General features: G+C 71.1%; 365 protein-coding genes, 4 tRNA genes, 1 other RNA gene and 8 pseudogenes (1 of these 378 only partly in view). 147 read left to right on the top strand and 231 right to left on the bottom strand.

Annotated elements, in window-relative coordinates; genetic code table 11:
• Positions 1-68 precede the first annotated feature (68 nt).
• From tnpA to IEY61_RS02130, 6 genes are all read right to left on the bottom strand, one after another.
• Positions 69-488 (bottom strand): IS200/IS605 family transposase, encoded by a 420-nt coding sequence (gene tnpA / locus IEY61_RS02155; RefSeq protein ID WP_189040494.1) that lies wholly within the window; start codon positions 486-488, stop codon positions 69-71.
• 53 nt (positions 489-541) lie between these two features.
• On the bottom strand, positions 542-826 hold the full coding sequence (locus IEY61_RS02150; RefSeq protein ID WP_189040493.1) for a hypothetical protein: 285 nt from the start codon (positions 824-826) through the stop codon (positions 542-544).
• A gap of 72 nt (positions 827-898) precedes the next feature.
• Positions 899-3,544, bottom strand: a complete 2,646-nt coding sequence (locus IEY61_RS02145; RefSeq protein WP_189040492.1) for a glycoside hydrolase family 2 protein — start codon at positions 3,542-3,544, stop codon at positions 899-901.
• Positions 3,541-4,389, bottom strand: a complete 849-nt coding sequence (locus IEY61_RS02140; RefSeq protein WP_229705623.1) for a carbohydrate ABC transporter permease — start codon at positions 4,387-4,389, stop codon at positions 3,541-3,543. Before IEY61_RS02140 ends, IEY61_RS02145 begins: the two co-directional genes overlap by 4 nt.
• Before the next feature lie 59 nt (positions 4,390-4,448).
• On the bottom strand, positions 4,449-5,441 hold the full coding sequence (locus tag IEY61_RS02135; protein ID WP_189040490.1) for a carbohydrate ABC transporter permease: 993 nt from the start codon (positions 5,439-5,441) through the stop codon (positions 4,449-4,451).
• A 2-nt stretch (positions 5,442-5,443) separates the two neighbouring features.
• The gene (locus tag IEY61_RS02130) at positions 5,444-6,718 is read right to left on the bottom strand and encodes an ABC transporter substrate-binding protein (protein ID WP_189040489.1); all 1,275 of its coding nucleotides are present in this window, start codon (positions 6,716-6,718) and stop codon (positions 5,444-5,446) included.
• Positions 6,719-6,961: 243 nt separating this feature from the next.
• Here IEY61_RS02130 and IEY61_RS02125 point away from each other — a divergent pair, with 243 nt between their 5' ends.
• A complete protein-coding gene (locus IEY61_RS02125) occupies positions 6,962-7,993 on the top strand; it encodes a LacI family DNA-binding transcriptional regulator (RefSeq protein ID WP_189040488.1) in 1,032 nt (343 codons plus the stop codon).
• Positions 7,994-8,005: 12 nt separating this feature from the next.
• Here IEY61_RS02125 and IEY61_RS31740 read toward each other — a convergent pair whose 3' ends face one another.
• Positions 8,006-10,297 (bottom strand): bifunctional diguanylate cyclase/phosphodiesterase, encoded by a 2,292-nt coding sequence (locus tag IEY61_RS31740; RefSeq protein WP_268240613.1) that lies wholly within the window; start codon positions 10,295-10,297, stop codon positions 8,006-8,008.
• 217 nt (positions 10,298-10,514) lie between these two features.
• Between IEY61_RS31740 and IEY61_RS02115 the strand changes: the two genes are divergently transcribed.
• Positions 10,515-10,892, top strand: coding sequence for a PH domain-containing protein (locus IEY61_RS02115; RefSeq protein WP_189040486.1), 378 nt, complete (start codon positions 10,515-10,517; stop codon positions 10,890-10,892).
• Here the strand turns inward: IEY61_RS02115 and IEY61_RS02110 are convergent.
• Positions 10,886-11,812 carry a 2-hydroxyacid dehydrogenase gene (locus tag IEY61_RS02110; RefSeq protein ID WP_189040485.1) on the bottom strand — a complete coding sequence of 309 codons (927 nt, stop codon included), beginning with the start codon at positions 11,810-11,812 and terminating at the stop codon, positions 10,886-10,888. The genes IEY61_RS02115 and IEY61_RS02110 overlap by 7 nt on opposite strands.
• Before the next feature lie 95 nt (positions 11,813-11,907).
• On the opposite strand from IEY61_RS02110, the gene IEY61_RS02105 reads away from it, so the two are divergent.
• A complete protein-coding gene (locus IEY61_RS02105) occupies positions 11,908-13,071 on the top strand; it encodes a PQQ-dependent sugar dehydrogenase (RefSeq protein ID WP_189040484.1) in 1,164 nt (387 codons plus the stop codon).
• A gap of 99 nt (positions 13,072-13,170) precedes the next feature.
• On the top strand, positions 13,171-14,757 hold the full coding sequence (locus tag IEY61_RS02100; RefSeq protein ID WP_189040483.1) for a metallophosphoesterase: 1,587 nt from the start codon (positions 13,171-13,173) through the stop codon (positions 14,755-14,757).
• On the opposite strand, the gene IEY61_RS02095 is transcribed toward IEY61_RS02100, so the two are convergent.
• From IEY61_RS02095 to IEY61_RS02030, 14 genes are all read right to left on the bottom strand, one after another.
• Entirely contained in the window at positions 14,754-17,108 is a 2,355-nt protein-coding gene (locus tag IEY61_RS02095) for a thiamine pyrophosphate-binding protein (RefSeq protein WP_189040482.1), read from the bottom strand. The two genes, IEY61_RS02100 and IEY61_RS02095, sit on opposite strands and share 4 nt — an antisense overlap.
• A gap of 143 nt (positions 17,109-17,251) precedes the next feature.
• On the bottom strand, positions 17,252-18,742 hold the full coding sequence (gatB, locus tag IEY61_RS02090; RefSeq protein ID WP_189040481.1) for an Asp-tRNA(Asn)/Glu-tRNA(Gln) amidotransferase subunit GatB: 1,491 nt from the start codon (positions 18,740-18,742) through the stop codon (positions 17,252-17,254).
• Positions 18,743-18,839: 97 nt separating this feature from the next.
• A complete protein-coding gene (locus tag IEY61_RS02085; RefSeq protein ID WP_189040480.1) occupies positions 18,840-19,988 on the bottom strand; it encodes a putative Ig domain-containing protein in 1,149 nt (382 codons plus the stop codon).
• Between the two features lie 179 nt (positions 19,989-20,167).
• The gene (gene gatA, locus IEY61_RS02080) at positions 20,168-21,643 is read right to left on the bottom strand and encodes an Asp-tRNA(Asn)/Glu-tRNA(Gln) amidotransferase subunit GatA (protein ID WP_189040479.1); all 1,476 of its coding nucleotides are present in this window, start codon (positions 21,641-21,643) and stop codon (positions 20,168-20,170) included.
• Positions 21,640-21,945, bottom strand: coding sequence for an Asp-tRNA(Asn)/Glu-tRNA(Gln) amidotransferase subunit GatC (gene gatC, locus IEY61_RS02075; RefSeq protein ID WP_189040478.1), 306 nt, complete (start codon positions 21,943-21,945; stop codon positions 21,640-21,642). The genes gatA and gatC overlap by 4 nt, the downstream gene beginning before the upstream one ends.
• A gap of 140 nt (positions 21,946-22,085) precedes the next feature.
• A complete protein-coding gene (locus IEY61_RS02070) occupies positions 22,086-24,500 on the bottom strand; it encodes a putative bifunctional diguanylate cyclase/phosphodiesterase (RefSeq protein ID WP_189040477.1) in 2,415 nt (804 codons plus the stop codon).
• A 159-nt stretch (positions 24,501-24,659) separates the two neighbouring features.
• Positions 24,660-26,795, bottom strand: coding sequence for an NAD-dependent DNA ligase LigA (gene ligA / locus IEY61_RS02065; RefSeq protein ID WP_189040476.1), 2,136 nt, complete (start codon positions 26,793-26,795; stop codon positions 24,660-24,662).
• Between the two features lie 66 nt (positions 26,796-26,861).
• Entirely contained in the window at positions 26,862-27,875 is a 1,014-nt protein-coding gene (locus IEY61_RS02060; protein WP_189040475.1) for an ADP-ribosylglycohydrolase family protein, read from the bottom strand.
• A 49-nt stretch (positions 27,876-27,924) separates the two neighbouring features.
• Positions 27,925-28,980: a uroporphyrinogen decarboxylase/cobalamine-independent methonine synthase family protein gene (locus IEY61_RS02055; protein WP_189040474.1), complete on the bottom strand. Its 1,056-nt coding sequence runs from the start codon at positions 28,978-28,980 to the stop codon at positions 27,925-27,927.
• A gap of 50 nt (positions 28,981-29,030) precedes the next feature.
• Complete coding sequence (gene mnmA / locus IEY61_RS02050; RefSeq protein ID WP_189040528.1) at positions 29,031-30,104, bottom strand: tRNA 2-thiouridine(34) synthase MnmA; 1,074 nt, start codon at positions 30,102-30,104, stop codon at positions 29,031-29,033.
• A gap of 53 nt (positions 30,105-30,157) precedes the next feature.
• Positions 30,158-31,333, bottom strand: coding sequence for a cysteine desulfurase family protein (locus tag IEY61_RS02045; protein WP_189040473.1), 1,176 nt, complete (start codon positions 31,331-31,333; stop codon positions 30,158-30,160).
• A gap of 312 nt (positions 31,334-31,645) precedes the next feature.
• On the bottom strand, positions 31,646-32,605 hold the full coding sequence (locus IEY61_RS02040) for an electron transfer flavoprotein subunit alpha/FixB family protein (protein WP_189040472.1): 960 nt from the start codon (positions 32,603-32,605) through the stop codon (positions 31,646-31,648).
• A gap of 12 nt (positions 32,606-32,617) precedes the next feature.
• Positions 32,618-33,397, bottom strand: a complete 780-nt coding sequence (locus IEY61_RS02035) for an electron transfer flavoprotein subunit beta/FixA family protein (RefSeq protein ID WP_189040471.1) — start codon at positions 33,395-33,397, stop codon at positions 32,618-32,620.
• A gap of 123 nt (positions 33,398-33,520) precedes the next feature.
• Complete coding sequence (locus tag IEY61_RS02030) at positions 33,521-33,937, bottom strand: hypothetical protein (protein ID WP_189040470.1); 417 nt, start codon at positions 33,935-33,937, stop codon at positions 33,521-33,523.
• A 43-nt stretch (positions 33,938-33,980) separates the two neighbouring features.
• On the opposite strand from IEY61_RS02030, the gene IEY61_RS02025 reads away from it, so the two are divergent.
• The 3 genes from IEY61_RS02025 to IEY61_RS02015 are packed head-to-tail and all read left to right on the top strand — an operon-like array spanning position 33,981 to position 35,113.
• Positions 33,981-34,367 carry a YidH family protein gene (locus IEY61_RS02025; protein ID WP_189040469.1) on the top strand — a complete coding sequence of 129 codons (387 nt, stop codon included), beginning with the start codon at positions 33,981-33,983 and terminating at the stop codon, positions 34,365-34,367.
• Complete coding sequence (locus tag IEY61_RS02020; protein WP_189040468.1) at positions 34,367-34,669, top strand: DUF202 domain-containing protein; 303 nt, start codon at positions 34,367-34,369, stop codon at positions 34,667-34,669. The genes IEY61_RS02025 and IEY61_RS02020 overlap by 1 nt, the downstream gene beginning before the upstream one ends.
• A gap of 30 nt (positions 34,670-34,699) precedes the next feature.
• On the top strand, positions 34,700-35,113 hold the full coding sequence (locus tag IEY61_RS02015) for a PLD nuclease N-terminal domain-containing protein (RefSeq protein WP_189040467.1): 414 nt from the start codon (positions 34,700-34,702) through the stop codon (positions 35,111-35,113).
• A gap of 14 nt (positions 35,114-35,127) precedes the next feature.
• Here the strand turns inward: IEY61_RS02015 and IEY61_RS02010 are convergent, their stop codons facing one another.
• Both IEY61_RS02010 and IEY61_RS02005 read right to left on the bottom strand, forming a co-directional pair.
• Complete coding sequence (locus IEY61_RS02010; RefSeq protein ID WP_189040466.1) at positions 35,128-36,750, bottom strand: acetolactate synthase; 1,623 nt, start codon at positions 36,748-36,750, stop codon at positions 35,128-35,130.
• Between the two features lie 68 nt (positions 36,751-36,818).
• Positions 36,819-37,592 (bottom strand): enoyl-CoA hydratase-related protein, encoded by a 774-nt coding sequence (locus tag IEY61_RS02005; protein ID WP_189040465.1) that lies wholly within the window; start codon positions 37,590-37,592, stop codon positions 36,819-36,821.
• Positions 37,593-37,690: 98 nt separating this feature from the next.
• Here IEY61_RS02005 and IEY61_RS02000 point away from each other — a divergent pair, with 98 nt between their 5' ends.
• From IEY61_RS02000 to IEY61_RS01990, 3 genes are all read left to right on the top strand, one after another.
• Positions 37,691-38,164 carry a DUF6232 family protein gene (locus IEY61_RS02000; protein WP_189040527.1) on the top strand — a complete coding sequence of 158 codons (474 nt, stop codon included), beginning with the start codon at positions 37,691-37,693 and terminating at the stop codon, positions 38,162-38,164.
• Between the two features lie 75 nt (positions 38,165-38,239).
• Complete coding sequence (locus tag IEY61_RS01995; RefSeq protein ID WP_189040464.1) at positions 38,240-38,722, top strand: DUF6232 family protein; 483 nt, start codon at positions 38,240-38,242, stop codon at positions 38,720-38,722.
• A 110-nt stretch (positions 38,723-38,832) separates the two neighbouring features.
• Positions 38,833-39,588, top strand: coding sequence for a hypothetical protein (locus IEY61_RS01990; RefSeq protein WP_189040463.1), 756 nt, complete (start codon positions 38,833-38,835; stop codon positions 39,586-39,588).
• A 76-nt stretch (positions 39,589-39,664) separates the two neighbouring features.
• Here the strand turns inward: IEY61_RS01990 and IEY61_RS01985 are convergent, their stop codons facing one another.
• Both IEY61_RS01985 and IEY61_RS01980 read right to left on the bottom strand, forming a co-directional pair.
• Positions 39,665-40,564, bottom strand: coding sequence for a ribokinase (locus IEY61_RS01985; RefSeq protein ID WP_189040462.1), 900 nt, complete (start codon positions 40,562-40,564; stop codon positions 39,665-39,667).
• A gap of 81 nt (positions 40,565-40,645) precedes the next feature.
• On the bottom strand, positions 40,646-41,488 hold the full coding sequence (locus IEY61_RS01980; RefSeq protein ID WP_189040461.1) for an ABC transporter ATP-binding protein: 843 nt from the start codon (positions 41,486-41,488) through the stop codon (positions 40,646-40,648).
• 99 nt (positions 41,489-41,587) lie between these two features.
• Here IEY61_RS01980 and IEY61_RS01975 point away from each other — a divergent pair, with 99 nt between their 5' ends.
• Both IEY61_RS01975 and IEY61_RS01970 read left to right on the top strand, forming a co-directional pair.
• Positions 41,588-42,592 carry an ABC transporter ATP-binding protein gene (locus IEY61_RS01975; protein ID WP_189040460.1) on the top strand — a complete coding sequence of 335 codons (1,005 nt, stop codon included), beginning with the start codon at positions 41,588-41,590 and terminating at the stop codon, positions 42,590-42,592.
• Entirely contained in the window at positions 42,589-43,602 is a 1,014-nt protein-coding gene (locus IEY61_RS01970) for an ABC transporter permease subunit (RefSeq protein WP_189040459.1), read from the top strand. The genes IEY61_RS01975 and IEY61_RS01970 overlap by 4 nt, the downstream gene beginning before the upstream one ends.
• 6 nt (positions 43,603-43,608) lie before the next feature.
• Here the strand turns inward: IEY61_RS01970 and IEY61_RS01965 are convergent, their stop codons facing one another.
• Positions 43,609-44,784: an ROK family transcriptional regulator gene (locus IEY61_RS01965; RefSeq protein WP_189040458.1), complete on the bottom strand. Its 1,176-nt coding sequence runs from the start codon at positions 44,782-44,784 to the stop codon at positions 43,609-43,611.
• A gap of 96 nt (positions 44,785-44,880) precedes the next feature.
• Here IEY61_RS01965 and IEY61_RS01960 point away from each other — a divergent pair, with 96 nt between their 5' ends.
• From IEY61_RS01960 to IEY61_RS01945, 4 genes are all read left to right on the top strand, one after another.
• Positions 44,881-46,332, top strand: coding sequence for a glycoside hydrolase family 3 N-terminal domain-containing protein (locus IEY61_RS01960; RefSeq protein WP_189040457.1), 1,452 nt, complete (start codon positions 44,881-44,883; stop codon positions 46,330-46,332).
• Between the two features lie 116 nt (positions 46,333-46,448).
• Positions 46,449-46,928, top strand: a complete 480-nt coding sequence (locus IEY61_RS01955; protein ID WP_189040456.1) for a hypothetical protein — start codon at positions 46,449-46,451, stop codon at positions 46,926-46,928.
• The gene (locus tag IEY61_RS01950) at positions 46,925-47,422 is read left to right on the top strand and encodes a thiol-disulfide oxidoreductase DCC family protein (RefSeq protein ID WP_189040455.1); all 498 of its coding nucleotides are present in this window, start codon (positions 46,925-46,927) and stop codon (positions 47,420-47,422) included. Before IEY61_RS01955 ends, IEY61_RS01950 begins: the two co-directional genes overlap by 4 nt.
• Positions 47,382-48,083 carry a TetR family transcriptional regulator gene (locus tag IEY61_RS01945; RefSeq protein WP_189040454.1) on the top strand — a complete coding sequence of 234 codons (702 nt, stop codon included), beginning with the start codon at positions 47,382-47,384 and terminating at the stop codon, positions 48,081-48,083. Before IEY61_RS01950 ends, IEY61_RS01945 begins: the two co-directional genes overlap by 41 nt.
• Positions 48,084-48,279: 196 nt before the next feature.
• On the opposite strand, the gene IEY61_RS01940 is transcribed toward IEY61_RS01945, so the two are convergent.
• The gene (locus tag IEY61_RS01940) at positions 48,280-48,939 is read right to left on the bottom strand and encodes a GNAT family N-acetyltransferase (protein WP_189040453.1); all 660 of its coding nucleotides are present in this window, start codon (positions 48,937-48,939) and stop codon (positions 48,280-48,282) included.
• Positions 48,940-49,097: 158 nt separating this feature from the next.
• Between IEY61_RS01940 and IEY61_RS01935 the strand changes: the two genes are divergently transcribed.
• Together IEY61_RS01935 and IEY61_RS01930 are read left to right on the top strand one after the other, a co-directional pair.
• Positions 49,098-49,283, top strand: coding sequence for a DNA repair protein (locus IEY61_RS01935; RefSeq protein ID WP_189040452.1), 186 nt, complete (start codon positions 49,098-49,100; stop codon positions 49,281-49,283).
• Positions 49,284-49,392: 109 nt separating this feature from the next.
• Positions 49,393-49,911 (top strand): hypothetical protein, encoded by a 519-nt coding sequence (locus IEY61_RS01930; protein WP_189040451.1) that lies wholly within the window; start codon positions 49,393-49,395, stop codon positions 49,909-49,911.
• A gap of 4 nt (positions 49,912-49,915) precedes the next feature.
• Here the strand turns inward: IEY61_RS01930 and IEY61_RS01925 are convergent, their stop codons facing one another.
• Complete coding sequence (locus tag IEY61_RS01925) at positions 49,916-50,629, bottom strand: Clp protease N-terminal domain-containing protein (protein WP_189040450.1); 714 nt, start codon at positions 50,627-50,629, stop codon at positions 49,916-49,918.
• A gap of 180 nt (positions 50,630-50,809) precedes the next feature.
• Between IEY61_RS01925 and IEY61_RS01920 the strand changes: the two genes are divergently transcribed.
• The 5 genes from IEY61_RS01920 to IEY61_RS01900 all read left to right on the top strand — a co-directional run bounded on the left by IEY61_RS01920 (position 50,810) and on the right by IEY61_RS01900 (position 57,059).
• Positions 50,810-52,057, top strand: coding sequence for a glycoside hydrolase family 16 protein (locus tag IEY61_RS01920; protein WP_189040449.1), 1,248 nt, complete (start codon positions 50,810-50,812; stop codon positions 52,055-52,057).
• Between the two features lie 130 nt (positions 52,058-52,187).
• Positions 52,188-52,949 (top strand): hypothetical protein, encoded by a 762-nt coding sequence (locus tag IEY61_RS01915; protein WP_189040448.1) that lies wholly within the window; start codon positions 52,188-52,190, stop codon positions 52,947-52,949.
• Between the two features lie 115 nt (positions 52,950-53,064).
• Positions 53,065-53,916 (top strand): DUF72 domain-containing protein, encoded by an 852-nt coding sequence (locus IEY61_RS01910; protein ID WP_189040447.1) that lies wholly within the window; start codon positions 53,065-53,067, stop codon positions 53,914-53,916.
• A gap of 271 nt (positions 53,917-54,187) precedes the next feature.
• Positions 54,188-55,798, top strand: a complete 1,611-nt coding sequence (locus tag IEY61_RS01905; RefSeq protein ID WP_189040446.1) for a DHA2 family efflux MFS transporter permease subunit — start codon at positions 54,188-54,190, stop codon at positions 55,796-55,798.
• A 124-nt stretch (positions 55,799-55,922) separates the two neighbouring features.
• On the top strand, positions 55,923-57,059 hold the full coding sequence (locus IEY61_RS01900; protein ID WP_189040445.1) for a DUF7986 domain-containing protein: 1,137 nt from the start codon (positions 55,923-55,925) through the stop codon (positions 57,057-57,059).
• Positions 57,060-57,310: 251 nt separating this feature from the next.
• On the opposite strand, the gene IEY61_RS01895 is transcribed toward IEY61_RS01900, so the two are convergent.
• From IEY61_RS01895 to IEY61_RS01875, 5 genes are all read right to left on the bottom strand, one after another.
• A complete protein-coding gene (locus IEY61_RS01895) occupies positions 57,311-57,892 on the bottom strand; it encodes a DUF4760 domain-containing protein (protein WP_189040444.1) in 582 nt (193 codons plus the stop codon).
• 72 nt (positions 57,893-57,964) lie between these two features.
• Positions 57,965-60,613, bottom strand: coding sequence for an RICIN domain-containing protein (locus tag IEY61_RS01890; RefSeq protein WP_189040526.1), 2,649 nt, complete (start codon positions 60,611-60,613; stop codon positions 57,965-57,967).
• Between the two features lie 73 nt (positions 60,614-60,686).
• A complete protein-coding gene (locus IEY61_RS01885) occupies positions 60,687-62,129 on the bottom strand; it encodes an RICIN domain-containing protein (protein WP_189040443.1) in 1,443 nt (480 codons plus the stop codon).
• A gap of 141 nt (positions 62,130-62,270) precedes the next feature.
• The gene (locus tag IEY61_RS01880) at positions 62,271-63,644 is read right to left on the bottom strand and encodes an endo-1,4-beta-xylanase (protein ID WP_229705612.1); all 1,374 of its coding nucleotides are present in this window, start codon (positions 63,642-63,644) and stop codon (positions 62,271-62,273) included.
• Between the two features lie 349 nt (positions 63,645-63,993).
• On the bottom strand, positions 63,994-64,563 hold the full coding sequence (locus IEY61_RS01875) for a TetR/AcrR family transcriptional regulator (protein WP_189040441.1): 570 nt from the start codon (positions 64,561-64,563) through the stop codon (positions 63,994-63,996).
• A 53-nt stretch (positions 64,564-64,616) separates the two neighbouring features.
• Between IEY61_RS01875 and IEY61_RS01870 the strand changes: the two genes are divergently transcribed.
• The 3 genes from IEY61_RS01870 (at position 64,617) to IEY61_RS30975 (ending at position 67,281) form a co-directional block, all read left to right on the top strand.
• Positions 64,617-65,045 (top strand): SRPBCC family protein, encoded by a 429-nt coding sequence (locus IEY61_RS01870; RefSeq protein WP_189040440.1) that lies wholly within the window; start codon positions 64,617-64,619, stop codon positions 65,043-65,045.
• Between the two features lie 204 nt (positions 65,046-65,249).
• Positions 65,250-66,494: a PQQ-dependent sugar dehydrogenase gene (locus tag IEY61_RS01865; RefSeq protein WP_189040439.1), complete on the top strand. Its 1,245-nt coding sequence runs from the start codon at positions 65,250-65,252 to the stop codon at positions 66,492-66,494.
• Positions 66,495-66,828: 334 nt separating this feature from the next.
• A complete protein-coding gene (locus IEY61_RS30975) occupies positions 66,829-67,281 on the top strand; it encodes an NUDIX domain-containing protein (protein WP_229705611.1) in 453 nt (150 codons plus the stop codon).
• A 119-nt stretch (positions 67,282-67,400) separates the two neighbouring features.
• Here the strand turns inward: IEY61_RS30975 and IEY61_RS01855 are convergent, their stop codons facing one another.
• From IEY61_RS01855 to amcA, 3 genes are all read right to left on the bottom strand, one after another.
• The gene (locus tag IEY61_RS01855) at positions 67,401-68,069 is read right to left on the bottom strand and encodes a pentapeptide repeat-containing protein (RefSeq protein ID WP_189040437.1); all 669 of its coding nucleotides are present in this window, start codon (positions 68,067-68,069) and stop codon (positions 67,401-67,403) included.
• A gap of 176 nt (positions 68,070-68,245) precedes the next feature.
• Positions 68,246-68,521: a hypothetical protein gene (locus IEY61_RS01850; RefSeq protein ID WP_229705620.1), complete on the bottom strand. Its 276-nt coding sequence runs from the start codon at positions 68,519-68,521 to the stop codon at positions 68,246-68,248.
• A gap of 68 nt (positions 68,522-68,589) precedes the next feature.
• Positions 68,590-68,748 (bottom strand): multiple cyclophane-containing RiPP AmcA, encoded by a 159-nt coding sequence (gene amcA, locus IEY61_RS31925; protein WP_308424541.1) that lies wholly within the window; start codon positions 68,746-68,748, stop codon positions 68,590-68,592.
• Positions 68,749-69,178: 430 nt separating this feature from the next.
• On the opposite strand from amcA, the gene IEY61_RS01845 reads away from it, so the two are divergent.
• Together IEY61_RS01845 and IEY61_RS01840 are read left to right on the top strand one after the other, a co-directional pair.
• A complete protein-coding gene (locus IEY61_RS01845; protein ID WP_189040436.1) occupies positions 69,179-70,516 on the top strand; it encodes a hypothetical protein in 1,338 nt (445 codons plus the stop codon).
• Positions 70,513-71,088, top strand: a complete 576-nt coding sequence (locus IEY61_RS01840) for a flavoprotein (protein WP_189040435.1) — start codon at positions 70,513-70,515, stop codon at positions 71,086-71,088. The genes IEY61_RS01845 and IEY61_RS01840 overlap by 4 nt, the downstream gene beginning before the upstream one ends.
• A gap of 291 nt (positions 71,089-71,379) precedes the next feature.
• On the opposite strand, the gene IEY61_RS01835 is transcribed toward IEY61_RS01840, so the two are convergent.
• The gene (locus IEY61_RS01835; protein ID WP_229705610.1) at positions 71,380-72,237 is read right to left on the bottom strand and encodes a hypothetical protein; all 858 of its coding nucleotides are present in this window, start codon (positions 72,235-72,237) and stop codon (positions 71,380-71,382) included.
• A gap of 286 nt (positions 72,238-72,523) precedes the next feature.
• On the opposite strand from IEY61_RS01835, the gene IEY61_RS01830 reads away from it, so the two are divergent.
• Both IEY61_RS01830 and IEY61_RS01825 read left to right on the top strand, forming a co-directional pair.
• Positions 72,524-73,954, top strand: a complete 1,431-nt coding sequence (locus IEY61_RS01830; RefSeq protein ID WP_189040433.1) for a hypothetical protein — start codon at positions 72,524-72,526, stop codon at positions 73,952-73,954.
• Positions 73,955-74,198: 244 nt separating this feature from the next.
• Positions 74,199-74,603, top strand: a complete 405-nt coding sequence (locus IEY61_RS01825; protein WP_229705609.1) for a hypothetical protein — start codon at positions 74,199-74,201, stop codon at positions 74,601-74,603.
• Positions 74,604-74,840: 237 nt separating this feature from the next.
• Here IEY61_RS01825 and IEY61_RS01820 read toward each other — a convergent pair.
• Positions 74,841-74,916: transfer RNA gene (locus IEY61_RS01820), tRNA-Lys, on the bottom strand.
• A 186-nt stretch (positions 74,917-75,102) separates the two neighbouring features.
• Between IEY61_RS01820 and IEY61_RS01815 the strand changes: the two genes are divergently transcribed.
• On the top strand, positions 75,103-76,383 hold the full coding sequence (locus IEY61_RS01815) for a L,D-transpeptidase (protein ID WP_189040432.1): 1,281 nt from the start codon (positions 75,103-75,105) through the stop codon (positions 76,381-76,383).
• Between the two features lie 123 nt (positions 76,384-76,506).
• Entirely contained in the window at positions 76,507-77,796 is a 1,290-nt protein-coding gene (locus IEY61_RS01810) for a L,D-transpeptidase (RefSeq protein ID WP_189040431.1), read from the top strand.
• Positions 77,797-77,992: 196 nt separating this feature from the next.
• Here the strand turns inward: IEY61_RS01810 and IEY61_RS01805 are convergent.
• Together IEY61_RS01805 and orn are read right to left on the bottom strand one after the other, a co-directional pair.
• Positions 77,993-78,068: transfer RNA gene (locus IEY61_RS01805), tRNA-His, on the bottom strand.
• Positions 78,069-78,177: 109 nt separating this feature from the next.
• Positions 78,178-78,774: an oligoribonuclease gene (orn, locus tag IEY61_RS01800; protein ID WP_189040430.1), complete on the bottom strand. Its 597-nt coding sequence runs from the start codon at positions 78,772-78,774 to the stop codon at positions 78,178-78,180.
• A 67-nt stretch (positions 78,775-78,841) separates the two neighbouring features.
• On the opposite strand from orn, the gene IEY61_RS01795 reads away from it, so the two are divergent.
• A complete protein-coding gene (locus tag IEY61_RS01795; protein ID WP_189040429.1) occupies positions 78,842-80,137 on the top strand; it encodes a glycosyltransferase family 87 protein in 1,296 nt (431 codons plus the stop codon).
• Positions 80,138-81,063: 926 nt separating this feature from the next.
• On the opposite strand, the gene IEY61_RS32050 is transcribed toward IEY61_RS01795, so the two are convergent.
• The 3 genes from IEY61_RS32050 to IEY61_RS01780 form a co-directional block, all read right to left on the bottom strand.
• Positions 81,064-82,365, bottom strand: a complete 1,302-nt coding sequence (locus IEY61_RS32050) for a hypothetical protein (protein WP_373293074.1) — start codon at positions 82,363-82,365, stop codon at positions 81,064-81,066.
• Positions 82,366-82,507: 142 nt separating this feature from the next.
• Positions 82,508-83,272 (bottom strand): YcnI family copper-binding membrane protein, encoded by a 765-nt coding sequence (locus IEY61_RS01785; protein ID WP_189040428.1) that lies wholly within the window; start codon positions 83,270-83,272, stop codon positions 82,508-82,510.
• Between the two features lie 14 nt (positions 83,273-83,286).
• Positions 83,287-84,951 (bottom strand): copper resistance CopC/CopD family protein, encoded by a 1,665-nt coding sequence (locus tag IEY61_RS01780; RefSeq protein ID WP_373293073.1) that lies wholly within the window; start codon positions 84,949-84,951, stop codon positions 83,287-83,289.
• 212 nt (positions 84,952-85,163) lie between these two features.
• Here IEY61_RS01780 and IEY61_RS01775 point away from each other — a divergent pair, with 212 nt between their 5' ends.
• From IEY61_RS01775 to IEY61_RS01760, 4 genes and pseudogenes are all read left to right on the top strand, one after another.
• Positions 85,164-85,772 carry a sigma-70 family RNA polymerase sigma factor gene (locus IEY61_RS01775; RefSeq protein WP_189040426.1) on the top strand — a complete coding sequence of 203 codons (609 nt, stop codon included), beginning with the start codon at positions 85,164-85,166 and terminating at the stop codon, positions 85,770-85,772.
• Positions 85,769-86,021 (top strand): annotated as a pseudogene (locus IEY61_RS01770) (hypothetical protein). The gene IEY61_RS01775 and the pseudogene IEY61_RS01770 overlap by 4 nt, the downstream one beginning before the upstream one ends.
• Entirely contained in the window at positions 86,014-86,730 is a 717-nt protein-coding gene (locus IEY61_RS01765; protein ID WP_189040425.1) for a DsbA family protein, read from the top strand. The pseudogene IEY61_RS01770 and the gene IEY61_RS01765 overlap by 8 nt, the downstream one beginning before the upstream one ends.
• Complete coding sequence (locus IEY61_RS01760; RefSeq protein ID WP_229705608.1) at positions 86,727-87,845, top strand: hypothetical protein; 1,119 nt, start codon at positions 86,727-86,729, stop codon at positions 87,843-87,845. Before IEY61_RS01765 ends, IEY61_RS01760 begins: the two co-directional genes overlap by 4 nt.
• On the opposite strand, the gene IEY61_RS01755 is transcribed toward IEY61_RS01760, so the two are convergent.
• Genes IEY61_RS01755 through IEY61_RS01740 form a run of 4 tightly spaced genes read right to left on the bottom strand, consistent with a single transcriptional unit; the run spans position 87,817 to position 90,474 of the window.
• On the bottom strand, positions 87,817-88,590 hold the full coding sequence (locus tag IEY61_RS01755; RefSeq protein WP_189040424.1) for an energy-coupling factor ABC transporter ATP-binding protein: 774 nt from the start codon (positions 88,588-88,590) through the stop codon (positions 87,817-87,819). The genes IEY61_RS01760 and IEY61_RS01755 overlap by 29 nt on opposite strands.
• A complete protein-coding gene (gene cbiQ, locus IEY61_RS01750; RefSeq protein WP_189040423.1) occupies positions 88,587-89,363 on the bottom strand; it encodes a cobalt ECF transporter T component CbiQ in 777 nt (258 codons plus the stop codon). The genes IEY61_RS01755 and cbiQ overlap by 4 nt, the downstream gene beginning before the upstream one ends.
• 5 nt (positions 89,364-89,368) lie before the next feature.
• The gene (locus IEY61_RS01745) at positions 89,369-89,761 is read right to left on the bottom strand and encodes a PDGLE domain-containing protein (protein WP_189040422.1); all 393 of its coding nucleotides are present in this window, start codon (positions 89,759-89,761) and stop codon (positions 89,369-89,371) included.
• Complete coding sequence (locus tag IEY61_RS01740; RefSeq protein ID WP_189040421.1) at positions 89,758-90,474, bottom strand: energy-coupling factor ABC transporter permease; 717 nt, start codon at positions 90,472-90,474, stop codon at positions 89,758-89,760. The genes IEY61_RS01745 and IEY61_RS01740 overlap by 4 nt, the downstream gene beginning before the upstream one ends.
• 184 nt (positions 90,475-90,658) lie before the next feature.
• Between IEY61_RS01740 and bcp the strand changes: the two genes are divergently transcribed.
• The 4 genes from bcp (at position 90,659) to IEY61_RS01720 (ending at position 94,000) form a co-directional block, all read left to right on the top strand.
• On the top strand, positions 90,659-91,135 hold the full coding sequence (gene bcp / locus IEY61_RS01735) for a thioredoxin-dependent thiol peroxidase (protein WP_189040420.1): 477 nt from the start codon (positions 90,659-90,661) through the stop codon (positions 91,133-91,135).
• Between the two features lie 48 nt (positions 91,136-91,183).
• Positions 91,184-93,223 (top strand): acyltransferase family protein, encoded by a 2,040-nt coding sequence (locus IEY61_RS01730; RefSeq protein ID WP_189040419.1) that lies wholly within the window; start codon positions 91,184-91,186, stop codon positions 93,221-93,223.
• Positions 93,224-93,279: 56 nt separating this feature from the next.
• A tRNA-Leu gene (locus IEY61_RS01725) sits at positions 93,280-93,365 on the top strand.
• A 65-nt stretch (positions 93,366-93,430) separates the two neighbouring features.
• The gene (locus IEY61_RS01720) at positions 93,431-94,000 is read left to right on the top strand and encodes a GNAT family N-acetyltransferase (protein ID WP_189040418.1); all 570 of its coding nucleotides are present in this window, start codon (positions 93,431-93,433) and stop codon (positions 93,998-94,000) included.
• A 59-nt stretch (positions 94,001-94,059) separates the two neighbouring features.
• Here IEY61_RS01720 and IEY61_RS01715 read toward each other — a convergent pair whose 3' ends face one another.
• From IEY61_RS01715 to IEY61_RS01705, 3 genes and pseudogenes are all read right to left on the bottom strand, one after another.
• A complete protein-coding gene (locus tag IEY61_RS01715; RefSeq protein WP_229705607.1) occupies positions 94,060-95,064 on the bottom strand; it encodes an expansin EXLX1 family cellulose-binding protein in 1,005 nt (334 codons plus the stop codon).
• A gap of 53 nt (positions 95,065-95,117) precedes the next feature.
• Positions 95,118-95,462, bottom strand: a pseudogene (locus IEY61_RS01710) (MOSC domain-containing protein); the annotation flags it as partial.
• 65 nt (positions 95,463-95,527) lie between these two features.
• Positions 95,528-96,361 (bottom strand): O-methyltransferase, encoded by an 834-nt coding sequence (locus IEY61_RS01705; protein ID WP_189040417.1) that lies wholly within the window; start codon positions 96,359-96,361, stop codon positions 95,528-95,530.
• Positions 96,362-96,526: 165 nt separating this feature from the next.
• On the opposite strand from IEY61_RS01705, the gene IEY61_RS01700 reads away from it, so the two are divergent.
• Positions 96,527-97,624 (top strand): LCP family protein, encoded by a 1,098-nt coding sequence (locus IEY61_RS01700; protein WP_444543339.1) that lies wholly within the window; start codon positions 96,527-96,529, stop codon positions 97,622-97,624.
• A 109-nt stretch (positions 97,625-97,733) separates the two neighbouring features.
• Positions 97,734-99,200, top strand: coding sequence for a sugar transferase (locus tag IEY61_RS01695; protein ID WP_229705606.1), 1,467 nt, complete (start codon positions 97,734-97,736; stop codon positions 99,198-99,200).
• 16 nt (positions 99,201-99,216) lie between these two features.
• Here the strand turns inward: IEY61_RS01695 and IEY61_RS01690 are convergent, their stop codons facing one another.
• From IEY61_RS01690 to IEY61_RS01680, 3 genes are read right to left on the bottom strand one after another with little or no spacing between them, the layout of a single operon-like run.
• The gene (locus IEY61_RS01690) at positions 99,217-100,191 is read right to left on the bottom strand and encodes a glycosyltransferase family 4 protein (RefSeq protein ID WP_189040416.1); all 975 of its coding nucleotides are present in this window, start codon (positions 100,189-100,191) and stop codon (positions 99,217-99,219) included.
• Positions 100,188-101,060, bottom strand: coding sequence for a glycosyltransferase family 2 protein (locus IEY61_RS01685; RefSeq protein ID WP_189040415.1), 873 nt, complete (start codon positions 101,058-101,060; stop codon positions 100,188-100,190). The genes IEY61_RS01690 and IEY61_RS01685 overlap by 4 nt, the downstream gene beginning before the upstream one ends.
• A gap of 49 nt (positions 101,061-101,109) precedes the next feature.
• On the bottom strand, positions 101,110-102,882 hold the full coding sequence (locus tag IEY61_RS01680; protein WP_189040414.1) for an O-antigen ligase family protein: 1,773 nt from the start codon (positions 102,880-102,882) through the stop codon (positions 101,110-101,112).
• Between the two features lie 255 nt (positions 102,883-103,137).
• Between IEY61_RS01680 and IEY61_RS01675 the strand changes: the two genes are divergently transcribed.
• On the top strand, positions 103,138-104,937 hold the full coding sequence (locus IEY61_RS01675; protein ID WP_189040413.1) for a hypothetical protein: 1,800 nt from the start codon (positions 103,138-103,140) through the stop codon (positions 104,935-104,937).
• Between the two features lie 11 nt (positions 104,938-104,948).
• Here the strand turns inward: IEY61_RS01675 and IEY61_RS01670 are convergent, their stop codons facing one another.
• From IEY61_RS01670 to IEY61_RS01640, 7 genes are all read right to left on the bottom strand, one after another.
• Positions 104,949-106,454, bottom strand: a complete 1,506-nt coding sequence (locus IEY61_RS01670; protein ID WP_189040412.1) for a flippase — start codon at positions 106,452-106,454, stop codon at positions 104,949-104,951.
• Entirely contained in the window at positions 106,451-107,536 is a 1,086-nt protein-coding gene (locus tag IEY61_RS01665; RefSeq protein ID WP_189040411.1) for a glycosyltransferase family 4 protein, read from the bottom strand. Before IEY61_RS01665 ends, IEY61_RS01670 begins: the two co-directional genes overlap by 4 nt.
• Entirely contained in the window at positions 107,533-108,609 is a 1,077-nt protein-coding gene (locus IEY61_RS01660; RefSeq protein ID WP_189040410.1) for a glycosyltransferase family 4 protein, read from the bottom strand. Before IEY61_RS01660 ends, IEY61_RS01665 begins: the two co-directional genes overlap by 4 nt.
• Positions 108,603-109,757: a glycosyltransferase gene (locus IEY61_RS01655; RefSeq protein WP_189040409.1), complete on the bottom strand. Its 1,155-nt coding sequence runs from the start codon at positions 109,755-109,757 to the stop codon at positions 108,603-108,605. The genes IEY61_RS01660 and IEY61_RS01655 overlap by 7 nt, the downstream gene beginning before the upstream one ends.
• Before the next feature lie 56 nt (positions 109,758-109,813).
• Positions 109,814-110,980: a glycosyltransferase family protein gene (locus IEY61_RS01650; RefSeq protein WP_229705605.1), complete on the bottom strand. Its 1,167-nt coding sequence runs from the start codon at positions 110,978-110,980 to the stop codon at positions 109,814-109,816.
• Positions 110,981-111,108: 128 nt separating this feature from the next.
• A complete protein-coding gene (locus IEY61_RS01645; protein WP_189040407.1) occupies positions 111,109-112,230 on the bottom strand; it encodes a glycosyltransferase in 1,122 nt (373 codons plus the stop codon).
• A complete protein-coding gene (locus IEY61_RS01640) occupies positions 112,230-113,498 on the bottom strand; it encodes a hypothetical protein (RefSeq protein WP_189040406.1) in 1,269 nt (422 codons plus the stop codon). Before IEY61_RS01640 ends, IEY61_RS01645 begins: the two co-directional genes overlap by 1 nt.
• A gap of 172 nt (positions 113,499-113,670) precedes the next feature.
• On the opposite strand from IEY61_RS01640, the gene IEY61_RS01635 reads away from it, so the two are divergent.
• The 6 genes from IEY61_RS01635 (at position 113,671) to hutH (ending at position 121,581) form a co-directional block, all read left to right on the top strand.
• Positions 113,671-114,510 carry a MurR/RpiR family transcriptional regulator gene (locus tag IEY61_RS01635; RefSeq protein WP_189040405.1) on the top strand — a complete coding sequence of 280 codons (840 nt, stop codon included), beginning with the start codon at positions 113,671-113,673 and terminating at the stop codon, positions 114,508-114,510.
• Between the two features lie 13 nt (positions 114,511-114,523).
• Positions 114,524-116,212 carry a urocanate hydratase gene (gene hutU / locus IEY61_RS01630; RefSeq protein ID WP_189040404.1) on the top strand — a complete coding sequence of 563 codons (1,689 nt, stop codon included), beginning with the start codon at positions 114,524-114,526 and terminating at the stop codon, positions 116,210-116,212.
• Between the two features lie 11 nt (positions 116,213-116,223).
• On the top strand, positions 116,224-117,441 hold the full coding sequence (locus IEY61_RS01625; RefSeq protein WP_189040403.1) for an allantoate amidohydrolase: 1,218 nt from the start codon (positions 116,224-116,226) through the stop codon (positions 117,439-117,441).
• On the top strand, positions 117,438-118,790 hold the full coding sequence (locus IEY61_RS01620) for a formimidoylglutamate deiminase (protein ID WP_189040402.1): 1,353 nt from the start codon (positions 117,438-117,440) through the stop codon (positions 118,788-118,790). Before IEY61_RS01625 ends, IEY61_RS01620 begins: the two co-directional genes overlap by 4 nt.
• A gap of 62 nt (positions 118,791-118,852) precedes the next feature.
• On the top strand, positions 118,853-120,049 hold the full coding sequence (gene hutI, locus IEY61_RS01615; RefSeq protein ID WP_189040519.1) for an imidazolonepropionase: 1,197 nt from the start codon (positions 118,853-118,855) through the stop codon (positions 120,047-120,049).
• Positions 120,046-121,581, top strand: a complete 1,536-nt coding sequence (gene hutH / locus IEY61_RS01610; protein ID WP_189040401.1) for a histidine ammonia-lyase — start codon at positions 120,046-120,048, stop codon at positions 121,579-121,581. The genes hutI and hutH overlap by 4 nt, the downstream gene beginning before the upstream one ends.
• 65 nt (positions 121,582-121,646) lie before the next feature.
• On the opposite strand, the gene rdgB is transcribed toward hutH, so the two are convergent.
• From rdgB to IEY61_RS01565, 9 genes and pseudogenes are all read right to left on the bottom strand, one after another.
• Positions 121,647-122,264, bottom strand: a complete 618-nt coding sequence (gene rdgB, locus IEY61_RS01605; protein ID WP_189040400.1) for an RdgB/HAM1 family non-canonical purine NTP pyrophosphatase — start codon at positions 122,262-122,264, stop codon at positions 121,647-121,649.
• Positions 122,261-122,989 carry a ribonuclease PH gene (gene rph / locus IEY61_RS01600; RefSeq protein WP_189040399.1) on the bottom strand — a complete coding sequence of 243 codons (729 nt, stop codon included), beginning with the start codon at positions 122,987-122,989 and terminating at the stop codon, positions 122,261-122,263. The genes rdgB and rph overlap by 4 nt, the downstream gene beginning before the upstream one ends.
• Positions 122,990-123,077: 88 nt before the next feature.
• A complete protein-coding gene (locus tag IEY61_RS01595) occupies positions 123,078-123,824 on the bottom strand; it encodes an MBL fold metallo-hydrolase (protein ID WP_189040398.1) in 747 nt (248 codons plus the stop codon).
• Between the two features lie 263 nt (positions 123,825-124,087).
• Entirely contained in the window at positions 124,088-125,053 is a 966-nt protein-coding gene (locus IEY61_RS01590) for a PLP-dependent cysteine synthase family protein (RefSeq protein WP_189040397.1), read from the bottom strand.
• 112 nt (positions 125,054-125,165) lie between these two features.
• Positions 125,166-125,489, bottom strand: a pseudogene (locus IEY61_RS01585) (MoaD family protein); the annotation flags it as partial.
• A 61-nt stretch (positions 125,490-125,550) separates the two neighbouring features.
• A complete protein-coding gene (locus IEY61_RS01580) occupies positions 125,551-126,039 on the bottom strand; it encodes a M67 family metallopeptidase (RefSeq protein ID WP_189040396.1) in 489 nt (162 codons plus the stop codon).
• Between the two features lie 53 nt (positions 126,040-126,092).
• Positions 126,093-126,587, bottom strand: a complete 495-nt coding sequence (locus tag IEY61_RS01575) for a DUF2017 domain-containing protein (protein ID WP_189040518.1) — start codon at positions 126,585-126,587, stop codon at positions 126,093-126,095.
• Between the two features lie 2 nt (positions 126,588-126,589).
• The gene (gene clpS / locus IEY61_RS01570) at positions 126,590-126,880 is read right to left on the bottom strand and encodes an ATP-dependent Clp protease adapter ClpS (protein ID WP_189040395.1); all 291 of its coding nucleotides are present in this window, start codon (positions 126,878-126,880) and stop codon (positions 126,590-126,592) included.
• 136 nt (positions 126,881-127,016) lie between these two features.
• Positions 127,017-128,549, bottom strand: coding sequence for a P-loop NTPase family protein (locus IEY61_RS01565; protein WP_189040394.1), 1,533 nt, complete (start codon positions 128,547-128,549; stop codon positions 127,017-127,019).
• Positions 128,550-128,749: 200 nt separating this feature from the next.
• On the opposite strand from IEY61_RS01565, the gene IEY61_RS01560 reads away from it, so the two are divergent.
• The 4 genes from IEY61_RS01560 (at position 128,750) to IEY61_RS01545 (ending at position 134,628) form a co-directional block, all read left to right on the top strand.
• Positions 128,750-131,428 (top strand): LuxR C-terminal-related transcriptional regulator, encoded by a 2,679-nt coding sequence (locus tag IEY61_RS01560; RefSeq protein WP_189040393.1) that lies wholly within the window; start codon positions 128,750-128,752, stop codon positions 131,426-131,428.
• 16 nt (positions 131,429-131,444) lie between these two features.
• The gene (locus IEY61_RS01555) at positions 131,445-132,731 is read left to right on the top strand and encodes a nicotinate phosphoribosyltransferase (protein ID WP_189040392.1); all 1,287 of its coding nucleotides are present in this window, start codon (positions 131,445-131,447) and stop codon (positions 132,729-132,731) included.
• Positions 132,732-132,745: 14 nt separating this feature from the next.
• Positions 132,746-133,327 (top strand): isochorismatase family protein, encoded by a 582-nt coding sequence (locus IEY61_RS01550; RefSeq protein WP_189040391.1) that lies wholly within the window; start codon positions 132,746-132,748, stop codon positions 133,325-133,327.
• Positions 133,328-133,398: 71 nt separating this feature from the next.
• Positions 133,399-134,628 carry an MFS transporter gene (locus IEY61_RS01545; RefSeq protein ID WP_189040390.1) on the top strand — a complete coding sequence of 410 codons (1,230 nt, stop codon included), beginning with the start codon at positions 133,399-133,401 and terminating at the stop codon, positions 134,626-134,628.
• 1,287 nt (positions 134,629-135,915) lie between these two features.
• Here the strand turns inward: IEY61_RS01545 and ctaD are convergent.
• Entirely contained in the window at positions 135,916-137,676 is a 1,761-nt protein-coding gene (ctaD, locus tag IEY61_RS01540) for an aa3-type cytochrome oxidase subunit I (RefSeq protein ID WP_189040389.1), read from the bottom strand.
• A gap of 161 nt (positions 137,677-137,837) precedes the next feature.
• Positions 137,838-138,944 (bottom strand): FAD-dependent monooxygenase, encoded by a 1,107-nt coding sequence (locus tag IEY61_RS01535; protein ID WP_189040517.1) that lies wholly within the window; start codon positions 138,942-138,944, stop codon positions 137,838-137,840.
• Between the two features lie 362 nt (positions 138,945-139,306).
• Here IEY61_RS01535 and IEY61_RS01530 point away from each other — a divergent pair, with 362 nt between their 5' ends.
• A complete protein-coding gene (locus IEY61_RS01530; RefSeq protein ID WP_189040388.1) occupies positions 139,307-140,440 on the top strand; it encodes a glycoside hydrolase family 12 protein in 1,134 nt (377 codons plus the stop codon).
• Between the two features lie 87 nt (positions 140,441-140,527).
• Here the strand turns inward: IEY61_RS01530 and IEY61_RS01525 are convergent, their stop codons facing one another.
• Positions 140,528-141,316: an aldo/keto reductase gene (locus IEY61_RS01525; RefSeq protein ID WP_189040387.1), complete on the bottom strand. Its 789-nt coding sequence runs from the start codon at positions 141,314-141,316 to the stop codon at positions 140,528-140,530.
• Positions 141,317-141,503: 187 nt separating this feature from the next.
• Here IEY61_RS01525 and IEY61_RS01520 point away from each other — a divergent pair, with 187 nt between their 5' ends.
• Positions 141,504-142,697, top strand: a complete 1,194-nt coding sequence (locus tag IEY61_RS01520; RefSeq protein WP_189040516.1) for a threonine synthase — start codon at positions 141,504-141,506, stop codon at positions 142,695-142,697.
• Positions 142,698-142,826: 129 nt separating this feature from the next.
• On the opposite strand, the gene IEY61_RS01515 is transcribed toward IEY61_RS01520, so the two are convergent.
• Both IEY61_RS01515 and IEY61_RS01510 read right to left on the bottom strand, forming a co-directional pair.
• A complete protein-coding gene (locus IEY61_RS01515) occupies positions 142,827-143,216 on the bottom strand; it encodes a cupin domain-containing protein (RefSeq protein WP_189040386.1) in 390 nt (129 codons plus the stop codon).
• A gap of 265 nt (positions 143,217-143,481) precedes the next feature.
• On the bottom strand, positions 143,482-143,961 hold the full coding sequence (locus IEY61_RS01510) for a septum formation initiator (RefSeq protein WP_189040385.1): 480 nt from the start codon (positions 143,959-143,961) through the stop codon (positions 143,482-143,484).
• Positions 143,962-144,062: 101 nt separating this feature from the next.
• Here IEY61_RS01510 and IEY61_RS01505 point away from each other — a divergent pair, with 101 nt between their 5' ends.
• The 3 genes from IEY61_RS01505 (at position 144,063) to IEY61_RS01495 (ending at position 146,830) form a co-directional block, all read left to right on the top strand.
• Entirely contained in the window at positions 144,063-144,758 is a 696-nt protein-coding gene (locus IEY61_RS01505) for a response regulator transcription factor (RefSeq protein ID WP_189040384.1), read from the top strand.
• Positions 144,755-146,071 (top strand): sensor histidine kinase, encoded by a 1,317-nt coding sequence (locus IEY61_RS01500; RefSeq protein ID WP_189040383.1) that lies wholly within the window; start codon positions 144,755-144,757, stop codon positions 146,069-146,071. Before IEY61_RS01505 ends, IEY61_RS01500 begins: the two co-directional genes overlap by 4 nt.
• A 261-nt stretch (positions 146,072-146,332) precedes the next feature.
• Positions 146,333-146,830 (top strand): PepSY domain-containing protein, encoded by a 498-nt coding sequence (locus tag IEY61_RS01495; protein WP_189040382.1) that lies wholly within the window; start codon positions 146,333-146,335, stop codon positions 146,828-146,830.
• 264 nt (positions 146,831-147,094) lie between these two features.
• Here the strand turns inward: IEY61_RS01495 and IEY61_RS30965 are convergent.
• Positions 147,095-147,292 (bottom strand): annotated as a pseudogene (locus tag IEY61_RS30965) (sulfotransferase domain-containing protein); the annotation flags it as partial.
• A 217-nt stretch (positions 147,293-147,509) separates the two neighbouring features.
• On the opposite strand from IEY61_RS30965, the gene IEY61_RS01485 reads away from it, so the two are divergent.
• Positions 147,510-148,586, top strand: coding sequence for a beta family protein (locus IEY61_RS01485; RefSeq protein WP_189040381.1), 1,077 nt, complete (start codon positions 147,510-147,512; stop codon positions 148,584-148,586).
• A 4-nt stretch (positions 148,587-148,590) separates the two neighbouring features.
• Here IEY61_RS01485 and IEY61_RS01480 read toward each other — a convergent pair whose 3' ends face one another.
• From IEY61_RS01480 to IEY61_RS01465, 4 genes are all read right to left on the bottom strand, one after another.
• Entirely contained in the window at positions 148,591-148,872 is a 282-nt protein-coding gene (locus IEY61_RS01480) for an adhesin (RefSeq protein ID WP_189040380.1), read from the bottom strand.
• 269 nt (positions 148,873-149,141) lie between these two features.
• Positions 149,142-149,486, bottom strand: a complete 345-nt coding sequence (locus IEY61_RS01475) for a DUF1330 domain-containing protein (protein WP_189040379.1) — start codon at positions 149,484-149,486, stop codon at positions 149,142-149,144.
• Positions 149,487-149,602: 116 nt separating this feature from the next.
• Positions 149,603-150,604, bottom strand: coding sequence for a hypothetical protein (locus IEY61_RS01470; protein WP_229705604.1), 1,002 nt, complete (start codon positions 150,602-150,604; stop codon positions 149,603-149,605).
• A 194-nt stretch (positions 150,605-150,798) separates the two neighbouring features.
• Entirely contained in the window at positions 150,799-151,395 is a 597-nt protein-coding gene (locus tag IEY61_RS01465) for a pentapeptide repeat-containing protein (RefSeq protein ID WP_189040378.1), read from the bottom strand.
• 73 nt (positions 151,396-151,468) lie between these two features.
• On the opposite strand from IEY61_RS01465, the gene IEY61_RS01460 reads away from it, so the two are divergent.
• The 3 genes from IEY61_RS01460 (at position 151,469) to IEY61_RS01450 (ending at position 154,978) form a co-directional block, all read left to right on the top strand.
• Positions 151,469-152,701, top strand: a complete 1,233-nt coding sequence (locus IEY61_RS01460) for a serine hydrolase domain-containing protein (protein WP_189040377.1) — start codon at positions 151,469-151,471, stop codon at positions 152,699-152,701.
• Between the two features lie 84 nt (positions 152,702-152,785).
• Positions 152,786-153,427 carry an NAD(P)-dependent oxidoreductase gene (locus IEY61_RS01455; protein ID WP_189040376.1) on the top strand — a complete coding sequence of 214 codons (642 nt, stop codon included), beginning with the start codon at positions 152,786-152,788 and terminating at the stop codon, positions 153,425-153,427.
• A gap of 108 nt (positions 153,428-153,535) precedes the next feature.
• Entirely contained in the window at positions 153,536-154,978 is a 1,443-nt protein-coding gene (locus IEY61_RS01450; protein ID WP_229705603.1) for a M28 family peptidase, read from the top strand.
• Between the two features lie 43 nt (positions 154,979-155,021).
• On the opposite strand, the gene IEY61_RS01445 is transcribed toward IEY61_RS01450, so the two are convergent.
• Both IEY61_RS01445 and IEY61_RS01440 read right to left on the bottom strand, forming a co-directional pair.
• Positions 155,022-155,486, bottom strand: coding sequence for a PPOX class F420-dependent oxidoreductase (locus IEY61_RS01445; RefSeq protein WP_189040375.1), 465 nt, complete (start codon positions 155,484-155,486; stop codon positions 155,022-155,024).
• Positions 155,487-155,531: 45 nt separating this feature from the next.
• A complete protein-coding gene (locus IEY61_RS01440; RefSeq protein WP_189040374.1) occupies positions 155,532-156,161 on the bottom strand; it encodes a DUF6642 family protein in 630 nt (209 codons plus the stop codon).
• Positions 156,162-156,474: 313 nt separating this feature from the next.
• Between IEY61_RS01440 and IEY61_RS31920 the strand changes: the two genes are divergently transcribed.
• A complete protein-coding gene (locus IEY61_RS31920) occupies positions 156,475-157,248 on the top strand; it encodes a D-Ala-D-Ala carboxypeptidase family metallohydrolase (protein ID WP_189040373.1) in 774 nt (257 codons plus the stop codon).
• 83 nt (positions 157,249-157,331) lie between these two features.
• Here the strand turns inward: IEY61_RS31920 and IEY61_RS01430 are convergent, their stop codons facing one another.
• The 3 genes from IEY61_RS01430 to IEY61_RS01420 all read right to left on the bottom strand — a co-directional run bounded on the left by IEY61_RS01430 (position 157,332) and on the right by IEY61_RS01420 (position 159,958).
• On the bottom strand, positions 157,332-157,892 hold the full coding sequence (locus tag IEY61_RS01430; protein ID WP_189040372.1) for a hypothetical protein: 561 nt from the start codon (positions 157,890-157,892) through the stop codon (positions 157,332-157,334).
• A 114-nt stretch (positions 157,893-158,006) separates the two neighbouring features.
• Positions 158,007-158,744 (bottom strand): response regulator transcription factor, encoded by a 738-nt coding sequence (locus IEY61_RS01425; RefSeq protein ID WP_189040513.1) that lies wholly within the window; start codon positions 158,742-158,744, stop codon positions 158,007-158,009.
• Positions 158,720-159,958: a sensor histidine kinase gene (locus IEY61_RS01420; RefSeq protein WP_189040371.1), complete on the bottom strand. Its 1,239-nt coding sequence runs from the start codon at positions 159,956-159,958 to the stop codon at positions 158,720-158,722. Before IEY61_RS01420 ends, IEY61_RS01425 begins: the two co-directional genes overlap by 25 nt.
• A 131-nt stretch (positions 159,959-160,089) precedes the next feature.
• On the opposite strand from IEY61_RS01420, the gene IEY61_RS01415 reads away from it, so the two are divergent.
• Both IEY61_RS01415 and IEY61_RS01410 read left to right on the top strand, forming a co-directional pair.
• On the top strand, positions 160,090-161,046 hold the full coding sequence (locus IEY61_RS01415) for an ABC transporter ATP-binding protein (protein ID WP_189040370.1): 957 nt from the start codon (positions 160,090-160,092) through the stop codon (positions 161,044-161,046).
• Positions 161,043-161,822, top strand: coding sequence for an ABC transporter permease (locus tag IEY61_RS01410; RefSeq protein ID WP_189040369.1), 780 nt, complete (start codon positions 161,043-161,045; stop codon positions 161,820-161,822). The genes IEY61_RS01415 and IEY61_RS01410 overlap by 4 nt, the downstream gene beginning before the upstream one ends.
• Positions 161,823-161,835: 13 nt before the next feature.
• Here IEY61_RS01410 and IEY61_RS01405 read toward each other — a convergent pair whose 3' ends face one another.
• Positions 161,836-163,074 carry an RNA-guided endonuclease InsQ/TnpB family protein gene (locus IEY61_RS01405; protein WP_268240612.1) on the bottom strand — a complete coding sequence of 413 codons (1,239 nt, stop codon included), beginning with the start codon at positions 163,072-163,074 and terminating at the stop codon, positions 161,836-161,838.
• A 66-nt stretch (positions 163,075-163,140) separates the two neighbouring features.
• Between IEY61_RS01405 and IEY61_RS01400 the strand changes: the two genes are divergently transcribed.
• Positions 163,141-163,842, top strand: coding sequence for a YqeB family protein (locus tag IEY61_RS01400; protein WP_189040368.1), 702 nt, complete (start codon positions 163,141-163,143; stop codon positions 163,840-163,842).
• Between the two features lie 80 nt (positions 163,843-163,922).
• Here the strand turns inward: IEY61_RS01400 and IEY61_RS01395 are convergent, their stop codons facing one another.
• The 3 genes from IEY61_RS01395 to IEY61_RS01385 all read right to left on the bottom strand — a co-directional run bounded on the left by IEY61_RS01395 (position 163,923) and on the right by IEY61_RS01385 (position 167,819).
• Positions 163,923-165,491, bottom strand: a complete 1,569-nt coding sequence (locus IEY61_RS01395) for a M28 family metallopeptidase (protein ID WP_229705601.1) — start codon at positions 165,489-165,491, stop codon at positions 163,923-163,925.
• Between the two features lie 289 nt (positions 165,492-165,780).
• Entirely contained in the window at positions 165,781-167,253 is a 1,473-nt protein-coding gene (locus IEY61_RS01390; RefSeq protein ID WP_189040366.1) for a serine hydrolase domain-containing protein, read from the bottom strand.
• A 53-nt stretch (positions 167,254-167,306) separates the two neighbouring features.
• Complete coding sequence (locus IEY61_RS01385; RefSeq protein ID WP_189040365.1) at positions 167,307-167,819, bottom strand: ArsR/SmtB family transcription factor; 513 nt, start codon at positions 167,817-167,819, stop codon at positions 167,307-167,309.
• A 115-nt stretch (positions 167,820-167,934) separates the two neighbouring features.
• Here IEY61_RS01385 and IEY61_RS01380 point away from each other — a divergent pair, with 115 nt between their 5' ends.
• From IEY61_RS01380 to IEY61_RS01365, 4 genes are all read left to right on the top strand, one after another.
• Positions 167,935-168,678 carry a ParA family protein gene (locus IEY61_RS01380; protein ID WP_189040364.1) on the top strand — a complete coding sequence of 248 codons (744 nt, stop codon included), beginning with the start codon at positions 167,935-167,937 and terminating at the stop codon, positions 168,676-168,678.
• Complete coding sequence (locus tag IEY61_RS01375) at positions 168,675-168,914, top strand: Rho termination factor N-terminal domain-containing protein (RefSeq protein ID WP_189040363.1); 240 nt, start codon at positions 168,675-168,677, stop codon at positions 168,912-168,914. The genes IEY61_RS01380 and IEY61_RS01375 overlap by 4 nt, the downstream gene beginning before the upstream one ends.
• Positions 168,915-169,084: 170 nt before the next feature.
• Positions 169,085-170,104 (top strand): ATP-binding cassette domain-containing protein, encoded by a 1,020-nt coding sequence (locus IEY61_RS01370; RefSeq protein WP_189040362.1) that lies wholly within the window; start codon positions 169,085-169,087, stop codon positions 170,102-170,104.
• Positions 170,101-170,958, top strand: coding sequence for an ABC transporter permease (locus IEY61_RS01365; RefSeq protein WP_189040361.1), 858 nt, complete (start codon positions 170,101-170,103; stop codon positions 170,956-170,958). The genes IEY61_RS01370 and IEY61_RS01365 overlap by 4 nt, the downstream gene beginning before the upstream one ends.
• Before the next feature lie 152 nt (positions 170,959-171,110).
• Here IEY61_RS01365 and IEY61_RS01360 read toward each other — a convergent pair whose 3' ends face one another.
• The 4 genes from IEY61_RS01360 to IEY61_RS01345 all read right to left on the bottom strand — a co-directional run bounded on the left by IEY61_RS01360 (position 171,111) and on the right by IEY61_RS01345 (position 173,328).
• Positions 171,111-171,794 carry a hypothetical protein gene (locus tag IEY61_RS01360; protein WP_189040360.1) on the bottom strand — a complete coding sequence of 228 codons (684 nt, stop codon included), beginning with the start codon at positions 171,792-171,794 and terminating at the stop codon, positions 171,111-171,113.
• Between the two features lie 209 nt (positions 171,795-172,003).
• The gene (locus IEY61_RS01355) at positions 172,004-172,390 is read right to left on the bottom strand and encodes a hypothetical protein (protein WP_189040359.1); all 387 of its coding nucleotides are present in this window, start codon (positions 172,388-172,390) and stop codon (positions 172,004-172,006) included.
• Positions 172,387-172,647, bottom strand: a complete 261-nt coding sequence (locus IEY61_RS01350) for a hypothetical protein (protein WP_189040358.1) — start codon at positions 172,645-172,647, stop codon at positions 172,387-172,389. The genes IEY61_RS01355 and IEY61_RS01350 overlap by 4 nt, the downstream gene beginning before the upstream one ends.
• 18 nt (positions 172,648-172,665) lie before the next feature.
• Positions 172,666-173,328 (bottom strand): hypothetical protein, encoded by a 663-nt coding sequence (locus IEY61_RS01345; RefSeq protein WP_189040357.1) that lies wholly within the window; start codon positions 173,326-173,328, stop codon positions 172,666-172,668.
• A gap of 232 nt (positions 173,329-173,560) precedes the next feature.
• Here IEY61_RS01345 and IEY61_RS01340 point away from each other — a divergent pair, with 232 nt between their 5' ends.
• Positions 173,561-173,920 (top strand): STAS domain-containing protein, encoded by a 360-nt coding sequence (locus IEY61_RS01340; protein ID WP_189040356.1) that lies wholly within the window; start codon positions 173,561-173,563, stop codon positions 173,918-173,920.
• Here the strand turns inward: IEY61_RS01340 and IEY61_RS01335 are convergent.
• The gene (locus IEY61_RS01335) at positions 173,834-174,811 is read right to left on the bottom strand and encodes a sigma-70 family RNA polymerase sigma factor (protein WP_189040355.1); all 978 of its coding nucleotides are present in this window, start codon (positions 174,809-174,811) and stop codon (positions 173,834-173,836) included. The two genes, IEY61_RS01340 and IEY61_RS01335, sit on opposite strands and share 87 nt — an antisense overlap.
• 129 nt (positions 174,812-174,940) lie before the next feature.
• Between IEY61_RS01335 and IEY61_RS01330 the strand changes: the two genes are divergently transcribed.
• From IEY61_RS01330 to IEY61_RS01320, 3 genes are all read left to right on the top strand, one after another.
• Positions 174,941-175,774 carry an alpha/beta fold hydrolase gene (locus tag IEY61_RS01330; RefSeq protein WP_189040354.1) on the top strand — a complete coding sequence of 278 codons (834 nt, stop codon included), beginning with the start codon at positions 174,941-174,943 and terminating at the stop codon, positions 175,772-175,774.
• A gap of 106 nt (positions 175,775-175,880) precedes the next feature.
• Positions 175,881-176,273, top strand: coding sequence for a hypothetical protein (locus IEY61_RS01325; protein WP_189040353.1), 393 nt, complete (start codon positions 175,881-175,883; stop codon positions 176,271-176,273).
• Between the two features lie 268 nt (positions 176,274-176,541).
• Positions 176,542-177,798, top strand: coding sequence for a S1 family peptidase (locus IEY61_RS01320; RefSeq protein ID WP_189040352.1), 1,257 nt, complete (start codon positions 176,542-176,544; stop codon positions 177,796-177,798).
• A gap of 105 nt (positions 177,799-177,903) precedes the next feature.
• Here the strand turns inward: IEY61_RS01320 and IEY61_RS01315 are convergent, their stop codons facing one another.
• Positions 177,904-180,276 carry an acylase gene (locus IEY61_RS01315; RefSeq protein WP_189040351.1) on the bottom strand — a complete coding sequence of 791 codons (2,373 nt, stop codon included), beginning with the start codon at positions 180,274-180,276 and terminating at the stop codon, positions 177,904-177,906.
• A 331-nt stretch (positions 180,277-180,607) separates the two neighbouring features.
• Here IEY61_RS01315 and IEY61_RS01310 point away from each other — a divergent pair, with 331 nt between their 5' ends.
• Positions 180,608-181,207: a SigE family RNA polymerase sigma factor gene (locus IEY61_RS01310; RefSeq protein ID WP_189040350.1), complete on the top strand. Its 600-nt coding sequence runs from the start codon at positions 180,608-180,610 to the stop codon at positions 181,205-181,207.
• The gene (locus IEY61_RS01305; RefSeq protein WP_189040349.1) at positions 181,197-182,591 is read left to right on the top strand and encodes a hypothetical protein; all 1,395 of its coding nucleotides are present in this window, start codon (positions 181,197-181,199) and stop codon (positions 182,589-182,591) included. Before IEY61_RS01310 ends, IEY61_RS01305 begins: the two co-directional genes overlap by 11 nt.
• Positions 182,592-182,705: 114 nt before the next feature.
• On the opposite strand, the gene IEY61_RS01300 is transcribed toward IEY61_RS01305, so the two are convergent.
• The 3 genes from IEY61_RS01300 to IEY61_RS01290 form a co-directional block, all read right to left on the bottom strand.
• Positions 182,706-183,443: a DUF2510 domain-containing protein gene (locus IEY61_RS01300; RefSeq protein ID WP_189040348.1), complete on the bottom strand. Its 738-nt coding sequence runs from the start codon at positions 183,441-183,443 to the stop codon at positions 182,706-182,708.
• A gap of 87 nt (positions 183,444-183,530) precedes the next feature.
• A complete protein-coding gene (locus IEY61_RS01295) occupies positions 183,531-184,550 on the bottom strand; it encodes a CU044_5270 family protein (protein ID WP_189040347.1) in 1,020 nt (339 codons plus the stop codon).
• Positions 184,550-185,128: an RNA polymerase sigma factor gene (locus IEY61_RS01290; protein ID WP_189040346.1), complete on the bottom strand. Its 579-nt coding sequence runs from the start codon at positions 185,126-185,128 to the stop codon at positions 184,550-184,552. The genes IEY61_RS01295 and IEY61_RS01290 overlap by 1 nt, the downstream gene beginning before the upstream one ends.
• A 96-nt stretch (positions 185,129-185,224) precedes the next feature.
• Between IEY61_RS01290 and IEY61_RS01285 the strand changes: the two genes are divergently transcribed.
• On the top strand, positions 185,225-185,665 hold the full coding sequence (locus tag IEY61_RS01285) for a MarR family winged helix-turn-helix transcriptional regulator (RefSeq protein ID WP_229705600.1): 441 nt from the start codon (positions 185,225-185,227) through the stop codon (positions 185,663-185,665).
• Positions 185,666-185,931: 266 nt separating this feature from the next.
• Here IEY61_RS01285 and IEY61_RS01280 read toward each other — a convergent pair whose 3' ends face one another.
• From IEY61_RS01280 to IEY61_RS01260, 5 genes are all read right to left on the bottom strand, one after another.
• Positions 185,932-186,552 (bottom strand): DUF6879 family protein, encoded by a 621-nt coding sequence (locus IEY61_RS01280; RefSeq protein ID WP_189040344.1) that lies wholly within the window; start codon positions 186,550-186,552, stop codon positions 185,932-185,934.
• Positions 186,553-186,578: 26 nt separating this feature from the next.
• Positions 186,579-187,025 (bottom strand): nitroreductase family deazaflavin-dependent oxidoreductase, encoded by a 447-nt coding sequence (locus IEY61_RS01275; RefSeq protein WP_189040343.1) that lies wholly within the window; start codon positions 187,023-187,025, stop codon positions 186,579-186,581.
• A 70-nt stretch (positions 187,026-187,095) separates the two neighbouring features.
• Positions 187,096-188,409 (bottom strand): FAD-binding oxidoreductase, encoded by a 1,314-nt coding sequence (locus IEY61_RS01270; protein WP_229705599.1) that lies wholly within the window; start codon positions 188,407-188,409, stop codon positions 187,096-187,098.
• Positions 188,406-188,660 carry a DivIVA domain-containing protein gene (locus IEY61_RS01265; protein ID WP_189040342.1) on the bottom strand — a complete coding sequence of 85 codons (255 nt, stop codon included), beginning with the start codon at positions 188,658-188,660 and terminating at the stop codon, positions 188,406-188,408. The genes IEY61_RS01270 and IEY61_RS01265 overlap by 4 nt, the downstream gene beginning before the upstream one ends.
• A complete protein-coding gene (locus tag IEY61_RS01260; RefSeq protein WP_189040341.1) occupies positions 188,657-188,911 on the bottom strand; it encodes a hypothetical protein in 255 nt (84 codons plus the stop codon). The genes IEY61_RS01265 and IEY61_RS01260 overlap by 4 nt, the downstream gene beginning before the upstream one ends.
• 346 nt (positions 188,912-189,257) lie before the next feature.
• Here IEY61_RS01260 and IEY61_RS30950 point away from each other — a divergent pair, with 346 nt between their 5' ends.
• The 3 genes from IEY61_RS30950 to IEY61_RS01245 are packed head-to-tail and all read left to right on the top strand — an operon-like array spanning position 189,258 to position 191,789.
• Positions 189,258-190,748 carry a helix-turn-helix domain-containing protein gene (locus IEY61_RS30950; protein ID WP_229705598.1) on the top strand — a complete coding sequence of 497 codons (1,491 nt, stop codon included), beginning with the start codon at positions 189,258-189,260 and terminating at the stop codon, positions 190,746-190,748.
• Positions 190,745-191,287: a GNAT family N-acetyltransferase gene (locus IEY61_RS01250; protein ID WP_189040340.1), complete on the top strand. Its 543-nt coding sequence runs from the start codon at positions 190,745-190,747 to the stop codon at positions 191,285-191,287. Before IEY61_RS30950 ends, IEY61_RS01250 begins: the two co-directional genes overlap by 4 nt.
• A 7-nt stretch (positions 191,288-191,294) precedes the next feature.
• Positions 191,295-191,789 (top strand): flavoprotein, encoded by a 495-nt coding sequence (locus tag IEY61_RS01245; protein WP_189040339.1) that lies wholly within the window; start codon positions 191,295-191,297, stop codon positions 191,787-191,789.
• A gap of 30 nt (positions 191,790-191,819) precedes the next feature.
• Here the strand turns inward: IEY61_RS01245 and IEY61_RS01240 are convergent, their stop codons facing one another.
• On the bottom strand, positions 191,820-192,413 hold the full coding sequence (locus IEY61_RS01240) for a hypothetical protein (RefSeq protein WP_189040338.1): 594 nt from the start codon (positions 192,411-192,413) through the stop codon (positions 191,820-191,822).
• Between the two features lie 130 nt (positions 192,414-192,543).
• Here IEY61_RS01240 and IEY61_RS01235 point away from each other — a divergent pair, with 130 nt between their 5' ends.
• Positions 192,544-193,278 (top strand): DUF8548 family protein, encoded by a 735-nt coding sequence (locus tag IEY61_RS01235; protein WP_189040337.1) that lies wholly within the window; start codon positions 192,544-192,546, stop codon positions 193,276-193,278.
• The gene (locus IEY61_RS01230; protein WP_189040336.1) at positions 193,275-193,973 is read left to right on the top strand and encodes a DUF6884 domain-containing protein; all 699 of its coding nucleotides are present in this window, start codon (positions 193,275-193,277) and stop codon (positions 193,971-193,973) included. Before IEY61_RS01235 ends, IEY61_RS01230 begins: the two co-directional genes overlap by 4 nt.
• Before the next feature lie 67 nt (positions 193,974-194,040).
• On the opposite strand, the gene IEY61_RS01225 is transcribed toward IEY61_RS01230, so the two are convergent.
• The 5 genes from IEY61_RS01225 to IEY61_RS01205 all read right to left on the bottom strand — a co-directional run bounded on the left by IEY61_RS01225 (position 194,041) and on the right by IEY61_RS01205 (position 199,290).
• Positions 194,041-194,427, bottom strand: coding sequence for a GIY-YIG nuclease family protein (locus IEY61_RS01225; protein ID WP_189040335.1), 387 nt, complete (start codon positions 194,425-194,427; stop codon positions 194,041-194,043).
• A 10-nt stretch (positions 194,428-194,437) separates the two neighbouring features.
• Entirely contained in the window at positions 194,438-195,352 is a 915-nt protein-coding gene (locus tag IEY61_RS01220) for a hypothetical protein (RefSeq protein WP_189040334.1), read from the bottom strand.
• 430 nt (positions 195,353-195,782) lie between these two features.
• Positions 195,783-196,490 carry a hypothetical protein gene (locus IEY61_RS01215; RefSeq protein ID WP_189040333.1) on the bottom strand — a complete coding sequence of 236 codons (708 nt, stop codon included), beginning with the start codon at positions 196,488-196,490 and terminating at the stop codon, positions 195,783-195,785.
• Positions 196,491-196,535: 45 nt separating this feature from the next.
• Positions 196,536-198,788 carry a hypothetical protein gene (locus IEY61_RS01210; RefSeq protein ID WP_189040332.1) on the bottom strand — a complete coding sequence of 751 codons (2,253 nt, stop codon included), beginning with the start codon at positions 198,786-198,788 and terminating at the stop codon, positions 196,536-196,538.
• A complete protein-coding gene (locus IEY61_RS01205) occupies positions 198,775-199,290 on the bottom strand; it encodes a hypothetical protein (RefSeq protein ID WP_189040331.1) in 516 nt (171 codons plus the stop codon). The genes IEY61_RS01210 and IEY61_RS01205 overlap by 14 nt, the downstream gene beginning before the upstream one ends.
• A gap of 430 nt (positions 199,291-199,720) precedes the next feature.
• Between IEY61_RS01205 and IEY61_RS01200 the strand changes: the two genes are divergently transcribed.
• Positions 199,721-202,786 carry a DEAD/DEAH box helicase gene (locus tag IEY61_RS01200; protein WP_189040330.1) on the top strand — a complete coding sequence of 1,022 codons (3,066 nt, stop codon included), beginning with the start codon at positions 199,721-199,723 and terminating at the stop codon, positions 202,784-202,786.
• Between the two features lie 130 nt (positions 202,787-202,916).
• Here the strand turns inward: IEY61_RS01200 and IEY61_RS01195 are convergent, their stop codons facing one another.
• The 3 genes from IEY61_RS01195 to IEY61_RS01185 form a co-directional block, all read right to left on the bottom strand.
• Positions 202,917-203,174 carry a TM2 domain-containing protein gene (locus tag IEY61_RS01195; protein ID WP_189040329.1) on the bottom strand — a complete coding sequence of 86 codons (258 nt, stop codon included), beginning with the start codon at positions 203,172-203,174 and terminating at the stop codon, positions 202,917-202,919.
• A 341-nt stretch (positions 203,175-203,515) separates the two neighbouring features.
• Complete coding sequence (locus IEY61_RS01190) at positions 203,516-203,842, bottom strand: helix-turn-helix domain-containing protein (protein ID WP_189040328.1); 327 nt, start codon at positions 203,840-203,842, stop codon at positions 203,516-203,518.
• 421 nt (positions 203,843-204,263) lie between these two features.
• Positions 204,264-204,815 carry a hypothetical protein gene (locus IEY61_RS01185; protein WP_189040327.1) on the bottom strand — a complete coding sequence of 184 codons (552 nt, stop codon included), beginning with the start codon at positions 204,813-204,815 and terminating at the stop codon, positions 204,264-204,266.
• 57 nt (positions 204,816-204,872) lie between these two features.
• On the opposite strand from IEY61_RS01185, the gene IEY61_RS01180 reads away from it, so the two are divergent.
• Positions 204,873-205,181, top strand: a complete 309-nt coding sequence (locus IEY61_RS01180; RefSeq protein WP_189040326.1) for a hypothetical protein — start codon at positions 204,873-204,875, stop codon at positions 205,179-205,181.
• Positions 205,182-205,184: 3 nt separating this feature from the next.
• Here the strand turns inward: IEY61_RS01180 and IEY61_RS01175 are convergent, their stop codons facing one another.
• Positions 205,185-206,219 carry an ArsR/SmtB family transcription factor gene (locus IEY61_RS01175; RefSeq protein WP_189040325.1) on the bottom strand — a complete coding sequence of 345 codons (1,035 nt, stop codon included), beginning with the start codon at positions 206,217-206,219 and terminating at the stop codon, positions 205,185-205,187.
• A gap of 105 nt (positions 206,220-206,324) precedes the next feature.
• Between IEY61_RS01175 and IEY61_RS01170 the strand changes: the two genes are divergently transcribed.
• Complete coding sequence (locus IEY61_RS01170; protein WP_189040324.1) at positions 206,325-207,290, top strand: MBL fold metallo-hydrolase; 966 nt, start codon at positions 206,325-206,327, stop codon at positions 207,288-207,290.
• Between the two features lie 151 nt (positions 207,291-207,441).
• Entirely contained in the window at positions 207,442-207,834 is a 393-nt protein-coding gene (locus IEY61_RS01165; protein WP_189040323.1) for a hypothetical protein, read from the top strand.
• Between the two features lie 59 nt (positions 207,835-207,893).
• Here IEY61_RS01165 and IEY61_RS01160 read toward each other — a convergent pair whose 3' ends face one another.
• The gene (locus tag IEY61_RS01160; protein ID WP_189040322.1) at positions 207,894-208,904 is read right to left on the bottom strand and encodes a hypothetical protein; all 1,011 of its coding nucleotides are present in this window, start codon (positions 208,902-208,904) and stop codon (positions 207,894-207,896) included.
• A 179-nt stretch (positions 208,905-209,083) separates the two neighbouring features.
• Here IEY61_RS01160 and IEY61_RS01155 point away from each other — a divergent pair, with 179 nt between their 5' ends.
• From IEY61_RS01155 to IEY61_RS01135, 5 genes and pseudogenes are all read left to right on the top strand, one after another.
• Positions 209,084-209,353, top strand: coding sequence for a metal-sensitive transcriptional regulator (locus IEY61_RS01155; protein ID WP_189040321.1), 270 nt, complete (start codon positions 209,084-209,086; stop codon positions 209,351-209,353).
• Between the two features lie 130 nt (positions 209,354-209,483).
• Entirely contained in the window at positions 209,484-210,884 is a 1,401-nt protein-coding gene (locus IEY61_RS01150; protein WP_189040320.1) for an MBL fold metallo-hydrolase, read from the top strand.
• 93 nt (positions 210,885-210,977) lie between these two features.
• Positions 210,978-211,568: a rhodanese-like domain-containing protein gene (locus IEY61_RS01145; protein WP_189040319.1), complete on the top strand. Its 591-nt coding sequence runs from the start codon at positions 210,978-210,980 to the stop codon at positions 211,566-211,568.
• A pseudogene (locus tag IEY61_RS01140) lies at positions 211,565-212,314 on the top strand (sulfite exporter TauE/SafE family protein); the annotation flags it as partial. The gene IEY61_RS01145 and the pseudogene IEY61_RS01140, both read left to right, overlap by 4 nt.
• A 132-nt stretch (positions 212,315-212,446) precedes the next feature.
• Positions 212,447-212,944, top strand: coding sequence for a hypothetical protein (locus IEY61_RS01135; RefSeq protein ID WP_189040317.1), 498 nt, complete (start codon positions 212,447-212,449; stop codon positions 212,942-212,944).
• 477 nt (positions 212,945-213,421) lie between these two features.
• On the opposite strand, the gene IEY61_RS01130 is transcribed toward IEY61_RS01135, so the two are convergent.
• Complete coding sequence (locus IEY61_RS01130) at positions 213,422-214,066, bottom strand: LuxR C-terminal-related transcriptional regulator (RefSeq protein ID WP_189040316.1); 645 nt, start codon at positions 214,064-214,066, stop codon at positions 213,422-213,424.
• Entirely contained in the window at positions 214,018-215,322 is a 1,305-nt protein-coding gene (locus IEY61_RS01125) for a sensor histidine kinase (RefSeq protein ID WP_229705597.1), read from the bottom strand. Before IEY61_RS01125 ends, IEY61_RS01130 begins: the two co-directional genes overlap by 49 nt.
• A gap of 110 nt (positions 215,323-215,432) precedes the next feature.
• Here IEY61_RS01125 and IEY61_RS01120 point away from each other — a divergent pair, with 110 nt between their 5' ends.
• The 4 genes from IEY61_RS01120 to IEY61_RS01105 all read left to right on the top strand — a co-directional run bounded on the left by IEY61_RS01120 (position 215,433) and on the right by IEY61_RS01105 (position 219,728).
• Positions 215,433-217,547 carry an MMPL family transporter gene (locus IEY61_RS01120; protein WP_189040314.1) on the top strand — a complete coding sequence of 705 codons (2,115 nt, stop codon included), beginning with the start codon at positions 215,433-215,435 and terminating at the stop codon, positions 217,545-217,547.
• A 162-nt stretch (positions 217,548-217,709) separates the two neighbouring features.
• Positions 217,710-218,063: a nitroreductase/quinone reductase family protein gene (locus tag IEY61_RS01115; protein ID WP_189040313.1), complete on the top strand. Its 354-nt coding sequence runs from the start codon at positions 217,710-217,712 to the stop codon at positions 218,061-218,063.
• 589 nt (positions 218,064-218,652) lie between these two features.
• Positions 218,653-219,087 carry a VOC family protein gene (locus tag IEY61_RS01110; protein WP_189040312.1) on the top strand — a complete coding sequence of 145 codons (435 nt, stop codon included), beginning with the start codon at positions 218,653-218,655 and terminating at the stop codon, positions 219,085-219,087.
• A 158-nt stretch (positions 219,088-219,245) separates the two neighbouring features.
• Complete coding sequence (locus IEY61_RS01105) at positions 219,246-219,728, top strand: DivIVA domain-containing protein (protein ID WP_189040311.1); 483 nt, start codon at positions 219,246-219,248, stop codon at positions 219,726-219,728.
• A 1-nt stretch (position 219,729) separates the two neighbouring features.
• Here the strand turns inward: IEY61_RS01105 and IEY61_RS01100 are convergent, their stop codons facing one another.
• The 4 genes from IEY61_RS01100 to IEY61_RS01085 all read right to left on the bottom strand — a co-directional run bounded on the left by IEY61_RS01100 (position 219,730) and on the right by IEY61_RS01085 (position 223,998).
• Positions 219,730-220,956: a multidrug effflux MFS transporter gene (locus tag IEY61_RS01100; protein WP_189040310.1), complete on the bottom strand. Its 1,227-nt coding sequence runs from the start codon at positions 220,954-220,956 to the stop codon at positions 219,730-219,732.
• A 153-nt stretch (positions 220,957-221,109) separates the two neighbouring features.
• The gene (locus IEY61_RS01095; RefSeq protein ID WP_189040309.1) at positions 221,110-222,075 is read right to left on the bottom strand and encodes a hypothetical protein; all 966 of its coding nucleotides are present in this window, start codon (positions 222,073-222,075) and stop codon (positions 221,110-221,112) included.
• 132 nt (positions 222,076-222,207) lie between these two features.
• The gene (locus tag IEY61_RS01090) at positions 222,208-222,582 is read right to left on the bottom strand and encodes a YciI family protein (protein ID WP_189040308.1); all 375 of its coding nucleotides are present in this window, start codon (positions 222,580-222,582) and stop codon (positions 222,208-222,210) included.
• A 141-nt stretch (positions 222,583-222,723) separates the two neighbouring features.
• Positions 222,724-223,998: an RNA polymerase sigma factor gene (locus IEY61_RS01085; protein ID WP_189040510.1), complete on the bottom strand. Its 1,275-nt coding sequence runs from the start codon at positions 223,996-223,998 to the stop codon at positions 222,724-222,726.
• A gap of 123 nt (positions 223,999-224,121) precedes the next feature.
• Between IEY61_RS01085 and IEY61_RS01080 the strand changes: the two genes are divergently transcribed.
• On the top strand, positions 224,122-224,487 hold the full coding sequence (locus IEY61_RS01080) for a VOC family protein (RefSeq protein WP_189040307.1): 366 nt from the start codon (positions 224,122-224,124) through the stop codon (positions 224,485-224,487).
• A gap of 14 nt (positions 224,488-224,501) precedes the next feature.
• Here IEY61_RS01080 and IEY61_RS01075 read toward each other — a convergent pair whose 3' ends face one another.
• From IEY61_RS01075 to IEY61_RS01045, 7 genes are all read right to left on the bottom strand, one after another.
• Positions 224,502-225,698, bottom strand: coding sequence for a hypothetical protein (locus tag IEY61_RS01075; protein ID WP_189040306.1), 1,197 nt, complete (start codon positions 225,696-225,698; stop codon positions 224,502-224,504).
• 143 nt (positions 225,699-225,841) lie between these two features.
• A complete protein-coding gene (locus IEY61_RS01070) occupies positions 225,842-226,600 on the bottom strand; it encodes a MerR family transcriptional regulator (protein ID WP_189040305.1) in 759 nt (252 codons plus the stop codon).
• A gap of 39 nt (positions 226,601-226,639) precedes the next feature.
• Positions 226,640-228,967, bottom strand: coding sequence for a putative bifunctional diguanylate cyclase/phosphodiesterase (locus IEY61_RS01065; RefSeq protein ID WP_189040304.1), 2,328 nt, complete (start codon positions 228,965-228,967; stop codon positions 226,640-226,642).
• 259 nt (positions 228,968-229,226) lie between these two features.
• Entirely contained in the window at positions 229,227-230,081 is an 855-nt protein-coding gene (locus IEY61_RS01060) for an SRPBCC family protein (protein WP_189040303.1), read from the bottom strand.
• The gene (locus IEY61_RS01055) at positions 230,074-230,631 is read right to left on the bottom strand and encodes a helix-turn-helix domain-containing protein (protein WP_189040302.1); all 558 of its coding nucleotides are present in this window, start codon (positions 230,629-230,631) and stop codon (positions 230,074-230,076) included. The genes IEY61_RS01060 and IEY61_RS01055 overlap by 8 nt, the downstream gene beginning before the upstream one ends.
• A gap of 93 nt (positions 230,632-230,724) precedes the next feature.
• Complete coding sequence (locus tag IEY61_RS01050; protein ID WP_189040301.1) at positions 230,725-232,068, bottom strand: class I SAM-dependent methyltransferase; 1,344 nt, start codon at positions 232,066-232,068, stop codon at positions 230,725-230,727.
• Positions 232,065-233,447: an FAD-binding oxidoreductase gene (locus IEY61_RS01045; protein WP_189040300.1), complete on the bottom strand. Its 1,383-nt coding sequence runs from the start codon at positions 233,445-233,447 to the stop codon at positions 232,065-232,067. The genes IEY61_RS01050 and IEY61_RS01045 overlap by 4 nt, the downstream gene beginning before the upstream one ends.
• A gap of 123 nt (positions 233,448-233,570) precedes the next feature.
• On the opposite strand from IEY61_RS01045, the gene IEY61_RS01040 reads away from it, so the two are divergent.
• Positions 233,571-234,263, top strand: coding sequence for an RICIN domain-containing protein (locus IEY61_RS01040; protein WP_229705618.1), 693 nt, complete (start codon positions 233,571-233,573; stop codon positions 234,261-234,263).
• 101 nt (positions 234,264-234,364) lie between these two features.
• Here the strand turns inward: IEY61_RS01040 and IEY61_RS01035 are convergent, their stop codons facing one another.
• A complete protein-coding gene (locus IEY61_RS01035; RefSeq protein ID WP_189040509.1) occupies positions 234,365-235,669 on the bottom strand; it encodes an MFS transporter in 1,305 nt (434 codons plus the stop codon).
• A 74-nt stretch (positions 235,670-235,743) separates the two neighbouring features.
• Between IEY61_RS01035 and IEY61_RS01030 the strand changes: the two genes are divergently transcribed.
• On the top strand, positions 235,744-236,718 hold the full coding sequence (locus IEY61_RS01030) for a GlxA family transcriptional regulator (RefSeq protein ID WP_189040298.1): 975 nt from the start codon (positions 235,744-235,746) through the stop codon (positions 236,716-236,718).
• A 45-nt stretch (positions 236,719-236,763) separates the two neighbouring features.
• On the opposite strand, the gene IEY61_RS01025 is transcribed toward IEY61_RS01030, so the two are convergent.
• The 7 genes from IEY61_RS01025 to IEY61_RS00995 all read right to left on the bottom strand — a co-directional run bounded on the left by IEY61_RS01025 (position 236,764) and on the right by IEY61_RS00995 (position 244,995).
• Positions 236,764-237,228 carry a hypothetical protein gene (locus tag IEY61_RS01025; RefSeq protein WP_189040297.1) on the bottom strand — a complete coding sequence of 155 codons (465 nt, stop codon included), beginning with the start codon at positions 237,226-237,228 and terminating at the stop codon, positions 236,764-236,766.
• 10 nt (positions 237,229-237,238) lie between these two features.
• On the bottom strand, positions 237,239-239,191 hold the full coding sequence (locus IEY61_RS01020; protein ID WP_189040296.1) for a vWA domain-containing protein: 1,953 nt from the start codon (positions 239,189-239,191) through the stop codon (positions 237,239-237,241).
• A 2-nt stretch (positions 239,192-239,193) separates the two neighbouring features.
• Complete coding sequence (locus tag IEY61_RS01015; protein ID WP_189040295.1) at positions 239,194-240,732, bottom strand: sigma 54-interacting transcriptional regulator; 1,539 nt, start codon at positions 240,730-240,732, stop codon at positions 239,194-239,196.
• Between the two features lie 139 nt (positions 240,733-240,871).
• Complete coding sequence (locus IEY61_RS01010) at positions 240,872-241,948, bottom strand: hypothetical protein (RefSeq protein WP_189040294.1); 1,077 nt, start codon at positions 241,946-241,948, stop codon at positions 240,872-240,874.
• Positions 241,949-242,045: 97 nt separating this feature from the next.
• The gene (locus IEY61_RS01005; protein ID WP_189040293.1) at positions 242,046-242,693 is read right to left on the bottom strand and encodes a response regulator transcription factor; all 648 of its coding nucleotides are present in this window, start codon (positions 242,691-242,693) and stop codon (positions 242,046-242,048) included.
• Positions 242,690-243,931: a sensor histidine kinase gene (locus IEY61_RS01000; protein WP_189040292.1), complete on the bottom strand. Its 1,242-nt coding sequence runs from the start codon at positions 243,929-243,931 to the stop codon at positions 242,690-242,692. The genes IEY61_RS01005 and IEY61_RS01000 overlap by 4 nt, the downstream gene beginning before the upstream one ends.
• A 95-nt stretch (positions 243,932-244,026) precedes the next feature.
• The gene (locus tag IEY61_RS00995; RefSeq protein WP_189040291.1) at positions 244,027-244,995 is read right to left on the bottom strand and encodes an aldo/keto reductase; all 969 of its coding nucleotides are present in this window, start codon (positions 244,993-244,995) and stop codon (positions 244,027-244,029) included.
• Between the two features lie 125 nt (positions 244,996-245,120).
• Between IEY61_RS00995 and mgrA the strand changes: the two genes are divergently transcribed.
• Positions 245,121-246,116, top strand: a complete 996-nt coding sequence (mgrA, locus tag IEY61_RS00990; RefSeq protein WP_189040290.1) for an L-glyceraldehyde 3-phosphate reductase — start codon at positions 245,121-245,123, stop codon at positions 246,114-246,116.
• A 120-nt stretch (positions 246,117-246,236) separates the two neighbouring features.
• Entirely contained in the window at positions 246,237-247,238 is a 1,002-nt protein-coding gene (locus IEY61_RS00985; protein ID WP_189040289.1) for a 2-hydroxyacid dehydrogenase, read from the top strand.
• Between the two features lie 43 nt (positions 247,239-247,281).
• On the opposite strand, the gene IEY61_RS00980 is transcribed toward IEY61_RS00985, so the two are convergent.
• The 13 genes from IEY61_RS00980 to IEY61_RS00920 all read right to left on the bottom strand — a co-directional run bounded on the left by IEY61_RS00980 (position 247,282) and on the right by IEY61_RS00920 (position 265,124).
• Positions 247,282-248,154 (bottom strand): hypothetical protein, encoded by an 873-nt coding sequence (locus IEY61_RS00980; RefSeq protein WP_189040288.1) that lies wholly within the window; start codon positions 248,152-248,154, stop codon positions 247,282-247,284.
• Complete coding sequence (locus tag IEY61_RS00975; protein ID WP_229705596.1) at positions 248,154-248,468, bottom strand: PadR family transcriptional regulator; 315 nt, start codon at positions 248,466-248,468, stop codon at positions 248,154-248,156. The genes IEY61_RS00980 and IEY61_RS00975 overlap by 1 nt, the downstream gene beginning before the upstream one ends.
• A 626-nt stretch (positions 248,469-249,094) precedes the next feature.
• Positions 249,095-250,591: a sensor histidine kinase gene (locus tag IEY61_RS00970; RefSeq protein ID WP_189040287.1), complete on the bottom strand. Its 1,497-nt coding sequence runs from the start codon at positions 250,589-250,591 to the stop codon at positions 249,095-249,097.
• A complete protein-coding gene (locus IEY61_RS00965; RefSeq protein ID WP_189040286.1) occupies positions 250,588-251,295 on the bottom strand; it encodes a response regulator transcription factor in 708 nt (235 codons plus the stop codon). The genes IEY61_RS00970 and IEY61_RS00965 overlap by 4 nt, the downstream gene beginning before the upstream one ends.
• Before the next feature lie 210 nt (positions 251,296-251,505).
• Entirely contained in the window at positions 251,506-253,149 is a 1,644-nt protein-coding gene (locus IEY61_RS00960) for a CotH kinase family protein (protein WP_229705595.1), read from the bottom strand.
• Positions 253,150-253,220: 71 nt separating this feature from the next.
• The gene (locus tag IEY61_RS00955; protein WP_189040284.1) at positions 253,221-253,898 is read right to left on the bottom strand and encodes a DUF4956 domain-containing protein; all 678 of its coding nucleotides are present in this window, start codon (positions 253,896-253,898) and stop codon (positions 253,221-253,223) included.
• A 3-nt stretch (positions 253,899-253,901) separates the two neighbouring features.
• Positions 253,902-254,759, bottom strand: a complete 858-nt coding sequence (locus IEY61_RS00950; RefSeq protein ID WP_229705594.1) for a polyphosphate polymerase domain-containing protein — start codon at positions 254,757-254,759, stop codon at positions 253,902-253,904.
• A 330-nt stretch (positions 254,760-255,089) separates the two neighbouring features.
• On the bottom strand, positions 255,090-259,904 hold the full coding sequence (locus IEY61_RS00945) for a family 43 glycosylhydrolase (RefSeq protein WP_189040282.1): 4,815 nt from the start codon (positions 259,902-259,904) through the stop codon (positions 255,090-255,092).
• 157 nt (positions 259,905-260,061) lie between these two features.
• Complete coding sequence (locus IEY61_RS00940) at positions 260,062-260,754, bottom strand: cation efflux transmembrane domain-containing protein (protein ID WP_189040281.1); 693 nt, start codon at positions 260,752-260,754, stop codon at positions 260,062-260,064.
• A gap of 29 nt (positions 260,755-260,783) precedes the next feature.
• Positions 260,784-261,641 carry an ISAs1 family transposase gene (locus IEY61_RS00935; protein ID WP_229705593.1) on the bottom strand — a complete coding sequence of 286 codons (858 nt, stop codon included), beginning with the start codon at positions 261,639-261,641 and terminating at the stop codon, positions 260,784-260,786.
• Entirely contained in the window at positions 261,634-263,157 is a 1,524-nt protein-coding gene (gene ltrA, locus IEY61_RS00930; protein WP_229705592.1) for a group II intron reverse transcriptase/maturase, read from the bottom strand. The genes IEY61_RS00935 and ltrA overlap by 8 nt, the downstream gene beginning before the upstream one ends.
• Before the next feature lie 649 nt (positions 263,158-263,806).
• Positions 263,807-264,301: a transposase family protein gene (locus IEY61_RS00925; protein WP_268240611.1), complete on the bottom strand. Its 495-nt coding sequence runs from the start codon at positions 264,299-264,301 to the stop codon at positions 263,807-263,809.
• A gap of 115 nt (positions 264,302-264,416) precedes the next feature.
• Positions 264,417-265,124 carry a hypothetical protein gene (locus tag IEY61_RS00920; RefSeq protein WP_308424540.1) on the bottom strand — a complete coding sequence of 236 codons (708 nt, stop codon included), beginning with the start codon at positions 265,122-265,124 and terminating at the stop codon, positions 264,417-264,419.
• A gap of 294 nt (positions 265,125-265,418) precedes the next feature.
• Here IEY61_RS00920 and IEY61_RS00915 point away from each other — a divergent pair, with 294 nt between their 5' ends.
• On the top strand, positions 265,419-266,738 hold the full coding sequence (locus IEY61_RS00915; protein ID WP_189040280.1) for an ISAs1 family transposase: 1,320 nt from the start codon (positions 265,419-265,421) through the stop codon (positions 266,736-266,738).
• Between the two features lie 1,022 nt (positions 266,739-267,760).
• On the opposite strand, the gene IEY61_RS00910 is transcribed toward IEY61_RS00915, so the two are convergent.
• The 3 genes from IEY61_RS00910 to IEY61_RS00900 all read right to left on the bottom strand — a co-directional run bounded on the left by IEY61_RS00910 (position 267,761) and on the right by IEY61_RS00900 (position 281,293).
• A complete protein-coding gene (locus tag IEY61_RS00910) occupies positions 267,761-268,486 on the bottom strand; it encodes a hypothetical protein (RefSeq protein WP_189040279.1) in 726 nt (241 codons plus the stop codon).
• Positions 268,467-274,598: an RHS repeat domain-containing protein gene (locus IEY61_RS00905; protein WP_308424539.1), complete on the bottom strand. Its 6,132-nt coding sequence runs from the start codon at positions 274,596-274,598 to the stop codon at positions 268,467-268,469. Before IEY61_RS00905 ends, IEY61_RS00910 begins: the two co-directional genes overlap by 20 nt.
• 293 nt (positions 274,599-274,891) lie before the next feature.
• A complete protein-coding gene (locus tag IEY61_RS00900) occupies positions 274,892-281,293 on the bottom strand; it encodes an NIDO-like domain-containing protein (protein ID WP_229705590.1) in 6,402 nt (2,133 codons plus the stop codon).
• A gap of 125 nt (positions 281,294-281,418) precedes the next feature.
• Here IEY61_RS00900 and IEY61_RS00895 point away from each other — a divergent pair, with 125 nt between their 5' ends.
• Entirely contained in the window at positions 281,419-281,781 is a 363-nt protein-coding gene (locus IEY61_RS00895) for a hypothetical protein (RefSeq protein ID WP_189040277.1), read from the top strand.
• Between the two features lie 76 nt (positions 281,782-281,857).
• On the opposite strand, the gene IEY61_RS00890 is transcribed toward IEY61_RS00895, so the two are convergent.
• Both IEY61_RS00890 and IEY61_RS00885 read right to left on the bottom strand, forming a co-directional pair.
• Positions 281,858-281,930, bottom strand: a tRNA-Ala gene (locus IEY61_RS00890).
• Positions 281,931-282,031: 101 nt separating this feature from the next.
• A complete protein-coding gene (locus IEY61_RS00885; protein ID WP_189040505.1) occupies positions 282,032-282,622 on the bottom strand; it encodes a YqgE/AlgH family protein in 591 nt (196 codons plus the stop codon).
• A 204-nt stretch (positions 282,623-282,826) separates the two neighbouring features.
• On the opposite strand from IEY61_RS00885, the gene mdlC reads away from it, so the two are divergent.
• The gene (mdlC, locus tag IEY61_RS00880) at positions 282,827-284,422 is read left to right on the top strand and encodes a benzoylformate decarboxylase (RefSeq protein WP_189040276.1); all 1,596 of its coding nucleotides are present in this window, start codon (positions 282,827-282,829) and stop codon (positions 284,420-284,422) included.
• An 8-nt stretch (positions 284,423-284,430) separates the two neighbouring features.
• Here the strand turns inward: mdlC and IEY61_RS00875 are convergent, their stop codons facing one another.
• Positions 284,431-286,980, bottom strand: coding sequence for a BTAD domain-containing putative transcriptional regulator (locus IEY61_RS00875; RefSeq protein ID WP_189040275.1), 2,550 nt, complete (start codon positions 286,978-286,980; stop codon positions 284,431-284,433).
• 82 nt (positions 286,981-287,062) lie between these two features.
• Here IEY61_RS00875 and IEY61_RS00870 point away from each other — a divergent pair, with 82 nt between their 5' ends.
• Positions 287,063-287,854 carry an AfsR/SARP family transcriptional regulator gene (locus tag IEY61_RS00870; RefSeq protein ID WP_189040274.1) on the top strand — a complete coding sequence of 264 codons (792 nt, stop codon included), beginning with the start codon at positions 287,063-287,065 and terminating at the stop codon, positions 287,852-287,854.
• Here IEY61_RS00870 and IEY61_RS00865 read toward each other — a convergent pair.
• The 12 genes from IEY61_RS00865 to IEY61_RS00810 all read right to left on the bottom strand — a co-directional run bounded on the left by IEY61_RS00865 (position 287,832) and on the right by IEY61_RS00810 (position 300,201).
• The gene (locus IEY61_RS00865; RefSeq protein ID WP_189040273.1) at positions 287,832-289,052 is read right to left on the bottom strand and encodes a DUF6365 family protein; all 1,221 of its coding nucleotides are present in this window, start codon (positions 289,050-289,052) and stop codon (positions 287,832-287,834) included. The genes IEY61_RS00870 and IEY61_RS00865 overlap by 23 nt on opposite strands.
• Before the next feature lie 5 nt (positions 289,053-289,057).
• Positions 289,058-289,735 (bottom strand): tetratricopeptide repeat protein, encoded by a 678-nt coding sequence (locus tag IEY61_RS00860; RefSeq protein WP_189040272.1) that lies wholly within the window; start codon positions 289,733-289,735, stop codon positions 289,058-289,060.
• Between the two features lie 3 nt (positions 289,736-289,738).
• Positions 289,739-290,647, bottom strand: coding sequence for a radical SAM protein (locus IEY61_RS00855; RefSeq protein WP_189040271.1), 909 nt, complete (start codon positions 290,645-290,647; stop codon positions 289,739-289,741).
• A 99-nt stretch (positions 290,648-290,746) separates the two neighbouring features.
• Complete coding sequence (locus IEY61_RS00850) at positions 290,747-292,102, bottom strand: hypothetical protein (protein WP_189040270.1); 1,356 nt, start codon at positions 292,100-292,102, stop codon at positions 290,747-290,749.
• On the bottom strand, positions 292,099-293,310 hold the full coding sequence (locus tag IEY61_RS00845; protein WP_189040269.1) for a DUF6365 family protein: 1,212 nt from the start codon (positions 293,308-293,310) through the stop codon (positions 292,099-292,101). The genes IEY61_RS00850 and IEY61_RS00845 overlap by 4 nt, the downstream gene beginning before the upstream one ends.
• Positions 293,307-294,557 (bottom strand): DUF6365 family protein, encoded by a 1,251-nt coding sequence (locus IEY61_RS00840; RefSeq protein WP_189040268.1) that lies wholly within the window; start codon positions 294,555-294,557, stop codon positions 293,307-293,309. The genes IEY61_RS00845 and IEY61_RS00840 overlap by 4 nt, the downstream gene beginning before the upstream one ends.
• A 4-nt stretch (positions 294,558-294,561) precedes the next feature.
• On the bottom strand, positions 294,562-295,257 hold the full coding sequence (locus IEY61_RS00835; RefSeq protein WP_189040267.1) for a hypothetical protein: 696 nt from the start codon (positions 295,255-295,257) through the stop codon (positions 294,562-294,564).
• A 6-nt stretch (positions 295,258-295,263) separates the two neighbouring features.
• A complete protein-coding gene (locus IEY61_RS00830) occupies positions 295,264-296,190 on the bottom strand; it encodes a radical SAM protein (RefSeq protein ID WP_189040266.1) in 927 nt (308 codons plus the stop codon).
• 12 nt (positions 296,191-296,202) lie between these two features.
• Positions 296,203-296,514, bottom strand: a complete 312-nt coding sequence (locus IEY61_RS00825; RefSeq protein WP_189040265.1) for an Os1348 family NHLP clan protein — start codon at positions 296,512-296,514, stop codon at positions 296,203-296,205.
• Between the two features lie 24 nt (positions 296,515-296,538).
• On the bottom strand, positions 296,539-298,284 hold the full coding sequence (locus IEY61_RS00820; protein WP_189040264.1) for a B12-binding domain-containing radical SAM protein: 1,746 nt from the start codon (positions 298,282-298,284) through the stop codon (positions 296,539-296,541).
• A gap of 4 nt (positions 298,285-298,288) precedes the next feature.
• The gene (locus IEY61_RS00815; protein WP_189040263.1) at positions 298,289-299,410 is read right to left on the bottom strand and encodes a glycosyltransferase; all 1,122 of its coding nucleotides are present in this window, start codon (positions 299,408-299,410) and stop codon (positions 298,289-298,291) included.
• Positions 299,407-300,201, bottom strand: coding sequence for a sugar phosphate nucleotidyltransferase (locus IEY61_RS00810; RefSeq protein WP_189040262.1), 795 nt, complete (start codon positions 300,199-300,201; stop codon positions 299,407-299,409). Before IEY61_RS00810 ends, IEY61_RS00815 begins: the two co-directional genes overlap by 4 nt.
• 246 nt (positions 300,202-300,447) lie before the next feature.
• Here IEY61_RS00810 and IEY61_RS00805 point away from each other — a divergent pair, with 246 nt between their 5' ends.
• From IEY61_RS00805 to IEY61_RS00755, 11 genes are all read left to right on the top strand, one after another.
• Complete coding sequence (locus tag IEY61_RS00805; protein WP_189040261.1) at positions 300,448-301,389, top strand: ABC transporter ATP-binding protein; 942 nt, start codon at positions 300,448-300,450, stop codon at positions 301,387-301,389.
• A gap of 2 nt (positions 301,390-301,391) precedes the next feature.
• Complete coding sequence (locus IEY61_RS00800) at positions 301,392-302,558, top strand: ABC transporter permease (protein ID WP_189040260.1); 1,167 nt, start codon at positions 301,392-301,394, stop codon at positions 302,556-302,558.
• On the top strand, positions 302,555-303,751 hold the full coding sequence (locus IEY61_RS00795) for an ABC transporter permease (protein WP_189040259.1): 1,197 nt from the start codon (positions 302,555-302,557) through the stop codon (positions 303,749-303,751). Before IEY61_RS00800 ends, IEY61_RS00795 begins: the two co-directional genes overlap by 4 nt.
• A 12-nt stretch (positions 303,752-303,763) precedes the next feature.
• Positions 303,764-304,408, top strand: a complete 645-nt coding sequence (locus IEY61_RS00790) for a hypothetical protein (protein WP_189040258.1) — start codon at positions 303,764-303,766, stop codon at positions 304,406-304,408.
• Positions 304,405-305,016 (top strand): nucleotidyltransferase, encoded by a 612-nt coding sequence (locus IEY61_RS00785; protein WP_189040257.1) that lies wholly within the window; start codon positions 304,405-304,407, stop codon positions 305,014-305,016. Before IEY61_RS00790 ends, IEY61_RS00785 begins: the two co-directional genes overlap by 4 nt.
• A gap of 118 nt (positions 305,017-305,134) precedes the next feature.
• A complete protein-coding gene (locus IEY61_RS00780; protein WP_189040256.1) occupies positions 305,135-305,326 on the top strand; it encodes a thiopeptide-type bacteriocin in 192 nt (63 codons plus the stop codon).
• Between the two features lie 90 nt (positions 305,327-305,416).
• A complete protein-coding gene (locus IEY61_RS00775) occupies positions 305,417-308,017 on the top strand; it encodes a lantibiotic dehydratase (RefSeq protein WP_189040255.1) in 2,601 nt (866 codons plus the stop codon).
• Positions 308,010-309,137 carry a lantibiotic dehydratase C-terminal domain-containing protein gene (locus IEY61_RS00770; protein ID WP_189040254.1) on the top strand — a complete coding sequence of 376 codons (1,128 nt, stop codon included), beginning with the start codon at positions 308,010-308,012 and terminating at the stop codon, positions 309,135-309,137. The genes IEY61_RS00775 and IEY61_RS00770 overlap by 8 nt, the downstream gene beginning before the upstream one ends.
• Positions 309,138-309,143: 6 nt before the next feature.
• Entirely contained in the window at positions 309,144-311,846 is a 2,703-nt protein-coding gene (locus tag IEY61_RS00765; protein WP_189040253.1) for a TOMM precursor leader peptide-binding protein, read from the top strand.
• Positions 311,847-311,901: 55 nt separating this feature from the next.
• The gene (locus tag IEY61_RS00760; RefSeq protein WP_189040252.1) at positions 311,902-313,614 is read left to right on the top strand and encodes a thiopeptide-type bacteriocin biosynthesis protein; all 1,713 of its coding nucleotides are present in this window, start codon (positions 311,902-311,904) and stop codon (positions 313,612-313,614) included.
• Positions 313,615-313,642: 28 nt separating this feature from the next.
• A complete protein-coding gene (locus IEY61_RS00755) occupies positions 313,643-314,446 on the top strand; it encodes an S-methyl-5'-thioadenosine phosphorylase (protein WP_189040251.1) in 804 nt (267 codons plus the stop codon).
• Positions 314,447-314,455: 9 nt separating this feature from the next.
• On the opposite strand, the gene IEY61_RS00750 is transcribed toward IEY61_RS00755, so the two are convergent.
• From IEY61_RS00750 to pruA, 8 genes are all read right to left on the bottom strand, one after another.
• Positions 314,456-315,406, bottom strand: a complete 951-nt coding sequence (locus IEY61_RS00750; RefSeq protein WP_189040504.1) for a hypothetical protein — start codon at positions 315,404-315,406, stop codon at positions 314,456-314,458.
• A 140-nt stretch (positions 315,407-315,546) separates the two neighbouring features.
• Positions 315,547-315,922, bottom strand: a transfer-messenger RNA (tmRNA) gene (ssrA, locus tag IEY61_RS00745).
• A gap of 106 nt (positions 315,923-316,028) precedes the next feature.
• Positions 316,029-316,508 (bottom strand): SsrA-binding protein SmpB, encoded by a 480-nt coding sequence (gene smpB, locus IEY61_RS00740; RefSeq protein ID WP_189040250.1) that lies wholly within the window; start codon positions 316,506-316,508, stop codon positions 316,029-316,031.
• A 157-nt stretch (positions 316,509-316,665) separates the two neighbouring features.
• The gene (gene ftsX / locus IEY61_RS00735) at positions 316,666-317,541 is read right to left on the bottom strand and encodes a permease-like cell division protein FtsX (protein WP_189040249.1); all 876 of its coding nucleotides are present in this window, start codon (positions 317,539-317,541) and stop codon (positions 316,666-316,668) included.
• 68 nt (positions 317,542-317,609) lie between these two features.
• Entirely contained in the window at positions 317,610-318,290 is a 681-nt protein-coding gene (gene ftsE / locus IEY61_RS00730) for a cell division ATP-binding protein FtsE (protein WP_117229384.1), read from the bottom strand.
• Between the two features lie 118 nt (positions 318,291-318,408).
• Positions 318,409-319,530 carry a peptide chain release factor 2 gene (gene prfB / locus IEY61_RS00725; RefSeq protein ID WP_189040248.1) on the bottom strand — a complete coding sequence of 374 codons (1,122 nt, stop codon included), beginning with the start codon at positions 319,528-319,530 and terminating at the stop codon, positions 318,409-318,411.
• A 165-nt stretch (positions 319,531-319,695) separates the two neighbouring features.
• Positions 319,696-320,211 carry a PadR family transcriptional regulator gene (locus tag IEY61_RS00720; protein WP_189040247.1) on the bottom strand — a complete coding sequence of 172 codons (516 nt, stop codon included), beginning with the start codon at positions 320,209-320,211 and terminating at the stop codon, positions 319,696-319,698.
• A 220-nt stretch (positions 320,212-320,431) separates the two neighbouring features.
• Positions 320,432-322,060, bottom strand: coding sequence for an L-glutamate gamma-semialdehyde dehydrogenase (gene pruA, locus IEY61_RS00715; RefSeq protein ID WP_189040246.1), 1,629 nt, complete (start codon positions 322,058-322,060; stop codon positions 320,432-320,434).
• A 302-nt stretch (positions 322,061-322,362) separates the two neighbouring features.
• On the opposite strand from pruA, the gene IEY61_RS00710 reads away from it, so the two are divergent.
• Positions 322,363-323,358, top strand: a complete 996-nt coding sequence (locus tag IEY61_RS00710) for a hypothetical protein (protein ID WP_189040245.1) — start codon at positions 322,363-322,365, stop codon at positions 323,356-323,358.
• Positions 323,359-323,372: 14 nt separating this feature from the next.
• Here the strand turns inward: IEY61_RS00710 and IEY61_RS00705 are convergent, their stop codons facing one another.
• Entirely contained in the window at positions 323,373-323,894 is a 522-nt protein-coding gene (locus IEY61_RS00705; protein WP_189040244.1) for a DUF6912 family protein, read from the bottom strand.
• Positions 323,895-324,071: 177 nt separating this feature from the next.
• Here IEY61_RS00705 and IEY61_RS00700 point away from each other — a divergent pair, with 177 nt between their 5' ends.
• Both IEY61_RS00700 and IEY61_RS00695 read left to right on the top strand, forming a co-directional pair.
• Positions 324,072-324,299, top strand: coding sequence for a helix-turn-helix transcriptional regulator (locus tag IEY61_RS00700; protein WP_189040243.1), 228 nt, complete (start codon positions 324,072-324,074; stop codon positions 324,297-324,299).
• Positions 324,300-324,413: 114 nt separating this feature from the next.
• A complete protein-coding gene (locus IEY61_RS00695; RefSeq protein ID WP_189040242.1) occupies positions 324,414-325,022 on the top strand; it encodes an Rv3235 family protein in 609 nt (202 codons plus the stop codon).
• Between the two features lie 843 nt (positions 325,023-325,865).
• On the opposite strand, the gene secA is transcribed toward IEY61_RS00695, so the two are convergent.
• Entirely contained in the window at positions 325,866-328,796 is a 2,931-nt protein-coding gene (gene secA / locus IEY61_RS00690) for a preprotein translocase subunit SecA (RefSeq protein ID WP_189040241.1), read from the bottom strand.
• Between the two features lie 169 nt (positions 328,797-328,965).
• On the opposite strand from secA, the gene IEY61_RS00685 reads away from it, so the two are divergent.
• Positions 328,966-330,129 carry a GNAT family N-acetyltransferase gene (locus IEY61_RS00685; protein ID WP_189040240.1) on the top strand — a complete coding sequence of 388 codons (1,164 nt, stop codon included), beginning with the start codon at positions 328,966-328,968 and terminating at the stop codon, positions 330,127-330,129.
• The gene (locus tag IEY61_RS00680; RefSeq protein WP_189040239.1) at positions 330,126-331,238 is read left to right on the top strand and encodes a GNAT family N-acetyltransferase; all 1,113 of its coding nucleotides are present in this window, start codon (positions 330,126-330,128) and stop codon (positions 331,236-331,238) included. Before IEY61_RS00685 ends, IEY61_RS00680 begins: the two co-directional genes overlap by 4 nt.
• Before the next feature lie 136 nt (positions 331,239-331,374).
• Here the strand turns inward: IEY61_RS00680 and hpf are convergent, their stop codons facing one another.
• The 5 genes from hpf to mtrA all read right to left on the bottom strand — a co-directional run bounded on the left by hpf (position 331,375) and on the right by mtrA (position 337,216).
• Positions 331,375-332,010 carry a ribosome hibernation-promoting factor, HPF/YfiA family gene (hpf, locus tag IEY61_RS00675; protein WP_189040238.1) on the bottom strand — a complete coding sequence of 212 codons (636 nt, stop codon included), beginning with the start codon at positions 332,008-332,010 and terminating at the stop codon, positions 331,375-331,377.
• A 244-nt stretch (positions 332,011-332,254) separates the two neighbouring features.
• On the bottom strand, positions 332,255-332,917 hold the full coding sequence (locus IEY61_RS00670; RefSeq protein ID WP_189040503.1) for a ComF family protein: 663 nt from the start codon (positions 332,915-332,917) through the stop codon (positions 332,255-332,257).
• Between the two features lie 40 nt (positions 332,918-332,957).
• Entirely contained in the window at positions 332,958-334,757 is a 1,800-nt protein-coding gene (locus IEY61_RS00665; protein ID WP_189040237.1) for an LpqB family beta-propeller domain-containing protein, read from the bottom strand.
• Positions 334,754-336,514 carry an MtrAB system histidine kinase MtrB gene (gene mtrB, locus IEY61_RS00660; RefSeq protein WP_189040236.1) on the bottom strand — a complete coding sequence of 587 codons (1,761 nt, stop codon included), beginning with the start codon at positions 336,512-336,514 and terminating at the stop codon, positions 334,754-334,756. Before mtrB ends, IEY61_RS00665 begins: the two co-directional genes overlap by 4 nt.
• Before the next feature lie 12 nt (positions 336,515-336,526).
• Positions 336,527-337,216, bottom strand: a complete 690-nt coding sequence (mtrA, locus tag IEY61_RS00655; protein ID WP_013731734.1) for an MtrAB system response regulator MtrA — start codon at positions 337,214-337,216, stop codon at positions 336,527-336,529.
• A 322-nt stretch (positions 337,217-337,538) separates the two neighbouring features.
• Between mtrA and IEY61_RS00650 the strand changes: the two genes are divergently transcribed.
• Positions 337,539-337,694 carry a hypothetical protein gene (locus IEY61_RS00650; RefSeq protein ID WP_189040235.1) on the top strand — a complete coding sequence of 52 codons (156 nt, stop codon included), beginning with the start codon at positions 337,539-337,541 and terminating at the stop codon, positions 337,692-337,694.
• A 397-nt stretch (positions 337,695-338,091) separates the two neighbouring features.
• Here the strand turns inward: IEY61_RS00650 and ahcY are convergent, their stop codons facing one another.
• The 10 genes from ahcY to IEY61_RS00600 all read right to left on the bottom strand — a co-directional run bounded on the left by ahcY (position 338,092) and on the right by IEY61_RS00600 (position 350,129).
• A complete protein-coding gene (gene ahcY / locus IEY61_RS00645; protein ID WP_189040234.1) occupies positions 338,092-339,618 on the bottom strand; it encodes an adenosylhomocysteinase in 1,527 nt (508 codons plus the stop codon).
• Positions 339,619-339,914: 296 nt separating this feature from the next.
• Positions 339,915-341,078 carry a mannose-6-phosphate isomerase, class I gene (gene manA / locus IEY61_RS00640; RefSeq protein ID WP_189040233.1) on the bottom strand — a complete coding sequence of 388 codons (1,164 nt, stop codon included), beginning with the start codon at positions 341,076-341,078 and terminating at the stop codon, positions 339,915-339,917.
• Position 341,079: 1 nt separating this feature from the next.
• Positions 341,080-342,033, bottom strand: coding sequence for a cation diffusion facilitator family transporter (locus tag IEY61_RS00635; protein ID WP_189040232.1), 954 nt, complete (start codon positions 342,031-342,033; stop codon positions 341,080-341,082).
• A gap of 16 nt (positions 342,034-342,049) precedes the next feature.
• Complete coding sequence (locus tag IEY61_RS00630; RefSeq protein ID WP_189040231.1) at positions 342,050-343,246, bottom strand: SIS domain-containing protein; 1,197 nt, start codon at positions 343,244-343,246, stop codon at positions 342,050-342,052.
• Positions 343,243-343,425 carry a Trm112 family protein gene (locus IEY61_RS00625; protein ID WP_189040230.1) on the bottom strand — a complete coding sequence of 61 codons (183 nt, stop codon included), beginning with the start codon at positions 343,423-343,425 and terminating at the stop codon, positions 343,243-343,245. The genes IEY61_RS00630 and IEY61_RS00625 overlap by 4 nt, the downstream gene beginning before the upstream one ends.
• A 62-nt stretch (positions 343,426-343,487) precedes the next feature.
• Positions 343,488-344,867 (bottom strand): phosphomannomutase/phosphoglucomutase, encoded by a 1,380-nt coding sequence (locus tag IEY61_RS00620; protein ID WP_189040229.1) that lies wholly within the window; start codon positions 344,865-344,867, stop codon positions 343,488-343,490.
• 69 nt (positions 344,868-344,936) lie between these two features.
• Complete coding sequence (locus IEY61_RS00615; RefSeq protein WP_189040228.1) at positions 344,937-346,100, bottom strand: hypothetical protein; 1,164 nt, start codon at positions 346,098-346,100, stop codon at positions 344,937-344,939.
• Between the two features lie 151 nt (positions 346,101-346,251).
• Entirely contained in the window at positions 346,252-349,350 is a 3,099-nt protein-coding gene (locus IEY61_RS00610; RefSeq protein WP_189040227.1) for a toxin glutamine deamidase domain-containing protein, read from the bottom strand.
• Between the two features lie 21 nt (positions 349,351-349,371).
• Positions 349,372-349,710 (bottom strand): hypothetical protein, encoded by a 339-nt coding sequence (locus IEY61_RS00605; protein ID WP_229705589.1) that lies wholly within the window; start codon positions 349,708-349,710, stop codon positions 349,372-349,374.
• Positions 349,710-350,129, bottom strand: a complete 420-nt coding sequence (locus tag IEY61_RS00600; protein WP_229705617.1) for a YbaB/EbfC family nucleoid-associated protein — start codon at positions 350,127-350,129, stop codon at positions 349,710-349,712. Before IEY61_RS00600 ends, IEY61_RS00605 begins: the two co-directional genes overlap by 1 nt.
• Positions 350,130-350,202: 73 nt before the next feature.
• Between IEY61_RS00600 and IEY61_RS00595 the strand changes: the two genes are divergently transcribed.
• Positions 350,203-351,435, top strand: a complete 1,233-nt coding sequence (locus IEY61_RS00595) for an SUKH-3 domain-containing protein (protein ID WP_189040224.1) — start codon at positions 350,203-350,205, stop codon at positions 351,433-351,435.
• Between the two features lie 367 nt (positions 351,436-351,802).
• Here the strand turns inward: IEY61_RS00595 and IEY61_RS00590 are convergent, their stop codons facing one another.
• From IEY61_RS00590 to IEY61_RS00530, 14 genes and pseudogenes are all read right to left on the bottom strand, one after another.
• Positions 351,803-353,242: an aldehyde dehydrogenase family protein gene (locus IEY61_RS00590; protein ID WP_189040223.1), complete on the bottom strand. Its 1,440-nt coding sequence runs from the start codon at positions 353,240-353,242 to the stop codon at positions 351,803-351,805.
• A gap of 16 nt (positions 353,243-353,258) precedes the next feature.
• Positions 353,259-353,921, bottom strand: coding sequence for a M15 family metallopeptidase (locus IEY61_RS00585; protein WP_189040222.1), 663 nt, complete (start codon positions 353,919-353,921; stop codon positions 353,259-353,261).
• Entirely contained in the window at positions 353,905-355,092 is a 1,188-nt protein-coding gene (locus IEY61_RS00580; protein ID WP_189040221.1) for a D-alanine--D-alanine ligase family protein, read from the bottom strand. The genes IEY61_RS00585 and IEY61_RS00580 overlap by 17 nt, the downstream gene beginning before the upstream one ends.
• Entirely contained in the window at positions 355,089-356,123 is a 1,035-nt protein-coding gene (locus IEY61_RS30945; RefSeq protein WP_229705588.1) for a threonine ammonia-lyase, read from the bottom strand. The genes IEY61_RS00580 and IEY61_RS30945 overlap by 4 nt, the downstream gene beginning before the upstream one ends.
• The gene (locus tag IEY61_RS30940; protein WP_229705587.1) at positions 356,075-357,280 is read right to left on the bottom strand and encodes an acyltransferase family protein; all 1,206 of its coding nucleotides are present in this window, start codon (positions 357,278-357,280) and stop codon (positions 356,075-356,077) included. Before IEY61_RS30940 ends, IEY61_RS30945 begins: the two co-directional genes overlap by 49 nt.
• 101 nt (positions 357,281-357,381) lie before the next feature.
• Positions 357,382-358,440 (bottom strand): HAMP domain-containing sensor histidine kinase, encoded by a 1,059-nt coding sequence (locus IEY61_RS00570; RefSeq protein ID WP_189040220.1) that lies wholly within the window; start codon positions 358,438-358,440, stop codon positions 357,382-357,384.
• The gene (locus IEY61_RS00565; RefSeq protein ID WP_189040502.1) at positions 358,437-359,102 is read right to left on the bottom strand and encodes a response regulator transcription factor; all 666 of its coding nucleotides are present in this window, start codon (positions 359,100-359,102) and stop codon (positions 358,437-358,439) included. Before IEY61_RS00565 ends, IEY61_RS00570 begins: the two co-directional genes overlap by 4 nt.
• 53 nt (positions 359,103-359,155) lie before the next feature.
• Positions 359,156-359,956: an ABC transporter permease gene (locus tag IEY61_RS00560; protein WP_229705586.1), complete on the bottom strand. Its 801-nt coding sequence runs from the start codon at positions 359,954-359,956 to the stop codon at positions 359,156-359,158.
• Positions 359,953-360,861 (bottom strand): ABC transporter permease, encoded by a 909-nt coding sequence (locus tag IEY61_RS00555; RefSeq protein ID WP_189040219.1) that lies wholly within the window; start codon positions 360,859-360,861, stop codon positions 359,953-359,955. The genes IEY61_RS00560 and IEY61_RS00555 overlap by 4 nt, the downstream gene beginning before the upstream one ends.
• A gap of 42 nt (positions 360,862-360,903) precedes the next feature.
• Positions 360,904-362,058: an ABC transporter ATP-binding protein gene (locus tag IEY61_RS00550; RefSeq protein ID WP_189040500.1), complete on the bottom strand. Its 1,155-nt coding sequence runs from the start codon at positions 362,056-362,058 to the stop codon at positions 360,904-360,906.
• Positions 362,059-362,060: 2 nt separating this feature from the next.
• Positions 362,061-363,245 carry a polyamine ABC transporter substrate-binding protein gene (locus tag IEY61_RS00545; protein WP_189040218.1) on the bottom strand — a complete coding sequence of 395 codons (1,185 nt, stop codon included), beginning with the start codon at positions 363,243-363,245 and terminating at the stop codon, positions 362,061-362,063.
• Positions 363,246-363,470: 225 nt separating this feature from the next.
• Positions 363,471-363,667: pseudogene (locus tag IEY61_RS00540) on the bottom strand (DUF397 domain-containing protein).
• Positions 363,658-364,404, bottom strand: a pseudogene (locus tag IEY61_RS00535) (helix-turn-helix domain-containing protein). Before IEY61_RS00535 ends, IEY61_RS00540 begins: the two co-directional pseudogenes overlap by 10 nt.
• 596 nt (positions 364,405-365,000) lie before the next feature.
• Entirely contained in the window at positions 365,001-365,369 is a 369-nt protein-coding gene (locus tag IEY61_RS00530) for a DUF3499 domain-containing protein (RefSeq protein ID WP_189040217.1), read from the bottom strand.
• Between the two features lie 151 nt (positions 365,370-365,520).
• Here IEY61_RS00530 and IEY61_RS00525 point away from each other — a divergent pair, with 151 nt between their 5' ends.
• Entirely contained in the window at positions 365,521-365,970 is a 450-nt protein-coding gene (locus tag IEY61_RS00525) for a metallopeptidase family protein (protein ID WP_189040216.1), read from the top strand.
• Positions 365,971-366,033: 63 nt separating this feature from the next.
• Here the strand turns inward: IEY61_RS00525 and IEY61_RS00520 are convergent, their stop codons facing one another.
• The 5 genes and pseudogenes from IEY61_RS00520 to IEY61_RS00500 form a co-directional block, all read right to left on the bottom strand.
• Complete coding sequence (locus IEY61_RS00520; RefSeq protein ID WP_189040215.1) at positions 366,034-366,291, bottom strand: WhiB family transcriptional regulator; 258 nt, start codon at positions 366,289-366,291, stop codon at positions 366,034-366,036.
• A 470-nt stretch (positions 366,292-366,761) separates the two neighbouring features.
• Positions 366,762-366,983 carry a hypothetical protein gene (locus IEY61_RS00515; RefSeq protein WP_229705585.1) on the bottom strand — a complete coding sequence of 74 codons (222 nt, stop codon included), beginning with the start codon at positions 366,981-366,983 and terminating at the stop codon, positions 366,762-366,764.
• 41 nt (positions 366,984-367,024) lie between these two features.
• Positions 367,025-367,856, bottom strand: a pseudogene (locus IEY61_RS00510) (DUF4331 domain-containing protein).
• Between the two features lie 330 nt (positions 367,857-368,186).
• The gene (locus IEY61_RS00505) at positions 368,187-370,697 is read right to left on the bottom strand and encodes a bifunctional FO biosynthesis protein CofGH (RefSeq protein ID WP_189040214.1); all 2,511 of its coding nucleotides are present in this window, start codon (positions 370,695-370,697) and stop codon (positions 368,187-368,189) included.
• Positions 370,698-370,770: 73 nt separating this feature from the next.
• Complete coding sequence (locus IEY61_RS00500; protein WP_189040213.1) at positions 370,771-371,886, bottom strand: hypothetical protein; 1,116 nt, start codon at positions 371,884-371,886, stop codon at positions 370,771-370,773.
• A 98-nt stretch (positions 371,887-371,984) separates the two neighbouring features.
• Between IEY61_RS00500 and cofD the strand changes: the two genes are divergently transcribed.
• From cofD to IEY61_RS00485, 3 genes are read left to right on the top strand one after another with little or no spacing between them, the layout of a single operon-like run.
• Positions 371,985-372,932 (top strand): 2-phospho-L-lactate transferase, encoded by a 948-nt coding sequence (gene cofD / locus IEY61_RS00495; RefSeq protein ID WP_189040212.1) that lies wholly within the window; start codon positions 371,985-371,987, stop codon positions 372,930-372,932.
• Positions 372,929-374,017 carry a coenzyme F420-0:L-glutamate ligase gene (locus IEY61_RS00490; protein ID WP_189040211.1) on the top strand — a complete coding sequence of 363 codons (1,089 nt, stop codon included), beginning with the start codon at positions 372,929-372,931 and terminating at the stop codon, positions 374,015-374,017. Before cofD ends, IEY61_RS00490 begins: the two co-directional genes overlap by 4 nt.
• 23 nt (positions 374,018-374,040) lie before the next feature.
• Complete coding sequence (locus tag IEY61_RS00485; protein ID WP_189040210.1) at positions 374,041-374,658, top strand: NUDIX hydrolase; 618 nt, start codon at positions 374,041-374,043, stop codon at positions 374,656-374,658.
• Here the strand turns inward: IEY61_RS00485 and IEY61_RS00480 are convergent.
• Positions 374,627-375,718 carry a mannose-1-phosphate guanylyltransferase gene (locus tag IEY61_RS00480; protein ID WP_189040209.1) on the bottom strand — a complete coding sequence of 364 codons (1,092 nt, stop codon included), beginning with the start codon at positions 375,716-375,718 and terminating at the stop codon, positions 374,627-374,629. The genes IEY61_RS00485 and IEY61_RS00480 overlap by 32 nt on opposite strands.
• 48 nt (positions 375,719-375,766) lie before the next feature.
• Positions 375,767-376,912 (bottom strand): glycosyltransferase family 4 protein, encoded by a 1,146-nt coding sequence (locus IEY61_RS00475; RefSeq protein WP_189040208.1) that lies wholly within the window; start codon positions 376,910-376,912, stop codon positions 375,767-375,769.
• Positions 376,913-377,061: 149 nt separating this feature from the next.
• Here IEY61_RS00475 and IEY61_RS00470 point away from each other — a divergent pair, with 149 nt between their 5' ends.
• Positions 377,062-377,751, top strand: a complete 690-nt coding sequence (locus IEY61_RS00470) for a TIGR03089 family protein (protein WP_189040207.1) — start codon at positions 377,062-377,064, stop codon at positions 377,749-377,751.
• 80 nt (positions 377,752-377,831) lie between these two features.
• Here IEY61_RS00470 and IEY61_RS00465 read toward each other — a convergent pair whose 3' ends face one another.
• Positions 377,832-379,808, bottom strand: coding sequence for an acetoacetate--CoA ligase (locus IEY61_RS00465; RefSeq protein ID WP_189040206.1), 1,977 nt, complete (start codon positions 379,806-379,808; stop codon positions 377,832-377,834).
• Positions 379,809-379,983: 175 nt separating this feature from the next.
• The gene (locus IEY61_RS00460) at positions 379,984-380,505 is read right to left on the bottom strand and encodes an acyl-CoA thioesterase (protein ID WP_189040205.1); all 522 of its coding nucleotides are present in this window, start codon (positions 380,503-380,505) and stop codon (positions 379,984-379,986) included.
• A gap of 23 nt (positions 380,506-380,528) precedes the next feature.
• Here IEY61_RS00460 and IEY61_RS00455 point away from each other — a divergent pair, with 23 nt between their 5' ends.
• Complete coding sequence (locus tag IEY61_RS00455; protein WP_189040204.1) at positions 380,529-381,176, top strand: hypothetical protein; 648 nt, start codon at positions 380,529-380,531, stop codon at positions 381,174-381,176.
• A 109-nt stretch (positions 381,177-381,285) separates the two neighbouring features.
• On the opposite strand, the gene IEY61_RS00450 is transcribed toward IEY61_RS00455, so the two are convergent.
• The gene (locus IEY61_RS00450) at positions 381,286-382,449 is read right to left on the bottom strand and encodes an acyl-CoA dehydrogenase family protein (RefSeq protein WP_189040203.1); all 1,164 of its coding nucleotides are present in this window, start codon (positions 382,447-382,449) and stop codon (positions 381,286-381,288) included.
• Positions 382,450-382,699: 250 nt separating this feature from the next.
• On the opposite strand from IEY61_RS00450, the gene IEY61_RS00445 reads away from it, so the two are divergent.
• The 3 genes from IEY61_RS00445 (at position 382,700) to IEY61_RS00435 (ending at position 390,266) form a co-directional block, all read left to right on the top strand.
• The gene (locus tag IEY61_RS00445) at positions 382,700-384,127 is read left to right on the top strand and encodes a UDP-glucose dehydrogenase family protein (protein ID WP_189040202.1); all 1,428 of its coding nucleotides are present in this window, start codon (positions 382,700-382,702) and stop codon (positions 384,125-384,127) included.
• Between the two features lie 244 nt (positions 384,128-384,371).
• Positions 384,372-389,273 carry an SCO7613 C-terminal domain-containing membrane protein gene (locus tag IEY61_RS00440; protein WP_189040201.1) on the top strand — a complete coding sequence of 1,634 codons (4,902 nt, stop codon included), beginning with the start codon at positions 384,372-384,374 and terminating at the stop codon, positions 389,271-389,273.
• Between the two features lie 399 nt (positions 389,274-389,672).
• Complete coding sequence (locus IEY61_RS00435) at positions 389,673-390,266, top strand: hypothetical protein (protein ID WP_189040200.1); 594 nt, start codon at positions 389,673-389,675, stop codon at positions 390,264-390,266.
• Positions 390,267-390,386: 120 nt separating this feature from the next.
• On the opposite strand, the gene purE is transcribed toward IEY61_RS00435, so the two are convergent.
• The 6 genes from purE to mca form a co-directional block, all read right to left on the bottom strand.
• The gene (gene purE / locus IEY61_RS00430) at positions 390,387-390,875 is read right to left on the bottom strand and encodes a 5-(carboxyamino)imidazole ribonucleotide mutase (RefSeq protein ID WP_189040199.1); all 489 of its coding nucleotides are present in this window, start codon (positions 390,873-390,875) and stop codon (positions 390,387-390,389) included.
• 85 nt (positions 390,876-390,960) lie between these two features.
• Positions 390,961-392,145, bottom strand: a complete 1,185-nt coding sequence (locus IEY61_RS00425; RefSeq protein ID WP_189040198.1) for a 5-(carboxyamino)imidazole ribonucleotide synthase — start codon at positions 392,143-392,145, stop codon at positions 390,961-390,963.
• Between the two features lie 53 nt (positions 392,146-392,198).
• A complete protein-coding gene (locus IEY61_RS00420) occupies positions 392,199-394,238 on the bottom strand; it encodes a thioredoxin domain-containing protein (RefSeq protein WP_189040197.1) in 2,040 nt (679 codons plus the stop codon).
• A 51-nt stretch (positions 394,239-394,289) separates the two neighbouring features.
• Positions 394,290-396,758 carry a putative bifunctional diguanylate cyclase/phosphodiesterase gene (locus IEY61_RS00415; RefSeq protein ID WP_229705616.1) on the bottom strand — a complete coding sequence of 823 codons (2,469 nt, stop codon included), beginning with the start codon at positions 396,756-396,758 and terminating at the stop codon, positions 394,290-394,292.
• Between the two features lie 241 nt (positions 396,759-396,999).
• Entirely contained in the window at positions 397,000-397,293 is a 294-nt protein-coding gene (locus IEY61_RS00410; RefSeq protein ID WP_189040195.1) for a hypothetical protein, read from the bottom strand.
• 48 nt (positions 397,294-397,341) lie between these two features.
• Positions 397,342-398,223, bottom strand: a complete 882-nt coding sequence (mca, locus tag IEY61_RS00405; RefSeq protein ID WP_189040194.1) for a mycothiol conjugate amidase Mca — start codon at positions 398,221-398,223, stop codon at positions 397,342-397,344.
• Between the two features lie 201 nt (positions 398,224-398,424).
• Here mca and IEY61_RS00400 point away from each other — a divergent pair, with 201 nt between their 5' ends.
• Both IEY61_RS00400 and greA read left to right on the top strand, forming a co-directional pair.
• Entirely contained in the window at positions 398,425-398,859 is a 435-nt protein-coding gene (locus tag IEY61_RS00400; protein WP_189040193.1) for a DUF4307 domain-containing protein, read from the top strand.
• A 185-nt stretch (positions 398,860-399,044) separates the two neighbouring features.
• Positions 399,045-399,542 (top strand): transcription elongation factor GreA, encoded by a 498-nt coding sequence (gene greA, locus IEY61_RS00395; protein ID WP_189040192.1) that lies wholly within the window; start codon positions 399,045-399,047, stop codon positions 399,540-399,542.
• 58 nt (positions 399,543-399,600) lie between these two features.
• Here the strand turns inward: greA and ilvA are convergent, their stop codons facing one another.
• The 4 genes from ilvA to IEY61_RS00375 all read right to left on the bottom strand — a co-directional run bounded on the left by ilvA (position 399,601) and on the right by IEY61_RS00375 (position 404,483).
• Positions 399,601-400,821 (bottom strand): threonine ammonia-lyase, encoded by a 1,221-nt coding sequence (gene ilvA, locus IEY61_RS00390; protein ID WP_189040191.1) that lies wholly within the window; start codon positions 400,819-400,821, stop codon positions 399,601-399,603.
• Positions 400,822-400,873: 52 nt separating this feature from the next.
• Positions 400,874-402,283 carry an amidase gene (locus IEY61_RS00385; protein WP_189040190.1) on the bottom strand — a complete coding sequence of 470 codons (1,410 nt, stop codon included), beginning with the start codon at positions 402,281-402,283 and terminating at the stop codon, positions 400,874-400,876.
• 16 nt (positions 402,284-402,299) lie between these two features.
• Positions 402,300-403,442, bottom strand: coding sequence for a cystathionine gamma-synthase (locus IEY61_RS00380; RefSeq protein ID WP_189040189.1), 1,143 nt, complete (start codon positions 403,440-403,442; stop codon positions 402,300-402,302).
• Positions 403,443-403,511: 69 nt separating this feature from the next.
• On the bottom strand, positions 403,512-404,483 hold the full coding sequence (locus IEY61_RS00375) for a LysR family transcriptional regulator (RefSeq protein WP_189040188.1): 972 nt from the start codon (positions 404,481-404,483) through the stop codon (positions 403,512-403,514).
• Positions 404,484-404,523: 40 nt separating this feature from the next.
• Here IEY61_RS00375 and IEY61_RS00370 point away from each other — a divergent pair, with 40 nt between their 5' ends.
• The 10 genes from IEY61_RS00370 (at position 404,524) to IEY61_RS00325 (ending at position 415,352) form a co-directional block, all read left to right on the top strand.
• Entirely contained in the window at positions 404,524-405,393 is an 870-nt protein-coding gene (locus tag IEY61_RS00370; protein WP_189040187.1) for a serine hydrolase, read from the top strand.
• 122 nt (positions 405,394-405,515) lie between these two features.
• The gene (locus IEY61_RS00365) at positions 405,516-406,490 is read left to right on the top strand and encodes an MBL fold metallo-hydrolase (protein WP_189040186.1); all 975 of its coding nucleotides are present in this window, start codon (positions 405,516-405,518) and stop codon (positions 406,488-406,490) included.
• Positions 406,491-406,558: 68 nt separating this feature from the next.
• The gene (locus IEY61_RS00360; protein WP_189040185.1) at positions 406,559-407,128 is read left to right on the top strand and encodes a hypothetical protein; all 570 of its coding nucleotides are present in this window, start codon (positions 406,559-406,561) and stop codon (positions 407,126-407,128) included.
• Between the two features lie 57 nt (positions 407,129-407,185).
• Positions 407,186-407,611 carry an HIT family protein gene (locus tag IEY61_RS00355; protein ID WP_189040184.1) on the top strand — a complete coding sequence of 142 codons (426 nt, stop codon included), beginning with the start codon at positions 407,186-407,188 and terminating at the stop codon, positions 407,609-407,611.
• Between the two features lie 217 nt (positions 407,612-407,828).
• Positions 407,829-408,491 carry a peptide-methionine (S)-S-oxide reductase MsrA gene (gene msrA / locus IEY61_RS00350; protein ID WP_189040183.1) on the top strand — a complete coding sequence of 221 codons (663 nt, stop codon included), beginning with the start codon at positions 407,829-407,831 and terminating at the stop codon, positions 408,489-408,491.
• A gap of 222 nt (positions 408,492-408,713) precedes the next feature.
• The gene (locus tag IEY61_RS00345; RefSeq protein WP_189040182.1) at positions 408,714-410,498 is read left to right on the top strand and encodes an N-acetylglutaminylglutamine amidotransferase; all 1,785 of its coding nucleotides are present in this window, start codon (positions 408,714-408,716) and stop codon (positions 410,496-410,498) included.
• A 26-nt stretch (positions 410,499-410,524) separates the two neighbouring features.
• Complete coding sequence (gene ngg, locus IEY61_RS00340) at positions 410,525-412,372, top strand: N-acetylglutaminylglutamine synthetase (protein ID WP_189040181.1); 1,848 nt, start codon at positions 410,525-410,527, stop codon at positions 412,370-412,372.
• On the top strand, positions 412,369-413,562 hold the full coding sequence (locus IEY61_RS00335; RefSeq protein ID WP_189040180.1) for an osmoprotectant NAGGN system M42 family peptidase: 1,194 nt from the start codon (positions 412,369-412,371) through the stop codon (positions 413,560-413,562). The genes ngg and IEY61_RS00335 overlap by 4 nt, the downstream gene beginning before the upstream one ends.
• A 354-nt stretch (positions 413,563-413,916) precedes the next feature.
• A complete protein-coding gene (locus tag IEY61_RS00330) occupies positions 413,917-414,846 on the top strand; it encodes a ribonuclease Z (protein ID WP_189040179.1) in 930 nt (309 codons plus the stop codon).
• Positions 414,843-415,352, top strand: coding sequence for a GNAT family N-acetyltransferase (locus IEY61_RS00325; protein WP_189040178.1), 510 nt, complete (start codon positions 414,843-414,845; stop codon positions 415,350-415,352). The genes IEY61_RS00330 and IEY61_RS00325 overlap by 4 nt, the downstream gene beginning before the upstream one ends.
• Positions 415,353-415,362: 10 nt before the next feature.
• Here IEY61_RS00325 and IEY61_RS00320 read toward each other — a convergent pair whose 3' ends face one another.
• Together IEY61_RS00320 and IEY61_RS00315 are read right to left on the bottom strand one after the other, a co-directional pair.
• Positions 415,363-416,733 carry a cystathionine beta-synthase gene (locus IEY61_RS00320; RefSeq protein ID WP_189040177.1) on the bottom strand — a complete coding sequence of 457 codons (1,371 nt, stop codon included), beginning with the start codon at positions 416,731-416,733 and terminating at the stop codon, positions 415,363-415,365.
• Between the two features lie 84 nt (positions 416,734-416,817).
• Positions 416,818-417,174 (bottom strand): YkvA family protein, encoded by a 357-nt coding sequence (locus IEY61_RS00315; protein ID WP_189040176.1) that lies wholly within the window; start codon positions 417,172-417,174, stop codon positions 416,818-416,820.
• Positions 417,175-417,314: 140 nt separating this feature from the next.
• On the opposite strand from IEY61_RS00315, the gene IEY61_RS00310 reads away from it, so the two are divergent.
• Together IEY61_RS00310 and IEY61_RS00305 are read left to right on the top strand one after the other, a co-directional pair.
• Complete coding sequence (locus IEY61_RS00310; protein ID WP_189040175.1) at positions 417,315-418,367, top strand: SGNH/GDSL hydrolase family protein; 1,053 nt, start codon at positions 417,315-417,317, stop codon at positions 418,365-418,367.
• A gap of 49 nt (positions 418,368-418,416) precedes the next feature.
• Positions 418,417-419,220 (top strand): SGNH/GDSL hydrolase family protein, encoded by an 804-nt coding sequence (locus IEY61_RS00305; protein WP_189040174.1) that lies wholly within the window; start codon positions 418,417-418,419, stop codon positions 419,218-419,220.
• Between the two features lie 132 nt (positions 419,221-419,352).
• Here the strand turns inward: IEY61_RS00305 and IEY61_RS00300 are convergent, their stop codons facing one another.
• Complete coding sequence (locus tag IEY61_RS00300; protein ID WP_189040173.1) at positions 419,353-419,673, bottom strand: hypothetical protein; 321 nt, start codon at positions 419,671-419,673, stop codon at positions 419,353-419,355.
• Between the two features lie 268 nt (positions 419,674-419,941).
• Positions 419,942-420,772: a Bax inhibitor-1/YccA family protein gene (locus IEY61_RS00295; RefSeq protein ID WP_189040172.1), complete on the bottom strand. Its 831-nt coding sequence runs from the start codon at positions 420,770-420,772 to the stop codon at positions 419,942-419,944.
• Between the two features lie 270 nt (positions 420,773-421,042).
• On the opposite strand from IEY61_RS00295, the gene IEY61_RS00290 reads away from it, so the two are divergent.
• Positions 421,043-422,638 carry a hypothetical protein gene (locus tag IEY61_RS00290; protein WP_189040171.1) on the top strand — a complete coding sequence of 532 codons (1,596 nt, stop codon included), beginning with the start codon at positions 421,043-421,045 and terminating at the stop codon, positions 422,636-422,638.
• 65 nt (positions 422,639-422,703) lie between these two features.
• On the opposite strand, the gene IEY61_RS00285 is transcribed toward IEY61_RS00290, so the two are convergent.
• Together IEY61_RS00285 and IEY61_RS00280 are read right to left on the bottom strand one after the other, a co-directional pair.
• Positions 422,704-423,393 (bottom strand): response regulator, encoded by a 690-nt coding sequence (locus IEY61_RS00285; RefSeq protein ID WP_189040170.1) that lies wholly within the window; start codon positions 423,391-423,393, stop codon positions 422,704-422,706.
• On the bottom strand, positions 423,390-423,789 hold the final stretch of the coding sequence (locus IEY61_RS00280) for a sensor histidine kinase (RefSeq protein ID WP_189040169.1). The gene runs 860 nt beyond the window's last position; the window shows 400 of its 1,260 coding nt (coding positions 861-1,260); the start codon falls outside the window, past its right edge; the stop codon is at positions 423,390-423,392. Before IEY61_RS00280 ends, IEY61_RS00285 begins: the two co-directional genes overlap by 4 nt.

The following is a 423,789-nucleotide window of genomic DNA, read 5'->3' as shown; positions in this document are numbered from 1 at the left end:
CTGCTTGTCCAGTACGGCGCACTGGGCGGGGGTGAGGCAGAGCCGCCGGACGTGACCGCGGTTGACCTTCACGAGACTGCCCCTTTGCGCCACGGGCGTTCCCACTGAGTTTCGATGTATTCCTGGACCGTCGCGGCCGACACGCTGCCGACCGAAGCCACGAAGAACGACCGAGACCACAAAGTCGGCAAACGGCGACGCAGGTGCGGGAACTCGCCGCGCAGAACCTTCGACGTGAAGCCTTTGATCTGGTTGGCGATGTACGACGGGGACGCGATCGGGTCGGCGCGAACGAACAGGTGCACGTAGTCAGGCATGACTTCCACGGCCACAATCGACCATCCGCGCTCGCCGGCCTCTTGCTCGATCAACTCCCGGAGCCGTTCTGCGACCGGGTGCACGAGCACGGGGCGGCGATACTTCGGACACCACACAAGGCGGCATCCGAGGCTGTAAGCCGCCCCGCGATTCGTCTGACACCCGGCCATGAATGAAGCATGAGGGCAACGTCCATCTGACAGTTGGACGTTAGGGCAGCGGTTCACCTGCCGCCTGAAGACGGCAGCCCTCTCGCCCTACTTCGGTAGTTGTTGGTCCCGGCGGACCGGAACGGCTTGCCGTCGGCGTACAACCGGTCGCCCTTGCGCACCACGAATCCGGCGGTCGGCCGGGTGCCACCGGCCGCTGTGGCGGCGCTGGTCGCCGGGGATGCACCGGCCGCCGGGGGCGCGCCTACTCCGGGCGCGGCACCGGCCGCCGGCATGGCACCCGCCGTGGCCAGCAGCCCGGCGACGGCCAGCAGTACGCCGGCCAGCCTCTTCCTCATCGGCTTTCTCCTCCGGTCCGGGGGGGGTGTTGGTCGGGTTGTTAATAAGGGGCCCTTCCTCTACACGAGGCGTTAATAAGGGGCCCTTCCTTGCATGTCGTTGACGGCGCGCAGCACCGGGTGGGTGGTGAGGGCGGTGGCGTCGAGGGGGGCCGCCGAGCGCACCGTGAAGGTCGTCGACTCGCCGGGGAGCAGGGTGACCAGGGCGTCGTCGACCTCGGCGGTGGGGTCGAGGCGGTCCGGGTGGAGGGTGAGGTCACGCAGGATGGTGCGGGCGGTCACCCGGACCAGGTGGCCGCCGTCGGCCGGCTCGACCGTGGCGTCGTACTCCGCCGCCGGGTAGTCGACCTCGTGGTCCTCGGCGAAGAACCACAGCGCCCGGTCGCCGCCGGCGTCGGCGACCAGCAGTTCGCGCCGGGCGTCGTCGGGCCGCGCCAGGTCGGTCGGCAGCGGCCAGGTGACCGAGGCGTATGCGGGCACGTCCAGGTCCAGGGTGGTCTTCGCCCTCGGTTCACCGGCCAGGGTGAGCCGGGTGACGGTGGCCGACGCCCGCCACGGCTGCCCGCCGTCGTTGACCGCCACCACCGCCAGGCCACCACCGCCGGGCTGGCCACCGCCGGGCTGGCCACCGCCGGGCTGGCCACCGCCGCCGGGCTGGCCGCCACCGCCGGGCTGGCCGCCACCGCCGGGCTGGCCGCCACCGCGGGGCTGGACGGTGAGCAGGCGGTCGGCGTACGACCGGCGCAGCGCGTACCAGAGTGGTTTGCGGCGGCCGTCGCCGTCGATCGCCGCCCAGGAGGTGACCGGCCAGCAGTCGTTGAGCTGCCAGACGATGGTGCCCATGCACCGGCCCCGGTGGGAGCGGAAGTGCTCCACCCCGAGTTGGATGGCGCGGGCCTGGTTGAGCTGGGTCAGGTAGTGCCAGTCGTCGAAGTCGCGCGGCTCGGGCAGGTGTGCATCCAACCCTCGGCGCAGCTTCACGTCACCGTCGGCGGCCTTCTGGTGGTGCGCCATACCGGGCGAGTCGGGCGCGAGCGGCTCGTCGGAGAGCGCCCGGCGCAGCGTCGCGTACGCCGGTGGGCCCTGGTAGCCGAACTCGGCGACGAAGCGTGGCAGGTACTCGCGGTACCTGAGGTAGTCGTCGGTGTTCCAGACGTCCCAGATGTGCGTGGTGCCGTACGCCGGGTCGTTGGGGTGGATCTCCTCGCTGCCCGACCACGGGCTGCCCGGCCAGTACGGTCTGGTCGGGTCCAGGTCGGCCACGATCCGGGGCAGCAGCTCCAGGTAGTAGCCGCGCCCCCAGGTGCGCCCGGCGAGGGTCTCCTGCCAGCCCCAGTCGTGCCAGCCCCAGATGTTCTCGTTGTTGCCGGTCCACAGCACCAGCGACGGATGCGGCGCGAGCCGGGTCACCTGCTCGGCGGCCTCGGCGGCCACCTCGGCGGCGAACGGCTCCTCCTCCGGGTACGCGGCGCAGGCGAAGAGGAAGTCCTGCTGCACCAGCAGGCCGCGCTCGTCGGCCAGGTCGTAGAAGTCGTCCGACTCGTACCGGCCACCGCCCCAGACCCGCAGCAGGTTGACGTTCGCCCCGGCGGCCTGGTCGAAGCGGTGGGCGAGGCGGTCCCGGGTGACCCGGGTGGGGAAGACGTCGTCCGGGATCCAGTTCGCTCCCCGCACGAAGATCGGCACCTCGTTGACGTGCAGGGTGAACGGTGCGCCGTGGGCGTCGGGCGTGGTGTCCAGGCGTACCGAGCGGAACCCGATCCGCCGATGCCAGTCGTCGAGGACGCCGCCGTCCGGCCCGTGCAGGGTCACGATCAGCGGGTGGCGGCGCTGGTCGCCGTGGCCGCGTGGCCACCACAGCTCGGGTTCGTCGACGGTGAGGGCGAGCACGGCGACGTGCTCGCCCGCCGGGATCATCACCTCGGCGGTCACCCCGGCCACCTCGGCCCGCACGGTCAGCGGCAGGTCCGTGGCCCGCGCCGCCTCGGCCCGCGCGGTAAGCGGCGGGTCGGCATGCGCGGTGAGCGGCAGGTCGGTGGCGCGTTCGATCTCGACGTGCAGCTCCACGTGGCCGGTGCGGCCGTCGACGGTGACCAGTGGCCGCACGGCCGCGAGCCGGGCAACGGACCAGCCGTGCAGGCCGATCTCCTGCCAGATGCCGGCGGTGACCAGGGCGGGGCCCCAGTCCCAGCCGAAGTTGCAGGCCATCTTGCGGATGAAGTGGAACGGCTCCGGGTACGCGTTGGGCCGGTCGCCGAGCCGGTCGCGGTGCGCCTGCGCGTAGCGGTAGGGGGAGTCGAAGCGTACGACCAGGGTGTTGTCCTCGGCGCGCAGCAGCGACCCGACGTCGAAGCGGTAGCCGCGGTGCATGTTCTCGGTGCGGCCGACCTCGGCGCCGTTGAGGCTGATCGTGGCGACCGTGTCCAGCCCGGCGCAGACCAGGTCGAGGCGCTGATGGTCGCCGGTCGGCCGGTCGAAGGTGGTCTCGTACGTCCAGTCGGTGCGCCCGATCCAGGTCAGGGCCTTCTCGTTGTCGTCGAGGTACGGGTCGGGGATCAGTCCGGCCGCGAGCAGGTCGGTGTGCACGCAGCCGGGCACGGTCGCCGGCACCGTCCGGCCGTCGATCTCGGGTGGCAACTGTGGGCCGGGCACCGCCCGCAGGGTCCAGCCGTGGTGCAGCGCCAGCCGATCCGGATCGGGCCCCCGGGCGTCGCTCAAGACTTCACCGCGCCTTCCATGATTCCCCGGACGATCTGGCGACCGCCGATGACGAGCATGATCAACAGTGGCACCGTGGCCACGAACGCCCCGGCCAGCACCCGCCGGTAGATCACGTAGTTGCCGCTGGCCAGGTCCGAGATGGCCACCATCGAGGTGGGGTAGTCGGTGCCGTTGAGGGTGATCAGCGGCCACTGGAAGTCGTTCCAGGTGGCCACGAAGGTGAGCAGGCCGAGCACCGCCAGCGCCGGCCGCACCGCCGGCAGCACGATGTTCCAGTAGACCCGCATCGTGGTGGCGCCGTCGACCCGGGCCGATTCGACCAACTCGTCCGGCACCGAGTTGACGATGAACTGTCGCATGTAGAAGACGCCGAACGCGGTGACCATGCCGGGCACGATCACCGCCAGCAGGGTGCCGTTCCAGCCCAGCTTGCCCATCACGATGTAGAGCGCGACGACGCCGAGCTGGTTGGGCACGGTCAGGGTGAGGATCACGAAGAGCAGCAGGGCCCGGCTGCCCCGGAACCGCAGCTTGGCGAAGGCGAAGCCGGCCAGCGAGCAGAAGAACAGCACCGAGGCGGTGACCACGGTGGCGACGATGACGCTGTTCACCAGGGACGCGGCGAAGTAGACGTCCTGGAGCGAGAAGACCTCGTCCAGGTTCACCAGGAACCGGTCGCCGGGGATCACCACCGGCGGCAGTTGGGCGGTGGCCTCGTCGGTGCTGGTGGCGATGACGAACATCCAGTACAGCGGAAACGCCGCGAACAGGGCGCTCACCGACAGGAAGAGGTAGGCCCAGATCCCGGCCGGGGTGTCCTGCGGCGCCCGCCCCATCAGCATGGCTCGCCTGCGCCGGCCAGGTGGCGCGGGCGCGGCGGCCCGGGGCCGGTCCAGAAGGCTCATCGGCGTCCCCCCGACAGACGGTTGGTCAACATCGTGTTCAGGGCGGCGACCACGAGGATGATCAGGAACAGCGCCCAGGACATCGCGGCGGCGTAGCCGAGGTTCAGGTCCTTCCAGCCCACCTTGTAGATCAGCTGAGCGACGGTCTGCCACTCACCGCCGGCCCCGCCTCGGGCGGTCTGCGCGTTGAGGTCGAAGAGCATCGGCTCGGTGAACAGTTGGAGCCCGCCGATGGTGGAGAGCACCACCGTGAAGATCACCACCGGGCGGATCATCGGTACGGTGATCCGCCAGAGCTGACGCCACGGGCCGGCGCCGTCCAGCGCCGACGCCTCGTAGACGTCGCGCGGAATGGACTGCATCGCGGCCAGGTAGAGCAGGGCGTTGTAGCCGATCCACTTCCAGTTGACCATCGTGGCGATGGCGATCCAGGAGTGCAGCTTGTCCGCCCGCCAGTCGATCGGGGTCTCGGTGCCGACGCCGAGCAGCCCGAGGGCCCAGTTCGCCATGCCGAGATCGCGGGAGAAGAACACGTTGAACACCAGCGTGGAGGCGGTGATCGGGGTGATGTAGGGCAGCAGTGCGCTCACCCGCCACCAGGTCTGCCCGCGCAGCCGGCGGTTCAGCATCGACGCGATGACCAGCGCCAACAGCAGTTGCGGGACGGTGGAGAGGAGGAAGATGCCGAAGGTGTTGTAGAGCGCGTTGCCGAAGTCGCCGTCGGTGAACAGCCGGCCGAAATTCTCGAAGCCGGCCCAGCCGGTCAGCTCCGGATCGTCCAGCCGCCAGTGGCGCAGCGCCACCACCCCGTTGAAGACCATCGGGAAGAGGCCGAAGACGAAGAAGAGCAGGAAGAACGGCGCGATCAACAGGTACGGCACGTACCGCACGTCGAAGCGGTGCAGGCGGTCCCGCCAGGTCAGTCGCCGGCTTCGGGTGGGTGGGGGTCGGCGGGTGGTCGGTTCGGGGGCCGCGCGCGTGGTGGCCATGGCTACCTGCCGGCCTTCTCGGCTTCCTTGATCGCCTCGGCCCAGGCCGCGTCCGGCCTGAGGGTGCCGTTCTGCACCCGGTTGATCACGTTCTCCACCGCGACCCGGGTCGGTCCGTTCTTCTTGCCCAGGTACTGCGGCGTCAGGCCCTCGGCCATCCTGGGGAAGATCTGCCCGACCGGCGCGGAGTTGAAGAACTCGTTCTTGAAGTCCGCGATCGCCGGGTCGGTGTAGAGCCCCGGCTGCGACGGCAGGTTGCCGACCGTCTTGAAGATCTCGATCTGCTGCGCCGGCTGGACCAGCCAGTCCAGGAATTTGTACGCCTCGTCGACGTTGCGGCCCTGCTTGGGAATGGTCAGGAAGGAGCCGCCCCAGTTGCCGCCGCCACCGGGTACCGCGGCGATGTCCCACTTGCCCCTGGTGCCGGGCGCGGTGTTCTGGATGTGCCCGAGCATCCATGCCGGGCAGGCGAGCACCGCGAACGAGCCGTTGGTGAAGCCCTTGTCCCAGTCCGCCTGGAAGCTGGTGAGGTTGGCCGAGATGCCGGCGTCGACGGCCTTGACCGCGTAGTCGAAGGCGACCTTGGGGCCGCCGTCCATCCGCAGCTGCTCGTTGGAGTCGTAGAAGCCGACCTGCTGCTGGCCGAGGATCGGGTTGAACAGGTTGGTCCCGTTGTCGATGAACTTCTTCTTCGTCTTGGCGGTGTAATCCTGGCCGACCCGGATGAAGTCGTCCCAGGTGGGCCAGAGCACGGAGACCTGGTCGCGCTCGGTGGGCAGGCCGGCGGCGGAGAACAGGTCGGTGCGGTAGCACATGGCCAGGCCGCCGATGTCGGTGCCGAGGCCGATCTGGGTCTTGCCGTCGGGCGACAGCGACTGCTTCCACTTCCACGGCAGGTAGTGGGTCTCGTGCTTGCCGGCACCGGAGTCGAGCAGGTTGACGAACTTGTCGGCCTGGCTGCGGAACTGGACGATGAAGCCCTCGTCGATGGCCGCGATGTCGGGCGCGCCGGAGCCGGCGATCAGCTTCTTCTGCAGGTCCTCGTGCTGGGCGTTGTACTCCCCCGAGTTGAGGGCGATCCGGACGTTCTGGTGCTCCGCCTCGTACTTCGTCTTGAGGTCCTGGAGTCCGAAGTCGCCCCAGAAACTGATTGTCAGCGTGACCGTGCCGTCGCCGGAGCCGCCTGTGGTGCTGCGCCCGCTGCACGCCACCACCATCGACCCGACCAGCAGACCCACGGCTGCGACCCGCAGCCAACGAGGCGTGGAACGTCTCATGACCCCTCCTCCGAGACCACCTGGGAGCGCTTCAATGATCGATAAACGTCGACTGAACCGGATAAGTGTGGCCACCGTACGGGCGAGCTTCCACAGTGTCAACGACGGATCAGCAACGCGGCCGGAACGGCCCACCACGACGCCGGGAGGTGGCCGCCCCGATCCCCCGTAGACTGAACCGAACAAGCTGGGGCGACCGGGTGGGCGTACCACCCGGAAGCGGGTTCAGGAGGACGTGCGCGGGTGAAGCGACCGACGATCGCGGATGTCGCCCGGCGGGCGGGAGTCTCCAAGGGCGCGGTGTCGTACGCGCTCAACGGCCAGCCGGGCGTCTCCGAGGCGACCCGACAACGCATCCTCGCCATCGCCACCGAGATCGGGTTCAGCCCGAGCAGCGCCGCCCGCGCGCTCTCCGGCGCGATGGCCCGGGCGATCGGGCTGATCCTCGCCCGGCCGGCCCGCACGCTCGGCATCGAGCCGTTCTTCATGGAGCTGATCAGCGGCGTGGAGGCCGAACTCTCCGCCCGGTCGTACGCGCTGACCCTTCAGGTGGTGGCCGACCAGAGCGCCGAGATCGCGGTCTACCGGCGGTGGTGGGGTGAGCGGCGGGTCGACGGGGTGCTCGTCTGTGACCTGCGTACCGACGACCTGCGGGTGCCCGTACTGGAAGAGTTGCGCCTGCCCGCCGTGGTGATCGGCGGGCCGACGGGCACCGGCGACCTGCCCAGCGTCTGGTCGGACGACGCGGCGGCGCTGGTGGAGACCGTGGAGTACCTGCACGCCCTGGGGCACCGGCGGATCGCCCGGGTCGCCGGCCTGCCCGACCTGCTGCACACCGCCATCCGGACGCAGGCGTTCACCGCGGTGTGCCAGCGTCTCGGGCTGGCCGAGGCGGTCACCGTCTCCTCGGACTACACCGGCGAGGAGGGCGCCCGGGTGACCCGGCGGCTGCTCAGTTCCCGGCTCCGCCCCACCGCGCTGATCTACGACAACGACGTGATGGCGATCGCCGGGCTGTCGGTCGCCCAGGAGATGGGTCTCGCCGTGCCCACCCATCTGTCCATCGTGGCCTGGGACGACTCCCCACTGTGCCGGCTGGTGCACCCACCGCTGACCGCGCTCGGTCGGGACATCCCCGCCTACGGCGCGCACGCGGCCCGGCAGCTGTTGCGGCTGATCGAGGGCGCCACCGCGGAGGGGCTGGAGACCGAGACGCCCCGGCTGACCCCCAGGGGCAGCACCGGCCCGGCGCCCAGCAGCAGCTTAACCGCTTAAGCGTCGCCGGCCTCACCGCGACGTGGAGGGAAACTCCTCGAAGTACGCCTCGACCCGCTCGGCGGTCGCCGGCCGGGCCAGCTCGAACCCCTGGCCGTAGCGGCACCCGGCCCGGTACGCCCCGTCGACCTGATGGGCGAATTCCAGCTCCTCGGCCACCACCTCCAGCCCGATCCGCTCGGCGACGGTGACCACCACGTCCAGCAGGGATCGCTCCTCCCCGCCGCTCGCCGCGACCAGCTCCGGCCCGACCTTGAGCAGGTCGATCGGCAGTCTCCGCAGCTGGGCGAGGGAGGCGTGCTCGGCGCGGAAATCGTCCAGGGCCGTCCGGATGCCCATCGACCGTAGCCCGGCCAGCCGCGCCACCACGGTCGGCAGCTCGGCGCCCACCCGCGGCTCGGAGACCTCGACCACCAGCTGGTCCGGCCCGACACCGTACGCGTCCAGCACCGCCACCGTCCGGGGCACGAAGTCCGGCGAGGTCAGCTCGCGGACGGAGACGTTGACCGCCATCCACAACCGCCGGCCGCCGACGGACCAGTCCGCGAGCTGCCGGCACGCCCGGTCCAGCACCCACGTGCCCAGCTCGCCCACGATGCCGAGATCTTCGGCGACCGGCAGCAGCTCCGCCGGGAACACCGTGCCGAGCACCGGACTGCGCCAGCGCAGCAACGCCTCCGTGCCGACCGGCCACCGGTCCGCCAGCCCGAGCACCGGCTGGTAGACCAGATCCAGCTCACCCCGGGCGACCGCGCCGGGCAGTTCCCGCTCCAGCTCCAGCCGGCGGACCAACTGCTCCTCCAGGTACGCGTCGTACCACTCGACCCGGTCCCGGCCGAGCTGGGCCGCGCGTCGCCGGGCCAGGTCGGCCTGCCGCAGCACGTCCTCCGGCTGACCCTGGGCGAGTTCGGCGAGCCCCACACTGGCCCGTGACCGCAGCACCGCCCCGGACACCTCGTAAGGTCGGTCCAGCGCGGTGAGCAGCCGGGCGCCCAACGCGTACGCCAGCACCGGCCCGGCCCCGGTGATCACCGCAAGGCCGCTGCCGGCCAGGTCGAACACCTCGTCGCCGGCGGCCACCACGGCCCGCGTCCGGCGGACGGCCTCGGCCGCCACGTCGTCCCGCACGGCCATCCCGGGCAGTTCGGTGAGATGCAGGTCGACCACCAGCAGCGCACCGGCCACCGGCTCCGGCCGCGCCGCCAGGGCACGCAGCAGCGCGGCGCGCCCGGCGGGCACGGGATGCTCGGTCGTGCTGGCCGAATCGGGCCCCGGCGCGGCGGCCGGCGACGGAACGGGCGGCGACGGGCCGCGGTCCGCGTCGACGCCGATCAGCAGGTCCGTGTCCGTGCCGATCAGCTCGCGGGCCACCAGCGGGGGCACCACGGCGAGCGCGAGCAGCACCGCGACACGGTCAGGCAGCAGACCCGCCTGCAACTCGTGGACGATCGCCAGCACCACCCCGATCGCCGGGACCAGCGTCCGCGGCCAGAGCAGGGTGCCACCCCGGGGCGGATCGTCGCCCGCCTGCACCACGCGCCGCACCCCGTCGGCGGCCAGCAGCACACCGACCACCAGCGGCGGTACGGCCAGCAACGGCGCCCGGCCGGCGGTGGGACCGGCCGGCAGCGCGGCCAGCAACACCAGCGCGAGCAGGGTCAACGCGGCACCGACCCGACCCCGGGCCGAGCCGGCGTTGCGGTGCGGCCCGGTCAGCACGGTCAACAGGTCGCCGGCCAGCAGTCCGATGACCGCCGCCGAGGCCAGCCGCCATGCCGCCGGCACCCCGGCGTACGGCAGCAGCAGCCAGGCGACGAGCACCAGACACAGACCGGCCACCGCGCCGTCGAGCAGCCGACGCAGCCGCACCCGGAGCGGCGGAGGTGGCCGGCGGGGCAGGCTGAACAGGCCGGCACCCAGCAGGGCGGCGGTGCCGGCGAGCCCGGTGGCGGCCGCCGCCGGACGGTACCCGGCGGAGGCCAGCGGCAGCACCGACGCGGTCAGCCCGGCGGTCACCACCGCGGCGTGCAGCAGCGCGGCGGCCCGGCGGGGTCGGGCCGCACGGCGACGGGCCAGCCGCCCGCCCGCGAGATTGGCCGCCGGCACGTCGGGACCGATGGTCAGCCGGGACAGGCGTACGCCCGCCAGCGTCGAACCGGTGGCACCGGCGAGCGCCACCACGGCGAGGGCCGGCACCGGGCCGGTCACACCGATGGCGACCAGCACGGCGACCACCGCGAGGACGCAGGTTTCCGGCAGGACGGGACGGTAGGTGGTGGCACGGAACACTGAAGCGACGGGCACGGCGTTCGCCTTCGTGAGGGGACACTGCGGCGGTGCGGCGGTGCGGCGGACGGCGAACATCGTAATCCGCCGCCCACCATCCGTGAACGAATCAGCTTGCGCGAAGTGACGGCTACCGGACAGTGAGGCGGATCACGCATTGCCGTCCCGCGCGTCTCGTCCGCGCAGCAGGCCGACCCGGCGCGGCCCGGCCCGGCGCCGGTGGGATCATCGAATCATGGCCCGCTCCGACACTGTGCGATTCCGGCACCATCAGGCCGCCCTGGTCGCGGCGATCGTCGCCACCATCGGCGCCCTGCCGCTGGCCAACGCCCGCGCGTACCTGCTGCCGGTGCTTCTGGTACCGCTGGCGGTGGCCGTCTGGGCCTGGCGCGCCGGCACCGACGCGGACCCCCGCGGGCTGCGCCTGCGGGCGCTCGTCGGCCAACGCCGGGTCGGCTGGGAGCAGGTGGCCGAGCTGGCGGCCGATCCGCGCGGGCGGGCGGTCGCCCTGCTCACCGACGGCCAGCGGCTGGTGCTGCCCGCGGTACGCCGGCAGGATCTGCCCCGCCTGGTGGCGGCGGCCGGCCAGGGCGACCTGGAGCCGGCTCAGTAACCCTCCGTCACCACGTTCTCCAGCTGTTCTCCGGCCAGGAACCGACGGATCTGCCGGCCGGCCAGACGGTACGCCCGCGGCAGCAGGCCCCGCACCGCCCCTCCCGTGTGCGGGGTGATCAGCACGTTCGGCAGCTCCCAGAGCGGATGGTCGGCGGGCAGCGGCTCCGGGTCGGTGACGTCCAGCGCGGCGCAGATCCGACCGCTGCTCAGCTCGGCGACCAGGGCGTCGGTCCGCGCCACCGGGCCCCGCGCGGCGTTCACCAGCAGCGCACCGTCGCGCATCGCGGCCAGGAACCGCTCGTCGACCAGGCCCCGGGTCTGCTCGGTCAGCGGCACCAGCAGCACCACGATGTCGGCCTGCGGCAACAGCCGGTCGAGTTCCTCGACCCCGTACACGCCCTGCTCCGGCCGGGCTGTGCGGGCCACCAGGATGAACTCCACCTCGAAGGGCGCGAGCCGGGCCCGCACGGCGGTGCCGATCGAACCGGCGCCGACGATCAGCACCCGCTTGCCGGCCAGTTCGTCGGTGGGTGCCACCTCCTCGTACGCCCACCGCCGGTGCGCCTGCGCGCGGGCCAGCGCGGGAAAGGCGCGCAGTTGGGACAGGATCGCGGCGACCACCCACTCGGCGGTGGAGGAATCGTGCACGCCCCGGGCGTCGCAGAGCAGGACGTCGGGTTTGACGTGGCCGACCCAGGCGTCCGCGCCGGCGGTGAGCAGCTGCACCACCGCCAGCTCGGGCAGCTCGGGCAGCAGTGCGGTGACCTCCCGCCGGGGCACGAAGGGCGGCACCCAGAACCGGACGTCGGCCGCCGTCGAGGGCAGGCGCGTGGGGTCGGCCATCGTCTCGACGGTGACCTGCGGCGGCAGCTCGCCGAGCAGGGCGTGGTCGACCTCGTGCGGGATCCATACCTTCACGCCTGCCGACGATAGGCTGCCGCGATCGGTCCCGCCGTGCGGGGCGGCTCTCGTCGACCTCCGCGCCGCCGCCTGCGGCGGACTACCCTGGGCCGGTGAGCGCACCCCCGTACTTTCGAGCCCGTCAGCTCCGCACGGCCCTCGCCGCGTCCTGCGCGGCCGTGCTGCTCGCCGCCACCGGGTGCAGCCTCGGCGACCCGGCCCCCGACCCGGCCGGCGAACCACCGAACCTGCCCAGCCCCTCGGCGACCGCCGGCACCGGCAACCAGGAGATCGTCGCCACCGTGCTGGCCAAGGGACTGCAGGTGCCGTGGGGCATCGCCTTCCTGCCCGACGGCGGAGCGCTGGTCACCGAGCGCGACAGCGGCCGGATCCTCCAGGTCGGCCCGGAGTCCGGCCCGGACGGCATGAAGGTCACCGAGGTGCAGACCATCGACGAGGTGGCGGCCGGCGGCGAGGGCGGCCTGCTGGGCATCGCCGTCTCCCCCGAGTTCGAGCGGGACCGGACGGCCTTCGTCTACTACACCGCCGAGCGGGACAACCGGATCGCCCGGCTGCGGCTCGGCGAGAAACCCACCCCGATCCTCACCGGCATCCCCAAGGCGGGCATCCACAACGGCGGCGGCCTGGCGTTCGGCCCGGACGGGCAGCTCTACGCCAGCACCGGCGACGCCGGGGAGACCGCCCGGTCGCAGGACGTCAAGGAGCTCGGCGGCAAGATCCTGCGGATCACCGCGGACGGGAAGCCGGCGCCGGGCAACCCCTTCCCGAACTCCCCGGTCTGGTCGCTGGGTCACCGCAACGTGCAGGGCATCGCCTGGGACGGCGACCGGATGTACGCCGTCGAGTTCGGCCAGAACACCTGGGACGAGATCAACCAGATCAGCAAGGGCAAGAACTACGGTTGGCCCGAGGTCGAGGGGCGTGCCGGCGACAAGAAGTACGTCGACCCGATCGTGCAGTGGCCGACCGACGAGGCGTCCTGCTCGGGGCTGGCCGCGGTCGAGCGGACGCTGGCCACCGCCTGCCTGCGTGGGCAGCGCCTCTGGCTGGTCGAGCTGACCGCGACCGGCACGGTGCTCGGGCAGCCACACGCCCTGCTGACCGAGCAGTACGGGCGCCTGCGGGCGATCGCCGCGGCACCGGACGGGTCGCTCTGGGTGAGCACCTCCAACCACGACGGGCGGGGCCGACCGGCGCCGGAGGACGACCGGTTGCTGCGGCTGGTCCTCTCGGGTGGCGGTGCCGGGCGCAGCTGAGCCACCCGCAGCGCGCAGCAGAGACGGCGGCCGGTTCATCCGGCAGTCTCTCGATCCAGGTTTGTCAAGATCCTTCGGCGGGCAGGTCAGAATCTCAGCATGGACGGTCACGAGAACGAGCAGCCGCGGCGCGACCGCGCCGGGGACACCCCGGGCGCTCGCGGGCGCCGCTTCGCCCCGCTGCGGCGTGCCGCCGCCGTGTCGCGCCGCACCGGGCGGCACCCCGGCGTACGCCGGATCGCGGTCGCCGTGGCCGTCCTGGCCGTCACGCTGGCCGGGGTGCTGGCCGGGGTCGTCGCCGGCGGGCAGGTCGGCACCGACATCGGGCCGTTCCGCGCGAAGCTGTCGGTCGCGCCGGCCACCAACGGCGGCACCACCATCGACATCCCGCCGCTGGGCGCGCTGCAACTGGACAGCCACGACGGGCCCACCCACCTGACCGTGGAGCTGGGCGCGTTGGAGCAGAGCCGCGTCGAGGCCCTGATCGAGGATCCGGCGAGCCTGAACCGGGCCACCCAGTCGGCCGTCGACGAGGTACGCGAAGGTGTGCTGCGGCTCGGGCTGCGTACCATCGGCTCCGCCGTGCTGGCCGCCCTGGTGCTGGCCCTGCTGGTCTTCCGCGACACCCGCCGGGCCGCCTGGGCCGGCGGCCTCGCGTTGCTGATCACCGCCGGCAGTCTCGGCACCGCCGCGGCGACCCTGCGTCCGCAGGCGATCGAGGAGCCCAGGTACGAGGGGCTGCTGGTCAACGCCCCGGCGATCGTCGGTGACGTACGCCGGATCGCCAACGACTACACCCGGTACGCCGAGCAGCTCCAGCGCCTCATCGGCAACGTCACCCAGCTCTACACCACCGTCTCGGCGCTGCCGGTGTTCGAGCAGCAGCCGGGCACCACCCGGGTCCTGCACATCTCCGACATGCACCTCAACCCGGCCGCCTGGCAGCTGATCCGGACCGTGGTGGAGCAGTTCGCGATCGACGTGGTCATCGACACCGGCGACATCACCGACTGGGGCAGCGAGCCGGAGGCCTCCTACGTGGGCTCGATCAGCCTGCTCCGGAAGCCGTACGTCTACATCCGCGGCAACCACGACTCGGGGCGTACCGCGGCGGCGGTGGCCCAGCAGCCGAACGCGATCGTGCTGGACAACGCGACCACCACCGTCGCGGGGCTGACCATCGGCGGCATCGGCGACCCCCGCTTCACCCCGGACAAGAGCACCTCGCCGGCCGCCGGCGGGCTCAACCCACCCACCGCGAACGAGCTGATCACCAACGGCGAGCAGCTGGCGGCCACGGTCCGCAGCTCACCGCGGCCGGTGAACATCGCCCTGGTGCACGATCCGGCCGCCGCCGGTCCGCTCTCCGGCACCTGCCCGCTCGTGCTGGCCGGGCACACCCACCAACGGCGGGTGGAGAAGCTGCCCGAGGTGCCGGGCCAACAGCCCACCACGCTGATGGTGGAGGGCTCGACCGGCGGCGCGGGCCTGCGCGGGCTGGAGGGCGAGCAGCCCACCCCGTTGAGCATGACCGTGCTCTACTTCGACCAGCAGCAGCTGCTCCAGGCGTACGACGACATCACCGTCGGCGGCACCGGCCAGGCCCAGGTCAACCTCGAACGCACCGTGGTGACCCAACCCACCGCCGGCCCCCCCGCCCCCACAACCCCCACCCCCACCCGTTAGCGGAGGGAGAGAGCGGCCAGGGCGGCGTTGACGATGCTGCCGGGGAGGAGGTCGTGCAGGTCGTAGAGGTCGTGGACGGTGCCGGACTGGCCGAACTCGTCGACGCCTAGCGGGACGGCGGGGGCGCCTACGGCCGAGCCGAGCCAGGCCATCGCGTGCGAGGCGGCGTCGTGCACGGTGACCACCGGTACCCGGTCGACGAAGGCCGACCGCAGCGCGCCGGGCACGCTGGGCACGGTGGCGGTGCGTACGCCCTGACGCAGCGTGCGCTGCCAGGCCCGGTAGAGGCGGTCCAGGCTGGTGACGTCGACGACGTGGGCGGCGACACCCTCCTCGGCCAACTCGGCCGCGGCGGCCAGCACCTCGGGCAGCACCGCGCCGGAGGCGGCCAGTTGCACCGTCGGGGCGTCGGCCAGACGCGGGTCCGCCTGATGGGCGTCGACCAGCCGGTACGCCCCGGCGAGCACCTGCCGGCGCAGCACCGCGTCGCCGAGCCGGGCACGGGCCGCCTCGAACGGCGCCTGATCCACCGGTCGGGTGCTCAGCCGGAAGTAGTACGCCCCGTCCTCGGCCGGCGCGGCGGTCGGCGCGGGCTGCGGCACGCCGGCGATGTGACCGAGCGCGTCACAGAGCAGCCAGTCCAGGCTGGCCGCGTACGCCGGCTCGACGAAGGTCACCCCGGGCAGTTCCAGCCCCACGCTCGCGGTGATCGTGGACTGGTGCGCGCCGCCCTCCGGAGCGAGGGTGATGCCGGACGGGGTGCCGGCCACCACGAACCGGGAGCCGGAGTAGGTGCCGTAGAGGAAGGCGTCCAACCCGCGCAGCACGAACGGGTCGTAGACGGTGCCGACCGGCAGCAGCGGCTGCCCGGACAGGTCCCAGGACAGCCCGAGCTGACCGAGCAGCAGGAACAGGTTCATCTCGGAGATGCCCAGTGCGATGTGCTGCCCGTCGGGGCTCTCCGTCCAGCGCAGCATCCGGTCCTCCGACCAGGATCGCTGGGCGGTCGGGGCGAACACGCCGGTCTTGTTGATGAACCCGGCCAGGTTGGTGGAGGTCGCCACGTCCGGCGCGGTGGTCACCAGGTACTTCCCCACCTGCGGGTCGCGGGCCAGGTCGACCAGCACCCGACCGAAGACCTCCTGGGTGGAGATCGGTTTGTTCGCGCGTACCCTCGTGGTCTGTGGGACGGTGACCCCGAGCGCGCGCTCGCGGGGCGCGCGGGACAGCGCCTCCCGACGCTGCCCGGCCCGGATCCCCGCCGGGGACGCCGGGTCGAGACGGTCCCACTCGGTGTCGCGGGTCAGGCCGTGCGCGGCGCGCAGCGCGTCGACCTGTTCGCCGGAGAGCAACGCCGAATGGTTGCGCGGATTGCCGGCGATCGGCAGACCCCAACCCTTGACCGTGTACGCGAACACCACGCTCGGCCGGTCGGTCACCGCGTCACACTGGGCGTACGCGTCGAGCAGCGCGCTGAGGTCGTGCCCGCCCAGGTCGGTGACGAGCGGTCCCAGTTCCTCGTCGGCGATGTCGGCGACGAACGTCTCCACCTCGGCCGGCGCGCCGTCCAGGAACCGCTTGCGCAGCTGCGCTCCGGTCAGCCCGAACAGCGACTGGTACTGCTCGTTCGGCATCGCGTCGATCCAGCCGCGCAGCGCCTCGCCGCCTGGCTGGGCGTACGCCCGGGCCAGCTTGCGGCCGTACTTGACCTCGACCACGTGCCAGCCGGCGGCCTCGAACTGGCCGCGCCACTGGTCGATCCGTACCCCGGGGACGACCCGGTCCAGCGACTGCCGGTTGAAGTCGACCACCCACATCACGTTGCCGAGCCCGGTGGTGGCCGGGTCGACGACCGCCTCCCAGACGTTGCCCTCGTCCAGTTCGGCGTCACCGATCAACGCGACGAACCGGGAGTGCGGACGCGCGCCGAAGTGCGCGTCGACATACCGTCGGGTCACCGCGGCGAACAGCGGGGCGGCGGCGCCCAGGCCGACCGAGCCGGTGGAGAAGTCCACCCCGTCCGGGTCCTTCGTCCGCGACGGGTACGACTGCAACCCGCCGCGGGCCCGCAGCCGGGTCAGGTACGACCGGTCCAGGTTGCCGAGGAGGTACTGGATGGCGTGGAACACCGGCGAGGCGTGCGGCTTGACCGCGACCCGGTCCTCGGCGTCGAGGTGGGCGAACCACAGTGCGGTCATCGCGGTCACCAGGGAGGCGCTGGACGCCTGGTGCCCGCCGACCTTGACCCCGTCGCCCGTGTCGCGGTCGTTGGCCGCGTCCACGATCCGGGTGGCGAGCCACAGCACCCGCCGCTGAATCTCGTCGAGGACACCAAGTTCGTGCTGGTTCACGGTGACTCCAGGGCTCCGGTACGTCGCCGTTGACGACCGGCTAGGGGTGGGTGCGGGCGCCTCGAATGCGGGGTGCGGGTGCCTCGCGGGTGTTAATAAGGGGCCCCTGCTCTACATCAGGCGTTAATAAGGGGCCCCTCCTTTCAACTCAGCCGTTGCAGGATCAGGTCGCGGACGGTTTTGGCGTCGGCCTGGCCTCGGGTGGTCTTCATGACGGCGCCGACCAGGGCGCCGGCGGCGGCGACCTTGCCGGAGCGGATCTTGTCGGCGATCTCCGGGTTGGCGGCGATCGCCTCGTCGACGGCGGCCGTCAGCGCACCGGTGTCGGAGACGACCTCCAGGCCCCGGTTGGTCATGATCTCGGTGGGCGAGCCCTCGCCGACGACCACGCCCTCCAGCACCGTACGGGCCAGCTTGTCGTTGAGCTTGCCGGCGTCGACCAGGCTTTGCAGCTCGGCGACCTGCCTCGGCGTGGCCCCGACATCCGCCAACTCCACGCCCGTCTCGTTGGCCCGCCGGGACAGCTCACCCAGCCACCACTTGCGGGCGGCGGCCGGGGTGGCACCGGCGGCGACGGTGGCCTCGATCAGCTCGACCGCGCCGGCGTTGAGCACCGACTGCATGTCGAGGTCGGACAACCCCCACGCCTGCTGGAGGCGGCGGCGGTGCACCCGGGGCAGCTCCGGCAGCTCGGCCTTCAGCTCGGCCACCCAGGCCGGGTCCGGCGCGAGCGGCACCAGGTCCGGCTCGGGGAAGTAGCGGTAGTCGGTGGCGGTCTCCTTGGACCGGCCCGGGGTGGTGTCCCCGGATTCCTCGTGGAAGTGCCGGGTCTCCTGGGTGATCCGCCCACCCGCGTCGAGCACGGCGGCCTGGCGCAGCATCTCCGAGCGGACCGCCCGCTCGACCGAGCGCAGCGAGTTGACGTTCTTCGTCTCGGTGCGGGTGCCCCACTCCTCGCCCGGCAGGTTCAGCGAGGTGTTGACGTCGCAGCGCAGCGAGCCCTCCTCCATGCGGACGTCGGAGACGCCGAGCGAGCGGATCACGTCGCGCAGCTCGGCGACGTACGCGCGGGCCACCTCGGGCGCGAGCGCACCGCTGCCGGGGATCGGCTTGGTGACGATCTCCACCAGCGGAATGCCGGCCCGGTTGTAGTCCACCAGCGACTCGGTGGCCCCGTGGATGCGGCCGGTGGCCCCGCCGACGTGCAGCGTCTTGCCGGTGTCCTCCTCCAGGTGCACCCGCTCGATGCCGATCCGCACGGTCTCGCCGTTGACCTCGACGTCCAGGTAGCCGTCGACGCAGAGCGGTTCGTCGTACTGGCTGATCTGGAAGTTCTTCGGCATGTCCGGGTAGAAGTAGTTCTTCCGGGCGAACCGGCACCACTGCGCGATGGAGCAGTTCAGTGCGAGACCGATCCGGATGGTCGCCTCGATGGCCGCCTTGTTCGCCACCGGCAGCGAGCCGGGCAGGCCCAGGCAGACCGGGCAGACCCGGGTGTTCGGCTCGCCGCCGAAGTCGGTCGGGCAGCCGCAGAACATCTTCGTGTTCGTGCCCAGCTCGACGTGGGTCTCCAGGCCGATCACCGGCTCGTAGCGCGCGACGACCTCGTCGTACGCGGGCAGCGTCGTGGTCATGGGAACTCCAGTTTTCGGGCGGTAGCCGGCCCGCGGCGGCATCCGGACACAACGCCGCCAAGCCTAACTGCTCGGCCCGCCCCGCCTCGGCCGGGCATCACTCGGGGGTCGTGAACCGCCGCCGGTTGTAGGTCAGCACGAGCAGGATCCCGCCGATCGAGAACGCCACCACGCTCAGGAGCAGCAGCACCAGGGCCGAGTTCGATCCGGTGGTCGGCAGCCACCAACTGCCCCTCGGCTGCGGCGACGGCGAGGCCGCCGCCGGGGTCGCCGGCACCGCCTCGGTCGGGGTGGCCGACGGCTCGGTCGGGGCCGGCGTCGGAGCGGTCGGGGTCGCCGTCGGCGTGGGCGTGGGCGTCGGCGCGAACGGCGCGGCATCGACGATCAGCGGCAGTTCCTCGGTGGCGCTCGTCGCCGTACCGGCCGCGCGCACCGTGACGGCGAAGCTGCCCGCGACCTCGGGCTGACCGCTCAGCCGGCCGTTCGGGGCCAGGGTGAGCCCCGGGGGCAGGTCACCGGCGGCCACGCTGAACCGGATGTCGGTGTCGCCCTCCGCGGTGAACCGGAACGAGTACCCCTCGCCGACCGTGCCGCGCGGCGGTGTCCCGGAGGTGATGGTGGTGGCCGGTGCGGCGATCGCCACCGTGACCTCCTGGTCGGCGTGGAAGCCGTGCTGGTCGGTCAGCCGGATGCCGAAGGTGTAGCTACCGGGGGTGCTCGGCGTGCCGGCGAGGACTCCCCCGGACGACAGCGCCATCCCCGGCGGCAACACCCCCGAGCGCAACGACAGCCCGTACGGAGCGGTGCCGCCCGAGGCGGTGAACGTGTGCGTCGGGTACGGCTGCCCGGTGTACCAGGGCGAAATCGGCTCGCCAGAGGTGACGGTGACCGTCGGCGCGACCACCACGACGGTGACGCTCTGCTCGGCGGAGGCCTCGTCCGCGTCCGTCATCCGGATCCCGAAGGTGTAGCTACCGGGGGTGCTCGGCGTGCCGGCGAGGACTCCCCCCGACGACAGCGCCATCCCCGGCGGCAACACCCCCGACCGCAACGACAGACCGTACGGAGCGGCGCCGCCCGAGGCGGTGAACGTGTGCGTCGGGTACGGCTCGTGGGCGGTCACCGGCGACGCGGGCGTCCCCGAGGTGATGGTGACGCCCTCGGGGACGGCCATCGCCGGCCGCGCACCGCCGAGGAGCAGCACCATGAGCACCGAGACGATCGTGATCGGCCGCAGCGTCTTCATCGCGCACATCCAGGGATCGATCGAAAAGCCCTGACCGCGTTTCACCAGGGGATTGGCACTCTATCCGACCATCACCAACGCCGAGCCGCGGCACGTCGACTCAGCTTCGGGGTCGGTCCGCCGATGAGGCGGCGACGTCCCCCGAAGCTGAGTCGATCATGCGGATCGCGGAGGCCGGTTCAGAGCTCCGGTGGAGTGAGGGTGCCGACGGCGGTTTCCAGGGCGGCGGCGACGCGGTACATGCGGTCGTCGGCCATGGTCGGGGCCATCACCTGGAGGCCGACCGGCAGCCCGCCGGAGAGCCCGCACGGCACCGAAATGCCCGGCCCGCCGTAGAGGTTCGTCGGGCTGGTGAACAGGTCGGCCAGGTACATCTGGTACGGGTCGGAGGTGCGCGCCCCCAGTGGGAAGGCCACGAACGGGGTGGTCGGCGAGATCAGCGCGTCGACCCGCTCGAACGCGGCGGTGAAGTCCCGGGTGATCAGGGTGCGGACCTTCTGCGCCTGACCGTAGTAGGCGTCGTAGTAGCCCGAGGAGAGCGCGTACGTGCCGATCATGATCCGCCGCTTGACCTCGGGGCCGAAGCCGGCCTCCCGGGTCACGGACATGACCTCCTCCAACGACCGGTTGCCGTCGTCGCCGACCCGCAGGCCGAACCGGACACCGTCGAAGCGGGCCAGGTTCGAGGAGCACTCGCTCGGAGCGATCAGGTAGTACGCGGGCAGCGCGTACCTGAAGTGCGGGCAGGACACCTCCACGATCTCCGCGCCCAGCTTCGTCAGCGCGTCGACGGACTCGTTGAAGGCGGCCAGCACGCCCGGCTCGACACCCTCGTCGGCGAACTCGGAGACCACACCGAGGCGTACCCCGGTCAGATCGCCGGTCGCGCCGCGCTTCGCCGCGGCCACCACGTCCGGCACGGGCGCCGGGATGGAGGTGGAGTCGCGCGGGTCGTGGCCGCCGATCGCCTCGTGCAGCAGCGCGGCGTCGAGCACCGTACGCGCGCACGGGCCGGGGGTGTCCAGCGAGGAGGAGAACGCCACCAGCCCGTAGCGGGAGGTGCCGCCGTAGGTGGGCTTGGCGCCGACGGTGCCGGTGACCGCGCCGGGCTGGCGGATCGAGCCACCGGTGTCCGAGCCGATCGCCAGCGGCGCCTCGTACGCGGCGAGCGCCGCGGCGCTGCCCCCGCCCGAGCCGCCCGGAATGCGGTCGGTGTCCCACGGGTTGCGGGTCGGACCGTACGCCGAGTACTCCGTGGAGGAGCCCATCGCGAACTCGTCCATGTTGGTCTTGCCGAGCATCACCGTGCCGGCGGCCCGCAGCCGCTGCACGATCGTCGAGTCGTACGGCGGGCGCCAGCCCTCCAGGATCTTCGACCCGACGGTGGTCGGCACGCCCTTGGTGGTCAGCACGTCCTTGACCGCGACCGGCACGCCGGCCAGCGGGCCCAACTCCTCGCCGGCGGCACGCCGGGCGTCCACGTCGCGGGCGGCGGCCAGCGCACCATCGCTGTCGACGTGCAGGAACGCGTGGACCCGGTCGTCGACGGCGGCGATGCGGTCCAGGTGCGCCCGGGTGACCTCGACGGCGGAGGTCTCACCGGCGGCGACCAGCCCCGCGATCTCGGCAGCGCTCAACTTCGTCAGCTCGGTCACGATGCCACATCCTCGTCCAGGATCCGCGGTACGCGGAACCGCTGTTCCTCCGCGTCGGGCGCGCCCGACAGCGCCTCCTCGGGGGTCAGGCCGGGCGTCACGACGTCCTCGCGGAGCACGTTGGTCAGCGGCACCGAGTGCGAGGTCGGCGGAATGTCCGCGGCGGCGACCTCGCCCACCTGGGCGACCGCCTGAAGGATCACGTCGAGCTGGCCGGCGAAGGTGTCCAACTCCTCCTCCGACACGGCGAGCCGCGACAGTCGCGCCAGGTGCGCGACCTCCTCGCGGGAGATGGCGACCATCGGTGCCCCCTTCGTGGCTGTCCTGGGTCTGGGTAGTCCCACCTTCGGTCGGGCTGAGCGCGACCCGCGGTGACGGCAGCGAGTCTATTGTTCCGTGCCGGGCCGGCCGCCCCCGGCTCCCCGCACACCGGAAAGGCGCGTCACCGCGTGGGCAGGTCCGCGTCGTCGTGGCCGCCGAGCGGGCGTAGCGGACGGTACCGGGCCATCCAGGCGACGAGTTCCTCGGCCGGCATCGGCCGGGCGTAGAACCAGCCCTGGGCGGCGTCACAGCCGGCGGCGTGCAACATGCGCCAGCTCCGCTCGTCCTCCACGCCCTCGGCCACCACCCGCAGCCCCAGCGCCTTGGCCAGCTCGATCGTCGATCGTACGATCGCCGCGTCGTCGGCGTCGTCGACCATGCCGAGGACGAAGGACCGGTCGACCTTCACCTCCGACAGCGGCAGCCGACGCAGATGCTGAAGGGAGGAGTATCCGGTGCCGAAATCGTCGAGCGCGATGCCCACCCCGATCCGGTGCAGCCGGGTGATGGTGGTCAGCACCCGACGCGGGTCGGCCATCAGGGCACCTTCGGTGATCTCCAGTTGCAGCCGGTCCGGGGCCAGGCCGTGGCGGGCGAGCCGGTCGGCGATCTGGTCGGCGATCTCCCCGGTGTGCAGGTCACGCACGCTGACGTTGACCGCCGCCCGCAGCCGGAGACCCGCCGCCGACCACTTGGCGAGCTGCTCCATCACGTCGTCGACCACCCGGCGGGTGAGCAGGCGCATCACCGCGCTCTGCTCGGCGACCCGGATCAGCTCCTCCGGATCGACCATCCCCCGCCGTGGGTGCCGCCAGCGCAGCAGCGCCTCCACGCCGACCAGCTCACCGGTGGCGATCGCGATCTGCGGCTGGTAGTACATCATGATCTCGCCCACGTCCCCGGCCGGCTCGGGTGGCTCACCCGGTCGCACCGGTCGGTCCCACGCCTCGTCGGGGACCGGCGACTCGGCGGACTGGGCAGCGCGGCGCAGGATCGGATCGGCACCGGTGACGATGCGGTTCAACAGCTCGTCGTCGTGCGCCGCGACCGGCGGGCGGCCCCGGTACCGGCTCCACCACCGGTGGCCGGGGCGTTCGTGCGCCACGGCTTCCGCCGACGCCACCCCGGCCGGCCCGGTGGATGCCGGCGGCACCGCGGGCAACATGGCGCCGTCCCCGCCGCGCACCGCGGGCGCAGCCGGGCCCTCCTCCTCGCCCGGTCGGCCCGCCGACCGGGCCTCCAGCGCCCGGCGCAGGTCGGCGAGCAGGCCCAGGCGCTCGGCGGAGTTGTGGTCGGACTCGGCCGTGTAGACGGCGACGGTGTCGTTGCGGTGCTTCGCGTCGTACATCGCCACGTCGGCGTGGCGCATCAGGGTGGCGAAGTCCTCGCCGTGTTCCGGGTACAGGGCGATCCCGATGGAGCCGCCGACGTCCAGCGGCAACCCGTCCAGCGGCACCGGCTCGGCCAGCACCTGCACCACCTGGCCGGCCAGGGCCCGGGCCTGCGCGACGTCGGCCAGCCGGGTCATCACGATCGCGAACTCGTCACCGCCGAGGCGGGCGACCAGGTCCGGCGGCTCGACCACATCGGTCAGCCGGGCGCTCACCTCGACGAGCAGCCGGTCGCCCACCTCGTGCCCGAGCGCGTCGTTGACGTTCTTGAACCGGTCCAGGTCGATCAGCAGCAGGGCGAGGCGGGCGTCCGGCTCACCCCGCGCCCGGCGCTCGGCGTGCCGATGTAGCTGCTCGCTGACCTCGGCCAGCAGCGCCTTGCGGTTGGCCAGGCCGGTGAGCGGGTCGAGCAGGGTGAGTTGGTGCTGCTCGACGGTGAGCCGCGCCATCCGGTACACCGCGAAGAGCGGCACCAGCACCAACGGCACCAGGGCCGCGCTGGCCCGCGCGGCGGTGACGAGCACCGGCGCGAGCAGCAGCAGGCTGCCGGTGGAGAGCAACTCGAAGGGCAGCCCGTGCCAGGCGCTGGGCCACCACCGCTCGCCGAAACGCAACCGCACGGCGGCGGTGACCAGGCTGTAGTTGACCACGAGCCAGGCCAGCCCGGCACCGCCGATCGCCGCGATGTCGGTCCAGGCGAGCGGCCCGCCGTCGAAGACACCACCGGGCCCGAGACGGGTGACCGCGTACGCGGCGGCCAGGGCGCAGGCGTACTGGCCGGCGTTGAAGGCCGTCCGCCAGGGGGCGTATCCCAAACGGAGCCCGGACACCAGCACGGCGACCGCCTGCACCGCGACCGCGGGACCGAGCCCCCAGCCGAGCAGGATCGCAAAGGTGAAGCAGGTCGACGGGAAGACCGCCGAGGACTGCCGCCGGCCGGGTGGGACGAAGGGCCGTGCGTCGCAGGCCACCGCGAGCACCGCCATGGCCCAGAACGCCACCGGCAACTCGGGCAGCGTGCCGGCCAGCGACCTCAGCGGGCCGGCCGAGACCAGCACCGCCAGGATGAGCACGCCACCGACGAAGGCCGTGAACTGCGCCGTCCGTCCGGGCGGGATCAGGTTGCGCGGGTCGGGCGGCTCCATCACACCTTCCCGGTACGTCATTGCCGCGCGTGGGTTCACGCGCCGTGTTCCCAATGAAACGCCCCTGGTGCCCGATTTCCCGCCACGACAGCCGATCGGTCGTAGTCGTAATTAAGTTGGTATGTGCCGAGTGGATCCACGGACCGACCGGCGGGCGACTCACTCCTCGACGCGCGCCACCGCGCGGGCCGCCTCCGGACCCGCGTCGAGCAGCACCCGGAGGCCCTCCTCGTCGAGGATCGGCACCTTCAGGTCGGCTGCCTTGTCCGCCTTGGATCCCGGGTTGTCGCCGACCACCACGAACCCGGTCTTCTTCGACACCGAGCCGCTCACCTTGCCGCCCCGGGACTGGATCGCCTCGGTGGCCTGGTCGCGGGAGAACCCGCTCAGGGTGCCGGTGACCACCACGGTGATCCCCTCCAGCGGGCGCGGTCCCTCCGCCACCTGCGCCTCGGCCATCCGTACGCCCGCCTCGGCCCACTTGCGGACCACCTCGCGGTGCCAGTCGACGGCGAACCACTCGCGGATGCTGGCGGCGATGGTGGGCCCGACCCCCTCGACGGCGGACAACTCCTCCTCGGTGGCGTTGTCGATCGCCTCGACCGAGCGGAGCTGTCGGGCCAGGGCCTGCGCGGCGGTCGGCCCGACGTGCCGGATGGAGAGCCCCACCAGCACCCGCCACAGGTCGCGTTCCCTGGCCACGGCGAGGTTGTCGAGCAGCTTGATGGCGTTGCTGCCGAGGCTGCCGTCCTTGTTGACGAAGAACGGCGACCGGGCCAACTGCTCCGCGTCGAGCGAGAAGAGATCACCCTCGTCGGTGATGATCTGCGCGTCGAGCAACGCGGCGGCGCTCTTGTAGCCGAGCGCCTCGATGTCGAACACCTTACGCCCGGCCAGGTGGAAGACCCGCTCGCGCAGCTGTGCCGGGCAGCTGCGGGAGTTGGGGCAACGGATGTCGACGTCGCCCTCCTTGGCCGGGGCCAGCGGCGTCCCGCAGGCCGGACAGCTGGTGGGCATGACGAACGGTCGGGCGTCGGCCGGACGCAGGTCGACCACCGGGCCGAGCACCTCGGGGATCACGTCGCCGGCCTTGCGGATCACCACCGTGTCGCCGATCAGCACCCCCTTGCGCTCGACCTCACGCGCGTTGTGCAGGGTGGCCAGGGCGACGGTGGACCCGGCCACCCTGACCGGTTCCAGCACGGCGAACGGGGTGACCCGACCGGTACGCCCGACGTTGACGTCGATGTCGAGCAGCCGGGTGTTGACCTCCTCCGGGGGGTATTTGAAGGCGATCGCCCAGCGCGGCGCCCGGCTGGTCGAGCCGAGCCGGCCCTGGATCGGCACCGGGTCGACCTTCACCACCACCCCGTCGATCTCGTGCTCGACGTCGTGCCGGTGCTCGGCGTAGTGCGCGATGTAGTCCCGGACGCCGGCCAGGTCGGGCACCACCCGCCAACGGTCGCTGGTCGGCAGACCCCAGGCCCGCAGGGCGGCGTACGACTCGGACTGGGCAGCCGGTTGGTAGCCGCGGCGGGCGCCGATGCCGTGCACCACCAGGCGCAACGGCCGGGAGGCGGTGACCCGCGGATCCTTCTGCCGCAGGCTGCCGGCGGCGGCGTTACGCGGGTTGGCGAAGGGCTCCTTGCCCTGCTCGACCAGCCCGGCGTTGAGGTCGGCGAAGGCGGCGACCGGGAAGTAGATCTCCCCGCGCACCTCGATGAACCCGGGAACCGGACCGTGCTCCGCGGAGTCGGTGAGCCGGCTCGGCACGTCCCGGATGCTGCGGACGTTGGCCGTGACGTCCTCGCCGGTGCGACCGTCGCCCCGGGTCGCCGCCCGGACCAGCCGGCCCTGCTCGTAGGTGAGGTTGATCGCCAGCCCGTCGACCTTGAGCTCGCACAGGTAGGGCACCGACCCTCCGGCCTCCCGCTCCACCCGCTCCGCCCAGGCGGCGAGCTCCTCGTCGGCGAAGGCATTGTCCAGCGACATCATCCGTTCGGCGTGATCGACCGGGGTGAAGTCGGTGGAGAAGGCGCCGCCGACGCGCTGGGTCGGCGAGTCGGGGGTGCGCAGCGCCGGGAACTCCTGCTCCAGCGCCTCCAGCTCGCGCAACTGCCGGTCGAACTCGGCGTCGGAGATGATCGGCGCGTCGAGCACGTAGTAGCGGTACTGGTGTTCGGTCAGCTCCTGGCTCAGCGTGACGTGCCGCTCCCGCGCCTGCGGGGTGGGCTCGGCCCCCGCCGCCGCCTCCTGCGCCGCACTGACCTGCTGGCCGATGGCTTCCTCGGACACCCCGTGACCTCCTGTGACTGTCTACCCGGGCACGGTATCCGGCCGGTGGGACACTTCGCCGACCGGTCAGCCGGGTTTCCGTTCCCAGGTGGCCGCGAGGGCCGCCAGTTGGTCGGCGTACTCGATGCGGTCGGCCCATCCAGCGGGCCAGGCGGCCATGCCGGCGGCCGCGCCGACGAAGGCGCCGGCGAGGGCGGCGATGGAATCCGAATCGCCTGCGGTGCGGGCACCCCGGGCGAGCGCGCCGACCGGGTCCTCGGCATGCCGCAGGGCGCAGTAGAGCGCGGTGGCGAGGGCCTCCTCGGCGATCCAGCCGTCCCCGGTGCGCCGGCACGGGTCGCCGCCGTCGTCGGGTGCGGCGAGCGCCGCGGTCAGCCGGCGCAACGCGGCGGCGCACTCGTCCCAACCGGTGGCGATGAACTCCCCCGGTGTCGCGGCACCCGCCCGCCGCCACAGGTCGCCGAGCCAGTCGCTTCGGTAGACGGTGCGCTGGTCGCGGGCGCGCGCGGCGAGCAGGCCGGGCAGCTCCGCCAGCGCGACGCCGTCGATCAGCAGCCGCACGGCGTACGCGGTCAGCTCGCTGGCGGCCAGGCCGGTGGGGTGCCCGTGGGTCAGACCGGCCTGGAGCTGGGCCAGCCCGGCGAGGGTGTCGAGGTCGACGTCGAGCAGCCCGACCGGGGTGACCCGCATGTTCGCCCCGCAGCCCTTCGAGCCGACCACCGTGGCCTCCTGCCATGGCAGACCACGGGACAGCTCGGCGCAGGCGCGCAGGCAGGTCATCCCCGGCGCGCGATTGTTGTCCGGGCTGGCCGCCCAGTCGAGGAAGCGCCGCCGCAGCAGCGGCTCGACCGCCTCGGCGGTGTACCCGGGCGCGTCGTGCAGCGCCCAGGTCACCGCGAGCGCCATCTGGGTGTCGTCGGTGACCAGCGCGGGCTCGCCGACCAGCTCCCGGGGGCCGGCCGGACCGTACCGGCGGTCGATCTCGGCGACGCTGAGGAACTCGGTGGGCTTGCCCAGGGCGTCACCGTAGGCCAGACCGAAGAGCGAGCCAGCGGCTCGCCGTGATGCTGGACTGATCATGCAGGCGATGATGCCCGTCGCCCGCAACCTCCGGCAGCCCGCCGGACGGTCAGTCCTCGAACAGCCGGCGGCCGGCGTCGCGGCAGGCGGTGAGGACCGCCCGGGCGTACGCCGGGGTGGCTCCGGCCAGGCCGCAGGCGGGGGTGACCACCACCTGCTCGGCGAGGCGGCGGCGGGGAAAACCGAGCCGGTCCCAGAGGGTGCGTACCCGGTCGGCGACCTGGGCGGAGGTCGGCCCGCGATCGGTGGCCGGGCTGGTCGGCGAGCTGGTCCGCGCGGCGCCAGCCGGCGCGGTGGTGGCTGGCGGGGTGGTCGGCGCGGCGCCGGCGAGCAGCCCGAGCCCGGCGTCGAGCGCCTCGCCCAGCGAATCGAGGTCGGTGACCAGGCTCAGGTCGAGTGCGATGCCGGCCGCGCCGGCGGTACGGATCAGCTCCAGCGGCACGTCCGGGGCGCAGCAGTGCACCACGGTCGGCACACCGGCCGCCTCGATGACCGTGCCCAGCAGTGCCCGGACGTCCACCTGCTCCACCGCCCGGTAGGTGCCGAGGCCGCTCTCGGTCGGCACCCGCCCGGCGAGCACCGCCGGCAGGCCCGGCTCGTCCAGTTGGAGCAGCACCGACGCCCGGGGCACCCGACGGGCCACCGCCTCGACGTGGCCGCGCAGCCCTTCGGCGAGCGAGCCGGCGAGATCACGGACGGCGCCGGGGTCACGCAGCATCCGACCGCCGATCGGCAGCTCCACCGAGGAGGCCAGGGTGAACGGGCCGACCGCCTGGATCTTCAGCGGGCCGGCGTACTCCTCGGCCTGCTCGGCGAGCTGGTCGAGGTCGCGTTCCATCAGGTCACGCGCCCGGCGTAGGTCCTTGCCGGGGCGCGGGGCCACCCGCCAGCGGGCGGCGTACAGCTCCACCGGCAGCTCGACCAGCAGGCCGCCGGTGCGGCCGATCATGTCGGCGCCCGGACCGCGGGCCGGCAGCTCCGGCAGGTGCGGCAGCGCCGGCAGCTCGCCGAGCACCACCCGCTGCGCCTCGGCGATGTCGCTGCCCGGCAACGATCCGATCCCGGTCGCCGTCCCCGCCGGCCACGGCCAAGCCTGATTATTCACGGCCGAAGCCTACCGCCGCCGGCCGGCGGCAGGACTGGCGCAAGGGTGGGTCAGGTGGTGATGGTGGCGGAGCCGAGGACGACGTCGCCGGCGGGGTCGGGGCGGTAGGCCACGATCGCCTGGCCGGCGGCGACGCCACGGACCGGGCGGCGCAGGTCGGCGTGGAGGGTGTCGCCGTCGACGGTGACGGCGGCGGGGACCACGACGCCGTGCGCGCGCAACTGGACCTCGCACTCGATCGGGCCGTCGGGGCGCGAGCCGCCGGTCCAGACCGGGCGGGTGGCGTTGACCTCGGAAACCTCCAGCGCCTCGGCCGGGCCGACGGTCACCGTGTTGGTCTTCGGGGTGATCGAGAGCACGTAGCGGGGTCGGCCGTCCGGGGCCGGCCGGTCCAGGTGCAGCCCGCGCCGCTGGCCGACGGTGTAGGCGTACGCGCCGGCGTGCTGGCCCACCACGGCGCCGGTGGTCGCGTCGACCACGTCGCCGGGCGTCTCGCCGAGCCGCTGGGCCAGGAAGCCGCGGGTGTCGCCGTCGGCGATGAAGCAGATGTCGTGCGAGTCCGGCTTGTCGGCGACCGCCAGGCCCCGGCTCGCCGCCTCCTGCCGGACCTGCGCCTTGGTCGAGTCGCCGAGCGGGAAGATCGCCCGGTCCAGCTGCTGTCGGGTCAGCACGGCCAGCACGTACGACTGGTCCTTGGCCTCGTCCACGCTGCGCCGCAGCAGACCGTCGGGGCCGAGCCGGGCGTGGTGGCCGGTGACCACGGCGTCGAACCCCAGGGCCACCGCCCGGTCCAGCACAGCGGCGAACTTGATCTTCTCGTTGCAGCGCAGGCACGGATTCGGCGTACGGCCCGCCGCGTACTCGGCGACGAAGTCGTCGACCACGTCGGCGTGGAACCGGTCGGCCATGTCCCAGACGTAGAACGGGATGCCGAGCACGTCGGCCGCGCGTCGGGCGTCCCGGGAATCCTCCAGGGTGCAGCAGCCGCGCGCCCCGGTGCGGTAGGTCTGCGGGTTCCGGGCCAGCGCCAGGTGCACGCCGGTGACGTCGTGGCCGGCCTCCACCGCCCGCGCCGCCGCCACGGCGGAATCCACCCCGCCGGACATCGCCGCCAACACCCTCACCCGGACCACGCTCCCTTCGTCGGTCGAGCCTATCTCCGCACCGGTTGCCGGGGTCAGCGAGGAGTACGCGGGGCGGCGGCCCGCCGGGCCCGGTCGACGGCGGCCGGCAGGGCGGCGATCAGCGCGTCGACCTCCTCCGCGGTGCTGGTGTGCCCGAGGGAGAAGCGCAGCGAGGAGCGGGCCCGGTCGTCGTCCGCGCCCATCGCCAGGAGCACGTGCGAGGGCTGGGCCACCCCGGCCGAACAGGCCGAACCGGTCGAGCAGGCGATGCCCTGGGCGTCCAGCAGGAGCAGCAGGGCGTCCCCCTCGCAGCCCGGGAAGGAGAAGTGCGCGTTGCCGGGCAGTCGGTCGGTCGGGTCGCCGTTGAAGACGACCTCGGGCACCGCCTGCCGGACCCGCCGGACCAGGTCGTCGCGGAGCGCGGCCACCCGGGCGGCGTACTCCTGCTGGCCCTTGACCGTGGCCTCGACGGCGACCGCGAAGGCGACGATGCCGGCGGCGTCCAGGGTGCCGGACCGCACGTCGCGTTCCTGCCCGCCGCCGTGCAGCAGCGGTACGGCGGCGACGTCCCGGGCCAGCACCAACGCGCCGACCCCGACCGGGCCGCCGAGCTTGTGGCCGGTCACGGTGAGCGCGGCGACCCCGCTGGCGGCGAAGTCGACCGGCACCTGACCGACCGCCTGGATGGCGTCGGTGTGGAACGGCACGTCGTACTCGGCGGCGACGGCGGCCAACTCGCCGATGGGCTGGACGGTGCCGACCTCGTTGTTGGCCCACATGGCGGTGATCAGGGCGGTCCGGTCGCCGTGCTCGGCCAGCTCGGCGCGGAGCGCGTCGGGGTGCAGGCGTCCGGTGCCGTCGACCGGCAACCAGCCCACCTCGGCGTCCTCGTGCCGGCCCAGCCACTCCACGGCGTCGAGCACGGCGTGATGCTCGACCGCGCTGGAGGCCACCCGGTCCCGGCGCGGGTCGGCGTCCCGACGAGCCCAGAAGATGCCCTTGACCGCGAGGTTGTCGCTCTCCGTACCGCCCCCGGTGAAGATCACCTCGGACGGTCGGGCGCCCAGCGCGGCGGCCACCCGCTCCCGCGACTCCTCCACCCGCCGACGGGCACGCCGGCCGGACGCGTGCAGGGAGGACGCGTTGCCGACCTCGCGGGCGGTCGCGACGTACGCCTCGAGTACCTCGTCGAGCATCGGCGTGGTCGCGGCATGATCCAGGTAAGCCATCACGGTCCAGCCTAACGACCGCTCCCGCCCCGACCGCAGGCCGGATTGCCAGCTTCCCTCCGTCCGGCCGCCAGCACCGTCGACGGCGGCGGAACCTTCCCGGGTGTGGCGAATCTTCCGACCGCGACGGGGTATGCCCGCTGGGCGCTGCCGCCGGATGATCGACCGGCCGCAGTACCCTGGTCGTCGACGTTTCGTCGGGCGTGCCACGATGACAGCATCCACGCCCGCGACCGCCTGTCGAGGGCGCGCTGACTGCTGATCGGCGGGCCGGATCAGCTCCCCGGCCCGCCGATCAGCTTCCTCCGCGCGTCACTTGCGCTTGCGGATCTCCTCAGCGACCTGCGGTACGACCTTGAACAGGTCGCCGACCACGCCGTAGTCGGCGAGTTCGAAGATGGGTGCCTCGCCGTCCTTGTTGACCGCGACGATCGTCTTCGAGGTCTGCATGCCGGCCCGGTGCTGGATCGCGCCGGAGATGCCCAACGCGACGTACAGCTGCGGGGAGACGGTCTTGCCGGTCTGCCCGACCTGGAACTGGTGCGGGTAATAGCCGGAGTCGACCGCGGCGCGGGACGCGCCGACCGCCCCACCGAGCAGGTCGGCCAGCTCCTCGACCAGCGCGAAGTTGTCCGCGTTGCCGACTCCCCGGCCGCCGGCGACCACCACGCCGGCCTCGGTCAGCTCCGGGCGGGAGCCCTTCTGCTCGGCGACCCGCTCGACCACCCTGGTCAGCTTGTCGGTGTCGGTGACGGTGACGGTGAGCTGCTCCACCGCCGGGGTCGCGGCGGCCGGCGTCGGGGTCACCGAGTTCGGCCGGACGGTGACCAGCGGCAGGCCGCGGGTGACCTTGGACTTGACGATGGCCGAGCCGGCGAAGACCACCTGGGTGGCGGTGCCGTCGGCGGCCAGGTCGGTCACGTCGGTCAGGATGCCGTTGTCCAGCTTCACGGCCAGCCGGGCGGCGATCTCCTTGCCCTCCTGCGAGGAGGCGAGCAGCACCGCGGCCGGCTGCACCCGCTTGACCAGGTCGGCCACGACGGTGGCCTTCGGCGCCACCAGGTAGCCGTCGATCTGGTCGCCCTCGGCCGCGTACACCTTCTGCGCGCCGTACTCGCCCAGCTTGCCGGCGAGCGCGTCGGCGGCGCCGGCACCGCCGAGCACCACCGCCGACGGGGTGCCCAGCTCCCGGGCCAGGGTCAGCATCTCCAGGGTGACCTTCTTGACGCCGAACTCCCCGGTGGCTTCGACGACGACGAGAACCTCAGACATATCCCCCACCTCTCACACGAACTTCTCGGTGGCGAGGAACTCGACCAGCTGCACGCCGCCGGAACCCTCGTCGGTGACCTTCACCCCGGCCGAGCGCGGCGGGCGCTTGCTGTGCTCCACCACGGCACTCGTCGCGCCGGCGAAGCCGACCTCATCGGCGGCCACGCCCAGGTCGGCCAGGGCCAGGGTCTGCACCGGCTTCTTCTTCGCGGCCATGATGCCCTTGAACGACGGGTACCGCGGCTCGTTGATGGTGTCCCACACGGAAACCACAGCCGGCGTCGAGGCGGTGACCACCTCGTAGCCCTCCTCGGTCTGCCGTTCCACGGTCAGCGTGGACCCGTCGACGGTGAGCTTGCGGGCGCCGGTCAGCGCCGCGATTCCCAGCCGTTCGGCCAGCATGTGCGGCATCACCTGCACCCGCCCGTCGGTCGATTCCGACCCGCAGAGCACCAGATCCGCGTTCAGCTGGCCCAACGCCGCGGCGAGCACCTTCGAGGTCGCCACCGCGCACGAGCCGTGCAGCGCGTCGTCCAGCACGTGCACCGCCTTGTCCGGCCCCATCGACAACGCCTTACGGATCGACTCGGTCGCCCGATCCGGACCCATGGTCAGGATCGTCACCTCGCCGCCGTGCGCCTCCTTGATCTTCAAGGCCTCCTCGATGGCGTACTCATCCATCTCGTTGATGACGTTGTTCGCCGAACCGCGGTCGACGGTGTTGTCGTCAGAACGCAGGTTGCGGTCCGCGCCCGAATCGGGCACCTGCTTGACGAGTACGACGATGTTCATCGCGCTTCGACGACCCTCCTGCTGTGGTGGTGTGATCATTCACCGGCCTGTGGGCCGCAGCCTCGCTTCTTAGTCACCGTTAGGTCAACCATGAACCGCTGTGCGGTTGCCCACGGCGCAATGTTACCTGCCAGTAGCATCGGCGCCCAGCGCGCCCCTGACCCGCGCGATGGCCTCGGCCTCGGCGGGGCTGACGCCGTTGTCGGCCCGCGCGGCGCGATCGGCGGCGGCCAGCACCACCGCACGGTAGGCCGGCAGCTCCCGGGGGGCCTTCTCGGTCAGGATCCCGACCGCCCGGCGCAGCGCCGGCAGCGCCGCCGACTCGACCTCGGCCGCCGACTCCCGCGGCAGGTTCGGCAACGGTCCCCTGGTCAACGCCTCCTGCACCAGGCCGCCGGCGTCGACCATCGCCCCGGCGGCGGCGAAGCTCTCCCGGAACAGGGCGAGCATCCCCGGGTCGGCGTTCGCGACCAGGAACACCGCGCCGAAGGCACCGGTCTTGAGGGTCAGCTTCTCCTCGTCCGTCAACCGTTGCGTCATGATCACGGAGTGTAGACGTAGTTTGCGCTGGATAATCACCAGCGTGTGGCGAGGGATCAAGAACTGGTTCGACCCCAGGGAGCTGCGGTCGGTGGGCACCACCCCCGACTACCGCTTCTCGTTGGCCAACGAGCGGACCTTCCTGGCCTGGCTGCGTACCGGGCTGGCGCTGGTCGCCGGAGGGCTGGCCGCCGCGCAGTTCCTGCCGAGGCTGCCGCTGCCGCATCTGCGCGAGGCGATCGCCGTGGCGTTGCTGCTGCTCGGCGGCGCCGTCGCGATCCGGGCCGTCGACCACTGGGCGCGTACCGAACGGGCCATCCGGCTCGGCCGTGAGCTGCCCGCGTCCCGCTTCCCGGCCGTGCTCGCCCTCATCGTCGGCCTCGGCGCACTGCTGCTGGTGGCGGCGGTGCTGCTCGGCGCGGTCAACTGATGACCGGTGCCCGCGATCCCGGGTTGCAGCCCGAACGGACCCGACTGGCCTGGCGACGAACCGCACTGGTGATGACGGTGGTGGCGCTGCTGACCGTCCGGCTCGCCCTCAGCGGCGGCCGGGCCGGTGCGGGACTGGCCGCGCTGGCCATCCTCGGCTGGGGCGGCGTCATCGCGCTCTGCTGGCGCCCGGCCACCGGCACCGGCCCACCCCGCACGGGCGGTCCCACCCTCGCCGGAGCGGCGCTCGCCGCCGCCGGATTCGCGGTGATCGGTGCCCTGCTGGTGCTGTGCGGGCTGTGAGCAGCATGCCGGGTAGGCCATGATGGGTACATGGCCCGGCTGTACATCCTCCTCTTCGTGGTGCAGGTCATCCTCGCCGTCTGCGCCCTGATCAGCTGCCTCTCGGCCGAGGAAGACGACGTCCGGCACCTGCCCCGGATCGTCTGGGTGCTGATCATCCTGTTCTTCCCGCTGGTCGGCTCGATCGCCTGGTTCGCCGCCGGACGCGAGCGCAGGACCGGGGCCGGCACTCCGTGGCCGGGCACCCGTCCCGCCCAGCACCGCCCCGCCCGGCCGCTCGCACCCGACGACGATCCCGAGTTCCTCCGCTCGATCGAGGAACGCTCCAGCAAGGAAGACCAGGAACTCTTCCGCCGCTGGGAGGAGGACCTGCGCCGCCGCGAGAACGACCTGCGCCGCCGCGAGGGCGAGCCGCCGCGCGAGGAACCCCGCCCCGAGGTGTAGCGCGGGGCCCGTGGTCAGGCCAGGTTCGAGGAGCGGGGGTACGCGTCGGCCGGGTCGGTGATCACGTTGACCAGGTACGGCACGCCGGCGTCGAATGCCCGGTGCAGGGCCGGCCCCAGGTCGGCGGCCTTGGCGACCGTTTCGCCCGCCCCGCCGAGCGCGCTGACCACCTGGTCGTAACGCAGTTCGGGCTGGAGGTCGGCGGCGACGTCGTAGCCGTACATGGCCCGCATCGGGTGCTTCTCCAGGCCCCAGATGCCGTTGTTGCCGACCACGATGACCACCGGCAGCTGCTGCCGGACCAGGGACTCCACGTCCATCAGCGAGAACCCGGCCGCGCCGTCGCCCATCAGCACGCAGATCTGCCGGTCCGGGTGGGTGACCCGGGCGCCCATCGCGTAGCCCATGCCGGTGCCGAGGCAGCCGTACGGGCCGGGGTCGAGCCAGGTGCCGGGCTGGGCCGGCTCCAGGTAGCGCCCGGCGTACGAGACGAAGTCACCACCATCGCCGATGGTGACCGCGTCACGGGCGAGGACCTTGCGCAGCTCGCCGTAGACCCGGGCCGGGCGGATCGGGTCCGTCTCGGCGGCCATCTCCTCGGCGTCGCGGGCCTTCGCGGCGTCCTCGGCGGTACGCAGCTGCGCGATCCAGTCACCGTGGTCGGCCCGGTCGCCGGTGTGGTCGGCCAGCGCGGTGAGGATGGCACGCAGGTCGCCGGCGGGCGCGGCGGCGGGCTGCACGTGCGAGGCGCGCTGGCTGGGTGCGTCGACGATGTGCACCACCTTGGCGTCGCCGAAGTCGCCGAAGGAGAGCCGGAAGTCCAGCGGCGTGCCGACGACCACGACCACGTCGGCGCCCTTCAGGGCCACCCGGCGGGCCTTGGCGAAGGCCAGCGGGTGCTCCGGCGGCAGCGCGCCGCGGCCCATGCCATTGGTGAAGACCGGCACTCCAAGCGCCTCGGCGGCGGCGCGCAGGGCGTCCACGGCGTCACCGGCGTACACGTCGGAGCCGGCGACGATGACCGGCCGTGCCGCGCCGGCGACCAGGGCGGCGGCGGTGGCCACCTCGTCGGGGTCGGCCTCGATCGGGGCGATGGCCGGGCCGGCCGGCACCTCGACGTCACCGGTGGAGAAGATCGCCTCCAGCGGGAAGTCGAGGAAGACCGGGCCGCGGTGCGGGGTGAGCGCGGCGTCCAGCGCGGCGGCGACGGCCCGGGGGATGTCGTCGGCGCCGAACACCGTCTCGGCGTGCTTGGTGACCGGGGCGACCAACGGCAGGTGGTCCAACTCCTGGAGGCTGCCCGAGCCCCAGCGGAACTGCGGGGCCCGCCCGCCCAGCACCAGCACCGGCGAGGCGTTGAAGTACGCGCTGGTCAGGCCGGAGATCCCGTTGGTGACGCCAGGGCCGGCGGTGAGCACGGCGAGACCGGGGCGACGCTGTAGCTTGGCCACCGCCTCGGCGGCGAAGACCGCGGACTGCTCGTGCCGTACGTCGTAGAGCGGGAAGTCGGTCCGGTGCGCGGCGTCGTAGAGCGGGAACACGTGCCCGCCGGAGAGGGTGAACATCTCCCGCACCCCGTACGCGCGCAGCGTCGCGAGCGCCAGTTCCCCGCCGTGGCCGTCGATCCGCTCCGTCATGCCCGCTCCCTCTCGTCGCCCGACCGGAGTCACACGCTACTGGCCGGTAAAGGGAATGTGAACCATCTTCACCGGCCGGTGAAGTCCGGCTTCCGCTTCTCGACGAACGCCGTCATCCCCTCGCGCCGGTCCTCGGTGGCGAACAGCGCCGAGAAGAGCTGGCTCTCCCAGGCCAGGCCCGAGTTCAGGTCCATGTCCAGGCCGCCGTCGACGGCGAGTTTCGCCGCGCGCAGCGCCTGCACCGGGCCGTTGAGGTACGGCCGCACCAGCGCCACCGCGGTGTCGTAGACCTCGGCGGCCGGGGCGACCCGGTCGGCCAGGCCGATCCGCAGCGCCTCCTGCGCGTCCACCATCCGACCGGACATGATCAGATCCTTGGCACGGGCCGGGCCAACCAGCCGGGCCAGCCGCTGGGTGCCCCCGGCGCCGGGGATGATGCCGAGCTTGATCTCGGGCTGGCCGAGCTTGGCGTCCTCGGCCACCACCCGCCAGTCACAGGCCAGCGCCAGCTCGCAGCCGCCGCCGAGGGCGTAGCCGGTGATCGCGGCCACCACCGGCTTGGGGATCCGGGCGATCGCGCCGAGCGCGCCGGACAGGTCCGCAGCCCGCTCGGCCATGTCCACGTAGGACATGTCGGCCATCTCCTTGATGTCCGCGCCGGCGGCGAAGACCTTCTCCCCGCCGTACACGATGACCGCGCGGACCTGCGGATCAGCGGTGGCCGCCGTCGCGGCGGCGCGCAACTCCTCCTGCACCTGGGTGTTGAGAGCGTTCATCGGTGGCCGCTCCAGCCGGATGGTGCCGATGCCGTCCCTGGTCTCCAGCCGCACGAACTCGCCCACGCTGACCTGCCTTCCTCGTCGAAGTCGCGTGCCAACCTTACGACCTGGCCTGACCGGCACGTACCCTGGTGCCAGTCCCGCGACCTGGAGTTCCCGTGATGGTCACCTACTACGACGACAGGTCCATACGGGTCACCTCCGCCGCGGTCACCGTCGACGGTCACGCCTACCCGCTGGCCGAGATCACCGAGGTCTGGCATCACCGGGGCAGCCGGTCGTGGCGGGTGCTGGCCGGCCGGGGCGCGCTCGGCGCGGCGATGATCGGCCCGGTGGTGGCCGCGGTCGCCGGCATCGCGCTGGCCGTCTGGCTGAACGGATCGACGACCGCCACCGTCGCCATCATCGGTTTCTCCATCCTGATCGGGCTGGCCGCCGGGCCGATCGCCGACCAGCTCTTCGAGTCCTTCGACCGCTCGTACGCCCGGGGCAGCCGCCCTCGGGAGGTCTGGATCCGCTGGCGCGGCCACCCGGTCCGGCTCCTGCGTACCCCGGACGCCCTGCGCTTCGGGCAGATCTACCGCGCCCTGCAACGCGCCCTCGAAGCCGAGACGAAAGGAAGGGCCCCCTATTAACGCCTGGGGTAGAGGAAGGGCCCCTTTTTAACAGCCTCAGCTGCACAGGTTGCCCAGGGATGCTTAGGCTTAGTGATGGCGCTCTATTACCGAGACGACGCGGTGCAGGTCACCTCGGACTCGATCCGGGCGGCCGGGCAGGTCCTTCCGATCAACGAAGTCACCTACGTCTGGCACCAGAAGGGGCGCACCACGCTGGCCGTACGGGGCCGGGTGCTCGGTCGGGGCGTACTGGTGCTGCTGCTCTCCCTGCCGCCGCTGGTCGGGCTGGTCTGCGTACTTTCGCTGGCCTGGTCGGCGCAGGACCGGGGCGAGTGGCTGCCGGCGCTGGTCGCGCTGGTGGCCTGCGTGGTCATCCCGTTGGCGCTGGCGCCGTTCCTGGAGATCCCGCTCGGCTGGCTGGACCGCTCGTACGAGCGCGGCAACCGGGTGCACGAGCTGTGGGTGCAGTACCGGGGGCAGGAACTGCTGGTGCTGCGCACACCGGACGCGCTGCGCTTCGGGCAGATCTACCGCGCGGTGCAGCGGGCCGTGGAGCACGACACGTCGGGCCGGTGACCGGCACCAGTGGTGGCCGAGCGCGGTTGCACCCGCCCACCACGGGGCTGTGACCTGGCTCTGCACCGGCCGTCCGGCGTCACGTGCCCGCCTGACGCACACTTGATTCCATGCCGATTCCTCTTCCCCGGCCGGCCGCGGTCGTCGGTCTCACCCGTGCCGCCCTCGACCAGGCCACCACCCTCGCCGCGATCCCGGCCCGGGCGTTCGCGGTGCTGGACGGGGTGGAGGCGCTGCTGGCCCGGATCAACGGGGTGGTGGACCGGGTCGAGCAGACCCTCGACCGCACCGACCGGATGCTCGCCGACGCCGAAAGCGCCGTCCGCGAGGTGGCGGTGACCAATGCCGCCGCCACCGCCGCCGTGGACAACGCCACCGAGGTCGCCGCGGCGGCGGCCATGGTGGTCGGCGAGGTCGAACAGGTGTCGGCCACCGCCGGGGCGGTGGTCGCGCAGGCCGACCGGGTGGCCCGGGCGGCGGCGGGTGTGATCGACACCGCGGAGGCGGTCGCCGGCCGGGCGGTCACCACGGTGGGGGTGGCGGCCGAGGCGGCGACCACCGCCGCGGAGCTGATGGCCGCGTACGAGCCGGCACTGCGGCGGGCCGCGCCGATGGCCGACCACTTCGTCGAGCAGCTCAGCCACGAGGAGGTGGCCGCGGCGATCCGGCTGGTCGACGAGTTGCCGAAGCTCCGGCAGCACCTCACCTCGGACATCCTGCCGATCCTGGCCACCCTGGACCGGGTCGGCCCGGACCTGCACGACCTGCTCGACGTGACCCGGGATCTCAAGCTCGCCGTGGCCGGCATTCCCGGTCTGGCGATGCTGCGTCGCCGGGGCGAGAAGCTCAGCGACGGCGCCGAGTGACAGCACCGGCGCGGTGGCTGAGCTTCCACTGGCGTACGCCGAGCGAGCCGGCACCGGCGCGCGGTGGCTGAGCCGCTCAGGGCGCGGGCGCGTACAGTTCGTCGATCTCGGCGCGGCGCGGCAGCGACACGCTCGCGCCGAGCCGACGGACGCAGACGGCACCGGCCGCTGCGGCCCAGCGGACCGCGTCGACCATGTCGCGGCCCTCGCCCCAGGCCACGGCGAGCGCGCCGGTGAACGCGTCCCCGGCGGCGGTCGAGTCGACCGTCTCCACCGGCACGGCGGGAACGTGCACGGTCGTGCCGTCCCGGTCGCCGTACCAGGCGCCCTGCGCGCCGAGGGTGAGCACCGCCCGGGGCACCAGGTCGAGCAGGGCGTACGGGTCCTCCCGGCCACGGCCGGTGTACGCCTGCGCCTCGTTCTCGTTGACCACCAGCAGATCCACGGCGGCGAGCAGCTCCGGCGGGAGCGGGACGGCGGGCGCCGCGTTGAGCACCACCCGGGTGCCGGCGGCCCGGGCGGCCACGGCGGCCTCGGTCACCGTCTCGACCGGAATCTCCAACTGCGCGACCAGCACGTCGGCGTCGCGTACGACGGCGAGTTCGGGCTCGGTGAGCGCGGTCAGCGAGGCGTTCGCGCCCGGCGTCACCAGGATCGCGTTCTCGCCCTCGGCGTTGACCATGACCAGGGCCACCCCGGAGGCACCGTAGGTGACGCGCAGTTGGCTGGTGTCGACGCCGGCGGCGGTGATCCGGGCCCGCAGGGTCACGCCGAACGAGTCCGAACCGATCGCACCGAGGAACGAGCAGTCAGCGCCCGCCCGGGTGGCGGCGATGGCCTGGTTGGCGCCCTTGCCGCCGGCCACCATGACGAAATCGGTGCCGAGCATCGTCTCGCCCGGCCGGGGCAGGGCCGGGGCGGTGGCGACCAGGTCCATGTTCGCACTGCCCACCACGACGACACGGGGCTGACGCACGGCGGCCTCCCGGTGGTTGCGGCTGTTAATAGGGGGCCCTTCCTCTACTCCAGGCGTTAAAAGGGGGCCCCTCCTTACACCTCAGGCGGCGCGGGCGGTGTAGCGACCGCGGGTGCGCTCGACGAGCAGCGGCAGGCCGAAGGTCTTGGTGAGGTTGTCGGGGGTGAGGGTGTCGTCCAGCAGACCCTGGGCCATCACCGCGCCCTCGCGCAGCAGCAGCGCGTGGGTGAAGCCGGGCGGGATCTCCTCCACGTGGTGGGTGACCAGGACCAGCGCCGGGGCGTCGGGGTCCTGCGCCAGCTCGGCGAGGCGGGCCACCAGCTCCTCCCGGCCACCCAGGTCCAACCCGGCCGCCGGTTCGTCGAGCAGCAGCAGCTCCGGGTCGGTCATCAGCGCGCGGGCGATCTGCACCCGCTTGCGCTCGCCCTCCGACAGGGTGCCGTACGTCCGGTCGGCCAGCGTGCCGACGCCGAGCTGGTCGAGCAGCGCGCGGGCGCGGGCCACGTCGGCCGGGTCGTAGCTCTCCCGCCAGCGGCCGACCACCGACCAGGCCGCGGTCATCACCACGTCACGGACCCGCTCGTCGGCGGGCAGGCGCTCGGCGAGCGCGGCGGTGGTCAGACCGATGCGGGTCCGCAGTTCGGTGAGGTCGGTGCCCCCGATCCGCTCCCCCAGCACGTGCACGGTGCCGGTGGTGGGGTGCAGCCGCCCCGCGGCGAGTTTGAGCAGAGTGGTCTTGCCGGCGCCGTTGGGCCCCAGCACCACCCAGCGTTCGTCCAGTTCCACCCGCCAGTCCAGGTCGTGCAGAAGGGCGGTGCCGGACCGGCGTACGGCGACGCCGTCGAGGCTGACCACCAGATCCGCGTCCACGGGCGAGGGGGCGGGTGTGGCGCCGGCTGCGCCGAGGATCAGGTCACCAGTCACCTGCCCATCCAATCACGCAGGGTCGGCCGGCCCCCACCGGTGTGCGAGGTGGCCGTATGGTGAGGCGCCGTGTCGTTGCTCACCCCATCCGGAGGGACCATGAGCGGGGTCATCGAGATCGATGGTCTGCGCAAGACCTTCCACAGTGTGCGTCGGGGCCGTCGGGTCGCCGTCGACGGGTTCGACCTGCGGGTCGAGGCCGGCCAGGTGCACGGGTTCCTCGGTCCCAACGGGTCGGGCAAGACGACCACGCTGCGGGCGCTGCTCGGGCTGGTCCGCGCCGACGAGGGGCGGATGAGCGTGCTCGGGGCCGACGCGCCGGATCACCTGGCCCGGGTCGCCGGGCGGGTCGGCGCGATCGTGGAGAGCCCCCAGTTCTTCGGCAACTTCACCGGCTACCGCACGCTGCGGCTGCTCGCGCTGGCCGGTGGCGTACCCGTCGCCCGGGTCGACGAGGTGCTGGAGGAGGTGGGCCTGGGCGACCGGGGCCACGAACGGGTCAAGGGCTACTCGCTCGGCATGAAGCAGCGCCTGGCCGTGGCTTCGGCCCTGCTCAAGCGCCCCGAGCTGCTGATCCTCGACGAACCGGCCAACGGGCTGGACCCGGCGGGCATTCGCGAGATGCGCGACCTGATGCGCGGGCTGGCGGCGAACGGCGTGACGGTGCTGCTCTCCAGTCACATCCTGGCCGAGATCCAGCTGATCTGCGACCACGTCACGATCATCTCGCGGGGCCGGCGGGTGGCGGCCGGTCCGGTGGAGCAGGTGCTGGCCGGTTTCGACCGCGCCGAGTGCCTGGTCCGCGCCGACGACCTGGCCCGGGCCGAGGAGTTGCTGCTGGCCGCCGGGCTGACGGTCACCGGGCACGGCGACCACCTGGTGGTCGGCGGCGTGCCGGATCCGGTCACGGTCAGCCGGACGCTGGGCGAGCAGGGCATCTGGGTACGCGAACTGACGCCGTTGCGGCCGGATCTGGAGAGCGTCTTCCTGGAGCTGACCGGCACCACGCCGCATCCGGGCGTACCCCGGCAGCCGGACGGCTCGGCACCGCATCCGGGCCCGGCCGTGATCGACCTCGACGACGTACGGGGAGTGGACGCGTGAACCTGATCCGGGCCGAGGTGGAGCGGCTGGTCGCACGCCGTTTCGTGCAGCTCATGGTCGTCCTGCTGGCGTTCGCCTTCGCGGTGACGGCGGCTACCACGTTGGCCGGCTCGCATCAGCCCAGCGCCACCGAACTGGCCCAGGCGCAGCAGAAGGCCGTGGCCGAGCGGCGCGAGATGGAGTTGCAGCATTCCCGCTGCCTGGCCCGGGAGCAGGGCGCCCCGCCGCCCGTCGAGGACTACGGCTACCTCCCGGACGACTGCTCCGAGCTGGATCCGGCGCTGCGGGACCGGTTGCCGGTGACCGCCGACTACCTGGCCGGCGTGTTCACCTTCACCCGGCAGGCCGAGCCGTTGCTGTACTTCCTGGTGGCGTTCCTGGTGCTGTTCGGCTTCCTGGTCGGCGCCTCCTACATCGGTGCCGACCTGAATTCCGGCGGGGTGGTGAACCTGCTGCTGTGGCGGCCACGCCGACTGACGGTGCTGGGCACGAAGCTGGGCACGCTGCTCGGGCTGACGCTGGTGTTGTCGGTGCTCTCCTCACTGGCGTACCTCGGCACCTTCTGGGTCATTGCCCAGGTCACCGGCTATCCCGGCCCGACCAACGCCGCCTTCTGGGCGGGGCTGGGCGCGATCTGGGGGCGTGGTCTGGTGCTGGTGCTGCTCGCCGCGGCGCTCGGCTTCGCCATCGCCGCGATGGGTCGGCACACCTCGGCGGCGCTCGGCGCGGCGGCGGCGTACCTGGTGGTGTGGGAGCTGGGTGGTCGGATCGTGCTGGATATCCTCCAGGCGGCCCGGCCCGACCAGCTCATGCTCTCCACGTACGTCGGCGCGTGGCTGGCCGGTGAGATGAAGCTCTGGGACGCCAGCGTCTGCGCGAACCTGACCCACGGCTACTGCGACGGCAGCTACTCGCTGGGCTGGCCGGCGGCGCTGGCCGTGCTGCTGTTGTTCACCGGCGGGCTCACCGCCGCGGCCTTCGCCGTGTTCCGGCGCCGCGACCTGGTCTGACCCCGCTCAGCCGACGGTCGAGCCGAAGACCTCGTCCCGAACGGCGTCCAGGGCGGTACGCAGCGCCCCGTGCAGGATCGACTCCTCGGTGAGCCCGGTGGGCACCACCCGGGGGCGCACCAGCGTGATGGCGGCGACCTCGTGCTGCACCCGCTCGGCCAGCGCCGCACCACCGGCCTGGCCCACCTCCCCGGCGAGGACCACCAGCGGCGGGTCCAGCACCACGCAGGTGCTCGCCACACCGAGGGCGAGCCGGCGCGCCACCTCGTCGAGCATCGGCCCGCCGGCGGTGCCGTCGGCGATCGCGGCGCGCACCGCGTCGGCGGCGGAGGTGTCGGGATAACCGTGCTCACGGGCCAGCGCCCGGATCGCGTCCGCGCCGGCCAGCTGCTGGAACGCCGGCTTGGCCCGGCGGGAGACGTCGCGCGGGATCGGCGCCCCGGGCACCGGCAGGTACCCGATCTCGCCGGCCGCGCCGCTGCTGCCCTGGTGCAGCCGCCCGCCCAGCATGATCGCCAGGCCGACACCGGTGCCGACCCAGACCAGCACGAAGTCCGCCAGCCCTTGAGCCGCGCCGGACTGCGCCTCGGCCACCGCCGCGAGGTTGACGTCGTTCTCGAACACGACCGGGGTGTCCAGGTCGTCGCGGAGCGCGGCGAGCAGACCGCGATGCCAGCGGGGCAGGTTGAACGCGAAGGTGATGTCACCGGTTCCCGGGTCGACCAGGCCGGGGGTGCCGAGCACGATCCGGCGTACGCTCGACAGCTGCGCTCCGGCGCTGCTGGCGGCCTGGACGACGGCGTTGTGCACCACTCCCACCGGGTCGTCGGTGTCCCGGGTGGACTGCTCGACCCGGCCGATCACCGCGCCGGTGATGTCGGCGCAGGCGGCCACCACCCGCTCCGGGCCCACGTCCACGCCGATCACGTGGGCGCTGCCCGGCCGCACCGCGTAGAGCTGGGCGTTCGGCCCTCGCCCGCCGGCCTGCTCACCGACCCGGGTGACCAGTCCGCGTTCCTCCAGCCGCTCCACCAGCTGGGACGCGGTGACCTTGGACAGGCCGGTGAGTTCGCCGAGCCGGGCCCGGGTCAGCGGCCCCTGTTCCAGCAGAAGTTCCAGCGCCGCGCGGTCGTTGAGGGCTCGCAACAGACGTGGGGTGCCGGGCAGCCGGGTCGCGCTCATGCCATGTCCTCAAGTTCAGTAAACTTTGCTAACTGTAAACTGCCCTGCGAACGGGTAGCACGTAGCGTATCCGGCCGGCAGGAGAGGAGAGATCGCGTGGGGCTGGACCCAGGACTTCGTCGCCTCGCGCTGGGCACCCTGCTGGCCGCGTACCCCGGACCGGTCCCGCCCGACTGGGCCGTCGACCTGGTCGCCGACGGGCTGGCCGGGCACACCCTGTTCGGCCGGAACATCCACCAGCCGGCCCAGGTGGCGGCGAGCACCGCCGCGCTGCGTACCGGGCGGCCCGACGTGCTGATCGCCATCGACGAGGAGGGTGGCGACGTCACCCGGCTGGCGCACGCCACCGGCAGCCCGTACCCCGGTAACGCCGCGCTCGGCGCGATCGACGACGTCTCGCTCACCCGCCAGATCCACCACGCCATCGGCGCGGAGCTGGTCGGTCTCGGCATCACCGTCAACCTGGCGCCCACCGTCGACGTCAACAGCGCCGACGACAACCCGGTGATCGGCACCCGGTCGTTCGGCGCCGATCCGGCGCGGGTCGCCGCACACGCCGCCGCCGCGACCGCCGGCCTCCAGGCCGCCGGGGTCGCGGCCTGCGCCAAGCACTTCCCCGGGCACGGCGCCACGGTCGCCGACTCCCACCACGAGCTGCCCACCGTGGACGTCCCGCCGGACCTGCTGCGCCGACGCGACCTGCCGCCGTTCGCCGCGGTGGTGGCCGCCGGCGCCAGGGCGGTGATGACCGCGCACATCCGGGTACCCGCGCTGACCGGCGACCGGCCGGCGACGTTCAGCCGCGCGGTGCTGGTGGACCTGCTGCGCGACGAGTACGGCTTCACCGGCACCGTGATCACCGACGCCCTGGAGATGAAGGGCGCCGCGCTCGCCGCCGGCGGGATCGCCCCCGGCGCGGTGCTGGCCCTGGCCGCCGGCGCGGACCTGCTCTGCATCGGTGCCCGGGTCGACGCCGACCTGGTCGAGCGGGTGGCCGCCGAGATCGTGGCCGCGCTGGGCGACGGCCGGCTGGCGCGGTCCCGGGTCGAGCAGGCGGCCGGCCGCGCCGCGGAACTCGCCGCCTGGACCCGGGCCGCCGGCACGTCCACCGGCACCCCCACCCGGCTGGGGTACGCGGCGGCCCGCCGGGCGGTCCACGTGGAGGGCGTGCTGACCGGGCTGGGGCGCCCGCTGGTGGTGCAGCTGCACGCCGCTGCCACCATCGCCGAGGGGCGGGTGCCGTGGGGCCTGGGCCCGCACCTGCACGACACCGAGCAGATCCGCGTGGTGGCCACCGAGGCCGACCCGGAAGACCTGTGCCGCCGCGCAGGGTCCCGGCCGATCGTGCTGGTCGGGCGGCACCTGCACCGCCTGCCCGGCGGACCGGAGCTGGTCGCCACGTTGGCCGCCCGGCACCCGGTGGTGGTGGTCGAGATGGGCTGGCCGGCCAGCTGGCGGCCGCCCGGCGTCCGGGCCTTCGTGACCACGTACGGCGCGAGCCACGCCAACGGTCGGGCCGCCGCCGAGGCGCTGGGCCTCACCCGCTGATCCGTCGCTCCACGCCGATCCACCGGGTGTGGCGTTCGGCCATCTTGAACGCGTTCAACTTCTGCCGTACGCTGACCCGCGTCAGCATTTGAACGCGTTCAAGAGCGGGGTCCGACATGGACATCAAGGTCTGGATGTATTTGGTCTACCTGGCGGTCAGCATCGGCCTGACCATCTGGGTGGCACGGACGCTGGCCCGCAACGGGCAGATCTTCCTGGAGGAGGTGTTCGCCGACGAGCGCCTGGCCCGTGCCGTGAACAACCTCCTGGTGGTCGGGTTCTACCTGCTCAACCTCGGCTATGTCACGGTCGCGATGCGGCACTCGGAAGCGATCGGCTCCACCAGCCGGGCGATGGAGGAGCTGTCCTGGAAGGTCGGCCTGGTGCTGCTGGTGCTCGGCGCGCTGCACTTCTTCAACGTCTACGCCCTCGGCCGGTACCGGCGCAGCCGACTGCGCCAGCTCGCCTCCCATCCGCCGCTGGCACCGGTCGGCTACCTGGCCATGCCGCAGCCGGCGACCGGGCAGCACCCACAGCCGGCCGAGCACCCGCAGCCGCCCCACCGGCCGGCGGGACCGACCCCGCCCGCCCAATGACCGTCGACGACCGGGGCGGGACGGGCGGGCTGCCGGATGCCACCACACACGGGGGTGGTGGCATCCGCAGCTTCACCGTCCTCTACGACGCGCACTGCCCGCTGTGCCGGGCCGCCCGCGAGTGGCTGACGTCGCGGGCCCAGCTCGTACCCCTGGAGTTCGTGCCGGCGGGGTCGACCGAGGCCCGACGGCGCTTCCCCGGCCTGGACCACGACGCGACGCTGCGTGATATCACGGTGATCGCCGACACCGGAGCCGTCTACGCCGGCGACGGCGCCTGGTTCGCCTGCCTGTGGGCCCTGGCCGATCATCGGGCGACGGCCGACCGGCTGGCCCGCCCGCACCTGCTGCCCCTGGCTCGACGGGTGGTGGCGACCGCCTCCGCGATCCGCGAACGCGCCCGCGAGCCGCAGTCGGAGCCGGCCGGCCAGCCGGCGGGATACGGTGACCCGAATGACCGACCAGAGTGCGCCGACGACCGCTGCGGGTGGTGAGCCAGCCACCGCCCGGGGCGAGCAGACCCGGCAGTTGATCCTGGAGACCGCGATGCGGATGTTCCGCGAACGCGGCTACGCCCGCACCACCATGCGCGCCATCGCCCAGGAGGCCGGCGTCGCGGTCGGCAACGCGTACTACTACTTCGGTTCGAAGGAACACCTGATCCAGGAGTTCTACCTCCGGACGCAGCGGGAGCACGCGGCGGCGGCCCGGCCGGTGCTGGACCGCGAGTCCGACTTCGCCGCCCGGCTCTCCGGAGTGCTGCACGCGGCCATCGACGTCCTGGCCCCCTCGCACGAATTCGCGGCCAGCTTCTTCAAGGTCGCCGCCGAACCCACGTCGCCACTGAGCCCCTTCTCGGCCGAGACGGCCGCGCCACGCGAGGCCGCCGTCGCCCTCTTCGCCGAGGTGCTGGCGGGCTCCACCGCCAAGGTCGACCCGGAACTGCGGCCGCAACTGCCCGAGTTGCTCTGGTTGGCGTACATGGGAACGGTGCTCTACTGGGTCTACGACCGCTCACCGGGGCAGGCCCGCACCCGAAAGCTGATCGACGGCGCCGTGCCGCTGATCGATCGGCTGGTGGGGCTCTCCCGGCTGCGGGTGCTGCGCCCGGCCACCCGGCAGGTGGTCGACCTGATCCGTACCCTCCGTCACTGATTCGCCCGACCGGCGTCCGACACGTTGATCCTGGTCAAGTCCGCTATTGGACACCGTTCGGGCGGCGTTGACACCTTGCCGAAGAAGAATTGGATACGTAGCGTGATCGACGTCGAGCCACCTGCGGATCTGGGGAGGGAGGCTGCGGACCGTGGATCCGGCCCGGGATCCACGGTCCGCGCCCTGCCGTCGCTGCTCAGCTGGGATAGACCCCGTACGAGCGCCAGCGCCGGTCCGGAAAGCCGGCCGCCTCGGCCACCCGGGCCGAGGCGGCGTTGCGGCGATCGTGCAGATAGGTCGGCACGGCACCTTCGTCGAGCACCCGGCGAGCGGCCTGCGCGACGAGACGCCGGGCAAGTCCACGCCCCCGTGCGGCCGGCACGGTGCCCACTGCCAACTCGTGTCCGTACCGGTCGTGACGCTTGATCCCGACTCCGGCCAGGTAGCGACCCCGGTCGTCGCGGACCACCAGCACGGCCCGGTCGAACAGCCGCAGCCAGGAGGGCAGCCCGACGGTGCCGGGCGGGATCCACTCGCCCACGTCGGGCAGCGGCGCGGGCGCGACGCTCCAGCGGAAAACGTCGTCGTGGACCGCCCACCCGGCGTGACCGACCTCCGCCGGCAGGGCCCGCGGCAACCGCTCCGGCCGCCGAGCCAGCTCGCGAACGACCGGGACCCGGTCCGGAGGCACGGACAACACCGTGCTCGCCCCGGCGCGGACCGCGACGGCCGGACGCAGTCGCCCGTCCCAGGCCGGGGAGGTCCGCCGCCACGACCCCACCACGTGCAGACCCGGACCCGCCGGCCACTGCCCCAGCCAGGTCGCCAGATGCAGGTGGAGCCGCCGGTCGAGCATCGGTCACCTCCCGCGCCGCCGCTGCCGCTGATGTCCTCACCGTACGACGACCGGGCGCGATCGCGCCGACCGATGATCGACGGGCCGGCAACCCGATCCACCGACCGGCGTCATACCCATTTCCATACATGGACAACTTTCTCTGGAAGAGTGGGGGCATGCCATTCCAGTCGAACGACCGCCGCCGGCAGGAGACCGAGCGGGTCTGGCGGCCTCGCCGACTCGCCGGCCGCTTCCCGGCCCAGCCGCCCTACGATGACCACCGTGGCGGCGCGCTCACCTGGCGCGAGCTCAACAAGCTGCCTCCCGGCGCCTCGACCCGCCGGCACCTGAACACCCACTGAGGGGATCTCTGGCCTCGCGCCGGCACGGCGAGCCAGCACCGTCTTTCGCACACCTGTCGGGTAACGTCTGCTGGTCCCTCGACCGGTTACGACAGGAGCTACTGCACCCATGGGCAAGAAGACGATCCGTGTCTCCGACTTCAGCGGCACGGTGCTGCGCCCCGACGACGAGGCGGTCCGCGTCGTCGTCCTGGAGCACCCTGACCTGGTGGCCGGCCCTGTGCAGTTGGACGCGACACCGACCGAGGTGGAGAGCATCGACGACGCCGCGCTGGACGTGGCGGTGGTCGAGATCCACGACCGGCACGGCCACGGCGAACCGCGCCGGGTGGTGCTGACCGCCAGCGAGTTCGACGCCATGGCCACCGACACGCCGATGGCGCAACTGCTCAAGACCGCCGAGCGGGTACGCCCACCGAAGGCCCGGCGCGGCGCCGAGAAGGTCGACTACGGCACGATCGAGCACGCCGGCAAGCCGCACCGGGGGCGGGTCACCGAGGAGGAGGCCCAACTGGTGCGCGAGCGGCTCGACGAGGTGAACAAGCGCCTCGCCGACGCCGGGCTGCGCCAGATCGACCCGGCCGACCCGGAGCACGCCGCCCGGTACGGCTTCCCGACCGTTTCCTGATCGACTACTCGAACACCCGCAGCTTGTCCAGGGCCGCCACGAGGTACGCCTCGATGGCGGCCTTGTCCACGCCGAGGCCGCTGAGCACGCCCTCGCCGTTCTCCTGCTCCAGCAGGGCGAGCAGGATGTGCTCGGTGCCGACGTAGTTGTGCCCGAGCCGCAGCGCCTCACGGAAGGTCAACTCCAGCGTCTTCTTGCTGGCGGCGTCGAACGGGATCAGGTCGGGAACCTCGCCGACCGACGGTGGCAGCACGGCAGTGGTGGCCTCCCGCACCGCCTCGGCGGACACGCCGCCGGCCGTCAGCGCCTTTGCGGCCAGGCCTTCCGGCTCGACGAGCAGGCCGAGCACCAGGTGCGCCGGGGTGATCTCGGCGTTACCGGCGGCCTTCGCCTCGTTCTGCGAGGCCACCGTGACGTTGCGGGCACGCGGGGTGAACCGCTGGAATCCCTGCTGCGGGTCCATCGCCGCGTTCACGAAACGCTTCTGGGCCGCCTGCTTGCTCACCCCCATGCTGCGGCCGATCTCGGTCCAGGACGCGCCGGAGCGTCGGGCCTGGTCGACGAAGTGGCCGATCAGGTGGTCGGCGATCTCGCCGATGTGGTCGGCGACCAGCACCGCGCCGGTGAGTTGCTCGAGGGCGTCGGTGTGGGTCTGCTTGATGGTCTGGATCAGGTCGTCGAGGCGGACGGGGTTGTTCACCTGCACGGGATCAGTCATGCGTCAACCTTAGGTTGACGAAGCGGAATCGTCAACCACGGGTTGACGACGCCCGCCGGAGCGACACCAGCTGTTAACAACCTTGACTAAATCTCCTGACATCGACAAACTCGGATGCAGAGAGCGCTCTCCCTCGTCGTTGCCGGCGCATCCGCCCCTCCACCCCCGAGGAGATTCATCGTGCACGCCATCTCCCGCAGCCTCCGGCGGGCCGCCGCCGCCTTCGCCGCGGCCCTCGTCACCAGCGCGCTCGTCCTACCCGTGCAGTCCGCACCGGCCGCCGCCGCCATCGGCGGGCTCACCTGGCAGGACGAGTTCAACGCACCCGCCGGCACGCCGGTGGACCAGTCCAAGTGGCGCTTCGACATCGGCGGCCACGGCTGGGGCAACAACGAACGGCAGTACTACACCAACAGCACGAGCAACGCGGTGCACGACGGCCAGGGCAACCTCGTCATCACCGCCCGCCGGGAGAACCCGGCAAACTACCAGTGTCACTACGGCCGGTGCGAGTACACCTCGGCCCGGCTGCTGACCTCCGCCACGTTCAGCCAGGCGTACGGCCGGTTCGAGGCCCGCATCAAGATCCCCCGGGGCCAGGGCATCTGGCCGGCGTTCTGGATGCTCGGCAACAACTTCGGCAGCGTCGGCTGGCCGGCCTCCGGCGAGATCGACATCATGGAGAACATCGGCCGGGAGCCGACCACCGTCCACGGCACCGTCCACGGGCCGGGCTACTCCGGTGGCGGCGGGATCGGCGGCAGCCGCACCATCGGGCAGCCGCTGGCCGACACCTTCCACACCTACCGGGTGGACTGGGAGCCGAACGTCATCCGCTGGTACCTCGACGGTCAGGAGTTCTTCCGGGTCGACCCGGGCCGGCTGGGCGGCAACCGCTGGGTGTTCGACCACCCCTTCTTCATGATCCTCAACGTCGCGGTCGGTGGTGAGTGGCCCGGCTACCCCGACGGCTCGACCCAGTTCCCGCAGCAGATGCTCGTCGACTACGTCCGGGTCTACGGCCACGTGCCGGACGGCAACACCGGCACCACCCGGATCCGGGGTCAGCAGAGCGGCCGGTGCATCGACATCCCCAGCGCCAACCCGTACGACGGCGCACCGTTGCAGATCTGGGACTGCAACACCACCGCCGCCCAAGCCTGGACCTTCGCCGCCGACGGCACCATCCGTGCCATGGGCAAGTGCATGGACCCGGCCTGGGCCGGCACCGCCAACGGCACCGAGGTCAACCTGGTCACCTGCAACGGCAACCCGGCCCAACGGTTCACCCTCAACGCCGCCGGTGACCTGGTCAACCTCAACGCGAACCGCTGCGTCGACGTACGGGACAACAACCCGAACAACGGCGGCCGGCTCCAACTCTGGGACTGCGCCGGCACCCCCAACCAGAAGTGGTCGCGCGCCTGACCGCGCCCGGCACCCGTGCCCAGCGGCTCACCGCCGGTCGGTGGTGAGCCGCTGCGGCTTCCGGCCCGTAAGAGTCGGTGACGGGCCCGATGGGTAGTAGCCCGTGCGGTCACAAGGTGCGGGAGGCGACGTGGACGACGTTCAGCCGGCAGGCGACCTGGACAACGCGCAACAGACCCGGTTGTGGTGGTGGCTCGGTGGGGCGCTGCTGCTCGTCGTGGTGATGCTGGTCGCCGGCTGGACCTGGGTGACGGTCCGAGGCGAGGCCGGGGGTGGCCATGTCGTCACCGGCGTCGTCGAGGCGCGCGACGCCACCTTCGTGCTGCTCGACGGTGCCGACGTGATCCGGCTACGCACCGCCGACCTGGGCGAGGAGACCTACCGGGTGTCCACGCCGCGCGACGCCAGCGTCCGTCCCGTGGTCTCCGTCACCCACGGAGACCTGCTGACCAGCCTGCGCGACACCGGGCAGGACGGCCCGGCGCTGGTCGAGGTGGTGCTGCACGAAGCGGTGCGCTGGCACGTCCGACTCGACGGGGGCGCCAAGGAACAGCGCCTGGACCTGCGTACCGCCCGGCTCGGCGGGGTCGAGCTGAGCAGCGGCGCCCACCGGATCGAGCTGGCGCTTCCCCCGGCCGACGGCACCCTGCGTACCGTCCTCAGCGGCGGAGCGAACCAGGTCGTCGTGCGGCTGGCCGGTGACGCGCCGGTTCGGGTCCGCGCGGGCGGCGGGGCCGGCACGGTCACCGTCGACGGCGCCGCCCACTCCGGCGTGGCCGGCGGCACCACCTTCACCCCGGCGGACTGGCCGTCGGCGACCGAGCGCTACGACATCGACGCGGCCGCCGGGGTCGCCAGCCTCACCGTCGAGCGCAGCGACGCCGGGCGCTGACCGTGCGCATGCTCGCGGCGTGCGTACTATCGGACAGGCTGCGGCCCGAGCTGGTCAATCAGCGCATCCTCGACTTCATGGCGTCGGGCCCTTGACAGGGGAAGGTCCGGTGGGCATGCGTCTGCACGTCGGGTGTGCGATGTGGACACACAAGGCGTGGCAGGGCCGGCTGCTCCCCCATCCGCTGCCCACGCAGGAACGGCTGCGGCACTACGCCGGCTGGTGCGACGCGGTCGAGGGCAACACCACCTTCTACGCGACGCCGACCCCGGACACCGTGGCCGTGTGGGCGCGGCAGACCAGCCCCGACTTCCGGTTCGTGGTCAAGCTGCCGAAGCTCGTCACGCACGAGCGCCGGCTCACCGACGTCAACGCTCCGATGCGCGCGTTCCTGGACGCGATCGAGCCGCTCGGTCCCCGCGCCCACGCCCTCTGGGTCCAGCTGCCCGGCTCGTTCGGGCCGGCCGACGTACCCACGCTCGCCCGCTTCCTGCGCCGACTGCCCGACACCCACCGCTGCGCCGTCGAGGTCCGCCATCCCGCGTTCTTCACCGATCCGCGCGCCGGGCGGGAGCTGGAGTCGGTGCTCGCCGCCGTGGACGCCGAGTGGATCCCCTTCGACACCACAGCGTTCTTCGCCGACCCGCCGACCAGCGACGCCGAGCGGGACGCCTGGACGAAGAAACCCAGGCTGCCGCTGCGTACGGCCGCGCTGACCGACCGGCCGATCGTCCGCTACCTCGGCCGCGACGACCCGGACCGGACCGTCGAGGGCTGGCGGCGCTGGCTCGACATCACCGCCGGCTGGCTGCGCGAGGGCCGCTCACCGACCGTTTTCATCCACACCCCGGACAACGCCGACGCACCCACGCTGGCCCGCCGCTTCCACGACGAGGTACGCGCCCGCGTGCCGACCCTGGCCCCGCTGCCCGAGCCGATCCCGGTCGAGCCCACCACCCTGTTCTGAGGACCCGATCCGGGCCATCGCCCTCGCGGTGCTGCCTGTGTGACATGACGCCTGCTCGCTGACGCGCCCCTGCCGCGCGTGGCGCTGGCGTACCACCGGCCCGCGCCAGCCGGCCCACCGGTCGCGTGATGAGGAACACCTGCCGAACCCCGCGGTAGCCCGCTAAACCGGCGGCGCGCTGTCGGTGGCGGTGGCTAGTCTTCCTGACGGTCCGCGCGCCGCGCCACCATCACCGAATTCCTTCGGTCAGATCCAACTCCCAGGAGACCTCGTGACACAGCAACCTGTCGCGGCATCGCCGCCGGTCGCGACATCGGACAAGCTCGACGCCGCCGTGCTCAAGGTGGCCGGCGTCGTGGTGCTCGGCGCGATCATGTCGATCCTCGACGTGACGGTGGTCAGCGTCGCGCTGCCGAGGTTCCAGAGCGAGTTCGACGCCTCGTACGCCCGCGTCGCGTGGACCATGACCGGCTACACGCTGGCGCTGGCCACGGTCATCCCGCTCAGTGGGTGGGCCGCCGACCGGTTCGGCACCAAACGCCTCTACATGATCGCGCTGACACTGTTCACCATCGGGTCCGGCCTGTGCGCCACCGCCGACACGATCGGAGAACTGATCACGTACCGGGTGCTGCAGGGCCTCGGCGGCGGCATGCTCATGCCGATCGGCATGACGATCATGACCCGGGCGGCCGGCCCGCACCGGATCGGCCGGCTGATGGCCGTCCTCGGCATCCCGATGCTGCTCGGCCCGATCGGCGGCCCGATCCTCGGCGGCTGGCTGATCGACGTGGCGAGCTGGCACTGGATCTTCCTGATCAACCTGCCGATCGGCGCCATCGCGCTGGTCTACGCGCAGCGTGCCCTGCCGAAGGACAACCCCGAGCCGTCCGAGTCGTTCGACTTCGTCGGCATGCTGATGCTCTCGCCCGGTCTCGCCCTGTTCCTCTACGGCGTCTCCACGTTGCCCGAAACCGGCACCTTCGCCGACTCGAAGGTGTGGGGGCCGATGCTGGTCGGTGCGGCACTGGTGGTGGCCTTCGTCATCTACAGCTTCAAGCCCCGACACCCGCTGCTGGACCTGCGGCTGTTCCGCAACCGCAGGCTCACCATCGCGGCGGTCACCATGTTCGTCTTCATCATCGCGTTCATGGGCGCCGGGCTGCTGATCCCGAGCTACTTCCTCCAGGTGCGCGGCCAGTCGGCGCTGCACGCCGGCCTGCTGATCGCGCCGCAGGGCCTCGGCGCGATGCTCACCATGCCGATCGCGGGCGTGCTGGCCGACAAGATGCCGGTGGGCCGCACGGTGCCGTTCGCGCTGCTGCTGATCGTCGGCGGGCTCTTCACCTTCACCCAGCTCGACGCGGACACCTCGTACGTGCTGATCTGCGGCTCGCTGTTCGTGATGGGCCTGGGCATGGGCGGCACCATGATGCCCATCATGACCTCGGCGCTGAAGACCCTCACCGGTCACGAGGTGGCGCGCGGCACCACCCTGGTGAACATCCTCCAACAGATCGGCGGTTCCGTCGGTGCCGCGGTGATGTCGGTGATCCTCACCAACGAGCTCAACGCCTCCCCGTCGATTCCCGGCCTCACCGGCCCGAACGGCGAGCCGGTCACCGAGGCTGGGCTGGCCATCGCCGCCCAGCAGCGACCGGAACTGGCCGAGCAGATTCCCGACCCGTCGCTCATCCAGCGCGGGCTCGATTTCGCCGCCGACTCCTTCGCCACCACGTTCTGGGTGGCGTTCGGGCTGGTCCTGCTCACGTTCATCCCGGCCGCGCTCCTACCCCGGAAGCGGGAACGCTCGCACCTGCTGGACGACCAGCCCGGGGACGATCCCGGCGAGCAGCCGAAGGTCCCCGCCATCGTCCACTGACCCTCGGCCGTCGGGGCCGCCGGACACCACCGTCCGGCGGCCCCCCGGTTCTGGGCATGCGGGCGAGACACGGCTGCGTCCTCACACCCAACGCCATTGACAGATGCGAGGATGGCGCGTCGGCATGACGGAGGGCAGTCGGATGTCATCGATCGAAGAGTTGGTACGGCGAAGCGCGACGCTCAAGCGTGAGGTGCTCGACTACGCGCAGAAGCCGCGCTTCGACCGGGCGTTCCGGCAGGAGATCCGAGCCCGGTTCGGGCGGGTCGTCGTTGTCGAGGACGAGGCAGAGCTGACGAACTTCTTCGACTGGTTCATCCAGCAGCACCGCCTGCACGACGGGCGTACGATCATCGACCTGTATGTCGAGGCCCATCCCGAACTACCCGACGCCGAACGCGAATTTCTCCTCGGCTGGCGCGACGTACGCGAAGGTGTCTTCGAGGTGACCGGACGCGACGGCCCGGTCCTGCACACCGTGAACCTCCTCGACGAACTGCCCTACCGCATCCGCACCAACACCGATGAGCCGATCTTCGACCGGATGCCGCCCGGTTCGTACCTCGGCAGCCGGGTCGTCGCCGTCCACGACGACTGGCTGATCAGTGGCACCACCGCCCTCTATCCCGCTCGCGACCAGCCCGCCGCCTACGAGGCGGCCATCCGGCTCGCGACCGAGCAGCCCGCGCTCGTCTACCACAACCCGGAGCGCCTCGCCCACGCCTGGGACCTGCAACGCAAGCAGCACGCCAGCTTTGTCGCGCATTTCGGCACTGACGAGATCACGCTCGACGTGGACCAGGTCGACAAGGCCATGCAGGGGTTCTGGGACACCTACTCGGGCCAGCCGGGCATCGCCCCGCCGACGGACCTGAGCTGGCTCGACCACGGGGCCGAGACCGTCGGCGTGATCTACGACCCGCAGACCGGCCTCGGCATGTACGCCGACTACGCCCTCGCCCAGCAGGCCTTCGCCGACCCCGACCTGATGCGCCGCCGGCGACACAAAGAGGTCGTCAAGGCGTACCTCGACGATGACAGCGTCGACCCGGTCCCGCTCCAGCGGCTCGCGGCCCGCCATCCCGACAACGCCGATCGCGTCCTCCGGGCGGCCACCGGCAAACCCGCCGTCAGCTGGCAGCCGCACGGCGAGCAACTGCTGCGCAAGAACAAGGCCGACTGGTACGCCCGCAGTCACCTGCCCGCGCTCACCGTCTTCGGCGACCGCCTCGCCGCCCACGTGCGAGCATCGCAGCAGTAACGTCCAACACGTCCACTTCGCGCACAGCCAGCCGCGGCCGTGGACACGTGCAGGTCGGCCCTGTCGAGCTGATAGCGCCAACGAATCGCGGCGACGAACACCAGGGAAGAGCACCAGCGCACCGGCACCCCAGGCCTGGCCCAGGCTGCGCCGCTGGAACGACGACCTACGGCAACGACCGGTGGGACGGTGTGCCCTCGCCAGAGCCAGCGCAGCGGCTTGCGGGGCACGCTGGGGTTCACGCGGGCACGTTACGCACCGGGCTCGGCCGGGCTGGCTGCCCCGGTCGTCAGACCCAGCGCGGCCGGGTAGCGGTCGAACCGGCGCAGGCCCAGCTTGCGCAACGCGACCGGCCACGGCGTCTCGGCGGCGAGCACGACAAGATGCTCGAAGTTTGCCAGGTACGACTCGCCGCGCGCCGCCCGCTCGGCGAGGATGTACGGCTCCAGCACGGACCACGCCTCCCGGGCGCGGAACCCGCCGGTGCCGATCAGCAGGGCCGGATCGACCACGTTGAAGGCCAGCATCTGTCCCAGCCCGTTGTAGTACAGCGCGAACCGGTTCACGTGTTTACGGGCATCGGGCGGCAACTCGCTGACCGGTATTCCCGTCGGGTGGCGCGACCTCAGCTCGGTGAGCACGAACTGCTGGCTGTCCAGGAAGGCGTCACTCATCCGGTCGCGGGTGAGCAACTCGATCGCGACCAGGGTGTGGTTGGCGCTCTGTGACAGCCGCAGCTGCCGGAGCGCGAAGAACGCCGAGACACCGACGGTGATCACCGAGACCGCGGCCACGACCGCGTTGGTCACCATGGCGACATCCATGGCAGTCATCGTACGGAGGATGTTCCACCCGATCGGCGCCCCCGGGGCCGGGCAGGGCGCGCCCGGCCCCGGGCGTGGTGCTCAGCTGCGTCGGCTCCACTGCTGGTTCGCGCCGCCGTTGCACGACCAGAGAATGATCTTCGTGCCGTTGGCGGTGGCGGCGCCATTGGCATCAACACACAGTCCGGACTGCACGTTGGTGATGGTGCCGTTGGCGTTGACGTTCCACTGCTGGTTGAGTCCGCCATGGCAGTCCCAGATGATGACCGCGGTGCCGTTGGTCGTGCCCGCCCCGGACGCGTCCAGGCACTTGTTGCCGTACACGGTCAGCTGCTTGCTGGCGGTGTAGGTCCACCGCTGGTGCGTGCCGCCGGAGCAGTCCCACAGTTGCACCTGGGTGCCGTTGCTGGTGGTGGCGTTGGGGACCTCGATGCAACGGCCCGACTGGCCGCCCACGATCTGCGTGTTCTGTCCACCGCCGGCGCTCTGCTGCCGGACGATCGACTTGGATTCGGCCGATCGATTGCCCTGGGCGTCGAGGACGTAGAGCCGGTACTCACCGGACGACGTGGGCACAGCGATGGACGTGGCGTTGCCGTCTGCCCTGGTCATCGTCGGGCCGGCGGCGAAGGTGGTGGTACCGGAGGGGGCCAACCAGATGCTCCTGGCCGCGTCGCCGGTGCTTCGGATCGGAATCGACGACGTTCCGCTGCTGACCGAGGTGCTGGCCGGTAGAACGTAGTCCTGCATCGGCAGACTACGCGGCTGGGTGATGCCCCGGAACGGATCTTCGAGCCCGGAATTCACGGCGATGCCGTAGGCCGCTGCCGGCCAGACGTAGTCGGCGGAAACGAGGATGTCCTGGATCGTGCTGTTGGGCAGATTCTTGTTGGAGACCTTGTTGATCGGACCGTACGTCTGCGTGATGCTCAGATCGTGCTTGCGTCCGAAGTCGTCGGAGTTGATCATCCACGTGATGTTCTTGTCCACGCTGAGGACGTTGTCGCGGAAGGTGATGTACGCCGAGCCTTCGTCCGGGTGCAGTCCATATTTGTGGCCGGCTGGCACACCCTGGAGATAATTGTTGTGGATCGTGGTCCCCGGCTGGCTGCCCAGCGTGTAGATCGGAGCCGTGTCGCTGAGGCGCTGCACCGTGTCGATGATGTGGTTGTAGCTGATGTTGTTGTTCTTCGCCGTCGTGGTGGGCCGGTTCGGCGCGATCGATCCTGCGGACCCGTCGAAGTTCCACCACCCCCAACCGAGCGTGATGCCCGCCCACGGAGCTTTCTCGATCCGGTTGTGCTGCACGGTGAGGGAATCGGCGAAGTAGGCAGCCACTGCGCCGTGCCCGTTGAACAACACCGCGCTGTCATGGATGTAGTTGTTCTTGATCTCGATGTTCTTCGGGAGTCCCTCGACCTGAGCGGGATACTTCTCGCGGTTGCTCGACGTGTGGTCCCCGACGTAGACGTGCTGAGGATGGCCCACGGTGACAGCTGATCCAGCGATGTCGTTGGTGTAGTTGCCGATCAACTGCGTGTTCGTCACGTCGTTGACCATGTTGATCCCGTCGGCACCGGTCTGCTGGACCCGGTTGCGCTCGAGCAGGATCCCGTCGGCGTTCTGTATGTGGATGATGCCGGGAGTGACATCGACGTTGCGGTAGTAGTAGACGTGGAAGTTTCCCTTCGCGTACGCGAAGGCGCTCAGGTTGCCCTGTTGCGCTTGCTTGAACACCGAGCCGGCCACGTTGACCAGGTTCCAGTCGGAGTGCTGCACGGCTAGGCCGGAGAAGGTGATGTTGCGCGCGCGACTGCTGGTCGAGGTGCCGGCGATCCGCAGCACGGTAGCCACGTTGTTCGGCGCGAAGACCGTCGCGGTCGACATGTTCTCGGCGTTGGCCTTGTAGTAGTACAGCGTCCGGCTGGACTTGTCGAAATAGAACTCGCCCGGCGCGTCCAGGAACTCGTAGGCGTTCATGACCTTGTGGGTGCCGCCGACCTGCGCGTTGCCGTTGAACGCGCCCTGCGCGATCGCGGCACCTGGTTGCTGGAACAACGCGATCCGGTTCGCGCCATCGGCACTTGTGGTCACCTGTCGGACTCCCACGATGGCCGTGGTCCAGGTCGTCGCCGTTTCGATTTCGATGTCTTCCTGGTTTCGGGACACGGCAGGGAAGTCGGCCGTGCGATATCTCGCGCCATCACACTGCGACCCGGACTCCCAGGCCCAGTCGGCTTGCCCCGCCGTGATGTTATACGTGCCGTGGCATCCCGCCGAGTTGATCGTCTTGGACGCCATGTAGGCCCGCTGGTCGTTGACATAGAGCGTACGCAGCTTGTTGGCCCGGTCGAGCGGCGCTTTCCAGATGTTGCCGCTGTGCTGGGTCCAGCCGGTCACCTGCACACCGCCCTCAAGGATCGGCGTTTCGCCCGGGTACGCGGCATATGTGATCCGGTGGCCGTTGGTGCCGGAGTCACTCGGCCCGAACTCGATCGTGCTGCTCACCGGATAGCTTCCACCGCGAAGGTAGACGTAGATGTCGCCGGTCATGTTCGCGTTCACCGTGCGGACGGCGTCCCGCGCGCGCTGCACGGTTCTGAATGGTGATGTGATCGTGCCCGGGTTGGTGTCGCTGCCGCTCGGTGCGACGTAATAGGTTGCCTGGGTCGCGGCCGAGGCCGGAGCTTGTTGTGCCACCACGGCCGGCAACGCGGCGGAGACGAACATCGCCACCGTCAGCAACACACTTCTTCCGACAAGAACAAAGGACTTCACTCGCTGCTCCTCAAGGCGGGCCGGGTCACGGGTTTTGCAGCTGCCACTTCTGGTTGTCGCCGCCCCAGCAGGCCCAGAGCTGGACCTTGGTGGTGGTGGTGTTCACGTCCAGGCAGAGACCGGACTGGACGCTGCGGATCGTGCCGTCGCCGCCGATCGTCCACCGCTGGTTGTCGCCGCCGTTGCACACGTACGTGCCGACGATGGTGCCGTTCGCAGTCCCCCGGTTGTAGGCGTCCAGGCATTTCTGGCCGGCGAGGGCGGTGAGCTGCCCGCCGGACATCACGGTCCACCGCTGGGCGGCAGTGTTACTGCAGGGGTACACCTGGACCTGGACGTTGGCGGTGGTGGCGCCGGGGATGTCCAGGCACTGCCCGGTCCCCACGTTGCGCAGCAGGCTGACCCGGTCCGGAACGCCGCCGTCGCTCAAGCCCCAGGCGTACCTGAGACGATCGAGGCCGCTGGCGTTGGGGGTGCTGAGGGTCAGGTTGGTGCCGGTGCCGTGCAGCTTCTGCATGGCGTACCAGTCGTCGCTCTGGCCGGCGGTGACCTTGCCGCCCAGGCCCGGCCAGTAGATCGAACCGATCCGCAGCTCCCGCAGCACCGTGGTGGTGGCGCGGAAGTAGCGCACGAAGTTGTCGGCGCTGGTGGCGTCGTGGTAGTTGAGCCCGGTGTCCATCGGCGCGCCGAATTCGTCCATCACGGTACGCGCGGCGCAGGAGCCAATCGCGTCCCGCAGAAACGTCACCCACTGGTCGTAGTTCTTCGCGCCGCTGAAAAAGGTGTAGTGATGCAGCGACACCATCGTCCCGTCCAGGCGGCGGTCGGCGCACATCGACTTGATGTCGGTGTTCAGGCCAGCGCCGCTGACGAAAACGCGGTTGCGTGGGATCGACGGACGGGCGTTGAGCCAGTTGTTGACCACGTTGGCCCAGTCAGCGGCGCTGTGCCCGCCGGGCTCGTTCATCGGCTCGAAGTAGACCAGGTCGTTGGTGCCATACCTGGCGATCACGGTGTTCCACATGTTGTTGAAGGCGGTCGAGTTGACGATGCGGCCGCTGCTGGCAGCCACGCCGTCGTCCCAGTAGGAGAGGACGACCTTGAACCCCTTCGCCGTGGCGGCGTCGATCGCGCCGGTGTACGCGTTCCACCAGTTCGTACCGACGGTGTAGGTGTTGATCGGGAGCCGGACAGTGTTGGCGCCAAGGTTGTTCTGGAAGCCGGTGTAGATCGTGTTGGCCTTGGCCAGGACCGTCGCATAGCTGTCGGAGCTGCTCAGCCCGTGCAGGACCAGCGGTCCACCATGGAAGTTGTCACCCAGCCTGGCCCAGTTGACACCACGGAACTGAGTGGTGTCCGCAGCGGCCGGCGAGGCGCCGCAGAACAGCGCGACCGGCGCCGCGCCGAGAGCGGCCAGAGCGCAGGCGAGTAATCGGGCCAGGTAGCGCCTTGATCGGGACTGGACCAATGTCGTGCCCTTTCCGTGCGGTGCTCGCTGTCGTGGGTTCACCCGATGCCGCCGGCCGGGCCGGCGCGAAGCCTCTCGCTCCGCGCCGGCCCGCCTGCCAGATCAATCCGCGGCCGGGTAGCGATCGCCTGTTCCTTCGGCTCAGGCCCTTGCCCAGCGTTGGTTGGTGCCGCCGTGGCAGCTCCACACGATCACCGCGGTGCCGTTGGCGGTGCTGGCGCCGTTGACGTCCAGGCACAACCCGGTCTGCGCGTTGCTGATCGTGGCGTTGCTGTTCATGACCCACTGCTGGTTCACACCGCCGCTGCAGTCCCAGATCTGCACCCGGGTACCGGCGGCGGCGTTGTTCGGCACGTCCAGGCATTTGCCCATCACCTGAAGCGCCCGCCCGTTCTGGGTGAACTGCTGGTTCGCCGCGCTGTGGCAGTCCCAAATGATCATTTGTGCACCGTTGGCCGAGCTCGCGCCGTTGACGTCCAGGCACCGGCCGGACGCCTCGTTGCGCAGCCTGTTGCCGGTCGGGTTCGGGCTCGGGTTCGTGCCGCCGTTGAGGGCGTCGAGGACCGCCGTGTACGCGGCCTTCTTGTTGCCGGCGCAGTCGAACAGCAGGGCGTTGTCGCCGCCGCGCCAGGAGTCACAGTCCCGTACGCCCCACACCGTGATGCCCGTGCAGCGCGACACCGCCAGGCAGGCGCGGGTGACGGTGCCGTAGATGTTGGCCTGGTTGCCCCCCTGGGTGACGTCCAGCTCGGTGATCTGCACGTCCACGCCCAGATCGGCGAAGCGCTGCAGGTTGGCCTGGTAGTCACCGGGGATCGAGGTGCCCAGGTGGGACTGGAAGCCGACGCAGTCGATCGGCACGCCACGGGACCTGAAGTCCCGGACCATGTTGTAGATGCCGGTCGACTTCGCGTTGATCCCGTCGGTGTTGTAGTCGTTGTAGCAGAGCTTCGCGCCGGGGTCGGCCGCGCGGGCGGCGCGGAACGCGGCCTCGATCCAGTCATTGCCGGTGCGCTGCAGGTTCGAGTCGCGCCGGCCGCCGCTGCCGCCGTCGGCGAACGCCTCGTTCACCACGTCCCAGGAGTGGATCTGTCCCCGGAAGTGGGTGGCCACCTGGGTGACGTGGTTGATGGCGGCGTTGCGCAGGTCACCGCCGGACAGACCCTGTGCCCATCCGGGCTGCTGGGCGTGCCACAACAGGGCGTGTCCACGTACCGACATGCCCCGCGAACGGGCGTGGCTGACGATGCGGTCACCGGCGCTGTAGTTGAAGACGCCCCGCTGCGGTTCGGTCGCGTCCCACTTCATCTCGTTCTCGGCGACGAGGCTGTTGAACTCGCGGTTCAGCACCGTCATGTACGTGTTGTCATTGAACTTGTAGGTGCCGACCGCGGCACCGAAGTAGCGGCCCTTCTCCGCCGCCGAGGCACCCAACGTGCTGGCCGCGCTGGCGGCGCCGGCGGGCACCAGCGCCATGCCGGCCGCCAGCAACCCGGTTGCCAGCGCGGGCAGCATCGCTCTGGTCCGCCACCGTCGCCGCGGAGAACCGTTCGAATGTACGAGATCTTCCATGTGTCAGCACCTTCCCAAGGTCGAATCACGTCGACGGTTAGCGCTAACATCACCGGCCGGCTCAGGCTGCCGACCGAGTGACACAGGGAACGAGAGAACGCTACGCGTCGATGGATCTGAGATTGCCACAAAGTTGCAGGGCACTCAAGAAGCTCCTGCCTGCGACGCTATGGAAATTTACGCCCTTCGAGGTTGTCGCGGCGCTTGCCATGACCGTCGGCACCATCCGGCGTGGATGATGTTGGCAAGGTGAGCGATAACGTAGATGACGTCGATCAATGCGCGTACGGCGTCAGGCGCATCCCTTGGGAGGGAGCACCAGGTCGACGAACAGGTCCATCGCCTCGTCCGCGCCGGCCGCGTCACCCGTGACCAGGGCGTCGTGCAGCAGCCCGCGGGCAACGCCGAGTCCGAGCCGGGCCTGCACCCGCGCCCGCTCCGGAGGCACGCCGGCCCGCTCGCAGATGCCCGTCAGCAGCTCGATCCACGGCTCGACGGCCGTCTCGGACAAGCCACTGGCATGCGGTCGACCCTGCATGGCGTGCGCGGAAAGCTCGAAGAAGAGTGGCCCGTACCGCCGGGCCGCCGCTGAAACCGTCGACCAGAACTGGCGCGCGACCGCGCGCGGGTCGGCATCGGCATCCGCGGCGAGTGCGGCTAGCGCGTCGCGCTGACCTGCCTCGACCGCTTCGCGCACCGCCACGAGCAGCCCCTCACGGGAGCCGAAGTGGTAGATCAGCATCCGGTGGCTGGTCCCGAGCTCCTCCGCGATCGCACGCAGGCTGTGGTCACCGACGCCACGCTCGGCAAAGTACTCGACAGCCGCCCGCACCAGCTGCTCTCTCCCTCTGGACGCCGCCATGTTCCAAATGGTACATCTGGGCTTGTACCAGATGGTACAAACGAGGAGGACCGATGGAACTGGTCGCCGAGCGCGATGTGCACGCGAGCACCGCCCGGGTGTGGGCGGCACTCACCGATGTGCAGAACTGGCCACGGTGGACGGATTCGATGCGCGAGCTCCGGCTCCTCGACGGCAGTCTGGGGCTCGGCAGCCGCGTACGGATCGTCCAGCCGCGCCTGCGCCCGATGGTCTGGACGGTCATCGAGTTCGTCGTCGAGCGGGAGCTGACCTGGACCGCCAAGGCGGCCGGGGTCGTCACGACCGCCACGCACTCGCTGCGCCCCGGCACGGACGGGACGACCCGACTCCGGCTGGGTCTTCACCAGCGCGGGCTGCTCGCCCCCGTCCTCACCGCGCTGCTTGAGCGACGCTCCCGCCACTACGTCGAGTTGGAGATCGACGGACTCCGGGCGGCCGCCGAGGCGCCGCTCCCCCAGTAAGGAGGGAGGGGCGCTGACTTATCCACTCCGCCAGCCGTGGGGCGGCGCCTCCCTCGACCAGCCGATGACCTCCTGTTAGCGACAGAACCTCTGGTCAGGGGCTCACTCTGTCGCCGACTCCAGTTTGTCATTGACGACAATTGATGTATTGTCGGAGCGCTCCCAGATCGCGTCCCCACTCCACCTGCTCGAGGAGCTGAGAACATGTTGCGGCGTCGTTGTCGCCCGGCCCCCGTGCTGGCCGGGCTGTTCGTTCTGGCCCTGCTTGCGGTCCTGTTGCCACCGGCGGCGGTGTCCGACACCGCCGCGGCCGGCACGTCCCGCGCCAGGCCGGTGCCACTCACCGAGCTGACCGTGGTGTCCGAACAGGTGGCTTTCGGTCTGCAGCGTCCGGTCGCGCTCACCGGGTTGCCGGACGGCCGAATGCTGATCGCGGAGAAGACCGGCACTGTCCGCTCCTACCACCCCAGCACCGGCTTGGCGGCCAAGCCGGTGCTCGACCTGACCGCCCGGGTCGACACGTCGGACAACGAGCGCGGCCTCCTCGGCATCACGCCTGCGCCGGACTTCACGCGGACCGGGATGCTCTACGTGGCCTACACGAGCCTGCCGGCCGGCACGCTGACCCTGGCGCGAGTGCCCCTCGGCGCTCCTGGGCGGTTGCAGGTGCTGCTCACTCAGGCGCACGCCGAGTACGGCAACCACAACGGCGGACAGGTGGCGTTCGACCGCGACGGCTACCTGTACTGGTCCCTCGGCGACGGCGGCCACGCGAACGACCCGTTCAAGGCCGGTCAGGACCTCGGCACCCTGCTCGGCAAGATCGTGCGGATCAACGTCAACCGCACCTGCGGGGGAAAGCCCTACTGCGTGCCCGCCGACAACCCGTTCGTCGGCAAGCGCGGCGCGCGGCCGGAGATTTGGGTCTATGGGCTGCGCAACCCGTGGCGGTTCTCCGTCGACCCGGTCGACAACTCGCTGTGGATCGGTGACGTCGGCCAGGGCCTGGTCGAGGAGATCAACCACATCCGCCCGTGGCAGCGTGGGGCGAACCTCGGCTGGTCGTGCCGGGAGGGCACCCCGGTGTTCGACCCGGAGCAGTGCCGGCCCGGCGTGCGGTACACCGACCCGGTCTTCGAGTACCCCCATTTCATGACGGATGGCTGCTCGGTGACCGGCGGCGTGGTGTACCGAGGGTCCGCCACCCCGGAGGCATGGGGGACCTACGTCGCGAGCGACTACTGCTCGACCCGCGCGTACGCCGTGCGCCCCAAACCCACGGGCGGCTACGAGACCGCCGAGATCGGCAACTTCCCCATCCAGCCGACCGCGATCGACAGGGACGTGCACGGCGAACTGTACGTGCTCAGTGACCTGCCGGGATGGCTGAGCCGGGTACGGTTCCAGCGCGTCCAGCCAGCCTCTGGCGGCGGGGTGGCGGGCCGCTGAAACCCGGGCTCCGCATCCGCAATACCCCTTTCGGGGACGGCCGCGTCCGGGCGGCCGTCCCCGGCTCACTCCGATGCAGCCGGCGCACCGGCGCCTTGAACCAGGTCGCCATCACCATGCTGCGCCAGCACCGCAGGCGAAAGAATCTTGGGCTGCAGATGCCCCTATCTCATTATCTGAGCGGCATCCGCCGAGCCCTGCGCTCGGGGTGAATCTGCAGTCGCCGCGCGGTCGCCGGACCCGCTCGATTCCGGCGAAACACACGAGGCGAGCCCGTAGGGTCTGCCGCGTGGCAGAGACACAGACCAAACCTGATCTTTCGTACATTGCCAACGTGACGCGCGTCCGCGCAGCCGCCGGCATCATCCTCCGTGACGAGGCCGGTCGGGTGCTGGTGGTCCACCCGACCTACAAGGACGTGTGGGAGATCCCCGGCGGGACCGTGGAATCAGACGAGTCCCCGGCGGACGCATGTGTCCGAGAGGTCAGGGAGGAACTGGGCCTGTCGGTGCCCGCAGGAGCGCTGCTGTGCGTCGACTGGGTGCCGGCCAGCCCACCGTGGGACGGCGGACTCATGTTCGTATTCGACGGTGGAGTGCTGACAGCGGACCAGGTCACGACGATCCGCCTGTGCCCCGACGAGCTGGACCGGTACGAGTTCGTCGAACCGGAACGCCCCGACGAAGTGTTGATTCCTCGGTTGGCCCGGCGGGTTGCCGCAGCGGTCGCCGCCATCGGACATGGCGGTCTCTATCTTGAGGACGGAATCGCGACCTCAAGCAGGTAGTCGGCCGCACTGAACCATGAAGGTGCGCAGGTCAGGTCAGGCGACGCGGAGCTCGAGGTGGGCACCGAGGCAAGGACGGCCTCGACCTGTAGTCAGGCGGTCATCTGCCTCGGCCTCGGTCAACCCGCGGCACGGACGACGATACTCAGCGCCTCGACGGCTAAGCGGGTGAGATCAGGAAGCTGGTCTTCACCGAGAACGACGCCGTGAACGTTGTCCAACGGTGTCCTGAAGTGGTGCAACCGGCTGCCCCGCAGGTCGGCGCCGTCGAAGCGGCAGGATTCCAACTCCAGGTCGCTCAGATCGCAGGAGCGCAGGGCGATGCCAGACAGGCGGCAGGACGACCAACTGCCATGGCTGAGGGTGCAGTTGGTGAAGGCCACCGAACCTGCCACGCTGACGCGGTTCAGGGTGGCGTAGTCGAACCGGCAATTGTCGAACAGGACGTCTTTGAGGCGAACGTCGATGAGCCGAGCGCCGGTGAACCGGGATCCCGTGAACGAGCACCGCTCGATGCTGATGCCGGTGAGGGTCGAGCCGGACATGTCCGTCCCCACGACCTCGCACCCGTAGAGAGCCCCCGCTTCCCAGCTGACCTCACCGAGGTCCGCGCCGGTGATCCGGCAGCCTCGGACGCTCTGATCCACAAGCTGCTCGCCACGCCATGAGACCCCATCGACGAGGCCGTCGCGGACGTCATGGTCGGACAGATCGCTGACCTGGTCGAGGTCCTCCGGATCGAGGTCCGGCAGGAGAATGGTCACGTCGCCCACGGTGGTCGTCCGCATGTCTCCTCAACCTGTCTGGGCGCGGGATGGGCACGCCACCCCGCGTCGAACCGCGCCGCCGGTCAGCGGACGACTATCTCTTTTGTTCCAGGTGGCTCTCGAACTTCCCTTGTCCAGTGTGTGGAACCTGCTGGCGATCACCGGCTGACGATTGACGTTGATGAGGCCGATGGCATTCACGATGTCTCCTCGTTCCCGATCGCCGTGGCGGTGTTCACTCGGTAGGCGTGGGTGCGGGCAGGCCACCCGAGGAAGCGGTCAAATAGTGAGGCGGCACCACCCGCCTCATTGGTATCGACCCGGTGCAGGTCATCGATTGCGTCGTGCAGGCAACTGGCCAGGTAGAGGAACAGGCTCACCGGGCTGTCCCGGTACTCGGCCGCGAGAGCGAGCTTGGCCGCGCCGCACGGCCACGGCTGACCGCACCGCCGGCAAAGCCACAGCGGCTGCATTGGCAGATGTTCCTGCCGGAACAGCGCTGCACGATGCGCTCGGGCCCGGCCCTGGTCCCGGTCGCCGGTCACCGGCGGTCACGCTCTCGTGCCTGCCGCTCGAACACGATCCGCCAGACAGGCGTCAGCAGCGGCGGGTCGGCCCGGCCCGGCCGCGCCACCGGTGGAACATCCGCTGCACGGTCTCGTGGCGGTTCACCGGCTGCGGCGTTGCGCGAGACGTACACGGTCACGACCGACCTCCGGTCGAAGCTGTCACCTGTGCGCGGTGGGCTTGCCGGCGTGCCGACAAGCCCACCGCCGTCGGCCAGCGGCGGGGAGCTGACCGCCGGTCACCCGTCCACGCAGCCCTGCTGGCGGTACGCGAACGGGGAATCACCCGTGCGGTCGACGGAGTGCCCGGCGCGAGCACTTGCCGGTGCGTCGGGTCGCGTTCCGACCTGCCGCCGATCGGCACATCCATCTGGATCTCCCTGGCGTGAGATTGCCGCTGACCTGCCGGAGCGCTCGGGGGAAGCGGCGTACCGGCACATTCAGCCTGGCCCGGGGAGCCGGCCGCCGGAATGTCCGGCCGGTGCACTGGCGGTGCACCTGCCGTCACCCCACGTGGCGGTACGATCGCCAGGCCGAGGACTGTCCGTTTCGGAAGGACATGCGATGGCTCCGGTGACGACCTGGACCGGCCGGGAGGCGAACACACTGCGCAACGCGCTGCGGATGAGCGTGACCGCCTTCGCCGAGCACTTGGGCGCGGCCCGACGGACCGTGGCCAAGTGGAGCAGCCAGGGCGACAAGGTCCTCCCTCGCGCCGACATGCAGGCTGCGCTGGATACCGTGCTGGCCCGAGCCACACCCGACGCCCGGGAACGCTTCGAGGCCCTGCTGACGACGGGCACCAGCGGTGCAACCGCAGGCACCAGGCTGCCCGATGCCGGCGTGGATACGGATACTGGCGGTGACGGACAAGGTGGCTCGGGCTCGGATGGTGACGTGCGACGAAGAGATCTGCTACGCGGGGCCACGATCGGCGTCGCCGCTACGCCCAGCGTCGCGCCACTACTCGACGCGCTCGTCTCGCCATGCCACACGAAAGCGGTGGCGCTGTCCGGTCCACAGTTCTCCCGAGCCGTGGCCGCCACGAAGATCGACTACCAAGCCTGCCGGTACGAACGCGTTCTCGACCAGCTCGTAACGCTGCTGCCGGCACTCGAACCGGCCAGGGCCGGAGCGCAGGGCGCACAGAGAACGCAGGCCGAAGTCCTGGCTACGGACCTCTACCACGTCGTCGGCAGCGTCCTGCTCAAGGTCGGCGACCGAGGGATGGCCCTGGTCGCGGCCGAACGCAGCACGCGAGCCGCTGCGGCGAGTGAGGACCCAGTGGCCGTCGCCACGAGTGCTCGGATCATGACCCACGCCCTGATGAGCAACGGCCACGACAAGCAGGCAGTGACCCTCGCCGGCAACGCAGCCGGCGTACTCGACCAAGACACCCGCCTCACGTCGGCTGACGCGGTAGCCGTCTACGGCGCCCTCGTCCTCCGAGGTGCCGTCGCCGCCGCCCGCAGCGATGACCGTGATACCGCGCAAGCGATGCTCGATGAGGCGAGCCGCGCCGCCGCCCGGCTCGGCTACGACGGCAACGACCGCTGGACCGGGTTCGGTGCCGCCAATGTCCTGCTTCACCGGGTCAACGTCGCCCTGATCCTCGGCGATGCCGGCACAGCTATCGGCATCGCGCGGACGGTACCGCTGGACAAGGTGACGATCGCTGAACGCAGAGCTTCGCTGTACGTCGATGTCGCCCGCGCCTACACCCAGTGGGGACGCTATGAGCACGGCCTGACCGCGCTGCGCACCGCGTACGAGGTGGCACCCGAGGAAGTCCGCTGCCGCCCGGCCGTCCAACGCATCGCCACCGACCTCGCGCTCCTTGCCAAGGGCCCGGCCCGCACCGCCGTCGTCGACTTCGCACGAGGGGCCGGGATCCGGCTATGACCGGCGGCCACCTGCAGATCGTCATCTGCGCCGCCGGGCCCGCCGCCGACGTGACCCAACTGATCAGCGCCGCGCAGAAGCACTCCTGGACGACCACCGTCACCGCCACACCCAACGGCATCGACTTCATCGACGTGCCTGCGATCGAGGAGCTGACCGGTGCTGCGGTGCGGTCCAGCTATCGGGTCTCCTCCGGCGACCGCCGTTCGCTACCCGCCGCCGACGCCCTGGTCATCGCACCAGCGACATACAACTCGATCAACAAGATCGCCCTCGGCCTCGCCGACAACTACGCCATGACCTCGGTCACCGAACTGATCGGACGGCAGGTGCCGACCGTCATCGTCCCGTTCGTCAACGCCGCCCTCGCCGCCCGTTCGCCCTTCCGTCGTGCCGTGGCCAGCCTCCGCGACGAAGGGGTACGCGTCCTACTCGGCCCCGAAGACCAATGGGAACCACACCCGCCCGGCAGTGGGAAAGACCGCCAGCGCACCTTCCCCTGGACAACGGCATTCGAGACAGCAACCGGACTTGCCCATGCGGCTCGGTCGGCCACGTCCGGCCACGGCTGACCGAAACCAGGCCTGGCCCGGGTCGGGCCTACCCAGGCGTCCGTAGGCATCGCACCGCGTCCCACCGGCGCCAACCTGTCCGCCAACTTCCGAGCGTGACTACCCCACACCGGCGTACGTAAAGGCCCCATTCGGCAGAGATCTACCAGCTCGGGGCCTTGCTCGATGGTGCGCCGTCAGGGACTCGGACCCGAACTCGCAGATTTCAGCTCTGAGCGGGCGATGAGCCGTTACTTGTACACGCCTTTCCCGGGCCAGCCTCTGCCGTGAGTGCTCCGACGAGACGACCGACTACACGGCAGGCGACTCGGGGATGCGCCAGGTGATCCGAAACCGTTCGGCGTCGGGAAGTCCGAGCGGGCCAAATGGGCTGATCTCTTTAATTAGGTAACCGAAGACCATGTGGTGTGCCTCCTCCGATACCTCGTCCCAGGTGTCTGGAGTCACGATCATGACCTCGCGCATCAGACTCGGATCCGACTCGTTCTCCAGCATCTTTGCTCGGTCTTCCCGGTCCATCGACTCGTCGGCACGCATGGCACGGATCGACTGCGCGAGGAGGTTCGGCTCGCGGCCAAGACGCCTCAGCACTTCCTGGCAGCCGTATTGGTAGGCCGCGTGCGCCTCCAAGTCCTCTAGGCCGGGATTGCGGTAGCCGTACGGTGCGCCCTCTGCCGCCCCGACGTAGTCACCCTTGAGCGTGTGCAGCAGGATCCGCAGCGCGTCTTCGACCCCATGGTCCTCGATGAATCGCGCCATCCCATGGACCCATTGCTCCTCAGAAATCAGTGGCTCGTGCGGGGCGGCAAGCGAGGGATGGATCTCGATGGCGCTGAAAGGGTTGATCAATATGCCCATGATTAGTTCTGGCGTCCACTTGCCGTCCTCACCTCCCCAGCCGCCGTTCACGAGTTCCTGGAACGACTTCAGAGCGCCGGATTCCCCTTCACCAATCGCGCGCCACAGCGGCAGGAACCTGGCTGTCTCGGACTCCTCGTTCCGGGGCGGGCTGCACAGTCCGGCCAGGGTCACGACGATGTCGTGGACAGTCTCCCAGCGCGGCACCCGTTTCCCGGTGATGGCGGAGCGCACGGTCTCGTGGCTCGCGGCTGACCTCGCGTCTTCTCGTTCATTGATGAGCGCGCTCACCTTTCGGCAGCTCACCCGACCGGCCGCGCGGTGCAGTTCCTGCAACGCCTCTGACAGCTCTCGCTGTCGGTCTGCCGGCCGAGATGAGTCACTGGAAGTGGCCAAGGGACTGCCTCTCTGTTCCAAGTGTCAACTTCCGCCAGCACAGTAGGAGCCGTGAGCTAGAGCCGAGTCAATATTCGTCAAGTTAGCCGGTCCGCCCGCCAAACCGTGACTCGCGGCCGACTGGTGAGGTGAGCATGGAGAAGGCGCCGACGGAGCGCCGTCGTCCGAGGAGTTGCCGCGCATGCACATCCCTGCCTACGCCCATGACTCGATCCGCGCCGCCGCGCTTCGCAACGTGCCGACGTCTCGGCAGGCGGGCGGCCTGGACTGCTGCCTGTGCGACAAGCCGTTCGGTGAAGACCTCGCTCCCGTACCGCTCGGGCCGGCACCGACGTCCGGGCTGTTCGGATGCCGACCTTGTCTGACCCGGTTGGTCACCCGGGCTCGACGGGCCCGCGACGCCGCGCTGGCCCGCCACGCCGAGCGCGCCCGGGCGGATTCCGCGTACTGGATGTCGGTACGCGAACGCCATGTTGCCCGGCTATCCAGCGTGCGGCAGGCCGCTGAGGCCGTGGCCGGGCTGGCCCGGGGCGAAGATGTGGAGGCGTTACGTGTCGCCTGGCTACTCGTCTCGCTGGAGTCCGCGTACACCTGGATCCCCGACGCCCCGGAACCACCGGCCTCTGTGGATCGTGAGGATCCAGAGATGAAGAACGAGGCATTCCGGCTCGACCTGGCAATGATCACGGCGCGGGAGGCGGTGGCGGAGCGGCTGACCTATCACCTGATCAACGAGGGGCACCCCGAGGAGCCCGAGATGTGCGAGGAGTTCGAATGCCCGGAAGGCTGCTCGGGACGCCATGACTCCACGCACATCGACTGCGGGCCGGACGCCGTCTTCGATGATCTGGCGGAGCACGGCGTCACCGTGGAGCAGCCAGAACACGATCCCCTGTCACCTCGGCTTGCGGCCCCCTTTGGGAAGACTGAGGCTGAGCAGAAGCATTCGCGACTTCCGGACATCGAGGAGCGGGCTTCCGTTGTTCTGGCGCACTTCGGAATCGATGCGGACGACACCGACGCCCTAGTGAGCGCGGCGGCGGTCGGCCTGGTAGCTGATGCCTGGTGCGAGGGGCCGCTTAACGCGATCCACACGGACAACGACGGGCCGAACGACGGGGAGATCTTCGCCCAGAGCGTCGATCTATACCGCCGGGCCCGCGCGGCACTGATGGCCGCGCGGAACGACGAACCCGAAGCCTTACTCGCGTTCGTGGCCGTCGCCACGGACATAGACCTTCCGTGGGCCGGCGGCTCGCGCTTCGCGCTGCGGTCGACGTCTGGCTTTGTGCCGGAGTTTGTCCAGCACGTCAACGACCGGGTCTGGTTCACCATGGAGGTGATGCGGGAGCGGGGCTGGCGCGCCGGGTTGCTGCATAGAGCCGCTTCGGCCGCGTTCAAGGCTCCCACTCACTTCGGAATGCCACGTTGGCCCAGCGTCGTCGCCTCTGCGATGGAACGTCTCGCCCTGCTGGACCAGGCCGGCGCGCCCGAGGCGCTAGCGGACCTCGCGGCAGTGAAGACCTCATTGCTCGAAGCACCCGACCGACTGGGGGCAAACGCCCTCAACTGGATCTCTGACCAGGCGCTGCTCGGCTGGTGCGCCCCGTGAGCTGGGACAACCTAAGCCTGATCATCCTTGCCGCCTTTGGTTGCCTCACGCTCCTGCTGACGCAGGTAGGCGAGTTGTTGTCGAAACTACCGCAGATCATCCGTGCTTGGCGGCAGGTGCGGAACGAACTGCGCAACGGGACTGATCATGACTGCCAGGACGCCTCGCAGGAGGCTCACGGAGGTTCCCCTTGGGATATGGACACCGGGTTATGCCGCGATCGGGTGCAACGACGTCGGTGTGAGTGCTCGTACCTCGTCGGATCAACAAGACCCTCGACCTGCTCGCCAATACCGCCAAGCAATTCATCACAGAGGCGTTGTCGCGACAATTCGATCCGGGGCTGCCCCGGCTGGTGGCCAACGCCGTCATCCGCCTCGTCGTGGACGTGTGGTCAGCCCTGGCGAGGCTGCTGGAGGCTCACTTTCCCCTCTTGGGAACAGACACCCTGCGCGCCGCCCGAATGCTGGCCATCTTTACCTGCCCCTCGGTCGAACACCACGTCGAACACCACCCGGAGGTCTACAAGCACGCCGTCAGGCCGCTCATGGATGACACGTACGAGATCATCACTGACGAGCTCAAAGAGCATGTAGCAACCCTTTTCAGCGCGTGGTGGCGGCGGCGCTCTCCGGAAGCTCTCACCTGACGCCCCGGTACGGACCAAACGTCCAGTTCATCACCTGCACTGGCGCCACGCCAACCGGTCCATCGACCCCGTACGGCGGAAGAACGTAAGCCATCGCATCCGCGAGGAGCGGGGCAGTCCCACCAACGCCGAAGCGTCTAACCGCTCCCGAGCACTCGCCGAGCGACCACCCGCCGCCCGCGTACGCAAAAAAGGCCCCGACCGGCGGAGATCTACCAGGTCAAGGGCCTTGCTCATTGGTGCGCCGCGTAGGACTCGAACCTACAACCCGCGGATTAAGAGTCCGCTGCTCTGCCAGTTGAGCTAGCGGCGCTCGCTGACAACGGGGAGAACACTAGCACGGCCGGTTGACCCTGTTCCAATCCGATACCCGGGTCCCCCCTTCGGTCGAGCTTTTGCGGCAACAGCCGCGAAAGCGCACATAAGGCTTGGGACCGGCTGATGCCGGATGGCAACGATAGGGCACGATGTCCGCCAGGTGCGTGAGACAGGGGTGGGGATGGGCAGGTTCGCGCGGGCCGGGGCGTGGGTGGGCGCCCTGGGTCTGGTGGCGTCGCTGGCGCTGTCGGGTTGTGGTGAAAAGAGCGGGGGCGCCCAGTTCGTCGAGGGGACCACGCCCGGCGCGACCGGGGCGGCGGCACCGGAGACACCGGAAGGGACGGGGACGCCGGAAGAGCCGGGGACGCCGAGCGGGCCGCCGCTGGAGATGAGCCCGGCCGACGGCGCGAAGGATCGGCCGGTGAGCGTGGAGATCGGCACGAAGCTGCCGGACGGCGCCACGGTGTCGCAGGTAATGCTGACCACCGAGAGCGGCAAGCAGATCAAGGGCAAGCTGCGTACGGACGGCTCCTCCTGGGTGCCGTCGGCCCCGCTGAAATGGTCCACCACCTACGTCGCGAAGGTCACCGCGAGCCGGCCCGACGGCACGGTCAGCGAGGGGACCAGCACGTTCACCACGATGGCCAAGCCCAGCTCGGTGATCACCTCGGGGCTCTACCTCTTCGACGACCGGACGTACGGCGTGGCGATGCCGGTGGTGGCGGAGTTCCACCCTGGCATCCCGAAGAAGGACCGGGCCAAGGTGCAGAAGCGGATGTTCGTGCAGACCGATCCGCCGCAGCCGGGCGCCTGGCACTGGGTGGACAGCGGCACCCAGGCCTACTACCGGGCGCCCGAGTACTGGAAGCCGGGCACCAAGCTCACCGTACGCATCGCGCTGGCCGGCGTCCCGCTGAGCAACGGCCGCTACGGCAACGTCGACCGCAAGGCCACCGCCAAGATCGGGTCCGCCTTCGAGATGAAGGTGACCAACTCCGACAAGCAGATGCGGGTGTACGAGAACGGAAAGCTGATCAAGACGCTGCCGGTGAGCCTGGGCAAGAAGAAGACTCCCTCCTCCAGCGGCACGCTCGTGGTGATGGAGAAGAAGGAGGACACCGTCTTCGACACCATGGACGACCCGAATCCGGAGAACCGCTACGTCACCCCCATCCAGTTCGCCCAGCGGATCACCTGGGGTGGCGAGTACATCCACGCCGCCCCCTGGTCGGAGGGCGTGCAGGGGCGGCAGAACGTCTCCCACGGCTGCGTGAACGTGTCGATGGCGAACGCCCGTTGGCTCTTCCAGCGCACCAAGATCGGTGACCCGATCACCGTCACCGGCACCGAGCGTAAGCTGGCGCCCGGTAACGGCTGGACGGCGTGGGACCTGAGCTGGGCGGAGTTCGTCGAGGGCAGCGCGCTGCCGGTTCCCGAGGGTGGCGCCGATTCCGCCCTGTGACCGCCCGACCTGTCACCATCCGGACAATCCGCGGCACGTGTTTCAGTTCACCTACCGCAACGGGTAGGAGTTCTGGTGCGTCTGTGACATGAACGGGCAGCGGACCACGACTGTGAGGACACCATGCGAGTTCGGGACCAGCGCAACCGGCGGCGGGGCGTACTCGCTGCGGCAGTGCTCGCCGCGGCGTTGGCGCTGACCTCCGCCTGTACCGGCGGGAAGAGCGGCGACCAGGGGCCGGGCTGGCATGGCGGGGCCGAGGAGCCGGCCCCGAAGGCGTCGGTGAGCATCACCGAGCCGGCCGTCGACGCGACAAACGTCCCCGCTGCCACGGCGATCACCTTCGCCACAGAGCAGGCCCAGGAGACCACGGTGGAGTTGGCCGACGCGGCCGGCGAGGCCGTCGAGGGCACCCTCGCTGCGGACGGCAGAAGCTGGCTGCCGGCAAAGGCGTTGGAGTACGGCGGGTCGTACACCGCCACCGTCACCGCGACCGGCGATGACGGCCGCCCGGTGACCGCCACCAGCGCGTTCACCGTGATGAAGCAACCGAAGAACCAGGTACGGATCACCAGCTTCCTCGGCGACGACCAGACCGTCGGGGTGGCCATGCCACTGATCGTGCGGTTCGGCCGGGAGATTCCCGAGAAGTACCGGGCCGACCTCCAGCGGCGGATGACGGTGACCTCGACGCCGGCCCAGGAGGGCATCTGGCACTGGGTCAGCCCCACCGAGGTGCGCTACCGGCCGAAGGAGTTCTGGAAGGCCGGCAGCAAGGTGTCGTACCGGGTGCAGGCGGGCGGCCTGCCGTTGGGTGACGGCTGGTACGGCCGGGCCGACCTGACCGTCGACATCAAGATCGGCCCGAAGCTGGTGATGACGGTGGACAACAAGACCAAGAAGATGACGGTCACCCGGGACGGCAAGACGATCAAGACGATCCCGGTCAGCCTGGGCAAGAAGAGCACCCCGTCCTCCAGCGGCACGATGGTGGTGATGGAGAAGCTGCGCAAGACGGTCTTCGACACGTACGACGAACTGGGCCCCGAGGACGGCTACCGGACGAAGATCGACTACGCCCAGCGGCTGACCTGGGGCGGTGAGTTCATCCACGCCGCGCCCTGGTCCGAGGGCGTGCAGGGCCGCACCAACGTGTCGCACGGCTGCGTGAACGTGTCGATGGCCAACGGCGCCTGGTTGTTCAACAACACCAGGGTCGGCGACCCGATCGTCGTGAAGGGCACCGAGCGCAAGCTGCAGCTCGGCAACGGCTGGACCGACTGGAACGTCAGCTGGGAGGAGTACGTCAAGGGCAGCGCCCTGCCGTACGAGCCGGCCGAGGACGCACTGACCGAGGACGACGACGTGACCGGTCCCGACGTCTCGGCGAGCGAGACCGCCACCACCGCCTGAGCCCGTCGTTCCGGCGGCTCCCGCTCGGGGCCGCCGGAACGACGGGACGTGGCGCAAAGAAAGAGACAAAGAGACATCGTCGCAGGCTCAAATCGGGCAAGCCGGATGCCTGAGCCCCGCGCGGCCGGGCCGGGCACCGACCCGGGCTCCCATACGACGCATCAGGCCCCCTCCGGGAGGAGGGGGCCTGATGAACTGGGGTGACTGATGGGAATTGAACCCACGACAACCGGGACCACAACCCGGTGCTCTGCCAACTGAGCTACAGCCACCATGCCACCGCGCCGGTCGCCCTTAGCGGGTGCGGGGCAATAATACCCACACCATGGCCGGCCGCGTCCACCGGGTTGCCAAGCAGGCTCCGAGCAGGCCGGCGGAGGCTCAGAGCTCGGCCGCGATCGCCTTGGCGCTCTCCACGTCGGGACCGGGCAGCGGTACGAAGATGGCGCGCCGGTAGTACTCCAGTTCCCGGATGCTTTCCCGGATGTCCGCCAGGGCCCGGTGCGCCAGACCCTTCGGCGGCTGGCCGAAGTACACGCGGGGGTACCAGCGGCGGCACAGCTCCTTGATCGAGGAGACGTCGATCATGCGGTAGTGCAGGTGGGCGTCGAGGCGGGGCATGTCCCGGGCGATGAACCCGCGGTCGGTGGCGATCGAGTTGCCGCAGAGCGGGGCGGTACGCGGATCCTTGACGTGCCGGGTGACGTAGTCGAGCACCAGGTCCTCGGCCTCCGCCAGGGTGACCGTGGAGCGGCGTACCTCGTCGGTCAACCCCGACTTGGCATGCATCGTCCGGACAATCTCCGGCATGGCGTCCAGCGCCGCGTCGTCGGCGTGGATCACCACGTCGACGCCGTCACCGAGCACGTTGAGGTCGGGGTCGGTGACCAGTGCGGCGACCTCGATCAGTTTGTCGCCCCGGAGGTCGAGCCCGGTCATCTCACAGTCGATCCAGACGAGAAGATCAGCCACCGGCACAGCCTACGCGCAGCCCACGCCCCGTGGCTGCGCGCCGCCGGGGCCACCGACCGCTAGGGTCTTTCCCGTGCCCGCCGATCCCGTCACACCCTCCGCCGTCGACGTCGAGGAAACCGGTAGCCGTACGGCACGTCGGATGGTGGGCGCGCTGGCGATGGCGGCGGTGCTGCCGGCGCTCTACCTGCCCGGGATGACGCACAACTTCTTCGACCTGAAGATCTACATGTCGGCGATGGACTGGTGGACAGCCGGCAACCCGCTCTACGACTACGTCCAGCCCGACCGGGTGCAGGGTGAGCTGTTCTTCACCTACCCCCCGTTCAGCGCGCTGCTGCTGTGGCCGTTCGCCCTGCCGAAGCTGGGCGCGACCGTGGTGATCTTCACCGGGTTGACGCTGCTGGGGGTGGTGGTCACCACGAAGTGGCTGCTCGATCCGGTGATCCGTCGGCACGGCCTGCCGCACCTGTTCACCCTCGTGGTGGGGGTGCTGCTCGTGCTGGCGGTGGAGAGCACCCGGGAGACCATCACCTTTGGGCAGATCAACATGCTGCTGGTGGTGCTGATTCTGGCTGACCTGCTGTTCGCCGTACCCCGGAACAGCCGCTGGGCCGGCGTGGGCATCGGTCTGGCGACGGCGCTCAAGCTCTTCCCGGGCATCTTCGTGGTCTACCTGCTGGCGACCCGGCGGTGGCGGGCGGCGGTGGTCGCCGCAGCGACCGCCACCGGGGCGACTCTGCTCGCCGCGGCGGTCGCGCCCGGCGACTCGTGGCGGTTCTGGACACACGAGTTGTGGGCCACCGACCGGGTCGGCCGTACCGACTACACCGGCAACCAGTCGCTGTTCGGGCTGCTGAGCCGGCTCACCGCGCCCGAGGAGCCGGACCGGTTGATCTGGCTGCCGCTGGTCGTGGCGGTCGCCGGGTACGGGCTGTGGCGGGCGGTTCGGGCGTCCCGGGCCGGCGACCCGCTCGCCGCCCTCACCCTGGCCGGCCTGGTCGCGGCCCTGATCAGCCCGATCACCTGGACCCACCACATCTACTGGTTCATTCCGGCGGTGGTGATCCTGGTCGACGCGACGCTGAGCGCCGATCCGCGCACCGCCACCGGGGCGCGCCGGCGCCGTCGGCTGGGTGGGCTCGCCGTCGGCACCTCGGCGATCATCGTGTACGGCGTGGTTTCCTTCTACGACTTCGGCGTCGCCCCGGAGCCCACCAGCACCCCATGGGAGTTCCTGCTGCGCAACACGTACGTGCTGCTCTGCGTGGTACTGCTGGTCGCGCTGCCGCTGCGGGCCGAAGCCGGCGCTCCCACTCAGGAGTCGCCTGAATCGGACACTCTTCCCAAGAAACCCATTCCTCGGTAATCTTGCTCCAACCCACCGATATCCCCCGGTGAATGGCGGCCCTCCGTGTCGGCAGCACGGAGGGCCGCCCCACCCGCTCCCCGCTCCCCGCTCCCCGCTCCCCGCTCCCCGCTCCCCGCTCCCCGCTCCCCGCTCCCCGCGATCATGCAGTTTTGGTCGCTGATTTGCGACCGATGTAACTTATGTCGCGACCGAAAGTGCAAGATCGCGCCTCTTCGGGTGCTGGGCAGGCGTAAAGACCCGGCAGCGGTCCACTGCCGCCCGTCGCACTGGCCAGATCATCCCAGCAGGCAATCTTGGACACTTTCTGCCCTTAAGGAGTCCGGCAGTAGGTGGTGGCAGCGAGGTTGGGGTTCAGGCTGGGTGATGCTGCCCCTGGCGCGGCGCGAGATACGGCATGTCGGGGTGTTCGAGCCGATCGGGCGGGCGCGAGTTGCGGCATGCCGGAGTATCCCGTCCGCCGAGCGGCACGAGCTGCGGCATGTCGGGGTATCCGGGCCCGCTGAGGCCACGAGTTACGGCATCTCGTGCGCAGAGCACGAGTTACGACATCTCGTGCGCAGACCCCGTTGCGGCATCCTGCGCGTCGATGCCGGACGAGAGCGCCTCAGGCTCATCGACCGCATTGCACGGGCCAGCACTCGCCTCGTCGCCATCGCCCGTTGCCGGTCGCTCATTGCTCTGATCAGGCAATCTTGGACACTTCCGGCCCCCGGAGGGGCCATTTCGGTCCAAGATCCACCGCAACGGGGTGACATATCGGAGCAAGGCGGTCTGGCGTGCCGGTCAGATCGGCGGAAGTGGTCGGAGGGCCGGGTGGCGTGGGTGGAATTTGGAGGTGGCGGTCGGTGGCATTAAGTGGGGTGGGGTGGCATTTGGGGGTGGCGGTCGGTGGCATCAGGTGGCATCAAGTGACGTGAAGTGGGTCAGTGGGGTGGGGTGGCCGGGCGGAGGGGGTGATGGGGGGCAGGGAGGTCGGCGAGGGTTTCCGGGCGGGGCACCGGGGCGACTGTCGGGGGCGTGGCGATGGGGGCGGCGGCCGCTGGTGGTGGTGGTGGTGGTGGTGGTGCGGGGGCGGTAGGGGCGGCCGCTGGTGGTGCGGGGGCGGCGACCTCGGTGCTGTTGGAGGCGGGGCGGGGCGGGGTCGTGGCTACGGAGACGAGTTGCCGCTCGGCCTCCGGGTGCGGGCCGGGTGCGGGCGGGCGCGGAACCGGCGAGAGCAGGTGCGGGCCGGGTGCGGGCGGGCGCGGAACCGGCGAAGGCGAGAGCGGATGCAGGCCCGGCGAAGGCGAGCGCGGGGCCGGCGAGGGCGAGCGCGGAACCGCCGAGAGCGAGCGCGGGGCCGGCGAGGGCGAGCGCGGAACCGGCGAGAGCGGATGCGGGCCGGGCGAGGGCGAGCGCGGAACCGGCGAGAGCGCGCGCGGGCCGGGTGCGGGCGCAGGTGGTTCGGGCGAGAGCGCGCGCGGGCCGGGCGGTGGTGGGACGCCCAGGCCGCTGAGCGAGCTCACCCCGAGCCGACCGGCGAGCACCGGCACCTGATCCGGCTCGACCACGAAGATGATCTCGCGGGGACGGATCGGGCGCAGCAGGATCAGCGCGGCGAGGGTGACCAGCAGTATGCCGCCGGTCAGCGAGGCCCAGGTGAGCGGGGCGATCCACCCGGCGCGCAGTTCGGCGCGCAGGTCCAGGCCCAGGTCGGGCCCGCCGTCGGGCCGCATCAGCACCAGGCTCAGTCGACGGTCGGCCAGGTCGGCGGGGCTCCACTCCAGCACGCCGGTCCCGGCGCGTACCCAGAATGTTTGCGCGGCGGGGGCGGCCGGGACAGCCGGCGGCATGCCCTCCGCCGGGTCGACCTGCTCCAGCCGGACCGGCAGCGACCCCCGGGCCAGCGCCATCCGCTGGACCACGGCGTGCGGCGCTGCCGCCAACCAGCGCTGCGCCTCGTCGGTCGGGGCCAGTCCGACGAAGGCCGGCCCGTCGGGCGTACGGGCGTCGAGCCGGAACCGGGCCGATTCGCCGCTGGCGAACGGCACCTCCCGGCGTACCAGCGCGTCGAGATCGGTCACCACGACCGCGTGTCCCGGCGTCCGCACGCTCTCGATCCGCGCGGTGAACACCCCGTCGGGGGCGGTGCGACCGGTCGTCAGACCGAGCGCGGCGGCAGCGACCAGCGCGGTCGTGCCGACGGCCAGCAGCAGCATTCCGACCAGCGCCCACACGAAACGCATCCGCCCTGTCTCCCTCTGTAGCCAGATACCCGGCCGACCTTACCCACGACCCGGCGTTGAACTGCGGATATCCACGTCGAGAACAGGAAAGCGGACGGGCCCGCCGGGGTGGTTCCCGGCGGGCCCGCGAGGGGGTGAGCTGTCAGGCCGTCGTCGGCGCGGGGTCGTCGTCCCGGACCGCGGTGGCGTTCTCCCGTCGGGTACGCGCGAACGCGAGCCCGCCCAGGAGCAGCCCGCCGAGCCCGGCGACCAGGCCGGCGACGCCGAGCCCGACGGCCAGCCCGCTGTCACCGTCGTCGCTCTTTTCGGCCGCACCGGGCTGCGCGGCCGGCGACTCGGCCGGCGCCGCCTCAGGCGCGGCGGCGGCGAGGGCGAGCACCGGCGCCGGGGTGGCCGGCTCCTCGCCACCGGGGTTCGGCGGGTCGATCCAGCGCACCACGGCACCGTCGGAGTAGGTCTGCAGCGCCTTGAAGACCATCTGGTCCACCTCGGGCAGTGGACCGAGGGAGACCGGGAACTCCTGGAAGGTGCCCGGGGCGATCGCCGCGTCGGCGCCGGCCGTCCAGGTGATCTTGGAAACCACCTCGGAGATCTCGGTGCCGTGCACCTTCACCGGCGGATCGCTCTTGCGCTTCTCCACCGCCACCGTCCAGCCCGGCACCGGCATCGTCGACACCGAGCCGACCGGGGCGTTCTCGGGCAGGAAGATCTCCACCTTGGTGGTCGACGCCGTGTCGCTCTCGTTGGGCACCCGGAACGCGAACCGGCCGTAGCCGCCCTGGGTCGCCTCTCTCGGGTTGACCGTGACGTGCGCGGACGCGGGCGCCACGAAGCCGAACACGGCCATGGCGACGGCGCCGAGCGTCAGGGCCGCGGCGGCGCCCGCGGTACGTCGGTGACGGATCATCGATGGGACCTCTCTTATCGGATCGGCACGGTGGCGGTCACCGTGTCCTGGTCGATCTCGGTGGTGCGGGCGGTGATCTGCAGCTGCCACTCCCCTGCCGAGGGCAGGTTGATCTCCCCGGTGGCGTGGTAGTCGGTGAGCGCCAGCAGCGGGACGTCGATCGGCTCGATCCCGGCCGACGGCAGCGCCACGGTGGCCTTCCACTCCACCACCGGCTGCGGCCGGTTCTCCGGGGTGTACGCGTAGAAGTGCACCGAGTTGTTGCCGCGCTCGGCCGGTGCCATCTCGACCTGGAGCGTGAACAACGGACTGGTGAGCATGGTGGCGAAGTAGTCGGCCTCGGCGCCGGCCACGTTGGCCGAGGCGGTGCGGGCAGGGGTGGTCTGCACCAGGGTCGCCGACACACCGAGCACGATCGCGGTGATCGCCAGCTCCACCCAGACCGCCCGGCGTATCGGCGCGGGACGGCTGGCCGCGATCCGCTTGCGCACCAGGTGACGGGAGTACGCGGCCACCCCGATCACCAGCGCGAACAGCCCGCTCTTGGCCAGCACCAGTTGCCCGTAGCGGGTGCCGACCAGGGCCGCCGGCGTGGCCACCTCGATCAGCGCCTGGACGATGCCGGCCAGCAGCAGCGCCGACACCGCCAGGGCGGCCCACCGCGACCAGATCGGCAGGATCGCGCCCAGTTCCCGCTCGTCCGCTCGGGGCAGCAGGAACACGGCGAGCATGACCAGCCCGCCCAGCCAGACCGCCATCCCGCCCAGGTGCACCGCGTCGACGAGCACCGACACGGCCGGGGCGGGCGAGGCCGCCGGGTGCCCGGACAACGGCCAGGTGAGCAGCGCGCCCGCGCCGAGCACTCCGAGCACCACCAGGTCGGTGCGGCCCACCGGCCCGGCCAGCAGGGGCCGGAGCAGGACCGCCGCCGCGGCCAGCAGCCCCAGCCGGACCAGGTGCACGGCACCGAAAACACTGCCGAGCACCAGGCTCAGCCCCGCGCCGGTGATGTCGAACAACCCGCCACCGTTGGTGTACGGCACCTGCCACAGCGTCCCCGCGACCGTGGCGAGCGCCACCAGCCCGAGGCCGGTCCAGGCCAGCCGGGCCGGGCCGCGCCGGGACAGCCGGCGCGGCCAGAGCAGGGCGAGCACCAGGGCCGGGCCGATCAACAGCAGCAGACCGGCGTAACCGACGAACTTGGCGATCTTGATCGCGTTGCCGACCGTCGGGTTGGCCCGGCCGTCGTTGCCGCTGTCCACCGGCGGCTCGGAGGGCGCGCCGACGGAGTAGGTGAACGCACCGGAGACCGGGTGGCTGTCGGCGGAGATCACCCGGTAGGTGACCAGGTAGGTGCCGTTGGGGCCGGACGGGTCGACCGGAATGTTGACCACGCTGTCGGTGAAGACGGGCTCGCCGCGATCCGCGCGGGAGCCGTCCGGCGCGATGACCCGGATCTTGTCCGGCACCTTGCGCACCGATTCACTGAAGGTGAGCACCACCTCGGCGGGGGCGGCGGGCACCACGGACGAGGCGGTGGGACTGCTGCTGTTCAGCACGGCGTGGGCGGTGGCCGGGCTGGCCGGGGCGAGCAGCAGGGCGACGATGGTGACCAGCAGACCGGCAGCGGCGGTCAGCCGGGCGAATCGGCGGCGTGGGGCGGCAGTCATGTCCGCCATGCTCTCCGATAACCCACCCGCAACGCGAGCCATTGGCGACCACGAATGTCGGAGATCGCCTCCACCGCGCGCGGAATCGCGCGCGAGCACCGGGCGAGGGGTCATGAGCGAATAGTCGGCCGGTACGGTGGAAAAGTTCCCGACGTGGCGCAGACCATGGAAGGGACGAAGGACCCTGCTGCTCAGCGCGCTGCCGCGTAACCTGGTTTGTCGTGATCCCCCTGCCGCGCGACACCGCCGCCACCACCGACCCCGAGGGGGCCGGCGGAGGCACGCCGGAGCGCGCGGAGTCGGCCAACGAGGCCACCCGGTGGGCCCTGGCCGCCCGCGACGGCGATCCGATCGCCCAGGCCGCGTTCGTCCGGGCCACCCAGGTCGAGGTGTGGCGGTTCGCGGCGGCCCTGGTCGATCCGGACAGCGCCGATGATCTCACTCAGGAGACGTACCTGCGGGCGTTCCGCGCGCTGCCCGCCTTCGAGGGGCGCTCCAGCGCGCGTACCTGGCTGCTCGGCATCGCCCGGCGGACCTGCGCCGACCACCTGCGTACGGTGGTCCGGCGGCGGCGCCTCGACCAGCGGCTCACCGCGCAGGCGCACACCGACGTGCCGCACCCCGACCCGGCCGCGTCGCTCGGCGCGGCCGACCTGATCCGCCGGCTGCCCGCCGAGCGGCGCGGGGCGTTCGTGCTGACCCAACTGCTGGGCCTGTCCTACGCCGAGGCCGCCGCCGTGGAGAAGGTGCCGGTGGGCACGATCCGATCCCGGGTGGCCCGCGCCCGCGCCGAGCTGATCGACTCGATCGGTGAGGCGCGGACGGGGTGAACGGCAGCTGGCGCCGCTGGCTCGGGCTCGCCGTCCGGCTCGGACTGGCAGCCGTCTGGCTCTACGCTGGCGCCACCAAGGTCGGCGACCTGGCCGCTGCCGGCCGGGCAGAACGCCAGCTACCTCCCGGAGATCCTCCGGGACCTGGGCTTCCTGGCGCTGGCCGGGTTCCTGCTGATCCGGCCCTGGACGGCCGTCTCGATGGATGGCGCGCTGACGGGCGAAATGGTGGAGGACGAAAATGAGTAGTCGCAAGGGGCGCAAGGACGCGGCCCGCGTGGTCCGGCAACAACTGGCCCGGGAACGTCGCCGCAAGCAGATGCTGTGGATCTCGCTCGGCGCGGTGGTGGTGCTGGTCATCGCCGGTCTGATCGGCTGGAGCGTGTTTTCGGGCCAGCGCGGCGGAAAGTTCATCCCGCCGCCGGGGGCCAACGACGCCGGCACCGGCATCGTGGTCGGCTCCGGGCCGGTCACCGTCGACATCTACGAGGACTACCTCTGCCCTGCCTGCAAGCGGTTCGAGCAGACCAGCGGCGCCACCATCGACCAGCTGATCAGCGATGGCAAGATCCGGGCGGTCTATCACCCGGTGGCCTACCTGAACCGCTTCTCCAGCACCGATTACTCGACCCGGTCCTCGGCCGCGTCCGGCTGCGCCGCCGAGGGCGGCAAGTTCACCGAGTTCGGCAAGGCGCTGTTCGAACGGCAGCCAGCCGAGAACGGTGGCGGGCTCAGCGACGACCAGTTGATCGACATCGGCGCCGAGGTCGGGCTGGACCGGGACGCCTTCGGCACCTGCGTCCGGGACCGGAAGTACCGGCCGTGGAGCGCCCACGTCACCGACGAGGCGAGCCGCGCCAACGTCACCGGCACCCCGACGGTCCTGGTCGACGGCAAGCCGGTGCAGGACTGGTCGCCGGCGAACATCATCGCCGCGGTGGAGGCGGCCGGCCGGTGACCCTGCTGCCCCGGGCCGCGCTGCTGCTCGCCGGCACGGTCACCGCCCTGCTCGCCACCGCCGCCCCCGCCGCAGCCCACGGCGCGGACGCGCTGAACGGCAGCGACTACCGGGCCGAGGTCACCGCCGTGACCCCGGCCCGGCCGGAGCTTCGGGTCCGGGTGGTCGAGGCGGGGGCCCGACTGGAGCTGACCAACACCGGCGGCGCTCCGGTCGAGGTGATCGGCTACTCGGGCGAGCCGTACCTGCGGGTGGGTCCGGACGGCGTGTTCGAGAACAGCCGCTCGCCGGCGACCTACCTGAACCGGACCCTCGCCGGCGACACGGCGCTGCCGGCCGAGGTCGACCCCGCCGCCGCGCCGGTCTGGCAACGGGTCGACGACGGGCCGACCGTCCGCTGGCACGACCAGCGGGCGCTGTGGCGCGAGGCGGGACCGCCCGCCCAGGTCCGCGCCGCGCCCGACCGCGAGCATCGGGTACGCGACTGGGTGGTGCCGCTGCGCGCCGCCGACGGGCCGCTGGAGATCCGGGGCACCCTGGACTGGGTGCCGCCGCCGGACGCATACGCCTGGTGGGCGCTGGTCACGCTCGGCGCGCTCGCGGTCGGCGCGGTCGGGGTGTTGCCGGCTGCCTCGGCGCCGGGTCGACGGGCGTTGGCCGGGCTCGGCGGGCTGCTGGTCTGCGGCGGGCTGGCCGCCGTCCTGCTCACCGTCGGGCAAGTACGCGACGACGGCGCCGAAGGGATCGGCGGCGTGCTGGCCGGCCTGCTGACCGGTCCGGTGTGGGCGCTGCTGGTCGGGCTCGGGGCGATCGTCGCCGGCTGGCGGGCGTTGACCGCCGGCTCGTCGGCGTCGGTGGCCAGCGGTGCGGGCCGCCGGTCGAACGTCGACTTCGTGGTGGCGCTGGCCGGGGCGTGCCTGGCGCTGTTCGCCGGGGTGACCAACGCCGCCGTGTTCGCCCGGTCCGTGCCGCCGGTGCCGTGGCCGGCGATGGCCGCCCGGGTGCTGGTCGTGCTGGTCGTCGTCGCCGGGGCCGGTGCCCTGGCCGCCGCCGTCCTGCGCCTGCACGCCACCGGCCGCGCAGCGGTCACCCCCGTGGACGCAGCGCCGGGCTGAACGGGTAGGGAAGTTCGAGGCGGTGCCGGGCGAGCAGTTCCCCGTCACCGAGGACCTCGGCGGTCGGCCCGTCGGCCACGATCCGGCCGCTGTCGAGGATCACCGAACGGTCGCAGAGCTCGAACGCGTACGGCAGGTCGTGGGTGACCATCAGCAGGGTCACCGGCAGGGACCGCAGGATGGCGGCGAGTTCCCGGCGGGCCGCCGGGTCGAGGTTCGACGAGGGCTCGTCGAGCACCAGGATCTCCGGGCGCATGGCGAGCACGGTGGCCACCGCCACCCGACGGCGCTGCCCGAAGGACAGGTGGTGCGGGGCGCGGTCCCGGTGCTCGGACATGCCCACCGCGGCCAGCGCCTCGTCCACCCGGGCGGCGAGTTCCGCCCCGCGCAACCCGAGGTTGGCCGGTCCGAACGCCACGTCCTCGGCGACGGTGGGTAGGAAGAGCTGGTCGTCCGGGTCCTGGAAGACGATGCCCACCCGCCGGCGGATCTCCGCCAGGGTGGCCCGGTCGGGGCTGACCGGCAGGCCACCGACGGCGATGCTGCCCTCGGTGGCGGCGAGGATGCCGTTGAGGTGCAACACCAGGGTCGTCTTGCCGGCGCCGTTCGGGCCGAGCAGGGCCACCCGCTCGCCCCGGGCCACCGTCAGGTCGACCCCGCGCAGAGCGAGGTGACCGTCCGGATAGGCGTATCGGACGCCACGGACGTCCAGGCTCGGGGTGGTCGGTGGCACACCGGGAATCATGTCAGTACGGCGGCGGTGGCGGCGACGGCGCCCGCCAGGACGGGCACGGCGGCCGCGACCAGCCACTGCCCGGCCGTCGCCGCGCCCGCGCCCGCGCCCGGCCAGGTTTCCGGCATCCGGCCGGTGTAGCCGCGCGACAGCATCGCCAGGTAGACCCGCTCGCCCCGCTCGAAGGCCCGCAGGAACAGCGCCCCGACGCCGGCGGCGAAGCCGCGCAGCTGCCACAGGAACCGCGGGTCGTCGCCCCGGGACAGTCGGGCGACCCGCATCCGGCGGGCCTCGCCGACCAGCACGTCCAGGTAGCGCAGCATGAAGATGGCGATCTGGGTGAGGATCTGCGGGCAGCGCAGCCGGTCCAGCCCGACGATCAGGTCCCGGGTGGTCGTGGTCGCGGCCAGCAGCAGCGACGCCCAGACACCCAGGGTGCCTTTGGCGAGGATGTTCCACGCGCCATAGAGGCCGTCGGCGGAGAGGCTCAAGCCGAGCACGTCCACCCGCTCGCCCGCGCCGAGGAACGGCAACGCGAAGGCGAAGAGCACGAACGGCAGCTCGATCGTCGACCGGACCAGCAGCCAGCGGGCGCTCACCCGGGCCAACGCCGCCACCACCGCGACCAGCAGGGCGTACGCGCCGAAGGCCCAGAACGCCTCGCGGCCGGTGGCGACCACGGCGACGGTGAACGCCACCATCGCCGCGATCTTGACCTCGGGCGGCAGCCGGTGCACCGGCGAGTCGGACTCCCGGTACAGCACGTGCGCGTGCCCGGCCCCCACCGGCGCTACCCCTGGCTCGTGGCGGGCGTGCCCGGCCGATCCGCGTCCCGCGACCCGCCCGTCTCCGGCGCGGCGTCGCGGCGGCGGACCAGCCGGAACGCGCCGCCGGCCAGGACGAAGGTCAGCAGTACGCCCAAGACGCCGGAGAGCCCGGTGGAGAGGAACTCGTTGTCCAGACCCGCGATGCCGTAGTCGGCCAGCGGACCGCCGATCTCGTGCTCCTGCTCCTGCTGGGCGGGGCAACTGCCGCCGGTGATCTCGCCGTCGGTGTCGAGAGTGCAGCCCTCCCGCAGCGACGAGTCCAGCCCGTCGGGGTGCGGCGAGGCGAAGTTGCTCACCACACCGGCCAACAGCAGGGCGACGAGCAGGCCACCGACGACGAAGCTCCACTTCCTCATCGGACACCTCCGACGGTCGCGTCGGTCGCCGGCGCCGCCGGCTTCAGGGCGCGCAGCGCGTACACCAGGTCGGGTCGGACCTTCGCCACGGTGACCACCGTGGTGGCGGTGATCAGGCCTTCGCCGATGCCGATGAACAGGTGGGACACGGCCATCGTGCCGGCCAGCGCGGCCAGGTTGCCGCCGAGGTCGGCGGTGCCGCCGAGCCAGTACTGCAGCACGAAGCCCATCGCCGCGACGACCACGCTGACCAGCGCGGCGACGAAGGCCGTCACGGCCAACCCGGTGGTGCTACGCGGCAGCACCCGCAGCAGCAGGGCGATCAGCAGGTACGCCACCGCGACGGCGAGCACGGCCATGTTGGTGACGTTGAGCCCGAGCATCGCCACGCCGCCGTCGCCGAAGACGAGCGCCTGCACGACCAGCACCACCGCGATGCAGAGCGCGCCGACCCAGGGGCCGACCAGCATCGCGGCGAGCGCACCGCCGAGCAGGTGACCGCTGATCCCGGCGGTGAAGATCGGGAAGTTGAGCATCTGCACAGCGAAGATGAACGCCGCGACCAGGCCGGCCATCGGTGCCAGCCGATCATCCAGGTCCTGCCGGCCGCGCCGGACACCGACCGCCATCGCCGCCAGCGCGACGACCCCGAAGGCCGCCGCGACCGGACCGTCGATGATTCCGTTCGAGATGTGCATGGCCAGAGTTTCCACGTGACCTCCCACGTGACGGCGGGCCCGCGCTCGCCGGCAAGGGTGAGCCTATTTCGCCGCCCACACTGCTGCCAATAGCTGGCAACAACCGATAATTGGTCGGAGTCGCCGCGCCGGACGGGCCGAGGCGGTGCGGCACGGCCGGGTGTCCCGGGACGATCCGGCACGGCGGTAGGGTCGGGCCATGACCGCACCCGCTCGCCTCTCCCCCGGTGACCCGGCACCCGAGTTCACCCTGCCCACCGACGCCGGCGGGCAACTCACCCTGGCCGACCTGCGCGGCCGCAAGGTCGTCCTGTACGCCTACCCGGCCGCGATGACCCCCGGCTGCACCAAACAGGCCTGCGACTTCCGCGACTCACTCGCCTCGCTCCAGGCAGCGGGTTACGAGGTGGTCGGCATCTCGCCGGACAAGCCGGAGAAGCTGGCGAAATTCCGCGAGCGCGACGCCATCACCTTCCCGCTCGTCGCCGACACCGACAAGTCGGTGCTGACCGCCTACGGGGCGTACGGCGAGAAGCAGTCCTACGGCCGCACGGTCACCGGGGTGATCCGCTCGACGTTCGTGATCGACGAAGATGGCAAGATCGAGCGGGCGCTCTACAACGTCAAGGCCACCGGCCACGTCGCCAAACTCCGCCGCGACCTCGGCCTGGACTAGGCCCGGTCTCAAACGCAGTCGATCCTGACCATCGCCGGAGACGCGCCGATGTCCGACAGCCGACCGCGCAGTGCCTTCCGCCCCGACATCGAAGGCCTGCGCGCCCTTGCCGTGCTGCTGGTCGTGCTCTGGCACGCGGACGCTCCGCTGTTCTCCGGCGGATTCGTCGGGGTGGACGTCTTCTTCGTCATCTCGGGTTACCTGATCACCCGAGGCGTGGCGCTTGAGGTGGCCGAGCGGGGCCGGCTGTCGCTGAGCCGGTTCTACGCCCGACGGGCGAAGCGTCTGCTGCCCAGCGCCGGGCTGGTCCTGCTCGCCGCACTGGTTCTCACGTACCTCGTCCTGCCGGACATCCGCTGGCGTGACACCGCGTGGGACGTGGTGACCAGCGCGCTGTACGTCGTGAACTGGCGGTTCGCCGAACAGGCGGTGGACTACCTCGCCGCCGAGCAGGCGCCGAGCATCGTCCAGCACTACTGGTCGCTCGCCGTGGAGGAACAGTTCTACCTGGTGTGGCCGCTGCTCCTGGTCGCTGTCGCGTGGTGGGCCCGTCGACACGGTTCGACACGGTCGAGCTTCCGCGCCGGCGCGCTCGTTGCCGTGGGCGTGCTCGGGCTGATCTCTTTCGCCTGGTCGGTGTTCCTGGTCGAAACGGACCCCGGTCGTGCCTACTTCGCCACCACCGGGCGGATCTGGGAACTCGCGGTCGGTGCGTTGCTCGCCCTCGCGCCGCTGAGGCTGCCCGCTGCCGTGGCGCCCGTCCTCGGCTGGGCCGGTGTCGCTGCCGTGGCCGGCTCGGCGGTGCTGGTCGACACCTCGTCGCCCTTTCCGGGTCTGCTGGCGCTGCCCGCGACCATCGGAACCGCGCTCGTCATCGCCGCCGGGCCGACCCACCGGTACGGACCGGTGGCCATGCTGCGGCTGCGTCCCCTGCAGTTCCTCGGAGGTATCTCCTACACCCTTTACCTGTGGCACTGGCCCCTGCTCGTGGTGTTCACGGTCGGCACCGATGATCCGGGCGTCGCCGCACCGGTCGCGGCGGTGGCGCTGGCGATCCTGCTCGCCTACCTGACCAGCCGGCTCGTCGAACGGCCGATCTGGCACTCGCGGAAGCTCTCCGTGCGACCGCGGGCCGCACTCGCTGTCGGGCTCGCGTGCACCGTGCTGTCCGGCTGGGGCGGGGTGATCTTCCAGTTCGCCACCGCACCGGACCGGCACGGCACGCCGACCGTGTTGGGCGCGCCGGGCGCGGCAGCTCTCGCACCCGGCAACGACCAGGCGGGGGCTCCCGTCGACCACGCTCCGTTGATCGTTCCCGACCCACTGGCGGCCCGGGACGACCTGCCCACGGTCTACGCCGACGAGTGCCACGCCGGCCAGACGGAGACCAAGGTTCGCCGTTGCACCTACGGAGGTACCGCGCCCACGGCCACCGTCGTCCTGATCGGTGATTCGCACGCCGCGCAGTGGGTGCCTGCCCTGCAGAGCATCGGGGAGCGGCGGAACTGGAAGCTGGTCAGCTACACCAAGTCCTCGTGCCCCTACTTCGACGTCCAGGTGGCCGACGGCGCCGAACCCAACGACAGTTGTGTCACCTGGAACCGGGCGGTGCGTCAGGCGGTGGCCGACGATCGCCCGGACCTGATCGTCACCAGCAGCTTCGACTACTCGGCATACCGGGACGGGGACATGCTACGCGGGCCGGAGAGCCAGGCCGTCCTGGTGGAATCGATGCGTCGGACCTGGTTGGAACTCACCTCGGTGGCGCCGGTCGTGGTCCTGCGGGACAGCCCGGCGCCCGGCATCGACATCGCGGACTGCGTTTCGGGTAACCGGACCCGGCTGGCCAGGTGTGCGGTCCCACGCGTCGAGGCCCTGGCCGGCATCGGCCCGTTGCAGGTCGAGGCGGCCAAGGGGGCGGAGGGTGTGCATCTGATCGACCTGACCGACGCGATCTGTCCCGCCGACCGATGCGCCGCGGTGATCGGCAGCGTGCTCGTCTACCGGGACGCCCACCATCTCACCGCGACGTACGCGCAGACCCTCGCGCCGAGACTCGACGAGCAGTTGCAGGCAGTGGCCCCGTGAGGGGCCGTGCCGCCCTCACACGGTCCCGACCCGACGCTCTAGAATGATCGGGGTTGGCGGGAGTGGCGTAATGGCAGCCGCGGTAGGTTTAGGTCCTATTGTCCGAAAGGACGTGGGGGTTCGAATCCCCCCTCCCGCACCACGGCACCCTGTCGGGAGCATCACGATCACGGGCGGCCGGCTCAGCCTCCGGTAAGGATGAACGCCGTGAGTCTGCGTTTCGTCCTCGATCCCGAACTGGCCCCCGAGCTGCGCGCGGCGATCGTCGACCTCTGGGTCGACGTCACCAACGCCGGGGGCGCGGTCGGTTTCGTGGCCCCGGTCACCGCCGAGCAGGTACGCACCATCGCGGACCCGACGCTGGCGGGCATCGCGGACGGCCCGGACCGGCTGCTGCTCGGCTACGACGGCGACCGGCTGGTGGCCATGGCGATCTTCACCGATCCGCGCTTCCACCTGAAGCCGCACCTGCGGGTGCTCACCCGGGTGATGGTGCACCCCGACACGCAGGGGCGCGGCTTCGGCGAGGCGCTGATGCGCGAGGCCGAGCGGATCGCCCGTGACCTGGGGCTGGCGGCGTTGCACGTGACCGTACGCGACGGGCTGGGGCTGGACCGGTTCTACCGGCGGCTCGGCTACCGCGAGGTCGGGCGGTGGCCCGGCGCGCTGCGGGTCGCGCCCGGCGACGACCGCGACGAGATCCTCATGTGGCTCGGCCTGACCGACGCCCGCGCCGACGCCGTCGGGATGGCGCAGCACCGCGACACGTCGATCTAGGGGCTGTCGTCGCGACGGTAGATCGACTCACGACGGTCGAACCTGGATCGACGCGGTTGTCAGGAGGCACAGGCGGGGGGCGAGGCTGCCAACGGGTCGGTCGCCGCCAACGCCGTCCCGTCCAGCGCGCCTGTGGCCGGCGGTGTGGGTTCGGCGGACGCGGTCGTGGTGGAAGCCGAGGGCCGCACTGTCGCACTGGCGCTCGGGGTCGGGCTGGCACTCGGCTTCGGGCCGGTGGTCGGGGCGGCCGAGCGCGACCGGGACGAGGGCGTCGACCCGGCCCCGTACATCCGGACCGTGCTGCGCTGGACCTCGCCGGGTGCCATCCGGATGCCGGTGGCGGTGACCCGGTGCCCCTGGGTGTCGGTGACCCGGATCTGATACGGCCCGACACCCGCGCCCGACTCGATCGCCCAGTAGTTGTAGCTCTCGCGGTGCGCCGCCCGCCACGCGCCCGAGCCGCCCTGGCGTACCTCGACCGAGCGCAGCGGGTTGCCGTGACCGGCGACCAGGACGGCGAACCACCACTGCGAAGCGCCTTCCTTGATCCGGAAGGTGAGCGGACCGGTCAGCGGCGGGTCGGCCACCAGGCGGTAGCTGACGTCGACGACGCCCTGCACCGGGTCGGCGATCCGGGCGAAGGCCTCCCTGGACAGGTCGATGTGGCCGGCGGCGCACTCCGGGCACTGGTCCATGACCATCACACGGATCTTGCCCTTCGGCCCGGTCACGTCGAGGTACCCGCCGCAGGCGGCGCCGTCGGCGTACTCGCTCGGACCGAGCGCCACGTAGAGCCGGTCGGTCGGGGCGGCGGGATAGGAGCAGTTTCCGCCCGCGCCCTTCGAGTCGTAGAAGGTGGCCTTGCCCTTGTGGAGCGTGCCGGCAGCCGGCGGGGCGGCGCCGGTGCGCGGCGCGGCGCAGGCGGGCGCGGCACCCGAGCGCAGCGCGAGGGTGAGCCCGAGAACGGTGGCGAGCGCGGCCACGGCCCCGCCGGCCAGCCAGCGACTCCGAAAGGAACGCTGGGCTGCTGTCCGCGCGGCGGGGCCGTCCGTACCGTCGGTCACGTGCACCGATGCTGCCCGATGGTGCAGTGCCGGACAAGCCAGCTAAGCGAAAGCTAAGAGTCGGCCGGCTTCACTGGATCACCGAGCCGCACCCGGCCGTGTGCCAGCGGCAGCAGGTACAGCCCGAACAGGAGCTTGCGATCGATGTTGCGGTGCCGCGCGAGGGCGCGCAGCGGCTCCCGGTCGCGTACCCCGGTCTGCTGGTCGATGGTGATGACCAGGCAGCGGGCCGACGGGCCGGCGGCGCGGAAGGGCACGCCGCCGATCCGCAACGGGCGCCCCACCCAGTCGTCCTCCGCCCACGCGGGGGCGCCGTCGACCACCAGGTTGGGCCGGAAGCGGGCCGTCGGCACCGGTTGCCCGCCGGCGTCGGAGAGCGCGGCCAGCGAGGTGGTGCTGGTCGTGGTCCAGCCCCCGGCAACCCTTGATCGGGTACGTGTGGATCGCGCTCAGCCGCACCCGGCTACCATGCCACGCCGATGCCGTCGCCCGGGTACCAGTGGTTGGCCGGCGTCTCCCGGTAGGCGAGGAATCGGCGGTCGGTGCGCTCGGCGTGGTTGGCCAACACGTTGGTGTGGGTGACGTTGTCGGTGAGCAGCATCGCCCCCGGGGCCAGTTTCGGCTCGACGGCCTCGAACTCGCGCCGCTCGTAGCCCCGGCTGTGGTCGCTGTCGTGCAGGAACAGGTCGACCGGCCGGTCCAGCGCGCCGATCGACTCGACCGAGTCGCCGATGACCAGGTCGATCACCTCGGACCAGGGCGCGGTGCGGGTCAGGTAGCCGGCCTCCGGGTTGATGTCGATGGAGCTGACCCGGCCCGGGTGCCCCTCGGCGGCGTTGCGCAGCAGGGCTGCGGCCAGCACGCAGCTGCCCAGCCCTTTGTCCACGCCGGTCTCCACGATGTGCCTCGGCCTGCGGGCGCGCACGATGGCGTACCAGCCGATGCGGCGGGCGTACCGGACCTGCTTGTCGGCCAGCCCGCGGCGCGCGGCGACGGCGGTGGCCGAGGCGATGTGCCGGCGCAACTCGTCGTCCGACTCGATCTCGGTGAGGTACTCGCGCACCTGCCTGACCGGCAGGTCGCAGACCACGCTGACGAACCAGGCGAGGTGGCTGCGGCTGAGTCTGGTCAGCTCGTACGTGTAGTTGTGGTGTTCCCGCGAGGCGATCAGCCAGCGGGCCGAGATCCGCAGCACCTTGGCGTCGTGGCGGGCGACGGTGGCCAGGCGTTTCGGAAAGGCGGCAACGGGGGCGAGGCGCGTACGGGCCAGCGCCCGACGCAGCTTGACGGCGTCCACGGCGCGGTTCTACCAGACCAACGGAAACATGCGGGCAACAACCACGATTTGACGGTTTGCGCACTATCACAATTCCGCCTCGCGTCGCGCTTCGGCTCGGCGCCGAAACGCGATCGGGGCCAAAGGGGAATGCGAGCCGCGTGTCGGAATCAGTAGCATCCTCACATGCGCCAACACCACGGGAACGGCGAACCTGACACCCTGCTCTCCGACCGGCCTCCCATGGAGCAGGCGGGCATCGAGCAGCAGCCGACGGCGGAGCCGGGCACCGGGCGCCCGCGCCGGCGACGCCGGTGGAAGCGGATCGCGCTGATCAGCGCCCTGGTGCTGGTGCTCCTGGCCGGTGGCGGCGTGCTCGCCGGCGGCCTCTACTACCGCTCGGTCGAGTCCAGCATCGAACGCGTCGACGCCTTCGAGGGCGTCCCCGAGGAGTCCCGCCCGCAGGCCGTGGCGACGGGCGCCATGAACATCATGATCCTGGGCAGCGACACCCGCGACCCGGACAACACCTCCGGCTCCCGCACCGACACGATCATCCTGGCGCACCTGCCGAAGGACCGGTCGAGCGCGCAGCTCATCTCCATCCCCCGGGACACCTGGGTGAGCGTGCCGAAGTCCCGTGAGGGGCGGGGCGGCCGGGACGCGAAGATCAATGCCGCGTACGCCTGGGGCGGTGTACCGCTGATGGTCCAGACGGTCGAGAAGTTCACCGGTGTCCGCATCGACCACGTGACGATGGTCGACTTCTCCGGCTTCAAGGAGATCGTCGACGCGCTCGGCGGCATCGAGATCACCGTCGACAAGGGATTCACCTCGCGGCACTCGCTCAACCCGGATGGTCGGCGCGAGTTCGTCGCGGGCGAGCAGACCATGGACGGGGCAGCCGCGCTGGACTACGCCCGCGAGCGGTACGCCTTCGCCGACGGCGACTTCACCCGCATCAGGCACCAGCAGCAGGTCATCAAGTCGATCCTGGACACCGCCGCCTCGGGCGGCACGTTGGCCAGCCCCACCCGGCTGAACTCGTTCGTCCGGGCCACCGCCGACGCGGTGGCGGTCGACGAGTCGATGTCCCTGTTGGACCTCGGGATGGAGCTTCGCCACCTGCGCGGCGGCAACCTGACCTTCCTCACCTGCCCGACCAGGGGAACCGGCATGATCGGCACCGAGAGCGTGGTGCTGGCCGACAAGGAGAAGGCCAAGCAACTCTTCGACGCGGTTCGCCGTGACGCGGTTCCGGAGATTCTGGCCGCCGCGAAGTAGGAACCGGAACTGGCTTGTCGGCGATGGTGTCAGCACCCGCCCGGCCGTATCCTGCGGTCGCCCTCGGTCATGTTGCGCGGTCGGGGGACTTACGGGGGGAGCGCAAACCATGACGAGCCAACCGGCGACCGGCCATACTGGAGCCCAGCTCGGTGGGTTGGTGCAGCAGATGGTTCCGCAGCAGGAGGCCCGCGCCGCCGTCGAGACGACCGCGGTCCTACCGTACGCGAGGTCCCGGGCGTCGTCCCGCACCCGCTGGGTCCGTGCCTGGATGATGACACTCCCCATCGACGTCGCCGCGCTGACCACCCCGTTGTTGCTGAGCCAGACGTACTGGCGCGGGATGCTGGCCTACGCCACGCTGGCGGTGGCCGTCCTCTGGTCCGGCGGGCACTACCGGGCTCGCCGGCACGTGAGCATCCTCGACGAGATGCCGAGTCTCGGCGGCCGGCTACTGACCTCCGCGGCCGTGGTCGCCATCATCGCGGCGCAACGGCACTCCTCTGTGGAGTACGTCAGCGGGTTCATGCGGGATGTCGCGCTCTCGGCAGGGCTGGTCATCGTCGGGCGGACGGTCAGTCGTACCCTCATCGTCTTCGTGCGCAAGCACCGGTGGGTGGAGCACAACGCCATCATCATCGGCAGCGGGCCGAACGGCCTCGAACTGGCCCGGCTGTTGCGCCGCTATCCACGGTACGGTCTACGGTTCGTCGGATGCGTGGACGCACCGTCCCGGCAGGAAACCGGCGCCCTGCCGCTGAGCGGCAGCCTCGACGATCTCGAACACCTGGTGCGGCTCCTGGAGTGCGAGGTACTCGTCATCGCCGACCCGGACTGCGCCGAGTCCGTCCTCATGGAGACGGTGCTCCGGCCCAGGAGTTCCCGATGCGACCTCTGGGCGGTGCCCGGCCTGTGGGGCTCACGCTCACAGGGCGGCTACCCCGACCACATCGGAGCTATTCCGATCATCAAGATCGGTGATATCACGTTCTCCGGGCCGAGGTGGGCCATCAAACGCGCCTCGGACCTGGTCTTCGCCACGGTCGCGCTGGTGGTGCTGAGCCCGGTGCTGCTGCTCTGCGCCATCGCCACCTTCCTCGACGGCGGCCGGGGTGTCTTCTTCCAGCAGGAGCGGGTCGGCCGGCACGGCAAGCCGTTCAAGGTCATCAAGTTCCGCTCGATGCGCCCGTTGAACGAGCAGGAGTCACAGACCAGGTGGTCCATCGCGGACGACGAGCGGGTGACCACAATCGGCCGTTTCATGCGCCGCACCTCGCTGGACGAGCTGCCCCAGTTGTGGAACATCCTGCGGGGTGACATGAGCGTGGTCGGTCCCCGGCCAGAGCGGCCACACTTCGTCGAGCAGTTCTCGGCGAGGTACCCGAACTACGCGGCCCGGCACCGGGTGCCCGTCGGGCTCACCGGGCTCGCGCAGGTCAGCGGTTTGCGCGGCGACACCCCGATCTCCGATCGGGCGCGGTTCGACAACTACTACATCGAGAACTGGTCGCTCTGGCTCGACATCAAGGTCATGCTGCGGACGGTCGCGGAGGTGCTCCGCGGCGGCGGTCGCTGACCGGACGACGGTGGCGTCAGCGGGCCGCCGCCCGCTTCAGCGCGTCGGCGATCGCGGCGGACCAGTAGAGTGCGAAGCGCTCCAGGCTGTTCTCCACCCTGACGAAGGCGGTGGCCTCGGCGACCGCCTGCTGCCGCGACGGTAGCAGGGTCAACGCCCGGGTGAACTCTTCCAGGTCGCCCGGGGACGCGGTGAGGTCGCGATAGGACGGCACGTCACGAACGAGCGTGTGGACATAACCCACTCGGGTCGTCACGACGGCCGTGCCGGTGGCCATCGCTTCCAGGATCGCCAACGAGCACGCCTCGTAGTCGCTCGGCGCCAGCACACAGTCCGCCGCCTGTATCCAGGTCCGCAACTCGACCGGCGAGAGCACACCGAGGCTGGTGGCGCCCGCGACGCGACCCGAGCCGGCGGTCAGCAGGCGATAGCCGGCGCGCGACGCGGCGGCCACCGCGATGTCCGGCCGCTTGCGCGCCTCCGCCCGCCCGATGAAGAGCGCCAGCCGTTCGTTCGCGGCGATCCGCAACCGGTCGCGCGCGGCTCCGCGGCCGCCGACGTCGAACGTTGTGGTGTCGATTCCGTTCGGGATCACGCGGTCGACCCGCAACCGGTACCAGCGCGCCACCTCCGCCGCCGTCGGCTCGGAGACCGCGACCCGGTACGCGTCGATTCCCGCCCAGAACTCCCTGGCCGCCCCCTTGACGAGGAACTGCGTCTTCCAGGGCAAGGAGTAGTTATTGGTCCGTGAGCCCAGCCGCACGTGCTCCACCCAGCAGCCGTGATAGACGTGGATCCGCGGCCTCCTGCTACGCCGGCTGACCATTCCGTTCGTGATCACGAGATCGTGCGGAAGCTTGTCGAGGTCGGTGGCGCCGAGCACGGTGACGAAGCCGCCGAGTCTTCCGATGACCTCACCGAGCGTGTGACAGAACCGTTCGACCCCACCCGAGTTGCTGGTCGGATCCGGGCTGATGATCGCGACTCTCATCGTCGCACCCTCCCGGTGAGGCGCCGTCCAGCGGCGCGGGCGAGCGGCCTCAGCCTTCGGACGATCAGCGACACATGTTCGTGACCTGACCGGCGGATCAGCCCTTGCTCGCGCAACCAGGCGCCGTGTTTGCGCAGGAAGTACCAGTTATTGCGGATTACCGAGTACTCGTACCGGAGCTTGGCCTGCCGCTCGATGCCGCCGCCGCGCCGCGAGCGCACGTAGGTGTAACCCCGGTCCGTCACCAGGACCCGGTAGCCCGCCCGCGCCGCCGAGACGTAGAGGTCCGTCTCCTCCCGGTAGAAGTTGCCGGTGTACGCCTCGTCGTACCTGACGACGTCGAAGACGGACCGGCGAAACAGTGCGTTGGCGGGCATCCACACGCACGGGGACCAGGGCGTTTCAGGGAAGATCCCGGGCCGGTCGAGTTGCGGCCCGTTGGCCGCTCTGGGTGCTCGCGCGATCGCCTCCGCCACGTCCTGCGCCGTGCCGAGATTGAACCACGGCACGCCGACGATGTCCGCGCCCGTTTCGTCGGCGACTCGGAGGAGTTCGACGATCAGATTCCCGCTGGGCACGTCGTCGTCGTCGATGACGAACACCCAATCCGAGGTAGTGGCGTCGATCCCCATGTTCTTGGCCTTCGGGGGGCCCACGTTGCGCTCGTTGACGAGGAGGCGGAGCCGGCCGTCCTGATCCGCGAGACCGCGCAGCCGGTCCTCGGTGTCGTCGGCGCTCCCGTCGATCACGAAGACCACCTCGCGCACGTTCGGTTGTGCCAGGGCCCACCGGGCTCTGGTCTCGGCGAGCTCGCTACGGTTCCGGGTGGGTACCACCACCGAGACCACGGACCCGTACGGGCGCTCCACCTCACTCCCTGGCGTCGGCACCCCTGTCACCCTGGTCTCCGCACCGGGCCTACCGTACGCCGCGCTGGAACCCTGCCTGGCAGACGAGGATGCCGGCCGCGATGCCCGTCACCAGTGGCCACCGGCTCGTCTCGGACAGGAACGGTGCGGTCATCAGACACGGCGGCGCGATCAGGCAGAAGGCGGCGGTCACCCGACTCACCAGGTCACTGTCGGGGTCGCGCAGGCGGGCCAGCGCCACCAGGCCGGCGACCACGAAGAAGAGCACGACGAGCAGCGGCGCCAGCGGCCCGTAGCGCAGCCAGTCCTGCAACAGTTGGTTGTGCACGTAGATCCGCTCGGCCTGGTCGGCGGCCACGCCGGGAAGCTGCGGCGCGAGCGGGCCGATCCCGGTCCAGACGTTCGCGCGTACCTGCTCCCAGCCGATGCGGAGGTCGTCGAGGTGGCCACTGGTCGAGGCCGCCTGGTGCTCGGCGCTCGCCGACGTGGGACTGGGCGTGGGCGTGGCGGCGGGCGGCTCGGTCGGGTCGGGCGAGGAGGCCTGCTCGGTAGGCTGTGGCGCCTCGCTCTGCGCGGCCGGTCCGCCGGCCGGCTCGCTGATCGCCGGCGATGGGCTCGCGGCGGGCGGTTCGCCCGCCGGGGATGCGCTCGGGGCGGCAGATTGACTCGCGGGCGGCTCACTGGCCGCAGGCGGTTCGCTCGCCGGCGGGGCGCTCGGGGTGGGCGGCGCGGCGGTTTCGCCGCCGGCGAGTTCGAGGCTTCCCGCGCTACGCAGACCGACATCACCGGCCAGGCCCGGTGCGGCGAACACCACCGCCGCCACCACGACGCCCGCGAACGCGAGCTGCTGCAGCGTCCGCCGCCAGCGCGCCCAGGTGAGCACGAGGGCGGCGATGACGACGACCAGGGCCGCGAGCCAGACGCTCCGCCGGAAACTGATGACGACCAGTAGCGGTGCCACGACCGCGACGGTCAGGTGCCGCCAGTCCCAGCGCCATCCGGCGTACCCGAGCATGCCGATGGAGACCGCCGCCGCGATCGCGGGCAACGCCGAGTCGTAGTAGACGAAGTAGGCACTGAGCCGCTCGTCGGCGATCTCCCCGAGCGGGATGGCAACCGCCGCCGCGACGAGCAGGACGGTCAGCGCCGCTCCGACCGTCAGCGGCAACCACTTCCGGTCGTCCGGTAGCCACCGGAGACTCATCCCGATGACGAGCCCGAGCAACAACAGGACGAAGGGCCGGGCGTTCTGGTTGACGGCCGAGAAGACCGACTGGCCGTGCAGCAGGCCGACCCCGGTGGCCACGACGACGAGGCATGCGGCGATCCCGATCAGCATCCCGCCGGGGGAACGGAGCCGGGGCCGCTGCGCGGGCCACCAGCGTGCGGCGGCTGCGAGCGCGGCCGTCAGCGCGAGCGGCAGGATGATCGGGATCTTCCCGGTGCTGATCAGCAACTGGTGTCCCAGCGTGGTCAGCTCCCCGAATCGCCCGTTGGGCTTGATCTCCTGCGCGAGCACGGCCACCAGCACGATCCCCGTCACGGGCAGGCGGAGCACCAGCAGTGGCAGCGCGACCGCGAGGACGATCCCCACGGGTGACGGCAGCGCCCAGGCGAGGTACGCGGCGGAGAACGCCGCCACCGCGAACGACGCCCAGCCGAGCGGGTGTCGCGCGGTGGCAGCCAGGGGACGGAGGGCCCGCCGGACCGGGTGCGGCCCGCGCCCTGGATCGTCAGGCGGCTGCGGTCGGCCCACGGGCTGCGCCGAGGTGTGCAGATCGGTGTCGGTGGCCGAACCAGTCGACGTTGCTCTGGAACCCATCGCCGCCTTCGCCCCGTGACCCGGTTCCACCGGCCGGCCACGGCCCGGAACCCACTGACAACTCTGCCGGACCGGTAGCCGTGACGGTCGCCGGACGACCACAACCGAGGCGCCAGGTGACCAGGGCGGCCGTACATTGTGGTGAGTCGAACATCACGGCGCTGGGACCGTCGCGGCACACAGTATCAGGCTCGACGACGAGCGTTGTGGCGAAGTTGCGCCCGGCGGGCGCCCTGGACACCGGATTTCAGTACGATGCCCGCGACACGTCCCGCTTCCCGACCGGACGCCTCGCCACGGTCTCCCGTCGAGGTCGTCGACACCACCGGAGCCGAGATGATCACCCGCCGCAGACTGCTCGCCGTCGCCGGCGGCGCGGTCCTGGTCGGCGGTACGGTCCTGGCCGGTGACGCTCCGCGCCGCCGGCGAGTCGTGCTGCCGGCGCCCTCCGGCGGCGACGACACCGCCGCGCTCAACACCGCCCTCCGCGCCGGCGCGGGTGGCCTCGTCCAGGGGCGCCGGGGCGCCCGGTACCAGGTCAGTGGTCCGCTCCTGGTGCACAGCGGGACGATCCTGGTGATGGCGGGATGCACGGTCACGCTGACCACGGGCAGCGGTTGCAACCTGCTCACCAACCCAGCCGTCGTCGGTGGCGACCGAGACCGGAACATCACGGTCATCGGCGGCATCTGGGTCCGCGCCGAGGGGGTCGGCGGCAGCGGCATCGACCTGCACACACTGCTGTTCCGGCGGGTGGACCACCTCGTGCTGCAGCGGCTGGCGGTGCGGACCTCCGGCGACAAGTACGCGATCTCCCTGGGTGACGTCACCGACGCCACCGTCAGCCAGATCCGGTTCGACGTACGCTCCGACGGGGTGCACATCCAGGGGCCGGCCCTCCGGACCAGGGTCGCCACGATCCGAGGGACCACGGGCGACGACACGGTCGCCATCACGCCTCGCGACTGGCAGTCGTACGACGACGTCTCGGGGCCGGTCGTGGACACGGTGATCGAGGACATCGACGTCACCTCGGCCGCGGCGCTGGTCAAGGTGCTCGGCGGTTCGCCGGAGACCGCGGCGCTGCGCACCACCGTCCGCAAGGTGGCCGGTCTGGCCCACAACAATGTCGTCTGGGTCGGTGACGACACCGCGGAGTGGCGTACCACCGGCGGTCAGGTAAACGAGTTGGTGGTGGAGCAGGTCTCCGCGGCCACCGTCCCCGGTCGACACGTCGTGTACGTCAACGGCTCGAACGTCGGCCGCCTGCGCATCCGAGGGCTCACCTTCGCCGACCCGGCTGCGGACGGCGCGCTGGTTCGGGTCTCACCGCTGGCCGCCGCGATCTTTCCGGAGCTGACCGTCGAGGGTGTCGAGGCGACACATCTCGGCGCCGGGCCGGTCGTACGCGTCGATCCCACCGCCCGGGTCCAGCAGCTCCGGGTGGACCGGCTGGCGGTCGCCGCGTCCGACCCCGGCGCCTCGGTCCTCCAGGTCGCCGGCGCGGTGGACGAGCTGACCGTGCACCGGGTCAGCGCCGCAACGCCCGGTGACAGCTACCTGCTGGAACTGCCGCACTGGGAAAGGCACGCCACGGTACGCCGGGCGAGCATCTCCGACACGGGGGCCGCCGGCCGGGGTGGTGGTCTGGTTTCCGCGACGGCGGCCACCCATGTCCTGCCGCAGGTGGTTTTCAGCAACGTGCGGACGGCTGGCAAGTCGTGGCTGGCGGACCTGAACACCCGCACCGAACTGCGGCTGTCGCGCGTCATCATCGAGGACACCACCGGTGGCGTGGCGCGCGTACGCCGGTCGGGTGCAACGGTGGTCCGGGGCGACACGCTGCGAACCGCTCCCGACTCGGAGGGGGTGACGGTCGGCCCGGGCGGATCGGTGACCTCGTACGTGGTGGACCTGGCGGTGGACGTCAGCCGGCTGGTACGGGCCGACGGCAGCACGGCCACCAACACCAACGCCGAGCTGCCGTGCGGAGTCGGGCCGGTGGTCTGCGCCGGCCTGACCTGGCAGCACCTGCACACCGGCGCCACCTACTGACCGGCGACCGGTCAGAGTGCCCGGCGGGACAGCACCCGTTTGAGGTCCGCCACGGTGAGCGCCCGGGTGAGCAGCACCGCCGTACCGAACATGCCGGCGGCCAGCACCGCCTCGACCGGCCACGGCAGCCGGACCGACCACAGCACGGCGATCGTGGCGGCTCCGGCGACCCACACGCTCGTCAGTTCCCGGACGGGCAGTCGCGACGTCATCGCCCGGGCGGCCAGCAGACACGTCCCGACGCCGATGACCAGTTCGGTGCCGGCCGCGACCGCCGCCGCGCCCGTCGCTCCCCACCGGGCGCACGCCCAGAACTGCGCCGCGAGGTTGGCCACCGCCACCGAGACCGTCAACACCGCGACCGGCCGGACCATGCCGAGCGCCGAACAGATCGTCGTGCCGACGTAGCCCATCGTGACGCCGACGAAGGCCACGGCGAGCAGGATCAGCGGCCGGACCGCCGGGGTGTAGTCGTCGCCGTAGAGGTAGGCGACGAGGGCGGGCGCGAGCGCGATGAGCAGAACCGCCGTGCCCACACCGATCACCACACCGGTACGCGTCGCCAGGCTGAGAAGCAGTTCTCGGCGCTGGGCGCTCATGGCGAGGCTGGTCGCCACCAGCGGCAGCAACGGAGCCACCAGCATGGCCGGTCCGAGTTGGGCGACATCCAGGAACTTGTAGGCGGCCGAGTAGTAGCCGACCTCGGCGGCCCCCTGAAGGTGGAACAGCACCACCGAACCGAGGCGGTAGTAGGCCATGACCGCCAGTGAGCTGATCGCCAGCGGCCAGCTCAACGCGAAGATCCGGCCCGCCTCCGCCCAGGACGGTCGGCCGAGTGGCACCAGCCGCCGGTTGATCAGCACACCGATGCCGGTCTGCACCGTGACGACGGCGACGAAAAGCCAGGCGAGCAGGACGACGTCGCCGTCGATGCGGGCGATGACAACGACCGCGGCCAGCCAGAGGAGGCCCTGGACGAGAGCGAGGATGGCCGACACCTCAGGGCGGAAACGGGCGGTGGCCCCGGCGGTGAGGATGGCGGCGGCGGAGAGCGGGGTGGCGACCGCGATGACGCTGACGATCGCGCTGGACCCACCGAACGCCCCCTGGGCGGCCAGCACGAGCAGGACGACGGCCATCGCCAGCGCCGCCGAGGTGCGGATGAGCAGCCCCGTGCTCAGGATGCGGCCGGCGGCCGCCTTCTCACGCGCGATCCGGGAACTCACCGTGATCGTGGTGCCCATGTCGGCGACCTGCGCCGCCGCCGTACCGAGGGTGAGCGCAAGGGCGAAGAGGCCGTACCCCTCGGGGTTCAGGTAGCGGGCGAGCACGGACGTGGTCGCCATACCCACGACCAGGCCGACCAGCCGCAGCCCGAGGGAAACCAGCGTGGCCATGCTCAGGCCACGCGCGGATCGCGAGCCGTTCGAGACGCCCTGGTCAGCCGCCGGGGCGGTGCCGGCCGGCGCGACTTCCCGGCCGCCGGGCCCGGTCGTGGCCGCTTCCGGCGAGGTCACCGGGAACACTCCCGGAAAACCTGTTCGTACGCGTCAAGCCAGGTCTCGCGGCCGTGCCGCCGCTCGACGTACGCCACCCCGCTGCCCCGCTGGTCATCGAGCGCCGCCGCCCGCTCAGGCGACAGCTCCGCCGGTTCCGTGATCAGCAGACCGCCGCAGTGCGGCACCAGTTCGGTGCCGGGATCGTCGTGGAACGCCACGATCGGCAGCCCGGCAGCGGCGGCCTCGAGGACACTGGTCGGTGTGCCGTCGGTCGCGGCCCCACAATAGAGGTAAAGGTCAGCGGCGGCGAGCAGATCGGGCACGTCGTCGCGGTGACCGGTGAAGTGCACGTCGGCGCTGCCCGCGGCGAGCCGCTCCAGCCGCGTACGGTCCGGCCCGTCGCCGACCACCATCAGGGCGCTCCCACTGGCCAGCGCGGCCGCGATCGCCCGGTCGTGGCGCTTGGCGGCGTGCAGCCGGGCGGCGAGGATCGCGACCCGGCGCTCGTGGAACCGACTCGGGAGCAGCCGCTCGCGCAGCGCCGCCCGAGCCGCCGCCGGTGGGGCGACGTACCGCGCGGTGTCGATCGCGTTCGGCACCACGATCAGCTTGTCCCGACCGATCACCGGTGCCAGGTCGTCGGCCACCGCCGCGCTGACGCAGACCACCCGGGAGACGTTTCCGGCGGCGCGCGCGTAGCCCGTCAGCAGCAGGCGGCCGGCCGGGCCACCCAGCCACCGCCCGTGCTCGGTCCAGACCACCGGCGCCCGCCGGGACAGCGGCCCGGTCAGGGCGATCTGTTCCCGCTTGAACTGGAGGTGGTAGACCGAGGCGTCGGCGATTCTCCGGGTCCTGTGCCGTTCCACGGGCACCCGCAGGACCCCGGCGGCCATCGTGCGGCGCGACCACTTCGGCCCGAGCGCGATTTCTCGTCGGTCGAGGCCCTGTTCCGTCCAGCCGGGACACCGCCCGTACAGGAGAACGTGGTGGTCCCGCTGTCGCAGCCCCTGACCCAGTGCCACGGTGTGCGCCTCGGCGCCACCGGCGGTGTCCGAGACGGAGACCATCGTGACCGTCAACGTGGACAACTCGCTGCTCACCCCCGCCCCTCGGTGCGGCGCTGCCGGGCGAGGGTGTACTCGTGCCGGAAGCGGCCGGCGGCATCCGCGCTGTCCAGCGGCGTTGCGCCGGTCCCGTACGCGGCGAGGACGGCGTCGCGTACCGCCGCGACGCTGGTGTCCCGGGCGACGACGGTGGCCAGTTCGGCGAGCCCGCCGCACGGCACCACGGCGGTCGGCACGCCCAACCGGGCCGCTACCGCCAGGACGCCGGACTGGCTGGCGATCTGGTACGGCGCGACGACGACGTCGGCAGCCGCGACCAGCGCGGTGAAGTCCTCGACGGACAGGTATCGGTAGTCCGTGGTGACCGCCGCCCCGGTCCGGGTGACCAAGGCGTTCAACTGCCGGCCCGGCCCGAGATCCTCGCCGACCACCGCGCCCCGCCAGCCCGGCAGCTCCGCCAGCGCCCGGACGAACAGTTCCGGGTTCTTGTCGGCCCGCACCTGGCCGGGCAGCAGCGCGAGCCGGGCGCCGTCCGGGGACAGTTCGGCGCGCCAGCGGGCGACGAGTTCCCGGTCCACGGGTGGGGTCCACTGCACCAGGGGCACCCGTGCCACGTTCGCCACCCCCCGGTGCAGCAGCGTGTGCCGGTCGGCCGCCGAGTAGACGAGGACCCGGTCGGCGTCCGCCAGCGCGCTGCGCAACGCCCGGCCCCCACCCGGCGCGCTCGACCGGACGAAGGTGTTGTGCGGGCTGGTGACCACGGTTGCCTGGCGGCGCCGGGCCACCGAGATCAGCTCCGGGGTCAGCGCGAACAGGCCTTGGATGTGGACGACGTCAGCGGGATCGATCGCCCGGTACAGGTGCGGCAGCGTCCGGACGACGTATCGGGCCGACGTCCTCGCCTGCCGGACCAACCGGTGGGGCGACGCGCGGTGCCAGCCGACGCACCGGCACAGGCGCACCGAATCGGGAGCCGGGTCACAGTCCTCGGCGGTGTGCACGACCACGTCCATGCCGAGCGCCGTCAGGCCGGCCGCGACCTCGACGCAATGGTTGAAGACGCCGCCCCGGCCACCGGACTCGACGAGGTGGACCTGCCGGATCAGCATGCTGCCCGCCGACCGGCGAGGTCGGCCACCGCGCCGACCGCCGCGCCGACCGTCCGGGACCAGTCGAGCGCCGAGCAGCACTGCCAGCCGGTGTGCTCCCGCACGTGCCGGGCGGGCGGGTTTCGCAACGCGTCGACAACCGCCTTCGCGAAGGAGCGCGGGTCCTCCCCCACCCAGTAGGCGTCGACATCCCGTACGGCGTCCGGAAGCCCCTGCACAGCGAAGGGGCTCATCACCACGGACCGCCCCCGCGACATCGACTCGGTGAGTTTCAGCTGGGCTCCGCCGCCGGTGGTGGCGGGAGCGACGGTCACCGCGGCGTTCGCGTACGCCGCCGACACGTCGTCGAGCGTGCCGAGGACGGTGACCCCGGCGACGGCGGCGAACTCCGGGGCCAGCGCCTCGCTGCGCCGCCCGGCGATCATCAGCCTGGCCTCGGGCGACTCGGCACGCACCAGCGGCCAGACGGTCCGCACCAGCGCCCGCAGCGCCGACACGTTCGGCTCGTAGTCGTAGGACGCCAGCGCGAGGACGTACCCGTCCGGGGGCGAGGGATGGTACGGCCGGATCTTCACCCCGTTGGGGGCGAACACCACATCGCTGGTCCACTCCCGCAGCAGGGCCAGGTCGGGTCGGGAGAGGGCGACGCAGAGAGCGGCCCGGGTCGCCACCCGTGGCTCCCAGTGGCCGGCCTTGACCGCCTCCACCCGGCGGGCCAGCCGTTGCCAGCCCCGACCGGAGGTGACCAGGGTCCGCAGGCGACGACTCTCGATGTTGGCGAACTCGACGACGTTCGGCAGCCGATGGAGCCCGGCCGGTGCCCACGCGGCCAGGTAGGAGTGGGACCAGTAGACCGCATCGGGCCGGAACTCCTCGCGGAGCGCGTCGAGCTGGTCGGCGACCGGCGCCAGGTAGTGCCCACCGAGGTGGGGCCGGCCGGAGACCCGGGTCCGCCGGGCCGGCGGAGCCGACCAGGACAGCGGGCGGGTCGCGACCGGCGGATCCGGTTGTCGGACGCCGTGGTCGGGGAACGCCACCAGCACGTCGACGTGGCGGCTCAGCGCCTCCGCCACCCGGGCGGTACGGATCCGCCCGCCGTGTTCCGCCGGCCAGGGCGGCTCCACCGTGACCAACAAGACCCGATTCATGTTCGCAACTCCGGGGTACGACCGTCGCGCGGTCGGCGAGCGTCGGTCATGGTCCGCTATCGCCCACGGGCCAACTCGCTCTCCAGCAGGGTGCGCAGCACCGCGCCGCGCCCCTGCCAGCCGTGCTCCGCCGCGCTCGTCATCCGGTCGGTCAGGACGGTGTCGGTGACCGGCACGATCAGCTCCAGCAGGCGGGCCGCGAAGTCGTCGACCCCGGCAACCGTCACGTGCGGGTTGGCGCGCGCCAGCTCGACCACCGCCGGCAGCCCGGTGCTCAGCACCGCCAGCCCGGAGGAGAGGTACTCGAAGCACTTCAGCGGGCTGACCCCGCGTGTGTAGTCGTTGATGGCGTACGGAATGAGACCCACCGCGCACGTGCCGGCGACCTCGGCGAGCTGAGCGGGTGTGAGCACACCGAGGTGGCGGGCACCCAGTTCCTCCAGCCGCCGCAGCTGGGTGTCGAAGCTGCCCCCACCGGCCGCGAGCGGACCGGCCAGCAGCAACTCACCCCGCCCGCGCAGGGCGGCGGCGACCGACTCGAGCAGGCGCAGGTCGAGCTTGTGGACGGTGAGGTTCCCGGAGAAGAGGACCGCGGGCCGGCGCTGCGATGGCGGCCTGCTGGCCGCCGTGAAGACGGACACGTCCGCGACGTTCGGCAGCAGCTCGATCCGGGGGAAGCCGGCAGCGGCGAGATGCTCCTGGACGGCCTTGCTGGTGGCGATGGCGACGGCGGTACGCGACGCGAGGGAACGCTCGCCGCGGCCCACGGCGACGCCGTCCACCCCGGGAAAGGTCGCCAGCAGGTCCACGCAGTGGTAGATGACCGCGTCCGCCGAGTCCTCCAGGCCGTACGTGACCGGGGTGAACGTCCAGAGCACGCGCGGACGTGGGCTGGCGAGCCAGTCACTGGTGGCACGTCGTAGCAGGGCCCGGTTGATCGGGCGCGTCGGCGCCCGGTGCACCGGCAGCACGAGCGGCGACACGATCCGCGAACCGGCCGGCCGGGGGCGGTGCGCCGAGTTTTCGTGCCGGTCGCCGAACGCCCGACGCGCCCGCGCGGCCATCCGGAGGACGTCGTCGCGCCGGAGCTTGGGTCGGCGCAGGCCCAACGACTCGACGAACGTCACGTTCGCGGTACGCGCCAGCTCCCGGGTGACGTAGTGCTGGTTGGTCGCGATCGGGGAGTCCCACTCGGCGGTGCCCAGCACCAGGACGTCAGGCACCGGAACGTCATCGGGTCGAGCCTGCTGCGGCAGCGCCGTCACCATAGGTCATCTCCAGCTCGCTGGGTGGTGAGCCCCGCGCAACACTAAGGGAGACAGCAGGCGGGTGCCAGCCGCTGTCCGGTCGGTCAACCCTCGTCGGTCAGCCAGGCGGCGATGTTGGCCTGGAAGGTCTGCGGAGTGAAGCGTTGGGCGTTGGCCAGGGCCGCCGCGCCGGACAGCCGCGCCGCCTGCCGGACGGCGTCCACATAGGCGGCCGGGTCGGTGCTGTCGAGCAGGAAGCCGGTCTCGCCCGTCACCACCGTCTCCAACAGCCCGCCGCGGGCCCAACCCACCACCGGCGTGCCGCAAGCCTGCGCCTCCACCGGGATGATGCCGAAGTCCTCGAACGCCGGGTAGAGCAGCGCGATCGCACCCCAGTACAGTTCGCGTAGCCGCTCCTTGGACGGCCGGAACTCGAACTCGACCGGCACGTCGACGCGGTTGGCCAGCCGGCGCAGGTGCGCCTCCTCCGGCCCGCCGCCGGCGATCACCAGCGGCAGCCGCGCCGCCGCAGCGATCTCGATCATCAGGTCGAAGTTCTTGTACGGGATCCAGCGGCCGACGCCCAGCAGATAGCGGCGGTCCTGGTCGCGTACCTGCTCGGGAGCGGCCCGGAAGTAGTCCACCTCCACCGGCGGATTGATCACCCGGGCGTCGCGGCCCCAGCAGCGGCGAATCCGACCCTGCACCTCCCGGGAGTTCGCCGCGTAGCCGTGCACGTGCCGGCTCAACCGTTTGTCGGCAGCCTGGAGCACGGCGCGCATCGGCGCGAGTATCGGGTTGGCGCCCCGCTGATCCAGTTCCGGGCTCCACACGTAGCGGGCGGGCGAGTGCACGTAGCTCAGATGGCGGGTCCGGCCGGGGTCACCGACCTTGACGGTGTGCGCGAAGGCGTGACTCGATGAGATGACGGTGTCGTAGCTCGCGCGGGTGAGCGTCCGCCAGGCCAGTGGCATCAGCGGCAGCGCGAGCGCCTTGCTCCGCCGCAACGGGGTGCTGGCCAGCCAGGATTCCTGGATCTCGCGGTCCACCGTCGCGTCGTCTTCCTTCCAGAGCACGAAGCGATCCGCGTGCGGCACGACCTCGGCCATGCTCAGGAAGACCTGCTCGGAACCACCGGTGGCGCCGAACCACTCGTGGACCAGCGCGACGGAGCGGTCGGCGAGCGGCCGAACGGCCGAACCGGGCGCGGACGAGGTGAGGCTCATCAGAAGACGACCACGTCCCGGATGTAGCCGGCTAAACGGCGCAGTTGGTAGGCCTCCGGCACAGGCGCGGTCATCCGGATCACGACCTGGCGGTTGACCAGCGAAGCCTCGCCACTACGGAAGTAGGCGACCACGATCAGGCCGTGCCGCTGCTCGCCGTCGACCTCGATGATCTGCTCGGCGTAGCTGGCGTACTCGCCGCTGCGGATCCACTGGGCGCCCCAGGCCTCCTCGACCGCGCGCATGGCGTTCTGCCACTGGGTGTTGCACGGCTCGGGGCAGTCCCGCACGATCAACTCGCCGCCGGTCGCCGGCTGGCCGGGGGTCGAGTTGCCGCAGTTGTACTTGACGTACCCGTCGGCCCGGGCGGCGAGCGTGCACTGCCAGCCGGCCGGCACCTTGACCGGGAAACCAACCCCCTCGAGGTCGGTCAGCGTCTGCACCTCGTCCAGTTCGGTGAACTTCGGCCACTGGGTCGGCCACGCGCCGGGCTTCGGCGGCTCGACTCCGGGTGACTGCGGGGGTGCCGTCGGCAGGACCGGCGGTGCGACGGTCGCGACCCCGCTCGGCGTGCCCGGTGGCTGGTCGCTGTCGTCCGACAGCGCCCAGGCCGCCACCCCGCCGATGCTCGCCACCACCACGACCAGCGCGACGATGGTGATCCACAGTGGGGGGTGACGTCGGCGTGGCGTGGACGGGACGATCCGCGGTGTCTGTGCGGAGAAGGGATCTGCCGGCGTGGGCTGGGGGCTCGGCGACTGCGGCGCGGCGGAGATCGGGGACGGCTGCCAGGCCGTGGCGGGCGAGGCCGGGGCACCCGAGATCGGCATCGGCGCTCCGGAGGCGGCCTCGGGCGGACCGGAAGCCGGCGTCCCGGAGACGGGCAAGCCGGAAGCCGGCGCCCCGGAGACGGGCGGACCGGAAGCTGGCGAACCGGAGACGGGGACGCCGGAATCCGGGGCGGGGGTGTACTCCACCCCCAGCGCCTGGAAGAGCTTCTCGGCCGCCGGGCCCGCCTCGGCCGGGTACGCCACCCAGGGTTCGGCGGCGGAGAAGTCGGCGTACACGAAGGAAGGGCCGCCCGGCGTCTGCGCGAGAGAGTTGACTATCCCGGCGAACGCGTCCCGCCAGCCTTCGGTGGCCGCCACAGTGGCGTCCAGGATGGCCACCGTCACAAAGCGACCCTGCTGGTCGAGCGCCGCCCACGCTTTGCCGACCGGCGACCCGCCCAGCAGGTGGGTGTACCGGTAGGGGCCGTCCGGCTGCATGCACAACTCCTCTGCTCGACCGCCGTGCGGATCCTACCGAGGCACCGCACGTCACCCGGACCGCCGACCCCCGCACTCCCGGTAGCCGCCACGAATTCGCAGCTCAGCAAATTCCACAGTGGAGTCATGCAACGTCTTGCCCGATGAAAGTTTTCATGCATAGAGTCAAAGGGTGAATGACGGAGCTGCGACGGAGCGGGTCGTCGGCCTGTTCGACGGGGTGCGGCTCACCCCGACGCAGCGCCGCATCGCGCACTGCCTGGTGCGGCACGCTCCCGCCGTCGGCTACCTCTCCGCCGCCGAGGTCGCCGAGCTGGCCGGGGTCAGCCAGCCGTCGGTCACCCGGTTCGCGGTGGCGCTGGGCCACGACGGCTATCCCGCACTGCGCCGCCGGCTGCGCGAGCTGACCGCCGCCGCACCGGGTCCGACCGCCGTCGGCAACGAACTCCAGCAGGCGGTACGCGCCGAGATCGGCAACCTGGACCGGCTGGCCGAGCAGCTCGCCGACCGGGAGCGGATCGCCGAGACCGGGCGGCTGCTGGCCGCCAGCCGCCCGCTGCCGGTGCTCGGCCTGCGCGCCGCCGCGCCACTGGCCGCGTACTTCGCCTACTTCGCCGCCAAGGTGCACCCGGACGTGCGGGTGCTCGATGACGGGGGCAGCCTGCTCACCGACCGGCTGGAGCAGGCCGCCGCGGCCGGGGCGCAAGCGCTGCTCGCCTTCGTGCTGCCCCGCTACCCCCGGGAGACGCTGGACGCGCTGGATGAGGCCCGCGCCGCTGGCCTCACCGTGATCGCGATCACCGACTCGCCGGTCAGCCCGGCGACCGAACACGCCGACGTGGTGCTGCCGGCCGCGGTCGGCGCGCAACTCGTCTTCGACCTGCACACCGCCCCGATGACCCTGGCCATGGTGCTGCTCCAGGCGATCTGCGACGCCGCGCCGGCCGACACCCAACGACGACTGGAGGCGTTCGAAGCCTCGGCCGCCCGTCGACAGTTGTTCCTCGGTTAGGAGGAAACCCACGATGACGCAAGCCAACCAGGCAGGCCACGACGCCGGGCCGATTCGGGCCGCGCGCGGTTCGCAACGCAGCGCCCGGGGCTGGCCGCAGGAGGCCGCGCTGCGGATGCTGATGAACAACCTCGACCCGGAGGTCGCCGAGCGCCCCGACGACCTGGTCGTCTACGGCGGCACCGGGAAGGCGGCCCGGGACTGGCCGTCGTACCACGCCCTGGTGCGGACGCTGACCGACCTGCGCGACGACGAGACGATGCTGGTGCAGTCGGGCCGTCCGGTCGGCGTGCTGCGCACCCACGAGTGGGCACCCCGGGTGCTGCTGGCCAACTCCAACCTGGTGGGCGACTGGGCGACCTGGCCGGAGTTCCGCCGCCTGGAGCAGCTCGGCCTGACCATGTACGGGCAGATGACCGCCGGTTCGTGGATCTACATCGGCACCCAGGGCATCCTCCAGGGCACCTACGAGACGTTCGCCGCGGTGGCCGCCAAGCTCGCCGGCGCCCGCGGCGACGGGCAGCCGGGCGGCAACGACACCCTCGCCGGCACGCTGACGCTGACCGCCGGCTGTGGCGGGATGGGTGGGGCGCAGCCCCTCGCGGTGACCATGAACGGCGGCGCCTGCCTGATCGTGGACGTGGACCGGTCCCGGCTGGAGCGCCGGGTGCACGACCGGTACCTGGACGAGATCGCCGACAGCCTGGACGACGCGGTCGAGCGGGTCCTCGCGGCGAAGCGGGACGGTCGGGCGCTCAGCGTCGGCGTGGTCGGCAACGCCGCCACCGTCTTCCCCGAGCTGCTGCGCCGGGGCGTACCGGTCGACGTCGTCACCGACCAGACCAGCGCGCACGACCCGCTGTCGTACCTGCCGGACGGGGTGGAGCTGGCCGACGCCCGCGACTACGCGAAGGCCAGGCCGGCCGAGTTCACCGACCGGGCCCGGGCATCGATGGCGAGACACGTCGAGGCGATGGTGGGCTTCCTGGACGCTGGCGCCGAGGTCTTCGACTACGGCAACTCGATCCGGGGCGAGGCCCGCCTCGGCGGGTACGAGCGGGCGTTCGACTTCCCCGGCTTCGTGCCGGCGTACATCCGGCCGCTGTTCTGCGAGGGCAAGGGCCCGTTCCGGTGGGCGGCGCTCTCCGGCGACCCGGCCGACATCGCTGCCACCGACCGGGCGATCCTCGACCTGTTTCCGGAGAACGAGTCCCTCGCCCGCTGGATCCGGCTGGCCGGCGAGCGGGTCGCCTTCCAGGGCCTGCCGGCCCGGATCTGCTGGCTCGGCTACGGCGAGCGCGACAAGGCGGGCGTACGGTTCAACGAGATGGTCGCCGCAGGCGAGCTGAGCGCGCCGGTGGTGATCGGCCGGGACCACCTGGACTGCGGCAGCGTGGCCAGCCCGTACCGGGAGACCGAGGCGATGGCCGACGGCTCCGACGCGATCGCCGACTGGCCGCTGCTCAACGCGCTGGTGAACACCGCCAGCGGCGCGTCCTGGGTGTCCATCCACCACGGCGGCGGCGTCGGCATCGGCCGCTCCATCCACGCCGGCCAGGTCTGCGTCGCCGACGGCACCCCGCTGGCCGGGCAGAAGATCGAGCGGGTGCTCACCAACGACCCGGCGATGGGTGTGATCCGGCACGTCGACGCCGGCTACCCCACCCCGCACACCGACGTCCGCATCCCGATGGCGAAGTAAGGAAGGGCCCCTTGTTAACGCATACGGTAGAGGAAGGGCCCCTTTTTAACAGGTTCCGTCAGCTCTGGGACGAGATCGCGCCGATCGGACGCGACGAGCACAGCGGCGGCTACCTGCGGTACGCGCTGACCGAGCCGGAGCTGCGGCTGCGGGAGTGGTTCCGAAAGCAGGCCGACGCGCGGGACATGCCGGTCGCCGAGGACGGCAACGGCAACCTGTTCGCCTGGTGGGGCGACCCGGAGGCCGGCAACGCGGTGCTGACCGGCAGCCACTTCGACTCGGTGCCGCACGGCGGGGCGTACGACGGGCCGCTGGGCATCGTCAGCGCCTGGCTGGCCGTCGACGAACTGCGCGCGGCCGGCGTGTCGCCAGCCCGTCCGCTGGCCGTCGGCGCGTTCGTCGAGGAGGAGGGGGCCCGGTTCGGCGTACCGTGTCTGGGGTCGCGGCTGCTCACCGGGCAGCTCGACGCCGCCCGCGCGGGCGCGTTGCGCGACGCGGCCGGGGTGAGCTTCGCCGAGGCGCTGGGCGCCCGACCGGCGGGGGCCGACCCGGCGCTGCTCGGCCGGATCGCCGCCTTCGTGGAGCTGCACGTCGAGCAGGGCCGCGCGCTGGTCGACCAGACCGCGCCGGTCGCGGTGGCCAGCGCGATCTGGCCGCACGGACGTTGGCGCCTCGACTTCACCGGCGAAGGCAACCACGCCGGTACGACCCGGATGGCCGACCGCCGCGACCCCATGCTGACGTACGCGTTCACCGTGCTCGCCGCGAACAAGGAGGCCCGGCTGCGCGACGCCCACGCCACAGTGGCCCGGGTGGCCGTGGAACCGAACGCGACCAACGCGATCCCGTCCCGGGTGACCGGCTGGCTGGACGCCCGGGCCGCCGAGCCGGAGACGCTGGCCGAGCTGGTCGAGGCGGTACGCGCCAAGGTCGTCGAGCGGGCCCGCCGCGACGGCACGCGGGTCACGCTGACCGAGGAGTCGGCGACCCCGCTGGTGGCGTTCGACGGAGGGCTGGCCGACCGGCTGGCGCGGCTGCTGGACGCACCGGTGCTGCCCACCGGGGCGGGGCACGACGCGGGGGTGCTCGCGGCACACGTACCCACGGCGATGCTCTTCGTCCGCAACCCGACCGGGGTGTCGCACTCCCCCGCCGAGTCGGCCACCGACGCCGACTGCGTCGCCGGGGTGACCGCCCTGGCGAAGGTGCTGGAGGAGTTGACGAGATGACCCGCTGGCTCGCCGAGTACGCATGGCTGCCCGAGCAGGCCGAGCCGACCCCGGACGTGCTGATCGAGACCGCCGAGGGCCGGATCAGCGCCGTCACCCCGTTGGCGCCGTCCGGCCGTCCGGACGCCGGGGTCGACGTGCTGGCCGACGCGGTCCGGTTGCCGGGGCTGACCCTGCCCGGGCTGGCCAACGCCCATTCGCACGCCTTCCACCGGGCGCTGCGCGGGCGGACCCACGGCGGGCGCGGTGACTTCTGGAGCTGGCGTGAGCAGATGTACGCCGTCACCACCCGGCTCGACCCGGACTCCTACCTGGCGCTGGCGCGGGCGGTCTACGCCGAGATGGCCCTGGCCGGCATCACCTGCGTCGGCGAGTTCCACTATCTGCACCACGGTCCCGGCGGCACCCCGTACGACGACCCGAACGCGATGAGCGCGGCGCTGGTCGAGGCGGCGGCGCACGCCGGGATCCGGCTGACCCTGCTGGACACCTGCTACCTGACCGCCTCCGTGGACGGCCAGCCGCTGGCCGGACCGCAGCGGCGCTTCGGCGACGGTGACGCGCTGCGCTGGGCCGACCGGGTCGCCGCGTTCACCCCGGACGGCGCGCACGCCCGCCTCGGCGCGGCGATCCACTCGGTGCGCGCGGTGCCGGCCGAGCAACTCGCCACGGTGGCCGGTTGGGCGGACCGGCGGGACGCGCCGCTGCACGTACACCTCTCGGAGCAGCCCGCCGAGAACGACGCCTGCCGGGCGGTGCACGGCCGCACCCCGACCGGCCTGCTCGCCGACCACGGCGTGCTGGGCCGGTCCACCACGGCGGTGCACGCCACCCACCCGACCAGCGCCGACCTGAACCTGCTCGGGGAGAGCCGGACCGGGGTCTGCCTCTGCCCCACCACCGAGCGGGACCTCGCCGACGGCATCGGGCCGGCCCGGCGGATGGCCGACGCCGGCGTCCCGCTCAGCCTGGGCAGCGACAGCCACGCCGTGATCGACCCGTTCGAGGAGGCCCGCGCGGTCGAGTTGGACGAGCGGCTGCGGACCCGGCGGCGGGGCCACTTCACCCCGGCGGAGCTGCTGACGGCGGCGAGCGCGGCCGGGCACGCCGCGCTGGGCTGGACCGACGCCGGCCGGATCGCGGCCGGTGACCGCGCCGACCTGGTCACGGTGCGGCTGGACAGCGTACGCACGGCCGGGGTGACCCCGGCGGGCGTCTGGTTCGCGGCCAGCGCCCCCGACGTCACCCAGGTGGTGGTGGACGGCCGGGTGCTGGTGCGCGACGGCCAGCACCTGACCGTCGACGTACCGCAGGAACTGGCCACGTCGATCGCGGAGGTGACACGGTGAGCGCGAGGAGTGAGCTTGCGAGCCCCGCAGTCGCGAACAGAGGAAGGCACAGCCTCGGAAGCCTGCTTGTGCAGAACATCGGTGAGCTGGTCACCAATGTGGCCGGCACGGGCGAGGGCGGGCCGCTGGGCATCCGACGGCGCGCGGCGGTGCTCGTCGAGGACGGCGCGGTGGCCTGGGTGGGGCCGACCGCCGACGCGCCGGCCGCCGACCGGCGGATCGACGCCGACGGCGCGGCGGTGCTGCCCGGGTTCGTGGACAGCCACGCCCACCTGGTCTTCGCCGGAGACCGGGCCACGGAGTTCGCCGCCCGGATGGCCGGGCAGCCGTACACCGGCGGCGGCATCCGGACCACGGTCCGCGCCACCCGCGCCGCTTCCGACGACGAACTGCGCGCCACCGTGCGCCGGCTGCGCGCCGAGGCGTTGCGGCAGGGCACCACCACGATCGAGATCAAGAGTGGGTACGGCCTCACCGTCGCCGACGAGGCCCGCTCGCTGCGGATCGCCGCCGAGGTGAGCGGGGAGACCACCTTCCTCGGCGCGCACGTGGTGCCGGCCGAGTACGCCGACCGCCCCGACGACTACGTCTCGCTGGTCTGCGGACCGATGCTGGTCGCCGCCGCGCCGTACGCCCGCTGGATCGACGTCTTCTGTGAGCAGGGCGCCTTCGACGCCGACCATGCCCGGGCGATCCTCGCCTGCGGGCGGGCCATGGGTCTCGGGGTGCGGGTACACGCCAACCAGCTCGGCCCCGGCCCCGGCGTGCAGCTCGGCGTGGAGTTGGGGGCGGCCAGCGTGGACCACTGCACCCACCTGAGCGACGCCGACATCGACGCGCTGGCGTCGACCCGGTTCGACTGCATGTGCGCCGACGGCGGGCACACCACCACCGTCGCGACCCTGCTGCCCGGTGCCGAGTTCTCCACCCGGTCGCCCTACCCGGACGCGCGCCGGCTGCTCGACGCCGGAGTCACCGTGGCGCTGGCCACCGACTGCAACCCCGGCTCGTCGTACACCTCGTCGATGCCGTTCTGCGTCGCGCTGGCCGTACGCGAGATGCGGATGACCCCGGCGGAGGCGGTGTGGGCCGCGACCGCCGGTGGGGCGCGGGCGTTGCGCCGCGACGACATCGGGGTGCTGCGGCCCGGCGCCCGGGCCGACCTGGTCATCCTCGACGCCCCGTCCCACCTGCACCTGGCCTACCGGCCCGGGGTGCCCCTGATCCGCCAGGTCCTGCACAACGGAGCACCGATATGACCGTGACCATTCTGCCCACCGGGATCTCCCCGGCCGACGTGCTCGCCGTGGCGCGCGGCACCGCCAAGATCGTGCTCGATCCGGCTGCCGTCGACGCCATGGCGGCCAGCCGGTCCATCGTGGACGACATCGAGGCCGCGGGCCGTCCGGTGTACGGCGTCTCCACCGGCTTCGGTGCCCTGGCCAACACCTTCGTCGTCCCCGAGCGGCGGGCCGAACTCCAGCACGCGCTGATCCGGTCGCACGCCGCCGGCGTCGGCGCGCCGATGCCGCGGGAGGTGGTCCGGGCGATGATGCTGCTGCGGGTCCGCTCGCTGGCCCTGGGCCGCTCCGGGGTGCGCCCGTTGGTCGCCGAGGCGCTGGTGGACCTGCTCAACCACGACGTCACCCCGTGGGTGCCGGAACACGGCTCGCTGGGCGCCTCCGGCGACCTGGCGCCGCTGGCGCACTGCGCGCTGGTGCTGCTCGGCGAAGGCTGGGTGCTCGGCCCCGACGGTGAGCGGGTGCCGGCCGGCGACTCGCTGCGCCGGGCCGGCCTCGCCCCGATCGGGCTGGCCGCCAAGGAGGGGCTGGCGCTGATCAACGGCACCGACGGCATGCTCGCCATGCTGCTGCTGGCGATCCACGACGCGGCGCACCTGTTCACCATGGCCGACGTGACCGCCGCGCTGGCCATCGAGGCGATGCTCGGCTCGGAGCGGCCGTTCCTGCCGGAGTTGCACGCCATCCGCCCGCATCCCGGGCAGGGCGTCTCGGCGGCGAACATCCACCGGTTGTTGCAGGACTCCCGGGTGATGGACTCGCACCGCGACGACCTGGCGCACGCGGTGCAGGACGCGTACTCGATGCGCTGCGCGCCGCAGGTCGCCGGCGCGGCCCGGGACACCTTGGAATTCGTGCGCACGGTGGCCGGGCGGGAGCTGGCGTCGGTGGTGGACAACCCGGTGGTGCTGCCCGACGGCCGGGTGGAGTCCACCGGCAACTTCCACGGCGCACCGCTGGGCTTCGCCGCCGACTTCCTGGCCATCGCCGCCGCCGAGGTGGGCGCGATCGCCGAACGCCGGGTCGACCGGCTGCTCGACGTCACCCGCTCCCGCGACCTGCCGGCCTTCCTCTCCCCCGACGCCGGGGTCAACTCGGGGCTGATGATCGCCCAGTACACGGCGGCCGGCATCGTCGCGGAGAACCGCCGGTTGGCCGCGCCCGCCTCGGTGGACTCGCTGCCCACCAGCGGCATGCAGGAGGACCACGTCTCGATGGGCTGGGCCGCCACAAAGAAGCTGCGCACCGTCCTGGACAACCTGACCAGCCTGCTCGCGGTGGAGCTGCTGGCGGGCGTACGCGGACTTCAGCTCCGGGCGCCGCTGACCCCGTCCCCGGCCGGCCGGGCGGCGATCGCCGCGCTCGGCGGGGTCGCCGGCGAGCCCGGCCCCGACGTCTTCCTCGCGCCGGTGATGGAGGCGGCCCGCGCCGTGGTCGCCAGCCCCGACCTGCGCGCCGCCATCGAACAGGAGATCGGCCCCCTCGGCTGAGCGCGGTGTGCAGGGACGTTGGCAGTGCTGCGGCGGGCGACTCACGACCCGCCGGGCAGGGCCGGTCAGGCCGCGGCGGGGAGGACCTTGGCGACCAGGGCGGCCAGTTCGCGCAGGGCCTTGCCGCGGTGGCTGATCGCGTCCTTCTCCTCGGGGGTCAGTTCGGCGTTGGTGCGGTCCTGGCCGTCGCCGAGAAAGATCGGGTCGTAGCCGAAGCCGCCGTCGCCGCGCGGGGCGCGCAGCAACCGGCCCGCCTGCCTGCCGTCGACCAGGTGTTCCTTGCCGCCGGGCAGCACCAGCGCGATCGTGCAGACGAAGGAGGCGCCCCGGTGCTCGTCCGGCACGTCGGCGACCTGGTCCAGCACCAGTAGGAGGTTCGCCTGGTCGTCGCCGTGCCGGCCGGCCCAGCGGGCGCTGAACACCCCGGGCATTCCGTTGAGCGCGTCGACGGCCAGCCCGGAGTCGTCGGCGATCGTCGGCAGCCCGGTGCGCCGGCAGCCCTCCCGCGCCTTGATCAGCGCGTTCTCGCCGAAGGTCAGCCCGGTCTCCGGCAGCTCCGGGTACGCCTCGACGTCGTCCAGCCCGATCAGGGCGATCCGGTGCGCGCCGAGTGCCCCGTCGAGGATGCGCTGCAACTCGATGAGCTTCTTGCGGTTCCGGGTGGCGAGCAGCACCTTGTTCATAGAGAAAGAGCCTTCCGCTGGGCTTCGGCCAGTTCCACGCAACCGGCGACGGCCAGGTCTAGCAGGGCGTCCAACTGCTCGCGGGCGAACACCCCGGCCTCGCCGGTGCCCTGCACCTCGACGAAGTCACCGGCGCCGGTGCAGACCACGTTCATGTCGACCTCGGCGGCCACATCCTCCTCGTAGCACAGATCCAGGCGCGGCTCGCCGTTGATCACGCCGACGCTGATCGCGGCCACCGACCGGTGCATCACGTTCTCCGGCTTACCGGCCAACGCCTTGCGCGCGGCGAGCCAGGTCACCGCGTCATGCAGGGCCACGTACGCGCCGGTGATCGCCGCCGTCCGGGTGCCGCCGTCGGCCTGCAGCACGTCACAGTCGAGCACGATCGAGTTCTCCCCGAGCGCCTTGAGGTCGATCGCGGCCCGCAGGCTCCGGCCGACCAGCCGGGAGATCTCATGGGTACGCCCACCCACCCGGCCCTTGACGCTCTCCCGGTCGGAGCGGGTGTTCGTGGCCCGGGGCAGCATCGCGTACTCGGCGGTGACCCAGCCCAGCCCGGAGCCCCGGCGCCAGCGGGGCACGCCCTCGGTGACGCTCGCCGTGCAGAGCACCCGGGTCGCACCGAACTCCACCAGTACGGAACCCTCCGGGTGGGTGCTCCAGCCTCGGGTCAGGGTCACCGGTCGAAGTTGGTCGGGCCGTCGCCCGTCAGGTCGCGCCATGCCCTGCACCCTATGTGCTGCCCTGATCGAACCGTCCCCGGGTGTCCACCAGTCGGCGAACAGTGCGGCACGAACCCGCCCCGGCGGGTCAGATGTCGTAGCTGGCGCCGGGACGGACCACCTCCAGCGGGCCGGCGTACGCGGCCGCGGCGGAGGCCACCGTCTGTGCCTCGCTGCCCCAGGCGTCCACCAGGTGGGTCAGCAGGAGCCGCCCGACCTGGGCCTTGGCCGCCGCCTCGCCCGCCTCACGGCCGGTGAGATGCAGGTCCGGCGGGTTGTCCACCCCGTCGAGGTAGCTGGCCTCGCAGAGGAAGACGTCGGCGTTCTGGGCCAGCCGCAGCAGCGCCTCGCAGGGGGCGGTGTCCGAGGAGTAGCAGAGGACCCGGCCGCCGTGCTCCAGCCGGACGCCGTACGTCTCCACCGGGTGCAGCACCCGGTCGACGGTCACGGTGAACGGGCCGATCGGGAAGGTGCCGGGTTGCAGCGCGTAGAACTGGTACACGTCCTCGACGGTGCTGTTCTCCTGGCCGTAAACTGCGGCGAGCCGGTCCGGTGCGCCGGCCGGCGCGTAGACCGGCAGCGGCGGATACGGGCCGTCGGGGGCGTACCGCCGGACCACGACGTACGACGCGGCGTCGAGGAAGTGGTCGCAGTGCAGGTGGGTCAGGAGGATCGCATCCGGGGCGTGCAGCCCGGCGTAACGCTGGAGGGTGCTCAGCGAGCCGGGGCCGAAGTCGACCAGGAGCCGGAAGTTCTCGGCCTCGACCAGGTACGCCGAGCAGGGGGACTCGGGTCCGGGGAAGCTGCCCGCACAGCCCAGGACGGTCAGTCGCATCGAGTTGTCCCGCTGTCACGGTAGGTAGCGGTCCTGCCGGCCGCCGCTCCGGCGGTGATCACTACCGACGCGTACGCCACGCTGGGAGCCTACGCCCGCCTGCGCGAAGGCAAGAATGATCTGCTGGAAGTTGTCACCAACGTGACACCGCTTCGCCCGTCCGATCGACGTCGCGTTGGCTGAGTGGCTGATCAGGGTGACCCGACGTGACGAGGGCCACCGGCCGATCGCCGGTGGCCCTCCTGAATGTCACTCTCCCCAGGTCACGCCCAGAGCTGCCCGTCCAGGGCCTCCTCGGCGTCGGCGAGGGTGCCGCCGTACGCGCCGGTGCTGAGGTACTTCCAGCCGCCGTCGCTGACCACGAAGGCCACATCGGCGCGGCGGCCGTCGCGGACCGCCTCGTGCGCCACCGCGAGCGCCGCGTGCAGCACCGCCCCGGTGGAGAAGCCGACGAACAGCCCCTCGACCTCCACCAGCTGCCGGGTACGCAGCACCGCGTCCCGGGTGCCCACCGAGAACCGCCGGTTGAGCACGGTGGCGTCGTACAGCTCCGGGACGTAGCCCTCGTCGATGTTGCGTAGGCCGTAGACCAGCTCGCCGTACCGCGGCTCGGCGGCGACGATCTGAATGCCCTCGACCTTCTCGCGCAGGTACCGCCCGGTGCCCATCAGGGTGCCGGTGGTGCCCAGCCCCGCCACGAAGTGGGTGATCGTCGGCAGGTCCTGGAGCAGTTCGGGACCGGTCGTCTCGTAGTGCGCCCGGGCGTTCGCCTCGTTGCCGTACTGGAAGAGCATCACCCAGTCCGGATGTTCGGCGGAGATCTGCTTGGCGGTGGCGACGGCCTGGTTGGAGCCGCCCGCCGCCGGCGAGAAGATGATCTCCGCGCCGTACATCCGGAGCAGTTGCACCCGCTCGGTCGAGACGTTCTCCGGCATCACGCAGACCAGCCGGTAGCCGCGCAGCTTGGCCACCATGGCCAGGGAGATGCCGGTGTTGCCGCTGGTGGGCTCCAGGATCGTGTCCCCCGGCCGCAGTCGACCGGCCGCCTCCGCGGCCCGGACCATGAACAGGGCCGCCCGGTCCTTGATGCTGCCGGTCGGGTTACGGTCCTCGAGCTTCGCCCAGAGCCGCACCGGCGGCGCCCCGTCGGGCACCGTCGGCGACAGTCGGGGCAGCCCCACCAGAGGCGTCCCGCCGCAGGCGTCCAGCAGGCTGTCGTACCGCGCCATCGCGGCCGCCTCAGCCGGCGGTGACGGCGCTGTGCTGCGCGACCGTCACAGCGGCGGCGGCGCTGTGCCCGCTGATCGCCGCAGCGGCGGCGCTGTGCCCGCTGATCGCCGCAGCGGCGGCGCTGTGCCCGCTGATCGCCGCGGCGGCGGCGAAGCCGAACGCGCCGCCGGCCACCGCGGGCAGGATCGTGACGCTGTCACCGTCGGAGAGCTTGGCGTCCAGCGCGCCGAGGAAACGCACGTCCTCGTCGTTGACGTAGACGTTGACGAAACGGTGCAGTGCGCCGGCCTCGGTCACCAGCCGCGCACGCAGCCCGCCGTGCCGGGAGTCAAGGTCGGTGAGCAGGTCGTTCAGCGTGTCGCCGCCGCCCTCGACGACCTTCGCGCCGCCGGTGTAGCTGCGCAGGATGGTGGGGATGCGAACCTCAATGGCCATGGTGTCGTACTCCTTGATCAGGTGTGCTCGGTGACGGAAAGGTGCGCCGGGGCTGAAAAGGTCAGTTGCCCGAACACTCGTAGTCGACCGTCGCCGGGCTCTGCCCGAACATGTAGGACTGCACGGCGTGCGGATCCACCCCGGCGTCGAGGATCCGCACCGGCTCCTCGGTGACCACCCCGTCCACGATCCGGAAGGAGCGGATCTCCTCCGTGTCGGGTTCGCGGGTGGAGACGAGTAGATAGTGCGCACCCGGCTCACCGGCGAAAGCGACGTCCGTACGCGACGGGTAGGCCTCCGTGGCGGTGTGCGAGTGGTAGATGACGATGGGCTCCTCGTCCCGATCGTCCATCTCCCGCCACACCCGCAACTGCTCCATCGAGTCGAACTCGTAGAACGTCATCGAGCGGGCGGCGTTGTCCATCGGGATGTGCCGGGTCGGCTTGTCGCTGCCGACGGGACCGGCGACCACGCCACAGGCCTCGTCGGGGTGATCCCGACGAGCGTGGGCGACGATCGCGTCAACGATCGACCGGTCGATGCTCAGCACGCCGACAAGCCTAGCGCCGGCACTGGCAGACCGCGAGGCGGTGCCGGTCACAGTCACTCGATCAATGCGTTGAGCAGGGATTCCTGGAGGTAACCCAGGTAGGCGTAGACCGAAAGCTGGAACACCCGGCTGGAGGAAGGGTCCGCGGCGACGGCCTCGTCGAGCTCGGCACCCAGGTCCGTCCCGTCCTTGATCTCCAGGCGTACGCCCATGGCCAGCCGGGCGTCGTTGAGCGCCCGCAACCACGCCTCGGCCGCCTCGGCGTCCAGGCGCACCTCCCCGCCGCCGTTGTCGGGCAGCGCGGCCAGGATCGCCCCGGCCTGGTCGATCTTCGCGGTCTTCAGATCACCCTCGGTGTACCGGCGGAACTCCGCGGCCCCCGCCGCGTCCTCCGGGTACGCCTCGGGAAAGAGCCGGCTCACCACCGGGTCGGAATGGTCGAACCCGTCGGTGAGTAGACCGACGACCTCGGAGGCGACCTTGCGCAGCACGCGCACCTCGTCGATGGCCAAGCTGGCGACGTACCGGTCACCCCGGCGGCGGAACATGCTCACGACCGATCCACCGTCGCCCAGAGTCCGTAGGCGTGCAGTTGGGAAGCGTCGTGCTCCATCCGCTCCCGGGCGCCGCTGGAGACCACGGCCTTCCCCTTGTAATGCACGTCCAGCATGAGCTGCTCGGCCTTCTCCCGGCTGTAGCCGAAGAGCCTCTGGAACACCCAGGTCACATACGTCATCAGGTTGACCGGGTCATCCCACACGATCGTCACCCACGGCCGGTCGGGAACCGGCACCTCATCGGTGTCCGGGGTCTCGACCGGTGCAACCTGCGGAGCCGCCATGCCCCCCATCGTGCCACCGGATCGGCGGAACCGAGGAACCGGAACATCGGACCGGCCCGGAACGTCACCACCGCCCGCCACACCGTGACCGCGCCCGGCCCCGCCCGGCGACCCGACCGCGCCGACGGCGGGACGGTCAGGCGAGCAGCGTGCCACGTTCGGCGGCATCGGAGAGCACCGTGCCGAGCGAGCGGTGGATCACCTTGAACCGGCGGGCCACCTCTCGCGACAGTTCCAGTTCGATTTCCCGCAGCACCCGCTGAACCCAGGAGCGGGCGGCGTTCGTGTCGTTCCGGCCCGGCATACGCCAGTGCTGCCAGCAGCCGCCGGAGAGAGCCACCGCCACCGGCGGGAGCACCTCCGTACGCACCGCCGCGGGATAGCCGGACAACGCGTCGACGGCAGGGCCGCCGGTCATCCCCGTCACGTCCGCACCGCTGGTGACCAGCAGCAGCCGGTCCAGCTCCGGCCCGGCCGTGTGGTGGGTCAGGGTCCAGCTGACCGCCTCGTTGATGCGTCGGCGCACCCCCTCGGGCACGGGCGCACCGAACAGCTGCCCGGCGAGGTCGTCGACGATCGTCCGGACGCTGTGATCGCACTGCGCGGTGGCCAGCAGCGACAACGCCTCCAACTCCCGGTCGAGCAACTGGGGCAGGCCGACGCAGCCGACGCCGAAGAGGATCTCCTGCACCACCCGCAGGTGCAGGTCGGCCAGTTCCAGCGCCAGGTGCTGGCGGATCCGCCGGCCCTCCGAACGAGTCTGCCGGTCGAGCCGCTCGGACCATGCGCCCGGCTCCGCCAGCACCGGCACCCGGCCACGTGTGCCGGGCACCTCCGGCGGCTCCGCGCTGGCCCGGCGCAGCCCCTCGTCGCACGCCCAGTCGACCAGCGACTGCCGCAGCTCGTCCGCGTTGCCGTCGACGATCGGGAACCAGCGGGCGTCGGCCAGCCCCGGCACCGCCGCGAGCAGCGCAGCCCGGTGCGCCTCGACGATGACCCCGGTCGGGTCCACCGCCGGGTCGCCGGACTCCCCCGAGTCCGGCGCCGCCGTGTCCCCCAAGACCGTCGTGTCCCCCGGGACCACCCAACCGTCGGCGCCCGGCGTCACCGCGACGAAGACCCGCACCGCCGTCCCGGCGACCTCGGCGAGCAGGTTCAGCTCGGCGCCGCTGAACGACTGGTCCGCCGCGACCACGAACAGCACCGCGCCGGCCCGGCCCACCGCGTCGAGCAGCACCCCGACGCCGGAGCACCCGAGCGACCCGTTGTCCGGCGTGTCGACCAGGGCGAAGTGCCTCAGCAGCGGCTTGGGCAGGCTCAGCTCCACCCGGCGCGGTGGCCGGGCCAGCGCCGGCCCGACGGTCGGCAGGTCCGCGCGGTACGAGTAGGGCGTCCGGGAGCCGGGCACGTACGCGATCCGGGTGGCCACCGCGGCGTCGCGTACCACGAGCCAGCTGCCGGCCGGCACGCTGAGCATTCCGTCATCGAGATCCAGCACGGCGGCGAGTACGCCCGCGCGGCCGGCACCGGCGGGCCCCACGGCGATCACCGCGAGCGGTTCGTGCGGGCCGGTACGTCCCACGCCGAGCCGGTGCGGGAAGGGGCCGGGACCGGGCGGTCGCGCAGCGTCGGTGGGCGTGCCGAGGTCGGGCAGCGGACCCGGCTTCATCAGACGGCGTCCTCCAGGACAGGCGGCCGGCGGCACCGGTCGCGATGAACATCCGGTTACGGCATCCGGATGCCGGAAGAGTACGGCGCATCGGCGGGTGGGAACGAAGAATCAAGATACTCAGTGGTACGAAACCGGCTACTCAACTTCTCCCGGCCGGGCTACCAGCCCGGCAACAGCGCCGTCGATATGCTGCCCTGATGAGTCGGTGGAGGTTTGTGGGCCGCCGGGCGGAGCTCGACCGTCTGCACAGGGCGGTGACCGGGACGCTCGGGCGTGGCATCTTTTTCACCGGCAACGCGGGCATCGGCAAGAGCCGGCTGTTGCGGGAGGGTGTGGACACTCTGCCCGGAGATCAGTACGCGGTCGGGTGGATCGCGGCCAGTGCCACCACCGCGGCGATGCCCTTCGGCGGCCTGGTGCAGGTGCTCCCGGTCGAGCATCCGCAGGGGCTGTCGCCGGCGGGCATCCTCCGGTGGGCCGTCGACCTGTTGCAGCAGCAGGCCGCCGGGCGGCGGATCGTGCTCGCCGTGGACGACGCGCACCTGTTGGATCCGCCCACGGCCGCACTGGTGCATCTGGTGGCCCGGACGGAGAACGCCTGTGTGGTGGGCACCCTGCGCGACGGCGAGCAGATGCCGCTGCCGCTGCGCGCACTGTGGACCGACGACCTCGTCGAGCACGCCGAGCTGAGTCCGCTGCCCCCCACCGACACCGCCGGCCTGCTCGCCGCCATCCTGAAAGGCCCGGTCGACGGCCGCACGGCGGACCGGCTGGGCAAGCTGAGCGCCGGCAACCCGCTGCTGCTGCGCGAGCTGGTGCACGCCGTCCAGAACAGCGAGGAACTCACCGAGCGGTTCGGGCTCTGGACCTGGACCGGTCGGCTGGAGCTGGCACCCAGCCTGACCGAGCTGATCGACATTCGGATCGGCCAGCTCAGCCCCGGCGTACGGACGGTGGTCGAGCTGGTCGCCTTCGGCGAGCCGCTGGGCCTGCGGCTGCTCAACACGGTCGTGGAGGAGGCCGACGTGGAGACCGCCGAGGAACGCGGAATGATCACGATGGTCAACTCCGACCGGCGGCTCGACGTCCGGCTGGGCCATCCGCTCTACGGCGAGGTGGTCCGCCGGCAGTGCCCGGTCAGCCGGACCCGCCGACTGCAGGCGCACCTGGCCGAACTGCTGGAAGGGGTGGGCAAGCGCCGGCGGGAGGACCTGCTGCGGGTGGCGGTCTGGCGGCTGGAATCCGGCACCGCGCAGGATCCCGCCATGCTGATCGCCGCGGCCGGGCAGGCGTTCGCGCGCTACGACGTACCGCTGGCGACCCGGCTGGCCCGCGCGGCGCTCGACGCCGGTGGCGGGTTCGACGCGGCCGAACTGCTGGCCACCATCCTGATGTTCGCCGACCGGCCGGCCGAGGCGCTCGGGGTGCTCGACACGGTCGCCACCGACACGGGTGGCGAGGAACGGCTCAGCCGGTGGCTGACGGTCCGCGGCATGGTCACTTACTGGGGACTGAGCCAGGAGTCCACGGTGGAAGAGATCGCCCGCCGCGGCACCGAGTTGATCGATCTCGCCGCCCAGGCGAGGGTCCGCGCCTTCGAGTCGATCATGCGCCTGCATCGGCTGGACGCCCCGACCGCGCTCCGGCTCGCCCAGGGCGTGCTGGACCGGCCGGCGGCCAGCGTGGCCGCCCGCGAGCTGGCCCGCTGCGCCATCGCCCACCTGCAGGCCGTGCAGGGGCAGCTGCGCCGCAGCGCCATGGCGGTGGACCTGGTCCAGGCGAAGGCGGGCACCTGGCGTACGGACATGCCGTACCTCCAACTGGCCGTGGAACTGGCCCGGGGCACCCGGCTGGCGATCTCCGGCGACCTGACCGGCATCGACAGCCTGGTCGCCGACGAATTCGCCGACCTGGCCGACGCGGGAGACTTCCGGCTCGGCAGCGGCTACCTGACCATCCTGCGGGCGTACGCGGCGCGACTGCGCGGGCGCAGCGACACCGCGATGCAGGCGGCGCTCGGCGCCTGCGCGATCCTGGCGACCAGCCGGGTCTACGCCGGGCTGGCCCAGGCGGAGCGCGCCCAGGCCGCCGCGCTACGCGGTGACGCCCGGCAGGCGGCCGAGGCGATGACCGAGGCCGACAACAGCCACGCGCGGAGCATGGCGGTGCTGTACCCGTGGCTGGAGCAGGCCCGGGCGGCCACGCTCGCCGTCGGGGGCGACCTGCCCGGCGCGGTGACGCACCTGCACGGGCTGGTCGAGCGGCTGCGTGCCGACGGCTTCGCCGGACACGAGACGCTGGTGCTGCATGACCTGGTACGCCTGGGCCAGGCCGCCGCGCCGACCGGGCCGACCTGCTCCGACGGCAGCCGCCGGACGATCGCCCAGCGGTTGACGGAACTGTCGGAACAGGTCGACGGCGAACTGCCCCCGCTGCTGGCCCGGCACGCCCGGGCGGCGGCGGACGGCTCGCCCGAGCAGCTGTTCTCCGCCGCCGACGGCTTCATGGAGCTCGGGCTGGCGCTGCTCGCCGCCGAGGCCGCGGCAGCCGCGGTGCATCTGCTGCGCCGGGACCGCTCCCCGGACATCGCGGCGGCCACCGAGCGGCTCGCCTTCCTGCTCGGCTGCTGTGACGTCGTGCACACTCCGGCCCTGCGCACGGCGACCCCGACGCTGACGGATCGGGAGTGGCAGGTGGCCCGGCTCGCGGCCCACGGCGAGACCAGCCGGATCATCGCCGAGCAGCTCTTTCTCTCCGCCCGGACGGTGGAAAACCACCTGCAACGGATCTACAGCAAGCTCGGAGTGACCGGGCGGGCGGAGCTGCGAGCGGCGTTGCGGACGATCCCGGGCCACGACGACACGGCGGCGACATGAACCCTAGGCTGAGGATGTGCACACCCTCAGTCCCGCACTGCTGACCGATCACTACGAGCTGACCATGGTCAGCGCCGCCCTGCGGGACGGCACCGCACACCGCCGCTGCGCGTTCGAGGTGTTCACCCGCCGGCTGCCCGCCGGCCGCCGCTACGGCGTGGTCGCCGGCACCGCCCGGTTGATCGACCTGGTCCGCGAGTTCCGCTTCGACCCGGCCGACATCGACTTCCTCCGCGGCAGCGGGGTGGTCGACGAGCAGACCGCCGCCTGGCTGGCCGACTACCGGTTCACCGGCGACATCGACGGGTACGCCGAGGGTGAGCTGTTCTTCCCCGGCTCGCCGATCCTGACCGTCTCCGGCACCTTCGCCGAGTGCGTGGTGCTGGAGACACTGGTGCTCTCGGTGCTCAACCACGACTGCGCGGTGGCCGCCGCGGCGGCCCGGATGGTGACCGCGGCCCGGGGGCGGGCGCTGATCGAGATGGGGGCGCGGCGGACGCACGAGGAGGCGGCGGTCGCGGCCGCCCGCTCGGCGTACCTGGCCGGGTTCCGGTTCACCTCCAACCTGGCCGCCGGCCAGCGCTACGGCATCCCCACCGCGGGCACCGCCGCGCACGCCTTCACCCTGCTCCAGGACGACGAACGGGCCGCGTTCGCCTCGCAGGTCGCCACGCTGGGCAAGGAGACCACGCTGCTGGTGGACACGTACGACATCAGCCAGGGCATCCGCAACGCGATCGAGGTGGCCGGGCCCGATCTGCGGGCCGTCCGGATCGACTCCGGCGACCTGGCCGTGATCGCTACGCAGTCCCGTCAGTTGCTGGACTCGCTCGGCGCCACCGAAACCAAGATCATCGTTTCCGGCGATCTCGACGAGTACGCCATCGCCGCGCTGGCCGCCGAACCCGTCGACATGTACGGTGCGGGCACCGCCGTGGTCACCGGCTCCGGAGCACCGACGGCGGGCCTGGTCTACAAGCTGGTCGAGGTGGAGGGCCGCCCGGTGGTCAAGCGCTCCGAGCAGAAGGCCACCATCGGCGGGCGCAAGGTGGCCGTCCGGCGACACAAGCCGACCGGCACCGCCACCGAGGAGATCATCGTCCCGCAGGGCGTGCCGGACCGACGCCCCAACGACCGGCTGCTGCAGCGGTCGTACGTGGTGGACGGAGAGCCGGTGGCGCTGCCGACGCTGGACGAGTCACGGGAACACCTGCGGCAGTGCCTGATCTCCATTCCGTGGGAGGGCCTGAAGCTCTCCGCGGGCGACCCGGCGGTCCCGGTCACCGTGGTACCCGCCGATTGAAAGGAGCGAGTTCGGTGAGCAACGCGCTGATCATCGTCGACGTGCAGAACGACTTCTGCGAGGGCGGATCGCTGGCCGTGGCAGGGGGCGCGGGCGTGGCCGCGGGCATCTCCCGGCTGCTGGCCACCGAGCCGGACCGCTGGGACCACGTGGTGGCGACCAAGGACTATCACATCGATCCCGGCCTGCACTTCGGCAACCCGCCGGACTACGTGAGCACCTGGCCGCGGCACTGCGTGGTCGGCACCCCCGGCTCGGAGTTCCACCCCGAACTGGCCACCGACCGGATCGAGGCGATCTTCCACAAGGGTGAGTACTCTGCCGCGTACTCCGGCTTCGAGGGGCACGCCGAGAACGGCGAGGGCCTGGCCGACTGGCTGCGCCGGCACGGGGTGGACCGGGTCGACGTGGTCGGCATCGCCACCGACCACTGCGTCCGGGCGACCGCCCTGGACGCGGCCCGAGAGGGCTTCGCCACCGCCGTGCTGTTGGAGCTGACCGCAGCCGTCGCGCCGGACACCACCGACGTCGCGTTGCGCGCCCTCGACGGCGCCGGGATCACCATGCACGGCGCCCCTGTGATCAGGGCCGCATGATCCGATAATAGATTGGCGGGGACCGTACCTCCCATCGAGGATGTCCGGCGGAGGTACGGACCGTCGTGAACATGAAGCCTTACCGGGCGGCGCTCGCCCTGCCCGGCCTGAGGTCGTTGCTGTTGGTGGCGGTACTGGCACGTCTCCCGCTGACCGCGACCGGCGTGACCCTGACGTTCTACGTCGTGCAGGATCTCGGGCGCGGCTACGGTGCGGCCGGCCTGGTCGGCGCCGGGATCACCGTCGGCGCGGCGATCGGCGCTCCGCTGCTCGGCCGGCTGGTGGACCGCCGCGGCTTGCGCCCGATGCTGGTCCTCACCACCGTCGCCGAGGCGATCTTCTGGTCCACCGCGCCGATGCTCTCCTACCCGCTGCTGCTGCCCGCCGCCTTCCTGGCCGGCCTGCTGGCGTTGCCGATCTTCTCGGTGATCCGGCAGTCCATCGCCGCGCTGGTACCACCGGAACAACGCCGACCCGCGTACGCGCTGGACTCGATGTCCGTCGAACTGTCGTTCATGATCGGTCCCGCGCTCGCCACGGTCGGTGTCACCACCATCTCGGCCCGCCTCACGCTCTACCTGGTCGGCGCCGGCATCGTCACCGCCGGCGTCATGCTGTGGCTGCTCAACCCGCCGGTGCGCAACGCCGGCGAGGTGACCGGTCCACAGCCGAGGATCGCCCGCCGGCAGTGGCTCACCTCGCGGATGGTCGCCGTGTTGGTGGTGAGCACCGCGACCACCCTGGTGCTCGGCGGCACCGACGTGGCGGTCATCGCCGTGCTGCGGGAGAACGGCGATGCCGCCTTCACCGGCGCCGTACTCTCCGTATGGGCGATCGCGTCGCTGGTCGGAGGCTTCGCGTACGGCGCGATCCACCGCTCGTTCCCCCCGGTCGTGCTGATGGGTGCGTTGGGCCTGTGCACCATCCCGGTCGGGCTGGGCGGATCGCACTGGTGGCTGCTCTGCCTGGCGCTGATCCCCGCCGGCATGCTCTGCGCGCCCAGCATCGCGGCAACCTCCGACACGGTCAGCCGGCTCGCTCCGGCCAGCGTCCGGGGCGAGGCGATGGGCCTGCACGGCTCGGCGGTCACCGTCGGCATCGCCATCGGCGCCCCGCTGGCCGGAGCCGTGATCGACGCCTCGGCGCCGCTGTGGGGCTTCGTCGTCACCGGCGTGATCGGCGCCGTGGTCGCGCTCGCGGTGCTGCCGACCGCACTACGCCATCCCCGTCCCACCACCCCAGACGCCGAACCCGCAACCCCAAGCCTGCCCGCCACCCCCACTCCCACCAGAACCACCTGATCCACCTCGCCCCACCGCACAGCACTTCCCACTCTCATCGACGCGGTCCTGCCCGCCTTCAGCAAGCGCGACCGGCAATGGGGCGGTGGCGGTGGCGGTGGTGGCGGCGGCTTCTGGCAGATCAGGCGGCCGGGCGATGAGACCCGTCCGCAACCGGACAGGACTTCGTCCTGACCGTTGACAACCCTCGCGCAAGACACCGCAACTCGCAGCCCCTCGCACAAGACACCGCAACTCGGCGCGCCCTGCCACCGGATGCCGCAACTCGCGGTCTCAACCGGCCCGGAAACCCCAACATGCCGCAACCCGTGCCACCCCACGGACGGGATACGCCGACATGCCGCAACCCGCGCCCGCCTCGGACACTCGAAAACCCCGAGATGCCGCAACCCGCGCCGTCCACACCCCCAGGCACAGCGCTCCCAGGCACAGCGGCCACCACGCCTGGACCCACCTCGCCACCACCCTTTTGCCGGTCTCTATAAGCAGACCGTCCCCGTCGCCCCCGCCCGCCCCCCGTCCCGGTTCCAGCCCCCCTCGCCATTCCCGGTACCAACGGCCAGACCGCCAAACGGCCCTGCCTCGCCTCGCCGCCTCCGCTCCGCCGCCTCCGCCTCGCCTCGCAGCGTCCGCCCCGGCTCGCCCCGCCCCGGCTCGCCCCGCCCCGCCCCCGGCTCGCCCCCTTTCCCCGCCGATCTGACCGGGTAGACAAGACCGACCCCGTCCCGATATATCCCGGGAGGCTAGGCCCCGCTTCGGCGGATCTTGGACCGGGGCGGGGGCCCCTCTGAGGGCCGAAGGTGTCCAAGTCACCCGATCTCTCCGTGACGCCTCGCAGGGCGTGAAGACCCGGCAGCGGCCCACGCCCGCCCGTCTCACTGGCCCAGCAGGCAATCTTGGACACCTTCTGCCCCCAGAGGGGCCTCCCGCGTCCAAGATCCACGGCAACGAGGGTGATTTTCGGGATATATCGGGGCGAGGTGGTTCGGCCTACCGGTCAGATTGCCTATTCGGAGCGGATCTGACCAATAAATCGGAGGGCACCGTGCCGATGCCGATCTTCACGCCCGCGAAGCGATCGGAAAGACCGCGATCTTGCACTTCTGGTCGCCGCATACTAGGGCAAAAGCTGCGAATAGGCGACCGAAAGTGCAAGATCGCGAAGGGTTGGTCGCTCGGTCCCCGGATCCTGTGTTGAGGGAAGGGGCGGGGCGGCGAAGGGGGCGGGGACGCGAGCGGGCGCCATCCCCGTAGGAGGGGGTGGCGCCCGTCGGCTGGTTCGGTGGGTCAGCGGCGGTCGACGTCGCTGGCGGTGTCTTCCTGGTAGCTGGCACCGCCGTCGGACTCGCTGGTCAGCGGCTTGGAGCCGCCCTCGGGCGGGCCGGCAAGGGTCTGCTGCCCGGCGGCCAGTTCGGGGAACTTGGCGTCGAAGGCCGGCCGCTCGGAGCGGATCCGCGGCATCCGGTCGAAGTTGCGCAGCGGCGGCGGCGAGCTGGTCGCCCATTCGAGCGAGTTGCCGTGACCCCACGGGTCGTCGACCTCGACCACCGGGCCGGCCTTGTACGACTTCCAGCAGTTGTAGATGAACGGCAGCGTCGAGATACCGGTGATGAACGCACCGATCGTGGAGACCACGTTCAGCGTGGTGAAGCCGTCTTCGGGCAGGTAGTCGGCGTACCGCCGGGGCATGCCCTCGTTGCCGAGCCAGTGCTGCACCAGGAAGGTGGTGTGGAAGCCGATCATGGTCAGCCAGAAGTGGATCTTCCCGAGGCGCTCGTCGAGCATCCGGCCGAACATCTTCGGGAACCAGAAGTAGATGCCGCCGAACACCGCGAAGACGATGGTGCCGAAGAGCACGTAGTGGAAGTGCGCCACCACGAAGTACGAGTCGTGCAGGTGGAAGTCGAGCGGCGGGGAAGCCAGCAGCACGCCGGTCAGGCCACCGAACAGGAACGTCACCAGGAAGCCGAGGGCGAACAGCATCGGCGTTTCGAAGCTGAGCTGCCCCCGCCACATGGTGCCGACCCAGTTGAAGAACTTCATGCCGGTGGGTACGGCGATCAGATAGCTCAGGAAGCTGAAGAACGGCAGCAGCACCTGACCGGTGGCGAACATGTGGTGCGCCCAGACGCTCATCGACAGGCCGGCGATGGCGATGGTGGCGGCGACCAGGCCCTTGTAGCCGAAGATCGGCTTGCGGGAGAAGACCGGGATGATCTCGCTGACGATGCCGAAGAACGGCAGCGCGATGATGTACACCTCGGGGTGACCGAAGAACCAGAACAGGTGCTGCCAGAGCATCGGTCCGCCGGTCTCCGAGGCGAACACCTGGGCGCCGAGCAGCCGGTCTGCGGCGAGCGCGAGCAACGCGGCGGCCAACAGCGGGAAGACCAGGATCACCAGCAGGCTGGTGACCAGGATGTTCCAGGTGAAGATCGACATCCGGAACATGGTCATGCCGGGCGCGCGCAGGGTCAGGATCGTGGTGATCATGTTGACCGCGCCGAGGATGGTGCCCAGGCCGGAGATGACGAGGCCGATCACCCACATGTTGCCGCCGACGCCCGGCGAGTGCTCGGCGTTGGCCAGCGGGGTGTACCCGGTCCAGCCGAAGTCCGCCGCGCCCTGCGGGGTGAGGAAGCCGGCGGTGGCCATGGTGCCACCGAACAGGTACAGCCAGTACGCGAAGCTGTTCAGCCGCGGGAAGGCGACGTCGGGCGCGCCGATATGGATGGGCACCATGTAGTTGGCGAACGCGAACACGATGGGCGTCGCGAAGAACAGCAGCATGATCGTGCCGTGCATGGTGAACAGCTGGTTGAACTGCTCAGGCGACACGATCTGCAGCCCGGGCTGGGCCAGCTCGGCCCGCATGATCAGGGCCATCACGCCACCGATCATGAAGAACACGAACGCGGTGACCATGTACATGATCCCGATTTGCTTCGCGTCCGTGGTCCGCAGCAGCCGTGCGATGGCCGACCCCTTGACCGGTTCGCGGACCGGCCAGGGCCGGGTCACGACCGGCTTGGGTGCGACGGTGGTCACGAGTGGCCTCCGGTTCTGGGTTGTCCCGCTCGGCACGCGTTGTCTCTGCGGGCCGTCATCCGCAAGGAGGATAGTCCCCGGCAGGTGGGAGCACCGCGTGGGGTCTCCGGGCGTGGATCACAGCGGGCCTGGCAGCGCCGCGTACGGTCACCGGGCGTGGCTCACAGCGGACCGAGAAGCAGCCGGTAGTGCTCACCGAAGATGCGGTCGCCGCGTCCGCGCAACAGCGGATCACGCAGCGCCGGCGGAACGTCCCGGGTGCGGTCACGGTCCCGGGTCCGGTCCCGCACCCAACGGGTACGCGGCCGGCGGCGGCTCTCGTACGCGGTCAGCGCCGCCTCCACGCTGCTCGCGGCGCTCAGCGACTCGGCGAGCACCACCGCGTCCTCCAGGGCCATCGCGGCGCCCTGGGCCAGCGTCGGCGCGGTGGCGTGGGCCGCGTCACCGACCAGCAGCACCCGGCCCCGGTACCAGCGTCCGAGTTCCACCTCGTCGGTCGTGCCGACGTGCACCGCGTCGAGCGCGTCGAGCACCTCCGGCACGGGGCCCCCGTAGTCGCCGAACAGTTCGCGTAACCGGGCCCGCGGATCGGCCGGCGGCTCGGTACCCGCCTCGTCGGCGTAGCAGTGCAGCCGACCGGCGCCGATCGGCACCACGAGGAAGCCGGAGCGCCGCCCGAGCAGTGCGGTCCATTCGTCGATCACCGGACCGTGCCGCACGACGCCGCGGTAGACCACCTGGCCGGCGGGTCGGGGCGGGCCACCGAGCGCGGCCAGCGCCCGGATCGACGATCGCGGCCCGTCGGCCCCGATCACCAGGTCGTACTCGGTTTTGGTGCCGTCGACGAAGGTGACGCCGACGGTGGCCGGCAGCAGGTCGATGGTGCGTACCTCGGCACCGTGCCGGACCGCCCCGCCGGCGCCGCTGAGCAGCACCCGGTGCAGGTCGGAGCGGGGCAGGGCCCGGCACTCGCCGACCCCGGCCCAGAGCGCGTCGAGGTCGACCTCGCACAGCGGCGCACCGGCCTCGTCCAGGAAGCGCTGCCGGTGGATGACCTGCCCGTACGGGCGTACCGGGCCATCGAGATCCAGCCGGCGGAGCGCTCGGGCGGCGTTGCCGGGAAGGTAGAGGCCGGCGTCGGTGAACTCGCCCGGCGGCGCCTTGTCGGTGACGTCCGGGCGGAAGCCCGCCAGGCGCAGGGCCCGGGCCACGGCCAGGCCGGCGATGCCAGCGCCGACGACGAGGATGCGCAGGGGGGAGCTACGCATGGGGGTGTACGCCTCCGGAGGGGGATTCGGCACGCGTTGAAGGCAAGACACTACTCGGCGCGATCGAGGCACGCCAGAGGCGACCGGCCCGCCGACACCGCTCCTCGGCGCGGCGCGCCGACCCGTCGTCGCTGGTCAGCGCCGAACAGAGGGTGAGCGGGTGACCGACGGGCGAGGCGGCGGCGCACCTCACATTCGGCACATATCCCCGTACCGGTTGCGCTCGTTGTTTCATGCATGTAAATGTGACGATGAGCATGGGAGCGCTCCCGGGCTCGCCCGCGCGGCCGAGAGCGTTCTCCGACCGCTCCGTCCGCAACCCGTCCCGGCGTCGCAGGTGGCGCCGCAGCGCAAGGAGCAACATGAAACGTCCCCTGCGGGCCATCATGGCCGTCGGCCTGCTCGCCGCCGGCTCGATCGTCGCCGTGGCCCTCGGCGGCACCGCCTCCGCCGACACCCAGATCTGCGAGCAGTACGGCTCCACGGTGATCCAGAACCGCTACGTGGTGCAGAACAACCGCTGGGGCACCACCGCCCAGCAGTGCATCAACGTCACCAGCAACGGCTTCGAGATCACCACCCAGAACGGCAGCAACCCGACCAACGGCGCTCCGACGGCGTACCCGTCGGTCTTCTTCGGCTGCCACTACACCAACTGCTCGCCCGGCACCAACCTGCCGATGCAGGTCAGCCAGATCAGCAGCGCGACCAGCAACATCAACTACCGGTACGTCAGCGGGGCGATCTACAACGCCTCGTACGACATCTGGCTCGACCCCTCCCCGAAGCGGGACGGGGTGAACCAGATGGAGATCATGATCTGGCTCAACCGGCAGGGTTCCATCCAGCCCATCGGCTCCCCGGTCGGCAACGCCAACATCGACGGCCGCAACTGGGAGGTCTGGCGGGGCAACAACGGCGGCAACAACGTCATCTCCTACCTGGCCCCGTCCGCGATCAGCGGCGCGAACCTCAACCTGCTGACCTTCATCAACGACACCCGTAACCGGGGCGCGATCACCAACTCCTGGTACCTGACCAGCATCCAGGCCGGGTTCGAGCCCTGGCAGGGCGGCGCCGGTCTGGCCGTGACCAACTTCTCGGCCGCGGTCAACGGCGGCGGCAACAACCCCCCGCCGACGACCAACCCCCCGCCGGCCACCACGCCGCCGCCCTCGGGCAACGCCGCGTGCGCGGTGAAGTACACCGCCAACTCGTGGAACAACGGCTTCACCGCCGACGTGCAGATCACCAACAACGGGTCGAGCACGATCAACGGCTGGACGCTTACGTACTCGCTGCCCTCCGGTCAGCAGGTCACCAACTCGTGGAACGCCACGGTGAGCCAGAGCGGCTCGTCGGTGACCGCCCGCAACGTCGGCCACAACGGCACGATCGCCCCTCGCGGCACCGCCAGCTTCGGCTACCAGGGCACCCTCAGTGGTGCGTACTCCAACCCCAGCAGCTTCACCCTCAACGGCACCCGCTGTAGCTGAAAGGAAGGGCCCCTTCTTAACGCCTCGTGCATAGGAAGGGGCCCCTTTTAACACCCGTTCCAGCGGTCGCCACCTGACGGCAGGTGGTCAGCCCTTGCCCAGGGCGTCGATGTCGCGCATCTCCTCGACGGTCAGCGCGAAGCCGAAGACGTCCGCGTTGGCCCGGATCCGGTCCGGCGTCACCGACTTCGGGATGACCACGATCTCGTGGTCGATGTGCCAGCGCAGCACCACCTGGGCGGGCGAGACGTTGTGCGCCCCGGCGATCCGGGTCAGCACCGGATCGGACAGGTCGCTGGTCTTGAACGGGCTGTAGCCCTCCAGCACCACCCCGCGATCACGGTGCTCGGCGTGCCGCTGCCGGTCGTACAGGAACGGGCTCCACTTGATCTGGTTGACCGCCGGATTCTCCTCGGTCGCCTGGATCAGCTCGTCGATCTGCGTGGTGCTGAAGTTGCTCACGCCCACCACTCGGGTCAGGTTCGCATCCCGTGCGGCGAGCATCTCCCGCCAGGTCGGGATCAGGTCTCCCGGCTCGGCCGGCGGCCAGTGCATCAGCCACAGGTCGACCCGGTCGACGCCGAGGGCGCGCAGGCTCTCCTCGATCGTCTCCCGTTCCCGGCCGACCCGCTCCGGCGGCAGCTTGGTGGTGATGAAGACGTCCTCCCGGGGCAGTCCGCTCTCCCGTAGGGCCCGGCCGATCTCCTCCTCGTTGCCGTACATGGTGGCCGTGTCGATGTGCCGGTAGCCGGCGTCGAGCGCGGCCAGCACCGCCTTGAAGCCGGCCTCACCGGTGGCCTGCCAGGTGCCGAAACCGAGCAGCGGGATCCGGACGTCGCCGGGGAGAAGGGCGGCGGGGTGGTCAGCGTGCTCCATACCGACCGTTCTACCCCCGATCACCACCGCCATGCCCACAATCAGGGGACCGGCACGCCGGCCCGTTTTGCCGGACAATGCGAGTGCGGCTGACTGGCCGGCAGGGCGGCGGCGACGGCCACCGGCTCGGCGGACAGCAGCCCGGCGCAGCGCAGCATCGACGCGAGCTGATACGGCGAGGAGCATGGTGTACCTGACCCACCTGGAGTGCCCGCGCTGCGGACGGAAGCACGACGCCGGCGTACCACAGAATCTCTGCGGCTGTGGCTCCCCGCTGCTGGCCCGCTACGACCTCGCGGCGGTGGCCGCGGCGGTCGAGCCGGAGCGCTTCGGGCTGCGTCCGGCGGACCTGTGGCGCTACCGGGAGTTGCTGCCGGTGACGGACCCGGCGTGCGTCACCACCCTCGGCGAGGGCTGGACCCCGATGCTGCGCGCGCCCGCGTACGGCGACCAGGTCGGCGTGGACGACCTGCTGGTCAAGGACGAAGGGCTGATGCCGACCGGTTCGTTCAAGGCGCGCGGCGCGGCGGTGGGCGTGAGCCGCGCCCGCGAGTTGGGCATCCGGCGGATCGCCATGCCGACCAACGGCAACGCGGGCGCCGCCTGGGCCACCTACGCGGCCCGCGCCGGGATGGGCGCGACCATCGCGATGCCGCTCTCCGCGCCGGCCATCTGCCGCCGGGAGTGCGTGGCCGCCGGCGCCGACCTGCGCCTGGTCGACGGGCTGATCGGCGACGCCGGGCGCCAGGTCACCGCGCTCGTCGCGGCCTCGTCGGGCGCCATCTTCGACGCCGGTACGCTGCGCGAGCCGTACCGGCTCGAAGGCAAGAAGACGATGGGGTACGAGCTTGTCGAGCAGTTGGGCTGGCAGGTGCCCGACGTGATCGTCTACCCGACCGGTGGCGGGGTGGGCCTGATCGGCATCCACAAGGCCCTCGGCGAACTGCGGGACCTCGGCTGGATCGAGGACAAGCTGCCCCGACTGGTGGCGGTGCAGTCCACCGGCTGCGCGCCGATCGTGCGGGCGTTCGCCGCCGGGGAGGATCGGGCCCGGCCCTGGGCGGACGCGCGCACCGTGGCGTTCGGGATCACCGTTCCGGCGCCGCTCGGCGACGAGCTGATCCTGGCCGCGCTGCGGGCCACCGCCGGCACCGCGATCGCGGTGGACGACGACGAACTCCTCGCCGACCTGCGCGACTTCGCCGCCTGGGAGGGACTGCTGCTCTGCCCCGAGGGCGCAGCCTGCCTGACCGCCGTGCGGAAACTGCGGGCCGGCGGCTGGATCCGAGCCGGCGAACGGGTGGTGGTGCTGAACACCGGCGCCGGCGTGAAGTACCCGGAGACGGTGGACGTCTCCGGCGTACCGGTCCTGCCTCGGTGAATCCCCAGTCGACGCGCGCTCGACCGCCTCACCTCCGTCGATCTTGCACTTTCCGTCGCCACATATCCTCTTGAAGGCGGCGAAACGGCGACCACATGTGCAAGATCGACGGGGTTGGGGTGGACGCGGTCAGGTCGGTGGCTCGTCCTTTCCGGCGGCCTCGGCCCGGTCGGCCTCCTCCTTGGTCCGGTGCACCGCCTGGTCGGCGTGCTCCGGCGGGCCGTAGACGGTGTAGAGCACCAACGGATTCGGTCCGGTGTTGACGAAGTTGTGCTTGGTGCCGGCGGGTACGGCCACCAGGTCACCCTGGGCGACCTCGCGCTTCTCGCCGGCGACGCGGGCCTCGCCGGCGCCGCTGACGAAGGTGAGGATCTGATCGATGCCCTCGTGGACCTCCTCGCCGATCTCACCCCCCGCCGGGATGGTCATGATCACGAGTTGGGTGTTCTTCCCGGTCCACAGCACGCGCCGGAAGTCCGGGCTCTTCTCGGCGACGGTCGCGATGGTGAAATGCTCCATGCCCCGCACATACCCCGTTACGGGCCGGCACACGCCGCGACTCGCAAATAGTGGAATCGGCCACGGTCCGAGGGTTTGCCCCGCCGCCGAACGGGGATCGACACCATCGATCGGCGATGCCGGTCACGCCAGGTCCCCGCTGACGTACCGCCGTACGGCTGCGGTGGTGGGAGACGGCCGAGCGCGGCGACGTTCCGATCCTCGTGACGGAACGGCGCCGCGCGCTCGTGCCGTCTCCGCCGGGGCGCGCCGCGGTGAAGGGTGCTCAGTCGTCGTCGGGCTCCAGCACGGGCACCCCGCCGACACACCGTACCGACAGCTCGTACTCGCCGCTCGGGCCGACGAACGTCACCTCGACGTCATCGTCGGGGCCACGGTCGACCTCGTCGACCCGGTACCCCTGCCGCGGCGACCACGTCGCCAGCCAGGCTCCGCTCGGCCGGCACTCGGCGACCGCGCTGCCGCCCGGGGTGGTGAAGCTGCGCCGGTTGCCGGCCTCGGCGCTCGGGCTGGCCGGCTGCGCCGTGGGACTCTGCGGCGTCTGGGCCGGGGTGTCGGTCCGCGCGGTCGGCGTGGCCGGCGCCGGCTCGGTCAACGCGCGGGCGACCTCCTGCTCGCTGCGGACGCCGCCCGGGGTTCCGGTGAGGCTCTCCCCCACCACTTGGATGGCGGCGAGCCCGATCAGGGTGGCGATCAGCGCGGTGGCCAGCCAGCCGGCGACGGCGAGGACGGTACGGCGACCCATCACCCGACTATGCCCGACCCGGGGTTGACACGACCTTCGGGCCAGCCTAAGGGAAGGTTAAGGATCGGCCGTTCCCGCTGGCCGGGGATACCCTGCCTGCTGTGGCCCGTCTGCTGTTGATCGAGGACGACCTCACCATCCGTACGCCGCTGGTGCGGGCGCTGCGCGAGCGTGGACACGCGGTCGCGGCGGCGTCCACCGCCATGACCGGACTGCGCGACGCGCTCGACGACCGACCCGACCTGGTCGTGCTCGACCTCGGGCTACCCGACCTGGACGGCCGCGAACTGCTGCGGATGCTGCGGGCGGTCAGCACGGTGCCGGTGATCGTCGCCACCGCCCGGGACGACGAGACGGAGATCGTCCGGGTGCTCGACGCCGGGGCCGACGACTACGTGGTCAAGCCGTTCACCGCCGCCCAGCTCGACGCGCGGGTACGGGCGGTGCTGCGCCGTGGGCCCGGCGGGCCCGCCGACCAGGATCCCACCCTGGTGATCGGTGGGCTGCGGATCGACCCCCGGTCACGGCAGGTCAGCGTCGACGGCGGGCCGGTCGAGCTGACCCCCCGCGAGTTCGACCTGCTGCGGCACCTGGCCACCCGGGTCGGTGAGGTGGTGACGAAGCGGGAGCTGCTGACCGAGGTGTGGCAGATCCCGTACGGCGGTGCGGACAAGACCGTCGACGTGCATCTGTCCTGGCTGCGCCGCAAACTCGGCGAAAGCGCCCAGCAGCCGCGCTACCTGCACACCGTGCGCGGGGTCGGGGTGCGCCTGGTGGCACCGGGGGCCGACGGATGAGAGCACGGCTGGCGCTGCTGGTCGCGGCGGTCAGCGTACTCATCGTGATCGCTTTCCTGGTGCCGCTGGCGCTGCTGCTGCGTACCGCGGCCGTGGACCGGGCGACCGTACGGGCCACGGCGGACGCGCAGAGCCTCGCCCCGGTGGTCGGTACCGCCGACCCGGAGACCGTCCGGCTGACCGTCGAGCAGCTCGCCGCCGAGTCCGGCCGGCCGGTCAGCGTGTTCCTGCCCGACGGCGACGTGCTCGGCTCCCACAGCCCGCGTACCCCGGCGGTGGAACTGGCCGGGCGGGGGCAGAGCCTCACCGCGGAGTCGGCCGACGGTCGGGAGGTGGTGATCGCGGTGCAGGGTCGACCCGATGGCACGGCGGTCATCCGCACCGTCGTGCCGTACGCCGAGATGACCGCCGGGGTGGGCCGGGCCTGGCTGGTGCTGGCCCTGCTCGGAGTGCTGCTGGTGCTGATCGGCCTGGCCGTGGCCGACCGGCTGGCGCGCAACCTGGTCCGCCCGATCGACGAACTGTCGGCGGTGTCACACCGGCTGGCCAACGCCGAGCTGGAAGCGCGGGTGCAGCCGGCCGGACCGGCCGAACTACGAGAGGTGGGCGGGGCCCTCAACCATCTGGCGGGCCGGATCCAGGAACTGCTGGTGCAGGAGCGGGAACAGGTGGCCGACCTGTCACACCGACTGCGGACCCCGCTGACCGCGTTGCGGTTGGAGGCCGAGTCACTGCGTGACCCGCAGGACGCCGCGCGCATCACCGACGCGGTGGACGGGCTGGAACGCGCCGTCACCGGCCTGATCCGCCAGGCCCGCTGGCGTACGCCCACAGCCGGCGCGGCGAGCACCGACGCCGTGGCCGCCGTTACCGACCGGGTGGCGTTCTGGTCGGTGCTGGCCGAGGACACCGGGCGCGCGGTCGAGCTGGACCTGGCACCGGGTCCGCTGCCCGTCGCGGTGCCGGCCGACGAACTGGCGGCGGCGGTGGACGCCCTGCTGGGCAACGTCTTCGCGCACACCCCGGACGGCACCGCCTTCGCCGTGCGGCTCGCGCCCGGCGGCGATCACGTCATGCTGACCGTGGCCGACGAGGGCCCCGGCATAGCGGCCGACTCGGTGCGCCGCGGCGCCAGCCAGGCCGGGTCGACCGGTCTCGGGCTGGACATCGCCCGCCGGGCGGCCCAGGCCAGTGGCGGCCGGCTGGAGTTGGGCGAGCGACCCGGCGGCGGGGCCGAGGTGATCCTCCGGCTCGGCCGAGCGACCGGCACGCCCGAGCCTCAGACCCGAGCCTCAGGTTCGCCCGTGCGGTGACCGACCGGCGAGATCCCATGCGGTGACCGCCGCTGACCTCCGCAGCCAGTTGATCGACTCCGTTCCGTCGGTACGGCGGTGTCCGATCGGTCGGGACACCGCCATCACGGCGAAACGGCGATCGCCTCACTCACAGAGCGGACCACGACAACCGACAAGACCCCCGACCACACGCTTAACCGGTCGTTAGCGTTCCGACAGCGCGCCGCTATCGCGCCGGCACCGATCCTCGATCCCAACAACCGAGGGAAGGTGGAGACGATGAGGCGCAATCCCCTGCTTCTGGCGTCGGTCGGCGGCGTGGCGGCGGTGCTCGCGGCGATCGGTGTGTTCCTGGGCGTGACGGCGGCCGACAACGACCGCGCGCGGCAGACGACGCTGACCGCCGCGACCAGCGACCCGACGACCACAGCCGACCCGACGACCACAGCCGGCTGGACGACCGCAGGCGATCCGACGACCGCGGGCGTCCCGGACGACGCCACGCCGCCCGGCACCGGTGCGCCGGCCACCGGCGAGGACGCGGTGAACAGCGAGCGGGCCGGCGAGATCGCGCTGGCGCACGTCGGCGGCGGCCAGATCACGGAGATCGAGCGGGACCGGGAGAACGGCCGGCCGGTCTGGGAGGTCGAGATCGTGCGGGGCGACATCGAGCATGAGGTTGACATCGACCGGGAGACCGGCCAGGTGGTCAAGGCCGAGCAGGAGCCGGTCGACGACGACCGCAACGACGACGATGACGACCGCGACGACGACTGACGCCTCGTGGGCCGGGGCCTGGGCTCGAGCCCAGGCCCCGGCTCGGCTGGCGGCGACAGCGGGCGGCGTCAGCGCTCCATCCAGGGCCTCGCGCGGATCCGGATCCGCGTCGATCCAGCGTACGAGCGACTCCTGCACCGAGGGGAGGGAGCGGGCGGACTCCGGTGCTGCGGGTTGGCCGGTCAGCGCGGCGAGGCGGGCCCGGTCCAGGTTCGCGCTCTGGTGGTGCAGCGAGACCGCCGCGTCCAACGGATGCCGGCCCACCACGATGTAGTGCACCCGGGGATCGGCCGGTATGCCGTCCAGCGGGGTGTGGCTCTTGATGAAACGGCGGTGCCGCTGGGCGGCCAGCCGGGCGTACACCGTCTCCGCCGGTTCGACCAGCCAGTCCAGCCAGGGCGACAGCTCGGCCAGTGGTGCCGGCAACTCCGGCGCACGCAGCACCAGCAGCGCGCAGATCATCTGCATCCAGGTGGTCCCGCTCTTGGAACGGGTGCTGATCACGATGTCGCCCGGACGACGGGGAAAGTCCCGCCACCGGGCGCTGTCCTCGTCGGGTGAGCGGTACCGGGGGTGGGGCGTCGGGCATTCGCCGACGATATTCGGCCGGTCGGCCCACGTCCGGGCTGTTTCGCCGGCTTGCTCTGTCGGCTGCGCGAAGGGGTGGCTACGATGAGTTATGACGCCTGGCTGCGGGGGCCGGGCGGCGCACGTGGTCTACCGCCCCATTCTGCCCGCCCGACGGGGCGAGCTGGAGGCGCTCGGTCACCTCGACGCCGCGCTGGCCCCGACCATCGCCCCGATCCTGCGTCTGTCCGACGTGGATCGGCTTGTCGTGGATGCCATCGGCCGGATGCCGCTGGGGCTCGTTCCGGCCGTCGACACCAGCGACCGACCCGACCTGGCCGAGATCGATCCGGCCCGCTGGGGCGTACCGCTGATGCCGGTGATCGGGTTCGCGGACGGTGACCGACGGCTGACGGCGCACGGCGTCGCGGCGCGCGCCTACACCGGGCGGGCCGTGGTGCGGCTGCGGCTCGGCCAGGACCGCGCCGGCCCCGACGCGACCACCGCGGCGATGGAGCGGATCTGGCGGTACGCACGACTGGCCCCCGAGCAGTGCGACCTGCTCGTGGACTGCGGTGACGTGTGCTGTCCGGCGGACGTACGGGCGACCGAGCCCCGGGTCCGGCGGGTGCTGGACTGGGCGCGCCGGCACGCGTGGCATTCGGTCAGCGTGGTGGCCGGTGGGATGCCGCCGACGCCGTACCGGCTGCCCACCGACGAGCCGGTACGGCTGGACCGCTGGGACTGGCTGCTCTGGCAGCGGCTGGCCGACCTCGACGTGGGGTTCGGCGATTACGGCGTGACCCCGGCGACGCCCGGCCCGGAGCTGGGCGGCGACAGGCTGCCGACCGTCCCTTACACCGCTGACGGCGCCTGGTGGGTCTACCGCTGGTCGCGCCGGGGCGGGCGGGGTGACGAGCGGGTGACCGACCTGTGCCGCACCCTGGTGTCGGCGCCGCACTGGGCGCCGGCCGGGGCGGGCTTCTCCTGGGGCGACCACGAGATCCTGCGCCGGGCCCGACGGGTGGCCGGCGGCGGGTCGGCCACCAACTGGATCGCGTGGAGCACCTCGCACCACCTTGCCCACGTGCTCGACGCGTTGCGGCAGCCGGCTCGTGATCCGGCCCGACGACCCATCCCGGCTCCGTCGCGGCGCGGCCGCACGCTGCGTCCGAGGGTGACCGGCTGAGCCGTTACGGCCTCTCGGTGAACCCGAACTGCACGATGCCCTCGTCGTCCACGGTCGCGTCGACCGAGGCGTCGCCGAGCAGGTCGGCGGCGTCGGAGTCGAGGAAGATCCGGGCGCCCTGGTTGTCGACCACCTGGTCACCCTCGATCGGCGCGGCGACCAGTTCGACGGTGAGCGACCCGGCCACGGTGTCCGCGGCGATGCGTACGCCGCCATCTTCGGCGACATCCTGCTGGTTGGCGAGGTCACGAATCACCAGGACGGCGTTGTCGGTCATCGTGAGCATGGTGGGAACTCCTCGTGGGTTTGTTGGCGTCCGGATGCGTCACGCCCGTGTTGCGGTCTCGTGGGACCGGACTCGGCCCATTCACCGGCGGTGGACCACCGTCATATCGGGGCAGCCCAGCGCCCCTCGCACTGCCCACGGTGCCCGCTGCCGAAGCATTCGTCAAATAGCCGATCGCCAATACAGTTAGCCAGCATGACGCCACCGAAAGCGGGTAGAACATCGTGTTTTGGCGCATCTTCTTTCGGCGGGCTGAGGAGGTCCGCGGCTCAGCCGGCCGCCTGTGCCCGCAGCGCTGCCGCCTTCTGGCCCGGCTGGAAGCCCGGCGGGACCCCGTCGAAGATGATCGCGGAACCGCCGATGTGCCGGGTCCGCAGCGGCAGAATCTCCTGGTAGGCGCGTGACTCGTACCAGCCCTGCGCCTGCTCACGGTCCGGAAACTCGAGGATGACCAGGCTGCCGGGCCACTCCCCCTCCAGCACCGTCACCGCGGGGCCATGCACGACGAACCGTCCCCCGAACGGTTCGAGGGTGGCCTGGATCCGTTCCAAATAGATCAGGATGTCCTCGTTGACCTGCGGATCGTGCAGATGGGCCAGTGCGTAGGCGGGCATCGTCGTCCTCCCCGTTCGGTGTCCCGCCGGGCGGTGGCCACGGACGGTCCTGGCAGTCTGCCTCAGATGCACCGGCGCTGCCGTCCCGGTCCTCACCTGTGTTGTGGCCCTCGCTTTCACCTCAGGGCAAGGGCTTGGAGGGCGACGTTGCCGCAGTGCGGGGTGAAGGTTTCCTCGACCGTCCAGGTGAGCAGCAGCCGGGTCCCCTCCGGTGCCTGGAACCGGACGGTGACCTGGGTGGACTGGCTGGTGTGCCGCTCCTCCAGGCGAAGGCTGCGGCCGGCGCCGCCGTCGGAGAGCCGGACGTCCAGGCGGCCCCGGGCCATCCAGACGCCGAGGTAGACGGTGGCGGTGCGCGGCTGGCCGTCAGCGACGACGGCGAGTTCGAAACCGTTGCCCGCGCCGCAGGTGAAGACCCCGTCGGGCGTGGGGTCGGCCGACTCGACCGGCGTGCCGTCGCGCCACCGGAACAGCTCCTGGTTGCCGTCCCAGCCGCTCCGCTCGCCCCGGCCGCCCAGGTCAAGGATCTCGGCGGAACCGTCGCGTTTGCGCACCGTCGCCCCGGCACCGCCCAGCCCCCAGTGCACCCAGTCGCGCCGGCCCAGGTCGGTCAGGTCCACGGTGGCCGGGATGTCCGCGCGGCTCACGGTCAGCGTCGACGCCGCGGGCGCCGGTGCCGTGCCGGGAGTCAGACTGCTTGGGCTGGGACTCGGCGACCGCTCGCGGGGCCGCAGCCCGGGCACGGCGGGAGCGGTCGGCACCGGGCTCGGCAGGCTCGGCCGCCCGACCACCGCCGGCAGGCCGTCGGACTCCGCCGGGGTGTCCGGGATCGGCTCCGACCACCAGTTCACGAACCCGACCAGGGCCAGGAGGCCGGCGAAGGCGGCTACGGTCTCGACCGCGCAGCGGCGGCGCCGACGGGCACGGACCAGCCGGCGGGCGCCGCCCCGACTCTCGCTCGTCGACCGTGGCGGACGCCGGTGGGCCGCCGCGCGACGAGGCAGGTGGTCCCGGACGCCGCCGACGCGGACCGAGCGGTGTCGGGATCCGCCGCGGTGGGCAGCCCCGCTGGGGCGGATCGGCCTGTCACCGCTTGGCGCGGGAGCTTCCTCGGCCACCGACTCTCCACTTCTGCAGGGCCGGACTCACACCCGGCGCCCTCGACCCGAACGCGGGGCCGACTCACATTCGCATCAAGGGACCCGTTCGCGCTAGTGCGCGCGGAATGCATCCGATCGGCGGCATTTCCGGGACTGCCGGAGCCGGCGTGTCTGCTGTCCAGATCGCCAATGCACGGCTCGATGCCGCGCGGTCAGTCGCGGATGTCGAAACCGAGTGCCCGGGCCAGGGTCGCGGCCTGAAAGACGTCGATGATCGTACCGGCCCGCTGCACCGCCGTCGGTTCCAGCCCGGCCAGGTCGCTGCCACGAAGGTCCGCACCGGACAGTCGGGTGCCCCGCCACTGCACGTCGGAAAGGTCGACGCCGGTCAGCGTCGCCCCGGACAGGTCGGCCCCGGACAGGTCGGCCTCCCGCATGCGTACGCCGGTGAACCGCCCGCCGCGCAGGTCGGCTCCGGCCAGGGTGACGAAGGACCAGTCGCCGCCGGTGACCGTCAGCGGGCGCAGGTCACACCGGTCGAAGGTGCTGCCGATGACCTTGCAGCCGGTGAACTCCGCCTCGAACAGGTTGCACCGGATGAACGTGCAGCGGGTGAAGGCCGAGTCGGTGTGCCGGGAGACGTTGAACTGCACGTCGCCGAAGGTGCATCCGACGAAGGTGGCGCCCCGGCTGGTCGCCTCGGTCAGGTCGACCCGGTGGAAGGCACAAGCGACGAAGTGCCGGTCAGCCAGATCCTCGGCGTACCAGTCCTCGTCGTGGAAGGTGACGTCCTCGATCGGCTCCGGCATGCCAGCAGGCTATCCAGCGGCACCGACACTCACGTCTTCCCTGGCATGCGTACCGGCCGGTAGGTTCGGTCGGGTGAGTACGACACGCAGCATCAACGCGGCACGGCTCGGCTTCGACCCGGCGCGGCTGGCCCGGATCGACGAGCATTTCGGCAGGTACGTCGACGACGGCCGGCTCCCCGGCTGGCAACTGGTCGTCACCCGACGTGGCGAGATCGCGCACGCCTCGACGTACGGGCTGCGCGACCGGGAGGCCGGCACACCGGTGGCGGACGACACCCTGTGGCGGATCTACTCGATGACCAAGCCGATCACGTCGGTGGCGGCGATGATCCTCTGGGAGGAGGGCCACTTCGAGCTGACCGACGAGATCGGTCGCTGGCTGCCCGAGTTCGCCGACATGCGGGTCTACTCGAAGGGGTCGACGCTCAAGCCGTACACCGTGCCGGCGATCGAGCCGATCCGGGTCTGGCACCTGCTCACCCACACCGCCGGGCTGACGTACGGCTGGATGCAGACCTCCGTGGTCGACGGCCTGTACCGGGCCGCCGGTTACGACCTCTACCCACCGGCGGACGTCGACCTGGCCGAGGCCAGCCGGTCCTTCGGTGCGCTGCCGTTGCTGTTCCAACCCGGCACCGCCTGGGGCTACTCGGTCGCCACCGACGTGCTGGGCCGGCTGATCGAGGTGGTCTCCGGGCAGAGCCTGGACACCTTCCTCGCCGAACGCGTCCTGCGTCCGCTCGGCATGGACGACACCCGCTGGTACGTCGACGGCGCCGACACCGCTCGGCTCGCCGCGCTGTACGTGGCGGACCCGGCGACCGGCCGGGCGGTGCGCCACGACGCGCTCGGCGACCTCGCGTACGAGAAGCCGGCGCTGCTCTCCGGCGGCGGCGGGTTGATCTCCTCGGCCGCCGACTACCACCGGTTCACCCAGGCGCTGCTGCGCGGCGGGGAACTGGACGGGGCACGCGTGCTCGCCCCCCGCACGGTACGCCTCATGGCCCGCAACCATCTGCCCGGCGGCCAGGACCTCGGGACCCTGTCCACCGGCGGGTTCGCCGAGACCACCCTGGACGGGGTCGGGTTCGGCCTCGGCTTCGCGGTGGTGGACGACCCGATCCCGGGCCGGCTGGCGAGCAGCGTCGGCGAGTACTACTGGGGCGGGGTGGCCAGCACCGCGTTCTGGATCGATCCGGCCGAGGAGATCACCGCCCTGTTCTTCACCCAGCTGATGCCGTCGAGCACCTGGCCGATCCGGCCGCAGCTGCGGCAGCTGGTCTACTCCGCGCTGCTCGACTGAGATCCCGCGGGATCACCTCGACTGAGATCCTGCGGGATCGCCGTTCCGGGCCCGGCCGGCGGGCCCGGTCCATAGCCTGGGACCGTGAACGACATCGTCGTGTTCGGAGCGGGTGGCACCGCCGGCTCGCGGATCGTGGTGGAGGCGTTCGACCGGGGGCACCGGGTCGTCGCCGCGGTACGCCGGCCGGAGGCCACCTCGTACCTGCCGGCCGGGGTCCGGGTGGTCACCGGGGACGCCACCAGCGAGCGCAGCGTACGTGAGTTGGCGCCGGAGGCGGACGCGCTGGTGGTGGCGATCGGCGGGGGTGAGCGTACCCTCTGGCCCGACGCGGTCCGGGCGCTGCTCGGCGCGCTGCGGGACATGCCGGCCGCCCCGCGGATCATCCACGTCGGCGGTGGCGCCACCCTGCTCACGCCGGCCGGTACCCGGCTCCTGGACGAACCGGACTTTCCCGAGGAGTACCGCGACGCGGCGGTGGGCCAGGCGGAGGCGTTGGACCTCTACCGCTCCTCGGCCGACGGGGTGAGTTGGACGTACGTCTCCCCGCCGCCGCTGGAGTTCCATCCGGGTGCACGCACCGGCCGGTACCGCACCGGCACCGACCATCCGGTGACCGATGCCCAGGGCCGCAGCGCGCTCAGTTACGAGGACCTGGCGGTGGCGGTCGTCGATGAGATCGAGCGGCCGCAGCACCGGAACATGCGCTTCACCGCCGCCTATTGACCTTCCGATCTTGAGGAGCGGCAGCTCACCCGTTAGATTCGAGCATCTGTGACCTGGGCTACACACCCCTGACCGCCCGGGTCGGACCTCGAATCGGGAGGCGCCGTCTTGTCTTCGCTCGACGACACCGTGACACCCTCACACGAATCGTCCCCCTCCGTCGGCTCCAGCTTCTTCAACCGGCGACGGATGTTGACCGTCGCCCTCGGCGGTGCCGCCACCGTGGCGCTGCCCGCGCCCGCCTGGGCCGCCACCGACCAGCGCCCGGGCGCGCACCGGCCGCCGAAGCTCACGCCGGATGACCGGAAGGTCATCGCGCAGCTGTCGAGCCGGCGCGCGCTGGAGCACCTGAAGGTGCTCTCCGAGGACATCGGGCCGCGGATCGGCGGCACCGACTCGGAGCGCCGGGCCGCCAACTACATCGCCGGCCAGCTCGACAAGCTCCGCTACGACACCACCCTGCAACCGTTCGCGGTGGCCGACAAGTTCCTCGCCCAGTTCAGCTCGCCGGCCGGCCTGCCCACGGACCTGAACTGGCAGGCCGGGGCGAGCGCGCACGCGGCGCTGGACACCAGCGTCACCGCCTCGGTGGTCGACGTACGGGCGGGCGCGGCGGACGACTTCACCGCCGACGCCGCCGGCAGGATCGTGCTGGTGGACTACGTCGCGGCCCAGCGTGAGCAGGTGGCGGCGCGGGCGGTGGCCGCCGGCGCGGTCGCGGTGGTCTTCCTCCCGGCCGACCTGGTCGAGCCCCGCCGGGCGCAGGCGTTCTCCCCCACCCTGCCCGGCTCGGCCAACTCGCCGCTGCCGATCCCGGTGGTCGGCGTGGCCCAGGCGCAGAAGCAGCGACTGCGGGCCCTGCTGGCCGCCCGTCCGCTCACCCTCACCATCGCCACCACCGCGCACCGCGGGCTGACCTCGTACAACGTGCTCGCCGAGCGGCAGGGGCGATCGGGGCCGAACGGCCCGGTGGTGATGGTCAGCGCCCACTACGACTCGGTGATCGGCGCGCCGGGCGCCAACGACGACGGCTCCGGCACGGTGCTCTGCCTGGAGCTGGCCCGGGTGTTGAAGGCGATCCCGATCAACGCCACCGTCCGGTTCGCCCTGTGGGGCTCGGAGGAGCAGGGCCTGATCGGCTCGCGTTACCACGTCCGTGAGCTGCCGCAGGCCGAGCGCGACCGGATCCTCGCCGTCTACCAGAACGACATGGTCGCCACCAGCTGGGACCCGGCGACCCGGTACTGGCTGCTGTCGTTCACCGGCCAGAGCAACCGGGCCACCGACGAGGTCACCGCCGCCGCTCAGCGGCTCGGCTACCAGCCGCAGATCTCCCCGGTCACCCAGCGTGGGGCCAGCGACCACCAGTCGTTCCAGGAGGTCGGCATCGCCAGCGCGAACTTCTCCTGGCGGGGTGAGGAGTCGCCGGCGCTGCTGGAGCCGCCGTACCACAGCCCGGAGGACACCATCGCCAAGAACATCAGCCTGGAACGGCTCCAGGTGTCGATGGAACTGATCGGCTGCGCCGCCTACGCGACGGCACGGTCCTGACTCGTCGGGCGGGGTGCGGCGCGGGCCGCACCCCGCCCGTGTCTCAGTCGGCCAGCCGGGCCGGGAATCCGCCGGTGGCCACCGGGCCCCACGAGGTGATGGTGACCCGGATCAGCGACTTGCCCTGCCGCACCATCGCCTCCCGGTACTCGTCCCAGTCCGGGTGCTCGCCGGAGATGCTGCGGAAGTACTCCACCAGCGGTTCGAGGGCCTCGGGCAGATCGAGCACCTCGGCGGTGCCGTCGATCTGCACCCAGGGGCCGTTCCAGTCGTCGGAGAGCACACACGCCGATACCCGCGGGTCACGCCGGATGTTGGCGACCTTCGCGCGTTCGGGATAGGTGGAGATCACCAGACGGCCGGCGGTGTCCACCCCGGCGGCGACCGGCGAGGACTGCGGGCGGCCGTCGGCGCGGGTTGTCATCAGCACCACCCGGTGTCGCGGGCGGAGGAACTCCAGGAGTGCGTCCCGGTCGACCCGGGTGTTGCGTGCGATCGTGCGTGACATCGTTCGTTTCTACCAGCCGACGGCGGAGCGACCGACCGACAGCCGTCAGGCGGAGCGGCCGGCCGACGCCTGGCGGGGCACCCGAGGTCGGGCCGACGGCCGCCACGCCCGGCCGTTGGCGTAGATCACCCGGAAGCCGAGGTAGGACGCGAGGGGCGCCCAGTGCGCCGAGCCCATCCGCAACTCGGCGGCATTGTTCCGCTGGCCGTTGGCGAGCACGTCGAGCAGGACGGTCTCGAACGCGGCCGACTCCACCCAGTCCACCTCGCGGGTGAAACCGCAGATCAGCGCCGCACCGGTGACGTCGAGGAATTCGCGCAGCACCGCTTCGGGGGCACGCAGCACCGAGCAGCTGCCGAAGTAGATCCGCCGCCCCTCGCAGCGCCCCGCCATCCGCTCGGCCACCTCGGTGAGCTCCACCGAGTGCCAGTCGGTCAGGCACAACCGGTTCGGCTCGCCGTGCATGGCGAAGAACCCGAGCCGGTGGTCGGCGTACTGCTTGAGCAGCCAGCGGTCGATGAAGTAGAACAGCTCGTCCCGGGTGGCCGCGTCCTTGTGGATGAACCGGACCCGGCCCAACCGTTCGAGCAGTTCGAGGGTGGGCAGCACGGAGCTCCGCTCGTTGAGGTCCCGGTGCCACTGGCCCTCGACGCAGAAGATCCCACCGCGCGCCACGCCGCCTCCCCGTCGTCGCCCGCGCTGACGTTACCGGCCCGCCCCGACCAGGCAACATCACCCTCGGTGCGACCTGGTGCGACTTTCCGCACAGTAATTGCCGGGTCGATGGCCTCTGCGACTGGGCAGGGTGAATGTCCGGTTCGCAAATACCGCCCATTCTCAGCCGATACTCAGACAAGGCGAATAGTGAGCGTAATTCCGGTTAATAACCGCGAAGAGCTCCTTCCGGTGCGAGGGTGGATTCACGGGACGGCTCGGTGCCGAAGTCCCGGATGTCACCCCATTCGCCTGTCTATCGGGAGGACCACCCGTGCGCGTTCACGCCTTGAAGCGGGCCGTCGTCGCCCTCGCACTGGCGCTACCGGGTGCCGCGATCGCCTCGGTGGTCGCCGCGCCAGCCGCCCATGCCGACGGCTGTTACACCTGGGAGCGCAGCCTCTACCAGGGTCTCTCCGGCAGTGACGTACGCGAGCTGCAGGTGCGGGTGGCCGGCTGGGCCGGTCGCCGCGACATCGTGGAGCTCGACGGCAGATACGGCCCGAAGACCGCCGCCGCGATACGCCGGTTCCAGGCCGCGTACGGGATCCGGGTCGACGGGATCGCCGGGCCGGAGACCTTCGACAAGCTCTACCAACTCCAGGACAACGACTGCACGCCCCGGCACTTCATCTACGCCGAGCTGGACGACGGCTGCGGCCAGGGCGGCTGGACGGGTGGCCCGTTGACGGCCGACCAGACCCGGCAGAACGCCCTGCGCACCATGTGGAAACTGGAGGCCCTGCGCAGGAGCCTCGGCGACGATCCGCTGATCGTCACCAGCGGCTTCCGCGACCGCAGCTGCAACAGCCGGGTCGGCGGCGCGACGAACAGTCAGCACCTCTACGGCAACGCCGCCGACGTCATCTCGAACGACCGGTCGCTGTGCCAGATCGCCCGCCAGGCCCGCAACCACGGCTTCAGCGGAATCGTCGGCCCCGGCGTGCGCGGGCACAACAGCCATGTCCACGTCGACTCCCGGCGGGAGAACAACCGGGACGGCATCCCGAACCGCACGTACTGGTCCGCGCCCAACTGCGGGATCTGAGGCGGCGACGCCGGTCCGGGCGCGGGCGGGGAAATGACCGCGCGTTCCGGACCGGCGTCGTACCGCCGGCGGGCGAGTCTTGCTCAGCTCGCCCGCGGCCAGCGCGGCGCGGTGGCGGGGGGTGCCACCGGCCGGCCGGTGCCGGGGGTCCGGGCAGTGGTCCGGGCCGTGGGAGCCGCCACCCGGGGAACGGGACCCCGTGCCGGGTGGCCGGCGGCACGGTCCGGACGCGCCGGATAGCCGGGCGCGCGCTCCGGACGCGGCGGATAGCCGGCGGCACCCTGCGGACGCGCCGGATAGCCCACGGCACCCTGCGGACGGGCCGGGGGACGTCCCGGGTTCGGCCCGTTCACCAGGAACGGGAACGGCACGTGCACGAACGGGTTGCCGTGCCGGATCAGGGCGTCGAGCTGCCGCTCGTTCAGCCCGTGGGTCAGCAACACCTGCCGGCCCCACCGGTGCAGCCGGCAGGGGAACCGGGCACCGTCGTTGCGGCACAGCGCCCCCGAGGGCCACTCCTCCGCCGCGTGCACGACCACCGCCCGGACCGCCAGCCGGACGTCCTCGGGGGTCAGTGATGTCGGGACCGGCAACTCGCCCAGAATCTGATCGATGGGATCCGTCGACTGCTCATCAACTCGCACGGCAGGCCTCCCGAAGCTCCGGTAGCGATGCGCTTGAGCACCGCACCTCGCGCATTGGTACGGCTGCCGGAGCGGGATGGTTCAACGAGGTTTCCGCGCCTTCGCCGGAACCGGTCAGGCCAGACCGGCGTCGTGCACGAGCAGCGCGATCTGCACCCGGTTGGTCAGGCCGAGCCGGGTCAGCAACCGGGAGACGTACGCCTTGACGGTGGCCACGCTCATGAACAGCTCCCCGGCGATCTCGGCGTTGGTGCGGCCCTGGCCGACGGCGAGCGCGACCGCGCGTTCCCGCTCGGCGAGACCGGCCAGCAGCCGCAGCGCGCGCTCCCGGCGCGGGTCGCTCGCGGTCGGCGCGGTGACGTGCTCGATGAGGGTGCGGACGACCGTCGGGGACAGCGTCGCCTCACCCGCCGCCACCCGGCGTACCGCCCGCACGATCTCGGCCGGCGGGGTGTCCTTGAGCAGGAAACCGCTCGCGCCGGCCCGCAAGGCGCGCAGCACGTACTCGTCGGCCTCGAAGGTGGTCAGCACGAGCACCTCGGGCGGTCGGGGCGACGCGCGCAGGGCCTCCGTCGCGGCCAGCCCGTCGACCCGGGGCATCCGGATGTCCATCAGCACCACGTCCGGCCGGCAGGCGGCGACCGCGGCCGCGACCTCACTGCCGTCGGCCGCCTCCCCGACCACCTCCAGGTCGGGCGTGCCGCCGAGGATCATCGACAGCCCGGCCCGCACCAGCGCGTCGTCGTCCACGATCAGGATCCGCACCGGCTGCTCCTCCCCTGCTGGCGAGGCGGGCCTCTGCCGGGCCGACGGGCCACCCTCGCCGGTCACGTTGCCGGCCAGGGCAGCCAGGCGGCCAGCCGGAAGTCGCCGGTGCCGTCGCGGCCGTGCTCCAGCCGCCCGCCGGCGAGCTGCACCCGCTCGGCCACGCCGACCAGGCCGGTGCCGGCGCCGGGGATCGGCTCGGCCGTCTCGCCCACCGGCCACCGGTTGCGGATCTCCACGGTCAGCCCGTCGGTGGGCGCCCCGCGCAGTTCGACCGTGACGGCGGCGCCGGTGGCGTGCTTGCGGGCGTTGGTCAGCCCCTCCTGCACGATCCGGTAGGCGGTGCGGCCGAGCGCGGCGGGCAGCCGATCGGCGGCACGGACCTCGTCACGCAGGTCGACGCGGACCCCGGCGGCCCGGGACTCGCCGACCAGCGCGGGCAGGTCCGCGATGGTGGGCTGCGGACGCTCCGGCTCGACGGCGAGGGAGTTCTCGGCCCGCAGCACGCCGATCACCTCGCGCAGGTCCTGCAGGGCGGCGTGGGCGCTGCCCCGGATGACCCCGGCCGCCCGGGCCACCTCCTCGGCGGGGGCGTCGGGGCGGAACTCCAGCGCCCCGGCGTGCAGGCTGAGCAGCGAGATCCGGTGGGCCAGCACGTCGTGCATCTCGCGGGCGATCCGGGTGCGTTCCAGCTGCCGGGCCTGGGCCACCCGCAGTTGCTGCTCGGCCTCGGCCCGTTCGGCCCGCTCGCGCAGCGACAGCACCAACTGCCGGCGGGCCCGCACGAACATGCCCCAGGCCAGCACCAGCAGGGCGATCACCACCCCCCACACGGTGGAGGCCCAGTACGAATCGTCGGGCTCGGGCCGCAGCAGGGTGAAGAACATGTTGGTGACCAGGCCGGCCGCGGTGATCGCCAGGGCCACCGCCGTGCGCCGGTGCACCACGACCGTGAAGTAGATGACCAGCAACGGAATCCCGGCGGCCATGGAGAACATCGTCAGCGGCAGCGTCGCCAGCGCCAGCCCGAGCGGCCAGCGACGGCGCACCCAGAGCGCCCCCGCGCAGCCCAGGCCGAGCCACGCGTCCGCAGCCACCATCCAGGCGTACGGCAACCGCTCGGCGAGCAACGGATCCGGCGAGGCCGCGTCGGCCGTGGCCCCCAGCACCCAGCCGACGGAGACGAGGAAGCAGAAGCTGTCGACCAGCCAGTCCCGGGTCGTCCGGCGAGGGTGGCGGCGGGTCGTGCCGAGCGAGCCCGGCAGCAGGCCCGGGTGCTCGACGACGACAGCGCTGGTCACAGCCGCAATGGTAGGCAGCCCTCGGAGGCCGGGCCAGCGACCAAAGTCGAGACCTGGACGTCGACCTTGGTCTACCGGCGCACGACCCTCGGCCGCTGCGGGCAGCCGGGTGGTTCCGGCAGCCTCGCAGCATGATCGAGGTAACTCAGCTCACCAAACGGTACGGGCGGCACACCGCCGTGCAGGACGTGTCGTTCCGCTGCGAACCGGGCACGGTCACCGGTTTTCTCGGCCCCAACGGGGCCGGCAAGTCGACCACCATGCGGATGATCTGCGGACTCACCCTGCCGACCGCCGGCAGCGCCACCGTCGCCGGGCGGCCCTACCGGCACCTGCCCAATCCGGGCCGGCTGGTCGGAGTGCTGCTGGACGCCTCCGCTCAACACGCCGGGCGCACCGGCCGGGAGGTGCTGACCGTGGCCGCCGCCACCATGGGGGTCCACCGGCGGACGGTGGGCGAGGCACTGGACCGGGTCGGGTTGGACGCGGTCGCGGCGAAGCGCCGGATCCGGGCGTACTCCCTGGGGATGCGTCAGCGGCTCGGCCTGGCGCACGCGCTGCTGGGCGACCCCCGGGTGCTGATCCTGGACGAGCCGGCCAACGGCCTGGACCCGGAAGGGATCTTCTGGATGCGCGGCCTGCTGCGCGACTTCGCCGATCGGGGCGGCACCGTGCTGCTCTCCTCACATCTGCTGCGCGAGGTGGAGGCGGTCGCGGACCGGCTGGTGGTCATCGGGGGCGGCCGGATCGTGGCCCAGGGCGACAAGGACGAGTTGCTGGCCGGCGGCGGCACGCTGGCGCGGGCCCGCGACCGGGCGGCGCTGCGCGGCGCGCTGGAGCGCGCCGGCCTGCCGGTCAGTGACGGCGCCGAAGGACTGCTGGTGCCCGCCGACAGCGAGGCGGTCGGGTTGGCCGCCGCGGCGGCCGGGATCGCCCTGACCGAGCTGCGACCGGCCGGCGCCGGCGGCCTGGAACAGCTCTTCCTCACCCTCACCGCCGAGGCGGACGCCCCCCGCCCCGCCGAGACCGTTGATCAACCCGCCGGGACCGGTGCCGCCGCCCGGCCGACCGAGGAGGCCGCCCGATGACGACCACCGCCAGCACGTTCGAGGTCACCCCGGCGGCGGAACGCCGGCCGTCGTTCGCCCGGCTCACCCTCGTGGAGGCGCGCAAGCTCGTCGACACCCGGGCCGGCCGCTGGCTGCTGATCACCATCGGGCTGATCACCGCCGCCGTCGTCACGCTCCAGCTGGTGTACGTGCCGGACGCCGAGCAGACCTTCGTCAACTTCTTCCTGTCGTCGCTGTTTCCGGTCGGGCTGCTGCTGCCGGTGCTGGGCATCCTCTCGATCACCAGCGAGTGGTCGCAGCGCACCGCGTCGACCACGTTCGCGCTGGTGCCCCGGCGGGAGCGGGTGATCGCCGCCAAGCTAGCCGCGCTGGTCGTGGCGGCGCTGGCGTCACTACTGGCGAGCCTCGCCCTCGCCGCCGTCGGCACGCTGGTCGCCGGTGCCACCGGCGGCGCGGGCACCTGGCGGATCGAGGGGATGCTGATCCTGCACGCGGCCGTGTTCCAGGTGGCCAACGTGCTGCTGGGCGCCGGTTTCGGGCTGCTGCTCCTGCACACGCCGCTGGCCATCGTGACCTACCTGGTGCTGCCGATCGCGTGGTCGATCGTCGGTGGGCTGGTGCGGCCGTTGCACCGTACGGCCGAGTGGCTGGACACCGGACGCACAATGGAGCCGCTGTTCGGCACCGAGATGACCGCCGGGCAGTGGGGGCGGCTCGGGGTGTCACTGCTGGTGTGGCTGGCCGTGCCGCTGCTCGCGGGGTTGGTCCGCACGATGCGTCGGGAGGTGGCTTGACTTCCTCCCCCGCCTAAAGGCGGGGGGTTCTCACTCTCGCGGGTGAAAGTTCCTGGTTCATCGCAGACAGCACGGAAGGAGAGCCTTCGTGTCTGACGTCCGCTCCGCAGGCGTTTATCGTCTCCACCAGCCCGGCGGCGACGGCGATGTTCTTGGCGGCGTTGATGTCCCGATCGTGTCGGGTGCCGCAGGATGGACACGACCAACGCCGTGTGTCGAGGGACAGCGTGGCGAGCAGATGCCCGCACGCCGAACACGTCTTGGATGACGGATACCAGCGGTCGGCCACGGCGAGGTGCCGGCCGTCACGGTGCGCCTTATAGGTCAGTATCTCGCGGAACTCGGCCCAGCCGCAGCGGGAGATCGCTTTGGCCAGCGACCGGTTGCGGACCATGTTCGCCACGGCAAGGTCTTCCACGGCGATGGCGTCGAACCGACGCACGAGGTCGGTGCTGGTCTTGTGGAGGAAGTCTCGGCGGGCGTCGCGCACCCGCGAGTGGGCGCGCGCCACCTTCCGCTTGGCCTTGGCCCGGTTCGCGGAGCCCTTCTTCCTGCGGGCCATCATCCGCTGGTACCGCTTCAATCGGCGTTCCCGCCGCTGCATGTGCCTCGGGTGCGCAATGCGCTCGCCGGTGGACAGAACCATGAAGTCAGTCAGGCCCAGGTCGACGCCAACAACCCGTCCGGTCGGCTCGGGCGCGGTAGGGGCGTCGATGTCGACGGCGAAGGTCACGAACCAGCGGCCGTCGGGGTCACGCGACACGGTGACCATCGTCGGGTCGAGCGTGGTCACGTCGATGTCGGGCCAGGACCACACGAACCGCAGCGTGCCGGGAGTTTTCCCCAGAGACAGGTTGCCGCCGCGCAGGCGAAACGCCGACCGAGTGTAGGAGGCGGACTGGCGTCCGTGTCTCGACTTGTAGCGGGGATACCTCGCCCGCTTCTGGAAGAACGCGGTCATGGCGGTGTGCTGGTGCCGCAACGTCTGCTGCAACGGCACGGAGCTGACGTCGTTGAGAAACGCCAGTTCCGGCAGTTTCTTCGCCTCGGTGAGCGCCCGGTCCGTCTCCGCGTAGGAGGTGGACTTGCGTTCGGTGTGCCAGCGGCGATGCCGGGCGGCGAGAGTCCGGTTCCAGACGACACGCACACACCCGAACGTGCGGTTCAGCACCGCCGCTTGTTCGGGTGTCGGGTAAGCCCGACACCGGTACGCCGTCCTCACACGACATATCTTACCAAAGGAGATGATCATGGCTGACAGGAAGTGGGCCGCCATTACTCCCCGCCCTGAACGGCGGGGCATCCTGGCGGCACTACGGTGACGGCGTACGGCACGCCGAGCGTGGTCAGCGGCGGCGCCGGCGAACTGCTGGCGCTCTGGGCCGGTATCCCGGTCGTCGGCGGCCTGGCGGGTGGGCTGCTGGCGGCCGGCGCCGGCTGGGTGGCCGGCCTGCCCTGGGCGCCGGTGCAGGGGTTGTTCCGCTGGGTCAACGGGCTGCCCGACACCTACGCCCTGGGCGGCGGGGTCGCGCTCGGCCTGGTGGCCGGGCTGGTGATCGGCGCGATCGGCACCGCCGAGCGGGTGCGGGTCACCGTGGACGGCACCCGGGTTCGGCTGCGCCGTGGCAGCACCGAACGGGAGACCGGCCGGTCGGAGACCCGGGTGGTCTTCGTCGACGGTAAGGACCTGGTGCTGCTCGACGCGGACGACGGCGAGTTGGCCCGGCAGACCTCCGACCTGCCGGCCGACCAGTTGGCCAGGGCGTTCCGGGAGCACGGCTGGCCGTGGGCGGAGGCGGACCCGCACCGGGAGGCGTACCGGCGCTGGGTGCCGGGGCTGCCCGGGCTGCCCGACGGCGCGGACGCGCTGCTGCGGGCCCGACAGGAGGCGCTGGAGGCCGGCCGGGGCGACGAGGCCCGCGAGCTGCGTACCGAACTGGGCCGCTACGGCGTGGTGGTCCGCGACGAGGGCAAGCGGCAGTACTGGCGATTGACCCGGTCGGCCCGGCCATCCGGCTGAGCCGATCGGGCGTCCATCCGGCTGAGCCGATCGGGCCGGGTCCCGAGGTGGGACCCGGCCCGGTCAGCAGGGCGCCTGGATTACCTGCAGTGCTTGTGGCCGTGCTTGTGGCCGTGCGGCTTGCCCTTGTGCTTGTCCTTGCCCTTGCCCTTGCCGGGCGTCTTGCCCGGAACGCCGTTCACGGCCGACGTGTCGTACGCGAACGTGAGCACCGCGGTGGCGACGGCGTCGGCGTTGACGTCAAGCGCGAAGACGTTGACGTTGCCCTTGAGCTTGTACTTCTTGCCCAGCGCCCGGTAAAGCGCGGCGTCGGCGCCGTCGGCGACCGGCGTCAGGCTGTCGCAGGCATGGTGGTAGCAGGGGTCGTACGCCTCCCCCGCCAGACCGCCGAAGAGGGCGGCCTCCTCGGCCGTCTTGAGGCCCTCTGCGCCGGTGAAGAGGCCACCGGCCGGGATGTCGACGTCGATGAACGCGCCGTAGTCCGAGCGGCCGCTGAAGTCCGCCGGCACGGTGGGCAGCTTGCGGGAGGCGAAGAACTCCTCGAACACCTTCTCGATCTGCGCCGACCCCTGCGGGCCCGGGCCGGAGCCCTCCTGCGCGGAGTCGTCGCCGTCGTACACCCCGAAGACGTAGTTCGGCGAACCGATCATGTCGAAGTTGAGGTACAGGGCGATGTCGTCGACCTGCTTCTCGGTCAGCGAGTCCACGTAGTACTGGGAGCCGATCAGACCGGACTCCTCCGCGCCCCACCAGGCGAAACGGACCGCGTTGTTCGGCTTCACCTTGGCCATCTGGAGTGCGACCTCGAGCAGCGCGGCGCTGCCGGTGCCGTTGTCGTTGTAGCCCGCCCCTTCCGGTACCGAGTCCAGGTGCGCCCCGGCCATCACCACGTTGTCGGTGCGGCCCTGCCGGGTCTGCGCGATGACGTTCTCGGTGCTGCGGATCTCGGAGGTGGTGTCGGCCTCGATGCGGAGCACCAGGCCGGCCGTCGCGGCGAGTTGCGCCCCGGTGCCGTACGACACGGCGACCGTCGGGATGCCGACCGGCTCGCCGAGGGTGCCGGCGTACAGGTCGTAGCGGTCCGAGTTGGCCTCCGGCGTGCCGTTGCCCTGGTTCATGATGATCGCGCCGGCCGCGCCGGCCGCCTCGGCGTTGGCGGCCTTGTCCCCGAAGGCGCAGGTGCCGCGCTGCATCAGGGCGATCTTGCCGGCGATGTCCACACCGGCGAAGTCGCTCGCCTCGCAGCCGGAGGACGAGTCGCGCGGCGGCGTGAGCGCGAGATCCACCGGGACCACCTGGCCCTCGGCGACCCCGCTACCGGAGTAGCTCATCAACTCGTAGTCGACGCCGTTGACGTAGGTGGTCGGGTTCGGCGCCACCTGCGCAAACGACGAGCCGAAGTCCTCGTAGTACGCGAAGTCGAACTGCTGCCGGCTCACCTGGTAGCCGGCCTTCTTCAACAGCCCCGCCACGTAGTCGGCGCTGGCGTCGTAGCCGGGCGTACCGGAGGCACGCGTGCCGTTGTTGGCCTTGGCGATGGCCTGGAACTTGTCGAGGTGCTTGAAGACACCCTCGACGGTCACCGCCTTGGTCAGCTTCTTGACGGTGTTGTTGTTCGGGCTCGCCGACGCCGGGCTTGCCAGCGCCACCGTGCCCAAGAGCGTGCAGGCCGCGATACCGGCAAGCACCCTCCTGCCTGAGAAAGGCACCACGATGTGCCACGTCCTTCCTCTGCGGGTATCCGGCTCCCGTACCCCCGTGCGCCGGATGTTCGTGCCATCCTGGTGCACATCGAGGCCAATGCAAAGAGTCTGTTCAGCCGAGACCGGTAGTTTTCTTGCCTGCTAACGATCATGCCGGCCCGGCAGGCGGCCCAGCGCGGCCAGCAATCCATCCGAGAGTGTCCACTTCGGCCCTTCTTTACGGCGCAGCCCTTCCTTACGAAAGCAGGGCGGCGGTCACCACGAGCGCGCCGGTGAGGGAGGCGCCGACGACGACCGTCCGGCGCCACGGCACCGCAGCGCCGTTGAGTGGCAGTCGCCGCCAGCGGTACGCGACCAGGGCCAGCCCGGCGGCGGAGAGGCCGAGCCCCGCGGGCCAGAGCCAACCGGGCACGACCGACCAGTCGCCGAGCCGATGCCCGAGCAGCGGGTACGCCAGTGCCCAGGCCGCTGCGGACAGCCCGGTCAGCCGGTCCAGCACCGGGCGGACCGCCGAGCCGAGCAGCGACAGCCCGCCGATGAAGGTGAACAGCAGCGCCAGAGCGACGCCGACCCAGGCCGACAACCCCGACGGGGTGGCGCCGGCGCGCTCCTGCGGTACGCCGAGCAACCGCAGCCCGACCGGTTCGACGCCCCGGTCGGTGTTGCCGAGCACCACCACCCCCTTCCCGGTGGCCCGCTCGAATCCCACGTACGCGTAGAAGCCGCCGGTGGCGCCGTTGTGCCAGGTGATCTCGCGGTCGCCGTGGCGGGTGGTGAACCAGCCGTACCCGACCCGGGTGTGTTCGTCGTCGACGAAGCGCGGCTCGCGGGCGTCGGCGCCGGGTGCGGTGCCGGCGGCGGTGGCGGCGACCAGGCGGGCGAGGTCCTCGGCGGTGGACCAGTAGCCGATGCCGGCCGGGGCGTAGCCCGCGCCGGTCCACGGGTCCGCGGTGCGTCCGCTGGTCCTGGCGCCCTGCGCCCGCCCGGACGGCAGGGCCGAGGAATCGGTGGCCAGCACCGTCGCGGTCATCCCGAGCGGGGCCAGCACTTCCCGGTCGAGCAGTTCGGGGTAGCCGGTGCCGGCGTCTGCGGCCAGCGCCTGACCGAGCAACGCCGTGCCGAGGTTGGAGTAGTTGACCCGACCCCGGCCGTCGCCGGGGCCGTGCTCGTCGGTCGCGGCCCGGATCCGGTCGACGTCCTGTCCGGCGTACGGGTTGCCGGCCGTGAGGTTGGTCCACATCAGGCGCGCCCAGTCGCGTACCGAGGTGATGCTGATCCGAGGCAGACCGGAGCGGTGACTGGCCAACTCGGCCAGGGTGACCTCGTGGGCCGGGCCGGTGACCTGGGGCCAGGTGGTGCCGAGGGTGTCGTCGGGGCGGACCGCCCCGGCATCGACACGCGTGGCCAACAGCATGCCGGTGAGCACCTTCGTCACCGAGCCGATCTCGAACGGGGTGTCCGACTCGACGGGGTGGCCGGCGCGGTCGCGGTCGCCGAGGCCGGCGGTACGGATCCGGCCGCCGTCGATCAGCGCGACGGCGAGCCCACGGTGTCCCTCGGGGCCGTCCACCGCGGCCCGCGCCGCGGCGGCCAGCTCGGCGTCGCCGGTGGCCTGGGCGGTCAGCCGGGGCGCGCGGGGCATGACGCCGAACCCGGCGAGCCCAGCGACGATTCCGGCGACCAGGGCGATGACGGCTGACTTTCGCACGCTGGTGCTCCCTTTCGTCGGGCGCGGGACCCGGATGGTCCGCGTGGGCGTGGTCAGCGGCCGGCGGCGGTGAGGATGGCCAGCAGCGGCACCACCCGCTCGGCGGGGATGGCGTACCGGCCACGGCCGGCGCTGCGCAGCCAGCCGGCGGCGGTGAGCTGGCGCAGGTGGTGGTGCAGTTGGCCGGTGGTGCCGAGTTCCTCGATCCCGGCCAGCTCGCCGGTGCCCTGCCGGCCGCCGAGGATCTCGCGCAGCAGGCGCAGCCGGACCGGGTGGGCCAGGGCGGAGAGCGCGGCCGGCAGCTCGGCCCAGCCGTCGGCGAGCAGGTCGTCGACGGCCCGGCCGTACTGCCAGTCGTAGCGCTGGCCGGCGACGTGGACGGTGCCGGTGTAGAGCACGGCGCCGGGGTGGTCGTCGTCGGCCGGCAGCCGCTGCTTGAGCCCGTCCAGGGCCCAGAAGGCGCCCTCGGGCGGCGTCGCCGGCCCGTCCGCGCCGCCCCCGACCCGCTCGACCAGCGCGGCGACCTGCGCTTCCAGCGCGGCCAACCGCTTCTCCACCTCCGACATAAGTTCGATAGTACGAACTTACGTAGTTACGCACAAACCGCGAGCGGCAAGGAGTGATCGACATCGGCTACCGTTCCCGGACGGCTGGCGGGAGCGGCTGCGCGACAGCCGGACCGTGAAACGCTGGTACGACGGCCTGCGCGTGGGCAATCCGGCGGTCACGCTGGGCGACCTCGTGGTGTCGCCCGGCCCGGCGAACTCCCGGCTCACCGGCGCCGGTCGGCTCGACCTGATCGCCTCACACCTGCAACTGGTCGACATCGACCTCGCGCTGGCCCGCAGCGTCGCCGGTGGTGAGGAGTACGACGCCGAACTGTTCCGGGTGCGCGGCTCGCTCGCCGACGGGCTGCTCGCCGACGGGCTGGACCCATACGACCTGGTGCTCATCGACTGCCCGCCGAACTTCAACGTGGTCACCCAGTCGGCCATCATCGCCAGCGACCACCTGGTCATCCCGGCCCGGGCCGACTACCTGTCCACTCTCGGCATCGACTACCTGTACGGCAACGTGCGGGAACTGGTCGACCAGTACAACGCCGACGCCCGCCGGTTCGCCACCGTACGCCGACACCACAAGGTCGCACCCGACGTGGCCGGCGTGGTCTTCACCATGATCCAGTTGTTGTCGCGGCAGCCCATCGCCACCCATCAGAGCTACATGGATCAGGTGCGCAACCTCGGTCTGCCGGTCTTCCCGACCGCGCTGCGGGAGAACGTCACGCTCTACGCCACGAACACCCCGCGCGGGGTGCCGGTGGTGCTGCGCGACCGGGTGACCGTGCCCGCCGTCCGCGACGAACTACGCCAGTTCGCCACCGAGTTCCTCGAGCACCTCCAGCCCGCTCGGCGGTCCGCGTGATCACCCGGCTCAACGCCGCCGAGCCGACCGACGCCGCCGGCCACCTGGCCACCCTGACCAGCCGGGCCGATGGTGCGGCGTACCTGTCGGGGTGGTCGGTGCGTGAGCTACGAGCGCTGGCGGCGAGCCTGGGACTACGCAACGTGGGTGGCCTGCGCAAGGCGGAACTGGTCGAGCGGATCGTGGACCGCACCATCGGCTACCGGCTCGCCTCCACCGCCCTGCGGCAACGCTGACCCCGCATGGCAGAACCGACGCGTGCGGGCCGGCCGCCGGCCACAGTCGTTGTAGCAGGTGGTCGGCCCCGCGTCGGAATTTTGTCGTACGCGTGCGGTGGGCTGGGGCCGCATGTGCTCCGGTGCCCTTCCGGGCCCGGCGCCCCCACACGGGAGGACGAATCGAGATCATGAGTTCCAGACGCAGCACCGGCCTCGCCATCGAGGCCGAGGGGCTGACCCGGTCGTTCGGCGAGACCCGCGCGCTCGCCGGCCTCGACCTGCAGGTGCCGGCCGGCGCCGTGTACGGAGTGCTCGGCCCGAACGGGGCCGGCAAGACCACCGCGGTGCGGGTGCTGGCGACGTTGCTGCGCCCGGACGGCGGGCGAGCCCGGGTGTTCGGCCACGACGTGGTCACCGAGGCCGACGCGGTCCGCGCCCGGGTCAGCCTGACCGGTCAGTACGCCTCGGTCGACGAGGACCTGACCGGCACGGAGAATCTGATCCTGCTGGGCCGGCTGCTCGGGCTGCGCAAGCCGGCCGCCCGGCAGCGGGCGGAGCAGTTGCTGGCCGCGTTCGGGCTGACCGAGGCGGCCGGCCGGCAGGTCAAGAAATACTCCGGCGGCATGCGGCGCCGCATCGACATCGCGGCGAGCATCCTCAACACGCCCGACCTGATGTTCCTCGACGAGCCGACGACCGGGCTCGACCCACGCAGCCGCAACCAGGTGTGGGAGATCGTCCGGGCGGTGGTGGCGCACGGCACGACCGTGTTGCTGACCACGCAGTACCTCGACGAGGCCGACAAGCTGGCCAGCCGGATCGCGGTGGTCGACCACGGCCGGGTAATCGCGGAGGGCACCCCGGGCGAGTTGAAGTCGTCGGTCGGGACCGGCACGGTCCACCTGCGACTGCGGGACGCGTCTGTGCGGCCGGAGGCGGAGCGGCTGTTGCGGACGGTGCTGGACGCGCCGGTGCAGTTGGAGCCGGATCCGGTGGCGATCACGGCCCGGGTCGGCGGGGCGGGCAGCGACCTGGATGCCGGTGCGCAGGCCGCCCGCGTACTGAGCGAGTTGTCCCGCGCCGGGATCGTGGTGGACGACTTCTCGCTCGGCCAGCCGAGCCTCGACGAGGTCTTCCTGGCCCTGACCGACCACCCCGCCGCGCCGGCCGAGGACGAGCGGGACGAAACGCTGGAGGCAGCCCGATGAGCAGCGACATCGCGACCTCGACCGGGCGGGCGCCGACGGTCTACGTCCCGTCGACCGAGGCGTTGGCGGCGGTCCTGGCACCGGGCGAGCGACCGTCCCGACCGAGCCCGCTGGCGGCGTCGCTCGCCTTCAGTTGGCGTGCCGTTCTGAAGATCAAGCACGTGCCGGAGCAGCTGTTCGACGTGACGGCGTTCCCGATCATCATGGTGCTGATGTTCACGTACCTGTTCGGCGGCGCGCTCGCCGACAGCCCCCGTGACTACCTTCAGTTCTTCCTGCCGGGCATCATGGTGACCAGCGTCGTGATGATCACCATGTACACCGGGGTCGGCCTCAACACCGACATCCAGAAGGGCGTCTTCGACCGGTTCCGGACGCTGCCGGTGTGGCGACCCGCAGCCCTGGTCGGCATGATCGTCGGGGACGTGCTGCGCTACGTGCTGGCGGCGGTGGTGATCCTCGCCGTCGGGCTGGTGCTCGGCTTCCGCCCCGACGGCGGCCTGCTCGGCGTCGGAGCCGGGATCGGCCTGCTGGTGGTCTTCTCGTTCGCGTTCTCCTGGGTCTGGACGTTCTTCGGGCTCGTCCTGCGCAGCGAGAAGTCCGTGATGGGGGTCAGCATGATGGTGCTGTTCCCGCTGACCTTCCTCAGCAACGTCTTCGTCGCCCCGTCCACCATGCCGGGCTGGCTCCAGGCGTTCGTCAAGGCCAACCCGATCACCCACCTGGTGTCGTCGGTGCGGGCCGCGATGTCCGGCACCACCGACGCGAGCGCCATGACCTGGACGCTCCTCTGGAGCGCCTTCTTCCTGGTGGTCTTCGGCACCCTGACCATGCACCGCTACAACCGCCGCTAACGGTGTTACAGGCGCCAGGGGACGGGGGTGGGCGGAAGGTAGCGGCAGGAGGCACCGGTGGAGAGGTGTGGCGCGCCGGGTCGCGCCTTCATGGCCACCGACGGTAGCGGGCACCGCCGACACCACGGGCCGTCCTGACGGGCACCGAAGAGCTACCCGCCCACCGCCGGGTTGCCGGTGTGGTCGGGCGGCGCGGAACCAAATGTCCTGGAATCGGTCAATGCGAGCAGCGCGCAGGCGGCCGCCAGCAGGTACGCCCAAGCCGCCAGCCATGGCACCACCGTCATCGCGCTGCCCACGCCCTCCCCGGCGAGCAGTACGGTGCAGGTCAACTGGAACGCGGCGGAGGCGAACAGCAGCACGATCACGAAGCCGTGGTACGCGTGCCGCAGGCCCGCTGCCAACGCACCGGCGGCGGCCAGCAGCAGCACCGCCAGTGCGACGGTCACCAGGGCGTACAGCCGGTAGCGCTGCACCTCGTACGACTTCCAGTAGTCTTCGATGCTGGCCAGCAGCCCGGCGGCCACCGCGACGGTCAGCACTGCGGCCAGCACGACCACCGCCACTGCCACGAACCGTGCCCACCGCCGCCGGACCGCGACCGTGCCAGCGAGCAGCAACCCGAGGTACGCCGGCAGCGGCGCCACCTCCAGAAAGTACTCCAGCAGCGGGTGCGGCACGCCGGGCAGCTCCGGCTTCACGTAGTTCAGGTCCACACCGACGATCACCTGGCCGTTGGCACCGGAGAACCAGGCCATGGTGAAGGTCGCAAAGGCGACCAGGGCGAAGACCACGAGGCCGATCCGGCCGACACGGCTGAAGGTCGATCCCGTCACCGGGCCGACCTTAGTGGACCCGGGGACTGCGCGGGCACCCAGATCCGATGAAGCTCAGGACGAGAGCGGCATGGCCGGCACGCAACAGCCGCCACGCCGCGTTGTTGCGTGCCGGCCACTCGACCTCGTCGTACTCGATCGTCACCGCCGCATGCCCGCCCCTGACCCGTCAACTCAACATCGCCCACGCTAGCTAAGCGGCATTGGGGTCAGCGGGCGTCGGTGGTCACGTGGGAGCAGGGAGTACAGGCGGCGGGGCCCTGTTCGGCGTACCAGCGGCAACTGCGGCGGATGGCGCAGTGCGGCAGGTTGGTTTTCGGTTCGCCGGTGGTCTCGGCGTACGAGGCGACGAGGCGTTCACCCAGGCCACAGTGGTCACCGGTCCAAAAGCCGCACCGGCTGGTGACGCAGGGGCCGGCGAGCCGGTATCGGGATTCCACGGGGCCGCTGGCCGCGTCCGCTGTCGCGAGGGCCACCTCGGCGGGCATGGGCGGCGTGACGTACGCGACCCGACCCGCCGGAGTGATCATGCCCAGGAAGACCGTGGCGTTGGCCGCGGTGGTGCTCGGGCACATCCGCTCCGGCGGCTGGGTCATTTCTGCAGCCAGAAGCCGATGTCGTTGATCTTCTGGCCGAGCTCCTGAGCGAACGGGCCGTCGATGACCCAGATGCCGTACCACTCGGGACGCAGCTTCAGGTTGGCGTGCCCGAGGGTGAGCGGGGTGTCGAGCTTCGCGCCGGCGGCGGAAAGCGCGGACAGCCCGGCCTTCTGGATCTCGCCGGCGATCCGGCTCTGCTGCTCGGATGTGAGGTCGACGCCGTCGACCACGAAACGGAACTCGTGCCGTGCCATGTGCTCTCCTCCGGTCTCTCAGTGCGTGTCGGTCCGCAGCCCGCGCCGCAGAGCCGTCCTGGTGAAGGCCGCCCAGCCAGCGCGGGAGGCGGCGTCCGCCGTGCCCACCCGGTGCCGCCACGTCGCGGCGTCGGCGGTACGCACGCCCCACAGTTGGCGGCTGGCCGCTACCGCGAACGCGACCTGCTCAGCCGAGCCGGTGAACCCGGGCTCGCCGTCGAGCACCCGCAGTCCGCCGCCGGCCGCGACGGTGACCTGGCCAAAGTGGTGGTGCAGGCTGGCCAGGGTGGCCAGGTGCGCGGTGTCGACCCGGTCGGCCCGGAAGGCGTCGACCGGCTGGTCGTCCACCACGACCCGGATGGCGTGCAGGGTGAACGCTTCCCCGGCCGGGTCGGCCTGCCCGGCCAGCTCGGTGGGGACGCTCCAGCCGCGCGGCGAGTTCGCCGACCAGAACGCCAGCCAGGTGCCGAGCCGCTCGTACAGGTCGGTCCGCAGAGCCACCGGGGCGGCCAGTCGCGCGGTGGCGATGCGGTCGGAAGCGACCGTCGGCTGTGCCACGCGGACCAGTGGGCCAGCGACCGCAGGTGCGGCGGCGACGGTTGCGGTGACGGTTGCGGCCGAGGCGACCGCGGTACCGGCGAGCAGCCCACGCCGGGACAACGAAGTAGATGGGGATCTCATGGTCCGCCCTTTCTCCGACGGCCTTGCGCACCCCACACTATCGACGTAATTGAATTAGTTGAATGTTTTTCCTATCGGAACAACGACATGAATCGTGGTGATCGACGATGGCGTGAATCCACTCATCCTGCTTGTGCCGGGCCGAGGGTCGGCCGGGTGCCGTTCGGCTCGTCGGTGCGGATCACCGCCATCACCGCGGATGATTCTGCGGGCGGTTGCCGGTCCTACCTGCGTGACGACCTTCGCGATCAGCTTCGCCATGGATGGGACACTGACCCGCGCCGACATCCCCGCGCTCTGCGTCCGCCTGGCCGAGGTGCTGCGCGGCCGGGACCCTGGCGTGGTGGTCTGCGACGTGTCCGGGGCGATCCGTCCCGATGTGGTCATGGTCGAGGCGCTGGCCCGGCTCTGCCTGACCGCGCGGCGGCACGGCTGGCGGCTGGTCCTCAACGGCGCCAGCGCCGACCTGCTCGAGCTTGCCGACCTGCTCGGCCTGACCGGCGTGTTATTCCAGCCGCTGCGGCAACCCGAACATCGGAAACAGGCGTGCGGTGTCGAGGAAGTTGTTGACCGCCGCGATCCGCCCGGCTGAGATCTCCAGCACGATCAGCGCCCAGGGGTCGTGCCCCGAGCCGCCGAAGCTGGGGCGGTACTGCCCGAACGCCGGCAGGCCGTTCGCCACCACCGGCACCAGCCGGGAGCCGCGGCATCCGCAGCCCGTGCCGCTCATCCAGGCGAGGATGTCGCCGTGGCCGCGCAGCCACAGCGGCAGCGGCGGCATCGACAGCGTCGCGTCCTCGTGCAGCAGCGCGGTGAGAGCCGTCAGATCGTACGCCTCGAACGCGCGCACGTAGCGCGCGAGCAGCGCCTTCTGCTCCTCGTCCAGCGGCTGGTGGACATCGGCGGCGGTGTCGGCGGCGGTGAGGGTGGCCCGGGCCCGCTGCAGGGCGCTGTTGACGCTCGCCACCGAGGTGTCGAGCAGCTCGGCCACCTCCTGGGCCGACCAGGCCAGCACCTCGCGCAGGATGAGCACGGCCCGCTGCCGCGGCGGCAGGTGCTGCAGCGCGGCGACGAACGCCAACCGGACGGACTCGCGGCCGGCGATCACCTCGGCGGGGTCGCTGCCCGGTGGCAGGACCCGGCTGTCCGGCACCGGGCCCACCCAGATCTCGTCGGGGCGCGGCTCGCCCGGATGGGTGGCGTCGCCGGACCCGGCGGGACCGAGGTCCATCGGCCGGACCCGCCGCTGCACGCTGGCGAGCATGTTGAGGCAGACGTTGGTCGCGATCCGGTACAGCCAGGTCCGCAGCGCCGAGCGGCCCTCGAACCGCTCGTAGCTGCGCCACGCCCGCACGAAGGTGTCCTGCACGGCGTCCTCGGCCTCGAAGGCCGAGCCCAGCATCCGGTAGCAGTAGCCGGTCAGTTCCGAGCGGTACGGCTCCAACTGCGACTCGATCGATGTGCTGATGGCCACGTCACCCACGCCGCCAATCTAACGCCCACCCCCGACGATTCCGGCCCCGGAAAAATTTGTGTCGCCCACGGCGATGAGTTCCCGGCGGCTGCCCGGTCGTTAGGGCATCGGACAACGACACGACACGAGGAGCACGTCATGACCGCCACTGCATGGACCGCCGAGCCCGGCACCTCCGGCCAGTACGCCGACGTCAACGGCGTCAACCTGTACTACGAGACGCACGGCACCGGCCGCCCGATGATCCTGCTGCACGGCGGTCTCGGCTCGGGCGAGATGTTCGCGCCGGTCCTGCCCACGCTGGCTGACCGGCACCAGGTCATCCTGGTCGACCTGCAGGGGCACGGCCGCACCGCCGACGTGGACCGACCGTTGGACCTGACGCTGATGGCGGACGACGTCGCGGCCCTGATCGACCACCTCGGGCTGGAGAAGCCGGACGTCGTCGGCTACTCCCTCGGCGGCGGGGTCGCGCTCCAGGTCGCCCTCCGCCACCCGGACAAGGTGGGCCGCCTGGTGGTGGCGTCGGCGAACATCCGCAGCGACGCCGTCTACCCGGAGATGCTCGCGCAGCAGGGCCAGGTCAGCGGCGCGGCCGTCGAGTTCATGAAGGACACGCCGATGTACGAGCTCTACCAGCGGGTGGCGCCGCGCCCGGAGGACTTCCCCCGGCTGCTGGACAAGATCGGCGAGGCGATGGCGAAGGACTTCGACTACACCGAGCAGGTCCGTGGCCTGCGGGTGCCGACGCTGGTGGTCGCCGCCGACGCCGACATGGCGCCACCGAGCCACTACGTCGAGATCTTCAACCTGCTCGACGGCGGGCTGCGCGACGGCGGCTGGATGGGCGAGGGCCGGCCGAAGGGTGGCCACGCCCTGGCGATCCTGCCCGGGCTGACGCACTACGACCTTTTCGCCTCCCCACTCTTCGCCGCAGCCACCCTCGCCTTCCTCGGTAAGCAGGAGAGCTGATCCTGGGTCCTGTCGCGGGCCCGGCGGCCGGCGCTTGGGTACGTCCATTCCGGACAACTGGGATGGGCTAGAGTGCGATTCCCGTATTGATCATGGGAGGCACCACATGCGGAACACCATTAAGCGGAAACTTGTCGCTCTCGCCAGCACCGCGGCGCTCACCGCCGGCCTGCTGGCCGCGACGGGCGGGCCGGCCGTGGCCGCAACCTGCTCGGGGGGCCTGCTCGGCAACTGGCCGATCAAGGGTGGCTACATCTCGGTCTACTACAACTCGTCCACCGGCTACAACTGCGCGATGACGCACACCAACAAGCCGGGTGTCGCCAAGTACATCATGGTGCAGATCGGCTCCGGCGGGACGTCGAAGAAGGACGCCGGCACCTACAAGTACTACGCCGGCCCGGTGAGCGTCTACGGCCGCGGTCGCTGCATCGACTTCAGCGGCCAGGTCGGAGCCGGCAACGCGATCGAGGGCATCACCAACGCCTACTGCGGCTGAGCCGATCCTGGAAGGCGGGTCCGGCGCCCGGGTGCTTGCCCGGGCGCCGGACCACATGTCAGTGGCAGCGCTTGCGGACCGCGCGAAGCCGCCCGGCGCGGTCGACAATTGCCTTGACCAGTCCATTTAGGATGACGATCATGGCGCGATGCTGAAAGTCACCGGGCGATGCCTTGCCCTCACTCTCACAGGCGTCGCCGGAGCCGTCTGGCTCCCCTCACCCGCCTACGCTGAGATCACCACGGATCAGCCAGCCACCAGCACCGCGGTGGCCGTGACGACCACCCCGCCAGCAACCGACGACACGCTCCGGCCCGGGTACGCCGAGGCCCTGAACATCGCGGTGGAGCGGGCGTACGCGAGCCCAGCCGAATATTCGATGCCCTACGTCGAGAACGATCAGCTCATGGTGCCGGTGTCGCAGACCGCTTCGGCCGCGACGCTCACCGCCGCGTCGGCCGACATGGTCGTCGCGCCGACGTCGACCGGGACGATCACCGACGACCCGGACACCCCCAGCACGGAACCCGACAAGGACACTGTCCCGACCGACACGACGGACCCCGAAACCTTCACCCCGATGAAGGCCGACGTCATCATCGAGCCGGTGGTCATGCGGGTGCCGTACACGGTGGACCAGCTGGCTACCGTTCAGGACGAGGTGCTCGAGCTCAGCGACGACCAGTTGACCGGTGCGAGCAACCTGCGCACGGCCGCGATCGACCCGGTGAACAACCGGGTCATCATCAAGGCGGCGACGGTGACGCAGGGGATGCGGGAGGCGTTGGCCGCCCGATACGGCGCCTACCGGGTCGCCCTCGAGTTGGTGCCGGGGATGACGGAGCCGTCGCCGAAGATCGGGCGCAAGGCCGACACCGCGCCGTACTACGGCGGGGCGTACTTTTACGCCACGTTGAAGTGCTCGACCGCCTTCTCCTGGACCCATAAGGGTGCGCACTACATGCTCACGGCCGGCCACTGCACCGCGCTGAACGGTAAGGCGCACAACCCGAACGGGACCCTCGGCACCGTCACGGCTGACAACTGGAACAACACCACCGGTTCGGTGAAGGTCAACGGCCACACGTACTCGGGTGACGCGTCCACCATCAAGCTGACCAAGACGTCTGCCGGTCGCGTCTACAAGGGCTCGGCCACGTCAACCACTTCCCGGGCGGTCACCGCCCGGATGAACCGGCGCTCCCACTTCGGGGAAAGCTACTGCGTCAGCGGCCGAGCCACCGGCGAAATGTGCGGCTTCCAGGTGCGCGCCACGTACGTGACCGTGCGATACAGCGACGGCTCGGTCCTGCGCAACGCCATGGAGGGATACCGCTACGGCACCTGCACCAAGGGCGGCGATTCGGGCGCGCCGATCTACAACATCAAGAGCAACGGTACGATCACCGCCCGGGGCATCCTCAGCGGTGGCAGCTCCAACGCCAGCGGTCACTGCTACGACTACTTCACCGACACCCACCTGGCCGAAGTGGCCCTGCCCGGCATTATCAAGCTCGCCAGCTGAGCCGGCAGCCGCCCATTGACGCCGTCCTCGGGTCGTCCGACGTCCTTGCGGTTCCAGGGTGCGGGCCGGTGGCACACCACCACCGGCCCGCACCCGCCTCGGTGGTCAGCGGCGGCGCTCCCCCACCCGGTAGGTCACCAGGTTCGGGTCGGCCTTGAGCTGCTTCTCGGTGAACTTGATGGTGTCCCAGCCCTTGCCCGAGTACAGCCGGGTCTGGTCGGCGTACCAGGGCGAGTTCGGGTTGGCCGACTGGGAGTAGGTGAGGATCTGCCGGCCGGACGGCCCGTTGCGGTCCAGCTCGACGGCCATCAGGAACGACGTGCCGTGCCGGACCTTCCGGTAGCCGATGCCGGGTTCCAGCAGATTGATGGTCATGTTGAAGATGCCCGCCTCGGGCCAGCCGCCGTGGATCGGGATGCGTTCGGCGCCGCGCGGCTCGGTCTGGATGTCGCCGAGCCGCGCATCGAGCGGGATGCCGTCCAGCGCGCGGACGGCGTCCGCGAGCGCGGTGCGGACCTGCGGGTCGTCGACGGCGAGCCGGCTCGGCGTGGTGAGCGGGTTCGCGGGGTCGAACCGGTCGGCGAAACGCAGGCCCCTCTCCCGGGCGAACTCGGTGAACACGTGCGAACCCCGGCTGTCCAGGTCGACCCGCAGGTCCCAGCCGCGCAGGGCGGCGCAGGCGGCGGCCAGATCGACCCGGGTGCCATCGGAGGCGGTGGCGACCGGGTGGGCCGTACACGATCGCACCAGGTCGTCGCGGACCAGCTCGCCGCCGTACGCCCGGTTACCGAGCGTCACGTCCCACAGCTTGCCGGCGGTGAAGCCCTTGCCGGGGAGCCCGTCGGTGCCGGCGAGACGCTGCTTCACCTGGTGCACGCCGAGCCGGGTACGCAGGCTGCGCTCGGTGCGCTCGTCGCCGATGATGCGGGGGAAGCCTTCCAGGGGCTGCTGCGGGTTGGCCAGCCAGTAGCTGTCGTTGGAGTTGGTCACGTAGTCGCCGCGCACCAGCGTGGGCAGGTGCGCCGGGCCGAGGATGCCCGGCACGGCGGCGTCCGGGTCCCGGCCCAGCTCGCAGGCGGAGCGGGAACCGTCGAGGACGGCCTGGCCGCTGCGGGCGTACAGGTCCCGCCAGGCGGCGGGGATGCAGGCGGCGGCGAGGTCGTCGGTGACCCGGGGCACGACGGAGTGGTCGGCGTAGAGGGCCTTGCCGTCGCGGTCGGCGGCGATGACGTTGACCCAGGGCAGGAACTGCCGCCGGTCCAGCACCGCCCGCAGCTCACCCACCGACTTGGCGCGTCCCATGGCGAGCCAGCCGTCCAGCGCGCGGTTGTTGGCCGCGTTGGGGTCGCTGATGGCGTACGCGGTGTCGGCGGTCCAGTCGAAGGCGCCGGGTATCACGACGACCGGGCCGAAGTGGGTGTCGTGGAGGGTACGGCTGACCGGCCCGCCAGGGGTCTGGACGGTGACCGTGCGGGCGGTCATCTTCCGGGGCTTGCCGTCGTACAGGTAGCTGGTCGGGTCGCCGGGTGCCAGGGTCAGCCGGTGCCAGGCGAAGCGGCGGGCCGTGGAGACGGTGTGGCTCCAGGCCACCCGGCCGTTGTGGCCGATCTCGATGAACGGGTCGCCGACCAGGGCGACGCCCTCGACGTCGTACCGGCCGGGGATCTTCAGGTGCATCCGGTAGAAGCGGTCCGGGCCGTCCCACGGGAAGTGCGGGTTGGCCAGCACCATGCCCGTCCCGCTGGCGGTGGCGTCGCGTCCCAGCCCGTACGCGTTGCTGCCCACCCCGGCCGGCGCGCCGTCGTCGGCGGCGGCCAGGGCGGACGCCTTCGGGGCGGGGAGCTGGCCGGTGATCTCACCGGGGCGTACCGGGGCACTCCCGCTGGGCGGCGCGGCGGCGACGATGCCGTCGGCGAGCCCGGCGGAGCCGGCCCGGGCCATGCTGGTCCAGAAGGCCCGCCACAGGTCCAGCTCGGTGATCGGCTGCACCCATGGCTTGCCGGCGCAGGTCGGGTCGGTCAGGTTCGCCGCTCCGGTCCGCCGCAGGTACGCGTTGTAGCCGGCGGCGAAGCCGCGGAGCTGATCACGTACCTCGTTCGAGGGTGAGTGCAGGCCGTCGCGGGGGCCGGTGAGCAGCCGCTCGGCGACCCGGTCGTCGATGACCTTCTGCTGGAACAGGTCGCTGGTGACATTGGCCGCCGCGTCGCCGGTCGTACCGAACCAGCGGGCGCGTTGGGCGCGGACGGTGACGACGGTCTCGGCGATGGTGCAGATGTTGTCCTCGGCCTGCACGTAGCCGACTCCGTAGCCGAGGCCGGCGAAGTCGCGGGCGGTGATGTGCGGTACGCCGTAGGAGGCGCGCTGGATGAGGGCCGAGTAGTCGTTCCCGTGGGCTGCGGCGGCGGAGCCGGGAGTGGTGAGGCTGGCGGCGAGCAGGCCGAGTGCGGTGACGGCGGCAGCCAGCCGGCGGGGCCTCATCGGGCGACCCGCTGCGAATGGTGATGGAACATCGTTCTCCCCGTCTGTCGACTGTCCATACCCGACCGACGCTATCGACGCCCGGCCGCCGAGACATCGGGGAAGACCACCAGCTCGACCCGGGGATGGCCCCAGGGTCTCGCAGACGGCACGTGGGACCGCCGGCCGTAAACCGTGGGTGCCGGGACCGAGCGAACCTTTACGGCGAGGTTGCCGGACCACGAAGACTCCCTGCCCGGCCGCCGCTGGGTTTCGGCGGTCAGTCAACCTTTTCCACCGGCCCCGGGTCTCTTTCTCGTCGGTGACGCCCAGGCAGGACTGGAGAGTGCAGGTGACGGATGACGGCTTCCGCGAGTTCGTCGAGGTCCGGTACGCGGATCTGATACGGACCGCGTACCTGCTGACCGGGTCGCGGCACGCGGCCGAAGATCTGGTGCAGAGCGCGCTGATGCGGGTGATGCGCCGCTGGCGGCAGGTGAACGACCCGATGGCGTACGTCCGCCGAATCATGGCCAACGAGCGGGTCAGCCTGTGGCACCGGTTCGGTTCCCGGGAGTTCCTGGCCGGGGTGACCGGGGCCTGGCGGCTGCACGCCGAGCGGGGCCGGAGTTCGGACATGGCGGACGACGTCGTGGTGCGCGACGAGGTGCTCACCGCGTTGCAGAGCCTGCCGCCCCGGATGCGGGCGGTGCTGGTGCTGCGCTACTGGGAGGACCTCTCCGAGGCGCAGATCGCCGAGGCGCTCGGTTGTTCGCTCGGCACGGTGAAGAGCCAGGCGTCCCGTGGGCTCGCCCGGCTCCGCGCGGTGCTGCCGACCAAGTCCGCCGGGTCATCCACATCGGACGAGCGGGCGACGTCGCCCGAGATTCAGGCGCCGCTGGACGTGGCGCCGGCCATGACGAGATGGAGAGGTGTGCACGATGGCCGATGAGATCAGGCAGGAATTCGCCCGGCTCGCCGAGCCGGTAGTGCCGGGCCCCGACCCGTACCAGCGGCTGCTGGCCCGCGTCCGTCGACGCCGGCAGCGGCGGATGGCGGTGACGGGTGTGGCCGGCCTGGCGGCGGTGGCGTTGGCGCTGCCGGTGATCGGTGCGGCTGGCCGGCTGGGAATCACCGGCGTGGCGTCGTCGCCGCCCGCAGCCGGGGCCTACCAGCCGGCGAGCCCGATCGACGAGCCGATGGTGCGGCAGTTGCTGGACTCGCCGACCCGGGGCAACCTGGCCGGCGACGCGGCGCTGATCGCGGACATCGAGCGGCAGTACCGGGCGGCCCGCGCCGAACTGCTGGTCGACCCGGCGCTCGACGAGGTGAAGGTGCTGCTGGCACACGACGCGCCGGGCGCCCGGACCGTGGTGGTGGCCTTCCTGGACGACTCGCACGCGCTGCTCCGTCACGCAAGCGGGCAGGCCGGGGCGCCCGTGCCGGAACTGCTGCGCCAGACCGGCACCCCGGACGAGCCGGTCCCCCTGGCGCCGTACGTCTTCTTCGGTCGACAGTCGCCGGTGAACGGCCGTCACGTCGCCGACCTCGCGGTCGGGCTCGCCCCGGCCGGGTGTCTCGTCGAGACCTCCGCCGACGGCCGGATCCAGCCGGACGGATCGGTTGCCCGCAGCTGGCAGAAGGTGGGCACCGACGGTTTCGTGCTGCGGGAGGCGGGCCACTTGGCCGAACGGTGGCGGTTCACCTGCCACGGCGTGGTGCGGTACGCCGGTCCGGGAGGTGGTGGGCTGGTGATCAGCCCGACGGAGGCCGCACCGCCGGTCTCCACCGCCGGTGCGCGCGGCTCGGTGGACGCCGCGCTCGCCGCCACCGCGGTGCGCGACCTGCAAGGGCTGCTCGACCTGCACGGCCTCGCCGGACCGGCACCGCAGGTGATCTGGGGCGGGCGGCTGCCCGCCTGGGTTGCCGGCGCGCCAGCGGCCGTGCTGGTGAAATCCTGCTCGACCGACGGCGGCTGCGCTGCGGTGCTCAAGACCGAGGCCCCGGCGCCGCAACCGGAGCCCGGGCCACCGGCCGACTACCAGACCGCCACGGGAAGTCCGGATCTGGTCGTCGTCCAGACGCCGGGAGAGACCGGCGGCGTGCTGGTCGTCGGGCCGGCATCGGCGGCCCGCGTCGAGCTGCTCGACGACAAGGGGCGGACGATCGCCAGCGGCCAGCTCGACACCGGGGCGGGCGCGGTGCGCGTCGACCCTCGTCAGGTGGTCAAGGTGAAGGTCTTCGACACCGACGGCCGGCTGCTGCGAACCGGGGCCACGCCCAGCCTCGACGCCGACTTCAGCCAACTCGGTGAGCCGACCGTGTGGGCCTGGTGACGATGGCCTGGTGACGATGGCCTGGTGACGATGGCCTGGTGACGATGGCCTGGTGACCGCGTGCCCGGCCCGACCCGGTGTCGGCCGGGCACGCGGCTCGCCGGTCATCGGCCGTTAAGACTCGGATCGAGCCGGGGGCGCCGGTGTGGGCTCCGTATTGAAGCTGGGGCAGGCGATGAAGAAGGCGAAGAAGGCGAAGATGACCGCCATCCCGCCACCTCCGGGATGTACGCCTTTGAGGTCGGCGTACGGCGTGCCGAAGTGGGCGGCGATCCACGACGCGAAGAGCAGCAACTGAAGGAAGCCGGCCCAGGGAGCGTGCCGGCCGGGCCGGCTCACCGCGATCGTCGCTGCGGTGGCGACGAACGCGACGAACGCGTGCACCAACCCCAGTCCCTGGGCGTACGCCCGCTGCCATCCGCTGGCCGGCAGATCGGCCACGTCGATCCAGCCGGCGAATTCGAAGTAGTGGACGGTTACCGGCGGCGGCCCGAAGCGGATGATGTGTCCCCACGGCAACACGACGAAGCCGGCGAACAGCAGGCCGAGCGCGACGACGAGCAGCAGGATGCGCCAGGCCATCCAGAACACCAGTCGCCCCTGGTCGGCCGGGGGTACCGCCATGGGCGGCGGGCCCGGCGTGGTCGGCCCGGCATCTTCGGTTTCGGCCCGAACATCCGTAGCGGGCGGTGTCGGCGCCGGCGCTGGTGGGGAGGCCGCCTCCGCTGCCGGCGGCAGCGGGTCGACGACCGGCCGCTGCCATCCGTCGAGCACCTGCGGTGTCCAGAGTGTCCCGTCGAACCACCGCAGCGGGTAACGGCCGGACGGATCGGGATACCAACCCGGCCGCATGCTGTCCTCCCGTCGCAGACGTCGATACGGAGCCGCCATCCCGCACATAATGCCCCGTGCAGATGGCGGCCCCATTCGGCCCACTACCTACCTCACGTCACCCACCCGGTCGACGATGCGCGAATCACCGTAGACCACTTGGGTTAACACATCACCCTTGTGGATCTGCGAGGTGTCGTCGAGGGCGTCTCTCGTGTGGTCCTCGATCGCCACCGTGCGCTCGCCGATCAACGCGTACGTGGCCTTGTCGAAGAGCAGCTCCTGGCTGAGGTACCCCTCGACGGCGAAGCTCAGGCCGATCGCCGGCCGGCCGTCGAGGTTCACCACGTCCGGGTTAAGCCGCACGTTGTCCGTCCTCGCCAGGGCCCGGAAGACGGCCGCCTCCACCGCCGGCGGCAGCACGTACTGGCTCAACAGGCCGTCAAGGGAGACGCCGAGGTCGGGGCGCGGCTGCGCGACCCAGGCGAGCACCGCCTCGGGTGTGGTGAGCGCGACCAGTTCGTCGTACGGGAGCTGAGCCCAACCGACCCCGCCGCTCCCCTGCTGCTGGACGACGAGCTGACCGTCGGACCTGCGCCCCCAGACCTGCCCGTCGATCCGCTTCCAGTCCTGCTGCACCACCACCCGGGTCCTGCCCGGGACGAGCGGCGCGTTCGGTGCCTTTTCCTCAATCTGCTTGGCGTTGCGCAAGGTGCGGCTCTCCCTGTACATGAACTGGTCCGGTCGGGGCGCCTGCCAGGGCTTGCGGTCCGTTGCCTGAGCCGCCTTCTCCAGGAAGTCGGCGCTGGCCGAGCGCGCGAACGGTAGTGCGTCCACCACAGGATGGCTGTTGCCCTGCTCGTCAACCGTGCCCAGGTTCTCCACCACCACCACACCGAGCACCGCCGCCACCGCGGCTGCCGCAGCCAGACTGAGCCGCGCCGACCACCGACGGGTGAGCCACGCCGACCACCGGCGGGGACGCTCAATCGGCCTGGCGGCCTCACTCGTACCAACCTCGTTCGTGGCGATGTGGTGCATCAGCGCCGTCCTCGCCTTGTCCCGGGCGGTATTCGACGGCAACTCGTCCGGCCCGAACGCCTCGCCCAGTGCAGTGAGTTCGTCCATCACCCGTGTACCTCCATATCGGTGCCCAGCGCCTGTCGCATTTCCTGTCGTGCCCGGTGCAGCCGGGACCGCGCCGTACCCGGAGGGATGTCCAGCGCCGCCGCGGCCTCGTTCTGGTTGAGCCCGGCCCAGGCGACCAGCAGCAGTACGTCGCGCACGGATTGGGGAAGCCGCTCCAGGGCCGCCGCCAGCCGACCGCGTACGGCCGTCGCGTCGAGCCGTCCGACGACGGCGTCGTCGTGGGCGTCGGCCCGATCGCCCTGTCCGAGCTGGGCGAGCGTCCGGTACCGGCGGGACTCGGCCGTACTCTGCCGAGCGATCAGGTTCGACGCGATCCCGTACAGCCAGGGCCGCGCGTCCGCGCGGGTCACGTCGTACCCGGCGCGCCGGTCGAACGCCACCAGGAACGTCTCGGACGCCACATCCTCGGCGAGGTCCCGTCCGAGCCGACGCGCCGCATAGGCATAGATGTGCCGGTAATGCCGGTCGAACACCGCTGCGAAGCACTCCGGGGAAGCGCCGGCCTGGCTGATGAGTTCGGCGTCGCTCTGGGCGGTTCCCCCTTCGGGCGGTGTCATCACAGCCAGGTCTCTCTCAACCACAGCCAATTGGATCCATCTCCCTCTGCTCTGGCCACCACACCTTCTATTCACCGCGGCGTGGAATGTGTTCGCGTGCGGGTTGGCGGACGATCGCCGCCAGCGTTCCCGGACCGGCAGGCCGGCCAGGCCGGGCTCGCGGAACGCCAGCCGCAGGATGAGGTACGCCAGGAGCAGCCGGGCGAGCGCAGTAACAACCTCACCCCCGACGTTCGCGGCGGTGGGCAGGTCGTCGCCGTACTGGGCGCCAGCGCGGTCACCGGCATCATCGACCGGCTGGAGCGGGCCGGGTACGTACGCCGTGAGCCGGACCCCACAGACCGGCGGCGGGTGCTGGTCGCCGCCGAACCGGCGCGGATCCCCGACCTGACCGGCGTCTTCGACGAGTTGACCCGGGAGATGAGCGCGCTCATGGCCCGGTACGACGAACGGGAGACCGCAGCTGTGGTCGACTACCTCACCAACACCATCCGGGTCCTGCGGTCACAGACCGCCCGCCTCACCGGCGAGGAGTGACCGACGCACGACCGGGGCCGGCTCGCTCGTCGTTCGATGGCCGCGCTGCCTTCCGGCGAGCGCGGAGAGGTGGCCAGCAGCGCTAACCGCACTGATCATCGCCGATCGTCGTTTCGCCGATCGCTGTTCCGCCGTAACGGCGGTGTCCCGACCGCTTGGACACCGCCGTACCGACGAAACGGAGTTGATCAACTTTCTGCGGGGGCCAGCGGCCGATCACTGAGAGGCCCGCAACAGGGCTTGTGGTGCTGCCTCGCGTCCTTCCACTACAGGTGCATCTTGGGCGGCCTGAGCCCGTCGACCTCGCGGTCGAAGAAGGAATCGAATGGCTCCGCCTCGGCAAGTAGCGAAGCAGCCCGTTCCCGGCAGCCGTCCACGACCGCTCGGTCGACGAACTTGTCCGCTCCGAGCGGAAGCCCGGTTTCGTCGTAGCGGACCTCGTAGACTGCCCGGCTGCCGACCACCATCAGCTCAGGGATGGTCCCGTGCTCGTGCTCATGCTTGGCGATCACATCCGTGGTGGTGGTGAGCACCCGGATCTGTTCCCCGGCCGCAGCGCGGAAGCGGAGAAAGTTCAGCTCCCAGATCAGGTAGGCGGTGAGGGGAAGCGCCACGACGCGTAGCCGGTGCAGCCCAGAGCCCAACTCGGCGAGACGGTCGAAGAAGCGCTTCAGCTCAGGGTTGGGCTCGGCTGCGATGCGCAGCGCCTTCTCCCACCGGCCGGCCGCGAACGCCTCCCAACTCGGGCTGCCCGGCTCACGGAAGGTCTGCATCCGCTCCGTCTTGAGGATCGGCCCGTCCACCGACTCCACCGTGGCATAGAAGTCAGCCTCGTACTCAGGCAGGCTCAGTCGCTGGCCGGCGGCCCCTCGTAGCAGGTCGTGCATCCGGCATGCCCGATTCGCGCGACTACTCAGGGTTTCGCTGGGACCGGTTCGAGGACGAAGACTGGGATCTGGCGGTCGGTCTTGCGCTGGTAGTCGGCGTAGTCCGGGAACGCCTCGACGGCCCGGCCCCACCAGCTGGCCTTCTCGTCTCCGAACACCTCACGGGCCCGGTACTCCCCGGCCATCGTGCCGTCCTGAAGCTCGATGGTCGGCTCGGCCACCAGGCCGGCGTACCACTGGGGGTTTTTCGGCGCGCCGCCCATCGACGCGACAGCCGCGTAGCGGCCCTCGTGCTCGACGCGCATCACCGGCGTCTTGCGGACCTTGCCGGACTTGGCGCCCCGGTAGGTCATCAGCACGATGGGCCGGCCACCGATCGTGACGCCCTCGGTCGTGCCGGTACGCATGATCTGCTCGACCTGCTCGCGGACCCATGCCGACGCACTCGGTTCGTAATCACCGGTCAATCCCATGCCCCTCAACGTACGCGACCTTTTGGAAGTAGCGGGCATGCCGCTCCAACGAAGACGCGATAGACGGTCATCACCATGGGATCCGTTCCGGCAGGTGGAGCCGCTCGGTGGGGATGCCGACGGCGGGGAGTCGCTGCCGGGCGGCGGCGAGCATCGCGGGCGGGCCGCAGACGTGGACGTCCTGGCCGGGGCGGTAGTGGTAGAGCCCGAGGGTGAGCGCGTCGCCCTGCTCGGCGGGGGCGACGGCACGGTCGTGGGAGAACGCCGGCACCACGGTCAGCCAGGGGTGGGCCCGGTCGAGCTTGTCGAGGGCGACCGAGTCGTAGAGGTCGGCGAAGGTGCGTACGCCGACGACCAGCGTCACCCGGCGACCGTCCGGCGCGGCGGCGACCTGCTCGACCAGGGCACGCAGCGGGGCCAGCCCGGTGCCGCCGGCCACCAGCAGCAGGTCCCGCCCGCCGACCCCGCCCGAGCCAACCCCGCCCGAGCCAACCCTGGCCGCGCCCGAGCCGACCGGGGCCGCGCACAGGCCGGTGTCGACGGGTGGGCCGAGGTGGAGCAGGTCGCCGGGGCGTACCCGATGGACGAGATCGGGGGAGACGGTGCCGGCGGGGACCGCGCGGACGTGCAGCTCGACGGTGCCGTCGGGGCGTGGGGCGTTGGCCGGGCAGTACCAGCGCCACCGTCCGGGGTGCCGGGGCACGCAGACCGGCACCGCCTGACCGGGCCGGAACGGCAGGCGACGCCAGGGGCGTACGGTCAGGATGGCGACGCCCTCGGCGGCCAGCTCGCGGCCGGTCACCTCGGCCGGCCAGAACGCCGGCCCGTCGCCGACGCGCCCGGCGGCGCGCTCGATGAGCCCCCACGCTCGCGGCCACCGCCGGTCCCAGTCCGCGGCGAGCTGCGGCGGGCAGAGCTGCGCGGCCACCGGCGCCAGCGCGGCACCGATCAGCGGGCCGTGCTCCGGCCGCAGCCGGTACCGGCGATGGACCCGGCCGAGCACCGCCAGCAACGCCAGCCGCCCGGGCCGGTCGGTGCCGCCGCCGACCAGCCGCGCCAACGCGGCGACGACCAGCGGCAGCGCCTGCTGCGGCAACAGCCCCGGACACCGCTGCTCGATCCGCACCCGGAAACGAGCGGCGGCCTCGGTGATCGGCCCCGGCGCCTGGTCGTCGGCCGCCAGCACCCCGGCCAGGTAGTCGGCCGCCCGCCGCCGCTGCGCCTCCGGCAGCCCCGGCCAACCGTCCAACACCACACCGCCGGCCGCGAGCTGCCGGGTCAGGTGCGCGGTGAGCCGATCCAGATCAACCCCGATGAGGTACGGCGACAGCTCGGCGTCCGCCCGCACCAGCCGCAGCCACCGCCCCACCGCCTCCTCGCTCACCGGCCCTCCCCCGCCTGGTGCCTCGCGTGGCGGCAGTTGTGGTGCCGGGACTGCCACTGCCGCAACGCCTGCCGGATGCGCTCGGCCTCGGTGTTGGCCGTGGTCAGCTCCCGGTGCAGGCGGTCCATCTCGTCGGCGACCCGGCCCAGGTAGTCGTACACCTGGGCGGGGTCGATCCCCCGCCAGCGACGGTCGAAGGTGGCGGCCCGGACGTGGTGCGGATGCAGCCGTTTCCCGGTCAGATAGATCATCGCAGCGTCGCCTCCTGCTCGGCGAGCAGCGCGCGGACCTGCTCCTCGGTCAGCCCGCGCTCGTCGAGAACCCGCTGCCCCCACCGGTGCAGCCGGCACGGATGCGGCGCCCGGTCGTTGCGGCAGCGCGCCCCCTCGGGCCACTGCTCGGCCACGTGCACGGCCAACGCCCGCACGGCGAAGCCGACATCCTCGGCGGTCACGTACGGCGGCATCGGCAACTCACCGAGCGCCCGGTCGATCGCGTCCATGTCCCTCCCTGGCTGGTTGCGGCTCCGAGGCGGGCGGGGACGGCAACACGTCTCACCGGTCGACGCCCCACCGGAGCCCAGCACCCGCCCCGGGCCTTGCGTCGCAGCCTTGTGGATCAGCGAGGCAGGACGTATGACCTGCGAGAGCTGACCACCATGCACAAGCGGAATCTGATTCGCTCGACGCCGCCCAACACAGGTTGCGCCGGGCCATTTTTGACAGCATTCATGCCGCGCGGATGATCGATATACGTGGTGCGTATACCGCGAGGCCGCGTAACGGCTTGAATGGATACGCTCTACGGAGCGCGACGGACACAGCCACCCGCGAATGGCGAGGTTGCCGGTGACATCTGTGAACTGCCCCCGCTGTGGAGGCCGCCTGGCCCGCGACAACGACAGCGGACGCTGCACGCCCTGCCAGACCGCTGAACGCAGCCGGCTCAGCGCACCGCCTGAGGTGCCGGCGTCGTTCTGGGACCACGAGCCGCTACGACAAGCGCTGGCGGAGCGGCATCTCGGGCAGGTGATCCGGGCGTACCGGCACCACCCCTACCACGGCCGGGCGGCGTTGCCGCAAGCCGTGGTTGGGAACTGGTTGGGCATCACGCAGGCTCAGCTAAGCCGCATCGAGAACGGCCCACGGATGGTCCACCTTGATCGGCTTGAGCACTGGGCGACGCTGCTTCGCATCCCCGAGTCTGGGCTGTGGTTCCGCCTCCCCGCTCAGCCCGAAAAGGCGGCAGCCGACGTCTCTGCCCGGCAGTCGCCGCCGGATGAGGTGGGTGCCTCCGGCGGATTCCGGACTACCCTGGAGCCAGCGTCCGATGAAGGAGGTGGCATCACGAACCGCCGCCGATTCAACACGCTGGCCGCCCTCGCTGGCCTTGGGGGAAGCGGACTGCTCGACGATCTGCTCAAGGCCAACCGCGCGGACGAAAGCCTGGGCATGGAACATGTTCGGCTTGCGGGCTCCCTGGTGGAACGGCTCCGGCAAACCGATGCCGCAGTCGGATCAGGTGAACTCTGCGACGTGGCGATGGATGTACACGCCCGCCTATCTAGCTGGGCCGCAGGAGCGCGCTTCAGTCGAGGCCTCGGCGAGGCACTCCAGAGCGCTCAAGCCAACCTCGCGAACCAGGTTGCATGGCTCGCCATAGACGCCGAACGCCGCCAGCATGCGCGCCCATACCTGAACGACGCCATCACCCGGGCCCGGATCGCCGACGACCCACGCGACGAGGTACGGGCCATGGCCTGCCTGTCGCTGCTGACCCGGGAGGACCAACCGTCGGAGTCGCTGCACTGCGCCGAAGCCGCGCTTCGCGCATCCCAGGGTTGGGCAACACCCCGATTGAACACGCTCCTCCGGCTACGGATGGCCCACGCCTACGCCAACCTCGGCGACGTGGGCGCCTTCAACCGGGAGATGGCACGCGCGCATCGTGAGTTCGATCGCGGTCCGCACGAGGACGACCTGCCATTCCTGCAGTTCGTCAACACTGACGAAATGACCGGCATCCAGGGGCTTTCCTTTCTTGCTCTGGGCAGACCGGCGCGCGCCGCCGAGTCCTTCCGTCTCGACTGTGACGATCCGGGCACCATCCATCGGCGTAATCAAATACTCAGGACAGTTCAACTTTCCGAGGCCGAGTACCGATGCGGAGACATCCAGCAGGCCGCGCAGACAGGGCTGGGCGTCCTGCCTGCGGTCAAGGAGCTGAACTCCAAGCGGACCGAACGGCGGTTCGCGCAGGTCAAGGCACGCCTCGCCGGTGAGCGGTCACCTGCCGCCCGCGAGTTCGTCGACGCGTACAACGAGACGTTCCAAAAATGAAAGCGGACGTGGACCTCAGCCACTTCGACGCGGGCATGGCCGCCGCTCTGACCGACGAGCTGGTTGAGGTCTACCTTGACGCCCACGCCGGAGACGGAGCGTTCTACAACGAAGATCGCTATCGCCGGCAACTCGCTGGGCACATGAAGGCTCCCGGCTGGACGTTGATCACAGCCCAGATCGACGGGCACCTCGTCGGCTATATCTACGGGTTTCCGTTGCAGCAGAAAACTCGCTGGTGGGAAGGAATCCGGGGTGGGGTTCCTGATGCTTTCACGGATGATCCCACCTTCGCCCTCTGCGAGCTGCTTGTACGTCCCGCGTGGCAGCGCCAGGGAATCGCGCGGGCGCTGCACGACGAGCTGATCGACAGCCGGCCAGAGCCACGGATGACTCTTCTGGCCCGTCCCGACAACGCCCCAGCCCAAGCGGCATATCGCTCCTGGAACTGGCACAAGGTCGGCGAACTCCAACCCGCCTGGGAGAACGCGCCGGTTTTCGACGTGCTGGTCCGTGAGGGCAGCCGGCATCCAGCCTGATGCTGTCATGACCGAACGACGAGTGCTCGCTCTGGTCGTCTGCGCCGCTCCACCGGTGCTGCGGATCGGGGAGCTGATCAAGCTGTTGCACGACGACGGTTGGACGGTCTGCCTCACCGCCACACCGACCGCCGCCACCTGGGTCGACCGGCAGGCCCTCGCGCGGCAGACCGGCTACCCCGTGCGAGTCGAATGGCGCAAACCCGGCGAGCCTGAGCCGTATCCTCCCGCCACCGCCGTCGCCGTGTTGCCGGCGACTTTCAACGTCATCAACAAGTGGGCGCAGGGCATCAACGACACTCTCGCGCTGGGCATCCTCAACGAGGCGCTCAGCGCAGGGATCCCGGTGCACGCCTTCCCCAACGTCAAAGGTCAGCTGGCCGCTCATCCGAGCTACGGCCCCCACCTGCGGCTGCTCCAAGACGCCAACGTGGCCGTGACACCGCTGCCCGCAGTGCTCGACTGGCGAGTCGTCACCGACCGGCTGCGCATCCGGGGGTAAGAGGTGGGGCACAGTCACGGCCCACCCCGTTCACTGGCTTACAAGGGGCGCCCGATCGAGAACGTGATCAGCAAGCTGGTAGTTGTGGCCCCGCCAATGCATGGTTTTGCTGTCCAGGAGCGGATCCACGAGATCACGGACAGCAGCGGCGAAGCGGTCGTCCTCAAACGCCCGGATCATCTCGTCGTGCCATCCCCAGATTCTGACCTGATCAGGGGTGGCGTCTCGGTAGTCCGATTCCTCGAGGTCGAGGCCAGGGAAGGCTTCGTCCAAGGCCTCAGCTGTCGACCAGTGCTGTCCTAGCACCGACCTTCGGACGATCACGAACGCCGACGCGGGCCCGTGGGCGTCGTCATCCGGGTTTTCATGCAGGACGAACGTCTCCATCGTCTTGGCACTGATTGCGGACAACCTGCCGGGAGTCGTGCCAGGCAGGCAGGAGAGGGCCCAGTGCTCTCGTTCAGTCCTGGCCGCATCGGGGATGGCAACATCGAGGTAGGCCCTGTTCGCCGCAACCACGGCATCGAAGTACGGGCTCTGTAGCAGCCGATCGAACCGCTCCTGCTTGCTTGCGTCGGCGCGCATGGCTGTTTCATCGCTCAGCGGCGGCCGGAGCTTCCCCATGTTTTCCTCCTCAGCACATCGATACCGTCGGTGGGAAGCTACCGCCCAACCGCAAAGATCTCAGCTCGCCGATCCATGTTGGATACTGAGACGCCGGCATCATCGGAGCGAGGACCAGGAGGGGTGCGACGTGGATGACGTCGACCGGCTACTTGCCTACTGCGACAGCGTCCTCGATGATCCTGCTGATTGGAAGACGCCTGGTGGGTATCCCAATAGTCTGGCTCTTTGCCTCATCGACTCCATCTGGTCGCTGGGAGTCCAGTACTCCGGAACCGTTCTTCCGGTTCTGGCCCGATACCGGACGTATCGAGCCGAGCAGCAAGGGGACGCCGACCGCGACGGCCTGACCAACCTGCTGCAGGTATACGACGAGCTGGGAGGCCCGGACGGGTTCGCCTCCAAGATCGGCACCCAGCACAGGACCTCTGCTCATCGTGGTGCGCCGCTCAAGGCTGTTGCAACCTACACGGCTGCTTTCGGTTTCCAGGGCCTCGGCATCAACACCGTCCAGGACCTGCTTGGTGCCGTAGATGAGTCAGACGTTCAAATCCGCCGCGTTTGGCGTGAGACGCCCGGCCAGCGGTCGAGCGACATAGGTTGGCGATACTTGCTCCTGCTTGCCGGCGTTGACGAGGTCAAGCCAGACCGCATGATCTGCCGATTCGTAGCGGCAGCGTTGGGCGAGCCTCGGGTGTCCAACGCCCACGCCGCCCGTCTGCTCACGGAAGCTGCGCATAGAAGGGGTTGGCGGGTGCACGCCCTGGACCACGCGGTCTGGCGCTACCAACAACGTCTGCGGACTCCTGCTCAACCGGGCGTTGCTGAGTTATCTCCAGCGTGTAATCCGGAGGCCGGAGTGTGAAGATCCTCGTCATCACGAGCTGCACCGGCGACAAGGCCACTTCATCCTCTGTCGCGTTGAAATTCGACGACTTCAACGACCCTGCTCGGGTTGCCCGCCGCGAGGTGGAACTGGCCCAGTACCTGCGACCAGCCGGCGAGATGTACACCGGGCAACAGCACGTGCGAGCCATGGCGGGCGTCCGACGCTTGCGAAAGGTCTTGGGCGATGACGGGGTTCAGGTGTCGATCCTCTCCGCAGGTTACGGCTTGATCCGGGAGGATCGGCCGATCGCCCCCTACGACGTTACTTTCAATTCAATGGGACGCCCGAAGGCTCGGTCGTGGGCGGAGCAACTCGGTGTACCGGACGCTGCGCGACGGTTTGCGCACGGACACGACTTGGTGTTCGTCCTCCTGGGCAGCGCATACCTCGATGCGCTCGCCCCGCCACTCGACGTCGGACCGGGTCAACGCGTCGTCTTCTTCGCTCCCTCGAAGGAACGCTCGCGGGTCGGCCGGGCAACGCTGGTGCCAGCAGGGCTCGAGGAGTGCGCCCGCTTCGGTGCAGGCCTGATCGCACTGAAGGGAAGGATGCTCGAACTTCTGGGCCGTGCAGTGTCCATGGAGGGATTCCCGCTCCTTGAAGAGATCCTGGCCGACGACTCGCCCAAGACCATTTTTGATGCCATGGATAGGGCGGTAGGTACACGATGAGCTAGCGCAGTCCCGCGATGGTCCACGACTGGTTGAGCAGCGGCTCTACGGAGGCTGATTTCGCCCATCACCGGGGTTTCGGCACCTGCCGGTTGAAGCGGGGCTTGAGGGCCAGGACCAGGGTGTCCTTCGTACTCTCCGGGTTGTCGGTTTCCAGCCAGCGGACCTCGCGGCGGCCCAGCCAGCCGGCGATGTCCTCCGCCGTGGCCGCCAGCCCCTGCCGATCGAGCAACTCGCCGACCTGGAGGTGCAGCACCGACGACTCGCGGTTGCCGGTGAGGTGCTGCCGGAGTCGTCTGCGCAGGTTTCCCGTCCGACCGACGTAGAGGACGGTGCCGCCATCGAGCACCACGTGCACACCGGGCGCGGGAGAAGCGTCGGCGACGACCTCCTTGGTGTACGGCCGTGGTGCGGTGAAGTCGGCCAGCAGACTGTCGACCATGGAGTCAGGCATGCGCCGGAGGTTACTCCTCGGCGGCTATGTACGGCCCGTCGTAGTCGTTCGCTCCCCGCCGGAGCAGGGGGCGGTACAGCGCTGCGATCAGCGTGACGAAGACCAGGGCGAAGAGCCCAACCCCCACCGCCAGCGCCGGGGACGCGTCCGGGTCACCGTTGGCGATCATCACCACCGCCATCGCCGCGACCGAGACAGCGAGGCAGCTGTAGCCGGTGAGCAGCGTGTATATCATTCGACGCGCCCAGGGGGCGTGTCGCAGCACGCCGATGCCGGTGGCGACAGCGGCCGGGACGATGATGCCGAGGTCCATCAGCTTGACCATCCAGAACGGCGTGGGGCTGGAGGCGTACTCGGTCAGCCGGGACGGGTCCTGCCAGGCGATCAGCATCGGACGCAGGTGCTGGCCGAACACCAGGAAGGCCGCCAACACCAACAGCGTCACGCCCGCCGTACGGGCCAGCCGCGGTGACGGTGGCGGCAGCTGGGCAGGCGTCGCCCGCCAGCCGAGGACCAGCAACGCCTCGGCGAGCAGGAAGACGGTGAGCAGCAGCGGGAAGAAGCGCTCGACGTTTCCGGGCAGGCGCAGATACTCCTGACCGATGATGACCTGGGCGTACGTGTAGACGGCGTACCCACCGATGCCGGTGGCCAGCAGTGGCGCCACCGGATGCCGGCGGACGGCGAGCAGCGCCGCCACGATCGCCAGCGGGGCGACGACGAAGAGCGCCGCCGCGTCGCTGCCCAACAACTGGTTGAGAGTGGTGTCCGAGGTGCGGTACCGCATCAAGCCCAGCCCCAGCGGGCCGACCAGCGCCGCTGCTGCGATCACACCCGCCGCGGCGGCCAGGGCCCAGGCGAGCAGACGCGACTGCCAGTGGAGCGGCGGTCGCTGCGGTGCGCGGGCGGCGAGCTGCGCGGTCATCGTGCCCTCCTGACGACGGCACCAGCGGTACGGCTCACGGAGGTCGAACCGGTTATCTCCAGCCTGCTCCCGCCCGGATCACAACCGGCAGGGACCAAGTCACCGGACTCCGGGACCTTGGTCCCCCGGGCCGGCGAAGCTCGTCAGATGGCGATCCGTGCTGACCGCTGCTCCACGAGGCCCGCGAGTTGAAGATGATCGCCCGCCGCCGCACCGCTCCGGCAAGCTCAGGTCCACAGCGGAACTCGATCATCGGGCTGGATCAGCAAACTGTGGCAAAGCACCCCAATGTGCACCCTTTGTTAGCCTTAGAATGGCACCCAGTCATCAGCTATAGAATCGTGAGGGATGGACTGGCAGGACCCTCATCGTCCCAAAAATCAGACTCATTGCGGCACTCGTCTGCGCCCCACACGCTACCGCAGCCTTGCTAAATCTGTAGATGCATTCGATCCCCCTCCCGATCGCTCTCTCGGGCGTCTTCATCGGCCTCGGAGCGCAACCGGTCAGCGAATTCTTGGTCACCGATCGCCTCCGCCGCCACAATGAAAGCCCGAAGCAAATCCCTCGCACGCCCATCCGATAGCCCCGAAAGATAGTCGTAAACTATTCGCGCAATCAGCAGCCACCTATTCTGCGGCGTCCACCAGGCCGCATCCTCGATAAGCTTTTTTATCGTGTCTTTGTCTAGACCCCGGCCAAGATCTGACTCCTTCATTGAAACGAGATATAGCTGGGCAGCAACAGGGTCTGACAATACTTCGCGCCTCAAGAAGTCAACTCGCGCCTTTGCCTGCCGGCGCACGGCGCTCTCGAAAAGCTGCTGTCTACGGGCGCTCTCAAGCTGCATCCCGGCTTCCCAAGATGCAGGATCAGGCTCTACCGTGGCAGAGGCTCGAAGAACCTTTAGCTTGCCAATCTTGCAAGGAAGGTGACCCAGCAGCTCGCCATTCAGCTCTTGTTCAGCTGTTCGCCATTCCATCACCTCCTTCTGAGATAAAACTCGTTCGACAATACCGCGCAGCCCTTGAACTATCAGCGCCTCTCGATCAACCCACCTCTTCCTCACAAGCCATTCAATATTAAGTTCACATACGAACCGAAGCTCGGAGGTCCGACTGGGCACGTCGAGTACCACTCGACTCCAACGGCCGCCTGCCCTAGGCCAAAACCGCACCTACATTCACCCCTGTGCCACAATACGGCGCGCTGACCGTGCAATATCGGCGTCTAACAGCTCGCTCAGATTTCGCTGAATCATCCGCCGCTTATCAAAATCGTTAACTCCGCCCTCAACCCACTTCTGAACGCAACCACGAAGGACATCCCGTCTAACACTCGCCTTGGTTCCAGTAGCCCCTGATACCGCTGCCGCCAGTACGGACAAAACTGCGTCCGCCCTACCGGATTCAATGACGGCCGACATCCACGCGTTGACGCACTTTTGAGCCGGGCTATCCGTCTGCATCAAATCACTATAATCGAGCACTTGACGCCAAGCGATTTCCAAGACATCAATCGAGACACCACGAAAGGATTCATTGCTAAAGACTGCTAGAACATGCGGCAATCTCGTCTCCGAATCACCTATGACCGCAAGCGTTTCAAAAACAACCCTGCCCGCGGCATAGTCATTCCGACACCAAGCCCCGAGGTACTGCAGAAGAGTGACCCGGGCAGCCTCATCAAGCCAAAGTCTACGCACTGCGTTTTGAAGGTCGGGAAGGATCTCAATCGTGCACGAGTCGCCGATGTGGCGTAGCCTTCGTAAGGCAAAACCTGTATGGACAGCACCGAAGTTTCGAGCACAAACAGCAGCAACTAGTCGCTTTCTAGCAACCTCGGCTGCTTTAGCCCAGTCCAGCAAGACCCGGCGTACATATTGCGAGTTGACGTCAGAGGTTGCAGCAGCGTCGACCGAGTCGACTAGCAGTCGCCACAACACCCTGTTCTCGTGCCACGTGTCGACCAGAGCAGCTAATGGCAGTGGCCTCTCATGGCGTACCGCAAACTTGAGGGCAAACTCAACGACCCTTCGCCCAACTTGAAGAGAATCGTCTTGATTCAGCTTAACGAGATCGCCTTGCTTAGAAGAGAGCGCGCTGTCCGCAAGCCACTTCATAAATATCTGGCGCGACAGTGGCCGATCGGCCCAGAAGTATTCTACGGTGGCATCCTCCCAATGCGGTCGCCGGAATTCGACTCTCTCTAGTTCATCCAACTCGCCTTCAACCGAATGCAGGAGTTCGATCACTCCAGGTGCGGTTTGACCAGATAATTCCATCTCCGCGTCGGAGAAACTTCTGCAGAGATCTGCAGCCTTGGCGTAAATGTGCCCGACTGGAGCATCTCGTAGAATCGCCGCAGCAAGGAGGAAATTTCGCTGGATAGCCGTTCTACCGTCTCTGCTATGCCATTCCCGTAGTTCTTCACGCCAATTGGATCTCGCCTTGACGACGTTATTTACACCTTCCTCGGACGGCAGTCCTTCTCGCCCGCCGGGGCCCACCTTCCTCTGCTCGCCCAAAATCAGGTCAGCAATTTCGACAGAATCAATCGGACGGGCCTTTTCGAAGAGCCTGGCTATCCGTGAACTATCGAGCCAACTACTGTGCGGATAGTCTGGCTCGGCTGCACGTAGGTGAGCATGCGCAATCGCTATGAGATCTGGGGATTCCCCAATTTCCGGCGCAAAATCCCACCGCATTCCACGAGATATGCGGTTCCATTGTTCGGGCCTCGTCATCACGATCAGGCGACTCCTGTGACGCACAAGCACATCGCGCAGGCTGATCAGTTGTTCAGCGAAGTCCTCCCGAATCTTGAATTCGACCTCACCGTCGACCGCCTTTTCATCCGGTGGAAGCTCGACCAAGTAGACTCGTCGGCTCTCACGAGGGATACGTCTACTCGGCAGAGTATCCGATCCGCCGAAAGTTAGATGGTGCGCCTCATCCACCTCCCCGGAATAGCAAAGCCTCGCCATTAATGCAAACGCCAAGGAGCTTCGGCCGCAGTGCGGCGGAGCCGCGATTAATGACAGTCCGCCATCTGGCAATAGCAGGCGCCAAAACTGGTCGAAAGATGCATGGGGTACGTAAGTGGCAGCGTAGTGTGCTAGCTGGGATTCCTCTATCCGATAGGTCGGAGCGGCGTCCATTACCTGAAGATTAAAATATACACCCGCCATAACTCCAGAGTTAAGGAGGGATAGCTGCCGGTAATCTTCATTAATCTTAGCGAACGTCGCCGGATCTACATTTAACCCCTTGAGAATGTCGGATAGGTCGTCCGAAACGCTCTCCGACTGGTCCCCACTCAACGATTCCTGAAGAGGCTCTACGCCTATAGGGATGGTTGGATTATCCCCTGGATTTAAACCTTTCTCCAAAGAGAGGCTAGTGCCCTGCTCAAACCAGCCCTTATCCAATGCCACCCTCAATCTCTAGACCGATGAGACTGCCTTTCCCTCTCACACGAACCGCACTCTGCCTCACATCCAAATTTGCACCTTTTCGTATCTCGCTGGCCCTCACCCCCGTGATCGGCCTCTCCACGTCACCCAACTCTTGAGTCAACTTGACGCCATCCGAACCTGTTTCCGCAAGTCGGATATTCAGTCCGTATATTTCGCGAAGGCCTTCGCAGGCCGACACAATTGCGGCAGCCAAACGGGCGTCTTTGGGCTTGATGATTTCGGGATGCTCCCGATACACATCGAGCACATCTGCGGTGCTTTTGAGACTTGTGATGCGATCAACAGTATAGGCAGCCTCATTAGGTGAAATCGGGCCTTCGTAACCTAAGACGAACCGGGTTTCACCTTCCGACACGACGGCGTCTCTGCGCTCAAGCGCTCCACCCAACTTTGTACAAAGAAACTGAACGACAGCACCCAGCGTCGGGCCAGCGAGTGTTGCGATTGCTACAGGATCCATGTCCACGCCTTCCTGCACATGCGACGGCTTCGAGCTACTCCTGGTAGGTATTGGTCAGGTAAAGTGGCGAGTTGCGGATGCACGGTTGCTACTCCACGTCGTCCCACAACCTGGGATTTCGGCTCTGGTCACGAATGGAGGCCGCCCCCGTCCTTTTCGCATGCCATGTGGATGACTCGGCGCGGCGCTCAGCTCCCGGACTCGGTAAGGTGAAAATGAAGTTGAATCGTAGTGGCGATGATGGCAGACGGTTGTCCTAGATCTGACAGTCGACAAAAGACCTGGGGATCCCCGCAGCAGATCGCGGCATCTGATCAATCAGGACCCGGAGGGCCCGTGGCAACAACTTGCCGACGAAGCCGGCAGATGAACTGGTCCGCAAGAGGTCTCCGGGGCAGCGATAGGGTGCAGCTGCTGGTTAGCTGCCTACATGGCCGAGCTTGAGCGGGGCGTCTACGAGCATGTCGTCACGCGCGACCTGGCCGACCGGCTCCAGCACATCGACCCTGCGCTGATCCAGCACGCGAAGCTCGACCCGGCTGACGCCCCGGATGCCCTCGCCCGGCACATCGCCGCCCTGGCCCGCCGCGCCCTGCACGCTGTCGGCGGCGGCGACGACAAGCTCCACCGCCAGGTCGAGTTGGCCAACCGCATCGCCGACACCATCGCCGTCCTGAGCCCGCAGGCCGCCACAGCCGATGACCAGGTCACCGACGCGAAGCACCTCCTGCACGCCATCGCGGCACCGCCGATCCCACCGGCCGCCCCCGCCTTTCCGATCCGTCCCACCACGCCGCTCTCCACCGGCGCGCTACTGGTCAACGGCCGCCACCAGCCGCGCATCGGTCACGAGGTCACCCACGAGATGGCTTCCGCGGACCAGGTCGACCTGCTCTGCGCCTTCATCAAGTGGCACGGCCTGCGTCTCATCGAGCCCGCCATCCGCGACCTGATGGACCGCGGCGGCCGGTTGCGGGTCATCACCACGACCTACCTCGGCGCCACCGACCAGCGCGCCCTCGACCGGCTCGCCGAGCTGGGCGCCGACATCAAGATTTCCTACGAGACGCGTACGACCCGCCTGCACGCCAAAGCCTGGCTGTTCCGCCGCAGCAACGGCACCACCACCGCGTACGTCGGCTCGTCGAACCTGTCCAAGACCGCGCTGGTCGACGGCGTGGAGTGGAACGTCCGGATCTCCAACATGGAGCAGCCGTACGTCATCGACACGTTCACCGCGACCTTCGAGGATTACTGGCACGATCCGGCGTTCGAGGATTACGACCCCGGCAGGGACGCCGACCGGCTCCGCACAGCGCTGCGCGGGGAGCGCCGCGACGGCGAGGCGCCGACCGAGATCGCCAACCTGGATGTGCGGCCGTACCCGTACCAGGCCGAGATCCTGGCCGACCTCGACGCCGAACGCAAAGTCCACGGCCGCTGGCGCAACCTCGTCGTCATGGCCACCGGCACCGGCAAGACGATCGTGGCGGCGCTCGACTACCGCCGGCTGCACCGCGAGAAGGCCGTCGACTCGCTGCTCTTCGTGGCACATCAGGAGCAGATCCTGCGGCAGAGCCTGGCAACGTTCCGGCAGGTCATGGGGGACGGCAGCTTCGGCGAGACGCTCGTCGGTGGCCAGGCGCCGCAGCACTGGCGGCACGTCTTCGCCTCCATCCAGTCGCTGCACCGGCGGGAGATCGACCCCGAGGCGTACGACATGGTGATCGTCGACGAGTTCCACCACGCGGAGGCGCCGACGTACGCGCGACTGCTGGAGCGGCTGCGGCCGCGCGTACTCCTGGGATTGACCGCGACCCCCGACCGCAGCGACGGCGGCGACGTGCGGCGGTGGTTCGATGGCCGCGCCGCCGTGGAGCTGCACCTGTGGGAGGCGTTGGAGCGGCAGTTGCTGGCGCCGTTCCAGTATTTCGGCCTGCACGACGACGTGGACCTGTCGCAGCTGCGGTGGAAGCGCGGGCAGGGGTACGACCCGACGGAACTGGACGGCGTTTACACCGGCAACGACGCTCGGGCGCGGATGGTGCTGCGGGCGGTACGCGACACCGTCGACGTCGGGCGGATGCGGGCGCTCGGGTTCTGCGTGAGCATCGGGCACGCCGAGTTCATGGCGGACTGGTTCACCAAGCACGGCGTGCCATCGGCCGCGGTGACCTCCCGGACCGTGGATCGGCCGGCCCCGCTCCGCGAATTCAAGAGCGGCACGCTCAGGGTGCTGTTCACCGTTGACCTGTTCAACGAGGGCGTCGACCTGCCGATGGTCGACACGATCCTGATGCTGCGGCCCACCGAGAGCGCCACCATCTTCCTTCAGCAGCTCGGCCGTGGGCTGCGCCTGGACGACGACAAGCCCTGCCTGACCGTGCTCGACTTCATCGGCGGGCAGCACGCCAACTTCCGCTTCGACCTCCGCTGGCGCGCTCTGACCGGGGTCAGCCGCCGCGCGATAACCGATGCCGTACGCGACGACTTCCCCTCCCTGCCCAGCGGCTGCCACATCCAGCTCGACCGGGTGGCCAAGGAGATCGTGCTGGCCAACCTGCGCTCGGCGGTGCCGACCTCGAAGACCGGCCTGACGAAGGAGTTGCGCCTGCTCGGAGACGTGAGCCTGGCCGAGTTCCTGCGCGAGGCCGGCCTGGAGGTCGAGGACGTTTACCGGTCGGCGAGCGTCGGCGGGTGGACCGGGCTGCGGCGGCTCGCCGGTCTGGAAACGACGCCACCGGGGCCGGACGACCGCGAGTTGGGCCGGGCCATCGGGCGGATGCTGCACCTGGACGACCCCGACCGGCTCGACCTGCTGGCCCGGGTTGCAACTGGCCAGCGGCTGGCGGCCGGCCGACTCTGGGACATGCTGCACTTCGACCTCTGGGGGCCGAACGCGCCGCTCACCGAGCGCGAGGCCCGGCTGGCTCGGCTGCTCGCCGAGCCGGCCCGCTGCGCGGAGTTGCGGCAGGTCGCCGAGGTGCTGCGCGACCGCATCCACCGGGTCACGCAGCCCGTCGACGGGCTGCCGCTGCGAGTGCACGCCCGGTACAGCCGCAACGAAGCATGTGCCGCCTTCGGCATGCCCAACCCGGGATCGCTGCGCGAAGGCGTCAAGTGGCTTCCGGACGCTCGGGCGGACATCTTCTTCGTCACCCTGGTCAAGTCCGAGCAGCACTACTCCCCCACCACGATGTACGCCGACCGGGCCATCACCGAGACGCTGTTCCAGTGGGAGTCGCAGAGCACCACGTCATCGGCGTCACCGACCGGCCAGCGCTACATCCACCACGCCCAGCGAGGCTCGACGGTCCACCTCTTCGTCCGGGAAACCCGGATACCGGACCGCGACCTGGGCGCACCGGCCTACCTCTACACCGGACCGATGACGTACCAGCAGCACAGCGGCGACCGCCCGATGCGCATCATCTGGCGGCTGCACCACCCACTACCCGCCGACACGTACGCCGCAGCCCGCGCCATCGCCGCCTGAGCTATGAGAGAGGGCAGGACGCCTGGCCTGAACGGCCCCGCTGGGCGTCTTTGCAGCTCGCGGGGCCGTTGGAAACTGGCGGATGGGTAGAGGATGAATCAACCGGCCGCCCGGACGGCCACGGAGACGATCAGCGGGTTCCGACGGCGAGCTGCGTGTTGACCTGGCGCACCTGGCTCGGCAGCGTGAACAGGTCGATCAGAACGCCCACGCCGAGGATGCCGAAGGTGAACAGATAGAGCAGACCCCGTCCGACCTTGCCGAGGTAGAACTGGTGGCCGCCAAAGACGCCGAGTACGAACCAGAGCAGGTAGGCGATACCTGTTTGCTTCTGGCTAACCTGCACGAGGATCGGTTGCTGCTGCGGGGAGGCGGCGGGCTGCGACATGATCTACTCCTGATCTATGAGCGGGTTCAGGTAGCTGCGACGCACGGGTGTGCACCGTGCCGACTGTGCTACGTGGCCCGAGGAACATGCTCTTGCTTGCCAGCTGATTAGCAAGCAGTGCGGCAGAGGTTAGCGGGGAAGATCAACAGCATCACATCGGCCATAGGTGCCACGAGACCTCGCAATCCGGCGGGCCGGGATCAGCCGACCGGCGAGTATTTGTACATAACCGATCCAGATCGAGGACGGTGGCATCTTGCCAGCTCAGGGGTGAGGAATGGAGTCCGTGGCGTGGCGGTGGAGACGAGGGAGGACACGTTGCACCGCACTCGACGCGCTCCTCACCGCCTCGGGAGGTGCCGCGCGGAGCAGGCAGCGTCGGCTCTCGGAGCGAACTTCACTTCCAGCTTCCGGTCCAGTGCACGAGCGAGCCGTTCGAGGACGGTCAAGGTCGGAACGGTGCCGCCGGCCTCGAAACGGGCTACCGCCGACTGGGTCATGCCTGCGGCCCGGGCCAGCTGACTCTGGCTCCAGCCGCTGCGCTCCCGCAGGTGTCGTACCTCCTGACCAAGCTCGAATGCCAGGCGTGCCGCGTCGTACGCCTCAGCCACACCGGGCTCGGCCATCCGGCGTTCCCGCAGGTCGTTCCAGTCAGCCCGATCAGCCATCACTTGCCCTCTCGACCACGGGATGCCGTTCAGTCATGCAGTGCTCAAGCACCCCAGGCAATAGCATCGATGCTATTGCCTGGGGTTCACCGTGTCTGCCCTGAGTCGAGGAGCTGCGATCGCGGGTGGCATTCAGGCGCGGAAGCCGTCGGGGTGCCAGTGGTGCTCGCAGACAGGCAGCCGTACTCGCAAGGCCAAGTCGTCCCCCAGGCTGACCTGCACCTTACCGGCACCCCTTCCCGTCAGCCGCGCCAGTGCCCGTTGCCGGACGTTCGCGCGGGCAGCTCGTCAACGAGCATCGGGACGACGTTGCCGAGCGGGTTGCCGAACGGCCGTGAGCGGTTGCCGAGTGTTCTCTGCTCGGATCAAGAAAGCGACCCCGGCCACCCTTCAGAGGCCGGGGTCTGTCACGCGTTCGCCGCTACTGATCGTTGTAGGTAACCTCCCACTGCGAGCACTGCCCCCGCACGCAGACCCGCCAGTACACCTCGCTGCCCTTCATGCCGTAGTAATTGGTGCTGCTGTGCTCGTAGTAGTCCTTGTTGCAAACGCCCCACCCAGGCGTGTCCAAGTAGCAATAGCCGGTGCGGTATATCTTCCAGTAAGAGTAGCCGCCCGAATCCGGGGCCCGCAGATAATTCTCCCATTCGAGGGTGACGACCTCGCCGCGCTTAAGATCGTGTCCCACCCACCACTGGTCGCCGTACCTCTTGAAACAGCCGGCGGCTATGGGCCGGGTGGTCCCTTGATTCAGCCCCACGCAGATCGCGTCCGACGGTTGGCTACCCGATACGGAAGCCGCCCAGTTCGATTCATTGTACGAGGGAGCGGCGTGAGCGGCGGCGGCGTTGGCCATCGATGCGACTAACACGGCGACCAACACTATGGAGAGTCGTCGTAAGGTTCTGGCTACTGTCACTAGCGCTACCCCCATCGGCAGTTCCTGGCAGGGATCGAAGCTCACCTCAAACACCTGCCTATCGTCTAACGTGGACGATTGACGATGATCGTACCGTAATGCTGCGGTGGCGTGGGGCCCAAACAACGGTTGACACCACACAGCGAAGCCAACTGGGGCGTACTGGCGGCACTGCTCGTCGCGGTCGCGCTTCACCTGCTCGCCCGGCTGTACGACGCGCTCACCTCGCCCGGTGCAGCGGCCCACGGCACGGGGTGGGACACCCGGCTCGTGGCCTATCCGCTCTGGGTCGCCGGCACGGTCGCCGTCGTGGTCGCGGCGTCGCTCTGCGTACGCCTGATCCGTCGGGTTGCCGAGGACCGGCAGGCGAGCGCCGACGCGCGGGGCGGCACCACGCCGGAGTGCGGGCAACCACCGTGACCCTCACTCCCGAAAGTCGCGCAACGCCCGCAACACGTCCGCCGCCGACCGCGTCCGCTCGTAGCGGACCTCGTGGCGGTGGCGTCGGGACACGACGAGGCCGGCGCGGCGCAGCCGACCCAGGTGGTACGAGACGGTGGCCGGGCTGATGCCGTGCCGCGTGGCCAGCTCGGTGGTGGTCAGCGGCGTACCCAGATCGGTCAGGAGCGCGGCCCGGCGGGCGCCGAGGATGGCGGCCTGCTCGCCGGCCGGGTCGGGCACCGCCCACACCTGGCCGCGTCCGCGCGCCGGGTAGCCGACCATGACCCGGCCGCCCGTGCCCAGATACAGCGCGGGGCGGGGCAGGAACGCCGACGGGGCCAGGATGAGCCCCTGCGCCGCGTCGACGGAGAGTTCGGACGGTGAGTCGAGGGTGAGCCGGCTGCCGTCCCAGGCCAGCCTCGGGTCGAGGGTCCGGAGGATGTCGGCGAGCCCGGTGCGGGTGGCCACCGTGGCCCGGTGCCGGACGTCCTCGTCGAGCACCCGGTGCAGGGTGGGCCACATCTCGGCCTGGGTGAGCCGCCAGAAGTGGGCGAGCTGGTCGACGACGCGGTCGCGCAGTGCCGCCTCCCCGCCCTGGGCGAGGACCTCGGCGACCGCGGCCGGCAGCGGCGGCCGGGGGTCGCGCCCGTTGGGGCTGCGCTGCACCAGGTCGGGTGGGGGCGGGTCGATCCGGAACGCCAACCGCACCTGCCGGTGAACCTCCTCCGCCGTGGTGGCGGCCACCGCCGCGAGTTCCTCGTCGAGCGTCGGCTCGTACGTGCCGGGCAGCGGGGACAGGAAGTCGGGAATGTACCCGGCGGCGGCGTTGACCAGCTCGAACAGCACGCCGACGGCGCCCGGGTCGAGGTGGCGTCGGGTGCGGGTCGCCCAGCTGCGCGCGTACGGGGCCCGCTGGGGGTGGGCGAGCACCTCCAGGGCGTTGGTGACCTCCGTCAGCCGCGACAGCGCGAACCGTGACCGGACGAGCCGGTCCGCGTCGACGTGCAGGGTAAGCACAGCGCCAACATTAGAAGCCTCTCGAATGCTTGGCACCCACCCTTGGCCCGCTGCTCTCCTGAGCGAGCCGGCCCACCATGCCGGCCCGGACGAAGGAGATACCCCATGTCGTACCCGAATGGATCGGTGAGCCGGCGGACTCTGCTGCTGGGGGCGGCGGCCGTGGGCGGCGGGGCCCTCGCCGCCGGTCGCGCTGCCCGCCCCGCACACGCGACCGCCCCGGCTGTTCGCTCGGTCGGCTGCTTCGACGTCATCGCGCTGCGCGACGCCGCCGGGCCGTTCTTCCTCACCTCCGACGCCGCCTTCACCGGGGCGTCGGGAAAGGACTGGGCGGCGGCCCGGCGCATCGACCCGGCCGCGTTCGGGCCGGACGGGACGTGGCAGCTGGACTTCCGGTGCTACGCCATTCGCCGCCCCGGCGACCGGTACACACTGGTGGACACCGGCGTCGGGCCGGCGGGCAGCCCCGCCTCGGCCTGGGCGCCGGTGCCGGGCGCGCTGCCGCAACTGCTGGCCGACAACGGGATCGACGTGCGTCGGGTGGACACGGTGGTGCTGACGCACCTGCACGAGGACCACGCCGGCTGGGCGGTCACGGCGGCGGGCGTGCCGATGTTCCCCAACGCCCGGTACGTGGTGCAGCAGCGCGAACTCGACGCGCTGGAAGCCGGCGGTAGTCAGATGCTGGGGTACGTGGTGCGACCGCTGCGGGCGGCGGGGCATCTGCACCCGGTGGACGGCCCGGTGGTGCTCAACGGCGACCCCGCGAGGTCTGCCCGCCGCACCGTCACCGGTCGTGGGGGTGACCGGATCCGGGTGGTGCCGACCCCCGGCCACACGCCGGGGCACCAGTCGGTGTTGGTGGAGGGTGGCCGGCACGACCAGGTGGTGGTCACCGGCGACGTGCTCGTCCACGCCGTGCAGATCGCCGACCCGGACGTCGCCTACCGGTACGAGGCGGACCAGGAGCTTGCCCGGCTGACCCGGCGTCGTCTGCTCGACGCGGCCCGCCGTGACCGTGCGCTGCTGGCCACCGCGCACCTCAACCGGCCGTTCGTCGAGCTCGGCTGAGCCCAGGCGGAGACCGGATCTTGATGATCCTCCAATATGGCATCATGGCGGGCTCAAGTGCGCGATCTTCGCGCCTGAGCATATGGAGGACTGTGTGCGCCGATTCGCGCGACGGCTGGCTGTCTCGATTCTCTCCGCGACCGTTGCGGCGGTGACGCTCGCTGCACCCGCGCAGGCCGCGTTCACCGCAGCCCAGGCCTGCAACAACGACTTCGGTGGCTCGTGGGCGCACGTCAGTGACGGCCACCGGTCGATCACCACGCCGAGCGGCACCAAGGTGGGCGACGTGTACCTGATGTACAACAGCGCCAGCGCGACCAACTGTGTCGCCACCATCAAGCGGGTCTCGGTCGGCACGAACAGCGGGGTCTCCGCCGGGATCCGGGTGGAGGGCAGCTCCTGGGCCTACGACCCCGGAAGCTACAAGTACTACGCCGCGATCCAGCGTTCCGCCCGCGACAAGTGCGTGATGTACAGCGGCGAGGTCCTCTACGGCACCAGCTGGCAGAGCGCCGGCCGGTACAGCTGGGGCAACTGCGGCTGAGCGATCCGTAACGTCGGCGTGCGGCCGGTCGCAGGGGGCCGGCCGCACGTCGGCGCGGGTCAGCCGACCGCGGATAGTGCCGGCTGCGGTCGGCGGTGCCCGCGATGCTCCGGGTACGCCACCGGGGCTGCCTCGGCCAGGTGGAACGCCACGGTCACTGCGGCCACCGTGCCGCCGATCATCTGGGTGACCAGCAGCAGGCCGAACCCCCCGCCGCCGGACGCCTCGAACGGGCTCTCCGGGGCCAGCAGGATGACGAGCTGGTAGGCGGCCGAGCAGAACATCGATCCGGCGCCGACCCAGGCAGCGGCAAGTGGCCCCCAGAGTCGCAGGCCCCGAGCCCGGCGAGACACGAGGACGGCCAGTCCGAGCAGGCCAGCCAGCGCGAGGGTGGCCGACGAGGCGTGCACAACCTGTTGGGTGGGACTGGCACCCAACGCAGCGGGCAGGCCGGCCTCGCCGCCGGCGGCCCAGTACAGACGTACCGCCATGACGAGCGCGGTGAGCCCGCCGACGGCGACGGTCGCCATGACCTGCACGTGGTGCGTGGCGCCCGGCCGGCGGGAGCCGACGGAGCTGCCCAGGAGGGCGCCCCACCGCGCCCGCACATGCAGCGCGAACGCCACGGCCAGGCCGGTGCCCTGCAGGATGAAGCCGCCGTAGACGACGCCGTACACCCAGCCCTGCAGGCCGTCCGGAGCGGCGCCGGTGTCGGTGCCGCCGGCCGCGGCGGCCCCGGTCAGGGACTCGGCCAGGTAGGCCAGCGGCGCGGCGACCATCGCCGGGGCGAGCAGCCCGCTCGCGACCCACATGGGGAACAGCACCAACCACGCCGGTATCCGTCGCCCCCAGCGGTGGACGAGCGTCACCGCCAGCGCGGCGCCGGCCACCTCCATCCCTGCGGTGATCAGGTTGCCGACGACGAATGGCGTCTCGCGCATCAGGCCGGGATCGGTGAGGCCGACGTCGCTGCCCGCGAGCCAGGCCGTCTTGATCGCCAGGTACGGCAGCATCGCCGCGACGGTGGCACAGCCGACCACGAGCGGGAGCCGAGCGGAATGCGTTTTCACACGGCTCAGCCTGGTCCGCGCCGCCGCCGACCGCCTCCCGCCCGGGAGTGGTCGTTCTCCCCCACAGGCGGGAAGACCGCTGGCGGGAATTTGCTCGACCCCCTGCGGTTGAAAATACCGGCGGGGGTATCCCGACGAGCCTTACCCCCCGGGGTATGTTGGACGCAGGAGGTGGCGTGGTGAATATTCGACCCGAGATGACCAGGGAAGCCCTGACCCGACTCAAGCGGGCTCGGGGCCAGCTCAATGCGGTCATCGAGATGATGGAGAACGGTCAGGACTGCCGAGAGGCCCTGACCCAGCTCGCCGCCGTCTCGAAGGCTATCGACCGCGCGGGCTTTAAGATCATCGCCTCGGGAATGCGGCACTGCAACGCCGCCCGCGACCGGGGCGAGACGCCGGAGATGACCGAAGAGGAGCTGGAGAAGCTCTTCCTCGCTCTGGCCTGACGACCAGGGCCAGCCCGCCCGCACCGCTTATCCGCGGCGTAGGCGGGTAGTCGTCGCACCATGAACCAACCAGAAGTGTGCTCTTCGCATACCCCCCGGGGTATGTAAGATTGGGGAGGGGAGAACAGCAATGGCAGTAGAGGTCTCCGTCATCACGACGTCCTCGCTCGGCGACCGCAGCTACCTGGCCTCCGACGGTCAGGTGGCGATCGTGGTCGACCCACAACGCGACATCGACCGCGTCCTGTACCTCGCCGGGGCGAAAGGGGTGCGCATCACCCACGTGGTGGAGACCCACATCCACAACGACTACGTCTCCGGCGGCCTGGAACTGGCCCGGGTGACCGGCGCCCACTACCTGGTGTCCGCGGCCGACGAGGTCGGCTTCGCGCGCGAGCCCGTCACCGACGGCGACGTGGTGCCCGTCTCGGACTCCCTACGCCTGCGGGCCGTCGCCACCCCCGGTCACACCTTCCATCACCTGTCGTACGCCCTCGACGAGGCCACCGCCAACGGCTGGCAGCCGATGGGCGTCTTCACCGGCGGCGCACTGCTGTTCGGAACCACCGGACGCACCGACCTGCTCGGCAAGGAGCACGCCAACGAGCTGGCCCATCACCAGCACGCCTCGGCGAAGCGGCTGGCCGACCTGCTGCCCGACGGGGCCCAGGTGTGGCCGACGCACGGCTTCGGCAGCTTCTGCTCGGCCACCCAGGCGGACGCGCCCGACTCCACCATCGACCGGGAGAGGCAGGCGAACCCCGTGCTGCGGCTGGCCGCCGACCAGTTCGTCACCGAGACCCTCGCCGGCCTCGACGCCTACCCGGCGTACTACGCCCACATGGGCGTGGCGAACAGCGCCGGGCCCGCCCCGGTCGACCTCACTGCGGTGGCCAGGGCCGACGCCGAACACCTGCGCGGGCGGATCGCCGCCGGCGAGTGGGTGGTGGACCTGCGGCACCGCAAGGCGTACGCCGCCTCGCACTTGGCCGGCACGGTCAGTTTCGGGCTGGACGGCCCGATGTCGACCTGGCTCGGCTGGCTGATCGACTGGGGCACACCGATCACACTTCTGGCGGAAACGCCCGAGCAGATCGCCGATGCCCAGCGCGAGCTGGCGCGGATCGGCATCGACCGACCGGCCGCACGGGCCACCGGGCAGGCCGAGCAGTGGGCGGCCGAGCCCGACCAGCTCCGGCAGCTGCGAATGGTCGACTTCGCGGCCCTGGCCGCTGCCCGCGCGGGCAACCTGCCCGCCGACCTGCCCGCCCCGAACGTCGTCCTCGACGTCCGGATGACCAACGAATGGAAGTCCGGCCACGTCGAGGGCGCCGTGCACATCCCGCTGCCTGACCTGCCCACGCGGCTCGCCGACGTACCCGCCGGCGTCGTCTGGGTGCACTGCGGCTCCGGCTACCGGGCCACCGCAGCAGCCTCGCTGCTGGCCAACGCCGGTCGCGAGGTGGTCGTCATCGACGACAGGTTCGACCAGGCCGAGACGGCGGGCGTCGCCATGACCGACCAGGCCTGACCCACCTGACCCGATCCCGGCCGGGGCGATCCTGCCCCGGCCGGCACGCCACCCTGCCGCCAGAATCGGCGGTTCATCCCGGAAAGAGAAGAAATGAGCGCTTCCGCGAACACCCGCCCGGCCACCCTGGACGCGACCACCCTGCGTGAGCTGATCGCCTCCGGCCGATCCCCCCGGCTGCTCGACGTCCGCACCCCGGCCGAGTTCGAGACCATGCACATCCCCGGCGCATACAACGTTCCCCTGGACCTGCTCAGGGAGCACCGCGGGGAGCTGCGCAACCATCTGGACGAGGACGTCGTCCTGATCTGCCGTTCCGGGGCCCGGGCCGGCCAGGCCGAACAGGTCCTCGCCGGCGTCGGCCTGCCGAACCTCAAGATCCTCAACGGCGGCATGCTGGCGTGGCAGGCCTCCAACGCGCCGATCACCCAGGGCAGGCAGCGCTGGGACCTGGAGCGCCAGGTGCGCCTGGTCGCCGGGGCGATCGTCCTGGCCAGCGTCGTGGGCTCGGTGTTCGTGCCCGGCCTCAAGTGGGTCGCCGGCTTCATCGGCGCCGGCCTCACCTTCGCCGCCCTCACCAACACCTGCGCGATGGGCATGCTGCTCAGCAAACTGCCGTACAACCGGGGCGCCAGCTGCGACCTGGACAGCATCGTCGGGCAACTGCGCGAGGAGGGGGCATGACCGCCACCCTCGCCCTGACCCTCGGCCTGGCCGTGCTGATCGGGGTCAGCCTCGGCCTGCTCGGCGGCGGCGGATCCATCCTCGCCGTGCCCCTGCTGGTCTACGTCGCCGACCTACCGCCCAAGGAAGCCATCGCCACCTCCCTGCTCGTCGTCGGCGCCACCAGCGCCGTCGGCGTGCTCCCACACGCCCGCGCCCACCGGGTCCGCTGGCGCACCGGTCTGATCTTCGGCCTCGTCGGCATGATCGGCGCCTACGCCGGCGGCCGACTGGCCGAGTTCATCCCCGCCCCGTTCCTGCTCGCCGGATTCGCCGTGATGATGCTGGCCACCGCCGTCGCCATGATCCGCAGCCGCCGCACCGACAAGGGCAAGCCCTCGCCGCACGAGCTGCCGGTGTTCCGCGTCATCCTCGACGGCATCGTCGTCGGCCTGGTCACCGGCCTCGTCGGCGCCGGCGGCGGCTTCCTCGTGGTGCCCGCCCTGGCCCTGCTCGGCGGCCTGCCCATGCCGGTCGCGGTCGGCACCTCGCTCGTGGTCATCGCCATGAAGTCCGCCGCCGGCCTGGCCGGCTACCTCTCCAGCGTGCACATCAACTGGGGCCTCGCGCTCGCCGTCACCGCCGCCGCGATCGTCGGCAGCCTCCTCGGCGGCCGCCTCGCCGGGAGGATTCCGGCGGATGTCCTACGCCGGGCGTTCGGCTGGTCCGTGGCGGTGATGGCCGTGTTCCTGCTCGGCCAGCAGCTCCGCGTGTAGCGAACTCAGCTAGTTCAAGATTCGCTCAAAATGATCAGCGTCGTTGATCAATGACCGGACTTTGCTGGGAGCATGTTCGCTGTCGTCGCGTCACGTTCAACGAAAGGACGCTGTGTGAGCTGCATGAAAACGGTCCTGGTGAGACTTTCGCGGTCCCGGCTCGGCGTGGGCCGCCGGCTTCGGGGCGGGCTCCTCGCCCTGGCGGTCACGGCCGTCGCCGTGTTCGCCGCACCGCCGCCGAGCATGGCCGCCGGTGACAATTACTTCATTAGCTGTGACGCTGCGTTTTCGTCGTGCCAGACCGGCAAGAAGGTCTCGTATCCGGCCGGCGTGTGCGACACCGCTTCGGCGTACTACGGCTCCACGATCGTCTGCGTCGACTACTACGGTGACTACGTCTACGTCAAGGACAACAAAGCTGACGGTTACGCGGCAATGGCGGTCATCGAGAGCGATCGCGGCATCGCGTACCGGTTTTGCCGTAACCCGCACGGAAACGGCTCCTGGGCCAAGTGCAACTTCGACTGGAGCGAGCCCGCCAAAAAGCAGGTAGAGGGCGGCATCCTCCAGAACTCCGTCACCATGCCGCTCGCCATTCTCTGGTCGTTCTCCAACAACTAGGCACCTGGTCAGAAGTCCTGTCGCTGAGAGCGATCGGCAAAAAGCGGCGGGGCCGGTCCTAGCACGTCAGGCGGCCGAGCGATGAGACATGAGGATCAGACGAGGTCCGCCACCGGCCCCGCCCGCAAGACACCGCAACCCGCGCCACCGGGCCCAGATGATGTCGCTGCCGGACGCTGTCGAGCTGACCCGTCTGCGCTGTCACCACCCCGCGCCCACCTGCGGGCCGGCCAGGGGTGACCACGTCGCCGTTGGGCAACCTACCGATCCAGCCCTACGGGATACCGCAGGCCTGTCATTCCCCGACCAACTGAACCAGCGGGCCGCCGCGCCCAAGCGGCGCCGTCGATCACCGCGATCCGCGCACGCTCTCAGCTCGACAGGGCCACACCCGGCACCGCGACCCTCGGCTGCCCACGCGCAGCGCGGACACGACAACGACAGGTACCGACAAGACTCCGCCGTTCCCCGCCGGACTCAGCCGTTCAGGTATGCGAGCACCGCCAGCACGCGCCGGTTGTCGTCGTCGGACGGCGGCATGCCCAGCTTGCTGAAGATGTTGTTGATGTGCTTGCTGACCGCCTTCTCGGTCACGAAGAGCCGCCCGGCGATGGCGGCGTTCGACCGGCCCTCGGCCATCTGTCCCAGCACCTCCCGCTCCCGGGCGGTCAACTCCCCCAGCCGGTCGGCACCCGCGTTACGGGCCAGCAGCTGCGACACCACCTCGGGATCCATCACCATCCCGCCCGACGAGACCTGGCGTACCGCGTCGATGAACTGCCCGACGTTCGACACCCGGTCCTTGAGCAGGTAGCCGACTCCCCCACCCCGGTCGGCGAGCAGTTCCCGCGCGTACAACTGCTCGACGTGCTGGGACAGCACCAGGATCGGCAGCCCGGGAAACTGCGTGCGGGCCGCGAGCGCCGCCTGCAGGCCCTCGTCGGTGAAGGTCGGCGGCAGGCGTACGTCGAGCACGGCGACGTCGGGCCGGTGCCGGGTCAACGCCGGCAGCACGGACGGCCCGTCGGCGACCGCCTCGACCACCTGGAAGCCGAACGCGTCGAGGATGCGGGTCAGCCCGTCCCGGAGGAGGGCGAGATCCTCCGCGATGACAACTCGCACGGCAGCTCCATGGTCACGACGGTGGGTCCGCCGGGCGGACTTGTCACGGTCATCGTGCCATCGAAGGCTGCCAGCCGGCGTCGCACACCCGCCAGGCCGCTGCCGGCATCGAAAGCGGCGCCGCCGCGCCCGTCGTCGCCGACCTGGATGCGCAGCAGTCCACCCGAGTGGGCCAGCCGCACCCAGGCCCGTCCCGCTCCACTGTGCTTGGCCACATTGGTCAGCAGCTCGGCCACCGCGAAGTAGGCCGCGGACTCCACCGCCGCCGGCGGGCTGCCGGGCAGCTCCACCTCGACCTCCACCGGTGGGATGACGGTGAGGGCGAGGGCTCGTACCGCGCCGTCCAGGCCGCGCTCGGCGAGCACCGGCGGGTAGATTCCGCGTACGAGATCACGCAGCTCGACCAGCGCCTGGCCGCTGGCCTCCTGGGCCTCGCCGAGCAGCCGCGCTGCCCTCGCCGGATCGTCGGCCAGGAGTTCCTCGGCCAGGCCGATGCTCATCCGCAGCGCGACCAGCCGGGCCTGCGCGCCGTCGTGCAGGTCGCGTTCGATGCGGCGCAACTCGGCGGCCTGCGTGTCGATGGTGTCGGCGCGGGTGGCGGCGAGGTGCCGCACCCGCAGCGCCAGCTCCTGCGCTTGGGTCGGGGCGAGGAAGAAGCCGGCGAAGCGGAAGTGCAGCCACACCAGCCAGGGCGCGACGGCCAGCCCGCCGCAGAGGAACAGCAACCCCTGCGGGACGGACGACCACGCCTGGACGATGTTGTCCAGCGGCCAGAAGACGCCGTAGCCGTACCAGTCGGTGGTGAGGTAGAGCAGCAGCGGCACCAGCAGGACGCCCTCGAGTCCGTAGAACGGCAGCACGGCCGCCAGCAGGCACCCCGTGCCGGTGACCGCGCCCGGGATCAACCAGGCGAGGTCCCGCCAGGTGGCCGCGTCCGAGACCACCCACCGGAACCGCCGCCAGGTGCCGAGCTGGGCATCAGCCGGCACCGGTTGGTACGGCGAGGCGATCGGGGCCCGGCTGAACCGACTGAGCCGGCGTTGCAGCGTCAGCGACCAGCGCACCAGCACGGTCACCGCCGGGAAGAGCGCGAACCCGATGCCGAACACCGGAATCAGCACCAGTGACACCACCGACAGCACGAACAGCACCACGTTGAGGGGCAGGCACAGCAGCACCACGGCCGTGCCCTGCCCGGCGGCGACCAGGCCGGGCCGCACCCATCGCCACACCACGGCACGTACGGAGCTGTCCACGACGCTCATTCTCCGCCATGTCCGTCCCGGGATCGGTGGTGCTACCACCACCTCGGAGCGGGTCCTGACACTCCTGACCTCGGCCCGGGTGACGCCGAAGGATCGAGAGTATGACCAGGACAAAGAAAACCGCGCTGGCGCCCGGCCGCCGCAGCAAGTACGCGCTGCTCGTCTTCTGGCTCGTCCTCATCGCGGCGGCCGGGCCGCTGGCCATCAAGCTGACCGAGGTGCAGGAGAACGACACCCTCGGGGCGCTGCCCGCCACCGCCGAGTTCACTGGGGCGATGCAGCGGGCCAAGGAGTCCTTCCCGGACTCGCAGAAGCCGCTCGCCGTCGCCGTCTACGTTCGCCAGAGCGGGCTCACCGACGCCGACCGCGCCAAGGCCGAGGCCGACCGCGTGGCCTTCGCCCGGTACGCCGACGGCGGCCAGGTGCCCCCGCCGGTCCCCAGCGAGGACGGGCAGGCACTGCTGCTCTCCTTCCCGGTCGGCGGGAACGCGGAGCAGCGCGCCGAGACGATGGGGCACATCAAGGAGCGGCTGCCCGTCGACACGCCGGCCGAGTTGAGCACCGCCCTGACCGGCCCGGCCGCCGGCGAGGACGACGTCTTCGAGGCGTTCGAGGGCATGGACGGCGCGCTGCTGCTGGCGACCGCCGGCACCGTCGCGTTGCTGCTGCTCATCACGTACCGCAGTCCGGTGCTGTGGCTGATCCCGCTGGTCACGGTGGCGCTGGCCAACCAGCTCGCCAGCGCGGTGGTGTACCTGCTGGCCAAGCACGCCGACCTGGCCGTGGACTTCCAGAGCCAGAGCATCATGACCGTGCTGGTCTTCGGCGTCGGCGTGGACTACGCGCTGCTGCTCATCGCCCGCTACCGGGAGGAGCTGCACCGGCACGCCGACCGGCACGCCGCGATGGCCGTCGCGCTGCGGCGCTCGATCGGCGCGATCGCCGCGTCGGCGGCGACCGTCGCGCTCGGCCTGCTCTGCCTGCTCGCCGCTGACCTGCCGTCCACCCGGGGACTCGGGCCGGTCGGCGCGATCGGCATCGCTGCGGCGTTCCTCGCCATGACCACGCTGCTGCCGGCCGTGCTGGTCATCTTCGGACGGTGGCTGTTCTGGCCGTTCGTGCCCCGGTACTCGCCGGAGGCGGTCGGGCTCGACGTGACGGCCGAGCACGGCGTGTGGCGCCGGATCGCCGGTTTCGTCGGGCGGCGGCCCCGCGCCGTGTGGCTGGGCACGGCCGCGGCACTGGTCGCCCTGAGCTTCGGCATCGGCAACCTCAGCATCGGCCTGCCCCAGGACCAGACCTTCACCACGGAGGTCGGCTCGATCACCGGCCAGCGAATGATCGAGGCGCACTACCCGAGCGGCACCGTCGCACCCGCCGAGATCCTGGCCTCCGCCGGCCAGGCCGACCAGGTGGTGGCCGCCGCCCGTACCGTGCCGGGGGTGGCCGAGGTCGGCGAGCCGGAAACCTCCCCCGACGGCCGGTGGGTACGCGTCGCCGCGGTCCTGGTCGACCGGCCGGACAGCGACGCGGCGCTGGACACCGTCGAGCGGCTCCGCGACGCGGTGCACGCCGTGCCCGGGGCGCAGGCGCTGGTGGGCGGGGACACCGCGTACCTGATCGACGAGAAGCGGACGGTCAGCCGCGACGACCGGACGGTGGCGCCGCTGGTGCTGGTGGTCGTCTTCGCCGTGCTGGTGCTGCTGCTGCGGGCCCTGGTCGCGCCGCTGCTGTTGCTGGCCAGCGTGGTGCTGTCCTACGTGGCCGCAATGGGCGCGGCCGGGCTGATCCTCGACGCGATGGGGTACCCGAAGTTGTTCGTCAGCGTTCCGTTGCAGACGTTCCTGTTCCTGGTCGCGCTCGGCGTCGACTACACCATCTTCCTCGCCACCCGGGCCCGGGAGGAGACGGCGCGGCTCGGGCACCGGCAGGGTGTGCTGCACGCGTTGACCGTCACCGGCGGGGTGATCACCAGCGCGGGCGTGGTGCTGGCCGCCACCTTCGGCGCGCTGAACGTGCTGCCGCTGGTGCCGACGGTGCAGATGGCGATCATCATCAGCGTCGGGGTGCTGCTCGACACGTTCCTCGTGCGCAGCCTGCTCGTCCCGGCGCTGGCCCTGAACATCGGCCGACACACCTGGTGGCCGGGTAAGGCATCCTCAGCTGCCGGGCGAGGCGTGGGCGGGCCGGTCCGGGAGCCCGTACCTCTTGCCTGATCGATGTCCGGGTGCACAGGCACCTGACCAGGACTCCCGGCACCGCGACCCGGTGCCGGGAGTCCCTGTCTGAGGGAAGGTGCGGCAAACCGGCGCGGCGGGTCCGCCCAGGCCCATAGCCTGGCGGGGAGAACATGACCGCCGGATCCGTCGGAGGAGATCGTGACCAACGCGATCGGTGACGCACTTGAGGGCGTACACGAGGTCGAGCTGACCGTGACCGGCCGCCGGACCGGGCGGCAGATCTCCCGGCCGGTGTGGTTCGTGCAGGAGAACGACAACGTCTTCCTGATGCCGGTGACCGGCTCGGACAGCCAGTGGTACAAGAACGTCCGGCAGATCCCGGTGGTCCAGTTGGCCGCGAACGGAACGTCGTTGAGGTCGAGCGCCACCCCGATCACCGAACCGGCGCGGGTCGACCACATCGTGGCGATGTTCCGCGACAAGTACGGCGCCGACCAGGTCGAGTCGCACTACCCCAAGCACGACGTCGCCGTCCGGGTCCCCCTCGGCTGACCAAGAGTTCTGTCGCTGACGCGACCATCGGCTGGTCGAGGCAGGCGCCGGCCCCACGGCGCTGACGAAGCAAATGGTCAGCGCGCCACACCCCAGTCCTGTTGCGGCCTCTCTCAGTGGTCGGCCGCTGGCCTCCGCAGCCTGTTGATCGACTCCGTTTCGTCGGTATGGCGGTGTCTGATCGGTCGGGACACCGCCATTACGGCGAAACCGCGATCGGCGTTGATCAAGGCGGTTGCGCGCGGAAGGGCCGGACATCGGCCGTACGCCGGGGCGCCCGGCCAGAGGCACATCCCGAACAGGCGTCATGTCACCCTGACATATTCATGTCACTGTGACATCAGCATCCTGACGACCACCGCTCCCCGCACGCCAGCCAGGTGCCCGAGACGATCATCCGGCATCGAGCCGCTCGAACCCAAGCGGGTCGGGGGCGCAGGCCCCTTTGCACTGCTTCAACCTGCGCAACGGCTTCGGTGGCAAACCGTTGCGCGGATTGAACCAGAGCGACCACAACACGGATGAGGACCTGGCCGGCAGGCTGTGCTAACCGGAGCGCCAACGACAGACTTTTGGCAGGATGCTCGGGATGGAGCAGCGGATCAGTCTGATCACACTCGGCGTGACCGACCTGGCCCGGTCCCGGGCGTTCTACGAGCGGCTCGGCTGGCGCGGCCAGGAGGTCGAGCGGACCGTGTTCTTCCAGGCCGGCGGGCTCGCTGTCGTACTGTGGGCGCGGGAGTCGCTGGCTGCGGACGCCGGGGTCGAGGACGCTGGCGCGGGCCGGTTCATTGGAATCACGCTGGCGCACAACGTGCGCGAGCGCGACGAGGTGAATCGAATGCTGACCGCGGCGGCCGAGGCGGGAGCGCAGGTCACCCAGCCGGCCCGCGAGACGTCGTACGGCGGGTACGCCGGCTACTTCGCCGACCCGGACGGTCACCTCTGGGAGGTCGCCTGGAACCCTGGCCTTCCCCTGGCAGCCGACGGCACCATCACCGTTCCCGATTTCGGCGCGGCCTGAGCGGCGAAAAGCGCAGGTCTCGACCTGCGCACACCACCGGCGGCCGGCACCGGGCAGCCCCGCTGACCGGTGCGAGCCGGCCAGAACGCGGGCCGCGCCAAGGTGGGCGGCGACGTGTCATGCTCTGCGCAGCAGTCTCACGTCATCGAGGTGTCGCTGTGCAGTCGAATCGGAATCGACGTCCCCTGGCGTTCGGCGTCCTGCTGCTCGCGTTCGGCCTGTTCCTCCTGCTGGGCACGGATTCACCCAGCGTCGCGAGGGCCGTCCTCGCCGGGGCCGCGCTGGCCCTGGGCGGCGGGGTCATCCTGCGCTGGCTCAAGCCGATGCCGGCCCCTGGCCCGGCCATCGATGCTCCGCTCGGTGACCGGCTCACGGACACCCGGGAACACCCCCGGGCGGACTTCGAGGTGGCCTTCGCCACCGCGCTGCGCGGCTACGACAAGCGCCAAGTGGACGAGCTGGTCGGGCTGGGGCAGAGCGCCCTCGCCACCGACGTGCCGACGCAATGCAGGGTGGCCAGGACGCAGCTCGACACGGCCCGCGCGGCCCTGCCCATTGCCTTGCGGGGATACGACATCGCCGAGGTCGACGCGTATCTGGAGCGGCTGTCGGCAGCCCTGGCCGGCGACGAGCCGGGCTGAGTCAGCGGTGGCGGGCCAGGGTGAGCACGACGAGCAGCGACCCGGCCGCCGCGCCGGACATCACCACGGCCATCGGCAGGGCGCTGCCTTCGCCGGCGAGGCCGACCAGCGGCGCGGCGCCGGCCGCGACCACGGCCTGGATGCCGCCGAGCAGCGCCGCCGCGGTGCCGGCGTGGGCGGCGTGCCGGTCCAGGGCCAGCGCGGTGCCGTTGGGCATCACCATGCCCAACGAGCCGAGGAGGACGAACAACGCGACGATCACCAGCGGCGGGGCGTCGAGCAGCGCCCCGGTCACCACGCCGAGGCCGGCGAGCAGCCCGATGACGAGGCCGGCGACGAGCAGCGGGCGGGGGTCGTACCGGTCGAGCAGCCGGGCGTTGAGCTGGCCGACGGCGACGAAGGCGAGCGCGTTGACGCCGAAGACCAGGGTGAACGCGCCGACGGAGAGGCCGAAGACGTCCTGGAGGACGAACGAGGAGCCGGAAAGGTAGCCGAAGAGCCCGGCGAAGGCGAGGCCCTGGGTCAGCGCGTACCCGAGATAGACGCGGTCGGTGATCAGGGCGCGGCCGGCGGCGGCGGTCGCGGCGAGACCACCGGTGGCGCGCCGCGTGGCCGGCAGCGTTTCCGGTAGTCGCCACGCGACGGCGACGGCGAGCAGGGCGCCGATGACGGTGAGGGCGACGAAGATGCCGCGCCAGTCGCCGAGGCGCAGGATCAGGCCGCCGAGGGCGGGGGCGGCCATCGGGGCGAGACCGAAGACCAGCACGAGCCGGGAGAAGTACTTCGCGGCGGCGCGGCCGGCGTAGAGGTCACGGACGACGGCGCGGGCGACGACCGTGCCCATGCCGCCGGCGAAACCCTGGAAGAAGCGCGCCGCGGCGAGGGCCGGCGCGGACGGGGCGAGCGCGCAGACCAGCGACAACAGGGCGTACGCGCCGACGCCGACCAGCACCGGAAGCCGCCGCCCCCAGCGGTCGCTGAGCGGGCCGGTGACGAGTTGGCCGAGGGCCATGCCGATCAGGCAGGTGGTCAGGGAGAGCTGGATCTGCGCCTGGCTGGCGGCCAGGTCACGGGTCATCTCGGGTAGCGCCGGCAGGTAGGTGTCCAGCGACAGCGGCCCGATCGCGGTGAGGCTGCCGAGCAGCACCAGCAGCCCGAGGGCGGCCCGACCGCTGGGTGCGGCGACCCGCTCCGGAGCGGACCCGGTCGGTGCGGCGATCTTCGACATCCGGACAAGATAGCCCTGCCTACCGGGGCATCCCCGCGGAAGCGAATGCCCTGTTCATCCGGTCACTGCTGACTCCCGCCGCCGCCGACGGGCGAACCGCCGCCGCGGGGTGCGCGGCGGCGGTTCATCTGTGGCGGCCCAGGCGTGACAGGTTCACTCGACGGCGGTGAGGTGGATCACCACCGTGTTGTCGGCCGGGGTGGCCTCCGGCAGCACGTAGGTCGGCCAGAACGTGGCACCCACCTCGAGGGTGGCGGGGCCACCGACATCAGCCGCGGACCGGTCGGCCGGCGCCGAGACCACCAGGGTGAAGCTGCGCTCCTCGCCCGGCATGAACCGCTTACCGGGCACCGCCAGGTGCTCCAGCCAGTCGGCCGGGCCGCTGTCCGGCTCGGTGGTCCAGAGCTGCACGCCGTTGGGCAGCGTGACGCCGCCGACCCAGAGGTTGTCGTGCGCGGCGTCGCCGGACCAGCGGACCGTCACCGGCACCCGGGCGAACCAGCGTCCGGTCTCTGCCCGCGTCATGGTCGCGTCGCCCGCCGAGATCGACGCCTTGGCCTGGGCGTCCTGCACGTACGGCCGGGCCGGTCGCAGCTTCCCCTTCGACGACCGGAACAGCGTCCCGAAGGTGGCCGTGCCCGCCGGGGACTGCTGTCCGGCGACGGTCGCCTCGATCGTGCCCTGACCGGCGCGCATCGGGTACGAGCGGACGGTGGTGAGCACCTCGAAGGTCAGGAAGGCCTGCTTCGTCTCACCCGAGCGCAGGTAGAGCGAGGGCGAGCAGTCGAAGGTACGCCGCCCGTCGGTCAACTCGTCGTACGGCAGGCACGGCGCGTCCGGCCCGGCGTCCCGGAACGAGCCGGCGACCGGCTCCAGGATCTTCAGGCTGAAGCTGGTCGACGCGCGGCCCCGGTTGGTGACGGTCACCGGCAGCGTGCCCCGGTAGCCACGGTCGGTCGGGTCGAGGATCAGGCGTCCCGCCTGCACCGAGGCCCGGGCCTCGAGCGCGGCGGCGGCCGGGGCCGCGGCGGCCGGGGCCGCGGCGGCCGCCGCGCCGGCGAGGGTCAGCGCCGCAGCGGCGAGCGCGCCGGCCAGCGGTCGGCTGAGCAGAGTCTGCATGGGGTGTCCTCCCGTGATGACGCGGCCTCCTGCCGCGCCGGTAACGAGGACACGCCCACACCCCGCAGGGGGTTGCGGGCTATCGATGTCGGTCAGCCGACAGCCCGCGCCCCTCCTGAGGTGGACCAGACACTAGGCGGCCAGGTCCTCCATTTCGGTGACCCGGCGGACGTCCACCTCCAGGTCGAAACCGGCCTCGACGAAGACGTCGACGAAGCGCTGGCCCCACTGCATCGCCTCCGCCTTGTCCCGGACCTGCAGCAGGGCGAACCCGGCGATCAGCTCCTTGGTCTCGGCGAACGGCCCGTCGGTCACGGTCTTCTTGCCGTCGGTGACGGTGATCCGGCCGGCGTCCACGCTGCTCGGGCGCAGCCCTTCACCGGCGAGCAGGACACCGGCCTGGTTCGCCTCGGCGATGAAGGCGCCCATCCGGGCGATGAAGGCCTGGTCGGGCTGCCACAGTTCGGGCTTGTTCTCGTCCAGCTTGTGCATGAGCATGAAACGCATCGGTCGCGTCCCTTCCATCTGATCTCGTCCGCCGGCCGGTCGCCGGTCTGCCGTGCCGGTTGTTCGACCCGGCCTTCACTGACGCGTCGAGCGACCCGACCGGGATTCGACATCGCGGCCGGATTTTTCCCGCAGAGTTTTTCAGCGCCTCGGCGGCAGGCCCGCGGCACAGTCGGCGGCCCGGTCCCGCAGCAGCGTCCGTTCCCGGACGTTGCCGGTCAGCTCGGCCGCGCGGGTGAACTCGGCGGCGGCCTCGGCGTAGCGGCCGAGCCTGGCCAGCAGATCACCGAGCACGGCGGGTAGCAGGTGGTAGCGGGCCAGCGCCGGCTCGGCGGCCAGGGGACGGGCCAGGGCCAGGCCGGCGGCCGGGCCGTCGGCGAAGGAGACCGCCACCGCCCGGTTCAGCTCCACCACCGGCGACGGCGCGACCCGGGCCAGCTCCGCGTAACTGGCCGCGATCCGCGCCCAGTCCGTCTCCTCGGGGGTACGCGCCCGCGCGTGGCCGGCCGCGATCTCCGCCTGGAGGGTGTACGGGCCGGCCTGCCCACCCGCCGCGCTGGCCCGGTCCAGCGCCGTCAGGCCCCGGCGGATCAGCAGTTGGTCCCAGCGCCGCCGGTCCTGTTCCAGCAGCAGCACCGGCTCCCCGTCGGCGTCGGTGCGCGCCCCGGTGCGGGACGCCTGGATCTCCAGCAGCGCGGCCAGCCCGTGCACCTCGGGTTCGTCCGGCATCAGTGTCTGGAGCATCCGGGCCAGGCGCAGCGCGTCCTCGCAGAGCGCCGGGCGTAGCCAGTCGTCCCCGGCGGTTGCCGCGTACCCCTCGTTGAAGATGAGGTAGGTGACCTCCAGCACGCTGGCCAGCCGCTTCTCCCGCTCGGCCGCGTCGGGCACCTCGAACGGCACCTTCGCCTCGGCGAGGGTCTTCTTGGCCCGGGTGATCCGCTGCGCCATGGTGGGCTCGGGCACCAGGAACGCCCGAGCGATCTCCTCGGTCTTCAGCCCGCCGACCATCCGCAGGGTCAGGGCCGCTCGGGCCTGCGGGGTCAGCACCGGATGGCAGGCGGTGAAGATCAACCGGAGCAGGTCGTCCTCGATCCGCTCCTCGAAGGCCGCGTCGAAGTCCGGCGTGAACGTCTCCTCGCCGAGGTCGCGGACGAGTTCGGCGACCTTGCGATCCTGCACCTCACGGCGACGGATCCCGTCGATCGCGCGGCGCTTGCCCACCGTGGTCAGCCAGGCGCCCGGATTGGCCGGTACGCCGCCGCGCGGCCACTGCTCCAGCGCGGCGACCAGCGCGTCCTGCGCCAGTTCCTCGGCCCAGCCGACATCGCGTACCAACCCGGCCAGGGCAGCGATCACCCGCCCGGACTCGATCCGCCACACCGCGTCGATGGTCTGGTTGACCTCGGCGACCCCCATGACCATGCATCACACCAGGCCGGTCCATCCCCGGCTCGCCGGGGGTGTCCCGTTCTGTCACACCCCGGTCCTAGCCTCGGCGCAACGTCCCAGTTCCTTCTCACACCCCGACGGAGACAGCAGATGCTCGACCATCTCGGCATCCAGGTCCGCGACCTCGACGCCAGCCTCGCCTTCTACGACGCCGTCCTCGCCACCCTGGGTGCCCGGCGGATGCTGCAACATCCCGAGGCCATCGGCTACGGCAACAGCAGTCCCGACTTCTGGCTCAGCCCGGCCGGCGAGGGGTCGCAGCGGGAAAACCACATCGCGTTCACCGCTGCCGATCGGGCGGCCGTGCACGCCTTCCACGACGCGGCCGTGGCGGCGGGCGCGCAGGTGCTGCACGCACCCCGGGTCTGGCCGGAATACCACCCGAGCTACTTCGGCGCGTTCGTCCGGGACCCGGACGGCAACAACGTCGAGGCGGTCTGCCACGCACCCGATTAGGAGCAGCCGGTCGGTCAGGCCAGCACGATGCGGCGAACGCCGCCGTGCCGGCCGCACGCCCGGGGGCTGCCGCCGGCCAGGCTGACCTTGCCGTTGGCGCACTCCACGAGGTAGCCCCGGCCCTCCCAGAACCCGGGTACGCAGTCGAAGTGGTCGCACACCTCGCTGGCCGGCTCGCGGATCTTGTCGCCGCCGCAGAAGCCGTAACCGAACGGGTTGGTCGGGGCGCCGCAGCGCGGCTCGTCGGTCGGGCCCGCCGGCTGCGGCGTGGCCGCGACGATGGTGCGGGGCACCTCCAACGCCTTCGACGCCTTGGAGGTGCTGGTGACCGGTCCGTGCGAGGCGCCCATGGCCGACGCCTGCGGCAGGTTCCCGGTCGCCGCCTTCGCGGCGGTCACGGCCGTCGCCGGGACGGCGGCGACCGCGGTCTCCCGGCCGGTCGAGTCCGACGGGCCGACGTTGGCCAGCACCAGCGGCACCGCCACGGCCAGCCCGGCGGCGACCATCGCGGTGCGTCGACCGCCGGGGATCAGCGTCAGCAGCCGGGCCTGGCCGGGCGTGGCGATGCCCGGCCGGCACGGACGGCTCTTGGCGTGTTCGGCCGCCAGCTCGTCGAGCTGGGCGATGACGACGTCCCGCTGCTCGATCGCGTCGGCGAAGGCCAGGGTGAGCACGAACCGGAACTCGGCCGCCGCCTCGGCGGGCAGCAGCACTCCGGAGATGCGCCGCCGGTCCAGCACCTGGATCAGCGTGACGGGCACCTGCGGGTCGTGGGCGAGGCCGCTCATCCGCCCGTACGCCCAGTCTCGCCGGCCCCGACCACCGAGCAGCACCAGCCGACGGTTGGTGATCACCGCCATGCCGGCGTCGGTGACCCGGACCCCGTCGGGCAGCCGGTGCCGCAGCCGGCCGGTCTGCGGGCCGACGGCCAGCTCGGGGGCGGGCAGCACGGCGCTGTGCCGTACCTCCACCAGCTGGGCCGCCGGCACCACCCGCAGCACGATCTCGTCTCCGGCCAGCTGTAGCGGGAGGCCGTCGCCGGCCGCGGCCGAACCGTGGCACTGCTCGGCGAGGGTACGCAGGCGGCGGAGTTCGTCGTCGCGCCGCCGCCAGGATTCCTCGTCGCTGCGGAACAGCCGCCGCCGGCGCTCGTTCTGCCGGCGCGCCCACCGGTACCGCCATGTCGAACCCGTCGAATCAGTCCTTGCCACGCCGACTCCTCCGCCGCGCATGCCACCAACTGCAGGCCACCAGATGGGGTGTCACAGTGTTAACGGCAGCGGGCACCACGATGGAAACGGCCAACCCCGGAAGAACTACCCGATCGGGGGAGTGACAGACAGTCCGCGACCCGTCAGGCGCGGGTGATCGCATTGGCGTGGATCGCCTCGTGCAGGTACGCACCCAGCCCCGGCGCCATCGCCTCGTAGTGCCGGAGGAACCGCTCGTCGGCGAGATACATGTCGGCCAGCCCGGTGTGGATCTCGTACGAGCACTCGTAGAACCAGCGGCTGATCTGCTGCCGGTGCTCCTCGGCCAACTCCATCGCCGCCGGGCTGTCCGCCGGCGCGCCCGAGGCCATCAGCGCGACGATCCGCCGCCCCCAGTCCTCGGTCTCGGCCTTGATCCGCTGCCAGTCCTCCTTGGTGTGGCGCGCTGCGCGCCGTTGCGACTCCTGGTACGCCTCGGTGCCGCCCCAGCGCTGCTCCGCCTCCTCGGCGTGGGCCTCCGGATCGAAGTCACCGAACACCTCGAAGCGCTCCTGCGGGGTCAGTCGAATCTCCAACTTGCTCGCCTCCATCGCGAACTCGATCGCCGCGACCATCTCCTGCAACCGCTTGACCCGTACCGTCAGCAGCTCGTGCTGGCGGCGCAGGTGCGCGCTCGGGTCGCTCGCCGGGTCGTCGAGGATCACGGCGATCTCCTCCAGCGGGAACCCCAGCTCGCGGTAGTACCGGATCAGCTGCAACCGCTCCAGGTCCGCGTCGTCGTAGCGGCGGTATCCCGCGCTGGTGCGCCCGCTCGGCGAGAGCAGCCCGATCCCGTCGTAGTGGTGCAACGTCCGGACCGTCACGCCGGCCAGCCTGGCCACCTGACCCACCGTGTACGCCATGGTTCCCTCCCTTCCTGGGAACCACGGTCCCGCCTGCCGTTACGTGAGGGTCAAGTCCGATTCTGCGACGCCGGTCACCCCGGGCGGGCAGCGCTCGGCCAGGACCGTGCGCAACTCCCCCAGCGCGGCGGGGCGCCCGTAGCGGTAGCCCTGCCCCTGCACGCAGCCGATCGCGGACACCGCGTCGTGCTGCCGGTCGGTCTCCACCCCCTCGGCCACCACGGCCAGGTCGAACGCGCCGGCCAGCCGGGTCACCATCTCCACCGTCGCGTACGCCCGGGTGTCCTCGACGATGCGGGCCACGAACGACCGGTCGATCTTCAGCTCGGTGGCCGGGATCCGGTGCAGGTAGCTCAGCGACGAGTAGCCGGTGCCGAAGTCGTCGATGGCGATCCGGATGCCCAGCTCACGCAGCTGGCTGAGCCGGTCGAGCACCGCGTCGCTGCCCTCGATCAGCGCCGACTCGGTCAGCTCCAGCGTCAACGCGCGCGGCGCCAGCCCCGCTCCGGCGGTGGCCTCGGTGACCGTGGCGATCAGATCCGGCCGGCGCAGGTGCGACGCGGCGATGTTCACCGCAACCGTCGCGGACGGGACGCGGCCCTGCCAGGTGGCCGCGGCCCGGCACGCCTCGTGGATCACCCACCGGTCGATCGGCAGGATCAGCCCGGTCTCCTCGGCCAGCGGCAGGAAGCGCGCCGGGCTGAGCATGCCCAGCTGCGGGTGCCGCCACCGCACCAGGGCCTCCGCGCTGCGTACCGCCCCGGTGGCCAGGTCCACGATCGGCTGGAACTCCAGGTGCAGCTGCCCCTCGTCGACCGCCCGCCGCAGGTCGGCGATCAGCTCCGCCCGGCCCACCGCCGACTCCCGCAGGCCCGGCGTGCACCGCCGGTACGCCGACTTGCCGGCCGCCTTCGCCGCGTACATCGCGATGTCGGCGTCGCGCAGCAGATCCTCGTACGAGATGTGCTGCGGCCCGTACTCGGCGATGCCGATGCTCGCCGACGGGTGCACCCCGACGACCTCCTCGCCGGCCGACGGATGCAGCGCCGCGAGCAGCCGTTCCGCCAGCCGCTCCGGCGCAGCCGGCCGATCGCCGGTGACCAGCACGGCGAACTCGTCACCGCCGATCCGGGCGATCAGGCCGTCGTCGGCGACCGCCCGGCGCATCCGGCGGGACAGCCCGGTCAGCAGGGTGTCCCCGGTGGAGTGCCCGAACCGGTCGTTGACCTGCTTGAACCCGTCGAGGTCCAGCAGCAGCACGGCCACCGGCCTCGCCCCGCGCAGGGCGGCCCGCAGCCGGCGGGTGAACGCCAACCGGTTGGGCAACCCGGTGAGCTGGTCGACATAGGCGAGCTGGCGCAGCCGGCCCACCAGGCGCAGGTTCTCGTTGGCCGCCAGGCCCTGCCGCAGCGCCAGCGCCGCCAGCAGCGCCATCATCGTCAGAAAGACCGGCAGCGGGGTGTGGCCGTCGGGCTCACGGGCCAGCAGGGTCGCCACGATCGCCCCACCCACCGGCAGGTACGGCAGCGCCACCCGCCATCGGGGCGGCAGCGGCCACTCGCCGGTCTCCTCGGCCCGGTCGAGGTGTCGCGGCGGGGGCAGCCGGGCCGCCGCGCCGATCAGCAGGTAGCTCACCGGCCAGAGCACGTCGAGCATCGTGCCGAGCTGGTAGGTGCCCGCGGCCACCCAGGACACGTAGATCGCGTCGGCCACCGTGCGCACGGAGAGGCTCACGGCCAGCAGCGTCAGCGCACGCCACACCGGCCGGCCGGCGGCGATCACCGCGACCAGGATGGTCAGCTGCATCAGGTCGAACATCGGGTAGAGCAGCCCGGCGGTGCGCAGCGGCTCGTCGAGGTCCCCCAGGGTGGCGATGCGGAAGGTCAGCACCCAGCCGATCGGGATCAGCGCCAGCCCGACGATCACCCCATCGAGCAGGGCCCGGGCGCGACCCACCCCGGTGCGCGGCGCGGTGATCGCGCAAAGGATGGCCGCGGTGCCGACGAGCAGGCTGGCCGCGAAGATCAGCCCGACCGGCAGCGTGTGCGGCAGGTCCTCGCCGAGCAGCCGGTGGACCATCCAGAGTGCCCGCCCGGTCGACGCGAGCGCCATCATGGCCGCGATCAGCAGCCAGAACCGGCGTAGTGACGCCGGTTGCCGGCGCGCCGCCCCGACGCAGGCCAACCCGGCCCAGCCCGCCACCGACACCGTGCCGAGGTCACTGACAAGAGCTTTCGCGGGCAGGTCCAGCGCCAGCCAGAGCGTTTCGACGGCGACGACCACAGCGGCCCCGAGCAAGCCCGCCCGACCGACCCGGTCCCGCTCGGGCGACCACGCGGCAGCCCGCTCGACGTCCTCTCGCGACACCGCGATCGCTCCGGCTCTCTCTCGTACCGCATCCTCGACGGTGAGGCCCGGTCCTGGCAAACCCCGAAAGCCTAGCCACGGATACGCCCGTTCTGCCAGGGCCGTGCGGCCCGAGTCCACAATCCGACGGGCCATTCGTCGATGCGCATGCGCCGGTGACCCGGCCCTGGCCCCACCGTTCGTCGGAGGCGGGGCCGGGGCGGGCGCATGCCCGAGCCGGCGAGGGCGGGTGCCGCGAGGCCGCCCTCAGCCGGTCGCCTCAGCCGGTCGTCGTGGCCTGCTCCGGCAGCCAGATCGGCTGCCAGTCCGGCACCTCGTGGTAGCGGCGCAGCTCGGCCAGCCCGGAGATCCAACCGGCCCAGGCAGCGTACGGGGGCTGCTGCTCGTCGAAGCCGCTCTGCACGAAGGTCAACTTCGTCTTCCCGTCCGACTCGGCCAACTCCCAGCTGATGACGCCAGGCGGTCCCCAGTCGACGGAGATCTTCCGGCCGGGCTCCAGGTCGACCACCTTCGCGGCGTAACCACTGTCGAAGCCGCCCATGGCGTACCGGCCGCCGACCCAGGGCTCGATGCCGATCGGGTGACCGAACCAGGCGCTGGCCTGCTCCGAGTCGGTCAGCGACTCCCAGACCTTGTCGGCCGGAGCGGCGATGACCAGCTCGCCCCGCAGGTCGGTGCTGGTGAAGTCCACCTTCGGCAGCAACGGCTTGCCGGCCAGGTGGGCCTCGAGGTTGGCGGTCGACAGGTACCAGAAGGTCTGCAGGACGCCCCGGATGCTGGTGCCGTTGATCACGTCGTCGAAGTCGTAGTGGGTCTGCGACAAGGTCAGCACGGTGCGGTCCGGCCCGTCCGGACGCAGAGTGATCTCGGTGGTGGTCTCCACACCGTCGAGCAGCCAGGCGAAACGCAGCCGGTCGTCGTCGGCGTGCAGCAGCCGCTGGTGCGCGGCGTCGCCCTCGGGCGTGTAGCGGCCCCAGAACTCGTACCGCTCGGGTAGGTCGACCTCGGCGTGCTCGGCCAGCCAGACGCGCAGCTCGGCCGGGTCGGTCAGGGCCTGGCGCACCCGGGCGACCGGCGCGGCGAGGCGGGCAGTGATGATCATGGGCTCAGTCACGGTTGGTCCCTTTCGGGTAGCAGGCCACGGCGAGCTTGAAGGCGTCGCCTTCGGCGCCGCCGTAGCGGGTGAACAGCTCCTGGAGAGCGGTTTGCAGGTCGTGCAGGAATTCCTGCCGGCGCTCGGCCGGCACGCGGATCTCGCCGGAGACTCCGATCGAGGGCAGCTCCGGCGCGGCGCGGTCGAGGGCGGCGACGTCGGCCTGGACCTCCTCCATCAGGTCCAGCAGGTAGCCCAGGCTCAGCTCGTCGCGGGCTCGGCGCAGCCCGATCCGCCCGACCAGGCGGGGCGAGAGCCAGTACGACCGGGCGACGGCCTGGTAGATCCCCTCGGTGATGCCGCGGACCTTGCGCTGGTCGACCTGCTCGACCAGCCCGGCCGCGACCAGTTGTTTGACGTGGTAGTAGACGCGCTGCGGCGTCTGCTCCAGCCGGGTGGCCACCTCGGTGCAGGTGCGCGGCTCGGCCAGTTGGCGCAGGATCTCCACGCGCTGCGGCTTGAGCAGCACCTCGGCCTGCTCGATCTGCTCCAGATACAGGACATCCCTCATAGCAAAATAAGTTTTGTACGTACAAAACTTGTTTGTCAATAGCGACGACGAAGGCCGCGCCGATCGATCCGGCGCGGCCTTCGGGTCAGCCGGTCAGGGCAGCCAGTCCGGGCGCAGCGGATATCCGCTCGCCCCCTGTGCGTCGTTGCGCGTCGCCAGGACCTGGTGCAGCTGGATGCCGTTGCGCTCGAACGCCAGCCGCGACCCGGCCATGTAGAGCCCCCACACCCGGGCGGTGCCGGTGCCCACCTCCGAGACGCAGAAGTCCCAGTGCCGCACGAGATTGCGGCACCAGCCGGCGAGGGTCAGCGCATAGTGCCGGCGCAGGTTCTCCTCGTGGTGCACCTCCAGCCCGACGTCATGGACCTCGCTGATCACCCGCCCCGGCCCGGCCAGCTCGCCGTCGGGGAAGACGTACCGGTCGATGAACGCGCCGGAGCGGTGCGGCGCCCGGTTGTCGGCCCGGGTGATGCAGTGGTTCAGCAGCCGCCCCTGCGGACGCAGCCGGTCGCGCAGGAAGCCGAAGTACGCCGGGTAGTTGCGGACTCCGATGTGCTCGGTCAGGCCGATCGAGGAGACGGCGTCAAACTGTTCCCGGGGCGCGTCGCGGTAGTCCATGTGCCGCACCTCGGCGAGCCCGGCCAGCCCTTCGCGCTCGATCGCCGCCTGCGCCCACCGCGCCTGCGATCGGGACAGCGTCACCCCGAGCGCCTTCACGCCGTACTCCCGGGCAGCGTGCCGGATCATGCCACCCCACCCGCAGCCCACGTCCAGCAGCCGCATCCCCGCCCGCAGCCCGAGCTTGCCGGCGACCAGGTCGTACTTGGTCGCCTGCGCCTGCTCGAGGGTGTCCTCCGGGCTGCGGAACACCGCGCAGGTGTACGTCATCGACGGGCCGAGCACCTTCTCGTAGAAGGCGTTCGACACGTCGTAGTGATGCGAGATGGCGTTGCTGTCGCGGGACCGGGAGTGCCGCAATCCGGCCACGATCCGCTTCCAGCGCGGTTGCGCCTCCTGCGGTGGCGTCGGTGGCGGCAGCAGCCGTTCCCAGCCCAGCCCGCGCACCAGGGCCAGCCCTTCGGCCAGCGCCGGTGGGCGGACCCGCAGCTCGTCCTTGAGCACCCGCAGCGCCTCGTACGGGTCGCCCGGGTGCACACCCGACAGCGCGAGGTCGCCGCTCACGTACGCCCGCGCCATGCCCAGGTCGCCAGGGGCGGTGAGCAGGTACGACAGCCCTCGCTCGGAGCGGATCGACAGGGTGATGCCGGCGTCGGCCGGCCCGATGGCGCTGCCGTCGTACGCAATCACCCGGACCGGCAGCGGGCTGGTGGTCACCGCCCGGACGACGTCCGCCACGGTCGTTCCACGCCGCCCGCTCCCCGGTGGCGGCGTGGCGGGAGCGCCAGCCGCTCCCTGGTTTCGGTCGGTAAGGCTCATGCTTGTGCAACCGCCTTTTCGTACAGTCCGGTGAGTCGATGCTCCGGGTCGTACCGGTCCCGCACGGCGCGCCACGTGTCGCCGCCGTAGAGCCGGTCGAACGAATCCCGGTCGTAGTACGCGTCGGAGTAGAGCGACTTGTGCCCGCCCGCCTCCGACACCGCGCGCTCGATCTCCCGGTTGACCTCGCCGTCGGCGGCGCCCTCGGCGATCGGCACGCTCCCCCAGAACCCGATGTTGACGTAGTCCTGCCCCGGCCGCAGCGGATACAGCGGCCAGGAGCGGGCCGATCTCCCGCCCGCCGGCTCGCGCAGCCGCAGCGGGCACAACCACACCGGCGTCATCCGCACCCGCCGGGCGAACCAGTGCAGGAAGCCCGCCGTGCCCTCCAGCGGAATCTCCACGTCCTGCACCACCCGCTCCCGGGCCGGCTGGCCGCGCCACCGGTCGATGCGGGCCGCCACCCGGTGGCGGTGCTCCAGCCGCACGATGCGGTGGTAGACGTCGCTGCGCCGCCACCGCGCCGGCCACAGCCGCCGCACCACCGGGTGCTGCACCCCGAACGCCGCCGAACACCAGAACCAGTCGGTGTCCCAGCGCCACAGGTAGTCGTGCGTGCTCAGCGCGTCGTGCCGGCGTCGGCGCAGCGACCGGTAGTAGATGTCCTGGCCGGTGTAGTCGGAGACCGCCGGCACGTCGTCGGTGAAGCTCCCCAGCACGAGGTACGCCTCGCCGGGGCTGAACATCACCCCGTCCATCGCGTCGACGCTCTGGCCGTCGAAGGCGCGGGTGGCGGCGACCTGGCCGATCGCGGCGGTCAGCTCGGTCAGGTCGGTGAACCGCACGTTGCGCAGCGCCACGTACCGGCGGACCGGTTGCAGCTCGATGCGCAGCCGGGTGGCGTAGCCGAGACTGCCCAGCGAGTTGGGGAACGCGGCGAACAGGTCGGCGTGCTCGCCCTCGGGCCGGGCGGTGACCACCTCACCGGTGCCGGTGAGCACGTCCAGCTCGGTCACCGACTCGTGCGGCAGGCCGTTGCGGAACGAGGTCGACTCGATGCCCAGCCCGGTGACCGCCCCGCCGAGGGTGATGGTGCGCAGCTGCGGCACCACCAGCGGCATCAGATCGTGGGCGAGGGTCGCCTCGACCAGCCGTTCATAGGTGCACATGCCCTGCACCTCGGCGGTGCGGGCGACCGGGTCGACGCCGAGCACCCCACCGAGCCCGCTGACGTCCAGCCCCGGCGCGCGGGGTGCGCCGCGCGGCCGGAACAGGTTGGAGGTCCGCTTGGCCAACCGCACCGGCTGGCCCGGCGGCACCGCCGCGTACGACCGCCGCAGCTGGGCCACCGCCAGGTCATGATCACGCAGAGCGCGCATGCGATCACTCTACGCGCGGCCTGTGACCATTGTGGGACATCCACCGAGAGCTTTTCGCGTTTCCTGGCGAACGGTGGGGGTGGTTGGCCGCCGGCGGGATGGATGGGTCAGGATGCCGGAGTGATGGAGAGGGATGGGGTGGGCAGCGTGTACGGCACCCGGCGAGCCGGGCTGCCGCGCGATCCGCTGCTCCTGGGGGCGTTGGCGGTCGGGCTGGTCGGGATGCTGGTCGGGGTGCTCTTCGCCAGCGGCGTGTTCGACGGCGACGACCCGACGCCGTCCCCGAGCGCGGTGGCCGGCAGCCCGACGCCGGCCGAGCCGAGCCCGACCGAGGAGGAGCCGACGCCCACCACGGAGACGCCCGAACCCACCGAGTCGGCCACCCCCACCGCCGAGCCCCATCCGCTCGCCGGCCCCAGGGTGTTCCAGGGCGCCGGCTCGGGACTCTGCCTCGGCCTGGACGGTGGCCATCAGGCGGCCGGCGCCGAACTCGCCGCGTGCAGCGGCGGACCGGAGCAGCAGTGGGTGGTCAACACGTTCGGCCCGGACACGGTGACGCTGACCAACGCCGCGTACAACCAGTGCCTCGACGTCGAGGGGGGCAGCGGCGACGACGGTGCCCGGTTGCAGCAGTACGGCTGCCACGGCGAGGGCAACCAGCAGTGGCGCCTCCAGCCGGTGGACGACGGCACGATGCTGCTGGTGGCCGTGCACAGCGGCAAGTGCGCCCAGGTCCGCGACGGCGGCGTCGCCCCCGGCGACGACATCGTCCAGGCCCCCTGCGACGGCAACCCCGCCCAACGCTGGACGCAGTAAGGAAGGGCCCCCTATTAACGCCTGCAGTAGAGAAAGGGCCCCCTATTAACACCTCGGCCCCGAAGCGACAGCTCGGCTCGGTAGCGCGAGCGGCACGAGGGTCAGTCGCGGTAGCGCCACGCCCTTCCGGCGGCGGCGACCGGGACCGGCTCGGGTTCGGTGAAGGTCGTGCCGCGTCGGCGTAGCAGCATCAGCGACAGCACGGCCGCCCCCACCGACAGCGCCCCGGCAACATGCCAGGCCAGGGTGTACGTGCCGAGTTGGTCGCGGACCAGTCCCGCCCCGGTCGCGGCCACCGCCGCGCCGACCTGGTGCGAGGCGAACACCCAGCCGAAGACCACCGCCCCGGACGCGCCGAAGTACTCCCGGCACAGCGCCACCGTCGGCGGCACGGTGGCCACCCAGTCCAGGCCGTAGAAGATGATGAAGACCAGCATGCTCGGCTCGGTGGTGGCCGCGAACAGGCCGGGCAGCACCAGCAGCGATCCACCGCGCAGCGCGTAGTACGCGCCCAGCAGCAGCCGGGGGTCGAACCGGTCGGTGAGCCAGCCGGAGGCGACCGTGCCGACGATGTCGAAGAGGCCGACCAGCGCCAGCAGGCCGGCCGCCGTGGTCTGCGGCATGCCGTGGTCGTGCGCGGCCGGCACGAAGTGCGTACCGACCAGGCCGTTGGTGGTCGCCCCGCAGATCGCGAAGCCAGCGGCCAGCAGCCAGAACGGCCGGGTGCGGGCGGCAGCGGCCAACGCGCGCAACGCCCGGCTGGCGGCCCCGCCGGCCGGCTTCGACGGTACGACGATCTCGTGCCCGCCGTACGGCGGCAGCCCCAGATCCGCCGGGTGCTCGCGCAGCAACCGCAGCACCAGCGGTACGACCAGCAGCGCCGCCCCGGCCACGACCAGTGCCGCCGCCCGCCAGCCGTACGCGCCGACCAGCATCGCCAGCAGCGGCAGGAAGATCAGTTGACCGGCCGCCCCGCCGGCGGTCAGCACACCGGTGACCAGCCCCCGGTGCCGGACGAACCAGCGCCCGGTCACCGTCGCCACGAAGGCCAGCGCCATCGAGCCGGTGCCCAGCCCGACCAGCACGCCCCAGCATGCGATGAGTTCCCAGCTCGTGCTCATGAACACGGTCAGCCCGCTGCCGGCGGCGACCATGACCAGCGCGGCGGCCACCACCCGACGGATCCCGAACCGGTCCATCAGCGCGGCGGCGAACGGCGCGGTCAACCCGTACAGCAGGAGGTTCACCGAGACTGCCGCGGAGAGGGTGGCCAGCGGCCAGCGGAACTCGGCGTGCAGCGGATGCAGCAGCACCGACGGAGTGGCCCGGAAGCCGGCGGCGCCGACCAGCGCCACGAAGGCGACCGCAGCGACGATCCAGGCCGGATGCAGGCGAACAGGTCTGATCACCAGGCGAGTGTGGGCTTGACGGGCCGGATCCGGTGAGTGGCCCGGAGGCCATCCTCCGCAATAATCGGGCCATGACTCCGCACCGCGTCGCCGTCCTCGCCCTCGACCAGGTGGTCGGCCTCGACCTGGGCACCCCGTCCCAGGTCTTCCGCACCGCTCGGGACGCCGACGACCGGCACTTCTACGCCGTCGACACCTGCACCCCCGGCGCCCGGCCGGTACGCAGCAGCGCCGGCTTCCAGGTGCTACCTGATCACGGGCTGGAACTGCTGGAGGCAGCCGGCACCGTGATCGTGCCCGGTGTGTACGGCGACGTGACCCAGCGCCACGACGCGATCGAGCCCGAGGTGACCAAGGCGCTGCAGGCCGCGTACGACCGGGGCGTACGGATCATGTCCATCTGCACCGGAGCGTTCGTGCTGGCCGCCGCCGGGCTGCTCGACGGCCGCCGGGCCACCACCCACTGGGCGCACACCGACCGTTTCCGCCGGCTCTACCCGGCCGTCGACCTCGACCCCGACGTGCTCTTCGTCGCCGACGGCCGGTTGCTCACCTCCGCCGGGGTCGCCGCCGGCATCGACCTGTGCCTGCATGTGGTCCGCACCGACCACGGCAGCCAGGTCGCCAACCAGGCCGCCCGCCGGTGCGTGATGCCGCCGTGGCGCGATGGCGGCCAGGCCCAGTACATCGAACGCCCGGTGCCGCAGGCGCCCGACACCAGCACCGCCGGGGCCCGGGAGTGGGCCCGCCAACGGCTGCACGAGTCGGTGAGCCTGCGTGACCTGGCCGGGCAGGCCCGGATGAGTGTTCGCACGTTCACCCGGCGGTTCCGCGCGGAAACCGGGCTCAGCCCGGCCCAGTGGCTGCTGCACGAACGCACCGACCACGCCCGGCTGCTGTTGGAGAGCACCGACCTGAGCATCGACCAGATCGCCCGCCGCAGCGGCTTCGGCACCACCGCCGCCCTGCGTCAGCAACTGCACCAGCGCATCGGCGTCGCGCCGTCCGCCTACCGCCGGACGTTCAAAGGAAGGGCCCCTTCTTAACGCCTCGGGTATGGGAGGGGCCCCTTTTCAACCCGCACCGCAGGGTCAGGTGCCGCGCAGTGCTCGCAGTTCGGCCAGGTGGCGGGGCAGGTGTACGCGGGTGTGCAGGTCGATGGTGCGCCCCCAGGGCAGCGGCCCGTCGACGACCAGGTCGAAACCCTCGCGCAGGTGCGTCTCCACCGGGGTGTCGGCCGCCGCGCCGAGCCGGGCCACCAGGGCGGCCAGCCGGTCACTGGAGGTCCGCAGCCGGTCGGCCAACCCCACCAGGCCACCGCTCTCGGCGGCCAACTCGTCCAGCTCCGGCCGGTGGACCTCGTCCAGGTCGTAGAAGGCGTACGGCGATCCGGCGAGCACCGCCTCGGTGGCCTCGCTCATCAACTCGTCGCTGGCGACCAGGTGCGCCACGATCTGCTCGGCGCCGTACCGCCCGGGTGGCGGCGGCCCGAACCCGCCCGCGTCGACCTCGCCCAGCACCGCGTCGTACGCCCGCCGCAGCCCGCCGATCTCCACCCGGCCGAGCCTATCGGCGACCCCGGCGCGCCCGCAGGTAGTCGCTGACCACGTACTCGCCGAGGTCCCCGGTGTCCGGCGTGAAGACCCGACCCCGGCTGCGACGGGCCACCGCCTCGACGAAGCGGTGCAGCCCGGGGTCGTCGCCGAGCATGAACAGGTTCAGCGTCGCCCCGTACCGTCGTAGCCGGTCCACCTCGCGGATCGTCGCCTCGATGGTCTCCGCCGACGGCGGCCAGCAGAACAGCGCCTCCCCGTCGTCCGGGTCCAGGTGCGCGGTCGGCTCTCCGTCGGTCACCACCAGCACCACCGGCTCGGCGTCCGGGTGGCGGCGCAGGTGCCGCCCGGCCAGCCGCAACGCGTGTTGCAGGTTGGTGCCCTGCGTCATGTCCGGCTCGACGGCGGCCAACTCCTGCTGGCTGAGCGTCGCCGCCGTGCGACCGAACCCGATGATCTGCAACGCGTCCTGCGGGAACCGGGTCGCCATCAGGTGGGCCAGCGCCAGCGCCGTCTGCTTCATCGGCCCCCAGCGGTCCTGCGAGATCATCGAGTAGGACAGGTCGACGCAGAGCGCCACCGCCGCCGACGCCCGCCGCTCGGTCTCGACCACCTCGAAGTCGGCCACGGCGAGCCGCACCGGCACCTGCGGGCCGGCCCGGCGGATCGCCCGGGTGAGCGTACGCACCACGTCCAGGGGCTGCTCGTCGCCGTACTCCCAGGGTCGGGACGCCCCGCTGACCTCGCCGGCCGCTCCCGCCGAGCGCAGGTCGTGCTGCCCCCGCGGGCCGGCCGTCAACTCGGCGAAGACCCGCCGCAACGCGGTGCCACCGAGCCGGCGCAGCGCCTTCGGGCTCAGCGTCAACCCCTCGGCGTCCCGGGTCACCCAGCCCTGCCGGCGCAGCTCGCGCTCCAGCTCCCGCAACCGGCGTACGTCGTCGGCGGCGTCGCGGCCCAGCGTCCGGGCCACCGCGTCGACGTCGATGTCGTCCAGGGTGGCCCCGGGATGCGCCTGGCCCAGCTGGTCGAGCAGGTCGTCTAGCTCGGCCACCTCGTCGAGCACCCCGGTGGCCTCGCCGTAGCCGAGCGACTGACCGCCCTGTGTCCGCTCGCCCCGGCCCCAGCGCAGGTCGGGCCGGAGCGCCCGCAGATTGCCCTCCAACGCGGCCAGTTCACCGGCGACCCGGTCACCGAGCGACTGGCGCATCAGGCCGGCCAATTCCTCGCGCTGCCGCTCCGACAGCGAGTTCAGCAGCCGTCGCCCGGCCGCCGCCCGCCGGGCCAGCACGTCCACCAGCTCGTCGACGTCGGTCGGGCGCTCCGGGAAGAACTCGCCGTGCCGGCGCATGAACTCGGCGAACGCGTCGGTGGTGTCCTCCGCGCGGGCGTGCCGGGCCAACAGGTCGTTGAGGTCCCGCATCATCTCGGCCAGCCGCTCCTGCACCGCCGGGTCGGCGGCCAGTTGCGCCGACTCCCGCAGCCCGGCGAAGCGCTGGCCGAGTACGTCGTTCCGCAGCCCGTCGAGGATCCGCTGGTAGGTCTGCCGGGCGTCGTCGCTGGCCCAGCGGTAACCGGACAGCTCGCGCACCGCCTGGGCGGTGGAGCGGGGCAGGTTGTCCAGCACCGCCTCGGCGAACCGGGCCGCCTCGTCCCGGCGGCCGGCGAGCTCGTCCCGCTCGGCCGCGAGGGCCTGGTCCAGCAGGGCCCGCGCCCGGGTCACCGCGCCGTCCAGGTCACCCCGGCGCAGCGCCTCACGCCGCAGCCGGCGGGCCCGGGCGGTCAGCTCGTCCAGCCCGCCGCGCCCCTGCGGGCCCCGGCGCAGCAGGTCCCGCAGCGCCTGGCGCAGGCTGCCGCCGGCCAGCACCTCCGCGCCGACCTGATCGACCGCGGCCTGTACGTCGTACGGCGGCGCCAGCGGGTCGGGTCCGCCGCGCCACTGCCCGTACCGGAAGCGGTTGCCGGCCACGCTCAGTCCCGGCCGCCGTAGCGGGTGCGTCCCGAGTCGGTGGCGTCCTTGCCCAGCCGGCGGCTCAGGTGCAGCCCCTCCAGCACGAACTCGACGGCCGCCGCGGCCTGCCCCGGGCTGGGCGCGTCACCGATGCCGAGTCGGTCGAGCACCTTGGCCAGCCCCGGCACCGTGCCCACCTGGCCCAGCAGTTCGGTCGCGGACACCAGTTCCCCGGTCTCGATCGTCCGACCGTCGGCGACCAGCGCGGTGAAGCCGGAGAGGTCCAACCCGGCCAGCCGGGCGCGGAACGTCTCGGCGGTGGCGGTACGCAGCAGGTGGCCGAGAACCTCGATCTCCCGCCCCTCCTCGCCGCTCTCGAACTCCACCTTCCCCCGCAGCGTCGACGTCACCGACACCGCGTCCCCCACCCGCGCCACAGATGTAAGGAAGGGCCCCTTATTAACGCCTCGTGTATAGGAAGGGCCCCCTATTAACACCTCACCCGGCGCGGCGTCCGGCGCGGCACTCGGCGTGGCACTCGGTGCGGAGGTTGGGGTGGGAGCGAGCAGGCTGTCCCGGCGCAGCGCCGCGGCGGCGACCGTCTCGGCGGCGGCGATGGCGAACCGGGCGGAGACGCCGGAGCGTTGGTCCACCGAGGGCGACTCGCGCACCGCGCGGGCGAACCGGGCCAGCACCTCAAGCACGTGTTCCGGCACCTCGGCGACCAGCTCGGCCTCCTGCCGGATCAACGCCAGCTCCAGCTCCAACTCGGGCGGGTAGTGGGTACGGATCTCGGCGCCGAACCGGTCCTTGAGCGGGGTGATGATCCGGCCCCGGTTGGTGTAGTCCTCCGGGTTGGCGCTGGCCACCAGGAGCATGTCCAGCGGCAGCCGCAGCTGGTAGCCGCGAACCTGGATGTCCCGCTCCTCCAGCACGTTGAGCAGCGCCACCTGGATCCGCTCGGCCAGGTCCGGCAGCTCGTTGACCGCGAAGATGCCCCGGTTGGTACGCGGCACCAGTCCGAAGTGGATAGTCTCGGGGTCGCCGAGCGTACGCCCCTGCGCCAGCCGGACCGGGTCGACGTCGCCGATCAGGTCACCGACGCTGGTGTCCGGGGTGGCCAGCTTCTCGCCGTAGCGCAGCGAGCGGTGCAGCCAGCCGACCGGAAGATCGTCCCCGGCCTCGGCGACCAGCGCCCGCGACGCCGGGGTGACCGGGTGCATCGGATGCTCGTTGAGCACCGACCCGACGATGACCGGGCTCCACTCGTCCAGCAACGTCACCAGTGACCGGATCAGCCGGGTCTTGCCCTGGCCACGCTCGCCGAGCAGCACCATGTCGTGTCCGGCGAGCAACGCCCGCTCCACCTCGGGCAGCACGGTGTCGTCGTAGCCGAGGATGCCGGCGAATCGCGGCTCGCCCGCGCGCAGCCTGGCCAGCAGGTTGTCGCGCAGTTCCTGCTTGACGGTGCGGTACCGGTGCCCGGCCACGCGCAGCGCCCCGAGCGTGCCGGGCAGGTCTGCGGGGGGAACCGGGGTCACCGGCGATGGCGCAGTCACCGCACCAACGCTAGCTCACCCACGTGGCGCAAGGGTTTCCTCACGCTGGCCACCGCTCTTCCTGGGTTGCCGGTCCGGCCGGCCCGCCCCCGATGCGGGGCGGCATCCGCCCCCGATCCGAGCCGGCCGGACCAGCGGCTCATTCCCGCCTGCAGCGACCGCAGGCGCCCCGGCGGCGCAGGTGGTACGCGTACGCCGCCGCGCCGAGCGCCAGCCCCCAGGCCGGGAACAACAGGATCGGCCCAGTGGCCGCGTCGAGCCCGCCGGTCAACGACCAGAAGTGCGGGCTGCCCAGGGTGCTCAGGCTGGTCGCGGTCACCGCGACCGCCACCACGGTCGCCGGCACCACGGCCAGCCGTACCGGCACCCGACGCCCGGCCAGGCCCACCATCCAGCGGGGGAACCGCTCGCCCCAGCGCTGGACCAGGCCGAGGGTGAGGATGGCCCCGACCATCGCGAACGCGGCCAACCCCGCGCCGGCCCAGATCGCGCCGGATTCCTGCAACTCGGCGAGCATCTCGTCGGAGATCCCGAACGGGAGGCCGGCCGCCCACGCGAATCGGGTCACGGCGTAGCAGGCAGGGACCGCCGCCGCGAGGTACGCCGCCCACCGGCCCCAACGGGCGGCGGCGGCCGGGGTCGTCCAGCCCGCGTCGCCCTCGCCGGCCCGCCCGCAGCGTGCGCAGGCGCCAGCGGTACGCCGCTGCCAGCGCAGCACGGCAGCGGCGAGCAACAGCCCGCCCAGCATCGCCGCGACCTTCACGAACAGGGCCCAGGTGAAGACATCGGCATAGTCCACGTCCGGCCAACCGAACGGCGCACCGAGCAGCAGGATCGGGGTGTATCCGAGGATGACGAGCACCCCGGTGTCCGGCACCACGACGGCCAGCACGAAGGCCACCGCCCAGCCGAGGCTGAGCAGCGGCACCCGCCAGCCGGCGGCAGGACCGGCGGTGGGGCGGCTCATCACCAGTGCCGCCACCGCCGCCGCGAACAGCAGCACGGCGAACAGCGGTGGTGCGATCCCGACCGGGATCAGCCGGAGCAGGCTCGTTCCGTCACCGCCCGGATTGTTGGCACCGAGCGGGTAACCCGACTCGGTGATCGTGGCGAGCAGGGCGAGGACGCCCCAGAGACTGAGCCATCCTGCGGCGAGCACGGCGAGCGGGTCCGACCGGTCCGCGGTGAGTACGGGCGAAGCAGCCTTCGTCGTCATGCCTCCAGCCTCGGCCGACGCCGGCCCGAAAACCTCCCGCCGGACGGGGAACCAACTCCCCCACGCGAGGGAACGCGACGGACACGCGAGGGAGAGGTCAGCCGGCGGGAACCACGAACCCCGACTCGTACGCGGCGATGACGGCCTGCGTACGGTCACGTACCCCGAGCTTGGCCAGCACGTTCCCGACGTGCGTCTTCACCGTCTCCACCCCGACCACCAGTCGGGCGGCGATCTCCGGATTGGAGAGCCCGGCGGCCATCAGCCGCAGCACCTCCGCCTCCCGCTCGGTGAGCCGGGCCGCCCGCAGCCCGTCGACGCCCTGCCGCCCGTACGCCCCGACCAGCCGGCGGATCGCGGCCGGGAACAGCAGCGACTCCCCCCGCGCCACCACCCGTACCGCCTCCACCACCTCGGCCGGCCGGGCCCGCTTGAGCAGGAAGCCGGTCGCGCCCGCGCGCAGCGCGTCGTAGACGTACTCGTCGTTGGCGAAGGTGGTGACGACCAGCACCCGGGGCGGGTCGGCGGCGGCCAGCAGGCGCCGGGTGGCCTGGATGCCGTCGATGCCGGGCATCCGCACGTCCATCAGCACCACCTGCGGTCGATGCCGGGCCACCAGGGACGGCACCTCGATGCCGTCGGCGGCCTCCCCGACCACCCGCAGATCCGGCTGCGCGTCGATGATCGCCCGCAGCCCGATCCGGACCAGTTCGTCGTCGTCGACGATCAACACCTCGATGCTCATCCGGTCGCTCCGATCGGCAACCGCACCCGCACCCGCCACCGGTCCCCCTCCGGTTCGGCGGTCATCCCGCCACCGAGCAGCAGCACCCGCTCCCGCATGCCGACCAGCCCTCGCCCGCCGCCCGGTTCCGCCGTACCGGAGCCCGGTGCGGGCAGCGCGTTCACCAGCTCGATCTCCAGCCCGTCGGCCGCTACGTCGACCCGCAGCGTCACCGGCCCCCGGCCGTGCCGGGCGGCGTTGGTCAACGCCTCCTGGATGATGCGGTACCCCTCCCGCGAGACCACCGGCGGCACCTTGGCCGGCGTCCCGCGCACCGTGCTGCGCACCGGCTGACCGGCCGTCCGGGTGGCGGCGAGCAGCCGGGGCAGGTCGGCCAGGGTGCGCTGCGGCGCAACAGTGCCGTCCCCGGTCTCGCGCAACAGCCCGAGCACGTGGTCGAGGTCGTCCATCGCGCGGCGGCCGGTCTCCTCGATGGCGGTCAACGCCCGCCGGGCGAACTCCGGATCGCGGTCGAGCACCTCGCGGGCGGCCCCGGCCTGGAGGGTGGCCACGGTCAGCGCGTGACCGACCGAGTCGTGCAGTTCCCGGGCCAACCGGTTGCGTTCCGCCAGCCGCGCGGCCCGTTGTTCCAGCGCGGCGATCCGCTCGTCGGGCGCGGGGCCGAGCAGCGCCGGGGCCATCGAGGCGGCCAGCGCGCCCAGCCCGGCGACGGCGTAACCGAGACCGACCAGGACGAGCAGACCGCCCAGGGTCAACCAGCCGCTGTCCCCACCGTCGAACGGGCCGAACCGATCCGCGTCGGTGATCCCGACGTCGACACCGGCCTGCGCGACGATGAACGCCAACGTCATCGGCACCGCGCTGAACAGGGCGGCCACCACCAGCGCGCCGCTGACCAGATGCAGCCCGATCCAGAGCGCGGCGCGTAACCGGGTCTCCCGGTCGAGCCGGCGGCCGGGCACCGGCTCCGGCAGGTCGACCCCGAGCAGCCCGCGGACGGCCGCGATCTCCAAGGACCGGCTGCCGCCGGAGAAGACCGGCACGACCGCGATGAGCACGGCCGGCACCAGCAGCGCGAGCACCACCGGCCAGGGCGCCCCGTGGTCGCCGAACAGCTGCACGAAGGTCACCACGAGCACCGCGTACGGCAGCGCGAGCACCCCGCCGAGCAACAGGAACACCCCCCGCCGCCAGGTGGTGCCGGCGATCAGGGGCCGCAGCACGGCACGAAGATCCATCTTTCCATGATGCCGCCGCCCCAGCCGCCCGCGGATCCCCCGCGACGGGGAGAATCCGAGGGCAGGTGAGGTCGAAGATGTCAGTGGACACCCTGTCAGGTGCGTACTCGGGACCTGATCAGCTTCGGCACCGCGGCCAGCCCGGTGACCGGACGGAACGCCCGCGCCGAGTTCATCAGCGCGGCGTACTCGTCCTCGGTCAGGTCGATCTCCGCGGCGGCGGCGTTGCGCTCCATCTGCTCGACGCTGGACGCGCCCGGGATGGCGACCACGTTCGGGTGACGCAGCACGTACGCCAGGGCGATCTGGCTCGGCGTGGCGTCGTGCGCGGCGGCCACCTGGCGCAGCGTGTCGATCAGCGTCCTGCCCCGTTCCAGGTTCTCCGGCAGGAAGTACGGGTTGGCCCGGCGTACCGCGCCCGTCGGCGGGTGGTGCGCGTCGTACCGCCCGGAGAGGAAGCCCTGCGCCAGCGGGCTGTACGCGATGACCACCCGGCCGGCCTGCGCTGCATACGGCAGCAGGTCCTCCTCCGGCCTGCGGTCGAGCATGCTGTAGCGAACCTGGTTGCTCAGCACCCGCCGGCCCAGCGCGGCCTCGGCGACCTGCCAGCGGCGCAGGCTGTAGTTGCTGACCCCGACCTCGCCGACCAGGCCGACGTCCTGCAACGCGCGCATCCCGCGCATGGTGGTCTGGTCGGCGACCACCGGGTTGGGCTGGTGCACCTGGTAGAGGTCGATGCTGGTGACGCCGAGCCGGGCCGCCGAGGCGACCGCCCGCTGCTGCACCACCGACGCGACCGGCAGCACCGGAAAGATCTTGGTCGCCACAGTCACCTTGTCCCGGTCGCCGGCCAGGGCCGCGCCGAGGATCCGTTCGCTGCGGCCGAAGCCGTACAGTTCGGCGGTGTCGAACACGGTGACGCCCAGTTCGACGGCGCGCCGGACGATGTCCGCCGCCAGCCGTTCGTAGTCGGGGCCGTAGCCCCACTCGCGCGAGCCGAACTGCCAGGTGCCGAGGCCGATCTTGGACAGGGGCTTCGGGGTGTCGAGCCGCACGTACCGCATGTGTCGACGCTACCCGCCGCCGCAACCAAACGCCGCGCGGTCGCCCAGCCGGCGTTACCGCCCCACGCCGGGTCAGCCCGATCGGGCGGCGTCGGGGTGTCGCCCGTCTACCCCCGGTTATGGTCATGATCGTGACCTACCTCGCCGCCGACACGCGCTACGACCAGATGACCTACCGGCGCAGCGGAGCCAGCGGGCTTCGGCTGCCCGCGATCTCGCTCGGCCTGTGGCACAACTTCGGGCCGGACCGCCCCTTCGAGCGCCAGCGGGACATCGTCCGGCGCGCCTTCGATCTCGGCGTCACCCATTTCGACCTGGCCAACAACTACGGGCCGCCGCCCGGTTCCGCCGAGGAGAACTTCGGCCGGATGCTCGCCGGTGACCTCAAGCCGTACCGCGACGAGCTGGTCATCTCCAGCAAGGCCGGCTACCTGATGTGGCCCGGCCCGTACGGCGAGTGGGGTTCCCGCAAGTATCTGATCGCCTCGCTCGACCAGTCGCTGCGCCGGCTCGGCCTGGACTACGTCGACATCTTCTACAGCCACCGGTACGACCCGGACACCCCGCTCGAGGAGACGATGGGTGCCCTGGACGCCGTCGTCCGCTCCGGCAAGGCGCTCTACGTCGGCATCTCCAACTACAACTCGGAGCAGACCGAGCGGGCCGCGGCGATCCTGCGCGACCTGGGTACCCCGTTGCTGATCAACCAGCCGGCGTACTCGATGTTCAACCGGTGGACCGAGGAGAACGGGCTGCTCGACACGCTGGAGCAGGTCGGTGCCGGCTGCATCGCCTACAGCCCACTGGCCCAGGGCCTGCTGACCGACCGCTACCTCGACGGCATCCCGGCTGACTCCCGGGTCCGTACCAGCGTCTTCCTCAAGGAGAGCGACGTGAACGAGCAGCGGCTGGCCACCATCCGTGGACTGGCCGCCATCGCCCGGCGCCGGGGCCAGTCTCTCGCACAGCTCGCGCTCGCCTGGGCGCTGCGCGACCCCCGGATGACCAGCCTCATCATCGGCGCCAGCAGCGTGCCGCAGTTGGAGGCGAACGTCGCCGCTTTGAACAACCTCGACCTGACCGCCGAGGAGCTGGCCGACATCAACGCCCAGTTGGCCTGACCGGAGGACGGAAGAGGCCAACAGTTCGACCGGCCCGGGTCGCCGGCCATCGGGTGACGGGGCGTCGGACCCTGGCCGGGGCCATCCGCCCGTCCGTAGCGTCGACGGTGGAGGTGGCCGATGCGCGTGTCAGTGTTCAGCACCAAGCCGTACGACCGGGAGTTCCTCGGCGGCGCCAACGGGTCCGGCGAGCATGACCTGCTCTTCCTGGAGCCCCGGCTGACGCCGCAGACGGCGCGGCTGGCCGAGGGCAGCGATGCGGTCTGCGTCTTCGTCAACGACGATCTGGGCGAGGAGGTGCTCGGTCGGCTCGCCGAGGTCGGCGTGCGGGTGGTCGCGCTGCGCGCGGCCGGTTTCAACAACGTCGACCTGGCCGCCGCCCGCCGGATCGGCCTGACCGTGGTACGCGTGCCGGAGTACTCGCCACACGCCGTCGCCGAACACACCGTCGGCCTGATCCTCGCCCTCAACCGCAAGATCCACCGCGCCTACAACCGGGTACGCGAACACAACTTCGCCCTCACCGGGCTGCTCGGCTTCGACCTGCACGGCCGTACGGTAGGGATCGTCGGCACCGGACGGATCGGCGTCTGCGTCGCCCAGATCATGACCGGCTTCGGCTGCCGGGTGCTGGCCAGCGACCCGAAGCAGAGCGAGGCGGCGATCGCGGCCGGCGCCGAGTACGTCCCGCTGGAGCGCCTGCTCGCCGAGTCGCACATCGTCACCCTGCACTGCCCCCTGACCACGGACACCCGGCACCTGATCGACGCCGACCGGATCGCGTTGCTCCGCGAGGGGGTCATGCTGGTCAACACCGGTCGGGGCTCCCTGATCGACACCCGGGCGGTGATCGACGGGCTGAAGAGCGGCCGGATCGGCTACCTCGGCCTCGACGTGTACGAGGAGGAGACCGACCTGTTCTTCGAGGACCTCTCCGACCGGGTGCTCGGCGACGACGACTTCGCCCGGCTCACCACCTTCCCCAACGTGTTGATCACCGGGCATCAGGCGTTCTTCACGGAGGACGGGCTGCACAGCATCGCCGCCACCACGGTCGCCAACCTGACCGCCGTCGAGCGCTCCGGCCCCGACGGCGTCACCGGTCCCGCCCGGGTCTGCTGAACCCGACCGGGCGGCTGGCCCGGCCGAGGGCTGGCCCGGCCGTTCACACCGCCGATCCGGCCGGGCGGGGCCTGCTCGCGGTGACGCCGAGCACGGCGAGCAGGAACACCGTGCACATGGTCAGCATCGGCGGCAGCATCTTGATCGAGTCCGCCAGCTGCCGGTACCCATCGTCGACCAGGCCCGGATCCCACCAGCTCATGCTCGACAGGTACCACAGCGGCGCGTTGTGCCGGGGTGCGCGCTCGGGCGACAGCGCGGTGAACACGTACACGGCGGTGACCGCGTCGAGCAGCAGCAGGGCGCCCACCCCGCTGCTGAGCCAGGCGGCGGCACGGCGGCCGTGGCGCAGCAGGACGCTCACCGCCCAGCCGAGAGCGGCGGCGCCGATCGCCCAGCAGGCCACGGCGGCCAGCGATCCGGCGCGGACCTCGCCGAGCACCTCACCGAAATACGGCATGGCGTTGATGCCCGCGACGCCCAGCGCGAGCGCCGCCGGAACCACGACGACGGCCGCGACGATCCGCTCGGTACGCGCCCTCCACCGGCCGAACCACCACATCGAGGCCGCGGCGAGCGCCACCGCCAGCGTGTACCCGTAGGGCGCGGCCTCGTGCGCGCCGGTCACGTCGGCCAGCAGACCCGCCGTGGTCAGCAGGGCCAGCAGCAGCACGCCGAACGTGAACGGCGCGACGACCAGCTTGATTACGGTGACGGCGGTGGTGCGCGCCTGGGCCACGGTCATCGTCTCCACTCGGTGGGTGAGCCGGTCGCGCAGCGCGCACCGGGCGGTGTCGGCCAGGTCCCGGGCCGGGGTGGCGCTGGCGGCGAGCAGTTCGGCGATCTCGTCGCCGTAGCGCTCACGGATCGCAGCGGGGTACAGCGCCAGCACGGTGCGGATGAGCCGGGCGCGCATCAGGCCACCGCCAGCCGGCGCAGCCCGGTCGCGGCGAGGGACCGCATGCGTTGCAGCTCGACGCCCAGAGCCGCGCGGCCGGCGTCGGTCAGCCGGTACGGCTTGCGCCGCTCCTGCTCGGGCAGGGCCTCGATGTAGGCGTGCTCCTCCAGGCGCCGGATCGCGCCGTAGAGCGTGCCCGGTCCGGGACGGGCACCGGTCAGCGCGCCGATGTCGTCCTGCATGGCGTAGCCGTGCTTGGGCCCGGCGGCGAGGCTGATCAGGATGTGCAGTGCCGGTTCGGAGAACCGGCCGAGGTCGGCGAGTCCGGCCACGAAACCTCCCTACTACGTTCCGCGTAGCATCGCAGTACGTAGCAACCCCGTCAATCCCGGCCTCCCTCTCTGCACCTCTGGCCTTCCAGCCAGGGCCGAGGAAGCATTACTGATTGAAGCCGTCATGTCACCCAGACATATTCATGTCGGTGTGACATGACGGCTACTCGACTATGTGCTCCCGGCCGCGATCCGCACCATCCCGTTTCGCGGGCCGCGCGATCCCTCGCACACCCCGCGGGCACGGAACGTGTCGCACAGTGAGCGAACCTGTTCGATAGAGTCAGGCATGCCGTCTGCGGTCGCCCGGGCCCGCGCCGCCAGCGATCTGCCCCGACGCAAGGTCGACGTGCTGATCAGCCTCTGCGGTTTCGCGGCGACCCCGGCGGTGCTCACCTACGACCCGATCGACATGTATCAGCAAATCGCACGGGAGTTGGCAGCTGGCCTTCGCCCGCCGGTTGGCGGCCGGCGACGCCACCGCCTTCGTGGTCTGCGAGGAGCCGGCTCGACGCCGCCACCCGGATGCGCGACTGGTACGCCGAGCGCCCCGGCTCAGGCACCGCCCGGCCGAAGCGGGGTTGCTGCCCGGCGGTGCTGGACCGACTCCGCTGAACCAGTCCGCGCTAGCTCAGGGCTGATTCGGCGCCGGCGGGTAGGAGCACTCGGAACGCGGCTCCCTGGCCTGGGCTTGTCTCCAGTTCGACCCGGCCGCCGTGGCTGCTCACGATCGCCTCGACGATCGACAGCCCGAGCCCGGAGCCGCCGTTGCGTCGGGCGCGGCTCGGATCCGCCCGGTAGAGCCGCTCGAAGATGCGCTCGGCGTGCTCCGGCGGTACGCCGGGGCCGTTGTCGGCGACCTCGAGCACCGCGATCGGCGTGTGTCGAGGCAGCTGTTCACCGACCGCGGCGGCCGCGCGACGGCGCGGTCGATACGCCCCCAGCCGGCCGACCCGGACGGTGATGTCGGTGTGCGGCGGCGTGTGCTGAAGGGCGTTGGCGACCAGATTGGTGGCGACCTGGCGGAGCCGGTGCTCGTCGCCGAGAACTGTCACCGGCTCGAAGGCGCCCTGGTCGCCGCCGAAGCTGGCCAACCGGACGGGGCGGTCGGGGCGGCGGGCGTGCGCGTCGCGGATCGTGTCGGCGGCGAGCGCGAGCAGATCGACCGGACGCCGCCGCAGCTCACGCTGGCGATCCAATCGGGCCAGCAACAGCATGTCCTCGACCAGCAGCCCCATCCGTGCGGCCTCCGCCTCGATGCGGGACATCGTCTCGTCCAGCAGGGGCCCGGACGGAGCGCCGCCGCGCCGGTACAACTCGGCGAAGCCGCGGATCGACGTGAGCGGCGTACGCAGCTCGTGCGACGCGTCCGCGGCGAACTGCCGGATCCGCTGCTCGGACGCGGTGCGCGCCGCGACCTCCGACTCGATCCGGTCGAGCATCGAGTTCAGCGCGATGCCCAGCCGGCCCGACTCGGTATGCGGGTCAGCGTCGCCCACGCGGCGAGTCAGGTCGCCCGCGGTGATCTCGGTAGAGGTCCGCTCCATCCGGATCAGCGGGCGCAGGCCGATCCGGACCACCGACGCGGCGACCAACGCGAGCAGGAACAGCACGACGATCATCACGGCCAGATCGATGACGAGCAGCAGATCCACCGTAGCCTCGACCTGACGAAGCGAGATGGCGGGGACGGCCACACCGCCGTCTGGTTGGGTGACCACCGCTATCCGCCAACGGTCCTGGCCGTCAACGGACTCCACGGTGAACGGCCCGTCGTCCGCCTTCTCCCGCAGGCCGTCGAACGACCCCACATCGGGTGGGGAGATCTCGTCGGGCGCCGGGGACGGCAGCTGACGGCCCCCGGAATCGAAGACGAGTACCGTCCGGTACATGTCGAAGCGGCCACGAGGGAACGGGTTGTCACCGGCCTGGTTGGGCGGCAAGGGAAGAGCCGCGACGTGCCGCATCCCGGCCAGCTGGTTGTCGATCTGATCGGTGAGGTACTGACGTAGCAGCAGGATGCCGGCCGCGTTGGAGACGACCAGAGCCACCGCGCTTAGCGCGGCCACGGCGACGACAAGGCGGGACCGCAGCGTCCAGTGCCGCCACTTCGGCATTCTCATTCGTCCGGGGGCAGGCGCAGCGCGTAACCCACACCGCGGACCGTGTGGATCAACGGCGGTCCCCAGCGGTCGATCTTCTTGCGCAGGTAGTAGACGTACGACTCGACGATCCGGCCGTCGCCCCCGAAGTCGTAACTCCAGACCCGGTCCAGGATCTGCGCCTTGCTCATCACCCGGCCCGCATTGATCAGGAGGTATCGGAGCAGGTTGAACTCGGTCGGCGACAGCTCGACCAGCCGTCCGCCCCGGCGCACCTCGTGCGCGTCCTCGTCGAGTTCCACGTCGGCGTAGCGCAGGATACCGGAGTCACCGCCGTCCGGCTCGATGCGGCTGCGCCGCAGGATCGCCCGGATACGGAGCACGACCTCCTCCAGGCTGAACGGCTTGGTGACGTAGTCGTCAGCGCCGACGGTCAGGCCGGAGATGCGGTCCTCGACCGCGTCTCGTGCGGTCAGAAACAGCACCGGGACGTGCGGCCCCGGCCCGGTCCGCAGGCGCTGCGCGACCTGGAAGCCGTCAAGGTCGGGCAGCATCACGTCGAGCACCACCAGGTCGGGCTCGAACTCCACGGCCGCCGCCAACGCCTCGTGCCCGCCGCCAGCGACCCGCACGTCGAACTCGATCAGCCGCAACGTCGCCGACAGCAGGGCACAGATATTGGGCTCGTCATCAACGACGAGCACCCGAGTCAACCGTCCGGCCATGTCGTCCCTTGTATCGGACGCGCATCAGGATTAGCTGGGATTTCCCTCGGAGCCAGCTGTGACAACCTGAAGGGTTCCTTGAGCTTGCCGCCCAGGCCCACAGGTCGGTCCGTCCGCAACACCCGCGCCAGCGCCCCTGGCTGCGGCCGGCGGTATGTCTGCCCGCACACCGCCGGCCGCAGTGTCCTCGCCTCGTCGCCGATTGCCGCGTCACTCCTTGGTGATGACGCTGTCGGTGGCGAGGTGTTCGGCACGTTGCCGAAGAAGCGTCGTCAGTTGTTCGACATCCGCCGCGGTCTTCTGCTGGTCGTACCCGGAGACGGTGGACAGGACCGTGGTGATGCTCTCGAGAGCGTTCATCGCGGTGCCGTCCGCGTAGACCTTGCGGTAGAGATCGCGGTAGGCGTCCTCGTACACCGTCTTGAAAGCGGCACTGGCGAGGAAGCGTTCCTTGAGCTTGTTACCGCCGGGGCCACCCGGCTGCCCCCGCCCACCGGCGGCGTCCCCGCCCGGACGCGACATGCCCTCAGGTGGCTGGAAGCCCTCAGGTAGTTGCAACCCGTCAGGTGGCTGGAAGCCCTCTGGTGGGGTGTCGCCGCCCGGTGGGAAACGGCCGCCGCCCATCCGAACGGTGTCGTGTGGACCCTGGGTGGCGTCGCCGGTGAGGGTGAGGTTGTAGTCCCAGCCGACGACGGTGAACTTCTTCGTGTTCAGGTCGTACCAGAGGTAGTAGTTGCGGCCGGGGCCCGCCATGTCATCGAAGTTGAGCAGCAGGTTCTGCGCGGCCAGGTAGCGGGCAAAGGCCGGCACATCGACGTAATCATCGAGGTGGGCATCAAAATCGGCGTCGCTGCTGCTGGTGACCCATCTGATGAGGTTGATGACGGGTTGCAGGTCCTGACTGCCCTTCATGGTGATCTGTCTGAAGTCATCGGCGTAACTGATCGGCTCGTCGCCCTGGTCGCTGAACTGGCCGGTGGCCAGGCTCTTGTAGAGCACGCCGGAGCCGCCGAGAGTGTCGGCGAAGCCCTCGTCGGGGTGCTCGACGATGAGCCTGGCGGTGGTGGGCCGATCATTGACCGTGAAACTGGAGTACGCGTACCGCTGGGCAAGCTCTCCCGCAGCGGCCAACACCTGCAGCGACACCGCTTCGTTGAGGACCATGGTGCCGCCTCCCATGCCGGAGACCCGTACCGCGATTTCCCGGTGGCCCTGGTAGCGGCGGCCCTCGACGAACTCGTCGAAGCGGATCAGCCACGGCAGGCTCTCCGGCTCCTCGGCCTTGAGCGAAGCCCGACCGAATCCGCCGGGACCAGCACCGTCCCGCGCCCCGCCCGACGGATTGCCGCCCGGCCCCTCCGCCGGGAAGCCGCCGGGTGCACCACCGCCGGGGAAGCCACCGCCGGGGAAGCCACCCGGGGGGCCGTCACCGTCCGGCTGGGGTTCCTGTCCGGCGCCTGGGGGCCGGTTGCGTCCGAGCCCCCGCTGCCGGGCCTCGCCGTTACGGGTGAGCCCAGCGAGGGTGGAGTTGCCTTTCAGGCGGATGCCGACACTGGGAATGCGAATGCCGTCGATCGTGAGATCGGCCTCGATGAAGCTTTTCTCGTCGTCGTTCCAGAGGTCGTCGAGTAGCCGCTGGTAGTCCTTGTCGCGGAAAATCACCTCGATGCGATGTGCCACGGTCGCGTCGAAGATCTCCGTCGTTCCGGTGATGTTCTGGGTGACCTGGTCGTATCTGTTGGCGCTGCTGCTGGTCACCAACGGTGCGACCCGCACGGAGCTGAACACCACCGCGCAGGTGGCGATGAACGCCGCGCAGGTGGCGAGCAGCTTCCAGTAGTGCCGCACCCGCACCGGAACCCGGTGTGCCAGCCTCCTCCCCGGTGGCCTGGGGGGCGGCAAGGTGGACGTGGGTGACGGTGCCATCACAGGTCCGTCTGGTCGTAGCCGGTCAGCACGGTCACCCGCTGGCCGCCGGTGCGCTCGCCGAGCGCCGTGATCAGATCGCCAGGTCCGTGGCCCTTCTTGAGCCGGACGGTGTACATCATCTCGGTCAGCGCGCCGCCACGGATCGTCTCCATGCTCACGAGCTCGAACTCACTGGTGTGCGCGATGAGCACGTCCTGGATGTGTGCGGTGTACTCGCCGTCCGGCGGAACCTGGACCTTGACGACCTGCCGCTGGATGCTGGAGGCGAACCAGTTGAACCGGTACATCACCAGGATGATGAGGCTGATCGCCACGGCGGCGGTGATCGCGAGGGTGTAGAACCTGGTGCCGGCGGCCATACCGACGCCCATCACCAGGAAGATGAAGCCGACGTCGCGGGTTTCCTTGATGGCATTACGGAACCGCACCACCGACAACGCCCCGACGAGGGCGAAGGCGCGGGCGATGTTCGACCCGACCACCAGCATGATCAACGCGATGAGCATGCCGAGAATGACGAGGGTCTGCACGTAGGACTGGCTGTACGAAATGTTGCGATGGGTGAACCGGTAGACCCAGCCGATCATCGCGCTGAGCACGAACGACAGCGACAGCGCGATCGCGATGTCAGCAACGCTGAACGTACCGGACAGATCCTGAACGTCGAACGGCATGGGTCAGGCCTCACTTAGGGCAGTAGCCGGCACGGCAGCGCCGGCGGGCTCGTCATCGGAAACATGAAAAATCGATCGGGGTACGCGGCCGAACGCCTCGACGCCCTGGCAGTACTTCGAAATCCGCACCACCGACATGCTCAACCCGGCCGCGAGGTCGGTGAGCCAGTACGGGACCCGCTCGTTGGCCTTCATCTCCACCACCGCCAGCCGGGCCGGAACGATGAGCCGGTTCTCGGCATCAGCGCCGAGATGAAAGTCGCGGTCGCGGCCCCGGACCCGGCGATCGACGGTGACGCGCAGACCGGCCTCGGCGCCCCGACCGACGAACGCCTCACGCTGATACCCAGTCATCGCCACCGGCCGCAGGTCCAGCCGACAAAGCAGGTCCAACACCTCTTCGAGGAACGCTCGCTGGGTGGGTTCGTGCTCGACCATCACCCGGCGGTCCAACAGATCCCGCGCCAGGTGGTAGGGCAACGCGACCCGGCGCTTCTGGGTGACCCGGTTGACCCGCTGCTTGATCTCTACGAACACCGTGCTGTGGTCGTTGACGGTCAACCGGTCGCCGTAGTGCCGCACCCGCAACTTGCGCCGGAACCTCAAACCCTCGATCTTCTCCCAGTAAAAACGAAGATCACGGGTGTCGTAGTAGACGCTCCAGACGCCGTAGCCGCCGCCGACCCCATGACTGTCGACGTCGAGCCGGCTGGCGAGTTCCTTGCGCAGCGCGGGGACGGCGCTGCTCGGCATCAAATACTTGATCTCGTAGCGGTTGAAGGCGTGCAGCTTGCTCGGTGCCCGCAGCGCATGACCGGCCTGGTCATCGCTACGCCCCGGAGCCGGCCTGGCTGACGGCACGGCTCCCTCGGAACCTGGCGGTTCGCTGTCGCCGGGGCGAATCAGCGCCACGGCACGTCGTCGGAAAGGCAATCGCATCCTCGTAGCCCATCTGATCACGGTAGGGACCAAGGGGACGTAACCAGATGAACCTCAAGACGACCTTTGAACCACGTGAGAACCAGGTGGGACTCCCTGACGAACCACCAGCCCACTGCGTGCGGCACGCCGCTCAGGTGGACAACCCGCTTGGTCTGAGCGCCGATCTTGCACTTTTCGTCGACTGAACGTCAGATGTGCGTTTTGCAGTGACCAAAAGTGCAAGATCGGCGGGGCGAGGGTGGGGATGGGTTAGGGGCGGGTTATTTTTTTGGTCTTGGTGGAGGTGGCTACGCCGGGTTTGGCGTTGGGGCGGAGCGCCACTACCCGGACGCTGAGGTGGTGCCCGACATCCGCGTTCTTCGGCACGTACGTCCGGCCCGTGGTACCAGCGATCACCTTGCCGTCCCGCAGCCACTGGTATGCGAAGCGGAGGCCCTTCTGGTCCCAGCTTCCCGGGTTGGCGGTGAGCTTCATGCCGACCTTGGGACTGCCCTTGATCGTGGGCGGCTTCTTCGCCACCGGGGCCGGGCCCACCACGGCCGTCACCAGGAGGATGCCGGTGGTCATGTTGCCCGCGACGTCGACCGCCCGGTACTGGACGAGGTGCCAGTTGTTGTCGAAGCGAACCGGAGCCCGGTAGCGCTGCCAGGCTCCGAACCCGCTGCGGTACTCGACGCGGGCCACCCCCGAGTGTGCGTCGGTGGCAGTGATCGTCATCATCCGCTTGGCCAGTTTGGCCCGTACGCTCGGCGCCACCCGGTCCACCTGCACCGACGTCGACCAGATCTCGCTCCACCACAGGTTGGTGCCCTGGGCCCGGTAGTCGATCCGGTAGCGGCCGTGCGGCAGCGACACCGGCTCCCGGTACGGGAACCAGCCCTTACCGTCGATCTGGTATTCCATCAGCCGGACACCATCGCCTGCCGACATGGTCAGGGTGGCCCCGGCGCCGTACCATCCGTCGCTGCCCGCCGCGGAGATGGACACCTTCGGGCGCCCGCCCTGGTAGCTCAGCGGCTCCACACTGGTCAGCGTGGGCACCACCCGGCGGATGGTGCCGTCCGCCTCGTGGTACATCCGGTCGATGGTGGTCTCCCGGTGCGTACCGTTGCCCCCTGGGATGGCGAACCGGTGGTACGCGATGTACCAGTCGTCGGTGCCGGGCACCTGGAGCACCGAGTGGTGGCCGGTGCCGAGAATGCCCTGGGTCGGGTCCTTGCTGAGGATCTCGCCCCTGGCCGTGAACGGGCCCAGCGGGCTCGCGCCCATGCCGTAGCCGACCCGGTAGTTCTCGCTGCCGGTGTCGTCGATCGACCAGGACAGGTAGTAGACCCCCTTGCGCTTGTGCAGGAACAGGCCCTCACGGAAGTCCGTCAGGCCGGTGAACCGCACCCGCTTGCTGACGTCGTACGAGATCATGTCGTCGTTGAGCGGGACGGCGTACGGCGTGCCGTTACCCCAGTACAGGTAGCTCTTGCCGTCGTCGTCGGTGAAGACCGCCGGGTCGATCTGCTGGGCGCCGTTGTAGTCGTCCTTGTTGACCAGCGGCTTGCCGAGCGGGTCGACGAACGGCCCGAGCGGCGAGTCGGCGACCGCGACGCCGATGTTCTGCTGAGCCGAGAAGTAGAAGTAGTACTTTCCGTTCTTCTCGATCGCCGCCGGCGCCCAGGCGTTGTGGTCAGCCCAGACGATGTCCGGACCGAGGTCCAGGATGGTGTCGTGTTCGGTCCAGTCCACCAGGTTCCGGCTCGACCAGACCTTGAACGAGGTGCTGCCCCAGCCGGGGAAGCCGTCGGTGGTGGCGTAGATGTAGTACGTGTCGCCGAATCGGACGATGTTCGGGTCGGCGTTGTGGCCGGGCAGCACCGGGGAACCCATCGAGACCGCGCGTACCGTCCACACCCGGCTCGCACCGGCCGCGTCCCGCACGGTGACCTGCACCGGCTGGCGGTAGTCCCGCACGCCGGTCGGGGTGACCGTCGAGGTCGGTGCCACCACGTACGTCGGCGCGAGCCGGCTCAGGTCGGTGCCGGGCCGTACCGGCAGGGTGACCGTGCCGGTGTTCGGGTCGATCATCGCGGGTGCCTTCAGGCTGTCCAGGTCCACCGCGACGATGGCGGTGCCGTTGCCGCCGAGCCCGGCCACCTCGGCGTCGCTGAGCGCCCGGTTGTAGATCGCGAAGTCGCGGACCTGGCCCTTGAGGTAACGGTCGGAGGTGTACTGGGAGCGGCCGAGGTAGTTGGCGGTGGTCCACCCACCCCCGATGTCACCGGGCCGGTTGACCACCCCGGTCCGTTCGGCGACCCGCACTCCGTCGAGGTAGAGCCGGGCGATCCCGGCGCGGTTGAGGGTGTACGTCAACGTCTTCCACACTGCTCGCGGCAGGGCGGAGCCGTTGGTGACGGTCTCCTCGGTGGTCCAGTTCCCCGTCGCCAGCGAGGTCCGGTAGTTGTTGCCGGTGGTGAAGAGGTAGCCGTTGCCGGCTCCATCGGAGGTGTTGCCCAGGCCCCAGATGAAGTACGGCGTGCCCTGGTCGCTGGCGATGTTGACCTGGACAGACACGGTGATCTCGCCCAGCCCGGCCATGATGTTGTCGGGCAGGTCGACGTGTCCGTCGGTGCCGCCGAGGTTCAGCGCCCCATCGCGCCAGCCGGCGTCACCGGAGAGGGTGCCGTGGTAGCCGTTGCCGGAGGCGTCGGTGACGGTGTCCCCGCTGCTCTGGTTGAGCGGGTAGCGCAGGACCAGACCGTCCTCGTTGGCCCGTACCGGCGGTGGGGCGTCGGTGAGGGCGTCGAGTTCGGCCTTCGTGACCGGGATGACCGTGCCGTGTCGTGGGCTGGCCGGCAGGCGGTAGCTGGCCGGCACCCGCCACGTCGGGTTCTCCAGGTCGTCGGTGCCGAGCGGGATATAGCCCCGGCCGCCGTACTCGTCGACGAAGAGGTAGTACTTCGACCCCGAGGTGTCGCCCGGGTTGGCCTTGAACACCGTCGGGCCTTCCACCGCGGAGGTGCCGGCGTTGCGGCCGATGCAGGCCGTGATCCGACTCCAGGCGGGCTGGCCGGGCAGGTCGACGGCGGTCAGCGAGCTCGCCTTCTCCTGGATGATGTCGGAGCAGCCGGTGCCGCCACCACCCTCGTCCTTGGTGAACCGGTAGTAGGTGTCGTCCTCCTTGATCACCGTGGAGTCGATCCGGGACTCGCCCCGGTCCTGCCAGACGGTGGCCGGCGCGAAGGTGACGAAGTCCCGGGTGGTGGCCGCGAGCATCCGGTTGTAGGTGTTGCCGGTGTGGTTCGGGTCGCTCTCGGCGTACAGCTTGGAGGCCCAGAAGACGAGGAACTCACCCCGCTCGTCGTCCCAGTACGCCTCGGGTGCCCAGGTGTTGCCGGCGGTCGGCGGGGAAACCTGCACGTGCCGCTGCTCGGACCAGTTGACCAGGTCGGTGGACTCCCACACCTCCAGGTAGCGGCTGCCGTGCCGCTGCGCGGCGTCCCAGTCCCCGTTGCGACCGATGGACAGGTCGGTGGCGATGAGGAAGAACCGGTCTCCCTCCGGGCTGCGGATCAGGAACGGGTCGCGCAGGCCCCGGGTGCCGAAGGTGGACTCCAGCGTGGGCCGACCACCGTTGAGTTCGGTCCACTGTAGTGCGTTGTTGCCTTGGCTGGCGGCGAAGTAGATCTTTTCGCCCTCGATCGAGTTGCCAGTGAAGTAGCTGAACGCGTACCCGGCGTACGGCGCGGGCGCGGGCAGTTCCCGGACGGTCAGCTCGATGGCCCGCTCGACCCGAGCCGCTCCGACGGCGACCGTGGCCGTGACGGTCACCGGCACGTCGCCGGTGCCGTGCGCCGGGCGGTTGACCACGCCGTCCGGCGCGACCACCGCCGGCCGGGCGGAACGCCAGGTGATGGTGGCCCCGTGCAGGCCGCTGGTGGGCATGGTGAGATTTCCGCGTACGTCGTCGGCGTGCACCAGCGACAGCGCGGCGGCGGCCGCGGCGGCCCGGCTCTGGTCCGACTCTTCGGGCAGCACGGTGGCGGTGAAGGTCTTCGTATCGGTGGCGGTGCCCCGGCTCAGCGTGGCGGTCAGGGTGACCGTCGCCGGCCCGTCAGCGGCGGTGGGGCGGGTCACCGCGCCGGCCGGGCTGATCGTCGTGGGACGGCTGGACGTCCAGGTGATCGCCGCACCGTAGCCACCCCGGCCGGGCAGGGTGAGCCCACTGGTCACCGCAGAGAGGTCGCCCAGGTCCAGGGCGGCGGCATCGCGGGCGACCCGGGTGGTGTCCGGCAGCGCGATCGTCGCCACCTCGTCGGCAGCCAACGCCCGGTCGTAGATGCGGAAGTTGGCCACCTGGCCACGCAGGAGACGGTCGGTGGTGTAGGTGGAGCGGCCGAGGTAGTTGGTGGTGGTCGCACCGTTGCCGACGTCGCTGGGCAGCACGGTGACGTCGGTGTTCCGCGCGACCTGGACACCGTCCTCGTAGAGGGTGCCGGTGGTGCCGGTCTGGGTGTACGTGACGGACTTCCACACACCACGGGCCAGGTTGCCGCCCTTGGCGGTCACCCGTTCGCCCGACCAGTTGGTGGTGGTGATGGCCGCCCGGAAGGCGTCACCGCTGGCGAAGAGGTACCCGGTGCCGGAGTTCGAGGTCGCCGGGTTGCCCAACCCCCAGATGAAGTACGGGGTCTGCTGGTCGGGCTCGACGTACACGTCGACGGAGACAGTGATCGACGACAGGCCGTTCATGATGTTGTTCGGCAGGCGGACGTGGTCGTCGACGCCGTCGAGCCGGAGTCCATGCTGGTCGGTCCAGGTGCCGCCACCGATGAGCGTGCCGTGCCGGCCGTGGCCGGACGTGTCGGTCACCGTCGTGCCGGCGCTCTGGTCGAGGTCGTAGCGGAGCACCAGGCCCGCGGTGACGTCAGCGGCGGGGGCGGCTCGCGCCGGTGTGGCCGGCAGCAGCCCGGCGGTCAGCGCGATCGTCACCGCGGCGACGAGTTGGCTGGTCAGACGTCGTGGCGGGGCATCGGTGGTGAGGGGTTTCCGGGGGTGGAACAACGCAGGTCGCATGGACGGCCCTCGGATCAGCGGATGTGAGCGTTAACAAACACGAATTGTTGACGCAACAAGTTGCACCGTCAAGGGTTTGTCATCGATCTGGACGCCACCCTGATCACCGCCCCCAGCGACACGGGGCGGCCGGCGGGCGACATTTGATCGGCTGGTGTCACTGTGGGCGCGCGGAGTCAGACTCGGTCGGCTGATCGGTCGCATCGCCTACCCTCGGGCGGGGTGGCCCGATCATCACGGACCGGTCCCGGTCCTCGGTGACCCCTTCGATGCGACTGACCGGGGCGACGACGAGGTCGTGCATCCGCCAGTCGAAGGTCCGGGCGAAAGTCCCCAGGTCCTCAAGTCGTTGGACCAGGCGGTCGGTGCCGGGTGTGGGGACGACGAGCAGCTCACCGACGAACACGTGGCCCTCCTCGCGCAGGCGTAGCCACGCGTCGGCGACCCAGTCATGGTCGAGGACGGCGGTCAGCAGATCGTCCCGCAGTGGGTGAGGACGGCTGCCGTCCACGATGCGGGGGCGATCGTCCATCAGGTTGGCCACCGCGCTGCGGGAGGTGCGCAGGCCGTCGCGGACGATGTCGGCGCCGATGACCAGCGCAGCGACGGCGTCGGCCCACCACAGCCCGGCGCCGATGCCGAGAATGCCGAGAATGCCGAGGATCGCCGCACCGGCGGTCAACCAGTCGGCACGGTTCATCTCCGCGTCCGCGTAGAGCACCTTGTCGTGCAGCTGCCGAGCGATGCGCTGCTTGGCGCGGCCGAGCAGAATCGCCGGCACCATCGTGACGGACAACGCGGCGATCATCACCCAACCCAGCCACACCTGGTGACCGAGGAGCTCGATCAACCCGATCGGTGGGCGTTCCCGGGTCAGGGCTATTGCGTTCTGGGGTAACTGCTGGTCACGGCGGTTATGAGGTCGTGTGAGCGGCGGTCGGCGCGTCGGTTGGCGCGGGCGATGTTGGGTTCGCCGTGGATGCGGTGCCAGCCGATGGCGGTGTTACGCAGGGTGGCCATGATGGCGGGTCCGGTGCCGGTGCGGGCCTGGTGAAGATCTTCACGGAATGTCACATCTCGTACGTTGTGGATCTGGTTTTCGATCAGCCATTCCGCTCTTGCCCATTTCTGCAGGTCAGCGGGTTGGGCGTCGGCGGCGGGTAGGGATGTGACCAGGTAGGCGGTCTCGCGGCTGGTCTTGCCGCCGGTGGTGCGGGTACGGGTGATCCGGACGGCTTGCTGAGCGTGCGGGAATGCGATCCCGCCCGGGGTGTGCAGGGTGACGGCTTTGACGGTGCGGGTCTCTGTGCGCCCGTGACCGCGCTCGCGGGTGCGGTCACCGACCGGGATCTGCGCCCAGGGAACAGCTTTGAGTTGGGCGAACAGGGTGGGCTGGTTGCCCTTGGCCTGCAGTAGCAGATGTGCTCCACGGCCGGTGATCTGCTCGGCGTGGCCGGTCTGGGTGTGCATGGCGTCGGCGACGAACAGGACATCGGTGAGACTGCCGAGCACGGCCTGCACGGCGTCGAGCAGTGGGGTGAAGGCGGGGATCTCGTTGCTCTTCGTGTCGACGGTGACCTGGGCCAAGACGATGCCGGTACTGGTGTCCAGCGCCGACAGCAGATGCGTCTGCCGGCCGTCGGGCAGGCGTGCGCCGTCGGGTAGCCCCGGCGCATTGCTGCGCCGGGGCCCCCTCAGAACCGGACGTGCGACTTTCACCGCATCCGGCTCAAGCAAGTCCCGTGGGTCGTCGCAGGGTGTAGGGCGCGGGGCCTGGTGCTGTGGGCGTGTCCGGTGGCAGTCGGCGTCGTCGTCGCTGTCGCCAGTAGTAGGTCAGTGCCGGGTTGTCCGGGGACGCGTCGGCGTTGACCATCTGGTGTCGGCGGATGGGCGTCCAGGACAAGCGGGTCAGGCAGGCGCCGGTGTCCCGGTCGCCGAAGAGCCATCGGTCTTGCCTGGCCGGGTGGAACCGCCCAAAGTAGCGGTTCACGATCCATCGGTAGGACTTCGTCTCGTGCCGGTGTCTGGCCCACTTGAGCATCGTCCAGACGAGCGTGGAATCGATGTCGTTGAAGACCTTCTTGGACACGACCGTGCGGTAGTACGCGGCCCAGCCACGCAGGATCGGGTTGAGTCTGCTGATCACGGCCAGCGCGTTTGCGCCGTGGAGACTGCGGACCTCGGACCGCAGTCGGGCGCGGAACCGTTTGACGGCCGCTTTCGATGGTGTGATCAGCAGTTTCCCGGGGTTGCGGTAGTGGCGGACGGTAAAGCCGAGGAAGTCGAACCCTTCGGACAGGTGCACGATGCGTGTCTTGTCCTCGTTGAACGTCAGTCCTCGTGGCGCCAGCCACTGAGCTAGGCGTTGCTGGACCTGTTCGGCCTGTTCCTGGGTGGAGCAGAGCGCGACCAGGTCGTCGGCGTATCTGACCACGACCGGGGTTCCGGGCACCGACCAGCCCCGATGTGACGGGGTGGTCTGCTGCCGGGCCCCGGCTGCTGTCTCGATCCCGTGCAGGGCGATGTTCATCAGCAGCGGGCTGATCACCCCGCCCTGAGGGGTGCCCTCCTCGGTCGGAGCGTATCGCCGGTTCTCGATCGCACCTGCTCTCAGCCACCGTGCGACGGGTTCCCTGGCGGGGAATCCGTGCAGGTGGCCCAGGAGCCGATGGTGATCGATCCGGTCGAACGCCGCTGTCAGGTCCGCGTCGAGGACCCATGCCCGCTTCGGGTTCTTGCCCTTGCAGACGGCGAAGATCGCCTCGATCGCGTCGTGACAGCCCCGGCCGGGCCGGAAGCCGTAGCTCCTCGACTCGAACCGGGCCTCCCATTCAGGTTCCAGCGCGTTGAGCACCACGGCTTGCGCCGCCCGGTCGGCGATCACGGGGATGCCGAGCGGACGCCGTTTGCCGTTGGCCTTCGGGATGTATATCCGGCGGACGGGCCGGGCCAACGGCCGACACCCGTGCTGCTGGACCCAGCGGGCGAGATCCACCCGCTCGGGACCGGCCAACGCGGTCCGGCCGTCGACCCCTGCCGTCGCACGCCCCTGGTTGACCTGCGTGACCCGGCGCGTGCTGAGCAACGCGTTCGCCCGGGACCGCAGCATCAGCCGTTGCAGGTTGCGCACCGTACGGTGCGCTCCTGCCTGCGACGCCGTGAAGATCCGCTGGCGCAGCCGCCGTACTTCCTCTTCGACCCTAGGCCAGTTCACCTGATCCCAGTCGTCGGGAAAGCCCTGCGGTCCGTTCACCGCTGAAACAGCGGCGTCCAACGTCCCCGCAGGCGCTGACGTCACATCCATCGTCATCCCCACAGACTCACCTGACCCGCGTGGGCTCCCTCTCGGGCCGAGCGTCACCGCAACGACATCGCGGCGCTGCCCGTATCCGGTCGGTTCGACACCACACGGCCAGGAGGCGGCCGCATCTTGTGATGCCCTTCCCGTCGCCTTTCGGCATACCGGCCTTCGCTTCTCGGGTCATCCTGTTCCCGGCCAGGGCTTCCGCCTTCCTCACGGTCGGCCTACCAGCCGCTGAGGCTGGACCCGGACGGGGTTTCCACGTTCCGCATGTATGAGACACGCACGGATTGGGCGCCCTCTGTACCCCGGGGACGATGGTGCTCACCCGACAACGCTCCGTTCCATCGTCGGCATCCGCCGCTTCTCAACGGCGAGTCCCTGATCTCGGCCCGGTCCCGCTTCCCTCCACCCGGACCTTCAAGATGACGAGGCATCAACCAAGGGTTCACTCACGTTCGCCCGCCCGTACTTCTCCTCACCCGTAGCCCCCGGGAGGAACGAGGACCCTTCGGCTTGAACTCTGGGCTCCGCACCCCGCAGTCACCCGCGACGCACGCCAGAGAGGAGACCGGCCACCGAGCACGAACCGGGGATCACGTCACCACAAGGGCACCTCCTCCACCGTGATCCACTCAACACATGCGACCTCGTGTCGCACACGCAGGGTTTTGCCGTCCACGGCGATCACCGTCTGGTAGCGGCGCGGCCGAGCGGTCACCGGTGGCGTCCGGGTGCGCAGCCAGCCGGCCAGAACCTTGCTGATCACAGTGGCGTCCAGGCGGATCAGCAGACGCCACACCGTGGTGCCGGCCGGCACGCCCCGGGTGAACCCGAGCCGCTGCTGGTCCGCCTCGTCCAGGTCGTACAGCCAGTCGGCGATCGCGGCGAACGACGTGGCGCCGGCCAGGACCGCGCAGACCGCGACGGTCAGCAACGCGGCCAGGGGATACCGCACTCCGTGCGGATTACGCGGGTCCGGGATAACGCTGACAGCGTCCAGGAGCCCACGACGTTCACCCTCGGTGATCGGCGGTGGTGGCGTCTCACCGCTGGGGGTTGTCACAGTCAGTACGGAGATCAGGGATGATGACATCTGCGGGTGGAGTCCTCGGTGTCGTGCAGTCCTAGAGAAACTCCATGATCACCTTGAGGGCTTCACCCGCTTCAACCGCCTCCCACACAAGCCAATCACCCAGCATCATCCCAGCTCACCGGCCTGCCGAGCGAGAACGCAACGGCCCTGCAGCGAAATCGCCGATCGCGTCGACCCGGTTGGGCATCTGGACCGGAGTGAACTCGACGTCCGGGACGGAGACACTGCCCCCGGCGAGGCCGGCGTGGGACACCTTGTCGAGCCAGAGCCCGGCGCGGGTGCCGTCGCCCGGGTCCGGGAACGTGTGGGTGAGCGTCCAGCGCTCCACGTTTCGATAGCCGGTGCCACTGCGCACCTGGGTGGTGATGGTGGAGAGTCGCTTGGTGGACCAGAACGTGGGGTAGAACTTGTCCGGACACGACGTCGCCGAGCAGGCCATGTCCCACGGGGTGTCCGGCCAGTGCGCCTCGTCACGGGTGGCGCAGTCAGTCAGGCATCGATCGGCGACGCCGAGACTGACCCGCATCGGCGCGTTCGTGTTCAGTACCGAGTCGACCCCGTTGATCTGACGGGTTCCGTAGTCGATTCGGTCCAGCCAGCCGCCACGGTGATAGGTGGCGTCATCGGCAGGGTCCAGGTTACGGCCGTACTTGTTCGTCTCCCGCTCGTACCAGTAGGAGGCAGAGTTGCCAGAAGGGTCAACGACGTAGTCGAGATTCCACCGCCATGCCTGCATGCAATCCGAGTTGCCGAACGCCGCAGCATGACAGGGCTCGCCGGGTTCGTTGCCGAACACCGGCACCGTCCACGTGGAGTTGGTCACCGGCTTGCCGGAGGTCCAACCAGGCAAGCGGTTCCGGCCGAACCAGTACTGCACGCCATCACCGGTCGTGACGACCCAGTGTTCACCGTCGTTGTCACCGTTGGTCGCACCGGTCCTGCGTTCGATGCGCGAGCCGTCATCGCCCCGGAGGTGCCACCAGGGCCCCGGCGTTGTTGCCGTATGAGGTGTTTTGTCCGTGTTGGGGGTCGGGTAGAGGTAGGAGTTGTGGGACGAGCGCGACTCTGGTGATCTTTCGGGTGCTGAAGCCTGAAGATCATCCTTGGAGTCGCGCTCGTGTTGTCATCTTCCCTGATCGAGGGTGTTGTTGACCATCTGGCTGATCTGGCGTTGTGGGAGGCCGAGCTCGCCGCCGGTCCGGACGTGGTGGACCCGTTGGTGGTGGCGTCGTCGCTGGTGGATCGGTTGCGGCAGGTGCCGGACCCGCGCCGGTTGCGGGGGTTGCGGCATCCGCTGGTCGTGATCCTGGTGTTGACCGCGTGCGCGACGTTGGTGGCGGGCATTGATGGTGTGACCGCGATCCGGCAGTGGGCGGCGCGGACTCCGCAGGAGGTGTTGCAGCGGCTCGGGGCGCGTCGTAATCCGTTGACCGGCCGGTGGCTGGTGCCCAGTGAGCGGACCTTCCGGCGGGTCCTGGAAGCCGTCGATGGTGACGCTCTGGACGCGGCGACCTGCGGCTATGCCGCTGATGTCGTGCGTGGGGGCGCCCCGCTCCCGCAGATTCCGACGGCCGAGGACGAGCCGGTCGAGCGGGAACAGCGCCGGGCCGCGACCCGGGCGTTGACACACCCGAGACCGGCGGGGCTACTGCCTGCGGTGGCGGTCGACGGGAAGCTGTTGCACGGTGCCCGTGCCGCGGACGGCGCGAAGGTGTTCCTGGTCGCCGCGGTCACCCACGAGCGGGCGGCGGTCCTGGGTCAGCGGCAGGTCCCGGACAAGCGTGGTGAGAACGCGGTGATTGGTGATCTGCTCGGCCCGTTGGACGTGGCCGGCATGCTGCTGACGTTGGACGCCCTGCACACGACCAAGAAGACCGCCCGGCTGATCACCGGGCCGTTGAGCGCCCACTACATGCTGTTCTTGAAGGGCAATCAACCGCTCGCGCTGCAGGCCGCACACGCCTTGTTGTCCGGGACCGACGTCGAGTTCGCCGACCGGACGCACGTGGCAGACGATCAGGGTCACGGGCGTACCGAGCACCGGACCCTGCGGGTGGCCGACTGCGACGACCGACTGTTCCCGGGCGCCCGGCAGGTGTTCCGGCTGCGCCGCGACACCGGTGGTCTCGACGGGGTGCGCACCCGGAAGGAGATCGTTCACGGGATCGTCAGCGTCCCCGCCGCCCAGGCCGGCCCCGAACACCTCAATGCCTATGCGAGGGGACACTGGTTCGTGGAGAATCGTCTGCATTGGACCCGCGATGTGACGTTCCACGAGGACGACTCCCAGCTACGCACCGGCAACGCGCCCCGCAACATGGCCGCCATGCGCAACCTGGTCCTGAACACCTTCCGCCTCGCCGGCCGCGCCAACATGGCCTACGCCCGCCGCGACATGCAAGACCGGGCCAACACCTTCGCCGCATACGGCATCTAGCAAACCATGATCAAACCGGACATAGAACAACAACGCCGGGCCCTGACCAGATCAGGGCGACAGGATGGCATCGCAAGCCAAAGGACGTCACCCAGTGGACCAAAGCTCCATGGCATCGGGAGCTGCGGCTCATCGCTAGACGACGGCAGGACAATCCACTCTATGCGATCCCGCTCAGGCCCACCATCAACCACCGAAACCACCTCATCTCTCGCCACGTTCACCACACCTCGCTACGCGATGCAGGCCATCGGGTCAACTTGGCAATAACTGGCAGGCGGAAGCACTCCCGCATCTTGCAGATACTTCTCAACCGCCCCCATCACTCCGTGCTCATAAATCATGACGCCCCACACTGCGACCTCTAGCAGGAAGACGCCCCTGGCTACCCCACCAGCCGGGAGTTCTTTGCGGCCTTCGGCGTGCGGACCACGAGCACGCGCCAGCCCGATTACCACGGCCCAGCCTTGTTCTTCTATGTCCGCTTTGATCATAGTTTGCTAGATGTTGTAGACGGCGAAAGTGTCGGCGCGGTCGTGTAGGTCACGGCGGGCGTGGGCGATGTTGACAGGTCCGGCAAGGCGGAGCGTGTTCAGTCCAGTGTCCTTTTGCATAGTGGGTGAGGTGGTGCGGGCCGGCCTACTCATCGTGGTAGCGGTAGGAGGTGCCGAGACAGGCCAGACCCGGCGACGAGCTGGGAAATATCGACGCACGGTTACCAAACCACACCAGCCCGAACACCGCCTGTCGCCGTGTGGTCAACAGTCGAGTGCCCTTACAGGTCCCGAGCGGGCCCACCACCCGAGCAGCTTTGCGTCTCGTGGCTGCCGGATGGCGTGCGGCGCCAGTGAATTCTCACCGCTGCCCGGTGTCCGGCCGGTCGCGTAGCTCCACACAGTCCTGACCGGGACGAAGTCGCATTCTTCGCTTCATTCGCTTGGCCGACCTGTTGGCCCCGTTCAGCGGCGCCCGCTGGTCGACTCAACCAGCGGACGCCACGGAACCCATCACGGTTGTCTGCCTCACGACACGGCTGCGAGGCGCTGGGCTGCGGGAGCGGCCAGTTCCCGGGTGACCTGCACGGCCCGCTCGGCGGTGGCGGCCCGGACCTGGATCCGGGAGGCGATCTCACCCCGGGCCAGGAGCACGGTGCAGAGGTGGGTCGAGCCCTCGGGTCCCTTCTCGTTGATCACCTCGCAGAACATCAGCTGGTCGTCGAGCCCGCTCAGGCGGGAAAGCTCCCGCTCGCCGAGAACCCGATGCTGCCCTTCTCGATCTCGGTAGGTACCGCACCCAAGCCTGCTACGGATCTGGGCGACGGCGTCGGCCGCGGACTTGATGCCCCACACGGCGGCGAACTGTTGAATGCGCAGGCCGGACGCCTTCCACTCCCGGCGCTGCCCGAAGGCGCTTCCGTAGACGCCATTTCCCCTCTGGGTCCCGCAAACGCCGGATAGAACGTCGTCCATGTACGGCGATTGGAGTGACACCTCCGCAACGCCGTCGATATCCACGGCCGGCCCGATCAGCACCGTGCCGACCTGGTCTTCGAGCTCAGGGTCCAAATCGAAGAGGGGTTGCTCCCCGGTCACCGCTGGGTCGGTGCTGAACGGGTCGGCCGACGTGGTGGCCGGCCGCTCCCGGCCACCCGTCGGGGAGGTTCCGCCGCTCGGCCCGCAGGCCGCGGTGAGGACGAGCCCCACCACGGCCACCAGGGCGGTCAGTGACTTACCAGCGATGCGGCGCATCGATGATCGCCTTCGGATCGCTCACGGTCGCGCTCTTCGGTGAGCCGATGGTCCACGTCACTTCCTTCACAAGGGAGCCGGACGAGTTGAATCCCTTCGCAACGCCCAGCTCGGCGAAGCGGCCGTTCTCGGCGTCATCGATGTCGGTCGCCACGTCCTTCGCCCCCTTGTTGAAGTTCCACCGGTCCTCCGCGTGGACGGTGATCCGCATGGCCACCGTGTCACCGGTGACGGTCACCTCGGCGCTCGCCCAGATGTCGAAGGAGCCCACGATCTTCTGCCACTTCTCGGTGGTGGGCTGATGTCTGATGTTGCGGCTGACACCCGTCATATGGAACGAGTTGCTGCCCGACTTGCCCAACAGGGCTTCCGCTGCTCGCTGCGCGGCCGCGATCTCGTTGCCGATGTCCGTTCTGAGCGACATGTCCTCGCGGTAGGCGGGAGAGAAGGCGAAGACATACGGCTCGCCACTGCCGCTCATGTAGCGATCATACATGTACGGCATGTCCCCCCAGCCTGCGCACCGGCCGACGCCGGCCTGCTCCGAGGCGATACAGCCGTAGCGGGACGCCTGCCACTTGGACCAACTGGCCACGTCCTCCCGGCTCCACTTGGCCTTCGGGTCGTGCACGAAGTCATCGTCCGATGGGCCGTGATTGGTCGGATTCCGGGGCGAGCCGATGCAGAAGCGACCAGAGCAGATTTTCCGCTTCTTGATCTTGGTCTTCTTGCCACCCGGCTCGTGCACGATCTCGCCGTCCGGCGTGGGTGTGGTGTACATGCTGCAGTCGTCGTTGCCGCACACCTTCAACCCGCTGGGATCGCTGGCTGTGACCGGGTTGTTGTTGCTGTAGTTGTAGCCGTTCATTTGCTGCGGGTCGGCCAGGTCCAGGACTGGGTCGACGCTGACGAAACGACCGATGGCCGGGTCGTACTCCCGCGCCCCGAGGTGGGTCAGACCGGTGTTGTCCTTGGTGCCGCCGACGAAGCCCTTGTCGTTGGGCCACGCCGGCTGGGCGCCGCGCGGCGTCCCGTAGGGCGTCTCCCGCCGGATCGCCGCCTGCTGGGTCACCGCGTCGACCGTCACCCCGGCGGTGCCGTGGTGGTCACCCGTCAGCCAACTCAGGCCGGCTGCGGTCCGCGACGCGATGGTGGAGCCCACATGGGAGTAGTACCGCGTACAGGTGGTGGTCTCCGTGCTGGAGTTGTAATGGATCTCCTGCCCCGGCAGGTAGAGCGTCTTGCCGGTCGGTTCCCGGCGGATCAGCCGATTGCCGTCGGCGTCGTACACGAAGCTGGTCTGCCCTGTCGAATCGCTCGCGGTATCCAGCCGTCCCTCGAAGTCCCAGGTGAGCGTCTGAACACCGCCCGAGCCGCTGGGGCGGGTCAGGGTGTTGCCGGTCTCGTCGTAGGTGTAGTTGCCCACCTGACCGCCCGTGGTGGAGGTCAGGCTGTGCGCTTTCGGCGAGCCATCGGGCGGGTAGTTGTAAGTGGTCGTGGTGTCCCCGGTAGAGGTGTGCACGACCTCCGTACGGCGGTTGCCCACGCTGTCAAAAGTCCACGATCGCCAGTACGGCGCGGGGCCGCCCAGCCCGCCGACCGACCGGGCCACTGCGCAATCGCCCGAGGACGGCGTCCATGCCTCGACGAGGCGGCGCATCTGGTCGTAGGTGAAGCACTGGGTGTCGTCGACCGGGTTGGGCACGACGTCGCTGATCTTGGTGATGTTGCCGGTGTTGTCATAGCTGTACCGGAAGTCGGCGAGGATGTTCGGCGTCGCCGAGTCCCGATCGGTCCGGATGCCGGTGAGCCGCCCCGTCTCCAACTCCCGGGTAAAGCTCTGGTAGATCCGTCCACCGCTACCGGTGTGCAACTCCACCTGGTCGATCTGACCCAAGGCGTTGTAGTCGGTGTCCGCCACGTACGAGGAGTTGAGGCTCCCGTACAGCGTCCGGAGCCCGCTCGGCAGACCGAAACTGTTGTAGTCGAAGAGCAGGGTCTCCGCTGGCAGGTCACCGTTCGTGGACGGCATGCTCTGCGAGGCCACCGAGTTGTCGACGTTGTAGGTGGTGCCGAAGTTGTACGTGCCGGCAAGGCCGGTTTCCGAGGCAGGAATGACGATCTGCTGGCCCGTCGGCTGGTAGGCGTCGCTGTATCCGGTGATCTTCACCTGGTATGGCGCCGCGCCGACGAACCGGGTGGACTGGGTCAGCTGTCCCTTCGCCACGGTGTCGTACACCCACTGGGCGCGCATGGTGCCGCCGACCCGGTTCTCGTAGACCGCCCGCTTCCGGTTGAGGGAGTCGTACAGGTAAGCCAGCTTCTTGCCTCGATCATCGGTCAGGGTGGCGACCCGGCCGCCGTTGTCGTACGTCGAGGTCGCCTTGCCCTTGTCCGGGTCTATCACCTCGACCTGCCGGCCCCGGATGTCAAAGGTGTAGGTCCACTTGTTGCCGCGGGCGTCGGTGACGGCGGTCTTCTGCCCCTTCCGGTTGAAGGTGTACTTCGTGGTGTCCCAACTGCCTGCCGTACCCGGCGTCGGTGTGACTCCGTGGTAGTACCGCAGCTCCACCAACTGCCCACGGGCGTCAGTAATGCTGGAGGTGGCGGTGCCGCCGGCGGCCGGAGTGAAATCGGTGCGGTCACCCGCGTAGTAGGTGGAAGTACGCCAGCGCTCGGCGTCGTAGGGCTGAAAGACCTCCGCTGTGGCCCGACCCGCGCCGTCGTACACCGTCCGGGTCTGGTTTGGCACGAATGCCCGCTCGGTGGTGGTGACCAGCGTGCTACCGGCCGTACCGGACGCGTGGTAGGAGCCGAAGCTCTTCGACTTGCGGCCGGCGGAGTCGTAAAACGTTTCGGTGAGGAGGCGCCCGCCTGAGATCGACGGTGCCTGCGTCTGCCGCTCCCGCATCATGCCGTCGTAGAGGGCGTACGAGGTGGAGTACGTCCCGGACGGGGTGAGCTTCGACGCCGCAACCACTGTGGCCGCGTTGTTGCGGACGGCGTAGCTGAAGGTCGAGTTGGCGCTCTGGTTGGCCTTGTCACGACCGGGCAGCCAGACTGAGGTCAGCCGGCCGAGCCCGTCATAGGCCAGGTCGGTCCGCTTGCCGTTCGGGTCCACCACCGAGGTCTCGATGCCGTACGCCGGCGAGAGAGTCGCCGTGGTCACGTGCTGGGCGGCGTTGGTGACCGTCGTGGCGGTCACCGGGCCGCCGGTGGCGGGCGTGTATGCCGTCTTGGTCTCGTAGTTGTTCGCGTCCCAGGTCGAGGTGACGCGACCGTGGCTGTCGTAGGCCGCACGGGAGACGGTGGTGAAGGTCGGAGCACCGGCATTCCACGCCGACATCTCTTCGGTCCGGGTGACCATTCCACGCGTCGGCGCAACCCCGAAGGCGTTGCCGTCGTACGAAGTCCGTACCTCCTGGATCACGTCGTTCTCCGTCAACGAGGTCGGCGCAGCGGTGTCCGCGCACTTCACCGCGTACGTCTGGACCCGGTGCGCGCGGTCCATGATCCAGGCGGTCGTGTTACGCGGGGCGTAGTCGGTCTTGATGCATCGCTCGTCACCCTCGACGCCATCCTGGCCGAGATCGTCGACGGCGACCGCCATGCCATAGCTGTCGAAGGTGGTGGCCGTCTTGGTGACCCGCTCGCCACGGCCGGCGTCCAGCGCGGTGTGCCTGGTGGTCGTGCCGATCCCGATGAACCTCGCGGTAACGGTGTCCCCGTTGATCGTCCGGGTCGCCGTGGCGGCCGATGCCCAGGGAACATTGCGCTCTCGTGAGACCACAGGACCGGCCGGGCCGTTGTAGATCGTGCTCTCCCTGGTCATCCCGGCGTACCAGTCCTGGTCGGCGATCCCGTCGATCGTCACCGACCTGGTGCCGCCCGTCGGGGTGGCCCGGTCCCCGTTCATCCCGCGGAAGTACCGGGTCTCCGTGTACGTCTGCTCCCCCGGATCACCGACCGTAACTCCGACCCGCCCGTAGCCCCGATAGTCCGACCACGTCTTGCGCTTCTTGTCGATGATCCCGTCGTCGTCGTTGTAGTGCCACGCCGCACCGTCGAAGTAACTGTACGAATAGACCACCCGGGGGTTGCCCTGCGGCGGCACCCCACCAGTGTTGTCGTTCTCGTAGATGGTCGTGACCACGTACTTGTGGAACCAGTCCGTCACCGGGTCCTGGTAGCCCTCCGGGGTCCAGATCACCGGATAGCAACGCCGGGTGTTCGTGTGCGGGGTGGGCATGGGCTGCCCCGCCTTGCAGTCCTGGGCAGAGTAGTTGACGCTGGTCGTACCACCGGCCTCGTTGCGGATCTTCGCAATCCGCATCCAGTTCATCGCCGCAGCGAAGTCGATGGTGTCGACCCGATTGGACATCTGGACGGGGGTGAACTCGACGTCCGGGAGGCTGACGCTGCCACCGACCAGGCCGACGTGGGAAATCCTCGACAGCCAGAGACCGGCCCGGGTGCCGTCACCGGGATCGGGAAAACTGTGGGTGAAGGTCCACCTCTCGACATCACTGTACGCCGAGCCGCTGCGGACCTGGGTTGTCACGGAGGCCAGCCGCTTCGTGGTCCAGAACGTCGGCGCGAAGTTGTCGGTGCAGGACGCACCGGTGCACTCGGAGTCCCACGGGGTGTCGGGCCAGTGGGCCTCGTCGTGCGTGGTGCAGCCGCTCAGGCAGCGGTCGGCCTCGGTCAGCTCGACCCGGAAGGGAGCCGGGGTGGCAAACACCGAGTCGACGCCGCTCGTCTGCCGCGTACCGTAGTCGATACGGTCCAGCCAGCCTCCGCGGTCGTAGGTGGTGGCGTTCGCCGGATTGAGGTTGCGGGCGTATTTGTTGGTCTCCTTGCCGTACCAGTAGGAGACGGAGTTGCCATTGAGGTCCAGGACGTAGTCGAGGTTCCACCGCCAGGCCTGCGTGCAGTAGGACGCAGCGAAGGTGGTGGCATGGCAGGGCTCCCCGGGCTCGTTGCCGAAGACCGGCACCGTCCAGGTCGAGTTCGTCTGCGGGTTCCCCGAGGCCCAGCCAGGGAGTCGGTTCAGTCCGAACCAGTACTGCATGCCGGCGGTGGTGGTGAGGACCCAGTATTCGCCGTTGTTGTCCCCGTTGCTCGCACCGGTTCGGCGTTCGATCCGCGAGCCGTCGTCGTTGCGCAGGTGCCACCGGCCCTCGGTGGAGTTGTATATCAGCTCACCGGCGTGGCCGGAGAGGGACAGTGTCGCATTGTCCGTCTCCCAGCAGAGGTCGGTGGCCTTCTCGGTGTTGTTCGCCGAGCCCTCCATGTCGTCCGAGCAGTTCCGGTAGGTGCGCTCGATGTAGCCTCCGGGCCACCCCTCGAAGCCCTCACCGATCCAAGAGGGTTGGTTGTTCGACGCGGCGTGCTGGCCGTCGACCGACTGGGACGAGTAACTGAGCGCTACCTGCGGCTCGGGACCACCGGAACCGGGCGGCACCCGCATCGGGTACGACCAGGTGAAGGCGCCCGCGTTGCCGCCGGCATTCCAGGTCGCAGAAGGCTGCAGCGGGGTGGCCTTGTAGTCACCGGCCGGGCCGGAAGTGGTCGCCTCCAGCGCCATCAGGGTCTGCGCCCCGCCGACGACGACGCTCGCGGTCACTGTGCGGGAGCGCGGGTCGTTGTGGGACTTCAGGCGGGTACGGCGGCACTCTTTGCGCTCCGGTGTGTGTAGGGCGCACTCGGGCAGCGAGACGAGGCGGAGCCGGCTGGCCCAGTCGGCTCCGTACGCGGTGGCGAAGGACCCGTAGTCGACGGACACGTCCGCCTGCCCGGGCGCGGCGGCGCCGTCCGCGGGGCTGACTCGCATCAGCAGGCCACGTACGCCGGCGCGCGTGGTGGTGGCGCGGTCGAACACCTCGACGCGTACCCGACTCGCGGCTGCCCCGGCGTTGCGTGTGGTCGCGGCCGACCGGTTGATCCGTATCGGCAGGGTGCCGGCGCGAATGGGGCCGGCACCGAGCTGGCCGGCGGTCAGGTCGACCTCCGCCGCGCTGGCCGCCGGCCAGGCCGGGGCCGGCTTCGCAGACGCCTGCGGCAGGTGCTTCGCCGCCGGCACCTGGGTCGGCTGGACCGCCTTGACTGGCACCGTGGGCGCCGGCTTGGGAGACGATCGCTGGTAGCCGGCGGGCGTGGCCCGCGCCGGGCCAGCCTGCAGGAGTCCGGCCACAAGGGTGGCGGCAACGGCCGCTGCGAGCGGGGCGCGGCGCCAGCCCTTACCCCTACACGATGGGAGGATTACCGAAAGTGATTGCCGGGAAGGTGCGGAAGTCTTCATGGGCTCCGAGATTCTCGTGGCTCAGCGGAAGGCGACAGGCCGAGAGGGCGGGCGGGGCGTCTTCACACGAGACGCCCCGCCCACTCACGTTCGGGACGACGGTCTCAGGGGGTTGGCGGGTTGAATCGCAGTCCCATGCCGGGTCGGAGGACGGGTTGGCGGTAGGTGTACTGGATCGCCGTGGTGCCGTCGGCGTTTTCGATGCCGATGGTGGCGCCGCCGCCTCGTTCGAGGAAGGTGCCGTCGTTGTCGGTGTAGGCGAAGCTGTAGCCGCCGGATTCGTCGAGGATGGCTTGGAAGGTGGTGCGGGTGCGGGGGTCTTCGTAGGAGTGGACGTTGCGCCATTCGATGACGTACTGCCGGTTGGGTGCGGTGCCTCGCACGGCGGTGCGGACGCTGGCGTTGGGGTCGACGACCCAGTCGTGCCAGAACGGGTAGAGCGCGGCGTTGGGTTCCTCGGGGCTGGCCGGTGAGGGGATGGGCCAGGCGTCGGGTGACGGTTCGCCGGGTTTGATGAAGCTGACCAGTCCGTTGGTGTCCACCCAGCCGGTGTTGTAGGTCTGTCCGTACAGGGTCACCGGGAAGGGCAGGGTGACCGAGGTGAAGGCGTCGTCGCCGGTGATGGGGAGCACGGTGCTGTTGGCGGGTGTGTAGGTGACGGGTTGCTCGGCCAGTTGGTAGCCGCCCCCGGCTGGGGTGGCGTCCAGGGCGTAGTCGGCGGTTGCCTGGGTGTTGGTGCCGACCACGACTTGCCGCACGTCGGAGCCTCGACATGCCCCGCTGGGCACGGTGACGATGACGGCCCAGGTGCCCGCGGGGACGGCGGTGATCTGGTAGGTGCCGTTGGCGGCGGTGGTGGTCGTCTTGTCGGCCGCTGCGATCGTCGCGCCGGCCACCGGGGTGCCCTGACAGGTGACGGTGCCAGCGACGCTGCCCTGCCCCGGTGGGTTCGGGGTGAACGTGACGCCCTGGCCGCTGGCGAGCCACGGCTCGCGGAACAGGTACTGGAAGCCGATGGAGCCGTCGCCGTTCTCGATCCCGACGGTGCCCTCGCCGCCACGTTCGATTGGCTTTTTCGGGTCGATGTCGGCGTAGGCGAGGGTGATCTCGCCGTTCTCCTTGAAGATGACCTCGAAGGTGGCGCGGGTGCTGGTGTCGCCGTAGATGTGCACGTTGCGCCACTCCACGACCCACTGCCGGTTCGGTGCGGTGCCGCTGATTCTGGTGGCGATCCGGGCCTGGGAGTCGACCACCCAGTCGTCCCACAGGACGTAGACCGCCGCGTTCGGCGAGCCATCCACCGCCGGCGACGGGATCGTGCCCGGCCAGGAGCCGATCCACCCGAAATACGCGGGGTCCTTGAAGCTGATCAGGCCGTTGGCGCTGATCCACGCCGAGGTGTACGACTCGCCGTAGAGCTTCACAGGGAACGGCGGATTCTTCTGCCACACCGTCTCGTCACCCTGCCACCCCTCGACGATGTCGCCGGGAATGAAGGTCTGCGCGCCGGTGGTGCACTTGTAGCCGAACTCGTCGCCGTCGACCATCACCGACAGATCCACGTCGAAGGTGCCACCGGGGTGGTTGATGATCTCGCGGGCGTACTGGCCGGCGCACCGGTTGTCACCGGTAGACGCCGCGACCTTGTACTCCCCCACCGGCACCGCGGTGAACTGGTAGCTGCCGTCGGCCGCGGTGGTGGTGCTGCGGTTACCCGGGTTCAACGTCACCGTCGCCCCGGCCACCGGGTTACCGGTCACCGCTGTGGTCAGGACCCCTTCAACCGCGCCGGCCGGTGCCGGAGTGTAGGTGATCGAGCTGTTCGCCGTCAGTGCCGCCTCGTGGTAGGAGTACAGCGCCGCCACCGTCCCGGAAGCGTTCTCCAAACCGACCGTCGCAGCCGCGCCCTGCTGCACCGGGGTGGACATGGCCCCGTAGTGGAACGCGATCCGTCCGTCCTCGTGGAAGATCACCTCGAACGTGACCCGCTGCGCGTTGGTCGGCCGGAACCCGACGTTGCGCCACTCCACCACGTACGACCGGTTCGGAGCGGTGCCCACCGTCTGCGTCCGCACACTCGCCGCAGCGTCCACCTCGAAGTCATCCCAGAACGGCGCCACCACCGCGTTCGGCGCCGCCACCGTCGGCATCGTCGGGTTCACCCAGGTGTCCGGTTCCCCCGACACCGGCCCGAAGCTGACCAGCCCATTCGTGTGCACCCGGCCAGACGTGTACGACTCGCCATGGAAACGCACCGGGAACGGCAACGTGACCATGGTCGCCGCGTCGTCACCAGTCAGCGCCAACACCGTCGACGCGGACACAAAGCCGGATGACCCCGTGCTACAGGCATAACCCAAGCCGCCGTAATCCGGCCCAAGCCGCAGGTCACGGACCACATCGACGAACAACTCCACCTGGCTGCGCGCCACCGCGCCACACCGGCCCGCCATCTGCACACCGACCGTGTAGCTGTCGGCGACCAGACCGGTGAAGCTGTACGCGCCACCCGCGCCGGTCGTGGTGCTGACCCCGCTCGGGTCGAGAATGACCGTCGCGCCGACCACCGCGCCACCGGCGGCGTCGGTCAGCGTGCCGGAAAGGCTGTGCAGCTCCAAATCCCCTTCCGAGTCCGGACGGGTGAAGGTGATCGCCTGACTGTTGGCCAGAACCGGTTCGGCGATCGAGTAACGCAAACGGTCCTGACCGTCCTCTGCCTCAATGCCGACGATCGCGTGGGCGCCCCGCTCGGCGGCGTTGTCGAGCTGGTCGTAGTTGGTGGTCACGGTGCCGTCGGGAGCGAGGACCGTCGCGAAGGACAGCCGTTGGGCGGTGTTGCCCTTGCGGTGCACGTTGCGCCACTCCACGACGAACCGCTGGCCGTCACCGGTGCCGGTGGTGGCGGTGCGCACGCTGGCCGAGGCGTCGACGACCAGGTCGTCCCAGAACGGCGCTACCGCAGCGGCCGGGGTCGCCGGTGCGGGCTGCTGGCCCGTGTACGGGTGTGAGCCACCCGGGTCGGTGAAGGACAACAGGCCGTTGGTGTCCACCCAGGCGCTGCGGTAAGCCCCGCCGTAGAACGGGAACGCGAACGGCAAGGGCACGGCAGCGACCGCGTTGTCACCGGTCAACGCCAAGGTGGTGGACGCCGCCGTGAAAGCGGTGACCTGCTCGGAACAGGTATGGCCGAGATCGTCGCTGAACGCCGACAGGAAGATGTCGAAGGTGGCTCCTTGGCCGTCAATCTCCAGCGGCCCGCTGAAAGCCTGACCACACCGACCGCCGACCGTCGCAGTGATCGTGTACGAGCCGGGTGCGAAACCGGTCAGCGCGTAGCTGCCATCGGCGGCGGAGGTGGCCTGGTGGCCGCCGGGCTGCAACTGGACCACGACGCCGGCGCCCGGTAGGAAGCTCGCGTCCCACACCGTGCCGGACAGGCTCGCGGCCGACGCGACCGTGAAGGCACCCTGGCTCATCTCGCTGGCCCGATTGCCGTCATCGACCGCGACGGCGTACACCGGTCGCTCCCCGGTCATGCTGCCGATATTGATCGTGACAGTGGCCGTGCCGCCCGGGCTACTGGCGTTCACGGTCGTACCCAGCCCAGCGCTGTCAGGGCTGTACCGGAACCGCGTGACGTTGGTGTCGCCGCCAGCGTCGAACCTGACCGTGAGCTGTCCGCCCGCGGTGACCTCGCTGCCGTTGGGGAAAGTGACCGCCGGCGGCAGCGGCACCGCAAGCTTCGCGAGGTTCGCCGGCGTTTCGACGAAGTTGTAGAACCGCACGTCGTCCACGACACCGGCGAAGAAGCTGTCGTAGCTTCCGTTCCACTTGCGCCGGCCAACGGAAAAGTCGCTGGTCGCGTTGAACCCGCCGGACAACGTGGCGGTCTCGGTCTGCGCCACACCGTTGACGTACAGGGTCAATTTCTTGGTTCCCCCGTCGTACACGGCGGCCAGATGCGTCCACTTACCCGCGGTGGGTGCCGCGTTGGAATGCACGTTCACCGAGGCGGCGTTGTCGGTGTCCGCCGTCGTCATGGTGAATCGCCACCGTTGATTGCTGCCGGCATAGCCGAGGTGGTACGCCGGCATGCGGGAACCGTTCGCACTCACCACCGCCTGCACGCCAGTACCAGCCAACGAATTGATCCTGACCCAGCTGGTGACCGTGAAACTTGCGTCAGTGCGGACCGGGGTGGACACGAGCGTGTCCGGGTGGGGGGTGTTGATGGTCCCGGTCTTGGTGGCCGCGGCGTTCCCTGGCAGCGACAGGGCGGTGCCGATCCCGGAACGGCCCGCGACCCGGGTGGCTCCGGTGCCGAGGGTCAACGCGTTGCCGTGCCCAGAGTCGTCCGCCGCAGTGGTGCCAGTTTCCTCGAAGGCCCACTCCGCTGCCGCGCCAACCCCAGCCCGGACGCTGAACGTGTACGTCACCGGGGTCGAGAACCGCCCGGCGTGGTCTTTCGACCACACGTACAGCACGTTCACGCCATCGTGCCGGGGCGCCAACGAGATCGACGCCCCGTAATCCGTCGTCCGAGCCGGGACGGTCTTCGCCGCGGTCAGCACACCGGAGTCGAGGCTGTAGGCGTACTCCTTCACCTCATAAGGGCGTACTGTCGGCGCGGCCACGGTGAACGTGCCGGACAAACCGACACCGCCGCGCGGGACGCCGTCAGTGGTGTAGTTGGTCGATGCGACCCCGGCCGGCGGCGGTGGCGGCGTCGCGTCGACGGTGAATTCGCAGGTGCCAGACCATTTGCCGTCATGCTGGCGGTCCCAGGTTTGGGCCTGCCACACATAGCTGCGCCCGTCGACCAATCTCCCCGACGGAATCTTCCCGGAAACGGACGACGGGTTACCCGCCGCCTGCGAGACCCGGTCGGAGTCGTTGCGGGAGCCGCCAACCGGCCACCAGTAGAAGTACGTCGTCAACGACTGCTGATCATCATCCGGGTCCGACTGCTTGGCAGACAGGATCGGCGTGGTCGTGAGCACATACGGTCGCGACGCCCCCGTCGCGCAGGCCTTGCCGTCGGACTTTCGATCCGACGGCGCGTTGGCCAGCGTGTTGAAGGTGATCGCGAGCTTCGGCGACGAGTGATTGAACCGCTTCCACTGGTTCTTGGTGCCCTCATCGACCGCCCGCAAGCCCAGCGTCAGATCCGACTTCCCGCTCTTGGCCGCCTCCTTGACCATCGTGGTGACGTTGAACTCGATGGTCCCGGTGCCCCGGCAGCCGTGCGCAGCACCATGCTTGCGGTCACCGCGCACCTGAGCCGTGCGGTTACCGTCCCACTTCGGTTGGTTGTTCCACGTCGTACTCGACGAGATCGCCCCGGTCTTCCACACCTTCGCGTTACTCACCGGACTACACGTCCACGCGTGCCGCTGCTCGATCCGAAACTCAGCCTTGCTGACTTCCGTACCCTTCACCCGCGCAATGTTCATCCGGAACAACGACCGAATAATGTGATCGGCACACCCCGAGCAATCCTCGGTCCGCCCGGCACCCGCAGCACCGTACGTCGAGCCGTTATTCAACGCCGACGAATTCTTCCAGAACGAACTCGTCTTGTGCTTGCTCCACACCGACGTCCACGCGTTACTGACAATCCCACCCGTCCACGACGGATCAATATAAATCGGCAACTTCGTCCGAGGATCAGCCAACATCGCCTTGTCCGGGACGATCGTCATCGTCTTACCGTCGACCCGTACCGGCATTACCGCCCGCCGCACCGGCTCGCGTATCGCGGACCGGCCCGGCCCGGCCTGGATCGACGCTTCCTCATCCAGCTGCCGCTGCTGCTCGGCCACGCTCGGCTTGCGCTGCGCACGCGCCCCGCTCGGACCCTTCTCCGCCGCCCCAGCCAGTGAATCGGCCTCCGGTGCCTGAGAGGAATCCCACATCATCGGTGCCGGCGCGGCGAACACCGTAGCGCCTTTGCCGTCACGAGCCGTCAACCCACCCGAGCCGGTCGCGCTCACCGTGACACCCTTGGTCTGCAACCCGAACTTCAGCGAAGCCAGTTGGGGGCTCGCCGCCGCCTGACGGGACTTCACCACCAACACCTCGGAAAAGCCCAACGGCTGCGCGGTGACCCGCAAATCCACATCCGGCAGGACGTCGCGGTAGACCGCGGTCGCGCCCTCCAGTACCGGCGTCGGCAGCCGGCCTGGCCAGGTCATCGCCAGTTCCCGATCACCGTCCCGAAGCCGGGCCAGCGGCGCGTCGCCACCGGTCGAGAAGACCATCGGCAACACCGTCGCTCGCGGGGTGACCCCCTCGGCGGACACCTTCAGCGTGGTGTCCACCGGCGCCCAGGACTTCCCCTTGCGGACCCGCGTCGGCTCGATGGTCTGCTCCAACGTCCGCGAACCATCGACATTCAGGAACATCTGCGACCACTCCGTACGCTCGGCGAGAATCTCCACCCGCCGACCGCACACCCCGACCATCCGACCCGCCGCGGCAGCATCCGGCTGCTCGTCCTCACACATCGGCCCAGGCGCCGCCGACGCAGGCTCAACACGGACAGGAACCGCCAGCCCTGACGCCACCAACACCGCTGCCAACGCAGCCGTCCACCCACGCCGCGATACACCCATACAGACGCCAGCCCCCCGTGATCAAGCAGGTCGATGCACGAACTGTAATGATGCCGAACGATCTATGTAAACGCCCGTCACAAGTTGCGACCACAAACCAGGCATACAGGGTTCGATCAGGCCCTCAAATCACTGAAAGTGCCTGCATCGCGACGGCGAGCGGAGATGATCGGCGCCGGGAGCCTCCTAACCGGCCCACATCGACGCGGCGCTACAGACCGATTCACGAGGCGGCACCGTCCGCCCACACCGCTCCCGACGTCCCGCACTTCACCTCGATCACGCCGGGCGCCAAGATCACAGCGGAATGCCTGCTCAAGATCGGCGCCGCACACGACCTGCCGTCGATCATCGAGCAGAAGTGTGGGGCGATTGTGTGAGCACACCTGTGAGCACGATGATCAGAAAATCGGCACTGGCCGATGACCAGCGCCGATTGACCTGCACAAACAAGGGTGGAGCCGAGGGGACTCGAACCCCTGACCCCCACACTGCCAGTGTGGTGCGCTACCAGCTGCGCCACGGCCCCTTGCTGTCGCGCCCGGTCACCCGGGCACTGAAAGAACTATACACACGCCCGCCGGCATGGTCATCTCGCGGGGGTCCCCCGCAAGAACGGCCGATGCCGGGTCAGTTCAGCGCCACGTCGGGCGGGAAGTGAGCCACCGCGGCCATCATGCCGCCCTGTCGGCGCAGCACCATCGGCCACAGGTCGTCGGGCCGGTCGACGAAGGCGTCTCCGGGCAGGGCGTCCAGCACGAACCAGGAGCCCTCCTTGATCTCCTGCTCCACCTGCCCCGCGCCCCAGCCGGCGTACCCGGCGAAGACCCGGATGCTCTGCACGTTCTCGCGCAGTCGGTGCGGGTCGACCGACAGGTCCAGCGTGCCAACGGCGCCGGAAACCTGGTGGAAGCCCTTGAGCCGGCGGACCGGTTGGCGCATGCGGGCCAGGCAGATCGCCGAGTCGGGCTGCACCGGGCCGCCCTCGAACAGCACCGCCGGGTGGCGAGCCAGGTCACCCCAGTCGCGCAGCACGTCCGCCACCGCCACCTCGGTGGCCCGGTTGAGCACCACCCCGAGCGCGCCACCGGGTTCGTGAGCGACCAACAGCACGACCGTACGATCGAAGTTCGGGTCTTTCAGCGCCGGCGTCGCCACCAGCAGCTTCCCGGTCATCGACTCGGTTGTCCGCCCGCCGATCGCCTGCCCCTCTCCCTGCATCACGCGCCCGTCAGTCGTGCACCGGGAGGCGGAACCGGCCACGCCCCGGAACGGCCCGCCGCACCGGTGCCGTCCGCGCTGTCACTGCCATGCCTCGCACGATAGCGTGCGCCCACGGACCCTGGCGATGGCCTGACCGCTGGCTGGTCGGCACAAAAGCGAAAGGCCCTGTGAACCCGCGTCGCCGGGCTAGATTCAGGGGCGATGGCAACCGTTCGCGACACCACCTACGACCTGCTCCGCGCCCTGGGCATGACCACCGTCTTCGGCAACCCGGGCTCCACCGAGGAGCCGTTTCTGCAGGCGTTCCCCGATGACTTCCAGTACGTTCTCGCACTGCAGGAGGCGTCGGCGGTCGGTATGGCCGACGGGTACGCGCAGGCCACCGGGCGGCCCGCGCACGTCAATCTGCACACCGCGCCGGGCACCGGCAACGCCATGGGCAACATCATCACCGCCTGGCACAACCGCACCCCGTTGATCGTCACCGCCGGCCAGCAGACCCGGGAAATGCTGCTGCTGGAACCCCGGCTCACCGCCCGTCGGCCCACCGAGCTGCCCGAGCCGTACGTCAAGTGGACGCACGAGCCGGTCCGGGCGCAGGACGTCCCGGCGGCGCTGATGCGGGCATACGCCGCCGCGGTCCAGCCACCGGCGGGGCCGGTCTTCCTCTCCCTGCCGCTGGACGACTGGGCGCAGCCCGCCGGGCCGCCACCACCGGCCCGTACGGTGGCCACCCGGTTCGCGCCCGACCCGGAGCGGCTGCGCGGGTTCGCCGCGGCGCTGGCGACCAGCCGGGCGCCCGCCGTGGTGCTCGGCGCGGCCGTGGACCGGGCCGGCGCATGGGAGGCCGCGATCGCCCTGGTCGAACGGCTCGGCGCGCCGGTCTGGTCGGCACCCGCGTCCGAGCGCACCCCCTTTCCCGAGGACCATCCGCACTTCCGGGGCGTGCTGCCCTTCGCAATCGGTCCGCTGGCCGAGCAGTTGCGGGGACACGACACCGTGCTGGTCGTCGGCGCCCCGGTTTTCCGCTACTACCCGCACGTGCCGGGCGACACCCTGCCCGACGGCGCGCGGCTGCTGCACGTCACCGACGACCCCGACGAGGCGGCTCGCGCCCCGGTCGGCGACAGCCTGCTCGGTGACGCCGGGCTCACCCTCGCCGCGCTGGTCGAACTGGTGCCACTGGCGGGCCGACCGCCATTGCCGGCCCGCGCCGAACCGGCACCGGTGGAGGATTCCGTCCCGCTCAGCGCCGACGCGTTCTTCGCCGCGCTGGCCCGCTACTGGCCCGCGGACGGAGTGCTGGTGCAGGAGTCGCCGTCGAACCTGGCCGCGCTGCGCCGTCGGCTGCGGTTCACCCGGCCCGGGTCGTACTTCACCATGGCCAGCGGCGGGCTCGGCTACGGCCTGCCGGCGGCCGTCGGTGTCGCGCTGGCCGAGCGGGACACCGGTCGGCACCGGCCGGTGGTCGCGGTGATCGGCGACGGGTCCTTCCACTACTCGGTGCAGTCCCTGTGGACCGCCGCTCAACTGCGCCTGCCGTTGGTGGTCGTGGTTCCGGTCAACCAGCAGTACGCCATCCTCAAGGCCTTCGCCGAGCTGAAGCAGACGCCCGGCGTGCCCGGCCTGGACCTGCCCGGCATCGACATCAGCGCGGTGGCCCGCGGCTACGGCTGCGCCACGACGGTGGTCGACACACCCGACCAGCTCGGCGCGGCCCTCGCCACGGCGCTGCGCGCCGACGGCCCGACGGTGCTCCCGGCCCCCATCCGCCCCGACATCCCCCCGATCCTGTGAAGCGGCGCCTACAGCTGGTCCGCCAGCGCCGCGATCGACGCCCTGAGCCGCCGGTAGTAGGTCGCCCGGCTCAGTCCCAGTTCCCGCGCCGTCGCCGCATGCCCCTTCGCCTTCAGGTAGCAGGTCAGCAGCAGCACCCCCGCCCGGGCCTGGGCGGGGTCGTCGCTGACCGCCAGGGTCTCGATGCCCGTCTGCAACCGCTCGCGCAGGTCGGTGCCGTCGCTGCCGACCAGCGGGACCAGCGGGCTGGCCGCCAGGGCGCGCGGGGACCCCAGCTGACTCAGCGCATGGCGTACGTGCAGGGCGACCGGGTCGGGCGCGGTGGGGCCGAGGCCCAGCGCGGTCAACTTCCGCAGCCAGTCGTGGAGCCCGGCGGGTAGGAGTGAGCGCGTGTGCACCTCCAGCGGGCTGCCGCAACCGAAGGCCTCCGCCCTGGTCTCGCCCCGGAACTCGAAATCGAGCGCACGGGAGAGGCGCTGGTAGTCCGGCCAGAACGTCACGACGGTCACCTTGCCGCTGGCCATGCCCTCGCGCAGCACGCTGCGCAGCAGTGCCGCGTGCCCGACCGCGTCGGCGCAGAACGCCATGCCGACGAAGATGCCACCCTCGCCGGCCAGCCGGTCGCTGTGGGCCTGCAGCAGTGGCTCCATCGTGTCGATGGTGCGCTCGGCGACGGCCACCGTGGCCACCGTGCCCATCGTCGTACCGTCACGGTCGACGGCGAGCTGGAAGCCTTCCGGGTCGGCGGCCAGCCAACGGCCCACGACGCGTTCGCAACGGCGCGAGTCCAGCTCGCCCCGCTCCGCCCAGCGGCGCGTCAGCCGCAGGATGTCCTCGGCGTCGGCGGCCGTGGAACGGCGTACCCGCATGGTCGGTTCGCGCACGGGAAACAGCGCTTCGCGGATCGCCGCGTTGCCGGTCAGCCACAGGCTCTGCTCGGCCAACTCGGCGCGGGTGGCGTCATCACCGGCGACGGCCAGCAGCCCGAGGCGGTGACGCACGGCGGCACGGACGATTCGGCGATGTGCCGCAGGCCGCCGCCAGCGGTGCGCCGCCTCCAGGATCGAGCGGTACGGCTCGATGACCGCCAGCCCGCCCGGGCCTGCGGTCACCAGGCTGCCCGCGTTCAGGATCGCGAACCCCCCGGGGTCGAACTGCTCCTCGTTGCCCTGGCCGATCAAGGCCAGCCGGGCGAGCAGGCCACCGAGCGCGGGGTTCTCCCGCCGCGCGCGGTCCAGCACCTCCGCGGCGGCACCGTCGACCAGCGCGCCGTCCACGTCGGCGGGCGTGCCGCGAAGCAGCGCTCGGCAGATCCGGTCAGCGATCAGCGGGATGCCGCCGGAGAGGCGTACCACCGCGTTGATCCCGGCCGGTCCGGCGACCCCGAATTCCCTGGCCAGCTCCGCGATGCGCGGGGTGGACCAGGGCGTGACGGGAACCGTGACGGTGGGCGTGCCCGGCCAGGTGGGCAGGCAGCGCAGCGGGCGACGGCTGGCCACCACGAGGACGCGTCCGGCCGGGGACCGTTCCCACGCACGGCACACGGCGGTGACCGCAGCGGGACCGTCGGCGTGATCGATGGCCACCACCGACCCACCCGGATCGACCACGACCGGCCAACCGGGTTCGACCGCTGCGAGGTCGGCAACCGGCAGCCCGAGGTCGGCCAGCAGCGTCGACTTGCCGCAGCCGATCGGACCCACCAGGTTGACGATGCCGCCGGCGGGAAGCGCGGCGACGGCCTCGGCAAGGTCGCCCGGTCTCGTCTGCGCCGCTGGGGCGTGAGACTGCGGTGAGACAGCGTCGCGCAGCAGGTCGGCGTACGCGGCGCGCAACTGCTCGCCCGGGTCCACGCCGAGGGCGTCGGCGAGCAGGCGGCGGGTGGCGTCGTACACGGCGAAACCGTCGGCGCGGCGACCGACCGCGCAGTAGGCGTACATCAGCCGGGCCTGGGCCAGTTCGTCGAGCGGCTGGGCCACTGCGGCTTCCTGCACGAGGGGCAGCGCTTCGAGTACGCGGTCGACCGCGATCGCCGCGTCGAGCAGCCAACCGACCAGCGCCTGGCGCTGACTGTTCAGGACGGCCAGCCGCGGGCTACCGGCCAGCACGGGAAGGTCGGCGCAGGGTGCCGCGTGATAGAGCGCGAGCGCCTCCCGGCACACCCGCATCAGCTCGGGGTGTGCGCCGCGGGCACGTGCGCCGCGGGCCTGCTCGGCGAGGACGCGGAACCTCAGCACATCGACGTCCTGCACGTCGACGCAGAGTGCGTAACCGGTGCCGACGGTGGGCAGCACCCGGCTGGGGGAGCGGGAGCGCCGGCCCGGCTCGAGCACCGCGCGCAGCCGCTTGACATAGGTACGCAGAGTGTTCACCGCGGTCGGCGGCGGCTGGGTCCAGAAGATGTCGATGATCTCGTCGATGGGAATCGGGTCGCCGCTGGCCAGCGCGAGCAACGCCAACACGGCGCGTTGCTGGTGGGGGCCCAATGGGATCTCGGTGTCGCCCCGGCTGGCACGTACCCGGCCGAACAGCGCTATCCGCAGGGCAGTCGGGCCCACTGCGAGTCCATTGAGGATCCATTCGGCTCTGCCACGCTCCAGATGGTCGCATCAGCCGGCGGGCTCGGGAAGGAGGAACCGTATGGAGTTTCAACTGCTCGGCCCGGTGCAGGTCCGAACAAACGGCAAATTGATCGATCTCGGCGACCGGAAACAACGGTTGGTGCTGGCCATCCTGTTGCTGGAACCAAATCGACTGATCCCGGTCAGCCGTCTGATCAGTCTTCTGTGGCCGGAAGGGCCACCCCGCAGCGCCCGTCGAATCGTCCAGGCTCATATCAGTCGACTTCGCGGCATGCTTTCCCGGTGTCAGCTGCAGACCTCGGTGCCGGCCGAGGCCGTGGTGGTCCGCCGAGGCCCCGGTTACATGTTGGTCTGCGATCCGGATCAGGTCGACGCGCATCTGTTCCGGGGCCTGCTGGACCGCTCCCGACAGAGCGCGGACGACCACCACAGGGTGAACCTGCTGCGCCAGGCGTTGGGGCTGTGGCGCGGACCGGCGCTGGCCGATGTCGCCTCCGAGGAGGTCCACGAAGAGCTGCGCCGCAGCCTGGAGGAGGCGCGGATGGCCGCCGTCGAGGAGAGGTTCGCCGCCGAGCTGCGACTCGGCCACGACCGGCAGCTCATCGACGAGCTCGGTGACCTGGTCGCCCGGCACCCGTACCGGCAGCAGCTCGTCGCGATCCTGATGCTCGCCCTGTACCGGGCCGGCCGGGCCGCCGAGTCGCTGGCAGCGTACGAGCGGACCCGGCAGCGGCTTGTCGCCGAGCTGGGCCTGGAACCGTCGGCGGAGCTGCAACGGATGCAGCTCGCGGTGCTGCGGGCAGAGCCGACCCTGGCCCACCATCCGCCTACCGCAGCTTGGCGGCGCTGATCGCCTCCTCGGCGCTCGGGAGCCGGTCGAGCTGGTGCAGCAGGGCGGCCTGCCGGTCCCGCAGGCGGGTCCGGACACTGCTGTCGTCCAGCAGCTCGTTGAAGGCCTGCAGCACCCGGCGACGCTCGAAGACCCCCGCGGTCAGGAAGCAGTCGACGTACGGATTGTCCGACAGCACCGGCGCGAGGAACTCGTACCACCCCCACGGGTAGACCCGGTAGGGGAAGGCGACGGTGAGGTCGGCCGCGGCCTCCGCCAGCCAGGTCGGCGCGGAACCGCTGCGGATCAGCCCCGCCGTGTCCAGCGTCTTGTAGTTCTGCAGCAGCAGCGACGGTACGCCGGCCAGGACCGCCTGGGTCAGCGTCACCGACACGGCGTTGCCGGTCAGGAAGAGGTCGGCGCCGGTCAGCTGGCCGTGGAACTCCGCCGGCGTCATCCGGCCGACATGCTGATAGTCGATCTGCTCGGCGATCGGGAACTCCCACCGCACCGGCCCGACGTGCACCACGCGCAGCGGCCGCCGCAGGGCCGCGAGATGGCTGTGGATGATCCGCGGCATCGCCCGGATCAACTCGGCCATCTCGGGTGCCCGCACGACGTTCACCTGCTCCCAGCGGGAGTTGGCCAGGAAGATCGTCGGCGGCTCGGTGCGGCGCGACCGGCTGACCGGCAACGGCGAGGTGCCGCCACAGATCATCCGGGTCACGGCGATCCCCGCGTCACCGGACGCCGGGCGGTTCAGCGGGCTGTTGCGGATCACCAGGTCGCACGTGTCCAGCACCCGGGGGAACCGCGTCCGGTGGCCGGTGTAGAAGTCGACCACGTAGCCGGCAGCCGGGTAGTCGTACTGGTCGAAGCTGCCCAGGGCGACGTCGTAGCGCTCCCGCAGCAGTCCCATGCTCAGGCCGGACCAGCCGGTGGAGTAGTCCAGCGTGAAGGCGTCGGCGGCGACGAACAGATCCGGCCGGAAGTGGGTCACCAACTCGTCGAAACGCTCCCGGTTCCGTTCCGGGGTCGGCGCGTCGAGGGGGTACGCGGTCAGGCCGAACCCCCGCACGTAGGCAGCGGTCCCGGCGGCGGTGACGAACCCGACCTCGAACCGGTCGGGCGGCAGCTGCCGCGCGAAATCGGCGGCGATGCTGAGGTCGCCGTTGGAGAGGTGTCCCAGGCCGAGGAAGAGCAGGCGTCGGAGACCCATCCCGATCACCTGACCGGCTGCCGGTGCCGGGTCTCCCGCACCGCCCGTTGGTCGCCGTAGAGCGCCGACATCAGCTCGCCGACGGACTCCCGTTCCGGCGGATCGAGCCCGGCCGCGTAGAGCGTGACCAGTGGTTCGCAGAGCATCGCGCCCAACGCCGGCAGCCGGGCCGGGACCCGGGGGCAGCGGGACAGCGCGGCGACGTGCGCGCGGCGACGCTGTCCGGACTCGTCGCCGGTCAGCCGGGCGACGACGGCCGCCAACGCGTGCGCGCTGGCGAAGTACGGCTGCAACGGCACCGCCGCCTGCTGGGTGCGAAGAATGTCGAGGTCCTCCTCCGCCTTGCCGAGTTCGTCCGGCACCTGCACCGTGAAGGAGCCATAGCTGCTGGGGACCAGCGCCCGCAGTCGCGCCCGGCTGTAGCGGGCCAGCCAATGCTCCGGGGTGCCGGCCAGCACCTGCCCGAAGACCTCGATGGCGGTGGTGAACCGGGCGTGCGCCTCGATTCCCGGGCGCACCGTGGCCATCAACGCCAGGCCGTAGCGGCTGGCGGCCACCGGGTCAGCGGGGTCGGCGTGGTGCGCGTCGGCGAGCCGGTCCAGCAGCCGGCCGGCCCGGCCGAGCTTGGCCGCGGTGCTCGCCAGACCGAACAGGTCGTCGTCGGCCTTGCTGATCTGGTCCATGGGTCACGCCGTCGGGACGGGGCCGACCGGGTGGAACTCGTCCCAGCCGATCATCTCGGCGTACTCCTTGTAGACCCCGCCGCACGCCGCGTCGTGCGCGCATCCGGAGCATCGCTGGTCCTTCACCCGCGCGTTGGCGTCCATGAAGTTCTCGTAGTCCTCGAAGATCAGGTTCCGGTACAGCATCTTGAACTGGTTCTCCGACCAGTTGATCATGTACTTCTCGTAGCCGGGAATGGCGCAGTACGGGAATCCCTCAAGGGTCACCACCTGGTCCCGACGGACCGCCCGCTCGACCGCCTCCAGCACGTACGGCTGAATGTCGTCGTAGCGGGGCGTGACCTCCCAGAAATTGCGCAGCGCGGTGCCCGCGGTGTGCAGGGCCGAGAGGTTGACATGATCGACGGCGAGATCAAGGCAGAGATCCACGATCTCCGGCAGCTCGGTGAAGTTGTCCTTGCAGACCACCGAGTTGGTCCGCACCTTCGCGCCCAACTCCTTCACGTTGCGAATCCCCTGCACCGCCTGCTCGAAGGAGCCGAGCGCCTTGCTGATCCGGTCCTGGGTCAGCGCGGTCGCCCCGTGCATCGACACGATGAACAGGCTCACGCCTCGGTCCACCAGCTCCCGGGCGTACGCCATCCGCCCCATCTTGCGGCCGTTCGTCTGCAGGAACACCGTCGGGTAGCCCAGCTCGCGGATCTCGTCGAGGATGTCCAGCAGATCGCGGCGGATGGTCGCCTCTCCGCCGTGGATGTTGACGGCCTCGTAGCCCTTGCCCGCGTTGTCCCGCAGGAACCGGGAGACCCGCTTGCGCGAGATCGAGTCGTCCTTGACGAACGGGGAGTCGACGATGCAGAAGGAACACTTGCTGTTGCAGATGTCGGTCAGGTGCACGCTCAGAGCCTTCATGCTTTTTCCTCGATAGGTTCTCGGCCACCCGGTGGGGCGACGCTACGGTTCGGGGCTGTGATCACGTTCTGGCCTGCTCACCGCGGTACTTGCGCCGGATCACCCGGATCCCGCCACCTCCAGCCGCTCCAACAGCGACAACAGCCTCGTGAGGTCACCGCGGACGCGCTCCATGTAGTCGTGCAGCGCCTTGCGGCCGGGTTCGTCCCGTACCCCGAGCCGGGTCGCCTCGTCGACGGCGATCTGCCCGAAGGCGAGCAGGCCCTCCAGGTAGCGGCGATGCTCTGGCAGCGCCCGCCGCAGCGACGCCGTCGCCTCGGTCCCGCCCTGCGACATGGCCACCAGGTCGCCGCGGAGCGCGCGGACCCGCCGGTAGACGTCGGCCGAATCCGCCCCCACCATGCTGCGGAAACCCATCACGGCGAGATCGGCCGCGCCCTGCGGAAGGGACCCCAGGGTGGCGGTCTGCCGCTGGACGTAGCGCGAGACGCGCTCGGCCAACCCGGCCGCCTCGGCGAGCGCCGCCGGGTCGACCGAGCCGGCGACCGGCACCGGCTCCTCCTCCGCCGGGTCGCCGCAGCCGGCCCACATCCGCACCAGCCGGCGCTTCTGCACCGGAACCCGCTCCCCGTCCGGGCCGGTCAGCGTCGCCACGATCATCTCGGTCATCTCCGCGTGGAGCAGGTCGCCGGTCTCGACGTCGACCTGCACCGTGACCCAGTACGACGAGCGGCCCCGCTGGGTCACCGGCCCGGACCGCACGTCGAGCTTGCAGTCCAGGCACTGGAGCGAGTACACGGCGGAGGCCCGATCGCCGACGCGCCCGTGGCCCAGGTGCCGGCCGTACATCCGGGAGTTGCGGAACACCGCGACCGCGCCCGGGTCGGTGAACTGGAGGTCCGCCCAGGTGCCGGAGATGCGGCGCAGCTCCCCGAAACCGCCGACGGTGCGCAGTTCCGCCGTGTTGATCAGGTTGGTGGCGATCATCTCGAACGTGATGACGTCCCAGCTCACCATGAGCAGCAGGTCCACCGCGGGGGCTCGGGGAAGGTCCGGGTAGCTCACGTCCAGGGTGCTGGAGACCGCGCCGTCGGCGGGTGCGGTCAGGGGATCGTCACCGCTGCCGGCGGGATCGGACGGCGGGTCGGCACCGTCGAGTTCGGCGTGCAGCAGCACCGACCGGAAGCTCTGCCCGCGGGCGAAGGTCCACTCCCGCCAGTCGGTGGCCTGCTCCGGTATGCCGGTGCGGGCGCTCACCGACTGCCATCCGTAACTGACCGGGACCACCGTGGGCGCCGCCGGACCGATGACCGTCCGGTCCACGCTGGCGGTCAACTCCTGCCACTTGTACGGGGTGCCCCGCGGGGTCAGGAAATCGTTGCGCATGCTCACCTGGAACAGCCGCTTCGCCGCCGGGTCGATTCGCCTGCGCCCCGCGAGAACGCTACTGGTCATCGCGACACCGCCTCCTGGAACGCCGCTACCGGCGGCGCCATCTCGGCCAGCCGGTCCCGATAGTCGTGCTGCCGCTGCCGCAGCCGCGAGCGGACCGCGTCGTCGTCCAGCAGCCCGGTCAGGTGCCGCAGCACCTCCGTACGCTCGAAGATGCCGGCCGTGGCGAAGCACTCCCGATACGGGTTGCCCGACAGCAGCGGCCCGACCAGGTCGTACCAGCCCAGCGGTGCCACCCGGAATGGATACGCGGTGCGCAGCAGCGGGGCGAGGGTCGCCAGCCAGTCGGGAAACTCCGACGCTTCCCGCACCCGGTCGTTCTCCAGCACCAGCGCCGGCACCCCGGCCAGGACCGCCCGCCCCAGCGTCGCCGACAGGACGTTGGTGGTCAGGAAGAGATCGGCGGCAGCCAGCCGGGCATGGAACATCGGGTACGGAAGCCGGCCGAAATGCTGGTAGTCGATCTGTTCGGCGACAGGGAACCGCCACCGGCGCGGCCCGACGTGGATCACCCGCAACGGGCGGTCGAGTGCCGCCAGGTGGCCGTGCACGATCCGCGGCAGGGCGTCGACGAGCTGCGCCGCCGGCAGCGAGCCGCGCGAGGTGCGGTGTTCCCACGGCGAGTTGACCAGGAAGACCACGGGTGGGCCGTCGCCGCGTGGTGCGGCGTCGGCGACCGCCGGACGTAGTCCGTTGTCGTGCAGGCCACCAGGGTGCAGGGCAGCCACCGCCACGCCGGGCGGCGAGGATTCCGGCGGATGTGGCGGGCTGGTCCGGATCAGCAGGTCACAGCCGTCCAGCAACGGCGGTATCCGGACCTGACCGCCGCCGTACGAGTCGACGGTGTAGCCGGCGGCCTGCCAGCCGAGCCGGTCGACGCTGCCGACCGGCAGGCCGTACCGCTCCCGCAACAGCGACAGCGTGAGCCCGGACCAGGCGCGGGCCTGGTGCAGAGCGAACGCGTCGGCGGCGACCAGGCAGTCCGGGCGGAAGCCCCGCACCACCCGGTCGAGGACGGCCAGGTTCTCGTCCGGGGTGACCCCGCCCAGGGGCAGCGTTGGCAGTCCCACCTCATGCAGCTGCGGCATCGCCTCGGCGGCGGCGACGAACCCCACCTGGAATCGGTTGCGGGGCAGCCGCCGGGCCAGGTCCGCGGCGATGCCGGCGTCTCCGTGGGACAGCCGGCTGGGCGCGAGAAACAGGATCTTCACAGCGCGGTCACCTGCCGTAGGACGGTGTCGACGTCGGGCAGCTTGCGCAGCGCCCCCAGGTACGTCTCGCGCGCCTGCGTCAGCCGGTCGCGCTCCGGGCCTCGACCGAGCAGCGGAAGGACGGTGGCCAGGGCAGCCTCCTCGTCGAACATCTCGACGTGGGGAACCACGTCGGTGAACGGGTTGTCGGCCAGCAGCGAGTGCAGGAAGTGGTACCAGCCGACCGGGAACATCCGGCACGGGTACAGGTAGTCGACCCCCTCCACCACCTGCCGCGCGAAGTCGGTCAACGGCCGGTCGGTGGTCCCCTCCCACCGCAGCCGCCCGTTGCGCAGGGTGAGGGAGTTCATCAGCACCACCGACGGGATCCCGCGCAACGCCAGCCGGTGCAGGCTCACTGACACGATGTTGTTGGAGATGTGCAGGTCGACGGCCTGGATCAGCCGGCGGAAGCGTTCCGGTTCCACCGGGCCGAGCGGATAAAAGCCGTCCGGGACCCGGTCGTGGAACACCAACTGCGGCCCGACCGCCAGCACGTCCGCGTGCTCGAGCAGCCGGGACAGCAGCCGTTCCAGCATCCGGTGCGAGGCGTCCACGAAGTTGACCACCCTCGGGTACGCCTGGTGCATCCGCTGCCAGGTCGCGCCGGTCACCAGCACCACCGGCCGGTCACGGGTCAGGCCCAGCTCGCGTCGCACGTCGGCGCGCTGCGCCACCGGAACGTCCACGGTGCTCTCCAGCAGCGGGTACGCGTGGACGTCCGGCCCGGACATCTCGTCGAGCGGGTTGTTCAGCGGGCAGGGCCGCAGCCGGAAGGCGAGCCCGTCCAGAGAGATGTCGGCCTCGTACTTGGCCTTGAAGCCGTAGGTGTCCAGCCAGGCGCCGGGACGGCCCCAGGAGAAGTTGTCGAACGTCCCGATCGGGCAGTCGAAGATCGACAGGTCCGCGCGGCTGAGGCCGTAGTGCCGATCGCAGAAGTCGTAGTTCATGAAGTCGGCGAGCACCACCAGCGCCGGGCGGTGCACGTGCTGGATGTCCTGCAGCTGGATCCGGTTGATCTTCCCGGCGCCCGGGACCATCACCTGGTAGTCCAGCCCGGCGTTCGCGATCAGCCTGCGGTGGCTGGGCGGGACCAGGAACAGCGGGCGGAATCCGGTGCCGGCCATCCGTTGGGCGAACTCGGTCGCGATCGCCAGCTCACCGTAGGCCCAGAAGCTGGTGACGAGGAACAGCACCGTCCGGCGCATCCCCTCACCGCCTTCCCTGGCCGGCGACGGGCCGGGGTCGGACCTGCCCCGGGAACAGCGTCGCGGCCAACCGGTCGACCATCCCGCCCTCCGGCACGTCCGGCTGGTCGCCGTACCAGAGGAACGGCTCGCGCAGGATGCTGCCGAGCGAGCGGAACGGGACCGCCGAGGCGGAGTGGGCGGCGGCGGTCGTGATCAGCTCGGCCACCCGGTCCGGATCGCGGTCGTCGGACTCCCAGTCCAGCCGGGCCGCCAGCAGGTAGGAGCAGGCGAACCAGGGTTGCCACGCCGTCGCGGCCTGCCGCTCGATCAGCTCCCGGGCGTCCTCGGCCGCCCGGGCCCGCTCGTCGGCGACGAACCTCGGGTGGTCGGCGTGCTCCGGGGGCATCATCATGGTCCGGATCCGGATCCGCAGGTACCGCCCCAGCCAGTGCTCCGGGACCCCGTACAGCAGGTCGCCGAGGGACTCGATGACCTCGCTGTAGGTGGCCAGCGCCCGGCCCTCGTCCGGGGCGGACCTGGTCCAGTCGACCTGCATCTGGGCCACCAGCGCCAGGGCGTAGGGGAAGCCGGCCAGCGGATCCTCCCACTCGCGCTCGTAGTCGGCGCTGAGCCGTTCGACGACGGACGTGGCGCGGCCGAGCCGGGCCGCCGCGAGGACGGTGCTGAACAGCTGTTCGTCAGCGTGCGTGATGGGCACCATGGCTCACGGCACCGGTGCGAGTTGGCCGGTCGCGGTGCCGGCTATCGGATGGAACTCGTCCCAGCCGATCCGCTCCGCGTATTCCTTGTACACCCCGCCGCAGACCCGGTCGAAGGCGCAGCCACCGCAGCGCTGGTCCTTGACCCGCTCGAAGTCGTCCATGTGGTTCTCGTAGTCCTCCATCACAAAGCTGCGGTACAGGACCTTGAACCGGTTGTCCTCCCAGTCGACCAGGAACCGCTCGTATCCCGGGACCGTGCAGTACGGAAAGCCCTCCATGAGCAGCCGCGCGCCGCGGCGTACGGCCCGCTCGCACGCCTGCAGCACGTACGGCCGGATCTCGTCGTAGCGCGGGGTCACCTGCCAGAAGTTGCGCAGCGCCGTGCCCGAGGTGTGCAGGGCCGAGATGTTCACCATGTCGGCACCGAGGTCAAGGCAGAGGTCGATGATCTCCGGCAGCTCGGTGAAGTTGTCCTTGCAGACCACCGAGTTGGTCCGCACCGTGGCACCCAGTTCCTTGACGTTGCGGATGCCCTTGACCGCCTGGTCGAACGAGCCCGGCGCCAGGCTGATCCGGTCCTGGGTCTGCGCGGTGGCGCCGTGCATCGAGACGACGAAGAGGCTGACCCCCTTCTCCACGACGGTGCGTGCGTACTCCATCCGAGCGAGCTTGCGGGCGTTGGTCTGGAGGAACACCGTCGGGTATCCCAGGTCGCGGATCTCGTCCAGGATCTCCAGGAAGTCCCGCCGGATGGTGGCCTCACCACCGTGCAGGTTCACCGCCTCGTACCCCTGACCGGCGTTCTCGCGCAGGAACCGGGAGACCCGCCGCCGCATGATGGTGTCCTGCTTCATGTGCGGAGAGTCGACGATGCAGAAGGTGCACTTGCTGTTGCACACGTCGGTCAGGTGGATGCTGAGCGCCTTCATCAAGCGACCTCGCTAGTCGTCGAGTTCATCCGCGTCGTACACCTCGTAGCCCTGCTGCACCATGCGCGTGTCCTCGGGGGTGTAGACCGCGGAGTCGACGGCGAAGTACTCCTCCAGGTTCTCCGGAGTGAGCTTGGCCAGGTCCTCCTCGTCGAGGCTGCGCAGCAGCAGGAGCTGCACCTCGCTGAGCGCGTAGCCGGCCAGCGCGGTGTCCGGGTCGTCGAGCAGCTGCCGGCCGAATTCGGCGTCGGTAATCGCTCGCTCCAGCACGTCCTTGATCTGGTTGGTCTCGGCCCTGCTCGGGACGCTCTCGGCCGTGGTCACGGTGCTCCTTCCGGTACTGCGCTGTCAGGTCAGCGCCATGGTTTCGTTAGTGAGCCGGGACGGCGCCCGGTTCGGGCGGTTCTGTCGGATGCTCAGGACGTACCAGGCGTCCATGAAGTCGTTGCTCTGGATGGCGTTCAGCTTCGCGATCTTCGGTCCGATGTCGTCGGCCAGCTGCTCGGCGCTGCGCCCGTCGATCTCGTCGAACTCGTAGACGCGGAAGTTCTGCGGCTTGTACGACCAGTCCAGGTCGTCGGCGAGCCAGCGGTAGTTGGCGTCGAGCAGGCGCTGGGCCGCGTCGGGGAACTTACGCAGCCGCATCCCGTACGCCTCCGGCCGGGCGCCCATCAGCGACTTGGGTGCCACGAAGTACCGGTTGACGTTGAAGTAGTTGATGTACTCGGCGTTGCGTTCCAGGAAGTCGGTGGTCTCGGCGAAGTTCTCCGCATCCTCGTGCGGCATCCCGGTGATGATCTCCAGGTCGGCCCAGATACCGACTTCCTTGCACCAGCGGAGCACCCGCTCGGCCTCGGCCAGCTTCACCCGCTTGTCGATGATTTTGAGCATCTTGGTGCTCGCGGTCTCCAGGCCGAACGTCAGCTTCCGGCAGCCGGCGTCGGCCAGCATCGCCAGCCGCTCGTAGGTCAGGCTGTTGAACCGGCCGCAGTCCGACCAGTTGAGCTCGACGCCGTTGAGCACCGCCCGGCTGGAGAACTCCTCGACGAACCCGTTGACCAGGTTGAAGTAGTTGTTGAACAGGAAGAAGTACGGCGTGTCGTACTTCTCGCTCAGGGCCGCCATGTGGCCGACGACCTCGTCGACCGTGGCGTGCACCAGCTTGGTCCGCTCCAGGCTCTCGGTGCAGAACGCGCACGAGTACGGGCAGTTGTAGTTGAAGACGTACGGGACGACCAGCTTGCCCGACACCCCCTGCCCCTCGTTGGCCGCGTTCGCCTCGTTGGCCAGCCAGCTCAGGTAGGAGGGGAAGCGGTACAGCTGCATCCGGTTCAGCTGCTCGTCGACGGCCCGCTTGCGGGGGCTGGCCTCGGGCCGGTCCAGCACGAAGTTGTGGTAGTCGGACAGCTCGAGGCCGTCGAAGTCCGGCGGCAGGATCCGGTGCACGGCGTCGGGCGCTCGGACCACCGTGTCGCCGAGCATCCGCGCCACCCCGGGGCGGGCCATCGGCAGCAGCGCCCGGCTGCCGGCCAGTCCCCGGACCAGGTCGACGAAGACGTCCTCGCCGGGTCCGGTGACGGCGCCGTCGAAGTGCCGGAGGCAGGCCGTCCACCACCGGTGGAAGGCGTCCTTGAACTGCATCAGGTAGTCGAGGTTGTTTCCGCCCAACACGACCGGCTTGCCGTAGTGCCGCTTGATGTGCGCACCGAGCACGACGGCGGAGTTCATCTCCAGGAAGGAGAAATCCCCACCGGCCGAGATGCCGACCACGTCGGCGGCGGCGACGTCCTTGCCCGCCAGCAGCCGCCCGGCGAAGGTGTCCAGGAAGTCGTCCGGCGCGCCGCCGACGAACTCGACGACGGCCCGCTCGTCGTAGAACGGACGCAGGTCGGTCTTGACGAAGTCGCCGGCGTGCCACATCCGCGACAGGTCGGAGTTGAGATCGTGCAGGTCCACGTCGAACCCCGCCGCCCGCAGGCCGGCGGTGACCACGCCGGTGCCGAAGGGGGGAAGGTTCATCCGGGTGAACATGGGCTGTTCGCCGGGTGCGACGAGGAACAGCACCCGGGCAGGACGCAGCCGGTTGGCAGCCATACGGTCAACCCTTCCGAGCAGGCAGCGAGGTGATCATCGAACTGATGCGGGGCAGCGGCGGCGACACCCGGAACTCGGTGGCGAACTCGGCGGCAGCCGCCCGGTAGCCCGGCTCCACCAGCACCGCCCGGATCGCCTCCCGCAGGGCGTCGACGGTCGCCTCCCCGGCGGCCAGGGCGATACCGATGCCCAGTTGCGCGCACCGCTGCGCGATGTACGTCTGGTCGTTGGCGATCGGCACCAGGACCAGCGGCAGGCCACGAACCAGGGCGCGGGAGACGGTGCCCCAGCCGGCATGCGTGACCACCACGGCGGACCGGTCGAACAGCTCGTCGTGGGGGATCCGGCCGACGAACCGGACGTTCGCCGGCGGCCGGCCGACGACCTGGTGGGTCACCACGCCGAGGACGTCGAGGCCGCCGAGCGCGGCAGCCGCCGCCGTCACGTACCGGTCCTGGGCGAAGGCCGCGCCGGCCAGCGTGGCCGGGGCGGCCGTGCTGGTGGTGACCGCCACCGTCGGCGTCCCGACGACCGCCGGTGCCGACACCAGCGGCACCGGCACCAGCGGACCGGCCAGGACCACCGCCGCCGGCAGGTCCGGGTATCCGGCGAACGACGGCGTGCTGGGAATCAGGTGCAACCAGTCGGAGCTACGCCCGAGCAGGTTCGTCGGGTCGTCGGCCGGCAGCCCCAGGGATTCCAGTGTGGAGTGCGGAGCGAACGCGCCGATGGCATGGTCCGGGATGAAACTGCGGTACGCCTCGAGCGTCGGCACCGGGCTACAGCACACCGACACCCACGGCAGGCCGGTCAGCCGGGCGGCGAGACCGGCGCCGGCCATCAACACGTCGCCGACGATCACCTCCGCCCCGCACCGGCCGGCCAGGTCGGCGATGTCCCGGGCCATGTCCGCGACGTCGCCGAGGAACAGGTGCCGAAACAGCGCGCCGCTGTCGGCGGTGGCGAGCATCGAAGGCGGCAGAGGTCCGTTCAGCCGCCACCGGCCGGTCGCCGAGCCGGTGAAGACCGTGACCGGGTGTCCGTCGGCGCGCAGCTGTGCGGCCAGTGCCGCCATCGGCTCGGCGTGCCCCGGCGGGTGGAAGGGCACGAGCAGGACCTCGGTCACGGGCGCCGCCCGGTGAGCACCCCGGCGGGGAATTCCAGCCACTGCCGCGCCCGCTGCACGCCCACCGGCGTGCCGATGTCGTAGTACTCGCCGGAGTCGAAGGTCAGCGCGTGCACCCGCAGGCCCGCCGTTACGGCCGCCACGAAGGCGTCGCTGAGCAGCAGTTCGCCACCGCGCGAGCGCAGCGCGTCGCCGACGTGCTCGTGCAGCAGCTCGGTGAACGCCGGTGACCACGCCGCTATCCCCCACGTGTTCGACACCGGTGGTTGCTCGGGCTTGTCGACGATGGCCAGCACCCGCTGCGACCCGGGCTCGATGACGACCGGAGCGAGCGCCTGCGGTTGGTCGGTCGGAAAGACCCCGAGGCTGAGGTCGGCCCGGCGTGCCTCGTGGAACTCGAGCAGCTGGGCGAAGCAGTCCTGCGGGGCGCAGATGGTGTCCGGCAGGCCCATGCACACGGTCCCACCGGCGACGAACGGGTACGCCAGGTCCAGCGCGTGCGGAAGGCCCAGCGCCTCCTCCTGGCACACGTAGGACAGGTCGAGCCCGAGATGCCGGCCGGAGCCGAGGTAGCGGAACACCTCCGACTTCTCCGGCGACAACACCACCAGGGCCCGGTCCACGCCCCCGTCGCTCATGGCGTGCAGGACGTGTTCCACCGCTGCCTTCGGCAACGGCCGGCCATCCACCGTCCGGTACCCGACCTGGATGAGTTCCTTCGGCGCGCGGTACGGCGCCAGGCGGGCACCGATGCCGGCTGCCGGCACGATTCCGATCCGTACGCTGGTCACCCGCTCCCCCAACCGTTCGTCCGCTGCGCGTGCCGCCGTCGTCTTCCACGCCGGTGGCTCGATAGAGCGCAAAGCTAGTGACGGGATGCTGCGGTTTTGTTGTGGTGCCGATGTGGTCGGGTCTCGGTCCACTGACACCCGCCGGTCCCACGTCTACGCTTCGTCTCACCCCGGCCGCCGGGTCCTGGCCGACTGGCCACGCAGAGCTGGCCGAGGCCCAGGTGAGCACGGCGGAGGGTGGGCCGGATGGCAGAGGTAGTGCTGCGCTGCGAGGGGCTACGCAAGGCGTACGGGACGGTGGTCGCGATCGACGACCTCGGCATCGAGATCACCGAGGGCGAGACGTACGGCCTGCTGGGACCGAACGGCGCCGGGAAGACCACGGCCATCTCGATGATCGTCGGGATCCTCGCCCGCGACGCCGGATCGGTGACGATCGACGGCCAGCCGCACGACGTGCATCGCACCGCGACCAAGCGGCTGATCGGCTACGTGCCGCAGGAGCTGGCGTTGTACCCGGACCTCACCGGCCGGGAGAACCTGCACTTCTTCGGCCGGCTGCACGGGCTGTCCGGCCGCGAGCTGCGCCGTCGCGGCGACGAGGTGCTGGACGTGGTCGGCCTGTCGGACCGCGCCGGGCAGCGGGTGCGCACCTACTCCGGCGGCATGTCCCGACGCCTGCACATCGGGGTCGGGCTGCTGAACCGGCCCCGGCTGCTGGTGCTGGACGAGCCGACGGTCGGGGTCGACCCGCAGAGCCGCAACGCCATCCTCGACAACGTGCGACAGCTTGCCGGCCAGGGCATGGCGGTGCTCTACACCACCCACTACATGGAGGAGGCGGAGCGGCTGTGCGACCGGGTCGGCATCATCGACTCCGGCCGGCTGCGGGCCGAGGGCACCCGGCGGGACCTGGTCACCATGCTGGACCGCGAGGACGAGGTGGAGCTGCTCGCCGACGGTGACCTCGCCGCCGCCGCCCAGGCCCTGGCCGAACTCGCCGAGGTGTCCGCAGTGGACGTCCGGGAGGCCGGCCTGCGTCTGCTCGTCGCCGAGGCGGGTCCCAACCTGCCGCAGATCCTCGCCACCACCGGCCGGGCCGGCGTGACGGTGCGGTCGGTGCAGGTGCGCGAGCCGAACCTGGAGTCGGTCTTTCTCCACCTCACCGGCAAGGCACTGCGGGACTGACCATGCGACAGATTTTCGTCATCGCCACCAAGGATCTACGGCTGCACCTGCGCAACAGCACCCTGCTGCTCTTCGGGATCGTTCTTCCGCTGGGCCTGGCCGTCCTGTTCAGTACCGTCCTGGACGATCCCGGCGGGGGATTCCAGGCCCGCTACGTGGTGGCCGACGAGGACCGGGGGCCGGCGGCGAACGCCTTCGTCACCGACGTCCTCGGCGCGCTGACCGCGGAGTCCACGTTCGACGTACAGCGGGTCGCCGCGGCCACCGAGGCCACCCGGATGGTCGACCGCGGCGCGGTCGACGCCGCGTTCATCGTCCCGGCCGGCTTCTCGGCCGACATCGCGGCCGGCCGCACCGCCACCCTGCGAGTGCTGGGCGACGTCGACTCCCCGATCGCCGCGTACGTGGCACGGGAGATCGCCCAGTCCTACGCCACCGAGGTCCGCGGCGGCCGACTCGCGGTGGCGGTCACCGTCGCCGGCGGCGGCCGGGTCGACGATCCGGCCGGGTTCGCGGCCCGGGTGCAGGCGCTGCCCCCACCGCTGACGGTGTCCGCCGGCAGCACCGCCGACCACGAGCTGGCCAGCCGCACCTTCTACCCGGCCGGGATGGCGGTGTTCTTCCTGTTCTTCGTGGCGATGCTCAGCGTCAGCACGATCCTGGCGGAGCGGACCACCGGCACGATGCCCCGGCTGCTGGCCGCGCCGGTCCGCCGGCCGACCATCCTGGTCGGCAAGCTGCTGGGTGGGGTCGGGATCGGCCTCGTGGCGATGAGCGTGCTGATGGTGTCGTCGACGTTGCTCATCGGTGCGCGGTGGGGACCCCCGCTGGGCGTGGCCGCGCTGGTGACGGCGCTGGTGCTGGCCGCGACCGGGCTGATGGCGCTGGTCGCCACGGCGGCCCGGACGACCGAGCAGGCGACCGGCTGGATGTCGACGCTGGCGGTGCTGATGGGCATGTTCGGCGGCACGTTCGCGCCGCTGGCGCGGGTGGAGGGTCTGGCCGTGCTGAGCTACGCCACCCCGCACCGGTGGTTCCTCCAGGGTCTGACCGATCTGGCCGGCGGTGACCTGCGGGCGGTCGTCGTTCCGGTCGTGGTCCTGCTGGGCCTGGCGGCAGCGACGTTCTCCCTGACCTTGCTGCGGATCGGAAAGCTGGTGAGGCCGTGACATCGCCGCAGTTCCGGATCAGGCCGCGCCGGATCCGCACGGTGTTCGCGATCGCCGGGGTGCAGCTGCGGCTGCTCTTCCGGCAGCGGCTCAGCGTCTTCTGGGTGATCGTCGCGCCACTGTTGTTCGTGTTCGTGCTGGGCCTACAGTTCGGCGGTGGTCAGCCGCCCCGACTGGCGGTGGTCAACGAGGGAAACGGCCTCGTGGCGCAGCGCCTCGTCGACGCCCTCGACGCCGACGACCGCCTCACGGTGATCGAACTGGTGGGCGCCGACCAGTTGCGCACCGACGTGCAGCGCGGAAGGGCCGACGCGGGACTGGTGATTCCCGCCGAGCTGGACGCGGTGGTCAGCTCAGGCGGCCAGGCAACCGTCGAGTACCTGGCGCGGCCCAGCAACCCGACCGCCGCCGACCTCGGGGTGTGGGTGCGCGCGGTGATCAGCCAGCAGGCGACGCTGGTCCGCGCGGCGCAGGTCGCCACGGGCGAGAACGCCGGAACGTTCCGACAGAACCTGGACCGGACCGGGACGGTCGAGGTTCCCGGCGTCACGGTGGTGGCCGACACCGTCGGCACCACCCCGTTCCCGGACGGAATCAACCCGTACGCCCTGATGGCCCCGTCCATGCTCCTGCTGTACGTCTTCCTCACCTCGCTGACCGCCGCGCTGCGGGTGATCGAGACCCGCCGTCGCGGAATAACCCGACGCATGTACGCCACACCCACCACGGCCGGCACCATCGTGGCCGGCGAGGCACTGGGTCGGTTCGGTATCGCCCTCACGCAGGGGCTGATCGTGATGGCCGGCTCGGCGCTGCTGTTCGGAGTCGACTGGGGCAGCCCACCCGCGGCCGCCGCCCTGCTGGTGCTCTTCTGCCTGGTCGCCAGCGGCGTGGCGATGCTGGTGGGGGCGGTGCTGCGCAACGAGGGCCCGGCACTGGGGATCTGCCTCGGCCTCGGGCTGGGGCTGGGTGCGGCCGGCGGCGCCATGGTCCCGCTGGAGCTGCTCGGCGGTCCGGCCCGGACGGTGGCCTCGTTCACCCCGCACGCCTGGGCGTACCAGGGCTTCACCGAGCTGGTGCGGCACGGTGGCGGCATCACCGACATCGCGCCCCAACTCGGCGTCCTCGCCGGGTTCGCGGTGGTGCTGTTCACGCTCGGCACGCGGTGGTTGCGTCGCGGCATCGTACGGTGAGGGAGGCCCACCTTGTCATCGACGGAGACCGACGAAGCGCCCGACGAGCCGCTGGTCGCCGCTGCGACGGCGGTTGCGCAGGTGTGCCACGACCACGACTGGGGCTACTGCTTCGTCGGCGGGCTCGCCGTACGACGCTGGGGTCGGCCGCGCCCGGTCGAGGATGTCGACCTGGTCATCCTGACCGGCTACGGCGCCGAGGCGAGGGTGGCCGACGGGCTGTTCGCCCGGTTCGCCGCGCGCGCCGACGACTCGCGCGAGATCGCACTGGCTCGTCGGGTCGTGCAGATGTGGGCCACCAACGGCGTCTCCGTCGACGTGGCGCTCGGTACGTCGCGCGGGCTGCTCCGGATGCTCCGACGGGCGTCATGGTGGGAGGTCGGCGAGGCCCGGCTGCTGACCTGCGGCGCCGAGGACCTGATCGTGAAGAAGGCGCTGTCGGATCGCGAGCGCGACTGGATCGACCTGGCGGGAATCGTCGCCCGGCAGGGCGACCGGCTCGACCGCGATCTCATCCTGCGCGAGTTCGGCCCGGTACGCGGCCAGGGGCACCATCTCGGCGATCCACTCTCCTGGATTCGACACCGGGACACCGGCGAGGCCGTCGACCGACTGAGAAAGCTGCTGGGCATCGGCGACCGGGAGGCAGCCAGATGAACCGGTTGGTCGCCGCCGCCGCGGCGGTGCAGCAGGTGTGCCACGAACGCGACTGGGGCTACTGCTTCGTCGGCGGGCTCGCCGTACGACGCTGGGGCCGGCCGCGCCCGACCAAGGACGTCGACCTGATCGTCCTGGCCGGCTACGGCGCCGAGACGGCGGTGGCCGACGCGCTCTTCGCCCGGTTCGCCGCACGCTTCGACAACTCGCGACAGTTCGCCCGCGACTGCCGGGTCGTCCAGATCTGGGCGGCCGACCGGGTCGCGGTCGACGCCGTACTCGGCACGTCCAGACGCCTCGGCCGGATCGTGCGGCGGGCCTCGCCGTGGCAGGTCGACGGGGTCGCGCTGCGCACGTTCAGCGCCGAGGACCTGGTGGTGCACAAGGCCCTGTCCGGCCGCGAGCGGGACTGGCTCGATGTGGCGGGCATCGTGGCCCGGCAGGGCGACCGGCTCGACCGCGCTCTCATCCTGCGCGAGTTCGCTCCCATGCTCGCGCAGCAGGGGCCGCATCTCGGGGATCCGCTCGCTGGCCTGCAACGGCAGCAAGGCCACGAGGCCCTCGACCGGCTGGCGAGCATGCTGGACGTCCCACCGGCACCGGGCTGATCCCCGCCAACGCCGTTGGCGGCACGCCCCGCGTCACAGCCGAACCACAACATTTCCGAAGCAACCCTCGGCAACGATGGCGTCAGTCCGTCTCGTTGATCCGAATTGGAGTTCGAGCATGCCGGAAATCGGAGCCACCCTGGCCGACCTGCAAGACCTCGACCTGTCCGACCTCGACGTCTCCGACCTGGCCGAGGTGCACCTCGTACGTGACTCCGTGGCGCTGCCGGAGACCGGCGCGTCGGCGAGCACTTCCGTCGTCTGGAGGTGGCTGGGCTACTCCTCCTGCTCGTCGACCATGCCCCAGTAGGACGCACCGGACACGTCCGGGCGCGAGAACCTTGTCCCACAGCGCGGCTCGTGGTCCCGACCGCGAGCCGCGCCTGCTGTAGGAGGCGTCATGGTGTCCGCACTGCGCGAGCCGGTCGGGGCACCGCCACGGCCGGCCGGCCCGGTCGAGGTGGCCCCGTACGTCCTGGTCCGGGCGGCGGCGTTCGACACGCCGCCGGAGCCGGCGACGTCGCATCGGCTGCGGCGCAGGCAGGAGACGCTGGTGGCGCTGCTGGCCGAGGGGCGGGATCTCGCGCCGCAGTTGACCGAGCAGCTGTACCGGTTGGCCGGCCAGAGCTCCCCCGCGCACAGCCGGTCGGTGTTGCTGCCGCTGCGCCGCGACATCCACAACAACCGGTCGCCCCATGCGAAGCTGCGTCCCCTCGTGGCCGAACTGTCGGCCGAGATGCCGCTGCTGCACCGCTGGCTGGCGATCCGCGCCGAGGTCGACCGCCTGCACGCCGAACTCCCCGACGCCACCGCGGCGGCCCTGGCGGCGGAACGTGGCGCGCTCGCCAGGCTCTGCGCTACCGAGCCGGTCGGCCGAGCCGTGGCGCTGACCGGGCCGGACCTTCAGGCTGCGGTGTTGCGCACCGCAGCCCACGGCGGCGATCCGGACCACCGGGACCGCAGATCGGAACCGACCGTGCTGCGGTACGCCCTGCGTGCGGTCACCCGGACCAGCCCGCTGTCCTGGTTCACCGTCGTCGGCTGGGCGCGCTGGCCGGTGCAGGCCGGCCCGCCCGTGGCCCCGGGCAGCCACCCGTACGGCGTGGACCTCGCCGTCGCGGGTCCGCCGGTCGGGGTCATCCGCCCCCCGACCGGGCTGATGGCGAGCGTGTTCCTGGCGGCGGCCAGCCAACCCGACCGGCTGCTGCGTACCGTGCACCGCCTCGCGCCGGCCCTGCAGGAGCAGGACGGGCACGTGCAGTACTACCGGGAACGCCTGTCGACCGACCCCGCACGCGGGTCGGTGGTGCGGGAGGAACGGGTACGGCTGCCGCTGAAGCCGGCGGTGGCCGCGGTGATCCGGCTGCTGCGGGCGGCGCCGGCCGGTCGGCCGGCGGAGGAACTCGTCGCGGCGTTGGCCACGGCATCCACTCCGGCGCAGGCCCGTCGCTTCGTGACCCAACTGTGCGAGCAGGGCATGCTCGTCGCGGTGCCACCGGCGCACGAGCACGACCCGCGCGCGCTCACCGCGCTCGCCGACTGGCTGGAGCGTACCGACGCGCCCGAGGCCGCCGTCGCGGTACGCCGGATCGACCAGCGGGTACGCAGCCTGGCCGACCTCGACGCCGCTCGCCGTGGCCCGGCGGTGCGGCAGCTCGACCGGGACTGGCGTCGGCTACTGGACGGTTTCGGGGTGGCCGCCGCGCCGCAGCACGCACCGGCCACCGAGGACGTCGTCCTGCCCCGGCCGGTACGGCTGGCCCGGCCGCCGGTGTCCACCGCCGACCTGGACACGGTGACCCGGCTGGCGGTGCTGTTCGACCCGGACCAGCTGGCTCGGCGTGCCCTGCAGCACCGCTTTCTGCAGCAGTACGGTCCCGGGGGCCGCTGTACCGACCCGGGCAGCTTCTTCGCCCAGGTCGACTCCGGCGACGGCGAGTTCGCGGCGATGCTCGGTGCACCCGACGGCGGGGACACCCCCGCTGACATCGCAAAGCTGCTCCGGCTACGCCAGCAGGTCATCGAGTCGGTGCGGCCGGGCGAGGACGGCGCGGAACTGCCCGCCGACCTCGTCGTCGAGCTGCCCGAGTGGACGCGGGAGCGCCCGGCGTCGTACGCCTTCTTCGGCCAGCCCGGGCCGGACGGCGCCTTCTATCTCAACCATGTCTACGGTGGCTGGGGCCGCTTCACCAGCCGGTTCCTGGATCTCTTCGGCGATGGCGAGCTGGCGGCGGCGGTGACCCGCCAGGTGCGGCGGATGCTTCCCGGCCGTACGGCCCAGTTCCGCCCGGTGCACGGGTTCAACGCCAATCTGCATCCGCTCCTGCTCGAGGAGGAGATCAGTGACGATCCCCGGCTCGGTGGGCTCGACCCCGGTGGGCTGGATCTCGTGCACGATCCCGTCAGCGATCAGCTCCGGCTCTGTGACCGGGCGAGCGGGGACCTGCTCAACATCCTCTACCTCGGCTTCCTCACTCCGCAGGTGCTGCCGGCCCGGGTAGCTGCGCTGCTGGCCGATCTGGCATCGGGAACCGCCGGACTTCACCGTCTCGCGCCCACCCGTACCGTGTCCGGGCCGGGCGGCCAGGCGGTGGTCGGTGACCGGCTACGCCACGGTCAGGTGGTGCTCGGCCGTCGACGCTGGCGGCTCGATGCCGGGGCTGCGGAGCATCTGCGGGCCGTGTGTTCGGCCGGGCCGTCGGTGGCCGCTGTCGCCGAGCTGCGCGCCGCCTGGTCGCTGCCGGATCAGGTGTTCCTGCGAGCGGCCGGCCCCACCGTTGCGCAGCCGGCCTCGCTCAAGGCCATGCTCGCGCGACCCAAACCGCAGTTCGTCGACCTGGCCAATCCGCTGCATCTGCGCAGCCTTCCGCGCTGGCTGGCGCGGATCGACGGGCCGCCGATGATCGAGGAGGCGTTGCCCCGCCCCACCGGGCACACCGACCCGTCACGGCTGGTGGAGTTGATGTTGGAAACCTACGTCCCGGCGGTGAATCATGTCTGAGCCCGCGCCCACAATGGGCTTCGCCTCTACCACGGACGTGGTGTGTCACTACCACGAGGAGCACGTGGCGCCCCTGCTGCGCCGCGCCGTCCTGCCCGCCGTCGATCAGGCACGCCGGGCCGGGCTGGCGGTGCACCTGGAGCGGCACTGGTTGCACGGGCCGCACGTGCGGATCCGGCTGCGCGGACCCGCCGCCGACCGACGCGCCGCCGCCGACGAGATCGCCGGCCGGCTCCGCGATCACCTGGCCGCCTCGCCGTCGCGGGCCGGCCTCGACCCCCGGGAGCTGCTGCGCCGCGCCGAAGCCGCCGGGAAGGCCGAGTTGCTGCTGCCGCCGTACGACCCGATCCACCCGGACAACACCGTCCTGGTGACCGCAGGTGACCAGCGCACGCTCGCCGCGCTGCTCGGTACGCCCGCGGCGGTCGACTGCCGGGCCGACATCCTGGCCGAGGGGTTGGCGCCGGTACGCGTGTCGCTGAACGCGCTGGCACAGGTCGGCGACGCCCCCGGGGCGCGGGTGGGTGTCGTGGTGACGGCGATGGCGGCACACGCCGACACCTGGCCGGACAGGCTGCTGTCGGGCTACCACACCTTCCTCTCGCACGTCGAGGACTTCCTCTTCGGTGAACAGGCGCCGGTGCGCGCCCAGTTCGCACGCTTCGCCGAGCGGGCCGGTGACCGGTACCGCGAGCTGGTGCGGCAGGCCGCCACCCCCGACCCGGCCGACCCGGTCGCCGAGGCGTGGCGGGCCTGGAGCGCCGCCGCGTGGCGTATCGCCCGGCGTACCCACGACCAGGTCGGCCTCGGTGGTCGGTTCTCCGCGGAGTTCGTACGCAGGACGGAGTCGTTCGACGAGGCGACCGCCATCCGGTGGAACCTGAGCCGGCGGGGCGCCAGCGCGTACCACCAGGCGTTGCAGGCGTGGGGTTTCCAGCGGCTGGCGGCGACCCCCGAGTTCCAGGTGTACCGGTTCTGCACCAACATGCTCTACCAGTTGGTGGCGCTGATCGACGTGACTCCGCTGGAGCGCTACCTTGCCGCGTACCTACTCGCCGAGGCGACCCAGCAGATGCACGGCCTGCCCTGGCAGGCCGCCCTCGTGCCGCAGGGCGGGTGAGCGCCGGTGGCGCTGCTGACCCTGCGACCGGGAGCGGCGGTCCGCTGGGTCGGCAACGGGCTCTTGATCGACGGATGGCGCTCCGCTGCACTGGTCGCCTGCCCTCCGGCGGCCGCACGGGTGTGGCAGCGGGTGGAGCCGGCGCTGGCCCGGGGGCTGGATCCGGACGCGGCCACCGCCGGTCTGCCGGCCACCGCCGCCGAGGTCGTGCGGTGGCTCTTCGCGCTCCTCGCCGAGCACGACGCCCTGGTCGATGTCACCGTCGCGCGCGACGCCCACCCGTTGGCGGCCTTCCTCGCCGGCGTGGCCGATGAGCCGGCAGCGGCGCTGGCTGCGGTACGGCAGGCGGTGGTGGCCGTCGACGGCGAAAGTAGGTTGACCGACGCGGCCGGCGCCGCTCTCACCGAGGCGGGCATCACCGTCAGCGGGACGGGTGCCGAGGCTGATCTGGTGATCCGGCTCGGCCCGACCGGGCGGTCCCCGCAGCCGGGCCGATTCGGGGTGCTCCGGGTCGCCGCAGGCAGCAACGGTGTCCTGATCGGCCCGGTGAACCACACCGGCGAGTGGTCGGGCGACGTCGACGGGCCGGACCGGTTCCACTCCGGCGCCCCTGATCCGGGCGGGGGTGCCGGTCTGTCGGTACCGCATATGGTCACCCAGGAGGTGGTGCGCATCCTGGCCGGTCTCGCCGACGGAACCGGGGCGCTGGTCCGCGACGCGCTGGTACGACGCGTCGCGCCGGACGGCGCGGTCACACCCCGACCGGTCGCCGCATCCGCCCCGCACCGGCCGGTCACCGCAGCGGGCACGGTCACGGCGGGTGCCCGAGCGGTCCGGGTGCTCGGGAAGGGCACGCTGGCCACGGTCGTCCGGGCGTCGGTACGCGCGGCCGGACGCCACGTCACGCCACACGCCGTCACTGCGGGCGGGCATGACGGCGCCAGGCCACGGGCCGTCGTCGGCGCAGACCCGTCGTGGTCGGCGGATCGGCATCGCCGGGCACAGCGGGCGGCACGAGACGGCGGTGCCGCGTACCTGCCGGTACGGGGCGACGCCGCCACCGTGGAGGTGGGTCCGCTCGCCGAGGTCGACGGCGGCGTCTGTGTGGCCTGCGTCCTCGCCCGGCGGCAGGCCGTGCTCGGCCTCCCGACCGGCGCGGCGTCGGTCGCCATCGGTCGGGCGCTGCCGGTGCCGCCGTACTGGGCCCGCCTGACCGGCGAGGTGGTCGTCGAGCACCTGTCCGGACGGCTCGCCCCGGGCACGGTCACCGTCCTGGCGTTGCGCGACGGCGTGATCGCCCGCCACCGGGTGCAGCCGGTGCCGGGTTGCCCGACGTGTGACCCGTTGCCGGCAGACCGGCCGGAGCTGGCCACGCTCGAGCTGCGTCCGCGTGCCATGGCGGATCCGTACGGGTTACGGGTCGTCGCCGGCCCGCCGGCCCTGTCCGAGCTGCGCGCGGAGCTGGTGGACGAGCGGTTCGGCCCGGTGATACGGGTGCACCCCGAACGGTACGCGTCGCTCCGCCTCGCCGCGGCCGAACTGGCGCCGCCCGGCTGGTCCGGTCGACTCGGCGGGTTCGGCCGCGCGGCCGAGCCGTCGGCCGCCGAGGTGCTGGCGTTGCTGGAGTCGTGCGAACGAGACGCCGCGCGCCACCCGCAGGCCCGCCGTACCTCGGTCCGCGCCAGCTACCGCGAGCTGGTCGCCGACGCCGTCGACCCGGCACGGCTGGGGTTGCCGGGGCCCGCGGCGGTCGCCCATCCGGGCTATCGGCTGGCGCCGTACACCCCGCGGAGTGTCACCTGGTGGGTGTGGGCGGTGGAGCTTGCCGGTGGCCGCCGCCAGCTGGTGCCCGAGGATGTCGCCTACTGGGGCGCGGATCGACCGGACGTGCGGCGTTTCATACCGGACAGCTCCAGCGGTTGCGCTGTCGGGAGCTGCCTGGAGGAGGCGCTCCTGCACGCCTGCCTCGAGGTGATCGAGCGGGACGCCTTCCTGATGACCTGGTACGGTCGCCGGCCACCGCCGCGGCTGACGCATCCGCTGGACCCCACCCCGACGACCCGGCTGATCGTCGATCGTCTCAGCGCCGAGGGCTACCGACTGCACCTGTTCGACATCACCAGCGACGTCGGCGTCCCGGCGGTGTGGGCGCTCGCGGTGACCGACCGGCCGGAGCGGGCGGCGTCCTTCTCGGCGGCGGGGGCGCATCCCGATCCCCGACGCGCCGCCGCGGCGGCCGTCGTCGAGGCCGGGGTCAACCTGTTGCGGGCCGCGCAGGGGCCACCCGCGTCGGGCGATCGGCTGCTCGCCATGCTCGACGACCCTGCCCTGGTTCGTACCCTGCCGGACCACACGGCGCTCCACCAGCTGCCCGAAGCGCTGCCCCGCTTCGATTTCGCCCTGCGCGGCGGTGCCCCGCGGCCGTTCGAGGAGCACTTCGCCGGATGGCGGGACCGCTTCTGGCATCCCGACCTGACCGAGGTGCTCCGCCGGGTGATCGACGCGATGACGGGCGCCGGGATGACGCCGCTGGCCGTGGACCAGACCCGAGGGATCGACCGTCGGTTGGGGCTGGCGGCGGTGAAGGTGCTGGCACCGGGCGCGGTGCCGATGACGTTCGGGCATCTCTACCGCCGGGTGGACCTGCCCCGGCTACGGCGGATCAACGCCGACGTCGGCACCGCCGACCTGCCGCATCCGTTCCCCTAGCGCGGTGTCCACGAACGTTGACCCCGGGTTCCCGTCCGCATCCGAAGGAGGCCAGTTGTCCAGATGGTCGGCGTTGCACGTCTACCTTCACGGCGGCCCGGCACAGGTCGACCACCTGCTGCGTGAGCACATCGTCCCGACCACGACCGACCTGCTCGCCCGGAAAGAGATCTCCTCCTGGTTCTTCGTCCGCTACTGGGCGGGCGGTCCACACCTGCGCTGGCGGCTGGCGGACGCGGCGCCGGCCACGCTGCAGCGGGTCCGGCAGGCACTGGTCGCGGCGGCGCGGCAGCTTCCGCCGCCGGAGGCCGAGCTGACACCAGCGGACTGGTACCGCCGATTCGGCGACGCCGAGCCCGACGGCGACACGGGATGGCAGGCGCACGGCACGGTGCTCGAGCGGCCGTACGAGCCGGAAATCGAGCGGTACGGCGGACCCGAGGCGATCGGGCCGGCGGAAAACCTCTTCGCGGCTTCCAGCCGGGTGGCCGCGACACTGCTGAACGCCGCACCGGCCCGGCGTCGGTCGACCACTGTCGACCTGCTGTTCGCCTTCCTCGCCGCAGCCGATCTCGCCGGAGTGTCCGCCGCTGCCTTCCTGCGCGGATACGCCAACGGTTGGGCGCTCGTCGCCGAGTCGGCCGACGCGGATCTCGGATCGGCGCTGCGCCTGGCGGAGCAGGACTTCCACCTCGACCCGACGGCGTACCGTGACCGCCGGCGACGGATCGCCGAACTCGTCACCGAGCGGCGCGGTGCCCCCACCTCGGTCAACTTCTGGGCCGACGCGACAGCGACGTACGCCGCCCGGCTGCGTGAACTGAGCTCGCGCGGCAAGCTGGGTGCCCCCTTGGCGACCATCCTCGCGAGCCAGTTGCACATGCTGCACAACCGGCTCGGCCTGGGCATCGCGGTGGAATGCCACCTGGCCTGGCTGGCGGCCAACGCCTACCTGGACGCGTCACCCGAACCGGACGTGCACACCGACGGCCCCGCCGCCGCGGACCGGGTGTATCACGAGCGGTCGAAGTTCGTGCCGGTGCTGTGGCCGACGCAGCACCCGCACGCCCTCGACCCGGCCGGTGACCAGCCGAGGCCGGTCGGCGACGTACCGCTGCCGGAGCCGACCCCCGGCGCGCTCGCCAGCACGTCGCTGGCCGAAGCGCTGCTCGCGCGACGCAGCCGGTACGACTTCCACGCGGCCGATCTGGACTCGGCTGAGCTGAGCCGGCTGCTGTACTACGCGGCCGGCGAGCGGGGTACGCCGCCGCGACGGGCCTACCCGAGCGCGGGTGCGCTGGCCAGCACCCGGCTGATGGTGCTGCCCCGGCACGTGGCGGGGGTGCCCAGCGCTCTGTACGAGTACCTACCCCACGAGCACTCGCTGGCCCGGGTCGCACCCGACCCCGGAGTCGCACGGCTGGCCGGCATCGCCCCGCAGTTCAGCTCCGGCGATCCGGACTCGATCGACGTGGCCACCGTGGCGTTGTGGATCTTCGTCGTGATGGATCGGGAGCGTCTGCGGCGCCGCTACGGCGTCCGGAGCTACCGGTTCGCCATCATCGAAACCGGCCACCTGGCCCAGAACGTCCTGCTCGCGGCGACCGCCGCCGGGATATCGGCGTTGCCCGTCGGCGGCTTCTTCGACGACCACCTTGACCACCTGCTGCTTCTCGACGGCCTGAACTCGAACGGCTGCTACGCGATCCTGCTCGGCCCGGGGCCGACGACGCCTGCGGCCAGGGTGGAGGGTCTGCATCACAATTGATCGACAACGAGCGACGGGAGTGCCCGGAATGACGGAGACAGCGGAACTCGCGGTGATCGGCGGGTCAGGGCTCTACGCCCTGCTGGAGGGTGCCACCAAACACGAGGTGAACACCCCGTACGGGCCGCCGTCGGATCCGGTGACCATCGCCGAGGTCGGCGGCCGGCGGGTCGCCTTCCTGCCCCGCCACGGCCGTGACCACCGGCACCCGCCGCACCTGATCCCGTACCGGGCAAACCTGTGGGCCCTGCGGTCGCTCGGGGTACGCCAGGTCATCGCCCCCTGCGCGGTGGGCGGGCTGCGCCCGGAACTGGGCCCGGGCACCTTCGTGGTGCCGGACCAGTTGATCGACCGGACCAGCGGCCGGACGCAGACCTACTACGACCGGGGTGCGGTGCACGTCTCCTTCGCCGACCCGTACTGCCCGGCCGGCCGGCGTACGCTGCTCGACGCAGCGGCCCGACGGGAGATCCCGGCGGTGGACGGCGGGACGGTGGTCGTCGTCGAGGGCCCCCGCTTCTCCACCCGGGCGGAGTCGCGCTGGTACGCCTCGATCGGCGGCACGGTGGTCAACATGACCGGCCACCCGGAGGCCGTACTCGCTCGCGAGCTGGCCCTCTGCTACACCTCGATCGCTTTGGTCACGGATCTCGACGCCGGCGTCGAGACCGGCGCGTCGGTGACCCAGGAGGAGGTGTTCCGGGTCTTCGGGGAGAACACCGACCGGCTGCGCGCCCTGCTGCTGGACGCGGTAGCCGCGCTGCCCGCCGATCGGGACTGCCCCTGCGGCCGGGCCCTGGACGGAATCACCCTGCCGATCCCTCTGCCCTGAGGTGCCGGATCAGCCGGTGATGAGGCGCAGTGGTGTGCCGTTGAGCACCTCCAGGACCGGGCGAGCCCCCAGGGGAGCCGCCAGCGTCACCTCGACCGGCTCGAGTCTGAGCGCGTCGTCGCACACGCCGGTGGGCTGGATCACGGTTCCGCCGACCACCACCACGTGGTCGTGCTCCTGCACCAGCGGGGTGATCCCGGTGTCGCAGCTGCCCACGCCGAGCCGGAAGGTCAGCTGTGCCCCGTCGACGGCCTCGATGTCCTGCGCGCCGACCAGGCCCCGGGGCGCGGGCGCGGAGGGCGCCACCGGCTCGGGCGCGGCACCGACCGCGTTCGGCGCGACCGCGACCCGGGCCACCACGGCGCCGATCTCCTCGACGGTGAAGAGCCAGGCCGGCACCTGGGCCTCGCCCCGGCTGGTGCGTACCGGCGCGGTGCCCAGCTCGACCCCGGTCACGGTGAGCGCGACGCAGTCGCCCTGCGGTCGGCTGCTCACCGCTTCATCCGGCCCACCGGCGCCTGGGGCGGCCGGCGGCGGCGTGGCGGGCTCCTTCGGCCCGACCGGGCAGGGTGGCGGGTCGCCCTGGCTCAGTTGAGCGTACGCCTCGACGGCGCTGATCAGCGGCACGTTCAGCTTCCCGTCGGGAAACCGGATCGTGCCCTCGGAGGGTCGGGTGGTGGGCAGGTCGACCTGCTGCCGGTACCAGCCGGCGAGAAAGGCCGTCTTGGCCGCCGGCGTGAAGTCGGCGTCGCCGATGAGCACCGTCGGCTCCTGCAGCGGCAGGTAGCCGCCGGTCCACTCCGGACCGGGCCGCCACGCCTCGGCCACTGCGGTAGCCCGCTCGTCGAACGCCTCGGGCAGCGGGTCGACCCGGTGCCCGGGAGCCGGGTCGGTGTTCGCCGGGGCGCAACCGGCCACGGTCAGCATCAGGGACAGGCCCAGCAGGAGGGTACGACGCATGCCGGTCTGACGGGCCACCGACCTGCTGGGTTCCCCGGCGGATGCCCGTCTGACGGGTCACCGAGCCGGATGCTGATCTGCGCCCCGCGCGAAAAGACGACTGCGCGCCCCGGCCGGGTGACCGGGGCGCGCAGTTCAGGTGGTGGAGGTGCCGGGAATCGAACCCGGGTCCTTCGCCGCCTTGTCAGGGCTTCTCCGAGCGCAGCTCGCTGTGCCTCTACTCGGCCCCTCCGATCACGCGAGCGAGTCGGTGTGACGGGCCCAGTCGCTGATTGATCTCGCCGCACGGACCCCGCGACCGGGTCCGGTTGGCCAGCCTTCTAGCTGATGCCGGCTAACTGGGTCGAAGGCACTCCCAGGCCGACAGACTCACTACTCGCCTCAGGCGGCGAGAGCGAAGTCAGCGCGATTGCTCTTGGCGCTTATTGGTTTCCGACGAACGATTCTCGAGACGACGTCGGCTTCCTCGGCTCGCTTCTCCTGCCGCAACGTACGAAGTCGAAACCAGTCACCCCCTCGACAGGCCGCCGAATTTCGACGGCACCGACAAGCCTAACGCCTGCCGCAACCGGATTCATCCCGAGGCCCGGAGGCGACCCGAACTACCGACAATCCGGACATATCAGCCAGCCATTCCCTTACCTCGCCGGCCCACCGCTCGGGCCATTTCCCGATCGGCGTCCCGTTTGGCGAGGTCCTGGCGCTTGTCGTACGCCTTCTTACCCTTGGCCAGGCCGATCTCCACCTTGGCCCAGCCGTCGGAGAAGTAGACCTGCAACGGCACCAGGGTCAGCCCGCTCTCCCGGGTCTTGCCGATCAGCCGATCGATCTCCAGGCGCTTGAGCAGCAACTTGCGGGTACGCCGAGGCTCGTGGTTGGTCCAGGTGCCCTGGGTGTACTCCGGGATGTGCATGCCGTGCAGGTAGAGCTCGCCGTCCCGTTCCTGGGCGAACGCGTCGACCAGCGACGCCCGTCCCGCCCGCAGCGACTTCACCTCGGTGCCGGTCAAGGCCATGCCCGCCTCGTACGTGTCGAGGATGGCGTAGTCGTGGCGGGCCTTCTTGTTGGAGGCGACGACCTTGCGCCCCTTTTCCCGTGGCATCGCCGCGCCACCTCCTTTCCGTGAACGCTCCGCACCGGCGGCGACCGGCCGAAGAGCGAAGATCATGCTACCCGAACGACAAGGACCCTTCCGCGCCGATTATTCCGGCACGGAAGGGCCCTACCGCAGCACAAGTGACGACTCAGCCGTACCGAAGCTAGACCCGCAGGTAGAAGCGGAGGGTGACCCAGGCGGTGACCGCGCTGATCAGGCCACCGACGCCGGCCATCACCGGGAAGGTCAGGAACACCTCGCCCCAGCTCACCGGGGCGAACAGGCCCTGCAGGGCGCTGAGCGCGTCATCGAAGAGGAACTTCTTCAGCGCGACCAGGGCAGCGAGGCCGAGGACCGAGCCGAACAGGCCGGCGACCACCGCTTCCAGCACGAACGGCGACTGGATGAACCAGTTGGAGGCACCGACCAGCTTCATGACCGCGACCTCGCGTCGCTTGCTGTACGCGGCGACCTGGATCGTGTTGGCCACCAGCAGCAGTGCGGCGACGGCCATCGCGACCGCAGCGGCCAGCGCGACGTTCTGCCCAGCGGTGAAGAGTTTGAAGATCTTGTCAAGGACCTGACTCTGGTCGACCACCTGGTCGACCCCACCGACCGCGGCGTACTGGTCGGAGATGGTCTTGTACTCCTCCGGGTTCACCAACTTGAGCCGGTACGACTCTGGCAGCTGGTCGGCCTTGACCGCGCTCAGCAGGTCGGGGGAGTCACGGAACATCTCCTGGAAGCGCTTGAACGCCTCCTCCTTGTTGACGTAGGTGGCCTGCGAAACCAGCGGGTCGGCCTCCAGCCGGGCGGCGAGGTCGGTGCGCTCCTCGTCGGTCACCTCGGCCTTCAGGAAGATCGACACCTCGATGTTCTCGAAGTACAGCTCCTTCATGTCAGCGACCTTGGCGTAGATCAGGCCGCTGGCACCGAGCATGGTCAGCGAGACCCCCATCGTGATGATCATCGCGACGGTCATGGTCACGTTGCGCCACAGTCCGACCAGTACCTCGGACAGGACGTATTTCATCCGCATCGGGATTTTCCTCCGGCTCTCCGGCGTGAGGTGTTGTCGTCAGATCGGGGTGCGGTGGTTCGCTCTCGTCACCCGTAGACGCCGCGGGCCTGGTCGCGAACGATGCGACCGCTCTCGATCTCGATGACCCGGCGTCGCATCTGGTTCACGATGTTGGAGTCGTGCGTGACCATCACGACGGTCGTGCCGGTGCGGTTGATCCGGTCCAACAGGCGCATGATCTCGATGGAGGTGTCCGGGTCCAGGTTTCCGGTCGGCTCGTCGGCCAACAGAATCAGCGGACGGTTCACGAACGCCCGGGCCACCGCCACCCGCTGCTGCTCGCCGCCGGAGAGTTCGTGCGGGTAGCGGTGCTCCTTGCCGCCGAGGCCGACCAACTCCAGCACCTCCGGCACGACCCGGCGGGCCACCGCCTTGGTCTTGCCGATCACCTCCAGCGCGAAGGCCACGTTCTCGTACGCCGTGCGGTTGGGCAGCAGCCGGAAGTCCTGGAAGACGCAGCCGATCGACCGGCGGAAGTGGGGGCGCTTCCAGGACCGCATCGAGGTGACGTCCTTGCCGTTCACGACGACCCGGCCCTTGTTGGGGGCCACCTCGTGCAGCAGCATCTTGATGATCGTGGACTTGCCGGAGCCGGATGGACCGATGAAGAAGACGAACTCACCCTTGTCGATCGACACGGACACGTTGTCGAGCGAAGGCCGCGACGCCTTCGGGTACGTCTTCGTCACTTGCTCAAGCTGAATCACGGGTGGTGAGTCTACGCCGTGTAATTGCCGTGCCAAGTCCTACGCCCCGCAGTTGCGGAACAAGTCATCGGATCAGCACGTCACGTAGAGACCGACGACGCACTCCGCCCACGATCGATCACGCACCGTTGTGGTCGAGTTGCTGCCGCTTACGCCAGCGGATACCGGCTTCGATGAAGGAGTCCAGCTCACCGTCGAAAACGGCGCTCGGGTTACCGGTCTCGTGCTCGGTACGCAAATCCTTCACCATCTGATACGGATGCATGACGTAGGAGCGCATCTGCTCGCCCCACGACCCGGCGCCGTCGGACTTGAAGCCCTTGAGCTTCTCCTCCTCCTCCTGACGCTTGCGCTCCAGCAGCCGGGCCTGGAGCACTCGCAGCGCGGACGCCTTGTTCTGCAGCTGCGACTTCTCGTTCTGACAGGTAACCACGATGCCGGTCGGGACGTGCGTGATCCGCACCGCCGAGTCGGTGGTGTTGACGCTCTGTCCACCCGGTCCGGACGACCGGTAGACGTCCACCCGAATCTCGTTCTCGGGAATGTCGATGTGGTCGGTCTGCTCCACCACCGGCAGCACCTCGACGCCGGCGAAGCTGGTCTGCCGCCGCCCCTGGTTGTCGAAGGGGCTGATCCGGACCAGGCGGTGGGTGCCCGATTCGACGCTGAGGGTGCCGAAGGCGTACGGGACCTTGACGGCGAAGGTGGCCGACTTCAGGCCCGCCTCTTCGGCGTAGGAGGTCTCGTAGACCTCGGTCGGGTAGCCGTGCCGCTCCGCCCAACGCAGGTACATCCGCACCAGCATCTCGGCGAAGTCCGCGGCGTCCACGCCACCGGCCTGGGCACGGATCGCCACCAGCGCCTCCCGGGAGTCGTACTCGCCGGAGAGCAGCGTGCGGACCTCCATCTCCTGAATGGCCCTGCCGAGCCCAGCGACCTCCGACTCCACCTCGGTGAACGCCCCGGAATCGGACTCCGCCTCGGCCAACTCCAGCAGCACGTGCGCGTCGTCCAGCCGCGAACGCAGGCTGCCGATCCTGTCGATCTCGCCGTTGACGTACGACAACTGCGAAGTGACCTGCTGGGCGCGGGCCTGATCGTCCCAGAGATCCGGGGCGGACGCCTCCTGCTCCAGGCGGGCCTTGTCCGTATGCAGGCGGTCGAGGTCGAGCACCGCCTCGATGTTGCGCAGGGTGGCGTCGAGTTCCTTGAGCTGTTCGGCGAAGTCGGCAGCGGTCACGACAGCAAAGCGTACTGCGCGGAAGTCGAGTCAGCTTGCCAGCCCCACGGTCCGGGGGCAAAATTCGGCACCGCCGGGACACGGCGTGAGCGCGCGGGCCGCACGGTCCGAGCCGGGATCGGCCACGGAGTGAGCGTACGGGCCTGTGGTCGGCGGCCGAAGCGGTCAGCCGAGCGGAACGTTCTTCAGCCAGGTCAGGGCGGCTCTGTGGTACGCCACGGCGAACTCCAGTGCGCTCGCGTCGAACGTGGCGCCTTCCTTCTTGGCGTTCTTGACCTGCTCCCGAACCCGCGACAGGGCCTCGGTGTGGTATTCGTTCGCCGCGGCCTGAAGATTCTTCAGCTGGTTCGACGAGTGCAGCTGCCCGAAGGCGACGCGCAGGGCGATCGGGTTGCGGATGGTGTCCCGCCCCGGGTCCTCGGCCAACCAGCGGGAGAATGTCCGTTTACCGGCTGCGGTGATCGCGTAGGGCTGACTCATCCGCGGCCCGGGCTTACCCAGCCGCACGAAACCCCGCTCGGCCAGCACCGGCAGCTCCCGATAGACCTGGCTGCGGGTCATCGACCAGTACGGCGCCAGTCGGCGCTCGGCGGCGGCCATCAACTGGCCACCTGTCATGGGGCCCTCGTGCAGCAGCCCGAGCAGGGCCGCCGCGGTGGGGTTGACTCCGGATTCCGCCATGCCCCTCACGCTGCCACTTTGCAGGGCTGACGTCCAGGATTTCACCGTTTCGCCACCCATTGGGGTTTCCTATGTGCACTGTCGGCGCGCGACGGACGATCCCCCACCGCCCGCCACCCGCCGCCCGCCGCGCCGACGCCGCCCGCCAACGGCGGAGACGCTGTTAATAAGGGGCCCTTCCTATGCACGAGGCGTTAACAAGGGGCCCCTCCTTACACCTTCACCCCATGTGTGGGTAGGTGTGGTCGGTGGGGGGTACGAAGGTTTCCTTGATCGTGCGGGGGGACGTCCAGCGGACCAGGTTGTGCCAGGAGCCAGCCTTGTCGTTGGTGCCGCTGGCGCGGGCGCCGCCGAAGGGCTGCTGCCCGACCACCGCGCCGGTCGGCTTGTCGTTGATGTAGAAGTTGCCGGCCGCGTACCGCATCTTCTCGGCCACCGCGTCGACCACCCGGCGGTCGGTGGCGAAGATCGCCCCGGTCAGCGCGTACGGCGCGATCGACTCGGCCTGGGCGACCACCTCGTCGAAGCGGGCGTCGTCGAAGACGTGCACGCCGAGGATCGGGCCGAAGTACTCGGTGGTGAAGGTCTCGTGCGCCGGATCACCGCACTCGAAGATCGTCGGGCGGACGAACCAGCCGACCGAGTCGTCGGCGGTGCCGCCGGCGATGATCCGGCAACTCTCGTCGGTGGAGATCAGTTCCAGCGCGGCGGTGTGCCGGGAGAAGGCCTTGTCGTCGATCACCGCGCCGCCGAAGTTGCGGAAGTCGGTGACGTCGCCGTAGGCGAGGCCGTCGGCGGAGGCGGCCAGCCGGTCGCGGAGGCCGCCTTCCCAGATCGACCGCGGCACGTACGCCCGGGAGGCCGCCGAGCACTTCTGGCCCTGGTACTCGAAGGCGCCCCGGATCAGCGCGGTGTGCAGGGCGTCGACGTCGGCGCTGGCGTGCGCGACCACGAAGTCCTTCCCGCCGGTCTCACCGACCAGCCGGGGGTAGCCGCGGTAGCCCGCGATGTTCTCCCCCACGGTGCGCCACAGGTGTTGGAAGACCTTGGTGGAGCCGGTGAAGTGGATGCCGGCCAGCTCGGGGTCCGCCAGCACCACGTCGGAGACCTCCTCGCCCCGGCCGGTCACCATGTTGATCACGCCGGGCGGCAGGCCGGCCGCCTCGAACAGACGCATGGTGAAGTGCGCAGCGAACTGCTGGGTCGGGCCCGGCTTCCAGACCACGGTGTTACCCAGCAGGGCCGGCGCCGAGGGCAGGTTGCCGGCGATCGCGGTGAAGTTGAACGGGGTGACCGCGTAGACGAAGCCCTCCAGCGGCCGGTGGTCGAGCCGGTTCCACACGCCGGGCGAGGAGATCGGCTGCTCGGCGAGGAGCTCACGGGCGAAGTGCACGTTGAACCGGAGGAAGTCGATGAACTCGCAGGCGGAGTCGATCTCGGCCTGCACGACGGTCTTCGACTGGCCGAGCATGGTGGCCGCGTTGAGGGTGTCCCGCCAGGGCCCGGAGAGCAGTTCGGCGGCGCGCAGGAAGATCGCCGCGCGCTCCTCGAAGGGCAGCGCGCGCCATCCGGGCGCGGCGTCCTTGGCCGCCTTGATCGCCGCGCGGGCGTCGTCGTGGGTGGCGTGCCCGGTGACCCCGAGCACGTGGGCGTGCCGGTGCGGCTGTACCACCCGGATCGGCTCGCCGCCGGCCATCCGCTGCTCGCCCGCGATGGTCATGGGCAGGTCGATCCGCTCGGCGGCCAGTTCGGCGAGGCGCCGCTGGAGCCGTTCGGTGTCGGTGCTGCCCGGCTCGTAGTTGCGCACCGGCTCATTGCGTGGCTCGGGTACGGAGAACACGGCGTCCATCAGGGCTCCTGGCTGATCTCGACGGCGGCGGCGAAACCGGCCCCACGGTGGTGGGACACCGCCCAATCCTCCCACGCCCAGCATCCTCGGACCGCGTCCTGTCCGCCCATCCACCATTGATCATGAAGTCTTCGACCATCGCCATCGTTGATTCGTCCGGCGAGTCGTGGTGAAAGCCGAAGAAAGACATGATCGTCGGGCGGTGGGCGGGGTTCGGGCCTCCGCCCGCCGGGTGCGCGTACGCTGGGTTGCCGGTAGTACCCGGGCCAGGCCGTCGCGCCCCCGGCAGCGAAAGGCAGACGATGAGCAACCAGCCCGGCGGGTCGACCGCCGCCGCGCAGCCCGACCGGCCGCAGCCCGTCGACCCGGCCGGCGGCACGAAATCCGTCGCCGCACCGGCCGGCCGGCCGGCACCCGCCCCGGGCACGCTGGTGCTGGCGCTGCTGGCGGTGGGTTGGCTGGCGGCGATGCTCTGGTCGACCCGGCAGGCGATCAGCTCGGCCACCGCCGGGGTGACCGCGGTCAGTCTGTCCGCCTTCGCGCTGCCCGGCGTGATCTCCGCCGCGCTGGTGGCCGGTGCCGCGTTCGGGCTCGCCGCCGGCGAGTTGGTGGCCCGATGCCGGGACGGGGTGACCCTGCGTTTCGTGGCGGCGGTCGCGGCCGGGCTGCTGGTCGGGCTCGCCGCCGCGCTCGCGATCGACCTCACTTATGCCGGCGACACGACCACCCGCACGATCGCCGGCACCACCGCAGCCGCCGCCATCATCGGCGGCGCGTTGGCCGGCGCCCGCAACGGCGCGGTGGTCGGCGCCGTCGCCGGTTCGGCGCTCGGCACACTGCTCTTCGTCGTGGCCTTCAGCGTGGCCCGGGACCCCCTGTTCAACCTCTTCGGCGCCGGCGAGAGTCAGCAGTCGCTGGTCACCGCGGCCACCTGGGTCTCCCGCACCGAGTCGCTGATCGCCGGTCTCATCGCCGGCGTCCTGGCCTTCGGCTACCTCAGCTGGGCCCGGCGGCGAGCCGTGCGGGGCGGCGGGGCCGGAGCACGCTGGCCCGGGTATCTGGTCGCCGGCGCGGGGCCGGGACTGCTGCTCCTGCTCGCCGAGGTGATCATCCGGGTCGGCGGGCGTTCCCTGATCGACCTGGCCGCGGCCCTCAGCGAGGCGGACGCGGTGGCACAGACCTCGCTCGGCACCTCGCGGGTGGACAACGCCATCTGGGTGCTGTTCGTCGGCGCGCTGACCGCGCTGATCACCTTCGGCCGCACGCTCACTCCGGCCCCCGATGACGAGGCCCGCTGAGCGGGCGTCGTCGGTCAGCCCTGGTCGAAGGCGGCAGCGCGCAGCAGCGGTTCCAGCTCGCTGGGGTCGTACCACTCCAGCTCGTGATCCTCGGCACCGTCGACGGTGAACTGCGCGTCCGGGTCGCCGGCCAACGCCTCCAGCACCACGTTCGCGGCGGCGGTGACGGCCGGCACGGCGTCCACGCCGTCGACGTGGATGGCCGCCACGGCGGCGGCCGGCACCGGCCGGCGCAACTCCACCACGCTGGAACCCAGCTCGCCGTCACCCCGGTCGAGCGCGGCCGCGGGCAGATCCGCCGAGACCACCACGCGGCGACGCGGCGCGGCCGGGTCGTGGCGGATCAGTTGCAGGGCGTCCTGCGCGGCCCGGGTGAAAGCGACGTACTCCAGTTCCTCCTCGTCGCCCTCGGCGTACCACTCGCGCAGCGCCGGCGTCACGGCGTGCGCCTGTGTCGCGTCGAGGCCGTGCTCGGGCAGCCTGGCCAGCATCGGCACGGTTGCCGGCAGGTACACCCGGACAAGCTGGTCGGTCACCGTTGGTCTCCCCCGATCTGCTCCGCCCGCCGGCAGCTCCGCCGGCCGAGCGTACGACCACGCCATACGCCCTGACCGTCATACACTGCTCACCCGCTCCGATCAAAGTTCGGTGCCACCCGGGTGTGCCCGGGTGATGGCAAACTGAGGCAAACGACGCCAACCCGGGGAGTTCTCGTGGAGCCGAGATTCCTGCTCCTGTCCGACGTGGCCACCGAGCTGAACGTGTCGGATTCGCAGGTGTACCACATGGTACGCAGCGGCGAACTACCCGCGATCAAGATCGGTGGCCGGGGCCAGTGGCGCGTGGAGCGCGCCCAGTTGGAGGAGTACATCCAGCGCAAGTACGCGGAGACCGCCGAGTGGGTACGCGGCAACCCACTGGCCGAACGCGACCCCGAGTAGCCGGCAGCCTCGCACCGCCATTGACCGATGGCTCTGTCATGCCTGAGAATCAGCTTCATTCGAAGGCAAACGTAGGCAAACGTAAGGCAGCGGCCAGAAGTGAGGGGCAACGTGATGATCGACCCCCGACGACCCGGGCCGAGTCGCCCACCCGTGCGCCTGCGGCCGGCACCCGCGTTCGACCCGCCCTTCGCCGACGAGGCAAACGGCGGGTGGCCCGGCCCGGGCAACGATCAGCTCGCCCTCGATCTCTTCACCGCCGAGGAGTGGTCTGCCCGTTGTGAGCCCGACCGGCCAGCCACCCGGCGCGGCACCGCTCGTCCACTGCCCACCCGGCCCGCCCGGGTCCAGCAGCTACCGCCCGACGCCCTGGTCACCGCGACCCCGGCAGCCACCCGGGTCGCCCACCGCTTCGTCGCCAGCTGCCTGGAGGTGTTCAACGGCTTCCGGTCGCCGGTGCAGCTTCGACGCCAACTCGACCCGGCGCGCTCCGCCCAGCTGCTGCCCGAGCTGGCCCGCGCCGCCACCCGCGGTGCCCCGGCCCGCCGCCGTCCGTCCCGTCCCGGCCTCCGGCTGCGCCAGCTCCGCATCTGCGAACCCCGCCCAGCCGCCATCGAGGCCGCCGCGGTGCTCGGCGGAGCCGCCGGCAGCAGCTGGGCGATGGCGCTACGGCTGGAACATCGGCGGGGCAACTGGCTCTGCACCGACCTGCGCGTCCTCTGACCGATCCGGGCGGCCTCCGCCCACCGGGCAGTAGCAGGACACCACATCGGCGGAATGGTGGTATCCGGCGAGGGCGGTCACCGCCATATCGCCGAAACGGAGTCGATCAGGTCACCGACGCCCCGGTCGGAACGGGCGACCAGCGCGGGCGGAGCCGCAGTCCCGGTGCCACGACTCCATCGGGCTGTAGGGCCTCCCCGCGCGCCTTGGAGGCCCCCAACGGCCGCTCGGCCCTGCCCGCGATCCCCTGGCCTTCCCGCGCGCCTTGGAGGCCCGGCGACAGGGCGGTGGCGGCGAGGCGGGTCCCGGCGCGTGGGGTGGCCGACGGGTGAGGCCGAGGAGCAGGTCATGTCCTTACCCGGCACCGCCGCACCAGATGCCGCAACATGCGGCCTCAACCCGCCCGGACACCCCGACATGCCGCAACACGCGCCCTGCGCACGAGATGCCGCAACATGCGGCCTCAACCCGCCCGGACACCCCGACATGCCGCAACTCGTGCCGCTCATCGGGCGGGATACTCCGAGATGCCGCAACCCGCGCCTACCCTTTCGGCCCGAATACCCCCACATGCCGCAACCCGCGCCGCCCTACCGGCCCAAATATCCGGATCCGCGCCGTCCACGATCATTCCGCTGCTGCTCTTCGCCGCCGGCGACGAGGAGGCCGTCCACGATCTCAGGCAGCAGCGCCATGCCTGGGTACGCCGCAGCGCTACCGGCTCCGCCGGCACCGGGTCCCCGTTGCGGGCTCCGCCGGGCACCGGGGGCCCGGCCACTGATCACGCCGCGGGGCATCGGCGTCCGTCCGCCCGATGCCCCGCGTGCGCTTTGTCGGTCTCGCTCAGCTGGCCGAGGTGCCTCCCGGGGCACCGTGGCAACGCTTGTACTTGCGACCCGAGCCGCAGGGGCACGGCGCGTTGCGGGACGGGCCGTTGCTGGCGCTCGCCTGCCCCGACGCCGCTGCCTGCCGGGCCGTGCTGGAGGCGACCCCAGGGCCACGCAGGCTGCCCGCAGCACGCCGCGGCGCCGTCGGGGCGGTCCGCCCCGGTGCGGCCGGAGTGCTCGGCTCCGGGCCACCGATGCCCAGCGCCGGAGCCCGCTGGTCGTCGCGTTGCACGGCGACCGCACCGGCGCCGGCCTCGCCGTCGATGGTCGGCGCGGAGTACTGCAATCCCTGCTGCTGCGGCGCACGGCGCAGGCCCTTGGCCTTGATCTCCACCGGCTTCTCCAGCAGCTGGACCTCCTCGGCCTCGGGCTCCGGCTCGTTGACCTGCACCTCGAGGTTGTAGAGGAAGCCGACCGTCTCCTCCTTGATGCCATCCATCATGGTGGCGAACATGTCGAAGCCCTCGCGTTGGTACTCCACCACCGGGTCGCGCTGGGCGTAGGCCCGCAGCGTGATGCCCTCCTGGAGGTAGTCCATCTCGTAGAGGTGTTCCCGCCACTTGCGGTCGATGACCTGGAGCAGCACCATCCGCTCCAACTGGCGGGTGCCCTCCGCGCCGAGTTGCTCCTCGCGCCGGTCGTACGCGGCGTGCGCGTCCTCCTTGAGCCGGGAGGTCAGGAAGTCGGCGTCCATGCCGCCCCGCGACCCGCCAACCTCCTCCTCCATCTCCTCGATGGTGATCCCCACCGGGTAGAGCTGCTTGAGGTTGGTCCAGAGCTGGTCGAGATCCCAGTCCTCGGCGTAGCCCTCGGAGGTGGCCCCCCGCACGTACGCCTCGACCACGTCGTTGATCATGTTACGGACCTGTTCGGAGAGGTCCTCGCCGTTGAGTACGCGCAGCCGCTCGGCGTAGATCACCTGGCGCTGCTTGTTCATCACCTCGTCGTACTTGAGGACGTTCTTGCGGATCTCGGCGTTCTGGCCCTCGATCTGGGCCTGCGCGCTCTTGATCTGGCGGGTGACCATCTTCGACTCGATGGGCACGTCCTCCGGGATGTTGAAGCGGTCCATCACCGCCTCGACGGCGCCCGAGCGGAACCGCTTCATCAGCTCGTCCTGGAGCGAGAGGTAGAAGCGCGACTCACCGGGGTCGCCCTGCCGACCGGAGCGGCCGCGCAGCTGGTTGTCGATCCGCCGGGACTCGTGCCGCTCGGTGCCCAGCACGTAGAGCCCGCCGGCGCCGGCCACCTCGTCGGCCTCGGCGTCGCAGGCCTGCTTCCACTTCGGCAGGACCTCCTCCATGGCCTTGTCGTACTCCTCGGCGTTCTCCACCGGGTCGAGGCCGCGCTGACGCAGCTCGCTCGCGGCGAGGAACTCGGGGTTGCCGCCGAGCAGGATGTCGGTGCCTCGGCCGGCCATGTTGGTGGCGACCGTGACCGCGCCCTTGCGGCCGGCCTGGGCGACGATCTCCGCCTCCCGGGCGTGGAACTTCGCGTTCAGCACCGCGTGCGGGATGCCCCGACGGCGCAGCAGCTGGGACAGGATCTCGGAGTTCTCCACCGAGACGGTGCCGACCAGCACCGGCTGCCCGGAGTGGTGACGCTCGGCGATGTCCTCGATCACCGCGTTGAATTTGGCCTTCTCGGTCTTGTAGATGACGTCGGCCCGGTCCTGGCGGACCATCGGCCGGTGCGTGGGGATGGTCACCACGCCGACCTTGTAGACCTTGTTGAACTCGCCCGCCTCGGTCTGGGCGGTGCCGGTCATGCCGGAGAGCTTGTCGTAGAGGCGGAAGTAGTTCTGCAGGGTGATGGTGGCCAGGGTCTGGTTCTCCTGCTTGATCTCCACCCCCTCCTTGGCCTCGATCGCCTGGTGCATGCCCTCGTTGTAGCGGCGGCCGTGCAGGATGCGGCCGGTGAACTCATCGACGATCAGGACCTCGCCGTCGCTGACGATGTAGTCCTTGTCGCGCTTGTAGAGCTCCTTGGCCTTGATGGCGTTGTTCAGGTAGCCGACCAGCGGGGTGTTCACCGACTCGTAGAGGTTGTCGATGCCGAGCCGGTCCTCGACCTTGGCCACGCCGCGCTCGGTGACCGCGATGGTGCGCTTGGAGTAGTCGACCTCGTAGTCGCCCTCGCCGTCCTTTCCTGCCTGCAGGCGGGCCACCACGGCGGCGAACTCGCCGTACCAGCGGGCGGAGTGCTCGGCCGGGCCGGAGATGATCAGCGGCGTCCGGGCCTCGTCGATCAGGATGGAGTCGACCTCGTCGACCACGGCGAAGTTGTGGCCGCGCTGGACCAGCTCGTCCTTCGACCAGGCCATGTTGTCGCGCAGGTAGTCGAAGCCGAACTCGTTGTTCGTGCCGTAGGTGATGTCGCACTCGTACGCCGCGCGGTGCTCGGTGGCGGGCCGGTTGGGCAGCACCACGCCGACGGTCAGGCCGAGGAACTCGTGCACCCGACCCATCCAGGCGGCATCCCGCTCGGCCAGGTAGTCGTTGACCGTGATCACGTGCACGCCCTTGCCGGAGAGCGCGTTGAGGTAGACCGGCATGACCGAGGTCAGGGTCTTGCCCTCACCGGTCTTCATCTCGGCGATGTTGCCGAAGTGCAACGCCGCGCCACCCATCACCTGCACGTCGTACGGGCGCTGACCGAGGACGCGGGCGGCGGCCTCACGACACACCGCGAACGCCTCGGGCAGCAGGTCGTCGAGGGTCTCGCCGTCGGCCAGCCGCTCTTTGAACTGATCGGTCATCCCCCGCAGTTCGTCGTCGGTGAGGTTGACGTAATCGTCCTCGATCGAGTTGACGGCGGCGGCGATCGCCTTGAGTCGGCGCACCATGCGCCCCTCGCCCGCGCGGAGGACCTTTTCCAGAATCGACACGGATCAACGCTCCCCTAGACAGTCTCGAACCATCGTAGGCGCTCCATCGGCTGGATGGTCACTGGTGGCGGGGGTCCGTCATCGCGAAACCGACATAACATCCCCGAGTCCCGCCCAGCCCCCGGTTTTCCGGTTACGCCGAGGGCGAACGATCCGGCACGATGGGCCGGTGAAGCCCGTGGAGATCACCGAAGCCGGTCTGGTGTTACGTCCGTGGCACGCCGAGGATGCCGACGCGGTGCACCGCGCCTGCCAGGATCCGGACATCCAGCGCTGGACCGCCGTGCCACGCCCGTACCTGCTCGAAGACGCGCGCGCCTTCGTCACCGAGTTCGCCCCGACGGCCTGGGCGCGGGGCACCGGCGCGCCCTTCGCGGTCTGCGACGCGGCCACCGGCGAACTGCTCGGCTCGTGCGGCCTCATCTCGATCGACCACAACCACCAGCTCAGCGAGATCGGCTACTGGACCGCCCCGTGGGCACGTGGGCAGGGCGTGGCGGGTCGCGCTGCCCGGGCCCTCGCCCGCTGGGCCTTCGACGAGCTGAAGCTGCGGCGGCTGCTCTGGGGAGCCCTCGCCGGCAACCACGCCTCCCGGCTGGTCGCCCTCCGGACCGGCTTCCGGGTCGAGGGACGGCTGCGCTCCGCCGACCCCGGGTACGGCAGCTACGAGTGGTTCGGCTCGCTGCTGCCCGGCGACGTGCCGGCGCCCGGCGAGATCGGCCCGGCCGCGCCGGGCACGCTGGAGGCCCGCCGGGCAGCCGTCTTCGGCCGGCCGCAGCCCACCATCTTCGCCAACGCCGGAGAACGCGAGCTGCGCCTGCGCCCACTGGAGGAGCGCGACCTCGACGCGGTGATCGCCACCTGCCAGGATCCGGAGACCCTGCGCTGGACCACCGTCCCGGAGCGGTACGACCGGTCGGCGGCCGAATCCTTCCTCACCTTCTGCCAGGACAACTGGGCCGGCGGCACGACCGCCAGCTACGTGATCGCCGACGGGCAGGACGGCTACGTCGGCTCGATCGACCTGCGGCTCTCGCCCACCGACCCGTTGCTGGCCGACGTCGGCTTCATGACCGCGCCGACCGCCCGTGGCCGGGGCTACCAGCCGGCGGCGCTGGCCGCGCTGGCCACCTGGGGCTTCGCCACCCTCGGGCTGGCCCGGATCGAATGGCGGGCCAACGTGGGCAACGTCGCCTCCCGCCGGGTCGCCGAGAAAGCCGGCTTCACCATGGAGGGCACCGCCCGGAGTGCCCTCAACCACCGCGGTGACCGGGTCGACGCCTGGGTCGGCGCGCTGCTCGCCGAGGACCTGACAAGCGAGGTGCCGAGATGAACCCGGAGACCGCCATCGAGGGCCGGGGCGTGCGGCTACGGCCGTTCCGGCTGGCCGACGTCGCCGACGTCGCCGCCGCCTGCGTCGATCCGCTGATTCAGCAGTTCATCGGCGGCCTACCCAACCCGTACACCGAGGCCGACGCCCGGTGGTGGGTCACCGAGGGCGCGCCGGCCGCCTTCGCCGCCGGCGGCGCGGCATACGCCATCGCCGACCCGGCGACCGACCGGCTGCTCGGCGCCGCCGGACTGGGCAACCCGGTGCCGCAGCGGGGGCAGGCCGAGATCGGTTACTGGGTGGCGCCATGGGCACGCGGCCGGGGCGTGGCCACCGCCGCCACCCGGGCGCTGGCCGGGCACGCCTTCGTCACCGGCACCGCCCGGCTGGAACTGCTCACCAGCGTCGAGAACACGGTCAGCCAGCGGGTCGCGCTGGCCGCCGGCTTCCGACCCGAGGGCGTACGCCGGGCGGCCAGTCCGGTGCGGGGAGGCGGCCGGCGGGACCTGACGGTGTGGGTACGCCTCGCCGACGATCCGCCCGGACCGGCCCCGCGTCCGCTGCCGGACCTGCCCGACGGGCGGCTGACCGACGGCGTGGTCGTGCTGCGTGCCGTCGGTCCCTCCGACACCGACGAGATGCACCGCCTGCACACCGGCGTGGAGGTGGTGGCCAGCCGGGTACCGCCGGAGCCACCCACCCGCGAGGCGATGGACCGCTACTGCCAGGGCGCGCAGCACCAGTGGCTGATCGGCAGAACCGCTTCGATGATCATCCTGGACGCGACGTCGGGTACCGTCGCGGGCAACTGTGTGCTGGCCCTCGACCAACCGGCCAACCAGGGGATGCTCGGCTACAGCCTGTTTCCGCACTGCCGCGGGCGGGGTTACGCCAGCCGCACCGTACGGCTGCTCGCCCGTTGGGGTTTCGAGCACGTCGGCCTGGCCCGGATGTGGGCCGGGACGCTGCCGGAGAACGTCGCCTCGCAGCGGGTACTGGAACGGGCCGGTTTCCGGCGCGAGGGCCTGTTGCGTGGGCGGTTACCCGGCGGCGCCGGCGCCCGCGCCGACTCCACCATGTTCGGCCTGCTACCGGGCGAACTGACGGACTGACGGCCGGGGCCGGCGAACCGGTGGGTGGAGAGCCGGGGCCGGCGAACCGGTGGGTGGAGAGCCGGGGCCGGCGAACCGGTGGGGCCGGGGGCCGCCGGCTCGGGGTCGGACCTCCACCCCGAGCCGGCACCGCCGATCAGAGGGCCAGCGAGATGATGCCGTAGTCGTAGGCGTGCCGCCGGTAGACCACGCTCGGCCGGCCGGACTCCTTGTCCTGGAACAGGTAGAAGTCATGGCCGACGAGTTCCATCTGGAACAGCGCGTCGTCCACGGTCATCGGTTCGGCCGGATGGATTTTCTCCCGCGCGATGTGCCACGGCTGGTCGTCGTGTTCGTCGTACTCGTCCTCCTCCGGCCGCTCGGCGACCGCGGTGGCGGTGGCGGTGGCGGTCGACGCGGCCAACGCGGGCAGGTCCGTCACCGGCAGGCCAGCGGTGGCGGCGGCGACCGACAGCGGCGGCCGGCCACGGTGGATGCGACGCCGGTCGGCGGCGCGGCGCAGCCGGGCGTCGAGCTTGGCGATCGCCGCGTCCAGCGCACTGTAGAAGTCGCTGGTGCAGGCCTCCGCCCGGATCACCGGACCCCGGGAGTAGCAGGTGATCTCCACCCGCTGGCAATGGTCGGCCTGGCGCGGATTGCGCTCGTGGAACAGTTCGACGTCGGCACGAATCAGCTTGTGGTCGTAACGTTCGATCTTTGCGAGCTTGTCTGCTACGTGTACCCGGAAATGGTCCGGCACTTCGACGTTACGGCCCTTGACCACGATGTCCACGTGACCTCCTCGTTCGGACGGTCTTCGAGAAATCCGGCCGCACGCCCGGGAAGGAGTCCCGCTCGGCGTCGACCGGTCGATACGGCTACGCCTCCTCTCACCGCCGGGAGTAGGTGAGCTGGCCTTCCTACCCTCGACAGGCAAACGCTAACTCTTGTTCGCCCGACAGTCACCCCCGGTCCCCGATACCGCCGAGTGATTTACGCAGCTCATACACGAAGGGGTGAAACGGAAACACGGACGGTCACCGTTGGTGCCTTTTCCGGGTCGCGGCCAGCACCGCCGCCAGCGACGGGGACAACCCCTGCGCGGCCAGCACCCGACTGATCGCGGCGAGGGTGGCCCCGGTGGTGACGATGTCGTCCAGCAGGACCACCGTCGTGCCCGGCGGCACCGGACCGGTGCCCGATCGGGCGCGGAACGCGTTCACGGCCGCTGCCGCCCGGCCGGCGCTGTCCAGCGTGACCGAGTCCGGCCGGGGTGTCGCGCGTACCGGCCGGCGCACCTGTACCGGCCACCCCGCCGCACGCAGCCGGCGTGCGCAGTGCCGGGTCAGCCGGCCCAGGTGGTCGCCGTAGCGGGCGCGGGCGGCCGCCGGGGTGTCCGGCACCGGCACCAGCAGCACCGGACGCGCCGCACCGACCGCCGCCGCCACGACCTCGGCGAGCAACTCGCCCAGCGGCCGGGCCAGGGCGTGCCGGCCGTGATCCTTGTACGCCAACAGGCTCTCCCGCAGCGGCCCGCCGTACGCCCCGAGGGCGTGGCAGGGTGGCAACCCTGGCGGAGCCGGCACCGGCCGCACCGGTCCGGGCCGCAGCACCCGCAGTGCGCGTACGCACTCCGGGCACATGGCGCGTCGCAGCCCCGGGCGCGGTTCCCGGCACCCGGCGCACTCGGCGGGCAGCACCAGGTCGGCCAGATCCGTCCACAACCCGCTGAGCATGCGCTCAGTACAGGAAGAAGGGGGCGGTGGGGTAGCCCGCGTGCACTCCCGCCGGCGGCGGGGTGACGTCCTGGACGTGTTCCCGCCCGAGCCGCTGGAAGGGGTTGCTGCGGTAGATGACGCCGTTGGCCTCGTACATGAACGAACCGGCCAGCGGGGAGAGCTGGGCGGGAACCGCGCTCAGCTGGGTGGCGGCGGCACCGGTGTCGTCCCGCAGCCGGGTCTCCAACGCGCCGTCGACGCTGACGTCGTAGATCGCCGGCCGACCGGCCGAGCCGGCCACCACCAGTCGGCTCTCCCCCGCCCAGTCCACCGCCGTCGGGTTGTGCAGGGAGATGACCAGCCGCCGGGCCGGGCCGACGGTGGGCACCCCGCCCTCCCAGCTGATCGCGGCGACGTACAGCGCACCGCCGACGATCACGGCGATCCGGTGCCCGTCCAGAGCGGCCGCCACCGCGCTGACCCGGCCGGGCAGCCCCAGCGACACCGGTCGCAGCACCGCGTGGTCGTCGAAGCGGTAGAGGCCGCCGTCGGCGACCACCAACCCCGAGGGTCGACCGCCGTCGGTACGGATCCAGACCGGCCGGCCCATGGTGGTGTGTGCGGACTCGCTGGTGACGAAGGTTTCCACCAGTTCCTGGCCGCGGCCGACGGCGAGCCGCTGCCGGCCGTTCTCCCCGGCGAGCACCAGCGCGGCCAGCACGTCCCCGCCGGCGCGACGCAGCCCCGCGGAGACCACGTCGCGGTTCGCCTCGGCCGCCACCGGGACCAAGCCGGGCAGTTCGTTGCCCACGGCGAGCGCGTGGATCGCCCCCTCGTAGACGCAGAACCGCTGAGCGCTCTCGTCGAAGCCGTACAACTGGTTGGTCGACCGCTGCTCACCGAGGTCGACCAGCTTGCGGGGCTGGTTGAGGATCTTGATCTCCAAGGTGCCGTCCAGGTCCATGTCCTGGAGCGACCAGGCCAGCTGGGTGGCGAGCTGCTCCAGGCGCTGTTCGTCGGCGCCGGGCATGTCGAGGTTGACCTCCCACCGGCCGTCCGAGCCGGTGGCGTTGTTGATCATCTCGGTCCGGTCGGGCAGGCCGGAGACGCCGATCCGCAGCCACTCCGACGGGCCCGCGGTCAGCCATCGGACCACCTCGCTCACCCGGCGCTCCGGGGGCACCGCCGAGGAGAGATAACGCTGGTCCGGCACCAGCCGGGTGCGGTCGGAATTCCAGAAGTAGATCGACTTGGTCTGGTAGTACTGGCGCAGCGCCTCGTCGCTGAGCAACAACAGGTTCGGCGGGTCGCTGACGTAGAAGCCGATGTCGTCCTGACCCACCGGCCCGGCGTTGACCAGCCGGAACTCGTACGTCGTCTCGGTGGCCAGCGGCGGCACGAGGATGCCGTTGGCCCGCAGCAGCCCGACCTGCTGCACCGTGATGGTGACCTTGATGCTGTCCACGTCCGGCGTGATCACCGGGTTGTCGGTGAGGCGTACCACCGACAGCGCCACCTCGCTGCCCTGCTTCTCCTGCAACCCGGCCCGGTGGGTCGGCGCGATGAACTGCTTGACCCGCTCGTACGCCCGATCCGGCTCGCCCGCCGCCGCGGCCAGGAAGTTCCGCACGAATCCCTCGGCGTCGCTGCCGCTGGCCGCCCGGGTCGGTGGCTCGCTGCCCCGCCCCGACGACCAACTGGTCTCCGCGGCCGGTCCACGCTGCTCGATCTGGACCGCGGTGCGGTCGGGGATGCCGCAACCGCCCAGGCCCGCCAGCACCAGTGCGCCGCCGAGCGCGGCACTGAGCAGTCGACGCCTCACGAACCCACCTCCGCGCCCCGCTCCGGCTCGACCGGCGCCGGGACGATCGCGAGCCCACCGACCGGGCTCGGACCGATGCTCAGCAGGCCGTTGCCGGCCACCCCGGCGAACGGCGGCGTGGCGTCCGCTGGCACCAGACGCAGCGGCGAGGTGGTGAGCCGGTCGCCGGCCCGCGCCGGCAGCGTGAGCCGGAACTGGGCGCCCTGCCCCGGTGCGCCCCACGCCTCGAGCCAGCCGCCGTGCAACCGCGCGTCCTCCAGGCTGATCGACAGCCCCAACCCCGTCCCGCCGGTCTGCCGGGCCCGCGACGGGTCGGCCCGCCAGAAGCGGTTGAAGACCAACTTCTCCTCGCCGAGTTTGAGCCCCACGCCGTGGTCGCGGACGGTGATCGCGACGGCGGTCTCGTCGATGCCGAGAGTGATCCGTACCGGCCGGCCCTCGCCGTGCTCGACGGCGTTGCCGACCAGGTTGCGCAGCACCCGCTCGACCCGCCGCGGGTCTATCTCGGCGATCACCGGAGCGGTCGGGACGTCCAGCTCGACCTCGACTCCGACCCGCTCGGCCAGCCCGGCGAGCCGGTCCACCACCCGGTGCACCACCGGCACCAGGTCGGTCGGCTCGGCGTCGAGCACCGCGAAACCCGCGTCGAACCGGCTGATCTCCAACAGGTCGGTCAGCAACTCCTCGAACCGGTCCAGCTCGGCCTGGAGCAGCTCGGCGCTACGGGCCACCGCCGGGTCGAACCCGTCGCGCTCGGCGAAGATCAGATCGGCCGCCATCCGTACCGTGGTCAGCGGGGTCCGCAGCTCGTGCGAGACGTCCGAGGTGAACCGGCGCTGCAACCGCGACATCTCCTCAAGGCGGAGGATCTGCCGTTGCAGGTTGGTGGCCATCTGGTTGAACGACGCGGCGAGCAGGGCGAGATCGTCCTCGCCGTTGACCGCCATCCGCTGGTCGAGCAGCCCGGCCGAGAGCCGCTGGGCGGTCCGGGCGGCCACCCGCACCGGGATCACCACCAGCCGGGTCACCAGCGCGGCGAGGACGCCGAGCAGCAGCACCAGGGCGACGCCGGTGGCCACCACGGTGGCCCGTGCCTGACCGGCCGTGGTGTCCTGCAACGTCAACGGTACGAAGTAGTACAGCTCCACCTGACCGAATCGGGTCGGCACCGGCGAGCCGTAGACGAGGTACTTCGTCGCCCTGCCGTCGTTGCCGAGCCGGCCGGTGCGGATCTGGTTGGCCACGTTGCCGCCGGCCACCGCGGCCCGCAGTTCCGGGCTGATCAGCGGCTGGAAGTCCACCGCGGGCGAGCTGCGGGGCACGATCATCTCGCCGGAGCCCTCGGCGGTGAGTGCCACCACCACCCCGCTGGTCTGCTGCGGGTCACCCCCGGCCAGGTAGTTGACCGTCCCGTCGATGGTCTCCTGGAACTGCGCCTCCTGCGGCTGGCTGTAGAGGCTGAACTGCTTCGCCGCGTACTCCGCGCCGCTGGTCAGCCGCAGCCGGACGTCGGTCTTGGCGTTGTCCAGCAGAATGTTGGTGATCTTGTCAGCGATGAGGTACGCGAACCCACCGACCAGCAGACTCGACACCACCAGGGTGATGGTCACCACACGCACCTGCAACGAACGCCGCCAGGTCTGGTGCAGGCCGGCGAGCAGCCGGGCCCCCCGACCGGTGAACCCACGCCACAGCTCCCACCCGGCACCGCGCCGGCGGGACGTCGTGTCGAGATCCGGAATCGGGGAGGTGGTCACAGTGCGACCAGGCTATCCGGTGCCCGCCTTGTAGCCCACGCCCCGCACGGTGAGGATGATTTCCGGCCGCTCCGGATCCGGCTCGATCTTGGCGCGCAGCCGCTGCACGTGCACGTTCACCAGCCGGGTGTCCGCCGCGTGCCGGTACCCCCACACCTGCTCCAGCAGCACCTCCCGGGTGAAGACCTGACGCGGCTTGCGGGCCAACGCGACCAGCAGATCGAACTCCAACGGGGTCAGCTTCACCTCCTCGCCGTTGCGGCTGACGGTGTGCGCCGGCACGTCGATTGCGATCTGGTTGCCGGGCGGGCCGATGGTGAGCAGTTCCGGCGCCGCGTCCTCGCCCCGCCGCAGTCGGGCCCGCATCCGGGCCACCAGCTCCTTGGGCTTGAACGGCTTCACCACGTAGTCGTCGGCCCCAGACTCGAGGCCGAGCACGACATCGACGGTGTCGCTCTTGGCGGTCAGCATGACGATCGGCACGCCCGATTCGGCCCGGATCGCCCGCGCCACGTCGATGCCGCTCATCCCGGGCAGCATCAGATCGAGCAGGACGATGTCGGGCCGGTTGTCGCGGAACGCGGCCAGCGCCCGTTCCCCGTCCGCCACGAAGGACGGCATGAAACCTTCGCTGCGCAGGACGATGCCGAGCATCTCGGCGAGCGCGGGGTCGTCGTCGACCACCAGTACCCGGGCTCTCATGGGGTTAATGCTTCCATCCCGTCAAAGTTCGGTGGGGGTCGGCGTCACCCGGCACGCTACTGCCGCCACGCTCGTCGCGCCCGGCACCGCTGGGTGACACCATCGCGAGCCCGCCCGGCGGCGGGAAATCCACCCGGCGGGTCACGCGTGTCACCATGATTCCTGGCCGCGCCCCCGCGCGCCACCGCCCCCACCATCAAGGAGTACGCGTGCCCGAAACAGGCCCGCCCGCCGTACCCCGCAGCGACACGCCTGATCACCCGCCGGACGACAGGTCCCGAGGTGCGTCCGGCCGGCTGTGGGTGGATCATCGGAGGTCGAGGTGAGAGGTTTCGGCCCTTGGCTGGCCGTGCTGGCGGTGGTGCTGCTGCTCAGCGCGCTGCGGCTACGCACCCTGGCCGCGCTGGTCTCGTTGACCTGGCTCGCCTGGTGCGTCTGGACCTGGATCCGCCCCCGCCGCCACGACCGGCCGAGCTGACCGCCCTTTTCCGCACCCGCCCGGCGCCGTCGCGCAACTCCGGCCCTCAACCAGCCCACCGCAACTCCGGCCCTCGACCAGCCCACCGCAACTCGGGCCCTCAACCAGCCCGGACACCCCCACATACCGCAGTTGGAGAGCCTCACCGGCCCGGGCACCCCGACATCCCGCAACTCGGCGTCGCCCACCGGGCCCGAACACCCCGACACCCCGCAGCCCGCGCCCTGCCCTTACTGCGGCCTCCCTCGCCTGATTGATCGACTCCGTTTCGGCGAAGTTGCGGTGAAACGGCCCGTGGGATACCGCCATCTCGTCGATACGGTGTCGATCAATTGCGACCGCGACACGCCGGACCGGGCCGACAGCACAGTGGGTCGACCCGGTCCGGCGGTCTCGGTCAGTAGCGGTAGTGGTCCGGCTTGAACGGGCCCTCCGGGGAGATGCCGAGGTAGGCGGCCTGCGTCTCGGTGAGAGTGCTCAGCTTGGCGCCGAGCGCATCCAGGTGCAGCCGGGCGACCTTCTCGTCCAGGTGCTTGGGGAGCACGTACACGCCGATCGGGTACTCGGCGGTCTTGGCGTACAGCTCGATCTGGGCGATGGTCTGGTTGGCGAACGAGTTCGACATCACGAAGCTCGGGTGACCGGTGGCGTTGCCCAGGTTCAGCAGACGGCCCTCGGAGAGCACGATGATCGCGTGGCCGTCGTCGAACTTCCAGAGGTCGACCTGCGGCTTGATGTTCTCCCGGGTGACGTCCGAACGCTTGGCCAGGCCGGCCATGTCGATCTCGTTGTCGAAGTGACCGATGTTGCCGACGATCGCCTGGTGCTTCATCCGGGCCATGTGCTCGTTGGTGATGACGTCGAAGCAGCCGGTGGCGGTGATGAAGATGTCCGCCTGCTCGACCACGTCGTCCAGGGTGGCGACCTGGTAGCCGTCCATCGCGGCCTGCAACGCGCAGATCGGGTCGACCTCGGTCACCACCACCCGGGCGCCCTGGCCGCGCAGCGACTCGGCGCAGCCCTTGCCCACGTCGCCGTAGCCGAGCACGACCGCCATCTTGCCGCCGATCAGCACGTCGGTGGCTCGGTTGATGCCGTCGATCAACGAGTGCCGGCAGCCGTACTTGTTGTCGAACTTGCTCTTGGTCACCGAGTCGTTGACGTTGATCGCCGGGAAGAGCAGGGTGCCGTTGCGGTGCATCTCGTAGAGGCGGTGCACGCCGGTGGTGGTCTCCTCGGTGACGCCCTTGATGCCGGCGGCGATCCGGGTCCAGCGCTGACCGTCGGCGGCCAGCGAGCGGTGCAGCAGTCCGAGGATGACCGCGTACTCCTCGGAGTCGGCGGACTCGACCGGCGGCACCGCGCCGGCCTTCTCGAACTCCGCACCCTTGTGCACGAGCAGGGTGGCGTCGCCACCGTCGTCGAGGATCATGTTGGGGCCACCGATGGCTCCCCCGTCATCACCAGCCGGGCCGTCGGGCCAGGTCAGAGCCATTTCGGTGCACCACCAGTACTCCTCGAGCGTCTCGCCCTTCCAGGCGTACACCGGCACGCCGGCAGGCGCCTCGGGGGTGCCGTGCGGGCCGACGACGATCGCGGCGGCGGCATGGTCCTGGGTGGAGAAGATGTTGCAGGACGCCCAGCGGACCTGCGCGCCGAGCGCGACGAGGGTCTCGATCAGAACGGCGGTCTGGATGGTCATGTGCAGCGACCCGGTGATTCGCGCGCCGGCGAGGGGTTGCGCCTCGGCGAACTCGCGGCGGATCGCCATCAGCCCGGGCATCTCGTGTTCGGCGAGCCGGATCTCCTTGCGCCCGAACTCGGCGAGCGACAGATCCGCCACCTTGTAGTCGCCCTCGGCGAGGGTGCGCGGCCGGGCCTCGGACGACGCGCCGCTGACGGACGCCGGGAGGGTGCTGGTCATGAAAGCTCCTGTCGGACGATGGTGCTGCACGACCATCCACCTTACGCGCGCGACCGTTGAGCGCGCGGGGCAGTTACGCACAGCGCACGGGGCGGTCGGTGGTGGACGTGTGCCGCCCATCTCCGCCCGCCCCGTGCATCCCCCCGGTTTGGTTCCCCCGCACGTTCTCGGACATTTCGTCGCGACAACGCTGCGCACTCATAGAGTCACACGGGGCTAGGGACGAGTCAAGCTATTCCGGAGAAGTCGGACTTGTCGGCGTGCCGTGATGTCGCGGAATGTGCCATCGTGCCGGCTCAGCTCAGGCCGCTGGTGGCGACGTACGCCGTCCCCGTGCCCGTCACCGTCAGCGAGCCGGCGTCCGCCGACCCGACCGCGGTATGCCCCATGGTGAGCGTCACCGAACCGACGCCGTCGTCCACGGTGACCCCTCCGGACGTGCAGAGCACCACCCGTGGCCCCGGCACCGCCAGCGTCACCTTGGGCCGATCGTCCGCCACCGTCACCCGGTGCAGGGCGAAGTCCTCCACCGGCACCGGCCACGTCACCACCCCGCCGGCCGCCTGCCGGGGCGGCATCACCGGCTGGTCGAGCACCTCGAAGCGGAGCACCCGGAGCAGTTCGGGCACGTCCACCCGCTTCGGCGTCAACCCCCCGCGCAGCACGTTGTCGCTGGCCGCCATCACCTCGACGCCGGTACCCCGCAGGTACGCGTGCAGGTTTCCGGCCGGCATCCAGATCGCCTCGCCCGGGGCCAACCGCACCCGGTTGAGCAGCAACGCGACGAGCACCCCCGGATCGGCCGGGTACGCCTCGGCCAGCAGCGCCACCAGTTCCGCGTCCGGCCCGGCGACCGCCGCCGCCCGTACCGCCGCGACCAGCCCGGCACGCTCCGCCGCCGGCCAGGTCAGCAGCAGCCGTACGGCCTCGGCCAACCCTGCCGGCCCGGCACCCAGCGCGTCGAGCACCGGCCCCAGCTCCGGTACGCCGAACCCGGCGAGCACCGCTGCCGAGATGGCCGGATCCCGGAACCCGCAGAGCGCCTCCATCGGCCCGAGCGCCACCAGCAGCTCGGGCTTGTGGAACGGGTCGACGTAGTTACGGTGCCCCGTGGTCCGGGCCTGGTCCGCCGCGTAACCGGCCCGGGCCTGCGCGGCGTCGGGGTGGGCCTGCAGGCTCAGCGGGGCCTCCGCGGCCAGCACCTTGAGCAGGAACGGCAACCGCGAGCCGAACCTGTCGATCACCCGCCGGCCGAGCCAGCCGTCCGGATCGGCGGCGATCACCTCGGTCAACGCGACCCGCAGCCCGTCGCGCTCGACGACGGCCGGCGCGCCCGGGTGTGACCCCAGCCAGAGTTCGGCTTCCGGCCCGTCGCTGGGCACCGGCCGCCCCTGCAACTCGGCGATCGCCGAACGGGACCCCCAGGCGTAGTCCTTGATCGGCCCGTACAGCGCTTCCACGTCAGTTCTCCCGTCGGCCGGACGCCTCCGCCGGCCCGACTTCGGCATGGTAGATGTCCGGTTCCAGGTAGATGATCCGGGCGACCGGCAGGGCGGCGCGGATCCGCGCCTCGACCGCGTCGATGTCCCGGGCCACGTCCTCGGCGCTCTCGCAGCGCGGCACCACGATCTTCGCGGCCACCAGCAGCTCCTCCGGGCCCAGGTAGAGCGTCTTCATGTGGATGATCCGCTCGACCTCGGGGCCGGCGGCGACCGCCCGCTCGATGGCGGCGACCTCGGCCGGTTCGGCCCCCTCGCCGAGCAGCAGGCTCTTCGTCTCCACGGCGAGCACGATCGCGATCGTCACCAGCAGCACCCCGATCATCGCGGTGCCCGCCGCGTCCCACCGGCCGTCGCCGGTGGCCAGCGTCATCCCCACCCCGAACAGGGCGAAGACCAGACCGACCAGGGCGCCGAAGTCCTCCAGCAGCACCACCGGCAGTTCCGGGGCCTTGGCCCGGCGGATGAACCTGATCCAGGACTCGCGGCCCCGGACCAGGTTGGACTCCCTGATCGCGGTACGGAAGGAGAACGACTCCAGCACGATCGCCACCACCAGGACCGTCACCGGCACCCACTGCCAGCTGGTGATCCCGTGCCGGTCGGCCCACTTGTGCCACGCCTCGTAGAGCGCGAAGAGCCCACCGAGGCTGAACAACACGATCGCCACGATGAAGGCGTAGACGTACCGCTCGCGGCCGTAGCCGAAGGGGTGCTGCGGGGTGGCCGCCCGCCTGGCCCGCCGACCGCCCAACAGCAGCAGGGCCTGGTTGCCCGTGTCGGCGACCGAGTGGATCGACTCGGCCAGCATCGACGACGAGCTCGTCAACAGGTACGCGACGAACTTCGTCACGGCGATGCCGAAGTTGGCCAGCAAGGCGGCGATGATCGCCCGGGTGCCGCCCTGAGCGCTCACGCCGCCGCTCCGCAGGTCACTGGTTGGCCAGCTCCTTCATCTCCGTGATCGCCGGCACGGCCATCGGATCCAGGCCGTGCGCCAGCGCCAGATAGATCGACGCGAAGTCCGGGACCGCCACCAGTGAGGCCAGCCGTTCCAGCGCCGAACCGCCCTCGGCGGTGACCACGTCACACCGTACGCCGCGCCGCTCGGCGAGGGTCTGCACCGCGTCGGCGCGCCGCTCCTCGACCGCGAGGGGCTCGTCGGCGTCGTCCTCGGCGTTGAGGCCGCCGTCGCGCAGCAACACCAGCCGCAGCCGGCTCTCCTCGCCCGCTGACTCATCCGGATCGGCGAAGATGTTCCGCTCTCCCTCGGCCAGACCGCCGAAGACGCCGTCCAGCAGACCGACCCGTCCCCGACCGGCCTCACCGAGTGCCCCGGTGACCACCGGGTAGCGGGCGTTGGCCGACAGGGTGTCGCCGAACCGGCGGGCGGCGACCGCAGCCAGCGGCGACGAACCCCACACGATCGGGATCGACCCGGCCAGGCCCAGCGCGAGGGACTTCGCCGGATTGACGAACGACTCGGCGCTCGGACGACAGCGATCGGCTTCGGCGTCCAGCCGGGCCGCCGTCTCCGCAAGATCCGCCTCGTTGACCTTCACCAGGCCGAGCGCCCGGGCGGCGAGCAGGACCGGCACGGTCAGCGCCCAGAGACTGGCCCGCGCCGGGGCCCGCCGGGGCACCGGGATGAAGGGGGCGCGGGCCCGATCGGCCATCGACTGGAGCTGCGAGTCCGCCGGGCCCACCGCGACCAGCCGGGCCCCCCGCCGGTGTGCGGCCTCGGCGGCGCCCAGCGCCTCCGGACTGCGACCCGAGGCGCTGACCGCGATCACCACGTCGGCCGCGCCGACCCAGCCGGGCACCCCCGCGCTGCGGTGCGGGATGACCGGCACCGGGCAACGCGGCCCGGCGACCGTGGCCAGCACGTCACCGGTACGTCCGGCGGTGCCGATCCCAGCGATGACCACCGCCCGGGGGCGGCCCTCGCCACCGAGCACAGACAGGTTCGCCTCGGCGGCCAACGCAGCGGATTCGCGAACCTGGGCGCCGGCCGAGGCGGTGTGCCGCAGCATGCCGCCCGGATCTCGCTCGGCCAACGTCTGCGGGTCGTCGAGCAGCTGGTCGTCGGCGTGGCGGTGGCCGCTGACGCCGGCCGTTCCGTCGATCACGACGACTCCGCGGGGCCGCGGGCCTCGTCCAGCAGCAACACCGGCACGTCGTCGCGGACCTCGAAGATTCGGCCGCACTCGGTGCAGGTCAGCGTCTGGGCCTGCGCGTCGTAGTCGAGCGGCGCATGGTGTGTGTCCGGGCAGGCGAGAATTTCCAGCAACTGCGGGTCGAGGGCCACTGCGCGGCTCCTTCCACGTATGCGGCTTGACCGATCGACGGTGCCGATCGGCGCGAGCGATCCTATCGGCGAACCCGGTCGAGCACCTCGTCGCGCAGCGAAGTCATCCGCTCGGTAGTCGGTGCCTCGACGTTGAGTCGCAGCAGCGGCTCGGTGTTCGAGGCGCGCAGGTTGAACCACGCACCGTCGGAAAAGCGCAGGGTGAGCCCGTCCATCTCGTCGGCTGCGGCGTCCGGGTACGCGGCCCGCACCTCGACCATCGTGGCCGCCTGATCCGCCACCGTAGAGTTGATCTCACCCGAGGCGACGTACCGCTCGTACTCGGCTGCCAGCGTGGACAGCGGCAACGACTGCTCGCCGAGCGCCGCCAGGGTGTGCATCGCGGCCAGCATGCCGGTGTCGGCGAACCAGAAGTCCCGGAAGTAGTAGTGGGCCGAGTGCTCGCCACCGAAGATCGCGTTGGTACGGGCCATCTCGGCCTTGATGAACGAGTGGCCCACCCGGGCCACCACCGGCTCGCCGCCGTGCTCGCGGATGATCTCCGGCACCGCGTTCGACGTGATCAGGTTGTGGATCACCGTCGAGCCGGGATGCTTGGCCAACTCGCGGGCCGCCACCAGCGCGGTGATCGCCGACGGCGAGACCGGTTCACCGCGCTCGTCGACCACGAAACAACGGTCGGCGTCGCCGTCGAACGCCAGCCCGATGTCCGCGCCGTGCGCCACCACGGCGCGTTGCAGGTCGACCAGGTTGGCCGGGTCCAGCGGGTTGGCCTCGTGATTGGGGAACGTGCCGTCCAACTCGAAGTACAACGGCACGATCCGCAGCGGCAGGGCCGGCAGGACGGCGTCACCGAGCACGCTGGGCACGGTGTGCCCGCCCATGCCGTTGCCCGCGTCGACCACCACCGTCAACGGCCGGATGCCGGAGAGGTCCACCAGGGTGCGAAGGTGTGCCGCGTAGTCCGTCAGCAGGTCGCGCCGCTCGGTCGACGCGGCCGGCTCGCCGAGCGGCTCGTCCTTGTCCAGCAGGGCCTGCGCCCGGTCGCGGACCTCGGCGAGCCCGCTGTCCTGCCCGACCGGGCGGGCACCGGCGTGGCACATCTTGATGCCGTTGTACTGCGCCGGGTTGTGGCTGGCGGTGAACATCGCCCCGGGCAGCCCGAGCGAGCCGGAGGCGTAGTAGATCATGTCGGTCGAGGCGAGCCCGATCTCGATCACCGGACGGCCCTCGGCACGGAGACCGGCCGCGAAGGCGCCCGCCAGCCCCGGCCCGGACGCCCGCATGTCGTGCCCGATCAGCACCGCCTTCCCCGGCTCGCCGGTGGCGTCGAGCATCTGCGCGAAGGCGCTGCCCAGCGCCCCGGCGACACGCTCGTCCCACTGGTCCGGCACCGTCCCACGGACGTCGTACGCCTTAACGATCTGGGACAGATCAGACACCGGTTCCACTCCTCGGCAGCAGGTCGTCAACGAAGCTGAGCGTATCGGAGGCACCACCCGCGACCCGGCTCAGCCGGGGAGCCCGCGTCCGTACCTCGGCTCGTCGTCCTCTCCGGTGGCCGCCAGCGGCGCATCCGGTCGTCCCGGCGACACCCCAGGCCCGGCCGGGTCGGGCGAGGCAGCGGTCGGCGGAACGGCGGTGGCCTCCGGCGGCATCGCCTGGGTCTGCTCGCCCGGGTTGGCCGGACGCGCACCGTACAGGCCGCCGGACGGCCGGGCCGCGGGCGTGCCCCCGTAGACCCGAGGCTGGGCGGGGCGACTCGCCCCGTACACCTGGCCGGGTGCGGCCGGCGGCACGGCTCCGCGTCCGGGCGGCACCGGCGGGCTGCCCGGACCGGACGGGGTCGGCGCGGCACCGGAGCCGCGCGTGGAGCGGTAGGTGGTGCCACCCGGGTTGCGCGGCAGGGGGACGCCGTCGTGCTCGCCGCGCCGGCTCCGGTCCTTGCGTGACCGGTGCACCAGCAACCCGATGAGCAGGGCACCCGCGGCCACCATGGCGATCCCGACATACATCACCGGTGACCCGCCGGAGGATCCGTCGACCGCCTGCGCCGGTTCGCCGGGGTTGTCCGCGGCGAGCGCCACCGTCGGCGTGATCGCGACGGGCGGTTCCTCGGCGACCTCCGCACTCTCGCTCGGGCTGGGACTGGGGCTGGGGCTCGGCGACGGAGCGACCCGGCCGCCGGCCACCCTGGACTCGGCCGCAGCCCGGCCCAGCAGGGCACCCCGCGCCGTGACCGCCTCGCCCGTCACGATCAGCCGTCCGCCGGGCGCGTCGGCGCCGAAGGCGACGCGGTACCGGATCGTGGCGCTCTTGCCCTTGCACAGTTCGTCCTTGGCCGGCGCCACCGGCGCGGTGGTCACCAGGCCGTCACCGCCGCTGACCGGCACGGTCACCCAATCGCGGTCCACCTGTGCCTGCACCGCGACCTGGTCGGGCCGGAGGCCGGGCAGGCTCAGGCCCAGCGCGCCGCGCACCCGCACACAACCCTTCGTCCGCTTGCGCACCTCCAGGCGGACGTCCTCGGCGGAACGGCCGGCGGTGAAGCTGCCCTTCGAGCGCACCCGCACCCGATCCTCGTCGGCATGAGCAGGCGCACCACCGAGTGACACCAGGCCGCCCAGCAGTACGCAGACCGTCGCGAGCCGCGCCGCATGGCGACGTACCGACATGATCACCCACCGTTCCTCCCCCTGGCGGGGAATCGCCGGTCAGGCTACTACCGGGACCCGACCCCGGTTGGTCATCGAGCATCCCGCATGTGCGCGGCGCCACCCCGACAGCCGTCCTCGTTGCGTCGGACTGACCGGCTTCGGCGGGTGCCTACCCTGAACCGCCGAGCAGGTGCATGTGGTTGAGGTACGGCTCCCCGTACCCCTGATACTCCTCGGCGGGCGGATAGTCCGGCAGGTCCGGTCGCCGGCTGTAAAGACCCCGCCGCAACCCGGCCAGCGGCATCGGCCGGGCGGTGCCGTCGAGCACCAGCACGTCCGCGTCGAGGGCGTTGAACGGGTATGCGGCCCCGTGGTGCCGGTACAGCGGCCCATCGCTGACCAGCCCGATCTGCGGATCGACGTAGAGCACGGTGCCGTTCTGGTTCAGCGCCACCCAGATGTGCGCACCGCCCCGCTCCAGATGGTTGACGACGAAGGCGAAACTGCCGTGGCCACCCAGCAGGAGTTGGTCGTGCAAGTTGCGGTACCCCGTGTCCAGTGCCCGCTGCTTTTCAGCCGGGGTGATGGCAGTGCCGTCACAGAGTCGCTGGAAGCGCCCCCCGGTGACGTCCTCCACCCGCGCGGTGCCGTCGTGCTCGCCGTTGAGCGGCCGGTTGACGTCACCGGCCTGGTACGCGTCGAAGGTGCGCGGCGCCGCCACCCGGGGACGGCCATGCACCCAGGTGTCGAAGAGCGAGAGCGTGCAGTCCAGGCAGTTGATGCCCCGCGTCGGGTCCGCCTGCGGCCCCCCGTCGTTCACCAGCCCGAACCAGTCGCCCACCCGGGGATCCGCCGTACGCACCACCTCGCCGGCCGCGTCCCGGGGCACCTGCCGCTCCACGTCCAACTGGTGCAGGGCGAGCGGCGGACGCAGCCCGCCGGGCTGGCCGTACCGACGGGACCGGTCGATCGGCGGCGGATCATCGTCGCCGGTCAGCGCCGAGCGGTCCGCGGTCCCGATCCCGCCAGACGCGAGATCACCAACGTCATCGTTGATCCGGTGGAAGTCCTCCGGCTGGTCGACGGCCACCACCTCGGGAACGACGGAACCGTCCAGAACCGCCTCGGCCAGATCCAGACACTCGCCGTACGCACGGGTCTCCTCGTCAGCCGCCCGCTGCCAGCCCGCCGACGCGCTACGGTGACCCGCCTGATGGAGCTGTCGCGCGTACGCCGCGAAGTCACCCGCCCGTTGGTAGTGCTCCCCCGCCTGGTTTCTGAGTCGAGCAACCTCACGCAACCGGCGAGTCTCCTCATAGTGAACCCGCTGCGACTCGTAGTAGCCCTGATAGCGGCGCCGTTCGAGGGCCTCCTGCTCGGCGGCCCAACTGCCACCGTTTTGATCATCGGGCCCCGGCGGCGAGGTCGGCTGGGTGGCGCGCGCCGGAGAGTTCGCCACCTCAGAGTTCGGGGCGAGTGCTTCGACCAGCACGGACCGTGACGGCGCAGGCGACTCCGGCCGAGGCGACGCTCCGACGGGCTGGTTGACCTCCGTCGATCTCGCTGCCGTCAGCGTGTCCGGCAACGGGTGCACCGCCGATCCGACTGCCGCCGGGCCCTGCGCAGTCGCTGGCCCGCCGATGCTGGTCGTTGTCGTCGGGCTGGTCGCATGGGCCGGGCCAGTCGAGGTGGCCGCACTACCGCCAACTGCGCCCGTGCCGGTCATCTCCGCAGCGGTGACGGCGCCCGGAACGGGAGCCGGCGTGGTCAACGGCGGAGCGGCCGTGGATAACGTCGGGCCCGACGGGCCGATCGGCCCTTCCGCCGGGACCATCGTGGACGGGATCACGGCAGTAGGTGTGCTGGTGACCTCGGCTACGCGTGGTGCCTCAATGATCGGGGCCTCGCGGATCGGCTGGTGCGTCTCCGGCCGCTGAGCCGACTCCGTCGGGCGGTCCGGTGTTCCGTCCTGGACGGGACTGGCGTGATATGACGCTCCCGCAGCCTGGGACGGCTCGGCGGATGGGATCGGGACGACACCGCCGTCCGGACCCGACGAGGGCCCGCCTGGCAGCACAGAGGCACCGGACGGACCAGCGGACAGCGACTCGACCGGGATCCGCTGGGTAGGGACCAGAGCCTCTCCCGTCGAGCCAACCGCAGACGGATGTGTCAGTGCGGCGGAGCCGAGCGGTAGCTCGGGGGAAGCCGGCCCAGGCAGTGTCAGCGGCGGAAGAGACGGACCGGACAGGGCGCTCAGCTGACCGTTGAGTCGCGCCTGCAGGGCGTGATCGGTCTGGGCGGTGGCCGAGCCACGAGCACCAGATGCGGCCGCCCTCGCGGCGTCTTCCAGGGACGTCAGCCCCTGCCCGGTGGCGAGGCTGGCCGCCTGATCGGCGATCATCTCGCCGGTCATCTCCCGGCCGACATGCTCGGCCATTCGGGCCACCCTCCCGGTGGCATGCCGGCCGAGGCCGGCCAGCGGCGCCGCCGCGCCGCCGGCCAGACCGCCGATCGCGTTGGTAGCCAGATCGGTGACGTCCAGACCGTGCCGGCGCCCGGTCGAGTTCTGGTACGCCTGGGTGGCCAGGCTGACGCCCGCCTCCTCGGCCGCCTCCTCCAGCCCTTCTCGGGCGGCCCGGCGTGCCAAGCCGCGCACGCCCTCCCGGGCCACCTGCTTCGCCGCCCGTTCGCCGGCCTCCTTGAGGCCCTGCTTGAGGGTCTTACGAGCCAGCTGAGCCAGCAGCCGCCGGAAGATCTGCTGCACCAGAAACCGGGTCGCGGCGATCGCCCCGGCGGCGGCCGGCGAGGCAGCCCCGGCGGTGAGCACCGCCGCAACCGCCAGCCCCAGCAGTTCGATCACCAGGATGCCCAGCTCGATCCAGACTTCGAGCTTGGCTCCCTCGATGTCGCAGCCGCACTCCTCGACGACCCGGCCCAGATCCCCGGTGACGGCGAGCAACACCGGCAGCGGGGCCTCAACGCCCTCGGCCACCCGTCGCCACGCCGTGTCGAACGCAGCCGCGACCGCGCCCACCGCGCCGTACCCCTGAAACACCTCGGTGGCGGCGGTGATCGCGTCCGTCTGCGGGCCGGAGAGAACCCCGGCCACCGCGTACCACTGGTCGGCCAGATCCCAGACGGCGCGTTCGTCGCCCTCCGGCCACTCCACGCCGACCACCCAGTCGAGGGCCTCGTACATCCAGCCGGGCAGATCCCAGGGCGAGTAGTCCAGCGGATGCGGGATCGGGCTCGGCAACAGGGTCATCGACGATCTCCCGTTCCGGTATCAGCGCGGGGGGCGGGTCTCGGTCACCCGTTCGAACCGGCCGGCGCTGGCCGCGTCCGTCTCCAGGTTGGCCTCCACGGACCGGAGCACGTCGGAGCCCAACTCGGTCAGCCTCCGGCCCACTCCCGCCCAGACCCGCAGCATCATCTCCTCGTAGCCGCGGTACTGCTGCTCGAACGCGGCGCCGATGTCGTCGCGGCCCCAGGGCCGCCGCGCGCTCGCGGCCGCTATCGCTGCCCCGATCTCCGCGCGCTCCCCGGTCACCGCTTCACCGGCGCGGGCCAGGTCCCCGCCGGCACGCCGGGCTCGCGCCGGATCGAGCCAGAGCTGCCCCGCCATCATTCGCTCCGACGCAGGACCGAGTCGGCCCGGCCGAGCAGGGCGCCGAAGTCACCGGTACGCAGGTAGTCGGCCGTGCCGGAGTCGGCAGGCAGGTAGCCCGCCACGAGTTCCTGGGTCGCCGTCGTCGCGGCGGCACTGGCCCGGCGTACCGTGGCAGTGATCTTCGCACTCAGCCCTCCGGCGTCGCGAGCCCGATAAATCGAGGGCGCCAGATCAACCGATATCAGCTCGCCTCGGGCGTTGACGGTCGCGGTGACCTGCCCGTCGTCGGAACGCTCGGTCACCCGCAGTTCGGCGAGCCGGGTCCGCAGTTCGTCCAGACCGGACCGGAGCTGCTGGTACTGCCCGAACACCTCGTCGAACCGGGCGCGCAGAGCGCGATTGGCTGCACGGTCCACGTTGTCGGTCAACGCCACACCTCTCGTCACCGTCGGTAAAGCAAACCATACCGGCTGCCACGGATTCGCGTTGTCCGGTAGGTTTCCGGTTGTGATTGACCGCGAACAGGCCGAGCAGATCGCGGCGGTGTGGGCCCGTCGTGACTCACTGCGCCTGGGTCACGAATGTCGCCCGCTCGTGACGGAATTCGATCTCGGATACGTCATCACCTCGACACTGTCCACACAGGTCAGAACGCTCCCCGGTGACCTGCCGACCACGGTGGTCGACAAGGAAACCGGCGAGGTGAGCACCTGGCCCCGGGTCCCACCCGACGTGGTCGAGCAACTCTTTCGCCGCAGCCGACGCACCGGGCCGCGGGTCCCACGCACTGTGGATCCAGCCAGCCAACTGCTGCGGGAAATCCGTCGAGCTGCCACTCCCACGACGGCGGCGCACCTGACCATCGAGGGGCGGATCTTCACCGCGCACGGAGCCAAGGGCGACGTGGAACTCAATCATCATCCGCTGGTCCGCGCGTACCTCGACGGGCTGTCTCCGGGGCATCTGGTCCGCGGCGGCGACCGGCACGCCGAGTTGATCGTCGTTTCCGACGTCCTGTACGAGTACGACCAGCGCCGGGCCGCCGAGGGCATCGCCCCGATGAGTACCGGCGACGCAGCAGCCTTACTCAACGGTGCACGCCTCGAGTGCCACTTCGTTCGCGAGCCCGGCGATCCCGCCGGTGGGCGCGCCGAACGCTCCTGCGACTCCTGCATCAACTTCCTCGTCCACTTCAACGTGCTGCCGTGGTCCGAGCGCGGCTGGACGGCACCGTGGTATCCCGAACCGGCTGCTGCCCCGGAGCCGGACCGTTTTTCGCCCGATGTAGCGAACTCGCTCGTCGCGGCCGGGTGGCGTCCCCACTTCGGGGATGAAGTCGTAGCGATGTCAGCTATCCGCGACGTCAGCGCAGTGCGCAGCAGGGCTAACGAACACTCGGTCTTCCCCGCCGTGGCGTCCACCCTCACTGCTTTCCCGAGCCTGGTCGGAGCCCGACTCGGCCCGGGTGAGCAGGTGTGGATTTCGCGCTTCGACATCCGACCCCGTCAGGTTGCCCACACCGCCGATACGCTCGCCGACTTCGCGGCGGTGATCGGGGCGCGGCTGTTCCCGATCGGCACCGAAAACCAGCACAGCATCATCGCCGTGGACGAGCAGGGCCGGATCTTCGCGTTGGATCAGGCCGGCGAGTGGTTCCTCGGGGCGGACATCGACGAGGCGCTCACCACTCTGCTGCTCGGTCGCGCCCCGGCCCGGGTACGCGACGACGGCACCTGGTGAACCGCCTCCAGCTGTCGAGCGGGTTGCCAGAAGTTCGCCGGTGATCGCGGGGGCTGCGGCCGGCGCTGTGAGGCCGACCTCGGCCCGCCGCCGGCACGCCAGGCCCAACCGATGTCACTGTCGGCCGCTGTCGAGCTGATCCGTCTTTGCTCTCACCACCGCTGGGCCGAACGGCTGCCCCCGGTCACCGTCATGACACACCCACCCGCCGCCGATCACCGCGATCCGTTCACGCCCTCAGCTCGACAGGCCCCCAACCCAACCCGACCCCTTCAGCACACCGCCCCCACAAGACCAGAACACCGGCGGGCCAGGCGGTTAAAAAGGGGCCCTTCCTATGCACCAGGCGTTAAAAAGGGGCCCTTCCTTACACCTGCACGCCGGTGAGGACGGTTACGCGGGGGTGGGTGTAGTCGTCCATGGCGCTGCGTAGGCCCTCGCGGCCCACGCCGCTGCCCTTCATTCCGCCGTACGGCATCTGGTCGGCGCGGTACGACGGCACGTCGCCGACGATCACCCCGCCCACCTCCAGGGTCCGGGCCGCGGCGAAAGCCACGTCGAGGCGGTGGGTGAAGACGCCGGCCTGGAGGCCGTACGCCGAGTCGTTGACGGCGGCGAAGCCGGCGGGGTCGTTCTCCACCCGGTCCACGACGAGCACCGGACCGAAGACCTCCTCGGCGCAGACCTTCGCGTCCTTCGGCACCCCACTGAGGACCGTCGGCGGATAGGTCGCGCCGTCCCGAAGGCCGCCGGTCTCGACGGTGGCGCCGGCCGCGACCGCCTCGTCCACCCAGGCTTCCACCCGACGCGCGGCGTCGATGGAGACCAGCGGGCCGACGTCGGTCAGCGGGTCGGTCGGGTCGCCGGTGCGCAGTTCCCGTACGGCCGCGACCAGCCGGGGCAGGAACCCGTCGTAGAGCCACTCGTGCACGTAGACCCGCTGCACGGCGATGCAGGACTGCCCGGCCTGGTAGTTGGCGAAGGTGGCGATCCGGTGCGCCGCGAAGGTCAGATCCTCGTCGCCTGCCCAGTCCTCGCAGATCAGCGCCGCCGCGTTGCCGCCCAACTCCAGCGTCACGTGTTTCTCCGGCGCCGATCTGCGGATGGCCGCGCCGACCGGCCCGGAGCCGGTGAACGAGACCACCGGCAGCCGGGGATCGGTGACCAGTTCGGCGGCGCGCTCGTTGGGCAGCGGCAGCACCGAGAACATTCCCTCGGGCAGTTCGGTCTCGGCCAGGATCTCGCCGAGCAGCAGCGCCGACAGCGGGGTGGCCGGCGCCGGCTTCACGACGATGGGCGCGCCGACCGCGATCGCCGGCGCGACCTTGTGGGCGACCAGGTTCAGCGGGAAGTTGAACGGCGTGATGCCCAGCACGGGGCCCTTGGGTACCCGCCGGACCAGGGCGATCCGGCCGGTGGCGGCGGGGTCGGTGTCGAGCCGTTGCAGCTCGCCGGAGAAGCGCCGCGCCTCCTCGGCCGCCCATCGGAAGGTGGAGACCGCCCGACCCACCTCGGCCCGCGCCCACTTGACCGGTTTGCCGTTCTCGGCGGTGATCAGGGCGGCGACCTCCTCGGCCCGCTCGGCGAGGCGGCCCGAGACGTGGTCCAGGGCCGCCGCGCGGGCGTGGGCGGGCAGCGCGACCGCCGTCCCGGCCACCTCGGCCGCCGCCGCCACGGCCGCCTCGACCTGGGCTGCGGTGGGGAGGGTGGTACGGCCGACCGGGCGACCGTCGTACGGGTGGTGGACGGTCACCTCGTCGGCGCCGTGGGTGGGACGACCGGCGACGAAGAACGGCGTGGGCTGCACGTCCCGCAGCCTAGACTCACCGCGAAGTTGACAGGCGGGAATGCGATAGCGGTCCGTAGCGGGTCTGCGGCGCACCGGTGAGCAACGCCCAGTACCGGTCGCCGTAGGACCAGTGCCACCACTCGGTCGGATAGTTCACCAGGCCCGCGCCGGTCAGCGCGGTCACCAGGATCCGCCGGTGCCGGCGGGCCAGGGTGGAGATCGACGACGCGGCGGTGAAGCAGGCGTTCCGGCTGGCCTCGGGGGTGGCGTCCACGACGGTCCCCATGTCCAGTTCGGCACCGTCGCGGGTGCAGAGCGTCAGATCCACCGCTCCGCCGGTGCTGTGCGGCGCCACCTCGACCGGCGAGACGAACTTGGTGGTCTCCCGGTACACCCGTTCCGGCGACCAGTCCGGGTGGCGGCGGCGCAGCTCGTCCCGGTAGCCGGTGAAGATGTCCAGCTGCGCCTGGTACGGCCGATACCCCTCGATGACCAGCAGGCGCAGGCCGTCGGGGAGGGCGCGCTGCGCGGCCAGCAACCGCTCCACCACCCCCCGGCGCAGTCGCGCGTACGCCCCGGCCGGGTCGGCGGCGCGCTCGTCCAACCGCAACCCGGGCACCTCGCGCAGGTCCACCAGGGGTTCCCCGTCGTCGGCACCGGGTACCGCCGCGACGCGCGGGTCACTGAGCAGGATCATCGCCGGCTCCCCTGGCGGTCGGACGATCGGTGTGCCGGGCGAAGGCCAACGCGACCAGCCGGTCCACCAGCTCGCGGTAACCGATGCCGGCCGCCGCCCACACCTTCGGGTACATCGAGTGCGCGGTGAAGCCCGGCATGGTGTTCAGCTCGTTGACGTACAGCTCGTTGGCCGTCTCGTCGTACAGGAAGTCGACCCGGGCCAGTCCCCAGCCGCCGATGGCCACGAACGCGCGTACCGACAGCTCCCGGATCCGCTCGGCCACCTCGTCCGGCAGCAGGGCCGGCACCACCATCGGATCGGCGTCGCCCAGATACTTCTGCCGGTAGTCGAACCAGCCCCCGGTGACCTGGACCTCGCCGACCGCCGACGCCTGCAGGTCGACGCCGCCGAGCACCCCGCACTCCAACTCCCGGCCGGTCACCCCCTGCTCCACCACGACCAGGTCGTCGTGCCGCAGCGCCTCGTCGACCGCCGCCGCCAGGTCGTCACCGTCAGCCACCCGGGTGATGCCGATCGAGGAGCCCATCCGGGCCGGCTTGACGAACAGCGGCCGGCGCAGCCCCACCACCAGCTTCTCCGGGTCCTCGCCGGCCCGGTAGGTCTGCGCGTCGAACCAGACGTACGGTGTGATCGGCACCCCCTCGGCCCGCAGCGCCCGCTTCATCGCCACCTTGTCCATCCCGACGGCCGAGGCGAGGATGCCGCACCCCACGTACGGCACGCCGAGGGATTCGAGCAGTCCCTGCACCACCCCGTCCTCCCCGAACGGGCCGTGCAGCACCGGAAAGACCACGTCCAGCTCGGCGTGCACCGCGCCGGGCCCGTCGACGGCGGTGACCAGCGCGGTCGACGACCGTCGGGCGGCCCGCAGCTCCACGTTCGGCCCGGTCACCACCAGCCGGTCGTCGATGGCCCGCTTCGGCACGGTGCCGTCGAGGAGCCGGGTCAGCACCGCGTCCGGGACGAGCCGCAGCTCACGGTCGCGGGTGATGCCGATGGCCACCACGTGGTACCCGTTCCCGGCCAACGCCCGAGCCACCCCGAGCGCCGAGGCGCAGGAGACCTCGTGCTCCGCTGACGGGCCGCCGAACAGTACGCCGACCCGGAGCGGCCCACTCCGGCCACCCTCGCCCCACGACGCTGGGTCGTTCGTTCGACTCGCGCTCACGCTGCCACCTCTTCCCTGTTCCGGGCGGCGGCCGCCAACCGGGCGACCAGTTCCGCATCCACGTTTCCGCCGGTCAGCACCACGCCGACCGTGCGCTGCCGCCCGCCGTCGACCGGGCTCGACGGATCGCCGGCCGCGAGTCGCAGTGCGCCGGCCAGGCCGGCCGCGCCGGACGGTTCGACCAGCACCTTCAACTCCAGCAGGAGCAGCTGGAACGCGTCGGCGATCTCCTTCTCCGCCACCCGGATCACCCCGCGCAGGCGGTCCCGGACGATGGCGAAGGGCAGCTCACCCACGCAGGCCGGCCGAAGGCCGTCGGCGATCGTCGGGGCCGGCGGGACCGGGGTCGGTCGACCGGCGGCCAGGCTGCGGGCCAGCGAGTCGCAGCCGACCGGTTCCACCCCGTACACCTCGATCGGCCGGCTGGCCGCGGCCAGGCAGGCACCGGCCACGCCGCCGCCCCCGCCGACCGGCAGCACCAGCACATCCACCGGGCTGCCGGCCTGCTCCGCGTCCTCGATCAGCTCAAGGCTGGCGCTGCCCTGCCCGGCGACCACGTCCGGGTGGTCGTACGCGTCGACGACCGGGTGGCCGGTCTCGTCACTGATCCGGCTGACCACGGCCAACCGCTCGGCGACCGTGGTGCCGGCCAGGACCACCCGGGCGCCCGCCGCCCGGACTCGGGCGACCTTGGTCAGTGCCGCGTCGACCGGCAGCACGACGGTGGCGGTCAGTGCGTACCCCCGGGCCGCCAGCGCCACCGCCACCGCGTGGTTTCCGGTGCTCTGCGCGACCACCCCGCGGTGTCCGGCCGCGGCGATCCGGCCGACCGCGTACAGTCCGCCGCGCATCTTGTACGAACCGCCGGTCTGCAGGTTCTCCGCCTTCATCAGCACCCGGGCACCGGCCAGCCGGTCGATCGCCGGGGAGCGCAGCAGCGGGGTACGCAGGACCCGGCCGTCGAGCCATCGCGCAGCCGCGGTCACATCGACCTCTGCGCCGGTCGATCCGGGTGGATCCGTGCGGGACATGTCGTCTCCTTCGTCGAGTCGTTCGGCGGTGCGTCGTCCGGGCGGATGGCGGTACGCCCCTTGGGCAGGTCGAACAGCCACCCCGCCCGAACCGCCAGCAGCACCCGGTGCACGCCCAGGCTGAGCGCCAGCACCAGGACGGTGAGTGAGAACGGATAGCCGAGGGAGAGCGCCAACCGGGCGGGGTCGCTCAGGTTGGCGATCGGGTCGGCGACCAGCCGGTGCAGCAGTGCCAGCACCGGCATGTGGATCACGTAGATGGGCAGCGTCTGACGACCGAGGGCGGCGAGGGGCTGGCCGATCGTGGGCCGGCGCGCGAGCCGGACCGCGACAGCGATCCCGAACGCGACGGCGACCACCGACACCAGCGGCCCCACCCCGGGCAGCCGGCCGGTACCGCTCGCCGTCACGGCCACCAGCACCACGGCGTACGCGACCGCCGCGAGCAGTAGGTGCCGGAGCTTCACCGCTCGTGCCCAGCGCTCGACGTACCGCCGCAGGTGCAGGCCGGCGAGGAAGAACACCAGGTTCTGGTAGAGCCCCGCCCGGTTGCCGGGAGTGTCGAGCAGCCCGGCCGACGCCACGGCGTTGAGCACACCCGCAGCGACCAGCAGCACCACCGGGTGGACCCGGCGCAGCGTCCTGGCCAGGGCGAAGTAGAGCGCCAGCGCGTACAGGTACCAGAGGTTGGACGGGGTGACGGTCAGCTGGACCAGCAGCTCGCCCGGGCCGGTCGCCCGATCGGTCGGGAAGTCCGGGGCGAGGGCCAGCACGGCGGTGTGGATCAGCAGCCAGACGCCGTACAGGTAGAGCAGGCGGGCGACCCGGGGCCGGCCGACCGACCGCCACGGCCGATGCACGGCGGCCGCCGCGAACATCCCGGAGATGGTGAAGAACAGCGGCATCCGCATCGGCAGCAGCAGGTCGCCCAGCGTCCCCCAGACGCCCGCCACCGGCACGTCCAGCCGCCAGTCGAGCTGGAGATAGTTCTTCATGATCACGTGCCAGAGCAGGACCAGCACGATGCAGCCGCCTTTGGCGACGTCCGCCCAGGCCAGCCGCCCGTCGGCCGTACCGCTGTCGGCGTTCGAAGCGCTGCCGCCCGAGCGGCCAACGGTCGTGGCCGGCGGCGCGGTCGCGTGGCCGTGGGTGGTCATGGTGCTCTCCTCTCCGTCGGCTTCCGGGCACGCCGAGGGCCGGGTCGCGCGGTTCGCGGTCCCGTCTCGGGTGATCGTTCGTGCCCCGGCCGGGGGCCGGGTCAGGGTGCGGCGGGTAACTGGACGTCCACCCGCAGCCCGCCGTACTCGGCCGGCCGGGCGGCGATCAGACCGTCGTGCGCCTGGGTGATCGAGCGGGCGATGGCCAGGCCGAGGCCGGCTCCGCCGGCGTGGTTGGTGCGGTCACGGGCCAGGCGACGGAACGGCTCGAAGAGCCCGGCCACCGCCTCGGCCGGCACCACCTGACCGGTGTTGACCACGGTCAGCGCCGGGTCGCGACCGACCGTGACGGCGAGCGTGCCACCGGGCCGGTTGTACTTGATCGCGTTCTCCACCAGGTTGGTCACCAGGCGTTCCAGCAGCACCCGCTCGCCCATCACGATCCGGGGCTCGAGGTGGGTCTGCACGGTCACCCCGGCTGCGGTGGCCCGGTCCTGATGGGCGGCGAGCACGGTGCCGACGATCTCGTCGAGCCGCTGTGGGAGGCGGGCCCGCAGCCCCTGGTCGCTCTCGCTGAGCGCGAGCAGCCCCTCGATGAGCCGCTCGTTACGCTCGTTGGTCGCCAGCAGCTGGCTGGTCAGCAGCTCGAGCTGCTCGCCGGTGAGCGACTGGGCCATGCCGACCTCGATCAGCGTCCGCTGCACCGCGAGTGGCGTACGCAACTCGTGTGAGGCGTTGGCGGCGAACCGCCGCTGCCCCTCGTAGCCGGCGGCGATGCGCTCCATCATCTCGTCGACCGACCGGGCGAGCCGGGCCAGCTCGTCGTTGCCGCGCGGCCGGATCCGGTAGCCGAGGTTCTGCGGCCCGACGTGCGCGATCGGTCCGGCGAGATCACGCACCGGACGCAGGCACCACACGGCCGCGACCCAGATGCCGGCCACCGCGAGCACGAACACGGCCAGCGGGGCGAGCCCGACGGTAAGGCCGGCGAAGTCGGACGCCGTCTGGCAGATCGGGCCGGGGACGGGCAGCCCGCGGTCGCAGAGCCCCCGACCCCACCAGAACAGCTGGCCGAGGGCCCACTCGGTCAGCACCGGCAGGGCGAATCCGGCCAGCAGGGCGAGCACCCCGACCAGCATGATGCGCCGGCGCGGAGTCACGCCGGGTCGCCGATCCGGTAGCCGGTCCGGGGCACGGTGTGGATGACCTGCGGTTGGCCGAGCTTCTTGCGCAGCGTCATCACGGTCACCCGGACAACGTTGGTGAACGGGTCGGCGAACTCGTCCCACGCCTGTTCGAGCAGTTCCTCCGCGCTGACCACCCGGCCTTCGGCGCGCATCAGCACGTGCAGCACGGCGAACTCCTTGGGGCTCAGGCTGACCGGTTGCCCGTCCCGCCGGACGACGTGCCGGGCCACGTCCAACTCCACGCCGTGCCGCTGGAGCACCGGCGGCAGTGCCGGCGCGGAGCGTCGGCCCAGGGCCTGTACCCGGGCGACCAGTTCGGCGAAGGCGAACGGCTTGGTCAGGTAGTCGTCGGCACCCAGCCCGAGCCCTTCCACCCGGTCCCGGATACCGGCGGCAGCGGTGAGCAGCAACACCCGGGTGCCCGTGCCGGAGTCGGTCAGGTTGCGGCACACCTCGTCGCCGGTCTGCCCGGGCATGTCCCGGTCCAGCACCGCCACGTCGTAGCGGTTCACCCCGATCCGTTCCAGCGCGCCGTCGCCGTCGTAGCAGACGTCGACCGCCATCGAGAGGCGACGCAGCCCCTCGGCGACCGTGTCCGCCAGCAACCGTTCGTCGTCCGCCACCAACACCCGCACCGTGTCCGCTCCCCGTTGTCCGTCGTCGTCCGCCATACGTTCTCAGGCAGGGGTTAAGGATTCCGTAAGCGCCTGCCGCCACGACGCAACGTGCTGGTCAGCACCAGCAGCAGCGCGATCAGGAACATGGCTGTGCCGATCACGTTGACCTGCGGCGGGATGCCCCGCTGGGCAGCGCCCCAGACGTACATCGGGAAGGTGACGGTGGTGCCGGAGTTGAAGTTCGTGATGATGAAGTCGTCGAAGCTGAGCGAGAAGGCCAGCAGGGCGGCGGCGACGATGCCGGGCAGCACCAGCGGCAGGGTGATCCGCCGGAACGTCTGCCACTCGCTGGCGTACAGGTCCATCGCGGCCTCCTCCAGCCGCCGGTCCATCCCGGCCAGCCGCGCCTTGACCGTCACCACCACGAACGACAGGCAGAACATCACGTGCGCCAGGACGATGGTCCAGAAGCCCAGCGGCACCCCACCGGCGACGAAGAGGGTGAGCAGCGAGGTGCCCAGCACCAGTTCCGGCGTCGCCATCGGCAGGAAGATCAGCACGTTGAGCCCGGACCGGCCGCGGAGCCGGTGCCGGGCCAGCGCGAACGCCATCAGGGTGCCGAGCGTGGTGGCGACCACGGTGGCAATGAAACCGATCTGCACGCTACGCAGCACCGCATCGCACATCTCGGAGGTGGCGCACGGGTTGCGCCAGTTGTCGAGGGTGAACTCGTGGAAGTCGTACGACAACCGGTTGGCGGGCCGGTTGACCGACAGCGCGGCGACCACGGCGATCGGCAGCAGCAGGTAGCCGAGCACCAGCAGCGCCACCCCCATCACCCAGTGCCGGGCGAGCCAGCGGGAGAGCCTCACCGCACGTCCTCGCCGGCGCGGCGCAGGTAGCCGAAGACCACCGCGAGGATCGCCGATATCAGCAGGAACGACAGCGCCGCGCCCTGCGGGTAGTCCAACCGGACCAGGAACGCCGAGTCGATGACGTTGCCGATCATGTATTCGTTGGGGGTGCCCAGCAGTTCGGCGTTGATGTAGTCACCGGTCGCCGGAATGAAGAACAGCAGGGTTCCGGCGATCAGGCCGGGCCTCGACAGCGGCAGGGTGACTCGGCGGAACGTCTGCCATCGGCTCGCGTACAGGTCGCGGGACGCCTCCACCAGCCGGTGGTCGAGCCGCTCCAGGCTCGCGTACAGCGGCAGCACCAGGAACGGCAGGAAGTTGTACGTCAGGCCGAGCACCACCGCGACCGGGGTGGCCAGCAACCGGCCGTCGGGGCCGAGCAGGTGCACGTCACGCAGCAGCCCGACGAGCCAACCGTGGTCCGACAGGATGGTCTTCCAGGCCAGGGTGCGCACCAGGAAGCTGGTGAACATCGGCGCGACCACGCAGACCAGCAGGAGGTTCCGCCACCGGCCGGCCTTGCAGGCGATCACGTACGCCAGTGGGTAGCCCATCAGCAGCGCCAGCACCAGGGCGGTGCCGGCGTACCGAAAGGATCGGCCGAACTGCGGCCAGTACGCCTGCAACGCGGCCGGGTAGTTCCCGAACGCCCAGGTCATCGTGTACCCGGTGGAGAGCGAGCCGTTCGGGTCGTAGAGGCTGGCGGCGGCGAGCTGCGCCAGCGGCAGGGCGAAGAAGAGGAACAGCCAGGCCACGCCGGGCAGCAACAGCAGGTACGGCAGGAGCCGGTACCGCCCCGGGCGGGCAGCGGGCGGCGACGTCGACTGCCCGGCCACGCCCGGTAGTTGCGCGAAGGCGCTCACGGCGCCGTCCCGCTGGGGTGCCTGATGGCTCGTTCGCTCCGCTCAGTCACGAGCGGCCCCCACCGGCTCGTCGAGTACCGGCGTGCTCGGCTCGTCCTCGTCGGCGCGGCGGCCGAGCAGGAAGGCGTGCTGGGGATTCCAGTACGCCACCGCCCGGTCACCCGGCCCGTAGCGCCGCTGCGTGCCGCTGTTGGCGACGAAGACGCTCAGCTCGGTGTCGCAGCCGGCTCGCAACAGATACTGCGTGCTCACCCCGACGTAGGAGGCGTCGGTGATCGTGCCCGTCAGGTACTGGCTGCCGGCGGGCACCTGGTCGACGGAGTCGACCAGGTGCAGCTTCTCGGGGCGTACCCCCAAATAGACCGGGCCCCGGTCGGCGCGGGCCCGGGCCGACGGCACCGAGAAGCGCACGCCGTGCGCGGTGATCAGGACGTCACCGCCGTTGCCACCGGCGACGACCCCGGCGATCAGGTTGGACTGGCCGAGGAAGTTGGCCACGAACGCGGTGGCCGGGAACTCGTAGATCTCGGCCGGTGCGCCGAGCTGCTCGACCCGCCCGGCGTTCATCACCGCGACCGTGTCGGCCATCGTCATGGCCTCCTCCTGGTCGTGCGTGACGTGCAGGAAGGTGATGCCGGCCCCGGTCTGGATCCGCTTCAGCTCGATCTGCATCCGGCGGCGCAGTTTGAGGTCCAACGCGCCGAGCGGCTCGTCCAGCAACAGCACCTGCGGGTGGTTGATCAAGGCGCGGGCCAGCGCGACCCGCTGCTGCTCACCGCCGGAGAGCTGGGCCGGGCGGCGTCGCTCGTAGCCGTCCAGCCCCATCAGGGTGAGCATCTGCCGGACCTGCCCGTCGACCGGGCGGATGCCGCGCCGGCGCAGCCCGAAGGCGACGTTCTCGAAGACGTCCAGGTGCGGGAAGAGCGCGTAGCTCTGGAACACCGTGTTGACCGGCCGCTTGTGCGGGCGCAGCCGGGCGATGTCCCGGCCACCGAGCAGCACCTGCCCGCTGGTCGGCTCCTCCAGCCCGGCGATCATCCGCAGGGTGGTGGTCTTGCCACAGCCGGAGGCGCCGAGCAGCGCGAAGAACGAGCCCTGGCCGATGGTCAGGCTCAGGCCGTCGACGGCGGTGAACGCGCCGAACGTCTTGGTGAGGTCGGCCAGACACAGATCGCCGGCCGGGACGTCCCGCGCCATCGTCACGCTCCGATCACCTGCTGGAACCTGGTCTCGTACGCTCGTTCCTGCTGCTCGTCGAGCGCCATGAAGCCCCGGGCCGTGGCGAGCATGGCGTCGTCCGGGAAGATCAGGGGGTTGGCGGCCAGCTCCGGATCGATCTTCTCCATCTCCTCCTGCGCCCCCTGCACCGGGCAGATGTAGTTGACGTACGCGGCGAGCTGGGCGGCGACGGCCGGATCGTAGTAGTGGTCGATCAACGCTTCGGCGTTGGCCTTGTGGGTCGCCTTCCTCGGCACCACCATGTTGTCCGACCAGATCATCACCCCGGTGTCGGGCGTCACGAACCTGATCCGATCGTCGGCGAAGCCGAGCTGGATGATGTCACCGGACCAGCCGATGCAGGCCGCGATGTTCCCCCTGGCCAGGTCGGGAGCGTAGTCGTTCCCGGTGAACCGGCGGATCTGCCCGGAGTCGACGGCCTTGCGCAGCTTGTCGAGCGCGTCGTCGAACTGGGCGGTGGTGAAGTCGGTCGGGTCGTGGCCGTTGGACAGCAACAGCAGCCCCATGGTGTCGCTCATCTCGGTCAACGCGGTCACCCTGCCCTTGAGGTCGGGGCGGGTGAGCAGCTCGTCGACGCTGCGGATCTCCCTGGCGACCCGGCCGTTGTATGCCAGCCCGGCGAAGCCGGACTGCCACGGCACGGCGAGTTCGTTGCCCACGTCGAAGGGGCGGTCGCGCAGCGACGGCAGCAGGTTGGCCGCGACGTTGGGCAGGTTGGCCTGGTCGAGCTGCTGGATCCAGCCCAGCCGGATCATCCGGGCCACCATCCAGTCGGAGAGGACGATCAGGTCCCGCCCGGTGCTCTGGCAGGCGGAAAGCTGGTGCTGCACCTTGCCGAAGAACTCGTTGTTGTCGTTGACGTCCTCGGTGTAGGTCACCTCGATGCCGCTGGCTCTGACGAAACTGTCCAGGGAGGGGCGCTTCGACTCGTCGTCCTCGTCCACGTCCAGGTACTGCGGCCAGTTGGAGAAGGCCAACTTCTTCTCCGTGCCGGAGAGGTCCTCGCTCACGCACCCGGCCCCGGTCTGCTGGGCGCCGGGGATGCCGCAGCCGGCGAGGGTGCCGCCCGTGGCGAGCAGTGCGGCCGCGCCGACGGTCCCGGTGAGCAGCGCACGCCGGGTGAGCGGCCGCAGGGCACGGCGCATGTGACGACTCCTAACCGACCATCGCCGGCAGGACAGGGGTGGGCACGCCGGTGGGAGCGATGGAGGACTGATCCTGGCATGAGGGAACCTACCGAGCGTGCGCGAGGGCGCGAGGCGCTCCGATCAACTCCGTATCGCCGGAACGGCGGCATCAACGCGGCCGCGACCCCGCCATTCTGCCGGAACTGTGTTGATCAGGGAGCCACCTGCGCCTCGGCGGGCCGATCAACAGCCGATCTGACGCGGGGCGGCGACGAGGAAGGCGCGCCAGGCGTCGGGGGTGAAGGTCAGGGTGCCGCCGTCTCGGTCCTTCTGTCGCGCACCAGGACCCGGCCGGGCAGGTTGTCGGCCACCTCGACACAGTCGCCGCCGTTGTTGCTGCTGCGGGTGGCGGTGCGCCAACGGGCGCCGGTCATCTCCATGTCGTCGCCACTTCCCTGATCAGCTCGATGGACGGGCGACGGGGCAGCGCCTCACCGGTGACGCTCTCCCATCTGGCGTTCAGGCTAGCAAGATCAGCACGCTCGGTCACCACCTGACCGCGCAGTTGATTGTCGAGGTAGGCCGCCTCGGACCCGTCCGGCGTGCGGGCCAGCACGAACGGCCCGGCCAGGCCGGTGTGCCACGGGTTCTCCGCCGGGATCACCCGGACCTGCACGTGCTCCCGCTCGCCCAGGTCGGCCAGGTGGGTCAAGTGCCCGGCCATCACCGCCCGGTCGCCGCCCACCCGGCGGCGCAGCACCACCTCGTCGATCACCGTGATCAACTGGAACGGGACGTCGCGCTCCAGTACCCACTACCGCGCCAGCCGCGCGGCGACGATCTCCTCCACCTCCGCGGGCGACACCAGGCCGCCGGTGGCCAGCACGGCTCGGGCGTACGCCTCGGTCTGGAGCAGACCCGGCACGAGCAGTGGCTGGTACGACCGGATCGACTTGGCCTTCTGCTCCAGATCCGCCCATTCCTGGAACCAGGGCAGGTCCCGCCGCCGGAACGGTTCCGGCCAGAGTTTCTTCGCCTCGCACCCGAGGACCGTGGCGACGGCGATCCGGGTCCGTGGATGCGGGATCCGGTCGTCCGCCAGCCACCGGCCCGCCGTCTTCGGGTCGACCCCGACCTTCGCCGCCAACGACTCGGCGGTCTCGCCCTTGTCCGCCATCGCCAACCGGAGCACTTCGTTCACCGTCGCCCCCTCCCGTGGACATCACTCTCCGCCGCACGCTAGCCACCCTGAGTGGCGCTCGCTGCCTCGTGTCGGCGTGTCGCCGCCGAGACTGTTTCGCCACATCGGAGGTGCGCCACAGAGGCCCCCGAAACGCCCCGAACACGCCCCACCAGCACCCGGTGGAGTGGCTGGTCCCGGCCCGCGGCCCGGATGACCTGGGCGGGCAGGCGGGCGGGCAGGTGGGCCGCCGGTGGTCAGGAGCCGGTCGAGCAGTTGGTGCGCGAGAACGGCTGGCTGCGATGGCGCCGTGCCCGGGGCATGGGTGTAGTAGCGGGTGCAGGTGTTGGTGCTGGTGCGGCCGCCAGGGTTCGCAGGCGCGGATTGCGGCATGTCGGGGTGTTCGGGCCGACAAGGCAAGCACGAGTTGCGGCATTCCGCGGCATCCGAACCGCCGGGCGGCACGAGTTGCGGCATCTCGGGGTATCCCGGCCGGTGGAGACCGCGAATTGCGGCATCCCGTGCGCAGACCGCGAGTTGCGGCATCCCGTGGCCAGACCGCGAGCTACGGACCCGATCCGCAGACCGCGGGGTCAGTGGGGTGGGGGGATGACGCGGAGGTGGCCGCGGCGGGAGGTGGCGGGCGCGTTCGGCGGCTGGTTCTGGTCGTCGTGGGGTGGACGGGGGGCCGGACGCGCCGCCTCCCGGACCGCTTCGGCCAGCGCCACGAGGTCGTCGGTGGTGGGCGGCGGCGGCTCGAACTCGCCCTCGTGCCGGACCACCTCCCAGCCGCGAGGTGCGGTGAGGCTGCGGGCGTGCGGTTCGCAGAGGTCGTACGTGTGGGGTTCGGCGAAGGCGGCCAACGGGCCCACCACAGCGGTTGACTCGTTGTAGACATAGGTCAGCGTGGCGACCGCTTGCCGGGGGCAGCCGTTACGAGTGCAGCGCCGTGGTGACCTCACGGGCGCAGGGTATCTCCATTACCGGGTCCGGCGCACTGCTTCGCGTTGCGACACGCCCGTATGAGTGATCACATTTCTCCGCGGCAACGCGGCGCGCCATGGTGGCGGAGCTGTTGTGGTGCGGTCCCGCCCGGAGGCTACCCTTTGCCTCATGACGAGCCCGGACAACCGCCGCCCCGGCGCCAGCCGGCGGGCCCACCGCGATCGGCACGGTCGCGGCCTGCGGGGGCGACTGGTGCCGGCAACCGTGCCGCTGGCGCGCACCAAGGCGGAAATCTTCGACGACCTCGTGCTGGACACCGTCGAGACGCTCGAACGCCGGTTCGCCAAGGAGTTGGCCGGGGTGGAGTTCGCCGTCGAGGACGTCCCCCCTGAATTGAACGTCTACGACTCGGACGTGCTCGAGGACGGCGAGGTGCCGTTGGCCCGGCTGCTTCCGGGCCGGCCCGGCCGCCAGGAGTTGCCGCCCCGGATCGTGCTGTACCGGCGGCCCCTTGAGTTCCGGGCCATGGATCGGGAGGATCTTGCCGACCTGGTGCACGACGTGATCATTGAGCAGGTGGCGAACCTGCTCGGCGTGGACCCGGACGAGTTGGCCTGAGGCCGGTTCCGGCGACACCCTCCGTCGGGCAGGGCGGTCCCCCAACCGCCCCGGCCCCACGACTCAGGCTGCCTGGCGCTTCAGTCTGCGCCGTTCCCGCTCGGAGAGCCCACCCCAGATCCCGAACCGTTCGTCGTGACCGAGGGCGTACTCGAGACATTCGGTTTTGACCTCGCACCGTGAGCAGATCCGCTTCGCTTCCCGGGTCGAGCCGCCCTTCTCGGGGAAGAACGCTTCCGGGTCGGTCTGCGAGCACAGCGCCCGCTCCTGCCACTCCGGCGCGTTCCCGAGCAGGTCGGCCGCCTCGAGCTGGCCGTCCATCAATTGCCTCCTTGTCGCGCACCGGCGTCATCGCCGCTGCAACCCCCCACGCGAAAGGCGTGTTTGTCCGTACGGACCCGTTTTGCTGCGTTCCGCGCGAACAACCCCATTCAAATTACACGCGTGTAATGCGTGCGTCGTCAAGCCAAACTTGATATTGGAGTCGCCCTCCCGACACGCGCCCGGACGATTGGCCCGGACCACCCCGTCTTGCCTTGCCCTATCGATTAAGACCCCGACCGAGTAACGCCCTCCCCGGCGAGTTGCCGGAGTTTTCTCCGTGGCGCGCAACGCCCCGCCGGCACGATCGGACCCGGCGCCCACCCCGGGAAGGCCACCCGTCAAGATCCGTTGATCTTGAACCGCAAGGTTAGCCCGCCTTCGCCCACCCTGCTCGCCGAGCGGGGGCACAACGACCGCGTCCCGCCCACATCGTGGACGGGACGCGGTCGTCGGCGGGCCTCGACGGATCAGTCGGCAGCCGGATATGCGCTGGTGGGCCAGATGAATTCGGCGACGATGCCGCCGGCTACGGAAACCGCGCCGACGGGCCTGTCGGCGTCCCACCAAACGGTATAGCAGCCGGCGGGAAGATCCGGACAGACGGCACTGTGGAAGGTGCCGTCGCGGACCTGGCGTTCCCGCACCGCGGCATGGGTACGCGGCTCGCTCGCCCGGTCGGCCCGGCTCACCTCGATCTCCCGGCCGAGCAACTGCCGTCCGGTATGGATGATCAGAGCACCGGTGTCTTGAACCCGTCGTAGGGCGTACCGAGGAACGGGAAGTTCCGCAGGAACGGCGCGGTCACGTCCGCCTCGGTCAGCCCCGCGATGGTCCGCAACGCGATAGTCACCACGTCATCGGTGACCCGGCGCCCGTTCGGGAATGCCGCCAGATCGCCGCCGAGCACCCCCAGCCGGTTCGGGCGGCGGGCCGGCGGGATGGCCGTGTTCAGCCGCAGCATGTCGGCCTGGACGTCACCGGTGGCGTTGCTGAAGCCGTTGATCAGTCCCTCCGGGATGCCGGTGAGCAGGATCGCGACCAGGTCGGCGCGGGCCTTCTTCGACCTGTTCAGCTTGTCGAGGTTGTCGAAGACGCCCGGGTAGAGCACCGGCAGCAGGGCGGCCAGTTCCGGCTGTTCGACGAACTTCACGAACCGCCTTGTCCAGCGGCACCTGGAGGGCCAGGCTGTGCACGTTCATCCGGTCGAGCGCGTTGACCGGCTCACCGGCCACCCGGAACAGTTCTTCCCGGCGCTCGCTCTCCAGCGACTCGATGGGGCCGGTGTTGTATAGAAAGCTGTTCGGGTTGGTGATCTCGGTGGTGAACTCGAAGCGGTAGGTGACGTCCGGCTCGCCGTCGCCGTTGTTGTCGATGTGAATCTCGTACCGCACATCGTCGCCGAACTCGAAGAAATTCGGCCCGCCCGAGGGCAACTGCAACGGTACGTAGTTGGCGATCAACGTCACGGTGTCCGGCTTGTTCGGGGTGACGAAGGCGTAGAGGTCCGAGGAATCGGCGACCGGATCCTTGGCGATCTCCGGCGCCTCGCGGTGTGAAGACATGGCGAACCCACCTGACTGGGCGAAATGGTGAATCGAAATGGCTGGCCGGGCGCCGCGAGCCGGCGGACGCGAGCCGGGGCCGGACCGCGCCGGGCCAGAAAGTTCAGCGCCGCGCGGCCGCCTTGCGCAGCCGGTCCGCCAGGCCCTTGTCACGCACCTGGAGGCGGAACTCGCCGACGGCGAGAGCGGCGGCGGCGCGCACGCGCCCTCGGTGGCGGACGGGGGTCGGGACGACTACCGGCGGCCCCCGCGAGGGGTGCCGGCGGTGGTCCTCGCCGCTACCGCCGCCGGCATCGACAGGTACGGCTGCCGTCCGGCGAAGGTTCGACGCTACGCGCCGACGTGACCGTACGCAGTCGTCCGCCTACGCGCCGGCCGGCCCGCCGCCGCCGCGATCGCGCGAAGCTGCTCCTCGGTACGCGCCGACCCGTTGTCCGAACCCGCCATCCGCGAGATGGTCTCCTCCATCAACGTGCCGCCCAGGTCGTTGCAGCCGCTGCGCAGCAGCTCGACGGCGCCCTCGTCGCCCAGCTTCACCCAGGAGCACTGGATGTTGTCGATCCGACCGTGCAGCAGCACCCGGGCCATCGCATGCACCGCCCGGTTCTCCCGCCAGGTCGGACCGGGCCGGGCGATGCCAGCGAGGTAGATCGGGGCGTTGGTGTGCACGAACGGCAACGCCACGAACTCGGTGAACCCGCCGGTGCGGTCCTGCACGCCGGCCAGCACCCGGAAGTGCGCCAGCCACTGCCCCGGATGGTCCACGTGGCCGTACATCATGGTGGAACTGGACCGGATGCCCAGCTCGTGGGCCGTGCTGACCACCTCGACCCAGGCGGCGGTCGGCAGCTTGCCCTTGGTCAGCACCCAGCGCACCTCGTCGTCGAGGATCTCCGCCGCGGTGCCCGGGATGGTGTCCAGACCCGCGTCGCGCAGCCCGCTCAACCACTCCCGTACCGACACGCCGGCCTTGGCCGCGGCGGTGACGATCTCCATGGGTGAGAAGGCGTGCACGTGCATCTGCGGCACCCGCGCCTTGATCGCGCGGACCAGCTCGGCGTAGACGGTCACCGGCAGCTTCGGGTCGATGCCGCCCTGGAGGCAGACCTCGCCGGCACCGGCCGCCCACGCCTCCTCGGCCCGGTCGGCGACCTGCTCCACCGACAGCCGGTACGCGTCGGCGTCGCGTTCCCGCTGGGCGAAGGCGCAGAACCGGCAGCCCACGTAGCACACGTTGCTGAAGTTGATATTGCGGTTCACCACGTAGGTGACGTCGTCGCCGACGGCGTCCCGGCGCAGCTCGTCGGCCGTGCGGCACAGCTCGTCCAGCGCCGGGCCGTCGGCGGCGAACAGCGCCAGCGCGGCGTCGGCGTGCCGGGGTTCGAGCAGCGCCGCCGGGTCCTCGGCGGCCAGCCGCAGACCGGCCCGCAGGTCGGCGTCGCCAGCCCCTACCGTCGCCTGCCGGCCGACCTTCCCGGCGACCTCGGACCAGTCGCCGTAGACGTGGTCGAAGTCGCCCCGCCGATCCTCCGTACGCCCGGTGGTGTCGATGGTGACGTGCAGGTCGGTGCGTCCGCCGTACGTCTCGTCGGGCTCCTGCCACGGCCGGCCCACCGGCCGGGCCGACTCCACCGCCAACCCGGTCTCCGGATCGGCCAGCGCACCGACGTGCGGCAGCAGGCGCGGATCCAGCCAGGGCTCGCCGGCCCGGACGTACTCCGGGTAGACGGTCAGCCGCTCGCGCAGCGTGAACCCCGCCGCGGCGGTACGTGCCGCCAACTCGTCGAGCTGCGGCCAGGGGCGCTCCGGGTTGACGTGGTCCGGGGTCACCGGGGAGACCCCGCCCCAGTCGTCGATGCCGGCCCGCAGCAGCAGGTCGTACTCGCCGGCGATCAGGTTCGGTGGCGCCTGGATGCGGGCCTTCGGACCGAGCAGCACCCGGGCCACCGCCACGGTGGCGGCGAGGTCGTGCAGCTCGGCGTCGGGCATCCCGCGCATCGCGGTGTCCGGCTTGGCCCGGAAGTTCTGCACGATCACCTCCTGGAGGTGGCCGTACTCCCGCATGGTCCGCCGGATCGCGAAGATCGCGTCCACCCGCTCGGCATGGGTCTCCCCGATGCCGATCAGGATGCCCGTGGTGAACGGGACGCCGACCCGGCCGGCGTCGTCGAGCACCCGCAACCGCACCGCCGGTTCCTTGTCCGGTGAGCCGTAGTGTGGGCCGCCCGGCTCGGACCACAATCGGGTCGCGGTGGTCTCCAGCATCATGCCCATGCTGGGCGCGACCGGCTTGAGCCGGTGCAGCTCCGACCAGGAGAGCACCCCCGGGTTCAGGTGCGGCAGCAGGCCGGTCTCCTCCAGCACCGCGACCGCGCAGGCGCGCAGATAGTCCAGGGTGGACTCGTAGCCCCGCTCGTCCAGCCACCGCCGGGCCGCCGGCCAGCGTTCCTCGGGCCGGTCGCCGAGGGTGAACAGCGCCTCCTTGCAGCCCTGCGCCGCGCCGGCGCGGGCGATGGCGAGGACCTCGTCGCGGTCGAGGAAGGCCGCCGGCAACCGGTGCGGCACGGTGGCGAACGTGCAGTAGTGGCAGCGGTCCCGGCAGAGCCGGGTCAGCGGGATGAAGACCTTCTTGGAGTACGTCACCACGCCCGGCCGACCAGCGTCCCGCAGGCCGGCGTCACGGATCGCCCCGGCGATGTCAAACAGCCGGTCCAGTGCCGCGCCCCGGGCGGTCAGCAGTGCCGACGCCTCGCCGACGTCGATCGCCCGCCCGGTGGCGGCCCGGTGCAACGCCCGCCGCACACCTGCCTCGTTCAGCGCCGGCTCGCTCCGATCAACCATCCGTCCAGCCTAGGCGCTACCGCCCGGCCCACGGTCGGCCCGTGCGCGACCGTCCCGATACGGGACTGCCTGGTCAGCTCGGGTCGATGCGCTGGGTGGCGTCGCCGTCGACGCGCGGTACCGGCTGGGTCGGCTCGGCACCCTGACGCGGGATGGCCTGGGTCGGGTCGGCCGAGGCCGGCTGCCCGAACGGCGGCGCGGCCGGTGCCGACGGTTGCGACGCGGCCGGTGCTGACGGCTGCGGCGTGGCCGGTGCTGACGGCTGCGGCGTGGCTGGTGCTGACGGCTGCGGCGGCACCGCCGGCTGGCCGTGCGGCGGCCAGGTGTGCGGCGACGAGGACGGCCCGCCGGTTACCGGCCAACCCGACTGGTCGCCACCCGAGTCACCGCCGGGCTGCCCCCCACCCGGGTGACCAGCGGGTTGGCCACTCTCCGACCACCCGCCCGACTGATCGGTCGCCGACCAACCGCCGCCCGGATAGCCGGCCTGGCCGGTGCCACCGTAAGCGCCGGGCGCGCCGGTGCCGCCATGACCACCGGGCTGAACGCTGCCGCCGTAGCCACCGGGCTGGGCGGCGCCACCGTAGCCACCGGGCTGGACGCTGCCGCCGTAAGCGCCGGGCTGGCCCCAGCCGGGCTGCGCCGGGCCGCCCTGCCAGCCCGGTTGCGGGGTGCCGTACAGGCCCGGCTCCGGCTTGGGCCGGGGCACGTGGTAGAGCCGCTGCCAGACGCTCCACACCAGGTAGCCGGCCACCGCGAACAAGGCCACCCAGGCGACCCGGGCGAGCATGCCCGTGGCGGCCTCGAACAGCTGGCCCTCGGCCAGCCGGCCGACCAACCAGACCAGCAGGGTCAGCCCGCCGAGTACCGCGCTGACCGCGTACTGGCCGAGCGCCACCTGAGTGATCAGTTTCGCCCTCGACACGACCGGCGCCAGGTGGGTCGCCAGCAGCACGGCCAGGACCGGCAGGACGATCGCCTCCAGCCCGATGAAGACGGCGGACGCGGCGCCGGCACGACTGGTCAGCGTGCTGTAGGCGCCCTGCGGCGTCACCAGCCGGATCAGGCCGACGAAGAGGAGAACGGCGTTCGCCCCCAGCAGCACGATGGCGGCCAGTTCCCGCAACGGCCGGGTCGCCTGACTGGCCTGGGTCGGGTCGCTGGGCGGGGACTCGGCGGGGCTGGTCACGTACTCTCCCTGAGGGCGAAAGCGGACAGATGCCAACGTGAGCCTAGTCTCCCCGTGCGACGCGCCGCCGAAGGCGTCACGTAGGCGAGGATGGGCGGATGCGGATCGTGGTTCTGACCGGGGGCGTCGGCGGTGCCCGGTTCCTGCTGGGCGTACGCGCGTACGCGCGGGCCGTGGGTGCCGAGGTGACCGCGGTGGTCAACGTCGGCGACGACCTGCGCCTGCACGGGCTCCGGGTCTGCCCCGACCTGGACAGCGTCATGTACACCCTGGGCGGGGGTGCCGACCCGGAGCGGGGCTGGGGACGGGTCGACGAGAGCTGGACGGTCAAGGCCGAACTGGCCGCGTACGGGGCCGAGCCGAGCTGGTTCGGGCTGGGCGACCGGGATCTCGCCACCCACCTGGTCCGCACCACGATGCTGGACGCGGGCTATCCGCTGCACCAGGTCACCGAGGCGCTGGCGACGCGCTGGCAGCCCGGCGTACGCCTGCTGCCGGCGACCGACGACCGCCTGGAGACGCACGCGATCACCGACCTCGACGGTGCGCGGCGGGCGATCCACTTCCAGGAGTGGTGGGTGCGACACCGAGCGCAACTGCCGACCCACCAGTTCGTCTTCGTCGGTGCGGATACGGCCGAGCCGGCACCCGGCGTGACGGAGGCGATCGGCGCGGCCGACGTGCTGCTGGTCGCGCCGAGCAACCCGGTGGTCAGCATCGCGCCGATCCTGGCCGTGCCCGGGCTGCGGGAGGCGGTGACCGACGGTCCGGCCCGGGTGGTGGGCGTCTCGCCGATCATCGGCGGTGCGCCGGTGCGGGGCATGGCGGACCGTTGCCTGGCGGTGGTCGGGGTCGAGTGCAGCGCCGCCGGGGTCGGCGGACTGTACGGCAGCCGGGCCACCGGCGGCCTGCTCGACGGCTGGCTGGTCGCCGAGGAGGATGCGGAAACCCTGGTGCCGGACGTGACCGTGCGTGCGGTGCCGCTGCGGATGACCGACGAGGCGGCGACGGCGGCGATGGTCCGCGCCGCGGTGGAGCTGATGTGAGACTCGAGATCCTGCCGGTGCCCGGCATCGGCCACGTGGCCGAGGGCGACGACCTGGCAGCGCTGATCGGCGGCGCGGCGCCCTGGCTACGCGACGGCGACGTGCTGGTGGTGACCAGCAAGATCGTCTCCAAGGCGGAGGGGCGTCTGGTGGACGTCCCGGCCGACGGCCCGGAACGGCAGGCCGCTCGGGACGAGGTGCTGGCGGCGGAGACCGTGCGGGTGGTGGCGGCCCGGGGCACGACCCGGATCGTGCAGACCCGGCACGGCTTCGTGATGGCCTCCGCCGGCATCGACGCCTCCAACGTCGACAAGACCCGGCTGGTGCTGCTCCCCGAGGACCCGGACGCCTCGGCCCGGGCGCTGCGGGCCGGGCTGCGGGAGCGGTACGGCGTGGACGTGGCGGTGGTCGTCAGCGACACCATGGGCCGGCCCTGGCGCAACGGGCTCACCGACGTGGCCCTCGGCGTCGCCGGGATGGATGCCATCCGCGACCACCGGGGCGAGATCGACCCGTACGGCAACGAGCTGGTGCTGACCCAGATGGCGGTGGTCGACGAGCTGGCCGCCGCCGGCGAACTGATCAAGGGCAAGTGCGACCAGATGCCGGTGGCGGTGATCCGGGGCTACCTGACCGCACCGCTGCCCGGGGACGGCGAAGGGGCGGGGGTCCTGGTCCGGGACGCCTCGATGGACCTGTTCTCGCTCGGCACCGCCGAGGCGAGGGCGGCCGGGTTCGTCGCCGCCGCCACCCTGCCGGACCAGCCGGGCAGCACCCCACCCGACCCGGAGACGGTACGCCGGGCGATCGCCTCGGTCGCCGACGTGGTCGCGCCCGGCACGGTCTTCATTCCGGTCACCGACGACGACGTACGCGCCGGCCTGGTCGCCACGGTGCCCGGCTGGCCGGCCGAGGCCACCGCGCTGGTGCTCTGCTCCCCACCCACCCCGGCCGGGCAGGCCCAGCTGGTCCGCTTCGGCGCCGACGTCCAGCGCCTGCGGACCGCCCTCGCGGCGCAGAACGTCCCCTCCCAACTACTCCCCCCACCCGCCGCCACCACCGCCGCCGCCGCCCTCGCCCTCTGAGCTGACGTGAAAGGAAGGGCCCCTTGTTAACGCCTCGTGTACTAAAAGGGCCCCCTTCTAACATCGGCGGCGGAGCCTGGCCGTTGCTGCACGCCGACGCGGTGTCGGCGCTGAGCCGGTGGGAGCCCACCGGGGCGGAGGCCGCTACCGCCCGGGACCGCACCCTCGACCTGCTGGCCGCCGGGCCGGCGGCGATGAGCCGCGAGCACCGGGCCGGTCACGTCACCGCCAGCGCGCTGGTCTTCGACGCGACCGGTTCCCGGGTGCTGCTCTGCCTGCACTGCAAGTTCCAGAAGTGGGTGCAGCTCGGCGGGCACTGCGAGCCGGGCGACCGGACCCTGGCCGGAGCCGCGCTGCGCGAGGCGACCGAGGAGTCCGGCATCGCCGGCCTGCGGGTGGACCCGGTGCCGATCGACGTGGACGTGCACCCGGTGCGCTGCCAGGGCGGGTCGCTGCACTACGACGTCCGCTTCGCCGTCGTCGCGCCGGCCGGCGCGGTGGAGCGGGTCAGCCCGGAGTCCGAGGCGCTGGGCTGGTTCCCGCCCGACCGGCTGCCGGACCCGCTGGCCGGCGGGACCGCCCGGCTCGTCGCACCCGGGCTGGCCGCCTTCAGACGAGCTTCTCCTCACCCCGCGCCTTGAGCTCGTCCACGATCGCCTTGACGTCCTGGGCACGGTCGCGGGGGCAGACCAGCAACGCGTCCGGTGTGTCGACCACGATGAGATCCCGTACGCCGACGCCGGCCACCAGCCGCCCGGACTGCGGTACGACCACCACGCCGCTGCTGTCGTGCAGCAGCACCTCGGCCTTGGTGTCTCCCCCGAGCAGCACGTTGCCGTCGGCATCCGCCGGCAGCACCTCCCCGAGCGTGTGGAAGTCACCCACGTCGTTCCAACGGAAGTCGCCCGGCACCGTCGCCACCCGGCCGGCGCTGGCCGCGCCCTCCATCACCGCGTAGTCGACCGAGATCTTCGGCAGCGTCGGCCAGACCGCGCCGAGCACGTCGTCCTGCTCGTCGGTGCCCCAGGCCGCGGCGATCGCGGTGACGCCGGTGTGCAGGGCGGGCTGCTGGCGGGCCATTTCGGCGAGGAACGCCGACACCCGCCAGACGAACATGCCGGCGTTCCAGAGGTACCGGCCGGAGCGCAGGTACGCCTCGGCCACCTCGGCGGTCGGCTTCTCCTTGAACTCGACGACCGGGCACATCGGGCCGTCGCCGACCGGTTCGCCGGTCTGGAGGTACCCGTACCCGGTCTCCGGCCGGGTCGGGGTGATTCCGACGGTCATCAGCAGCCCTTGCTCGGCACCGCGGACCGCCTCCCGGACCGTGTCCGCCCACCGCTGCGGGTCGCCGATCAGGTGGTCGGCGGCGAACGAGCCCATGACGGCGTCCGGATCCCGTACGGCGATCACCGCCGCGGCCAGCGCGATGGCGGCGCAGGAATCCCGTGGCGAGGGCTCGACCAGGATGTTCTCCTCCGGCAGGCCGGTCAACTGGCGGGCCACGGCTGCGGCGTGGGCCGCACCGGTGACCACCATGGTGCGCTCCGGGGTGGTCAGCGGCGCCGCCCGCTGCACCGTCGCCTGGAGCAGCGAGGCGGACGTGCCGGTGAACGGATGGAGAAACTTGGGATGGCTGGCACGGGACAGCGGCCACAACCTTGTGCCGCTGCCACCCGCCGGAATGACGACATAGATCACCAGGACATCATGCCCGAACCGCCCGGAGCGGACGCCTCGGTTGCGGCGTCACGCTCTGGCCCGGGACCACGCGGCGATGTGCACCTCGGCGCTGGACTCCCAGGTGAAGTCCTTGGCCCGGTCGAATCCGGCCTTGGCCAGCGACAGCCGGCGTGGCTCGTCGTCGAGCAGTGCGGCCAGGTCGGCGGCGATCTGGTCCGGGTCCTCGCTGGTGTACGCGACCGCGTCGCCACCCACCTCGGGCAGCGAGAGCCGGGGCGTGGTGAGCACCGGGGCCGCGCACGCCATCGCCTCCAGGATCGGCAGGCCGAAGCCCTCCCCGTACGACGGGTAGGCGGCGACCAGGGCGCCACCCAGGAATCCGGGCAGGTCCGCGTAGCGCAGATAGCCGGGGCGCAGCAGCCGCAGGTGCGGCGGCACCACGGCCACCGCCCGGTCGATGTCGTCGTCGTGCCCCTGACCGCCGGCGATGACCAGCGCGGGCGGATCCTGCCGGTCGGCCACCGCCCGGGCCCAGCCCCGGATCAGGTTCGGTACGTTCTTGCGCGGTTCCTTGGCACCGAGGAACGCGACGTAGCTGCCGTCGCCGAGGCCGAGGCGGGCGCGTACCCGGGCCTTCTCCTCGTCGCCGGGGGCGTGGAAGGCGGTGTGGTCGACGCCGTGGTACGCGACGTCGATCCGGGTCGGGTCGGCGTCGAGCAGCCGGATCAACTCGTCCCGGGTCGCCTTGCTCGGCACGATCACCCGGCCGGCGCGGCGCAGCGAGGTCTTGATGGCGCTGCGGAAGAACGTCCGACGGGACTTGTCGTAGTGCTCCGGCTCGGTGAAGAAGGTCGCGTCGTGCACGGTCACCGTGACCGGGCACCCGGCCCGCAACGGGCAGGTGTAGAACGGTGAGTGCAGCACCTCTGCCCCGACCTGCTGAGCGAGCAGCGGCAGGCCGGTCTGCTCCCAGGCGAGCCGGGCGGGCCGGTGCGCGACGGCGGCGGGCGCGGGGACGATCTCCGCGCCGGGCAACATCCTGCGGTAGCGCTCCAGATCGGTGCGGAGACTGACGACGACCAGGTCCACCGCCGACCCGCACACCTTGCCGAGGGCGCCGAGCAGGCCATCGACGTATCTACCGGCGCCGCCACGGTCGGCGGGGACACTCGTGGCGTCGATGAGCACGCGGGGCGGGCGACCGGCGGTCACTGGGCGACTCCTTGCGGCGGCGGACTGTGGGGAAGAACACTCCAGGCAAGCCTACGCCGGAGCCGGATGCGGACGCTGACTGCGACCCGACGGTACGCAGACTTGTCGCTGTCATCGGATACGTCGCCGAACGCGTATCGTTCGCGCCGATGGCCGACAACATTGCCCGGGTCCTCGCCGACACGATCGCGGCCGACCCGGCCCGCCCCCTGCTGACCTGGTACGACGACGCCACCGGCGAGCGCACCGAACTCTCCGGCGCGACTCTGGCGAACTGGGTGGCCAAGACCGCCAACCTGCTCGTCGACGAGTTGGGCCTCGGCCCCGGCGACACCGCCGCCGTGCTGCTCCCGCCGCACTGGCAGACCGCCGCGGTGCTGCTGGGCTGCTGGTCGGCCGGGCTGACGGTGACCGACCAGCCGGGCGACGTGGACGTGCTCTTCGCCGCCGTCGACCGGGTCGCCGAAGCGGAGGCCTGGCCGGCCGGCGACCGGTACGCCCTCGCACTGCACCCGTTCGCGCTGCCGCTGCGGGAGGCGCCGGCCGGCTTCGCCGACTACGTGACCGAGGTACGCGCGCACGGCGACCACTTCGGGGCGTACCCCTCGGGTGGCCCGACCCATGCGGCGCTGCGGGCCCGCGCGACCGCCCGCGCCACCGACCTGGGCATCACCCCGGGCGGCCGCCTCCTGATCGACGTGGACGCCCTGCCCGACCCCGTCGACTGGCTCCTGGCTCCGCTCACCGCCCGCGCCAGCCTGGTCCTCACCGCCCACCCCGACCCGGCCCGTCTCCCCACCCGCCGCTCAACGGAGCGAACCACCCACACCCTCCCCTGACCCGCCATCAACCCGGTTGATCATGAGGTTAGCGGCGAAGTTGATCTCTTTAACTGCCGCTAACCTCATGATCAACACGGTCAGGGGCCAGCGGGGGTGCGGTGGTGGGCCAGGGCGGCGAAGGCCGTGAGGGACTCGGGGTTGGCCAGGGCGCCCTTGGCAGCGGCCTGGTCGACGGGGGTGCCGGTGAGGATCTTCTTGACCGGGACCTCCAGCTTCTTGGCCGACAACGTACGCGGGACGGCCCCGACCTGGTGGATCTCGTCGGGAACGTGCCGGGGAGACAGGGCGGTACGCAGCTCGCGGCAGATCTTCCGGCGCAACTCGTCGTCGAGAGCCAGCCCCTCGGCGAGCACCACGAACAGCAGCAGCTCACCGGCGCCACCCTGGTCGTCCTCCAGGTGCACCACCACCGAGTCGACGACCTCGTCCAGCCCCTCCACCACCGAGTAGAACTCGGCGGTGCCCAACCGCACGCCGCCGCGGTTCAGGGTGGCGTCGGAGCGGCCGGTGATCACACAACCGCCCCGCGAGTTGATGGTGATCCAGTCACCGTGCCGCCACACCCCGGGGTAGACGTCGAAGTACGCCTCTCGATAGCGCACACCGTCCGGGTCGTTCCAGAAGCCCACCGGCATGCTCGGCATCGGCTCGGTGATCACCAGCTCACCCAGCTCACCGATGACGGGAGTGCCGTCGGGTGACCGGGCCTCCACCTTGGCACCGAGCGCCCGGCAGGTGATCTCCCCGGCGTGCACGGGCAGCAGTGGCACCCCGCCGACGAACCCGGTGCACACGTCGGTGCCGCCGGAGAGCGACTGGAGTTGCAGGTCGCTGCCGACCGCGTCGTACACCCAGGTGAAACCCTCGGCGGGCAGCGGCGCGCCGGTGGAGCCGAGCCCGCGCAGCGCGGACAGGTCGGCGATCTCCCGCGGCACCAGGCCGGCCTTGCGGCAGGCCAGCAGGAAGGGCGCGGAGGTGCCGAGGTACGTGGCGCCGGTCTGCTCGGCCAACCGCCACAGCGTGCCCAGGTCGGGATGGCCCGGGTTGCCGTCGAAGAGCACGATCGCCGCGCCCACCGCCGGAGCGGAGACCAGGAAGTTCCACATCATCCAGCCGGTGGTGGTGAACCAGAAGAACCGGTCGGCGGGCCCGAGATCGTGGTGCAGGGCGAGCATCTTCAGGTGCTCCAGCAGGATGCCGCCGTGACCGTGCACGATCGGTTTGGGCAGCCCGGTGGTGCCGGAGGAGTAGAGCACGTAGAGCGGGTGGTCGAACGGCACCGGAGCGAAGCTCGTCGGCTCGTCGGTCTCCGCGGCCAGTTCCGTCCAGGCCAGTGCGCCGTCCGGTGCCGGAGCATCCGGGTCGAGGTAGCCGATGGCGACGGTGTGCCGCAGCGAGGGCAGCGCGGCCCGGATCGCGGCCACCTCGGCACGCCGGTCCACCGGCTTGTCGCCGTAGCGGTAACCGTCCACCGCCACCAGCACCTTCGGCTCGATCTGCTGCCAGCGGTCGGTGACGCTGCGGGTGCCGAACTCGGGCGCGCAGGAGGAGAAGACGGCGCCGAGGCTGGCCGTGGCGAGCAGCAGCACGTACGTCTCGGGGATGTTCGGCGCGTACGCGGCCACCCGGTCCCCGGAGGTGACGCCGAGCCGGCGCAGCCCGGCGGCCACCCGGCGGACCTGCTCGCGCAGCTGCGCGGCGGTGAGCACCACCGGCTCGCGGGTCTGCCCGTGCGCGATGACCACCGGGGCGTCGTCGGCCTTGCCGGGCATCCGCAGCACGTTCTCGGCGTAGTTGAGCGTGGCGCCGGGGAACCATCGGGCGCCGGGCATGGCACGCTCGACGAGGGTGGCGGTCGGCGGGGTGTGCGCGACGACGTCGAAGTGGTCCCAGATCGAGCGCCAGAAGGCGTCCGGGTCGGTGACCGACCAGCGCCACAGCGCGTCGTAGTCGGCGAACTGGAGCCCGCGATGCTCGGCCAGCCAGCGCAGGTACGCCCCGATCCGCGACCGCTGGAGCACGTCCGCCGGTGGCGTCCACAGCACGTCAGTCACTGGTCCATTCCTCCCCAGGCCCGGCACGGCGCTGTGCGGTGGGCCGCGGCGCCATCCTGCCCTACCTCGAAGCGCCATTCTCCACACCCGACCCCGGCCAGCGCATGTGCCCGGCCCACATAAGAAGCAAGGAAGGGCCCCTTCTTAACGCCTGCGGTAGTAAAAGGGCCCCCTCTTAACGCGGCTCACGCCGAGCCGCCTGGATGGCGCGGCGGCGGGCCAGCCGGTGCTCGCGGCGGATCTCCGCCTCCCGCCAGCGGCGTTCGTCCTCCGGTGTCTCCGGCAGCACCGGCCGCACCGGCCGCGGCGCGCCGCCCACCTCCACGCCGACGAAGACGAGGTACGCGGTGGCCACCCGCACGGGCGCCTCCTCGGCCGAGTCCCAGCGCTCGGCCATCACCCGTACGCCGGCCTCCATCGAGGTCTGCCCGGTCCAGTTCACCTGGGCGTACGCGTGCACCAGGTCACCCACCCGGACCGCCTCGGAGAAGACGATCTCATCGATCGCGGCGGTGACCGCCGTACCTCCGCTGTGTCGGGCCGCCGCCGCCCCGGCGACGTCGTCGACGAACTTCATCAGCACGCCGCCGTGCACGGTTCCGTAGAGGTTCACGTCGACCGCGGTCATGATCCGGCTGAGCGTTACCCGGGAGTACGACGTCGGTTTGCCCGGCATGGCGGAAGGGTGCTCGGTCATGCCGGAAACGGTACGGTGCGCGGATGCGACATCTGTGGAGCTTCCTCGCCGGGTTGGTGGTGGCGCCGGTCACCTGGGTGCTGGTCACCCTCGGGCAGGACGGATCGGCCGGCACCGTCGATCGGTGGGTGGAGATCGGCACATCCAACACGGCCAACCTCATCGAGCCGGCCGTCTATCTCGCCGTCGGCGGCATCGTGCTGGGCCTGCTCGGCACGCTGCGCATCTCGCCGCTCGGTCCGCTGGTGGCCGGGCTACTGCTGGTCACACCGTACGTCGGGCTGTTCGTCTCGCCGTTTCGGGTCCGCCAGCGCATCCCGGACGGCTGGGAGTTCCTCGGCGACCCACTGCCGCTGCGACTGCCGGTGGAGAACGGAACGCTCTTCCTGATCGGCGTGCTGTTGCTGATGGCGACGTTCAGCGGGCAGCGCTGGCGGCGCTGGCCCCGACCGGCCGCCGCGCCGGTGTCGGCGGCGGAGGCAGCGCCCCAGGATCCGGCCCTGACCGAGTGGCCACCAGCCTCGGCGGAACAGGACACCACCCCGCTGAGCCTGGGCTACCCGGAGTCGGACCCGACGCCGACCGAGCCGCTGCCGCGCCGCACCAGCGGCGCTTCGCCGTGGTCGGCCCCGCCGGGCAGCCTGCCCCGGCGGGACGACGCCGTCAACTGACCGCACGCCACCTCGCCCACCCCGCCCGGCCGCAGACCGCCGGGCGGGGCAGCGGTGGTGCCACTCCCGGAACCCGGCCTGCCCGCGAACCGGGTCGTCCTGAACCCCGTCAGCCCTTGAGCAACTGGCGGGCCATCACGATGCGCTGCACCTGGTTGGTGCCCTCGTAGATCTGGGTGATCTTGGCATCACGCATCATCCGCTCGACCGGATAGTCCCGCGTGTACCCGTAGCCGCCGAGCAACTGCACCGCGTCAGTGGTGATCTCCATCGCGGCGTCGGAGGCGAAGCACTTGGCCGCCGCGCCGAAGTAGGTCAGATCGGCGTCGCCGCGCTCGGACCGGCCGGCCGCGGCGTACGTCAACTGCCGGGCCGCCTCCAGCTTCATGCCCATGTCGGCGAGCATGAACTGCACGCCCTGGAACTCGGCGACCGCCTTGCCGAACTGCTTGCGCTCGGCGACGTACCCCTTGGCGTAGTCGAGCGCGCCCTGCGCGATGCCGACGGCCTGCGCGGCGATGGTGACCCGGGTGTGGTCCAGGGTCTTCATCGCGGTGGCGAAACCGCTGCCCTCGGCGCCGATCATCCGGTCCGCCGGGATCCGGACGTTGTCCAGGTAGACCTCGCGGGTCGGGGAGCCCTTGATGCCGAGCTTCTTCTCCGGCGCACCGAAGCTGACGCCCGGATCGGACTTCTCGACCACGAAGGCGGAGATCCCTCGGGACCGCGCACCCGGGTCGGTGACGGCGAAGACGGTGTAGAACTCGGAGACCCCGGCGTTGGTGATCCACCGCTTCACGCCGTTGAGCACCCAGTGGTCGCCGTCGCGTACCGCCCGGGTGGTCATCGACACCGCGTCGCTGCCGGCCTCCGGCTCGGAGAGGCAGTACGAGAACATGGCCTCCCCGGCGGCGACCGGAACCAGGTAGCGCCGCTTGAGTTCCTCGGCGCCGGCCAGCAGCAGCGGCATGGTGCCGAGCTTGTTGACCGCCGGGATGAGCGAGGACGAAGCGCAGGCCCGGGCCACCTCCTCGATCACGATGGCGGTGGCCAGCGCGTCCGCCCCGGCGCCGCCGTACTCCACCGGGATGTGTGGCGCGTGGAAATCGGCGGCGCGCAGGGCGTCGTACGACGCCTTGGGAAACTCGCCGGTCTCATCGGCCTCGGCGGCGTGTGGAGCCACCTTCGCTGTACAGACCTCACGGACAGCGTCCCGGATCGCCTCGTGTTCCTCGGGCAACCGGTACACGTCGAACGACTGCTCTGCGGCCATGTCGGCCCCTCCCCTTCACCGCTATCATGCGCAGTCGGTAGCGTCGCCTGGACGCCCACCGCGCAGACTGAAGGATAACGACCACAGCTCAGGTGATATTACCGGCGCGTAGGCTCAGCCATGACGGAGCACCGACGCCGCTCGGCGATGATTGGACCAGAGACATAGACCACCACTGCGGTGCCCCGCCAGGTGCCTCAGCGGAACGCGACGCGACCACGCGGCGCCAGTGCGAGCGGAGATGACAGGCGTGACCATCCCGTACCCGAACACCCAGCCGATGCCCGCCATCGCCGCGGTGACACCCCCGTCGGGCGCCTCCCGTCCCCGGGTGACCTTTCTCGGTACCGGCTACCTCGGCGCGACCTACGCCATCTGCTACGCAGAACTGGGTTACGAGGTGCTCGGCTACGACGTCGACGCCGACAAGATCGCGAAGCTGAACGCCGGCGAGGTGCCGATCCACGAGCCCGGCCTGGACGAGCTGCTCCGGCGCAACCTGGCCGCCGGACGGCTGCGGTTCAGCACCGACATCGCCGAGACCGCCGAGCACGGCGACGTGCACTTCATCTGCGTCGGCACCCCGCAGCGCGCCGACGGGATGGGCGCCGACCTGTCGTACGTCGAGGCGTCGGTCACCAGCCTGGCCCAGCACCTGACCCGCAAGGCGCTGATCGTCGGCAAGTCCACCGTCCCGGTCGGCACCGCCGAATGGGTGGAGCAGCTGGTCGGCAAGCACAGCCCGGCCGATCTCGGCGTCGAGGTGGCGTGGAGCCCCGAGTTCCTCCAGGAGGGCTTCGCCGTCGACGACGTCCTGCGGCCGAACCGGATCGTGGTCGGCGTCAAGAGCGAGTGGGCCAACGGCATGCTGTACGCCGCGCACAAGGGCCTGTTCGACCTGGCCGCCACCGAGGACCGCGAGGTACCCATGGTGGTCACCGACTTCGCCACCGCCGAACTGGTCAAGGTCGCCGCGAACGCCTTCCTGGCCACCAAGATCTCCTTCATCAACGCGATGGCCGAGGTCTGCGAGGCCGCCGGCGGCGACGTCACCCAACTGGCCCGGGCCATCGGGTACGACCCCCGCATCGGCAACCGCTTCCTCCAGGCCGGGCTCGGCTTCGGCGGCGCCTGCCTGCCCAAGGACATCCGCGCCTTCCAGGCCCGCGCCCAGGAACTCGGCGCCGGCGAAGCACTCCGCTTCCTCCACGAGGTCGACCTGATCAACCTGCGCCGCCGCACCCGGGTGCTCCACCTCGCCGCCGAACTGCTCGGCCGCCGGTCCGGCCCGGCCGGCCCGGACCTGTCCGGCACCCGCATCGCGGTGCTCGGCGCGACCTTCAAACCCAACACCGACGACGTACGCGACGCGCCCGCCCTCGCCGTCGCCGCGCTACTGCACAAGGCCGGCGCCGACGTGCACGTCCACGACCCGCAGGGCATGGAGAACGCCCGCCGGGCGGTGCCGGAGCTGACCTACGAACCCGGCATCAACGAGGCGGTCGCCGACGCCGACCTGGTCTGCGTGCTCACCGAGTGGGCGGAATTCCGCAACGCCGACCCGAGCCTCCTCGGCGACCTGGTCGCCGGGCGCCGGGTGATCGACGCACGCAACTGCCTCGACTCGGCACTGTGGACGCAGGCGGGCTGGGAGTACCGGGGGTTGGGGCGGCCTTGATCTCGCCGTCGTGGGGGTTTTCCGGGGAAGCCCACCCGCTCCGGGCGGTCAGGCTTGATCCCTGCGCGGGCGGGCTTCCCCGGAAAACCTGACTTCCGCGGCCGCCGCGATCGGCGCTGACGTCTTTGTCGGCGTGTGTCCTGCCTCTTGGGGGCAGCGCTGACCCGCCGACAACGGTCGAATCCGGGCCGGCCTTGGGGCATGCTGCGACAGTGGGATTCCACAGTGCGGGTGGAGGGGTGTCGTGGCGACCTTTCAGTGCTCCTCGTGCGGCCAGGAGATCAAGCCTGCGGTCCGCTGCCCGCGCTGCGGTGCACACCAGCCACAGTGGGCCGAGCACCTGGCGGACATCGAGCGGTCCATCGCGGAGATGAAGGCCCGTGAGGCCGCCATCGCCAGCGAGCAACGTCAACTCGCCGCCAAGATGCAGGCCGCGCTCTTCCAGCGCGACATCCTCTCGCACGCCGGCAGCACCGGGGAGGAGCGGCTCAAACAGGCCACTCGGCCCCGCCGCGTCATGCGGCGCCGACCACCACGCCGCCCGCCGTCCGACGCGGCGCCCCCGCCACCACGGGTGCCCCGACAGGAAACGGTGGAGGATCCGCCGCCACCCGTCGACCCCGTCTGGTTGGCGGCCGACGACCCCGAGCATCCGCCGGAGGCGTCCTCCCGGGAGGTCCAGAACATCCCCCTCGGCCTCGGCGCGCTGCTGCTCGGCGTGGCCGCGGTGGTCTTCGCCGTGGTCGCGACCAGCTCGATGGACGCGCTGATCCGCCTCGGCATCCTCCTGCTCGCGACCGTACTCATGCTGCTCGCCCCGCCGGCCCTGGTCCGGCGAGGGCTGACCTCCACCGCCGAGACCATCGCCGCGGTGGGCCTGCTGCTGATGCCGCTCACCGGGTACGCGCTGTGGGCGGTGGACCGGACCGGCGGCAACCCTTTTGTCTCCGGTCCGGTCTTCACCGGAGTGGTCTTCGCGGTCACCGCCGCCGTCTCCGTCGGGTACGCCGGCTGGACCCGGCTGCGCGCCCCGCGGTTCGCCACCGTGCTGGCCGCCCAACCGGTGCTGCCACTGCTGGCGTACGACCACGTCAACGGCCCGGCGGGCTGGGCGCTGGTGCTGACCGTGGTGGCCGTCCTCGACCTCTGGCTGGCCCGCTCCCCGGTCACCGTGGAACGGCCGCTCGCCGAGGAACCGGCCCCAACCCCGCCCGGCCGGACGCGCCCGCCCCGCCAGCGGAAGACCGAGGGGCGGCCCGAGGGCTCCCCGGAGGAGTCCGGCGAGGTGCTCGAACCCACCGTCGGCAGCCCGGCGACCGCGGCGACGCGTCCCGTGCCCGGGCTGCGGCCGCTGACCTGGGCGCTGCACGGGGTCGCCGTGGTCCTCGCCCTCGGGTACGCGGTGACCGCCCTGTTGCAGACCGCCACCGTGGCCGGTGCGATCGGCGTCGGTCTGGTGTTGCTGCTGGCCGCCGCTGTCTGCCTCGCCGGCACGCTGACGCTGCGGCAGCCGCCCCTGCCCGACATCGGCGCCGGCGTGTTCACCCTCGCTGTCATCGGTGCCCTGGGCCGGATCGCCTCGGTGGCGCTGCCCGGCCGCTCGCTGCTGCTGATCGCGGCCGTCATCACGGTCACCGGCCTGGCCGTACGCGCGGTGCCCGAGTCCGCCCGTCGCGGGCCGCAGTTGGCCGCCGCGGTGGCGTTGACGGTCAGCGGGGCGGTGGTCGCCGGCAGCGCCCTACGCGCCGGGATCGCCCCGATCCAGGCCGCCCTGCCGGCCTGGAACGCCGACCTCGACCGGTACCCCGCCGAGCTGGCCGCCGCGGTGGGACCGGCCGCCTGGCAGCTCGCCACCAGCGCCTTCCTGCTGACCGTGGCCGCGGTACTGGCCCTGCCGCCGGAAATCCGTCGCGAGTTCGCGGTGACCGGCGCCGCCCTGACCGCCCTCGCCGCACCCGCCTCGTTCGGCCTGTCCTGGGCGATGGCGCCGTGGCCGATGGTGCTGACCGCGATCGGGATCGGGGCGGCCGGCCTGTCGGCCCGTACCCTCCGAGCGGCACTGGCGCACGCGGTGGCCGCCGCCGGCATCGGACTGGCCGGTGCCAGCGCCGCCCTGGCCCGGCCGGCGCTGACCGCCGCCGTGCTACTCACCCTCGTCGTGGCCGGTGCCCTGATCGCCGCCGCCCCCCGCATCCGGCTCGCCCCGGCCACCGCGGACACCGTCTCGGCCTGGGCCGCGGGCGGCGCGGCCTTCGCGCTGCCGGGGGCGGTGGCCGCGTTCGTCGCCGCCATCGGGCCGGCCGGCCCCACGCTGACCCCGGCGAGCCTGCGCGAGGCGACCGTGCCGGTGCTGGCCGCGAGCTTCCTCGCCGTCTGCGTCACGCTCGGCTACGCCGCCGTCGTCCAGGTGTCCCAGCGGCACATCCCGGCACCCCTGTCAGTGGGCACCGGCCTCGGCGCGCTGGTGGTCGCCGCCGCCGGATTCGGCGCACCGGGTGCCACCGTGGCCGACGCATGGGTCGCCGCCCTGGTGCTGGTCTCCGCCGTACTCCTCTTCCTCGCCCCCTCGATCGACGCCGGCCGGCGCGCCGACCTGAACCTCGACGGTTCCGACCTGGCGGCCGCCGCGGTGACCGCCGCCCTGGTCGCCACCCTGCTGCGGATCGGCACGGTGCTCGCGCCGGGCGGGCAACTCGCCGTCGCCGCCGCGCTGGTCCTGGTGGTCGCGGTGGCCGCGCGGGCGATGCCGGAACAGTGGCGGAGAGGACCGGTGCTCGGCCTGGTGGTCGGCGGCGTGCTGATCGGGCTGCTGGCCGGCTGGATGGCCCTGCGCGGCGGGGTCGGCGTGCTGGCCACCCCCGGCCCGATCTGGCACGGTGACCTCAGCGGCTGGCCGGCCGCGCCGACCGGCGGCACGACCTGGCAGGGCCCGCTCGCCCTGCTCCTGCTCGCGCTGGCCGCCGGCATCCTGCTGCCATCGCCCTGGCGCTACGACGTGTCCGGCGCTGCGGTCGTGCTGGCCACCATCGGCGCCGCGGCCGCCTTCGACCTGTCGTGGTGGTCGCCGGTTCTGATCGGCGGCACGGTCGCCGCCATCTTCGGGATGGCCGCCGTCGCCTCCCTCGACCCCCGGGCCGCGCTCTCCCGGATCACCGTCGCCGGGGTGGTCGCGTTGCACGCGGCCGGCGCCGGCCTGGTACGCCCATGGACCACCGCGCTGGCGCTGGCCAGCATCGTGCTGATCGGCGCGGTGGTGGCGGCACTGGCCCGCGTCACCGCCGAGCCGCTCGTGGACGACATCCAGGTGGAGGGAATGCCGCCGCATCTGGCACAGATCGGCGGAGCGGGCACCGGGACCGCCCTGCTGGCGCTGCCGGGCGCCATCGCCGCGGTGGCCGCCGAGTTCGGCCACCCGCCTCAGGTGATGCTTACCGCCGGCCTGGCCGCCTCCAGCCTCGGCCTGGCCACGGTGGCCGCGTTCCGCCGGCAGGTCCCGCAGTACCTGCCGTGGGCGAGCGCCGGTGTGGTCGGCGGTGCGACGGTGACCGCGCTGGCCGCCGTACCCAACCACCTGCCGGCCGGTGTGTACGCCGCCGCGGCAGCCCTGCTCGGGGTGCTCGCCGAACTGGTCCGGGGTGCGACCGAACCGCCGGCCGGCGCGGCACAGCCCGTCCGCCGCTGGTCCGTGCTGCTGGACGGGGCGCTGCGGCGGCTGCCCGACGACGGCACCCGGCGCCGGTGGCGAGTGAGCCCGGCCGCGGGAGCGCTGGCCGCGGCCGCCCTACCGACCGTGCTGGCGCTGGTCTCCATCGCCCCGGCGTTGCTGGCCGCGCTGGTCGATCCGCACCGTACGCTCAGCCGGATCTGGCAGGGTCCGCCGTCGGAGCTGCTCGCCCCGCCGCCGGCCGCAGTCAACCCGACGCACGTGCTCACCGCGCTGCTGCTCACCGTGACGGCAGCCCTGGCGGCCACCGGGTTCAGCGGGGGCCGGCGTACCCGGGCAGTACCGGTGGTCCTGCCCGGCACCGCGGTCACCCTGTTGATCGCCCCGATCGCGCTCGGCGCCGGCTGGCCGGCGAGCACGCTCGCCGCGTTGACGGTGTTCGTCATCTCGATGCTGGGGCTGGCGCTGACGCCACCCCCGCCCATCGAGGAACCGGCCCGCTCGCTGCGGCTGGCCCGGGTACTCGTCTTCGTGATCGGCCTCGCCGCCGGTGGCGCCGGCCTGGCCGGCAGCCTCACCACCCGGGAACTGACCCTGCTCACCCTCGGCGGCGCGGTCGGCGTCGGCCTGGTCGCGGCGTTGTTCGGCGTCACCTCCCGAGCGCGCATCCTCGGCTGGTTGTTCGCGTCCCTGATGGCCCAACTCTTCGTGCTCACCGCAGGCCTGGTGGCCGGGCTCGCCCCGGTCTGGTCCGCCTTCGGGGTGCTCGCGGTGGGCGCGGCGTTGCAGGTCTTCGCCGCCACGCTGCCCTGGCTGCGCCGGCCGGAGGCGCGACGCGAGGCGGCGACGGTGGAATGGAGCGGGTACGCCGCCGCGCTGATCGCGCTGGCGCTGGCCTTCGACTCGCCGAGGCACATCGCCGCCCTGCTGGCCGCCTGGGGCGCCGTCCTCGGGCTCGCGGCGACCCGGCCCGGTCGCCGGCCGGCGGAGCGCCGGATCCTGTTCTGGGCGGTGGTGGGCTGCGAAATCACCGCCTGGTGGATCCTGATGCGGGTCGCCCACGTGGCGCTGCCCGAGGCGTACACGCTGCCCTTCGCCGCGCTCGCGCTGTTGGTCGGCGTCCTGGAACTGCGTCAGCGAGCCGACCTGAGCAGCTGGGTGGCGTACGGACCGGCGCTGGTGGCTGCCTTCGTGCCCACCCTGGCCATCGTGCTGGCCACCGATTCGAGCACGCTACGTCAGGTGTTGCTGCTGCTCGGCGCGGTCGCCGTACTGGTCTTCGGGTCGATGAGTCAGCAGCAGGCCCCGGTGATCGTCGGCGCGGTGGTCACCGCCATCGCGGCGGTGCACGCGTTGTTCAGCCTCGGGCCGTGGCTGGCGTTGATCCCGGTCGGCTTCCTGCTGCTGATCCTCGGTGCCAGCAACGAGCGCCGCCGCCGTGCCCAGGAACGCCTCCAGACCGCGCTGCGCGGTATGCGCTGACCCGTCACCGGTGACCGGAATGTGCGGTATGAGGCAGGTCCGCGTAGACCGGCGGTGCGGTTCGCGGAATGCCGGGCCGCCGGGCGGCGTTGAACCGGGTGGCTGACCGAACAGGGCCTTGCCTCGCGGCCGCCTTCGTCCGCCAGCGCAACCTCGTGGCGGGCGGCCGATCCGATCTCCGGCCGAGCGAACGGGCCATCGTCCCGTGGCGGGCAGCCGGTCCGATCCCCCGGGAATCCCCGCCCCCGGTCAGTCGTTGGACATGACCCGGCGCCGCGACGAGCCACCTGGCCCGCGAGCTGACCGGACTTTCCTTCCCCTTGAGCGCCGGACGGTGCTTGCGCATCCAAAAGCCGACCCCCATCGGCGGGTGCGCCAACCCCCGAATGGAGCTTCATCATGAACACGATGATCCGTAAGGTCGTTCTCGGTGTCGCTGGTATGGCCTTCGTCGGTGGTCTGGCCGCCGGCCCACTGAACCACGCCACGACCGAGACCACCCCGACCACCACCAACCCGGTCACCGCCGTCGCGCAGGCCGACAAGCCGGACGCCGGCAAGCTGATGCCGCATGGTGTGCAGGGCAAGCAGTCGCGGATCGACCTGAACGACGAGCAGGTCGGTAACGTCAAGGCGATCATCGCCGCGACGAAGAAGACGGGCATGGACGAGCGTGCCGCCGTGGTCGCGATCGCCACCGCGTTCCAGGAGTCGAAGCTGGAGAACCTGGGTCACCTGGGTGAGCGTAACGATCACGACTCGCAGGGCCTGTTCCAGCAGCGCCCGTCCAGCGGGTGGGGCACGGTCGAGCAGATCACCGACCCCGAGTACTCCACCACCGCCTTCCTGAAGGGCCTCAAGCAGGTCGACGGCTGGCAGGACATGCCGCTGACCATGGCCGCCCAGACGGTGCAGGTGTCGGCGTACCCGGACCACTACGCCCAGTGGGAGCAGCAGGCCGCTGACCTGGTCGCCCAGCACTGGAACAGCTGACCCCGGAGCATCATCGAACTGGCCGGCACCCCACCCGGGGTGCCGGCCGTTTCGGCGTCTGTCCCACCCGGGCGACATCGCGTGGCGCCTGCCGCTGCGGTGTTAAGAAGGGGCCCTTCCTTACAGCGAAGCGCGGAGGGCGGCGTCTTTTTCGGCTACCAGTTGTTCGAGGTCGGCCTGGTAGGCCGACATCCGGTCGAGCAGGGCCGGGTCCGACGCGCCCAGGATGCGGACGGCGAGCAGCCCGGCGTTGCGGGCGTTGCCGATCGACACGGTGGCCACCGGCACGCCGGCCGGCATCTGCACGATGGACAGCAGCGAGTCCATGCCGTCGAGGTGCTTCAGCGGCACCGGAACGCCGATCACCGGCAGTGGGGTGACCGAGGCGACCATGCCGGGCAGGGCAGCCGCGCCACCCGCGCCGGCGATGATCACCTTGAGGCCCCGTCCGGCGGCGGCCCGACCGTAGTCGATCATCTTGACCGGGGTGCGGTGCGCCGAGACCACCTCGACCTCGTACGGCACCTCGAACTCGGCGAGCACCTCGGCAGCCGCCTTCATCGTCGGCCAGTCCGAGTCGCTACCCATGATGACGCCAACGGTGCTCACGCCACTTCCCTCCTCGTTCGCCGCTACCCGATCCGCCAGGTCACCCCGTGGGCCGTCGCCGTTCGCCGACCCGGGCCCGCGAGACTCACTCACCGGTGCCGTCACGGAGCCACCGGGCAGCGCGGGCGGCCCGGCCGCGTACCTCGTCCAGGTCGGCACCGAGGACCGTGACGTGCCCGATCTTGCGGCCGGGACGCACCTGCTTGCCGTAAAGGTGCACCCGGGCGGTGGGTTCAGCGGCGAAGAGGTGGTGCAACCGCTCGTCGACCGGCATCCCGCCGGACTCGCCGCCGAGCACGTTCGCCATCACCACCACCGGCGCGGTCAGCGACGTGTCGCCCATCGGGTAGTCCAGCACCGCCCGCAGGTGCTGCTCGAACTGCGACGTTCTGGCACCCTCGATGGTCCAGTGCCCGGAGTTGTGCGGGCGCATCGCCAGCTCGTTGACCACGATCCGGCTGCCGCCCGGCGCGGCCGGATCGGCCACCTCGAACAGTTCCACCGCCAGCAGGCCCACCACCCCGAGCTCGGTGGCCAGGTCGATGGCGAGCTGCTGCGCGGCGACCGCAAGCTCCTCCGGCAGGCTGGGGGCGGGGGCCAGCACCTCCACGCAGATCCCGTCCCGCTGCACCGTCTCCACCACCGGATAGACGGCGACCTGCCCGAACGGCGAGCGGGCCACCTGCACGGCCAGTTCCCGGCGCAACGCCACCCGCTCCTCGACGATGAGTTTCGTGCCACCGGCGAGCAGGGTCTCCGCGAGGTCGGCGGCGGCCACCGCGTCGGTGACCGGCCAGACGCCCCGGCCGTCGTACCCGCCGCGCGCCGCCTTGAGCATCACCGGCCAGCCCACCTCGTCACCGAAGGCCGCCAGGTCGGCCGGTGACCCGACCGGTCGCCAGGCGGGGCTCGGCGCGCCCAGCGCACCGAGCCGCTCCCGCATCACCTGCTTGTCCTGGGCGTGCACCAGCGCGTCGGCCGGCGGGAACAACTTCACCCCCTCGCCGGCCAGGGCGCGGATGTGTTCGGTCGGAACGTGCTCGTGGTCGAAGGTGACGACGTCGCAGCCCTTGGCGAAGGTACGCAGCGCGGTGAGATCGGTGTGGTCGCCGTACTGGACGTCGGCGGCGACCAGGGCCGCCCCGTCGTCCGGCGTGAGCGCGAGCACACGCAGCGACTGGCCGAGGGAGATCGCGGCCTGGTGGGTCATCCGGGCCAGCTGGCCACCGCCCACCATGCCGACAACAGGCAGACCGGTACGGGAATCCATAGCGGCGCCAGCCTATCCGGGCCGGTCGGGGAGCCGACCGGCGGACACCGGTCTCACGTCAGCTGCGCCACCAGGTCCTCGACGCCGGTGACCGGCCGCTGGCAGACGAAACCCCGGCAGACGTACGCGGCGGGCCGGTCGTCGAGCAGGGGGCGACCGGCCAGCAGCGGCACGCCGGGCTGGTCGGGCTGGCCGGCGACGATCACCGCGCCGGGCGGGGCGTGCCGGTACGCCGCCACGACCAGCGGATCATCAGCCGGGCTCCCGGTGGCCACCGCGATCTCGTACGGCCCGGAGAGCAGCGCCTCGCCCACCGTCGCCGCGTACCCGGTGAACCGGGCGTGCCGCCCGACGATCGGCGCGACGGTCGCCAACGCCGCCTCGGCCGCCTCCCGGTAGCGGTTCTCCCCAGTCAACGCCGCGTACGTCACCAGGGCGGCGACGATCGCGGACCGGCCGGAGGGGGTGGCGTTGTCGGTCGGGTCGGCCGGCCGGGCCACCAACTGCTCCGCGTCGTCGGCCGTGTCGTAGAACGCGCCGCCCGGCGCGGCGAAGTGCGCCAGGGCGGCGTCGAGCAGTTGCCCGGCCAACTCCAGCCACCGCCCCTCGCCGGTGACCTGGTGCATGGCGCAGAACGCCTCGGCCACGCAGCCGTAGTCCTCCAGCACCCCGACCGGCTCGCCGACCCGACCGTCCCGGGAGGCGCGGCGCAGCCGCCCGTCCACCACGTGCACCCGGGCCAGGTATTCGGCGGTGTCCCGCATCGCGCCGTCGGCGACGATGACCACCCCCTCCAGCAGGTTCGACTCCCCTTCGTCGCCGATCCGGCCGGAGGTCTCGACGAGCCGGACGAACTCGGCGAGCGCGGTGACCGCCAGCCCGTTCCAGGCGGCCACCACCTTGTCGTCACGGGCCGGCTGCGGACGGGTGTCCCGGGCGGCCAGCAGCCGGCGGACCACGTCCTGCCAGCGGCCGCGTACCTCCGGGTCGGCGTCGTCGACGTCGCGGGCCAGCCGCAGCACGCTCATGCCCTTCTCGAAGGTGCCGGCGTCGGTGACCGCGAACAGGTCGGCGGCCCAGCGGCCGTCCTCCTCGCCGAGCGCCTCGACCAGCTGGGCCGGGGTCCAGGCGTAGGTGAGCCCCTCGACGCCCTCGGTGTCCGCGTCCAGCGCGGAGGCGAAGCCCTGACCGGGCCGGTGCAGCTCGTCGGCGAGGAACCGGGCGATGTCCCGGGCCACCCGCAGCGCCAGCGCGTCCCCGGTGAACCGCCACAGCTGGGTGTAGACCCGCAGCAGCAGGGCGTTGTCGTAGAGCATCTTCTCGAAGTGCGGCACGGTCCAGTGCGCGTCCACCGAGTACCGGGCGAAGCCGCCGGCGAGCTGGTCGTGGATGCCGCCCCGGGCCATCGCCTCGCAGGTGTGCCGGACGATTTCCAGGCTCCGCGGCGAGCCGGTGCGCTGGTGGTGACGCAGCAGGAAGAGCAGGTTCATGTGCGGCGGGAACTTCGGTGCCCCGCCGAACCCGCCGTTGACCTCGTCGTACTCGCTGGCCAGCTGGTCGGCGGCGGCGTCGAGCAGGTCGACGGTGAGCGGGGCGGTGGGGCCGCCCACGGCCTGGGCGCCGCCGATCGCCTCGACCACCGCGGCGCCCTGGCGCAGCACGGCGTCGCGCTGCTCCCGCCACGCGGTGCCGACCGACTCGAGCAGACGGAGGAAGTTGGGGCGAGGGAAGTACGTCCCGCAGAAGAACGGAGTGCCGTCCGGCGTCGCGAAGACCGTCATCGGCCAGCCGCCCTGGCCGGTCATGGCCTGGGTGGCGGTCATGTAGACGGCGTCGACGTCGGGCCGCTCCTCGCGGTCCACTTTGATCGACACGAAGCCCTCGTTCAGCAGCTTGCCGACGGTCTCGTCCTCGAACGACTCGTGCGCCATCACGTGACACCAGTGGCAGGCGGAGTAGCCGACCGAGATGAGCACCGGCACGTCCCGCCGTTTCGCCTCGGCGAACGCCTCCTCGCACCAGGGCCACCAGTCCACCGGGTTGTCGGCGTGCTGGAGCAGATAGGGGCTGGTGGCGTCCGCGAGTCGGTTCACCCGACGACCATATCCAGCCCGGCAATCGGCCGCCGGTCGTACGCCGGGCGCCTACGAAGCGTCGTCGGCGCGCAGGGGGAGGACGTTGGTGGGGGTCTGGCGGGCCAGGGAGCCCAGCACGGCACCTATCTTGTCGGCCGGCATCGGCTTGAAGAAGTGGTAACCCTGGGCGGCGGTGCAGCCCAACTCGACCAGGGCGGACCGTTGCGCGGCGGTCTCCACGCCCTCGGCCACCACCCGCAGTCCCAGCTCGTTGGCCATGCCAACGGTGTAGCGCACGATCGCCGCCGCCTCGCGCGAGTCCGCCATCTGGAGGACGAACGAGCGGTCGACCTTGAGCTCGTCCACCTCGATCCGGGTGAGGAAGGCCAGCGAGGAGAAGCCGGTGCCGAAGTCGTCCACCGCCAGTTGCACGCCCATCGACCGCAGCGCGGTGAGCACCTGGTCGATGACCTCCAGCTCGCTCATCACCACCGTCTCGGTGATCTCCAGGACCAGCCGATCGGCCGGCACCTGGTGCCGGCGCAGCGCGTCGGCGATCTCACCCGGCAGCCGGCGGTCGAGCAGGCTGCGGGCGGAGAGGTTCACTGAGATCGGTACATCGAGGCCCTCCCGGGCCCAACCGGCGGCGACCGCCAGCGCCTTGTCCAACACGTACCGGGTGAAGGTGCTCAACTGATCGCTGTTCTCCACCGGCCGGATGAACTCGGCCGGCCCGAGCAGGCCCCGGCGTGGGTGCCGCCAGCGGATCAGCGCCTCCACGCCGGTCGGCGCTCCGGTGGCCAGGTCGACGGCCGGCTGCAACACCAGCACCAGCTGATCGTCGGCCTGCAACGCCTCGCGCAACTCGGCGAGCAGGGCCAACTGGTCGGTGCTGGCCGCGTCCCGGGCGCTGTCGTACGCGGCCACGTTGGCGCCACCGTTCTTGGCCTGGTACATGGCGATGTCGGCCCGGCGCAGCAGCTCGGTCAGGTCGGCGGTGCCGGCCGCGGCCACCACCACGCCGACGGAGACCTCGACCGACATCCGCACCCCGGCCACCTCGGCCGGCGCGGCCAGCCGCTCGGCGATGTCCCGAGCCTGACGCAGCGCGTACGCCATCGGGGCGGCACGGTCCGCGACCACTGGGTCCGCGGTCAGCAGGAGGGCGAACTCGTCACCGCCGAGTCGGGCCAGCAGGTCGCCGGAGCGGGTCAGCGCCTCGAGCCGGTTGGCGGTCAGTCGGAGCAGTTGATCGCCGGCCGCGTGCCCGAGGGTGTCGTTCACCTCTTTGAACTGATCGACATCCAGCAGCAGCAGCGCAACCGGGTGATCATGGGCCAGTTGCCGCAGCGCCTGGTCACCCCGGCTGAGCATGGCCGCCCGGTTGGCCAGTCCGGTGACCGGGTCGTGCACCGCCTCGTACGACGATCGCGCGGTGACCAGGCGGAGTTCCCGGTGGGTCGCCGCGTCGTGCAGGGCAGCGGCGAGGGCGTCGGCGAAGGCGGCGAAGACGTCGTGCTCCCGCCCACCGAGCGGGGCCGTACCGGGGAAGCGGACGCGCAGCCGTCCGACCTGGGTCTCCCCCACCGACAGGTCGCGGACCAGTTCCTCCGGGTCGGGTTCGCCGTTCACCGGCGGCGCGATCTCCCGGTCGGTCACCTGGCCGCTCGGGTCACCCTGGTAACGGTGCCACCGCCCGTCGCCGCGGACCACCTCGACGTCGACCTTCTCCGCCTCGAACAGCGCCAGCCCACCGGCGACCGCCGCGGTGGCCACCCCGGGCTCGTCCAGTTGGTTGAGCGCGGCGGTCGCCCCGGCGAACGACCGCCAGGTACGCCGGTCGCGGCCGTCACGCAGCCGCTGCCGGTAGGTCTGTTGCAGCAGCCACAGCGGGGCGGGCAGCAGTAGCAGCCAGCGCGGGTCGATCTCGATCAACGCGACCACCGAGACGCCGGCCACCACGTTGCCGACGAACATCAACAGCTTGCCGCGCAGGGCGGCGAGCAACGGACGCCCGAGCGGCATCCCGTGCCGCAGCGCCAGCATGACCCCGCCCAACCAGACGCTGGCGAGCAGGTGGGCGACGGCGCCGGCACCGACCGCGAGGACGAGCGCCGGCGTCGGGGCGGCCGACAACGGCTGGCCCAGAGCGGTGGTGACGGACACCGCGAGGGCGACGGCGGCGGTCTGCGTGCCGGCGATCCGCACGACGTCCAGGGTCGCCCGGCCGTCGTCCAGCACCGACAGCGCCGCCCAGGCCACCGCGACGCCGACCAGCGCCGCCGCCGGCAGCCAACCGGGCGGTACGAGGTACAGGCAGACGATCAGCGCGGCCTCGACCCAGGTGATGCTGACCACCCCGGCCGCCGCCCGGAACTGCAGCCGGGCCAACTGCGACAGGGCGAAGACGGCCACCGCGATGCCGAACCGGGGCAGCCCGCCGAGCGGATCGTCGGCCGGCAGTTGCACCGGCAGGCTCAGCCCGACCACGGCGGCGACCAGCGCGGTGCTCACGACCGCGGCCGTGAGCAGGTGCAGCCTGAATGGGTTGCCACGGCCCGGGGGCCGGTCAAGGAAAGGACCGGCCCTGCCGGAGGTCACCGACCCCCTCCCGCCGACCGGGAACACGACAGGCGATGGGCGGACATGACTGCCATGGTCATCGGCGCCCCCTCCCGCGCACAGCTTGAGGACTTTTGGTCCCCCGGCGGAAGGCTAAGCCAAACCGGATGGTCGCAACAGGGGGCGACCATCCGGTTCGACGTGAATCATGCCCCGATCAGGCGTCGCGGCGCTGCTGATGCCCGTTGGCAGGGTCTGCGGATGAATCCGCCGTGATGGTCCCACCTGTCGGATCATCGGCCGTCCAAGCCGCCGCGTCCGGTCCGTTGCCGGACTTCTCGGCGGGGAACCGATCGGGCAGCCGGCGCAGCCGGGCATTCATGTTGCGGATCAGCAGCACAGTGGCGGTGCCCAGCATCAGGATGAGGAAGAGACCCATCGGCCCGGCCAGGCCACCCGTGCGGGTGTCCCCGAAGTTGTTCTGGGCGAGCACCTCAGCAACGGTCAGCATGGGATTCCTCCGAACGGCGGCGTGCGACAAGGGTAGCCCGCCGCCGGATCAGCGGGCATGGGCCGTCTCCCGTACGCCGGCGAACAGGTCGGACTCGGGCAGCGGACTGTCGACCAGCGACCGGACCAGCTGGAAATCCTCCGTCGGCCAGGCACGCTGCTGCAACTCCATCGGCACCTGGAACCAGAAGCCGTCCGGGTCGACCTGGGTCGCGTGGGCACGCAACGCGTCGTCGCGGACCGGGAAGTATTCGGCGCACTCGACCCGGGTGGTGATCCGGGGGCCCTTGTCCGGCCGGTCCTCCCAGCGGGTCAGCCACTCCGCGTACGGGGATGCCACGCCGGCGGCCAGCATCGCCTCGTGCAGCGCCAGGATCTTGCCCTTGGAGAAACCGACGTCGTAGTAGAGCTTCAGCGGCTGCCACGGCTCGCCCAGCTCCGGGTAGCGCTGCGCGTCGCCGGCGGCCTCGAAGGCCGCCATGCTCACCTTGTGGCACATGATGTGGTCCGGGTGCGGATAGCCGCCCTCCTCGTCGTACGTGGTGACGACGTGCGGGCGGAACTCGCGCATCAGCCGCACCAGCGGACCGGCGGCCACCTCGACGTCCTGGAGGGCGAAGCAGCCCTCCGGCAGCGGGGGCAGCGGATCACCCTCGGGCAGCCCGGAGTCGACGAAACCCAACCAGGCCTGCTCGATGCCGAGGACGGCCCGGGCTGCGTCCATCTCGGCCCGGCGGATCTCGGCGATGTTGGCCCACACCTCGGGCCGGTCGAGCTTGGGGTTGAGCACGCTGCCGCGCTCACCCCCGGTGCACGTCACGACCAGCACGTCCACTCCCTCGGCGACGTATTTCGCCATGGTCGCGGCGCCCTTGCTCGACTCGTCGTCGGGATGCGCGTGGACGGCCATGAGTCGAAGTTGCTCTGCCAACGTCGGCGCTCCTCGTCTCTGCCCATCGGCGGGCCCCATCGGGCCAACCGTTGACCTGCCGAATTCTCCCCCGTCGCGGTGTCTGCCCGCACCGGCTGTCATATTTGACAGCAGAAGTACCTGACACCGAGCAGGGCAGTATGACGGACTCCGCCATTCTTGCCGATGCCGCCGACAACAACGCCAGGGAGATACCCGCCGGTGACCGAGACGCACGCCACACTTTCGCCGGGCGCGCCGGTGTTCCCGCCCGGCCGGTACGGCCGCCGTCGGGAGCCCCGTCGCCGCCGGCCGGTGCTGACCACGCTGCTGGTGGTCGCCACGGTCGCGGCGCTCACCATGGTCTCGGTCCGGCTCTACCGGCAGTACGGCGATCCGATGTACGACGCCCAGGTGATCAGCTACTCCGACATCACGGACACCCAGGTGGTGGTCGACTTCCGGGTGCACCTGCCGGACGGCGGGTCCGCGGTGTGCGCACTGCGCGCCCGGGACCACGCCGGCGCCGAGGTGGCCCGCGAGGAGGTGCCGGTGACCGCCACCGAGGGGCAGAGCCATGTCGTCGTCCGGCACCGTCTCGCCACCACCGCCCGCCCCTTCATCGGCGAGGTGGTCCGCTGCCGGCCACCCGCCTGAGCCCCCGGAACCGGCACACAGCCAGGCGGAACCGGCAGACAGCCCGAACCGGCACACACGCTGAACCAGCGGACAGCCCGAGCGTTCCGTCGACGGGACGTGATCACCGGCACTTGCTGTCGTAGCCCACTGGTAGCTTGGAGGTTCACCTGTCAGCCAGCACGCACAACTGAGGAGGACCGCCTGTGTCCAATGGCAATAAGGCGCCCGCCACCTGGCTGTCCAAGGACGCGTACGACCGCCTGCAGGCTGAGCTCGACGAGTTGATCGCCAACCGGCCGGTCATCGCCGCCGAGATCAACGCCCGGCGGGAGGAAGGCGACCTGCGCGAGAACGGCGGCTACCACGCCGCCCGCGAGGAGCAGGGCAAGGCCGAGGGGCGCATCCTCTATCTGAAGGAACTGCTCCGCACCGCCGAGACCGGCGAGGCACCGACCGCCGACGCCGTGGCGCCCGGGATGGTCGTGACGATCTACTTCGACGACGACGCCGACGACACAGAGACGTTCCTGCTCGGCTCCCGTGAGATCGCCTCGACCACCGACCTCACGGTCTACAGCCCCGAGTCGGCGCTCGGCCAGGCGATCCTGGGCGGCAAGGCCGGTCAGACCTGCACCTACACCGCTCCCAGCGGCGCGGACATCAAGGTGACGGTGGTCAGCTTCGAGCCGTTCGCCGGCTGATCGACCGGCCGGGCAACGGCCGACCATGGCGCGCAGAGGCGTGACGCCCTCCGGGGTGTCACGCCTCTGGCGCGATCATCACCTGGTAGCCACTGGCCCGCAGGGCACCGATCAGCTTGTCCGAGTGCTCGACACCCCGGGTCTCCACCGACAGCGCCACCTCCACCTCGCCGAGGCGCAGGTGCGGGTTGGCCCGCTGGTGTTCCACGTCCACCACGTTGGCCCGCTGTTCGGCGATCTCACGTAACAGGGTGGCGAGCTGACCCGGCTGGTCGGAGCAGCGGACGGTGATCCGCAGGTAACGGCCGGCCGCCGCCAGACCGTGCTCGATCACCCGCATCATCAGCAGCGGGTCGATGTTGCCGCCGGAGAGGACCGCCACCACCGGCGTCGTCACCTCCACCGCGCCGGCCAGCAGCGCCGCCACACCCACCGCGCCAGCCGGCTCCACCACCTGCTTGCCCCGCTCCAACAGCATGAGCAACGCCCGCGAGATGTCCTCCTCGGAGACGGTGACGATCTCGTCGACGAGCTTGCGGACGTGGGCGAAGGTGACCTCGCCCGGGCGGCCGACGGCGATGCCGTCGGCGATGGTGCTCAGAGTGGGCAGGCGCACCGGCTCACCGGCCAGCAACGAGGGCGGGAAGGCCGCCGCGTCCGCCGCCTGTACGCCGATCACCCGGACGTCCGGGCGCAGCGCCTTGGCCACCACCGCCAGTCCGGAGACGAGTCCGCCACCGCCGACCCCGGTGACGATCGTCCGCACCTCGGGGCACTGCTCCAGGATCTCCAGGGCCACCGTGCCCTGCCCGGCGATCACGTCGGGATGGTCGAACGGATGGATCAGCACCGCGCCGGTGCGTTCGGCGAACGTCTCCGCCGCGACCAGGGACTCGTCGACCGTGGCCCCGACCAGTTCGACCTGGGCGCCGTACCGCTTGGTGGCCGCCACCTTCGGCAGCGTCGCGTTCACCGGCATGAAGACGGTGGCCCGGGTACCGACCAGCCCGGCGGCGAGCGCCACCCCCTGGGCGTGGTTGCCGGCGCTCGCCGCGACCACCCCCCGGGCCCGTTCCTGCTCCGACAGCCGCGAGATGCGCACGTAGGCACCGCGCACCTTGTACGAGCCCGCCCGCTGAAGGTTCTCGCACTTGAGCCAGGCCGGCCCGCCGAGCGCGGCGGTGAGCGGCCGGGAGGGCTCCAGCGGGGTGGTGCGGGTGACACCGGCGAGCAGCTTCCGCGCCGCCCGCACCTCGTCGAGGCTGACCAGTTCCGTCATGTTCCGATCGTGCCACCCGCCCCGCGGGCCCCGGACGGCGGAGCTGTGCGGATCAGGTGCCGGCGGGCGATCCCGTGCCGGCCCGGGGGTAACCGGGGGCGTGTCGTGGCCACGGGGCCGCCATCTCGAACTGACCGGCGACGCCGAGCAGCAGCAGCTCCGAGCCGGGCGGGCCGACCAACTGCACGGCCAGCGGCAGCCCGTCCGGGCGGCGACCCACCGGGACCACCAGGGCGGGCAGGCCGGCGATGTTCCAGGGCGCCGCGTACGGGGCGTACCGGATGTTGGCCAGCATGTTGGCCCGCCAGGACCGGGACGACCAGCTGGTGGCCGGCGGCGGCGCGGTGGCCAGTGCCGGGGTGAGCAGCAGGTCCACCGAGTGGTCGGCGAAGAAGCCGATCGACCGCTCGCGCCAGGCGAGCCGGTCGGCATCCCGGACGTACCCGCGCCGCCATGCCCAGTCGCCGAAGGCGACGTGGCGGCGGCTGCGCGGTTGCAGGCTGCCCCGGTCGATCCCGGCGGCCCGCACATCCGCCGCCGCGGCGGCGAACCAGGTGGCGATGCCCTGCAACCCCAGGGCCGTCGGATAAACCGGGTCGGCCGGTACGGTGTCGTGCCCGGCCCCGGCGAGCAGCCGGCCGGCCGCGGCGACCGCCTCCCGGTTCGGCGCGTCCGGCGAGACCCCACGCACCGGGGAACGCAGCGACACGCCGACCCGCAGCCGCTGCGGCGGGACGAGCTTCTCCTGGGCGCGGCCGGCGAGCACCTGGAAGCCGACCGCCGCGTCGGCGACCGTGGTGCTGAGCATGCCGTGCTCGACCAGCCCGAACCAGTCCTCGGCGCCGAGTTGGCAGGGCACCACTCCCCGGCCGGGTTTGAGGCCGACCAGGCCGCAGCAGGCCGCCGGGATGCGGATCGAGCCAAGCCCGTCGTTGCCGTGCGCGATCGGCACCAGCCCGGCCGCCACCGCTGCCGCCGCGCCACCGGACGAGCCACCGGGGGTCCGTCCCAGGTCCCACGGGTTGCGGGTGACGGCGGTGTCGTCGTCGGTCACCGCCCACAGGCCCAGCTCGGGCATCCGGGTGACGCCGAGGATCACCGCGCCGGCGCCGCGCAGCCGGCGGACCACCTCGTGGTCGGCCTCCGCCACCGGGGTACGCACCGCGGCCGAGCCGTTCCAGGTGGGCATGCCGGCCACCGCAGTGTTCTCCTTGACCGCGACCGGAACACCGGCCAGCGGAAGGTTGGCCAGGTCCTCCTGCTCGTCGACCTTCTCCGCCTCGGTCACCGCCTCCCCGCCGCGTACGGCGCGGAACGCGGCGAGGTCGGCGTCGGCCTTGGCGACGTGATCGAGGTGGTCGGCCAGCACCTGGGTGGCCGAGACATCTCCCCGGCGTACGCCCCGGGCGATCTGTTTGGCCGTCGCCCCGACCCAGGTCGGCATGATGTCCTGCACGGCCACCCTCCCCAGCCAGCGGTCAGCTCAGCGCCTGCTCCAGATCGGCGAGCAGGTCCTCGACCGTCTCGATGCCGACAGACAGTCGCACGAGATCGCCGGGAACTTCAAGCGGCGAGCCGGCAGCGCTCGCGTGTGTCATTCGGCCCGGGTGCTCGATCAGGGATTCCACCCCGCCGAGCGACTCGGCGAGCACGAAAAGCTTGGCGCGGTTGCAGATGTCCACGGCGTGTTCCTCGCCGCCGGCGGCCCGGAACGAGATCATTCCGCCGAACCGGCGCATCTGCTTGGCCGCCACCTCGTGGCCGGGGTGCGAGGGCAGTCCCGGGTAGAGCACCTCGCGGACCTTGGCGTGCCCGTCCAGGTACGCGGCGATCCGCTCGGCGTTGTCGCAGTGCCGGTCCATCCGTACGCCGAGGGTCTTGATCCCGCGCAGGGTGAGCCAGGCGTCGAACGGGCCGTTGACCGCGCCCATCGCGTTCTGGTGGTAGCGCAGTTCCTCGCCGAGCGCGGCGTCGGCCGCCACCAGCGCGCCGCCGACCACGTCGGAGTGCCCGCCGATGTACTTGGTGGTGGAGTGCACCACCACGTCCGCGCCGAGGGCGATCGGCTGTTGCAGGTACGGCGAGGCGAAGGTGTTGTCGACCACCAGCAGCGCGCCGGCGTCGTGCGCGACGGCGGCGAGGGTGGCGATGTCGGCGATGCCGAGCAGCGGGTTGGTCGGCGTCTCCAGCCAGACGATCTTGGTGGTGCCGGGACGGATCGCGGCCCGCACGGCGTCCGGGTCGGAGACCTTCGCCGGGGTGTACGTCAGCCCCCACCGCTGCGCGACCCTGGCGAAGAGCCGGTACGTGCCGCCGTACGCGTCGTCGGGGATGACCACGTGGTCACCGGGGGCGCAGACGGCACGCAGCAGCGTGTCCTCGGCGGCCAGCCCGCTGGCGAAGGCGAGCCCGACCGGCCCGCCCTCCAGCGCGGCCAGGCACTCCTGGAGCGCGTCGCGGGTCGGGTTGCCGGACCGGCTGTACTCGTAACCCTGCCGGGGCGCCCCGACGGCGTCCTGGGCGTACGTGCTGGTCTGGTAGATCGGTGGAATGACCGCGCCGGTACGGGCCTCAGGGTCCTGGCCGGCGTGGATGGCGAGCGTGTCGAAGCCGTGGTTCATTACCCGAACGTTAGTCCGTGCGCCCGCCAGCGGCTTCCAGTCGGTCAGCCTGGGGTGTTCGTCCGGGGTTCACCGGCCGGTACCAGCCGCGTGGGGAGCGAACACGATGCTCCACGGGCGCGCCGCATCCGCCCGGGGGACGGCCATCGGCGGGGCCTCCTCGTTCAGCGTCGCCGCGGCGATCTCCGCGAACTGTTCCGCCGCCGGGTGGTGCGACTGCGCGGGCCAGGCCGCCAGGGTGGTCCTGTGCAGCGGGTGGCCGGCGATGGGTCGCCACACCACGCGCGGCTCGCGGCGTGCGGCGCTCTCGGGTTCGAACGCGACGCCGTGTCCGGCAAGTACGAGCCCCAGCAGGAACTCGGGGTTGCGGGCATGGCGGATCCGTGCCGGCGCGAAGCCGTGTTGCCGGCACACCTCGAGGACGTGGTCGTGCCAGCCTGGCGCGGTGGCGCGGGGCGGCAGAACGACGTCATGGCCGGCGAGGTCGGCCAACGCCAGGTCGGTTTGCCGGGCCAGCGGCGACGCGCGCGGCAGCACCACCCCGAGCCGGGTCCGGGTGGCTGGACCAAACCGCAGGTCAGGAGCGTCCACCGGGTGGTGCACCAGGCCGATGTCGAGCCGAGCGTCGGCAAGCATCCGCAACTGCTCGCCGGTGGTCAGTTCCTGAAGGTCGACGTCGAGCCCGGGTAGCTGGTCGGTGAGTTGCCACAGGAGGGCCTGGAGCGTGACGGCGGGTGTTTCCGGTGGTACGCCCGCGCGCAGTGTGCCCAGTGTTCCGTCGCGCACCATGCGCATGAGCGTCCGCATCCGCTGCTCGCCGGCGAGCAGGCCACGCGCCTCGTCGAGAAGCAGTCGGCCAGCGGGAGTGAGCGCGACCTGGCGCCGGGAGCGGTCGAACAGTTCGACGCCCAACTCCCGCTCCAGCCGCTGGATCGACTGGCTCAGCGGAGGCTGGGCGATGCCGAGCAGTTCGGCGGCGCGGCCGAAGTGCAGCTCTTCGGCCACCACCGCGAAGTAGCGCAGGTGCCGGAAGAGGTCCATGACCTGACGGTACGCGAGCGGTGCCGGCTACCGTGTCGGCGTGCTGGCGTGGAAAATCTTCGACAAGGTGGGGGTCGACGCGTGCGTCCACGTTGTTGACATCGACAACGGCCGCGAGGTCGGGACGCGCGCGGACGAGCAGGTGGTGATCGCGTCCGTGTTCAAGATCCTGCTGGTGCTGGAGTTCGCGCGGCAGGTTGTGGCCGGGCAGGTCGACCCCACCGAGCGGGTGCTGGTGGGCGCCGGGGACCGGCTGGGGGGTTGGGGTACGGCAGGGTGCGCCGACGACGTGGAGCTGTCGCTGCGCGACCTGGCGTACTTCACCATGTCGGTCAGCGACAACACGGCCGCCGATCTGCTGCTGCGGCGGGTGGGTCGGGACGTCGTACCGCTGCTCGCCGCGGAGTTGGGGCTCGCCCGTACCCGGGTGATCGGCGGGCCGCGGCAGGTGCTCGAGTCGATGTTCGCCGACGTCGGCGCGAGTGACGCCGCTGAGTTCGCTCGGATCTTCTCCGCCCTGCCCGAGGAGCGGATACGAGCCTTGCGGGTCTTCGACCCCGCGCACACCACCTCCAGTACCGCGCGGGAGATCACCAGGCTGCTGGCCCTGATCTGGCGGGACGAGGCCGGACCGCCCGCGGCGTGCGCGATGGTGCGGGACCTCATGGCACGGCAGATGTTCTGGACCCGGTTGCCGTCCGGCTTCCCGCCCGAGGTGCGGGTGGCCGGCAAGACCGGCACCCTGCCGGGGCTGCACATCGAGGCAGGGGTCGCGGAGTACCCGGACGGCGGCCGGTACGCGATCGCGGTCTTCGCGCAGACCCAGCGGCTGAGCACCCGTCGGATCGACGTCGACCTGGCCATGGGTGAGGCCGCCCGGGCCGCGGTCGAGGCGCTGCGGGGGATGTGAGCCACGCCTCAGCCGTAGGTTATGCCGGGCCGGCTGGCCAGGACCGATACGCGACCGGGTATGCAAGGTACGAGCGGATCGTCTTGGACGCGCCACGCCGGACGGTGCAACGCTCTCGCGCCATGACCGAATCACGACTCGGCCGGCGCCGGTTCCTCAGTACCGCCGCCGGCGCGGCGGTGGCCACTGCGGCCACCGCCGCCTCGATCCCGTCCACCGCGTCCGCTGCGCCGACCGCGCCGCGCCGCCGTGAGGCGAGCGGCCCCGCCGCCACCTTCCGCTGGCTGGGCACCTCCGGTTGGCGTATCGACATCGGCGCGAAAACAGTGCTGGTCGACCCGTACCTGAGCCGCTTCAGCACCGGGCTGTTCGCCGGCGCGTTCAACCCGGCCACCCCGCTGGCCGTCGACACCGAGCGCATCGCGGAACATTCCGGCACACCGCAGACAATCCTCGTGACCCACACCCACTGGGACCATTACAACGACGTCCCGCACATCGCCACGCAGTCCGGCGCCCGGGTGTTCGGCACACTCACCGCGTACCACCTCGGGGTGGCCTACGGCCTGCCCACCTCCCAGCTCAGCACGGTCAAGGGCGGGGAGGTGCTCGATTTCGGCGACTACACCGTCGAGGTGGTGTCGTCGCTGCACAGCCGCAACGGTTCGTACTCGATGGCCTTCCCCGGCGTCCGGGTCGAGGCGCCGGCCGAGCCGGAAACGATCGCGGACCTGCCGGAAGGCGACACGCTCGCCTTCCAGGTGACCCCGCGCGGCGGGCCGTCGGTGCTCTTCATGGGTGCCAGCGACTTCGTCGAACGCAACTTCGCCGGCCTGGCCCCCGACGTCGCGATGATCGCGGTACCGAACACCGACTCCACCCACGAATACGTCCCGCGTCTGTTGGAGGCCCTCGACCGGCCCACCACTGTGGTACCGGTGCACTGGGACAACTTCGAAACGGCACTGACGAACCCGCCCCCGGTCAGCGCGAACGACCAGGCTCAGCTGAACAAGTTCCTCACCGCCGTGCGCAGGGTAGCGCCGCGTACCCGCGTCCTGCTGCCGCGGTATCTGACGCCGTACACCTTCGCCTAGCGCCCTCCGGACCAGGCGGCATCGCGCGGCCTTGACGGCCCGCGATGCCGCCGAGGAAGGATCACGCCTTGTACCGCCGCATCCTTGCCGTCGTGGTCGTCGCTGCGCTCTGCACCGGCGGCTGGATCGGCCTGCGCATCGAACATCGCATCACGAAAGACCGCCGCGACCTGCACGACCTCACACGGAGGTCACCGTGGCCGCGCGAGAAGCTGCTCGTACCCGACGATCTCCCACCCGACGGGGCGCTTGGCTGGCTGGACCGCAACGGCCTCGAACTGGTCTTCGATCTCGCCATCTCCGACACGCGGAAGGTCCCGTTGAGGTGGCAGCTGCACCCGACAGGACTGGACGGAACGCCGAAAGGCGACGTCGACTGCGTGGCCATCGCCGTCGTGACCTGTGCGGACCTCGGTGACGGATTCACGTTCGCCGTCTCCAAGCAGGCGCCGAACAGCATCCCGTCCACGGCGCTCTCGCGGGTCGACGGCGACCGCCTACTCAGCGTCATCGTTCAGGTACCAGAATATGTGGAGGCCGATGCGCTACGGCCGGTGCTGACCCGCACCCATCGACCCACCGATGCCGAGTTGCTCGCGCTGCTGCGCCGTGACGAGTACGAGACGGACTGGAGCTAGTGATTCAACGGGGCGGGTTGGCGAGCGCGGTTTCGCGGCCGGTCATAGCCTGAGCCGGTGGCGGGGTGTGTGTTCTGCGGCATCGTGGCGGGTGAGGTGCCGGCGTTCCGGGTCGTCGACGAGCCGGACGGGGTGGCGTTCCTGGACACCCGGCCGGTGTTCAAGGGGCACGTGCTGGTGGTGCCCCGCACCCACCTGGTCGCCCTCGCCGACCTTTCGCCGGAGTCCATCGCCGGTTACTTCGGGCTGGTCCGGCGGCTGGCCGTCGCGGTCGAGGCCGGGCTGGGTGCGGGCGGCACCTTCGTGGCGATGAACAACAAGGTCTCCCAGTCGGTGCCGCACCTGCACACCCACGTGGTGCCGCGGACCAAGGGCGACGGCCTGCGCGGCTTCTTCTGGCCGCGTACCCGCTACGCCGACGACGCCGACGCCACCGCGTACGCCGACCGCATCCGCACCGCCCTCTCCACCGATCCGACCTGATGACCTCGGCGAGGGCGCCCCGAATTTGTTCGTTCAGATTTTTTTCCCGCCCGCGAACAATTTCGACGATGGGCGCCTGGCGGAGCAGCCGGAGTTGGGTCGAGGAGTACGCGCGGACACGTTGGCGGCGGAATCGGGCCTGACCGGCGACGAGGCGGGTAAGGAAACGGGATCCGCCGGTGTTGCACGCGGGGAAGGGTATGAAAGGAGTTCCACCGTGTTCCTCCGCCGCATGAAGGCCGAGATGGTCTCCCCTGACCGGGCCCTGCCCGGTCGCCCGATCGCGATGCCGGTCGCCGACCGGCACGAGGTGCTCGGGACCCCGCTGACGGGCCCGTTCCCCGCGGGCTCGCAGGTCGCGGTCTTCGGCATGGGGTGTTTCTGGGGTGCCGAGCGGCTGTTCTGGGCCCTGCCCGGCGTCTTCACCACCTCGGTCGGCTACTCGGGCGGCTACACCCCGAACCCGACCTACGAGGAGGTCTGCTCCGGCGAGACCGGGCACGCCGAAGTGGTCCAGGTGGTGTACGACCCCACCAAGATCAGCTACGAGGACCTGCTCAAGGTCTTCTGGGAGAACCACGACCCGACCCAGGGCATGCGCCAGGGCAACGACGTCGGCACCCAGTACCGCTCGACGATCTACGCCACCACCGACGAGCAGCTCGCCACCGCGCAGGCGTCCCGGGACGCGTTCGCGCCGATCGTGGCCCGCGCCGGCAAGAGCGAGATCACCACGGAGATCGGCCGGCTGGGCGACTATTTTCTTGCCGAGGATTACCACCAGCAGTACCTCGCCCCGACCAAGAACCCGAACGGCTACTGCAACCACGGCCCGAACGGCCTGAGCTGCCCGGTGGGCGTCGCCCGTACCGCAGGCTGAGGCGTACGCGGGGGTCGCGTACGTCGGCCCCCGCGTACCGTTTTGTGCGGTCTTTTTCACAGCTCGTCGGCTCGCGCGAGCCCCGCACCCGGGTGACCGGAGGCCGATACGGCGCCGGCCCGCCTTCATTTGCCGCGGGCGCGCGGATCCTAGCAATCCTGTCACGCGACCGTCATGGTCTCAACAGGCGAATCGCAACATCCTCTGGCAGCATGGGCTGCCATGTGCGGACTGGCTGGGGAGTTCCGACGAGACGCGACGCGCGCCGATGTCGCCGCGGTGGAACGGATGGCCGCCACGATGTGTGACCGCGGGCCCGACGGCAGCGGCGTGTGGTCGAACGGTTCCATCGCTCTCGGTCACCGACGGCTGGGGATCATCGACCTGTCGGCCGCCAGCGGGCAACCCGTCGTCGATTCCGCCTCCGGACTGTCGGCCGTCTTCAACGGCTGCATCTACAACTACCGCGAACTGCGGGCCGAACTCGCGGCCAAGGGTCACCACTTCTTCTCCAAGGGTGACAGCGAGGTCGTCGTCAAGGCGTACGCCGAGTGGGGGCTCGACTTCGTCGACCACCTGGTCGGCATGTTCGCCGTGGCGATCAGCGAGCGGGACACCGGCCGCCTGGTGCTGGCCCGGGACCGGCTGGGCGTCAAGCCGCTCTACCTCGCCGAGTCGCCCGGCGTGCTGCGCTTCGCCAGCACTCTGCCCGCCCTGCTGGCCGGCGGCGGCGTGGACACCACCATCGACCCGGTGGCGCTGGCCCACTACCTGAGCTTCCACAGCATCGTGCCGCCGCCGCGCACCATCCTGCGCGGCGTCAGCAAGCTCCCCCCGGCCACCGTCCGGGTCTACGAGGCCGACGGCACCACCCACGAGCGGGTCTACTGGAACCCGCCGTTCCTGCGCCACGCCGAGCACAGCGGCTGGTCGGAGCAGGACTGGCAGGACGCACTGCTGGAATCGCTGACCACCGCCGTACGCCGGCGGATGGTGGCCGACGTGCCGGTCGGCGTGCTGCTCTCCGGCGGCCTGGACTCCAGTCTGGTGGTGGCCCTGCTCGCCGGCGAGGGGCAGCGTGAACTCTCCACCTTCTCCATCGGCTTCGACGCCGTGGGTGGACGGGAGGGCGACGAGTTCCGCTACTCCGACCTGATCGCCAAGACCTTCGACACCGACCACCACCAGATCCGGGTCGCCGCACAGGATCTCGTCCCGCCGCTGGAGGCCGCCGTCGCGGCCATGAGCGAGCCCATGGTCAGCCACGACTGTGTGGCGTTCTACCTGCTCAGCCAAGAGGTGTCCCGGCACGTCAAGGTGGTGCAGTCCGGCCAGGGCGCCGACGAGATCCTGGCCGGCTACCACTGGTACCCGCCGCTGGCGCGGGTCGACCGCGAGCAGGCCCTCGAGACGTACGCCCGGGCCTTCTTCGACCGCGACGCCGCCGGGCTGGCCCGGGTGCTCAACCCCGACTGGCTCGCCGACGGCGACCCGGCCCGCGAGTTCGTCGCCGCGCACCTCGCCCAGCCCGGCGCGCAGAGCCCCGTCGACGCCGGCCTGCGCATCGACACACAGATCATGCTGACCGACGACCCGGTCAAGCGGGTCGACAACATGACCATGGCGCACGGGCTGGAGGCCCGGGTGCCGTTCCTGGATCACGAGTTCGTGGAACTGGCCGCCGCCTGCCCGCCGGAGCTGAAGCTCGCCCAGGGCGGCAAGGGCGTGCTCAAGGAGATCGGCCGCCGGATGCTGCCGCACGAGGTGATCGACCGGCCGAAGGGCTACTTCCCGGTGCCGGGCCTCACCCACCTGGAGGGCAAGCTCCTCGACCGGGTACGCGACGCGCTGCACGCGCCGGAGGCCCGCCGCCGCGACCTGTTCCGCACCGATTACGTCAACGCCCTGCTCGACGCCCCCAACGCCGAACTGACCCCGTTGAACGGAAACAAGCTGTGGCAACTCGGACTCCTGGAAATGTGGCTCCAGAGCCACGCAATCGATTGAGCCCCACCGACACCCTGGCCGCCGGGATGGCCCGGACCGACCGCGGTCGAGGCGCGGGACGACGCTACGAACGGATCGGGCCGGGCGGTGATCCGATCGCCGCGGGCAGCGTGGACGCGGTCGACGAACGCCCGGGCGACGACGAAGGTGTCGTGCTCGACTGCGGCTGGGGCCGGTTGGTCTTCGGGCAGACCTTTCCCGATCAGGCCGCCGTCGCCGACGTGCTGCGCTCCGAGGCGGCCGGCGCCCGGGACATCTGCATCTACCTGCGTGACCCGCACGTGCTGGTGTCCCGGCTGCCCGACGAGCTGTTCATCGACCCGTCACTGACCTACCGGCTGCCGCTGAGCGGTTTCCGGCCCGACCCCGCCGAGGAGGCCGGCGGCGCCGACCCACCGGCGCCGGCCAACGGCCGGCCGGAGCTGCCCGGGGTGCGCATCCGCCGACTGCGTGACGCCGCCGACGCGGACGCGGTCAACCGGATCTACGCGGCCAACGGCATGGTCAACGCGCCGGTCGAGGTGCTGGTCGACAACGCCGCCAGCGACCGTTTCCTGCACCTGGTGGCGGAGGTGACGACCGGCGAGATCGTCGGCACCATCACCGGCATCGATCACGTGGCGGTCTTCGACGACCCGGACAACGGCGCCAGTCTCTGGTGCCTGACGGTCGACTTCAACCAGGCTCCGCCGGGCACCGGCCAGGCGCTGATCACCGAACTGGTCGCCCGCCTGGTCGCCCGGGGCCGGGCGTACGTCGACCTGTCGGTGCTCGCCGAGAACGCCGGGGCGATCCGGCTCTACGAGCGGCTCGGCTTCTACCGCACCGCGACGCTCTGCGTGAAGCGGAAGAACCCGATCAACGAGCGGTTGTTCCTGCCGGCCATGCCGCACGGCTACGACCAGCTCAACCCGTACGCGCGGATCGTCGCCGACGAGGCGAGGCGGCGGGGCATCCGGGTGGAGGTGACCGACCCGGAGTGGGGTGAACTGCGGTTGGTCAACGGCGGCCGGACCGTCCTCACCCGGGAGTCGCTGTCCGAGCTGACCTCGGCCGTGGCGATGAGTCGTTGCGACGACAAGCGGGTCACCCGTCGGATCCTGGCCGAGGCCGGCCTGTCGGTGCCGCGCGGGCGCACCGCCACCGGCAACTCCGCCGATACGGCGTTCCTGGCCGAGGTGGGCCAACTGGTGGTCAAGCCGGCCCGGGGCGAGCAGGGCAACGGAATCACGGTGGGCGTACGCACCCCCGAGGCGCTGACCGCCGCCATCGAGCTGGCCACCCGGTTCTGCCCCGAGGTGCTGCTGGAGGAGCTGTGCACCGGCGAGGACCTGCGGGTCGTGGTGATCGACCACGAGGTGGTGGCCGCCGCGGTGCGCCGGCCCGCCGCGATCATCGGTGACGGCGTACGCGACATCGCCGAGCTGATCGAGCGGCAGAGTCGCCGCCGCTCCGCCGCCACCGGCGGTGAGTCCCGTATCCCGCTGGACGAGATGACCCGGGACGTGGTCACCGAGGCCGGGTACGAGCTGCACGACGTCCTGCCCGAGGGGCAGGTGCTGGCGGTACGACGCACCGCCAACCTGCACACCGGCGGGACCATCCACGACGTCACCGGCGAGCTGCACCCGGTGATCGCCGAGGCGTGCGTGGTCGCCAGCCGGGCGCTGGACATCCCGGTGACCGGGCTCGACCTGCTGGTGCCGGCCCCGGACCAGCCCGAACACGTCTTCATCGAGGCCAACGAGCGGCCCGGGTTGGCCAACCACGAGCCGCAGCCCACCGCCGAACGCTTCGTGGATCTGCTGTTCCCCGGGACGCGGGCACCGCAACGGCTGTGGACCCCGGCGGGTGCGGGAACATCGGGGACATGACCGTACGCAAGACGATTCCGCTCCCCATCGACCTGGACTACCTGCGCCAGGTGCTGGTCGAGTTGCTGGACATTCCGAGCCCGTCCGGACGTACCGACCACGTGCAGCAGTACGTGGGCGAGCGACTCTCGGCGCTCGGCATCCCGTCGACGCTGACCCGCCGGGGCGCGCTGAGCGCCTGCCTGCCCGGCCCTCGGGAGACCGGGGCGGACCGGGCGATCGTGGTGCACACCGACACCATCGGCGGGATGGTCAAGCGGCTCAAGGAGAACGGTCGGCTGGAACTGAAACAGATCGGCACGCACAGCGCCCGGTTCGCCGAGGGAGCACACGTACGGGTCTTCACCGACGACCTGGAGCGGGTGATCACCGGCCAGGTGCTGCCGCTGAAGGCCAGCGGCCACCGGTACAACGACGCCGTCGACGAGCAGGGCATCGGCTGGGAGCAGGTGGAGGTACGCATCGACGAGCCGGTCGAGAACATCGCCGGCCTCCGTGCGCTCGGCATCGACGCGGGCGACTTCGTGGCGTTCCTGCCCAACCCGGCCGTCACCCCCAGCGGGTACGTCAAGTCCCGGCACCTGGACGACAAGGCCGGGGTGGCCGCGGTGCTCACCGCGATCAAGGCCATGGTCGACGCGCGGGTGACGCCCGCGGTCACCGCGCACCTGCTGATCACCGTGACCGAGGAGATCGGCCACGGCGCCTCACACGGCCTCGACCCGGACGTCGCCGAGATCGTCTCGGTGGACGCGGCGGTGGTCGCCCCGGGGCAGCAGTCCCGGGAGGATGCCGCGACCCTGGCGATGGGCGACGGGGTGGGCCCGTTCGACTACCACCTCACCCGCAACCTGGCGGCCATCGCTGCAGAACACGACGTGGACCTGGTCCGGGACGTCTTCGACTACTACCGCTCCGACGTGGCAGCGGCGGTGGAGGCGGGTGCCCACGCCCGGGTGGCCCTGGTCGGCTTCGGTGTCGACGCCACCCACGGCCACGAGCGGACCCACCTGGAAGGGCTGCGCCATCTGACCCAACTGCTCTGCCTCTACCTCCAGAGCGACCTGGTGTTCCCCGAGTGGGATGCCGAGCCCGAGGGCGACCTGGTCGACTTCCCCTCCCTGGCAGTGCAACCGGCCAGCGAGGATGGCCCCCGCGAGGGCCCGATCGGCATCACCCCCACCTCCTGAACGCCGAGTCGCCCTCCGGTGCTGCGCTGGCCCCGCCGGATGTGATCGAAACCCGTTGCCGGCGGGCTCGCCGCTGGATAGCGTGGCGGTACACGGGAAAGGAGGTGGTCCAGACTTGTATAGCAATCGGACTCGTGAGGTGGCTGTCCGCTAGCCGCTGTCCTCGACAGTGCGTCCGCCTCTCCGGGCGGGCACGGTAAGAGTCGTCGAGACCGTGTGGCAGCGGTGCGGCGAATCCACGACAAGCCACCCGACCCCCGGGGTGCCGGCCCAGTCCAGCCGGCCCGCGCGCCAGCGCGGAAGCCCCGGGGGTCGCTTCATGCCGGGGCGGCCGGGCCAGCGCGGGAGGTCGACGTGTCCATGCGCGAGCTGATCGTGCTCGGGACGGCCAGCCAGGCCCCCACCCGGGCGCGCAACCACAACGGGTACGTGCTGCGCTGGGACGACGAGGTGATCCTCTTCGACCCGGGCGAGGGCAGCCAGCGGCAACTGCTGCACACCGGCGTCACCGCCACCGACCTGAGCCGGATCTGCGTCACGCATTTCCACGGCGACCACTGCCTCGGCCTGCCCGGCATCATCCAGCGGCTCTCCCTGGACCGGGTGCCGCATCCGGTGGCGGTGCACTTCCCGGCCGAGGGCGTCGAATACTTCGCCCGGCTGCGGCACGCCAGCTCCTTCCACGAGACCGCCGAGCTGCTGGTGGCGCCGATCGAGGCGGACGGCCAGCGGATCGAGCTGCGCTGCGGCACCCTGGAGGCGCGCCGGCTGCGGCACCCGATCGACACGTACGGCTATCGGCTGGTGGAGCCGGACGGGTACCGGATGCTGCCGGAGCGGCTGGCCGCGTACGACATCGGCGGGCCGGCGGTCGGCGAACTGCAGCGCGTCGGCCACCTCGACCTGGACGGGCGCCGCGTCACCCGGGCGGAGGTGAGCGTGCCCCGGGCCGGGCAGCGGTTCGCCTTCGTGATGGACACCGGCCTCTGCGACGGCGTGTACGCGCTGGCCGAGCAGGCCGACCTGCTGGTGATCGAGGCGACGTTCCTGGAGTCGGAGGCCGCACTCGCCGCCGAGGTCGGGCACCTCACGGCCGGCCAGGCCGCGCGGGTGGCGGCCGAGTCGGGGGTACGCCGGCTGGTGCTCACCCACTTCTCCCAGCGGTACGCCGACCCGGCCCGCTTCGCCGACGAGGCCCGCGCCCACTTCGACGGCGACCTGGTGATCGCCGAGGATCTGACCACGGTCCAGGTGCCACCCCGGCGGGTACCCTCGGCGGGGTGACTGTCACGCTGCGTGCCGCGACCGCTGAGGATCTGATGGCGGTTGGCCGGCTCCACCAGCGTTCGCGGGTCGCCGCCTACTCGTCGATCCTGCCGCCCGAGGCACTGGCCGACCCGACCCCGGAGGCGATGGGCGAGTACTGGCTGGCCCGGTGGAGCTATGAGCGGGCCGACCACCGGATGACCCTCGCCGAGCGGGACGGCACGGTGGTCGGCTTCAGCTATCTCGGGCCGGACGACGAGCGCGATCCGCACACCGGCCTGCTCAACGCCATCCACCTGGCGCCGGCCGAGCGTGGTCGCGGCGTCGGTCGGACTTTGATGATCGACGCGCTGGCCGACATGCGGGGGCGTGGCTGGCACCGCGCGGTGCTCTGGGTGCTGCGCGACAACACCCACGCCCGCCGCTTCTACGAACGCGGCCGCTGGCTGCCCACCGGAGTGGAGCGCGACGACCTGATCGGCAGGGTGACCGTCCGACAGTTGCGCTACACCCGCCCGCTCTGATGTAACACCCTCAGCGGGCGCCGAGGTGGGCGAGCAGGTCCTGGCGGGTGAGCACACCCTTGGGCTTGCCGTCGATCAGCACCAGCGCGGCGTCCGACTTCTCCAGCAGGCTGACCGCCTCGCTGACCGGCTGGCCGCCACCGATCATCGGCAGCGGTGGCGCCATGTGCCGTTCGATCGTGTCGTGCAGGTGCGCCTGGCCGGTGAAGAGCGCGTCGAGCAGGTCCTTCTCGGCGATCGAACCGGCCACCTCGCCGGTGACCACCGGCGGCTCGGCCTTGAGCACGGGCAGCTGCGAGACGCCGTACTCGCGCATGTAGTCGACCGCGTCGCGGATCGTCTCGGTCGGGTGCACGTGCACCAGCTCGGGCAGCCCACCCGGCCTGCTGGCGAACGCGTCGGCCACCGTCGGCTCGCTGCCCGCGTTGTCGAGGAAGCCGTAGCGGGCCATCCAGTCGTCGTTGAAGATCTTGGACAGGTAGCCCCGGCCACCGTCGGGCAGCAGCACGACGACGACGTCGTCCGGGCCGGCGGAGCGGGCCACCTCCAACGCGGCCACGGCCGCCATGCCGCAGGAGCCGCCGACGAGCAGCCCCTCCTCGCGGGCCAACCGCCGGGTCAGGTCGAAGGACTCCTTGTCCGAGACCTCGATGATCTGGTCGGCCACACCCCGGTCGTACGTCTCCGGCCAGAAGTCCTCACCGACCCCCTCGACCAGGTACGGCCGGCCGGTGCCACCGGAGTAGACCGAGCCCTCCGGATCCGCGCCGATGACCTTCACGGTGCCGCCGGACGCCTCCTTCAGGTACCGCCCGATCCCGGAGATGGTGCCACCGGTGCCCACCCCGGCGACGAAGTGGGTGATCCGTCCCTCGGTCTGCTTCCACAGCTCCGGGCCGGTGGTCTCGTAGTGCGAACGCGGGTTCGCCGGGTTGGCGTACTGGTTGGGCTTCCAGGCGTTGGGGATCTCCCGGGCCAGCCGGTCGGAGACGTTGTAGTACGAGCGGGGGTCCTCCGGCGCGACGGCGGTCGGGCAGACCACCACCTCCGCGCCGTACGCCCGCAGCACGTCCTGCTTGTCCTGGCTGACCTTGTCGGGGCAGACGAAGACGCACTTGTAGCCCTTGAGCTGCGCCACCAGGGCCAGACCGACGCCGGTGTTGCCGCTGGTCGGCTCGACGATGGTGCCACCCGGTCGGAGGATGCCGGCCGCCTCGGCCTCCTCCACCATGCGCAGTGCGATCCGGTCCTTCACCGAGCCACCCGGGTTGAGGTACTCCACCTTCGCCAGCACGGTCGCCTGGATGCCCTCGGCGACGTTGCGCAGCCGCACCAGCGGGGTGTTGCCGATCATCTCGACGACGTTGTCGTAGTACTGCACCTCGTTGTGCCCTTCTCCTCCGGCGCCGGCGCCGCAGGCCGGGGCGGGTTGCTCACGTGAATCCCGCGCCCAGGGTACGTCGGGTCAGGGCGCCACGTGCCCGGGGATGACAGAGCTGCGATGTGCCTCCCACTCCAGGAACCGCTCGGTCTCGGCGAGCACCGCGCCGGCCAGCCAGGTGACCATCACCGCGTCGTCGATCAACCCGAACACCGCGAGGAACATCTCCGGCACCGCGTCGACCGGGGAGACGACGTACGCCGTCGCCGCCGTCATCATGGCCAGCCGCAGGCCACCGTCGTACCGGCCGCGGGCGGTGGCCGCGATCATCCTGGGCAGCGCCCCGAGTCGCGCGCCGAGCGACGGACCGCCTCGGGCACCGGCCGTCAACGCCCGGGCCAAAGCCACGAACGCCGCACCCCGCTTCAACGTCTTAGCCATCGTCGTGCTCCTTTCCACATGCAGCGTGACGACCGGGCGCAACACCCGACATTCAAGTACCCAACGCGGTCGTTTTCCAGGCACCGGGGGCGCTGCCGTGACGACAGCGGACCGTCGGAGGGGCGCGCTAGTGTCGCGGTGTGGGGGTCATCAAGTCTGCCGTACCGGATCGTCCGCGCTGGCCGCGCGCGGGGCGGGTGGCCCGCCTCGCGGCGATCGGCACGGGTGCCACGGTAGCGGCTGCGGCGGCAACCAGCGGCCTGCTGTTCGGGCAGGCCCGCCAGGCCCGGCGCACCATCCCGATGGCCGAGGCACCACCACCACGCTGCGACGGCGTCTACGGCGCGAAGTTCCCCGGCCCGGCGGTCACCATGGTCATTCTCGGCGACTCCTCGGCCGCCGGGTACGGCGTGCACCGCCGGCGAGAGACGCCCGGCGCGCTGCTGGCGACCGGCCTCTCCCGCCGGCTCCAGCGGCCGGTGCGGCTGCATCGCTTCGCCGTGGTCGGCGCCATCTCGGCCGGCCTCGAATTCCAGGTCGAGGCCGCCCTGGAATGTCATCCCGACGTGGCGGTCATCCTGATCGGCGGCAACGACGTGACCAACCGCACGCCGCCCGCCCTGGCCGTGCGTTACCTCGTCGAGGGGGTCCACGCACTACGCGCCGCCGGCGCCGAGGTGGTCGTCGGCACCTGCCCCGACCTCGGCGCGATCCGCCCGATCCAGCCGCCGCTGCGTTGGCTGGCCCGCCGGTGGAGCCGACAACTCGCCGCCGCCCAGACGGTCGCCGTCGTCTCGGCCGGCGGCTGGACGGTCTCTCTCGGTGACCTGCTCGGGCCGCGGTTCAACGCCGAGCCGGGCCGGATGTTCGCCTGGGACCGGTTCCACCCCTCCGCCGAGGGGTACGCGGTTGCCGCCGCCGCGCTGTTGCCCACGGTGCTGTCCGCGCTGGGAGCCGGTACGGAGCGCAGGCCTTCGCCTGGCCGCGTCGAAGGCGTACGGTCATTGCCGAAGGCAGCTCAGGAGGCGGCCCGGCATCCCGGGACGGAGGTCAGCGGCACGCAGGTCCGTGGCAGCGAGAGCGGTCCAGCCGGCCGTTGGGCACGACTGCGCCGCCGGGGGTTCTTCGGTGCCGCCACGGCGCCGCAGTCAACTCCCACCACCGACTCATCGGCAGTGGAGGGACGCACATGATCGAGCGGATCAGGCGCCCGTACGGCGTCGACACCCCTGGGGCGACGACATGAGCGGCCTGTCTCCCGAAGCCCGGGCCACGGCGCAGCTGGCTCGTGCCGCTGCTGCCTCGCTGCTCGCCGGCGCGCTCGGCGGAGCGGCCGTGCTCGCCGGCCAGGCCGTCGTGGCCCGCAGCCGCCGCTACGCCCAGCCCGAGCTGGGCCTGGCGCTCCGGGCGACGATCGGGCGTGCCGCTGCCCCACCGGTACGACTGGTGTTGCTGGGCGACTCCGCCGCCCTCGGCGTCGGAGTCGACCGCCTCGGCGACACCATCGGCGGGCAGTTGGCCGAGCTGCTCGCAGAGGGGCCGTCCGGGCGGCTGGTGCACCTGTCCAGCGTCGGTGTCTCCGGCTCGCGCTCCACCGACCTGGCCACCCAGGTGGCCCGGGCGCTGCTCGGCGAGCGGCCGGACGTGGCGGTCATCCTGGTCGGGGCGAACGACGCCACCAGTTTGCGCCGTCCGGCCGAGGCCGCCGCCTACCTCGGCGCGGCGGTGCACCGGTTGCGCCAGGCCGGGGTCGAGGTCGTCGTCGGCACCTGCCCGGACCTCGGCGCGGTACGGGCCATCGCGCCACCGCTGCGTCAGGTCGTCGGCTGGGTCGGCCGCCGGGTCGGCCGGGCCCAGACGAGCGCGGTGCTCGACGCCGGCGGGACGGTGGTCGACCTGGCCGCCGAGACGGGGCCGGTGTTCCGCGCCGACGCCGGCACGTTCTGCCACGACGGCTACCACCCCTCCGCCGACGGCTACCGGGTCTGGGCACACGCCCTGCTGCCCGCCGTGGCCGCCGCCGCAGCGGTCACCCAGCGCCGCTGACCCCTTCTTCCCTGGCATGCGTCCGCCTGCAGGGTCGGCGGGCGTCGCCGCGGGCCAAGCGCGCCCGACCCGAGATCAGCGGCGGCCCGGCAAACGCGGTCCCTTCGCCCGCCGGCCCGGCAAACGCGGTCTCTAGAGCGCGGTCCGGGTCGCGGCCACCTCGGCGGTGGCCCGGGCCAGGACTTCGTCGGACGGGTCGGCCGCGAGCAGGTCGGCCGCGACCACCCGGAGCTGATCGGCCAAGACCAGGTCGTTGTCGAGCCTGGGTACGGTGCGCCGTGGTTGCCCCTCCGTGTCGGCGGCCAGGTTGGCGATCTCCTGAACCAGTCGGTGCACCAGATCGGCCCGGGACACGTTGCCGGCCGAGGCGGCAGCCGACCATCGCGGCTGCTGCCAGTGCCCGACCTGCCGCACCAGCAACTCCACCCCCCGCCCCAACTCCACATCCCCCACGCCCCAAACCCTACCCACCCACCCACCCCCGCACGCCGCCGTCCCGCCGTCCCACCGTCCCACCGTCCCACCGTCCCACCGTCCCACCGTCCCACCGTCCCACCGTCGATCATGCAGTTTCGGTCGCCGAAAAATCCCTTTTGGCGCGTTATGCCGCGACCAGAAGTGCATGATCGACGGCGCCTGGAGGGGTGGGGTGGGTGGGGAGAATGACGACGGCGCCCGTCCCCTGTGGGGGCGGGCGCCGGTCGGGTCGCTGGGCGAGCGGTCAGTCGTCGCCCTGGAAGTAGCTGAGCAGGCGAAGAAGCTCGATGTAGAGCCAGATCAGGCTGACCAGGATGCCGAACGCGGCGACCCAGGAGTAGCGCTGGGGCAGGCCCATCCGGACGCCGTCCTCGACCTCCTTGAAGCTGAGCACGAAGCTCAGCGAGGCGACCACGATGCAGACCAGGCTGAAACCGATGGCGAGCGGGCTACCGTCGCGCAGGCCGGTGTTGACGCCGAACATCGCCAGCACCAGGTTGATCAGCATGACGGCGAAGAGACCGGCCATCACCGCGATCATGCCCTTGACGAACTTCGGCGTGGCCCGGATGACCCGCGCCTTGTAGAGCATCGCCATCACGAAGAAGACGCCGAAGGTGGCGGTCACCGCCTGGAGCACGATGCCGTCGTACATCGACTCGAAGAACTTGCTGATCGCGCCGACCAGGACGCCCTCTACGACGGCGTACGCGACGACCAGCGCCGGGTTCGCCATCCGGGAGAACGAGATGATCATGCCGAGCACCAGGCCCACCACGGCCGCGCCGATCCAGGCGACACCGAGCAGCGCGTCGGGCACCAGCACCCAGGCAGCCGCGGCGGCGACGCCGACGATGGCCAGGAGGGTGACGGTCTTGACCACCACGTCGTCGATCGACATCGGGGTGACCGCCGGCGGGGCGGACGGGAAGCCCGGCGCACCGGGGTAACCGGCCTGCGGCGGGTACTGCTGGGGGTATCCGGGCTGTCCGTACGGCCCGGGGGCGTACCCGGCGGCCCGCTCCCGCTCGGCCGCCTGCCCGAGCCGAGCGAGTACCGGGTTCGAAGTCTTCACTGTCTGGCCTCCCTAAGGGGGTCGTGGCACGTCAACGCGCGCTACCAGAGTAAACGGCCGGGCCAGTCCGGTGGTGATCGGAAGGCTGAGGGAACACTGAGAGTGCCGGGGTGGCACACGCCGACGGCTTACGACCGGTCCTGATGTCCCACCCGGGATGGACGCCCAAGATCCGACGAGGGATGGACGTTTCCGATCTTCAGGGCTCACACCATGGTTTGCGGTGTCCGCGTCCCCGCGGCCCATGCTCGTTGACCCGTTGGAGGTCCCATGGCAGACAACCCATCTCTTCGTGGCCTGCGAAGACTGGCCGCGATCGCCGGAACGCTCGTACTCTCGGCCGGCGTCATCACCGCGGGAACCGCTCCCGCCTCAGCAGACGAGCCGGAACGGCTCAAAGCGGTATGCGATTACCGGCTCTGCCTGCTGGTGCTCGACAAGTCGACGGACAAGGACGGCGACGGCGTCACGGACGTCGATGAGGAAGCACTCGGCAGCGACCCGGATGATCCGACGAGCCGCCCAGAAGCCGAGAAGATCTTCGACATTGCACTCGCCCGTGAGCTGCCGTCGTTCGAGCAGCACCTGACGGAACTGGTGGCCCTACCGAGAAACAACCGGGAGAACACCGCGCTCTGGACCGGCCTCGGCACCATCCCGTTCCCCGAACGCGGGCCCCTGATCAAATCCGTCGACAGCCTCGTGGACACGCTGAAGACCCACGGCTACAAGAACTTCGGCACGAACATGACCGTCACCCTGCCCGAGCGGCCGAAGGTCGGTGCCGCAGATCGTCTGAAGTTCGCCGCCAACGGCAACGTGGCTCTCCACGGCAGCAGGACCGACCGCGGCTTCAAACTCGCCGGCATCCTCGGCGTGACCAGCCTCGGCATCAACGGCGACCGGACGCCGACCCACTTCACCGATCATGGCTTCAGCTACGGCGAGCGGGGCTCGATCGGGCGCAACTACTCGGTGGGGTACGGCGAAAACATCCGGGACGACGTCTCCACCTCGATGAGTCAGCCGGATGATCTCACGATCACCAACAGCACTGTCACCAGCTACAAGGGGAGCCGCGAGTCCGGCCATACAAACGTCACCAGCGAGTCCCGGCAGAAACACGAGTCCGACGGATTCTCGATGGAGGTCCTCAAGATCCACGTCGAGACGATGGGGTACGACGAGAACGGAAACCCGTTGGAGGGGTCGACCACCCGGCACAACAGCAGCAGCACGAACTACCCCGACGGTTCATCCACCTGGTACACCGAAAGCACCACGACCCATCGCGACAAGGACGGCAACGTCACCGGTTCGGAGACCTCCACCGGCAAGGGGCGCAAGGATACTGACGGTAAGTCGAAGTCGGAGACGTGGGACACCACGTGCGATGCCGCGGGCAATTGCGGAGAGCCCAAGTACACCTGCGAAGGCACGGAGTGCGATGACTCCGGGGGCAGCGGCGGAGACGAGCCCGGGGACACCGGCGGAGAACCGTGCCAGGGCGAGGACTGCCCGCCGGTCGGTGATGAGACGACGGGCATGCCGAACCCGGACAGCACCGGCGTCGGCGTGGTCACCCCAGACGACTGGGCCCGAGTCGCGGCGTTCCTGAACAGCACCCGGACGCCGGACCGCAACTCGGATCAGCCCGAGATTCCCGACACCCCGCCGACCACGGGGCCCTACGACCCGATGGTGGCGATGGTCGACCCGGACGGCGTGTTCACCCTGTCGGTGACCACCACCCCCGACTTCAACAAGGCCCAGCCCAAATACGACCCGACGTTGAACCACGTCATCGGCATCACTGGCGTCGAGCCACCTCGGCGGCAGGAACCGGACCCGGTCTCCTGGCCGTGAGTCCAATCACGAGCCATGGGCCTGCGTCGTACGGCGCAGGCCCATGGCCGCCAGCCGGGCTGGGGTTACCGTGGCGGGGCCGCACCCGGCGTGACCAGGCCGCTCTGATAGGCCACCGCGACCGCCTGCGCCCGATCACGCAAGCCCAACTTCATCAGCACCCGGCTCACGTGGGTCTTGACCGTCGCCTCACCGACCACCAACCGCGCGGCGATCTCCGAATTCGACAACCCGTACGCCATCGTGACAAGGACCTCACGCTCCCGCGCCGTGAGCCGGCCCAGTCGCTCAGGAGTGGTCGCGGGTACGCCCAGACGGCCGACAAAATCGGTGAGCAGGCCACGCGCCACCGCCGGGTCGAGCCACGCTTCGCCAACAGCGACAGCCCGCACCGCCCCAAGCAGTTCCTGCGGTACGGCGTCCTTGAGCACGAAGCCGGACGCACCAGCGCGCAGCGCCGCGTAGACGGTTTCGTCGACGTGGTACGTCGTGAGGATCAGCACCCGCACCGGCCGATCAGGGTCGACGGAAAAGTCGTCGCCGCAGATCTCCCCCGTGGCGGTCACCCCGTCCACACCCGGCATGCGTACGTCCATCAGCACGACGTCGGGCTGAAGGTCCCGGGCCAGTCGTACCGCCTCAGCGCCGTCACTGGCCTCGCCGACCACCGTCAGGTCCGCCTCGGCGTCCAGCAGCATCCGGATCCCCGCTCGCACCAAGGGCTGGTCGTCGACGAGCAACAGCCGAATGCTCACACCGACCCTCCTGCGAGGCCGGTCGTGGCACGCGGCAATATACCGGCTTCGTGGCCGTGCGCGGGCGTTCCGGTAGGCAGCGTGACGGCCACGCGGTATCCGCTCCCGGTCGGTTCCGCCGTGAGTTGGCCGTCGACGACTGCGACTCGCTCCCGCAGGCCGAGCAGGCCGTGCCCGGTCGACAGGGCCTGCACGCCCGGCCTTGGCCGACCGCGCCCGTCGTCGGTCACCTCGATGGTGAGTTGGTCGGGCTGCCAGCGCACCCGGACATCAACGGTACTGCCCGGCCCGGCGTGCCGGGTGGCGTTGGTCAGCGCCTCCTGCACCACCCGATATGCGGTCAGGTCGACACCGCGGTCCAACTGGCGCGGCACACCCTCCGTCTCGACCCGGACC

The organism is Micromonospora sonchi (assembly GCF_014646235.1).
In the GTDB taxonomy this organism is placed as follows: Bacteria; Actinomycetota; Actinomycetes; order Mycobacteriales; family Micromonosporaceae; genus Micromonospora; species Micromonospora sonchi.
The sequence above is the reverse complement of the archived record's forward strand: the minus strand, read 5'-3'. Positions and strand labels throughout refer to the sequence as shown.

Excerpts from the sequence above, each read along its gene's own strand:
- IEY61_RS00830 (WP_189040266.1), bottom strand. The coding sequence starts at position 296,190 with ATGAAGGCGCTCAGCATCCACCTGACCGACGTGTGCAACAGCAAGTGC.
- IEY61_RS32050 (WP_373293074.1), bottom strand. The coding sequence starts at position 82,365 with ATGCGTTTCGTGTGGGCGCTGGTCGGAATGCTGCTGCTGGCCGTCGGC.
- IEY61_RS01145 (WP_189040319.1), top strand. The coding sequence starts at position 210,978 with ATGAGCGCTTCCGCGAACACCCGCCCGGCCACCCTGGACGCGACCACC.
- IEY61_RS01660 (WP_189040410.1), bottom strand. The coding sequence starts at position 108,609 with ATGCTGATCCGGCAGGTCCACCTCGTCGAGTCCGGTGGCCGGGGCGGC.
- IEY61_RS00970 (WP_189040287.1), bottom strand. The coding sequence starts at position 250,591 with ATGAGAATGCCGAAGTGGCGGCACTGGACGCTGCGGTCCCGCCTTGTC.
- tnpA (WP_189040494.1), bottom strand. The coding sequence starts at position 488 with ATGGCCGGGTGTCAGACGAATCGCGGGGCGGCTTACAGCCTCGGATGC.
- IEY61_RS01850 (WP_229705620.1), bottom strand. The coding sequence starts at position 68,521 with ATGCAGCCGCTGTGGCTTTGCCGGCGGTGCGGTCAGCCGTGGCCGTGC.
- IEY61_RS01295 (WP_189040347.1), bottom strand. The coding sequence starts at position 184,550 with ATGGACGAACTCACTGCACTGGGCGAGGCGTTCGGGCCGGACGAGTTG.
- IEY61_RS01965 (WP_189040458.1), bottom strand. The coding sequence starts at position 44,784 with ATGAGCGCGACCCGGCTGCCCGGCACCCCACGTCTGTTGCGAGCCCTC.
- IEY61_RS01150 (WP_189040320.1), top strand. The coding sequence starts at position 209,484 with ATGGCAGTAGAGGTCTCCGTCATCACGACGTCCTCGCTCGGCGACCGC.
- IEY61_RS01000 (WP_189040292.1), bottom strand. The coding sequence starts at position 243,931 with ATGGATCTTCGTGCCGTGCTGCGGCCCCTGATCGCCGGCACCACCTGG.
- IEY61_RS01955 (WP_189040456.1), top strand. The coding sequence starts at position 46,449 with ATGGACATCAAGGTCTGGATGTATTTGGTCTACCTGGCGGTCAGCATC.
- IEY61_RS01785 (WP_189040428.1), bottom strand. The coding sequence starts at position 83,272 with ATGATCCGTCACCGACGTACCGCGGGCGCCGCCGCGGCCCTGACGCTC.
- IEY61_RS01755 (WP_189040424.1), bottom strand. The coding sequence starts at position 88,590 with ATGATTCCCGGTGTGCCACCGACCACCCCGAGCCTGGACGTCCGTGGC.
- bcp (WP_189040420.1), top strand. The coding sequence starts at position 90,659 with ATGACCGCACCCGCTCGCCTCTCCCCCGGTGACCCGGCACCCGAGTTC.
- IEY61_RS00550 (WP_189040500.1), bottom strand. The coding sequence starts at position 362,058 with ATGGCGCGGGACGTCCCGGCCGGCGATCTGTGTCTGGCCGACCTCACC.
- IEY61_RS00775 (WP_189040255.1), top strand. The coding sequence starts at position 305,417 with ATGGTGTCCGCACTGCGCGAGCCGGTCGGGGCACCGCCACGGCCGGCC.
- IEY61_RS01525 (WP_189040387.1), bottom strand. The coding sequence starts at position 141,316 with ATGGAGCACGCTGACCACCCCGCCGCCCTTCTCCCCGGCGACGTCCGG.
- IEY61_RS01385 (WP_189040365.1), bottom strand. The coding sequence starts at position 167,819 with ATGTCGGAGGTGGAGAAGCGGTTGGCCGCGCTGGAAGCGCAGGTCGCC.
- IEY61_RS01840 (WP_189040435.1), top strand. The coding sequence starts at position 70,513 with ATGACCGGCGGCCACCTGCAGATCGTCATCTGCGCCGCCGGGCCCGCC.
- hutU (WP_189040404.1), top strand. The coding sequence starts at position 114,524 with ATGACGCAAGCCAACCAGGCAGGCCACGACGCCGGGCCGATTCGGGCC.
- IEY61_RS01545 (WP_189040390.1), top strand. The coding sequence starts at position 133,399 with ATGAAGCCTTACCGGGCGGCGCTCGCCCTGCCCGGCCTGAGGTCGTTG.
- IEY61_RS01645 (WP_189040407.1), bottom strand. The coding sequence starts at position 112,230 with ATGAGCCTCACCTCGTCCGCGCCCGGTTCGGCCGTTCGGCCGCTCGCC.
- IEY61_RS02040 (WP_189040472.1), bottom strand. The coding sequence starts at position 32,605 with ATGTCTGAGGTTCTCGTCGTCGTCGAAGCCACCGGGGAGTTCGGCGTC.
- IEY61_RS01975 (WP_189040460.1), top strand. The coding sequence starts at position 41,588 with ATGAGCGGGGTCATCGAGATCGATGGTCTGCGCAAGACCTTCCACAGT.
- IEY61_RS01350 (WP_189040358.1), bottom strand. The coding sequence starts at position 172,647 with ATGGCACGGCACGAGTTCCGTTTCGTGGTCGACGGCGTCGACCTCACA.
- IEY61_RS00965 (WP_189040286.1), bottom strand. The coding sequence starts at position 251,295 with ATGGCCGGACGGTTGACTCGGGTGCTCGTCGTTGATGACGAGCCCAAT.
- ahcY (WP_189040234.1), bottom strand. The coding sequence starts at position 339,618 with ATGACCAGCACCCTCCCGGCGTCCGTCAGCGGCGCGTCGTCCGAGGCC.
- IEY61_RS01890 (WP_189040526.1), bottom strand. The coding sequence starts at position 60,613 with ATGTTCGTCTCCGCCGCGTTGCCGGCCGTGGTGGCACAACAAGCTCCG.
- IEY61_RS00800 (WP_189040260.1), top strand. The coding sequence starts at position 301,392 with ATGCGACAGATTTTCGTCATCGCCACCAAGGATCTACGGCTGCACCTG.
- IEY61_RS01485 (WP_189040381.1), top strand. The coding sequence starts at position 147,510 with ATGACGCCTGGCTGCGGGGGCCGGGCGGCGCACGTGGTCTACCGCCCC.
- IEY61_RS01010 (WP_189040294.1), bottom strand. The coding sequence starts at position 241,948 with ATGACGACGAAGGCTGCTTCGCCCGTACTCACCGCGGACCGGTCGGAC.
- IEY61_RS02020 (WP_189040468.1), top strand. The coding sequence starts at position 34,367 with ATGACCGGTGCCCGCGATCCCGGGTTGCAGCCCGAACGGACCCGACTG.
- IEY61_RS02070 (WP_189040477.1), bottom strand. The coding sequence starts at position 24,500 with ATGGAGCCGCCCGACCCGCGCAACCTGATCCCGCCCGGACGGACGGCG.
- IEY61_RS01070 (WP_189040305.1), bottom strand. The coding sequence starts at position 226,600 with ATGGCGTACACGGTGGGTCAGGTGGCCAGGCTGGCCGGCGTGACGGTC.
- mtrA (WP_013731734.1), bottom strand. The coding sequence starts at position 337,216 with ATGAGAGCCCGGGTACTGGTGGTCGACGACGACCCCGCGCTCGCCGAG.
- IEY61_RS30940 (WP_229705587.1), bottom strand. The coding sequence starts at position 357,280 with ATGACCACCCACGGCCACGCGACCGCGCCGCCGGCCACGACCGTTGGC.
- IEY61_RS01100 (WP_189040310.1), bottom strand. The coding sequence starts at position 220,956 with ATGTCGAAGATCGCCGCACCGACCGGGTCCGCTCCGGAGCGGGTCGCC.
- IEY61_RS01880 (WP_229705612.1), bottom strand. The coding sequence starts at position 63,644 with ATGCTGCCCGCGCTGGCAACCGGGTTGCTGGCGGCCGGCATGGCGCTG.
- IEY61_RS01640 (WP_189040406.1), bottom strand. The coding sequence starts at position 113,498 with ATGCAGCCGGACGGCCCCTACCGGTACACCCACCTGCTGGGCGGGTCG.
- IEY61_RS01990 (WP_189040463.1), top strand. The coding sequence starts at position 38,833 with ATGCCGATTCCTCTTCCCCGGCCGGCCGCGGTCGTCGGTCTCACCCGT.
- IEY61_RS00860 (WP_189040272.1), bottom strand. The coding sequence starts at position 289,735 with ATGGACCAGATCAGCAAGGCCGACGACGACCTGTTCGGTCTGGCGAGC.
- IEY61_RS02150 (WP_189040493.1), bottom strand. The coding sequence starts at position 826 with ATGAGGAAGAGGCTGGCCGGCGTACTGCTGGCCGTCGCCGGGCTGCTG.
- ilvA (WP_189040191.1), bottom strand. The coding sequence starts at position 400,821 with ATGACGGAACTGGTCAGCCTCGACGAGGTGCGGGCGGCGCGGAAGCTG.
- IEY61_RS01935 (WP_189040452.1), top strand. The coding sequence starts at position 49,098 with ATGCCATTCCAGTCGAACGACCGCCGCCGGCAGGAGACCGAGCGGGTC.
- IEY61_RS00335 (WP_189040180.1), top strand. The coding sequence starts at position 412,369 with ATGACCGTACGCAAGACGATTCCGCTCCCCATCGACCTGGACTACCTG.
- IEY61_RS01315 (WP_189040351.1), bottom strand. The coding sequence starts at position 180,276 with ATGAGGCCCCGCCGGCTGGCTGCCGCCGTCACCGCACTCGGCCTGCTC.
- IEY61_RS02135 (WP_189040490.1), bottom strand. The coding sequence starts at position 5,441 with ATGGCCACCACGCGCGCGGCCCCCGAACCGACCACCCGCCGACCCCCA.
- IEY61_RS01265 (WP_189040342.1), bottom strand. The coding sequence starts at position 188,660 with ATGATCTATCTGACCGGGAAACGGCTGCATCCGCACCACGTCCGGGCC.
- IEY61_RS00365 (WP_189040186.1), top strand. The coding sequence starts at position 405,516 with ATGACCGAATCACGACTCGGCCGGCGCCGGTTCCTCAGTACCGCCGCC.
- IEY61_RS00525 (WP_189040216.1), top strand. The coding sequence starts at position 365,521 with ATGACGAGCCCGGACAACCGCCGCCCCGGCGCCAGCCGGCGGGCCCAC.
- IEY61_RS02060 (WP_189040475.1), bottom strand. The coding sequence starts at position 27,875 with ATGATCAGTCCAGCATCACGGCGAGCCGCTGGCTCGCTCTTCGGTCTG.
- IEY61_RS00585 (WP_189040222.1), bottom strand. The coding sequence starts at position 353,921 with ATGATCCTGCTCAGTGACCCGCGCGTCGCGGCGGTACCCGGTGCCGAC.
- IEY61_RS01005 (WP_189040293.1), bottom strand. The coding sequence starts at position 242,693 with ATGAGCATCGAGGTGTTGATCGTCGACGACGACGAACTGGTCCGGATC.
- IEY61_RS01500 (WP_189040383.1), top strand. The coding sequence starts at position 144,755 with ATGAGAGCACGGCTGGCGCTGCTGGTCGCGGCGGTCAGCGTACTCATC.
- IEY61_RS01810 (WP_189040431.1), top strand. The coding sequence starts at position 76,507 with ATGCGAGTTCGGGACCAGCGCAACCGGCGGCGGGGCGTACTCGCTGCG.
- IEY61_RS00375 (WP_189040188.1), bottom strand. The coding sequence starts at position 404,483 with ATGGACCTCTTCCGGCACCTGCGCTACTTCGCGGTGGTGGCCGAAGAG.
- IEY61_RS00780 (WP_189040256.1), top strand. The coding sequence starts at position 305,135 with ATGCCGGAAATCGGAGCCACCCTGGCCGACCTGCAAGACCTCGACCTG.
- IEY61_RS01220 (WP_189040334.1), bottom strand. The coding sequence starts at position 195,352 with ATGACCGCGCAGCTCGCCGCCCGCGCACCGCAGCGACCGCCGCTCCAC.
- IEY61_RS01590 (WP_189040397.1), bottom strand. The coding sequence starts at position 125,053 with ATGGCGCGGTACGACAGCCTGCTGGACGCCTGCGGCGGGACGCCTCTG.
- IEY61_RS01855 (WP_189040437.1), bottom strand. The coding sequence starts at position 68,069 with ATGCGGACGACCACCGTGGGCGACGTGACCATTCTCCTGCCGGACCTC.
- IEY61_RS01515 (WP_189040386.1), bottom strand. The coding sequence starts at position 143,216 with ATGGAGCATTTCACCATCGCGACCGTCGCCGAGAAGAGCCCGGACTTC.
- IEY61_RS00380 (WP_189040189.1), bottom strand. The coding sequence starts at position 403,442 with ATGAACCACGGCTTCGACACGCTCGCCATCCACGCCGGCCAGGACCCT.
- IEY61_RS01925 (WP_189040450.1), bottom strand. The coding sequence starts at position 50,629 with ATGACTGATCCCGTGCAGGTGAACAACCCCGTCCGCCTCGACGACCTG.
- IEY61_RS00750 (WP_189040504.1), bottom strand. The coding sequence starts at position 315,406 with ATGCGTCGTACCCTCCTGCTGGGCCTGTCCCTGATGCTGACCGTGGCC.
- IEY61_RS02000 (WP_189040527.1), top strand. The coding sequence starts at position 37,691 with ATGGTCACCTACTACGACGACAGGTCCATACGGGTCACCTCCGCCGCG.
- IEY61_RS01595 (WP_189040398.1), bottom strand. The coding sequence starts at position 123,824 with ATGCGACTGACCGTCCTGGGCTGTGCGGGCAGCTTCCCCGGACCCGAG.
- IEY61_RS00925 (WP_268240611.1), bottom strand. The coding sequence starts at position 264,301 with ATGTCATCATCCCTGATCTCCGTACTGACTGTGACAACCCCCAGCGGT.
- IEY61_RS01510 (WP_189040385.1), bottom strand. The coding sequence starts at position 143,961 with ATGGGTCGCCGTACCGTCCTCGCCGTCGCCGGCTGGCTGGCCACCGCG.
- IEY61_RS01495 (WP_189040382.1), top strand. The coding sequence starts at position 146,333 with ATGAGGCGCAATCCCCTGCTTCTGGCGTCGGTCGGCGGCGTGGCGGCG.
- IEY61_RS00520 (WP_189040215.1), bottom strand. The coding sequence starts at position 366,291 with ATGGACGGCCAGCTCGAGGCGGCCGACCTGCTCGGGAACGCGCCGGAG.
- IEY61_RS00470 (WP_189040207.1), top strand. The coding sequence starts at position 377,062 with ATGGCCGACAACATTGCCCGGGTCCTCGCCGACACGATCGCGGCCGAC.
- IEY61_RS01260 (WP_189040341.1), bottom strand. The coding sequence starts at position 188,911 with ATGGACGCGATCGACCGGGCGCTCGGTGAGTTGCCGATGCCGCCGTAC.
- IEY61_RS01655 (WP_189040409.1), bottom strand. The coding sequence starts at position 109,757 with ATGAATCGGGTCTTGTTGGTCACGGTGGAGCCGCCCTGGCCGGCGGAA.
- IEY61_RS01090 (WP_189040308.1), bottom strand. The coding sequence starts at position 222,582 with ATGCGTTTCATGCTCATGCACAAGCTGGACGAGAACAAGCCCGAACTG.
- IEY61_RS01910 (WP_189040447.1), top strand. The coding sequence starts at position 53,065 with ATGCGTCTGCACGTCGGGTGTGCGATGTGGACACACAAGGCGTGGCAG.
- IEY61_RS01345 (WP_189040357.1), bottom strand. The coding sequence starts at position 173,328 with ATGAGATCCCCATCTACTTCGTTGTCCCGGCGTGGGCTGCTCGCCGGT.
- IEY61_RS00505 (WP_189040214.1), bottom strand. The coding sequence starts at position 370,697 with ATGGTTGATCGGAGCGAGCCGGCGCTGAACGAGGCAGGTGTGCGGCGG.
- IEY61_RS01475 (WP_189040379.1), bottom strand. The coding sequence starts at position 149,486 with ATGCCCGCCTACGCACTGGCCCATCTGCACGATCCGCAGGTCAACGAG.
- mdlC (WP_189040276.1), top strand. The coding sequence starts at position 282,827 with ATGGCAACCGTTCGCGACACCACCTACGACCTGCTCCGCGCCCTGGGC.
- IEY61_RS00820 (WP_189040264.1), bottom strand. The coding sequence starts at position 298,284 with ATGGCTGCCAACCGGCTGCGTCCTGCCCGGGTGCTGTTCCTCGTCGCA.
- IEY61_RS01940 (WP_189040453.1), bottom strand. The coding sequence starts at position 48,939 with ATGCTCGACCGGCGGCTCCACCTGCATCTGGCGACCTGGCTGGGGCAG.
- IEY61_RS01780 (WP_373293073.1), bottom strand. The coding sequence starts at position 84,951 with ATGGCGGACATGACTGCCGCCCCACGCCGCCGATTCGCCCGGCTGACC.
- IEY61_RS00855 (WP_189040271.1), bottom strand. The coding sequence starts at position 290,647 with ATGAAGGCTCTGAGCGTGCACCTGACCGACATCTGCAACAGCAAGTGT.
- IEY61_RS00695 (WP_189040242.1), top strand. The coding sequence starts at position 324,414 with ATGATCGACCCCCGACGACCCGGGCCGAGTCGCCCACCCGTGCGCCTG.
- IEY61_RS01200 (WP_189040330.1), top strand. The coding sequence starts at position 199,721 with ATGGCCGAGCTTGAGCGGGGCGTCTACGAGCATGTCGTCACGCGCGAC.
- IEY61_RS01050 (WP_189040301.1), bottom strand. The coding sequence starts at position 232,068 with ATGAGCCTTACCGACCGAAACCAGGGAGCGGCTGGCGCTCCCGCCACG.
- IEY61_RS01355 (WP_189040359.1), bottom strand. The coding sequence starts at position 172,390 with ATGACCCAGCCGCCGGAGCGGATGTGCCCGAGCACCACCGCGGCCAAC.
- smpB (WP_189040250.1), bottom strand. The coding sequence starts at position 316,508 with ATGCCACGGGAAAAGGGGCGCAAGGTCGTCGCCTCCAACAAGAAGGCC.
- IEY61_RS01745 (WP_189040422.1), bottom strand. The coding sequence starts at position 89,761 with ATGAGGAAGTGGAGCTTCGTCGTCGGTGGCCTGCTCGTCGCCCTGCTG.
- pruA (WP_189040246.1), bottom strand. The coding sequence starts at position 322,060 with ATGGACGCCGTGTTCTCCGTACCCGAGCCACGCAATGAGCCGGTGCGC.
- IEY61_RS01410 (WP_189040369.1), top strand. The coding sequence starts at position 161,043 with ATGACGACCACCGCCAGCACGTTCGAGGTCACCCCGGCGGCGGAACGC.
- clpS (WP_189040395.1), bottom strand. The coding sequence starts at position 126,880 with ATGGCGGCTCCGCAGGTTGCACCGGTCGAGACCCCGGACACCGATGAG.
- IEY61_RS01815 (WP_189040432.1), top strand. The coding sequence starts at position 75,103 with ATGGGCAGGTTCGCGCGGGCCGGGGCGTGGGTGGGCGCCCTGGGTCTG.
- IEY61_RS00755 (WP_189040251.1), top strand. The coding sequence starts at position 313,643 with ATGACGGAGACAGCGGAACTCGCGGTGATCGGCGGGTCAGGGCTCTAC.
- IEY61_RS00840 (WP_189040268.1), bottom strand. The coding sequence starts at position 294,557 with ATGCGCCGGACGGTGCTGTTCCTCGTCACCAGCTTCTGGGCCTACGGT.
- gatB (WP_189040481.1), bottom strand. The coding sequence starts at position 18,742 with ATGACCACGACGCTGCCCGCGTACGACGAGGTCGTCGCGCGCTACGAG.
- IEY61_RS01240 (WP_189040338.1), bottom strand. The coding sequence starts at position 192,413 with ATGGGGAAGCTCCGGCCGCCGCTGAGCGATGAAACAGCCATGCGCGCC.
- IEY61_RS01675 (WP_189040413.1), top strand. The coding sequence starts at position 103,138 with ATGCCCGCGACACGTCCCGCTTCCCGACCGGACGCCTCGCCACGGTCT.
- IEY61_RS01930 (WP_189040451.1), top strand. The coding sequence starts at position 49,393 with ATGGGCAAGAAGACGATCCGTGTCTCCGACTTCAGCGGCACGGTGCTG.
- IEY61_RS00345 (WP_189040182.1), top strand. The coding sequence starts at position 408,714 with ATGTGCGGACTGGCTGGGGAGTTCCGACGAGACGCGACGCGCGCCGAT.
- IEY61_RS02085 (WP_189040480.1), bottom strand. The coding sequence starts at position 19,988 with ATGAAGACGCTGCGGCCGATCACGATCGTCTCGGTGCTCATGGTGCTG.
- IEY61_RS00980 (WP_189040288.1), bottom strand. The coding sequence starts at position 248,154 with ATGCGCGCCCGGCTCATCCGCACCGTGCTGGCGCTGTACCCCGCTGCG.
- IEY61_RS00305 (WP_189040174.1), top strand. The coding sequence starts at position 418,417 with ATGAGCGGCCTGTCTCCCGAAGCCCGGGCCACGGCGCAGCTGGCTCGT.
- cofD (WP_189040212.1), top strand. The coding sequence starts at position 371,985 with ATGCGGATCGTGGTTCTGACCGGGGGCGTCGGCGGTGCCCGGTTCCTG.
- IEY61_RS00605 (WP_229705589.1), bottom strand. The coding sequence starts at position 349,710 with ATGGCGGGGCAGCTCTGGCTCGATCCGGCGCGAGCCCGGCGTGCCGGC.
- IEY61_RS01870 (WP_189040440.1), top strand. The coding sequence starts at position 64,617 with ATGGAACTGGTCGCCGAGCGCGATGTGCACGCGAGCACCGCCCGGGTG.
- IEY61_RS00870 (WP_189040274.1), top strand. The coding sequence starts at position 287,063 with ATGGAGTTTCAACTGCTCGGCCCGGTGCAGGTCCGAACAAACGGCAAA.
- IEY61_RS00450 (WP_189040203.1), bottom strand. The coding sequence starts at position 382,449 with ATGGCCGCAGAGCAGTCGTTCGACGTGTACCGGTTGCCCGAGGAACAC.
- IEY61_RS01170 (WP_189040324.1), top strand. The coding sequence starts at position 206,325 with ATGTCGTACCCGAATGGATCGGTGAGCCGGCGGACTCTGCTGCTGGGG.
- IEY61_RS01370 (WP_189040362.1), top strand. The coding sequence starts at position 169,085 with ATGAGTTCCAGACGCAGCACCGGCCTCGCCATCGAGGCCGAGGGGCTG.
- IEY61_RS02130 (WP_189040489.1), bottom strand. The coding sequence starts at position 6,718 with ATGAGACGTTCCACGCCTCGTTGGCTGCGGGTCGCAGCCGTGGGTCTG.
- IEY61_RS01695 (WP_229705606.1), top strand. The coding sequence starts at position 97,734 with ATGACGAGCCAACCGGCGACCGGCCATACTGGAGCCCAGCTCGGTGGG.
- ftsX (WP_189040249.1), bottom strand. The coding sequence starts at position 317,541 with ATGCGGATGAAATACGTCCTGTCCGAGGTACTGGTCGGACTGTGGCGC.
- IEY61_RS00995 (WP_189040291.1), bottom strand. The coding sequence starts at position 244,995 with ATGCGGTACGTGCGGCTCGACACCCCGAAGCCCCTGTCCAAGATCGGC.
- IEY61_RS01845 (WP_189040436.1), top strand. The coding sequence starts at position 69,179 with ATGGCTCCGGTGACGACCTGGACCGGCCGGGAGGCGAACACACTGCGC.
- IEY61_RS00545 (WP_189040218.1), bottom strand. The coding sequence starts at position 363,245 with ATGCGCCGTGCCCTGCGGCCGCTCACCCGGCGTGCGCTGCTCACCGGG.
- IEY61_RS01275 (WP_189040343.1), bottom strand. The coding sequence starts at position 187,025 with ATGGGATTGACCGGTGATTACGAACCGAGTGCGTCGGCATGGGTCCGC.
- IEY61_RS01765 (WP_189040425.1), top strand. The coding sequence starts at position 86,014 with ATGAGTAGTCGCAAGGGGCGCAAGGACGCGGCCCGCGTGGTCCGGCAA.
- IEY61_RS00710 (WP_189040245.1), top strand. The coding sequence starts at position 322,363 with ATGAGCAACCAGCCCGGCGGGTCGACCGCCGCCGCGCAGCCCGACCGG.
- IEY61_RS01535 (WP_189040517.1), bottom strand. The coding sequence starts at position 138,944 with ATGCGTAGCTCCCCCCTGCGCATCCTCGTCGTCGGCGCTGGCATCGCC.
- IEY61_RS00290 (WP_189040171.1), top strand. The coding sequence starts at position 421,043 with ATGGCAGACAACCCATCTCTTCGTGGCCTGCGAAGACTGGCCGCGATC.
- IEY61_RS01945 (WP_189040454.1), top strand. The coding sequence starts at position 47,382 with ATGACCGACCAGAGTGCGCCGACGACCGCTGCGGGTGGTGAGCCAGCC.
- IEY61_RS01190 (WP_189040328.1), bottom strand. The coding sequence starts at position 203,842 with ATGGCTGATCGGGCTGACTGGAACGACCTGCGGGAACGCCGGATGGCC.
- IEY61_RS01040 (WP_229705618.1), top strand. The coding sequence starts at position 233,571 with ATGGAGAGGGATGGGGTGGGCAGCGTGTACGGCACCCGGCGAGCCGGG.
- IEY61_RS00315 (WP_189040176.1), bottom strand. The coding sequence starts at position 417,174 with ATGGCTAAGACGTTGAAGCGGGGTGCGGCGTTCGTGGCTTTGGCCCGG.
- IEY61_RS02035 (WP_189040471.1), bottom strand. The coding sequence starts at position 33,397 with ATGAACATCGTCGTACTCGTCAAGCAGGTGCCCGATTCGGGCGCGGAC.
- IEY61_RS00945 (WP_189040282.1), bottom strand. The coding sequence starts at position 259,904 with ATGCGACCTGCGTTGTTCCACCCCCGGAAACCCCTCACCACCGATGCC.
- IEY61_RS01045 (WP_189040300.1), bottom strand. The coding sequence starts at position 233,447 with ATGCGCGCTCTGCGTGATCATGACCTGGCGGTGGCCCAGCTGCGGCGG.
- IEY61_RS00615 (WP_189040228.1), bottom strand. The coding sequence starts at position 346,100 with ATGTCGGTACGTCGCCATGCGGCGCGGCTCGCGACGGTCTGCGTACTG.
- IEY61_RS00850 (WP_189040270.1), bottom strand. The coding sequence starts at position 292,102 with ATGACCAGTAGCGTTCTCGCGGGGCGCAGGCGAATCGACCCGGCGGCG.
- rdgB (WP_189040400.1), bottom strand. The coding sequence starts at position 122,264 with ATGAACAAGGTGCTGCTCGCCACCCGGAACCGCAAGAAGCTCATCGAG.
- IEY61_RS01620 (WP_189040402.1), top strand. The coding sequence starts at position 117,438 with ATGACCCGCTGGCTCGCCGAGTACGCATGGCTGCCCGAGCAGGCCGAG.
- IEY61_RS01700 (WP_444543339.1), top strand. The coding sequence starts at position 96,527 with ATGCGCCAACACCACGGGAACGGCGAACCTGACACCCTGCTCTCCGAC.
- IEY61_RS00785 (WP_189040257.1), top strand. The coding sequence starts at position 304,405 with ATGAACCGGTTGGTCGCCGCCGCCGCGGCGGTGCAGCAGGTGTGCCAC.
- IEY61_RS01730 (WP_189040419.1), top strand. The coding sequence starts at position 91,184 with ATGTCCGACAGCCGACCGCGCAGTGCCTTCCGCCCCGACATCGAAGGC.
- IEY61_RS01445 (WP_189040375.1), bottom strand. The coding sequence starts at position 155,486 with ATGTCACGCACGATCGCACGCAACACCCGGGTCGACCGGGACGCACTC.
- IEY61_RS02140 (WP_229705623.1), bottom strand. The coding sequence starts at position 4,389 with ATGCTGATGGGGCGGGCGCCGCAGGACACCCCGGCCGGGATCTGGGCC.
- IEY61_RS01325 (WP_189040353.1), top strand. The coding sequence starts at position 175,881 with ATGCGGAACACCATTAAGCGGAAACTTGTCGCTCTCGCCAGCACCGCG.
- ngg (WP_189040181.1), top strand. The coding sequence starts at position 410,525 with ATGGCCCGGACCGACCGCGGTCGAGGCGCGGGACGACGCTACGAACGG.
- IEY61_RS01300 (WP_189040348.1), bottom strand. The coding sequence starts at position 183,443 with ATGCGGCCGGGTTGGTATCCCGATCCGTCCGGCCGTTACCCGCTGCGG.
- IEY61_RS00955 (WP_189040284.1), bottom strand. The coding sequence starts at position 253,898 with ATGCCGTTCGACGTTCAGGATCTGTCCGGTACGTTCAGCGTTGCTGAC.
- IEY61_RS01195 (WP_189040329.1), bottom strand. The coding sequence starts at position 203,174 with ATGTCGCAGCCCGCCGCCTCCCCGCAGCAGCAACCGATCCTCGTGCAG.
- IEY61_RS02015 (WP_189040467.1), top strand. The coding sequence starts at position 34,700 with ATGGCCCGGCTGTACATCCTCCTCTTCGTGGTGCAGGTCATCCTCGCC.
- IEY61_RS01330 (WP_189040354.1), top strand. The coding sequence starts at position 174,941 with ATGACCGCCACTGCATGGACCGCCGAGCCCGGCACCTCCGGCCAGTAC.
- IEY61_RS01950 (WP_189040455.1), top strand. The coding sequence starts at position 46,925 with ATGACCGTCGACGACCGGGGCGGGACGGGCGGGCTGCCGGATGCCACC.
- IEY61_RS01085 (WP_189040510.1), bottom strand. The coding sequence starts at position 223,998 with ATGGGGGTCGCCGAGGTCAACCAGACCATCGACGCGGTGTGGCGGATC.
- IEY61_RS01530 (WP_189040388.1), top strand. The coding sequence starts at position 139,307 with ATGAAACGTCCCCTGCGGGCCATCATGGCCGTCGGCCTGCTCGCCGCC.
- IEY61_RS30945 (WP_229705588.1), bottom strand. The coding sequence starts at position 356,123 with ATGTCCCGCACGGATCCACCCGGATCGACCGGCGCAGAGGTCGATGTG.
- IEY61_RS01280 (WP_189040344.1), bottom strand. The coding sequence starts at position 186,552 with ATGCACGACCTGCTACGAGGGGCCGCCGGCCAGCGACTGAGCCTGCCT.
- IEY61_RS01030 (WP_189040298.1), top strand. The coding sequence starts at position 235,744 with ATGACTCCGCACCGCGTCGCCGTCCTCGCCCTCGACCAGGTGGTCGGC.
- IEY61_RS00865 (WP_189040273.1), bottom strand. The coding sequence starts at position 289,052 with ATGGGTCTCCGACGCCTGCTCTTCCTCGGCCTGGGACACCTCTCCAAC.
- IEY61_RS01875 (WP_189040441.1), bottom strand. The coding sequence starts at position 64,563 with ATGGCGGCGTCCAGAGGGAGAGAGCAGCTGGTGCGGGCGGCTGTCGAG.
- IEY61_RS01305 (WP_189040349.1), top strand. The coding sequence starts at position 181,197 with ATGGCCGATGAGATCAGGCAGGAATTCGCCCGGCTCGCCGAGCCGGTA.
- IEY61_RS01290 (WP_189040346.1), bottom strand. The coding sequence starts at position 185,128 with ATGACACCGCCCGAAGGGGGAACCGCCCAGAGCGACGCCGAACTCATC.
- IEY61_RS02030 (WP_189040470.1), bottom strand. The coding sequence starts at position 33,937 with ATGACGCAACGGTTGACGGACGAGGAGAAGCTGACCCTCAAGACCGGT.
- IEY61_RS01900 (WP_189040445.1), top strand. The coding sequence starts at position 55,923 with ATGACGGAGGGCAGTCGGATGTCATCGATCGAAGAGTTGGTACGGCGA.
- IEY61_RS01225 (WP_189040335.1), bottom strand. The coding sequence starts at position 194,427 with ATGCCTGACTCCATGGTCGACAGTCTGCTGGCCGACTTCACCGCACCA.
- IEY61_RS01415 (WP_189040370.1), top strand. The coding sequence starts at position 160,090 with ATGATCGAGGTAACTCAGCTCACCAAACGGTACGGGCGGCACACCGCC.
- IEY61_RS01995 (WP_189040464.1), top strand. The coding sequence starts at position 38,240 with ATGGCGCTCTATTACCGAGACGACGCGGTGCAGGTCACCTCGGACTCG.
- IEY61_RS01110 (WP_189040312.1), top strand. The coding sequence starts at position 218,653 with ATGGAGCAGCGGATCAGTCTGATCACACTCGGCGTGACCGACCTGGCC.
- IEY61_RS01245 (WP_189040339.1), top strand. The coding sequence starts at position 191,295 with ATGACCGAACGACGAGTGCTCGCTCTGGTCGTCTGCGCCGCTCCACCG.
- IEY61_RS01095 (WP_189040309.1), bottom strand. The coding sequence starts at position 222,075 with ATGCAGACTCTGCTCAGCCGACCGCTGGCCGGCGCGCTCGCCGCTGCG.
- IEY61_RS01465 (WP_189040378.1), bottom strand. The coding sequence starts at position 151,395 with ATGCCGGAGCCGATCGAGGACGTCACCTTCCACGACGAGGACTGGTAC.
- IEY61_RS01575 (WP_189040518.1), bottom strand. The coding sequence starts at position 126,587 with ATGTTCCGCCGCCGGGGTGACCGGTACGTCGCCAGCTTGGCCATCGAC.
- IEY61_RS00805 (WP_189040261.1), top strand. The coding sequence starts at position 300,448 with ATGGCAGAGGTAGTGCTGCGCTGCGAGGGGCTACGCAAGGCGTACGGG.
- IEY61_RS00425 (WP_189040198.1), bottom strand. The coding sequence starts at position 392,145 with ATGGATTCCCGTACCGGTCTGCCTGTTGTCGGCATGGTGGGCGGTGGC.
- IEY61_RS02100 (WP_189040483.1), top strand. The coding sequence starts at position 13,171 with ATGGACGGTCACGAGAACGAGCAGCCGCGGCGCGACCGCGCCGGGGAC.
- IEY61_RS00455 (WP_189040204.1), top strand. The coding sequence starts at position 380,529 with ATGCGACATCTGTGGAGCTTCCTCGCCGGGTTGGTGGTGGCGCCGGTC.
- IEY61_RS00720 (WP_189040247.1), bottom strand. The coding sequence starts at position 320,211 with ATGGCGGAATCCGGAGTCAACCCCACCGCGGCGGCCCTGCTCGGGCTG.
- IEY61_RS01405 (WP_268240612.1), bottom strand. The coding sequence starts at position 163,074 with ATGATCATCTCCTTTGGTAAGATATGTCGTGTGAGGACGGCGTACCGG.
- IEY61_RS01565 (WP_189040394.1), bottom strand. The coding sequence starts at position 128,549 with ATGAAGCCGGGTCCGCTGCCCGACCTCGGCACGCCCACCGACGCTGCG.
- IEY61_RS00770 (WP_189040254.1), top strand. The coding sequence starts at position 308,010 with ATGTCTGAGCCCGCGCCCACAATGGGCTTCGCCTCTACCACGGACGTG.
- hutH (WP_189040401.1), top strand. The coding sequence starts at position 120,046 with ATGACCGTGACCATTCTGCCCACCGGGATCTCCCCGGCCGACGTGCTC.
- IEY61_RS00410 (WP_189040195.1), bottom strand. The coding sequence starts at position 397,293 with ATGCTGACCGTTGCTGAGGTGCTCGCCCAGAACAACTTCGGGGACACC.
- IEY61_RS01830 (WP_189040433.1), top strand. The coding sequence starts at position 72,524 with ATGCACATCCCTGCCTACGCCCATGACTCGATCCGCGCCGCCGCGCTT.
- mgrA (WP_189040290.1), top strand. The coding sequence starts at position 245,121 with ATGATCGTGACCTACCTCGCCGCCGACACGCGCTACGACCAGATGACC.
- IEY61_RS02010 (WP_189040466.1), bottom strand. The coding sequence starts at position 36,750 with ATGACGGAGCGGATCGACGGCCACGGCGGGGAACTGGCGCTCGCGACG.
- IEY61_RS01865 (WP_189040439.1), top strand. The coding sequence starts at position 65,250 with ATGTTGCGGCGTCGTTGTCGCCCGGCCCCCGTGCTGGCCGGGCTGTTC.
- IEY61_RS00885 (WP_189040505.1), bottom strand. The coding sequence starts at position 282,622 with ATGCAGGGAGAGGGGCAGGCGATCGGCGGGCGGACAACCGAGTCGATG.
- IEY61_RS00435 (WP_189040200.1), top strand. The coding sequence starts at position 389,673 with ATGAACACGATGATCCGTAAGGTCGTTCTCGGTGTCGCTGGTATGGCC.
- IEY61_RS00985 (WP_189040289.1), top strand. The coding sequence starts at position 246,237 with ATGCGCGTGTCAGTGTTCAGCACCAAGCCGTACGACCGGGAGTTCCTC.
- IEY61_RS00910 (WP_189040279.1), bottom strand. The coding sequence starts at position 268,486 with ATGCGCCGCATCGCTGGTAAGTCACTGACCGCCCTGGTGGCCGTGGTG.
- IEY61_RS01135 (WP_189040317.1), top strand. The coding sequence starts at position 212,447 with ATGAAAACGGTCCTGGTGAGACTTTCGCGGTCCCGGCTCGGCGTGGGC.
- IEY61_RS01680 (WP_189040414.1), bottom strand. The coding sequence starts at position 102,882 with ATGGGTTCCAGAGCAACGTCGACTGGTTCGGCCACCGACACCGATCTG.
- IEY61_RS01080 (WP_189040307.1), top strand. The coding sequence starts at position 224,122 with ATGCTCGACCATCTCGGCATCCAGGTCCGCGACCTCGACGCCAGCCTC.
- IEY61_RS01365 (WP_189040361.1), top strand. The coding sequence starts at position 170,101 with ATGAGCAGCGACATCGCGACCTCGACCGGGCGGGCGCCGACGGTCTAC.
- IEY61_RS01055 (WP_189040302.1), bottom strand. The coding sequence starts at position 230,631 with ATGAGGGATGTCCTGTATCTGGAGCAGATCGAGCAGGCCGAGGTGCTG.
- IEY61_RS02045 (WP_189040473.1), bottom strand. The coding sequence starts at position 31,333 with ATGGCTTACCTGGATCATGCCGCGACCACGCCGATGCTCGACGAGGTA.
- IEY61_RS02115 (WP_189040486.1), top strand. The coding sequence starts at position 10,515 with ATGGCCCGCTCCGACACTGTGCGATTCCGGCACCATCAGGCCGCCCTG.
- IEY61_RS01560 (WP_189040393.1), top strand. The coding sequence starts at position 128,750 with ATGAGTCGGTGGAGGTTTGTGGGCCGCCGGGCGGAGCTCGACCGTCTG.
- IEY61_RS01250 (WP_189040340.1), top strand. The coding sequence starts at position 190,745 with ATGAAAGCGGACGTGGACCTCAGCCACTTCGACGCGGGCATGGCCGCC.
- IEY61_RS01120 (WP_189040314.1), top strand. The coding sequence starts at position 215,433 with ATGACCAGGACAAAGAAAACCGCGCTGGCGCCCGGCCGCCGCAGCAAG.
- IEY61_RS00900 (WP_229705590.1), bottom strand. The coding sequence starts at position 281,293 with ATGTGTGAGGACGAGCAGCCGGATGCTGCCGCGGCGGGTCGGATGGTC.
- IEY61_RS00460 (WP_189040205.1), bottom strand. The coding sequence starts at position 380,505 with ATGACCGAGCACCCTTCCGCCATGCCGGGCAAACCGACGTCGTACTCC.
- IEY61_RS01690 (WP_189040416.1), bottom strand. The coding sequence starts at position 100,191 with ATGAGAGTCGCGATCATCAGCCCGGATCCGACCAGCAACTCGGGTGGG.
- gatC (WP_189040478.1), bottom strand. The coding sequence starts at position 21,945 with ATGGTCGCCATCTCCCGCGAGGAGGTCGCGCACCTGGCGCGACTGTCG.
- IEY61_RS01480 (WP_189040380.1), bottom strand. The coding sequence starts at position 148,872 with ATGCTCACGATGACCGACAACGCCGTCCTGGTGATTCGTGACCTCGCC.
- IEY61_RS00680 (WP_189040239.1), top strand. The coding sequence starts at position 330,126 with ATGAACCCGGAGACCGCCATCGAGGGCCGGGGCGTGCGGCTACGGCCG.
- IEY61_RS00610 (WP_189040227.1), bottom strand. The coding sequence starts at position 349,350 with ATGACCCTGTTGCCGAGCCCGATCCCGCATCCGCTGGACTACTCGCCC.
- rph (WP_189040399.1), bottom strand. The coding sequence starts at position 122,989 with ATGGCGCGACCTGACGGGCGACGGCCCGACCAACTTCGACCGGTGACC.
- IEY61_RS01895 (WP_189040444.1), bottom strand. The coding sequence starts at position 57,892 with ATGACTGCCATGGATGTCGCCATGGTGACCAACGCGGTCGTGGCCGCG.
- IEY61_RS01205 (WP_189040331.1), bottom strand. The coding sequence starts at position 199,290 with ATGGATCCTGTAGCAATCGCAACACTCGCTGGCCCGACGCTGGGTGCT.